The sequence below is a fragment of the Nocardiopsis dassonvillei genome (assembly GCF_964273065.1).
Taxonomy (GTDB): domain Bacteria; phylum Actinomycetota; class Actinomycetes; order Streptosporangiales; family Streptosporangiaceae; genus Nocardiopsis; species Nocardiopsis dassonvillei_B.
The window spans coordinates 2,969,334-3,424,904 of record NZ_OZ186815.1 but is presented as its reverse complement, the minus strand read 5'-3'; the positions used below and the strand labels follow the sequence as shown (position 1 = coordinate 3,424,904).

The window sequence follows — 455,571 nt, the reverse complement described above, 5'->3', positions numbered from 1 at the left end:
CCGCCCCCGGCGGTCCCTCGGCGCCGGCCTCCGGCGGCCTCCTCGCCTCCGCCGGGTTCCGCCGCTTCTTCGCCGCCCGCACCCTCGCCGAGACCGGAACCGAGGTCGCCGCCTTCGCGCTCCCCCTCCTGGCGGTGCTCGTCCTGGACGCCACCCCCGCCCAGGTGGGGCTGCTCGGCGCCCTCGCCACCGCCGCCTACCTCCTGGTGGGCCTGCCCGCCGGGGTGTGGACCGACCGGCTGCGGCGCCGCCCGGTGCTGGTCGCCGGGCAGCTCCTGCACGGCCTGGTCCTGCTGTCCATCCCGCTGGCCTGGGCCCTGGACGCGCTCACCCTCGGCCAGCTGTACGTCTGCGCGCTGCTCGGCGGCGTGGCCTCCCTGTTCGCCCGGATCGCCCAGCAGGGCCTGCTCCCCTCGATCGTGGGACGCGACCGGCTCATGGCGGCCAACTCCGCTCTCGGCGGCATGTCGTCGACGGCGCTCCTGGCCGGCCGGGGCGCGGGCGGACACATGATCCAGTACCTCGGCGCGCCGTTCGTGATCCTCCTCGACGGACTGGCCCAGTGCGCCTCGGGACTGCTCACCCTCACCGTCCGGGTCCGCGAACCGGCCCCGGCCACGGGCGAGCGCCGGCTCCCGGCCGAGATGGCCGAGGGGGTGCGGCACGTGTTCGGGCATCCGCTGCTGCGGGCGATGGCCCTGTCCGCCCTCCTCGTCAACCTGGGTCTGGGCGCGATCGTGCTGATGGCTCCGGTCCTGATCGTCACCGACCTGGGGCTGCCCGAGGGCCGTGTGGGGTGGTTCTTCATGGTGGGCGCGGCGGGGGTGCTCGTCGGTTCGCTGGTCGCGACCCGCGCCGTCGACATCCTGGGGCCGGGACGCACCCTGCTGGGGTGCGCACTGCTCGCCGGGGCGGGTGCCGCCGGGGTGCCGTTCCTCAGCGCCGAAGGCTTCTGGGCGGTCGCCGCGCTCTGGGCGCTGTCCCAGGCCGGGATCGGCGCGGTCAACGTCGTACAGCTCACCCTGCGCCAGCGCTGGACCCCCGACCACCTGCTCGGCCGGATGACCGCGACCCTCCGCTTCATGATGACCGGGGCGCTCACCGTCTCCGCCCTGTACGCGGGAGCGGTCGCCCAGGTCTGGGGGGTGCGTGCCGCCCTCGTGGCGGGTGCGGCGATCGTCGCCCTGGGCTGGATCCCCCTGGCCCGCCCGTCGTCCTTCCCCGGCCGGTTCCCCGAACCCGGGGACGCTACCGGCCGAAGAGGACCTCGATGACCGGGCGGGCGACCTCCTCGGGGTCCCCGTCGGCGCTCTCGGGAAGGGCGCCGCTGAGCCACAGCTCGGCGAAGCCGTGCGCGAACGACCAGGCGCCGATGGTGGTCGCCCGGGACCGGCCGGCGTCGGCGGCCAGCGCGTCGCCGCTGGCGGCGAGGACGGCTCCGGCGCGTTCGCGCGAGGCCAGGAGTTCCGGGTCGTCCAGCCGGTACAGCTCGGGGCGGAACATCACCTCGAAGTGGGGGCGGTGCGCGAGGGCGAAGCGGATGTAGGCCAGCCCGGTCTCCCGCGGGCCGCCGGACGCCGCCGTCTCCAGGGCGTCGGCGAACAGCGCGAACCCCTCGGCGGCCACGGCGGTGAGGATCCCGGCCTTGTCGCCGAAGTGGTGGGCGGGGGCGGCGTGCGAGACGCCCGCGCGGCGGGCCAGCTCGCGCAGGCTCCATCCGGTCGGCCCGGACTCGCGGGTGGCCTCCAGCGCGGCGTCGATGACCGCACGCCGCAGGTCGCCGTGGTGATAGGTGCGCTCGGCGATCAGTCCCACCTCCCGGTCCGGGGAACCTTCTGGGGCCAGCCTATCTTTCCATTGACAAGATTCAACCCGTGGAGCAATCTTGTCAATGGAAAGATCCAAGGATCGGAGACCCGCATGGCACCCCTCATCGCCCTTCTCGGCGGCACCGCGCTCCTGTGGCTCCTGGGCCTGGCGGGCGTGGAGGCGCTGGACTGGCAGACCTCGCTGCGCGGCGGACTGGCGCTGATGTTCGTCCTCACCGGGGTGGTGCACTTCCTGCCGTCCTGGCGCCGCGACTTCGCCGGGATGATCCCGCCGGCGCTCCCGTTCCCGTACGCGCTGGTCACCGTCACCGGTGTGCTGGAGCTCGCGGGGGCGGCCGCGCTGCTGTTCCCGCCCACCGCCCCGTACGCGGCGGCCGGCCTCGCGCTGCTGCTGCTCGCCATGTTCCCGGCCAACGTCTCGGCGGCCCGTCGCGGGGTGAGCCTGGCCGGAAAGCCCGCGACCCCGCTGCTTCCCCGCACCGCCATGCAGGTCGTCTTCGTCGCGGCGGCCGTGCTCGCCGCCGTGTGAGGTCCCGGCCCCGCGCCCGCCGCCGGTACCGGGGGCCGGTACGGGGAAGGGCACGGAGCCGCCGCCCTGACTTTCGTCGGATGCGGAGGGCCGCGGCGGCGGGTTACCGTCCCCCGTATGCGCATACCCCGGATCCCGCCCGGCGGTGCGGCCCTGGCCTGCGCGGCGTCGGTGGCCCTGCTCTCCACCGCGTGGCCGTGGCTGCTCCTGCTGCTGCCGGTCCCACTGCTGCTCACCGGCCGCCTGTCCCCGGATCCGCGCCCCGCGGCGGTCGTGTACGCGGCCGCCGCTGCCGCCGGGGCGGTGTGGCTGCTGTGGTCCGGCCAGCCTCCGGGCGTGTGGATCACCGGCGGGGGCCTGGTGATCTTCGGGGTCCCGCTGCTCTGGCTGGTGGGCCGGTACCTGCGCAGCACCGCCGCCCTGGAGGAGGCGGGCTGGGAACGGGCGCAGATCCTGCGCCGGGAGATCCGCCGCACCGGGGGCACCCGGCCCCCGGGCCGCGGGGCGCCGGTCGGGACCCGGGTGCGTGTGCGGGGCCGAGCCCCCGGGCCGCCACGGGGACCCGGTGCCGCGGAGGGACGGACCACCGGCCCGGGGAGGGCCGCCCGCAGCGTGGACGCGGCCGCCCCCGGCCCCCCGGACGCCCGGCACCGGCCCGGTGCCGGGCGCCCCCTCCGCCACCGGAGCGGCTCGGGGCCGGCCGCTCAGCCCACCAGGATCTGCGGGGAGACCGCCTTGAGCATCCCCCGCGCCCAGTGCATCTGGCGGACCGAGCGCGGACGGCACCGCTCGGTGACGGCGAGAAGGCCGGTGTCGGCGATGATCTGGGCGCCCTGGCCGAGCAGGTCCCAGTCCAGCGCCACCCCGCCGCTCATCCGGTACAGCCGCCTCAGGTCCGCCAGCAGCAACAGGTCCGTGTCGGATTCCTCCCCGGGTAGTTGCCGCTCACCCTCCTCCGGCGGCTCAGGGTGTTCCGGTCCGGAGAGGTCCATGCCGTAGCGGGGAGCGATCGCCTCTATCTCGTGCATGTGGTCCCGGGACCACGCCGCCAGGTCACCGGCCACATGGCGGACCTCGTACTCCTCGGGGTGCCGGTCGGCCACCCGCAGCAGTTCGACCTCCAGGTCGCTCTCCGAGCGGTGCAGTTCCCGCAGGGCCACTCCGATCCTCATCGCCTTCCTCCCCCGCCGTGCTCCTCCAGGGTGTCCGCTTCGCCCCGCGTGCCCGCCACCTCCGCACCCACCGGTGCGGACGCGGTCGTCGTGGGCGCGGGGGACGGCCGCCCACCGCCCGGGCCCAGGGGGCGCAGCCGGACGGCGGCGGACTTGAAGAGGGGCTGTTTGGACACGGGGTCCCACGCGGTGGCGGACAACTCGTTGGCCGCCCGGTCCCGCTCCCCGCCCGGGTCCGACGCGTCGGTGTCCCAGTAGCCGTAGTGGAAGGGGACGAACAACACCCCGGGGCGGATCCCGCTCACCCTGGCGCGGGCCCTGACCACCCCGCGCCGCGAGCGCACCTCCACCGGATCGCCCTCGCCGATCCCCGCCTCACGCGCGTCGGAGGCGGAGACCTCCACCCACACCTCGGGGGCGGCCCGCTGGAGCTCGGGCGCGCGCCCCGTCTTGGTGCGCGTGTGGAAGTGGTAGAGCGTACGGCCGGTGATCAGCGTGAAGGGGTACTCTCCGTCCGGTTCCTCGTGCGGGGGCACGTACTCCACCGCCTTGATCATCGCCCGGCCCTCCGGGTTCGCCGCACGGTACTCCGCCTCCTCCATCGGCGCCCCCGTGACGAGGTCGCGGCCGTAGCTCTCGCACTCCTCGGGACGGGCCCAGAACCGGCCGTCCGAGTAGAGCCGCTCGGTACCGTCCGGGTGCTCCTCGTCGCAGGGCCACTGGATACCGCCGGTGTCCCGCAGCCGGTCGTAGGTGAGACCGGAGTAGTCGCAGGGACGGCCCGCGCTGACCCGCTTCCACGCCTCGAAGGCCGAGGCGGGGTCATGCCACTGCGGGAAGGGCCGCCCGTCCTTGTCACGGAAGTCCATCCGCCGCGCGTAGTCGAGGAAGATGTCCAGGTCCGACCGTGCCTCGCCCGGCGGCTCCACGGCCTTCTCGGACAGGTGCACGGTGCGGTCGCTGTTGGTGAACGTGCCGGTCTTCTCGCCCCAGGTCGCCGCCGGCAGCACCACGTCGGCGAGTTCCGCCGTCTCCGTCATGAAGACGTCCTGGACCACCAGGAACAGCTCCCGGCGCGCGAGGACGCTCCGGATCCTCCGCAGCTCGGGCAGCGACACCGCCGGATTGGTCGCGCTGACCCACAGGAAGCGGACCGACCCCTTCTCCGCGTAGCGCATGATCTGCATGGCGTGCGTGGGCGGGGCGTAGTGCGGGATCCGCATGGGATCCAGGTTCCAGGCCGCCGCGAGGTCGGAGATGTGCCCGTCGTTGTTCCAGTTGCGAAAGGCCGTCAGGTCGCCGTCGGCACCGCACTCGCGGGTGTTCTGCGCGGTGGGCTGGCCGTTCATCTGGAGCACGCCCGCTCCGGGGCGGCCCAGCATGCCGCGCAGCAGGTGGACGTTGTTGACCTGCACGGCCGCGGCGGTGGCCTGGTTCGACTGGTAGAAACCCTGGAGCACGGTCGACAGCAGCCGTTCGGCACCGCCCAGAAGCGCGGCGGCCTCCCGGATGCGTTCCGCGGGCAGGTCGCAGATCCCGGCCGCCCGTTCGGGCGGGTAGTCGGCCGTGACCCGGGCCAGCTCCTCGTAACCGACGGTGTGGGACCGCACGTAGGCGTGGTCCACCCGGTCGGTCCGGATGAGTTCATGCAGGATGGCATTCATCAGGGCGACGTTGGTGCCCGGGCGGGGGGCCAGGTGCAGCGCGGCGTGCTCGGCCACCGGTGTCGGCCTGGGGTCCACGCACAGCAGCCGGGGCGGGTTCGGCCCGGCCAGCCGGTCGAGGACCCGGGACCACAGCACCGTCTGCGTCTCGGCCATGTTGTGGCCGTACAGGGCCATGACGTCGGCGTGGTCGATGTCGCCGTAGGACCCCGGCTGCCCGTCGCAGCCGAACGAGGCCTTCAGCGCGGCGGCGGCCGTGGCCGTGCACAGCCGCGTGTTGCCGTCCAGGTGGTTCGTTCCGATCGCCCCGTGGGCGATGGCGGCGAGGGTGTGGTACTCCTCCAGGAACAGCTGGCCGCTCGTGTAGAAGCCGAGGGCGGAGGCGCCCTGTTCGTCGAGCAACTCCCTGCTGCGCTCCACCACGAGGCCCATCGCGGTGTCCCAGTCGGTTTCCACCAGCTCGCCGCCGCGGCGCACGAGGGGACGGGTGAGCCGGTCGGGGGAGTGGTTGGCCTGCCAGCCGTAGAGGTCCTTGGGGCCCAGGCGCCCGCGGTTCACCCGGTCCTCCCCGCGGCCCCGCACCCCGACGATCCGGCCGTCCTTCACCGCGATGTCCATCGCGTCGCCGTTGGAGTGCAGGATCGAGGCGGACGGCACCCACCGGTCGACGTCCTCGGGCCCCACCCCCTCGGCGAGGTGGAGGTCGACCCTCGTCGGCCATCGCCCGCCCGGAGCGTAGGGGGTGCGCGTTCCCCAGGGTTCTGCGATCGGATCCCTCGACGGCACGGGAGACCACCTCTCTCATCGCGGCACGGCGCCGACGGCGCCACGCACGCCGACCGCACCGGCCGGTGAACTCCTGCGGCGGTGCGGCCCCGGACGCCGTCGGTAGGTGGCACACAGTATGGGTGCGAAGCCGCAGAAAAGCGGCGGCACACGCGGGGAGGGCCGAAACAGCCCCGAATCGGCTCCCCGCGCCGGAGGAGGGGGCGCGCCCGGGATCCCGGTGCGGGCGGACCCGGCCGCCGGCCGGGCCGTCGCACCCGTGTGAGGGCCCGGAACACGAAGAAGGCCCGGGCCCCTCGTACGAGGGGCCCGGGCCGGAGCGCGGAGGATCGGGGATTTGAACCCCGGATGGGCGTAAACCCAAACCGCATTAGCAGTGCGGCGCCATAGACCTGACTAGGCGAATCCTCCTGGCTGCCACAAGGGTACAGACACGGGGCCGCACTGTGCAAAACGAATCCCCCGAGGGCTCCGTCTCACCGCCCCGGCAGCGCCCTCAACGCACGGCGCGCAGCCGCCTCCCGCCCTCCTCGCCGGCCTGTGGGACCCCGCCGGCCTGCGGCAGGAGGTCCCGCAGGGCCCGCTCCGACGGGCTGCCCGGCTGCGCGCTGTAGGCGATGAGCCGCTGCCCCGGGCCGCCCGGGATCTGGAGCGTCTCGAAGGCCAGCTCCAGCCGCCCCACCACCGGGTGGTCCATCCGCTTGGTCCCCGACGTGCAGGTCCGCACCGGGTGCCGGGCCCAGAGCCCGGCGAACTCCTCGCTCTGCACGGCCAGCAGGCCGACCAGCTCGGCCAGCCCGCGGTCCTCGGGGTGGCGGCCCGCGGTCAGGCGCAGCGAGGCCACCGCGAGCGTCGCCTCCTCCGCCCAGCGCTCCCCGTAGAGGGCGCGCATGTGCCCGTCCAGGAACAGCATCCGGGTCAGGTTGGGGCGGCGCTCGGGCAGGTCGGGGTCCCCCGGGCCCAGGTGGCCCCCGAGCAGGGCGTGACCGCGTTCGTTCCAGGCCAGGATGTCGTTGCGGCGGTCCAGGACCAGCGCGGGCACCCCCGCCATCGCGTTGATCAGCTGGCGCGCCGATCCCCCCGCCTGCCCGGGCCGGGAAGGGGAGGGGCGGCCGGCGGCGGGGGAGGCCAGGTCCATCAGGTGCGCGGTCTCGTCCCCGTCCAGCCGCAGGGCCCGCGCGATCGCGGTCAGCACCTCGCGCGACACCCGGGCGGCCCGCCCCTGCTCCAGCCGCGTGTAGTGGGTGACGCTCACCCCGGCGAGCATGCACAGCTCCTCCCGCCGCAGCCCGGGCACCCGGCGGCGCCCGCCGTACGGGGTCAGGCCCACGTCCTCGGGGCGCAGCGACCCGCGGCGGGTCCGGAGGAAGTCACCGAGTTCGGAAGCGGCGGGCATGGTCTGGTCCTCTCCGGGGTGCTGCGCGCGGTCGTCCACAGGAACGCCCCGGATGCCGCGGGTTCTTCCGGCCGCGGCGCCCCGGGGGTGGTCACGCCGTGACCACCCTCCCGGAGGCTGCCCGCGACGCGGTCCTGGCTCCGCCGCCGCGCCCGGACGAGGGTGGCCGTGACGACGAACCCGAGGAGGGACCCATGTCCGTGAACACCGGCGCGCCCGCGGCGGCCACAGGAGGTCCGACGCGGCTGACACCGCGCATGGCCGTCATCCTGGTGGTGCTGCTGTCGGCGCAGTTCATGCTGGCCGTCGACTTCTCCATTCTCAACGTCGCGCTGCCCGTCATCGGAGACGGGCTGGGCTTCACGCTCGCGAACCTCCAGTGGATCGCCACGGCGTTCGCCCTGTGCGCGGCGGGCTTCACCCTGCTCTTCGGGCGGATCGCCGACCTGTTCGGCCGCCGTCGCCTCTTCCTGGGCGGCCTCGCCGTCCTGGGCCTGTCCTCCCTGCTGGGCGGGTTCGCCACCACCCCCGAGGCGCTGATCGCCGCTCGCGTCCTCCAGGGCCTGGCCACCGCCGCGGTCACCCCGGCGGGCCTGTCCCTGCTCACCACCTCCTTCCCGGAGGGGCCGCTGCGGGAGCGCGCGCTGGGCCTCAACGGCGCGCTGATGTCTGCCGGGTTCATCACCGGTGCCGTCCTGGGCGGGCTCCTCACCGACCTGCTGTCGTGGCGGTGGGCGTTCTTCGTCAACGTCCCGGTGGTGCTCCTCGTGCTGGTCGTCGCCCCGATCGTCATCAAGGAGTCCCTGCCGGAGGGGCGGCCCAGGCTGGACGCGCCGGGTGCCCTGCTGGTCACCCTGGGCCTGCTCGCGGTGGTCCACGGCTTCTCGCGGGCGGGCGAGGCGGGCTGGTCGGAGCCGCACACCTGGGTGCCCCTGGCGGTCGGCGCCGTGCTGTTGGTCCTGTTCGTCCTGGTGGAGTCCAGGGTCCAGGCCCCGCTGGTGCCGATCCGCATCCTGCGCCGGCGCACGGTGGCCTGGGGGAACATCGCCGGGTTCACCGCGTTCCTCACCGAGACCTCGCTGGTCTTCCTGCTCACGCTCTACCTCCAGAACGTGCTGGGCTTCAGCCCGCTGGCGGCCGGCCTGTCCTTCGCGGTCCTGGGCGCCGGAACCGTCGTGGGCGGAGTCCTCGCGGCCCGCGTCATCAGGGCGACATCCACCAGGGCCGCACTGGTCCTCGGCGGCGTGGTGCAGAGCGCGGCGACCTTCGCCCTGCTCGGCCTGGGCGCCGACCAGGGGAGCATGCCCCTTCTCCTGGGCGCGACCTTCGTCGGCGGCGTGGGCAACATGCTGGTCATCGTCGGGTTCATGGTCACCGCCACCTCCGGTCTGCCCGACGGCGAGCAGGGCCTGGCCACGGGCCTGGCGACCATGACCCAGCAGGTCGGCATAACCGTGGGAACGCCGGTCATGAGCGCGGTCGCCACCTCGGCGATCGTCGGAGCCGGCACGGCGGCGACCCTGGGCGGCCTGACCACGGCCATCGCCGTCAACGCGACGGTCGTCCTGGTGGGAGTGCTCGCGGCGGTGTTCTTCCTCGGCGCGCGGGGACGGGCGTGAACCGGGGCCCGGCGGAGGCCGGGGCTCAGCCGGTGGTGCGCTCGATGATGAGGTCGGCGTCCCTGCGCAGCCGGTCCACGGCGCGGGAGAGGGTGCTCTTGACGGTGCCCAGGGTGACGCCCATCCGCTCGGCGATCTGCGCCTCCGTCAGGTCCTCGTAGTAGCGGAGGACGACCGTGACCCGCTGGCGTTCGGGGAGCTTGTCGATGGACCGGTGCACCACGTCTGCGAGGTCGCTGCGCCAGGTGGGGTCGTCCACCCGCTGCTCGGGGATCTCGTCGGTGGGGTACACGTCCAGGTGGCTGCGGCGCCACTCGGAGATCCGGGCGTTGACCATGGCGCGGCGCACGTACCCGTCGCGGGCTCGCGGGTCGTTGATGCGCTCCCAGGACAGGAAGGTCTTGACCAGGGCGGCCTGGAGCAGGTCCTCGGCGTCGTTGTGGCTGCCGGTGATGGACCTGGCCATGCGCAGCAGGGCGGGGCCGCGTTCGGCGACGTAGCTGCTGAAGTCCTCGTACCGGCGGGTCTGCTTGGTGCCGTCCATGTGTCCACCGCCTCTCGCCGCCTCGGAAGGTGCCTGTGGCCTCAACTCTCACACAGTGAGCGCAAACTCCCGGGAACCTGTGTCCCACGCGTGGACAAACCGCGCGTTGCGGACGCTCCCGTTCTCCCCGCGGAGGCGGGGAGAACGGGCCGGTGCCGGGGAGGACATGCCCAAGGCAATGTTCGGGACATGCGGACGGCATGAACCGCCGCGCTCCGGCGTGTGAGCCGCGGGTCGGCCCCTTCATCGGGAGAATGGGCGCTATAGGACGAGTCGGGCGACAGGGGGACGCGAACGACATGTCAGTGATGACGGACAACCACCGAGGCCGCGCCAGGTTCACCGGCGCGCTCCTGGGACCCGGGGCCGCGCCCGAACCCACACCGCCGAACAGGCGGGTGTCCCGCGGCGTCGTCGTCGACGCCACCTCCTACATGCTCTGCCTGGCCACCCCGGGCGGAGAGGAGCGCTTCCTCTACGAGAGCGCCACCACCTTCTGGCGCGGCGGCGAGGTCCGGCCCACCGAGCTGCGCCCCGGGGACGACGCCGTCGTCCGGTGCTCGCACGACGGGCGCCTGGTGGCCGAACGCGTCTGGGCCCAGGCCGCCCGAGCCACCGGCGTCATCACCGAACACCACGACGGCACCCTGGAGATCGACCCCGGGCACGGCCGCCCGCGTCTCACCGTGGTCATCCCCTACCGCACCTCGGGACGGATCACCGTGCGCCACCCCAGGCTGGAGCCCGGGTACCTGTTCGACGCCGTCGGAATCTGGCGCGACGGCGCCGTCTGGGCGGTGCGCCCGGCCACCACCCAGCCGCCCTACCCCCTGGCCGCCACGCCCAGGCGCCCGCCCACCAGGCGGTACTCCGCCACCCTGAACGGCATCGCCACCTGGTACGACCCCGCCTGGGGGCGCGCCCCGCACCTGGATCCGCGTGCCCACGCCACCGGCCTGGCCTACCCGGCGATCGACCGGGCGGGCCATCCCGCGTCCTGCGACCGGCGCACCTCCTGCGTGCCTCTGCCGCTGCTGTCCACCGGGGCCGTGGTGAGCCTGCGCAACGACTGCACGCGCGAGTCCGCCGCCCTGCCCGTCATCGACTGCGCCGCGGCCGACAGCTGGCTGTGCGACCTGTGCCCCGCCTGCGGGGGACAGGGCGCCGGGCGCCTCGCCTCGCTCACCATGTCCTCCTTCGTCGCCCTGGGCGGGCGCCTGGAGGACGGCTGCTTCAACGCGACCGTCACGGTCCACGACGGAGAGGTGTGACATGCCGACGGACATCCTCCAGGCGCTGAGAGAGGTCCAGCTGCCGCTCCTGGCGGTGCTGCTCCTGTTCGGCGCGCTCACCAAGCTCGGCTCCCGGGACGTGTCCTCGGGGCTGTCCATCCTGCTCCCCGCCCGCATGCGCCGCCCCGCGGTGCTGGGCACAGGGCTGCTGGAGGCCGCCCTGGCCGCGGGCCTGGTCCTGCTCTCCGGTCCGCCCGGCGAGGCGGCCCGCCTGCTCACCGCCCTGGTGTTCGCCGCCTCCGTCGTGGTCCTGCTGCTGGTCCGCCGCCGCGAACCGGAGGCGGGCTGCGGCTGCTTCGGTGGCCTCAGCCGCGCGCCCATCGGGTGGCGCACCCTGACCCGGGCCGGGCTCCTGTCCGCTGCGGCGCTGCTCACCCTGGGGCTGGAGCCGACCGCCTGGCAGGCGGTCCTGGGGGCGGGGCCGGTGCACGCCGCCGTGCTGGGCGCCGAACTGCTCCTGCTGGCGCTGGTCAGCCCCGAGCTGCGCGGGATCGCCGCCCGGTTGGGCACCCGCGAGCCCTGCGAGCTGCGGGAGGTCTCCGAGCGCTCGGTCCAGCGCAGGCTCCGCCGCAGCGACGTGTGGCGCACCAACCGGCCGCTGCTGCTCGACACCGAGCCGCTCGACGTCTGGCGCCACGGCTGCCACCGCTTCCTGCGCTACGACGGGCTGCGACACGGCACCCGCGTGGACGTGGTCTTCGCGGTGCGCATCGGCGGGCGGTCGCGCACCGCCGTGCGCGCGGCGGTGGTGGCCCGGGACAGCGGCACGTCCGTGGCGTCCTTCGGCGCGGTGTCCGACCGCGAGCTCCAGGGCCCGCCGCGGCGCCTGCCCGGCCCGCGCCGGGCGGCGCGGCTGGACGCCGAGCGCCAGGACCGGGCCCGGGAGGCCGCGAGCCTGGACAAGGCCGTGGGCAACCCCTCGGCGCGCGCCGACTCCTGGCCCAGCGAGGACCTGGAGGCCGAGGTGGCCGGAGGCCGCGGCGGAGCCTAGCCGAGCTTCTCCTGCTGGCGCTCCACGGAGGCGCGGGTGAACCCGAGCAGCATCTCCTCGTAGTCCTCCAGGGAGCCCGGCCCCATGATCGAGGTGGTGCCGACCAGGTCGCCGTTGCGGTACATGACGCTGTACATGTGGTTGCGCTCGCCGTCGGTGTCCACGTCCACGGCGAAGCCCCGCGACGCGTCTCCGAGCGTCGGCAGCTCCGCCAGGTCGCGCACCTCGTAGCCGGAGGAGGTGCCGTCCTCGTAGGTGGCGGTGTAGGTGTCGCAGTCCTCGGGCGGCCGGGCGTCGAGCGCGGCGGCCGCCCCCTCCTCGTCCAGCCGGACCAGGAGGTGGGTGAGCGAGCCCCGGTCCCACTGGTAGGAGGTCAGGGAGGCGGGGGCGGCCTGCACCGCCTCGGCGTCGGCCCACCGGTTGGCGGCGTCCAGGCAGGCGGGCTTGTCGAGCTCGGTGGTGGCCCGCACCTGCTCGCTGTACTGCACGGTGACCAGCTCGGAGTAGACGCCGGCCTCGCTGCCCTCGGGCATGATCTCGGCGCCCTCGAACGAGATGAGCTGGGCGTCGTGCAGCAGCGCGGCCTCCTCCGCGGCCTCGCCGCCGTCCTCCCCGGCGGGGCCGCCGCAGGCGCTCAGAACGAGGACCAGGGGCAGGCCGGCATAAAGGGCCCATGATCGGATGCCCTTTCCCCCGTTGCCGAGAAAGCGGCTCTGACCAGCGGTGACCCGAGCCGTCGTGGCGGGTTCCGGACGCGAGCGCATGGTGTTGTCTCCTCGTTTGTGCGATATTTCCGCTGGGAGCGGTGACCGACCCGGACGCGATATAGCTGAGCGTGTCTCGGGGCTAGCACAAAGTATTGAGGAAGGACAATGGTGTCGGAGTCGAAATCGCCATATCTGCGGTCGGTGCTGGAGAGCATCCCCGCCTACAAGCCGGGCAGGAAGGTCATCGGGCCCGACGGGCGATCCATCAAGCTGTCCTCCAACGAGAGCCCCTACGGGCCGCTCCCGTCCGTGCGCGAGGCCGTCGCCCGCGCCGCCGCCGACCTCAACCGCTACCCGGACCCGGGCGCGTCCGAGCTCACCGCGGCGCTGGCCCGCAGGCTGGACGTCCCCGAGGACCACATCGGCCTGGGCGCGGGCTCGGTCGGCCTGCTCCAGCAGCTGCTGGAGGCCGTGGGCGAGCCGGGGGCCGAGGTCGTCTACGCCTGGCGCTCCTTCGAGGCCTACCCGCTGCTCGCCGAGCTGGCCGGGGTGACCTCCGTGCGGGTGCCGCTGCGCGACGAGACCCACGACCTCGACGCGATCCTCGACGCCATCACCGAGAACACCCGCATGGTGCTGGTCTGCAACCCCAACAACCCCACCGGCACCGCGGTGCGCGAGGCGGAGCTGACGGCCTTCCTGGACCGGGTCCCCGAGCACGTGCTGGTCATCCTGGACGAGGCGTACCGCGAGTACGTTCGCGATCCGCAGGTACCCGACGGCGTCACCCTGTACCGCGACCGTCCCAACGTGGCCGTCCTTCGCACCTTCTCCAAGGCCTACGGCCTGGCGGCGGTGCGCCTGGGCTTCCTGGTCGGGCACCCGCCGGTGGTCGCCGCGGTGCGCAAGACCCTGGTGCCGTTCGCGGTCAACCACCTGGCCCAGGCCGCGGGCATCGCCTCCCTGGAGGCCGAGGGCGAACTGCTGGAGCGCGTGGAGGCCACCGTCGCCGAGCGCGTGCGCGTGCGGGAGGCCCTGCTGGCCGCCGGGTGGAGCGTGCCGCCCACCGAGGCCAACTTCGTGTGGCTGCGCCTGGACGGGGACACCCTCGACTTCGCCGCCGCGTGCGCGGAGTCCGGCGTGTCCGTGCGCCCCTTCGACGGCGAGGGCGCCCGCGTCAGCCTGGGCACCCCGGAGGAGAACGACGTCCTCCTCTCCGTGGCCCGGGAGTACCCGAAGCGCCGCTGACCCGCCGGTTCCCTCCCGGCGCGGTCCGCCCCGGACCCGCGCCGGGAGGCGCCGCCGGTCCCGCACGTCCCGGCCCCGACTCAGCCGCGGTGTGCGGCCCGGGTCAGGTCGCGGGCCAGGTGGGAGCGGTGCAGCCGCCGGGTGCGCAGCAGCCTCCGCAGGTCGGCACGTGTGTCGTGCGCCAGCTGCACGTGGAAGTAGTTGACCTGTTCCAGGACGGCGAACAGCCACAGCGGGACGCCCACCGCCACCCGGCTCCAGTGCCCGCCCTCCGCCAGGGCGGCCGCCACCACCGCCCCCGTCAGGGCGAACAGCGCGACGTTGACCCACCGCAGGGCCCGGAACACCGGCATGCCCGCGGGCAGCCGCCCGCCCCGGGACGCCTGGCGCAGCTTGAGCCACCAGTAGGCGGACCCCTCCACCAGCAGCAGCGCGAACATGCCGAACCCGGCGAGATTGGTGGGGGAGGCGGGGGCGCCGAGCACGGCGAACAGGACGAGGCCGAACAGGGGGATGTTGACGAGCTCCAGCACCGCCAGGGAGCGCAGCCGGCGACGGATCACGGCGAGGGCCTTCTCGGAGGGGTGTACCGCGCCTCGGCGGGCACCGGAGGGGCGCCTCCCAGGGGGGAAGGCGCCCCGTGTGTCGGGTACGGGCCGCGGCTACTTGCCCGCGGCGTCCTTGTCGAGCTTCTCCACGATGAGCCGGTACAGCTGGCGGGGGCGCCCCGGCTGGAGCGTGCGGTTGGGGGGCAGGGGCCAGGCGAGCCCCTCCTCCACGAGGGTGCGCAGGAGCCGACGCGCGGTCCGGGAGGTGACGCCGAGCATCCGCCCGGCGTTCTCCGCGTCGACGACGAGGGGGCCGTCCTCCTCCGCGATCTTCTCCGAGAGCCGGATCAGCGTCTCGCGGCCCTTGGTGCGCAGCGGTTCGGAGGACTGCCGTGCGGGCGCGCGCTGGGCCGGGACCAGGGAGCGACCCTCCCGGTCCACCGCGAAGCTCTGACGGGACGCCTGGGCGCGGTTCAGGGCCGCCCGGGCGTGCGCCTCGGCGTCCTGGGTCGTGCGCCCCATGCCGATGCCCACCTCGATGGCGATCCCGAGCTCCGCCTTGATGCGCTCCACGAACGGCGGCTGCCGGAAACCCTCGGTCGCCGTCACGAGCGAGCCCCGCGTCGCGGTGATCATGAACGAATGGTCGTCCAGACGGTGCGCCGTGGCGTTGATCCGGTGGGCCTCCTGGAGCAGGAGCCGGTGCAGCGACAGCCGCAGCTCCTCCCGCCAGTAGCGGGGCGTCGACCGCCGGGAGGAGTCCCGCAGCGTCGGCACGTCCACCACGACCACGCCCAGCTGCGCCTCCTCCAGCCGGTGGTGGGCGCCCAGCAGGCCGGCGGTCTGCAGCGCGCTGCGCACCCCGGCGTTGGTCGGCCGCAGCCGCACCACCGGGACGCCGATGGCCTCCAGCCGCTCCGCGACCCCGCGCACGCACGTGATCGCCATCTTGGTGGCCTTGCGCCGCCACAGCCCCTCGTGGAACGAGGTGAGCTGGGCGGTGTTGGTCAGCTCCTCGTGGACGTGGATGCCGTCCACGGGCAGGTCGACCTCGGAGTAGGCCTCCACGACGTCGGCGCGGCTCAGCACGTCCAGACTGGCTCTGGTCGGGTCGTATCGCTCGTCCAGGGTGGCGCGGAGCAGTGCCTCGTGCAGGCTGGCGCCCCCGAGCGGCACGTAGGTGGCGGGCATCGTCAGGACGCCGGCCTTCCGCGCGAACTCGTAGGGAACCGGGCTGGCGAACAGGTACGCGTCGATCGCCGAACCCAGCCTGACGACCTTGTCCGTCGCCTCTTGCTCATCTCGGTATGCGGCGGCGATGAGTCTGGCGTTGAGGGGCCCCGTGGACCCAGGACCCATGAGCATGACCCGCTCGACCACCTCATGGGGCCCTATGACGCCGATCGTCAAATCGCCAGTACGCTGGGCACTCACCTCGGGTTGCTCCCCGCTACCATTCCACGCTCTTCACTATGTGCGCCCACTGGTTTCCCGACCCGATCTCTGTCACGGCATGATTGCCGAGATCGTACCCATTGTGCGGGGCCAAAGAAGATCGTTTTCCATATCAACGCCGAAAGCCCGGGTGGGAGACGGGCTCCCACCCCGGCTTGAACTGCGCTTTCGACCCGCTACGAGACGACGACGCGCTCCACGTCGGCACCTAGCGCGGCGAGTCGCGTCGCGAACTGAGCGTGACCGCGGTCCACCAGATAACCAGGCGCCACGATTGTCTCACCTTCGGCGACCAGTCCGGCGAGCACCAGTGCCGCACCGGTGCGCAGGTCGTGGGCGATCACCTCGGTGCCGCGCAGGTGGGTCGAACCGTGCACGATGGCGCGGGTCCCCTCCACCTCGATCTTGGCACCCATCTTGTTGAGCTCGTCGGCCAGCGCGAAGCGGCCGTCGTAGATCGCCTCGTGGATGTAGCTCTCACCCTCGGCCAGGGTGGACAGGGCCATGAGCGGCGACTGCAGGTCGGTGGCGAAACCCGGGAACGGCGAGGTCACCGCGTTGATCGGGCGCAGCGGCACGGAGGGGTCGCGGGTCACGTGCAGGACCGCGCCCTCCTGCGAGAACTCCACGCCCATCTGCTCCAGCTTCCACCGGGCCACGCCCAGGTGGTCCAGGTTGGCGCCGACCAGGCTGACCTCGCCGCCGGTGGCGGCGACGGTCATCGCGAACACGCCGGCGTCGATGCGGTCCGACATGATCGTGTGCTCGACCGCGGTGAGTTCCTCGACACCCTCGACCGTGATGAGACCGGTACCGCCGCCGCGGATCTTGGCGCCCATGGCGGTGAGGAACTCGATGACGTCGAGGACCTCGGGCTCCAGCGCGGCGTGCTCGATCACCGTCGTGCCGGGGGCCAGGACCGCGGCCATGAGCAGGTTCTCGGTGCCGGTGTGGGACGGCGTGTCCAGGTACAGGCGGCCGCCGCGGAGGTTGGAGGCCTCCACGTTGATGTGGTTGCGCTCGGGGTCCTCGGTGACCTCGGCGCCCAGGCGCGCGAAGCCCCGGTAGTGGAAGTCCAGGTTGCGGCTGCCCAGGTTGCATCCGCCGACGCCCTCGATCCGGGCGCGCCCGGTGCGGTGCATCAGGGCCGGGACGAAGAGCACCGAGCCGCGGAAGCGCGCTGCGATCTCGGCGGGGAGAACGGCCCGCTCGGGGTCGTTGAGCCCGGAGGCGTCGATGACCACGGTCCGCTCGGCCTCATGGAACTCGACCTTGGCGCCGATGTGCTCGGCGAGTTCGAGGGAGCGGTAGACATCCTCGATGACGGGGACGTTGCGCAGCACCGTACGACCCTTGGCCGCGAGAAGAGCGGCTCCGATCATCGGCAGGACGGCGTTCTTCGCGCCCTGGATGAACGCCGTACCGCTGAGGGGGCGTCCGCCGCGGACGCGGTAACGAACCTCCTGGCCCATGCTCATGTGCTCCTTTGTGAGGCAGATGTGAAAAAAGGTCACCCTCGTCGGGTTTCGCCTATGTGCGTTTTAGACGCGGGTTTCCCCTGGAACGTTCGACGAACTTGTGTGACCTGCACGGCCAGCGAGCCGGTGTGTTCGCGACGACTCTATAGCACCCTCCGGCCCAGACCGGTCCAGAACGTGGTATACCCCCAGATCGGGCGGGGAGTCCGCGAAACGGCCAAAGAGGTATTCGCCCAACGGGAAAGACCAGGGTAGGTGTGGGGATGCCGCGTACATGGCCGGACACCTGACGGGTGCCGTACGCGACCTCCCCACCATACGCGTTCCCGGAGGCCATTCCGAGACCAGCGTGCCCGGAATCACTCCTTGGGGCGCGTCACAGCTTGGGTTCGGATCCGGTCAACCGTCGGAAGATCTCCGCGTAGCGGTCCAGCGTGTGCTCGACCACGGCCTCCGGAAGCTCCGGCGGCGGCGTGTCCGCGGCCCGGTCCCAGCCCGACGCGGCCGAGGTCAGCCAGTCGCGGACCACCTGCTTGTCGAAGGACGGCTGCGGCCCGCCCGGTTCCCACTCGTCCGCCGGCCAGTACCGGGACGAGTCCGGGGTGAACACCTCGTCGGCCAGCACCAGCGCGCCGTCGGTGTCCCGGCCGAACTCGAACTTGGTGTCGGCCAGCAGCACCCCGCGCTCGCGCGCCACCTCGCGGCCGCGCGTGTACACCCGCAGGGTGAGGTCGCGCAGCGCCCCGGCGAGTTCGGCGCCGTGCCGGTCCACGACCGTCTCGAACGACACGTTCTCGTCGTGGTCGCCCACCTCGGCCTTGGTGGCCGGGGTGAAGATCGGCTCGGCCAGCTCCGAGCCGTCCACCAGGCCCTCCGGCAGCGGCACCCCGCACACGGTGCCGTCCACCCGGTACTCGGCCAGGCCGGAACCGGTCAGGTAGCCGCGTGCCACGCACTCCACCGGCACCATGTCCAGCCTGCGGCACACCAGTGTCCGCCCGGCCCAGTCGGCCGGCGCGCCCTGCGGCGGCACGTCCGACACCACGTGGCCGGGGACCAGGTCGGCGACCCGGTCGAACCACCACAGGGACAGCTGCGTCAGCAGACGGCCCTTGCCGGGGATCTCGGTGGGCAGCACCCAGTCGTACGCGGAGATCCGGTCGCTGGCCACCATCACCAGGTCGCCGGACCCGGTGGCGTACAGCTCGCGGACCTTGCCGGTGTGCAGGTGGGTCAGGCCCTCGACCCGGACCGGCTCGGGCCGGACGACGAAACCGCTCATCGTGGAAAGGTGTCCTTTGCTTCTACGGCCGACCGCTCGGGCCGGAGGGCACTGCGCTCCGGTGCTCAGCGCTGGATCTCGGCGGCGGCCCGCTCGGCGATGTCGGTCCGGTGGAAGGAGCCGCGCAGCTCGATCCGGGACACCGCCGCGTAGGCGCGCTCGCGCGCCTGCGCCAGGTCGGCGCCGGTCCCCACCACGCTGAGCACCCGGCCGCCCGCCGACACCACGTCGCGGGTCCCGCTCCAGGCGGTCCCGGCGTGCAGCACGTAGGCGCCCTCCACGGCGTTCGCCTCGGCCAGGCCGCCGATGACGTCGCCCTTGACCGGGTCGCCCGGGTAGTTCTCGGCGGACACCACGACGGTGACCGCGGAGCCCTGCCTCCACTGGAGGGAGCCGATGCCCTTCAGCCCGGAGGTGTCGGTGGCCTGGAGGACCGCGCCGATCGGGCTGGCCAGCCGGTCCAGCACCACCTGGGTCTCCGGGTCGCCGAAGCGGGCGTTGAACTCCACCACGCGGGGGCCCCTGGAGGTGAGCGCCAGGCCCACGTACAGCAGGCCCTGGTAGCGGGTGCCGCGACGGTTCATCTCCCGCAGGGTCGGCCGCACGACCGACTCCATGACCTCGTCCACCAGCCCGGCGGGGGCCCACGGCAGCGGCGCGTACGCGCCCATCCCGCCGGTGTTGGGGCCCTGGTCGCCGTCGTAGGCGCGCTTGAAGTCCTGGGCGGGCAGCAGCGGCAGCGCGTGCACACCGTCGCTCAGCACGAACAGGGACACCTCCGGGCCGTCGAGGAACTCCTCGATGACGACCCGGCCGCACTCGCGCGCGTGCCGCTCGGCCAGCGCCCGGTCCTCGGTGACCACCACGCCCTTGCCCGCCGCGAGGCCGTCGTTCTTGACGACGTAGGGGGCGCCGAACTCGTCCAGCGCCTCGGAGACCTGGCCGGCCGAGCGGCAGACCCTGGCCTTGGCGGTGGGCACGCCCGCCGCCTCCATGACCTCCTTGGCGAACGCCTTGGAGCCCTCCAGGCGGGCCGCCTCCTTGTCCGGGCCGAACACCGGGATGCCGCGTTCGCGCAGCGCGTCGGCGACCCCGGCGACCAGCGGCGCCTCCGGGCCCACGACGACCAGCTCCGCGCGGATGCGCGCGGCCAGCTCGGTCACCGCCAGCCCGTCGGTCACGTTGATCACGTGGTTGTCGGCCAGCTCCGAGATGCCCGGGTTGCCCGGGGCACAGTGGATGGCGGTGACACCCGGGTCGAGGGACAGCGCGCGGACGAGGGCGTGCTCGCGGCCTCCGCCGCCGAGGACGAGGGCTTTCACTACTGGGGGCCTCTTCGTGTGGGAGGGCTGACAGCGGACAGGCGGGCGCCGGTCAGACCAGGGAGCGCAGCTCGAGGGTCTGGTCGCGGCCGGGGCCCACGCCGATGGCGGAGATCGGGGCTCCGGCCATCTCCTCCAGAGTACGCACGTACACCTGGGCGTTCTTGGGGAGTTCTTCGAATTCCCGGGCTCCGGTGATGTCCTCCGACCAGCCTTCGAGGTACTCGTAGACCGGCGTGGCGTGGTGGAAGTCGGTCTGGGTCATCGGGATCTCGTCGTGGCGGACCCCGTCGACCTCGTAGGCGACGCAGACCGGGATGCGGTCCAGGCCGGTGAGCACGTCGAGCTTGGTCAGGAAGAAGTCGGTGATGCCGTTGACACGGGTGGCGTACCGGGCGATCGGCGCGTCGAACCAGCCGCAGCGGCGGTCGCGGCCGGTGGTGACCCCGTACTCGTGCCCCTGGGTGCGCAGCCAGGCGCCCTGCTCGTCGAGCAGCTCCGTCGGGAAGGGGCCGGAGCCGACCCGGGTGGTGTAGGCCTTGAGGATGCCGACGACCTTGGTGATGCGGGTGGGGCCGATGCCCGAGCCGGCCGCCGCGCCGCCCGCCGTGGGCGAGGAGGACGTGACGAACGGGTAGGTGCCGTGGTCGATGTCCAGCAGGGTGCCCTGGGAGCCCTCCAGGTAGACGGTCCGGCCGTCGTCCAGGGCCTTGTTGAGGATCAGCGAGGTGTCGGCCACGAAGGGGCGGATCTTCTCGGCGTAGCCGAGGTACTCCTCGATGATCGGCTCGGCCTCCAGGGCGCGCCGGTTGTACACCTTGGTGAGGAGCTGGTTCTTGTCGTTGAGGGCCAGCTCGATCTTCTTGCGCAGGATCTTGGCGTCGAACATGTCCTGCACGCGCACGCCCTGGCGGGACACCTTGTCGGCGTAGGTCGGGCCGATGCCGCGCCCGGTGGTGCCGATCTTGCCCTTGCCCAGGAAGCGCTCGCTGACCCGGTCCAGCGCCCGGTGGTAGGGCATGATCAGGTGCGCGTTGGCCGAGATGAGCAGGCGGGAGGTGTCCACGCCGCGGGCGTCGAGCCCGTCCAGCTCCTCGAAGAGGACGCCCGGGTCGATGACGACGCCGTTGGCGATGACCGGGACCACGTTGGGCGAGAGGATGCCCGACGGGAGCAGGTGGAGGGCGTATTTCTGGTCGCCGATGACCACCGTGTGCCCGGCGTTGTTGCCGCCCTGGTAGCGGACCACGTAGTCCACGCGCTCGCCCACCAGGTCGGTCGCCTTGCCCTTGCCCTCGTCGCCCCACTGGGCACCCACGAGCGTGATCGCCGGCATTGGTCTCTACCTCTTCGCTCGACACCTGACCGGGGCGTTCCCGACCCCGAACATGGATGAACCCCTGGCGCAAGGCAGCGACAGGGGCCGTTGCGTATTGAGGGTACACGACCCGTCCGTCCCGGTTAAGTGCCGCCCACGAGGGGGTTTCCTCACGTCGAACCGGGTGGGGCGGGCGGCGGGCCGGTTTTCGGGCCCCCTCCGCTACGCGGGGTGCGGCAGGTTCAGGAGGGAGGTGGGGCTCTCGTCGGCGTGGCCCCGGGCGACCCCGGCGCGGTGCCGGGGCCGCTCCCGCTCCCGTCCCTCCGCCGCCCGTCGCGGGCCGGGGAGGGCGCCCCGCGGCGGGGCGCCCGAACGGCTCAGCCGTTGAGGACCTTGTCGGCCTCGGCGCTGGAGTCGCGCAGGAAGGTGGCGCAGCGCTCGGCCTCGGGGGCCTCGCCGATCTGCTCGGCGGCCTTGCCCAGCGCGTGCAGCGCGCGCAGGAAGCCCTGGTTGGGCTCGTGCTCCCAGGGGATGGGCCCGTGCCCCTTCCACCCGGAGCGGCGCAGCTGGTCCAGCCCCCGGTGGTAGCCGGTGCGGGCGTAGGCGTACGCGGCGACCGGCTCGCCCGCGGACAGCGCGTTCTCGGCCAGGCGGGCCCAGGCCGCCGAGTACTCGGGGAACCGCCCGGCGACCGGGGCGGGGTCGTCCGCCGAGGCCAGCGCCTCGCGGGCCTCGGGGTGGTCGGCCAGTCGGGTCTCGGGCGGCTCGTTGAGCAGGTTCTGGTGCAGGTTCATGCCCCCATCCTGCCACCGCCGCCGGGCCGGGGGCCGGTCGTCCACAGGCCGCGTCCGGGCCGGGCGTGCGGGCGGTCCCGGCCGGGCGGCCCCCCGTTCCGCGGACCCGCCCGGCGGCCGGCGCCCCCGGGGAGCGCGGAAGGCATGGTCAGGCGGGTCCCGGGTCCCCGGGCCGGGCGCGGGGCCGTGCGGTGCCCGCGGCACGGCGGCGGCCGGGCGGCCCTCCCGGGCGTCCCCGCCGTGTCCGCCCGCTCCCCGGCGCCCGGCGCGGCGGCGCCCCGCCGGGGGCGGACCGGGCGGGCCCGCCGCGTGCCCGCCCCCGGGAACGCGGGACGCCCGGCGGCCGGACCGGCCACCGGGCGCCGCTGCGCGCCGGACGCGACGACTACTTCATCTTGTTGCCCGCGGACTTGAGCTGCCGGGCGGCCTCCGCCACGCGGGCGGCCATGCCGGCCTCGCCGGCCTTGCCGTAGGAGCGCGGGTCGTAGGCCTTCTTGCTGCCGATCTCGCCGTCGATCTTCAGCACACCGTCGTAGTTCTTCATGATGTGGTCCACGATCGGGCGGGTGAACGCGTACTGCGTGTCGGTGTCGATGTTCATCTTCACCACGCCGTACTCGATGGCCTCATGGATCTCCTCCAGGGTGGAGCCGGAGCCGCCGTGGAAGACGAAGTCGAACGCCTTGGCCCGGTTGTACTTCTCGGCCACGGCCTCCTGGGCCTTCTTCAGGACCTCCGGGCGGAGCTTCACGAAGCCGGGCTTGTAGGAGCCGTGCACGTTGCCGAAGGTCAGGGCGGTCATGTAGTAGCCCTTCTCCCCGAGGCCGAGGACCTCGGCGGTGCGCAGGGCGTCCTCCGGGGTGGTGTACAGCTTCTCGTTGATCTCGCCGACGATGCCGTCCTCCTCGCCGCCGACGACGCCGACCTCGATCTCCAGGATGGTGCGGGCCTCCTTGGAGGCGGCCAGCAGCTCCTCGGCGATCCGGAGGTTCTCCTCGAGCTCGACGGCCGAGCCGTCCCACATGTGGGACTGGAACAGCGGCTCCTGGCCCTTGGCCACGCGCTGCTTGGAGATCTCCAGCAGCGGGCGGACGAACCCGTCCAGCTTGTTCTCGGGGCAGTGGTCGGTGTGCAGGGCCACGTTGACCGGGTACTTGTCCGCGACCACGCGGGCGTACTCGGCGAACGCCACCGAGCCGGTGACCATGTCCTTGATCGTGGCGCCGGACAGGAACTCGGCTCCGCCGGTGGAGATCTGGACGATCCCGTCGCTTTCGGCCTCGGCGAAGCCCCGCAGCGCGGCGTGCAGGGTCTGGCTGGAGGTCACGTTGATGGCCGGGTAGGCGAAGCCCTGGGACTTCGCGCGGCTCAGCATCTCGGTGTAGACCTCGGGGCTGGCGATGGGCATGGCTTGACTCTCCCTGGAATCGGACCTGGAGCGAGCGGCCGCCGGTCGCGCCGACGGCACCCCACGTGCGTTGCCGGTGGACGGGCCGGGCGGCGGGGGAGCCCGCGGCTCGGGTCGCACGTCCGGACGTGTCCACCAGGTGTCACCCAAGTATCCCGAACACGCGGAGCCGATGGAAAGGTCTAGACCAAATTCGATGGAGCCCGAAGGCCCGGCAGTGCCTGTGCTGCGGGCGTTCGGCGCGGTCCGCTACCCCATTCGGTGACCTTGTGAACTTTCGTGTGTATATGACCGAATTGTGGGAGGCAGGTATGTTCCGTGCGATCGCTGTCGCTTTTTGCCGTGATACACGCTACATTCAACGCCGTGGGAAGGCATAGGAATGATCCTCGCGGCGTTGGCCAGGTAGTGGCCATCGTCGGCGCAGTCGTGCTCCTGGTCACGATGCTGGCGCTGGGCGGGTTCTTCTTGTACCGCTCGCTCCCCGGCAACTCCGGTTCCAGCGTGAGCGCGAACGCCTCCGGGGCCGCAGCCGAGGACGAGACCCCCAAGGGCGCGTTCTACGTGCGCGTCATCGGCGAGTCCAGCCGCGTGTTCGTGCGCATCCCCGGCGGTGACGTCCTGCACGACCAGGAGGTCCGCCAGGGCAGCTCGCTCACCTACGCCGAGATCCCCGAAGACGGCATCGAGGTCACCATCGGCGACCCGTCCGCCGTCGAGCTCTTCATCAACGGCGACGAGCGCGACATCGCCGACCGCGGCCCCGACTACAGCTTCACCGTCGAGGGCTGACCGGCCCCTCCCGGCCGCCCGCGGCGGCGGGACGGACCGCCCCGCCGCACCGCTCCGGACGCCCTAGATGTCCAGGTCGGACACCTGGTACACGGCCCGGTACTCCAGGCCCTCCTTCTCCACGCGCTCACGCGCCCCGCGGTCCAGGACCAGCGCGACCGCGACCACCTCGGCGCCGGCCTCGCGCAGCGCCTCCACCGCGGTCAGCACCGAACCGCCGGTGGTGGAGGTGTCCTCCAGCGCCAGCACCCGGCGGCCCCGCACGTCCGGGCCCTCGATGCGCTTCTGGAGACCGTGCGCCTTGCCCGCCTTGCGCACCACGAAGGCGTCCAGCCTGCGGCCCCGCGCGTGCGCGGCGTGCAGCATCGCGGCGGCGACCGGGTCGGCGCCCAGCGTCAGCCCGCCCACCGCGTCGAACTCCAGGTCCGCCACGTTGTCCAGCATGACCGACCCGACCAGCGGGGCGGCCTCCCCGTCCAGGGTCACGCGGCGCAGGTCCACGTAGTAGTCGGCCTCCTGCCCGGAGGACAGGATCACCTTCCCGCGCACGACCGCCTTATCGTTGATCAGACGCAGGAGTTCATCACGTTCGCTCATGATCCATGAGCGTAGAACACCGGGCGACACCGCACGTCACCGCGGCGCCCGGACGAGAGGGACCGCCATGCCGAACACCCCGGGGACCGTCCGGGTCGAGATCACCGTGGACACCCGCGAGGGCGCCGACAGCCTGGCCGGATCCGCGGTCGGGCACCGGCTCGCCGCCTGCGCCCAGGTCGGCGGCCCGGTCACCAGCCACTACCGCTGGGAGGGCGAGGTGCACCGCGACCAGGAGTGGACGGTGGTGTTCAAGACCACCGACGACCGCCTGGACGACCTCACCGCGCACATCGTCCGCGAGCACCCCTACGACGTCCCCGAGGTGGTGGCGGTGCCCGTCGTCGGCGGCAACCCCTCCTACCTGGCCTGGGTCCGCGACGAGACCCGCGGCGCCCCGGAGCCGGACGGCGGGGAACAGGGCGCCGCCGGGTGATCGCCGTCCTGCTGCCCCCCGCCCTGGGACGCCCCACCCGCCTGCCGGACCTCGGCGACGCCCTGCCCGCCGCCGGGCTGTCCCCGGTGCGGGTCGCCGTGGCCGGTGACGAGCTGCCGCCGCACGCGGCCCGCTACGTGGCCGCCGCCAGCCTGGAGATCCGCCGCCTGGTCCCCGCGGACGCCCCCACCGCCCTGGTCGTGGAGGGGGACGCGGGCCCGCTGGCGGGCGCGCTGGGCGCCGCCCAGCGCGCCGCGCACCGGCCGGTGTTCGGGTACGTGCTGGTGGACGCCCTGCTGCCGCAGCCCGGTACCGCAACCCGGACCGACCTGGAACGGGCCCAGAACCCGCCGGGCGCCCCGCTCCCGCTCCCGCCGGCGGGGGAGCCGGAGGGGTACCGCACCGAGACACTGCCGCCGTCCGGGGACTGGCCGGACGCCCCGTGCGGCTACCTGCTCACCGACCCGGCCCGCGCGCACGCCGCACGGCTGGCCCGGATGCGCGGCTGGCAGGTGCGCGAGTGCGCGCCCCGGGAGGCCTCGGCGGCTCTGGCCGGGCTGCTCCTGGACCTGCGCGGTACTGCCTGACGCGCGCCCGCCCCGGCCGGCGCGTGTCGGCCGGGGCGGGGACCGGGGCCGCGGCCCCGGCGGACCTGTGCCCGGGCCCGGACGGTACGGCCCGGCCGGCGGCCCCGCGGCCGGTGCGCGTCGTCCGGCCGTGTGCCGGAGAGGGCTTCCGCGGCCCCGGCCGGGCTGGTGCGGGCCTGCGCGGTACGGACCGCCGGATCCCGTCCCCGGCCGGCGCGCGTCGGCCGGGCGGGCGCCGGGGGAGGCTTCCGGACGCCGCTCCGGGACCCCACCGGCGGTCCCCGCCCGGAGCGGACTCGTCCACAGGTGGGGAAACGGGATGACGCGGCGTTCCGGCTCCGGGACCATCGGAACATGATCACCGACCGTTTCCCGGTCCTGGGCCTGCGCGTGCGCACCCCGCGGCTGGAGCTGCGCCCGCCCGCCCTCGACGACCTGTCCGACCTCGCCGACGTCGCCGCCGAGGGCGTGCACGACCCGGCCGAGATGCCGTTCATCCACCCGTGGACGGACCAGTCCCCGGCCCGGCGCGCCCTGTCGGTGATCCAGCACAACCTCGGCCTCTACTCCCGCTGGACGCCGGAGAACTGGCACCTGCCGCTCGTGGTCGTCCACGAGGGGGAGGTCGTGGGCCTCCAGGACATGATGGCCAGGGACTTCGCGATCACCCGGCGGGTCTCCAGCGGGTCGTGGCTGGGGCTCGCGTACCAGGGGCGGGGCATCGGCACCGAGATGCGCGCGGCCATGCTGCACCTGGCGTTCGAGGGGCTGGGCGCCCGGGAGGCGGCCTCCGGGGTCGTCGAGGGCAACGCCCGCTCCGAGCGGGTGTCCCGCAGGCTCGGCTACCGCGACGACGGCACCGGGCTGTACGTGATCCGGGGGAGGGCGACCCGTGAGCTGCGGTTCCTGTTGACCCGCGAGGACTGGAAGGCGCACCGCCCCGGTGTTCCCGTCGAGGTCTCCGGGCTGGAGCCGTGCCTGCCGTTCTTCGGGCTGGGCGAGTTTCCGGAATGACGCACCGGGGCGGGGCCGTCACGTGTCGGGTACGGTTCTGACTCGACGGAACCACCGCTGTCGCCGCAGGGCGGTATCCGGTGACGAGTCGGAAGGAACCCCCCGTTGTACGACCACCGGCCCCTCGCCGACCCGGCGCTGACCCCCGTGCTGCCGCCGGGGCTGCGGTTCCCGTACGCGATCGGCAGACCCGGACCGAACGAGCCCACCGGGCCCCGGCCCCGGGCCGAGCACGACGGCCCCGCCCTGCGGCCCGCCCGGCGGACGCCCCCGGCCGGCGGACCCGGCACCGAACGGTCCGGGGCCCGGTGGGCGCCCCCGCGCGGGGCGCAGGGCGACCGGCCGGTCCCCGTCCGCGGCGGCCCGTCGCGGACCCGGGCGGTGGACGCGGTGGCCGCCGCCTTCCTGGCGGGGGAGCCCCGCCCGGAGGCCGGGCCCCGGGGACCCCGGCGCGCCTGGTTCGACCTCCCCGACGCGCACCGCTCCTGACCCGCGACTCCCGCGGCCCCGGGCGCTCCCGGCGGCCCGCGCCTGGCGTCCGGCGTCCGGCGTCCGGCGCCGGGAGCCCGCCCCGGACCGCCCGCGCCTGCGGAGGTGGAGACGGAACCGGCCACCGGCGGGCCCGTCCCCGTGCCGCGCCGCCTGTGCCCGCCCGCGGGGCCGGGCCACGGGCCTGTGCCCGGGGCGCCGGGGCCACCGGCCATGCGGTGCCGCGTCCCGACCGGGCGTGTCCTCGCCGGGCCCGGGGCGCTTCCGCGCGGGGGCGGGGTCGTTCCGGAGCGCTACGCGGCCGGATCGGCCCCCTGGGAACGGGCCTGCTCGCTCCGGGAGGCGCGCAGCATCCCGGCCAGGCCTACGAGGAGGCCGGCCAGCATGCCCAGACCCGTGACCACACCGCTGACGAACGGGGCCCACTCCGCGGCTCCCAGTCCCACCAGGACCAGTCCGGCCGTGCCCGTCGCGGAGCTGTAGAGGGCGACCGCGAGGATCTGCCGCATCCGCCAGTACCAGGCCAGCGGCAGGAAGTGCAGACCCACGACCAGGGCGATCCAGGCGACGTTGGCCTGCCAGGGCGCTTCGAGGAGGCGCAGGACCTGGATGCCGCCGAAGATCAGCACGGCCTCCACCAGCACGACGGTCCCGTAGAAGGGGCCGAACCGGAACGCGGGCTCGGGGCCGCCTCCCCCCACCGGCGGGGCCGGGCGGCGGGCCAGCACCCAGCAGAGCACGACCACCGCCGCCAGCGCCGCCACGGCCAGGGCGCGCAGCACCAGTCCGACGGCGGGCGGCAGCGGCGGACCGGCGTTGGCGAGCACGAACGCCAGACCGAAGCCGGCACCGATGAGAAAACCCACGAATCGACCCATGGAGCGAACCTAGTGCCCGTACGGCCGCCGGTGGGCCTTGTGTCCGGACCAGGACGGGCCCCGCCGGTTCAGCCGACCCGGATGACCACCGACCGCGCGAACCTGTCGTGCAGGCAGCGGCCGAGCTCCTTGTCGCGCAGCGACCAGAGCGCGTTCGTCAGCGACCAGGGCAGCAGCCAGTTCACGGGGTTGGTGAACCCCGGCGCGAAGCACAGTGCGCGCAGCAGGGCGCGCCCCGCGGTCAGCCTCCCGCCGCCTTCGGCGCGGACCACCCACAGGCCCAGGACCATCTTGCCCACCGAGCGGCCCCACACGGAGACCTGGAACCACTCCCACAGGATCGGGAACACCGCGAACGAGAAGACCGCCCCGATCTGGAAGACCTGCTCGGAGGGCGTCCCCGCGATGTCCCCGCGGCCGATGGCGACGGCGGTGAAGGTCGTGGCCAACATCAGCAGGAACCACAGGAGCCCGGTGAGGAGCGTGTCGAAGAACCGGGCGATGAAACGGAGCCCGAGCGAGGCCGATCCCACCGAGGGGTCGGCCGGGTCCCAGTGCTCGTGGTGGCGGAGCCGGGCGGCCGGCGCCGGAGGGCCGTAGCCGGGCGCGGAGTACCCCGGATACCCGGCCGGGGGCACCTGGTGCCCGGTGTGCGGATAGCCCCCTGGCCGCGCGTACGGACCGGGTGGCGGGTACGGCTGCCCGGGTGCGGGCGGCAGCATGGTCGGCGGCCCGTGTACCCCGGGTGCCCCGGACACTGCGGGTCCCCCCGGCGCGGCGGGCCGTGCGGCCACCGCCGCCGCGGGCGCGGCCGGCGCCTTCTGGGCGGGCGCCGCGGCCCCCTCGGGAGGGGACACCGCGTAGGCGGCCGACGGGTACACGGGGTCCCCGGCCGGTGCGGGCGGTGCCGCGGCCGGGTCCACGCCCGGCAGGGCGCGCTCCCCACCCTCGCCGTTCCCCGGGACAGCGGTGTCCGTGTGACCCGCGTACCGCGGCTCGGCCGCCTGTCCCGGTGCGGCCGTGGCCTCGGCCGCCGTCAGCGGAGTGGCCGCCCCCTCCGGTGCGACCGGCCCGACCGGCCCGACCGGCGCGGCCGGCGGGACGATGCCGTCGAGGGCGTCGAGTTCGGCCTCGGTCTCGGGGGCCCTGGGCGTGTCCCCGAGGTGGTCGAGCAGGGTGCCGCGGTACAGGCCGGCCCCGTCGATGTCGATCGTGCCGGTCAGGGACAGCGAGAAGCCGCCGCCGCGCTCGTACATGCGGACCAGCGGCTCGAAGGGGTCGGGCAGGTCCGGCAGGGACACCCCCGCGTCCCGCGCGGCGGCCAGGTGCAGCGCCCAGACACAGGACTTTCCGACCGTCGGGTACTGCTCGACGACCGCCGGGTTCTCCAGCACACCCTGCACGACCTCGTCGGCGGCGCGCACACCCGGCGCCGCGAACTCCGCGATGTCGTAGAACGGCCACCCCTTGGCGCCCAGGGCCCGGGTCCACAGAGCCGCCCGGCGCAGGTACTCGCGCATCAGAGCCACCCGCGACCGGGTGCGGTCCAGGTCCCCGTTCCAGTCGATCGCATGGATGCGGGCGGCCAGGGCGTCGACCCCGGTGGTACCGCTCATCAGGCTTCCCCCACTCACTTCCTCAGTCCCTCAGCGCGGTCTGGATCAGCTGTGTCGCCCCGCCGCGGGTCACCCACTTGCCGCGCCCGGGCGGCTGGGCCGCCGCGTACACGCGCGGCAGGATCTGCCCCTCGGACCGGTCGCCGCTCATGACCAGCGCGCTGGTGCCGATCTCCCGGATCGCCTGCACCAGCGGCTCGTACATCCCACGCCCGGCGCCGGCGACCCGGCGGGCCACCACGAAGTGCAGGCCGATGTCCCGGCCGTTGGGCACGAAGGGGACGAACGGCGCCAGCGGCTTCTGCCCGGCGGTGGTGAGCACGTCGTAGTCGTCGGCCAGCACCACGATCCGCGGCCCCTTGAACGACCCCTGCTCCAGCGAGTCCAGGTCGCCGTCCTCGGGGATGCGCGACTCCACCTCCTTGGCCACGCCCCCGGCCAGCCCCGCGCACACCTTGGGGGTGCTCGCGTACCCGCCCATGTACTCCTCGGGCACCACGTTGCGCAGCGTCCGGCGCGGGTCCATCACCGCGAACACCACCTCGTCGGACGAGTACCGGGCGACCAGGCCCTCGGCCACCAGCCGCAGCAGGTTGGTCTTGCCGCACTCGCCGTCGCCCAGAACCAGCAGGTTCTGGTCGCGGTCGAACAGGTCCAGCAGCACCGGGTCCAGCGCCCGCTCGTCCACCCCGATCGGCACCAGCCTCGGCTCCGACTCGCGGGTCGGCAGGGTCCGCGCCGACAGTCGGTGCGGCAGCACCCGCACGTTCGGCGCCCGGCGGCCGCCCCAGGCCCCGTCGACGGTCCGAACCGCCTTCTCCACAGCCTCGCCCAGGTCCTCGTCGGAGTCCACCCCGTCGATGCGCGGCAGCGCCACCTGGCCGAACAGCTCGTCGCCGGTGAGCGCCCGCCCCGGGGTCTTGGCGCTGATGGTCTCGGCGAGCTTGCGGTCGATCGTGGACTCGGACGGGTCGTTGAGGTGCAGCTCCACCTTCTGCCCGAAGTTCGACTGCACGGCGATGCGCACGTCGTTCCAGCGCAGCATGCCCGCCACCACGTGCACGCCGAACCCGCCGCCGCGCTGGAGCAGCTCGTTGACCATGCCGTCGATGTCCTCGAAGTCCTTGCGCAGCGCCCCGAACCCGTCGATGACCAGCAGCACGTCGGCGCTGGCCAGCTCGGGCACCTCGCCGCGGGCGTGCATGCGCCGCAGCTGGGCCATCGAGTCGATGCCGCGCTCGCGGAACACCTCCTGGCGGTGCTCCAGCATGCCCCGGATCTCCTCGACGGTCCGCCGCACCCGCTCGACGTCGGTGCGCGCCGCCACCCCGCCCACGTGCGGCAGCGCCGCCAGCGACTGGAGCCCACCGCCCATCAGGTCCAGGCAGTAGACCGCCGCCTGCTGCGGGGTGTGGGTCATCGCCAGCGACAGCACCAGGGTGCGCAGCAGGGTGGTCTTGCCGCTCTGCGGTCCGCCGATGAAGGCGACGTGCCCGCCCGAGGCGGTCAGGTCGAGCTTCCACACGCCCTGCCACTGCTTGGTGGCGTCGTCGAGCAGGCCGACGGGGACGTTCATCGGGGCGTGGCCGCCGGGCAGGCGCAGGCCCTCGGCGGTCTTCTCGGGGACGCCCGCCATCGTGTCCAGCGCGGCCGCGGTGGGCAGCGGCGGCAGCCAGATGGACCGGGTCCGCTCCCCGTGCCTGTCGAACTGGGACACCATCACGTCGAGCAGGGTCGGGCCGACCGTCCGCGACGGCATCGGGCTCTCGTCGCCCCCGGTGCGCGCGGCCCCCGGCTCCTCCGGCACCGTGTTGTACGCGGTGTAGGGGCGGACCGCCACGGTCCCGTCGGACTCCGACTCCTCCGCCACCGGGCCCCGGTAGGGCCCGGACACGTACCCGGCCTTGAACCGCTGGTACACGCTGGTGTCCACTTTCAGGTACCCGAACCCGGGCAGCGACGGCAGGTGGAACGCGTCGGGGGTGTTGAGGACGGTGCGGCTCTCCTCCTCGGAGAACGTGCGCAGACCGAGCCGGTACGACAGGTACGTCTCCAGGCCGCGCAGCTTGCCGCCCTCGATGCGCTGGCTGGACAGCAGCAGGTGCACGCCGATGCTGCGGCCGATCCGGCCGATCGACAGGAACAGCTCGATGAAGTCGGGCCGGGCGGTCAGCAGCTCGCCGAACTCGTCGATGATCACGAGCAGGTGCGGCAGCGGCGGCAGGCTCGGGTCGTGCTGGCGCTTGTAGGTGTAGTCGCCGATGTTGGGGACGTTCCCGGCGTCGCGCAGCACCTGCTGGCGGCGCTGCACCTCGCCCGACAGGCTCGCGTACACCCGCTCGATGAGCGCGGCGTCGTCCTCCAGGTTGGTGATCACCCCGGCGACGTGCGGCATGTCCTCGAACGGCGCGAACGTCGCACCGCCCTTGTAGTCGACCAGCACCATGCTGACCCGCTCCGGCGAGTGCCCGGCCGCCAGCGCCAGCACCAGGGTGCGCAGCATCTCGCTCTTGCCGGAGCCGGTCGCGCCCACGCACAGCCCGTGCGGGCCCATGCCCAGCTGCGCCGACTCCTTCAGGTCCAGGACCACCGGCTGGCCCATGTCGTCCATGCCGATGGGCACCCGCAGGAACGCCCGCTCGCTGCGCGGCGCCCACAGCCTCTGCACGTCCATCGCGCCCGGGTCCTGGACGCCCATCATCGCGGTGAAGTCGACGGCGCCGCCCTCCTGGGCGGTCTCCTCCACCGACTCCGGGGACAGCCTCAGCGGGGCGAGCATGCGGGCCAGGCCGGCGAGGGTGGCGGCGGGGACGTCGTCCACGGTGCCGACGGTGACCACGGGGTCGGAGCCGCGCAGCTCCTCCACCCGCACCCGGTCTCCCTCGACGGTGATGCGCACGCTCACGTCGCCCGGCTCGTCCACCTGCCGGGACACCAGGTGCAGCACGGTGACGGCCAGCGCCCCGGGGTCCACCGCGTCGTCGGGGCGGACCAGCTCCGCGGCCACCTGCCCGTGGGTGTCGTGGACGACGAGCAGGCGGCGCATCATCTGGTACGCCTCGCGCTTGCCCATGCCCCGGCGCACCTCCGACGCGAAGTCGGTGCGCGCCCGCAGTTCGTCGGCGAGCAGGCCGCCCAGCTCGGCGGGGGTGGGGGCGATGAGCCGCACCGCGGCCCCGCCCTCGCGCCGCTGCGGGTCCAGCACCTGCGGCAGCCACGGCAGCCACTCCCAGTCCGCGGCGCGCTCGGCGGGGTAGGCCACCGCCAGCCCGGCGTCCTCGGGGGCGTGGAACGCGCCGAACTGGGCGACGAGCGCCCGCACCAGCCGCATGACGTCCTCGCGCTCGCCCACGACGCTGACGTTCCCGGCCATGTCCAGCGGCAGGGTCAGCGGCATCTCGGGGATGGTGGAGAACCGGCGGATCGCCGCCTGGGCCTCCGACAGCATGAACGGGTCGGTGGGGGTGAGCGCGGTGCCCTGCTCGGCCAGCCTCATCGGACGGCCCTCGGTGAGGCCGGTGCCCACCCGCACCCGCAGGAAGTCGCGGTGCCGGCGGCGGCGCTCCCACAGCCGGGTGGGGTCGCGGACGATGTCGTAGAGGGCCTCCGGCGGCGGGTCCAGCAGGCGGGCGTGCGAGCGGGTGGACTGCTCCCACTCGGTCAGCTCCTCGCGCAGCTCCTCCAGGTACTGGAGGTACAGCTCGCGCTGGTTGCGGCGCTGGCGGCCCACCTGGCCGCGCCGGGAGAACAGCATGCCCAGCGCCGCCAGCAGGGCGATCACCAGGACGACGCCGCCCAGCGCGATGAACGCGGGGTTGCGCATGACCATCATGATGGTCATCGACCCCATCATCCCGACCATCGGCAGGATCGTCATGAGGGGGTTGCCCTGCGCCTTGCCGTCGGGGAGGGTCGGCGGGGCCTCCACCTCGTGGGGCTCCTGCGCCGGTGCGGGGTGCACGGTCCTGGTCGGGCGGTGCACGACGCGAAGACTCATCGGCGTTCCTCTCGGCGGTGCAAGGGGGTGGAGGGGAGGGCGGGGCGATCAGGGCTCGGGAGAACCCTACCGAACCGGACGCCTCCGACCTTTCGATACGTGCGGGCGCGATGACTCACGGAGAGGGGGCGGCCTCGGGCGAGTCCCCGGCCCGGTCGGCGGGTCCACCCTCGGGGTGCAGGTGGGCCATCAGCTCGCGGAACCGCACCCAGGAGTCGTCCTCCACCCCGGTGCCCACCTGGTACCAGAACGCGGGGGTCAGCGGCGGGCCGAACGGCAGCGGCCGCACGGGGGCGCCCAGAGCCCGCCCGGTGCCGATGACGGCCACCGCCTCCTGGCCCACGGCGATGCCCACCGGCAGCGGCAGGCCCGTCCAGTGCGGCGCGTAGGTGAGGTCGGCGCGCCCGCCCACCCGCCGCACCGTCATGGTCCGCAGCACGTCCCGCTCGGTGAGCTCCCGGACCAGCGGGGGCAGCACCGACAGGTCCGGCTCCGCGCCCTCCGGATACCCGACGGCGAACGTGATCGCCTCGCGCACCCCGGACGCGGTGCGGCTCACCCGCACCGTGCCCGAGAACGGGCGGACGCCGTCCTCGCGCATCCCCTCGGCGGGGCCGGAGAACCCCGCCCAGGTCTGTCCGGGGGCGCGGTTGCGGGCGGTCCGGGTGAACACGGCCCGCCGCCACTCCTGGGGGAAGGGCTCGGCGGTGCCCCACACCGCGGGCGGGGCACCGCCCAGGCGCTCGGCGAGCAGCTCCACGGAGGTGCCCAGGATCAGGCCGTTGTCGGCGGGGTGCTCCACGTTCAAGTCCACGTGCAGCTGGCACCCCCGGTCGGCGCCGTCGGCGCGGAACTCCTCCGGCGGGCCGTCGGGGCGGGCCTCCTCGTCCACGGTGAAGGCCTCCCGCTCGTCCCAGCGCAGCGGGACACCGGAGAAGCCGTCGTAGTAGGAACCCCGGGGGGTCTGGACCACCCAGCGGGCGGCGGGGGACCGCAGGAACGAGTGCAGGGCGTGGGTGAGGCGCGAGGTGGAGGGGGTGACGACCTGGAGCCGCAGGCCCCGGCGGCCGTGGCGGGCCAGGGCGTCCACGATCCAGGGGGACAGGGGGACCAGGGGGCGGTCCTGCACCACGACCGCGGCCTGCTCGGTGAGCGCGGTGACGGCGGGGTGGTCGGTGGCGCCGGCCAGGAAGGCGTCGTTCCGGGCCAGCGCGGGAGCGGGCTCCCAGACCGCGCCGCCCAGGCGCTCGGCGAGGCGGCGGGTGAAGCGTCCGACCAGCCCGGCGGTGTCCGCGTCGGGCAGGTCCGCGCCGCGGGCCTCCACCCAGTACGGCTGGGCGGGCAGGTCGTCGCCGATGCCGTCGGAGAGCAGGCGCTCGGCCTCGGCGGACAGGGCGAGCCGCTGGGCGGCCTGCATGGCGGCGACCACCCGGCCCTCCTCGTCGCGCAGCTCCACCACGGCACCGTCGGCGACCAGGCGCACCCGCAGGTCCCGCCCCGCCGCGGCGAGCGCGTCGATGAGCGCGCGCCGGTCGGGGGCGTCGGACAGCAGGGCGACCGCGTCGTGGCTCAAGGGGTCTCCTCAACACTCATGGGACCGGACGGGGGAGGGGGTATCGAGTGGGATACGCCGAGTGTCCGGAAGGTTCACGTTCCCCCGCTCCCAGAGTGCCCGCAGTGGCACCCGCGGCGACAGGGGCCCGCCCGCCCGGCCCCGCGCGGCGGACACGGAGCCCGCCGCCACAGGGACACCTGAACCGGGCACCGGGTACCGCATGGGACGACCATCACTCCCACCGGTGTCACCGCAGGTCACGGGGATCGGGGGAAATCACCTCGCGTGAACGGTTTTCTTCCGCCCACAGACGGTGAAACCATCAACGCCGAACCGACATCTCATAACCTGTGTCCGCCCCTCACGGGCGGGCCGAGACCACGAAGGGCCCTGAACCGCCACCGGAGGAACCACAGTGAAGTTCGAGCTGGTCGAACCCGTCGACTGGGAGGACCCGCCGCAGGCCGACGCCCACGGCGGGCCGGAGCCGCCCCACGCCGTGGGGCCGATCCGCGCCGCCGCCGAGCACGCCCGCGACCGCCTGCGCGAGCAGGCCGACGTCCTCCAGGCCACGCTGGGCCGCATGTGGGAGGCCATCACCTCCGCCCGGGCGGAGGAGACGGCGACCCCGCCCGCCGACTCCGTGACCCCGGCGAACTTCCGGCCCGGGGCCTTCTCCCGCGGCACCTGACCCCGGCCCGACCCCCACCCGTACCCGGGACCGACAGGTCCGCACCACGCCGGCCGCCCGCCGACCGGCGCACACGCGAAAGGAGCAGTCCGTGTCGAAGTGGAACATCCAGCCCGCAGGCGTGGGCGGTGTCCTCCAGTCCGTCGCCGGCCACCTCGGCGAGGAGGGCAGCGGCGAAGGCCTGGTGGGCGTCATGGAGAGCGTCGAGCAGCACCTGATGGACTGCGGCGAGTACGCCAAGAGCGGCATCGTCGGTATGGCGCTGGGCGAGTTCGCCGAGCACTACTTCGGGATCATGGGCGACATCGCGGGACTGACCATGGCGGCCGTGACCGGTGCCAGCGAGGCCACCACCCACTACATGAACGGCAACCTGGACATGGCGGAGGAGGCCCAGGCCAACGCGGGCGTCATCCCCGAGCCCGAGCCGCCGCCCGTGTACGGTCCCCACCGACCCGTCTAGCACCCGACCCGCCCACACCCGCCCGCCTCCGCGACATGCCTGATCGGGAGGACACCCGGCGGCCGGTCCCCACGGCCGCCCCGTATCCCCCGGAGCGAAGGGACACCCATGAGCAGCACCACCGCGGTCAGCGACCTCGCCGTCCGCATCCACGCGATCGACTGGAACGGGAACCTCGACCACACCCGGTCGAGGGTCTCCCTGATGCGCGAGTACCTGCGCCGCGCCGCCGTGTGGACCCGGGCCCTGGGCGCCAAGGGGTGGCCGTTCTACGACATCGCGGAGTTCGCGGCGCCGGGTGTGCGCGCCGCCGACGAGGTCGTGCAGGGTGTGCTGGAGAACCCGGCGGTCGTCGAGCAGTACCCGACGGTCGGAAAGTCCTGTGTCTGGGCGCTGCACCTGGCCGCCGCGCGGGACGCGGGGGTGTCCCTGCCGGACCTGCCCGACCCCTTCGAGCCGCTGGTCCGCATGTACGAGCGCGGCGGCGGCTTCTCGCTGTCCCTGACCGGCACGATCGACATCGACGGGGCCGGCCTGTACCGCGGCACCCTGCTCGACCACCTCGGGGACACGCCCAGGGCCCCCGAGACCGAGGCCGAACTCGACGCCCTCGACAACTGACCCGCCGCGGTGCCACGCGCGCAGCGCGGCACCGCCCCCGATCCCCTCCCGCCATCCCCACTCCGGTGCCAGCCCCCACCGGTGACCCGGACCCGCACCGCCCGGCTCCCGCGGCCCGCCCAGGGCCGCACCGGACGCGGCGCGGATCCGGACCCGCAGACACGAACCCCCGGGAAGCCCCGCGGCCCCCGCCCCGACCGCGGCCTTCCCCCGGCACAGGTAACGGTGGTCCACCTTGTCCGACCTGATCGATCCGAGCAGCTTCCCCGTCCCCGAGACCCTCACCTACGCCCTCGACTCGGTGGCGGCCAAGCTCAAGACCGACGGCACCGACCTCACCGACACCGCCGCCGACATCACCGGCGCGTGGGCCGGGCTGGAAGGCGTCTACGCCGCGCCCGAGGACCAGGACCTCTTCACCGTCCTGAACCCGATCACCGGCGACGCCGCGGACGTCTCCACGGCGCTGTCCAGCACCTCCGACGCGCTCAGCACGTTCGCGGAGACGGTCCGCGGCATCAAGGCGCGCTGGGCCACGCTGAAGACCGACTCCTACGAGTTCCTCCGCAAGATCGACTACGGCAACAAGGAGGACTGGCGCGAGGGCGGCGGCTTCCTGTTCTGGAAGTCCGAGAGCGAGGAGGTCGGCGAGCACAACGCCCTCCTGGACCGGGCCGCCGGTCTGCTGCACGAGTACGAGGAGGCGGAGCGGACCTGCGCCAACGCCATCACCGGGCTGTTCGGCGGCACCCGGTTCATCGCCCAGAAGGCCGACGGGTCGGTCACCGCGGGCAACGGCGAGTTCGTGTACGGGTTCGACAAGCCGCTGGAGGGCGTCCCCATGGAGTGGGGGGCGCCGCAGACCACCGACCACGCCTGGTACAACGACTTCGGCGACGCCGTGGGCGACTTCTTCGTGGGCATCGCCGAGGACGTCGGCGGCATGGTCGGCGCGCACGGGCCGAACGGCTGGTTCTCCGGGAACTGGGGCGACAACCTCTGGGACTACTGGGGCGGCACAGTCGAGGGCCTGGGCGCGCTGGTGGGCGTCGGCAAGGACGAGAACGGCGAGTGGGGCTGGTCCCTGTCCACCGCGGGCAACGCCTGGAAGGAGGCGGCCCACGCGGTCGTGCCGTGGGAGGAGTGGGGCGAGCGGCCCTGGTACACCATCGGTACGGCGTTGCTGAACGTCGGCGCGGTGGTGGGCGGCGCGCTGCTGACCGCGACCGGTGTGGGCGCGGTCGTGGGTGTGCCGCTCATGGCCTGGCGCGGGGCGAAGATCGCCAACGCGGTCGGCGGCAGCCGGACCCCGGACGTGCCCGACCTCGCGGACTTCCCCGGCGGCATCGACCCGTCGGTGCTGTCCCGGGTGCCCCGGTTCGGTGACGGGTCCTTCAAGCCGCTGGACCTGAGCGACCTGGACGACCTCGACCTCAGCCCCTCCGACCTCGGCCGGATGAACGAGGCGCTGGAGCGGCTCAACGCCTCCACCACCCCGAACACCTCCAACCTCCCCGACGGGACCGACAACCGCCGCACCACGAGCACCGACACCGAGTCCGGGGGCGAGACGGGGTCCACCCCGCGCGGCACGACCACGAGCCCGAACACGGACACCGGGACACAGAACAACAACCGGCGCAACGGCGACGGCTCCGATGAGACCGTCGACCCGACCGCCGACCAGCTCGACGCGGGCCGGGAGTTCCTGGACGGCGTGGACCCCGAGTCCCGCCGCGAGCTGGCGGAGGGGCTGGAGGGCGAGCAGGACCGCTGGGTCGCCTCCCAGGTGCCCGACGACGCGTCCTCGCTCAACGACACCCCGGTGGACCGCTACGAGACCGACCCCGACAGGGTCGAGGTCGACAGCGCGGGCAACGAGATCAACGCCCGCACCGACAGCACCGTCGACAACAGCGTCGGCGGCACCACCGGCCTCGACACCCCGCGCGGCGGCACGGCCGTCGTGGACCTGGACTCCGGGTCGGGCCGCGGCGGAACCACCACCGGCGGCAACGGCGGCTTCGACGGCCCGGACGGCAACGGCAACGGACTGCCGGACGGCCCGGACGACCTCATCCGGGACGGCGACGCGACCCCGGACCGCACCGGCGGCGCGGACACGCCGGAGGGCGAGGGCGTCCAGCGGGCCGGCGGTTCGGAGGGGGTCGACAACCCCCGGAGCAACTCCGAGCCCGGGCCCGGCTTCTACGACGCCGACGGCGACCACATCGACGTGGGCTACCGGGACGAGGCCGGGAACTACTTCGACGACCAGGGCAACCGGTACATCGACGTCCCCGAGAGCCGCCAGGCCCTGGACCGCTACAACGAGATCCGCGCCACCGACGGCGACGTCGACCGGATCTCGGAGAACACCGGCTACGACTCGAACGTGCTCAACGAGATCAAGCAGCACCTGTTCTTCCGCGAGCACCCGGACGTCCCCGCGCCGCCGGACGGGCGCCTGCGCAGCGGCCGGTTCGCGGCCATGGACCACATCGCGGACCTGTGGCGCAAGGCCGAGGCGGGCACCCTGGACGCCTCCGAGGCGAGCCACTTCCGCCGGCTGGTCGCGCACGAGTACGTCGAGGCCCGCCTGATGGACGAGGGCGTGCCGTACCGTTCCCGCGACCCGCAGCTGTGGAACGACGACTACTACATCCCGACGCGGGACAGCAACGGCGCGCACGACATCTCGCCGCTGGAGGGCAACCCCAACAGCTTCGCGCTGTGGGAGAAGTGGGGCATTCCCCAGCCCGAGGCGAACTTCCGCATCGCCGACGACATGTCCAACCTGGACGGGGCCGTGCGCAACGCCCTGGACTGGTGGAACGAGCGCAACCCCGACGGCGGTTACCCGGACGGCCGGCGGCCGACGGGAAGCGCCCCGGGCATGGCCGTGGACATCGACACCGACCCGGGCGGCTCCCGGTCGGGCGGCTCCGGCGGGGAGATCAGGCCGGAGGCCTACGACACCCACCCGTCCACCCAGATCAACCCGGACCTGGACCCGGACGCGCCCCGCACGGACACCCCGGACGCGGACGGCACCGACACGTCGAGCGCGGACGGCACCGACTCCGGCGGGACCGGCGACAGGCCCAAGAACGGTCACGGGCTGACCAACGAGCAGCGGGTCCAGCTCGCCGAGCCTTACCTGCGCGACCTGGACATGAGCTCCGGCAGGAACTTCGTCCAGGACTTCATGAGCCGTGTCAACACCCATCCCGAGCTGCTCCACATCTTCTACAAGGAGGGGAACGGGGCCAAGTGGCGCGCCGAAGATGTGATCGGTGAATACGGGATTCCCAAGATCGAGCAGCTGAGTGACGGGACCTGGAGCGCCAAGAGCGACCTCCCCACGCCCCCCAAGCCCAACTACCTGCTTCCTGACAAGCAGGAGATCTTCCCGAGGCGGGATGGGAACGCCGACAACGCAAAGCTCGACCTCATGGCGGGTGTTCGCAGGGACGAAATAGGCACCTCCACCCAGCTCCGGGATGAAATCAAGACGAAGAAGGAGGAGAACGGGTGGGGCGACGACCATCCCGAGATCGTCAAGCGGGACGAGGAGAGGTCGCAGGCCCAGGGGCGGGTCAGCCGGGCGGGTGAGTACTACGGGGAAGAGGTCGCCGAGTCCTACCTGCCGGACATCTTCGACGGTTCTAGGAAGGTCGAAGTCCAGAGGTTCGATGCCGACGGTAACGTTTCCCTGGAGGAGGTGACTCTTCCGGAAATCGAGGGCGGAAACGTCCTGGACAGGGTCGAGACCGCGCCCAACAGCGGCAACTACCAGTTCGACTTGGTCCACATGACCACGGACGGCGGATTCGTCGTCACCGAGGCCAAGGCCGATGTCAATACCGATCTCGGTGACCGCAAGGTGGGGCAGGGGGATACTGAGAGAAGGGTGTCCCAGGGAACGGAGGATTATCTCCGAGCTACTCTGGATGACATGATCCGGCGAGGTTCGGCAGACACCAGGCGGAGTGACAAGCCCTTGGGATCCGGTTACGTCAATGAGCGGGAATTGGCTATGGAAATGCTGAGAGCTCTGATGTCGGACCCGAGTAAGCTCCACTATGTGGAGATGAAGGGCGTCTCCACTCCCACAGGCGAGCACGGAGGTGTCAGCTTCGGCCTGTTCGACATCTCTCCGAGGCCCTCAAGAAGTTAGAAAGAAGGGGTGGGATGCTGTCCGATATCCCTAAAAATGATGTGAGTATGCCGCATTTCCGGCGGATGATGGAAAGCTTCCCGGAGGAGATCGAGGAGCAGGTCTCGTGGCTGGTGAAGGCTCCGTCGATGGCGGGTATGGCCTTGGACAACATCGCCTTGGAGGCCCGGATCTGCCTGGCGGTGGATCCCCAGGCTGCCGAGTTGTTGACCTGGGAGGCGTGGACCACGTGGATGCAGGTGGCCGAGGCTCCGTTCGCGATGTGCGTGCTGGAGCCGGGGGAGACCGTCGAGCGGGTCATCAACCAGAAGCCGCGTACTCTGCACCACCTGCCGCCGGGGCCGGAGTGCGATGCGGGTACCTGGCTGACGGCGTTCTTCCTGGCGGTGACCTGTCGTGATGAGGGGCGTGTCGCGTCCCTGTGCCAGGTCACACCGGAGTTCCTGCGGCAGGCGAGCGAGGCGCGGGGCGGGGCGTACGACGATTATGTCTATCCCTGGATCGCGGCGATCCAGGACTTCATCCTCAACCGCCCCTCGCTGGGAGACAACCTGTACCGGGCGATGGAGCTGTCCAAGCCGGAGAACGCCACGATCAGCACACCCGAGAACCTGGACAAGCTCGTTTTTCCGGTGATGGACGCCTTCTACCGGTTGGTCCAGCAGGACACCGAGAAGTTCGATGAGGCCATGGAGCAGGGCATTCGCCTGTTTCACGACTTCTACACCTCGGACGAGGAACGGTCCCAGAACAGCGACGGCACGGTGCCGCTGCGCCTTCTGGGCTTGGCGTGCATGGCGTACGACCTCGCCCAGGTCGTTCCGGATTTCAACCCCGGCCTGGACACCCCGTACTTTCCCAAGCACATCCTGGAGCGCACCCGGCACGGCGACATCCCTCTTTGAGCACGGTCCGGCTGTTCGTGTTGACCAAGCCGACCGCGCCAGTGGCGGGGTGGACGGCGAACACCGACACCGCTGCACCGCGCCCTTGCGCAACGCGGTGCAGCGGCCCCCTCTGCCCGGTTGTCAGCCGACTGGGGGCGTCGGGCGCACCGCGGGCGGGGCGTGCCAAGGCCTCGGGCGGGTGGCCCGAGGGCAGGCCCGTCCGTCGGCCGTGCTCGCGGGCCGCCGGCACGACCAGCCTGGTCACTCCTGTCGGCAGCAGGGAGACTCCCGCCCGATCGGCTCAGGGTCGAGCGAAAGCCTGACAGGGGCCTGGCGGAGGAAGCCGGATACTCTGAACCCCCGCCGGTGAAAATCAGGAGGGTCGGTTGGTCGGCCAGGGTTCCCGAAAGGGGGACATGTCTCCTGTGCGCCAGGACGAGCTGCTCAAAAAAATCGGCCAGGCCATCCTCAGGGAAGCGCCCGAAGGCTGGGAGAGGCTGGTTTACCAGAGGAAGTCCGTTGTGGACCACTCCAGTGCCTCGCTGACCGTCGAGCCGGGCGAGGGGGAGGCTTACCGCATTTCCTCCCCGAAATCCGTGATCCCGATGTTCGATGAGCTGCGCTCTGGAATGTACCAGGAAGGCAAGGGGACCTGGTTCAGCGTCACCTACGTCATTTCGCGCCCTGGTAGGTTCAAGGCGGACTACAACTATGACGAGGATCCACGGATCCCCTTCCCCACCGCCTGGGGTTTCACCAACGACCTGGAGGAATTCCCCCGCGATCCGGACCATATCCCTGAATGGCTTCACGAAGAACTCCGGGCCGAGGCAGAGGGCCGTGCCATGGAGTAGAACGCTCCAGGGCGCCGCCTGCACCGCACCGGGGCTGTTCCGTTCCCGGCCGGCGGCCCCCTCGCCGGTCCCACGACCCGGCGATGTCCGGCGTGCGGGTGGAGGTCTCATATGACACCCCGCCGGGCGGGTCCGGGCGGCGCGGTCGGGGGATGGGAGGTGCGGGTCAGCGTCGATGTCGGGGGAGCGTGTTCCCCGGTGCGGGCGGGCCTGGTCCCCCCGGACCCATTGTCCGCCGGACCGATCCCTCCCGCCGGTCGCCCGCACCCGCCTGTGGACAGGCGCCTCGAAAACGGTCGCCGTCACGGGGTGGAGTGCGCGCGCAGGCGCTCCTCCAGCTGCTCCGGGGTGGGTTCCACCTCCGTTCTCCAGGGTGCGTCCGGGTCCCGGTGGGTCGCCATCCACAGCGAGCCCGTCCAGGCGATGCGGTGGGTCCGCCCCCACGCGGATCTGAGCCGTTCGAGGGTCCGTTCGGGTGGTTCCCAGGTCCGCCCTTTGACGTCCTCGTGCGGCCCGGTGTGCCCCTCCTCCAGCAGGCACTCCCGGCGGGCGCAGGCCTGGTCGAGGTGGGACTCCCCGCACAGCGGAGCCACATAGGGAGTGGAGGGGCGGGGAGGGGTCGTGGTCATCGAGTGGCCTCCTCGGCTTCGCAGAGCATCCGGTCCAGCAGCGCCACGGCGGCGTGGGCGTCGTTGGCCTCCTGTGCGTGGCGCAACGCGTCGCGTACGGCCCGAACACACCGATCTTGGTCGGTCCCCCGGACGGTGCCGTCGCCGACGCGGTCCGGTGCGTCCGCCGCGGTGGCCAGCAGGTCATCGAGATGGATGCCGTTCATCAGGAGTAGCCGTTCCCTCTCAGGCGGTGAAAATTCGGATGGGCCGGGAGTGGTCCCGTGAGGTTTCCCACGCGACCACCGTGACCTGCGATATCGCCTTGCGGCCAGTGCCCTCGGGGTTTTCGGGAACGGAAGACGACGCCTGTGGAGCTCGTGTGGATTTCCTGCGTGACGCGTAAGGGGTCCTCGGAGATTCTCGCCGACCGCAGGAAGACGGCCGGTTATACGCAGGGGGCGCTCGCCCGCGCGGTGGGCGTCACGGATGCCTCCATATCCCGCTGGGAGAATGGGGTGAATTCCCCAAGTGGTGACATTGCGGAACTATTGGACAGGGCACTGAAGGCAGAGGGGGAACTGCTGCGAGCCTGGCGCCAGGACACCTTCGGGATCGAGGTGCCCGTCCGGCAGCAGAAGGTGGCTCTCCTGGAGGAGCGGTCGCTCGCCGTCGATCGCCTTCTCCCGACGCCGGTTCCGGGACTGCTGCAATGCGAGTCCGGCAGCCGGTGCGTGGAGGTCTCCGAAGGCGTCACCACCGGCGTCCGTGACACCCGGCACCGGGAGTTGGGGCACCTGGAGTTCACGGCCTCCGAGTGGACGGCCCTGGTGGACACCGTTGAGCAGCACGCCTGAGCCGATCCGCGCGAGCAGCGGGGTTCAGGGGGTGGCAACTTCCTGCGATGGGTGCCGCCCCTTTTACATGGAGCGATTTCTAATAAATGAGTTTAAATCGGACCAAGCCCCCACTTCGGGCGCACCTTTTTTTCTCCGGCTGGAATCCCACCTGAACGCCACTGAGCTGCGAAGACGGCGAAGTCCGCGAGCTTCTCCGAAGCCGTTACCGAAAAAAGTGGCCCAGTGATCGGCCGGTGCCCTAACCTGGCCGCATAACCGCATATAGAGGCCCCGCGATGCTTACTGAGCACCCGAGGCCGTGGCCGGCAACTCACCCCTTAACGCAAAGGATTGCCAGCGTGCGCCAGTTTAGCGCTGCGTTTCTCGGGCCTGCCCTCGGGCTGCTCGGAGCGCTGTTCCGCTCTCCCCGCGGTCGGCATGCCCGGACCGTCGGTCTCCTCGCACTCCGTCGCAGGTCGAAGCGCGTCCGCCGCTACGCGGCCGACCCCGGACCCGCCACCGCCCGCCTCCCGCGACGTTCGCCTTCCACCGCGCGGCCCGCAGCCCCCGCCCCCGCCGCATCGAGGCACCGCCACCTGGAGCCGCCCAGCCGGATCCTCCCCGCCGACGAGATCCCGCTCGTCCGCCCCTACTTCACCGCCCACGAACAGGCCGTCACCCGTCGCGCCCCGGATCCGAGCTGCGCGGACGCCGTCGAACGCGAACTCGCCCGGGTCCAGGAGCAGGCCCTCGCCCGCCTGCGCGGGTGGACCGCGCCGAGCGGGTCGGCCGCTTCGGGGGCTCCGGCCGCAGGGCGGTCCACGCCCGCCGCTCCGGCCTCCCCGTTCGTGAGCCCCTCCCCTCCGGCCGCTGCGGCCCCGCGCCGCTCGCCCGTTCCGCGACCCCGGCTCTCGCCTCCCGGAGACCTCCTCGCCCCGGCGGCCCCCGAGTCCCGCTTCCGTCCGGTGGTCCCTGCGCACCGGCGGTCGTCCAGCCCCGCCGACCGTCCCGTGCCCGGGGGAGCGCAGGACCTCGGGGAACCGGCCGCCGTCACCCGCCGGTGGCCGGCGCAGCAGGAGCGACGGGAGGTGCGGGTGTGAAGCGCGCACCGAGCAGGATGTGGCGGCACCGCGTCTACAAGGGCCACCTGGCCCGGCTCGCCGCCGTGCGCCGCGACCTGGTCAGGGATCTGGCCGGGTTCGATTCCGACCTGACCGAAACCCTGGTGCTCTGCGGCAGCGAGCTCTTCGCCAACGCCGTCAGGTACACGGCTTCCGGGGAGCGGGGCGGCCGTGTCGTCCGCACCCTGTGGACGGAGGAGGGCGGCGGGGTGCGCCTCGGTTTCACCGACGAGGGGTGCGGCGGCACGGTCCCGGAGGTCCCGGACGCCCGCAGCGACGAGGAATGGGACTGGGCGGAGGGCCAGCGCGGGCTGCTGCTCGTCCGGGAGTTGTCCACAGCCTGGGGATATCTTCCGCTGTGCCCGTGGGGTGGCCTCGGGCACCACATCTGGGCCGCCTTCGGCCACGCCCGCCCCACCCGTACCGAGGCCACCACCTGAGCCACGGCCGATCATGGGGGACGCCGCCCGCCCGGGCCGCGTCCCCCGGCCGCCGGGGATGTCGGCCGCAGGCCCGATACCCCTCCGGTGCCCCCGGCCTCGGGGCGTGCTCATGCGGGGTCCGTCGCCGGTACGCCCGGCTCCGGGGGGTGTCGTCGCCCGCTGGGTTGGGGCTTCCGGTGCCCCCGGCCTCGGGGCGTGCTCATGCGGGGTCCGTTGCCGGTCCGCCCGGCTCTCGGGGTGCGGCCGGTCGCGGGTGCGCGCCTTCCGGCGTCGCACCCGTCTCCGGGCGTGCCCGCGAGGACGCCGAATCCCCGCTCCGCCCGCCCCCGGAAGCCGGTCCGCCGGCCCGCCGCTCGTCCACCAGCAGGAGGATCCCGAGGCTGAGCAGGAGCACGTGGACCACCGCGTACCAGGAGTCCGGGGCCTCCTGCCCCGCCAGGATCCGGGTGAAGTCGTGCCCGGCGTGGCACAGGACGAGCGGCCACAGCCAGGAGAAGCGCATCTGGAAAGCGGCGTAGGCGAACCCCACCACCGCCGACAGCAGGACGTTCCACAGGATCTCCTCGGCGGAACGGTCCGTGACCGCGAACTGCGACAGGTGCTGGAGCCCGAACAGGGCGGCGGTGAGGACCACCGCCCACACCGACGAGAACGCCCCCGACAGCGTACGCAGGACCACGACCCGGCTCACCAGCTCCTCGTTGAGCCCCACCAGCAGGAGGGTGAGCGCCCAGAGCCCGAACCCCGGCGGGCGCTCCACCAGGCCGCCCGGGGCCAGCAGCCACAGCAGGGCCTCGGCCGCGAACGGCAGCACGAGGAGTGCCGCTCTGGGAGAGCGCCACAGGGTGAGCAGTCCGCTGGCCCGCCACAGGCCGAGCCATGTCACGAGCACCACCGCGAACACGGTGCACACCGCGTTCGCGAACAGGCCCATGTACCAGCCGGTGATGCCGATCAGCGGCGCCACCGCCAGGGCGAGGGAGATGAGGAGGAAGCGGGCGACGGTGACGGCGACGGCGAAAGCCAGCGCGGTCGGACGCCGGGTGGTCGACGGCATGGGGGCCTCCAGGGGGAGTGTGCGCCTCACAGGCTCCCATCGAGGAGACCCCGGTCCGCCATCCGGAGGATCCCGGGGATTTCCCCGAGAGGCCGCCGCCACCGCCCCGGCGGCGCCGCCGCTCCCGGGCGCGCCGTCCCCCGGCCGGTCGTCAGGCCGGGGCCAGGAGCAGCCTCCGGGCGCCCCGGTCCACCTCGGCGACGGCCACCGCCACCCCCTCGCCGGGCTCGGAGCGCCCTGCTCCGGCGGGCACGGGGAGCAGCCCCTCGACACCCCGCGCCACCCGGACGAAAACCCCGAACGGCACCTCTGCGACCACCTCGCCGCGCAGCCGGTCTCCGACGGCCACCCGGTCCGCGAAGGCCTGGAAGGGGTCGGGCGAGGCCGCCCGGAGCGACAGGCGGGCCTCCCCGTTCGTGGTGTCGAAGCAGAGGAAACGACAGGTCACCCGCTGGCCGACCCGCACCACCTCCTCCGCGTCCCGGAACCGCGACCACGACAGCTCGGGAACGGTGATGAAGCCGACCCCGGCGAACGACGGGTGCGGCGGGCCCTCGTCCAGGGCCACGAACACCCCGAAACGCCGGATGAGGGCGATGGTGCCCGTCAGGGGTTCGCCGGGGGAGAGGGAGGCGAGGAACGCCCACAGCCCGGGGTGCTCGGCGGCGGCGCGGGACAGGCCGATGCGGCCGTCCCGCAGGCCCTCGGCGGTCACGGCGGCGGAGACCCTGCGCCCGGGTTCGGCCCGCGGCCGCTCCCGGGAGAAGTCCCAGGTCAGGTCCAGCAGACCGATCTCGCCCCGTGGCCCGTCGGGGAAGCCGTCGAGCGCGACCTCCCAGGACTGCGACCGGGTCGTCCCGACGACGGTCCCGGACAGTACGTCCCCCACCCGCATCCCGCCGGGCAGCCCGTCAACGACCACGCGCCACCCGCCGTCGCACATGTCCCGGACGCACCACGAGCGCCGTGCCGACCGCACCGGCCGCCAGCGCACAGGCTCCCGGGACGCTGAACGACGCGGGCTCCCGGTCGCGGCCCGGGGCCGTGCCAGTCCCGGCACCGCACGGAACCACCTCTTCCGGGGGCCCATAGGCCACGGGCGAGCCGGCGCCGACGAGAGCGGTCATCAGGAACACGGTGAACGCCGGTTCGAGGCCGGGCGGGAGCAGGGGGTGCTCCCCCTCCGGCCGTCCCTGCTCCTCGTCTTCGTCCCGGGGGTCTTCCTCCATGGGCCTGCCTCCGTTGTCCGCGACCCGTGCCGACGGCTGCGGCCGGTGCCGCCCCCGGCGTGGACCCGCGCCTGCGCCGCACCGGCGTGCTTCCCCCGGGTGGTCCCCCGGGTGCCGGTGCGGATTACCGGTCGGGGCGTTGCGGCGGCCCGGGCGGTCACCGTCGCCCCGGCGTCCGGACGCGCCGCGGCACCTCCCGCACGGGGCGGCGGGGGAGCGGCCGCTCAGCCGGGGCCTCCCCCGTCGCCGCGGGGCCTGGGCGCGGGGGAGAAGGCGGAGGGGCGGAACTCCGGCGGGGGCTCGACGCCGCTCACGGGATCGGTGTGACGAGAATCACTATGACTCGGATTCGTTTCGGCGACCGTCGCCCACAGTTTCCCGAGCGCCGCCCGGGTCGTGGCGATGTCCGCTTTGACCTGTGAATTCACCTGCTCGGCGATCCGCTCGATCCGACTCCGGCCCGGATCCCGCGCCTCCGGTCCGCCGTCCCCCTGATCCGCCGGGGCGGGCGGCCCTCCGGCCGTCTCCACCTCCCCGGCCTCCGGGGGGCCGTCCCAGTCGTCGGGCTCCACGACCTCGAACTTCACCCGCCGTCACCCCTTTGTCCACAGGTCGCCGACTTGCCTATTTCTCGGACCGTGACCGCTTGTAGTATGCAGATCCTCCCTCTAGGGGCCATCGGGTTCCTTGTGCGACTCTGTGGTCGTTCTTCTGAACTGTCGGCACGCTGTGTGCATCCTCCCTCTACGAGAGGCGACAGTCTCGCGAGGACCCCCGAGAAAGAACAGGTGAACGGATGTCACGTTGGGAAGTCGGCGACACCACGCTGGCCAGCCTGGGGCAGAACACGGCGGGCTCGGGCGATGAGCTCAGCTCGCTGATCCAGCAACTCGTTCAGGCGGCCGAGCCGCTCGTCGGCAAGTTCGACGGCGCCGGCAAGGCCGCGTTCGACTCCTTCAAGGTGCGGGCCGACGGGATCACCGCCGACCTGCGGGCCGGGCTCGGCTCCATCCAGGTCGGCCAGGAGGGCATGAACACCGCGTTCGTCAGCGGCGCGGACACCATGGCCGACGACGCGAACGCGAACATGGGCGCGGCCAACTTCGACGCCGCCAAGTTCCGCTGACCCCCCGGCCCCCGAACCCCCGAGGAGTTTCCAGATGAAGAACGCTTACGACCTCGGGGCCTCCCAGGAGGCCCAGGGCAACATCAACACCATCATGAACCGGCTCGAGGCCATCATCGGCGAGCGCGACACCGACGTCAGCGCCGCCATGGCCGAGTTCGAGGCCACCGGAGTCTCCGAGGAGTACAGCGCCAAGGAGCTCAAGTGGCACAACGCGGCCAACGAGGTCCGGGAGATCATCCGGCTCGTCCGCGACACCCTCGAGACCAACGACTCCACCGCACAGGAGACCCTGAGCCGCGCCAACTCCGCGGTCCAGAACATCTGACACCACATCCGACCCCCCGCGCGGGACACCGGACGGGAACGAGAAGCGACGAGGAGCACGGGTGGCACGCGACTACGACAGCCAGCTGCTGGAGTCCGTCGCCGTACGCCGACAGCGGCTCCGCGAAGCGGTGCTCTTCGGTGGGCAGCGCACCCGGCGCCGCCTCGACGAGAACATCACCAAGGTGTTGATCAGCGCCTGCCTCGCCGCGGTCGTCTGCGGCGCCACGGTCGGCTGGTCGTTCGTCAGCCACCAGCTCGGTACCCAGCGCATCGAGCGGGAGCAGGCCGCGTCCGGTCCCGCCGACCGGGCGCTCCCGTCCACCCCCGGGACCTGGGTCGGAGCCGAAGTCGGCTTCGACGACCTGCGCGCGGAACTCGACGCGGCCGGGGTCCCCGGGAGCCTCTACGTGCTCCCCGGGGACCCGCGGCCCGAACCCGGCACCGTCGACGGCTACTACCTCGTCACCGAGGACGAGGAGGGCTACATGTCGGTGTCCGTCATGGACTACGACCAGGGCCGGCCCGGACCCGAGTTCAGCACCGAGGACGAGGCCGCGCGCTGGCTCCACCGCGAACTCGCCACCACCGAGGCCGACCCCCGGCGCCTCGGCACGGCCGAGGAGGCCGAGATCGCCGAGGCCACCGCCGAGCTCGTCACCGAGGTCCGCGAGAACCTCGAACAGCGCAGCGGCGGCTCCTACCTGCACACCCTGGAACCCGGGGACGTGGTGGACGCCTTCGGCCAGGAGAGCGGCCGCCGCCTGTACCCCGACGGCACCCCCTTCGCCGAGCGCGGACTGCCCGAGTACGCGCGCACCGACGCCGAGGGCGACCCCCTCTACCACCGGTACCGGGTCATCCACCCCTTCCAGGTGACCGCCACCACCGCGCCCGCCGAGGGCGGCTCGCCCGGCGGCGGCGTGCGGTTCACCCTCGACACGGCCGGGTTCGGCGAGGTACCGCCCGTGCCCACCCTCCGCTGGCTCATCGGCAACGGCTACGTCGAACGCGTCGCCGTCACCGACGTGCCCGCCTGACACCCCGCCCGTCCCCGCCCGGGACCGGCACAGCGAACGACACAGCGAACAGCAGGATGGGAAGGCAATGACCGCTTGGAGCCGCGTGACGCTCGTCGGCGAGGAGCGCAGGGTCGACGCGGTCCTGCCCGCGGGGGAGCCCGTGGGCGCGCTCATGCCGGAGGTGCTCCAACTCCTCGGTGACCCCGTCGAGAATCCGGCGCGCCTGCGCCACCTGGTCACCGCGTCCGGGACCGTCCTGGACGGCGACTCCACCCTCGCCGACCGGCAGATCGCCGACGGCGCCGTGCTGCGCCTGGTCCGGGCCGAGGAGCCGGTGCCCGCACCGGTCGTCCACGAGGTCCCCGAGGCCGTGTCCAAGGCCATCGACGACCACAGCGGACGCTGGAACCCCGAGGCCGCCCGCTGGACCGCCACCGGATCGCTCGTCGCCCTCGCCCTCACCGGCGCCTGGACGGCGCACCTGTACGCGCCCTCCACCGGGGGCATGATCGGTCTGGCCGTGGCCGCCGCCCTGCTCATGGTGGCCGGGGCCGTCCTCGGCCCCACCTGGCGCGAACCCCTGGGCACCGCGCTGTCCATCGCGGGGACCGCCGTCGGCGGGCTCACCCTGTGGCTGGCCTGCGAGCTGTTCGGGTGGCCCGAATGGGCGCGCTGGGGCGGGCTGGCCGCCCTGCTCGCCGTGCTCGTCCTGCTGCTCGGCCTCACCTCCGGCCTGGGCCGGGGCGGGCTCACCGGCGGCGGGACCGGGCTGGCCCTGGCCGTCGTCTGGTCGGCCGCCGCCGCGCTGGGACTGCCCGCGTACCAGGTCGCCGCCGTCATGACGGTGGCGTGCGTGGTGCTGCTCAGCATGCTCCTGCGGCTGGCCCTGATGTTCTCCGGGCTGGCCGTGCTCGACGACAGGCGCAGCTCCGGCGACTCCGTCGCCCGCGGCGACGTGCTCGCCTCCGTGGCGGGCGCGCACCGCAGCCTCGTCATCGCCACCCTCGCGGTGGCCGTGGCGACCGCCACCGCGGGCATCGGGCTGGCCACCCGGTTCGACCCGTGGACGGCCGGGCTGTCCGCGGTGCTGGCCATCGTGGTGGCCAGCCGGGCCCGGCTGTTCCCGCTGATCGCGCAGAAGGCGGCGCTCACCGCGGCCGCGCTCGTGGTGCTGGCGGCGTTCCTGTTCTCCTGGACCCAGGCGTACGGGTGGGGGGTGTGGCCGGCGCTGGGCATCGCCGTGGCGGTCGCCGCCATCCCGGCGGTGGTGCTGTCCGTGGAGCAGCCGGAACACGTACGGGCCCGGCTGCGCGGGGTCACCAGCAGGTTCGAGGCGGTCGCCGTCGTGGCGCTGGTGCCGTTGGCCATCGGCGCGTTCGGCACCTACCAGCGCCTCCTCGGCACGTTCTGAGCGGGGGACCGATGAACACCCGACAGGTGGAGCAGGACGCGCCGGTCTCCGGCGACCGGTGGGCGCGCCGGATGGGGCGGGCCGTGCTGCGGCCGTTCCGGCCGGTGGACGAGGTGGCCCGCGCCATCGCGCTGGGGGCGGCGCTGCAGCGGTCCACCGCCACCGGGCGGCGGATCGCCGTCGACGACCTGGGGACGGGCGCCGACACCGCGGTGGTGGCGGCGCTCATGGCCCGGGCGCTGGCGCACTTCCGGCACGACCGGGTGCTGGCGGTGGACGCCACCGGCCGGGAGCCGTCGCTGGCCACCCGGCTGGGCGCCACCGAGCCGGGGGACCTGGCGCAGGCGGACGCGGCGGCGTTCGAGACGGCGTGCGAGGGGCTGGGGGAGGTCACCGAGCGGCTGTGGACGGCGCGCACCGACCCGGCCTACTCGGGCGCGTACACGTCGGGACTGCTGCCGGTGTCCCGGTTCTTCGGCGTGACCCTGGTGGCGGGGGAGTACGGCGGGGGCTTTCTGGAGACGGTCGCCCGGGGCGCGCACGCCCGGGTGCGGGTGGTGCGGGCGACCCGGGACGCGGTGCGGCGGGTCGGCCGTGAACTGGACGTGATGGCCGCCGAGGGGCGCGCGCAGGAGGCGGGGCGGACCGTGGTGGTGGTCTTCGACCAGGAGCGCGGCGAGGACCGCGGCCTGGATGTGGCGCGCACGGCGCGGATCATCGCCGAGAGCGGGGCGGAGGTGATCGCCCTGCCGCACGACCGCCACCTGGCGCAGGGGGCGGCGGTACTGCCGCGCCGGATCGCGGAGAGCACGCACCGACTGGTGCAGGCGGTGGCGGTGGCGGCCCTGGACCGAGCGATCGACGGCGGCCCGAGCACGGGGAGCGGACGATGAACCGTCACGAGCAGAACCCGGAACCGGCGGAGGGGGAGGAGTACGTCCACGGGGCCGACATCCCGCCCCCGGCGTACGCCTGGCCGGAAGCGGACGCGCCGTCCGGTGCGCAGCCGGGGTGGGGCGCGCCCTCCGGCGGTCGGCCCGCCGCCGACCCCGGACACCCGTATCGGCAGAGCGGCCCCGGCCACCGCCACCCGGACCTGAACCCGCCGTCCGGCGGGCAGCCCGGCTGGGGAGAACCGTCCGGTGCGCACGCCGGTCAGGGTGCGGCCCCCGGGTCGCCCTCGGGCGGGCGGCCGGGGTGGTTCCCCATGTCGGACACCTCGAACCCGGGTCCGGCTTCCGGTGGGCGGTACGGTCACGGCACCGCCCCGAATCCGCCCTCCGGCGCGCAGCCGGGCCGGGGTGCGCCGTCCGGCGGGCAGCCGGGATGGGCCGATCCCTCCGGTGGGCGGTCCGGTCACGGCACCGCCCCGGGTGAGCCCGGTGGTGAGCGGCTCGGGTGGTTCCCCGCGTCGGACACCTCGAACCCGGGTCCGGCTTCCGGTGGGCGGTACGGTCACGGCACCGCCCCGAATCCGCCCTCCGGCGCGCAGCCGGGCCGGGGTGCGCCGTCCGGCGGGCGGCCTCCACAGGGCGCCGCCCCGGGGGCTCCCCCCGGGGAGCGGACCGGCCGGGGCGAACACTCCGGCGCGCACTCCGGTCAGGGTGCGCGGCCGGCGTGGGAGGACCCCTCCGGTGCGAGGACCGCACGGGGCACGACCTCGGACGACCGACCCGGGTGGGGCGCGCCTTCAGGCGGGCGGCACGCGCCGGGCGCGCCCTCGGGGGCCCAGCCCGGGTGGGCGGCCCCATCCGGCGGGCGGCACTCCGCGGATCCGGGCGCGCCGGGCCGACCGTACCCTCCCGCGTCCTCCGGGACGGGCGGGCACGCCTCTCCCGACGCGCGGTACGGGACGGGCGCACAGCCCTCCGCGGGCCGGTCCGAGCGGGCTCCCGCTCCCGGCCGTCCGGGCCCGAACACCCCGTCGGGCGCGCATCCGGGATGGTCCCCTGCGTCCGACGGGCCGAACCCGAACCCGCCCTCCGGCGGTCAGCCCGGGTGGGGGAGCCCCTCCGGCGCGCACACCGGACAGGGCGCCGCCCCGGGCGTGCCTTCGGGAGCACAGCCGGGGTGGGCCGAACCCTCCGGCGGCCGGTCGGGCCGGTCGGACCAGGCCGGGCCGTCCGGGCCGCAGCAGGGCCGGGGGAACCCGCCCGCCGCCGGACCGGGCCACCCGTATCCGGCCGAAGGTGGAACGTCCGCGCACCCCGGCCCCCGGTACGAGCACAGGGGCGCCCACAGCGCACCCTCGGGCGGGCAGCCGCCGCACGGCACCCCCCACCCGGGCGGTGGCGCACCCTCCGCCGGACGGCCCGGACCGTCCACCGCTCCCGGTGCGCCCGAGCACCCGGGGTTCGCGCCCGGGCGGCAGCCCCACGAGCGGGATCCCCAGCCCTGGCACGAGATCCCGGCCACCCCGTACGCGGCGGCACCCGACGCCGAGCAGTCCGGGCCCCGGCAGCCGCACACCTTCGCCCAGGACTCGGTCGCCGAGGCCTTCCTCAGCGGTACCCCCATGCCCCGGCCCGAGGCTCCTCCGCGGACCCCGGAACCCCGGTACGACCTGCCGGACCCCCAGGCCGCGGCCGCGCCCCCCGCCACCCCGCCGGCCCCGGAGCACCACCGCCCGGAACCGACCGCGGACCAGGGCCGGACCCGCGCCCCGCGCGTGGTCGGCCCGCCGCGGCCCGCCGTCACCGGCCTCGTCAGCCCTTGGATAGAAGAGGACCTCGCCGACCCGGACGCCGAGGAGACGGCCGTCTTCCTCATCATGGGCGCAGACCGGCGCGCCCGTGCCGAGAAGAAGGAGGAAGAGGAGCACACCGCCGGGCCCGAGGCGGCGCGGCCCGAACCACCCGCCGCAGACCCCGGGACCGGACCCGGGCGCGAGGACTCCCTGCTGTACCGCGGGGCGTCGCTGTTCGGGCCGGAGGCGGCCGCTCCGGCCCCCGCGCCCGCCGAGGCCGGGGCGGAACCCCGCGGCGAGGCGCGGGAGCCGTCTCCGGACCGAGCCCCCGAGGGGGACCCGGCAGGGGAGACCGTCTTCCTGGACGCCGGGGCCATCGCCTCCTACGACCCCGCCCGCGGGGCCTCCGGCGGGCCCGGGGCGCCCGCCCCCGGCACCGGGCAGGCGTCCTCCGACGCCCCCGCCGCCGGTGCGGAGGCGCTCGCGGCGGCTTCCGCCATGCCGGACCCCGGGACTCCGGGGCTCCGGAACACCGGGTCGGAGACCCCGGCACCACCGCCCGTGGACGACCCGGCAGGGGAGACCGTCTTCCTGGACGCCGGGGCCATCGCCTCCTACGACCCCGCCCGCGGGGCCTCCGGCGGATTCGGGGCCCCCGCCGCCGGGACGGGCGTTCCTGTGGCGGAGGGGGTGTCGGAACCCCACGGCCGGGCGGAGGACCGCGGCGGGTACTTCGGCCCGGCCGGATCCGCCGGGACGGGCGCGACCCCGGCCGCCCCTGCCGCGGAGGGGTACCGCCAGGTGTCCGGGGGCGGCGCCCCCCGGGGCGCCCGGGACGCCGGACTGGTCTCCGAGCGCGGGGCGTCGACCTCCCCGTCCCCCGGCGCGGCCGCCTACCTCGGTTCGGGGGACGCCGCCTCCGCCTTCCTCTCCGGGCGCGGACCGGACTCCTTCACCTCCGTGTACGCCGCGCCCGGCGGGTACGAGCAGCGCCTCGCCTCCGTCAAACCCGTCCCCACCTCGGTCTGGAAGCGGGCCGTCTTCGCCGCCACCCGGGGTCGGGTCAACCCCGGATGACATCCCCTCATCGGTTCACGGGATGAAGGAGGCGCGCCCACCTCCCCAGCGGACGCGCCTCCCGGGGCGCCCTGACGGCGCCCCCTTCCGCCGGACCGCGCGGACCGCCCCTCGGGGCCAGAAGGTCCGCCGCCGTCGTCCGGCGGGGCCGACCGGGTCCGTCCCCTCAGCGGATCCCGGTCGGCCCTGCCGCCCGGCGCCGGGCCCAGCCCCCCTCAAGGCGGGCCGCGCAGCGCCGGGCGGCGTTCATGTGGTCACGGCGACCGGCCCCCCAACCGGTCGATCAGCGCCAGCGCCGCCTGGTGGGTGGAGGGCAGTGCCATCTCCCACACCGCCGCCCCGTGCTCCCAGCCCGGTCCGCCGCGCAGCCGGTCCAGTTCCCCGCCCAGGCCGGGGCCCTCCGGCGCGAGCACGGCGATCCGACCCCGCCCCAGGACGCAGACGGATTCCCCGCGGTCGAAGAACCGGGTCAGCTCGTACGCGAGCACGATCATGCGCGCCGCCCGCCGCCACGGGTCCAGTTCCGGGTCGAGCAGCACCACGACCAGCCGGTGACCCACCCCGTCCGCGTTCCGGTACAGCTCTCCCAGCCGGGTCCGCAGATACCCGGTCGTGCCCAGCCCGGTGAGCGGGTCCAGGCACGTCTCGTGGTCCCGACCGGCCTCCGCCCAGCCCTCGGCCAGCGCCCGGACCAGCTCCAGGGGAGGGTCGCACCAGCCCGCGACCTCGGTGAACGCCGCCAGGTCGGTCAGGCTCTCGCCGACCCCCAGCCCCGCACGCGCCCGGGCCTGGCCCAGCCGCGCGCACGCCCCCGGCAGGTCCCCGCCGGTGAGGAACGCCGAGCACACCAGGTCGACGGCCGGCGTCCACCAGCCGTCCGGCGACGTCCAGCCGGTATCCCGGCTCCTGCGCCCCCAGGAGGCGCGCAGCCCGCGAACCGCCACGGTGCCCGTTTCCGTCATGCTTCCTCCCCTCCGGCGCCCGGGCGGGCCCGTGCCCCCGCAACAGGCCCTCCCGTGCGCCCTCACCCTGATTACGGAGATCGGTGGCGGCCATGACGCGGATACGGGATATTTCTTTGACGTGCTCCCTCCGCCGGTCGGGAGCCCTTCCCCCACCGGCCCCCACACTCGCGAGAAAGGGACGTTCGGGTGTCCGACGCCGAGGTTGACCACACTGGGGTACTGACGGGTGACTCCGAGTACATTCGTCGTGTCCGGGATGGGGAGACCTCCGCCTACGCCGTCCTCTATGAGCGCCACGCCGCCAGCGCCCGCGGCCTGGCCCGTCAGCTGCTGCGCGGCGACGCCGAGGTGGAGGACGCGGTCGCCGAGGCGTTCACCCGGGTCCTCAGCGTCATCCAGCGAGGCAAGGGCCCCACCGACTCCTTCCGGCCCTACCTGCTGACCGCGGTCCGCAACGCCGCCTATGACCGCGGGCGCGGGGAGAAGCGCCAGGTCGTCACCGACGACATGGAGAGCCTGGACCCCGGCGTCCCCTTCGTCGACCCCGCCCTGGAGGGCCTGGAGCGCTCGCTGATCGCCCGCGCCTTCCTCTCCCTGCCCGAGCGCTGGCAGGCGGTGCTGTGGCACACCGAGATCGAGGGCGCCAAGCCCTCGGAGGCCGCCGCGATCCTGGGCCTGAACCCGAACGGCGTCGCGGCCCTGGCCTACCGGGCCCGCGAGGGCCTGCGCCAGGCCTACCTCCAGATGCACCTGGCGGGCGGCGCCGTCGCCGACGCCTGCCGACCCACGGTGGGCCTGCTCGGCGGCTACGTCCGGGGCGGCCTGTCCAAGCGGGACACCGCCAAGGTCGACAGGCACCTGGACGACTGCGCGGACTGCCGCGAGGTGTACGCGGAGCTGATGGACGTCAACGTCGGCCTGCGCGGGGTGGTCCTGCCGCTGGTGGTCGGTGTCGGAGCCGGCGGCTACCTGACCCTCACCCCCGGCGGTGCGGCCACGGGCGCCTGGTGGAGCCGGATGTCGCGCCGCCAGCAACAGGTCACGGCGGGCGGCGTCGCCGCGGCAGGGGTGGCCGTCGCGGTCGCCCTGGCACTGGTCGGCGGGCAGGCGCCGCCCCCCGCGAGCGAGGCGGCCCCGGCACAGGTTCCGCCGGTGCAGCCGCCCGCTCCCGGGGCCGGGCCGGACTCCCCGCCCGGGGCGGCCCCGGTGCCGGGCGCCCCGGCCGACGACCCCCCGGCGTCGGACCCGCGGTCCCCGTCGGACCCGCGGTCCCCGTCCGCCCCGTCCGCCCCCTTTCCGGCCACGGTGCCGCCCGCGGACATCCCGGACGAGGAGGTTCCGGCGGAGAACGCGCCCGAGCCGCTGTTCGCCGTGGGCATCGACCCGGTGGGCGCGCTGGTCCCGGGCGGCTCCGGGATCATGGTCCTGGACGTGCGGAACCTGGGGGCTCCCACGATCGCCGAGGTCATCGCCAGGATCACGCTGCCCCCCGGGGTGGACATGGCCTCCTCCGGCGGAGCGGGCAACGCGGTGCGCATGGCCGACGGCGAGGGCGACTGGAGCTGCGCGGCGGGCTCGGGCGGCGGGGAGTGCGCGCGCCCGGCCATGGGTGCGGGCGAGAACAGCACCTACTTCTTCGACGTGGTCGTGTCCCCGGACGCCCGGCTCGACGTCCCCGCCTCGGCGACGGTGTCGTCGGGCCCGGTGAGCACGGCCGTCACCGGAGAGCGGGGGGTCAGCGCCGAGGGGGTGCCCGCCCGGTACGCCACGGCGGGCCGGGTGACGGTGGAGACCGTCGGCAACTCCCTGATGACCTGCACCGAGCCGGAGGACAGGTGGCCCTGGCCGTGGTGGGGGCGCCCGGGTGCCGTCGGGCCCGCCCCGGAGCCCGAGCCCTCGCCGGGCGTCCCGGAGGAGGAGGCCGACCTGGCCCGTGCGCCCCGCGACCCGGACCCGGCGGCCCCCGGCCTGCCCGACCCCGGCGCGGACGGCGTTCTGCCCGGAGCTCCGGAGGCCTCCGGGGAAGAAGGGGCCGGTGCTCCTTCCGTGCCGGAGGTGGCCCCGTCGGCCCCCGAGGCCGATCCGGGTGACGATGAGGTCACGGAACCCGGCGGGGAGGCGCCGCGGGGCTACGCCCCGGAACCGACCCCGGAGCCGGGGGAACCCCTTCCGGACGGCCCCTGCGCCCAGGCGCGCGATCGGCAGGGCGACACCCGGGACAACGACAACTGGGTGATGGCCCCGCGCGACGACGACTGGAACCCGACCACCACCTCCTCCAGTTCCGCCGTCTGGACCCTGCCGGAGGGCGGCCGGGTGCGCTGGGCGGGCCTGTACTTCTCGGCGGCGGGCTCCCACGGGGCGCACACCGCGCGGGTCAAGGGTCCGGCGGAGGACGTGTACCACACGGTCACCGCCACCGACGTGCGCTCGGCGGAGCTGCCGGGCTTCCCCGCCTACCAGGCGTTCGCCGAGGTCACCGGCCTGGTGCGGGCCCAGGGCGGCGGGCAGTGGTGGGTCGGGGACGTCCCGGCCATGGAGGGGCGCGCCCTGTACGCGGGGTGGAGCCTGGTGGTGGTGCTGGAGGACCCGTCGATCGGCTCCTACAACCAGGCGATGGTCCTGGACGAGACCAGGGCGGTGTTCCACGACGCGTCGGGGCTGCGCTTCCCGGTGTCGGGGCTGCTGCCCGCGACGGTGCCCGCACAGGTGGACGTGGTGGCCTGGGAGGGCGACGCCGACCTGGGCGGCGACCGGGTGACGGTGGGCGGCGCGGTGGCGGCTCCGGTGGGCGGCCACGGGACGGCCGACAACGTGTTCGCCGGGTCGGCGCGGGGGGCGGTGGGGGACCCGATGGCCTTCGGTACCGACGTCGTTCGATTCGCACCCGTACTGGGCAGGGAAACGGACATCCGAATCCTGACCGAACAGGATGCGGTCCTGGCCGGAGTGGTCGCACTGGTGGCCCCGATGCGGACCTGAACCCCCTTCCGGCCAAGGGAACGGGGCACCGCGCAGGGGTGCCCCGGGCGCCCAGCCGTCGACTCCACCACGCTCGGTTCTCCGAACCGTGACTGTCCGTGTTCGCAAGGGTCACGCAAAACCACACAGACTTGGCTAGGCTGTGCCCCGGTCATGGATATGGCCCCAGAGTCAACAGGGAAGGGGGCGATGTCGTGGACCGTTGCGCGTTGTTCGTCGACGCGGGATACCTTCTCGCGGACGGCGCGATGGCCGTGCACGGAACCCGCAACCGGGACTCCGTCTCCTGGGACTACTCCGGTCTCGTGCAGTTCCTCAACGAGGTCGCACGCGACCGCACCGGCCTGCCCTTGCTGCGCTGCTACTGGTACGAGGCCGTCTCCGACGACCGCCGCACCCAGGAGCAGGAGGGCATCGCCGACATCCCCGGCGTCAAGTTCCGCGCCGCGAGGATCAGACCGGGCCGCCGGGAGGGCGTGGAGAGCTACGTCCAGCGCGACCTCACCACCCTGGCCCGGACCGGCGCCCTGTGCGACGTGGTCCTGGTCAGCGGGGACGAGGACATGGCCCCGGTGGTCGCCGAGGTCCAGGACATGGGTGTGCGCGTCACCGTCGTCCACGTCTCGGTCGAGGGGAACTGGACCATCTCCCGCGCGCTGCGCCGGGAGTGCGACGACCTCATCGAGATCGGCGCCGGGCACCTGCGCCCGCACGTCAGCCTGCTCTCGGGCGGCTCCGCCCCCCAGGAGACCGCGGCGAAGACCACCACCCCGTTCGCCAACGGCCGGGGCCGCTCAGCCCCCGAGACCCCGCGCCGCCCCGTCGCCCCCGCCCAGCCCGGGGCCTCCCGGGTGGAGCCGGTCGACACCTCCACCGGCGGCCTGGAGGCGATGTTCGCCGGGACCGGCGGTCAGCCGGTCGCCCAGGGCACCGCCATGGAGCAGCTGCGCGCCATGCGCCGCAGCCTGGCCCAGCAGCGCGGCGGCGGCGACCACCTCGCCGGGTCGGGCGGCGAGAGCCGCGGCGCCATCGACGCCAACGGCTTCCCCTCGGGCGGCCAGCCGTCCGCCGGCAGCGGCGGGTACCCGTCGCAGAACGGCGGCTACCCGTCCACCGGGAGCCACCCGTCGCTCCGCGGCGAGCAGGGCGGCTACGGCGACCAGGGCGGGTACCCCATGCCCGGCAGACAGGCGCAGCAGCCGATGACCGGGCCGCAGCAGTCGTTCGCGCCGGGGACCGGGCCGCAGCAGTCCTTCGCGGCGGGCACCGGACCGCAGCGGTCGTTCGCCAACGGCACGGGGCCCCAGCGCTCCTTCGCCGAGGACGGACGCCCGGGACACGCGCCACCCAGATCGGGGCAGCCACAGGACCCGAGGTTCCCCGGAGGGAACGAACCCGGGTACGGGGGTGCCAACGACGCAAACCCTACCTATGGGACCAGTACGGCAACTGACGCCGCCTACCAAGGCGGGGTGGGCCCCTACGGGGGCGCACCGCCGACTGGTCCCGCCCATGAGACCGGGTTCGGGACGTCCGGATACCGCGAATCCCGGCCCGGTCCCGGATATCCCCAGCAGACTCCCGCCGTCGCGCATACCGTTGACGAAGCGGTGCATGTCGCGCGCAGAGAAGGGAACGACTTCGCGGAGTCGATCGCGCGCGAAGCCCCCGCCCTGTGGGTCGAGGCCGTCCTCGCCCGCAGGCCCCGGATGCCCTCCGACCTGGAGGCGCGTCTGCTCCAGGGGTCCTCGCTGCCGATCGACCACCTGTTGCTCGACGAGGTTCGGGACGGGCTGCGCCAAGGGTTCTGGCAGGCGCTGGAGCGTGCCAGGCGCTAGCGCCGCGTGCGAGTGCGGAAGGTGGAGGGGACGATGCGGGTGACCCGCGTGACGACGGCGGAGCTCGACCGTCTGGAATTCCACGCCGTCCGTTCGGGCGAACACGGCGAGGTCGCCGCACGGCTCCTCGACCTGGCCAACCGGGTCGACGCGGGGAGCGAGATCTCCCGGGCCGAGCTGTTCGTCCGGGCGGGCGAGCAGTGGGAGATCGCCCAGGAGTACGAGCGCGCCTGCTCGGCCTACCAGCGGGCGATCGACGACGGCGGCCCCACGGTCATCGACGCGCGCGCCCTGAGCGCGGGCGCCCTGCTCCAGCTCGACGAGATGGAGCAGGCGGGGGCGCAGCTCAAACGGCTGGAGAGCGAAGAACCGCGCAGCCTCCAGACCTACCTGCACGTCGCCGAGGCCCTGTACGCCCACGACGACCTGGTGGGCGCCGAGCGGTGGGCCACCGAGGGGGCGAGGCGGTTCCTCGACCGCGACCTCACGCCCTACGTCCACGACCTGCTGTGGGAGCTGCTGCGCATCCGCTTCCGCATCCGCGCCGACCTCGGCCTGCCCGAGGACGACCTGGACCGCCGCCTCGACGACGAGTGACCCCGGGCGCCGCCCGGCGTCGGCCCGCTTCGGCGCGTCCCGGTCGCCGTGTCGCCTCCGGCGCGCCCGCCCGCCGTGTCCCCTCCGGCCGGAGTCCGGCCCCGCGCCCGGCCGGTCCGCGCGCCCCCGGGTCGGCTGTGCCCCTCCGGAGCCCTGGTGTCCCCGGGCGCCGCCCGGCGGTCGCCCGCTTCGACGCGTCCCGCCGCCCCGGTCGGGTCCCGTGCCCGGGTGTCGCCCGGCGTCGGCCTGCTTCGGCGCGTCCCGGTCGCCGTGTCGCCTCCGGCGCGCCCGCCCGCCGCGTCCCCTCCGGCCGGGGTCCGGCCCCGCGCCCGGGTGCCCGGGCGCGGCCGGTCCGGGACGGCCCGTGCGGCTCCGCACGGGGGTGCCCGGCGTGGCCGGGCGGGAGAGCGGGGCGGCGTGTCCGGGGATGTCCGGGTCCGTGTGCGACACGCCCGCGATCGAGGTGACCGAGGTCGCTCCGGACCCCGCCGGGGCGCGCGGCACCGACCGGGTACGCCAGGTTCTCCGGACTCCTCCGGCCTGGAGGAGCAGGGCCTGCCGGGCGGCCGGGCGACTCCCGGGGCGGGGTCGGGCGCGAACCGCTCCGCGGGAGTCTTAGGCTGGCCACGACCGTCCTCGGACGGGTCGGCCGGGCACGCCTCCCGGACCCGCTCCGGACGCCCGGCGATGCCGTTCCACGTGCCCGGATGCGTGCCCCCATACCACGCTCCGAGGGTGAGTTCGACGATCATCGAAGAACGTGAGAAAACAGCGACACGCCACTATCTTGCGGTGGTTCCTAGCACTAGCCCCTAGATGTAGTATCTACTCCCGCTGGTGCTTCACCCTTCGGGGTGGCAGGGAACGCCGGAGAGATCCCGGGACGGACCCTGCCGGATCAGTGGGACGCGACCGCCGCGACCGGCCCGGAACCCCCGAGATTCCGGGCGGCCGGACGACGGCCCGCGCGAACGAGAACCGAACACCGGCGCGCACGCCTGGCCGTGCTGCGCTTGTAGGGAACGGGGGCTTGGGAGAGGGCGACCCGTGACACGCCGAGACGACCGTACGCACCCGGTGCGCCGATCGTCCGGCGGGCGCCGCATGACCCTGTAGCCACCGTCCCCACCCCGCCGGGACTTCTTCTATTCGAGGTTGGAGCCGCTGTATGACCCTTGACGTCGAGGCCGCGCCCGCATCCGTTCGGCCCGAGCCGACCGCCGAGAGCGCGCCGCCCGCCGCCCTCGACCGGATCGAGCGCGTCGTGACCGAGGCCTGTGAGCGGCTGGCCGGTGTTTCGGCGGAGAAGGTCCTGGCGGAGGCCCGCCGCGGCCTGTACCCCGGCATCCCCGACTCCGAGGTCCAGTTGGCCCTGATCATGGCCGCCCGCAGCTACGTCGAGGTCGACCCGGACTACTCGTACGTCGCCGCCCGCCTGCTGCTGGACAAGCTGCGCAGCGAGGCCCTGAGCTTCATCGCGGGGACCCCCGACTCCGCCACCCAGACCGACATGGCCGACCGCTACGCCACCTACCTGCCCGCGTACGTCAGCCGCGGCATCGACCTGGGCCAGCTCGACCCGGCCCTGGCCAAGTTCGACCTGGAGCGCCTGGGCCGGGCCCTGCACGCCGACCGCGACGAGCAGTTCACCTTCCTCGGCCTCCAGACCCTCTACGACCGCTACTTCCTGCACAGCGACGACACCCGCTACGAGCTGCCGCAGGCGTTCTTCATGCGCGTCGCCATGGGCCTGGCCCTCAACGAGGACGACCGCGAGGCCCGCGCCATCGAGTTCTACGAGCTGCTGTCCTCGTTCGACTTCATGGCCTCCACGCCCACCCTGTTCAACTCCGGCACGGTGCGCGCCCAGCTGTCCTCCTGCTTCCTCACCACCATCGGTGACGACCTCCAGGAGATCTTCCACGGCATCAGCAACAACGCGATGCTGTCCAAGTACTCCGGCGGCCTGGGCAACGACTGGACCCCCGTCCGCGGCCTGGGCTCCCACATCAAGGGCACCAACGGCAAGAGCCAGGGCGTCGTCCCGTTCCTGAAGATCGCCAACGACACCGCGGTCGCGGTCAACCAGGGCGGCAAGCGCAAGGGCGCGGTCTGCGCCTACCTGGAGACCTGGCACATCGACATCGAGGAATTCCTCGACCTGCGCAAGAACACCGGCGACGAGCGCCGCCGCACCCACGACATGAACACCGCGAACTGGGTTCCGGACCTGTTCATGCAGCGCGTGGAGCAGGACGGCGAGTGGACCCTGTTCTCGCCCAACGAGGTCCCCGACCTGCACGACCTGTACGGCACCGCCTTCGCCGAGGCCTACGCCTCCTACGAGAAGGCCGCCGACGAGGGCCGCATCAAGGTCTTCAAGCGGGTCCGCGCCGTCGACCTGTGGCGCCGCATGCTCACCATGCTGTTCGAGACGGGCCACCCCTGGATCACCTTCAAGGACCCGTCCAACCTGCGCTCCCCGCAGCAGCACGTCGGCGTGGTGCACTCCTCCAACCTGTGCACCGAGATCACGCTCAACACGAACTCCGAGGAGGTCGCGGTCTGCAACCTGGGCTCGGTCAACCTGGCCCAGCACACCGGCCCCGACGGCATCGACGTCGAGCGCCTGCGCCGCACCGTCCGCACCGCCGTGCGCATGCTCGACAACGTCATCGACGTGAACTTCTACACGATCCCCGAGGCCGAGCGCGCCAACATGCGCCACCGCCCCGTGGGCCTGGGCCTGATGGGCTTCCAGGACGCGCTGTTCAAGCTGCGCCTGCCCTACGCCTCCCAGGGCGCCGTGGAGTTCGCCGACGAGAGCATGGAGCTCATCAGCTACCACGCCATCGAGGCGTCCGTGGAGCTGGCCGCCGAGCGCGGCGCCTACGAGAGCTTCGAGGGCTCGCTGTGGAGCCAGGGCATCCTGCCCATCGACTCCGTGCGCCTGCTCGCCAAGGAGCGCGGCGGCGACCTCGACATGGACCGCGGCCAGACCCTCGACTGGTTCTCGCTGCGCGAGAAGGTCAAGAAGACCGGCATGCGCAACTCCAACGTGATGGCGATCGCGCCCACCGCGACCATCGCCAACATCACCGGCGTCAGCCAGTCGATCGAGCCGGTCTACCGCAACCTGTTCGTCAAGTCGAACATGTCCGGCGACTTCACCGTCGTCAACGACTACCTGGTCCGCGACCTCAAGGCCCGCGGCCTGTGGGACGAGGACATGGTCTCCCAGCTCAAGCTGCACGACGGCAGCCTCGGGCGGATCGACCGCGTGCCGGACGACCTGAAGGCGCTGTACGCCACCGCCTTCGAGGTCGACCCCGACTGGCTGGTCGACGCCGGCGCCCGCCGCCAGAAGTGGATCGACCAGGCCCAGTCGCTCAACCTGTACATGGCGGCCCCCAGCGGCAAGAAGCTGGACGCCCTGTACCGCCGCGCCTGGCGCTCCGGTCTCAAGACCACCTACTACCTGCGTTCGCAGAGCGCCACCCACGTGGAGAAGAGCACGCTCAAGGGCACGGACGGCCGCCTCAACGCGGTCTCCGCGACCCCCGCCGCGGCTCCGGTCGCCACTCCGGCCCCCGCGCCCGCCCCGGCCCCCGCGCCGGCGGCCGCCCGCCCGGCGCCCGCCGCCGAGCCGGTCGAGGAGGAGTTCGAGATCGTCGAGGGGCAGGCCTGCTCCATCGACGACCCCGAGTGCGAGGCCTGCCAGTAGCACCGCGGCCCCCGCGGCCCGCGACGCGACCCCGGCCGCCCGCCCGTCCACGGGCGGGCGGCCCTCTCCAGTCACACGAAGCGCTTCCGGGGCCTCCCGGAGAAGGAAAGACATATGACCGCGACCTCTGAGAACACCGCGAGCGCCGCCAGCGGCCTGGGCGAGATCGAGCGCGACGCCGCGCGCGTCAACGTCGACGACAAGGCGATGATCAACGCCCGCGCCGACGTCAACCAGCTCCTCCCGCTCAAGTACACCTGGGCCTGGGAGAAGTACCTCTCCGGGTGCAACAACCACTGGATGCCCACCGAGGTCGCCATGCAGGCCGACATCGCCCTGTGGAAGTCCCGTGACGGGCTCACCGAGGACGAGCGGCTCATGCTCAAGCGCAACCTGGGCTTCTTCGCCACCGCGGAGTCCCTGGTCGCGAACAACATCGTCCTGGCGGTGTACCGGCAGCTCACCAACCCCGAGTGCCGCCAGTACCTGCTGCGCCAGGCGTTCGAGGAGGCCGTGCACACGCACACCTTCCAGTACATCTGCGAGAGCCTGGGCCTGGACGAGGGCGAGCTCTTCAACATGTACCGGGAGATCCCGTCCATCACCGCGAAGGACGCCTGGGCGCTCAAGTACACGCAGAACCTGGAGGACCCGGACTTCAGCACCGGGACCCCGGAGGCGGACCAGGCGTTCCTGCGCGACCTGGTGGCGTTCTACGTGATCTTCGAGGGCATGTGGTTCTACACCGGCTTCGCCCAGATCCTGTCGCTGGGCCGCCGGAACAAGATGGTCGGCATCGCCGAGCAGTACCAGTACATCCTGCGCGACGAGTCGATCCACCTGAACTTCGGCATCGACGTGATCAACCAGATCAAGATCGAGAACCCGCACCTGTGGACCGAGGAGTTCCAGGCCGAGGTCCGGCAGATGCTGACCGACGCCTGTGAGCTGGAGGTCGCCTACGGCCGCGAGACCATGCCGCGCGGCATCCTCGGCCTCAACTCCGAGCTGTGCGAGAAGTACATGCACTTCATCACGGACCGCCGCGCCGAGCAGATCGGCCTGGCGCCCATCTTCGGCGAGACGGAGAACCCGTTCCCGTGGATGAGCGAGATGATGGACCTCCAGAAGGAGAAGAACTTCTTCGAGACCCGCGTGATCGAGTACCAGACCGGCGGCGGCCTGGACTGGGACTAGGCCGTGTTTTTCTGAACCTCCGCTTCGGTTCGCGTTCGGCGCCCCCGGAAGGCGGGAACCTTCGGCCCCACGGGAACGTCCTCGTTCCCCGGACATCTCCTCCGGGCCTCCAGAACCCCGCCGGCGCCTCCCCGTGCGGGCCTCACGGACCCGGCCCCCCTCCCCATCGGCGGTGCGGGAGGGGGGCCGTTCACGCCGGACCTGCCGGCACGGCGGTGAACAAGGTGTGTCGGAAGTGCGCGAACCGCCCCCCTCGGGCGGTTCGGACAGTACCTTTCTCCTAGGGGGAGGCCGTCCTCCCCGTTCCGGCGGCCCGGGTCGAGGCGCGCGACCCGGGCCGCTGCCGTTCCCCCGCCTCCCAGGCGGTGCATAGAAGTCAATCAGCGGATGTATAAAAAGACATCCGGGCACGAAGTGCCCCTGATTTCCAAGCTTCTTTCGGTGGTCGGTATCACGGGGGCAACGTTATATAAAAGCGATCTCCTCTTTCCCAGGTGTTGCTTGCGCCCCATGCGTTCCACATGGAAGAAAGAGTTGTTCGCTGCGCCCGGCGCCGGGAGCGCGGCAGGTTCCGTGTTCACGGGTCGCCCATGATCTCGGGCGGCTTGTCGTTATTTGCCCGCTTTTGCTGGCGCTGGATGCATAAATTTTCTTTGGCCAGCATGGCTATATCAGTCAGAGTGGACGGATAATGGTCAGTCGTTCGGAAAACGGTTCGGCATTCTTCGGGCAGTGGCGGAAGTCGCGCTACTCCTATGATGTCGGCGCGTGCTGTGAAGTGCTGAACCTGGAATCCGGGGAATCGCGCTTCCGGGACTCGGTGAACCCGGACCTCGCGCAGCTCGGGTTCAGGAACGACGAATGGACCACCTTCCTGGCGACCGCCAAGAACTGACGGCCCTCTCTCGTTCCCGCTCCTACACCGCCACGACCGGCGGGACATCGCAGTCCTGGCGGGTGTAGGAGGACATGGACACCACCGAGGGGTGGGCGGGCCCGAACCGGGACACCAGCACCCGGTACAGCTCGGCCCACTCCTCTTTCACGTCCTCGCCCATCGCCTGGCGGCTCACCAGGTGGTTGCGCCGTGCCGTCAGCAGGATCGGGTGATCCGGCTCCAGGATGGCGCGGCAGTCCGCCTCGGTCAGGGAGTCCAGGGCGCGCGCGTCCTCGCGGCGCTCCAGTCCGAACAGGTCCGTCGCCAGGTTGAGCGCCGCCGCCAGGGTGTTGAACGACCCCGCGCCGTAGAGCGCCCGGAGCCGCTCCAGCGCCGCCCGGTCCAGTTCGGCCGCGGCGGCGAACGCCCCCTGCGAGCGCAGCGCGATGCCCGCCCCCACCCGGGCCCACGCCGGGAACGGGTGGTCGTCGGGGAAACGCTCGTCGGTGGGCGGCAGCAGGAGCCGCGCCTCGGCGGCCGCCTCCTCTCCGCGCCCCGCGAGCGCGAGCGTCACCATGTGCACGACCCGCCCGTACAGCGTCTGGCGCACCGTCGGCGGGTAGCGCCTCCGGTACAGGGCCAGCGCCCGGGTGGAGTGCTCCAGCGCGGCCGCGGTGTCCCCCAGGCCGCGGTACACGGCGGCCAGGACCAGCAGCCCCTGGAGCGCGTGCGGGGTGTCGGAGGCCGCCTGCGCCGCGAACCGCGCCAGGCAGTCCTCCAGCCGGTCGCGCGCCTCCTCCCAGCGGCCCAGGAACACCAGGGTCAGGCCCAGGTGCAGGTCGGTGCGCAGGGTGGACACGCTGTCCGGGCCCAGCAGGGCGGCGCGCTCGCGCAGGTTCCGCTCGGAGACCGCCAGCGCCTCGGTGAACCGCCCCTGCTCCAGCAGCACCTGGGCGTAGTTCTGCGCCGCCTCCAGGGTGTGCTCGTCACCGGGCGCGCGCTCGCGCCGGTGGTCGAGGATCTGCCGGAACAGCCGCTCGGCCTCGTCGAACCGGGCCAGTCCGCTCAGGGCGATGGCGACCGCGCGCAGCGCCTCCAGGGCCTCGTCGGAGTCGGGTCCGCCCCGGGCCACCTCACCGGAGTGGATGTCGCGCGCCTCGGCCAGCGCGGTCGCGTACTCGCTGTGCAGGCGGCGGATCATGTTGCGCCGCAGCCGTGCGTGGAGCAGCAGGACGGGGTCGTCGCCCCAGGCGTTGACCGCCTGGTCGGCGACGGCGACGGCCTTGGGGTACTCACCGGTCTCGGTGAGGAAGTCGATCACGTTGAGGACCATGCCGCGCACCCGCGGGTCGCGCCCGGACCAGGCCTGGGAGGCCTTCACGTGGGCGTGCATCAGCAGGTAGCCGTGGCGGTGCGCGGGGTCGGTGGGCTCGCCGGGGTCGTTGCGGGCCAGCAGCCGCCGGGCCAGGTCGCGGTAGCGCACCTTCTCCACCAGCGGCATCGAGTCGCGGATGACCTCCTGGAACAGCTCGTGCAGGTGGAAGCCGTCGGGCCGGACGGAGGCGAGCCGCCGCCGTCGCATGAACTCCAGCACCCGGTCCAGGTGCGCCTCGTCGCCGAACAGCCCCGCCTGCGCGGGACCCGCCTCCGGGTCGGGGGCCCCGGAGAAGAAGGACCGCGACAGCGGCAGGGGGGCCAGGAAGGCGCACAGGCGCACCAGCTCCACCACCGAGCGCGAGACCGCGTCCCCGGAGAGCAGCTCCTCGGCCTGGATCTCCCAGGCGGCCGCCAGCGGGGCGGTGTGCTCGTCGTCGGTGCCCATCCGGGTGACCTTGTCGGTGTAGCGCTCCTGGAAGCGGTCGAGGAACTCCTCGGTCCCCAGCGGCGACTCCCGCAGGAACGCGCCGACCTGGGCCAGGGCCAGCGGCAGGTGCTCCAGGTGCTCGGCCAGGCGCTCCCCGGTGCCGATCGGCTCCAGCCGCCCGGGGCACAGCCGGCGCAGCAGGGACAGGCTCTCGGCGGTGTCGAGCCGGGGGACGATGCGGCCGTCGACGAGACGGCCCAGGAGGCCCCGGTGCGGGCGGCGGCGGTCCTGGCTGGTGATGAGGATGCGGCCGCCGCCCTGGGGCATGTAGTCGGCGGACAGCGTCTCCAGGTCCGCCGCCCCGTCGAACACCAGCAGCCAGGAGCCGATCCCGGGGTCGCGGGCCAGCGCCCGGCGCACGCCCTGGACGGTGCGGGCGATGTGGTCGTGGGAGACGGTCAGGCCGATCTGTTCTGCCAGGCGCAGGTAGGAGCCGTTGACGTCGATGTCGGTGGCGGCCGGCACCCACCAGATCAGGTCGTAGTGGTCGGCGTACCGGTGCGCGTACTGGCTGGCGATGAGGCTCTTGCCCACACCGCTGCCGCCCCCGATGAGGTAGCGGGCGGAGTCGCTCCGGTGCAGGGCCTCGTGGATCTGCTCGAGGATCGCCTCGCGGCCGGTGAAGTCGGGGTCGGCGGGGGGAACGCCGCCCATCACCGGTGGGTGGTCGCCGCGGCGGCGCCCGCAGGCCGGGACGGTTCCGCTCGTCATGGTCCTCCCGCTTTCTGTACGGCGGCTCGGGAAGGCCGTTCGTCCTCGACTCTCGGACGGGGACGGGGGGTCGTCGCGGGGCGGGGGTGCGGGGGTGACCGGTCCCCGCCCTGGTTCCCAGGCTAGGGCGCGGCCCCGGGGTTGTCGATACTCGCCCCCGCTCCGTCCTCGTCGGCGGCGGAGCCGGGGCCGGGGGCGTTCCGGCCGGGTCCGGCCTGGCGCGCGTGTCCCCGGAACGGTAGAACGGTGACATGTCGTCACCGAAGGAACACCCGGCCGCCTGGGCCCGCACCGACGTCCCCGAGGGCCTCGGTCTGGGTGCCCTCCTTCCCGAACCCGACGGCTACCGCCTGGAGGCGGGGGAGACCGTCGTGGACGACGACGGCGCCGGCTACTTCGTGCGCTTCGGGGTCCGCGCCGACCTCGCCTGGGCCACCCGCGAGGTGCGGGTGGAGGTGCTCTCCGCCCGCGGACCGTCCTCGGTGGTCCTGTCCGCCCAGGGCGGGCACTGGACCGACGGCGAGGGCCGGCCCCTGCCGGAGCTGGTGGGCTGCCTGGACGCGGACGTCGCCGCCACCCCCCTCACCAACACCCTGCCGATCCGCCGCCTGGGCCTGCGCCCGGGGGAGTACCGCAACATCGCGGTGGCCTGGATCGACGTGCCGTCCCTGCGGGTGCGCCGGGTGCGCCAGCGCTACGCCCGCCACCCGGCCGCGGACGGCCTGGAGGTGTACACCTACCGAGACCCGCTGCACGGGGAGTACCGGCTCACGGTGGACGGGGACGGACTGGTCGTGGACTACGAGCGGTTCGCCCGCCGCCTGCGCGGGTCCGCAGAACCGGACGAACAGGTCGCCGATGTCACATCAGGTGTTGCGGACAGGTGATAATCGGCCGACAGCCGCACCGCATCGCCCGGGGGACCCCACGTGACCGACACAGAGCTCAGCCGCGAACGCCGTGAGATCATCCGCGACCTCGAGGTCGCCGAGGAGTTCGACGTGCACGCCGAGATCGAGCGGCGCGTCGCCTTCCTCGCCGAACGCCTGACCACCACCGGCGCCGCCGCCCTCGTCCTCGGCATCAGCGGGGGCGTCGACTCCCTCACCGCGGGGCGGCTGTGCCGGCTGGCCGTCGACCGGGTCCGATCGGCCAGGGGCGACGCCGAGTACATCGCGATGCGCCTGCCCCACGGTGAGCAGAGGGACGAGGCCGACGCCACCCGCGCCGTCGAGTTCACCGACCCCGACCGGCTCCTCACCGTCGACATCCGCCCGGCCACCGAGGCGATGGCCGCTTCCCTGCGCGAGGCCGGGACGGCCTACCCCGACGCGGCGGCCGAGGACTTCGTCATCGGCAACGTCAAGGCCCGCCAGCGGATGATCGCCCAGTACGCGGTCGCGGGCGGCATGCGCGGCCTGGTGGTCGGCACCGACCACGCGGCCGAGGCCGTCACCGGGTTCTTCACCAAGTACGGCGACGGCGGCGCGGACCTCGTCCCGCTGACCGGCCTCACCAAGCGCCGGGTGCGGGCCGTGGCCGCCGCCCTGGGCGCCCCCCGCGACCTGGTGCACAAGGTCCCCACCGCGGACCTGGAGTCGCTGTCCCCGCAGAAGCCGGACGAGGAGGCCCTGGGCCTCACCTACGAGCAGATCGACGACTTCCTGGAGGGCCTGTCCGTCCCCGCGGAGGTCGAGGAGGCGCTGGTGGCCCGCTACCGCGCCACCGCGCACAAGCGCGCGCTGCCCACCGCTCCCTGATGTCACGGGGGCGGGGGCCCCGGCCGTGGTGGTGCACGCACCACCATCGCCGGTCGGGCGAACCGCCCCGGGTAAAGAGGCGTCAGATCCATCGCGATCACCGGTCGATCACACCTAAGGTCGTGGAATACGACGTGCCCGGTCCGGTGGCCGATCCCTCCGCGATCTCCGGCGCGATCCCTTCGACGGGACGCGAGTGTGAGCGTCCTCCCCCTCAACCCGGCCGGTGCGGCCTTCCCGGGACACCCGCGTGTCCGGGCACGCCGGCAGGACGATCCAAGGAGTGATCGGATGACCCTGACCGCAGGCCCCGAGGGCCCGCCGACCCCGACGACGGCCCGGACCCTCACGGGCGTCGAGTCGCACAGCGCCCCGGCCGCCGGCCGGGACCGCTTCCTCGACGTCCTCCGCCTGCTGGTCATGGTGCTGGTCGTGGCCCAGCACTGGTGGCTCCCCGTCCTGGCGCAGAACCAGGGCATGCTCGACGCCGGGAGCGTGCTCTCCACCGAGGGCGGCTTCGCCCTCACCTGGGTCTCCCAGGTCATGCCGCTGATCTTCTTCGTCGGCGGCGCCGCGAACCTCATCAGCTGGCGGGCCGCAGCGGGCCGGGGCGTCCCCGCGGCCACCTGGTACGCCAGGCGGCTGCGCAGGCTCGCCTGGCCGGTGGTGCCGCTGGCGGTGCTGTGGATCGCCGTCTCCCACGTGCTGGTGCTGGCGGGCGCGCCCGCGCAGCCGGTGCTGGTGGGCGCGGGGGCCGCGGGCATGGTCCTGTGGTTCCTGGCGGTGTACGTGCTGGTGGTCGTCTGCACCCCGGTGCTCGCGCTGGCCCAGGAGCGCTTCGGCTGGTGGGCCCTGGCGGGCCTCGCGGCCGGTTCGGTGACCGTCGACCTGGTCCGGTTCGGCGCCGGTGTCGAGTGGCTGGGCTACCTCAACGTCGCGTTCGTCTGGCTGGCCGTGCACCAGCTGGGCTTCCTCTACGTGACCGGGCGCGTCCGCCGGATCCACGCCGCACTGCTGGCCGGCGCGGGCGCGCTGACCGCCCTCACCCTGGTGACGTTCGGCCCGTACTCGCTGAACATGACGGGCGTGTTCGCCGCCGAGACCTCCAACGTGGCCCCGCCGACGCTGGTGCTGGAGGCCCTGGGCGCGCTCCAGATCGGTGTGGCGCTGCTGGCCCGCGAGGCGATCGGCGCCTGGGCCGACAAGCCCGGACCCGCGCGCCTGCTGGACCGGATCTGCCCCCAGCTGATGACCGTGTACCTGTGGCACATGCTGCCGATCAGCGTGGTCGCCGGGGTCGTGGTCTTCGGCCTGGGCATCGACACCCCGGAGCCGATGACCGGTCTGTGGATCGTGTGGGGCGTCCTGGGCCTGGTGGTCCTGGTGCCGCTGATCCTGCCGCTGGCCCACTGGGCGGTCCGGTTCGAGAACCCGCCCAGGATGCTCTCCGGCTCGCCCGGCCTCGTCCGGGTGCTGGTGGCCGCGGCCCTGACCGGCGGCGGCCTGCTGACCCTGACCGTGACCGGCCTCGGCCTGGGCCTGGGCCCGCTGCTCGGCCTGCTGATGGTGCTCGCCGGGGTCGTCCTCACCCGGTCACCGGAGCGTCACCGTTCGTAGAGAACGGGCGGGCGGAGGGTGAGAAAACGACATATTCCGTTCAGCATCCGTCCACGAACGCGGGGACGGGACCGCGACACGGGGTAGACCAGCCGTCATGGATCCGACTCGCATCGCCTTCGAGCAGCGGGGGACCGGCCGACCGCTGGTCCTCCTCCACGGACTGGGCGACCGCCGCCAGAGCTGGAGCAAGGTCGTCCCCCGCCTGGTCGGCGACTACCGGGTGTTCTGCGTCGACCTCCCGGGGTTCGGCCGCACCCCGGCGCCCCCGGAGGGGGAGCCCTACGACGTCATGTCGATGACCGACGCGGTGGAGGCGTTCTGCCGGTTCCACGAGCTGGAGCGCCCCCACGTCGCGGGCAACTCGCTGGGCGGGTCCATCTCCCTCGAACTCGGCGTCCGGGGGGTCGCCGGGTCCGTGACGGTGTTCTCTCCCGCCGGGTTCTCCGACACCCTGGGCCGCTGGGGGCTGCACACCGTGGGCGCGTTCGCCCGCCTCGCCACCCGGGTCCCCATGCCGGTCAAGGAGCGGCTGGCGAGCACGCGCCCGGCCCGGGCCCTGGCACGGGTGGTCCTGCGCGGCGACCCCTCCTCGCCGCAGGCCAAGGCCACGCACTTCAGCGTCCGCGGGCTCCAGGAGGGCGCGCCGTTCATCCGGATGATCCCGCGCATCGCCGAGTACGACTTCACGGCCCGGCCGATCGACTGCCCCGTCACCATCGCCTGGGGCGACCGCGACCGGACCCTGCTGCCCTCCAGTGCCGGGCACGCGCACCGGCGGGTGCCCACCGCCCGCATGGTCGCCCTGGTCGGCAGCGGCCACATCCCCATGGCGGACGACCCGGTCTCGGTCGCCGAGCACATCAAGTGGACCTGCCGGTCGGCCGATCTGGGGTACCGGAGGCACCTCCACCCCGCCTCGGGGAGCGGGTGAGCACAGGTTGGGCGGGGGGTGCGGGGTGACCTTTCCCCCGGCTTGTGTCAACGTTGTCTCTGGTCCATGACCGTCGCCCGCCCACGAGGTGCCGGGCGCTGGAGGAGACGAGGGAACGTGACTGTGACGCAGCGGCCGCCGGGCGACCCGGGCCGGTTGAGGGAGGAAGAGGCGCGCCTGCGCGGGTTCGCGGCGGCCTCGGCGGTGGCGGACGGGTTCGGGGCCCTGGACGCACGGGGCCGGGTGGAGCCGGACCGGCCGGTACAGACGTGGATCACCGCGCGGATGACGCACGTGTTCTCCCTGGCACACCTGCGGGGTGACGCCGACGCGGCCGAGCTCGCCGACCACGGCGTCCGGGCGCTGGCCCGGGGGCCGCTGCGCGACGGAGAACAGGGCGGGTGGTTCGACGAGGTTCCCCGGGAGCGCTCCCAAGGGCGCAAGTCCGCCTACCCGCACACCTTCGTCGCGCTGGCCGCCGCCTCGGCGGCCGTCGCCGGGTGCCCGGGCGCGCGGGAACTGCTCGACGAGGCGCTGGCCGTCATCGAGGAGCGCTTCTGGGACGAGTCCGCGGGCGCCCTGCTGGAGAGCTGGGACGCGGACTGGACCGGGACCGAGGACTACCGCGGAGCCAACAGCAACATGCACGCCGTCGAGGCGTTCCTGGCCGCCGCCGACGCCACCGGCGACACCGTGTGGACCCGCCGGGCGCTGTCCATCGCCGAGCGCCTGGTCCACGGGGTGGCTGCGGACCACGACTGGCGGCTGCCGGAGCACTTCACCGCCGACTGGAAGCCCCTGCCGGACTACAACCGGGACCTCCCGGACCACCCGTTCCGGCCGTTCGGGAGCACCACCGGCCACCTGCTGGAGTGGGCGCGCCTGCTGGTCCACCTGGAGATCGCCCTGGACCGGGCGGGCGAGCCCGCCCCCGCGTGGCTGCGCACGGACGCCCGGGCCCTGTTCTCCCACGCGGTCGAACGCGGCTGGAACACCGACGGCGCCGAGGGCTTCGTCTACACCCTGGACTGGAACGACCGCCCGGTGGTGCGCGAGCGCATGCACTGGGTGGCGGCCGAGGCGACCATGGCGGCGTGGGCCCTGGCCCTGCACACCGGCGACCGGTCCCTGCTGGAGTACTTCGAGCTGTGGTGGGACTACGCCGAGCGGTACCACCTGGACTTCGAGCACGGCAGCTGGCACCACGAGCTCGACCCGGACAACCGGCCCGCGGCCACGGTCTGGCCGGGCAAGCCGGACGTGTACCACGCCTACCAGGCGACCCTGCTGCCGCAGCTGCCGCTGTCGGTGTCCCTGGCGGCGGCGGTGCGCGAGCACACGGCGCCGCACCTGGTGGTGGTCGGTGAGAACGTCATGGACCTGCTGCCGGTACCCGGCGAGCCGGGCCTGCTGCGGGCCGCCCCGGGGGGAGGCCCGGCCAACACGGCCGTCGCCGCGCGCCGCCTGGGTGTGCCCACCCGCTTCCTGGCCCGGATCGGCGCGGACGGGTTCGGGCGGGCGATCCGGCACCGGCTGGCGGTGGAGGGACTGGACCCGGAGGGGCTGCTGCCCGCCGAGGAGCCGTCGGCGCTGGCGCTGGCCCGGCTGGGCGTGGACGGATCGGCGGTGTACGACTTCCGGATGGACGACGCCGCCGACTGGCGGTGGCGCTCCGGCGAGCTGCCCGAGGAGCTCGAACCGGGGGTGCGCGCCCTGCACGCGGCGTCCCTGGCGCTGTTCCGGGAACCGGGCGCGGGCGCGGTCGAGGCGCTGCTGCGGCGCGAGCACGGGCGGGGCCGGGTGACGATCAGCGTCGACCCCAACATCCGCCCGGGCGTCATCGGGGACCCGGACACCGCCCGGGTGCTGGCCCTGCGGGACCTGGCGCAGGCGCACGTCGTGAAGGCCAGCGACGAGGACCTGGCCTTCCTGTACCCGGACCGGAACACGGAGGAGGCCGCCGCGGCGGTGGCCGACCTGGGCCCCTCGCTGGTCGTGGTCACCCGCGGCGCGGAGGGCGCCTTCGCCCTCGCCCACGGGGTGCGGGCCGAGGCGGCCGCACCCCGGGTCCGGGTGGTGGACACGGTCGGCGCGGGCGACACGTTCATGGGCGCCCTGCTGTCCTGGCTGGACGGCCGGGACCGGCTGGGGGAGGACCCCCGCGCCCGGCTGGCCGGGCTGACGAAGGAGGAGCTGGAGGAGATGCTGTCCTTCGCCGCCCGGGCCGCGGCCGTCACCGTCACCCGCGAGGGGGCGGACCCGCCCACCGGTGCCGACCTGGAGCGCGAGGGGTCATAGCCCTTCCAGGGTGTGGTCGATGAGGTGGTCCACGACGTCGGTGAGGCGGCCCCGGCGATCGTGGGCCGCCCGCTGGCGGGCCGCCCCCGAGCCGCGCCGGCGCAGCCGGTCCAGCAGGTCGGAGGCCAGGTCGGCGTCGCCGTTGTCGAGCAGCCCCGGCAGGGCCGCCGCCAGCAGCCGGTCCATGGCCACCGCCGCGGGCAGGGACTCACCGGTGAGGGGGTCCGGGACCACCCCCTCCAGCCCGTCGCGGGCCGCCCGCCACATGGCGGAGCGCAGGGCGGTGTCCGTGATCTCCGGGGCGGGGACGCCGCGGTCGACGTCGGCCAGGACCCGGGTGGTCAGGCCGCGGGTGAGGACGGCGAACAGCAGCGCCTCCTCGGCGGTGGGGGCCACGTCGCCCACCCGGATCTCCAGGGTGGGCAGGTGGTCGGAGAGCCGGACGTCCCAATAGACCATGTGCCGGTCCAGGATCGCCCCGGCCTCCGCCAGAGCCCGCACCGCCCGCTCGTGGTCGGCCAGGGAGCGCAGGTCCGGGGGCGGGCCCGCCGAGGGCAGCCGGTTCCAGGCGATGGTGCGCCAGCTGGCGTGCCCGGTGTCGCGGCCGTTCTGGAAGGGCGAGTTCGCCGACATGGCCACCAGGAAGGGCAGCCACCGGCGCAGGTGTCCGACGGCCAGCACCGCGCCCTCCCGGTCGGAGACCCCCACGTGCACGTGGCATCCGCAGACCACGTGCGATTCGCGCAGCGCCCCGAAGTGGGCGGAGATGTCGGCGTAGCGGGCGCCGTCGCTGACGTCGGCCTCGGCGGGGTCCCCCAGGACGGCGGTTCCCGAGGCGACCACGGCCAGCCCCGCGACGTCGGCGGCCCGGGCCAGTTCGCGCCGGGCGGCGCGCAGGAACCGGCGGGCGTCCGCGGCGTCGCCGCACACCGGGCTGTTGGCCTCCACCTGAACCCGGGTGAACTCGCCGCACAGGCGGTCGGCCATGCGGGTGCGCTCCAGCAGGTCGGGAGCGCGGGACAGGATGCGGCGGGTGCGCGGGTCGACGACGAAGAACTCCTCCTCGACGCCGAAGGTGGGCGGGGCGACCCGGGGGCGCGGGACGTGTGCGACCAGTGGGCGGTTCAGCATCGAGGCGGTTCCCTCCTGCCGTCGGGTGGGTCCCCGCACTGATATCCCGGGCGGGGCGGCCGCGACAGTGTCCCGGAGAGGACAAAAAACTATCTCGCGGCACGTGTGTCCCTTTTGTCGGGATCGCGGGGTCCGCTTCCCGACGCGTTACGGCTTGATAACCACAGTGTGCGGGCCGGTATCCCCGAAAGACGAGATCTTGGGTGATACACATCACCTTTTTTGGGCACGGATTCCCAGGTGAAACGGGGGGAACAGGCGTCTCCGGGATCGTCCCCCGGCGCCCGGTAAGGCCCCGCGCCCCCGCCCGTGCGACTCCGTGCGGGTATCGGTGAAACGACCAGTGTGCCCGCCCGCACCTGCCGCAACAGGGGTCCGCTGTGCGAATCTGGGCCCGTGATCGGCAGGAACACCGACCCCGGGGCGATCCGCCTGCGGGGCCGGGACACGGAACTGCGGGTCCTCGCCAAAGTACTGGACGACGCGAGGGCCCGGCGCGGCGCGTGCCTCCTCCTCACCGGCGGACCGGGTCTGGGCAAGAGCACGCTGCTGGCCCACCTGCGCGCCGACGCCGGTGATTTCACCGTCCTCCACTGCGGGGGCGTCGCCGACGAGGCGGACCTCCCCCTGGCCGGGCTCGAGCGCCTGCTGCGCCCGCTGGCCCCGCACCCCGCCCCGCTGGCCGAGGCCCTCTCCCGGGGCCGGGTCGGCGACCGGCTGGCCCTGTCCACCGCCCTGCTGGACCGGCTCACCGCCGACGGCCCCCTCCTGGTGTGCGTCGACGACGCCGAACGGATGGACGGCCCCTCCCTGGACGCCCTCGCCTTCGCCGCCCGCCGCCTGTCCGGCACCGGAACGGCGATCGTGTTCGCCGCCCGCGACGGCCGGGTCAAGCCCGGTTCCACCCACGACCTGGTGTCGGGCGTGCCCGAGCAGCCGCTGCACCCGCTGAGCGAGCGGGCGCTCCACGACATCCTGACCGACCGGGCTCCGGCCGGACTCCCGGCACCGGCCCGCACCGTGCTGGTGCGCGCGGCCCACGGCAACCCCGCCGTCCTCCTGGGAATCCTGGAGACGAGGCTCCCCGACCCCGGCGACCCGTTCCCCGAGGAGCCGCGGCTGCCCGCCCGGCTCCGAGCCGACCTGCTGGCCCCCTACCGCGACCTGCCCGAGCGCACCCGCTCCCTGCTGCTGCTGGCGGCCCTGGGCGAGGACATCCCGCTCCACCTGATCGCCCGCGCGGCCGGTACGGACGGTCCGGCCACGGCCGACCTGGAGCCCGCGGAGGAGGTCGGAGCGGTCCGGGTGGAGGACGACACCGTCGTCTTCACCGACCCGCTGGTGGGCCGGGCGTTCGCGCAGGACGCGCCCGCGTCCGCCCGCCGCGCCGCACACCGGGCCCTGGCGGGCGTCTCCGACCCGGAGACGGACCCGGTGCGGTTCGTCCGGCACACCGCCGCCGGGGCCGACGGCCCCGACGCCGAGCTCGCCGACTCGGTGGAGGCCGTCGCCCGGACGGCCAAGCACGCCGCGGGGCGCACGGCCGCCTCACTCGCCCACGAGCGGGCCGCCCTGCTCACCCCGGACCCCGACCTCCGCGCCTGCCGCCTGAACAGCGCGGCCTACGAGTCGTACATGGCGGGGCGCTCCGAGCACGCGGCGCTGCTCACCGCCAAGGCCAGGCCGCTGGCCGTCACCGACCGGCGGCGCGCCCTGATCGACCTCGTCGACGCCCAGATAGCCATGCGCTCCTCCAACGCGATCGACGTCGCGGAGATGCTCTACGGGGTGGGCCGCGACCTCATCCCGCACGACCGGCTGCTGGCCCTGCGCACCCTGGTCCGCTCGTCCGACTCGGCCTCCCTGGCGGGCGACCCGGTGCGCCACGCGCGCGCCGCCGAGCTGGCGCTGCCGCTGGTGCGCCCGGACGACCCCGAGCGGGTGCACATGGCCGCCTCCTTCCTGGAGGGGTGCACCATCTCCTTCCGGGGCGACTACCCCGGCTCCACCCCCCTGCTGCGCGAGGCCGCCCGGCTCGCGGAGGTCGTCGACCGGCCCTCGGAGCTGATCTGGGGAGGAGTGGCCGGGCTGCGCCTGTCGGACAGCCTGTTCGTGCGGCGCGCCAACACCCGGGCCGTGGAACTCGCCCGCCAGTCGGGCGAGCGGGCCACCATACCCGCGGCCCTGGGGTTCCTGGTGTTCTCCGAGTTCTGGAGCGGGCGCTTCCCGTCCGCCGCCGGGACCGCCCTCCACGGGCTGCGGGTGTCCCGGGAGAGCGGCCAGACCATCTGGGCCACCCAGCACCTGGCGTCGCTGGCGATGATCGCGGCCATCCAGGGCGACGTCGACACCTGCCGGATCCGGGCGCGGGCCGTCGCCTCCCAGGCGGGTGAGAACAGCCTCGGACTGGCCGCGGCCCTGGCCTCGTGGGCGCTGGCCGTCCTGGAGCTGTCGCGCGGCAACGCCGCCGAGGCCTTCTTCCGGCTGCGCTCGCTCGTCCACGCCGGACCCGGGCAGGGGCACCCGACGATGCGGCTGCTCACCGCGCCGCACTTCGTCGAGGCGGCCACCCGCATAGGAGAGACGGAGTGGGCGCGCACCTCCCTGGCCGGCTACCGCCGCTGGGCCGACTCGATCGGCTCGCCCGCGGCCCTGGCCCTGGCCGAGCGCTGCGCCGGACTGCTGGCCTCCCAGGACGAGGCCGCAGACCACTTCGAGAGCGCCCTGGCCTTCCACCGGGCCTGCGGTGACGACGACGTCGAACACGCCCGTACCCAGCTGCTCTTCGGCGCCTACCTGCGCCGTGCCCGGCTGCCCGGACGGGCCCGGGAACACCTGCACAACGCGCAGGAGTCCTTCGAGCGCTTCGGCGCCCGGCTGTGGGTCCGACAGACCCGGGCCGAGCTGCGCGCCCTCGGAACGGGGGAGCGCGGGCCGGAGTCACCGTCCACCGGCGAGCTGACCGCACAGCAGCAGCAGATCGCCCGGCTGGTCGCGGAGGGCGCGACCAACCGCGAGGTGGCCGCCCACATGTTCATCAGCCCGCGCACGGTGGAGCACCATCTCCGGGGCATCTTCCGAAAGCTCGGCATCAGGTCCCGCGTGGACCTGGCCCGCATCTTCAACTGAGCTCTCCGGGGCGACGGCCGGAGGCGGCCCGCAACCCCTTCATACCAACCGGTCGGTATAAAAGCCGGTCCGCGACACGAAAGGCGGAGTGAAGCCATCCCATGGCGACCACAGCGACCGAACACCTCCTGACGGCGGAGGGGATCACGGTCCGCTTCGGCGGACTGACCGCCCTCGACGACGTCGGGCTGCGGGTGCGCCCGGGCGGCGTCACCGGTCTCATCGGCCCCAACGGGGCGGGCAAGACCACCCTGTTCAACGTGCTCTCCGGCGTGCTGCGCCCCACCGCCGGCACCCTCACCTGGAAGGGCGGCCCCCCGCCCGGCAACAAGCCCCACCACCTGGCGCGCGCCGGGATCGCGCGCACCTTCCAGGGCCTCAACCTCTTCCCGCTGATGACCGTCCTGGACAACGTCGTCGCCGGGGCCGACCGCCTCGCCCGCGGCGGACCGCTCTCCCTCCTCACCGGACTGGGCCGCCACCACCGCGACGAGCGCGAACTCCGCGAGAGCGCCCTGGCCGCCCTGGAGCGGTTCGGCGTCGCCGACGTCGCCCACCGGCTGCCCGGCACCCTCCCCTACGGCGTCCAGAAGCAGGTCGCCCTCGCCCGCGCCTGCGTGTGCGACCCCGAACTGCTGCTGCTCGACGAGCCCGCCGGAGGGCTGTCCGGCGGACAGATCGACGACCTCGCGGCGCAGATCCGCACCCTGGGCGAGGACATGGCCGTCGTCCTCGTCGAACACCACATGGACCTGGTCATGGAGGTCTGCGACCACATCGTCGTCCTGGACTTCGGTCGGGTCATCTCCACCGGTACCCCCGACGAGGTGCGCAACGACCCCCTGGTCACCCGCGCCTACCTGGGAACCGCCGACGACGAGGGGGACGACCGATGAGCGGCCTGCTGGAGATCGAGGGCCTCAGCGCCTCCTACGGAGCGGTCCGCGCCCTGGACTCCGTCTCCTTCACCGTCCCCGAACGCGGGTTCCAGGCCGTCCTGGGCGCCAACGGCGCGGGCAAGACCACCCTGCTGCGCACCCTCACCGGCCTGCACCGGGCCGACTCCGGCCGGGTCCTGCTCGGCGGCGAGGACATCACCCGGCTGCCCGCCGAACGCGTCATCACCCGGGGCCTTGCCCACGTCCCCGAGGGCGGCGGCGTCATCACCGAGCTCACCGTCGAGGAGAACCTGCGCCTGGGCGCGCTGTGGCGCTCCTCCCGGCGCGACCGCGCGACCGAGGCCGAGGTGCTGGAGCTGTTCCCGCCGCTGGTGCAGCGGCTGGGCCGGTCCGCGGGCACCCTCTCCGGCGGCGAGCGCCAGATGCTCGCCATCGGCCGCGCCCTCATGGGCCGCCCCCGGGTGCTGCTGCTGGACGAGCCCTCCCTGGGCCTGGCGCCCCTGGTCACCAAGCAGATCTTCGCCCTCCTGCGCGACCTGCGCGAGCGCACCGGGCTCACGGTCGTCCTCGTGGAGCAGAACGCCGCCGGGGCGCTGGGCGCGACCGACAGCGGCGTCGTCCTCAACCAGGGCCGGGTGGCCATCGAGGGGCCCTCCGCCGAGCTGCTCTCCGACGACCGCACGCGCCACGCCTACCTGGGCTTCTAGCCCGGACCCGAGGAGGACCCCCATGGACCGCTTCGTCGACCTGACCCTCAGCGGACTGGCGTCCGGCGCGATCTACGCCGCCCTGGCGCTGTCCCTGGTCATCATCTACCAGGCCACCCGCCTGGTGAACTTCGCCCAGCCCGCCCTGGCGCTGGTCGCGGTCTACACCGCCGTCACCGTCGCCCCGCTCACCGGCTCCTACTGGCTCGGCTTCGCCGCCGCCCTCACCGTGGGCGCCGCCGCCGGCGCCCTGGTGGAGCGGTTCGTCGTCCGCCCCATCGCACGGGCGTCCCAGCTCAACGGCATCATCGTCACGCTCGGCCTGCTCCTGGTCGCCCAGGGCGCGGCCGGCATGTTCTGGGGCAACGAACAGTACGGATTCCGCTACGCCTTCGACTTCGTGGGACGGCCCTCGCCCGCTGACGTGTTCGCCTTCGTCTCGGTGGGCACCGTCGCCGTGCTGCTGTTCTGCCTGTACCGCTTCACCCCGCTCGGCCTGCGCATGCGCGCCGCCGCGTTCCGCCCGGAGGCGGCCCGGCTCAGCGGGGTCAAGGTGGGGCTGATGCTCACCGCCGGGTGGGCGATCTCCGCGCTCATCGCCTCCCTCGCCGGCATGCTCGCCGGACCCCCCTTCATCTCGCCCAACGTGTTCGACATCGTCTTCGTCTACGGCATCACCGCGGCCGTGGTCGGCGGACTGGACAACCCGTTCGGCGCGATCATCGGCGGCCTGCTCGTCGGCCTCGGCATGTCCTACGTGTCCGGGTACGCCGGGCCCGAGCTGGCCACCCTCACCGCACTCGCCCTCGTCGTCCTCGTGCTCAGCGTGCGCCCCGACGGCATCCTGTCCCGCCCGACCGCGCGAAAGGTGTAGCCATGTCCACGTCCGCCACCGAGCGCGAACCCCGCGCCGCAGACAGCGGCCCCGCCCCGGCCGGGCGCGCCCCGCGCGGCCGCTGGTCCGCCCTGCCCTCACCGCTGCGACACCTGCTGCTGGCCGTCCTCGCGCTGGCCGCCGTCACCGGGCTGCTCCTCGTCACCGGCGACCTCACCGCGCTGCGGCTGGCCGCCGTCGGCTACACGATGCTGGCCATCGCCGGACTCCAGCTGCTCGTCGGCGGCAGCGGCCAGGTGTCCCTGGGACACGGCGCGTTCATGATGATCGGCGCGTACACGATGGCGCTGCTGGTCCTGAACCTGCCGATGCTGCCGCTGGCCGCCAACCTGCTCCTCGTGGTGGTCGTCGCGACCGTCGCGGGTGTGGCCGTCGGTGCCGCCACCGCCCGGCTGCACGGCCCCTACCTGGCCGGTGCCACGCTCATCCTCGCCGTCGGCCTGCCCGGTCTGACGCACCGCTACCACGAGGTGTTCGGCGGCAGCAACGGCCTCTCCGTGCGCACCGCCGGAGCCCCGCCGTTCCTCCAGGGCCTGGTGTCCAACAGCGAGTGGAAGGCGCTGGTGGTGTGGACGGCCGTCGTCCTGGGACTGGCCGTACTGGCGACCGTCTCCACCGGGCGGCTCGGCCGCCGCATGCGGGCCGTCCGCGACGACGAGACCGCGGCCGCCATGTCCGGGGTCCCGGTGGGCGGCACCAAGGTCACGGCGTTCGTCATCGCCTCCGCGGCCGGCGGCCTGGCCGGAGGCCTCCAGGTGTACGTCCTGGGCACCGCCACCCCGAGCATGTTCACCCTCGCGCTGTCGCTGACCCTGCTCGCGGCGCTGGTCCTGGGCGGCATCGGCAGCATGTGGGGCGCCCTGTGGGCGGCCCTGGCCGTGGTCTACCTGGAGATCTGGCTGTCGGACGCGGTCAGGGCCTTCGAGCTGAGCAAGAACGTGGAGAACAACCTGCCGATCGTCCTGTTCGGCGTGCTGCTCATCCTCATCCTGCGCTTCCAGCCCCTGGGGCTGCACGGCGCACTCCAGAGCCTGCGCGCCCGCCTGCGCCGCGGCTCCCGCTGAACCACACCACCGATCCCCGCTCATCCCCGCTCTCCGTACCGCACACCCCCCTACCGAAGGAGAACACCGTGCGCACCACGACAAGGACACCGGGCGCGCTGGCGGCCGTGCTCGCACTGGCCCTCACCGCCACCGCCTGCACAGGCGCGGGCGAGGTCGCCGAGTCGGACGGGCCGGACCTGTCCGTGTCCACCGGCGTCACCGACGACGCGATCGTCATCGGCACCCACCAGCCCCTCACGGGCCCGGCCGCGGCGGGCTACATGTCCATCTCCCGCGGCACCGCCGCCGTGTTCGACTACGTCAACGAGCAGGGCGGCATCCACGGCCGCCAGATCGACTACCGCATCGAGGACGACGGCTACGACCCGGCCCGGACCATCGACGTCACGCGCCAGCTGGTCATCGAGGACGAGATCTTCGCGATGCTCGGCGGGCTGGGCACCCCCACCCACGGCGGCGTCGTCGACTACCTCAACGACGAGGGCGTGCCCGACGTCTTCCCGGCCTCCGGGGCGCTGGCCTGGAACAACGCCGAGGAGGCCCCGCTCACCTACGGCTGGCAGGTGGACTACACCAAGGAAGCCAAGATCCAGGGCCAGTACATCGCGGAGAACTTCCCCGACCAGGCCGTCGGCTACCTGTTCCAGAACGACGACGTGGGCGAGGACTCCCAGGAGGGGCTGGACCAGTACCTCAGCGAGGAGGTCGTCGCCCGCGAGCACTACGAGTCCGAGGTCCCCGACCTGAGCGCGCAGATCGCCGAGCTCAAGCGGTCCGAGGCCGAGGTCGTGGTCTGCTCCTGCATCCCGGCGTTCGTCGCGCTGGCCATGCTGGAGGCGGCGAGCACCGGGTACGAGCCCCAGTGGGTGGTCTCCAGCATCGGCGGTGACACCGCCACCCTCCAGGGCCTGCTGGCCGCGTTCACCGAGGACACCGAGGCCGAGGGGGTCCCCGCCGACGCCTTCCTGGACGGGCTGATCATCACCAGCTACATGCCCCGGATCGAGGACCCGGAGGACGAGTGGGCGGCCTTCTTCATCGAGGTCTACGAGGAGTACGGCGAGGGCGACCCCCTCACCAACACCCACCTGTACGGCATGACGCAGGCGGTCATGTTCGCCCAGGTCCTGATGTCGGCCGGGCCCGACCTCACCCGGCAGGCGCTGATCGACGCCCTGGAGTCGCAGGAGTGGCAGGGCCCCGGCGCGGTGCCGTTCTCCTCCTCCGCCGGTGACCACGGCGGCCACCAGGGCGCCTACGTGGTCCAGTACCAGGAGGGCGGCGACGTGGAGATGATCCAGGAGCCGCGGGTCACCGACCGCGACGGCGGGCCCATCGAGGAGACCGACTTCACGCCGCTCTCCCCGGACGAGCTGGTCTTCCACGACTGACCGGAAGCACAGGGCGGGCGGCGCCCCGGGGGTCTCCCCGGGGCGCCGCCCCTGTTCGTGCGCCCGGGCGCCCCGCGGACGCGCGGGGGCCGCCGCCCCGGACCCTGTCCGGGGCGGCCCGGGTGGACCGCCCCACCGACGCGGGGGGCGGTCCCGGGTGGATCCGTCCCGTGTGTCCGGAGGCTGTGCCGCGGCCGCGACCAGCCACCCCGCTCCGCGGTGCGCCCCGGCCCGGGCGGGCGGGACCGCACCCCGCCTCCGGCGGCCGTCCCGTGGCGTCGGGACGCCGGGACCGCCTCCTCGGCCGCTCCCGGCCTCCTCGCGGTCTCCCGGTGAGGGGCCGGTGGTGTGCGCCCCCGGGGCCCTGCGACTGTCGGCCCCCGGCTCCCGTGCCCCGGTCCTCCGGGGGGTTCCGGTGGCACGGCCGGGTGCGGGACGCCCCTCACGGCTGCGCCCCCGGAATGCGGGCCGCGGGTGCCCCGGCCGGCTCCCCGCCCGGTGCGCGGCCCGGTCCCCCTGCGGGGAGCGAAGGGGTGCTCCCCGCCGCCGGCCCCGGCTGCCACCGGGCCGACCGCGGACGCGAAGGGGCGGCGCCCCGGGGAGATCCCCGGGACGCCGCCTTTCGCAGAGCCGAAGCAGGTCAGGAACCGTGCGGGCAGGAGTCGCGGTAGTCGGAGAAGTCGGTGCCGAAGCCGGTGCGGGGCGGCGGGCACAGGAACTGCTCGTAGCGGGTGTCGTCGTCGACGAAGCGCTTGAGCCAGGCGATCGAGTAGCGGGCGATCGTCGTGTTGGAGACGTTCGGGGCGAAGTGGCTCGCCCCCCGCAGCTCCAGGTAGGCCCGGTCCAGGGAGGACGGCAGGCTCTCGTAGAACGGGATCGAGTGGGAGCGCACCGAGGCGACGCTGTCGTTCTCGGCGCCGATGATCAGCGTGGGCACCCGCAGGGTCGACCAGCGCTTCTGGGTGTGCCAGGGCGTGAGCGGGATGGCCGCCTTCAGCTCGGGCCGGTCCTCGGCGACGGCGAGGGTGCCGCCGCCGCCCATGGAGTGGCCCATCACGGCCAGCCGGGAGGCGTCCACCCGGTCCGAGACCGAACTGCGCTGGACCAGGTAGTCCAGGGCGGCGTCGAGCTGGCGGCCGCGGCTGTCGGGCTGGTCGTAGCGGGTGATGGTGTCGATGGTGAACACCACGAAGCCCTGGGACGCGATCCGGTGCCCGTACCAGGACATGGTCGACTGGCTGGCGGTGTAGCCGGGAGCGATGACCACGCCGCCGAAGGTGCCCTGGCTGCGGTCGGTGGGGTAGTAGATGGTGCCGCCGCCGAAGCCGCTCACCAGGGAGGAGACGGAGGTGGTGGCGGTGTTGAAGGGACCCCGCGTGGCGGTGATGCTCTGCTCGGTGGGGGCGGGGCCGCGCTCGTAGGGGTTGGCGGCGTGGGCGGGGGCCGAGGCCCCCGTCGCCACGGCGGCGGCCATCAGGACGGCGGCGGCCGTGCGCGCGGCCCACGACCGCAGCCGCCGCGGGGCGGGCGCGGTCGCGGTATCGGGTGAATCGGGGGAAAGGGTCGTCGTGTGCACGTCCATACCTTTTCTGCGGGAATCCTGATTCCGGGGGAGGAATCGGGATCGGGGGGAACACGCCTTTCCGGCGTGCCTGGAAAAGGGATGTCGTCCCGATAGGGTGCTTGTGTCCCTTTGGGTTCGGGCGATTTCCCGCTTTCACTATCGTGTCGAACCGGTGAACGCGCATCCGTTGGATCACCGGTCGTGCGCACGGGGTGATCGTCCGCCATCCGGTCATGTGGTGTGAAAGAGGCAGGCAAAGGTGCAAACCGGGCGCCTTTCGTCCGGTTGTCAACCGCGCCAGGAGCGCCACCAGGTGAACAGCCGGCCGAGCAGGTCGTCCGGAGCGCCGTCCCCGGCCTTCCGGGAGTCCTCCCCGGCGCGCGGAGTCCGCGCGGCGGGATCCGGTGCGGCGCGGTCGGCGGCCGGTTCCCGGGGCGGCAGAGGCTCACCCGGGACGAACACCACCGGCAGGGCGGCCAGTCCGCGCACGAAGGGGGACGGCACCCGGCGCAGCAGGGCCGGCTCCACCGCCGGACGCAACCCCACCAGGCGCTCGTGCAGGGCGGTCACCCCCGTCGCGGCGATCAGGCGGGCCAGCTCGCGGGCCGGGCAGGCGTGCGGCCCGGCGCCGAACATCAGGTGCGCCCGGGCGCCGCTCACCACACCGGTGTCCTCGCGCCCGCGCCGCACCGCCGGGTCGCGGTGCGCCGGGTCGAAGCCGATGAGCAGGGCGTCCCCCGCCCTGATCTCGGTCCCGCCGATCCGGACGTCCTGGAGGGCGAACCGGGCGGGCAGCACCTGGAACGGAGTGTCCGTCCACATGACGTGGTCGAGCAGCTCGCGGACGGTGAGCCGGGCGTCGGCGTACGCCGCGCGGATGCGCTCGTCGGTGAGCAGGGTGTGCATGGTGTTGCCGATGAGGTGGGTGGTGGACAGGTGGCCCGCGTTGTTCATCAGCGCCGCCTGGTGCGCCACCTCGTGGTCGGTCAGCCCGTTGGCGTGCTCCAGCATCCACGACGCCAGGTCGCGTCCGGGGGCTTCGCGCTTGCGGGCGACCAGGCCCGAGAAGTACTGCTGGATGCGGACCACCGCCTCCTCGGCCCGTCGGCCGTCGTCGCCGAAGACGATCCCGGTGAGGTCGCCCAGCATGTGCCCGTAGCCGTCGGGCAGCCCGTACAGCCGGTTGAGCACCAGGACCGGGAGCGGGTCGGCGAACCCGCCGATGAGGTCGGCCTCGCCCTCGGCGACGAAGGCGTCGATGAGGTCGTCGGCGATCCGGCGCACGTCGCGGGCGGTCGCCGCCATGTCCACCCGGGACAGGGCGGAGGCGATCGGAGCGCGCAGCCGGGCGTGCTCGGCGCCGTCGGCGTACAGGGCGTTGGGCCGCCAGGACAGGGCGGGCCGGGCCGCGTCCGGATCGGCCCTGCCCTCGGCGACCTCGCGCCAGCGCCGGGTGTCCCGGGAGAACAGGTGCGGGTCCTGCAGGACCGTGAGGTTCTCGCGGTAGCCCAGCAGCAGCCAGGCGCGGACCCCCGGCTCCAGTTCCACCGGGGCCACCGGCCCGTGGCGTTCCCGCAGCTCGTCCCAGAGGGAGTCGCGTCCGGTGTCCGGGGCGGGGCCGTAGAGGCGGGGCACGTCGGTGGGGCGGCCGTCGGCGTGCGCGCCGTCGGAGGGGCGTGTGGTCATCGGGTGCGCGGTGCCCGCGGAGGCAGGGGCCGCTTCCCTCCCTTCGGGAACGGGGTGTGCGTGCACGGGGCAGGGACACGGGAACGGCGCGTACGCGGGGCGGGGCCGGGGCGCGGGGGCGTTCCGATGGCGGGGAGGGGCGGCCGATGGCCTGGGGGTGAATTCTAGGAGTCGCGGGTCGGCTTTTTCAATGGCTTTGGGAAAATGCACCGGACAGGCAGGCCCATTCTTCTTTCCGGGGAATGGAATATGAAGAACAAGGCCTTTCTCGCGAACGGTGTGAAAGGACACCTGGCGGTCGCGCCGGGGACAGGGTGGCACGCCGCTCCGACAATCCGGTGAACCCTCTCCGGCGGTGTTATCCAGGGTGTTCTCCGGCGGCTCGTTTTGTCGGTGTCGGCCCGTAGTGTTCTTGTTGTGAGCGACCGATGGAGTATCGACGACGTATGGGCCGTCGCCCCGGACGCCGCGTCCCGCAAAGCCGCCGTCAAGGTGGCCAAGGCGGCGTCGTGGCCGCAGCGGGGGGCGGTCGCCGCGCCCACCGGGGGCGCCTCCGCAGTGTGGGGGGAATGCCAGGGCAGCGGCTCCAAGCCCTACCTGGCCGCCGTCCACCTGGACGGCGGCACCGGCCCCGCCTACAAGTGCAGCTGCCCCAGCCGCAAGATCCCCTGCAAGCACATCCTGGGCCTGCTCTCCCTGTGGGCGCAGGGCGAGGTCGCGGACCGCGAGGACAAACCCTCCTGGGTCGGCTCCTGGCTCGACGGCCGGGCCGCCCGGCAGGCGCGCGCGGCCGACCCGGCCAAGGCCGCCCCCGCCGACCCCGCCAAGGCGGCCGCCACCCTGCGCGCCCGCGAGGAGGCCGTCGACGCCGGGCTCGCCGAACTGCGCCTGTGGCTGCACGACCAGATCGACGCCGGTCTCGCCGAGGTCCCCAAGCTCGGCTACGACCACTGGGACCGCATGGCCAAGCGCCTGACCGACGCCAAGGCGCGCGGCGCCTCCGGCTGGGTCTCCCGGCTGCCCGCCGTGGCCCGCCAGGACGGTTGGCCCGAACGGGTGCTGGAGCACCTGGGCCTGCTCCACCTGCTCATCGACGGCTACCGGGCCGGGGACGCCCTGGGCGAGCGCACCCGCGGCGCTGTCCGCTCCCGGGTCGGCATCACCCTCAAGGCAGAGGAGGTGCGGGCCGGCGGCGAGAGCGTGAGCGATGTCTGGCAGGTCCTGGGCCGGCGCACCGTCCGCGGGGCAGAGGACGACATGACGGGCCTGCGGGTGTGGCTGCGCGGCACCGGCACCGGGCGCACCGCCCTCGCCCTCAGCTTCGGCCGCGCGGAACAGGCGCCCACCACCCCCTACCGGCTCGGCACCGCCGTCGAGGCCGACCTGTCCTTCTACCCCGACGGCCACCGGGTCGTCCCCGACCCGGGCACCGAGCGCCCCGGCACCGTCCCGCGGGGCGGCACGGTCGCCGAGGCCCTCGACGCCCACGCCGCCGTCCTCGCCGAGGACCCGTGGCGCGAGGCGTGGCCGGTCGTCCTCGCCGACGCCGTCCCCGCCCGGGACGACCGCTGGTACCTGGCCGACCCCGCCGGCGACGCCCTCCCCCTGACCACCACCTCCCCCCGGCGCCTCCTGGCGGTCACCGGCGGGCGCCCCGCCACGGTCGCCGCCGAATGGTCGCCCGCCGAGGGGCTCACCCCCATCGCCGTGTGGGACCGGAACGGAAAGGCGATCCCCCTGTGACCACCCCCTCCCCGGCGGCCGGGCGCCCCGCCCCCCGGGACCCGGACGGCCCGGCGCAGGCCCCCGACTCCTGGGACCTGCTGGTCTCCGCCGCACTCGTGGGCACCGCCCGCCGCTCCGTGCCCGACACCCCCGACCTGCCCGCCACCGCCGAGACCGAGGGCGCCGCCGCCCTGCTCGACCGGGCCGCCCTGGCCACCGTGCGCCGCCTCGCCGGCCACACGCCCGCGCGGGTGGCGCCGATCGACCCGGACCCGGGCCCCGACCGGCCCGAGGCCGGGGAACCGGCCGCCCGACGGCTGTCGGTGATCCTGTCCGACCGGCCCGAGCTCCTGCCCGAATGGCTGGCGCTGGCCGCCGCCGCGGGCCTGCGCGCCCCCGCCGAACACCTGCCCGAACTGCTGGACCGGGGCGCCCGCGACAGCTCCCTGCGGCCCGCCATCGCCGCCGCCTGCGGTTCGCGCGGCCGCTGGCTGGCCCGCCACGAACCCGACTGGGAGTACCTGCTCACCGAGTCCGTCCCCGACGACGTGTTCGACGAGGACGTCTGGCTGCACGGCACCGCGGGCGAGCGCCGCCGCATGCTCGGCGCGCTGCGCGCAGCCGACCCCGCACGGGGCCGCGACCTGCTCGCCGCCGTCTGGCCCGACCTGCGCAAGGCCGAGCTGCGCCGCCGCCTGCTGGAGGCGATGGAGACCGGCCTGGGCCCCGAGGACGCCGACCTGCTCGAGACCGCCCTCGACGACAAGGGCGCCAACGTGCGCGGCCTGGCGCTGTCCCTGCTCACCCGGCTGCCGCACAGCGCCCACGCCGACCGGCTGCGCGGCCACGTGCGGGCCCACGTCCGTCCCGGCCCCGACGACACCATCGTCGTCACCCCCGTCGGAGCCGAGGAGGCCGACCTGCTGCGCGACCTCGCCCTGGCCCGGCCGGCCGGCGAGGTCGGCCGCCGCGAACGCGCCGAGTACCTGTGGACGCTCGTCACCCGCACCCCGCTCGACGTGTGGACCGACCTGTTCGGCACCGGCCCCGCCCAGGTCCTGGAACGGGTCGACCGCTCCGGCGACGCCGAACTCCACGACGCCCTGCTCAACGCCATCGGCGTCCAGGAGGACCGGGACTGGGCCCGCGCCGCCCTCGGCCTCCTCGAGGGCCGGGTCACCGACCGCATGGTCAGTGCCGCCCGGGGCCGCCGCTCCCTCCAGCTCGAACCGCTGCTGCGGGTCCTGCCCGTCGGGGAGCGGTGCGCCCTGGTGGAGCGGTCCTTCGGCCCCCGCACCGGGACCCGCGACGTGTGGTCGCTGCTCAACGCCGTTCCCGGGCCGTGGACGGCGGCCCTGGCGCACCAGGTCGCCGACCGCCTCGGCGGCAAGGGCTGGGAACGCGACCACGGCGGCTACCGCTCCGTGTGCCTGCTCCTCGCCGAGCGCACACCCCCCGAACTCGTCCATGACCTGCCGCAGGATCCCCCGTCCCTGGAGGCCGTCGGCGGCACCGGCGACTCCGCCTACCGCACCCTGCTCGGCACCCTCCGCTTCCGCCTCGACATGCACAAGGAGCTCGTGTGACCACCTCCTCCGCCCCCTCCCTCTCCACCGATGCCGCCCAGGCGCTGCGCCCCCACGCGGAGCAGACCTACGCCGCCGAACTGGAGGCGCTGGCCAAGGCGGACGACCGGCTCCGCCCGCCGGGCTGGAAGCTCTCCCCCTGGGCGGTGACGCGGTACCTGCTGGGCGACACCCTGGAGGACGGCACCGAGATCACGCCCAAGTACATCGGGGCCCGCCGCGTCGTCGAGGTCGCCGTGGCCACCCTGGCCACCGACCGCGCGCTGCTGCTCATCGGCGTTCCCGGCACCGCCAAGACCTGGCTGTCGGAGCACCTCGCCGCCGCGATCTCCGGCGACTCCACGCTCCTGGTGCAGGGCACCGCGGGCACCTCCGAGGAAGCCGTCCGGTACGGCTGGAACTACGCCCGGCTGCTCGCCGAGGGCCCCTCCAAGGAGGCGCTGGTGCCCAGCCCCGTGATGACGGCGATGGCGCGCGGCGCCGTCGGCCGCATCGAGGAGCTCACCCGCATGCCCTCCGACGTGCAGGACGGCCTCATCACCGTGCTGTCGGAGAAGGCGCTGCCGGTGCCCGAGCTGGGCATCGAGGTGCAGGCCCAGCGCGGGTTCAACATCATCGCCACCGCCAACGACCGCGACCGCGGCGTCAACGACCTGTCCAGCGCGCTGCGCCGCCGGTTCAACACCGTGGTGCTGCCGGTGCCCGACAGCGCCGAGGACGAGGTCCGCATCGTCACCCAGCGGGTGGAACAGCTGGGCCGGTCGCTGGAGCTGCCCGAGATCCCCGCGGGGCTCGACGAGATCCGCCGGGTGGTCACCGTGTTCCGCGAGCTGCGGTCCGGGGTGACCGAGGACAACGGCACCAAGGTCAAGTCGCCCAGCGGGACGCTGAGCACCGCGGAGGCGATCTCCGTGCTGACCAGCGGGATCGCGCTGGCGGCGCACTTCGGGGACGGGGTGCTGCGCCCCGCCGACGTGGCCGCCGGGATCCAGGGCGCCGTGGTCCAGGACCGGGTGTCCGACGGCGTGGTCTGGCGCGAGTACCTGGAGACCGTGGTCCGCGGCCGCGAGGGCTGGGGCGAGTTCTACCGCGCCTGCCGCGAGGTGGGCGCCTGATGGCACGACTGGACACGAGCGGCCTGCACGTCCTGGGCGTGCGGCACCACGGGCCGGGTTCGGCCCGCGCGGTCCGGGCGGCGCTGGCCGAGATCAAGCCGGACGCGGTCCTCATCGAGGGGCCGCCCGAGGCCGACGCGCTGATTCCGCTGGTGGGGGAGCTGGAGCCGCCGGTGGCGCTGCTGGTGCACCTCGCGGACCCGCACAAGGACCCGGCGGCCTCTGCCGCGGGAAAGGGTTCCGCCGCGGCCGGAGGCCGTCCGGTGAGGGCGGGCGACGGGTGGGCGTTCTGGCCGTTCGCGGCGTTCTCGCCGGAGTGGGAGGCGCTGCGCTACGCCGCCGAGCACGGTGTTCCGGTGCGGTTCTGCGACCTGCCCGCCGCGCACACCCTGGCGGAGCGCCTGGCCGGGGCCGAGAAGCCGGCGGAGCCGACCGAGGAGGGACCCGCCGAAGACGGGGGGACCGAGGAGGGGGCGACCGAGGACCCCGAGGCGGTCGGCCGGGACCGGCTCCGCCTGGACCCCCTCGGCGTGCTCGCCGAGGCCGCCGGGTACGACGACGCCGAGCGCTGGTGGGACGACGTCGTCGAGCAGCGGGGCGGCGGAGAACCCTCGCCGTTCCCCGCCATCGCCGACGCCATGGCCGCCGTCCGGGAGGAGAGCGGGCCCGAGCGGGGCCGCGGCGCCCGCCGCGAGGCGTACATGCGCCAGGTGCTGCGCGCCACCCTCAAGGAGGGCCACGAGCGGGTCGCCGTCGTCTGCGGCGCCTGGCACGCGCCCGCCCTGCGCGGCGTCGCCGACTTCCCCGTCAGCGCCGACACCGCACTGCTCAGGGGCCTGCCCAAGGTCAAGGTCAACGCCACCTGGGTGCCCTGGACCCACGGCCGCCTCGCCTCCGCCAGCGGCTACGGCGCCGGGGTCACCGCACCCGGCTGGTACCACCACCTCTACACCGCCCCCGACCTGCCGATCCACCGGTGGCTCACCGACGCCGCACGCAGGCTGCGCGAAGAGGGCCAGCACGTGTCCTCCTCGCACGTCATCGAGGGCGTACGGCTCGCCGAGAGCCTCGCCGTCCTGCGCGGCCGCCCCCTGGCCGGGCTCGACGAGGTGTCCGAGGCGCTCACCGCCGTCCTGTGCGAGGGCGAACCCGTCCGCGCCGCCCTGGTGCACCGGGCCATGGCGATCGGCGAGCGCATGGGCTCGGTGCCGCCCACCACGCCCATGGTCCCGCTCCAGCGCGACGTCATCGCCGCCCAGAAGCGGCTGCGGATCAAGGCCGAGCCGTTCGACCGCGACCTCGACCTGGACCTGCGCAAGGAGGGCCACCGGGAGCGCAGCGTCCTGCTGCACCGGCTGCGCATGCTGGACGTCCGCTGGGGCGAACCGATCGACACCCAGGGCGGCAAGGGCACCTTCCGGGAGGCCTGGCGCATCCGCTGGGAGCCCGAGCTGGACGTCGCGCTCATCGAGGCCAGCCGGTGGGGGACCACCGTCGCCGGGGCGGCCTGCGCCCGGGCCGCCGAGCGCGCCGCCGACGCCGACCTGCCCGAGCTCACCGCCCTCACCGAGCAGTGCCTGCTGGCGGACCTGGCCGACGCCCTGCCCGACGTGCTGGCCCTGCTCACCGACCGGGCCGCCGCCGACGGCGACGTCACCCACCTGATGGGGGCGCTGCCCCCGCTGGCCCGCTCCGCCCGCTACGGCGACGTGCGCGGGACCGACTCCGCGCACCTGCGCACCGTCGCCGAACAGATCCTGCGCCGGGTCTGTGTGGGCCTGCCCCCCGCCGTGCACGGCCTCGACGACGAGGCCGCCGCCCGGTTCGTCACCCGCATCGACCGGACGCACTCCGCCGCCACCCTGCTGGGCGGCGAGGCGCTCGCCGAATGGGAGGCGACCCTGGGCTCCCTGGCCCGCCGGGAGACACTGCCCGGCCGGATCTCGGGCCGCCTCAACCGGATGCTCTCCGACGCCGGGCACATCGACGCCGACGAGCTGCGCCGCCGCCTGGGACTGGCCATGTCCCAGGGCACCGAGCCCGCCGCGGCCGCCGCCTGGCTGGAGGGGTTCCTCCAGGGCAGCGGGCTCGTCCTGGTCCACGACGACCGGATGCTCGGCCTCATCGACGCCTGGCTGCTGGGCCTGCCCGAGGAGCGGTTCACCGCGGTCCTGCCGCTGCTGCGCCGCACCTTCGGGGCGTTCGACGGCTCCGAGCGCAGGGAGATCGGCGAGGCCGCGGGCCGACTGGGGAGCGCCGGCGCCCGGACCGCCGACGACCGCGCCCGGGTCCCCGTGGACGCCGACCGGGCCGCTCCCGCCCTGGCCACCGCCCTGGCCATCCTCACCTACGGAAGGAAGCGCGCATCGTGAACGCCGCGGACACCATGGACGAGCGCGAGCGCCGCTGGCGGCTGGTGCTGGGCCGGGAGGCCCGCTGCGCCTCCGGTCTGGGCACCGCCGACCAGGCGATGGACGCCGCCCTGGAGGCCCTCTACAACCGCGGCGACGCCGCGGCCGGAGGCGGCGGCGAGCGCTCCGCGGGCCTGGGCGGCTCCGCCCCCCGGGTGGCCCGCTGGCTCGGCGACATCCGGGAGTACTTCCCCGCCACCGTCGTCCAGGTCATGCAGAAGGACGCCATGGACCGGCTGGGCCTGCACCAGCTCCTCCTCGAACCCGAGATGATGGAGGCCGTCGAGCCCGACGTCCACCTCGTCGGCACGCTGCTGTCCCTCAACCGGGTCATGCCCGACAAGGCCCGCGAGTCCGCCCGCGCCCTGGTCCGCAGGGTCGTCGAGGACCTGGAGCGGCGGGTCGCCCAGAAGACGCGTTCGCTGGTGCAGGGCGCCATCGACCGCTCCGCCCGCACCCACCGGCCGCGCCGCGTCTCCGACATCGACTGGAACGCGACCATCCGCCGGAACCTCGCCCACTACCTGCCCGAACAGGGCACGATCGTCCCGCAGACCCTCGTCGGGTACGGGCGGCGCAGCCAGGGGGTGCAGAAGGACGTAGTGCTGGCCATCGACCAGAGCGGCTCGATGGCGTCGTCGGTGGTGTACGCGAGCGTCTTCGGGGCGGTGCTGGCGTCGATGAGGACGCTGCGCACCTCGCTGGTCGTGTTCGACACCTCGGTGGTGGACCTCACCGAGCAGCTCACGGACCCGGTGGAGGTGCTGTTCGGCACCCAGCTGGGCGGCGGCACCCACATCAACAAGGCGATCGCGTACTGCCAGGGGCTGATCGACCGGCCCGACGACTCCATCTTCGTGCTGATCAGCGACCTGTACGAGGGCGGTGTCCGGGCGGAGATGCTGCGCCGGATCGCGTCCCTGCAGGCGGCGGGGGTGCAGGTCGTGGTGCTGCTGGCGCTGTCCGACGAGGGCGCGCCGTTCTACGACCGGGAGAACGCCGCCGCGCTGGCGGAGATGGGGGTCCCGGCGTTCGCCTGCACCCCGGACGTGTTCCCGGAGCTGATGGCCGCCGCCATCCAGGGGCAGCCGCTCACCGCCTGGGTGGACAGGCAGAAGGACGCCTGACCGCGTCCCGGGCGGCCCCGGGGACGCGGTGCCCCTGGACGAAAGGGCCCTGGGTCCCGGGTGGGGCACCGGGCCCCGGGGAAGGACTGCGTCCGAGAATCCGGGCCATCCGATGGGAGCATGGGCTGTTCACCGGTGGACACCACCGGAATACTCGATCCGGGCGGGCGGGGCTGTGGCGGTCTCCGCCCGCCCTTCCCATGCCCGCGGCGCAAGCCGGAAGCCGGGCTCAGCCGCCGTAGAGGTGGACGCGGTCGTCGACCTCCACGGCCGGCTCGGAGGTGTGCCAGGCCCGGTGACCGATGCGCAGGGTCCAGTCGCTGTACAGCCGGTCCGACAGGTGGGAGGCGGCGGTGAGGCGGAAGTTCGCCCGGTAGCGGCCGACCTCCCCCGGGCGCAGGGTGAACAGGGGGCGCGGCCAGCGGCGCGGGAAGGCGTCCGTCCCGCCGGGAGAGGTGCGCGCGACGGTCAGCAGGCCGCCGTGCTCGCTCAGGCGCAGGAACCACGGGACATCGGAGCGGGCGACGTACCGTGCCTCCTCCTCCGGGGCGTAGCCTCGCCATTCGCGCAGGGCGACGTCGTGGAGGAGGACGGGAGCTCCGGGATCCGGCTCGGGGAGCTCCGGGAGGGCGAAGGTCCCGGGCAGGCCGCGGCGCAGGTCGGCGGACCGGGCGACGCGACCGGCCCTGGTCCACCAGACGGAGACGCGCTGCACGGTGATCGGGGGAGTACGCATACTCCGATCATCACCCGAGGACACGCGGACAGAGGGTCATCCCACCCGGAGGGTCCGCTGATTACTTTGAGTGATCAAAGTGTCTCGGAAAGCGGTGTGCCGTGCCCTCACGATTCCTGTCCCCGACGCGCGTCGCCGCCGGGGCCTCCGCCGCCGCGGTGCTGGCGGTCCTCGCCCCCGCCCTTCCGGCGGCGGCCGGGGAGGAGGTCTGCGCGCACGCCCGCGAGGACGGCTCCTGCGTCCTGTACCTGAACGGCGTCGCCGAGGCGCCGGAGGTCCGGGAGGACGGAGCGTGGCTGGAGGTGACCGGCGGGGACCCGCGCTGCCGCACCGAGGCGGGCGTGCCGGTCGACGTGCTCCCCGGCGAGGACGGCGTGTTCCACCTGTTCCCCGGGGAGTCGCCCGTCCACTGCGACGTCACCGTGCCCGCGCGGGACGGCGGGGCCGCGGGGCGGGAGGGGCCGGCCGGCGGAGCCGGGGAGGTTCCCGCTCCCGGGGAGGACGGGGCGGGCGCCGGGGCGCCGGGCGGCCCCGCGCCGGAGCCCCGGGAGGGAGCCCCCGCCGGGGATGCCGTGCCCCCGGACGCGTCCGGAGCCGAGGAACCCGGTTCCGCTGCCGGGGCCCTCGGAGCCGCCGAGACCGGGGGGCCTGCGACGGATCCCGCACCGTCTCCCGGGCCCTCCGCCCCGCCCGCACCGGACTGCCCCGAGCGGGAGGTGCAGCGCTTCGCCGTCGAGCGCGGCGGCACCTGCGGGGGTGCGTCCTTCGCGCAGTGGCCCGACCCGGAGGCCGCCGCCGGTCAGGCGGCGCGACCCGCGTTCACCGACCTCGCCGACCGGCTCGGCGTGTCCGTGTTCGACCTCGCCGAGCACCTGGGGGTCGACGGGGTGCGGGGAGTGTCCCGTCGCACCGTCGACGAGCTCGCGGCCATGCTCGGGATCACCCCGCAGGAACTGGTCGAACGCGCCGAGGAGGCGGCCGCCGCGGTGCTGGCCGAGGAGGCCGGCAAGCCCGTCGCGGGCGGGCCGCCCGCAGGCCTGCCGGGCCTGTCCGCTGACCTTCCCGGCCTGCCCGGAGTCCTGCCCGGCCTGTCCGGATCCCTGGCGGGGAAGCCGACCCGCCTGCCCGAGACCGGCCCCCGCACGGCGGTGCTCGTGCACGGCGGTGTTCTACTGGGCACGGCGGGGGCGCTGATCCTGCTGCTGACCCGCCGCCGCCTGCCGTCCTGAACCGGTCGGTGCAGCGGGGAACCCCCGGCCGCCCCCGGGAGTCCCAGACGGTGGGCGCGACCGAGGGGGAGAGGGGTCTGGTGGACGGAACGCACACCGGTGATCTGCTGGCCGGGGACGGCGAGGGGCCGGAGGAGGTCAACGACCTGCTGGACGACGGCGGTGACACCGTCAGCGCCGCCAGGCGTCCCCTGCGGGGCGCCGTGGAGGACTCGCCGGACATGACCGCGACGACGGTCCTGCTCCGGGACGAGCTGGGCCTGCCCACGGTCGGCGAGATCGGCGGCGACCTGCTGGGCGCGGACGGCGAGGCGGCGGCCCGCGAAACCGGCCTGCCCGGCCGGGCGGTGGGACTGCCCGCGAAGCCGGTCCCGGACACCGTGATCGACGAGTCCGACCACCCGGGCCTGGCGCTGCGCGCGGTGTCCCTGCGCGGCGACCGCAACCGCGCCCAGGGGCGGCCCCGGCAGGAGTCCTTCGGCCTGTACCCGCTGGAGCACCGGGGGGAGGGGTTCGCCCTGGCCGTCACGGCCTGCGGCTTCCCCACGGTCCGGGACGCCGACCGCGTCCGCCGGGTGCTGTGGCGGGGCGTGGCCACCCGGATGGCCGAGTTCGCCGCGCCGCTCCGGGACCCTGAGCACTTCCGCGGCCTGTGCGCCCTGCTCCTGGGGCAGGCGACGGAGGTGGGGCCCGGCGGCGCGTTGACGGCCGCCCTGGTCCGGCTCTCCCCGGAGGGGGAGACCACGGACTGCCTGCTGTTCGGGACCGATGTCTCGGCGGCCCGCCTGCTGCGCGGCGGCGCGTGGGAACCGCTGCCCGCCACCCTGCCCGCGGAGCCCGGCGGCGTCCACGTCAACGGGCACCGCATCGAGCCCGGCGAGGCGCTGCTCATGTGCGGGGAGGGCCTGTCCGGCCCGATGGCGGACGCGGAGGTCGCCGACCGGCTGGCCGCCCAGTGGGGCTCGGGCCGCGTGCCGGGGCGGACGGAGTTCGCCTGGCAGCTGGACTTCCGCGCGGACGGCCACGACACCGACCGCACCGCCGTCTGCCTCTGGGGCCTGTGACCGGAACTCCCCGGACCTTCACGGCAAACCCCCTGTCCCGCGGCCGGAGAATCGACATCATGGATCCGGGAGGAACCATGACGATACGAACCCCCTGGCCGCACGGGACTTTCATGGCCCGTCTGAACGTGGCCACCGCACACCGCCTGGTCGGGGCGGCCCCGGCCCGCCGGGTCGACGCCGGAACCGTGCTGGTCCGGCAGGGGGACCGCTCCGGCGAGGTGTTCCTGTTGGAGCCGTGCGCCGCCGACTCCCCGGTGTTCGCCATGATCGGTGCCGTGCTGCGCAACGGCACCGAGGCGATGCTCGGGGTCCGGGTGCACGGCGACGTGGTGGGGGAGATGCGGTTGTTCCGGGAGGACGGCGAGGCCACCGCCACGGTCACCGCCACCACCGCGATGGCGGTCCGGGCCTTTCCGGGTGAGGCCTTCCGGGAATTCCTGAAGGAGCATCCTGACGCCTGGTCAGCGCTCACCGCCGTCATGGGGGACCGCTTGGCCGACTCCGACCGGCGCCGGGCGGAGTTCGTCGGTTACGAGGTGCCCGCCCGGCTGGCCCGGCTCCTGACGGATTTCGCCGCCCGGCACGGCTTCCCCGACCAGGGCGGTACGGATGTGGGCATCCGGCTCTCCCAGGAGGATCTGGGCAAGCTGATCGGGGCGAAGCCCGACGCCGTCAACAAAGCCCTGCGGGAACTGCGCGGCCGGGGGCTGGTCAGGTCGGGTTACCGGAAGGTCGTCATCACCGATCCGGCCGGTCTCCGGGAGATATACGAAGAACACGGATGATCCGGTCCCCGGTCATCCGACCACTTGTGAAACCGCACCGTTGAGAACGATGAGGAACAGCATCAGCGAAAGCCACGGAAGGCATCGCTGTATGTGGTGGTTCTTCTCTCTGGATACCCGGACCAGCACAGAGACCATTCCCCACACCTCATCGGTCGACAGGGGCCTTCCCGGAGAAAAGTCGGTGAGCCCCATCACCATCCGTCCGCGGCCGAAGAGCGTACGCGGACGCAGCGCCGAGACCAGGTGGTAGCCGGACAGCACGAAGGCCACGCAGCACGCCAGTAGTGGCAGCCACCCCGGCAGCGGGCCTGCGCCCAGCGGCGGGCCCGTGTTGATCAGTGCCAGCGAGAACCCGATCTGGGCCACGCACAGGAATCCGATCTTCGTGTCGGCCTGGCCGATGTTGTTCTGGAAAAACGCCACCACGGCGAACGCCGAGTGGATACCGTCCTCTTCGGAGGAAGCCACATCCATCCTTCCTTCGGGATTCGTCCTCCCCTCATGGCACACCCCCGTGCCGTCCCCGAACCCTGATCGGTACGGATTCTCCTGTGTGCCGACGACCACAGCCCGGGATCCCGTCGATTGCCGACCAGTCCGGAATCTTCCCGGTGGCATGTCAGCACACTGTTGAGACCGCATGGTCCTTTCTGTGAAAGCAGTGATGAAATGGTCAAAGCGCCAGAATTCGGTCGTCGGCTCATCATCGCCGTCGACGCCAAGGGCTACGGCGGCTCCGACGAGCTGACCCAGCACCACATCCAGGAGACCCTCCCCGAGCTCCTCGGGGAGGCCGCCGCGGCCTGTCGCCTCGACCGCTCAGAGTGGTATGTCCAGTTCACCGGTGACGGCGAGCTCGCGGTCCTGCCGCCGACGGTGCCCGAGCCCGTCGTCCTGGACGAGTACGTGCCCGCCATCGTCCACGGACTGCGCAGGCACAACCTGCACCGCACCGAGGCCGGGCGCCTGCGCCTGCGCCTGGCCGTGCACCACGGGTCCGCCAACCTCTCCCGGCAGTCCGGCCACCGCTCCGGAAGCGGCATCGTCACCGCCGCCCGCGTGGTGGACGGCGATCCCCTGCGGAGGGCCCTGGAGGAGTCCGGTGCCGACCTCGTGCTCGCCGTGACCGCTCCGATCCACCAGGACGTGGTCCTCCCCGGCCACACCCGCCTGACGCCCGAGGACTTCACCCTGACCACCGTTCGCAACAAGGAGTACGAGGAACCCGTCTGGGTTCACACCCCCGGGCGCGCCCCGGCGGTGAGTGACACCCCAGCCCCCGGTCCGGAGACGGGGCGGGAACGGCCCGGACCCGGACCGGAGCAGCGAGAATCCCCTGCGGTCAGCACGGTCATCCACGGAGACGTCGACGCCCGCAACGCCGTCTTCGGCATCTCCTCCTAGGCGGGGTCCATGAGCCACGACCCCGAACGTGACGGCGTCCCCCCGGGCGGGGCGGACGCCGAGGACCACGGACCGGATCCGGAGCAGGGCCGGGAGAGCGGTTCCCGCGAACGCGTCGGCGAGCAGGAGGAGGCGTTCTTCGACAGTGCCGTGCCCGGTGGTGGCCACCGGAGTCGTGACGAGGCGTTCCGCCGCCGCGTCACCAACATCTTCTACGGAACGGTCAACGCCAACGAGGCGACCTTCGGAACAGCGGACGCCTCCGCCGACGGCCCCCGGGCCCGCACCACGGGTGACGGCCGGCTGCTTCCCCGCGAGATCGAGGAGGCGGTCGGCCGCTACGTCCACCCGGGAGGGTTCGGCCGGGCCTTCGACCTCCTCACCGAACACCGGGTTCTGATCCTGTCCGGCCGGCCGGGCGGCGGCCGCCGGGCGGGCGCCATCCGACTTCTCACCGAGCTCGGTGTGGACGAGATCCTGCTGCTCCCACCCGGCCGCACCCCCGACGAGCTGAGTCGTGAGGCCTTCCGCTCGGGGTGCGGCTACATCGTCCTCGACTGGTTCGGCGCGGATTCGGCGGGTTCGCGCGCCGAGCACGAGTACACCTGGTCCCTGGTGCGCGAACGCGTCCGCGACCGGTCGGCACACCTCATCCTCACCTGTGCCCCCTCCCTCCGGATCGGTGCCCTCGCCCCCCGGACCGACCTGGGCAGGCCCGACACCGGCGCTGTGCTACGCGAGCACGCGGGCGACGGAGTCCCCGCCGAAGAGGTGGCGGCCGCGGCGGAGGCGATCCCTGCCGACCGGTCGATCGCAGACCTCGTCGACGTCGCCGGGCGGCTCGCCGACGGTGAACCCGCCGAGTCGGCCGTCGACGCGGTGCTGCACTCCTCCTCACGGGAGCGGGTGAAGCGCTGGTTCGACACCGACCCCGACCGCCGGGCCATCGCCGGCGTCACCGCACTGGCCCTGGCGGAAGGGCTCCACGAGCGGGACCACGAGATGCTGGCCAAGCGCCTGCACGCCCGTCTGCCCAAGGTGGCCGAACGAACGGGGAGCCTCGTCACCGCCGCCGCACCCGAACCCGTCCCGGACCGGCTGCCCGAGGACTGCCTCCGGCGCGGCGGGGACGACCTCCTCATACGCGTGGAGTACCGGGACGACGGCCGCTTTCCCCGCCGCCACCCGGTGTTCCGCGAGCCCGGGGACCGGGCGGTGGTGCTGCGGTTCCTCTGGGAGCGCTACGACGTCGACTTCTGGGACGCCGTGCGCGTCTGGACGGGCGACGTCCTCTCCCAGCCCCGTCCCCAGCGGCAGGTGGCACTGGGCCGAGGCTTGTCCGCACTGGCGGCCACCGCCTTCGAGGAGGTCCACGACCTCTACCTGGAGCGTTGGTCGCTGCGAGGAGGAGTGGTCGGCCGACAGACCTGCGTCTTCGTCCTGTGGGCCATGTGCCTGGACGGCATGGCCGCCACGGTCCTGCGCACCGTGGGCCGCTGGATCGCGCACGGCACCGACGCGCAGGCGGAACTCGGCCTGCGGGTGTGGAGTGGCGAACTCGGCGTCACCTACCCGTTGGAGGCCGTGAACCGCCTGATCGCGATGCTCTGTGACACGGAGGAGAGGCCGGAGCGCAGGATGGAGGCGGCGTTCTCACTCGGTGCGCTCTTCGGCAGCCTCATCGACCGCGAGGCCAACGCCCGGATCCTCGTCACGGGGCTGCACCGGACACTCACCGAGATGCCCCGCTTCGGACGCCACCGGCTGGAGCGGCGCTTTCTGCTCATGGCGGTCGTCAACGCCTTCTCGGCCGTCACCAGCGAGCCGATCCTCGACGAGGGCGCCATCGACGACGAAGGGGAGAACGGTGCCGAACCCGGGGAACAGTCCCCGGAGAACCGGGCGACCGGGGCGGGGGCCGAGGCGGAGCGGAGCGACCGGTCCGAGCCGGAGGAACCCCGGGGAGACACGGCCATCGCCCGGCACGTGGTGCTCGCTCCCGACCAGATTCCCAAGGTGGCCGTCCTGTGGGCGGAGATCCTGCGCTTTCGCACGGCACGGCCGGTCGTCATCGAGGCACTGCTGCTCACCGTGCGGTCCCTGCAGCGCGGCGGCGGCGAGGCACAGGAGAGGGCGCGCGAACTCCTGCGGGAGACCGCGGCGAACCTGCCCGCGGAAGAACGGCAGGGGCTGCGGACCACACTTTCCGACGCCGTGCGCCGACACGGCGACAAGGAGCTCACCCTGGCCCTCATGGACCTGCTCACCGGTGTGTTCGGTGAAGGCGGCACGCCCCCCGGAACGCGGGGCGACTCCGGCACCGGCCAGTTCAGGAAGGCGATGCGAGTATGAAGACACCCGACTATCCGATCGTCGAGCACAAGGTGCTGCCCCCGGCGCCGCGCCGGGGCCTGTTCGGCCTCCTGGGGCCATCCCGCGACCCGGCCGAGCTGCCCGCCGCCTCCGCCAGCCAGGTCCTGGTCTACCGCAGCGGGGGCGAGTTCCACATGGACCGTGGCGGCCTGGCCAAGGACGATCCCGTCGTGGTCCGGGCCGACCATGTCAGTGTGGTCGACATGGCCCGGGACGTCTCGGTCACCGTTCCGATGACCATCCCGTCCACCGACGACGTCGGTTTCGAGCTGCGCGCCGGTTTCGCCTGCACGGTCGTGGACGCCGTGACGGTGGTGCGTGAGGGGCGGGCCCGCGCGACGGACTTCCTTACCGACTACCTCAACCGCTACGACCGGCTCAGCCAGTTCTCCCAGGGACTGCCGCTGAGCGCGATCAACCAGGTCCGCGAAATGGTGCAGAGCCAGATCAAGGCGTTCGTCGACCTGGTCCCGCCGCAGATCGACGGGATGCGGATCACCTACCTGGGTACGGACGTGCTCACTCCCACCGCCCTGAGCGAGCGCCGGGAGGAGATGCGCACCACCCGCCAGCAGCACGAGAGCGCGAAGACGCGCACCGAGAACGAGCACGAGCTGCACGCGATGGTCACCGCCCACACCAAGGCCATCATGGGCGAACTCAGCGAGGCCATCCAGAACGACACCATCAACGTGGTGATGATGGCCCTGGCCAAGGAGGAGCTCAGCTCCACGCAGGTCATCCAGCGCATCTCGGCGGAACGGGACCAGGCCATACAGCGCGAGGAGCAGCGGCTGGAGGCCGAGCGCGCGGACTGGCGGCTCAGGGACGCGGAGAAGCGCGAGGACATGCTCCGGCACCAGACCTGGTCGAGGGAGGACGAACGGGCGCGCATGGAGATGCGCTACCAGATCGCCAAGACCGCCATCGAGAACAACTACATGGACGGCTCCCTGTCCACGGCCGAGGTCGTGAACTTCGTCGATCCCGCTCTGCGCCCCGGAGCAGAGCAGGCCATCGCCGAGGGGGTCACCACCGTAGAGGAGGCCGACACCCTCGTCGTCGACGATGACGCGGCCCCGGGGGCGGGAGGCGGTGGGACCGGCCGTGACGTGAGCGGGAACGGCGGCCGACCACCGGTGTTCCGACCCACCCCCGTGAGTGAGGACGACCATGACGCATGACGCGGACACGGTGCCGTTCGCCGTCGTCGACGACGTCTCCCCCCCGAAGGAGAAGACCGAGGCGGCCCCGCCCCCCATCCCCCTGATCCGTCCCGAGAGCGGGTGGGCCGCGGGCCCCTCCCGGTGGCTGCGCCGCCTCACGGGTGTGGACGAGGACCTCATCGCCAGAATCGACCTGGAGAGGCCCGGCTACACCCTCCAGGGCATGGTGGTCCTGGCCACGGCGTTGATGGCCGGGATCTCCATGTTCGTGGCGCTGGACCGGTTCACCCCGGCTCCGCTGCCCGTGGTGGCCGCGGTGGCACTGTTCTGGGCCGGGGTCATCCTCGTCTTCGACTGCTGGATGCTCTCGGTGATGCACGGTTCCCGCGGCAACGGCTGGGGGTACCTGGGGCGTGTCCTGATCTCCGTGGTGATCAGCCTGGTCGTCGCCGAGCCACTGCTGCTGACCCTGTTCCGGCCGTCGATCGAGCACGAGCTCACCGTCACCCGGGAGCAGGAGCAGGACACCTTCCGGTCGGCCCTGGAGCGTTGCAACCCGGTCTCCGGAGAGCAGAGCACCGAGCCGGACTGCGTCGGCGAGTACCTGCTGTCCCTGGGCGACGACCCGTTCATCGCGCAGCAGAGTGAGCTGGAGACGGTCACCGGCGAGCGCGACGAACTCAGGGAACGCGTCGAGAACCTCCAGGCGGAACTCGACGAGAAGAACAAGAAGGCCCAGGAAGAGTGCAACGGCACCTCGGGCGAAGGGCTGAGCGGGATCGTCGGTGTGGGTCCCAGCTGCACCCGACTGCGCGAGGAGGCGGACGACTTCGCCCGGACCTCCTCGCTCGCCGAGTACCAGGAGGACCTGCGCGAGCGGGAGGAACGGGTCGTCGAACTCACCGGCGAGATCGGTACATCCTCGGTCTCCTTCGCGCAGGCGAGGGCCGAGGCCATCGACGAGCGGGTCCAGGCGCGGGCGGCGGAGGCGGGCCGACACGGCATCATCGACGAGATGGAGGCGCTGGGCAGGCTCGCCGCGGACAGCCTGCACGTGCTGGCCGCCGTGTGGCTGGTCCGGATCCTGCTGGCCCTGGTGGACATGTTCCCGGTGCTCACCAAGATCCTGGTCCCGCGCAGCAGATACGACGGGATGTACGCCAAGGAGGCCGCCGTCCGGCAGACCTTGCACGACATGGAGCTCCGGGAGTACCTGGACCACGTGCGAATGATGGCGGCGCGCCGGGACGGCGAGCGTGAGCGCAGCATTCGGGAGACGGAACTGCGCGACCACGCCGCCCTGATGAACATGGTCGACGCCCAGGCGGCCCGCTACCGGGGGGAGGAGGGGACCGACGGCGATCGCGACCGCTGATCCGGTCGCGGACGGCGCCCGGGGCGGCACCTCTGCGGATGCCGCTCCGGGCCCATCCGCCGGGGATCCGGTGAGGACGTCGGAGGCGTCCCGGACATGCTCGGGGCGACGCCGCTTCGCGGTCGTGCGCGTCCGGGAGCGGAACCGTACGCGGACCGAGCGCGAGAGGCCGGCCTCGGAGAACGAGGTCCGCGGTGAAGCCGAGCAGGCCGACCGTTTCGGAAATCCGGCTCCGCGGGTCGCACTGCTGTCCGCCTTCGGGGCTGTAACGCGTATCGGTTGTCCTCTTGTCCTCATCCGGTCAGGAGAGTGAGCGATATTTGGCTTTTATGATGTTTTTTCATCGAAAAACGTGAGCTCGAAAGGCAAAAGTTCGTATTCTGGTGGTGTGCGATAGAGGGAAAGCCGCCATCCCCATTCCTGCAGAGCTTTCGCCGTTAGAATTCACGTGAATCCAGGGCGGTTCAGTCCTCAAGATCCCTTCCTATACCCCCTCCGGCCAGCCACCGGGGCATTCCGCCATGCCCTGGGAACGAGGCCGGTCACGGAAAGTGATGAGTAGAAGCCGGTGAAGACCGAAATCCCCTTTGGAGACGAACCCGCCCTGGTCGAGGAACTGCGTTCCCTCGCCGCGGAGGAAAGACTCTCCGGCCGGGCGGCCCACCTGTCCGCGTTGGCCGACGATCTGAAATCCCGGTCCAGGCTGGAGGTCTGGTCCGAGGTCGACTTGGGTGCGTCCTTTCCCCTGGAGTCGATCGGTCCGGCTCCGGCCGGGGGTGCCGCGCACAGGGTCCTCGACGTGCTCCCCAGCGGACTGGTCTTCCTTCCCGTGCTCATCACCTGGGCGGGACTGGCCGCGGCATCCGGAGCACACGGCCGCTCCCACGCGGACCCGGCCCTGGAGGGCATGTCCTTCCTGGAGCGGTGGCAGGACGGCTTCAACGGGGCGCTTCCGGGCTGGCTCGCCTTCGACCAGGTCGCGTACTACACGCTGACCGGGATCGTGCTGCTCATCGGCGCGGTCCTGGTGCAGAACGTGCAGCGTCGCCGCACCGAGGCCCGGAACGAGTATGAACGGGCCGAGCTCGCCCGGCGCCTGACCTCCGCACTGGCGGCGGCCAGGTTCGTCCTGGCACCGGTCCGTCTCGGCCATCCTGCCCGGATCGCCGACGAGCTCGGCGCCAGTGTCACCAAACTGCGCAAGGTCGGCCAGATCGCAGAGCGGGCCCAGGAGGACGTACGCGCCGCCCTGGCAGAGACCCGCAAGAGCATGCGCTCCGCGCAGGAGACCGTCGCGGAACTACGCGAGGGCAGCGTCACCGTGGGCTCCGCCGTACGCGAAGGGCTGGATGTGGTCCACGACCTGTACGGCAGGCTCGGTGAGGTCGCCGAGGCGATCGACCGCGTCGCGGGGGCCTCCGAGGGCCTGGTGCGTACGGCCGAGGAGGAGCGTACCCGTACCCGGGAGGAACTGACCGGGCTGGTCGGAGAACTGGCCGAACAGGTCCGGCGGGCGGTCGACGACGGACAGGAGCGCCTCAACGCCTCCGTCGCCGCCTCCTCCACCGAGATCGTTCGCGCACTCGAGGAGGGGGAGAGGGAGCTGCGCGCTTCCCTCGACGAGTGGCGCGAGGTCAATGCGGGCATCGCCCACCGCAATGAGACCGCGGGGGACCTGGCGGGCCAGGCCGTCGAGACCGTCGGGGAGCTGCCGCACCAGGTCCAGCTGCTCAGGGAGAGCATCGACGCCATGCGTGAGGCGCTGGAGAACGACGAGGAGGAGCCGGATGACTGGGACGAGGATCCCGAGGAGGACGGTGAGGCCCCGGAGGAGTGGGACGACTCCGAGGCAGGGGAGCCAGAGGACCGGGATGATCCCGACGGAGAAGTCGACTCCCGTGAGCTGGTGGCACGGTGAAGGACGGCCACTTCTCCACCCCGTCCGTGGCGATCGCGGGGTGGCTCTTCGCGGACCTCTTGTTGGCCTTCCTCATCATCACGCTGGGCATGGACTCCAGCCCTCCGGCCGAACCCGAGCCTGAACCCGTCGCCGAGGGAATAGCCGAACCCGTTCCCCACGGCCTCGACCTCTCCCCCGTCGTGGTCGAACTCCACGGGATTTCCCCGGCGGGGGCCGAGACCGGGGACGAGGAGGTGGTGGAGGAACTCCGCGAGGCGCTCGCCGAGCACGACCTCGCCGACCGGGAGGCGGGCATGGTGCTCACCTTCGGTGCCAACGGCGGAGCCGCGGAGGGGGAGCGGTTCGCCTCCGACGTCAACGAGCTCCTGCCGCAGGTCCACCCGGGTGTCTTCGACACCGCCGTCACCCGCACCTTCCACAGTCTCGGGGGCGCTCCGGGCTGGCTGCGGATCGAGATCTACCTGTTCGCGGCCCCCGAACCGACCGACTGACCACACGCACGAGCCGGACCCGAGGAGAACCCACAGTGAGTCAGCAGATCCTTCCCTTCTACCTGGTGTGCGACGAGTCGACGTCCATGGAGGGAGAGCCGATCCAGGCCATCAACAGCGCCCTGCCCGACCTGCACGCCACGATCGGCGCCAATCCCGTGGTGTCGGACAAGGTCCATTTCGCGATCGTCGCCTTCAACCACGAGGCGCAGCTCCTGCTGCCGCTGTCCGACCTCAGCGACCTGGAGTCCGTGCCCCGGCTGGAGGCCACCGGAGGCACTTCCTACGGGGAGGCGTTCACCCTGCTGCGGGAGACCATCACTCAGGACGTGGACCGGCTCAAGGCCGAGGGACACCGGGTGTACCGCCCCGCCGTCTTCTTCCTCTCAGACGGGTACCCGGGGGACGGCGACTGGGACGTGGCCTACAAGAAGCTCACCGATCCCGGCTGGGGCCCTCACCCCAACATCCTGGCGTTCGGTTTCGGGCAGGCGGATCACCGGGTGATCCAGCAGGTGGCCACGGTCCGCGCGTTCATGGCCGACGGGACGCTCAGCCCGTCACAGGCCCTCCAGGAGTTCGCGCGGTCCCTGACCAACTCCATCGTCAACTCGGCCACTCGCTCCTCCGCGGCCCAGGACGGCGGGATGACCCTCGACATCCCCGACCACGTTCCCGGCTACACCGCCCTGCCGGCCGACCAGATCTGATTCCCGCTGCCGGAGAGGAGTGGCGCATGGACGGGATGGACAGGACCGGCAAACCGAGGCGTCCGAGGGCGCGCAAGTTCCAGGAATGGATCGGGAAGGGGAGGCCCGAGAGTGGGGAACGCCCTTCGGGCGGGCACACCCCGGGGGCCGGGGAACGATCGGCGATACCGGTCAACGGGCCGTTGCATCCCTCCCGGGGTTCCTCGGAAACCTCGCGGGAACCTACCGCGACGGAGGCGCCCGGAGAGGGTGCCGCGGGGCCGGACGGGCAGAGCACGGTGGTGCTGACCCGCGAGGACCGAGAGCGGGCGAGGGCACGCTCCCGTGAACGCGACGACGGGGAACCCGAGCACGGCGGTTCGGACACGCTGAGCCCCGTGACCCCGGCAGGACCGCCGCCAGAGGGAACGGAGTCGGCTGCGCGGCTCCCGGCGGAGGTGCGACCCGAGGAAGGGCGGCCGACCGAGCCCGTACCGATGGACGCGATCGTGTTCGCCGCCCTTGTACCGGGGGGAGTGGCCGACGCCCCCGTGCTGGAGCAGCCGACTGCGGACCCGGTGGTCTCCGGGGCGGCCTGCGAAGCCGGGCGGCAAGCGGCCGAGCAGAGGGTGTCCGGGGCGGCGGTCCACCCGACCGCATCGGAGCCGGTCTTGGAGGCGTCGGCACCAGGGGAACCAGAGGTGTCCGCGCCGGAGGCGGCCACGGATGCGCTGGAAGCCGGAGCGGCCGACTCGTCCGTGCAGGGACGGCGGCTCGGCGCCCCCGTACCGGAGCCTGCTGAGGAGGTGTTCGGGAACAGGGACACGACCCCTGAGCCGGAAGCGGTGGCGAGTGCGACGGAAGCCGGGGGGACCGACCCGACCACGCTGGTTCGGGCGGTCGGCGACCCCGCGCCGGAGGCGGTCCCTGCGCCGCGGGGGTTCGTGCCCCCGCCGGTGCTCACCCGGCCCGTCAACTCCTTGCACCACGCCAGGGAGCTTCCGGGACAGGAGTGGGCCGTACCGGACACCGTCATCGACGAGGCCGACTATGAGGGTCTGCACTTGAGGGCGGCCTCCCTGCGCGGGGACAAGCACCGCTATGAGAGGAGCACCCGCCAGGACGCCTTCGGCCTGCACGAGATCGAGCATTCCGGGCACAGGTTCGTCCTCGCCTGTGTGGCGGACGGCGTCGGCTCCCGACCCAGGTCGCACCGGGGCGCCGCCTACGTCTGCCGGATGTTGCACAACGTGGTGGCCGAGAACATGGAGAGCCTCGGTGAGGATGTGCAGGAGGGAGGCCGCCGGGTGGTCGGCGTCCTCGCCCGCGGCATGATCGACCTGGCCGGGAGGGAGCACTTCCCTGCGGACGAACTCTCCACCACGCTCACGGCGGTCCTGATCCGGGTGCCCGAGGGGGAGGGGAGGGCGCCGTACCTGACGATGTCCGTGGGGGACAGCCCCTTGTTCCGGCTGAAGGACGGGGTATGGCGACCATTGAACGTCGAACCGGACGAGGACGGGCTCATCCTCGACACCCGCACCGACGCGCTGCCGGACCAGGCGAGCACGGTGGTCGTGCAGACGGGAGAGCTGGACCTCGGTGACGTGCTCATGCTGTGCACCGACGGCCTGTCCGGCCCGATGGGCGCCCCGGCGGTCGCGGAGCAACTCGCAGACTGGTGGGGCGCGGGTCCGGTTCCCGGTCGGATGGAGTTCGGCTGGCAGCTCGACTTCCAGGCCAAGTCGTACAACGACGACCGCACCGCGGTCTGCGTCTGGAGGAGGTGACCATGTCGTTGCCGGCGCTTCTGGACGGTAGGGACGTCGACAGGTCGGCCCTGATCCTCGGGGACGAGCTGGGCAAGGGCGGCCAGGGCAGGGTGCACCGGGTCGAGGGCGGACCGTACGCCGGGGCCGTCTACAAGGAGTACACGCTTTCCGGAGCCGACCCGGCGGCCCTGGAACGCCTGGTCAGGTTCCCCTACCTGCTCACCGACACCGAGAGGGACCGGTTGCACGCCATGACCTGCTGGCCGCTGGCCCGGGTCGTGTCCAGCGGGTACCTGACCGGGTTCCTCATGCAGGAGATCCCCCGGCGGTTCGCGGGCCGGATCTCGAACGGCCAGGCCCGGCTGCGCGAACTCCAGTACCTCATCTTCGAGCCCAAGGCGCTGTGGGGGGACATCCGGCCGCCCGGGACCGAGGGCCGCCGGGAGCTGGCGCACCGGTTCGTCTCCCTCTTCCAACTGCTGCACTCGCGACGGATCGTGGTCGGTGACGTGTCCATGAGCAACCTGCTGTGGGATGCCGACGGCACGGCGGAGGTGTTCATGATCGACTGCGACGGTGTGCGCAGCGCGGGGGAGAAGCCCGTCCTGCCCCAAGCGGAGACACCCGACTGGAACGACCCCGAGCAGCCCGCAACCGGAGCCGACCTGGACACCGATCGGTACAAGCTGGCGCTCCTGGTGGGCCGGATCCTGAGCCGCCAGAGCAAGGTGCGTCCCGGGGAGCCGCTGGACCTGCTGCCCGGGCTTCCGCCGAACGTGGCCGATCGGGTGTCCCGCCGCTTCGCCGAGGCCGCGCGCGGGCGAGGGCAGCGGCCGGATGCCCACCAGTGGGGCTTCGCTCTGGGCGGGCGAACGGAGCTCCCGCTGAAGAAGCTCGAGCGCCGCCCCCCGGTCGATCTACCGGAGGCGAAACTGCAACCCTCCGTCGGTGTCGCGCGCGGCTGGGTCCCCCTCAGGAAGGACGGCGCGGGTCCGACGGGCTGAGGGCGGGCACGTTCCGTGTTCGTGGGCGGCGTCCGTGCGGACGCCGCCCACGCGTTCTCCACAGGGTGTGGAAAGTTCCCGCGCCGACGGGAGGGGCGGCCTAACCTGGGCACATCCGCAACGGAGGAGGGGTACCCATGCAGGTCGTCCGGCAGCGACCCGACACCCTGGACGCGATCGAGACCGACACCGAGGCCATCGGGTTCACCATGTCCTGCGAGGAGGAGGTGGGCCGGCTGTTGCGGGTCCTCGCGGCCTCCAAGCCCGGCGGCCGACTGCTGGAGCTGGGCACCGGGACCGGCGCCGGGGCGTCGTGGCTGCTCGCGGGCATGGACGGCGGGGCGGCCCTCGACAGCGTCGACAACGACCCCGGCTGCCTGGAGGTGGCCCGGCGGCACCTGGGGGAGGACCCCCGGGTGCACCTGCACGAGGCCGACGGCGGCGCCTGGCTGGCCGGGAGAGTGGACGGGCCGGGTTACGACCTGGTGTTCGCCGACACCTGGCCGGGCAAGTTCACCCACCGGGACGAGGCGCTGTCCCTGGTCGAGCCAGGGGGCTTCTACATCGTGGACGACCTCGCCCGGCAGCCGCACGGGATGGTGCCGGAGGGCCACTGCCTGGCGGTGGAGGCCCTCATCGCCGACCTGGAGTCGCGGCCGGGCTGGGAGCGGCTGTCGCTGCTGGGCTGGTCCTGCGGGGCGATGGTCATGGTCCGCCGCTGATCCGGGCCGGCGGCCCGGATCAGCGGCGGGCCCCGCAGGCCGCACGGCGCCGGTCGCCCCCCGGGGACCGTTCGCGAGCGGTCGGTCGGCCCGTGTCCGCGGCGGGGCCGCGACGTCCGCGGCGGCCGCGCCCCGGCGGCCGCGGGCGGCTCCGGGGCGCGGAGCGGCTCAGCCCGCGAGGTCCTCCTCGTCGGGCCGGGCCGAGTCCGGGCGCAGCGGGTCGTGCCCCACCGTCATCAGGGCGTGCCGCCAGGCCGGGTCCTCCCGCCGGGGGTCGGCCAGGAGCCTCCTGACGCCGTTCGTGACCCGCTCCATGAGGTCGATGTCGGCGTTGGTGACGTCCGTGCGCCGTTTGCGGAGCACGGCCACCACCTCCTCGCCCCGGGCCGACACGCCCAGGTCGGGTTCGGGCTGCTCGAACGCCTCCTCCCCCGAGGCGTCGGTGAGCAGCCACTCCCTCAGTTCCTCGCCAGTCATGTTCACCACGCCGTGGAATTCCTCCCAGACGGCGTCGACGCGGTCGTCGTGCTCGGCCATGTCCCCTCCTTGCCGTTCGTCGTTCCCTGTCCGTCATGGTCCGGCGGTCAGGTCCGGGCGCCCCGGGCGAGGGCGTAGACGCCCACCCCGGCCGCGAGGCCCGCCAGCCCCGCGGCCGCCAGCGCGCCGCGGCGCTGGTTCGCCTCCTGGAGCAGGCTGACCTCCCGGGCCTCACCGTCGAACTCCCCGTGCGCACCGAAGTCGCGGTCCTCGTCCACGGGGTCGAAGAGGTTGTCCCGCCGCGGCGGTGCGGCGTCGCGAACCTGGCTGTCGTACGCCGTCCGGGCCAGGTAGAAGTCCAGCAGCCGGGGCGCGAACCGCTGCCCCAGCACGGTGGCCACCGTCGAGGGCGCCACCCAGTACCGCCGCCTCCGGGGGTGTTCGGCGGCCCACACGATCGCCCGGGCCGCCACCTCCGGCTGGTAGACCGGGGGCACCGGGCGGGTGCGGGCGCCCATGTGCGAGCGCACCCACGAGAACTGCGGGGTGTTGACCGCCGGCAGGTGCACCTCCGTGAGCCGTACCCGCGAACCGTCGCGGAGCAGTTCGGCGCGCACGGAGTCGGTGAACCCGCGCACCGCGTGCTTGGCCCCGCAGTAGGCCGCCTGGTAGGGGATGCCGCGGTAAGCGAGCGCCGACCCCACCTGCACGATCACCCCGCGGTCCCGGGGCAGCATCCCCGCCAGGGCGGTCCGGGTGCCGTTCACGTAGCCGTGGTAGCAGACGTCCGTGGCCCGCTCGTACTCCTCGGGCGCGGTCCGCGTGAACGGGGCGATGACCGAGGCGAACGCCGTGTTCACCCACACGTCGACCGGCCCGAGCGCCTCCTCGATCCGCGCCGCCGCCTCATCCACGGCCGCCGCGTCGCTCACGTCCGCCTCCACGGCCAGGGCGGGCACCCCGTGCTCCTCGACCTCCCGCCGGGCGGCCTCCAGCCCGGCACGCCCCCGGGCCACGAGGGCCACGGCGTGGCCGCGCCGGGCGAGCTCCCGTGCCGTCGCCCGGCCCACGCCCGCCGAGGCCCCGCTGACCACCGCGACCCCTCGAACACTCGGTGTCCTGTCCACCCCGGTCCCCCTCCGGTGCGTCCTGTCTCGTTCGTGCGCCGGTGGCCAACTACCCGGCGGACCGCCTTTCATGTCCCACCCGTGCTCCCCCGCCTGCGGTTTCGTCCCCGGCTTCCCGGGCAGTCGGATCGGAACGGCGTAAACGACCGCTGGGAGGTGCCCATGGGTCCGGTCAACACGGACATCGGTGAACACGCCTTCCTCTCCGACTGCCATACCGGCGCTCTCGTCGACGGGGGAGGGTCGGTGGTGTGGATGTGCGCCCCGGCCTTCGACGGGCCGGCCGTCCTGGCCGGCCTCCTCGATCCCGAGCGCGGCGGCCGGTGGACGGTGGAGGTGGCGGGCGCGCGACTGGAGGAGCGCGCCTACCTGGACGACAGCCTCGTCCTGGAGAGCGTCTGGCGGGGCGACGAGAGCGAGGTGGTCGTCACGGACCTGCTCGCACTCGAAGAGGGCCCGGGGGCGGGCCTGCACCGGAAGGGGCTGCTGCTGCGGCTGGTGGAGTGCCGCTCGGGCGCGGCGGCGGTGCGCTCGCACCTGTCCGTCCGGCCCGACACCGGCCGCGGGTCCGTGTCGTGGCGGCGGCTGGGGGACCGCGTGGCGGAGGCGTCGGGCCTCCTCCTCTCCGGCGGGACGTCGTGGCGGCTGGACGAGGACGGTGACGTCGAATGGCGCGCCGAGCTCTCCGCGGGCGAACACGCGATCATGTGCCTGGACTATCTCCACGGCGAACGTGCGGTGGACGTCGGGGAGGGGCGCGCCCTGCTGGAGGAGACGCTCGCCGCCTGGCGGACCTGGGCGGGGCGCAGCGACTACCGGGGGTTCGGCGCCGAGCACGTCAACCGGAGCCTGATCGTCCTGCGCGGCCTCCTGCACCAGGAGACGGGCGCCCTCATCTCGGCACCCACCACCTCCCTGCCCGAGTGGCCGGGCGGGGAGCGCAACTGGGACTACCGCTACGTGTGGCACCGCGACGCCCCCCTGGTGGTCCTGACCTTCATGCGTCTGGGCCATGTCGAGGAGGCGGAGCTCTACCTGCGCTTCCTGCTGAGCGTGTGCGGTGAGCCGAGGGGCCGGATACCGCCGGTCCAGACGATCCACCGCACGCCGCCGCCCCGGGAGGAGGAGCTCCACCACCTCTCCGGCCACCTGGACTCGCGCCCGGTGCGGGTGGGCAACGACGCCTACGACCAGCACCAGCTCGACGTCTACGGCCACATCCTCGACGCCGCCCTCTACTACCACCAGGTCACCGGGGGGCTGGACGAGGAGGACATCTCCCGGCTGGTGTCCGTGGCCGATGTGGCCGCCGGCCTGTGGCGGAAGCCGGACGCGGGGATATGGGAGGTCCGGGGGGAGTACCGGCACTGGACCAACTCCAAGGTCTACGCCTGGGTCTGCCTGGACCGCGCGATCAGGCTGGCCCTGCTGACCGGCCGGGAGGACGGGGTCCCCGCGGAGCGCTGGGCCGCCGAGCGCGACGCCATCCGGACCGAGGTCCTCCAGCGGGGATACGACCCGCAGAGCGGCTCCTTCGTCCGCTTCTACGGGTCGTCCCGGGTCGACGGCTCGCTACTGCGCCTGCCGCTGCTCGGTTTCCTCAAGGGTGACGACCCCCGGATCCTGGGAACGCTGGACCGCATCGAGGCCGACCTCGGAGGGGACGGGTGCCTCATCTGGCGCTACGAGACGGAGGAGACCGACGACGGTCTGGACGGCCCGGAGGGGGCCTTCCTCCTGTGCTCCTACGACATGGTGTCGGCCCTGGTGCTGGCCGGGAGGAAGGACGAGGCGCGCCTGCGGTTCGAGGAGCTGTGCCGCAGGGCGGGACCGCTGGGGCTCCAGGCCGAGGAGATGGCGCCCGGCGGGGCCATGCTCGGCAACTTCCCCCAGAGCTTCACCCACCTCGCCCTCATCGAGGCCGCCATGAACCTGGAGGACGCGGAGGACTCCGAAGCCCTGCACGCCTGGGCCGACCGCCGGGGCCCTGAGACACCGGAGACCGGAGAGGAAAGGGAGACCGACGATGAACGGTGACGGGACCGAGGCCGTGAAGGACGTCAAGGAGGCGCTGCACCGGGAGGCGGAGATCTATCGGGACGGCAGCGACCAGCCCCTGGGCGGATACGTGTCCGCGATGGCGGTCTACGCGGCCTCCGTGGGCGCGGGCCTGGTGGCGGTGAAGCTGGCGGGGCGGCGGGGCGACGCCCGGGTGGGGCCCTGGGACCTGGCGCTGATGGGGCTGACCACCCACAAGGTCTCCCGGCTGCTGGCCAAGGACCCGGTCACCAGTCCGCTGCGGGCGTTCTTCACCCGCTTCCGAGGGGCCTCCGCCCCGGCGGAGCTGTCGGAGGAGGTCCGGGGCGAGGGAGGGCGCAAGACCGCCGGCGAGCTGATCACCTGCCCGTTCTGCACCGCGCAGTGGATCGCCACGGGGTACGCCTTCGGTCTGGTCCTGGCGCCGGGGCTCACCCGGAGCGCGGGAGCCGTGTTCAGCGCCGTGGCGTTGTCCGACTGGCTCCAGCTGGCCTACGTCAGGCTCCAGAAGGCTCAGGAGGGGTAGCGGGTCCGCTCCGCCTCCCCACCGGGCGGAGCGGCGGGGGCGGCCGGCCGGGTGTCCGCCGGGCCGCCCCCGGATCTCACCGCCCGTGCGCGTCTCCGTCACGGCCGCTCTCCTGCTCCGCCGGTGCGTCCCGGTCGTCCTCCTGCGCGCCGACGTTCCGCCTGTCACCCGCGACGGTCGCCTCCGGGGGAGCCCCCACGACCAGCCCGAAGAGCACGTGGTCGGCGAGCAGGGCCCACCGCTCCGCGGCCTTCTCCCGCCGTGCGTGCCCCAGGCCCAGCACGGGGGCGAGGGCCACCTCGAACGCGCCCCAGACGAGGACGCCGTAGAGCGGACCGGTGAGCCGGGAGGCGCGCAGCCGCCGCGGCAGCAGGGAGAACACCGTGCCCGCGACCGCCCCGTACGACCAGTGCGCCAGCTCGATGACCGCCGTCCTCCTGTGCTCGGGAAAACCCTCCAGCAGCGGCGGGACGCCCTGGCGCAGGATCTCGTCGGGCGGGGTGCGTTCGACGATCCCCAGGCCCACGCTCGCCTGCCGCACACCCGTCATTGCCATGGCACCCACCGCGCCTCGGGCCGCACCCCTGATCCACGGGTGCCGCGGGGGGACGTCCGTTCTGCCGCCCATCCTGCCTCCTTCGGTCGTGTGCATTCCCCTGACCCGAAACCGCGGCTTCACACGTGCGCCCCGGGTCGGCTGCGGCCGGATGGGTAAGGGGCGGACATGAGATCCACAGTGCGCACGGGACGGGCGGGGCGGTTCGCGGCCGCCGCCGCGACGGCGGCGTTGGCGGCCGCGTGCGGAGCCCAGGACACGGAAGGCGGAGGGGGCCCGCGGGCCGGGGACGCCCCGGAGACGGCCGGGGCGTCCGTGGAGGAGCCCCGTGTCCACGCCACCGGCCTGGAGGTCCCCTGGGGGGTCGCCTCCCTGCCGGACGACTCGGTACTGGTCACCGAGCGGGACTCCGGCGAGGTGGTCCGGGTGGCGGGGGACGGCGGCACCGAGACGGTGGGCACCGTGGAGGGGGTGTCCCCAGGCGGTGAGGGCGGGCTGCTGGGTCTGGCCGTCGACCCGGCCTTCCCCAACGAGCCCTATGTCTACGTCTACTTCACCTCCGGGTCCGACAACCGGATCGCGCGCCTGGAGTACGACCGGCAGGAGGGGCTGACCGGGCAGGAGACCGTCCTCGACGGCATCCCCTCGGCGGGCAACCACAACGGGGGCCGGATCGCGTTCGGCCCCGACGGCTTCCTGTACGTCGGCACCGGCGACGCGGGCGATCCGTCGCTGTCCCAGGACCGGGACTCGCTGGGCGGCAAGATCCTGCGGATCACCGAGGAGGGCGAGCCCGCCGAGGACAACCCGTTCGGCGACCACGTCTACAGCTACGGGCACCGCAACGTCCAGGGCCTGGCCTGGGACGAGGACGGGCGGCTGTACGCCACGGAGTTCGGGCAGAACGAGTGGGACGAGGTCAACCTCATCGAACCGGGCGGCAACTACGGCTGGCCCGAGGTGGAGGGCGAGGGCGGCGGGGACGGGTACGTCGACCCGCTCGTCACCTGGACCACGGAGGAGGCGTCGCCGAGCGGGGCCGCGGTGGCGGGCGGCTCCCTGTGGGTGGCCGCCCTGCGCGGCGCCCGGCTGTGGGAGGTCCCGCTGACCGGGGACGGCGGCGTCGGGGAGCCGACGGCGCACTTCACCGGGGAGTACGGCCGGCTGCGCACGGTGGTGGCCACCTCCGAGGGCGATTCCCTGTGGCTGTCCACCAGCAACCGCGACGGCCGGGGCGACCCGGCCGAGGAGGACGACCGGCTGTTGGCGGTGCCCCTGGGCTGAGCCTCCCGTGTCCGGGGACAGGCGGCACGCGGTGGGACCGCTCCGTCCGCCGCAGGCCGCCCGACGTTCGCCCGGGGGCGGCGGTCCCGCCGCCTGCGCCCTTCCCGGTTCCACCACCGCGTGGTCCGGACGGCCGTCCGGTGTCCCGGCCGTCCGCCCGGACCCGTTGACAGGGGGCGGGGCCCCGCGCTCTCCTGCGGGACCCCGCCCCTTTCCCGGCCGGCGGCGCACCCGGGAACGCGCGCCGCCGTGGAGGGATCAGCCGCAGACGTCCCCGTTGAGCGTGAAGCGCTCGGGTGAGGCGTTCGGTCCGGGGCCCGAGGACCCCACGAAACCGAAGGTCGCCTCTCCGCCGGCGGTGATCGTGGCGTTCCAGTCCAGGGCGTGCGCGGTCACCGTGCGCCCGGACTGCTCCAGGTCGGCGCTCCAGTGGCGGCGCACCGTGTGGGAACCGGGGAAGGACCAGGCCAGGGTCCAGTCGTCCAGGGCCTCGCCACCGGTGTTGCGCACCACCACCTGGGCGTTGAACCCGCCGCTCCAGGTCCCGTGCACCCGGTAGTCCACCTCGCAGGAGGACTCCGCGGGCGGCGCGGCGTCACCCTGGTCGGCGGTGAACGCCGCCACCCAGGCCAGCGTCGAGTTCCAGTTGATGGTCAGCTCGTTGGTCGCCCACGAGTCGATGTGGTCGATGTAGCAGAACTGGGGCGCGCACCCGCCCAGGTTGGCCTGCGCCACCGGGTCCCAGGTCGCGGTGTCGGAGTTGGGCCCGCCGGAGAGGGTCCCCGGCGGCGGGTTGGGCAGGGACGGGTCCAGCTGGCGGGCGTACCAGCGGCTGTGCTGGTTCTCCGAGTACGCCGTTCCGTACCCGGTCACGTAGGAGTTGTTGAGGGCGTTGCGGCCCAGGATGTAGTCCATGCCCTCCAGGACGGCGTCCCGGAACCGGGTGTCGCCGCCGATGTCGTACGCGGTGGCGACCACCACCAGGTTGTTGAGGACGAGGTTGTTGGAGCCCCAGGCGAACACCCCGCCCTCGGGGGCGTAGGCCAGGCCGTAGGGGTGGGCGGACACGGCGTCCGCGTACTTCTCGGCGCCCGCCACCACGGAGGCGCGCACCTCCTCCCGGTCGGGCAGGTCGCTGGGGACGGTGGCCAGCTGGAGGCGGCCCAGCGGAGCGGTCCACTTCCAGTCGAACCCGCTCGCGGTGAACACGTCCGCGGTGTGCAGGGCCGACGACGTCACCGCCTCCTCGTACTCCGCGGCACCGGTGGCCAGGTACAGCTCGGCGGCCGCCCAGTAGAACTCGTCGGCGATCTCGTCGTCGTTGTAGGGGCCGCCGCCCTCGCCGCCCGCCTCGGCGTAGCGGTCGGGGTGGGCCGCGGCGGCGTCCCAGGCGGTCTCGGCCGCCGTCAGGCAGGTCGCGGCGAAGTCGGCGTCGTAGGGGCCGAACACCCGCGAGCACTGGGCGGCGGTCGCGGCCAGGTTGAGGGTGGCCGCGGTCGAGGGCGGGTGCAGGTAGCGGGGCTGGGGGTCGGCGGAGGGCAGCAGCGGCAGCCCGGTCCAGCGCTCGTCGTGCACCTTGTGGTGGGCCATCCCGGCGAGCTCCTCGCCCGCGGGAACCTGCATGGACAGCAGGAACTCCATCTCCCAGCGGGCCTCGTCGAGGACGTCGGGGACCCCGTTGCCGCGTTCGGGCACGGCCAGCGTGGAGTCGCCGACCCGGTCGGGGTCGCCGGTGGGCGCGGTGTGCGCCCGCTCGTAGACGCTCATCAGCTGGTGCACGGAGATGCCGCCGTTGACCACGTACTTGCCGTGGTCCCCGGCGTCGTACCAGCCGCCGGAGACGTCGAGCGTGTAGTCGCAGGGGGTGCTGGGATGGCAGGTCACCTCGGTGTCGCCCCGGTTGGGCGCGACCCCGGCGTGACCGGCCGGGCGCCCGTAGCCGGGGGCGATCTCGTCGAGGATCTCGATCCCGCTGCGCTGGGTGTAGTAGAACTCCAGCGCGTCCGTGGCAAGGGCCCGGTAGGGGTCGGCGCCGATCCCGAAGGGGTGGCTCGTCTCCCCGTCCGCGGTCAGGGTGTAGCCCTCGCCGGGTTCGGTGACGTGCCCGAACCCGATGGTGTGCACATTCTGTCCGGAGGTGTCGTCCACACCGCGGGGGACGGTCTCGCCCTCGGCGACGACGGTGCCGTCGGCGTCGGCCAGGCTCCAAGGCAGGGGGTCGGCGGAGTCGGTGACCAGGGTGGCGTTCTTGGGGCCCTGCGGCAGGTGGCCGACCTGGTTGACGCGCACGCGGGGGCCGGTGTCGGGTTCGTAGACGGGGGGCTCGGCCCCGCCGAGGAGGGAGACGTCGTCCAGGCACAGGGTCCAGGGGTCGGCGGAACCGCCGACCTGGAAGGCGACCTGGGCCGCGTCGTGGTCGTTCCCGGCGGTGAACACGTATTCGTACGCGGCCATGTCGGGTGTGAGGACGGGGCGCTCGTCGAACTCCGTCCGCCAGGGGTCGACGGCCTCCTGGACCAGGGCCCGGATCGGGCGGCCCGCGGCGCCGGAGGCGGTAAAGGAGAACGTGTAGGACTCGCCCGCCACGATCGGCACGTCGTTCTGGCCGACGATCACCTCCCACGGGTCGGCGGTACCGCCGGGCACGTCGACGCACAGGACCTCGTCCTCGGTGACGGTCAGCTCGATCTGCGGGGTTCCCCACCAGCCGGCGGTCCCGTCGGAGAAGTCGCCGTTGACGATCTGCTCGACGGGTTCGTCCTCGGCCAGGGCGGGTGCGGGGGCGGTCAGGAGAAGGGGCGTCAGGGCGGCGGCGCCCAGGGCCGCGGGGACTCTGCGTGGACTCAAGGGGGGTCGTCCTTCCGGGCGGGCCGGGAGCGTTCTGGGAGCGCTCCCAGGCAAAGGTACGACCATTGTTGTGTTGCCTGTCACACCTGTCAATGGGGGTTTTCCAAGGGTTTCCGAAGCCGGGCGGGGCCCGGGGTCAGGGGACGGGAGCGCCCAGGGCCGCCCGGGCCAGGAGGGTCCCCGGCGGGGTCGACCGCAGGGTTCCCAGCAGGTCGCTCCCGCGGATCGACCCGGTCCAGGTGAGGACGTCGGCGGTCTCCACGCACAGGTCCACGGCCATCCCCGTCGTCACCGACGGGCGCCCGCGCACCGACCAGCCCAGCGCGGTCAGCCCGGCGACCACGTCCCGGTAGGGCGAAACGGACTCGCCGGCCACCGCCAGCAGCAGGAGCACGCCCGCGTGCCCCCGGTGCTCCTGTCGGCCGTACCGGAACGGCAGCCCCGCCGCGACCAGCCGCCACATCGCCACCGGGTCGCCCAGGGCGGCCGACGCCGGGCCGGAACGGCGCAGCCTGTTGCCGCGCCGCCGCAGCAGGCCCAGCCGCACGGCCGTCTCGCGCAGGGCCAGCACCGGCAGCGCGACGTCCTCCCGCTGGAGGGAGCCGCGCCAGCGGCGGACCAGGTCGAACTCCCGGGCCGCGGCCGCCACGCTGCTCGGCGGCAGGTAACCGGACTCCGTCAGCCGCAGGCCGTCCGGGCCGACGTGCTCCACAAGCCAGGCGTACGGACGGGTGGAACGCCCGGCGGCCTCCGGGACGACGGGTACGGGCTCGTCCAGCCGGGCCGCCTCGACCAGGGGGTCCAGGGTGTCGGCGGCCTCCGGATGGGCGTCGATCAGTTCGGTGAGCAGGGGGGTGCGGGTGCCCATGGGACCAGGCTAGCCAGTCACGGCATTCCGGTCCCCCCTGGCGACAGGGTCCTTCGGACCCCTCGGGGGGAGGCTTCCCCCTCCGGCCCGCGGGGCCCGGTTCCGCAGGGTCGGCGGCCGGATACGGCCGCCCCTCACGCCTCCGGGTCGGCGGAGGCGGGCGACGCCAGGCCGCGCGCCACGACCTGCTCGCCGAGGACGCCGCGCACCTCCTCGGCGTCACCCGCGTGGCCGGGGTGCCCGGTGCGCTCGCGCAGCTCGCTCAGGACCGCGGCCACCACGGAGTCCTCGGTCACCAGGTCGGAGAGCGGCGCCGCCTCCACCGCCTCGCGCCACCGGCGCAGGGCGTCCAGCCGGCCGTGCGCGATGGCCTCGCGGGTGATGTGGAACAGCTGGTCCAGGTTGCGGTGGTAGGCCTCCGGGTCGCCCAGGTCGGCCTCGACCACCACGACCGGGCGGACCCCCGAGCCCTCCGGCCGCAGGTGGTAGACCCGCCACACCCGGCCGTTGGTCAGGAAGATCCACTCCGCGCCCTCCTGGGCCGCCAGGCGGCGGGCCATCTGGACGTTGCGCAGGTCCAGCTCCTGGCCGATCGCGCGCACCTCCACCGGGGCGAACAGGTCCCCGTCCAGCACGATCGCGTAGTCGTTGGACTCCCCGCCGGTCCGGTAGTCGGTGGTGAGGTCGTGGTACTTGCTGAAGTTGAGGCCGACACTGAAGAAGTCGGCGACGAGCAGCCGGGTGTCGCCCTCGTTGGCGTCGCGCCCCGCCAGGTCGGCCAGCGGCCCCGCGAAGCGGTCCATGGCGGCGGCGACCCGGCTGCGCACGGACTCCTGCCAGCTCAGGGTGGTGGTGAACTCGCCGGTCCGGCTCATGACCTGGGTGTCTTCGACGTCCATGAAAATCCGCTCCCGTATCTGCCGCAAGGCCCTGTCCCACGGCCTTCTCCGGCACGGCGGGGACGCGGACAGGGAAGATCCGGCCACGATGCTACAACTCGCCGACCCCGCCCGGGCACACCGCATGCGCGCGCCCCCGGGGCGGTACCCCGGGGGCGCTGTGGAGCGGACTCAGACGAGGCGTCCGTCGAGGACGCCGTCCACGAAGGCGCGGTAGTCCCGCAGCAGCAGCCGCAGCCGCTCGGTGTCGGCGCCGCCGTCCTCCCAGGAGGCCCGCAGCTCCGCCCGGCGCGCCCCGATCCTCTCGATGAGGGCCCGGGTGACCTCGTCCGCCACCAGGTCGGCCTCGCCCACGGCCTTGCCGGGATCGTCGACGAACCCGTTGACCGCCGCGTCCAGGCGCCCGCGCACCCGCTCGCGGTCCGGGAGCGGCCCGGCCCCCGCGCGGCCGCCGGAGTCCGGTGCGGTCCGCGGCCCGGGAGCGCCCGGCGCCCCCGCGGTGTCCGGTCCCGGCCCGCCGGCCGGCGAGGGGACCGCGGCCGGGCCGGCGGCCCGTGCCCCGGAGGACACCGGGGCGGCGCCGTCGTCCGCGTGGTGGGAGCGCGTGCGGCGTCCCGGCATGTCCGTCGTCGTCTCCTCGGAGCGCTTCATCGCGATACCTCCCGATCGTGTCCGCGGTCTTCCTTGCGGTGCGTGGTCGGCCAGCCGCCCACACCGCCCAGCAGCGAGTCCAGCAGGCGGCGGTGGGCCACCAGCGCCTCGCGCAGGTGCTCGGTCACGGAGATCCCCGCGTCGGGGCGCCCGGCCCGGTGCACGGCCGCGACCTCGTCGCCGTGGGCGACCGACAGGTCGTCCAGGCGGCGGTCGAAGGACGCGTCATCGGTCCCGGACGGCTCCTCGGGGTACCCGAGGGCGGTCATGGCGTCGGTCAGCACCCGCCGGGAATCCCGCAGGGCGCGCTCCGGGTCGTCCACGAACTCCTGCTGGACGCCGATCCACGCGTCCCGGTACCGGGCCTTCTCCCCGTCGTCGAGCCGACGGAGCCGCAGCTTCCGGTGGCGCTCCAGCCGCTGCGCGAGGTCGCGCTCGGCCGCCTTCCGCCCGCCGTGGACCTCGACCGCGCGGTCGTACTCCTCGCCGAACCGCTTCTTCAGCAGCAGGCGGTTCCCCAGCGGGACCCGGCTCGAAGCGAGGGCCAGGGCCAGCACGGCGGCGATGATGAGAACGGTCACCACGCCGATGATGATGAAAATCGTCATATCCATGAGGGTCGACCTCCTCTCCCGAACCCCCTGCCCGAGACCTTTTCCGCAAAACGGCTCGGAAGCGGCCCCGGGCAAATCGTCCCAGGTGAAAGCCGATAAAAAATTCCCGCTCCGAAAGCCGCCCCCTCCGTGGGGGAGCCTCGCCCTGGCCGGGTCGTTTCCGGCAGGACTGGCCGACCGTGGACTATGGGCCGACGGAGTCCGCTCCCGAGCGGACCCGGGCGCTCTCCGGCCGCCGAAAGAAGTTCCCGGGCCTTTTTCGAAAAGGCCGGGAATCGGCGTCCGGCCTGTTCGCGCGGGCTTTTCCGCAAAAGCCGGAGGCGCGGGCGCGCCCCGGCGCCCGGACCGCCGGAGGCCGCGTTCCCCGGAGGCGGCGAGCCCCCGGGGGGGCCGGCTCAGCGGCCCGTGACCAGGCTCTGTACGAAGGACCGGTAGGAACGCAGCGCCAACCGCAGCGTCTCGGTGTCGGCGCCCTCGTCCCAGGCGTCGCGCAGCGCGGCCCGTCGGGACTCGATCTCGGCGACCAGCGCGTCGGCGACCTCCGCCGCCAGTGCGTCCGCCTCCTGCACCGCGCCCCGGGGGTCGTCGACGAACGCGGTCACCGCGCCGCCCATCCGCTCCCGGGCCGCCCCGGGGTCCACCCCGCGCGGCCGGGGCCGCCAGCCGTCCTCCGCCGCGGGCCCCGCGTTCCGCACCGGTACCGCCTCGCCGGTCGCCTTCTCCACCCTGTCCGCCTTCCCTCGTGCCGCGGTGCGCGCCGTCCGCGCACCCCCGTCGTGGGCGCGCAGGGTCCAGCGCACCCGGCCGCCCGCGTCGGAATGGTTCACCGCTGCGCCTCCGTTCCCCTGCCGTGCAGGCCGGCCCCGCCCAGCAGGGCGTCCACGAGCCGCCGGTGGGCCACCAGCAGCTCGCGCAGGTGCTCGGTGCCCCCGGTACCGTCCTCCCGCACCCGGCGCACCTCGGCGACCTCCTCCGGATGGTCCGCCGACAGGGTCCCCAGCAGGCGCTCGAACTCCTCGCCCGGCGGGTGCCCCAGGTCGAGGGCGATCGCCGCGATGACCCCCCGGGCGTCGTGCACCGAGCGTTCGGGGTCGTCGACGAACCCCCGCTGGACCGCCGCCCACGAGCGCACGTGGTCGGCGCGCAGGCCCTCGGGAAGGGGGCGCAGCCGCAGCGCGGAACGGCGCGACAGCCGATCGGAGAGGTCGCGCTCGGCGGCCGCGGTGTCCCCGTGCAGGCGCAGGGCGTGGTCGTACTCCGCGCCGAAGCGCCGCCTGAGCCGGGCCGTGCGGCGCGCCGGGAAAATCAGGGAACGGACGGCGATCCCGGCGCCCAGGGCCACCACGATCACCACCAGGACGAGGATGACTAGGGGCGTCGTCTCCACGGGGGGCAACCTCCTGTGCAGAGAACCGTGCCCCGGGGCCGGGGGGCGAAACCCGGGCGGCCGGAGGCGGCCTCACCTGCCGCCGGCCACCCGCAGCACCGTCCCGGCCGCGTAGGAGGCCTCGGGGGACAGCAGCCAGGCGATCGCGTCCGCGATCTCCTCGGGACGACCCGCACGTCGCAGGGGGATCGTCGCCGCGGCCCGGGCGGGGCGGCCGGGGTCGCCCATGGCGGTGTGCATGTCGGTCTCGATCACCCCGGGGGCGACCGCGTTGACCCGGATTCCGGACGGTCCCAACTCCTTGGACAGACCGACCGTCATGGCGTCCACCGCCGCCTTGGTCGCCGCGTAGTGCACGTACTCGCCGGGGCTCCCCAGGGTGGCGGCGGCCGAGGAGACGTTGACGATCGCACCCGAGCCCCGGCCCTCCATGTCCCGTGCGGCCCGACGGCAGCACAGCAGGTACCCGAGCACGTTGACGTCGACCACCCGTTTCAGGACACCGGTGTCGGCGTCGGCGAACCGGCCCAGCGGCCCGGTCACCGCGGCGTTGTTGACCAGCCCGGTCACCGGTCCCAGCTCCTCGGCGGTGTCGAACAGCCGGTCCACGTCGGCCTCGACGGAGGTGTCCATGCGCACCGCCGCGCACCGGGCCCCGAACGCCCGTACCCGTTCCGCCGTCCGCTCGGCGGCCACCGTGTCCGAGGCGTACCCGAACACGATGTCGTGCCCGTCGGCGGCCAGCCGCGCACAGGTCGCGGCGCCGATGCCCCGGCCGCCGCCGGTGACCACGGTGAGAGGCCGTGTCGTCATGGGTTCCCCCTTCCCCGTGCACGGCAGCGTGCCGCACACGCGGCACACAGTGTCCCACCGGCTGGTCCGGCGGGTCCGGCGGGGACACCTGGCACGGTGGAGCGGCCGGGCGGATCGGCGGGAACCGGTCCGCCCGGCCGCTCCCGCCACGGGACGGACGCCGGGGACCGGACCGCCCGGCGCCGGCCCGCGTGACACGGCGGTACCGTCCTTCCACGGCGTTGCCGCGGGTCAGTGGTCGAGCACCGTCGGGGTGTCGAGGTAGTCGACGGTGCGGGTGGTGCCGTCCCGGAGGGTGAGGGCGAACCGGCTGCCGAGGGTCTCCGCGTCGTAGAAGTCCCGGCCGTCCCAGGCGGCGAGGAACCATCCGTCGGCGATGGCCGCGGGTACCCGCTCCCCGCTCTGGGTGATGACGGTCAGCTCGGCCACGTCCGCCCCGACAGGCCCGTAGACGTGGGCGAGCCCCTCCTCCCCGGCGTCGGGGAAGGTCCCGGCACCCGCGAGCAGCAGGCCGTCGTCGGGGGCGGTGACGGAGCCCTCGAACCGCTCCCAGCCGTCGTCGGGGTCGCTGCCGTCGAACGACGCGCTGAACCTGTACTCGTCCTCCTTCCGCCCGAGGAGGAGCTGGGTGTCCCCGACCGTGACGTTGGCGATGACGTGCACCCCGAGGTCGGTGACGGATCCGACGGTGATCACCTCGACCTGCTCCACGGCCCCTTCGGGGGGCAGGATGTCGAGGGCGTACTGCGGTGTCAGGAGGGCTCCGACCGCGACCGCGCAGGCCGCGGCGGCGATCGCGATCTTCAGCCGCGGCAGCGGGAGGGGGAGCCGCGTCCGGGCGCGCGAGCGCGTGATCTCCTCGACGACCCGGCGGTGGTTGCGGGCCTGGGCCGCCTCCGGGACCTCCCGTGGGGCGGGGTCCAGCATGCGCAGGAGGTCCTGCTCTGGGAACTCGTCGTTCATGATCTTTCCTGCGGGTGCAGAGGTGCGGTGGGCCGGGGGGCGTAGAGGAGCGCCCGGAGCCGTTCCCGGGCCCGGCTCAGACGCATGGCGGCCCCCGAACGGCGGACCCCCAGCACGACCGCGGCTTCGGCGGCGGTCAGGCCCTCCCATGCGGTGAGCGCGAGGATCTCCTGGTCGGCCGGTTTGAGCCGGTTCCAGGCCCGTTGCAGATCGGTGCGGATGCTGATCTCGCCGCTGTGGGCGGAGACCGACAGCGCCGACTCCCCGGCCTCGTCGAGGGGGAGGTCGAGGCCGGTCTTGCGCTCCCGTCTCCGGCGCGAACCAGCGAGTACCTTGCGTGCCACGCCGAACAGCCAGGGGCGGGGGTCGTCGAGGTTCCCGGGGAGCTTGCGCCACGCGATCACGAAGACCTCGGCGGCGAGCTCGTCGGCATCGTTGAGGGCACCCCGGCGTGCGAAGTAGCGGACGAGGTCGGCGTAGTGGGCTCGGTGCATCTCGGCGAGGCGGTCGTCGGGGACGACCGCCTCGCCACCACCGGTACGGCGGAACACGGGTGGGGTCAGTCCCCGGTGACGTCGAGGTAGGCGACCTCGGATGTGCCGCCGCCCTGTGAGCGGAGCACGAACACGGCGCCCAGGGTGTCGCGGTCGTAGAAGTCGTCCCCCTCCCACGCGGCGATGAAGTAGCCGTCGGCCACCTCGGCGGTCACGCTTTCGCCCCCGTTCGTACGGACCTCCACGCCGGTGACATCCTCCCCGACACTGCCGTGGACCATGGCGACCCCTCCGGGCGCGGCGTCGGGGAAGTTCCCGGCACCGCTCACCGCGATCCCGTCGGGACCCGGTTCCAGGGTGCCGTCGAAATCCTCCCAGCTCTCTCCCGGGTCGGCTCCGTTCAGGGAGGCGCTGAACCGGTGGTCGTCCCCGTTCCTGCCCAGCACGAACACGTGGTCTCCGACGCTGGTGGTGGCGAGGACGTCCGTGCCGTCCTGCGTGGTCGAACCCACCTGGACCGCGGTCGCCTCCGCCTGCGGGGACGACGTCCCGCCGACGGCGCAGGCCGTCAGACCGAACACGAACGCCCCGGCGAGGGCCAGGGACGCCGGCAGTGCCTTCCGGCCGGTGATGTGCGGCATGGTCTTCCTTCCTGGACGCCGGCGTCCCGTCGACGCCGACACCCAGGACATGGCCGCGGCGACCGCGAGTGTCACACCCGTTCTGGAAAAGATTCCGGAGGGCCCCGTCCCATCCGCGGTCCGGCACGGACGGCGGCGGGTCACCCGAGGCGGTGACCGGCCGGACGGTGGGCCGGCCCGTTGCCCCCACCGTCCCGGGAACGCGGGACGCGTCATGCGGCGCCGGGGCGGTGGGCCCGTGCACCTCCGGTGCTCCCCGAACACGAAGACGGCCCCCGGTGTGCGAGCGGTGCTCGCAGCCCGGGGGCCGTCTCTCGAACGGAGCGGATGAAACCACCCACCGCCAGCCCGCCGACCTGCGCAGATGCGAGAACCCGCAGGCCGCGTCGCTGCTCCTCACCCGGTTGCCCCCGGTTCCCCCGCGTTGCACCGGCCCCCGTCCACCCTCCGGGCGCACCACCTTCGCCGCCCCGGCCCACCCTCACGGGTGCACCAGGGCGAGATCGAATGTCACCCCATTGGATTAGACTCGGCGATTAAGTGAAATTTGTTTGATTTGAACTTCCGCAATACGAAAAGATGCTTGCCTGGAGTGGCAGTGCGAGCTGAAAATGGAAGACTAACTCTGATTTGCCGAGGTTCTTCGTCTGACTGGACGGGTGGCCTGTTTTAACTCTCTACGAAGTCGCTTAAAGCTTCCAGCTTCGGGTACCACCTTCCTCAAGCGCATCGCATCGGCAACTGTCAGTAGTCAACCCGGATCTCAACCTACATCGTGCGTCTGTGGGAAGCGTGCTGCGTTGAAATGGAGGGTGGGTACTGTCAGATGGTGGATCACCGTGTAGGTTAGAGGCAGTGGGAGGGGGTCTTATGGAGTCCAAGCGAGACAACGAAGGTGAATCGGTCACCCCATTTGCTCACCTTCGCCTTGTGGGTGGAAGGTTCGAGCGAGAAGGCTTGCCGCTCGAAACCGTCCATGAACTCGAGCGCTATGGGCGCATAGTAATGGAGGTTGCTAAAGATCTCTGGAAGGCGCGTCATCCTGGACGAAATCTTCCCGCAGGATTTGCTCAAGCTCTAAGCTTGCGCCTCCGTGGCGTCAAGCCTGGCAGTGTTGTTCCAGTTATTACTCGGACAGAAACTTCACTTGCCATAGAAAGCCAAGATATTCTCGATGAAGCGCGAGATGTCGTTGACGAGGCGTTCAATAAAATTGTTTCTGGGGCTTGGGATCAGGTAGATCTTCCTTCTAAGGCAATGCGCCCTCTAAAGCGTTTTGGTGCTAGTTTTGGAGAAAAAGAAGCCCTCTATCTAAGAGATGACAACGCGGAAAAAAAGATTCGATGGGACCAAAGAGTTCGTCGAAGGTATTTGGCTCATAAGAACGAGACAACCATTGAAGTCGATGGTGCGATAATCGGGACTGTTCGCGCCACAGACTCGGTGGAAAGTACCTTTAGTATCGTTATTCCGGGCCACGATTCTCCTGTCCCTGGACGGTACAGCGATCCTGCCCTTTATGAAGATCTCTATGGGTCACAGCGCCCCTCGAATGATGTCCTGGTGCGCGTTACTTGCCGCTACCGGAGGACCTTTCAGGGTGACATAGTTGACGTCATTGATGTCTCTGAAGTCGATGAATTCCTAAAAACCGACGCGCCCGGCGGATCAAGGCTTATTGATTTGGCGGCGTTGCTCCCAGGTTGGCTCGATGGTGAAAAGGGGGACGCCATCGATTTGTCCTCTATTGAATTTGCTCGAGAGATCCTCATGCAAGTGGATGAGCGTGGGCTTCCGCATCCGAGGATCTACCCCACTCCTGCGGGAGGGGTTCAATTGGAGTGGCAGGACCCTTCACTGCATGTCGAGTTGACCATCTCATCTGATCTAAGCTCAGAAATTTTTGTTCTTTGTGATGATGGCAGTGAGCAAACGAAGCGTGGCAGCGGGGTTGATTTTGCCATGGGCGAGCTTGTTGGTTTTTTTGGAGGTGTCTGAATAATGGATTCTTCCCCTATGGTTCCTTCCTTTCTTCCTCTCGGTGACGGTGAGGAGGTTCTTTTGGAAAAATCTGAGTTTTACTTTCGGCAATGCCCTCCTCCTTATCTGGATGGTGGAGTTCCCACAGTTCAGATTTTCGATGAATCGACTGGCGATGATGGCAAGTTGTCGGGGGCGAGGTCTTCAAAGACCACCGCTAGAGAAGCATTCGAGCATAGAGTGCGGATTGGAGAAATGAGAGGGCGCGACTTGACTGCGGGCACGTGGGGGGTCGAGGTTGGCGATATTGATGATGCTGGCTCTCGGGCAGTCGATGACTCTCAGATTGCCCCCGAAGATTATCCTGCGGGCCATACTTATATCGATTATCGACATCTCAGAGATACCGACAGGCCCACTCGTCGTGCCGTTCGTGTCTCCTTGCACAGGTCCGCTCTTAAGCATGGGCGAATCTGGCCCGAGCCCGAAGATTAAAATTTTGTTTCAGGTTTTTGCCTTTCGATAAAGACTCAAAAGTTTTCGTGGGAATCGAAATCTGGGCCTGCCGTGTCTGAATCGTCCTCCGCTGGAATTAAACTGACCTTGCTCGTATGAGAATTCATTTGTGGACGGCATCCTCATCCCGAAGTAGTTTCGGGACATGGCAAGTGGGGAGTATGAGCAGAGCCGGGGGGTGGTGCATGGTGAGCACGCCACTTATGACAACCGGTGGGTGCGGTTGGGCAAGGCGGATATCACCACGCCTTCCGGGGACAGGTTCGAGCACCACACGGTCACGCTGCCCTCGGCCGCGGTGATCGCCATCCTGGACCGGTCCGGCGAGCACGTCCTAATGAGTTACCGGCACCGGTTCGTGCCCGACGTGTGGGGGTGGGAGCTGCCCGGTGGCCTCCTGGACCCCGAGGAGACACCGGAGCAGACCGCTGTGCGCGAGGCCTTGGAGGAGACCGGCCAGCGGGACGGCTCGGTGGAGCACGTGGCCACCTTCGAGCCGATGATCGGCACGGGCCGTAGCCCCCACCACGTGTTCGTCGGCCGTGACGCCGAGCTGGTGGCGGAGCCGACCGAGCTCGACGAGGGCGTCTACGAGTGGGTGCCCCTGGCCAAGGTCCGCAGCCTGATCTCCGAGGGACGCATCCAGAGTTCAGGCACGCTCGTCGCCCTGCTCCACATTCTCGCCTCCTGAGGACGTTCGCTGCGGGAGCAGCCGGGCCATGAGAACACAGGGCCAGGCTTGTCCGACAGCTCCGTGGCGAGCCATGTCTGCCGAACAGTTGGCTGTTGAGGAACCGCCCGCAGCCGCTCTCGGCAGAGCAGATGGCGAACGCAGGCGTTCGGGGCCGATCCATCTCCTGTTCGGCTGCCGGCGCCGACCACGAGGCGACCGGCCGAGGCTGGCCGCTGCACCCTGCAACGCATAGACTCGGCGTGGGAAATGCATTGGGTAATGCAGCACGAAGGCCCCCGGTCATCCGGGGGCCTTCGCGTGTCTGCGGGGTCTACCGGTCGGAGCGCACCGCGTCGAGCAGCGCCGTCCACTCCGGGGTAGGGAAGCTGAGGTGTCCCGCCTCCCTGTGCTGGGTGTCGCGGACGGCCGCCGCGCCGGGGAGGTCGCCGACCTCGACGCAGTTCTGATCGCGGGACCCGCTGTAGCTGCTCTTGTGCCAGGCGGACGGGGTGCTGTGGGAAATGCTCATGGGTGGTTCGCCTTCTACGTCGGGTCGATCATGGATCGGATCAGAGCCCGGGATTCCTCGACCGATAGCGCGGTCGCGGTGATGTGCCGCCACAGGCTCTCGTACTGCTCCAGGTGGTGCGGCTTCTCCAGGAACAGCTCATCGCTCCAGGTGGACACGTACACCGTGCCCGGATCGGGCTCGGGAAAGTCCATGATGACGAACGGGGCGGTCAGCGCGGCGTGCGGGCCGACGCTGTCCGGTATCACCTGGATACCCAGTCGCGGCGTCTGTACCTCCAGCAGATGCGCGAGCTGCCCGGCCGGGCTCTTGCGGAGCGCGGCCTCGTCGATCACCGCCCAGTACAGCGGGGCGTCCGGTCCGGCCAGAACCTGTTTGCGGATCATCCGGGCCTGCACGCGCCGGGCGACCTCGTCCTCGTCGGTGATCCCGCCCGAGCGGATGACCGCGCGGGCGTAGTCCTCGGTCTGGAGCAACCCGGGGACGGCGAGGGCCTCGAACGTCCGGATGGACCGTGCCTCGGCCTCCAGGCCTACGAATGTCCCTGAACCCCACACGTCCGAGTAGGACACCCACCACCCGCGCTGGCGGGCCTGCCGAACAAGGGTGAGCGCGGCCTCCCGCTTCTCCTCGTCGGTCACCTCGTAGATGTCGAGCAGGTCTTCGATGTCGCGCCGGTTCGGGCGCTTCCACTGGTTCTGCTCGATGTGCGTCAGCTTGCCGCGCGACCACCCGAGCTGGTCGGTGACCTTCTGGGCGGTGTACCCCTTCGCCTCGCGCAGCTCGCGGAGGAGGTTCGACAGCCGCCGTCGGCGCACGGTCGGTGATCCGGACACGTCAGGAGTCCTCCTGGGTCGACTTGGTCGGGCCGAGTCTACGCCGATCTTCGCACTACGGGACATTTCTCCATCCGCCAATCTATGTTCTGTTCGCCAGCAGCAGCTTCCAGCATGCGTGCCAAACTTTGGTATTGCAATTTTGGTGGCCAATGGGGATCATGGCGGTACCCAATGCATCGCTGGGCTTCCCACCCGGCACGTTCTGTGAGGAGGCGCCCTGTGCGCTACCTGCCTCTGTTCCTCGCGTCGTTGTGGCGCGTGCTCGCCCCGCCCTCCCGGGGCCGCCACGCCCGCCCGCCTCAGCCCGCCAGCAGTCGTCGACACCCCCGGCCCCGGCCACAACGCCGCCCCGAACGCCGCGTCCCCGACTCCCGGCTCCTGAGCCCCACCGTCGCCCTCTCCGCTCCTACGCGGGGTCCGATGGTTCTCGACGAGGCTCTGATCCGCCCGTACTACCGGGCCTGGGAGAAGAAGCGTCGCCGTCCCCACGACCGATACCGGCAGGGCACCGCTGTTCCGTACGACCTCTCCGAGCAGCTCCCCGACCCCGACCTGGCGGATCTCGCCACCGCCATCCGCCAGTGGCAGAACCTGGGGGTGGGCGTGTGAAGGCCCCCAGGCCGAAGCGCTGCCGCGCCGCACGGCTCCGCCCCTTCCTCCCCGATCTGGCGGCCATGTGGTTCAACTCCGCTGAGACGGTCCTCCCGCTCGTGTGGAACGCCTGCCGGGGAATCCGGGAGGGCGTCCGATGACACACGCCACGACCGCCGTCACCGTGACCGACCTGAACCCCGAGGACGTCCGCCTGATCCGGGATCCCCTCGGCGCCGGCCTCTCCTCTCTCGCGGTGGCGGCCGTTCACATCGACCTCACCCGGGGCTGGTCTCAGCCCGACCGCGCCGAGCGCATCGCCGCCCTGGAGAAGCTGGCCCGTACGGCCCGCCAGGCCGCCCATGAACTGCGCAGGCAGGACGAGCAGGTGAGGCGGCCATGACGACCGTGCTCGACCTCCGTGAGGTCCCCGACCTGTCCGCTCTGCGCGCATGGGCGCGTGCCCACGGCGCGACGGTCCGCTACCTCGGTCCGACAGGTGACCACGAAGAGGTCTACGGCGCGCGCCGCGGCGCGCAGATGCGGGTCTGTCGCGCCCCCTGGGAGGACACCCGCCTGCACCCGGTCGTGTGGCGGTCCCCCCTGGAGAGGCTGTCCAGCGTCTCCGAACCACCCGCACTGTAGACCGGCCACGCGCCGGGATGAGGCAGTGCCCGGCGCGTGGCCCCCGTTCCCGTTCATGACGAAGGACTCCTATGGACAGTCCCGATCCGCCCGTGCCCCAGCTGACCGCCAAGGATGTCGCCGCTCTCTTCAGGGTGCATCCCCGGTCCGTGTCCCGGTGGGCACTACAAGGGCTTCTCCCGTTCCTCAGGACTCCGTCCGGGCGCTACCGCTTCCGCGAGGAGACGGTCCGCCGACTCCTCAGGACCGCTGAGCCGACCCCCGGTAACGAATGAAGGCTGGAGCATGCCCGGCCCGCTCCATCCGAACCCTCCTGGAGGTCGCGCCCGCCTGAGGGGAGGGGCGTGACCGATCCCGGTGGGGTCACCGGACCGGGGAGAGCCGGTGGCCCCACCACGCCTCCTCACGAAAGCCCCCGCACGGCCCGGTGCACATGCCCGCTCAGCCTTGGCCGCGCGGGGCTGCCTCCTCCTGACGAGGCGGCAGCGCGCCGGAGGGACATGCCCCTCCGGCACCCGTCCACACCAGAAGAAGAGGAGACCAGGGTGAACGACTTCACCCCGCCGCCCGCGAGCGAGCAGGTGACCGGCCTGTTCGTCGCGACCGCCCGCGCGGTCGTGCAGACCCCGGCGCAGAGCCACGAGTACAAGAAGTCCTCGGGGTCGGGCGACGCCGCCCACACCTACGACACGACCGCCCGCTAGCCACCTGATCTGCTGAACCGACGCACGCCCCGGAGCCCTCATGTTGCGATTGCAGTTGACCCCCTACAGCGAGAATCCGACCTGGCACTGGTCCGGGGCGTGCTACAGCACCCTCGACCAGCGCAGCACGGTCGAGCCCTTCCACCACCCGATGGTCGAACACCTGGCCGCGACCGACGGGCGCCGGACCCTGCTCGTGGTCCGCGAGCGCGTCTCCGACCGCCCGGCCTGCGACCCCGGTGTCCGGACCCTCACCCACGCCGAGTACGACCAGGCGCTCGATGCCGTTACGGGCTGGCCGATCGACTTCGTGCTCGTGGAGGCCGAGCCCGGCCTGCCGGTGCGCGTCACCGCCGGACCGGCCCGGACCACGCCCCTGTACCTGGCCTCCGACGACACCACCCTGGTCGGGTCCTGGGACATGGCCGACCTTCGCGGCCACGCCACCGGCATCAACCCCAAGGAGGCCGCCCGGCTGCTGATCTACCGGCCCCGGTACTCCGCCGAGACCCTGTACCGGGGCGTGCACCGGCTCACCGAGCGCGCGGTCGCGCACTTCGGCGGGTCCCTGTGGATCACCTATCCCGAGCCCGCCCTGCACCTAACCCCCCGTGAGCTGGCACCGGACGCCGATGTCCTGGGCGCGTTCATCGCGACCATGGACACGGCGATGGACCGCCGCCCCTGGGCGCACGACACCACCCTGTTCCATCTGACCGGCGGGTTCGACTCAGGCACCGTGGCCACCCGGGCCGCCGAGCGGCACCCCGGCCGGTTCCCCACGGCCACCCTGCTGATCGGCGGACCGGGGCGCGAGCAGCAGATCCGGCGCCGCGCCGAGATGCGCTCCCGGGTGGCGTTCGCCGAACCGGACCTCGTCGTCGACGCCATGCGCCACCTCCCGCTCTCGCCCGACTGCCCCTGGGTCAACGGGCTCGTGGTCGACCCCACCGAGGAGCCCCTGCACCGGCCCTTCACGGAGATGGCCCGGACGGTCGCTGTCAGCGGAGCCCGCACGGTGGTGACCGGTCTCGGAGGAGACGAGATGGTCGCCCTCACCCAGGAGGAAGAACCCCACAAGGGGCTCGGCGAGATCACCGACGCGCACCTCCTCCCGTGGATCGGGCCCCGTGTCCCCGGCCTGTTGGAGTTCGCCGACGACGGCATCGCACCCCCGGCGCTCATCAACTCCATGACGCTGCTGACACTGGAGACCACCGCCCCCCTGCTGCTGAGGCACGGGCTGTGGCCGGTGCACCCGTTCGCGGACCCGGACATGGTCGCGCTCGGCGAACAGCTCCCGTTCGCCTGGCGGGAACTGAAACAGCTCCAGCGGCGCCGCCTGGCGGCGCTCGGCATGAGTGAGGACGTCGTGCATCCGGTCGAGCGGGAGTCCTTCGCCGAGGTCATCGAGGTGTCCCTGACCACCCACGCGCCGAAGCTGTTCGCTCGTATGCTGACCGAGGGATCACCCCTGTTAGAGGAGGGCCTGGTGGACCCCGACGGGCTGCGAACGGGCGTCGAACGCCTGGTCCCAGGTCGCTACCTCGAAGAGCGCGACGCGAAGATCCTGGAAGTCCTGAGCCTGCACCTGTCCGCCACCGCCTTCCTGCACTGAGAGGACACCGCCCGTGTTCACTATGCGCCCCGCGACCAAGGCGGACACCCCCGGAGTCGCGTCGATGATCACTGCGCGCTGCGACTGGATGGAGCGGCAGGGGCTGGAGTCCTGGCGGGAGAACGTGGACGACCTCGCCGGGCAGGCCGCAGCCGGGTTCATGTGGGTGCTCGAAGCCGAAGGCCGTGTCGTCGGGTGCACGACGGTGACGACGCACGCACCACCGAAGGACTGGACACCGGAGGAGGCCGACGAGCCGAGCCTGTACCTGTTCACGACGGTGACCGACCCCGCGTACCGGGAGTACAAGCCCGGCACGTTGATCGCTTTGTGGGCTGTCGACCGGGCTGCGCGGCAGGAGTACCGGTGGGTGAGGCGGGGGTGCTTCTTCCCCGAACTGGTCAAGTACTACGAGACCCAGGGGTTCACCCTGGTCAAGGAGCAGGACCGGAGCGCAGGACACCTTTACCTGCTCGCACGCCGCGCGGAACGCCTCGATCTCAGTCGGCTCGGCTTGGCTTCTACGGCTCCCTGACCGGCTGGTCGAACGACGCGGTGACGCCCCGCGGTCCGCCCCGGGATCTCCGGACGGATTCGGGTGCCGGTGTTCACCTGAAGTCATGTGGCGGGAGCGGGACGCGTCATCCGGTGCCGGTCGTCGGGCCCGTCCACCCGCTGGTGCACCCTGAACGCGAGAACGGCCCCTGGCGTGCGATGCGTTCTCGCACTTCAGGGGCCGTCTCTCGAACGGAGCGGATGACGGGAATCGAACCCGCGCTATCAGCTTGGGAAGCTGAAGTTCTGCCATTGAACTACATCCGCGTGTCACCCGCCGCTCCAGCGGCCGGTCGACCGATTGCCATCCTAGCCCACTCCCGGGGGCGGACGGCAAGTCGGATCCGGGAAGCCGTGTCGGGTGCCGCTGTTCGGCCGACGTTCCCCCTGGTGGCTTCGGCAGGCGGTAGGTTCGGAGCGTGTTGCTCTCCGATCGCGATATCAGGTCCGAAATCGACTCCGGGCGGGTCCGGATCGACCCCTTCGACCCCGGCCTGGTCCAGCCGTCCAGCATCGACGTGCGCCTGGACCGGTTCTTCCGGGTCTTCGAGAACCACAAGTACCCGCACATCGACCCCTCGGTCGAGCAGCCGGACCTGACCCGGTTGGTCGAGGCCGATGCCGACGACGCCTTCATCCTGCACCCCGGCGAGTTCGTGCTGGCGTCCACCTACGAGGTGGTGACCCTGCCCGACGACATCGCCAGCCGGCTGGAGGGCAAGAGTTCGCTCGGGCGGCTGGGGCTGCTGACCCACTCCACCGCCGGCTTCATCGATCCGGGCTTCTCCGGGCACGTGACCCTGGAGCTCTCCAACGTCGCGACACTGCCGATCAAGCTGTACCCCGGTATGAAGATCGGCCAGCTGTGCATGTTCCGGCTGACCTCGCCCGCCGAGCACCCCTACGGCTCCGCGGAGTACGGCTCGCGCTACCAGGGGCAGCGGGGCCCGACGCCCTCTCGCTCGCACCTGAAGTTCACCCGCGCGCACATCGATTCCTGACGCGGCACCCCGGCTTTCCCGGCCGGGGTCTGTCGCATCCGCAGGTGTGACGTTAGGTTGTTGTGTCGGCACATACCGTCGTATGGCACCCCTGTCACCTATATGTGGCGCAGATCACGTCATAACCCGATGTGGTATAGATCACATATCGCTGTCCTGCGAAGATGCAAACCCCCAGCACGGTCGACGGACCGTTTTTATGACGTTTAAACATGTTATTTGCCGGTTACATGCCGTCTGAACTGTAGGTACGCATCTCGGTAACGTTGCCACCCGACGTGAACCAGGTGCTGGTCCGAACCCCTCCAGGGGCGCACACCGGGGGGCTCTGCGCGGGCCGGCCGCCTGAAGAGCCCGCGGGTCGGCGATCGGGGAAACCCGCCTGCTCCGCGGCCGGGACAGCCCCGTAGAGGAGACCGTGCCAGCAGTACGAGCAGACCACCTGTACAAGGTGTTCGGTAGACAGGCCGGAGCCGCCGTAGAGCGGCTCGCCGACGGCAGTCACCGCGACACCATCGCCGACCTCGATGTCACCGCCGCGGTCATCGACGTCTCCTTCGACGTCGAGCCGGGCGAGATCTTCGTCGTCATGGGCCTGTCCGGTTCGGGCAAGTCCACCCTCATCCGCATGCTCAACGGCCTGCTGGAACCCACCTCGGGATCAGTGGAGGTCGACGGTGTCGACATCACGGCCCTGGGCAGGAAGGACCTCCTGAAGCTGCGCGGCGAGAAGATCAGCATGGTCTTCCAGCACTTCGCGCTGCTGCCGCACCGGACGGTGCTGGAGAACGCCGCCTACGGCCTCGAGCTGCGCGGCGAGCCCCGCGCCGAGCGGGCCGCCCGCGCCGGGGAGACCCTGGAGCTGGTGGGCCTGGCCGGCTGGGAGGACAAGTACCCGCACCAGCTGTCGGGCGGCATGCAGCAGCGCGTCGGCCTGGCCCGCGCCCTGGCCGCCGACACCGACATCATCCTGATGGACGAGGCGTTCAGCGCGCTCGACCCGCTGATCCGGCGGGACATGCAGACCCAGCTGCTGGAACTCCAGAAGACCCTGGGCAAGACCATCATCTTCATCACCCACGACCTCAACGAGGCCATGCGCCTGGGCGACCGCGTCTGCGTCCTGCGGGACGGCCGGGTCGCCCAGATCGGCACCGCGCAGGAGATCCTCAACGAGCCCGCCAACGACTACGTCGAGCGGTTCACCGAGGACGTCGACCGCACCCGGGTGCTGACCGCGGCCGCGGCCCTGGACCCCCGGGCCACCGCGGGCGCGTCCGCGCCGCAGGTCGCGGCCGACACGCCCATCGCCGACCTGTACACCGACATGGCCCGATCCGAGCTCGTCCGCGTGGTCGACGAGGACGGCAGCGTGCTGGGCACCGCCTCGCGCACGTCCGTGCTCGCCGCCCTCGCGTCGGGGAAGGAGAGGCCGTGACCCCCGTCGACTTCCCGCCCGCCCTGCCGATCGGCGAGGGCTTCGAGGCGTTCAACCGCTGGCTCAAGGCCCACTTCGGCCCGGTCTTCGACGCCACCGGCGAGTTCATCCGCTGGGCCGTGTCCGTCCTGTCGGGCTTCTTCTCCGACCCGGCGGCCGCCCAGCTCACGTTCATCGCCGCGGTGATCATCGCGGTACCGCTGCTGCGCTCGCACCGCGTCCCGCTGGCGGCGACGGTCGGCACGGTCTCGGTGCTCTACATCCTCCAGGCGTGGTTCGGCCTGGTGGACACGATCGTCAACGCCATGCCGCCCTTCCTGTTCCTGTGGGCGATGAACCTGTTCGACCAGTACGTCGACTCCTACTTCGTCGTCTCGCTGCTGTTCCTGGCCGCCGTCACGGTGTCGGGGGCGGTGGACCCGGGGGCGCGCAGGCGCACGGCGGTCGTGGCCGGAGGCTGGCTGGCCGTGATCCTCCTGGGCTGGCTGCTGCTGCCCGCGCTCGTGACCGAGCCCCGGTCCCTGCTGATGATCCTGCTGCTGAGCCTGCTCGCGTACTCGGTGGCCGGGTGGCGGATGGGCGCGTTCGCCCTGGTCGCGCTGGCCCTGGTGGCCTCGGTCGGCCAGTGGGACAACGCCATGGACACCCTGGGCCTGGTGCTGGTGGCCAGCGCCATCGCGGTGGCCATCGCGATCCCGATCGGCGTCCTGGCCGCCTACAACGACCTGGTCAGCAAGATCGTCAAGCCGGTCCTGGACCTGATGCAGACGCTGCCCGCGTTCGTGTACCTGATCCCGGCGATCTTCTTCTTCTCCATCGGCTCGGTCCCCGGCGTGGTCGCGACCATCGTGTTCGCGATGCCGCCCGGCGTGCGCCTCACGGAACTGGGCATCCGCCAGATCGACAGGGAGCTGGTGGAGGCGGGCGAGGCGTTCGGCGCCCCGGGCCGCAAGATCCTCACCGGCATCCAGCTGCCCCTGGCCCTGCCGACCATCATGGCCGGCGTCAACCAGGTCATCATGCTCGGCCTGTCCATGGTCGTCATCGCCGGCATGGTCGGCGCCGGCGGTCTGGGAAGCCAGGTCTACCAGGGGATCAGCCGCAACGACGGCGCACTCGGCTTCGAGGCCGGGATCGCCGTGGTGGTGCTGGCCATCTTCCTGGACCGCCTCACGGCGGCCATCACCCGCAAGAGCCCGCAGGGGCGCGCCGCCGTCTCCTCGGCCTGAGCACGCCCCGCACCCGGCGGGCCGACCGCACACGGCCCGCCGGAGCCGGATTCCCCAAGGGAAGGAACCCCACGATGTACACCCGAAAGCGCACCGCCGCGCTGTCCGCCGCCGGAATGAGCACGGTCCTCCTCCTCACCGCCTGCGGCGGCGGTGGACAGGACCTGACGGGCCCCGGCGAAGGCGAGGGCGGTGGTGACGCCCAGGAGATCGAGATCGGTCGGATCGCCTGGGAGGAGGGCATCGCGGTCACCGCCCTGTGGCAGGTCATCCTGGAGGAGAAGGGCTACGACGTCACGGTCACCGACGTGGACGTCGCCCCCATGTACCAGGGCACCGCCAACGGTGACCTGGACATGTACCTGGACACCTGGCTGCCGGTCACCCACGCCGACTACTGGGAGGACTACGGCGAGCAGCTGGAGGACCTCGGCACCTGGTACGACAACGCCAAGCTGACCATCACGGTGCCCTCCTACGTGGAGGACGTCGACACCATCGCCGACCTCGAGGGCATGGCCGACGAGTTCGGCGGCCGCATCGTCGGCATCGAGTCGGGCGCGGGCCTGACCCGGGTCACCAAGGAGGAGGCGATGCCGGGCTACGGCCTGGACGGCGACTACGAGCTCGTCGAGTCGTCCACCGCGGCGATGCTGGCGGAGCTGGAATCGGCGATCGCCGACGAGGAGCCGATCGTCGTCACCCTGTGGCGTCCGCACCCGGTCTACGCCAAGCACGACCTGAAGGACCTGGAGGACCCCGAGGGTCTGATGGGCGGTTCCGAGGAGATCCACGCCGTGGGCCGCGCGGGCTTCGGCGAGGACTTCCCCGAGCTCACCGAGTGGATGCAGGCCTGGGAGATGAGCGACGAGGAGCTGGCCACCCTGGAGGTGACGGTTCTGGAGGAGTACGCGGACGACCAGCTTGCGGGTGCCCGCAGCTGGCTGGCGGAGAACCCCGGGTTCCTGGAGCGCACCCTGGGCGACGCCGCCGAGGGCCTGGACTTCTCCTGACGGTCCCGTCCGCGGCCTCCCCCGACCCGGGGGCCGTGTGCGGACGGCGGGGGCCCCGGAATCCGTGCGGATTCCGGGGCCCCCGTGCTTCCGGTACCGGCTCAGGGCGCGTAGTAGCCGCCCTGCGCCCCGGGCTGGCGCCGCGGGTCGAGCTGGCTCCGCTTCTCCCGCCTGGGCAGGACGTAGGCGGCGACCAGCCCGCCGATGAAGCCGAACAGGTGTGCCTGCCACGACACCCCGGGGTACTGCGGGAGCACACCCCAGATCATGGTGCCGTAGAAGAGCACGACGCAGATCATGATGACGATGTCGACGGTCCGGCGCTCGATGATGCCGCGCAGGACGGTGTAGCCGAAGTAGCCGAAGACCAGTCCGCTGGCGCCCACGGTGACGGTGGCGGGCGCACTGAAGAGCCAGATCCCCACCCCGCTGACCAGTGTGACGATCAGGGTGGTCAACAGGAGGCGGGACAGCCCGCTGAAGGCCACGAGCGAGCCCAGCACGAGGAAGGGCAGCGAGTTGCCCACGAGGTGCTGGAAGTTGCCGTGCATGAACGGCGCGGTGAGGACGGTCCAGGGCGCCCCGGGGTCCCAGGAGTGCAGGCCGAACCGGTAGTCGAGGGATCCGAGCATGAAGAAGTCGAGGATCTCGAAGACCCACATGGCCGCGAGCATCCCCGCTACGGTCAGGATTGCGGTGATTCTGGACTGCGTCACCCAACCGAGGGTAGATGACCCGGGCTTGCGACGGTATGTCCGTGGGGCGCGTGGTGCGAATTCACCTGTTGTGGACTGAGACGCCCGACTACGTGCCGTTGTGTTCCCCAGTTTCGGTCAGGCCGTTATCGGGTGACGAGGGGCGGCCCGGGCCCGTACGGCGGGCCGGCGGTGCGGGGCGGTTCCCGGGGCCCGGTGTCAGGAGGACAGGGAGCGCTTGCGCGGCGGGATGCCCGCCAGCGCCATGAACGCCTCGACCTTGGCCGGGCTGGTGATCCCGGTCAGGGGGAGGTAGGCGCGGGAGGTGCGGCGGCTCTGCAAGGACGGGAAGCGCTTGGGACGGCCCGCGGTGTCGCACAGGCCCAGGGAGCGCACGCCCCCGGGAAGCAGGTAGTAGGAGCCGATGTCCCCGAAGGGCACGCTGACCTCGTAGCTGCCGCGGCGGTAGTGGAACTCCCCGTCCGAGATCTCCAGCACGGGGGCCTTGACGAAGAGGTGGCCGTGGGCCGCGAGGCCGCCGCCGAGGAGGAGCAGCAGCACGCCGAGCGTGATGTTGGCCCAGTGGCCGGGGTCGAGCGCGATGGCGGCGAGACCCAGGGCCGCCAGGAGGTAGCCGCCCCACAGCTCCGCGTGCTTGCGGCCCGAGGGACAGACGAGGCGCACGTTTTCGGACACGGCAGGGGCCTTCCTCGCTGCGGTCTGGAGTCGGCGGTGATGGCCGCCGCTGTCGACTTTATCGGCTCCCCAGGGGTGCCCACGGTGGTTTCGGACACCTGGATGACGGGTTCGCCGCAGGGGAAGCCCGCGACCTGCGGGTGGTCCGGGGAGGGGTTTTCCGGGGAGGGGCGCCCGGCGAGGGGGCGGTGGCTCCCGGGGTCCTTTTGACATCATGTCATCCCATCTTTCCATGATCCTCTCGCTTTCATGGCACCCCCGAACGAAGGCGGGATCTTTCCGCCTGAATTCATTGTTCGTGTCTGTATGTCCGTTTTTTGGGTTGTGACCAAAGGGGTGCCTTGCGTAGTCAAACATCGTTTACTTTTAAGTAAACAATGTTGACTACAATGCTTTTGCGTCTTCCTATTTCTGGTGTGTCCGAATCCCGGGTGCTGAGTTCCGCTCTGGCGGGACTGTCTGGCCTGGGGAAACGCGGGGCTCGTCGTCCTGTTACGGCTGCGTTGTCGCCTGATGTCGACGTCCGAGGTCGATGGGCGCGAACCGGTTGCGGATGGGTCACGAATCCGGCATTGGGGCTATACAGACATTTCACTCGATGGTCTTCTAATCGACTAATCGCCTAAGTTCGGTGGGGACTGTGCGAACCGCTCCATCCCCCACTGAAGGTTCGTATTAGTGATCAAGGGTGTGACTGATGCAGATTCGTAGGAAAATGCTGGGGGCCGCGGCCGTCGGCGTTTCGGCCGTGCTCGCCGTGAGCGCCTGCTCCCCGCCGCAGGACGGGGGCGGCGCCGAGGGCGCGACCTCGGTCACCTGGATCATCAACCAGCCCGGCGGCGGATGGAACCACAACGCCCCCGAGGGCGGCTCCGTCTATGTGATCCAGATGCTCCACGACGTCCTTCCGGTGACCGGTTTCTGGAACCCCGAAGGCCAGTGGGAGTGGAACACCGACCTCATCGTCAACACCCCCGAGCTGATCGAGGGCGACCAGCTCTCCTGGGAGTACCAGATCAACCCGGACGCCAACTGGAGCGACGGCGAGCCCATCGACGCCGACGACTTCATCTGGCAGTGGAAGATGAACAGCGGCGACGACGAGCTGTGCTCGGACGGCTGCAACTCCCGCGGCTCCACCCTGGAGTCCCTCATCGAGAGCGTGGAGGGCTCCGAGGACGGCAAGACCGTCACCGTGACGCTCAAGGAGGACGCCCAGTTCCCCGGCTGGTTCACCTTCGGCGTCGACGGCCTGTACCCGGCGCACGTCGCCGCTGCCGAGGGCTTCGACCTCGACACCCCCGAGGGCATGCGGGAATCCTCGGACTTCTTCAACGCCAGCCCGGTCACCGTCTCCGGCGGCCCCTACATCTTCGAGGGCACCCCCGAACTCGACGGCCGCGTCGTCAAGGTGGCCAACGAGGAATACTACGGCGAGGCCCCCGGGATCGACGAGATCATCCTGGAGGTCAACACCGAGGAGGGCAGCTGGGTCCCGGCGCTGACCAACGGAGAGGTCCAGGGCGCCGCCCCGGCCACCTGGTCCGATGACGTCCTCACCCAGCTGGAGAGCCTGGAGAACGTCGAGTACGGCGTCCAGTCCGGCGGTAGCTGGGAGCACGTCGACCTCAACGTCAAGAGCGAGCCGCTCGACGACAAGGCGCTGCGCCAGGCGCTCTTCACCGCCATCGACGTCGCGAACATCGCCACCCGGACCTACGGCGAGAAGTTCCCCGACATCGAGCCGCGCACCAACCACGTCTTCTCCACCAGCAGCGAGTTCCACGAGGACGTCCTCACGCCGACCGGCCAGGGCACCGGTGACACCGACGCCGCCCTGGAGGCCCTGGAGGAGGCCGGCTACGAACTCAACGGCGACACCCTGGAGAAGGACGGCGAGGCCGTCCGCCCGCTGCGCCTGCGCTACACCGCCGGCCACGTCGCCCGTGAGATCATCGCCGAGCTGATCCAGGCCGACCTGGCCGAGATCGGCATCACCGCTGAGATCGAGACCACCGACGACCTGGGCGGCACCCTCGCCGAGGCCGACTACGACCTCATGATCTACGGCTGGAGCACCACGCCGGACTTCTACGGCTCCCCGCACCAGTACTGGCACAGCACCAGCGGCAGCAACTTCGGCGGTTACGAGAACGAAGAGGTGGACGAGCTCGTCGACGCCGCGCTGAACTCCTCCAGCCCCGAGGAGTCCGCCGTGTCCGCGAACGAGGCCGCGGCCCTGGTCGCCGAGGACGCCTACGTGCTGCCCATGGTGGACACGCCCGCCTACTTCTTCTACGACACCACCTTCATCAGCGGTGTCACCGACAACAACTCCCAGTCCCGGCGCGCGCTCTGGAACCAGTCCGAGTGGTCCGCCGCCGAATAGCGCTCCCCTTGGAACACACCGCTCCTTAGGGAACGACCGGGCAACGGCCTGAAGGGCGGCGCCCCGGGGTCTCGTACCCCGGGGCGCCGCCTCACCCAGGCCGGCCCCCGCCCACCGCCGCCGAGGCGGTCGGTAGGGCCCGCCCGGACGTCGGAGCGCTCACCGAAGGACCTTCCCCATGCTCGTATACACCGCGCGTCGCCTCGCCGTGGCGATCCCAGTGCTCCTGGCGGCGTCGGTCCTGGTCTTCCTGATGGTGGACCTGAGCGGCGACCCGCTCTCGGATCTGCGCATGCAGCAGCCCCCGCCCACCCCCGAGGTCATCGCCGCCGCCGAGGCCCGGTACTACCTCGACCGGTCGATCCCGGAGCGGTACTGGCTCTGGATGACGGGTATCGGCGGCAACGGGGACATCGGCCTCCTCCAAGGCCAGTTCGGCCCCTCCGTCCGCGGCGTTGCGTTCGACATCGGCACCCAGCTGTCGTCGAGCATCTACGTCACCATCCGCCTCGTCAGCGCAGCCGTCGTCGCGGCCCTCGGCCTGGCGATCCTGTCCGGCGTGGTCAGCGCCATGCGCCAGTACTCCAAGCTCGACTACACCCTGACCTTCATCGGCTTCCTCGCACTGGCCATGCCGACCTTCTGGCTGGGCGCGCTGATCAAGGAGGGCGGCCTGTGGTTCAACCAGACCACGGGCACCGGCTTCTTCTACACCATCGGGGCCAACTCGGCCCGGGTGAGCAACATGACCGGCTGGGAGTACTTCCTGGACTCGGCCGGCCACCTGGTGCTCCCCACCATCACCCTGATGCTCACCAGCTTCGCCTCCTGGAGCCGCTACCAGCGCACCTCCATGCTGGAAGTGCTCAACAGCGACTACGTCAGGCTGGCGCGGGCCAAGGGCGTCCCCAACCGGGTGGTCGTACGCCGCCATGCGCTGCGCACCGCGCTCATCCCCCTGGTGACGGTGGCCACCATCGGCATCGTCGCCATCATCGAGGGCGTCGTCATCACGGAGACCATCTTCCAGTGGCGCGGCCTGGGCTACTTCTTCATCGAGGCGGTCAAGTCCCAGGACGCGTTCGCGGTCATGGCCTGGCTCATGCTCAGCGGCACACTCGTGGTGCTCGCCAACCTCGTCGCCGACATCCTGTACGGCGTTCTCGACCCGAGGATCCGCTATGAGTGAAATGCAGAGTCGCATCATCACGGCCGACGACTCCCCGGGCGAGCCCGGGACGCCGGTGAACAGGGGCGGGGAGCTCACCCAGCTCCAGATCATCTGGCGACGGTTCCGCCGCCACCGGGCCGCCATGATCAGCCTCGTCCTGCTCGGACTGATCGTCGCCTTCGCCTTCCTCGGTCCCCTGGTCTGGCAGTGGGGCTACACCGTCAACTCGGACATCCCCAGCAACGCGGGGCCCAGCCTGGAACACCCCTTCGGCACCACCAAGCAGGGCAACGACGTGTTCGCGCAGACCATGCGCGGCGCACAGCAGTCGCTCAAGGTCGCCCTCACCGTCGCGGTGGTCTCCACCGTGGTCGGCGCGACCTGGGGCGCCGTCGCCGGCTACTACCGGGGGCGCGTGGACGCGATCATGATGCGGATCGCCGACATCTTCCTCATCATCCCGCTCATCGTCGCCGTCGCCTCGATCAACGGCGCCGTCCGCGGCGGCACCACCTGGTACGCGGTGGCGCTCATCATGTGCCTGTTCTCCTGGGCGACCGTCGCCCGCGTCGTCCGCGGCGTGGTGCTCTCGCTGCGCGAGCAGGAGTTCATCGAGGCCGCCCGCGCGGCCGGGGCGCGGTCCAGCCGGATCATCTTCCGCCACCTGCTGCCCAACGCCGCGGGGCCGATCATCGTCGCCGCCACGCTGCTCATCGCGGTGGCGGTGCTGACGGAGGCCGGACTGTCCTTCATCGGGTTCGGCATCCAGCCGCCCGACATCTCCCTGGGGAAGATGGTGGAGGGTGCGCGCACCGCCGCCTTCACCCGGCCCTGGCTGTTCTACCCGCCCGGTGTGCTGATCGTCCTCATCTGCCTGACGATCAACTTCATCGGTGACGGCCTGCGGGACGCCCTCGACCCACGACAGACGATGGTGCGGCGATGACCACGACGGAGAACATCAACGACGGCGCCACCGCGACCGTCGACACGGACATCGTCCTGGACGTCCAGGACCTCAACGTCACCTTCTCCTCCGAGGACGGCCCCCTGCAGGCCGTGCGCGGGGTGTCCTACCGGGTGCGCCGGGGCGAGGCCCTGGGCATCGTCGGCGAGTCCGGCTCGGGCAAGTCGGTGACCTCCATGGCGATCATGGGCCTGCTGCCCAAGACCGCGAAGGTGTCCGGCTCGGCCAGGGTGCTGGGGCAGGAGGTCATCGGCCTCAACGACGCCCAGATCAGCAAGGTGCGCGGCGACAAGATCGCCATGATCTTCCAGGACCCGCTGACCTCGCTGAACCCGGTGTACACCATCGGGTACCAGATCGCCGAGGCGGTGCTCACCCACCGCAAGGTGACCAAGCAGCAGGCCCGCGAGCGGGCGATCGACCTGCTGGACAAGGTGGGCATCCCCCACCCGGACCGGCGCGTCGACCAGTACCCGCACGAGCTCTCCGGCGGTATGCGCCAGCGGGTCGTCATCGCCATCGCGATGGCCAACGACCCCGACGTGATCATCGCCGACGAGCCCACCACCGCCCTGGACGTGACGGTCCAGGCCCAGGTGCTGGAGGCCCTGGAGGCGGCGCGCAAGGAGACCGGCGCGGCCCTGGTGCTCATCACCCACGACCTCGGCGTGGTCGCCGGACACGTGGACCGGGTGGCCGTGATGTACGCGGGACGCCTGGTGGAGACCGGGAGCGTCGAGGACGTCTTCTACCGGCCCCGGATGCCCTACGCGCTGGGGCTGCTCGGGTCGCTGCCGCGGATGGACCAGGCGCGGCACGAGCGGCTCACCCCCATCCTGGGGACGCCGCCGTCGCTGCTCGACCTCCCGGCCGGGTGCGGGTTCGCCCCGCGCTGCCCGATGGCCCAGGAGATCTGCCACACGACGGAGCCCGCCCTGGAGGCGGCCGTGGACGGGGAGGACCCCGACCCGTTCCGCCGCCACGAGGCCGCCTGCCACTTCGGCGAGCGCCTGGTGGACGCCCGCCCCGAGGACCTGTTCCGGGCCACCGCCCTGGACGCGGAGGCGCCCGCGGAGATCGCCCGGGCCGAGGAGGACACCGGAACCGAGGAGAACGCCGAGGCCGCCGGGCGCCGCGAGGAGGACACCGGGAAGGCGCCCTCCGAGGTGCTGCTGTCCGCGGTCGACCTGGTCAAGAACTTCCCGATCCGCTCCAAGGGCATCCTGCGGCGCAAGATCGGCGAGGTCCAGGCGGTCTCGGGGATCTCCCTGGAGCTGCGCGAGCACGAGACGCTCGCCCTGGTCGGCGAGTCGGGCTGCGGCAAGTCCACCACGGCGCGCCTGCTGCTCCAGCTCATCCGGCAGACGTCGGGCGAGGTCACCTACATGGGGCAGCCGCTGCACTCCCTCAGCGACGCCCAGATGCGGCCGCTCCGCCGGGACCTGCAACTGGTGTTCCAGGACCCGTTCGCGTCCCTGGACCCGCGTATGACGGTCTCGGACATCATCGCCGAGCCCATGCAGATCCACGGCCGGGGCAAGGGCGCCAGGGCGCGGGTCAAGGAGCTGCTGGAACTGGTCGGGCTCAACCCCGAGCACGGCTCCCGCTACCCGCACGAGTTCTCCGGCGGCCAGCGCCAGCGCATCGGCATCGCCCGCGCACTGTCGCTCAACCCCAAGGTGCTCATCCTGGACGAGCCCGTGTCGGCGCTGGACGTGTCGATCCAGGCCGGGGTGATCAACCTCCTGGAGGACCTCCAGGACGAGCTGGGCCTGTCGTACCTGTTCGTCTCGCACGACCTGTCGGTGGTCCGGCACATCGCCGACCGGGTGGCCGTGATGTACCTCGGCAAGGTCGTGGAGACCGGGACGACGGAGGAGCTGTTCGACGCCCCGGCGCACCCCTACACCCAGGCCCTCATCTCGGCGATCCCGCTGCCGGACCCGGTCAAGGAACGGACCCGGGAGCGGATCGTGGTCACCGGCGACGTGCCCAGCCCGGCCGACCCGCCCTCCGGGTGCCGGTTCCGCACGCGCTGCCCGAAGTTCGCCAACGAGCTGAGCGACGAGCAGCGGAACCTGTGCGTGGAGGAGCCGCCGGAACTGCTGGACCGCGGCACCGGGCACCGGGACGCCTGCCACTACTCCCAGGTGGTGGAGCTGATCTGATCCCGGCCCACCGTTCCCGGGGCTGTTCGGGCCGGGAACGGCGGGTCCGGGATCCGCGGCGGTGCCGGGGGAGCCCCCGGCACCGCCGCGTCGTGTCCGGGACAGGAGTGGTCCCTGGCCGGAAGTGGACCCGTTCCTTGGGTAATGACGGGCATTGTCCGCTCTGACCTGCTGCGGCCTGAAAAGGAAGGGAAAGGGTCCCGTGTCCCCGGCGTGGGCACACGGCGACCCATGGTGAGATTCGGTTAGGTTCATGATCTTCCATCCGAGTCTTTGGAGACCCATGAGAGCCCCGACCCCCTCGGCGGGCCGGCACCCCCGCTGGGCCGCCGCCGCGGCGGCGAGCCTGCTGCCGCTCGCCCTCTTCGCCGCTCCCGCCCCCGCACACGCCGAACCGGTCGCCGACCCCGCTGCCGACCTGCGCGCCGACCTCGACGCGATCCTGTCGGACCCGTCCGTGGCCGACGCCGGCGTGGTCGTCCTCGACCCGGCGACCGGGGAGGAGCTGTACTCCCGCGACGCGGACACCCCGTTCGTGCCCGCCTCCAACATGAAGCTGTTCACGGCCGCCGCCGCGCTGGAGGTGCTGGGCGCGGACCGCACCTTCACCACCGAGGCCGTCGTCCCCGCCGGGTACGGCCGCCCCCGCGCGGTCGAGGACGTGTACCTGGTCGGCGGTGGAGACCCCACCCTGACGGCCGCCGACCTCGACGCGATGGCCGCCGAGGTGGCCGCCTCCGGGGTCAGGGTCGTCAAGGGAGACGTGGTCGCCGACGACACCCGGTTCGACGACGAGCGCCTGGTGGACGACTGGTGGCCCGAGGACGAGCCCTACGCCTACTCCGCGCAGATCTCCGCGCTCACCGTCGCCCACGGGGAGCGGTTCGACACCGGCGTCACCGAGGTGACCGTCACCGCGGCGGCCCGGGGCGAGGCGCCCGCGGTGGACCTGGGCGTCGCCGAGGGCTACATGGAGCTGGACAACCGGGCCGTCACCGGCGCCCCCGGCAGCGGCAACACCCTGTCCGTGGACCGGCCGGTGGGCACCAACACCATCGTGGTGAGCGGCTCCCTCCCGGAGGGCGCCGCCCCGGTGGCCGTGCTGCGCACCGTGGACGAGCCCGCCGCCCTGGCGGGGCACATGTTCGAACAGGCGCTGGAGGAGCACGGCGTCACGGTGCGCGGCGGGAGCGAGCAGGGTGCGGTCCCCGAGGACCTGGCCACCCGCGTGGTCGCCGACCACACCTCGGCGGAGCTGGCCGAGATCCTGGTGCCGTTCATGAAGTTCAGCAACAACGGCCACGCCGAGATGCTGGTCAAGTCCATCGGCCTGGAGACGGCGGGCGAGGGCACCTGGGCGGCCGGCCGCGCCGGTGTCGCCGAGGCCGTGGCCGGGCTGGGCGTGGACACCGGGGGCGTGGTCTTCCACGACGGCTCCGGGCTCTCCCGCACCGACCGGCTGACCGCCTCCGCGGTCACCGGGCTGCTGACCGCCGCGCGCGGGGCCGACTGGTACCCGGTGTGGTCGGCGTCGCTGCCGGTCGCCGGTATCGCTGACCCCTTCGTCGGCGGCACGCTGCGCGCCCGCATGGCGGGCACCGCCGCCCAGGGCGTGGTGACGGCCAAGACCGGGACGATGAGCGGGGTCAGCGGCCTGTCCGGGTACGTGCCCGGAACCGACGGCGGAGACGGCCTGGTCTTCTCGATCCTCAACAACGGGCACACCGGCCCGGCGCCCACCGCGGTGCAGGACGCGGTCGCGGTGCGGCTGGCCGAGCACCTGGGGCATGCGGCGGCGCTGCGGTCGCAGGGCGCCCGGGTCCCGGAGAGCGCGCCGTCCGCTGAGAGCGGTGAGCTGGAATGCTCCTGGGAGCTGACCTGCTGACCTGTTGACCTGCCGACCTGCGGGTGGCGGTGCGGGCCGGGGCTCCCAGGGGCCCCGGCCCGCCGCGTTCCCGGGAGGCCGCAGCGCGCTCCGGGGTTCTCCACAGGCCGGGGAAGGTGGTGTCGCCCGGGCCCGGGACCTGACAGGCTGAGGTCGAAAAGGGCTGTGGGGGCCGTGCGAGTCCCCGGCGCCGCCCCCCGACCGCCGCAGTCGCCCCGACCGGCTCCCGCTGGAAAGCGAGTCCCCGACCGTGAACCTCGCCATGGTCTACGTGGGGGAGGGGATCCTCCAGGTCTTCTCCCTGATCTTCTTCGTCCTGCTGCTCCTCGGTGTGGGCCTGCTGGCCAGCCGGATGATGGGCGTCCCCTTCAGCCTGCCCCGGCTGCTGCCGGCCGGGCTGGTCGGCCTGCTCCTGGGGTCGGCCGTGGGCGCGCTGCTGTACTACGGCTCCCTGGACCGGCTGTCGGCGGAGGCGCCCATCGTCTCGCCCGGCCCGGAGTACGTCCTGGTGACGATGGTCATGTCCGCCGTCGTGGCGATGCTCGCCTTCGTCGGGCTGGAGCTGGCCGTGCCGCGCGGCAGCCGCCCTCGCCCGGTGCAGGCGGTCCGGTCCGTGCTCGACTGGTTCGGACGGGTGCGCCGCTACCGCCAGATCACCTGGATCCTGGCCCGGCGCGGGCTGTGGGGCTACGTCACCGGACGCCGCGAGGACCACGAGGACACCTCAACCCAGCGGCGGCTGGCCCGGTCGCTGGCCCGCTCCATGGAGGAGGCCGGCGTGGTCTTCGTCAAGCTCGGCCAGGTGCTGGCCACCCGGCGCGACCTGCTGCCGCCGGCGTTCGTCGAGGAGCTGGGGCGGCTGCACAGCGAGGTCGCGCCGATCCCGGCGGAGCAGGTCCGGGAGGCGGTCGAGCGGGGCCTGGGCCGCCCCGTGGACGAGGTGTTCGCCGAGTTCTCCGACGAGCCGCTGGCCGCCGCGTCCATCGCCCAGGCGCACACCGCCCGGCTCATCGGCGGGGAGGAGGTGGTGGTCAAGGTGCAGCGGCCCGGGATCGCCCCGGTGGTCCAGCGCGACCTGGACATCATCCGGCGGCTGGCCGCCCGCTTCGACGAGTACACCGACTGGGGGCCGGCCATCGGCGTGGTCGATCTGGCGGAGGGGTTCGCCGAGGCGCTGCGGGAGGAGCTGGACTTCGAGGTGGAGGCGACCAACATCGCCGCCGTCGCCGAGGCCGCGCCGGACTCCCGGGTCCGCATCCCCAAGGTGTACGACGCCTACACCAGCAGGCGGATCCTGGTGATGGAGAGGCTGCACGGCGTCTCCGTCGGCGCCGTCGACCCGGCCGACGTCGACGGCGAGGAGATCGCCCGCGCCCTGCTGGACTGCCTGCTGGAGCAGGTGATGATCAGCGGCATCTTCCACGCCGACCCGCACCCGGGCAACATCCTGCTGCTCGACGGGGGCGGGGTGGGCCTGCTCGACTACGGGTCCGTGGGGCGGCTGGACGGCCAGACCCGCGAGGCGCTGCGGCTCATGCTGGTGGCTCTGGACCGGCGCGACGCCGTCCTGCTCACCGACACCCTGCTGGACGTGGTCACCGACCCGGAGGGGGTGGACGGGGAGCGGCTGCGCCGGGCGCTGGGCCAGTTCATGGCCCGCCACCTCCAGGGCGGGATGACCGCGAGCATGCGGATGTTCACCGAGCTGCTGCTCATCGTCACCCGGTTCGGGCTCACCCTCCCGGCGGAGCTGGCCGCGGTCTTCCGCGCCCTGGCCACGCTGGAGGGCACCCTGGTGCACCTGTCGCCGGGGTTCGACACCGTCGCCGAGGCCAAGCGGTTCGCCGGGGAGCGGGTGTCGGAGCAGTTGCGCGGGGAGGCGCTGCGCGACCTGGTGGCGAACGAGATCGTCGCGCTGCTGCCCACGCTTCGGCGGCTGCCGCGCCGGCTGGACCGGATCACCGACCAGCTGCACAAGGGCCGGTTCACGGTGCAGGTGCGCCCCTTCGCCCACCCCGAGGACCGCATGCTCCTGGGCGGGATGGTGCGGCAGGCGATCCTCACCGTGCTGGCGGTGGCCACCGGACTGATGTCGGTGGGGCTGTTCAACGTCACCGACGGCCCCCATGTGGAGTGGGCGGAGATGACGGTCCGAGCCCAGCTCCTCAACGGGGCGGCCTGGCTGCTGCTGGCGGTGGCCGCCCTGCTGGTGCTGCGGCTGCTGGTCGGCGTGGCCCGGGACGGGAACCGCCGCCGACCATGACCTCCAGCCCCGCCGGCCGGGCGGCGCGGCCGCCGCCCCGGCGGATCCGGGCGTCCGCCGTGCGCGGGTCCGCGCGGGCCGGGACACCGTCGGCACCGTCGGCGCCGTCGCGTTCGGACGTCCGCCCACGGGCCGCCGGGGCGCCGCGGATCGCGGCCGCGCGGTGGCGGTACCGGCCCGCCACCGGCGGTCGGTGGGCGTCCCACCGGGCGGACCGCCCTGACGGGGAGCCGGCCGCGGGCGGTCCCGGTGCGGGCCGCTCGGCGGTCACCAGGCGGTCACCAGGCGCGGCGGCCGAGGAAGGCGAGCAGCCGGGTCTGCTCGTCGGCGCCCTCGGGCGGAGTGAGTTCGGCACCGCAGACGCCCTCCGAGCGCAGCCCCTCCCCGAACGCCGCCGTGGCCCCGCGGGCCCAGCGCACGTCGTCCGGGTCGATGCGCTCGTCCAGCCCCGCGGCGCGGGCCAGGTCCCAGCGGTGCACGATCAGGTCGAAGTTGAGGAAGCGGTCCACCGCCTCGGCGAACGTGGTGCGGCCGAAGAACCCGTCGAACCCGGTGTTCGCGCGCTCGGGATCGGTGAGGTCGGCCAGGACCACGGCCCGCGCGGCGTCCCAGGCCGCCGCCGGTGCGTCGGCCGCCTCGGGGATGTCGCCGAGCTCGCGGCCGACCAGGCCCAGGAACATGCCCTGGGTGTCCACGACGTGCCCGACCACGTCCCGGGCCGTCCAGCCCTCGCAGGGGGACGGTGACGCCCAGCGCTCCTCGGGTACCTGCGCCACCACGTCGGCGAAGGCGTCGGACAGGCGGGCGTAGCGTGCGGCGATCTCGTTCACAACATGCTCCTTCTCACGGTCGCCTCCGATCCTGGCGTCCCGGCGCCCTCCCGTCTTGAAGGAATGCGACACCCCGGCCGGGGAAGTGTCGGCGCCCCGCGGCATGCTGGGGGCATGAGCAGGGACAGTGCCGGGGGCGTGGACGTGCGACCCGTGCAGGAGGACGCGCGCGGGATCATCGATCCGGACCGCGGGCTCACCCGGTTCCGGTTGGACCGGGCGGCCCCGGCGCCCGCGCTGGCCCGCTTCGTGGACCGCCACTGGACCGCGTCGTGGGACCTGCGGGAGCCGTACACCCAGACGGTGCTGGCCCACCCCGTGGTGAACCTCGTGTTCACCGCGGGCACGGCGACCGTGCACGGGCCCACCACCCGGGTCGGGCGGCAGCACCTCGCCGGCCGCGGCTGGGCGCTGGGCGTGATGTTCCGGCCCGCCGGGTTCCGGCCCTTCACCGACCGGCCCCTGAGCGGACTGGCCGGTACCTCCCTCCCCGTGGGCGAGGTCCTGCCCGGCGGCGCGGAGCTGGAGCGGGCGGTCCGTCGCCTCGACCCCGCCGACCCGGCCTCGGCGGTCGCGCTGACGGCTCTGGTGGAGGGGTTCCTGGAGGACCTGGCGCCCGCGGTCCGCCATCCCGCCGAGGACACCCGCGACATCGCCGAGCGGGTGGCCGCAGACCCGTCGGTCACCGGGGTCGCGGAGCTGGCGGAGCGCGAGGGGCTCGGCGTGCGACGGCTCCAGCGCCGCTTCTCCGACCACGTGGGACTGGGGCCCAAGACCGTCATCCGCCGGTACCGCTTCTACGAGGCGGCCGAGCGTGCCCGGACGGGGGAGCGGCCGGACTGGGGACGCCTGGCCGCGGACCTGGGGTTCAGCGACCAGTCCCACCTGACCCGGGAATTCACCGCTGTCATCGGGATCCCGCCGGGCCGCTACTCCGCGGGGACAAGAGCCGCACGATGATCCGGTGCACCTCGTCGACCCCGGGCGGCGGGTCCTCCACACAGCCGCGCAGGAACAGACCGTCGACGGCCACGGCCGCCGCCGCCCGGTCGTCCGGGTCGTCCAGGTAGGGGAACAGGAACGCGTCCACGGCGCGGCGCCAGCGCTCGGCCTGTGGGCGCAGCGCCGGACGGCGCGCCGCCATCAGGAAGAGCTCGAACTCGGCCCGCAGGGGTCCCCGGTCCGGTGCGGCCACCAGTTCGGCCAGGCCGCGCGGCGCCGTCTCCGGATCCCGGGAGAGCGCCTCCAGCGCGGCGACACAGGAGTCGTTGACACCGGTGAGCGCGGCCAGCAGCAGATCGTCGACCGAGGCGTAGTGGTACATGACGGCGCTGGGCGGCACACCCGCCTCCGCCGCCACCCGGCGCTGGCTGACCGCGGCCACGCCCTCGTGCCCGATCACCCGCAGGACGGCGTCCACGAGCAGCCGCCTGCGCCGTTCGCCCTTGAGCCTGCGCCCGTCGGTCATGGGGGCCTCCGGCCTCCCGCTCCCTTCCGCGGCCCCGTTCAATGGCGGCCGCCCATCTCCAGGGCCATGACCCCGCCGATGATGAGGGCGATCCCGCCGATCTGGACCCAGGTGAGCGACTCGGAGAAGAGCACGACCCCGATGACCGCCACCAGGGCGATCCCCGCCGCGGCCCAGACCCCGTAGGCGACGCCCAGGTCCATGCCCCGGCTCAGCGCCCGGCTCAGCATGAAGAAGGCCGAGACGTAGCCGACGACGACCGCGATCGAGGGCAGGGGGCGGGTGAAGCCCTCGGAGAGCTTGAGCGACGTCGTGGCGATCACTTCCGAGATGATCGCCCCGGCCAGCCACAGCCACGGCATACGTCCTCCAGATAATCCTGAGCGATTGCTCAGGATTTTAGGCCGGGGGGAGCCCCGGTGTACAGGGTGGTTTAGGGATGGCCCTAATCTCGTATCGGACGGGTTCTGCCAGGTACCCCCAGGGTGTATCGTCATCGGTTCCGGTCTTCCAACCCCTTCCGGATAACCGTCCCGTGCCGATGTGTGGGATTTCAGAACCTTTTCCGCACATGCGCGTCTTAGGTGACGTAGAAACATGGCGTTCGAGGTGAAACATGGAGGTCCAGACGTGACGGGCAGGACCCACCCGTCGGCGATCAGCCGATTCGGCATCGGTCTGGCGGCGCTCGCGCTCGCGGCAACCGCCTGTACTTCCGGTGGCGCCGAGACGCAGAGCAACAGCACGGACCCGGCGGCCGACGCCGAACCCGCGACCCTGGTCATCGCCCCCGAGGACGGTGTCGAGACGGTCGCCCCCAACACCCCCATCACGGTGACCTCGGAGAACGGAACGATCTCCGACGTCAAGGTCGACCAGGTGGTGCCGGACGAGGCCACGGTCGAGGGCCAGGGCGAGGACGACCCCGCCCTGTACGAGGTGACCGGCACCCTCAACGGCGACGGCACCGAGTGGACCAGCGACTGGAACCTGCGCCCGGGCGCCGAGGTGACCGTCACGGCCACCGCCGAGAACGAGGCCGGCGAGACCACCGAGCTGGTCCGGGAGTTCACGACCGAGGCGGCCGTCCCCGGGCAGCGCCTGGAGCTCTCCCCCTACAGCACCTACCCGCAGGACGGCCAGACGGTCGGCGTGGGCATGCCGATCGTCCTCTCCTTCGACCTGCCGGTCACCAACAAGGCCCAGGTCGAGAGCTCCATCAGGATCGTCTCCGAGCAGGGCATGACCGGGTCGTGGCGCTGGCTCGACGACAAGAACGTCGCCTTCCGCCCCGAGACCTACTGGGAGCCCTACCAGCAGGTGTCCGTCGAGGCGCGCCTGGCCGGGGTCGAGGCCTCCGAGGGCGTCTACGGTGTGCGCAACTCCAGGATCGACTTCGAGATCGGCCGCGAGCTGATGGTCACCATGAACGTGCCCGACCACGAGGCGGTCGTCACCATCGACGGTGAGCACGAGCGCACCTTCCCGGTGAGCAACGGCAAGGCCAGCCGCAACTTCGACACCACCAGCAGCGGCATCCACGTGCTCATGGAGCGCTACGAGCACCTGACCATGGACTCCAGCACCGTCGGCATCCCCGAGGGCTCCCCGGGCTCCTACAAGGTGGACGTCCAGTACGCGGTGCGCACCTCCAGCAGCGGCGAGTTCTTCCACGAGGCGTCCTACAACGGCAACATCGGCATCGCGAACACCTCCAACGGGTGCACCAACATGCGGATGGACGACGCCCTGTGGTTCTTCGAGAACACGCTCATGGGCGACGTCGTGGAGACCACCGGCACCGACCGCATCAAGGAGTGGAACAACGGCTGGGGCCACTGGCAGCTGACCTGGGACGAGTGGCTGTCCGAGAGCGTCACCGGCGAGCCGTACACCACCGACGGCTCCAACCCGCCCGGCTCCGTCCACGGCGTGCAGTAGGCGCCGCGGGCCCGCCCGCCTCCTCTCCGAACGCCCGAGGGCGCCGGGGACCGCACGGTCCCCGGCGCCCTCGGGCGTTCTCCGGGCGACGGCCCGCTCCGGACGGCGCGGACCGGCCCGCCGGCCGGTGCCGCCCCGGGGTCACTCCCACCCCGGGGCGGCTCACTCCTCCCGGGCCAGGCGGGCCACGAGGGCGTCGATGACCGTCTCCGTCACCAGCGCCATGTCCACCGCCTCCGGGTCCAGCAGCCACTGCACCTGGAGCCCGTCCATGACGGCGATGACGGCGGCCGCGGCGGCCCCGGCCGGGGAGTGGCCCCCGGGCCCGGGCGCCCCGGCGGGGCCGCGCCGCGCGGGACCCAGCCGGTCCAGGATCGCGTCCTCGATCTCCCGGCGCAGCACCGTGTAGCGCTCGCGGAACCAGCTCTGGGCGGGGTGGTCCTCGGTGGCGCTCTCGGCCGACAGCACCGCGTACAGCTGGGTGGTGCCGGGGCGTTCGGAGTTGCGCTTGGCGGTGGTCACCAGGTGGTCCAGCATCGGACTGCCCGCGGGTGCGGGGTCGGTGTCGTCGCGCAGTTCCAGCACCGCGGTGAGCAGGTCCGTCTTGGAGCCGAAATGGTGGAGGACGCCCGCCGGAGTGATGTCGAGCATCGCCGCGATGTCCGCCAGGGAGGTGTTGTGGAACCCCTGGGTGGCGAACACGTCGGCGGCGGTGCGCAGGATCTGCTCGCGCCGGTTCACCCGCCGCCGCGGTGGCGGGCTCTCCGACCTGCTCGTATCCGGTTCGGGGGGTGTGTCGCTCATGGCTGTTCTCCACTTCTCGTACCCGAGGCGGGCGGCCACGGCCGGGGGAGGGCCGTGCCGTCCACGTTAGCGACAACTCCTCGACCCCTTTTGCTGAATGAACATTAAGTAACTGGTCTTTCCCCGGGCAAGACGCAGACCACAGGGCCGGGGGCGGATGGCTTCGGACCCTCACCGCCGCGCGGCCCGACCCCCGCTCCAGGAGAGGGCCCGCCCGCCCACCGGCCTGCCCGAGGGAGCCGGGTCCCGGCGGCGCGCCCTTCGGCCCCGACACCGTCGAGGCCTGGACCCGGGGAGGCGGCAGCGCCCATGTCGACCCGGGGCGTCCGGCGGGTCCGGCCGAGGGCCTGCGCGAGGCGCTGCCCGAGAACGTCGAACCCGGCCCCGCCCTCCGGTGCCACCGGCGCGGCGGCATGACCGCCGGGGCGGTCGAGCGCCGGGTCCGGCGGGGCGGGATCCGGGCCGTCCGGGCCCCGCCCCACCGGCTCACCCCCGCGCCGTGCGGGGGATCGCCAGGGAGGCCGCCAGCAGGGCGGCCACCGGCTGCAGGAAAAGCAGCAGCGGGACCTCGACGACCGTGGCCAGGACGAGCCCGGGGACGGTCCCGTCGGCAGAGGACAGCGCGAGCGAGGTCGGCAGGGCGTTCAGCGGGGTCGCCGCCAGGGAGAGCACCAGGACCAGGAGGGAGCGGACCCGCCGCCCCCTCGCCATCCGCCAGGAGTCGCGGATCCCCACACCCAGGGGGATCCCGTGCAGGACCGCGGTCGGCAGCGACACGTACACGGCCGCCGTGACCGGGAGGAAGAGGAGGAGCAGGACCGCGGAGACCGCGATCCCCGGCAGGGAGAAATCGGACAGCAGGGCGGGCGCGGCGGCCGCGACGGCCAGCGTCCCCGGTACGACACCGCACAGCACCACCCACATGAGCAGGGCCGGGAACCGGCGGAGAACGCAGAGCAGGGCCCCGCCGAAACCCACCGGTCGACCGACCCGGTGCCCGAAGCCGAGCAGTACGGCGATCGCCAGGAACACCGGGAGCCCGACCAGCTGACCCAGTACCGTCAGCAGGCCGAGGCCGTCCAGCGGCCCCACCGTTGCGGGATCCGCCGGGCGCAGTTCCTCGCCGACCATCGTGACGGTCGCCAGCAGCCACCAGGGCAGGACGAACAGGACGGTCGCCGCGACCAGCCCTCCGCCTCCACTGCGGAGCCCTTCGCGGACCAGGCCGAACGTGCGCGGTGGCGGGGGAGGGGCCGCTCCGGGTTCGGAGGAGACCGGGGGCGGGGGAGAAAGTGACACGGGGCGCTCCGGGGGATGAAGGGGATGAACGCCAAGGTTATGCCGATCGTCGCCCTCCGGCCGACGGCAGGGCCGGGTGGTCCGGCACTGCACGCCGGTCCTCCGGCGGGGCCCACCCGTCGGCGGTTTCGACCGCTCCGCGGATCAGGCGCGGGCGGCGCACTCGGGGGCCGCGCAGGCGGGTTCCCCGGAGGTGCCCGACGGGGCGGGCCCGCTCCGCCGGGCGATCACGTCGGCGGGGGCCGGGGGCTCCGTGACCACGGCCCGGTCACCTTCCTCCCGCTCCCGGGCCTCCGGCTCCGGGCAGGCCGTGAGCGCACAGGACAGCAGGACCAGTCGCATCGAGTCGGGGCCCTCCACCTCGACGGTGACCGGCCCGGTCGGGACGACCGGTTCGGCGGCGGGACCGGCGGGCACCGCCCGGGTGCACCCGGGGTCGGCGCAGGACACGAGGGTGAACGGGGCGCCCCGGTCCACCGCGGTCACCGCGAAGGAACCGTCCCCGGCGGCGGTCACGTCCAGTGTCCCCGACCCGCCCGCGGCCTTCTCCTCGCAGGTGTCCGAGACCGGGCACACCCGCAGGTACAGGGTCGATCCGCCCTCGGCCGGACCGGCCCGCCAGTAGGCGTCCACCGTGTGGCCGCCGACCCGGGCGGCCGCCCGCTCGTCCCCGCCGGGAGCGGCCAGGTCCACCTCGAAGCGGTGCTCGGAACCGTCGGCCGCCTCGATGTGCACGGTGGTCCGGTCGCTGCCGCCCTCCGGAACGGGGCTCCCCGCATCCCAGGCGAAGCCGGCCACCGCGACCGCTCCCAGCAGCAGTGCCACGGGGACCGGGGCGGCGACCGACGGCCGGGCCCCGGTGTGGCCGGGGACCCGGACCGCGGAACGCAGCCCGCCGAGCAGCGCGCGCAGCCCGCGCGGGGACAGGGTGGCGGGCAGCACCCGCCGCAGGGGGCAGCCGGTCACCACGGCGACCGGCACCGCCAGCAGCAGGGCGGGAAGCAGCGGCAGCAGCGCGACGGCGGCCGCGGCGGTGATCCAGGGGGAGCCCGCCGGGAGCAGGGCCGCCACCGGGGCGGCCAGGACCACCGCCCACAGCAGGACGAGGGGGGCGGAGCGCACCGCGCGGCGGCGGACGGCGTCCGCGTCGGCGCGCCGGCCCGTCAGGGCGGCGGCGCCCACCAGCAGGGCGGCCGCGACCGAGACGGGGGCTCCGAGCACCAGCGCGACCAGGGCGAGCACCGGCAGTACCGGGGCCGCCGGGACCCCCGTCGCCGTCCCCGCCGAAAGCGCGGCGCAGGCCGCGGCGAGGGCCAGGGCGGCGGGCAGCAGCGGTGGCACGGCGGCGCGCACGAGATCGCCGAGTACGGCCGACGGCCGCAGGCGACCGTTCCCGGTGCGACCGTCCATGGCGTTCCCCTCACTCGTGACCCGAAGGCAGATTACACATGCCCTCGGTGACCACGACAGCGCCCGAGGTCACGGACGTCCGGCCGGGCGTCCCCCCGTACCCGGCACCGGGACCTCCACCACACCCCCCGGCCCGCACGGGGCCCGACCCGGCCGGAACACCGGTGTCCCGTCCGGGGCCGGCGGGGCCTGGCCCGCCAGGAGCCGCAGCGCCCGCTCGGTTCCGGACCCCGGTTCGGGGCAGTACAGCATCACCCGCTGGTCCCCGTCGGGCACGTGGAGCACCTGGCACTCGAACTCCAGCGGCCCCGCCACCGGGTGCTCCAGGCGCTTGGTGAACCCGCGCCGCTCGCGCACCACCTGCGACTCCCACATCTCCCGGAACCGGGGCGAGGTGCCCAGCAGCGAGGTGACCAGCCGGGTGATGGCCGGGTCCTGCGGGTAGCGGGCGTAGGCCGCGCGCAGGTCCGCCACCGAGTAGCGGGCGAAGCAGTCGGTGTTCGGGTCCTCCCGGTGCGGGTCCGGCTCGGGGCGGGAGAACATCCACTCGATGATGTTGCGCCGCTCCCGCGGCAGCGCTCCCATGTCGCCGATGAAGTGGACGGCCATCTCGTTCCAGGCCAGCACCTCGTACCCCGCGTCCAGCACGTAGGCGGGCGTGGCGGCCAGGCCGTCGATCAGGTACCGCACGGCGGTGGACACCTCCCGCTCCGGGGACCGGGGCGCCGGGGCCTCGGCGTCGGCCAGGCGGAACAGGTAGGCGCGCTCGTCGGCGTCCAGCATCAGGGCCCGGGACAGGGCCGCCAGGACCTGCCGGGAGGGGTGCGGGCCGCGGGCCTGCTCCAGCCGCACGTAGTACTCCACGGAGATGCCCGCCAGCTGGGCCACCTCCTGGCGGCGCAGGCCCGGCACCCGCCGCCGCCCGGTGTCGGGCAGTCCCGCGTCCGCGGGGGACAGCCCGGCGCGCCGGGCACGCAGGAAGGCGGACAGTCCGCTGCGGTCCATGGCGTCTCCTCTCCTTCGCCCCCAGCCTGCCCGATTCCCGCCGGGATGACAGTGGTAGCGCCGGTACCACGCTGCGCAGTCCCCTTATGCCAGGCCCGGTCACGGACGCACGATGGCGGCATGAGCGAGACGAACACGAAGATCGCCCTGGTCACCGGGGCGAACAAGGGAATCGGATTCCAGACGGCGCGCCTGCTGGGCCTGGAGGGCATGACGGTGCTGGTGGGCTCCCGGGACGCGGGCCGCGGGGCCGAGGCCGCCCGCACACTGGAGAAGGAGGGGATCGACGCGCACCCCCTGGAGATCGACGTCACCGACGCGGCGGGCGTCGCGGCGGCCGCCGAGCGGGTGGAGCGCGGGTACGGGCGGCTCGACGTGCTCGTCAACAACGCGGGTGCGGCCCTGGGGTGGGGCGCTGCGGGGGAGACCGACCTCGCCGCCTTCCGCGAGGTACTGGAGGTGAACCTGCTGGGCCCCGTGGCGGTGACCGACGCCTTCCTGGGCCTGCTGCGCCGCGCCCCCGCGCCCCGGGTGGTCAACGTGTCCAGCGAGATCGGCTCCATCGGCACGCTGACCGATCCAGAGAGCCCCTTCCACGGGATGAACGCCGGCGTCCCCTACCCCGCCTCCAAGGCGGCCCTGAACATGGCGACGGTCCTGTACGCCAAGGCGCTCGCCGGCACCGGGGCCAAGGTCAACGCCGCCAACCCCGGCTACTGCGCCACCGACCTCAACGGGCACTCCGGAACGCGCACCGCCGAACAGGGCGCGCGGGTGGCCCTGCACCTGGCGACCCTGCCCGATGACGGTCCCACGGGCGTGCTCTGGGGGCACCTGGCGGGTGCGCCGGACCCGGACGCCCACGGGGTGCTCCCCTGGTAGGACCGGTGGACCCCCGGGGCCCGGCACCCCGGGCCCCGCCGGGTCACCAGGCCCGGACGCCGCCGATCGGTGCGGGCAGGCGCTCGTTCAGCCAGGTCCAGGTGCCGTCGTTCTCGGTGAAGCGGCGCTGTACGCGCGCCACGTCGGTCAGCGGGTTCGCGAACACCTCGCGCCAGTCTCCGGCGGCGCGCTCCTCCAGGTAGAGGCTCCGGGCGTCGGTGCGCATGCGCACCGCCTGCACCGTGTGGGAGGAGCCGTCGCTCAATTGAATGCGGTAATAGGCCATCGGAATTCCCCGATTGTGGTTCGTCCTCGTCGAAAAGGAAGAACGGTGCTTCCCGGGAAACGGCGCGTCGTCCGCCGTGTCGGTGATCGGTCTCCCGGGCCGGCGGGACGTGCGCGCCGCACACCCTGCGGCTGCGGCATGTGCGTACCGGGGCCGGGGCGCTTCCGGGGAACGGGACCAGGGTGCCGGGGGCACCGTGCTGTCCGCTTTTCGGACTCTACTCCTCAATGATCCGGGCCGGGGACGGAAAACGGACAAGGAGGTGGTGAAATCCCCATGATCTCCAGGTGATCCTTTTCTCGATATCGGACTTAAGGGTGCATTGCCTCCGATCGGGGCGAACGAGTCGGGGATGATGCGCGTCCAACGGAGCGGACCCGGCCCGCCCGGCGCGGGCCACGCGAACCGAGGACACCCATGCACCATCCGGCACCCGATCTCACACCCCTGCGGGAGTCCGACCCCCGTGTGATCCCCCCGTTCACCGTGCACGGCAGGCTCGGTGCCGGGGGCATGGGGGTGGTCTACGGTGCGACCGGGCCCGACGGCCGGTGGGCGGCGATCAAGGTCGTCCGCGACGAGTACGCCGGAGAGCCCGAGTTCCGGGCCCGCTTCGCCGCCGAGGTCGAGCTGATGCTGCGGGTGCGGGCGCTGTGCGTCGCGCCCGTCCTGGCACACGACGCCCGGGCCGAGCACCCCTGGTACGCGACCGCCTACCTGCCCGGGCCCACCCTGGCACGGCGGGTGCGCGTCGGCGGCCCCCTGCCGGCCGGGCAGGCCCGGGTGGTGGCCGCGGGCATCGCCGAGGCGGTCGCCGCCATCCACGCGGCCGGGGTCGTCCACCGCGACCTCAAACCCGCCAACGTCATCCTGGCCCCCGACGGGCCCAAGGTGCTGGACTTCGGGATCGCCCGCGCCGCCGACCTGACCTCGCACACCCGCACCGGCGGGCTGATCGGCTCGCCCGCGTGGATGAGCCCCGAGCGCTACCGCGGCGACAGCGGGCCCGAGGCCGACGTGTTCGCCTGGGGCGCTGTGACCGCCTACACCGCCACCGGCCGCTCCCCGTTCGGGGAGGGCGGCGCGGAGACCCTGATGTACCGCATCCTCAACGAGGAGCCCGACCTGGCGGGGCTGCCCGGCGAGCTGGCGGACCCGGTGCGCCTGGCCCTGTCCAAGGATCCCGCGGAACGCCCCCGGGCGGCGGAGCTGGTGCACGCCGTGGCCGGGACTTCGGGGGAGGTGGACGACACGACGGTCGTCACCGGGCTCATCCGCGCCCACTGGGACCAGGGCGACACCGCGCCCGGGGGCCCGCCCACGGGCGCCCCGGCAGGAGCGGCCCCGGCCTCCCCGGCGGGGCACGGCCCACCGCCCGGGGGCGCCGCGGGCGGCTGGGGTCCGCCTCCGGCCGTACCCCCGGCGCCCGGGACCCGCCGGAAGCGGAGGGTGTGGCCCCTGGCCCTGGGCGCCGGGGCGGTCGCGGTGACCCTCGTCGGCGGGGTCGGCCTGGCGGCCTCCCTGCTCGACGGCGGAGGGGAGCCGGGCGGCGGCGGGCCCGACGAGGGCTTCGCCGACCCGCCCGTGCCGTCGGCCGCGGACCCCTCCACGCTGAGCGGCGTGCTGACGGGCAGCGGCTCCACCTTCCTCGGCGCCCCCGTCGACGCCTGGGCACAGGGCTATCTGGAGATGCAGCCCGGGGTGGAGGTCTCCTATGACCCGAACGGCTCCGGGGCGGGGGTCGACGAGTTCATCGCCGGGGGGACCGACTTCGGCTCCTCGGAGGCCCCCCTCACCGAGGAGCAGCGGGAGGAGGCCGAGGCGGCCCGCGGCTGCCCGGTGGTGCAGTTCCCCGTGGTGACCGGGGCCGTGGCCGTCGTGCACAACCTCGGAGAGGACGTGCGGCCGATGCTGGACCGGGAGTCCCTGGCGGCCGTCTACCAGGGAGAGGTCACCGACGTGCACGGGCTGTTCGGGCCCGGCTACGGCCTGGAGAACGTGGACCTCGTACCGGTCCGCCACGACGAGGAGGCCTCGACGGCCCGGGTCTTCGAGGACTACCTCGCCGGGGCGCCCGCCTGGTCCGGGAGCTGGGCCGACTCCGTACGGGTCGGCTCGGGCGACGAGGGGGTGCACGGGATCGTGTCCGCCACCCCCGGCGCGATCGGGTTCGTCAACGCCTCCTACGCCGAGCTCCACGGGCTCCCGGCCGCGAGCCTCACGGGCGAGGGCACGGAGGACATCGAGCTGAACGAGGAGACCACCCGCGCCGCCGCCGAGCAGATCGACCTGTCCGGGGACGACTTCTCGCTGACCGGACGGGTGACGGGCGGGGCCTATCCGATCATGCGCGTCAACCACGTGTTCGCCTACGAGTGCGGCTACGAGTCCGGGACCGCGGCCGCCCTGCGCGACTTCTGGACGTACGCGCTGGGGGAGGAGGGCGCGGCCCTCGCCGCCGGGGTGGGCTACACCCCCCTGCCCCCGGCCGTCGCGGACGGGGTGGCGGAGCGGATCGCCCTCATCGGTACCTGACCGGGCCGGTCCCCGGCGGGCCGGACCCGGAGGCGGCACCCCGCCGGTCCCGCCCGGGGACGGCCGGGCGGCACCGGCCGGGCGGCCCCGGGCCGGCGGCGGTGCCGTCACGGGGCCGCCGGCACGTCCGTCCGCACCGTGACGGTGCGGACGGACGGCGGCCGGCTCAGGCGTTGATGCCCCCGTCCACCGGGAGCACCGCCCCCGTGATGAACCGGCCCTCCGGCCCGGCCAGGTGCGCGACGGTCCCGGCGATCTCCTCGGGCCGGGCGAACCGGCCCAGCGGCACCAGGGAGCGGATGCCGTCCGCGTTCGGCCCGTCCGCCGGGTTGGTGCCGGTGTCGGTGGGGCCCGGGTCGACCTGGGCGACCGTGATGCCGCGCGGGCCCAGGTCGCGGGCCAGCCCGCGGGTCATCCCGGCCAGCGCCGACTTGCTCAGGGTGTACAGGGTGAGGCCGCCGAAGGGCACCCGGGTCGCCACGTTGCTGCCCACGGTGATGATCCGGCCGCCCCCGTCCATGTGCCGGGCCGCCGCACGGGCGGCCAGGAAGGGGGCCCGCACGTTGACCGCCAGCACCCGGTCGACCTCCTCGACGGTGTGGCCGTCGAAGGGTCCCACGGGGAAGACCGCGGCGTTGTTGACCAGTACGTCCAGCCGTCCGAACGCGGCGGCCGCCCGGTCGACCGCCTCGGTGACCGCGTCGGGGTCCGCGGCGTCGGCCCGCAGGGCCAGCCCGCGCCGTCCGTACTCCTCGACCGCGGCGACGACCTTCGCGGCCGCGTCCCCGTCCCGCTCGTAGGTGAGGGCGACGTCGAAGCCCGCCCCGGCCAGCCGGACGGCGACCGCTGCTCCGATGCCCCGGCCGCCGCCGGTGACGAGGGCGGCCTCGGCGGTGTGATCCATGTTCTCGCTCATGGGAACGATCCTGGCCGTTCTCCGGCCGGGAGTCCGGCGGGATTCGGACCGGTCATTCCGGGCGGCCCGGCTCCCGCTCAACCCCCGGGGCGGTCCTCCGCGGCCAGCCGGGCACGGGCCTCCATCAGGGCGAAACCCAGCAGGTTGTGGCCCCGCCACAGGGCCGGGTTCTCGGCATGGTCGTGGGAGGCGGACATCCCGATGCCCCAGACGCGGTCCCGGGGGCTGGCCTCCACCAGCACCCGCGTCCCGGTGCCGAGCAGGAACCCCCGCAGGTCGGCGTGCTGCCCGAACTTGGCCGCGCTGCCGTCCACCACGATGCCGAACCGGGCCGCCTCCCAGGCCTCCTGGTCGAACCCGCGCACCTTGCGGCCGAGCTCCTTGGCCTCGCGCGGGTGCCCGCAGGCCACGATCCTCTCCAGCGCCTCGTCATCGCCGAAGAGCCGGGCCTTGCCCGCCATCATGTAATGCTCGGCGGTGCGGTAGCCCACCCCGTCCACGGTGAAGTACGCGGGCCACCACTGCGACAGGCAGCTCGCCGACACCTCGCCGGACGGGTGCGGCTGATGACCCCAGAAGTGCAGGTACTTGATCCGGCCCGGGCACTTGAGCAGGTCCGCGACGGAGCGCGCGTTCTCGGGGGAGCTCGACATGGTGACGAGTCTCCCGGAGGGCGCCGACACTCCGCCAGGCGTTTTCGGCGCCCCTGCCGGCCGGGCCCCTCACTCGAACTGGAAGGAGCGCTTGGCCAGCCCGTGCCAGAACCCGTCCACGGCCGACTCCGAGCGCCGGTGGTCCTCCAGGCCCGCGCCCAGGGCGACGAACAGCGGCGCGAAGTGGTCGCTGCGCGGGTGGGCGATCGCGGCGGCCGGCGCCTTGTTCCCGAAGTCCAGCAGGGCGTCGACGTCGTGGTCGGCCACCGCCCGCCGCACCCAGTCGTCGAACTCCACCGACCAGGCCGGGGCCGCACCGTGCGCGCTGCGGGACATCTCGCGCAGGTTGTGGGTGGTGAAGCCGCTGCCGACGATGAGCACGCCCTCGTCCCGCAGCGGTGCCAGGCGCCTGCCCAGTTCCAGCAGTTCCACCGGGTCCAGGGACGGCATGGACACCTGGAGCACCGGGATGTCGGCTCCGGGGTACATCTCCTTCAGAGGGACGTAGGCGCCGTGGTCCAGCCCCCGGGCGGGGTCCTGGTGGACCGGTCCGCCGACCAGGCCGCGGACCTTCCCGGCGAGCTCGGGAGCTCCGGGAGCCGCGTACGTGACGTCGTAGTAGCGTTGCGGGAAGCCCCAGAAGTCATAGGTGAGGGGCACCCCGTCGGTGGTCGCGCCGAGGGTGAGCGGGGCGTCCTCCCAATGCGCGGAGACCACCAGGATCGCGGTGGGGCGGGCGATGCGGCCGGACCAGTCGGCCAGTTGGCGGGTCCATTCGGTGTCGTCGGCGAGCGGGGGCGCGCCGTGGCTGAGATAGAGGGTCGGCATGCGCGCCGCGGTCGTTTCCATGGCGTCCTCCGGTGGTGGTGTCGGCTGACGACATGAACAAGGTTGAAGGTTCAAGTATTCCGGGGGTGGGCCGTGGCCGAGACCAGGTGGCTGGACGACGAGCAGCAGCGGACCTGGCGGACCTTCCTGGCCGCCGTCCACCTCCTCGACGCCTCGCTGGACCGCCAGCTGCGGCAGGACTCCGGTCTCCCGCACACCTACTACCAGGCACTGGTGATGCTGTCCGAGGCCCCCGGCCGGTCACTGACCATGACCGAGCTGGCCCGCCTGCTGCGCTCCTCGCCCAGCCGCCTGTCGCACGCCGCGGCGAAGCTGGAGGACGACGGCCTCATCCACCGCTTCCGCCGCCCCGGCGACCGGCGCACCACGATCGTGGAGCTCACCGCGGAGGGCGCCCGGGTGGTGGCGCGGGCCGCCCCGGGCCACGTGGCCGAGGTCCGCCGGGTCCTGTTCGACGTGCTCCGGCCCGAGCAGGTCGGCCAGCTGCGCGCCATCGCCGAGGCGATGCTCGGCGCCCTGGACCCCGAGGGGGCCGAACCGCGGTACACCGACCCCGGAGGGGCCCGGGGCCGGAACTGAGCCGCGTTCTGTTCGGAGTTCTTATCAGGGACTATCCGAAAGTCGGCGTTCTTTTGGAAACAGCACCCTATGTGTCGGGCCGATTGCGGGTTACCATCCGGCCACCCGGTGAAAACCGTGGTCCCAACGGTGCGACGCGGTACGCCGGGCGACCCGCTCACAGAACACGGAGTTCCCATGACCCCAGCACCGCACCAGAGAACCGTCGTCCCGGCCGCGGCCGCGGACACCGCCCTCCTCGTCGGCCGGATCGCCGTCGGCGTCGTCTTCATCGCCCACGGCCTCCCCAAGGCCGCCGACCCGGAGGGCACCGCACAGGGCTTCGCCTCCCTGGGCGTCCCCTTCCCGACCTTCAACGCCCTGCTGGGGGCGGCCATCGAGATCGGCGGTGGCCTGGCGCTCATCATCGGCCTCGCCCTGCCGCTGGCGGGGCTGGCCCTGGCGTTCATGATGGCCAACGCCTACTACTTCGCCCACCTGGGAGACCCCCTGGTCGGCGGTTACGAGTTCCTCCTCGTCCTGGGCGCGTCCTCGCTCGCCCTGGGCTTCGCGGGGGGACGCTACTCCCTTGACAGCCTCATGCCCTGGGGCCGTCGCGGGCGATCCCGTGCCGCCGGAACGGTCACAGCCTGACCGAAGGTCGACCGGGACGCGCTCCCGGTGACCGGGCCGTCCGTGGCCGGAGACGGACGGCTCGGGTTCGCGCACACCACGGTGTTCCTTGTGCACTTCTGCACCATAGGGAACACTTTTCTCATTTTCGGGGACCTGTGCGGGCCCATTCCGCCACTCTGCGGCACCAAGACATCGGTGGAGGGAAACCTCCAGGTGGAAATGGAGTGGAAGCGCGGATCCGCCGGTTCCGAAGCCGACCGAACCCCTCGGGCGGGACAGCGGTCGGCCCCGGTGCGTCCGGCCGCTGCCTAACATGCTGGACATGCGCATTCTCGTGGTGGAGGACGACGACCGGGTGGCCCGCGGACTGGTGACGGCGCTGCGGTCGGCCTCCTTCGACGTCCAGCGGGTCGCCACCGCGGAGCGGGCGCTGGCCGCGCCGCCCGCCGACGTGGTCCTGCTCGACCTGGGGCTGCCCGACGCGGACGGGATCGACCTGCTGCGGCGGCTGCGGGAGCGCCCGCAGACGGCCATCATCGCCGTCACCGCCCGCGCGGAGGAACGCGACCGGGTGCGCGGGCTGCGCGCCGGGGCCGACGACTACGTCGTCAAGCCCTTCGGGGTCGCCGAGCTGCTGGCCCGCATCGACGCGGTGCTGCGGCGCACCCGCAGCGCCCGCGCCGAGGCCGAGCCCGAGGAGCCCCCGGTCACCGTCGGAGCCCTCACCCTCGACGCCGCCTCGCGGACGGCCGCCGTCGGCGGCGAACCCGTGAGGCTGGCCCGCAAGGAGTTCGACCTGCTGCTGTTGCTGGCCTCCCGGTCGCCCGCGGTGGTGCCCCGCGACCAGATCCTCGACCAGGTGTGGGGGGCCGCCTGGGAGACGTCCTCGCGCACCCTCGACACCCACATCGCCTCGCTGCGCGCCAAGGTGGGCGGTGCGGTGCGCATCCGCACCGCGCGCGGGGTCGGCTACCTGCTCGACGAGGCCTGAGCCGTGCTGCGGCGGCTGCTCCTCGTCCTGGTCCCGGCCGTGTTCGTCCTGGTGGCGGCTGTGCTCGTTCCGCTGGGCACACTCGTGGCGGGGCAGCGCACCCAGGAGATGTACGTGGACCGGCTCGGCGACGCCGGAAGGTTCGCCGCCCTGGCCCGCACCGCGCTCGACACCGGACGGGTGGACCCGCTGACCCGGGAGATGGAGCGCTACGAGGAGCTGTACGGGATCCCCACCGTCGTGGTGGCCCCGGACGGGGAGGTCGTCACCGGGTCGGGTGACCGCGCCCGGATGCGGGAGCTGCTCGACGCCACCACCGCGACCGCGCCCGCGGTCACCGCGGCGATGGCGGGGGAGCGGCCCGCACCGCCGGCCACGGTCTGGCCGTGGAGCGACGAGCCCCTGGTGGTGGCCGAGCCGATCGGCCGGGACAGCGAGGTGACGGGAGCGGTCGCGGTGGTGTCGCCCACCGACCGGCTGGGGGCGGAGATCCTCGGCTCCTGGGCGCTGCTGGCGCTGTTCAGCGTCCTGCCGCTGACCCTGCTGGTGTCGGCCGCGGTGCCGCTGTCCCGGTGGGTGCTGCGGCCCATCCACCGGCTGGACGCGGCCACCACCGCCGTCGCCTCCGGTGACCTGGAGGTGCACGTGGACGCCGCGGGCGGACCGCCGGAGCTGCGCAGGCTCACCGACTCCTTCAACACGATGGTGGACGTGGTGCGCCGGGCCCTGGACCGCCAGCGCGCGTTCGTCTCGGAGGCCTCCCACCAGCTGCGCAACCCGCTGGCGAGCCTGCGGCTGGCGGTGGAGAACCTGGCGCCGTACCTGGAGTCGGAGGAGGCGCGGGAGGCGCACGCGGTCGCGGTCGACGAGACGGCGTTCATGCACCGGATGCTGAACTCGCTGCTGGCCGCCACCCGGCTGGAGAGCGTCACCGGCACCGAGCCGGTGGAGGTCGCCGAGGTGCTGCGCAGCCGCGAGGCGCGCTGGCGGGCGCTGGGGGAGGGGCGGGGGATCGCCGTGGAGACGGACGTTCCGGCGGGCCTGTGGGCGCTGGCCCCGGCAGGCGGGCTGGGCAGCATCCTGGACGAGCTGGTCAGCAACGCCCTGCGGCTGTCCGGCGGGACCCGGGTGGTCCTGCGGGCCGAGCCGGGGGACCCGGTGCGCGTCCGGGTCCTCGACGACGGGGAGGGGCTGCCGGAGGCGGAGCGCGCCCCGGCGCTGGAGCGGTTCTGGCGCTCCCCGCGCCACCAGAACACCGAGGGAACCGGGCTGGGCCTGGCCATCGCGGCCGACCTGATGAGGGAGGCGGGCGGCCGCCTGGTCCTGGGGGCGGGCCTGCCCGGCACGGGCCGGCGCGGCTTCGGCGTCACCCTCGAACTCCCCGCCACCCCCGCCCCCGGACCCGGACGCCCCGAGGGCCCCGAGGGTCCCGGGGAGCCGGCGGCCTAGGAGGGCGAGGGCTGTTCTCCGGAGGCCGGTCCGCTCCGTGGGGCCGCTGTGCCTCCCCGAACCCGTTCCCGCCCTCCGAGGGCGCCGAACCGGGCGGGGGCCGCGGCCGTCGGGCCGTCCGTTGAGGGCGGTGGCGGACGACGGGCGGGCCGGAGCGGAGGAGCCTAGGAGGGCTTGTTCTCCCGGTACCATCGCACGGCGCCGGGGTGCAGCGGGACCACCCCGGTGGAGATCCCGGTGCGCACGTTGATCTGGGCGGCCTCGGGCCGCTGGGCGGCCAGCCGGGACGCACCCCGGTACACCGTGTCGGTCACCTCGAACACCAGCCCGTCGGGCAGGTCCGTACGGCACAGCAGCAGGTTGGGCGTGGACAGGGTGGGACAGGCGGGGACCCCGTGGTAGGTGGTCGCGGGGATGGTCGCCTGGAAGTACGACTCGGGGTGGGCGTCGGCCATGGTGCCGGCGGCCTCGGACAGGTCGATGAGGCGGACGTCCCGCTCCCGGGCCAGGCCGGCGATGGCGGGGGTGGGCAGACCGGTCAGGGAGAACATGGCGTCGATCTCCCCGTCGGCCAGGGCCCGGGCGGAGGAGGCCTGGTCCATCAGGACGGTGTCGGCGGACAGTCCGGCCTCGCGCAGGAGCTGCCGGGCGGTGAACTCCGTCCCCGAGTCCTCGGAGCCCACCGACACCCGCAGCCCGGCCAGGTCGGCCAGGGCCCGGACCGGTGACCCGTCGGGCACCACCAGGTGGACGAAGCTGTCGTAGAGGCGGCCGACCGCGCTGAGCGTCCCGCCCTCGGCGATCTCGGCCTCGTGGGTGAGCGTGGAGTCCAGGCTCGACAGCCCCAGGTGCGCGTTGCCGTCCTCCAGCAGGTACAGGTTGTCGTGCGAGGCGTTGGTGTCGACCGTGGTCACCTCGGTGGCGGGCAGCCGCTCCCGGACCAGGACGGCGATCTCGGCCCCGATCTCCCGGAAGACGGCGCCGGGCGGGCCGGTGGCGATGACGAGCTCGGGCACGTGCGCGCCGGACCCGCGCGCGCACCCGGCGAGCACGGCACCCGCGGCCGCGCCCAGCGCCCCCAGCAGCACACTTCTGCGGTCCGGTCCCATGACAGCAGGGTAGGCGGCGCCCGCGCGGGTCGCGTCCCGAGCAACGGGGCGTCCGGTGCGGGCCCGGTCCCCGGCCGCCGCGCCGGGCGCCGAAACATGCCGAAACACGGGGAAACCGAGGCTTCACCGGCGGACAGGCCCGCCGAAACACGCGGTTCCTAGCGTCCGGGTCCATGGACACACCGCTGTATACACGCCCGGGCGGACCCGCGGGCGACACGGCCGGCTCCCGCCGGGACCGGGTCTACGCCCTGCTGAGGGAGGAGGTCCTCAGCGGCCGCGTCGCCCCGCACACCCGGCTGGGCGAGGTGCGCCTGGCCGAGCGCTTCGGCGTCTCGCGCACACCGGTCCGCGAGGCCCTGGCCCGGCTGCACTCCGACGGACTGGTCGAACGGCACGAGAACGGCTTCCGCATCACCGTCCCCGACCTCGCCGAACTGCGCGACCTCTACGAACTGCGGGTCACCCTCGAACTGCGCGGAATCGCCCGCGCCATCGAGGACCCCGGCATCCGGCACGACCCGGAGATCCTCAGGGCCCAGCTCGAGCGCTGGGAGGCCCTGGCGGCCGAGCCGCCCGCCCCGGACGCCTCGTTCGTGCTGCTGGACGAGGACTTCCACACCGACCTGTCCCGGGCCTCCGGCAACCGCGCCCTCACCGAAGCCCTGGTCTCGGTCAACCGGCGCATCCGCCGGGTGCGCATGTACGACTTCCTCACCCGGGACCGGATCTCCTCCACCATCGCCGAACACCTCGCCATCGTGGGCCACCTGGTCCGCGACGAGCCGGATGCCGCCCACCGCGCCCTGCACGAGCACGTGGGGGCCTCCATGGAGGTCGTTCTGGAGCGCGCCCGGCGCGCCCTGACACAGATGGCCCTGCACTCCGACGCAGCCTGACCTCCCCCGAGGTCCCCCCGACCGGCCCACCGAACCCGGACCAAGGAGAGCCAGCGTGTTCGACTCCGTGCTCGTCGCCAACCGAGGCGAGATCGCCTGCCGCATCATCCGCTCCGCCCGCGCCCTGGGGCTGCGCACCGTCGCCGTGTACTCCGACGCGGACGCCGGCGCCGAGCACACCCGGACGGCCGACGAGGCGGTCCGCCTGGGGTCGGCCCCGGCCGCCCGGAGCTACCTGGACGCCGGACGCGTCCTGGAGGCCGCCGCCGACACCGGGGCCGGGGCGATCCACCCCGGCTACGGCTTCCTGTCCGAGAGCGCCGGCTTCGCCCGCGCGGTGGAGGAGGCGGGCCTGGTCTTCGTCGGCCCGTCCCCCCTCCACCTGGAGCAGTTCGGAGACAAGCACACCGCCCGCAAGGCCGCCGCCGCGGCGGGGCTGCCCATGGTCGCGGGCAGCGACACCCTGCCCGACGCCGACACCGCGGCGGCCGCCGCCGAGCGGGTCGGCTACCCGGTCATCCTCAAGGCCACCTCCGGGGGCGGCGGCATCGGCCTGCGGCCCTGCGCGGACGAGGCCGAACTGCGCGCCGCGTTCGAGCAGGTGGGACGGATGGCCCGCACCCACTTCGGCGGAGGAGGGGTGTTCCTGGAGCGCTTCGTCCCCCGGGCCCGGCACATCGAGGTCCAGGTGTTCGGCGACGGGCACGGCCGCGTCGTCACCCTGGGGGACCGCGACTGCACCCTCCAGCGCCGCAACCAGAAGGTCGTGGAGGAGGCCCCCGCTCCCGGCCTGCCCGACGGCGTCCGCGCCGAGCTGCACCGCACCGCCCGCGCGCTGTGCGCGGGGGTGTCCTACCGCAGTGCGGGGACCGTGGAGTTCGTCTACGACGTCGACCGCGGCGAGGCGTCCTTCCTGGAGGTCAACACCCGGCTCCAGGTCGAGCACCCGATCACCGAGGAGGTCACCGGCGTCGACCTGGTGGCGTGGATGCTGCGCCAGGCGCGGGGCGAGGACGTGCTCGCCGGCGTCCCGCCGGAGGGCCCGGCGCGCACCGGCCACGCCGTCGAGGCCCGCGTGTACGCCGAGGACCCCGCCCACGACTTCCGCCCCAGCGCCGGCCTGCTCACCCGGGTGGAGTTCCCCGGGGATGTCCGCGTGGACGGCTGGGCCGCCACCGGGCGGCGGGTGACCAGCGACTACGACCCGCTGCTCGCCAAGGTCATCGTGCACGGGAAGGACCGGGGGCAGGCCTGGGACAGGCTGGCCGCGGCCCTGGCCGATACCCGCGTGGACGGGCTCCAGACCAACCTCGGGCTGCTGCGCGCCCTGGCCGCGCACCCGGACGTGCGCGCCGTGGACCACACCACCTCCACCTGCGCCGGGGTGGGCGACCCCGAGCCCCGCATCGGGGTGGAGCGCGCCGGGACCCTCACCACCGTCCAGGACTTCCCCGGCCGCACCGGCTACTGGCAGGTGGGCGTGCCGCCGTCGGGCGCCATGGACGACCTGGCGCTGCGCCTGGGGAACCGCGCCCTGGGCAATCCGGAGGGCGCGCCGGGCCTGGAGTGCACCATCGAGGGGCCCGCCCTGCGGTTCTCGCACGACACCACCGTGTGCGTCACCGGCGCCCCCGCCGAGGTCACCGTGGACGGCGCCCCGGTCGCCGGCTGGGAGCCGGTGCGGGTCCCGGCCGGCGGACTGCTCGACGTGGGACCGGCCCGCGGCCCGGGCATGCGCACCTACGTGCTGGTCCGCGGCGGCCTGGACGTGCCCGAGTACCTGGGCAGCACCTCCACGTTCACCACCGGCGGCTACGGCGGGCACAGCGGCCGCGCCCTACGGCCGGGCGACGTGCTGCGGGCCGCCCCGGTCCCGGCGGACGCCCCCGAGCCCGCGCCCGTTCCCGAGGAGGAGCGGCCCGTCCTGCCCGCGCTCGTCGACGGCGGTGCGCACTGGGACATCGAGGTGTCCGAGGGACCGCACGCGGCCCCCGAGTTCCTCACCCGGGAGGGTATGGAGGCGTTCTACGCCACCGCCTGGAGGGTCCACCCCCAGTCGGCGCGCAACGGCGTGCGCCTGTCCGGCCCCAAGCAGGGCTGGGCGCGGCTGGACGGCGGGGAGGCGGGGCTGCACCCCTCCAACGTGCACGACACCGCCTACTCCGTCGGCGCCGTCAACCTGTCCGGCGACACCCCGGTGCTGCTCGGCCCGGACGGCCCCAGCCTGGGCGGGTTCGTCTGCCCGGTCACCGTGGTCTCCGGCTCCCGCTGGAAGACCGGCCAGCTCCGGCCCGGCGACACCGTCCGGTTCCACCCGGTCACCGAGGCCGCGGCCGAACGCCTGCACACCGAGCCCGCCGCGGCCCCGCTGCTGCGCGGCGCCACCGACGGCGACGACGGCGTCCTGGCCCGCCTCCCCGCCGGGCAGGACTCCCCCGAGGTCGTCTACCGGCGCGGCGGCCACGACAACATCCTCGTCGAGTACGGGCCGATGGCCCTCGACCTGGGACTGCGCATGCGCGTCCACGCCCTGATGACCGCCCTGGAGGAGGCCGGGACCGACGGGATCGTCGACATCACCCCCGGCGTCCGCTCCCTGCACCTGCACACCGACCCCGAGCGCCTGCCGCTGCGCACCCTGCTGGGACTGCTGCAGGAGGTCGAACGGGAGCTGCCGCCCGCCGCCGACCTGCGGGTGCCCAGCCGTACGGTCAGACTGCCGCTGTCCTTCGACGACCCGTCCATCCACGAGGCCGTCGCCCGCTACGGCACCGCCGTGCGCGACGACGCCCCCTGGAACCCCGACAACATCGAGTTCATCCGCCGCATCAACGGCCTGGACTCGGTCGACCGGGTCCGCGACATCGTCTTCGACGCCTCCTACCTGGTGCTGGGCCTGGGAGACGTCTACCTGGGCGCGCCCGCCGCCACCCCGCTGGACCCCCGCCACCGGCTGGTCACCACCAAGTACAACCCGGCCCGCACGTGGACCCCCGAGGCCGGCGTCGGCATCGGCGGCGCCTACCTGTGCGTGTACGGGATGGAGAGCCCCGGCGGCTACCAGCTCATCGGCCGCACCGTCCCCATCTGGTCGGGACTGGAGCAGTACGGCCCGTTCGAACCGGGGGTGCCGTGGCTGCTGCGGTTCTTCGACCGGATCAGCTGGTATCCGGTCGGCCACGGGGAACTGCTCGACCTGCGGGCGGACCTGCTCGCCGGGAACCGTGAGATCACGATCGAGGACGGGGAGTTCGCCCTCGCCGACCACGAGCGCTTCCTGGCCGACAACTCCGACTCCATCGCCGCCTTCCGCGCACGCCAGGCCGCCGCGTTCGAGGCCGAGCGCCTGGCCTGGGAGGCCGCCGGGGAGTTCGCCGACCGCCCCGAACCCGAACCCGTCGCCCCCGGCGTCCCGGAGCCGCCGCCGGGCGCCGCCCTGGTGGAGGCCCCGCTGGCCGCCTCCGTGTGGAAGGTGGACGTCCGCCCGGGCGACACCGTGGAAGAGGGGCAGCCGATCGTCCGCCTGGAAGCGATGAAGCTGGAGGTCGTGGTGCGGGCCCCCCGGGCGGGAACGATCTCCGAGATCCTCGTCACCCCGGGCCGGCACCTCGAACCGGGGAGCGCCCTGGCCGTCATCACGCAAGGAGAGCCCGCCTGATGCCCCACCCCACCGACCGCGTCCGCGCCGCCTACCGGCGGATCGCCGAGGCCGACCGCCCCGAGGTCTGGATCACCCTGCGCCCCGAGCACGAGGTGCGGGACGACGCCGGACTCCTGGAGGAGCGGCTGGCCGCGGGGGAGGACCTCCCCCTGGCCGGCCTGCTCCTGGCGGTCAAGGACAACATCGACGTGGCGGGGCTGCCCACCACGGCGGCCCACCCGGCGTTCGCGTACACACCGGACGAGAGCGCCCCCGCCGTGCGGCGGCTGGTCGAGGCCGGAGCCCTGGTCCTGGGCAAGACCAACCTCGACCAGTTCGCCACCGGGCTCGTGGGCACCCGCAGTCCCTACGGGGCGGTCCGCGGCGCCGCCGACCCGGAGCGGATTCCGGGCGGTTCCAGCTCGGGCTCGGCGGTGGCGGTCGCCCTGGGGATCGCGGACGTCGCCCTGGGCACCGACACCGCCGGATCGGGAAGGGTGCCCGCCGCCCTCAACGGCATCGTCGGGATCAAGCCCACCCTGGGCCTGGTCCCGGCCTCGGGAGTGGTCCCGGCGGCCCGGCCCTACGACTGCGTCACCGTGTTCGCCCGCGACCTGGGCACCGCCCGGAGCGCGCTGTCGGTGATGTCCGTCCCACCCGCCGCCCACCACCCCCGGCGGACGGCCTCCGGCAGCGGGGCTCCCCGGGACGAGGACCCCTACTCCCGCCCCGTGCCCGCCGACGTGCGTTTGGCCCCGCGCGGCGCGGGCCGGGTGGCGGTGCCTTCCCCGGGCGGTCTGGAACCGCTGCCGCAGGAGGAGAGGGAGGCCTTCGCGGCTGCCGTGGAGGCCCTGGAGAAGACCGGGGCGCAGACCGCCGAGGTGGACGTCGCCCCGCTGCTGGAGGCGGCCCGGCTGCTCTACGACGGCGCACTCGTCGCCGAGAGGTACGCGGCCGTCGGGGACTTCCTCAGGGCGCACCCGGAGGGCGCCGACCCCACGGTTTCGGGCATCATCCTGGCCGCGGAGGACATCCCCGCCCACCGGCTGGCCGCCGACCAGCAGCGCCTGGCCGCCTACCGGGCCGCGGCGCGGGGCATCCTCAACGGGTTCGACGCCCTGATGCTCCCGACCACCGTCGGGCACCCCACCCTGGCGGAGGTCGCCGCGGACCCGGTGGGGGTGAACTCGCGGCTGGGCACCTACACCAACTTCGTCAACCTGCTGGACCTGGCGGCGGTCGCGGTCCCGGCCGGGGAGGCCGGGGGCCGCCCGTTCGGGGTCAGCCTCGTCACCGGGGCGTTCCAGGACCAGGTGGCCCTGGACCTGGCGGGTGCGCTCACCGGGCAGGAACCGGGGGAGCTGCACCCGGACGCCGGGGTGGAGCTGGCGGTGTTCGGCGCCCACCTGCGCGGGCAGCCGCTGCACCACCAGCTCACCGAGCCGGGCGCCCGGTTCGTGGGAACCGCGCGGACCGCCCCGGAGTACCGGATGGTCGCCCTGCCCACCACCCCGCCCAAGCCGGGCCTGCAGCGGGTCGCCTCCGGCGGCGCCTCGCTGGCCTGCGAGGTGTGGAAGCTGTCCCCGGCCGCACTGGGCGCCTTCCTGGCGGCACTGCCCGCACCGATGTCCCTGGGCGCGGTCACCCTCTCCGACGGGCGGACCGTGGTCGGATTCGGCTGCGAGGCAGTCGCGGCCGAGGGCGCGCGGGACATCAGCGGGCATGGCGGCTGGCTCGCCTACCTGGAGGCGCAGCCGGAGTGAGGAGGGCCGCGGAGGAGTGTGCGGCGTGGTGCCGCCGGCGGTCCCGGAGGTCTGGGCGGGCCTCGGCGGCCGGTTCGCTCGTCCAAAGGCGCGGTTGGGCCGAGGAAGACCGTGGAGGAGTGTGCGGCGTGGTGCCGCCGGTGGTCACGGCGGCCGGGGCCGGCCCCTCCCCGGGTACCGGGGAAGGCCTACGGGGACCCCCGGCCCTTCCCCGCGTTTCCCCGACTCCCACCCGGGAAAGCGGAACGGGCCCCGCGACAAGTCGCGGGGCCCGCTCGGATCCCGGGTCAGCGGCGCGGCCGCCGCCGCCCGCGCGGCGCCTGGTCGCGGCGCCGCTCCTGGGGCGCGGAGGACCGCACCGTGACCGGCACGCCCGAGGGCTCGCGGGCCCCGGTCACCTCGGTCAGCTCCAGGGCGCCGACGCCCCCGCCCAGGCTGCGCGGCTCGATCCGGGCCCGGCTCATCAGCCGGGTCATGTCGCGGCGCTGGCCGGGCAGCACGAGCGTGACCACGTTGCCGGACTCCCCGGCCCGGGCGGTGCGCCCGCCCCGGTGCAGGTAGTCCTTGTGGTCGGTGGGCGGGTCGATGTTGACCACCAGGTCCAGCCCGTCCACGTGGATGCCGCGGGCCGCCACGTTGGTCGCGATCAGCGCCGTGACGTCGCCCCGCTTGAACTGGTCGAGGGTGCGCGTCCGCTGCGGCTGGCTGCGGCCGCCGTGCAGCGGCGCGGCCAGCACCCCGTTGGCCAGCAGGTGCTCGGCCATCCGGTCCACCGCGCGCTTGGTGTCGAGGAACATGATCACCCGGCCCTCGCGCGCGGCGATCCTGGTCGCGACGTCCTTCTTCTCCATGGGCGACACGTGCACCACGTGGTGCTCCATGGTGGAGACGGCGCCCTCGGACAGGTCCACCGAGTGGACCACCGGGTCGTGCAGGAAACGGCGGACCAGGGTGTCGACGTTGCGGTCCAGGGTGGCGGAGAACAGCATGCGCCGCCCGTCGGCCGGGACCTCCTGGAGGATCGCGGTGACCTGCGGCATGAAGCCCATGTCGGTCATCTGGTCGGCCTCGTCCAGGACGGCGGACTCCACCTTGTCCAGGACGCAGTCGCCGCGCTCCATCAGGTCGCGCAGCCGCCCCGGGGTGGCCACGACGAGGTGGACGCCCTGGCGCAGGGCGCGCGCCTGTCGGTGGATGGGCATGCCGCCCACGACGGTGACCGTGCGCACCCCCACCGAACGCGAGTAGGGCTCCAGGGAGTCGGCGACCTGCTGGGCCAGCTCCCGGGTCGGGGCCAGGACCACGGCCAGGGGGCGCCGGGGCTCGGCGGTGCGCCCGTCGAGACCGGCGAGCAGGGCCAGGCCGAAGGCCAGGGTCTTGCCGGAACCGGTCCGGCTGCGGCCCAGCACGTCGCGGCCGGCCAGGGAGTTGGGCAGGGTCGCCGCCTGGATCTCGGACGGCGTGGTCAGGCCCTGGCGGGCCAGGGTCCGCTTCAGCGACGCGGGCATGTCCAGCGCCTCGAAGGATTCCGCTGGCGGGAGCGCCGGGGTGACGGTGACGGGGAGCGCGAACTCCCCGGAGGGGCTGCCGCCGCCGCTGCGGGGGCGGGAGGCGGTGTGGGGACGCTGCCGGCCGTACCCACGGGAGGGGCGGCTGCGGCTCGTACCGGTGCGGTACGGATGACTCATGCGGGGCCTTTCGCCGACGGCGTTCGCCGGGCGGGAGGCCTTGCGGCCTCGCAGGGGGAAACCGGGTACGCCGGATGAATGAAACCTGTGCGCGCTCGTCCGGGGAATTCCGGGGCGCGGAGGAGGCCGGTCGGAGAACGATGTCCGAAGAATCGGCGGAGAAAAAGAAGAACGACGGAGTCCGGCGCCCGTAGGGCGGACCCCGCCGCAGGCGGGGAGCTCGCGCTCCCCGGGGATCAGGCTAGATCAGGGTGATGTTCTCGGCCTGGGGGCCCTTGGCCCCGGCAACGGCGTCGAACTGCACGGCCTGGCCCTCGGCCAGCTCACGGTAGCCCGTGGACTGGATGTTCGAGTAGTGGGCGAAGACGTCGGGGCCGCCGCCGTCCTGCTCGATGAAGCCGAAGCCCTTTTCGCTGTTGAACCACTTGACAGTACCGGTGGCCATAGGGGCACCTCTCGTTCGAAGAATGAAGAAAACCGCAGATGACGATTTTCCCGTCACCGCGGTGATCTCCCGACGAGAAGTCAATCCATCGGGCTCACGACTGCAACTTCTTAGAACCTAGCACACGAAGATTCTGCTGTCCCGGTAATTCGATGTGTCGCATGGCACCGGGACATGTGGTATCGAAACCGCAGAAAATGTGTTGGGGCCCGGGGTTCCCCCCCGGGCCCCGCCGCGTCAGGTCGGGCCCGTGCCCTCCTTGGCGGCCAACTCCCGCATCAGGCCCCTGTAGTGGCGCGACCGCGCCCCCAGGATGCCCGCCGCCAGCAGGGTGGCGATGAGCGAGGCCGCCAGCACACCGGTCTTGGCGTGCGCCAGGTGCTCGGGCGAGTTCGCGAAGGACAGCTCACTGATGAGCAGCGACACCGTGAACCCGATGCCGGCCAGCTGGGACATGCCGACGATGTCGATCCACTTCAGGCTCGGGTTCAGCTCGGCCCGGGTCACCTTGGTGGTGATCCAGGACCCGCCCGCGATGCCGATTGCCTTGCCGGCGACCAGCCCCAGGATGATGCCGAGGGAGGCCGAGTCGGTGATGACCGCGCCCAGCCCGTCGATGACCACACCGGCGGAGAAGAACGCGAAGATCGGCAGGGCCAGGCCCGCCGACCAGGGGCGCAGCAGCTGCTCCACACCGTGGCTCGGGTCGTGAGCCTCCCCGGGCAGGGCCTTGGTGCGCATCAGCAGGCCCATCGCCACACCGGCGATGGTGGCGTGCACGCCGCTCTCGTGCATCAGCACCCAGATCAGCACCGCCAGCGGCACGTACACGATCCAGTTGGGCAGCCGCGAGGCGTTGAGCCTGGCGGCCAGGCCCCTGCCGCGCTGGAGGTACCCGAAGAGCGCCAGGCCGACCGCGGCGGCGGCCAGCATGAGCAGGTCGATGCCGGAGGTGTAGAACACCGCGATGACGATGATCGCGCCCAGGTCGTCGACGATCGCGAGGGTCAGCAGGAAGGTCCGCAGCGCGGGGGGCAGGTGGCGCCCCACGACCGCCAGGATGGCCACCGCGAACGCGATGTCGGTGGCCATCGGGATCCCCCAGCCCTGGACGGTGTCCGGCGAGGAGAAGTTGAGCGCGGCGTAGATCGCGGCGGGCACGACCATGCCGCAGACCGCGGCGATGATCGGGAGCATGGCGCGGCGCGGGTTGCGCAGCTCGCCGTTCACGAACTCCTGCTTGAGCTCGTTGCCCACGACGAAGAAGAAGACGGCGAGCAGCGCGTCGGCGGCCCAGGTCTCCAGCGAGAGGTTCAGGTGCAGGGACTCGGGACCCACGGTCACCGAGCGGAGGTTCTCGTAGACCTCGCCGAAGGGCGAGTTGATCCAGAGGATCGCGACCAGCGCCGCACCGATCAGGAGGAAGCCCCCGACGGTGTCGCTGCGCAGTGCTTCGGCGAGTCGTGCGAGGGGCCCTCGGGATGTGGAGTGTGCCAGCGGGTCGATGCTCATAGGCGACTTTCTGGAGACGGCTGTCGGACCGCCGACCAGTCTTCCCGGCACACCTAGGACTTGCGAGCGACACCTCCGGGCACCCCGGAGAAGATGTGAAAGTCCAGAACAGAGCATATACGTCCGTTTTTCATGCTGAACAGTCGGGGGAGTCCGCTAGGCTTGTCCGCCGGTGTGCCGGGAAGACTGGTCGGCGGTGGCATAACCCTCATCCGGAAACGAGCAGGTGCCCGATGCCCGACCCACACCTCCACGGTACGCACGTCTACCGCTCCGACACCGGCGCCCGCGAGGTCCGGAACTGGTGCGAGGAGCGGATCGCCTCATGGCCCGCGCTCACCCCGCTGCCCCCGCTGCGCACCGCGCTGGGCACCACCCGCGCCTTCACCGCGCCGGGTGGGGACGCTCCTCCGGTGATCTTCCTCAGCGGCACCAACTTCAACTCCGCCACCTCGGTGGACCTGGCACGGAGCCTCGCCCGCGACCGGACGGTCACCCTGGTCGACCTGCCCGGGCAGCCCGGGCTCAGCGAGGGGCTGCGCCCCCGCTCCGGTCGGGCCGCCGCCTACGGTGCCTGGCTCGACGAGGTCCTGCCGCTGCTCACCGGCCGCCCGGCGACCGTGCTCGCCCACTCGCTGGGGGCCGCCGTGGCCCTGGCCGCCAAACCCTCCGAGCTGGTCCGGGCCGTCGTGATGGTCGGGCCGGCGGGACTGTCCGCGGCGTCGGTGAACTCGGACCTGATGCGGGTCACCCTGCCGTGGATGATCGGGCCGCGCGACGACAAGAGCACCCGCCTGCTCGACTACATGAGCGGCCCGGCGCACACCTCGAAGGCGCGGGGGCTGCCGGTGCACCCGCTGGCGCCGTGGATGACCCTGGTCGGGCGGTACTGCCGGACCAGCCTGGCCCCGGGCCCGCTGCCCATGGAGTGCCTGCGGCCCTGGGAGGACACCCCGGTGGTCGTGGCCACCGGTTCGGACGACGCGTTCTACTCGCCCGCCCGCCTGCACGGACCGGCCCGGCGGCTCCTGGGCGCGGAGGTCGCCGTCCTGGAGGGGGCCGGGCACCTGGCGCCCTACGAGCAGCCCGAGCGGGTCGCCGAGCTGGTGCGCTCCCTGGACTGACCGCGCCGCTCCCGCCCCCGGCGGCGCGCCGGCCGTGCCGCCCGGGACGGCCGCGGCCGTGCCGACGGGCGGGGGTCCGCCGTTCCGGACGACCGCGACCGAGCGCACCACCGCGCCCAGGCTGCGCGGGCCGTGTGGGCCGCCCCGGGCCCGTGCACGGACCCGTCGAGGGCGTCCGGCAGAGACCTGCGGGCCCGTCCGGGTTCAGTCGTGCTCCGCCTCCGCGGTGTTCCCGTCGAGGGCGATCCGGTCCAGGGTGCGGTTCCCGATCCCGGCCAGCAGGGGGGAGTCGTCCGAGTGGGTGGCCAGCAGTACCCCGAAGAGCAGCGCCCAGGCGCGGGCACGCTCCCACACGTACGGGTCGACGACGCCCGCCGCGTCCACGCGGGCGCGGAACGCGGACCGCTCCGCGGGGCCGAACAGCATCCAGGCGAGGGCCAGGTCGGTGGCGGGGTCCCCGGAGGTCAGGTCGCCGAAGTCGAGGACCGCGGACAGGCGCGACCCGTCACCGGACACCAGGATGTTCGCGGGGTGCAGGTCGCCGTGCAGCCACAGCGGCGGTCCGGACCAGGCGGGCGCGGCGACCGCACGGTCCCAGAGAGCAGCCAGCAGGTCCCGGTACGGCAGGTCCGGAGCGGCCCCCAGACGCTCGCGGAACCCGGCGTCGCGGTCGGCCAGGGGCACACCGCGGAACGGGTTGGCGGGGGCGTCGGCGGGCGCGGGGACGTGCAGGCGGACGGCGAACTCCGCCAGCGGGGCGGCGAGCCCGCCCCGGTCGGCGTCGGGGACGTCGGCGGCGAGGCGCCCCTCGAACCAGGGGACGACCGACCAGTACCAGGGGTAACCGCGTCCGGGGACGCCGACGCGCACCGGCGCGGGCACCGGCGTCCGCAGGCGGGAGGCGATCCCGCCGAGCCACCGCTGCTCGTTGCGGGTGAGCGCGGCGGCCCGCTCCCGGCGGGGCAGGCGCACGGCCAGGGAGCCGCCCAGCCGCAGGAGGGTGTTGTCCCAGCCGCCGCCGGCGGGGGTGAGGGGCAGGTGGGCCAGGTCCGGGTGCTGTTCCGCGAGGAGGGACCGGACCAGTGCGGGGGTGATGTCCACCTCGGCCTGGGGAATGTGCATCCCCCCATCCTGCGCCATGCACGGGAGCGGCCGGGAACCCGCCGACGGGTCCCCGGCCCCGGTGTCAGCGCTGCGGCCGCTCCCGGGAGCGGGCGGACTCGGTGTGCGAGTCCGGTTCGTCCTCGGGCAGCGGCACCGCCCGCAGGACCTCCTCCGCCTCGTAGAAGTCCGCGGGGGGCATCGCCCGCAGCGCGCTCAGAACCTCCTCGTCTCCGCCCGCCTCCAGGGCGGCGGCGACGATGCGGTCCCGGTCCGCCGGAAAGTCGATGCCCTCCAGGATGCGGCGCAGGCCCGCCAGACCGCGTTCGACCCCCATGGCCCCTCCCCCGTGCGCCGCGGGCCCCTCCCGCGGCGCACGGGGCGACTACCCGGCGGCCGGGAGCGTCAACCCCCGTCCGACCACAGCCCGGTGACGGCGTCGACCGTCGCGACCACCGCGGCGTGCCGGGCCAGCCCCGCCAGCGCCGCGTCCTGCCGCTCCTGCTCGTAGGTGCCGGTGGCGTCCGCCGCCACCACCACCCGGAACCCGTGCTGGAAGGCGTCCCGGGCGGTGGCGTCCACGCAGCAGTCCGTGGTGAGTCCGCACACCACCAGCCAGGAGACGTCCGACGCGTAGAGCAGGCGGGCCAGGTCGGTGCCGTGGAACGCCGAGTAGCGGCGCTTGGTCACCACCTCCTCGCCCTCGCGCGGGTGCGCTCCGAACCACTCCGGGCCCGGTGTGCCCACCAGGCACGGCTCCTTGGCGGCCGCCTCCCCGGGCGTGAGGTCCGCCAGCCCGCGCAGCCACCGCGAGGCGTCCCAGGGCTCGTCCGGGTCCTGCTCCAGCCGGGTCCACAGCACGGGCACCCCCGCAGCGCGGGCCCGGTCGACCAGCAGCCGGGTCCGGGCCAGCGCTGCGTCGACCCGTGCCCGGGCGCCCGGGTCCAGCCAGGGCAGCCGCTCCGGATCGCCGAAGTCCCGCTGCGGGTCCACGACGAGGACGGCCGCCTCCCCGGGCGGCCCGGGCAGGGGGCGGGGGTGCCCCGCGGTGTCGAGGAGGGGGCCGGTCACCGCTCCTCCTTCACCCCGGCCGGGCGCAGCAGCGGCATCACCCGCTTCCCGAAGTCCGCCAGGTCGGCGTGGTAGTCGGGGAAGATCAGCATCAGGCCGTCCAGTTCCGCGAACTCGACGACCTCCCGGATGCGCTCCGCCACGGTCTGCGGGGACCCGGTGACGAACGGCGTCTGGAACGCCTCGTCCTCGGGCCGCTCCGCGGTCAGCGACAGCGCCCGGTCCGGCGGCAGCCCCCACGACACCTTCATGTTGACGAGCGCCTCCACGTCCGCGCCGCGTCCGTACTCCAGCCGGCGGGCCTCGGCCTCCTCGTCGGTGTCGGCCAGGACGACCGTCAGCATCGAGTAGGTGCGGATGCTCCGCCCCCGCTTCTCCGCTCGCAGCTTGACGTCGCGGCAGGCGTCCCGCAGGCCCGGGAGGTCCTGGGCGGTGAGGAAGGACCCGTCGCAGTGCCGGGCCTGGAAGTCCAGCCCGGCCTCGGAGCGGCCCGCGGCGATCAGCGTCGGCCGGGTCCCGGGGTGCGGCAGCGACCGGCAGTCGTCCAGGCGGAAGTACTCGCCGTCGTGGTCCACCGACCGCTCCGTCCACAGCCGCTCCAGTACCGAGGCCCATTCCTCGGTCCACCGGTAGCGGTCGGCGTGGGACAGGCTCTCGTCCCACAGCCCCATCTGGGAGAACTCCTTGGCGTAGGCGCCCACGACGATGTTCATCCCGGCGCGGCCGCCCGCGATGTCCTGGAGGGTGGTGAACATCTTCGCGGCGATCGCCGGGTGGAACAGGTTGGTGTGGACGGTCGCCCACACCTTGACCCGCTCGGTGGCCTCGCCAGGCCCGCCATCATGGTGACGGACTCCAGGGTCCGGCCCCAGTGGTCGGTGGTGCCGTCGTAGCCGCGCCACTTTCCCATGGACATGATGAAGTCCAGGCCGTACTGCTCGGCAAGGACCGCGGCCCGGCGGTTGTAGGCGTAGGTCGCCTCCGGGTGCGGTGCCGTTTCGGAGACGATCCACCCGCCGCTGCCGATGGGCAGGAAGATCCCGTACTCGGTGTCGGCGGCCGTCGTCCCGCCAGGTTCTGACAACTCGGTTCCCTCACTCTGATGAATCAAGGGGCACCGGGGCCCTCGCCCCGGTGCCCGTGGCCGTTCCCCCGGGGTCCGGGGTTACTGCTCTTCCTTCTCGGCGGGCCAGCTCACGTTCCCGGCGACGTACACGGCCTCCAGGTAGTGCGGCTCGAAGAGGGGCTCCAGGTCGGGCACGTCGTCGAGGGCGCCGCTGGCGACCAGGTTCTCCGTCTCGGACTCCGTCAGGCCCAGGTCGATGTAGCCGACGGCGGTCTCGTCGGGGGTGGAGGCGCGCACCAGCTCGCTCTCGGCCTCCCAGACCCTGAGGTTGTGCTCGACGTCGAACTCACCGGTCGGGTCCAGGGCGGCGGCCTGCTCCACGCACTCCTGCCCGTTCTCCTCGCAGTACTCGAACGCCTTGGCGACGGCACGCAGGAAGTCCTCGACCACGGTCCGGTTCTGGGACGCCCACTCCGGGTTGGTGGCCATGACGCCGAAGGAGCCGACCACCCCGAAGTCCTCGGGCAGCCACTCGACGTACTCCTCGCCCATGGCGTCCAGCTGGTGCGGCTCGTTCGAGCGGAAGGCCGCCAGAGCCTGTACCTGGTCGCGGGGCAGGACGCTCGGGTCGTAGCCGGAGTCGACCTGCTCGATGGAGTCCACGTCGACCCCGGCGGAGTTCAGCATCGCCTCCAGCGGGGCGGCCAGCATGCCGGGCCGCCCCAGGGTCTGGCCCTCCAGGTCCTTGAGGTCCTCGACGTCGGGACCGGTCAGCAGGGAGGCGATCGGCAGGTGCCCGTAGGTGGCGACGCCGACGATCTCGTGGTCCTGCTCGTTGGCCTGGACGATCTCGGCCTCGCTGGCGACCGGGGTGAAGTGGGCGGTGCCCGCCGACACCAGCTGCGAGCTGGCCATGATGTCGCCGGTCCCGCCCTGGATCTCCACGTCCAGGCACACGGAGTCGAAGAAGCCCAGGCCCTCGGCGGCGAACACCTCCAGCTGGCTCACGGAGGCCTGGTAGAAGTAGCCGGAGATGAAGGTGATGGTGCCCGCGTCCTGGTTCGTACTGCACCGCTCGTCGTTGATGGCGAGATCGGATTCGGGCGGGGTCTCCTCCGCGGCTCCGGAGCCGCCGCACGCCGCGGTGGCGAGCACGGCCGCGGCCAGGGCCGCGGCGCCGAGGTACCGGTTCAGGGGTGTGGTGGGGGTGGTCATCTGGGGGGTTCTTCCGTTCGTTGGACAGGGTGGGATCTGCGGGTACGGGAAGCGTGGGTGCGCTGCGACTCGTGCCAGAAGAGCGCCTGGCGCTCGACGACGGAGACCAGCGCCAGCATGAGCACGCCCAGGGCGGCCAGACAGGCGATCGCCGCGTAGACGGAATCGAGGCGGGCGGCGGAGGCGGAGGTGCGGATGAGGGTGCCGAGGCCGCCGGTACTGCCCGCGGCCACGAACTCGGCGACCACCGCGCCCACGATGGACAGCGGCATGACCACGCGCAGCGCGGCCAGCGTGTAGGGCAGGCCGTAGGGGATGCGCAGCCGCCACAGCACCTCGAAGCGGGACGCGTGCAGGGTCCGGAACACGTGCAGGACGGGTTCCGGCACCGCGCGCAGCCCGGTGGTCACGTTGATCAGCACCGGGAAGAACGTGATGATCGCGGTGACGATGACCTTGGGCGCCATACCGAACCCGAACGCCACCACCAGGCCGGGGGCCAGCGCGACCACCGGTGTCACGTTGAGGACCACGGCCAGCGGCATGAGGGCGCGCCGTACCACCGGCACCTCCGACATGACCAGGGCCAGGACGAACGCGACGCCCGCCCCGCAGGCCACCCCCGCCAGGGCGATGGACAGGGTGCTCCAGGCGTTGGAGAGGAAGACCTCGGGCCGGTCCGCCAGGGTGAGCCCGACGTCGGAGAGTCGGGGGAGGATGTACGGGTGCTCGGCGGCCACCGCGGACCAGCCGACGCCCAGCAGCAGGACCACGACGGCGGTGGGTCCCCAGGTCGCCGGGTGCAGGGGGCCGCGGGTCCGCTCCCGGCGGCGGCGTGCGGTGGCGGGTCCGGGCGGCGGTCCCGAGCGGTCGCGGGCGGGGCGCGGGGGTGCTGGTGCGGTCATCTCGGTGCTCTCGCTCATAGCGGGACGAGGTCGTCGGGGGCGGCTCCGGCCTCCCAGGCGGACTGCAGGGACGCGCGGACGCGGTCCTCGATGGCGTGCAGACGAGGCCCGGTCGCGACCGCGGCGTCCCGGGGGCGGGGCAGGTCGACCGGCAGAACCTCGCGGATGCGGCCGGGGCGGGCGGACATGACGACGATCTCGTCGGAGAGGACGACCGCCTCCCGCACCGAGTGGGTGACGAAGACGACCGTCGTCGCCCGGCGCTGCCACAGGCCCAGGAGCTGCAACCGCAGCGCCTCGCGGGTGAACTCGTCCAGGGCGGAGAAGGGCTCGTCCATGAGCAGCAGCCTGGGGCGCAGGCCGAAGGCGCGGGCGATGGCCACCCGCTGCCGCTGACCGCCGGAGAGCTCGTGCGGGTACCGGTGGGCGACGTCGGACAGGCCGACCGCCCGCAGCAGGTCGTCGGGGTCCTCGCCGCCGGTTCCGGCGCGGCGGTTGACGCGGCGGGGCAGGGCGACGTTGCGGCGCACGGTCTGCCAGGGCAGCAGGGCCGGGGTCTGCGGGACCAGGCCCACCCCCTTGGCGGCGCACAGGGCGCCCGGGGTGGAGCCGAAGAGCGAGACCTCCCCGGCGTCGTGGTCCTCCAGCCCGGCGATCACCCGCAGCAGGGTGGACTTGCCGCAGCCGCTCGGGCCGATGAGGCTGACGAAGCGGCGCGGCCCGATGTCCAGGTCCACGGACTCCAGGGCCGGGCGGTCGGGATCACCGCCGGCGTAGGCCTTGGTGAGGCCGCGGATGCGGATGCCGAGGTCATCCGGGGACTGTGTCATACCCGCTCCTCGTTCCGGGTGAGCACATGGTCGCACAGGGTCGTTGCCCGAGGTGTGGGATCGGTGGGCACGGCGGTCAGGCGACGCTGGTGAGGAGGCGGGGGCCGGGTGGTCCGGCGGTCACGTACAAGAATTCCACGGGGGCACCCTCCTGTCGCTCCCCGGGCACGACGGACCGGGGGCTGGCGGTTGGAGAGCGGGTGGAAGATCGGCGATCGACGGCCCGCGGGGTTGTGTGACGGGGTGAGACGTTAGGGAACCGGCATTAACTGTGCATGAAGGCTCCGTCACGTACCGATATCGAGGACGCGTACACGGAGATCCGCGTCCAGCAGGCCGACGGTGATCCGGTGCGTGGCGAACGCACTGGGCAGCCATGCCCCCCGGCCGAACAGCCGGGCCAGGGGTTCTCCCAGGACCAGCAGCACGCGCGCCCGGGGGAAGTGGGTGTCCCGCAGCCAGGCGAGTTTGAAGGCGTCGGCGATGACCTTGTTGCGTTGGGACGACTTCACCTGGCCGGAGAAGGGCGAGCACTGCACCAGCAGGCTCGGCGGATCCCCGTCGGCACAGTCGACGCCGATCCGGACCCCGTCGGCGAGCGTGAACTCGCGCGGTGCCAGGTCAAGACCGAGTTGCGCGGACAGCGCCCGGGCCACCTCGGTGTTGTCGGGACGCCGGGCGAGGGTGTCCGCGGGTTCGCGTACCGCTGTTTCCCTCATGGCAAGAAGACTTTAGTGCACAAGAGCCCCAGAGACCTCCCTCATTCGGGCTTTGTCCTGTGTGCTCAGAGATGGGTCCGATGTATTCACCTGCGCTTTTCTCGAATGCTAATTGTGACGCGTTTCACAGATTAGGGGGCTGGGTGGGGCCGGGCTGGAACCCCGTACCCGTAAGGCTTTCGGGGGGTTCCTCCTCCGTACGCCTGTGCGCCGGATGTCGGATGACCCACCCTTTCCCGAGAAAGTTGAAAATCGGACGACAGGCATTTCCCGACGTCACGGCGTAATCGGTTCGGAGGCCCGGGGTGTTTCCGGTGCGCCTGCGCTCGGGGCGTCCGCCGGCCCGAACCGATCGACCGGCCGGGGCGTGCACCGGTGAGGACCCCCGGCCTCGCCCGGGGTGCGGGCACACCGAGGGGAGGCCCGGCCGTAGCCGGGTCCTCGGTCTGCTCGGCCCCGGCCCGGGCGCCTGTTCGTGCGACCGGAGGGGGCGGGGACGGGGCGTTCGCGGTGCACACCGACGACGTCGGCGGCGGCCCGCCGGTCCGGGTCACCGCCCGGGAGTCCGCCTCCGCCGCGGCGCCGGACCCGTGTGGGACCCCCGGCCGGGCCTACGGGTTCGCGGAGGAGGCGGCGCGCAGCAGCCGCAGCTGACCCAGCTCGGCGCCGTTCTTCATCAGCTCGGCGTTGACCCACGCCACCGTGTCCGCCACCGTCATCCCCGACCCCTCCGGCCAGGGGAAGGGGGCGGGGGAGTCGGGGGAGACCGTCGGCAGGACGGCGACCCACTCCTCGCGCAGCGCCGCCAGCCACTCCACCACCCCCTCGGGGCCGGGCCAGGCCACCGCCTCCCGGTCCCGGGGAGCCCGCCCCGACAGGTGGTCCAGGGTGACCCCCCACCACCAGCCGATGTGCCAGGTCACCCAGCCGACGGTGGGGACGGGGACCGGGTCGGGCTCTGTGTCGGCCCAGTCGGGGGTCCAGCCGTCCCCGGACCTGTGCATCGTCCAGCACAGGCCGGCGGGCTCCCACAGGACGTCCTCGGGGACCAGGCGGTCCAGGTGGTACTCCACCAGGCCCCAGGTGAGGTCGAACTGGCGGTGCAGCAGGTCGATACGTGCGTCGCTCATGCCCGGCAGCCTCGCACACACGGCACACCGGCCCCAGTGATTTTTCAGCCGGCGCGGCGCACGGACCGCCCCGGGTCGACGAGCGCGCCCGGGCCCCTCCGATCCGGGCGACCCCGCCCCGCCGGGCGGTGATGGCGGCCCCGCCGGGCGGCCCGGTCAGGACACCTCCGGGCCGGGCCCATCCGCCGCCGGGTGCGGGTGCACCGGCCCCGTTGACACCGGGCGCATACTCGACTGCGTGCCCGCGGGTGTATCCGGTAGACTCTGGCCTCGGTGGCGTCGGCCCTGCTCATATGGGGCCTGCCACGGGCCTCTAGCTCAATTGGCAGAGCAACGGACTTTTAATCCGTGGGTTCAGGGTTCGAGCCCCTGGGGGCCTACACTTTCCCACCTGGGCGTTCCTCTTCCGCAAGGGACGCCCTTCGTCGTTTCCGGGGGCTTGGGAGCCCGTAGGGAGCCCGGGAGTGCGGGGACCGCCCCCGACAGCGCGCCGACGGGGCACCACCGCGGCCGCCGCTTCGGCCGCGCGCTTGGCCACCTCGGGCACCACGGACGTGTACGTGTCCGCCGTGATGGTGATCGACGAGTGCCGCAACATGGCCTGGACGGTCTTCATGTCCACCCCGGCCGCGAGAGCGATGGTCGCGGCCCCGTGCCGGAGGTCGTGCAACCGGAGGGGTGGGAGGCCGGCCTCGAACGCCAACCGGTGGAACTCGTCGGTCACCGTGGCCGGGTGCAGCGGCGCCCCGTTCTCCCGGGTGAAGATGTGCCCGACGCCCTCCCACACCTCACCTCAGGCGAGACGGTCCTCGTTCTGCCGGGCGCGGTGCGCCTTCGCCTCGGCCCCGGCCGCGTCGAGGTGCACGGTCCCCTCGCTGCCCTCGGTCGTCTTGGTGGCGGCCTCGTCGACCTCCCAAGGGCACACCCGCGGACGAAGGAGGAGATGGCGGAGTGGCGTGCCTACGTCGACAACCCGGTCCGGGCGCTGCGCAAGATCACCCACGACACCCTTCCGAAGCGGGGGAAGGTGGTGGCCGCCTCGGGGCCGCGGGAGGGTGAACAGGTGTGGTGGGTGGACGGGGTGGCGTACACCGATGTCCCCGAAACGGTGTGGGCGTTGGTGCGCAAGCGGGCCAGGGTCGAGGGCGCCCCGGAGTGCATCCCCGCGGACTACACGGCGCGGGTCGAGGCGGAGCAGCGGCGCCGGGCGGAAGCCGCGGCACGCCGGGAGCCCCGGAAGCACAAGGAGGCCGCCGGCAACGACGCCGACGGCCGAACCTCAACATAGGTCTGACCTTCGATCATCGCAGGTCAGGAAAGGACAATCCCTCAGGTCGGAGTCTCTCTCGCGCAGCCTCAAGGCGCTGCTTGTAGTCGGGTGCGAACAGTTCAGGAAGCGTCTTGTCCAGCGTCCCAGCGATGCGATGGATGGGTGCCCACACGGCTGGATCTTTGATCACATCGCTGAGGTCGGTCATCTGGAGCTCCTCCAACCAGTGCGACAGCACCAGCGCCTCGTCACCCGTGAGCTTGATCGTGACCTGGCTATCGCGCATGCGCATCCTCCGATGTGGCTTTCAGACCGACCGCAGAAGCTAGCAAACAAATGCGTTGCGTGGGCTCGGACCGTTGGGTGGCCGGGCCACCCAACGGGAGTCGGAAACGGGTCTCTGTTTCGTGCCGGGTGTGATGGCGGCTCTGGCGTGTCCGCGGATCAGCGGTCTCGGCGAACACCTGCATTGAGGTCTTCAGCCACGCGGCCCTGATGTCTTGTGACTCGTCCAGGGTGTGATCACGCACGCCATTGGGCCCGTACGCGGGCGAGCGATCCGCGCGTAGGGGCAGGTGCGCGCAGTACCAGGCTCGCACGGCGCCTGCTCGCTCGGTGTCCGTGCCGGTCCTCAGGTAGTCCACCAGTGCCGACATCACACGGCGGCGTCCGAAGACGTAGACCGCCGGCTCGACGAACCAATGGCAGAAGCTGGGATCCGGGTCGTACACGGCCGCGGTCATCAAAGGGGTGAACAGATCTTCGGGAAGGTGCGCCCGCTCGAGCAGGGCCTTGCGTACCGCATGAGCGAGGCGGCGGGCACGCCTGCTATCCGGCTGCACAGCGACGTCTTCGATGTCCGGCAGTCGAGCCGTCTCCGTCGCACAGCTCAGGAATGAACGCCGTTCCATGCTGTTCTTCTCGCCTTTGGCCATGACCTGACGGCGTTCTAGACCGGCGGCGTTCACGGGTACAGAGCCGGTGGTGACTGCGCCTCGGAGGGCTACGGATTCGGTCTTTGGCCAGGGACGGGAGTTCGCTCGCGGTTGCTCCGGTGCCGGGAGAGCGGACGGTGCCGGGCGGCGTGGCATGTTCTTGGCGTTGCGGGGGCGGTGGGGAGCCGCCGGGCATGGTGGGCCGTATCGGCGTGGCGGGGTGGACGGAGCCCGAACTGGCACTATGTCGTGGTGTTCGAGAAAGGGGGGCCCGTGTCATGGGTCAGTCGGATCATTCACGCCGTCGAGTGGGAACCGAGGGATGTTGACATCGCGTGGGATGTGATCGAGGAGCGTCTGGGGACAGCGCTTCCTGCTGATTACAAGGAGCTCTGCCGGTGCTTCGGCGTGGGGGAGTTCAGCGGGTATCTGTATGTGTACGGTTCGCCGGGAGGCGTCGAATCGCAGGTAGTGGACTGGCTAGCGCCGATGTGGCGTGTGCTGGAGGAGCATCCGACCGGGCCGGATATCTATGAGCCGTACGGTACCTACCGTCCAGGTGGTCGGGGCCTAATTCATTGGGGCATGTCGGTGACGGCCGCGGAGTTCTGTTGGGCCGCTGATGCCAAGGCTCCGCCGGAGGACTGGCCGGTGGTGGCGCGGGAGGAGGCTGGTGACTGGCAGCTCTTGCCGATGTCGGCCTCGGAGTGTCTCTTCCGTGTCCTGACCGATGTCACCTTTGAGGACTTCACTGTGGCGGACTTGGTGGAACCTCCGTTCTTTACACCGTACGAGGCGTAGAAGGGGATGCCAGCCTGCGCTGTGGCGGTGCTTGCGCCTCACACTGAACCGGTGCCTGCCGACCGGTTCCGATTGCCCGTGGTCGGGCTGACCTGAACGTTCACTGAACACGGAATCGGCCACCTCCTGATCGATTCTCTGGATGGTGGCCTCATCTGAAACGGAGCGGATAAGGGCACGCGGCGGAGGCGCTGGCCTGGCTCCTACGGATTTGATCCGTGACTTGTGAGGTGGGGTGATTGCTCGGTGGTTGCTCCGGTGCTGGGGGACGGGTGGTGCCGGGTGGTCCTGTGCGGTGCCAGCACTGCGGGGCGGTGGGGGAGCTCCTGGGGCATAGTGGGACGTATCTCCGCCACAGAATCGGACTTTTAATCCGTGGGTTCAGGGTTCGAGCCCCTGGGGGCCTACACTTTCCCACCTGGGCGTTCCTCTTCTGCAAGGGACGCCCTTCGTCGTTTTCGGGGGCTTGGGAGCCCCTAGGGAGTCCGGGAGTGCGGGGATTATCCCCGACAACGCACCGACGGGGCACCGCTGCGGCCGCCCATTCGGCTACTTCGGGCACTACGGACGTGCAGGTGTCCGCCGTGCTGGTGATCGACGAATGCCGGAGGCCGTGTGCGGGGGTGGATGGCGGTCTTGCTCCGAATGCCGACCGCTGGGAATCGCCGTCGGCTGTCGTCTCCGAACCACCACGGATCGCGGGTCGTCACACTCTCCTGCCGGGACCCGAGCCGAGGAGCTGAGCATCGCATGGCAACGAACACGACCCGGTCGGAGCGACGCCGGGCGGTGACCGTACCGGTCGCGTTGACCGCTGCTGGCTTCGTGCTCTACGCGCTGGTGCGCATTCTGGGACTGGAGCGCGGCTTTCCGCTCGTCCCTCTGCTCGCCTACGCCCCTCTCGTTCTGTTCGCGGCACCGGTGGCGCTGCTGGGCGCCGCCCTGCTCCGGCGTTGGTGGTCGGCCGCGGCCATCGCCCTGGCCGGGATCCTGCTGGCGATCGCCATCCTGCCGCGCGCCTTCGAGAGCGGGCCCGTGGCCTCGGCGGGGCCACCCCTGCGACTGCTCACCCTCAACACGCACTTCGGACACGTGGATCCGGGCACCATTGTGGATCTGGTTCGTGAGCACGAGGTGGAGCTGCTCGCCCTTCAGGAGGTCACCCCCGAAATGGCCACGGGACTGGACGCGGCCGGGTTGGACGAGCTGCTTCCGTACGCGGTGGACCACTCCGCCCCGGCGGCGGCCGGGGGGTCGGTGCACTCGGTTCACCCGCTCGACGACCTCGGTGACGTGGGGCACGACATCGGTTCACTGGCCATGCCGCGTGCCGGACTGACGGTCCCGGGCGCCGTTGGGCCGGTGGAGGTGGTGTCCGTCCACCCGATGTCCCCGCGTCGCCCCTCCTCGATGGCCGCCTGGCGGGACGGGCTGCGCGGTCTGCCCGAGGCCACCGATGACACCGTCCGCATTCTTGCCGGGGACTTCAACACCACCCTCGACCACGCAGAGATGCGCGACGTCCTGGCGAGTGGTTACACCGATGCCGCCGCCCACCTGGGCCAGGGCCTGACCGGCACCTGGCCGGTGGGCGAGCCCCTGCCCAAGGCCGCCATCGACCACGTGCTGGTGGACGATCGGGTCGCCGTAGTGGAACTGGAGATCCTGGACGTGCCGGGAACCCCGCACCGAGCCCTGGTGGCCCGCCTCCTGCTGCCGGGCGGCCCGGCCTGACTCGGCGCCGAGGGCGGGTGTTCCGGCGATCAGAGGGCCGGTGGCTCCGCCGACCGCCGGACGCGGCGCGTCGCCCGCGCGCCCGGTGGTCGGGGAGGGCTCGGAGCGTTGCCCGGGAGGCTTCTCATTCGGCGCGGCGGAGCACGTCGGCGAGGCGGTCGAGCGCGGGCTGGACGACCGCGAAGTAGGCCCAGCGGCCACGCTGTTCCCGCGTCAGGAGACCGGCGTCGACGAGCAGCTTCATGTGGTGGGAGACGGTCGGCTGGGAGAGGCCCACCAGCTCCTTCAGGTCGCAGATGCAGGCCTCGCCGCCGGGTGCGGCGGCGACCATGGAGAGCAGGCGCACCCGGGTCGGGTCCCCCAGGGCCTTGAAAGTGCGCGCCAGCGTTTCGGCAGCGTCCTCCTCGATGACCTCCGAGGCCAGCGGGCCGCAGCAGGCGACGCCATTGCCGGAGGGGGCGTCGATCACGGTGAGGCTCTTCATGGGACGAGCCTACCAGGAGACATTGACAAACTTCGATACATCGGTAATCGTCGATGCATCAGAAGCATCGATGTCCATCGATATGTGAGGCGTGCCATGGTCGGTTCACGCGGGATCGCAGCCGGTCCCGAGCCTTCGGGAGGGACGGCCGGCAGCGGCCGTCCGAGAGGAAGAGGGCTGTTCGGCAGGTGGTTCGGCGGGGCCGAGCGCCTCGGGCGGGTGGAGTTCTGCGACTCCTGCGGCGAGGTCTGCACGCAGGCGTGCCGAGCCGAGGCCCACAGGGAGCGCGTCCGCGAGACGGCCCTCCGCTCCGTCCACCTACCGCACAGTCACTGACCACCGGCACGAGCCGACTCCCCGATCATCCAGATGTTGAAGGAGCACCCATGACAGGCACCACCACCGGCGGGTTCGACGTCGACCCCCTCGACGCACTGGCTCCGCCCGCGCAGGCGGGCGGCTGTTGCGGAACACCCGCGACCACCGCTGCGGCCGCACCGGCCGACTCCTCTGCCGGGGGATGCTGCGGCACCGCCGCAGTGGAGCGGCAGCCCGCCGCCGGCAGCGGGTGCTGCGGGTGAGGCAGCCCGACCCGGTCCGCCTGAGAGCCGTCGTCGACTCCCTGGCCGCCGCCCCCTTCCGGGGCCGGCGGGTGGGGACCGACGGCGGCCGGGCGGCCGCCGACCACCTCGCACGCGTCCTGCGGCGCGCGGGCGCGACCGTGGCCTTCCAGGACTTCACCGTCGGCGCCGCGGTGCGCGATCTCTACGGCGTCCCGACCATGACCTGGACGCACCGGGGGGTCGAGCGCGTGCTGGACTTCCGCCGCGACTTCTGCGAGCACCTCGCCTCGGCGGACCTGCCGTACGCGGTCGCCGGCCGGGTGTCCGCCGTCGGGGCCCCGGGCACCTGGGTGCTCCACGACTCGTTCTCACACGAAGCCGTCACCGCCGCGGCGGACGCCGGTGCCGTCGGCGTCCTCGTGCCCCGCGGCACGGACACGGCCGGCTGGATGCCGAAGATGATCACGGAGCCGGCCCCTGCCGCGCTCCCGGTACTGGCCGTGCGCACCGACATCCACGGACGACTCCGCGCACGGGGCACCACGGTCGGTGCGGCCGTCCCCGTCCGCTCGGTCGACATCGACGGGCGCAACGTGATCGCGACCTTCCGCGAGCACCTCGGCGGAGGTCCGGCGTTCCTGTTGACCGCCCATTTCGACGGTGTCGGCGACGACCCGGACGGCACCCGGTTCCCGGCGGCCTGCGACAACGCCTCGGGAGTGGCCGCCGTCATCGAGGCGGCCAGGATCCTGCACCGCCGGCTGCCGGCGGGGGTGGGGCTCGCCGTGGCCCTCCTCGACGGAGAGGAGGCGGGCGCGCACGGCTCGGCCGTACACGCGCGGACGCTCGCGTTCGGGAGCCACGTCCTCAACCTCGACGGCGCCGCCGAGCTGGGGGAGGCGCACGTCGAAGCGGGCGGACCGGCCGAACCGCTGCTGGCGGCGCTCGACCGCGTCGGCCGCCGACTGGGCGTGCCCCTGCGCGCCCGTGCGATGCCGTCGGACAACCGCCGCTATGCGGCCGCCGGACACGCCGCCGTCGGTATCGGGATGGGCATGCCCGGCTACCAGACGCCGCTGGAGACACCCGACCGGGTCGGGACCGCCACCCTGGTCGCGGCGGCGGAGTTACTGGTCGGCACCGTGGAGGAGGCGGCCGCGGCCCCGGTCGCCTCCCGGGCCGCCTCGCACCCGCGGACGTGATCCGTGGCCCGTGGGACGGGGCGGTCGCTCCGGCGACAGGAGGCGGGGTGGTTCCGGCGGCGGCCCCGTGGCGCGGCCCGGGCGGCCTGTCCGGTGGTGGAACGGCGGCGCCGGCGATCGCCGGGGGTCCCGCCTTCCCGCCGACGGTTCCGGGGTTCCGGGGGTGTCCTTCGCCGGGCCGGATCGGACCGGCCGGGCCGGTGGCGGTGCCTGTGTGCGGGCTCTGACCAGGGATGACGTGATCATGTTATTTTGGTGTGATAATTCGGTCTCTGCTCGGGCACTGGTGCGCCATGAAGAGTTCCTCGAACGCGTGGTTCTCGGCCCGCAAGGCGAAGTCGGACGGCGAGCGCGTCGGTCGGCAGGCGGCCCGCAGTACGACGCTCCGGTTCCTGGCGGGCGTGGGCTACGCCGCCAAGGGCCTCATCTATCTCACCATCGGCTATCTCGCCCTGCGGATCGCCTTCGGCGACTCCAACGGCCAGAAGGCCGACAACAGCGGTGCCCTCCAGACCATCGCCCAGGGCGGTGCCGGGCTGGCCGTCCTGTGGTTCATCGCCGTGGGCCTGGGCGCCCTGACCCTGTGGCAGGCCCTGCTCGCCCTGCTCGTGGGGGTCGACGCGAGGAAGCGGGCGGGCAACGCGGCGCAGGCCGTCGTCTGTGCGGTACTGACCTCCGCCGTCCTGGCCTTCCTGCTCGGCCCGGGTGGTGGGCAGAGCCAGGACGGCCAGGCCGAGTCGCTCACCGCCCGGCTGATGTCGCTGCCGTTCGGCCGCTGGACCATCGTCCTCGTCGGCCTCGCCGTCATCGGTGTCGGCTGCTACCAGGTCTGGAGGGGCGCGACCCGGCGCTTCACCCGCGGGCTCGTCTTCGACGGCGCACACCGGGGCACCCGCACGGCGGTGGTGTGGATCGGGACCCTGGGCATCATCACCCAGGGCCTGGTCCTCGGCGCCGCCGGGGGCTTCTTCGTGCGGGCCGCCTGGACCTTCGACAAGGACCAGGCCGCCGGGCTGGACGGCGTCCTGCGGTCCTTCTCCGAGACACCCGCCGGGCCCTACGCCCTGGTCGCGGTCGCCGTCGGCGTGGCCCTGTACGGCGCCTACTGCCTCTGCCAGGCCCGCTGGCAGCGGGACTGACCGACACCGCCTCGGCGCCCTCCGGGCGCCCCGGGCGGAGGGCACCGCCGGGAGGCGAGGGGCCGCCGCGCGTGCTCCCGGCCGCGCGGGTCGTCTCCGAAGCCCGGTGCGCGGCGCGTCCGCCCGGCTTCTACGGCGGCGGGGATCCGCTGCGGCGGAGCTCCTCCTTCCGGGCCCCGGAGCCCCCGTCAGGCGTGGGGAGGTCCGGCGACTCCCAGCAGCCGTTCGACCCCGCCCCAGGCCCCGTCCAGCAGTGCGGGGTCGTTGCGCACCCGGGCCAGCAGGACCGTGCCCTCGATCTGCGCGATCAGCGTCGCCGCCAGGGCGTGCTCCGACCCGCTCCCGCCGATGAGCCCCGCTCCGCGCGCCTGGGCGATCAGGTCGGCGACCATGGCGATCTGGTCCTCGAACACCGCGGCCAGCCGTTCGCGCACCTCGGGTTCCCGGCCGCTCACCTCCAGGGCCAGGTTGCCGTACAGGCAGCCGTGGATCTCCCCCGACGCCCGGTGGTCGGCGCGCTGTACGCCCATCAGGTACTCGACCAGCGCCCGCAACCGGGCCAGGGGGCCCTCGGCCTCCGCCAGCGCCCCCTCCAGGGAGCGCCGCTCCTCGGACCAGTGCTCCTCCACCGTCTCCACGGTCAGAGCCTGCTTGGAGTCGAAGAAGTGGTAGAAGCTGCCCTTCTTGACCCCCGCCTCGGCGCAGATCTCGGCCACTCCGAGAGCGGTGTACCCGCGGGTGCGCATGAGTCTGCGGGAGGAGTCGAGGAGGCGGTCCCTGGCGTCGCTGGTACGTCCCATGCGCCGAGGTTATCCGAACGGTCAACTACCGGCGGGATCCCTTGCCCCCGAGGGCGTTGCAAAATAGTTGACCGGTCGTCTATGGTGATCCCGCCGGGACGCCCCCGGCCCCCCGACCCCGGAGAGGGAACGATTCCCCATGCCCCGTGTCCGCGTCGCCGTCGCCTTCCACAGCGGTTTCGGCCACACCGCCCGCCAGGCCGAGGCCGTCGCCCGGGGAGCCGGGCTCGCCGACGGCGCCCAGGCCTCCCTGCACGATGTCACCGCCCTCGACGACGGGCTGTGGTCGGCGCTCGACGCCGCCGACGCCGTCGTCTTCGGCTCGCCCACCTACATGGGGGGCGTCTCCGCGGCCTTCCAGGCGTTCGCCGAGGCCACGTCCCCGATCTGGCAGCGGCGGGGGTGGCAGGACAAGCTCGCCGCCGGATTCACCAACTCCGCCGGCACCAACGGCAACAAGGACAACGCGCTCGGCGCGCTCATGGTGTTCGCCGCCCAGCACGGAATGGTCTGGGTGCCGCTCGGCCTGCTCCCGGGAGGGGAGTACCTGAGCGGTGGGAGCCGTGACGACCTCAACCGGCTCGGCGGGTCCACCGGGGCCATGGCCCAGTCCTCCGCCGACCTGGGCACCGACAGCGCGCCCGCCGACAGCGATCTGCGCACCGCGGAGCACCTCGGAGCCCGGGTGGCCGCCGCGGCGCTGCGGTTCGAGCACGGGCGCGCGGCGGTGGCGCTGTGAAGGCGGCGCGCCGGCCCGGCGCCGGGCTCACCGGCGCCCTCGGAATCCGCTATCCCGTCGTCCAGGGCCCCTTCGGCGGAGGACTGTCCACGGTCGGGCTGACCGCCGCGGTGTCCGAGGCGGGCGGCCTGGGCTCCTACGGCGCCCATGCCACGGCACCCGAGGACATCGGCCCCCTGGTCGACCGGATCCGGGCCGCCACCCCGGCGCCCTTCGCCGTCAACCTGTGGGTTCCGCGCGCAGAGGAGGACCGCCCCGTCCCCGACGCCGCCGCCCTGGCCGTCCACACCGACCGCCTGGCCGCCCACTACGCCGAGTTCGGCCTCACCCCGCCGGACCTGGAAGCGGCCAACGCCCGTCCGGACTTCGACGCCCAGCTGGACGCCGTCCTCGCTGCCGCGCCCCCGGTGGTCAGCGTCGTCATGGGGCCGCCGCCCCGGCGACTGGTCGAGGCCGCTCGCGGTGCCGGTATCCGGGTCGTCGGGACAGCCACGACGGTGGCCGAGGCCCTGGTGCTGGAGGAGGCGGGCTGCGACGTGATCGTGGCCTCCGGCAGCGACGCGGGCGGGCACCGCGGCTCCTTCCTGGCGCCCGTGCGCGAGTCCCTGGTCGGCACGTTCTCCCTGGTGCCCCAGGTGCGCGACGCCGTGTCCGCGTCCGTTCCCGTGGTCGCCGCGGGCGGGATCGCCGACGGGCGCGGGGTCGCCGCCGCCCTGGCCCTGGGGGCCGACGGGGTCCAGGTGGGGACCGGCTTCCTCCGGGCCCCGGAGTCCGGGGCGAGCCCCGCCCACCGGGAGGCGCTCGCCTCCGAGCGGGCGCGGACCACCGTGCTGACCCGGCTCTTCTCCGGCCGTCCGGCCCGGGGGATCGCCAACGCGCTGGTGCGGGAGCTGGCCGACGCCGAGGACCGGGTCCCGCCCTATCCCGGGCAGAACAACCTGATGCTGCGGATCCGGGCGCGGGCCGCGGCCTCGGGCCGGGCCGACCGGCTCGCCCTGTGGTCGGGGCAGGCGGCCCCGCTGGCCTCCGGCGCGGGCGCGGGGGAGTATCTGGCCGCGCTGGTCGCCGGAGCCGAGGAGGTGCTCGGAACCCCGCTGTGAGGTTCCCGGCCGCGGGGTTCCCGGGCCCGCCGCCGCGCGGCGGCGGGCCCCTCCGGTTCCGGCGCGGGCCGGACCCGGTTCAGGGGGTCGGGTCGTACCGCTCGCCGGTCATCGGGTTGGTGGCCAGCCCGGTGGCGGAGTCGTAGTCGACGTCCATGCCCAGGTCCGGGTCGTGCAGCAGGCCCGTCTGGGGGTTGCGGGGCAGTCCCGACGCGGGGTCGACCTCCCAGCCGGTCACCGGGTCGACCTGCGGAGTCTGCTCCTGCTCCCCGGTCTCCCCCGTCCCTTCGGACGGGGCGGCCGAGGGCTCCGGGGAGGGCTCGGCGGAGGGCGCGTCCGACGGGGCGTCCCCGGTCCCCTCCTCCTCGGTGATCCGCTCCTCGGCGACGACCTCGCTCTGTCCGGCCTGGGAGTGAGCGCCGCCCTCCGGGTCGAGAACGCCCCAGCTCACCAGGGCCAGGATCACGATTCCCAGCCCCACCCGGTAGTAGACGAACGGCATGAAGCTGTGGGTGGAGATGAACTTCATCAGCCACGCGATCACCACGAACCCGACCACGCCCGCGATGACCGTGCCCACGATGGTGGCACCCCACCCGGCGTACTCGTCGGCGCCGATGTCGGTCAGCTTGTACAGGCCCGCGCCGAACACGGCGGGCAGCGCCAGCAGGAAGGCGTACTCGGCCGCGTCCTTGCGCTTGAAGCCCATCAGCATCCCACCGGTGATGGTGCCGCCGGAGCGGGAGACGCCGGGGATGAGCGCCAGCGCCTGGAAGAGGCCGAAGGACAGGCCGCGGGGGACGTTGAGCTCCTCCAGGCCGCGGTGCTTGCGGCAGTAGCGGTCGACCACGCCCAGGATGACGCCGAAGATGATGAGGTTGAGCGCGACCAGGCGCAGGTCCCGGAAGACGCTGTCGATCTGGTCCTCGAGCAGCAGCCCCAGCACGATGATGGGGAGGGAGCCGAGGATGACGTACCAGCCCATGCGGGCGTTGACGTCGCCGCGCAGCTCCCGGTCGAACAGCGACCGGGTCCAGGTGGAGATGATCGCCCAGATCCGCTGGCGGAAGTAGATGACGACGGCCAGCTCTGTGCCGATCTGGCTGACGGCGGTGAAGGCTGCTCCGGGGTCGGGCCAGCCGAAGAACGCGGACACCACGCGCAGGTGCCCGCTGGAGGAGATCGGGAGGAATTCGGTCAGGCCTTGGACCAGGCCGAGAACGATGGCTTCAAGGATGGACACGGCAGGGTCTGCTCCGGGTAGTCGCGGTGGCCTCGCCGGGTGGGAAACCGGGGCGGTGATCGGGGTACACCGGAACGTGCCCCCGGGGAAGGGCGGACCTGGGAACGGTTCCGGGGGGTTCGGCGCCGTCCGTGTCCGTGTGGACCGGTTTCGGTGGACGGAGACCCGGAACACTGGTCAGAGGCAAGAATAGTGTGTTCGGAGAGGGCCCTCGGCCACGGGGCCGGTGAGCCGGAGCACGGCCCGCTCACGGTGTCCGGCGGCGGCGCGGGGCGGTCGGCCGCGCGGTGGGGGAGGAGCGCGCCGGCGGCTCCGGAGCGCGGACGAGGCCGTGCTCGTAGGCGGCGATGACGAGCTGGGCCCGGTCGCGGGCGTGCAGCTTGGCGAGCAGGTGCCCGATGTGGGTCTTGACGGTGCCGATGGAGATGGTCAGGGCCGCGGCGATGCCGTGGTTGGACAGGCCGCGCCCCACCAGGGTGAGCACCTCCGTCTCGCGGCCGGTGAGCACCTCCGGCCCCGGCCCGGCCGCGGGGCCGGGCCGCTCCAGGTAGTGGTCCACGATCCGGGCGAGGATGTGGGGGGAGAACAGCGACTCGCCCGCGTGGGTGCGTGCGACGGCGTCCACCAGTCGGGCGGGTTCGACGTCCTTGAGCAGGAACCCGCTCGCCCCGGCGCCCAGCGCGGCGCGGACGTACTCGTCCAGCTCGAACATGCTGAGCACGAGGACGCGGGTGCCGGCCAGGTCCGGGTGCCCGGTGATGCGCCGGGTGGCCTCGATGCCGTCGCCGCCCGGCATGCGGACGTCCATGAGGACCACGTCCGGGCGCAGCTCCGCCGCCCGCTCGAACGCGGCCTCCCCCGTGCCGGCCTCGCCGACGACGCCGAGCCCCGGCGCACCGTCGATGACCAGCCGGAGGCTGTGGCGGATGAGCGGCTGGTCGTCGGCGACCAGCACGCGTACCCGGCCGTCCGTCATCGGTCCTCCCCGTCCGGGACGGCCGCCGCCAGCCGGAACCCGGAGCCGTGCCGCCCGGCGCTCAGAGTCCCGCCGAGCAGGGCGACGCGTTCGCGCAGGCCGGTGATGCCCCGCCCGGCTCCCGGGTGGGGCCTCCAGCCCGGTGCCGGGCCGTCGTCCTCCACTTCGACCGCGACCGCCCCGCCGTCGTGCCGCACGGTGACCCGGGCGGTCACCGGCCCCGCGTGGCGGGCGGTGTTGGCCAGTCCCTCGCGGACGATCGCGCACACGGTGAGCTGTGCGCCCGCGGACACGTCGCCGACCTCGCCGAGGTCCAGGGCGGCGGCGACCCCGCCGACGCGGGCGGAGCGGGCGATGGCGGGCAGGTCGCGCAGGGTGTCCGCCGGGCGCAGCCGGGCCGGTTCGACCTGCTCGCCCGGGGCCCGCAGCACGGTGAGCATGCGGCGCAGCTCGGCGGTGGCCTCCCGGCCCGCCCTCTCGATGTCGGCCAGCGCCCGCGAGCGCTCGGCCTCCCCGCCCGGACCGGAGGCGGTGCGCGCGGCGGCGGCCCGGACGGTGATGAGCCCGAGCCCGTGGGAGGCGAGGTCGTGCAGGTCCCGGGCGATGCGCAGCCGCTCCGCCTGCGCGGCGCGCTCGGCCGCCCACGCGGTCAGCTCGTCCTCGTAGGCGCGCCGCTGCCGGCGGGAGCGCAGGAGGGCCCAGACGACGACCCCCGCGGCGGCGCCCGCGATGACGGCGGCCCCCGTCAGCGCCAGGGCGCGCGGTTCCGCTCCGGTGGTGGCCAGCAGGGCGGTGAGGAGGGCCAGCAGGGCGGCGGCGGTCGCCCAGGTGCGGGAGCGCGGCACGGGGCGCTCCGCCGCCCGTTCCGCCGCGGTGTCCGCTGTCGGTTCCATCCGCCCGAGTCTAGGTTTTCCGGCGCGGACGCACATCCGACCACGGTCGGAGGGACCGGGGTCGGAGCCGGGGGCGGGAAGACCGGACCCGGGTCCGATGGCGGGGCCCGGTCCGGCCGCTGGAATGGCGGGCATGATCACGATCGAACAGCTCACCAAGCGCCGCGGCAGGCGCCTCGTCCTGGACGGGGTCGGCTTCCAGGCCCGCCCCGGCCGGGTGACGGCGTTCCTGGGGCCCAACGGGGCGGGGAAGTCCTCCACCCTGCGCATCCTGCTCGGTCTGGACCGGGCCGACGGGGGCGCCGCCCTGGTCGGCGGCCGCCCCTACCGGAGCCTGCGCGACCCGCTGCGCACGGTCGGTTCGATGCTCGACGGCTCGGGGGCGCACCGCTCCCGTACGGCGCGCGGCCACCTGGCGTGGGTCGCACGCAGCAACGGCATCCCCCGGCGGAGGGTCGACGAGGTGCTGGAACGCGTCGGCCTGGCCGACGCCGGGCGGGTGAGGGTCGGCCGGTACTCCCTGGGCATGGGACAGCGCCTGGGGCTGGCCGCCGCGCTGCTGGGGGAACCGGAGGCGCTGGTGCTGGACGAGCCGGTCAACGGACTGGACCCGGAGGGCATCCGGTGGATGCGCGGCCTGCTGCGCGGGCATGCGGAGGCCGGGGGCACCGTGCTGCTGTCCAGCCACCTGATGGGCGAGGTCGCCGGGATCGCCGACGACCTCGTGGTCATCGCGGGCGGCCGGGTCGCCGCGCGGGGGACGCTGGACGAGGTCACCGCGGGGCACCCGAGCCTGGAGGACGCCTTCTTCTCCCTCACCGGGGGCGCGGGGGAGGCCGCGCGATGACGTTCCGGAACACCTTCGCCGCCGAACTGCGCAAGGCCGCCGCACTGCCCGCGTGCCGGGTGGCCGTGGCGGTGGCGCTGCTGGGGACGTCCCTGGTCACGGTGCTCAACTCCCTGTCCGCCCGGGCCGCGCTCGAATCGGGGCGGGCGGCCGCCACGGCCGCCACCTCGCCGTTCGAGACCGGCTACGGGGCGGTACCCCTGGGGGTGGTCGGCGCGATCGTCCTCGGTGTCGTCGTGATCGGCAGCGAGTACACCGCCAACAGCGCGGACGCGGGCGGCGGCCGGCAGATCACCGCGACGCTGACCGCGGCGCCGCACCGGCTGCGGCTGCTCCTGGCCAAGGCCCTGACCGTGGCCCTGGCCGTCGCCGCGACCGCCGCGATCACGATCGCCGCCTCCGTCGCCGTCGCCCGCCTCATCCTCGGCGGCGCCTCACCCGAGACCGTCGCACCGGAGGAGATGCTGCACCGGTTCCTCGGCGCGGTGCTCTACTGGACGCTCACGGGGCTGATCGCCTTCGCCGTCACCGTGCTGACCCGGAACGGGATCGCCCCGCTCGCCATCCTCATCGTGAACGGCTCCCTGGTGTCGTTCTCGCTGCTGCTGACCCGCCTGACCCCGCTCGCGCACTGGCTTCCCGACATGGCGGGCCGACGGCTGTTCGGCGGCCTGGCGACGGTGGAGGGCGGCCTGGACGCGGTGCCCGGGGCGATCGTGATGGCGGCCTGGACGTTCGGGCTGCTGGCGGTGGCCGCCGCGGTGTTCACGCGGAGGGACGCGTGAGCCCGGCCGCGCGGGCGCTCGGTGTCGCCGCCGCCGAGCTGGCCAAGCTCCGCACCCTGCCGGTCGCCGTGGCGGCGGCCGCCGCCACGGTCCTGGCGGGGGCGGTGCTCGCGGCGGCCCTGGGGGCGTACGCCACGGGCGAGGGGGTGCCCGTGTCCGCGGCCGAGGCGATGGTCGGCGCGGTCCCGTACGTCCAGGCGGGCCTGGTCCTGGTCGGGGTCCTGCCGGTCGCCCACGAATACGAAGGCGTCCAGATCCGTACGACCCTGACCGCGGTCCCGGACCGCGCGCTGCTGCTGGCGGGCAAGACCGCGGCGGCGCTGGCCGCGGTGGCGGTCACCGCCGCGGCGACCGTCGGCGCGGGCACGGCGGCCGCGGCCGCCCACCCGCACGGTGCGGAGGCCCTGCTGGACGGAGCGGAGGTCCGGACGGTGCTGGGAGCCGCCGCCTACCTGACGCTGATCGGGCTGCTCGCCCATGCCGTCGCGCTGCTGCTGCGGCACCCGGTCCCGGCGCTGGTCGGGATGCTGTCCCTGGTCCTGATCGCCTCACCGCTGCTGGGCGGGCTCACCGAGCACGCCCGCTGGCTCCCGGACCGCGCGGGCGCGCTGCTGTACGATCCGGCCGACACCGTGCTCACGGGGGCCACGGGGACGCTCGTCCTGCTGGGCTGGACCGCGCTGGTGGGCTGTGCCGGGGCGGTGCGGTTCGGGCGCGGCGACGCCTGACCGGCGCGAGGGCCGTTCCGGCGGCGGGACGGCCGCGGGGCCGGCGGCGGTGCTAACGCGGAGCGCCGTCCGCCCCGCGCCCGGGCGCCGCCGGCTCCTCGTCCGGGCGCAGCCCGCCGATGATGAGCGAGAGCCCGAACGCGAAGTCCTCGTCGGGGTCGTACCCCCCGCCGGCGAGCTGGTCGGCCAGGGTCTCGGCCAGGCGGGGGTAGGCGTCGGCGGGCAAGCCTCCCGCGATGCCGTCCGCGACCTCCTCGAGGCTCTCGCGGTCCGCGAAGGGCAGGCTCAGCTCCTGCATGACGAAACCGTAGACGTAGCTGTCGACCACCGACATCACGCGTATCGCCATGAGCACCGAGAACCCCTGTGACCGCAGCACCTCCAGGACGGTCTCGTGGTGTCGCAGGGTCGCGGGGCCGGGGTCGCTGCGGGAGTCCAGCAGGCCGACCGCCCAGGGGTGGCGCCGCAGCACGGCGCGGGCGGAGGCGGCGCGGTCGCGCACGGCGGACCTCCACTCCACCGCGGGGCCGGGGAGCTCGATCTCGGCGAAGACCGCGTCGACCATCCCGTCGAGCAGGGCCTCCCGGTTGGCCACGTGGTTGTAGAGCGACATGGCCTCCACGCCCAGCCGCCCGGCGACGGCGCGCATGGTGACCCCGGCCCCGCCCTTCTCGTCGGCGAGGGCGACGGCGGCGGCGATCACCCGGTCCCGGTCCAGACGGGGGCGCCGGGGGCGTCCGCGTTCGGCCATGCATCCGCTCCTCTGGCCCTTGCTGAAACTTGCGAGGTAAGTCTACTGTTACTTACATCGTAAGTAAGCGGGAGGGTGGAACCATGCGGAAGGTCTGCGTCATCGGGGCTTCGGGCAAACTCGGGCGGTACATGGTCCGGCACGCGCTGGACCGGGGGTACGAGGTCGTCGGGGTCTGCCGCGAGCGCAGCGTGCCCAAGCTCGCCGAGTTCGCCGACCGGATCACGGTCGTGCCCGGGAACACCGACGACCGGGAGGTGGTCCGGCGGGCCGTCGCCGGGTGCGACGGGGTGCTGACCGTCCTGGTGCCCTGGGGTGTGCGGCAGTACTCGTCGGGCACGGCGCAGGCGGTGCTCGACCTCGCCGAACCCGGGGCCCGGCTGGTGTTCTCGTGCGGCTGGCACGTCGCCCGGGACGAGCGGGACCGCTACACCCGGCTGTTCAGGGCGACCGTCCGCGTGGCGGCCTGGGCGGCCCGCCTGCTGCGCCTCGTCGAGATCGACGACCAGCTGGAGGCCGGGCGGCGGATCTTCGCCAGCGACCGGCGGTGGACGCTGGTCCGCGGCAGCGACCTGGAGGAGGGCGAGAGCCAGGGGCTCCCCGTGTGGAGCCGCCACGTCGGGGACCCGGTGCTGGCGAGCAACATGACGCGCCGGGTGGACTTCGCCCTGTTCATGGTCGAGGCGCTCACCGACGACGCGCTCGTCCACGAGGCCCCGGCCATCGTGGGGTGCCGTACCCCCAGTGCGCTGGCACACGCCGGCGGCGCGCCCGCCGCGGACGAGGCCCCGTAGCCCCCGCGTCCCGCGGACACACCCGAGGAACGGACACCATGACCGACCACGCCCCCGCGCCCCCTTCCGGCCGGCGCGCCCTCGCCCCCGACCTCGCCCGCGGGGTCATGCTCCTGTCCATCGCCCTGGCCAACGTGCCGTGGTTCCTCTACGGGGCGCAGACCTCCGGTGTCAGCGCCCACCGCGCGGGTGCCACCGGCCTCGACGCCCTCTGGCAGACCATCGCGATCATCGCGGTGGACGGGCGGAGCTACCCCCTCTTCGCGTTCCTCTTCGGCTACGGCATCTGGCAGCTCTACACCCGGCAGCGCGGGAGGGCGCCGGACGAGGCGCCGGCGCTGCGCCTGCTCCGGTCGCGCCACCTGTGGATGCTCGCCTTCGGGGCGGTCCACGCCGCACTGCTCTGGTTCGGGGACATCCTGGGGGCCTACGGGCTCGTCGGACTCATCGTGACCTGGCTGTTCCTGCGCCGCACGGACAGGACCCTCGTGGCGTGGGCCGTCGGGCTCGCCTGCCTCCTCGGCCTCGCGGCCGTCGCCACGGCGGTGGCGGGGGCCCTCGTCCAGGGGTCCGGCCCGGCGTCGGAGGCGCTGCCGCAGCTCGCCGCGGTCACGCCGTACGCCGACTCGGTCCTGCCGCGGCTCCGGATGTGGGCGGTCGTGACCGTGGGCCAGGGCGTGCTCGGACTCGTGGTGCCGATCGCGGTCCTCACCGCGATCCTCTGCGCGCGGCACCGGGTGCTGGAGGACCCGGGGGCCCACCGGACGCTGCTGGTGCGCACGGCGGTCCTCGGAATCGCCGCCGGGTGGCTCGGCGCCGTCCCGTCCGTCCTGGTCCACCACGGCGTGTGGGACCTCCCGGAGTGGGCGCCGCTCCTGCCGGGCGGGTTCACCGGGCTGTTCGCCGCACTCGGCTACGCGGCCCTGATCGCCCTCGTCGCGGCGCGGATCGCGGACTCCGGCGGACCGGGCCGGATCGCGACCGCGCTGACGGCGGTGGGCAAGCGGTCCCTGTCCTGCTACCTGTTCCAGTCGGTGGTCTTCGCGCCGCTGCTGTGCGCCTGGGGGCTGGGACTGGGCGGTGTCGTCACGCAGTGGCAGGCCGCCCTGCTGGCGGTCGCCACCTGGCTGGCCTCGGCGGTCCTCGCGGTGGCCCTGGAACGGGCGGGCCGACGGGGTCCGGCGGAGTGGCTGCTGCGCGTCCTGGCCTACCGTGACAGGAACCCGTCCGCGACCCCCGTGTCGGCCTGAACCCCGGGGCCCGGCCCGCCGCCCGACCCGGGACGGGACCCGGGGCCGCCCGCCGGGCCCCGGACCCGGGGCCCGGCGGGGCCGCCTCAGCCCTTGGACTCCAGGCGGCCGAGGGGGGACGGCGCCCCCTCCAGGGCCGCGCGCTCCGCCTTCCAGGAGTCGTGCTCCACGCCGAGCGCGTCGCGCAGGTAGGCCGTGGACACGCGCCGGAGCAGCTCCACCCGGTCCGGATCCTCGTCGGTCGTCTCCGCCGCCTCGTACCCCGACACCCCGCCCAGGGAGTGCTCCCCGCCGAAGAGCGTCAGCAGGCTCTTGCGCCCCGGGCTCAGGAAGTAGGCGTCGGTCCACCACTGCGGCCCCAGCACGGAGAGCGGTGACCGGTCGCTGTCGCCCGCCACGACGAGGGCGGGCGCGGCCATCTCACCGAAGTCCGGGTTCATGAACGGGAAGTGCTCCGCCGCGAAGGGCGTGAGCGCGTCCCCGCCCCGGCCCGCCGCGGCGAGCAGTACACCGGCCCGGACCCGCGGGTCCGCCATGGACTCCCCGGGCGCGCCGTCGGTGCCGAGCACCCGCGCGCCCAGCAGGGTCCCCGCCGTCTGGGCGCCCCAGGAGTGCCCGGCGACCGCGACGCGGTCGTGGTCCAGGCGCCCGCCCAGGCCCGGGACGGCGTCCTCCAGGATGTCGAGGCGGTCGATGGCCCGGATGAGGTCCTCCACGCGGGTGCGCCAGATCGACGGGGTGCGGGGGTCGTCCGGGGGCAGCCCCAGCCGCCGTGAGTCCAGGTGGGTGGGCCGGACCACGGCGAACCCGTGTGCGGCCCAGTGGTCGGCCAGCGGTGCGTAGCCGTCCATCGAGCTCCCGAACCCGTGGGAGAGGACGATGACCGGCAGTCCGCTCCCGGCGGCGGGTGCGCAGACGCGGACGTGCAGGTCGGTGCCGCGCCCCGGGGCCGGGAGGACCACGGGGCCGACGGAGACGACCGGAGTCGGGTCGTTCATGGGATTCCCCTCGCAGGGCACGGCGGGGAGCGCCCGTCCATGCCACAATAAGAAAACGGAACGATGCTCCGATTGAATATACGGAACATCGCTCCGTTTAACAAGCGTGCACGAGAAGGAGGCGGGGAACGGTGGCGGAGCAGGAGAACCCGGAGGCGGTGCCGCGCAAGCGAGCCGACGCACGGCGCAACGAGCAGGTCCTGCTGGACGCCGCCGCCGCCGTCTTCGTCGAATCGGGGGTCGACGCCCCCGTGCGTGCGATCGCCGCCCGCGCGGGCGTCGGCATGGGGACCGTCTACCGCCACTTCCCCACCCGGGCCGACCTGGTCACCGCCGTCTACCGCCACCAGATCGAAGCCTGCGCCGAGGCCGGACCCCGGCTGCTGGCCACCGCCGACACCCCCTACGACGCCCTGGTGGAGTGGGTCGACCTGTTCGTCGGCTTCCTGGTCACCAAGCACGGCCTCGCCGCCGCCATGCAGGGCGACAGCGCCGGTTTCCACGCCCTGCACGCCTTCTTCCTCGACCGGCTCGTGCCCGTCTGCGAGGAGATCCTGCGCGCCGCGGCGGACGCCGGGCAGGTCACCGCCCGAATCCGCGCCTACGAGCTGATGCGCGCCGTGGGCAACCTCTGCGCCGGTGCCGAGTCCGACCCCGGCTACGACGCGGGGCGCATGGTCGGCGTGCTCCTCACCGGGCTGCGCGCGGGCTGACCGCGGCCACCGGTCGGAAAGCGCAGCCGTCCCGGAGGTCCGAACGGCTCCGTGCGGGTATGGGGGTCCGGGCGGGGCCGTTCGCACGGGGCGGCGACGGAGGGACCGGCAGGCCGCCCGAGCACCGGAGAGGAACCGAGGTATGGGGATCGAGCGCAGTGACCCGGACTCCGAGGGGATCACCCGGGTCCGCCACGGGCGCGGTTTCCGCTACTACGACCCCGGGGGCAGGCCGGTGACCGACCCGGAGCGGGTGCGGCGGATCAAGGAGCTGGTCGTGCCGCCCGGCTGGCACGACGTGTGGATCTGCCCCTCCCCGGAGGGCCACATCCAGGCGTGCGGCACCGACGACGCCGGGCGGCGCCAGTACCTCTACCACCCCGAGTGGCGGCGCAGGCGCGAGGAGGCCAAGTACGACGCCATGCTCGACTTCGCCGAGACCCTGCCCCGGATCAGGCGGACGGTGGAGCGGCACCTGGGGCTGCGCGGACTGGTGCGCGAACGCGTCCTGGCCGCCGCCGTCCGTCTGGTCGACCTGGGCTTCCTGCGGGCCGGGGGGGACGAGTACGCCGCCCGCAACGAGTCCTACGGGGTGGCCACCCTGCTGCGAGAACACGTGCGCCGCACCCGTGGCACGGTCGTGTTCGAGTTCCCGGCCAAGGCGGGCCGGGAGCGGCGGTTCGAGTGCGCGGAGCCCGGCATCCACCGCGTGGTCGCCTCACTCCAGCGCGTCCGCTCCCCGGGGCAGGACCTCTTCGCCTACCGGGTGGAGGGCGGCTGGCACGACGTGCGCGGCGACGACCTCAACACCTATCTGAGGGAGGTCACCGGGGAGGACCACACGGTGAAGGAGTTCCGCACCTGGCACGCCACGGTCCTGGCCGCCGTCGGGGTGGCGGTGGCGCCGCCCGACGGGGACGGCCCGTCCGCCGGACTCAGGGCCCACGTGGTCCGCGAGGTCGCCCACCACCTCGGCAACACCGAGGCGGTGGCCCGGGACTCCTACATCGACCCCAGGGTCTTCCGGCTCGCCGACCGCGGCGTGACGATCGCGGACGCGCTGCCCGACCTGGGCGGCGAGGCCCGTACCGGGGAACTCGCCACCCAGGGGGGAGTGGAGGAGGCGGTGCTCCGCATGCTCCGCGAGCACGGCACCTGAGCCGCCCCCTCCGGTGCTACGCCTCGGCGTCGGCGAGCGCTCCGCGGATGGCGTGGGGGAGCTTCATCTCCAGGAAGCGGGCCATGTCCTCCTCCTGGTGGAGGATGGTGGCCAGCCTGCCCGCGATCGCCTCCTCGCCGAGTTCGCGGGCCGCGACGATGAGCGCCTTGTAGCAGGCGATCTCGAAGTGCTCGGTCGCGTAGTCGGCCAGGGAGTTCTTGACGAGGGTGTCACCGGCGGGCTTGTTCGCCATGCCCTGCACGGCGCCCATCATCTCGGCGAAGATGGTCTTGGTCTTCGAGACCTTGCCGCCGAGCGACTCCACACACGCCTTCACCGTCTCCGCCTGGCTTCGGGTCTCCTCGATGTGGCGCTGGATCCGCGCGTGCACCTCGGGCTCGCCCGTGGCGTCCTTGAGGTGCCGCTCCAGGGTGTCCTCCAGGGACCGCTCCATCGCGTAGGCGTCGTTGAGCCAGTCGATCAGCAGTTCGCGACGCGTCGTCATGTCGCCTCCTCGTTATCGGGGTCCTCCGTCTTCCAAGGCCCGCCACTACCCGGGGAAAGATCCGGCAAACGACGGACAGTGCAGGCTCCCTCACCGGGGCGGGGGAGGAAACCTTCGGGCAAGGGGCGTATGCGGCCGCCGCTCCCGGGTAGCGGTCTGCGGACATGGATCATGACCGCTCCGAGGATGGGTGGACCGCACGATGTTCCGTCACACCAAGCACCTGCAGTTCGAGGCCAAGCCCGAGGCTCCCGACGCCCTGTTCGCCATGAAGCTCCAGGAGCTGATCGGCGGTGCCTACGGCGAGATGACCGTGACCATGCAGTACCTCTTCCAGGGCTGGAACTGCCGGATGGAGGGCAAGTACAAGGACCTGATCATGGACGTGGCGACCGAGGAGATCGGCCACGTCGAGATGCTCGCCACCATGGTCGCCCGCCTGCTGGAGGGCGCTCCGGCCGACACCGTCGCCAAGGCGGTCGAGGACCCGGCCGTCGCCGCCATCGTCGGCGGGATGAACCCCCAGCAGGCCATCGTCTCCGGCGGCGGCGCCGTGCCCGCGGACTCCGCCGGTACTCCGTGGAACGGCAAGTACATCGTCGCCAGCGGCAACCTGCTCGCCGACTTCCGCGCCAACGTCGCGGCAGAGGCCCAGGGCAGGCTCCAGACCGCCCGGCTGTACAACATGACCGACGACCCCGGCGTCAAGGCGATGCTCCAGTTCAACCTGGCCCGGGACACCGTCCACCAGAACATGTGGCTGGCGGCCATCGAGGAGCTCAAGGAGGACGGCCTCGAGGGCGACATCGCGCCCGACGCCCTCTTCGACGTGGAGAACCAGGAGCACGCCAACACCATCTGGGGCCTGTCGGACGGGACCGCGGCGGCCGAGGGCCGCTGGTCCTCGCGCCCGGCGCCCGACGGCGAGCACGAACTGCGCTACCTGGACCGGCCCGAGCCCCTCGGCGGGCCCGCCTCCGCGCCCCCGCCCGACCCCGCGCTGTACGCGACCTTCGCCGAGCCCGGGGGAGAGGGCTCCGAGAAGGGGGCGTCGAACGCCACCAAGCGCCCGGGGCTGGTGGACAAGGTCAAGGACGCGCTGGAGTGAACCGCCGGACCGGGGACCGCGGAGCCGTCGCGCCCGGGCGCGACGGCTCCGTGCGAGCTCCGGGTGCCTGCGGGCGGGCCGCCCCGGCCCGCCCCGGGGGAGTCCGTGGCAGGAGGGCCGCCCGCGCCCGAGCGGCCGTCCGCCCCCGGGACCTTTGAGCGAAAGGCTCCCCGGCCCCTCCACCCGTCTCGGAAGGGGACGCATGCCGCCGTGCGCGGTGCCGGCGGCCCCGGGCCCCTGCCGCCGGCTCCCCCGCCCCGCCCTGAACCGACGGCCGGGGGGAGCCGGAGGGAGTGGAGCCCCGGAAGGAGGGGCCGGGAGGGCCGACGAATGGTCGTGGTCCGCGCGGGTAGTCGCACGTCCATGAGACTCGGTGAACGCATCCGCAGGATCGAACGCGAAGACCGCCTGGACCCGGCGGTCTCCCGCCTGGCGAGGATCGCCGGACGCATCCCCTCCGGAAAGGTGAGGGACCTCCTGCACGGGGTGCCGCTCGGCCACCCCGCCCACCCGATCATGGTGCACCTGCCGATCGGCTCCTGGACCGCCGCGGTGCTGCTCGACGTGATGCCGGGCGAGCACCGGCGTGCGTCCCGCGTGCTGATCGGAACGGGACTCCTCGCCACCCTGCCCGCCGGGGTGGCGGGTCTGGCCGACTGGTCGCAGCTGCACGAGCGGCAGCGGCGCGTGGGGGTGGTGCACGCTGCCGCCAACGGCGCCGCCGCCCTGCTCTTCGGAATGTCCCTGCTGTCCCGGGTGCGCGGACGCGAGGGGTGGGGCGTGGCCCTGGGGCTGGCCGGGGCGGGGGCGGTGGGCCTGGGCGGCCTGCTCGGCGGACACCTCTCCTACTACCGGGCGAGCGGTGCCAACAGCGCCGACGCCCTGGTCGACCTGTTCCCCGAGGGGTGGAGCGACCTGGGGCCGCTGGACGACTTCCCGGAGGGGAGCCCGGGGCGGGCGGAGGCCGACGGCGTCCCCGTCGTCGTGGTCCGTGAGGGGGAGTCGGTGTCCGCCCTGCTGGGCTCCTGCCCCCACATGGGCGCTCCCCTGGCCGAGGGGGAGCTGGTCGACGGGTGCATCCGCTGCCCCTGGCACGGGAGCGAGTTCCGGGTGGAGGACGGGAGCGTCGTCCACGGACCCGCGACCGCCGCGCCGGAGGTCCTGGAGACGTCCGTGGTGGACGGTCGGCTGATGGTCCGCTCGCCCGCGGCCGACTACTAGGCGGCGCCTTTCCGGGCCCGCGCCGCGCCGTCCCGCGGTCGGTACCACCGCAGGAGCCGGGAGCGAGCGGCTCGGCGGTTCCCCCGGGGATCCGCCGGGGCCCGGGGCCTCCGGCGCGGTTCGAGAACGTCCGAGGAACAGGCGCCGGGGCCGTGCGGTACCGCCCGGCCCCGGCGGACCCCACCCGACCGGAAGAAGGGTCCCATGAACGTCCGCACCGTCGCCGACGGCGTCCATCTCGTCTCACACGCCCACGTCAACTGCTACGTGGTGGAGGACGATGACGGAGTCACGCTCGTGGACGCGGGCCTGCCCGGCATGTGGTCCATGGTGTTGGAGGCCCTGGAACGGTGCGGCCGGGCTCCGGGGGAGGTCAGGGCCCTGGTGCTGACCCACGGCCACTTCGACCACGTCGGTTTCGCGCGCCGGGCCCGGCGGGAGTGGGGCGTACCCGTCCTGGTCCACCCGCGGGACGCCCGGCTGGCCGCCCACCCCTACCGGTACACCCCCCAGCGCAACCGCTTCCTCTATCCGCTCACGCACCCCCGGTCCCTGCCGCTGCTGGCGAGGATGGCCGCGGCCGGAGCCCTGGGTGTCAGGGGTGTGGGCGCGACCGAGCCGCTGGAGGCCGGGGCGGCCCTGGCCGTGCCCGGCCGTCCGGTCCCCGTGCACACCCCCGGCCACACCGACGGCCACTGCGCCCTGCACCTGCCCGAGCGGTCGGTCCTCCTCAGCGGTGACTCCCTGGTCACCCTGGACCCCTACACCGGCGGGACGGGGCCGCAGATCGTGGCCTCGGCGGCGACCAAGGACACCCGCCGGGCCCTCGCGTCCCTGGACGCGCTGGAGGCCACGGGCGCGGTCACGGTCCTGCCCGGCCACGGCGAGCCCTGGACGAAGGGCGCCGGGGCAGCGGTGCGCCACGCCGTCCGCGTCGGGGAGCACTGACCGGTCCGCGTCCCCGGCCCGGGCCGGAGCGCCGACGGAACTCGGCCGGGGGACCGACGAAAACCACGCCTTCCGGGTTCGCGCGCCGCCGGAGGCGACGTCACGAAGCGTCCCCTGGGCGGATGTGCCCGTGCGGGTCGCGAACCCGGCATCGGGAGCGCTCCGGTGCTTCGGTACGGGACGGCGGCCGGGTACCGTGCACGGCCGCGGGACGGAAGGGAACGGACACGGACCTGCTCACGCCGGCGCAGGCGACCCCCGGCGAGACGGCGCTCGCCGCCTTCGGACTCACGGCGGCCCTGGTGGTGGCGGTGGCCGCGGTCGTGTTCGTCGTCGCGGCGGTGATCGGCATCCTCGCCTCCCGGCCGGACGGCGGGATGGAGGCCGTGCGGCCGGTCCTCGTCGTCATCGCGCCCTTCACAGGATCCATCCTGTGGTTCCTGGTGGGACGCGATCGTGTTCCGGCCTGACCGGCGTCCTCGACCACACGCGAACGGCCCGGACACTCCCCCGAAGGGCGGCGTGTCCGGGCCGTTCGGCGCCGGTCAGCGCCTGTCGGAGGCGCTGTCCGCGAGCTCGCGTCCGGCGCCGGTGCCCTCCCCGTCCTCCTGCGCGTGCAGGTGGCGGGTCTCCAGGGCGGCGCCCTCCACGTCGATGTCGGGCAGCAGCCGGTCCAGCCACCTGGGCAGCCACCAGGCCGCGTCGCCCGCCAGGTGCATCAGCGCCGGGACCAGCAGCATCCGCACCACGAACGCGTCGATGAGCACACCGAACGCGAGCGCGAACCCGATCGAGCTGATCATCACCGAGTGCGAGAACACGAACCCGCCGAACACCGAGATCATGATGATCGCCGCGGCCGTCACCACCGAGCGCCCCGCCCGGAAGCCCTGCACCACGGCGGTGCGGGAGGGTGCGCCGTGCACGTACGCCTCGCGCATGCCCGTTCCGATGAACAGCATGTAGTCCATCGCCAGGCCGAACAGGATCCCGGCCAGGAGCGTCGGCAGGAAGTTCAGCACGGGCCCGCTGTTCTCCGGCCCGATGACACCGCCCAGCCACCCCCACTGGTAGACGGCCACCACGCCGCCCAGCGAGGCGAAGAAGGACAGGATGAACCCGAGCGTGGCCACGACCGGCACGAACACCGACCGGAACACCAGCAGCAGGATCACCAGGGACATGCCCACGACCACGGTCAGGTAGGTCGGCAGCGCCCCGTTGAGCGTCTCCGAGATGTCGATGTTGCCGCTGGTCATGCCCGCGACGCCCAGCGTTCCGGTGCCCGGGATGGGCTCCAGGTCGCGCAGGTCGTGCACGAGCCGCTCTGTGGACTCGCTGGCGGGCCCCTCGACCGGGACCACCTGGAAGGCGGCGTAGGTGAAGTCGTCGGAGAACGCGATCGGTGCCACGGCCGCCACGCCGTCGTGGGAGTGGATCTCCTCGGCGACCGTGACCTGGTCCCGCTCGGCGTTCAGCTCGGCGGACTCGTCGTCCGGGCCGCCGGTGAGCCGGGCGATCACCAGGAGGGTGCCGTTGGCGCCTTCGCCGAACTCCTCCTCCAGGGCGGTGTAGGCCCGGTACTGGGTGGAGTCGGTGGCCTCGGAGGAGCCGTCGGGCATCCCCGACCGCAGGTCCAGGGCGGGCAGCGCGACGAGCACCAGGGCGGCCACGGCGACGGCGGTCCGCAGCAGCGCGGCCCCGGTCGACATCGGCCGCACGGTCTCCGCCGCGGTCGCCCCGCCGGACGCCTGCTCGGCGAGGCGGGCGCGCTCGCGGCGGGACAGGATGCGCTCGCCGATCAGCGAGAGCAGGGCCGGGACCAGGGTGACCGCCACGACCACGGCGACGGCGATGGCCACGGCGCCCATGCTGCCCATGAGCCCGAGGAAGCCGATACCGGTCAGGTTCAGGCCCAGCAGTGCGATGAGGACGGTCGTCCCGGCGAAGACCACGGCGTTGCCCGCGGTCCCGTTGGCCAGGCCGATGGACTCCCTGACCTCCACGCCCTGCTTGAGCTGGCGGCGGTGGCGGTTGACGATGAACAGCGCGTAGTCGATGCCCACGGCCAGGCCCAGCATCAGGCCCAGGATGGGGGTCACCGACGCCATCTCCAGCACCCCCGACAGCGACATCGCGATCAGGGTGGCGATGCCGACGCCGACCAGCGCCGTCAGCAGCGGGAGGCCCGCGCCGACCAGGGTGCCCAGCATGACCATCAGGACCACGGCGGCCACGACCACGCCGACGGCCTCGGCCGGGCCGAACAGGCTGGGCAGGCTCTGGGCCATGTCACTGCCGAAGTCGACGGTGGTGCCGGGCACCGGGTCGTCCTCGAACACGGCCATGGCGGCCTCGAGGGTCTCCGGGAGGATGTCCATCTGCTCTTCGGTGAAGGACACCATGATCATGGCGGTGTCGCCGTCCTCGGAGACCAGGCTGATCCCGGAGGACATCTCCATGACGGACTCGTTCCGCTCGATCACCTCGAGCCCCGCCTCGGCCTCCTCGCGGCCCGCGTCGATCTCGGCCTGCTGGCCGTCGAAGACGCCCTCGAGCCGGTCGAGCATCCCGGTGGCCTCGGCCTCCTCGCGGGCGGCGTCGAGTGCCGCCTGTCCGGCATCGAGCTCCTCGAGCCCCGCCTCGGCCTCCTCGCGGTGTTCCGCGAGCTCACGGGCCCCGTCGGCGCGCTCGGCCTCGGTGGCGAACGGGTCGGTGGCGCCGGAGACCCCCGGGACCTCCGCGACCTGCTCGACGCGGTCGGCGATCCCCTCCTTCTGCTCGTCGGTGAACGCCGAGCCGTCCCCGGTCCGGTAGACGACGGTCCCCGAGCCGCCGCCCAGGTCCGAGAACTCCGCCGACCGGAGCCGGTTCACCTCGTCGGTGGGCGTGCCGGGGATGGAGAAGCCGCCCTCCAGCTCGTCCGAGAAGAGGAGGAACGCGGCGCCGGACGCCACGAGCAGTGCCAGCCAGATCGCGATGACGGTGCGTGCGCGGTGTGCGCACGCCCGCCCGAGTCTGTAGAGCAGTTCAGCCATGGATATGCCTTCGCGATGGAAAGGAAAGAAGAGGACGGGTGGAGGGGGCGGCCGTGCTCAGGCCGTGCCGACCGAGCCGTACCCGTCACGGGTGGCGGTGAGGACGCGCTCCAGGAGCGCGGACCAGACCCGGCGCGACTCGTCGTCCAGGCCCCCGCCGGTGATCTGCTCCCAGTGCTCGACCATGACCGCGCCGCCGCCGATGACGGCGCCGCACATGAGGGCGACCATGAGCGGGTCGGCCTGCGGGTGACGGCGCATGACCATCGCCGACAGCCGTGTGCCCACGTCGGTCATCGCCCGCTCGAAGAGCGCCGCCCGTCCGGCGGAGGGTGTGCCGCCCCCCTCCTGGACGAAGTGCTTGAGCCGGGTGATGGGGGTGAGCAGGTCGGTGCCGCGGATGGCGTCGGCCAAGGAGTCGAAGATGTTCGACCCCCCGGTGCCGTCGGCCGCGTCGAGGTTGGCCCCGATGCCGTCGACGATCTCCTCCAGCATCCGTCCGAACACCTCCAGCAGGACGTCGTCCAGTGAGCGGAAGTGGTTGAACACCGTCCGCCTGGAGACGTCGGCGCGCTCGGCGAGCTGGTCGACGGTGAAGCCGGTGTCCCCGCGCTCGGCCGTCAGCGCGGTGGCCGCGTCGATGATGGCCCGGCGGTGGCGGACCTTCAGGGCCTCGCGCCGGTCGGTCGCGGGTGGGATGGGCCGATCGTTCACGGTTCCACGCTAGGCACCTGGGTGCACTGAGTGCAACGACGCACTGGGTGCATCGTGTCACATTCGCCGGATCGGAGGCTTTCGCCCCTTGTCGGTGCCCGGGCCTAGCGTTCGGCGTGCACGGAGAACGACCCGGAGGGGGCGCGATGGGGGCCAAGGCGGGCCTGCTGGTGTACGCGGACGGAGACACCGCGGAGCTGCTGCGGCGGGTGCCTCCGGGCGCCGCCGACCGGGAGCGCACGGACGCCCTGGTGCGGCGCCTGTACCCGGGTGCCGCGATCGGGCCGTACGGGGAGGTCGCGCTGGGCGAGGGCGCCTACCCGCCCGGGGGCACGGTGCACGCGGGGGCCTGGCCCGGACTGGAGCTCCTCTGCGACCGGGGGTTCATGGTCGACCGGCCCTCGGAGCTGCCCGTCCACCTGGTCGCCGCGGGCTCCGGGCGGCGGCTGGTCCTGCACGCCATGCACAGCGTGGTCGACTGGCTGGCCTTCGCCGTCTGGGAGGACGGCCGCCTGGTGCGCTCGCTCAGCCTGTCCCCGGACGGCGGTGTCATGGAGGACATCGGCGACCCCCTGCCGTTCGAGGCCCCCTACCGGAACGGGGACCGGCCGGCCGACGTCGTCCCGTGGCCCGACGAGGAGCCGAGGCCGTACCCGCTGCCCTTCCACCCGCTGGAGTTCGGTGAGGACGCGCTGCGCGCCCTGTGCGGGTTCGTCCTGGAGGGCATGCCCGAACCGGACGGCGTGGACACCGACTCCGTCCGCCTCCATGGGTACCGGCTCCAGGCCCCTGACACCGCCGAGCAGGAGGCCGAACTCCGCCGGGCCGCGGCACGGACGGGACCGCCGCGCTTCTTCCGCACGGGCCCCGGCGGCTCCCCCGTGGAACACGAAGGCCCCTGAGCGGCGGCGCGCTTTTTCACAGCCTTTATCGGAGAAATTCTTTTTCCCCTGGGAAAGGCGTGGTCCGGGCATGCATCGCGGATCGCGATGGATCCCATGAAAAGAATGTGTTGGACGCCGGGGATTCGCGTGGCGACGATGAATGCATGACGAATCCCCTTCACGCCCGGCAGGAGAAGGCGGCCCCCCGCTCCCTCCTCGTGCTGCCGGTCATGGCCGTCGCCGCGGGCCTGTCCGTGGCGGGCAACTACTTCGCCCAGCCGCTGCTCGGCCTGCTCCGCACCGAGCTGGACATGACCACCACCGCGGCGGGCCTCACCGTCGCCGCCGCCCAGATCGGCTACGCCGTCGGCCTGGGCCTGCTCGTCCCCCTCGGTGACCGCTACGCGCGGCGCGGGCTGGCCGCGACCCTGCTCGCGGCCACCGGCCTGCTGCTCGCCCTGGCCGGGACGGCGCCCACCGGCCGGCTCCTGCTGGCCGCCACCGGCCTGGCCGCCGTCACCTCCGTCGGCGCCCAGGTCCTCGTCCCCTTCGCCGCCGAACTCGCCCCGCCGCAGCGCCGGGCCCGCGACATCGGCATCGTCATGGCCGGGGTCCTGGCGGGCGGGCTGCTCGGCCGCGCCGCCTCCGGCCTCGTGGCCGAGCTCGCCGGGTGGCGGACCGTCTACTGGGCCACCGCCGTCCTGCTGCTGGTCGTCGCCGCCGTCGTGTGGCGGGTTCTGCCCGGCGGCGGGGGAGACCGGAGCGACGCCACCCGACCCCTGCGCCTGTGGAGGTCCACGGCGGTGCTGCTCGTGGAACTGCCCGCGCTGCGCCGCACCATCGCGACCGCCGCGCTGACCATGGCCTCCTTCACCGTCCACCTGACCGCCGTTACGCTGCTCCTGGTCGGCGCGCCCTACCGCTGGACTCCCGCGACCATCGGGATCGTCGGCCTCATCGGCGTGATCGGCCCCTTGGCCATGCCGCTGGCGGGCCGCCTGGTCGACCGCGGCCACTCGCGCGCCGTCCTCCTCACCGGGCTGGCGCTGGCGGCGGCCGGATGGACCGTGATGCTCCCCGCCCAGGGCGGCGGACCCGCCTGGCTCCTCGCGGGACTGGTCCTGCTCAACGCGGGCCAGACGGCGGTCCTCAACGCCTCCCAGACCACCGCCTACGATCTGCGGCCGCAGGCGCGCAGCCGGATCAACGCCGTCTTCATGACGCTGTTCTTCGCCGGGGGCTCCGTCGGCGCGGCGCTGGCACCCGTCGTCTGGGTGAACGCCCACTGGACCGGGGCGTGCCTGCTGGGCATCGGCCTGGTCGGGCTGGCGCTGCTCGCGGTCCTCGCCCCGCGCCGCAGGGGCTGAACCCGGCGGCCGTACGCTACCGCCATGGAACTCCAGCAGATGCGCTACGTGGTCGCCATCGCAGAGACGAACAGCTTCACGCGGGCCGCCGAGCGCTGCCTGGTCGCCCAGTCCGCGCTCAGCCACCAGGTCGCGCGGCTGGAGCGGGAGCTGGGGGCCAGGCTCTTCGAGCGCACCAGCCGCCGGGTGCGGCTGACGGCGGCCGGAGCGGCCTTCCTCCACGAGGCCCGGCGGTGCCTGGAGGCCGCCGAGCGGGCGGTGGAGCAGGTCGCCGCCGCCGTCGGCGAGGTGCGCGGACCGCTGGAGGTCGGCCTCATCCCCACCGTCGCCGCGGTCGACGTCCCCGGCGCGCTGCGCGACTTCCGCCGCGCCCACCCCGGGGTGCGCATCGGCCTGCGGGTGGGCGCCAGCGACGACCTCGTCGAACAGGTCAAGGAGGGGGAGATCGAGGTGGCCTTCCTGGGGCTGCCCACCAGCGCCCGTCCCGAGGGCGTCGGCATCCGCGAACTGGCCCGGGACCGGCACGTCGCCGTGGTCGCCCCCGACCACCCGCTGGCCGCCGAGGAGTCGGTGAGCCTGGAGCGGCTCGCGGCGGAGGTCTTCGTGGACATGCCGGCCGGGACGGCCGGGCGCGTCCAGGCCGACCTGGCCTTCGAGGCGGCGGGCCTGGGCCGCGACGTCGCCTTCGAGGTGAGCTCCGCCGAGTACATGGCGCGGCTGGTGGCGGAGGGCCTGGGCGTGGCCCTGCTCCCCTCCGCCTACGTACCGCAGCTGAGCGGAGTGAGCACGCTGGAGATCACCGACGCCACGGGCCGCGTCGAGTACGTGGTCTGGTCCAGGACCGGCCCCACACCCGCGGCGCGGGCCTTCCTCGACATCCTCGGCGTTCCGGCGGCGGGGGCGGCCGCGGACTGATCCCGCCGCCGCCCCGGCGTCACGGGGTGCGCAGCCACGCCTTGAGGGTCAGCAGCCCGGGGTGCCGGGCGCGCAGCGCGGCCAGGTCGGCGCCGAACCCCCTGCCGTTGATCCAGGCGTACATCCGGGCGACCTGCGGGCTCTGTGCCCGTAGCTCCTCGTCGGGCAGCCGCTCGAACCGGGTCGGGACGCCGTCGGCCGCGGCGAACACCTCGGCGATCCGGTGCACCGGCAGCTCGTCCCCGGCGATGTCGATCCGGCGGCCGGCGAACTCGTCCGGAGCGGCGAACACCGACGCGGCGATCCGCCCGATGTCGGCCAGCGCGATCATCTGCAACGGGGTGTCCGCGTCCAGGGCGAGCGGCACGACCCGCTCGCCGGCGACCGGCTCCGGGAGCATGTACCGCCAGTTCTCCATGAAGAACACCGGGCGCAGCACCGTGGCCGGGACGCCTGCGGACTCCACGTACGCCTCGATCTCCTCCTTGCTGTCGAAGTGCGCCACCCCCGACCCGTGCCCGGCGGCCGCGGCGGAGGCGTAGACCAGGTGGGCGCCCGCGTCCGTCGCCGCGTCGGCGACGTTCCGGCCCCGCTTGATCTCCGTCGCGGGGTCGGGGGCGGCCAGGTCGCAGGGCTGGACGCTGAAGACCCCGTCCACGCCCCGGGCCGCCGCCCGCAGCGACGCCGGGTCGTCGAGGTCACCGGTGACCGGCTCCGCGCCCAGCGCCGCGAGCGCGCGGGCCGCGGGGGCGCCGGGGTCGCGGACGAGGGCGCGCACCCCCTGCCCGCGGCCGAGCAGGGCCCGGGTGACGGCGCCGCCCTGACCGCCGGTCGCACCCGTCACCAGAACGGTTCTCTTTTCCTGCACGCCGATTCCCCTTCTCGTTTTTCCGGGATATGCGGAACCAGCATCCCGGGGTGCGGGCGCGCGCGTCCAATATCCGTTTTTCATTCCACCGATCGAAAAAGTGGATGGATGGGGCCGGGCGCCCGGGCAGGGGCGCGGTTCGGTAGCGTGGGCGCCCCGGCCGCACCCCCTGGAGAGCCCATGCCCGCCTCGTCCGTACCGGTCCGCAACTGGGCCGGGAACCTCACCTACGCCAGCCCCCGCGTCCACCGGCCGACCGACCCCGCCGCCCTGCGCGCCCTGGTCCGCGACACCCCGCGGATCCGGGCGCTGGGCAGCGGCCACTCCTTCAACCGGGTCGCCGACTCCGACCACGACCTGGTTCGACTGGACGGCCTCCCGCGGGAGATCGAGGTGGACCGGGAGGCCTCCACCGTCACCGTCTCCGCCGGGACCCGCTACGCCGAACTCGCCGCGGAGCTGCACCGCCGGGGGTTCGCCCTGGCCAACCTCGCCTCGCTGCCGCACATCTCGGTGGCCGGCTCCTGCGCCACCGGGACCCACGGGTCCGGGGACCGCCTGCGCTGCCTGTCCGCCGCCGTGCGCGGGCTCGAACTGCTGGGGCCCGACGGGGAGGCGGTGCGGCTGGACCGGGGCACCGACCCGGAGGTGTTCCCCGGCACGGTGGTGGCCCTGGGCGCGCTCGGGATCGTCACCCGGCTGACCCTGGAGGTGGAGCCCGCCTTCGCGGTGTCCCAGCGGGTCCGGCTAGACGTGCCGCTGGAGGAGGTGGCGGCGGACGTGGACGCGGTGTTCGGCTCCGCGTACAGCGTCAGCCTGTTCACCGGCTGGAACGAGGGCACCGGCCGGATCTGGCTCAAGCACCGCGAAGGGGAGCCCCGGGGGGCCTGGGCCGGCGGGCGCCCGGCGGACGAGCCCCAGCACCCGGTGCCGGGGATGTCGGCCGCGCCGGCCACCGAGCAGCTGGGAGCGGTCGGCCCTTGGTTCGAGAGGCTGCCGCACTTCCGCCCCGGGTTCGCTCCGAGCGCGGGGGAGGAGCTGCAGTCGGAGTTCTACCTGCCGCGGGCGGCGGCCGCGGAGGGCATCGCCGCGCTGCGGGGCCTGGGGGAGCGGATCGCCCCGGTGCTGCACGTGTCCGAGGTGCGCACGGTCCGCGCCGACGACCTGTGGCTGAGCCCGGCGTACGGGCGCGACTCGGTGGCCTTCCACTTCACCTGGCGGCGGGACCCGGAGGCGGTGGCCCCGGTGCTCGCGGCGGTGGAGGAGCGGCTGGCCCCGCTGGGGGCGCGGCCGCACTGGGGCAAGCTCAGCACCCTGCCCCCGGCCCGGGTGGCGGCCTCCTACGAGCGGTCCGCGGACTTCGCGGGGCTGCTGGAGCGGTTCGACCCCGGGGGGAAGTTCCGCAACGCCTTCACGGACACGTATTTCCCCCGGGACCGGGCCTTCCCCCGCGGCTGACCCTCAGCCGCCGACGCGGACGCGGCGGGAGGCGCCGTCGGACAGGAACGCCGACAGCTCCTCCGCCCGCTCCGCGACGGCGTCCCGCTCCGCCGGGGTGAGCGGGCGCAGCGGGGTGACGGACACGGTGTCGTCCCCGCCGGTCCAGGTCGCGGTGACCCGGCCGTCCACCAGCACCACGCGCTCCCCGGCCACGGAGAGGCCGCGGTGCTCGTCGTCGATGATCCGGCCGCGGTACCGGTATCCCAGGACGGCGTTGTCGAACGCGGGGAGGAACCGCACCGGCGCGGGGGTGTCGGGGTCGGGCAGCGGGGCGCCGGGCAGGTCCAGCAGCTCCCGGCCGCCCGTGTCGCGGAAGGAGACCAGCTCCTCGCGGACCGCGGCCACCGCGGCGGGCAGGCCGGCCAGACCGCACCAGGCGCGCAGGTCGGTGGAGGTGGCGGGGCCGTAGGCGGCGAGGTAGCGCCGGACGAGTTCCCGGCCGACCGGGTCGGTGCCGCCGGGGTCGTGCGGCGCGGGCTCACGGCCGGTCCAGGCCGACAGCGGGGCGTTGCGCACCCCGGCCCTGGTGCGCCACAGCCCGCGCGGCGGGGTCTGCACGACCGGGACCAGGGCGGAGACCAGCATCTCGCCCAGCGCCCGCCGGTGTGCGTCGGGCCAGCGGTCGGCCACGGCCCCGACGAGTTCGGCCATGGTGCGGGGCTCGCCGTCGGCCAGCACCGCGCGGCCCGCCGCCTCCAGCTCGTCCAGGTCCACCCCCTCCAGTTCCCGGCGGTAGGTGGCGGCGACCTTCTGGCGCAGCATGGCGCCGAACCGGGAGCGCCAGGCGAGCACGTCCTCGGTGGTCATCAGGTGGACGGTGCGGCGCATGAGGTGGACCCGTACCACGCGGCGTCCGGTCAGCAGGTCCGACAGCTCGGGCGCCCGGAAGCGGCGCATCCGGGTCCACAGGCCGACGAACGGCTCCTGCGGCTCCTGGGCCTGGAGCCCGCACAGGTGGGACACCAGGTCCAGGGCCGACCGGTCGGAGGGTTCGAGCAGGGCCTGCCGGGCGAGCGCGGCGCGGTTGAGCGCCCGGTCGTCCAGAACGGTCATGGGTGTACCTTCCGTGCGTCCCTCCCGGCGCACGCCGGGACACCGCGTCCCCCGCGGCCTGCGGCCACTCTCGCAGGCGAACAGGTCAGGTTCCGTCCTCTACTCTCCTGGAGACCGGGGGGACACCCCCATCCCCCGGCGGGAGGCCGGAGCCGGGCGGTGAGGGGGATCAGGGGCGGAGGAGGAGTTCCCCGGCGAGCATGATCGCCTCGCGGTGGGTGCGGCCCGGATGGTCCACGGCGATGAAGTGGCGGCCGATCGCCAGCGCGAACATCAGGGTGCAGCGCGCCTCGACCTCGTCGGGGTCCTCGACGAAGCTCCCGAACATCGAACGCAGGAAGTCCATCCGCACGTTGTCGACGCGGCGCAGCCGCTCGGCGACCGCCGGGTCCTGGCGGGCCCACTCGCGGACGGCGAGGTCGATCCGGTGCAGCTCGTCGGTGAAGGTCAGCTCCCCGGCTCGGCGGATCTTGTCGACCGGGTCGCCGCCCTCGGCCTCGACCCGGGCGAGGACGTCGTCGGTGCAGCGCCGCTCCCACTCGTCGAGGAGCTCGGCGAGCAGCGCGGGACGGCCGTCGAAGTACCCGTAGAAACCGCCCTTGGTCACGCCGAGTCCGGCGGCCAGGGCCTCGACCCGGACCGCGTCCGGGCCGCCCCGGGCGAGGGCGTCGAGTCCGGCCTCGATCCAGCGGCTGCGCGGGGTGCGGGCTGCGGGAGGCACCTGTTTCACCGGTCCCCGGATGTCGCGTTCATTTTCTGTACGCTACCGTACATATGAGATATACGGCTGCGTATAGAACGAGGGGCCGACCATGGCACGGATCGCGAAGTCCACGCACACCGAGCACCCCTGGCGCGTCCACGACGTGGCGCCGGACTTCGAGGTCGAGGACGTGTGGGCGTTCCGCGTCCCCGGAGCCGGCCCCGACGACTTCCGGGCCGTGCTGGCGGCGATCCGCTCGTCCGGCGGGATCGGCCGGATGCCCCCGGCGGTGCGGTTCCTGTTCACCCTCCGGTGGCGGCTCGGCGCGCTCCTGGGCTGGGACGGGCCGGAATCGGGAGTGGGCGGGCGGGTCCTCTCGCTCCGCGACCGCCTGCCCGCCGACCTGCTCGCCGCACCGCGCGGAGAGGACCGCGACGACATGCCGCTGAAGGCGGTCTACGAGACCGACACCGAGGCCGTCCGCGAGCTGGCGAACCGGACCGTGCACTCCCTGATGCACCTGGGCTGGGCACGCCGCGCCGACGGCGCCCACGAACTCCGGATGGCCGTGCTCGTCAAACCCAACGGCCGGTTCGGGCGCCTCTACCTGGCAGCCATCGCGCCCTTCCGGTACCTCGTCGTCTACCCCGCCCTGACCGCCCGCTGGGAGCGGGCCTGGGCCGAACGGAACGGAGCCGGAGCATGACACGGCGAACGGAACAGAGCGCCGGGACAGGCAGGACACCCCTGCGCTGGGCGAGCGCCATCATGATCGTGCTGGGGGTCGGCCACCTGACCCTGCTGGCGGTCCTCTCGTGGGCGGACATCGCCGCCTGGGCGGAGCGGGGGCTGTGGGCCGCCGTCCCGCTGGAGGCGGGCGCGACCGACCTCACGGCGGCCGAACTGCGCAACGAGGTCGTCTTCTGGGCCGGACCCGGGAGCTTCTCCGTGCCGCTGGCCCTGCTGGGCACCCTCCTGTGGCACCTCGCCGGGCGCGGGGTCGCCGTTCCCGCCTGGGTCGGCTGGGGGGTCGCGGTGTGGTGCGTCGTCGGCGGGATCCTGCTGGTGCCCTCGCCCTACTTCCTGGGAGCCGCGGCGGGCCTGCTCGTCGTGCTGGCGGCGCGCCGCGGGCGTCTCCGCGAGGCCGGGCCCGCCCCCGTCACAGCGCCAGGACGGTCGGCGGAGAACCGTTCTCGATGACCCGGCGGAAGTGGCGGCGGGCGAACGAGGCGAACCGCTCCACCTCGGGGTGCGGCCGCGACGCGGGCCACACCAGGCTGACCTCCACCCGCGCGGAGTCCCGCACGGGCAGGTACACCACGCCCGGGTGGCGGTGCCCGTAGGAGGTCGCGGCAGCGGTGACCCCGACGGCGTCGCCCATCGCGATCCGGGTGAGCCACTCGTCGGTGTTGGCGACGGTGACGGTCCGCTCCGGGACCGCCGCGCCGTCCCACACCCGCAGGGTGACGGTCGGGGAGGTCGCGCACAGGGCCACGGTCTCCCCGGCCAGCTCGGCGAGGCCGACCGAGGACCGGCGGGCCAGCGGGCCCGTCGCGGGCACCCCGGCGACCAGGGTCTCGGTGAACAGGTGGGCGGTGACGGTGTCCGGCAGTGAGACCTCCTCCGGCAGCACCCGGCGCACGATCACGGCGTCCAGGCTCCCGTCGAGCAGGCCCGCCTCCGGATCGTCGGGTCGGCGCACCTCCACCTCGGCGGCGGACACGGCCCGCCAGCCGCGCAGCAGCGGAACGGTGTGCTCGCCCAGCCCCGCCCAGGCCCATCCCAGCCGCAGCGGCCCGGACGCACCGGCGTCGGCGAGCGCGCGGTCCAGCCGCGCCAGCAGCACCGAGGCCTCCTCGAACAGCCGACGGCCCCGCCCGGTCAGCCCGGTGCGCCGGGTGGTGCGCTCCACCAGCCGCGCACCCACGATCTCCTCCAGCCGGTCGAGGGTCCGCGACAGCGTCGGCTGGGTGACGCCCAGCTCGGCCGCCGCGGCGGTGACCGTGCCCCGGTTCCCGACGGCGACCAGGGCGCGCAGGTGGCGGAGTTCCACATCCATGCGTCCAGCGTATGACCCGGGCGCGCGACGTATTTCCCCGGCCGGGGGCCCGGCGCCTAGCTTTTCCCCATGAGGATCTTGCTCGTAGGAGCCACCGGGAAACTGGGATCGGAACTGCACCGGACGCTGGCCGGGCGCGGACACGACGTGGTGGGTGTCGGCCGCAGCGGCGGCGACATTCGCTGCGACATCACCGACCCGCAACAGTCGGCCGCGCTGTGGGACCGGGTCGGGACGGTGGACGCGGTGGCCAGTGCCGCGGGCGACGTCCCCTACCGGCCGTTCGCCGAGATGGAGTCGCGGGACTACACCCGGGCGTTCGAGGGCAAGGTGCTCGCCCAGATCGACCTGGTGCGCACCGGCCTGCCCCACGTGGCCCCGCGCGGCTCGTTCACGCTCATCACGGGAATCCTGGCCCGCGAGCCCATCGTCACCGGCAGCGCGGCGTCGATGGCCAACGGCGCGCTGGAGGCGTTCGTGCGGGCGGCGGCGGTGGAGATCGCGCCGCGGCGGATCAACGCGGTCAGCCCCTCGGTGTTCACCGAGAGCCTGGACGACTACGGCGACTTCTTCCCCGGCTTCGCCCCCGTGGACCTGGCCGACGTGGCCGCCGCCTACGTCAGGTCGATCGAGGGCGCCGACACCGGCCGCGTCCACGAGCTTCCCTGACACGCGGCTTCCCTGACACGCGGTCCCCACCGCCCCGCCACCCGGCCGCGCGGACCTGCCGGTGGTCCCCGACAGGATCGGACCACGGACGGGAACACCTCCTGGAGGCCGATCGTCGGGGGCCGGGCGGCCGCACCCGGCCCGCACCCCGACCACCCGGCCGACCGCCTCGTCGGGGTGCCGTCCCGCGGCCCGGTGCCCGTGGTCACCGGGTTCGCCGAGCGGCTCTCCGAGGCCCTGTACCGGCTGGACCGGCGCGAGTACGGGGAGGACCTGTCCTTTGACGCGTTCCTGTACACCCGCGCCGCGGTCGTCGCCGACGGGCGCGCGGCCTACGAGGAGGTGCCGGCCGACCCGGTGCTCTTCGCGCCCTGCGCCGAGGAGCCGACCCGGGCCGAGCCGCTGTCCTACGTTCCGGACCGCGCCTACGAGCACCTCACCGGCGAGGGGTGGCGGCGCGACACCCGGTACTCCTACGGGTCCTTCTCCGACCGGGGGGCCGGGAGCGCCGGGCGTGAGTCCGGTCGGTACCCTGCGGGCCCGGTGACCAGGGCGACCACGGTGGTCCCGGGGCGCAGCCGCCCGCGGGCGGCCAGGTCGTAGATCCCGGCGAGCATCTTCGCCACGTAGACCCGCTCCGGCTCCAGTCCGTGCCGGTCCCGGAACTCCGCGATGAACTCCCGCAGTGCGGGCGGGCACCTGGCGTAGCCGCCGAAGTGGTAGCCCGTCTCGATCGACCAGTCGCCGCCGGGAACCCCGGCCTCCCGTTGCAGCCGCCGCACCTCGCCGGTGAGGAAGCCGCCCCCCTTGAGCACCGAGAACCCCAGCGCCCGCCGCCCCGGACCCAGACCGGCGGCGACCCCGGCGAGGGTGCCCCCCGTGCCGCAGGCGCAGCACAGCACGTCGAAGTCCGCGTCGATCTCCGCGGCGGCGGGCACGCACCCCAGTACCGCCTCGGCGTTGCTGCCGCCCTCGGGCAGCAGGTGGAAGTCGCCGAACCGGTCGCGCAGTCCCGCGACCACCTCCGGTGTGTGCTTGTCCCGGTAGGCCGCCCGGTCCAGGTAGGCCAGCCGCATCCCCTGCCCGGCGGCGTACTCCAGCACGGGGTTGAGCGGCCGGTGCTCCTCCCCGCGGATCACACCGACGGTCGCGAACCCGCAGGCCCGCCCGGCGGCGGCCACCGCCCGGATGTGGTTGGAGTAGGCGCCGCCGAAGGTCAGCAGGGTGTCGGCCCCCGCCTCGTGCGCCCGCAGGAGGTTGCGGTGGAGCTTGCGCCACTTGTTGCCGGGCACCTCGGGGTGGATGAGGTCGTCGCGCTTGAGCAGCAGCCGCACCCCGCCCAGCCGGGGGTCGCGGACCTCCTCCAACGGGGAGGGCAGCCGGGCCGTGAGGTGGCCGCACCCGATCGACTCCATCCCGCCAGCCTAGAGACCCCGACCCCGACTCCGGCCCCGACCCCGACTCCGGCCCCGGCCCCGCCGCCACCGGCCCTGGCCCTGCCACCGGGCCCGCCTACCGGCTCCGTCCCTGCCACCGCCACCGCCACCGCCACCGGCCCCGGTCCGGCCCTGGTCCGGGGCGCGGGACGGCGGCCGGGCGGCGGGGGCTCCCTATCCTGGTGGCCATGGCAGAGAACGCCGGCCGGACGCCGCTGAGCGGGGGGCTCGCCCAGCGGGTGGTCGATCTCATCGCTCCGACGATCAGCCACAACGTCAACGTGATGGACGAGCACGGCACGATCATCGCCTGCATGGACCCCGAGCGCCGCGGCACCCTGCACCACGGCGCGCAGCGGGTCATCGCCGAGGGCCGTCCCGTCCTCATCACCTCGCCCGAGCCCGGCAGCTCCGACCGGCCCGGTGCCAACGAGCCGCTGTTCATCGACGGGGAGCTGCGCGGCGTCGTCGGCATCACCGGCGAGCCCCGGGAGGTCGCCCCGCTGGCCCGGGTCGTGGCGCTGACCGTGCAGCTGCTCATCGCCCAGGAGGAGGAGCAGGACGCGGCCACCCGGCGCCACACCGAGGCCCGCGACCTCATCGCCGCCCTGACCTCGGGCACCGCGTCGGCGGAGTCCGCGCGGGCCCGGCTGGCCGCCGCAGGGCTGGCCCCGCCCTGGTCGCTGGCGCTGTGGGCGGCGGGGACGCCCCGGCCGGACGGGGCGGCCGCCCCGCCGCCGCTGGCCGACACCGCCGTCGCCCGGTTCAACACCGACGGCGGGCACCGGTCCGCGGTGCTGCACGGCGCCCTGTGGCTGGTGGGCTCGGGAACCGCCCCCGACCTCCCGATGCCCGCCGGCGTCCGGCACACCGCGACCGAGCCCACCGACGACGTCGAGGCCCTGCTGGCCCGTGCCGAGGAGTCGCGGGCGCTGTGCCGCCGCGCCGGGCTCGTCCCCGCCCTGGGGAGTACCGAGCCCTGGTCCCGCGACATCGCCGTGGCCGTCGCCCACCTGCCCCGGCGCAGCCTGGAGCACCTGGCCCGGCGGGCGTCGGTGCTGAGCGAGGCGCAGCGGCGCACCCTGCTTGCGGTGGCGTCGACGACCTCCATGCAGGCGGCGGCCGACTCGGTGTACGTCCACCGCAACACCCTGCTCCAGCGGGTGGAGCGGATCCGGGCGGCCACCGGGGCCGACATCCGCCGCGCCGACCACCTGTCGGCGTTGCAGATGGCCCTCTACGCCCGTGAAGCCTTGTGCGTTTCGCACACAGGCTGAACAGGAAGTCACAGGAAGACTGGGCGAGACACCGTCGAATCGCACGGGGGTTTCTTCCTAGGCTCTGCGTCATGTCCATCGCGTTGCACGTACATGACCAGGGCGTTCCCGTCCGCGTCGCCATCGTCCCGGACTCCTTCAAGGGCAGCGCCCGGGCCGTGGACGTGGCCGCGGCCATGGAGCGCGGAGTCCGCGACGCCTTCTCCTCGGCGGGCGTCGAGGTGGACGTCCGCCCCCTGCCGTTCGCGGACGGAGGCGAGGGGACCCTCGACGCGCTCCTGGGCGCCTGGGGCACCGAAGCGCTCACGGTGGACACCACCGACGCACTGGGCCGGCCGGTGCGCGCCCGCTACGGCCTGTCGCCGGACGGCCGGACCGGGATCATCGAGGCGGCCGAGGCCAACGGCCTGCCGCTGGTCTCCGACGTCCCCCCGCGTCCGCTGGCCGCCACCACCCGGGGGATCGGGCCCCTGGTCACGGCCCTGCTGGACGCCGGGGTCGAGGAGATCCTCCTGTGCATCGGCGGATCGGCCACCACCGACGGCGGCACCGGCCTGCTCCGCGCGCTCGGCGCCCGCCTGCTGGACCGGGACGGAGCGGAGCTCCCCGACGGGGGCGGGAGCCTCACCGGCCTGGACCGGCTGGACACCTCCGGACTCGACCCGCGCGCCCGGGCCGTGCGCTGGCGCATCGCCTGCGACGTCACCAACCCCCTGGTCGGCGAGCGCGGGGCCGCCGCCGTGTTCGGCCCGCAGAAGGGCGCGGGCCCCGACGACGTGCGCGTCCTGGACAACGGGTTGGACCGGCTGGCCGACGTGCTCGCCCGGACCACCGGGGACGACGTCCGCGACCGCCCGGGCATGGGCGCGGCGGGCGGCCTGCCCGCCCCGCTCACGGCCCTGCTGGGGGCCGAGGCCGTCCCCGGCTCCCGCATGGTCGCCGAGGTCCTGGACGCCGAACGGCTCATGGCCGACGCCGACCTGGTCCTCACCGGGGAGGGCCGGTTCGACGGACAGTCCCTGGGCGGCAAGGTCGTCGACGCGGTCCGCCGCCTCGCCCCGGCGGGCGCCCCCGTCGTGGTCATCGCCGGAGACGTCTCGGTCACCCCCGAGGAGCTCCGGGACTCGGGGGTCACCGCGGCCTTCTCCACCGCCCGGGGGCCGCGCTCCCTGGAGCGGATGCGCGAGGAGGTCCTGGCCGACATCGAGTGGACGGCGGCCAACTGCTGCCGCCTCCTCGCCCCCCGCCTCGCACACCCGCACGCATAAGGAACACCGACCGTGATCTCGTTGCTCATCCTGCTCCTCCTGGTGGCGGCCATCGTGCTCGTCACCGCGCGCTGGAAGGTCAGCCCCTTCCTCGCGCTCATCGGCGCCGCCCTCGTCGGCGCCTTCGCCTTCCGGATCCCGACGGGCGAGGTCGTCACCACCGTGACGACCGCTTTCGGCAACACCCTGGGCAACATCGGCCTGGTGATCCTGTTCGGCACCATGATCGGCGTGATCCTGGAGCGCTCCGGCGCCGCGATCGCGATGGCCGAGGCGCTCATCAAGGTGCTCGGCACCCGCTTCCCGAACCTGACGATGTCCCTCATCGGCTACATCGTCTCCATCCCGGTGTTCTGCGACTCCGGCTACGTCATCCTCAACTCGCTGCGCAAGGCCGTGACCCTGCGCACCGGCGTGTCCACCCTGGCCACCTCGATCGCCCTGATGACGGGCCTGTACGCCACGCACACCATGGTCCCGCCGACCCCGGGCCCGCTGGCCGCCGCCGAGAACCTCGGCGCCTCCGACGACCTGGGCATGATCATCGCCCTCGGCCTGCCGGTGGCCGCCGTCGCCGCCCTCGCCGGACTGCTCTTCGCGAGCACGTTCTCCCGCAAGCGGTTCACCCCGCTGCCCGCCGAGAGCGACGACGACCTCACCGAGCAGTCCTACGAGGAACTGCGCGCGAGCTACGGCCGGCTTCCCAACGCCTTCGTCTCGTTCCTGCCGATCGCGGTCCCGCTGGCGCTGATCTGCACCTCCTCGGTCGTCAAGCTGCCGGGCCGCCCGATCGGCGAGGGCGCCGCCTTCGACGTCCTGTCGTTCCTGGGGACCCCGGTCATCGCGCTCATCGTCGGCCTGGCCGTCGCCGTCCTGCTGCTGCGCGGCCACGGCAGGCTGGAGCGCTTCAACGACCACGTCCAGGAGTCGATCCGGGTCTCGGCCCCGATCCTGCTCATCACCGGTGCCGGTGCCGCCTTCGGCGCCGTGCTTGCCGCCTCGCCGCTGACCGGCTTCCTCTCCGAGAACCTGAGCGGCCTCGGGATCGGGCTCGCGGTCCCGTTCCTCATCGCCGCCGCGCTCAAGACGGCCCAGGGGTCGTCGACGGTGGCGATCGTCAGCACCTCGGCGCTCATCGCACCGATACTGGGCTCCCTCGGGCTCGGCTCCCCGGAGGGCACGGTCCTGAGCGTGCTGGCGGTGGGCGCGGGCGCGATGGTCGTCTCGCACGCCAACGACTCCTACTTCTGGGTGGTGTCCCAGCTGAGCAGGATCCCGGTGGCGACCGCCTACCGGACGCTCAGCGTGGCGACCGCGATCGAGGGCACGGCCGCCTTCGCCACCGTCTGGACGATCGGGCTGTTCCTGCTCTGATCCCGCCGGCCCCGCTCCGCCGCCCGGTGGGGCGGGGCCCGGCGTCGGGCCGTGTCCACCGGCGGCCCGCCCCGGAGGCGCCCACGGCGTTCGCCGCCACCACCGCGGCGATCGCCGCCCAGTCCGGCCACGCCAACCGCTGGTCGAGGACCACCAGCCCCGCCAGCGCCGCCATCACCGGGTGGACGCTCATGAACAGGCCGAAGAACCGGGCCGGCACCCGCCGCAGCGCGTACAGGTCGCCGAGGAACGGCACCGTGGAGGACAGCAGTCCCGCCGCCGCCGCGCAGCCCAGCGCCGCCCACGTCGGCGGCTGGTGCCACAGCACCCACGCCCCGACCGGCAGGAAGGCCAGGGCGGACACCCCCGCCGCCGCGGCCGAGCCCTCGATCCCCGGCACCCGCCGCCCCACCGTCCGGTTGAGCAGGATGTACGCCGCCCAGCAGGCCGCGGCCGCCAGCGCCAGCCCCATTCCCAGGTGATCGCCGCTGGGCTGCGGGCGCATCAGCACCGCCACCGCGCCGCCGGCGGCCATCGCGCACCCCAGGTCCGTCCACCGGCGCGAGGAGGCCAGCGCCACCGCCAGCGGCCCGAGGAACTCCAGGGTCACCGCCAGGCCCAGCCCGATGCGGTCCACCGCCGAGTACAGGGCCAGGTTCATGCAACCGAAGACCAGGCCCATGGCGACGATCGGCCGCCACTGCTCCCGGACCGGTCCCCGCAGCCGGGGCCGGGCCACGGCGAACAGCACCGCGGCCGCCACCCACTGGCGCACCGCCACCACCCCGGCCGGGCCGATCACCGGGAAGGCCAGCGCCCCCAGCGAGGCCCCCACCTGGTTGGACACCCCACCGCCCAGCATCACCGCCGTGCCGGCCAGGCGCCCGCGCCCGCCTGCCGCGTGCCGTCCGGCTCCGGCCCCGACCCCGGCCGCGTCCGCCGGGAGCTCCTCCGTCGATGTCTCCATGACCGGATCATGCGGCCCGGCCGAGCATGCGCAAAATGCATGTGACGCTTGCTGTATACGCTGAACGCATGGATGTGGAGCTGCGCCACCTGCGCTGCCTGGTCGCCATCGCCGACACCGGGACCTTCACCGACGCCGCCCTGCACCTGGGGGTCTCCCAGGCCGCGGTGTCCCGGGGCCTGGCCGCCCTGGAACGGGCGCTGGGCACCCGGCTGCTGCACCGCACCAGCCGCGAGGTCACCCCCACCCCCGCCGGGCGGCGGGTCCTGGCCCGGGCCAGGACCGTCCTGGACGAGGTCGACGGCCTGGTCCAGGAGGCCACCGCGGGCCACCGCCGCCTGCGCCTGGGCCACGCCTGGTCGGCGGTGGGGCGCCACACCCGACGCTTCCAGCGCCTGTGGGCCGCCCGCGAACCCGGTGTGGAACTGCACCTGGTCCGCACCAACACCCCCACCGCCGGGCTGGCCGAGGGCGCCTGCGACCTCGCCCTGGTGCGCGCGGTCGTGGACGGGCGCCGGTTCGACGGCGCGGTCGTGGGACACGAGCGCCGTTTCTGCGCCCTGGCCTCCGACGACCCCTGGGCCCGGCGGAGGTCCGTGCGCCTGGACGAGATCGCCGACCGGCGGGTCCTCGTCGACCGCCGCACCGGCACCACCACCGCCGACCTGTGGCCCGCCGACCGCCGCCCGGCGCTGGAGCACACCCAGGACATCGACGACTGGCTGGCCGAGATCGCCACCGGCCGCTGCGTCGGCATCACGGCCGAGGGCACGGTCGCCCAGTACCGCCGCGACGGCATCGTGTTCCGCCCCGTGCGCGACGCGCCCACCATCCCGGTCCGGGTGATCTGGCGGTCGCACGACCCGCACCCTTCCACCTACGCGGCGGTGGCCCTGCTCGCCGAGGTGTACGGCCAGGCGCCGCCCCCGCTCCCGGCGGCGGTGCGGCCTACGGCTCCGGAGTGACCCCGCCCAGCCCCGACAGGGCCGCGGCGACGTCGGCGCCGGCCCCGTTCAGCGTCGCGTCGAGGAAGGCCGGGCAGGCCGCCTCGGCGATCCGGGCCGTCTCCTCCCGGCCCGGGGAGTCCGTCGGCGACGGGACCGGGGCGGTGGGAACGGGGCGTCGCTGAACCCGGGTGCGCCGTCCCCGGCACGGTCGGCGCGTACCGGGGCTCCGCCGCGGCCGCGAACGCCGCGTCGGGCGCCCGGCCGTAGCGGTCGTCGCCCGCCGCGCTCCCGGTCCCGGACCCGGCCACCGGCGCCGACGGCGGTCGTACGGTGTCCGGGCCGGGCGGAGGCCGGGGCCGGGCTCAGCAGCCGTAGGTCCGGCCGTCCGCAGCCCTGCTCCAGTCACAGGAGCTGATGGACCCGGTGGACGTGTTGTCGTCGCGCGAGCCCGGCTTCTTCAGCCGGATGTTCGGGTTCCGGGTGGTGCCGTCGTTGGGCAGCACGTGGCGGCCGTAGCCCCGGTACACGTGGTGGTTCCCCTGGGCGTCCCTGTGGTTGGTGCCGCTGCCGGTGTGCACGTACACGCGGGCGCCCGCCGGGAGCCGGTAGGACGGCAGGGGGCGTCCGTAGGTGTTGGTCGTGATGTCGGGGACGTATCCGTAGAGGTCGACCGTCTTGGTCGAGACGTTCTTGAGGATGAAGTACTCGCCGTTCAGGTTGACCTGCCTGTTGTCCTTGACGTCCGCACCGGAGGCGTTGGGCCGCACGTGCGTGATCATCAGGGCGCCGCTCGTGGAGGCCGCCTGCGCGGGAGCGGGGGCGGTGACGAGGGCGGCCAGGACCGCCGCCGCGACGAGAGCGGCCCGGAACTTTTTCTGCGCCACAGGTGCTCCTTGAAATGACGGACCGGGGTCCGATGTCCGAAATGAAGGGGAAAGCGGCAACCGCTGAGGAGACTGTACGGCCGGAGGCGCGGGCGTGTGGTGTTTTCTCCAGCTTTTCCGGATATGCGCGGGAGAGGTTTCTTTCCTTCCTGGCTGATGTTCCGGTCATCCTTTTCGAAGAGGCCGGAGAAATGTCTCCGGGGCGGAGTGAGGGACCGAAGTCCTCCCCGGCGCCGCGTTCCGTGCCGGACCGCCGGGAATCCGGACCCGGCCGCGGCCCGCCGGGCGCCCCGCAAGTACCTTTGAGCGCCCCGTTGCTGGCACAGTGACGAGGAGACCCCCGTCATCGCCGAGGCCCGCCCCCGGCGGTCGGCCGGTGACCGGCGGGCGCGGTCCCGGACGGGGAGCGCGCGGCGAGGACCGGCCGGGGCCGGGAGAGGAGCACGTCAGGTGACCGAGGATCGGAGGGAGGAGGAGCGGATGGGGCTGCGCGAGCGCAAGAAGGCGGCGACCCGGCGCTCCCTCCGGGAGGCCGCGGTACGGCTCGCGCTCGAGCACGGGCTCGAGAACGTCACCGTGGAGGAGATCGCCGCCGAGGTCGGGGTCTCCACCCGCACCTTCTTCAACTACTTCGGGACGAAGGAGGAGGCCCTCCTGGGCAGGCTCCCCGGGACGCTCGACGAGGACGCCACCCGGGAGTTCGCCGCGGGCGGCCCCACCGGGGACTTCACCGACGACCTCATCGTGCTGCTGATCGCGTTCCTCCTCGACACCGAGGACCTGGCCGCCCAGCGCGAGGAGATGCGGCTGCGCAAGCTGCTGATGGACCGGGAGCCCCAGCTCGTCCCCGGGGTGCTCGCCCGGTTCCACGACATGGAACAGGTGATGGCCGGGGCCATCGCCGAGCGCCTGGGCGAGCCGCCCGAATCGGACCGGCCCCAGCTGGCCGCCGTGACCGCGATGGCCGTCATGCGGCACACCATGCGCCACCTGCGCTATTCCGAGGAGGAGGACGCCGAGCGCATCCGGGCCCGGATCCGCGACGCGTTCCGCGTCCTGGGCGAGGTCTACGCCCCGCGCTGATCCTCCCGGCGGCCGCCGTTCGTCGTACCCGGCCCGTAGTGTGCTCCATGACTCACCGGACACGGGGAACGCCGGAGGCGCCGCCCGCGTCCAACCGCCGTGCCCCCCAAGGGGGCGCCTCCGGGCCCCGTCAGGGGCGTCGGGGGGATGTCAGGGGCGCTCCAGGGCTCTCCCCGATGGGAAATCCCGCCGCGGGCGGGCAGGCTGAGGACATGAACGAGAAACTCCAGGGCAAGCGCTTCCGACGCAGCAACGACAACCGCTTCCTGGCGGGTGTGTGCGGCGGCATCGCCGACTACTTCGGCATCGACGCCAACATCGTCCGCCTGGTGTTCGTGGTCCTCACCGTGCTCGGCTTCAGCGGCGTCTTCGTGTACATCCTCGCGCTGCTGATCATGCCGGCCGAGGGCGAGCAGTACTCGATGCTCGAACAGATCATCCGCAACTTCCAGGGAAAGCCGGGACAGAACTGATGTGGACCCTCAGAGCACATCCGGGGTGGGAGCGGCGCGAGCTCCGCGCCCAGCGGCCCGACCACGAGGCCGAGGAGGAGCGCGAGACCTCCGGTGAGCGCTGCACCGACCCCGCCGCCCGCCGGCCCCGCCCCTAGGGAGACCCCTCCCGGGGCGGGCCGTGCGGGAACCGGGGAAGCGGAGGGCCGGGGGACGGCGCGGGCTCAGGCCGGGGAGTCGCTCTCCGCCATCTTGCGCGTGACCTCGTCGCTCATCCGCGACCAGGGCAGGACCAGCAGCAGCGCGAACGCGATTCCCAGCACTCCCGCGCCCACCACGACCGTTCCGGTGCCGAAGAACTCGGCGAAGAAGCCGCCCGCGAGGATGCCCAGCCCCTGGGCCACCTGTAGGCCCGAGGCGACCAGGCCGAAGGCCAGGGCCCGGCCGTCCGGCGGCACGCACAGCACGAACGCGGCGTTGGCCACGAACTGGTAGGCGCCGCTGGCACCGGACACCGCGAGCGCGACGACCATGAGCCACAGCGGCGGGTCGAACAGCCACACCAGCAGCGGGACCGACGCCAGCACGGCCAGCGGTCCCAGCAGCCTGAGCCGGGTCACCGGGGGCACCAGGCGGGTCAGGACCAGGCCGCCCGTGAGGGCGCCGATCGACGTCCCCGCCATGACGACCCCGGCCGCCGCCTCCCCGCCGCCCGCCTCGGCCGCCAGCGGGGTCGCCAGCCCGTAGGGGACCATGTACAGCCCGGCCAGCCAGGCCATCAGGGCGAGCGTGCGCAGCCGCGGGTCGCCGAAGACCAGTTTGGCCCCGCCGATGGTCATCGCGAGGAAACCGCCGCCCTCCTCCTTCTCCGGGCGCTCCGGCGCGGGCCGCGCCCTGACCCCGAACCGCACGATGAGCGCCGTCACCACCAGCAGCGCTCCGTTGCACATCACGGTGGCGTGCGGGCCGAACAGGCCCGAGGTGAAGCCGCCCGCCATGAAGCCCACCAGCATGCCCACCTGGGAGGTCAGCTGGATGATGGCGGTGCTGGCGACGTAGCGCTCACCCTGGACGATCTCGGTCATCATCGCGGCGCGGGCGGCGGCGAAGGGGATCGCGGGCAGCACCGAGCAGAACAGCAGGGTCCAGACCGCCCACAGCGGCAGACCGGGGATGCCGACCGCGGCGATGAGGACCGCGCGCAGCAGGTCGCAGACCACCATCACCTGGCGCCTGGGGAAGAGGTCGGCGAGGCCGGACAGGAACGGTCCGGCGATGAGCGGGGGGAGGAAGCCGAGGGCGATGGTGAAACCCGCGGCCAGCGGGGAGCCGGTGATCTGGTAGACCAGGATGCTCGCTGCGATGTTGAGGAGGTTGGTGCTGACCGTGGAGAGGATGTGGGCCGACCAGACGGCGCGGAATTCCCCGAGCGCCATGACCTCGCGGTAGCTGCTGCGCCAAGCGTCCTGCGGGGGGGACGAAGGCTTGTGACCCTCGTTGTCAGGCGTCTCGTCGAGGCGCGGATTGGCCATCCGGCACTCCCTTACTGTTACAGGGTTGAAATCACGCTGTGTCGTGTCCCAATGACCAACCGTCCCGGAACGCGCGCCACGTTGCAAGGCATTGCAAGGAATTCGTGTCTGATTCGTTGCTGGGGGTAATGGAACATCGGGTCACGGGATCAGCCGTCCCCGCCGGTATCCGGAGCCTTCCCCGCTCCCACTGCGGAAATGCGGGAGCACGGGGTTCCGCGCGGGAATTCGGGTCCCGTCCGGTCGGCCGACCGCGCACGGAGAGCCCCCGAAGTGGGACCCGATCCCCGAGGGGATGGGGTTTTCGGACGGTCACCCGGAGCCCGCCGCCCCGGCCGATCAGCCCCAGCCCAGTTCGTGCAGACGGGCGTCGTCGATTCCGAAATGGTGCGCGATCTCGTGGACCACCGTGATCAGGACCTCCTCGACGACGTCCTCGCGGGTCTCGCAGATCGCGCAGATGCCCAGCCGGTAGATGAAGATCTGGTCCGGGAGCACACCGAAGTAGGAATCCCCCCGCTCGGTCAGCGGAATGCCCTCGTAGAGGCCGAGCAGCCCGTCCGGCGACTCGTCCTGGACGGTGATCACCACGTTGTCGATGAGGGACGCCAGCTCCGGCGGGATCTCGTCCAGCGCGTCGGCGACCAGTTCCTCGAACTCCCTGCGTGTCAGTTCCACCACAACCGCCATTGTGCCGCCCGGGGGCGGGGCGTCGACCCCGGGGCGGGAGTCGGGATAGCGACATAAACACACTGGACGGGAGGAAACATTGGGAACGGTCCCCGTCACCGGCATGATGGGGGGGTGTTGTCTTGGGAAGCGATCCGCGCGTACGACTTCCGCGGGGCCCTCCGGCGGCTCCGCGAGGCCCTGGCCCGGATGCGTGCCGGCCGGGCCTGGCGCTGGGCCTGCGTCGTCGTCGCGGGTCTGGTCGGCGGATGGCTCGGCCTGGCCCTGGCCGGGCAGGTCGTCACGCCCATCGGCCCCGCCGACGTCACCCTGAGCCTCAACCCCCAGTGGCACGGTGAGACCGTCGTCAACGTGGCGCCCCTGGGCCAGCTCGCCTTCGACACCCACAGCGCGCCGCTGCGGCTGGAGGCCACGATCTCCGACATCCGGCTCTCCGCGGCCCAGGAGATGTTCGCCGACCCCGACGCCATCAACCGCATGGCCGCCGGGATCGGCTCCGACCTGCGCGAGGGCGTCATCGCCCTCGTGGTCCGCTCGGTGCTCGCCGCCGCCGCGGGCGCCGCCGTCATGGGCCTGCTGCTGTTCCGCAGCGTGTGGCGGGCGCTGGCCGGGTCGGGGGTCTGCCTGGCCGTCCTCGCCGGGTCCGGAGCGGCGGCCGGCCTGACCTTCAACCCGAGCGCCATCGCCGAGCCGCGGTACACCGGCCTCATCGCGGGCGCACCCCAGGTGGTCGGCAGCGCGGAGGAGGTCGTCGGCCGGTTCAACGAGTACCAGGAGCAGCTCGCCGGGCTGGTCGGCAACGTCGCGATGATCTACGAGGCGACCTCGGGCCTGCCGGTGTACGAGGAGGACGAGTCCGTCATCCGGGTGCTGCACGTGTCCGACATCCAGCTCAACCCGGCCTCGTGGAGCATCATCCGCACCCTGCGCGAGCAGTACGCCGTCGACTTCATCGTGGACTCGGGCGACCTCACCGACCGGGGCAGCGCCGCCGAGGACGTCTTCGCCGACGAGATCGGCAAGCTCGACGTCCCCTACGTGTGGGTGCGCGGGCAGCACGACTCCATGGGCACGCAGCGCGCGGTGGAGGCCCAGCCCAACGCGGTGGTGCTGGACGGTGAGATCCGCGAGGTGGGCGGGCTCACCCTGTACGGGGCGGGGGACCCCCGGTACACGCCGGACGCGACCAGGCTCAACCCGACGGCGGAGGGGGTGGCCGCCCTCGGCGAGGAGCAGGCCGCGGAGGTCATCGGCGCCCGGGAGGAGGTGGACCTGGCGCTCCTGCACACGCGGACACAGGCGGAGGCCTTCGACGGGGTCGTCCCGCTGGTCCTGACCGGAGGGGACCACCTGCGCTCCACCTGGCTCACCGGGCTCGGCACCCGGTTCCTGAGCCAGGGCTCCACCGGCGGCGCGGGTCTGCGTGGCCTTGATCACGGCCGGGGCAGACCGACCCCGTACCAGGCCTCGGTGCTGTACTTCGACGCCGAGACCGGCCGGCTGCAGGCCCGCGACGACGTCGACCTGGGCGGGCTGGGACTGACGTCGGCCCAGGTCGAACGGCACATCGAGGGCGACCCCGACCGGCCGGTGGGCGAGCCCGGAGCCGAGCCGGACGAGGAGTCCGAGGGCGGCGGACGCGGCCGCTGACCGCACCGGACAGGTGGCGTCACCGCAGGTCACGGCGCTTTCACCGGAGTGGGCAAATCGCTTTGGTGTTGGTGGGAATCTCCCCTATGCTGGACGTGTCACACGGGCCCCCATCGTCTAGCGGCCTAGGACGCCGCCCTTTCAAGGCGGTAGCGCGGGTTCGAATCCCGTTGGGGGTACGAGGCGGTTCGACCACTGTCGGATGTCTGGCAGAATGGAACCGCGGACGCGGACCGGGGAGACCCGGAAGGCGGCCGAGATCAGGTCCTGTGGAGCAGTTAGGAGTGCTCGCCACCCTGTCAAGGTGGAGGCCGCGGGTTCAAATCCCGTCAGGACCGCGCTCGCCGATATCTCGGCGGTACGGCTAGGTAGCTCAGTTGGTACGAGCGTCCGCCTGAAAAGCGGAAGGTCGGCGGTTCGACCCCGCCCCTAGCCACAATCCAAGACATGCGAGAAGGGCCCGCCACCTGTGGGAACAGGTGGCGGGCCCTTCTCGGTGCGCCGGTGGTCGCCGGTGGTCGCCGGTGGTCGTCGGTGGGCGGCGGGTCCGGGTGGGCGGCTGTGCTGAATACGCGCTGATGTTCCGGGCGGCTCGGCGGCGACCCTCCCCGGCTTCTCTCGGGGAACCGCGGGCCACGCCCCCGGTTCTGCCGGGCGACGGCGCCCTCCGGGGCTAGGGTCGGGGGTGTCTAGGGGGTGATCGGTGCATGGCCACGGGAAAGGTGCACGAGCGCATCGCGGACGACCTTCGGCGGCGCATCCTGGCCGGGGACCCGGCACCGGGCGATCCGCTGCCCGGGGAGGCGGAGCTGTGCGACGACTACGGTGAGGAGCCGGCCGTGGTCCGGCGGGCTCTCGGCCTCCTCCGGGCCGAGGGGCTGATCGGGTCGGGGGAGGGGAGCGCGGACCTGGTGCGCGGGCCCCGGCGCCCGGTCCGGCGGTCCAACGGGCGGCACCAGTGGGAGAAGGACCGGGTCCGCGCGGGCGTGGGCGAGAGACTGTCCACCGGCGCCACCGAACGCGACACCGGCCTCGAAGTCGACGACCTGGTGTTCAGCGCCTCCTACAACCGGGTGCGGGCCGACGCCGAGCTCTCCCGGGTCCTGGGGGTCCCGCACGGGACCGAACTGCTGGAACGCCTCTACCGGACACGCCACGAGGACGAACCCGCCCCCTTCGACCTGGTGCGCTCCTACCTGGTGGTGGACCTCGTCGAGGGCAACCCCGACCTGCTCGACGAGACGAAGGAGCCGTGGCCCGGCGGTACGCAGAGCCAGCTGCAAACGGTGGGCATCGAGTTCGACCGGATCGAGGAGCGGGTCACCGTCCGTCCGCCGACCGCGGCGGAGGCGGACGAACTGGGCCTGAGGGCGGGCATCGCGGTCATGGTGCTGCACAGGAGCTCGATCGACACGCGGGGGCGCGTCGTCGAGTGGGCCGAGGTCATCCTCCCGGGGGACCGCACCGAGGCACTCTTCACGACCACCCTGGAGCGCTGGTAGCCGACGCCCCGACCGGGCACGGTCACGGCGACCGGTCGTCCCCGGCCGCTCCCGCGCGCGGCGCCGGGGCCCCGCGGCGGAGGAGGGCGTCGCGTGGATCGCCTCGCGGACCCCGGCGGATCCGTCGGCGCAGGAGACCGTCACGGTGTCGCCGCGGACCCGGACGGGCCGGATCCGCTCGTTCTCCGTGGCCCGCCCGTTCCGATCGCGGCGGGAGCCCCGTCCGCGGCCGCAGACGGCCGCCGTGCCACCCGGCCAGGGTGGATCCGGGGACGAGGAGGCCGGATTCCGGAACCGCGGGAAGGATGTGGAAGTCTCTCCCTTCGCGAGGGTTCGAGGAAGGGAGCAGGGATGGGCGAGAGGTCGGCCTACGAGGAGATCGACGCGCTGCGGGAGCGGCTGAAGAAGCTGGAGTTGCGGAGCTTCGACGGGCAGCGGCGGGCGAACCGGGAGAGGGCGGCCTCCCTGGGGCTGGCGGTCGGGGCCGCCGTGCTGTTCCTGTCCCTGGGGCTGCCGTGGCTGCGGGGGACCAGCGAGTCCCGCGGGTTCCGGCTCTTCGACGACGGGACCGTCACCATGGGCGAGCCCCGCAACTTCGCCACCGGGTGGGAACTGTGGGGAGAGGCGCTCGTCGAGGGGCGCTGGGGGCTGGTGCTGGGGTTCCTGGTGCTGGCGGTCGCCTTCACGATGGCCGTGTGGGCGGTGTTCGCCCTGGGGGGCGACGAGGCCGCGGTGAGGAACGGGGTGCTGTTCACCGCGCAGATCACCGCGGTCCCCGGGCCGGTCCTGTTCCTCGTCTTCTGGCCGGAGCCGGTGGAGAACGCCCTCATCTCCGCGGGTTCCGGGGTGTTCGCGGCGGTGGCCGCCTGCGGACTGCTCCTCGCGGCAGCGCAGCGGGCCAAGGACCTCTGAGGGCCGCTAGCCCATCAGGCCGTGCTCCCAGGCCCAGGCGGCGACCTCCACGCGGTTGCGCAGGCCCAGCTTGGCCTGGACGGCGGACAGGTGGCCCTTGACCGTGCTGACGGAGATGAACAGCCGGTCGGCGGTCTCCTGGTTGGTGCACCCCCGGGCGACGGCACGGGTCACCTCGGTCTCGCGCTCGGACAGCGGGTTCGGGTGTTCCCGGGCGGGTGCCGCGGCGGTCAGGTGCCGCAGCAGCCGCAGGGTGACCGCCGGAGAGATCAGGGCGTCCCCGGCGTGCGCGGACAGGACGGCCTCGATGAGCAGGGCGGGCCCCGCGTCCTTGAGGACGAACCCCACCGCTCCGCCCCGCAGCGCCCCGTAGACGTACTCGTCGAGGTCGAACGTGGTCACCACGACGACCCGCAGGGGATCGGCGACCCCCGGGCCGGCCAGGAGCCGGGTGACCTCCAGGCCGTCCAGGCGCGGCATGCGGATGTCCACCAGGCACACGTCCGGGCGCAGGCGCCTGGCCGCCTCGACCGCCTCCGCGCCGTCCGCCGCCTCCGCGACCACGGTCAGAGCGGGGTCGCTCTCGATGATCCTCCGCAGGCCGCTGCGGATCATCGCCTGGTCGTCGGCCACCAGTACCCGGACGGTCATCGGCTCCTCCGGTCGGTCAGGGGAAGGACGGCGGACACGGACCAGCCGCCTCCGTCGCGGGGGCCCGCCTCCAGTGTGCCCCCCAGGGCCCGTACCCGCTCGTGCATGCCGGTCAGCCCGTATCCGCCCCGGCGCCGCCGAGGGGGCGAGGCGGGTGCGTCGTCCGCCACCTCCACGGTGAGGTCCTCACCGCCCCGGGCGACGCTGACGGTGACCGTCTCCGCGTGCGCGGCGTGGCGCGCGACGTTGGTCAGCGACTCCTGGACGATGCGGTGGACGGTGCCCGCGACCTCGGGCGGCCACGTCCGCTCGTCCTCGGACAGGTGGAGCCGCACGGACGGCCCGCCCCGCCGCGCGAACCGGTCGACGAGGTCGGTGAGCCGCTCGGCGGCGGGGGAGGTGAGGGAGGCGCCGCTCTCCTCGCGCAGCAGGCCGACGACGCGGCGCATCGCGGCCAGCGCCTCGGCTCCCTCGGCCTCGATGGCGGCGAGGGAGTCCCGGGCCCGTCCGCCGCCGGGCCCGTCGCGGGCTTCGAGCCTCCCCGCCTGGGCCTCGATCACGATGCCGGTGATGTGGTGGGCGACGATGTCGTGCAGCTCCCGGGCGAGTTCCATCCGCTCGTCGCGGCGCACCCTGTCGTGTTCCCGGCGGCGGCGGGCCGCCAGCAGCCGGGGCCCCAGACCGGACGCGACACCGCCCAGCCACAGGAGCAGGTTCAGCCACACCACGGGCATGCCGGAGGGGGAGCCCAGCTCGGACAGGAAGGCGGCTCCGACCACCGCGAGCCCGCCGGCCGCCACCGCGCAGGCCGGCCGGAGCGGCAGGTGGCCGACGGCGGAGGCGGTGAGGACCGCCAGGGCCAGGGCCGCGGCCGGGCCGGGTTCCGCGGGCAGGCCGAACCACCAGGAGACCGGCACCGAGGCCGCCGCCACGGACAGCCCGGCGGCCGCCGCCACCGCCCGGCCGCGGCGGCGCACCAGGGCGATCACGCCCACCGCCGCGCCCGCGGCCGCGCCCGGCCACCAGTGTCCGCCGCCCCAGGTCGACGCGATGCCGTACGCCTGGAAGGCGACCGCCGCCGCGAGGACCGCGGCCAGGGCCGCGTCCGCCGCCCACCTGTGCCGTCGGGGGCGCCCGGGGGAGCTGTTCCCACTGTTCACAGGGTTCAGATTAGGGAGGCCGGGGACGCGGCCGAACCGGCCGAAAGTACTGTTGCGGCGACCGCGAACCCTTCCTTCGGCCGGTGCCCGGAGCCGGGGCCGCCCGGCAGGCTCGGCCCCATGGCAAACGAACCCTTCCTCCCGGGACCGGCCGCCGCCCCGGACCCGCCGCCCCGGACCCGTGTCGTCGCGCTGGACGTGCTGCGCGGAATCGCCGTGAGCGGGATCCTGGTGTCCAACATCCAGCTGATCGCGGGCACTTCGACCGCCACCGCGGAGCCGCCCATGGGCGCCGCGCACGTGTGGCTGGGCCTCCCCGTCCTCTCCCTGCTGTTCGGCATCGGCTTCGCCCTGCTGCTGGAGTCCGCCCGGAAGCGCGCCCCCCGCCCACGGCTCGTCCTGCTGCGGCGCCTCCTGGTGCTCCTGGTGATCGGCCTCCTGCACCGGCTGCTGTGGCCGGGGGACATCCTCGGCGTCTACGCCGTCGTCGGCCTGCTGGTGCTGCTGCCCTTCAGCTGGGCGCCGCGGTGGGCGGTCGCGCTGGGCGCCGCCGTCCTCGTCCCGGCGGGACTGGTCGTGGGCATGGGAGGGCCGCTGCTGGTCGCCGGGCTGTTCCTGACCGGGGCGGCGCTGGTGCGCTACGGGGTGGTCGCGCGGATCGACCACTCCACCCGGGGCCCGGTCCTGGTGGGCCTGGCCTGTGCGGCGGGGGCGGCGCTCGCCGCGTGGGCGGCGCCGACCGCGGCGGGGCCCGGCCCCGTACCGTGGCAGAGCCTCACGGCGGACCTGCTGCGCACCGGAACGTACGTGTGCGTACTGCTGGTCCTGCTCAGGACACCCCTGCGGTCGGTGCCGACGGCCGTGTTCGCGCCCCTGGGCCGGATCGCGCTGACCCAGCACCTGAGCGCCACACTCCTGGTCCTGGGCGCCGCCCACGTCCTGGGCCTGCCGGTCGCCGGGTCCCTCCCGGTGGCGCTGGCCGTCGCCGGGACGGTCCTGGCCGCGCAGTGGGTGTTCGCCGTCCTGTGGCTGCGCCGCTTCGGACAGGGGCCGGTCGAGTGGCTCTGGCGCCTGGCCACCTGGGGCCGGCGCGGTCCCGTCGCCGCCTCCGGGGCAGTTCCGGCGGGCTGAACGACACGGCGGGCACGGCGGCGCCCCCGCCCCCGGGGGAGCGGGGCGGGGGCGCCGGCCGTCAGTCCCGGGCGGGTTCGGCCGCGGGCCGGTCCCCGTGGTCGATCACGCCGTCGTCCTCGCCGGAGAAGAACCGGCGCCCGTACACCAGCAGGCACAGGATGATGCCGACGGCGAACCCCCAAGCGGCGCCGTTGAGGGCCAGCACGGCGCCGGTGACGCCCGCGATGCCGAGGTCGGTCCGGCTGCGGGCCTCCAGGATGCCGACCTTGACGCTCACGAACCCCTGGATGATGAGGGTGAGCGCGAGAGCCACCCCGAGCACCGGTTCCACGAGCGACACGATCGGCAGCAGCCACAGGCCGGTGTTGGTACCCCAGCGGAACGAGCCGGCGCCGCTGAAGATCGACTGCATCGCGTCGCGGCCCTTCTTGTACCGCTCGGAGATGGCCACGTGCATGGCCGCCCACAGCGGGCCGCACATGGTGACGTCCGGGCCGATCACGCCCATCACGGCGTTGCGGGCGCCGAAGATCATGTGGGCGCGGTTCGGGTTGTAGCGGACCTTCTCGTCGGTGCGGACCTCGGCGGCCTCGTCCAGGACCGCGCGGGCCTGAAGCACGTCGCCGAAGACCACGATGTACGCCGCGGCGACGGTGGGGACCGCGGTGAGCAGCATCATCGCGGGCGGGACACCCACGCCGAAGACGGTGTACTCCGTCCACAGGGTCACGAAGTCGGGTGTGGCGAAGCCCCACTCCAGGGTCGGCCAGGGGGCCTCGCCGAAGAGCGGTGCGACGACGACGGCGAGCAGGATGCACGGCAGGATGCCCAGGCTCCCGATCAGCCGCAGCACCCGGCTGCGCTTCTGCGCGTCGGCGAAGCCCCTCGAGTAGAGCAGCAGGAAGGCCAGGCCCACGGCGATCGAGATCGTCCACGGGAAGGTCTCGAACCGGCCGCCCCCGGCGAACACGCTCTGGACCGCGGCGAAGCCCGCGCCCACGACGATCCCGGCGCGCAGTGCGTTCGGGATGAAGCGGACCACCTTGGAGGCGAGCCCGGTCACCCCCAGGGTGATCGACAGCGCCGCGAGCACGAGCTGGAACGCGATGAGCGCCTGCACCCGTTCGGGGCCCTCGGGGAACTGCTGGCAGTAGACCATCAGCAGCGGGACGGCCGGGGTGATCCAGCCGGGCACCACCGGGTCGCCCAGCAGGTGGTGGAGCAGGTACAGCAGGCCGTTGAGCACGACGACGGCGAGCGCCGCCTCGAACGGCATACCGAGGAGCTCGGTCAGCAGCGGGATCGCGGACAGGTCGACCGCGCACATGACCAGGCCCTGGGTGTAGTCCTGCCATTGGAACCTGTAGTGCACGAAGGGCAGGCGGATCTCGAACGGGCCCGCTTTCCAGTGCGGTGAGGCCGCGTCCGGGCCGGTGGGTCTCTGACTCATTGAAGGTGCTTTCGTGTTCCCCGGGCGCGGCGGCGCCCGGGCGGTGTCCACTCGGAAGGCCGGGTCACTCGTCGAAGACGATGACCTGGCGGACCGCCTTTCCGTCGGCGAGCTCGTCCATGGCCTCGTTGATCTCGTCCAGGCGGATGCGGCGGCTGATGAGCCGCTCCACGGGCAGGCGGCCCTCGCGCCACCACCGCGCGAACTCGGGGATGTCCCGCGCGGGTACGGCCGAGCCCAGGTAGGACCCGATCACGGTGCGCGCCTCGGCGGTCATGGTGAGGGGTGAGAGCCGGGCCAGGGCGGTCGGCCCGGGCAGGCCCACGGTGACGGTGCGCCCCCCGGGGGCGGTGGCGGCGAACGCGGTCTCGAGGGCGCGAGGGTTCCCGGCGCACTCGATGGTGTGGGAGGCCCGCAGGCCCTGCCCGGCGACCTCGGCCGGGGTGCAGGCGCGGGAGGCGCCCAGCTCCCGGGCCAGCTCCAGCTTCTCCGGGAGCGTGTCGACGGCGATGACCTCACCGGTGCCCTGCGCCACCGCGGCCAGCAGGGCGGCCATGCCGACGCCGCCCAGGCCCACGACCATGACGCTCTCGCCGGGCTCGGCCCGCACCGCGTTGAGCAGCGCGCCGCCGCCGGTGAGCACGGCGCAGCCGAGCACCGCCGCGACCTCCGCCGGGACGTCGTCGTCCACGGGGACCAGGGAGGCGCGGTCCACCACGGCGTGGGTCGCGAAACCGGAGACGCCCAGGTGGTGGTGGACGGTCTCGCCGCCGCGGGTGAGGCGCCGCGAGCCGTGCAGCAGCCGGCCCTCGTTGTTGGCCGCGCTGCCGGGGCCGCAGGGGAGCCGCCCCCCGGTCCGGCAGCCGTCGCACTCCCCGCAGCGCGGCAGGAAGGTCATCACGACGCGGCGGCCGACGTCGAGGTCGGACACCTCCGCGCCGACGGCCTCGACCCGGCCGGCGGCCTCGTGGCCGAGCAGCATCGGGACGGGGCGGACGCGGTTGCCGTCCAGCACCGACAGGTCGGAGTGGCACACCCCGGCCGCCTCGATCCGCACCCGGACCTCGGTCGGGCCGGGCTCGGCGAGCTCCAGCCGCGTGACGCTGACGGGGGCCGACTCCGCGTACGGGCGACTCCGTCCGATCTCCTCCAGTACCGCCCCGGTGATCTGCACCCTCGTCCGTCCTTCCTTGTCGGTCCGCCTGTGTGCGGCACGGGGCCGCGAACGCCCGTCGTCACCCTCGCGAGGTGTCTGACCAGGCAACTTTCCGAAACCTAGTCGGTCGGTGTCATGGGTCACGATGTCTCGGGGTCCATAGATCCCCGTACGCTGTGTGCATGGCGAACACTCTGGGGCGCTCCCGGGAGGACCTGCTGCGGGTCCTCCTCGACACGGCCACCGACCTCACCGCGCTGCGGGACGTGGAGGCCGTGCTCCAGGCGATCGTGCGCCGCACGCGCGCCATCGTCGGCGCGGACATGGCGTACATCAGCCTCAACGACCCCGAACGCGGCGACACCTACATCCGCCAGTCCGACGGCGTCACCACGCCCGCCTACCGGGCCCTGCGCATGCCGCTCGGGGTCGGGGTGCTGGGGCAGGTCGCCACCGGCCTGGCGCCCTTCCAGACCTCCGCCTACCTGGACGACCCCACGGTCGTGCACGATCCGGAGGTCGACGAGATCGTGCGGGCCGAGGCGGTCGAGACGATCATGGGCGCGCCGCTCACGGTGGCGGGCCGGGTGATCGGCGCGCTCATCGTGGCCGAACGCCGGTCGCGCCGGTTCGAGCCGGAGGAGATCAGCTGTGTGGAGTCGATCGCCAAGCAGGCGGCGGTCGCGATCGACAACTCGCTGCGCTTCGAGGAGATGGCCCGCCAGGCCGAGCTCCTCAACGTGGAGCACCGGCGCAGCGCCGCCGAGCTGCAACTGGCCACCCGGATCGTGGAACTGGACCGCAGGCTCCTGGATGCGGTGATGGTCTCGCCGGACGTCGGGCGCGTCCTCACCATCGGCCGCGGCGCGCTCGACGACGACCTGTACATGCGGGATGCCTCCGGCGCGCTGCTCGCCACGACCGCGGACCCGGCCGGCGCGGTCCCCGAGCCCGGGACCGCCGTCGCGGTCACCGCGGCGGCGGAGACCCTGGGCAGCCTGCACACGGGTTCGGTCCTGGGCCCGGACGGCAGGGCGCTGCTGGAGAGGGTCGCCGTGCACGTCGCCCTGGCCCTGCTCTTCAGCCGGGCGGAGGAGGACGCCGACCTGCGCGGACAGGACGAGCTGATCGACGACCTCCTCTCCGGGGCCGACCTCCCGCACGACCGGCTGGAGCGGCGGATGCGCCGCTGGGGCCTGCGCTCCGACGACCGCCTGTGGTGCGTGGCCCTGGACGTGCCCGCCGCGGAGGCGCGGCGGTACCGGCAGGTGCTGCGCTCCGCCGTCGGCCGGGCCGTGATGACCGCGCACTCCGACCACCTGTGCCTGGTGACCGCCTCCCCCGACTGGGAGGGCAGGCTGCGCACGGCGTTCGCCGGGCGGGGCCGGACGCTGCGGGCCGGTGCGGCCGGGCCGGTCACGGTGCCGGGGGAGCTGCCCGACGCGCACCGGAGGGCCTCGCTCGCGCTCGGTTCGCTCATCACCCTCGACCGGGACGGGGTGCTCGACGGCGACCGGCTGGGCATGGTCCACGCGCTCCTGGACCTGGCCCGCACCGGCGGCCTCCCGGAGTCGCTCACCCGGGGCATCGACCCGCTGCTGGCCTACGACGACGAGCGGGGCACCGACCTGGCCCGCACCGCCTTCTACTACCTGGAGACCGACGGCAGCGTCGCCCGGGTCGCCGAGCTGCTGCACCTGCACCGCAACACGGTGCGCCAGCGGCTCACCCGGATCGGCGCACTGCTCGGCCAGGGCTGGGACGCCTCGCCGCGCCGCCTGGAGACGCACCTGGCGCTCCAGGTGCGCGACGCCCGGGTCGGCCTGCGCCGCCCCGGGGCCCCGGGGCGGCGGACGGCTCCGGGGACCGCGCCCGGCTGACCCCGGACCCGGCCCCGGGGTGTGCCCCTCCGCCCCGGCGGGGTCCGCGCCCTCCGGAGGCGCCGAGCGCCGCGGAGGCCGGACACGGCACGTCCCGCGGCCCGGTGCCCCCGGCCCGGCCGTCCTCCCGGCCGCCGACGATGGCGTGAATCGTGGGGTGCACGTCGTTGACGCCATCGTGAGGGCGGCAGCAGGCTTGAACGCATGAGACGCGTCGTCTTCGTCGTCTACGACGGCTTCCAATCGCTCGACCTCACCGGCCCCTACGAGGTCTTCCGCCACACGGGCCGGTACGACTGCCGGGTGGTCGCGCCCGCCGCGGGCCCCGTGCGGGCCTCGAGCGGCCTCTCCCTGCACGCCGGGCACGGGCTCGGCGACCTGGACCCGCGGGGCACCGACACCCTGCTGGTCGTGGGCGGCGCCGGGGTCGACTCCGCCCGGCTCGACCCCGTGCTGGTGGGGTGGATCGCGGCGGCCGCGCCGGAGGCGCGGCGGGTGGCGTCGGTGTGCAGCGGGGTGTTCCTGCTGGCGGCGGCCGGGCTCGTCCGGGGACGGCGGGTCACCACCCACTGGAAGCGCCGTGACCAGCTCGTCCGCGAGCACCCGGAGGCGGTCGTGGACTGCGACCCCGTTTTCGTCGCGGACGGGAACGTGTGGACCTCCGCCGGGGTCACCGCCGGGATGGACCTCGCGCTGGCCCTGGTGGAGGAGGACCACGGGTGCGGGGTGGCCCAGGATGTGGCGCGGGAGCTGGTGATGTTCCTGCGCCGTCCGGGGAGCCAGTCGCAGTTCAGCGTCCCCCTGTGGTCCGTCCGGCCGCGGACCGACCCGATCCGCGAGGCCGTCCACGCGGTCCACGCCGACCCCGGCGGGGACCACTCGGTGGCCGGGCTCGCCGCGAGCGCCGGACTCAGCCCCCGCCACCTGCAACGGCGGTTCACGGCGGAGATGGGCGAGCCGCCGACCTCCTACGTCGAGCGGGTGAGGATCGAGGCGGTCCGGCGGGCCCTGGCCGAGGGCGACGAGCCCGTCGACGCCCTCGCCCGGCGTTTCGGCCTGGGGACCGCGGAGACCCTGCGCCGGGCCTTCCACCGCCGGGTCGGGGTGGCGCCGTCCGACTACCGCAACAGATTCCGAGCAACGAGGGAGTACGTATGACCACCTACGGCGTCCTGGTCTTCGACCAGGTCGAGGAACTCGACTTCGCCGGTCCCTGGGAGGTGCTGGCCACCTCGGCCCTGGTGCGGGACCGCGGCGACCGCGTCCTGCTCATCGGGGAGACCGGCGGGGAGGTCCGGTGCGCCAAGGGCCTGAGGGTCCGGCCGGACCACGCCTTCGGCGGGCACCCCCCGCTGGACGTGCTGGTCGTACCGGGCGGGGCGGGGGCGCGCACGACGGCGTCGGCGAACCCCGTCGTGACCGGCTGGGTGGCCGAGACCTCGGCCGCGGCGGAGTGGACCGCGTCGGTGTGCACGGGCGCCTACCTCCTGCACGCGGCGGGCCCCGCGCGCGGGCGGCGCGTGGCCACGCACCGGTCCTGGGAGGACGGGCTGGAGGCCCGCGGCGAGGTCACCGTGGTCCGCGACGCCCGCTACGTGGTCGACGGGAACCTGGTGACCAGCCAGGGTGTGTCCGCCGGGATCGACATGTCCCTGTGGCTGGTGGGAAGGCTGCACGGGCGCGACCACGCGCGCACCGTACGGGAGAGGATCCAGTACGAGCCCGCCCCTCCCTACCTCGCCGACGAGCCCCTGCCCCCCGCCGCGGACGCCGCCTGACGCCCGCCCCGACCCGCCCGGTCCGGCCGCCGGGGGAATCCCGTTGCGGGTGCGGCGGCGGCTCCGACAGGCTGGGCGCCATGGACGAGGACGGCGAGGACAGGGGCCTGAACCCCGACGGGACCATCGCCCGCGAGGGCTCCATCGACCGGGTGGGGCCGGTGTTCGGCCCGGTGGTGGCCGCCGCCCGGGAGGGGATCGGCGCACTCTACGGTGCTCCGGGCCCCGGCGCCCGCCTGCACGGCGCCTACCTCTACGGCAGCGTCCCGCGCGGGACGGCCCGGCCCGGCCGCTCCGACCTGGACCTGATGCTGGTGTTCAACGGGCCGCCCACCGGGGAGGACCGGGAGGCGGCCCGGTGGCTCGAGGGCCACCTGGACTCCGCCTTCGGGGAGGTCGACGGGGTGGGGATCCTGCTGGAGGGCGCGGCGGCGATCCTCGCCGACCCGAACGACGGCGGGTTCTTCGTCTCCCGCCTGTGCACGCCGCTGCTGGGGGCCGACCTCGCGCCGAGCCTGCCCGCCTACCGCCCCACCTCCCTGCTGGCCCGGGAGACCAACGGCGACCTGCACCTGTTCCCCGAGCGCTGGCGGGCGGCCGCCGACGGCGACGACCTGGGCGCGGTGGTGCGCAGGGCGGCCCGCAAGACCGTCCGCAGCGCGTTCACCCTGGTCATGCCCTCCTGGGGCGGCTGGACCAGCGATCTGGGGCGGTCGGCGGAGATCGCCGGCCGGTACCACCCGGAGTGGGCCGCCGACCTGCGGCGCACCGCCGCCGCGGCACTGGACCCGGTCCCCGACCGGGAGCTGCTGCGCATGGTCACCGACGGCCTGGCGCCGCGCGTCGCCCGCGAGTACCGCAGGGTCCACGGGGTGAAGGCACCGCGGTGACCGGGACCACGGCCGGTGGGCGATTCTTCGGGTAGTGTCCGGTTCCGTGAGCCACGTGACCGCTTCCGACGGAACCCGCATCTGGTACGACGTCCTCGGTGACGGCGACCCCCTCCTGCTCTTCAACGGCCAGGCGCTCGACCACGAGATGTGGGACGGGCCGCACGCCGCGCTGGCCGAGCGCCACCGGGTGGTGCGGACGGACTTCCGGGGCACCGGCGGCAGCGACGCACCGCTCGGCTCCCCGTACACCCTGGACCTCTTCGTCGACGACGCCCTGGCGGTGCTGGACGCGCTGGGCATCGGGCGCGCCCACGTCTACGGGTTCTCGATGGGAGGCAAGGTCGCCCAGAGGATGGCGGCCACCGCACCGGAGCGCGTGGGCGCCCTGGTCCTGGGCGCCACCGCCCCGGGCGGACCGCACGAGGTGGAGCGGCCCCGCGAGTCGACCCTGGCCCTGCGCCAGGCGGGCACCGCGGCCGGTGCGCAGAAGATCGGCCCGCTCTTCTACACACCGGAGTGGGCGGCCGCGCACCCGGGCACCGTCGCCCGCATCCTGCCGCGCGGCCCGCTGCGCGCCCAGCGCCTGCACTTCGGGGCGAGCACCGGGTACGACGGCTGGGACCTGCTGCCGCGGATCCAGGCGCCGACGCTGGTCGTGCACGGCGAGGACGACCGGCTCACCCCGGTCGGCAACGCCGCCCTGCTGGCCGAGCGGATCCCGCAGGCCCGCCTGCTCGTGCTGCCCGGCCTGCGCCACGGCTACCTGCACGAAGGCGGGTCCAAGGCCACCCGCGAGGTCCTCGACTTCCTCGCCGCCCACCCGCTGGGGTAGGCGCCGCCCCGGCCGGCTCAGCCCGGCCGGTGGCCGGCCGGGGCCGCCGCGCCGATGCCCGGCCGCCGCCGCAGGTACCACTCGGCGACGAGGAGGTTGGGCACCCAGGCCAGCCACGCGATCGCCGGGTAGACCGCGGTGAAGATCTCCTCCTCGCCGTACCCCGGCCCCACCAGGGGGGTGAGGAGCGCCGTCGACAGCGGGACCAGCACCCGCAGCGTCACCCCCGCCATGGTCAGGGAGAACACGCGCACCATCCACTTCCCGTGGTCGGCGTACCGGCCCTCGCGGGCCGCCCGCCAGCCGATCGCGGCCGTCGCGAACCACAGCGCGGACAGCAGGGCGAAGCCCGTCTGCGCGACCGCGCCGTAGGTGCTCATCACCGCGAGCGCCATGCCCGACACCGCGCCGGGGAACACGCCCGCGAACAGGTGGATCCGGCCGATGACCCGGTGGGCGCCCCGCCGCCGGAGCGCGGGCCAGAGCTGGAGCGGCGCGGTGACCAGCGCCAGCACCGAGGTGCCGACGTGCAGGACGAGGACCGGGTAGTGCAGGGCCGGGTCGCGCAGCGCCACACGGGCCTCGGCGGGGTCGAGCCCGGTGTAGGCGCCGACGGACACCAGGGCGACCGCCGCGCACAGGGCGGTCACCGCCGTGAGGGCGATCGCGCGGCGGCGCCGCACGGGAGCGGAGGGGGACGGCATCGGGTTCTCCTGACGGGGGGCGGATGCTTCACCTCCACTGTCCTCGCGGGATCCCCCCGGAGGTATCGGGATTCACCCGGAAGATCCGGCCCTCCCGGTGGGCTCCCGCCGCCGGGCCCCCGGCATCCCCTAGGGTGCGCCGGTCCGGCGGGCGGCCCGCTCCCCGACCTCCGCGGCGGCCGCGGCGAGCACGGCCCCCTCCTCCGGGGACAGGTTGGGGTCGGCCGCGCGCAGCCGCACGGCCCCGCCCAGCAGCCGCACCGGGTCGCCGCGCGTGTGCGAGAGGAAGGCGTCCAGCGCCTCCCCGGCCAGGGCGGCGACCGGGGGCGGGAAGGACCCGGAGAGGCGCACCTGCGCCAGGATCAGCGCCGACACCGCGACGTCGAGGTCGGCCTCGCCCGGTCGGGCGTTGGTCCAGTCGATGAGCACCGGGCCCGCGCCGGTGAGCATGATGTTGTCCGGGTGCAGGTCCAGGTGCAGCAGGGCGCCCGTACCACCGGGTGCGGGCAGGCCGTGCAGCCGGTTCTGGAGGTCGGCCATGATCCGGCCGACCTCCCGGGGGCCCACCCCGCCCGCCATCGCCGCGGCCAGCAGGGTGGTGCCGTCCAGGCGCTCCATGACCAGGTCGGCGCCGTCCACGGAGTGCACCCGCGGGGCGGGGAACCCGTGCGCGGCCACGTGCTCCATCACCGCCGCCTCCGCGGCCGGGGAGCGGCCGTCGCGGTTGCGGCGCAGCACGCGGCGCCCGTACAGGGCGAAGACGTCGGCGTCGCGGCCGGACGCCAGGGGGGTCGGGGTGTCGGCCACGGAGGGTCCTCAGGGGGTCGGGGGCGGGGGGAGGTCGCTGCGCAGCCGGTCCAGCAGGCGGCGGTCCTTCTTGGTCGGGCGCCCCGCGCCCCGGTCCCGGCGGATCACCGGGACCGTCGCCTGCGGCGGGAGCTCGGGGGTGTTGTCCACGTAGCAGCGGGCCGCGATCGGCGCGCCCACCCTCTTCTCCAGGACATGCCCCACCTCCAGGATCCGGGTGGTGCCGTGCAGGCGCACCCGGACCTCGTCGCCCGCCTTCACGGGGGAGGCGGGCTTGGCCGGGCGGTCGTTGACCCGCACGTGGCCGCCCCGGCAGGCCTGGGCGGCGTCGGAGCGGGTCTTGGTGAGGCGGACGGCCCACAGCCAGCGGTCGACCCTGGTGCTGTCGGGGCCGGGCGGAAGGGGGACTGCGTCGCTCACGTGCGGGACTCCAGGGCTCTGTCGGGGTTCGGGCCCCCGGGACCGGACCGTGCCGGACCGGGCCGGACGGAACGTTCGGGGCGTCTTGAGCCACTTTACGGGGCGACGGTACGAAGCACTCCGAAGTCGCGCTAGAGTTGTACCAGCAACGAGGTCCTGTGGAGCAGTTAGGAGTGCTCGCCACCCTGTCAAGGTGGAGGCCGCGGGTTCAAATCCCGTCAGGACCGCACATGAAGGCCCGGTGTCCCAGGACGCCGGGCCTTCGCCGTTGTCCGGGGGAGGGGCACGATGACGTACCGGTACGCGGTGGAGCGCACCGACCACTCGGAACTGGCGAGCGGACACGTGCTCCGCTCGGCGCCCGGTTTCCCGGGGTTCCCGGTCCGCCTGGCCGACGAGCTGTTCCAGCGGGCGATGGTGCACACCGGGCTCCCGTCCGTGCGCCTGTGGGACCCCTGTTGCGGAAGCGGCTACCTGGCCACCGTCCTGGGCCTGCTGCACCGGGAGCGGATCGCCTCGGTGCGCGCCACCGACGTCGACCCCGACGCGGTGGGGCTGGCCGGGCGCAACCTGCGGCTGCTGACCGCCCGGGGCCTGGCCGAGCGCGAGGAGGAGCTGCGCCGTGCCGCCCGGGACTTCGGCCGCCCGGCGTTCGTGGAGCGGGCCGAGCAGGCCCGGGCGCTGGCGCGGGGCCTGGCCCGGGCCGGCGGCGACCTGCCGCACGAGGCGGCGGTCGCCGACGCCTTCGCCCCCGCGGGGCCGGTGGCCGCCGACCTGGTCGTCACCGACGTCCCCTACGGCGAGATGACCCGCTGGGAGGGTCGGGCACCCGGAGCGGACCCGGTCGGCGGACTGCTCGCCTCGCTCGGCCGGACACTGCCGCCCGGGGCCGTCATCGTGGTGGCGGCCCGCGCCCGCCGCATCGCCCTGCCCGGGGGCGTGCGCGCCCTGGAGCGGGTCAGGGTCGGCGTCCGGTCCGCGGTGCTGGTGCGCGCCCGGGACGTCGCCTGAGCCCGGCTCAGCCCGCCGCGGCGCCCTTGAACGCCCGCGAGGTGTACAGGCCCACCGCGAGCGCCACCAGGGCCAGCAGCGCGAACCCGAGGGTGTAGGCGCCCGTCGCCTGGTAGACGACGCCCATGACCAGCGGCGGGAAGTACCCGCCCAGCCCGCCGGCCGCGCCGACCAGCCCGGTCACGGTCCCCACCCGGGAGGGCTCCACCAGCTTGGCGACCAGCGCGAACACGCCCCCCGTGCCCAGGCCCAGGGCGATCGCGATGAGCACGAACGACGCGCCGGCCGGGAACTCGGCGGGTGGGTGCAGGGCCAGGACGACGGCGCACGCGGCGGTGCCGAAGAACGAGACCAGGCACACCTTCACCGGACCGATCCGGTCCGACAGGATGCCGCCGACCGGCCGCGCAGCCACCGCCGCCACGGCGAACCCGGCGGTGCGCATGCCCGCGTCGGACTGCAGGTAGTCGTAGGAGATCGTCAGCAGCGTCGGCAGGTAGGTGGAGAAGGCCACGAACCCGCCGAAGGCCACGGCGTACAGCAGGGAGGCCTGCCAGGTGGCCCGGAGCCCCATCGCCTCCCGCATGCGCGGCAGGGCGGGCCCGGTGCGCGGGGCCCACCCGGGCGCGTCACGGCAGAAGAACCACATGACCAGGCCCATCGCCGCGAGCGCCGCGCACATCAGCAGGTGGGTGGCGAACAGGCCCATCGCGTCGACCAGCCGCGGGGTGAGGAACGCCGACAGCGCCGTGCCGCCCATGCCCGCCCCGAAGACCCCCGTCGCGAACCCGCGCCGGCCCGCCTCGTACCAGGCGTTGACGAACGGGATGCCGACCGCGAACGACGTGCCCGCGATCCCCAGGAAGAAGCCCCACAGCAGCAGCATTCCGAAGGAACCGCCGGACAGGCCGACCAGGAACGTCGGCACGATGCTGACGAAGCAGATCACCGTGAACATCGACCGGCCGCCGTGGCGGTCGGTGAGCGCGCCCACGGGGATGCGGCCCAGGGAGCCCACCAGGACGGGGAACGCCACCAGGAGGGACGTCTGCGTCGGCGTCAGGTCCAGGCTCTCCGAGTAGGTCCTGGAGAGCGGGCCGATGAGGTTCCACGCCCAGAAGGTCAGGGCGAACGCCGCCGTGGCCAGGGCGAGGTTGCCGCCCGCCGTACCGGAACGCGTCCCCTGTCGACCGACTTCCGCTCGCATGGCGGCTCCTTGTCTCCGGCGTCTCGCGGACATTCGAGTGGATCTGCCGTGATTGTCGCCCGTGCCGGTGTGGGATACGTGACTTTCCCAGATGAACAGGCATATTCATTAACGGAATGTGGTGGGTGCCGGAAGCGCGGTGTCGAACGGAGTGTCATCTTTATGGCGGCAAATGGCAAAGCGAGTGGATCGCTGCTCCGTCTCGGCACCTACCTGACGAGGTCGGAGCCCCTGGACGGGGGCCGGGCGCAGGTCAGAAAGGGCGGACGCGAAGGAGACGCCTTCTACCGGGACCGCTGGAGCCACGACCGGGTCGTGCGCTCCACGCACGGTGTCAACTGCACCGGATCCTGTTCTTGGGATGTTTATGTGAAAGACGGGATCATCACGTGGGAAACGCAGGCCACGGATTATCCCTCTGTCGGTCCCGACCGCCCTGAATACGAACCCCGCGGATGTCCGCGCGGCGCCGCCTTCTCCTGGTACACCTATTCGCCGACCCGGGTCCGCCACCCCTACGTGCGCGGGGTCCTCGCCGAGATGTACCGGGAGGCGAGGAACCGCCTGGGCGACCCGGTGGCGGCCTGGGAGGAGATCACCACCGACCCCGACAAGCGCCGCCGCTACCACCGGGCCCGCGGCAAGGGCGGCCTGGTGCGCACCACCTGGGAGGAGGCCCTGGAGATCGCGGCCGCCTCCCACGTGCTCACCATCAAGCGGTACGGCCCGGACCGGATCGCGGGCTTCTCGCCCATCCCGGCGATGTCGATGGTGTCCCACGGCGCGGGCGCCCGGTTCGTCAACCTGCTCGGCGGTTCCATGCTGTCGTTCTACGACTGGTACGCCGACCTTCCGGTGGCGTCCCCGCAGGTGTTCGGCGACCAGACCGACGTCCCCGAGTCGGGCGACTGGTGGGACGCCGCCTACCTGATGCTCTGGGGCTCCAACGTGCCGGTCACCCGCACCCCCGACGCCCACTGGATGGCGGAGGCCCGATACCGGGGGCAGAAGGTCGTGGTGGTCTCCCCGGACTACAGCGACGCCACCAAGTTCGCCGACGAGTGGCTGGCCCCGCACCCGGGCACGGACGGCGCCCTGGCCATGGCGATGGGCCACGTCATCCTCAGGGAGCGGTTCGTCGACGCGCCCGTCGAGCGGTTCGCCTCCTACGCCCGCACCTACACCGACCTGCCCTTCCTGGTGGAGGTCGAGGAGAGGGACGGGCGCCGGGTGCCGGGCAAGTTCCTCACCGCCGCCGACCTGCCCGGCGCGGACGGGGTCGCCAACGCCGACTGGAAGCCCCTCATCTGGCCACGGGGAGAGGACGGCCCCCACGCCCCCAACGGCACCCTCGGGCACCGGTGGGGCGAGGACGGGATCGGCAGGTGGAACCTGCGCCTGGAGGGCCGGGTCCCGGAGCTGACGTTCCACGGGGAGGGGGCCGAGGCCGTTGAGATCGCCCTGAACCGGTTCGACACCCCCACCGGCGAGGCCGGCGTCCTCACCCGGGGCGTGCCGGTCCGCCGGGTGGGCGGGCGCCTGGTCACCACCGTGTTCGACCTGGTGCTGGCCCAGTACGGGGTGGGGAGGCCGGGCCTGCCGGGCACCTGGCCCGCCGGCTACGACGATCCGTCCCAGCCCTGCACCCCCGCCTGGCAGGCCGAGCTGACCGGTGTCCCGGCCGAGCGGGCCGAGCGCATCGCCCGCGAGTTCGCCGACACCGCCGAGGCCAGCGGGGGCCGCGCCATGATCATCCTGGGCGCGGGCACCAACCAGTGGTTCCACGGTGAGAACGCCTACCGCGCCTTCCTGGCCCTGCTGCTGCTCACAGGCTGCCAGGGGGTCAACGGCGGTGGGTGGGCGCACTACGTCGGGCAGGAGAAGTGCCGCACCGCCACGGGATGGGCGACCTACGCCTCCGCCACGGACTGGTCGCGCCCGCCCCGGTTCATGGCCGGGACCGCCTACTGGTACACGCACACCGACCAGTGGCGCTACGACACCTACAGGGCCGACGCCCTCGCCTCGCCGCTGGGCCCGGGGAAGGTGCGCGGCCGCCACACCGCGGACCTGGTGGCGGCCTCCGCCCGGATGGGATGGATGCCGTCCTTCCCCACGTTCGACCGCAATCCCGTCCAGCTGGGCCGGGAGGCGGCCGAGCTGGGCCGGGACCCGGCCGAGTACGTCGCCGACCGGCTGGCAGACGGGACGCTGCGGTTCGCGGCGGAGGACCCCGACGACCCGGCGAACTGGCCGCGCACCCTCACCATCTGGCGGTCCAACCTGTTCGGGTCCTCGGCCAAGGGCAACGAGTACTTCCTCAAGCACCTGCTGGGCACCCACTCCAACCTCCGGGCCGAGCCGGCCGGCCCCGCCGACCGCCCGGCCGACGTGACCTGGCGGGACGGGATCCCCGAGGGCAAGCTCGACCTGCTGCTGTCCATGGACTTCCGGATGACCAGCACCACGCTGCTGTCCGACATCGTCCTCCCGGCCGCCACCTGGTACGAGAAGCACGACCTGTCCACCACGGACATGCACCCCTACGTGCACGCCTTCAACCCGGCGATCGACCCGCCCTGGGAGGCCCGCACCGACTTCGCGATCTTCCAGGAGCTGGCCAAGGTCTTCAGCACCCTGGCCGCCGAACACCTGGGAGAGGTCACCGACCTGGTCGCGGTCCCGCACCAGCACGACACGCCCGGGGAGCTCGCCCAGCCGCACGGGGTGCCGCCGGACTGGAAGGCCGACGGCGAGCGCCCCGTCCCGGGGCGCACCATGCCCGGCATCGTGGCGGTGCGCCGCAACTACTCGGCGGTCGCCCAGAAGATGGCGGCGCTGGGCCCCCTCACCGAGACCAGGGGGCTGCCGGTCAAGGGCGTGTCCTTCACCCCGGACGAGGAGGTGGAGTGGCTGCGCCGGAGCAACGGCACGGTCCGGGGCGGGGTCGCCGACGGCCGCCCCGCCCTGGACACCGACGTCAAGGTGTGCGAGATGATCCTCGCCCTGTCGGGGACCAGCAACGGGCGCCTGGCCGCCCAGGGGTTCGAGCGGCTCGCGGAGCGCACCGGCACCGATATGGGGGAGCTGATCGCCCACTCCGCCGAGCGGCGGGTGGTGTTCGCCGACGCCCGAACCGGGCCGACACCGGTGGGCACCAGCCCCGAGTGGTCGGGCAAGGAGGCGAGCGACCGCCGGTACTCGCCGTTCACCATCAACCTGGAACACGACAAGCCGTGGCACACCCTCACCGGGCGCCAGCACTTCTACCTCGACCACGACTGGATCCACGAGTTCGGCGAGGCCCTGCCGGTGTACCGGCCGCCGCTGGACATCTCCCGGCTGTTCGGGGAACCGCGGATCGGACCGACCGGGCGGCGCGAGGTGGTCGTCCGCTACCTGACCCCGCACTCCAAGTGGTCCATCCACTCCGAGTACCAGGACAACCTGCTCATGCAGACCCTGTCCCGGGGCGGACCCACCATCTGGATGAGCACCGCCGACGCCGAGGCCATCGAAGCCTCCGACAACGACTGGGTGGAGGCGGTCAACCGCAACGGCGTGGTCGCCGCCCGCCTGGTGGTCTCGCACCGCATGCCCACCGGGACGGTGTACATGCACCACGCCCAGGAGCGGACCATCGACGTGCCCAGGACCGAGACGACGGGGCGCCGCGGCGGGATCCACAACTCGCTCACCCGGCTACTGGTCAAACCCACCCACCTCATCGGCGGGTACGCGCAGCTCACCTACGCCTTCAACTACCTCGGACCGACCGGCAACCAGCGCGACGAGGTCACCGTCGTGCGCAGGAGGACGACGGAGGTGCGTTACCGATGACGGCGGGGGAGGGCGCGGGACGGCCCATCGGGCGGGTCATGGCGCAGGTCGCCATGGTCATGAACCTGGACAAGTGCATCGGGTGCCACACCTGCTCGGTCACCTGCAAGCAGGCGTGGACCAACCGCAGCGGCGTGGAGTACGCCTGGTTCAACAACGTGGAGACCCGGCCCGGCCAGGGATACCCGCGGACCTACCAGGACCAGGAGAAGTGGCGGGGCGGCTGGGTGCGCACCCCCGGAGGGCGCCTCGTGCCGCGGGCGGGCGGGCGGCTCAAGCGGTTGGCGACCATCTTCGCCAACCCGGTGATGCCGTCCATCCACGACTACTACGAGCCCTGGACCTACGACTACGACACGCTCCTCAGCGCGCCGCTGGGCGACGACTTCCCCGTCGCCTCGCCGCGCTCGGCGCTCACCGGCGAGCCCATGCAGGTCACCTGGAGCGCCAACTGGGACGACGACCTGGCGGGCGGGCCGGAACTGGCCCGGGAGGACCCGGTCGTGAAGAAGCTCGGCGACAGGGTGAAGTTCTCCTACGAGGAGACCTTCATGTTCTACCTGCCGCGCATCTGCGAGCACTGCCTCAACCCGTCGTGCGTGGCGACCTGCCCCAGCGGCGCGCTGTACAAGCGGGCCGAGGACGGCATCGTCCTGGTGGACCAGGACCGCTGCCGGGGCTGGCGCATGTGCGTCACCGGCTGCCCGTACAAGAAGATCTACTTCAACCACAAGACCGGCAAGGCCGAGAAGTGCACGTTCTGCTACCCGCGGGTCGAGGTGGGCATGCCGACGGTGTGCTCCGAGACCTGCGTGGGGCGGCTGCGCTACCTGGGGGTGGTCCTCTACGACGCCGACAGGGTGGGCGAGGCCGCCGCGGTGGAGGACGAGAAGGCGCTCCACCGCGCCCAGCTGGACGTGTTCCTGGACCCCGACGACCCGGCGGTGCGCGCCGCCGCCCGCCGCGACGGCGTCCCCGGCCGGTGGGTGGAGTCGGCGTCCCGGTCGCCGGTGTACGCCCTGGCCAAGAGGTTCGGGGTGGCGCTGCCGCTGCACCCGGAGTACCGCACCATGCCGATGGTCTGGTACGTGCCGCCGCTGTCGCCCGTGGTGGACACGCTCACCACCACCGGCCACGACGGCGAGGACGCCGGCAACCTGTTCGGCGCCATCGACGCGCTGCGCATCCCGGTGGAGTACCTGGCCGAGCTGTTCACGGCGGGCGACCCGGAGCCGGTGCGGCTGGTGCTGCGCCGCCTGGCGGCCATGCGCTCCCACATGCGCCGGATCAACCTCGGACAGGAGCGGGACGGGTCCATCGCCGAGGCGGTGGGGATGACCGGCCGCGACATCGAGGACATGTACCGCCTGCTCGCCCTGGCCAAGTACGACGAGCGGTACGTCATACCCACCGCCTACGGCGTCGACGACGCCGACCGGGGGGTCATCGACGAGATCGGGTGCAGCCTCGACCTCGAGGGCGGGCCCGGCATGGGCGGGATGGGCGGGGTGCCGTTCGGCGAGGCGTCGGGCCGTCCCGACGCGGCCTCGGTCGAGACCTTCCACGCCCTGCGCGACCGGCAGTCCAGCGACGAGCACACCGTCAAGAGGGGGCGGGTCAACCTCCTCAACTGGGACGGCAACGGTCGCCCCGAGGGGCTCTTCCCGCCCCGGGAGGGCGACCACGACACCGACGGCGGAGGCGGCTCCGGCCGCCCCGCGTGAGGGGGTTGCAATGAGCACCACCACAGACGCGACCGGGGCGGAGGGGACCGGCCCGGGCACGGAGCGGTCGCGGACGGGCTGGCTCGGCGCCGGCCGCTCCGCCCGGCGCGCGCACCGCAGGGCGGTCACCCACCAGGCGGCGTCCGTCCTGCTGGGCTACCCCGACCAGGCGTTCTTCGAGAGGCTGCCGCTGGTGGCCCGGGCGGTCGCCGAGCTGCCCCGGGGGTCGGTCCGCGCGGCCCTCCAGGAGTTCTGCGACTACGCCTGCGGCACACCCGAGCTGGAACTGTGCAGCCACTACGTCGACGTGTTCGACCTGCGCCGCCGCCGGTCGCTGCACATGACCTACTACACCGACGGGGACACCCGGCGGCGCGGCCACTCCCTGGCCGCGGTCAAGGCCCTCTACCGGGAGGCGGGCTGGGAGGTCGACCCCGGGGAGCTGCCCGACCACCTGGCGGTCCTGCTGGAGTTCGCCGCGCGCGGCGACGCCCGCCGGGGGGAGGAGCTGCTGCTGCGGTTCCGAGCCGGACTCGACCTGCTCGCCGTCGCCCTGGAGGAGTACGGGACGCCCTACGCCCGGGTGGTGGACGCGGTCCGCCGGACCCTGCCGCCGCAGGGCACCGCCGACCGGGAGGCGGTGGACCGCCTGGTCCGGCGGGGGCCGCCCGCCGAGGACGTCGGCCTGGAGCCCTACGGGGCGCGCACTCCGCTGCCGATGGCGGACGGGGCCGCCGGGGCCTGCGGCTGTGGAAAGGTGCCGCACCCGCGTGCCGCCGACGGGGGCGCCGGGCACGGCGGGGAGCGGGGGCCGGGCCGCCCCGCGGAGTCCGCTCCCGCTCCCGGCGGGGCCGAGGCCCGGGGGAGCGGGGAGGGGCGGGGCCGGTGAGGGAGCACGGCGGGGCCGACCTGTTCCTGTGGGGGATCCTCCCCTACACCGTGCTCGTGATCGTGGTGGGCGGCCTGGTCTGGCGGTTCCGCTACGACCGCTTCGGCTGGACCACCCGGTCCTCGGAGCTGTACGAGTCGCGGCTGCTGCGCATCGGCAGCCCGCTGTTCCACTTCGGCCTGCTGGTGGTGATCGTCGGACACGTGGTCGGCCTGCTCGTCCCGGACACGTGGACGCGGGCACTGGGGGTCTCCGACCCCCTGTACCACGTCACCGCGCTGTCCCTGGGGCTGGTCGCCGGCGTGTGCACGCTCGCCGGGGTGGCGCTGCTGGTGTGGCGCCGCCGCACCACCGGCCCGGTGTTCAGCGCCACCACGGCCAACGACAAGGTCATGTACCTGGTGCTGGTGCTGGCGATCCTCACCGGCCTGGGCATGACGGTGTACTTCGCCGGGGTGGAGGTCGCCGGGGGGCACTCCCAGGACTACCGGGAGACGGTGTCGCCGTGGTTCCGGTCCATCTGGACGCTCTCTCCGGACATCGCGGCGATGGCCGCCGCGGAGCTCCCCTACCGGATCCACGCGCTCATGGGACTGGCGCTGTTCGCGCTGCTGCCGTTCACCCGGCTCGTGCACATGTTCAGCGCCCCGGTGGGCTACCTGTTCCGGCCGTACGTGCTGTACCGGACCCGGGACGCGCACCCGGGCGGCGCCGGGCGGGCGGAGCGCGCGGCCCGCCGCGGCTGGTGACCGGCCCGGACCTTCGAGGAGGAGACCGCAGACCATGGAGATCTTCCCGTCGTTCCCCCTGGAGGAGTGGAACGACACCAAGCAGACCATCCACCGGTTCGAGCAGATCGTCGGCAAGGTGCGCCTGCACCACAGCCCGCGCCGCAACCACTGGTGGAACGTGCCGTTCCACCTGACCGGGAGCGGGATCACGACGCGGCCGATGGGGCTGACCGACGGCAACCCGGTCTTCACGGTGGACTTCGACTTCCTGCGCCACCGGCTGGTCGCCACCACCGTCGACGGGAACGAGGCCTCGTTCCCGCTCCAGGGGCACAGCGTGGCGTCGTTCTACCTGGCGCTCCAGTCGGCGCTGGACTCCCTGGGCGTGGACGGGAGCATCCCCCACGCCACACCGTTCGACCTGCCCGACCACGGGCGGCCGTTCTCGCAGGACCACGAGCACGCCGCGTACGACCCCGACAAGGCGCTGAAGTACTGGCGGGTGCTGAGCCGGGTGAACCTGGTGCTGGAGGAGTTCGCCGCCGGGTTCTCCGGCAAGACCAGCCCGGTGCACCACTTCTGGCACACCTTCGACATCGCGGTCACCCGGTTCTCGCCGGAAGCGGTGCCCCAGCCCCGGGAGGCCGGGGGCCTGGTGCGCGAGGCGTACTCGCGCGAGGTGGTGAGCTTCGGGTTCTGGTTCGGGGACGACAGGATCCCCGAGCCGTGCTTCTACTCCTACACGTCGCCGGAGCCGGAGGGGTTGACGGAGCAGCGGCTGAGCCCGGCCGCGGCCGAGTGGGTGGAGAGCGGGGGCGGGCACCTGGCGCTGTACCGGTACGCGGACGCGCGCAAGGAGGCCGACCCGGTCCGGTCCGTGCTCGACTTCCTGGAGAGCGCTTATCAGGCCGGGGCCGCCCTGTCCGGGTGGGACGTCGCCGGGCTGGCCTGTCCGGCGGGGATCACCGATCCCTACCTGGGCGGGCGCACCGAGGACTGAGCCGGGCGCGGCGGCGGGGCGGGCCCGGGCGGGGCGCGGGGGCCGCGGGCACCGGGGGTGTCCGCGGCCCCCGCGCACGCCCGGAGCAGGGCCGGGGTGTGGACGGGGGGTCCGGGTGGGAAAGTGGCATTCGAGACGTGCGCACCGTGTGCACGGGTGAGGGAGAGCCATGGACCTGACGGTCGTCGACGTTCCGGACCGTTCCCGGTACGAGGTCAGCGTCGATGGGAAGGTGGTCGGCTTCTCGGCCTACCACCGCTTGGAGGACGGGGTGCTGGCTCTTCCGCACGTGGAGGTGGACCCGGTGCACCAGGGGAGCGGGGTGGCGGCCGAGCTCATGCGCCGGTCGCTGGACGACGTACGGGCCAAGGGGCTGAAGGTGATGCCGGTCTGCCCCTACGCGCAGGCCTACATCGCCAAGAACAAGGAGTACGCCGACCTCGTGCAGTGAACCGGACCGGCGGCCCCGTAGGGGATCGCGGTGGGGACGCCCCTGTGGACACGGGGCGACCGGGGACATGTGGTCGCTTTCGTGATTTTCACCGAGAAAGCGTCCATGTGATTGCATCTGTGTTCTTTCGGTCACGGCGAATCACCGCTAGTGTTCTGGGTCACAGTGGCGGTCATTGTGTTCGAGAGGGAGCCCCCCATGTCCATCGTCTCCATCGAGCCCGCCACCGCCGAGCGGTGGGACGACCTGGAGAACCTGTTCGGGCCGACCGGAGCCTACGGGCACTGCTGGTGCACTTTCTTCCGCAGGCGGGCCAAGGACTACACGGAGAGCACCACGTGCGAGCGGTCCAACCGGGGCGTGGACAACAAGGAGGAACTGCGCCGGCTCACCCTCGGGGGCCGGGTGCCGGGCCTGCTCGCCTACGACGAGGAGGGCCCCTGCGGCTGGGTGTCGGTGGCGCCCAGGGGCGACTACATCCGGCTGGCCCGCTCGCGGACGCTGCGCCCCGCCGACCCCGATGAGCCGGGGGTGTGGTCCCTGGTGTGCTTCTGGCTGCCGCCGCGGCGCCGCCGCCGGGGAATGGGCGGCCGCCTGCTGGACGGGGCGATCGAGTACGCGCGGGCGCAGGGGGCGCGGGTTCTGGAGGCCTATCCGGTGGACACGGCCGGGGGCCGCGCGCCCAGCGCCGAGGTGTACGCCGGGACGGTCGAGATGTTCCGGCGGGCCGGGTTCACCCTGACCGACCACCACACCAGCGAGCGGGTCATCGCCCGGTTGGAGCTGAAGCAGGAGTAGGGCGCGGCGCCGGACCCGATCCGGCCCCCGCCGCCCCGGGACCGCCCCCCTCCCGGGGCTGTGCCCCGCACGGCGCCCGGGGGTGCGGGGCCGCCCCGCGCGCCCTTCCGTATGGGACCCCCGGGCACCCCTCTCCGCGGGCGTCCGGGCGTCCGGACGGGCGGCGGCCCCTGGGTGCGCGCCGGGGCCTTCCCGCCGCGTGGGCGGGCGCGGATCCCCTCTCCTGGAGCACCCGGGCCGCCCGGCTCCTCCGCGTGCCCGGGTCCGCGGGTGCGGCAGGGGTCTCCGCGGTGCCCTCTCCGGCGGTGGCCGCCGGCGCTTGCCCGCCCGCGGGTCCGCCCCCTCCGGACGGGGGCGTGCGCCCCCGGGGTACCCCCCTGGGGTAATGTGCGATGCACGACACATCGATCAGGCGCGTTCGCGCTTGACGAAGTGATACCCCCTGGGGGTATAGTCGGTCGTGTTGGGACAGTCGCACGTCACTACAGGAGGCGAAATGGCCACCACGACCACCGCTGTTTACACCGTCGACGGCATGAGCTGCGGCCACTGCGTCAGCTCCGTCACCCAGGAGGTGAGCGCGGTCGCCGGCGTCACCGACGTCCAGGTCGACCTGGGCGCCAAGAAGGTGACCGTGACCGGTGAGGGCGCCGTGGACGACGCCGCCGTGCGCGCCGCCATCGACGAGGCCGGTTACGAGGTGCGTGACTGAGATGGGGGTGACCACGAAGCTCGGACTCCACGCCCCCGGCCTCGTGGTCGTGTCCGCGGCGATGTCCGGGGCCGGCGCCTTCGCCGGCCCCGACCTCCCCCGGCAACAGGACCACGTGGAGGACGCCGTCGGCGGCGGGAACCCCGCCGTCGGCGGAGCGGAACACGACGGAGAAGAGGAGCACCAGGGATGAACGCCCCCGTCGAACTGGCCATCGGAGGCATGACCTGCGCCGCCTGCGCCAACCGCGTCGAGAAGCGCCTCAACAGGATCGACGGCGTCACCGCCACCGTCAACTTCGCCACCGAGAAGGCCAAGGTCTCCTTCGACGGTTCCCCCGTGGCGGTCGAGGACCTCATCGCCCAGGTCGAGAAGGCCGGCTACACCGCCACCGTCCCCCGGCCGCCCCGGGCCGCGCCGCAGCCCGAGGCCGAACCGGAGGACCCCGCCCGGCCGCTGCGCGACCGCGCCGTCATCTCCCTCGTGCTGTCGGTACCGGTCATCGCCATGGCGATGGTCCCCGCCCTGCAGTTCACCCACTGGCAGTGGGCCTCGCTCGCCCTGGCCGCCCCCGTCGTCATCTGGGGCGCGCTGCCCTTCCACACCGCCGCGTGGAAGAACCTGCGGCTGGGCACAGCCACCATGGACACCCTCGTCTCGCTGGGCGTGTCCGCCGCGTTCCTGTGGTCCCTGTACGCCCTGTTCCTGGGCACCGCGGGCGAACCCGGGATGAGGCACGCCTTCGAGTTCACCATCGCCCGCACCGACGGCTCCGCCAACATCTACCTGGAGGTCGCCGCCGGGGTCACCTCCTTCATCCTCCTCGGCAAGTACTTCGAGGCCCGCTCCAAGCGCCGGGCCGGGGCGGCCCTGCGCGCCCTCATGGAGCTGGGCGCCAAGGAGGTCTCCGTCCTGCGCGGCGACCGCGAGGTCTCCGTCCCCGTCGACGAACTCGCCGAGGGCGACCGGTTCGTGGTGCGGCCCGGCGAGAAGATCGCCACCGACGGCGTGGTCGAGACCGGCACCTCCGCCGTCGACCTGAGCATGCTCACCGGCGAGTCCGTGCCCGTGGAGGTGGCGCCCGGCGACACCGTCGTGGGGGCCACCGTCAACGCGGGCGGCCGCCTCGTCGTCCGGGCCACCCGGGTGGGGTCCGGGACCCAGCTGGCGCAGATGGCCCGCCTGGTCGAGGACGCCCAGACCGGCAAGGCCCAGGTGCAGCGACTGGCCGACCGGGTGTCGGGGGTCTTCGTCCCCGTCGCCATCATGATCTCCATCGCGACCCTCGGATTCTGGCTCGGTACCGGGGAGCCGGCCGGTGCCGCCTTCACCGCCGCCGTCGCCGTCCTCATCATCGCCTGCCCCTGCGCCCTGGGCCTGGCCACGCCGATGGCCCTCATGGTGGGCACCGGGCGCGGAGCCCGGATGGGCATCCTCATCAAGGGCCCCGAGGTCCTGGAGAGCACCCGCCGCATCGACACCGTCGTCCTGGACAAGACCGGCACCGTCACCACCGGCACCATGGCGCTGGTGGAGGTCGTCGCCGCCGGGGGCGAGGACGAGGCCGAGGTGCTGCGGCTGGCCGGCGCCCTGGAGAACGCCTCCGAGCACCCCATCGCCAAGGCCGTCGCCACCGGGGCCGCCGCCCGCGGCACCCTGCCCGTGCCCGAGGACTTCGCCAACATCGAGGGCCTGGGCGTGCAGGGCATCGTCGAGGGGCGCGCCGTCCTGGTCGGCCGCCCCGCACTCCTGGAGGAGTGGTCCCAGCCGCTGGGCGAGGACCTCTCCCAGGCGATGAAGGAGGCACAGAACCTGGGCCGCACCGCCGTCGCCGTCGGCTGGGACGGCCGCGCCCGCGGCGTCCTGGTGGTCTCCGACACCGTCAAGCCCACCAGCGCCGAGGCCGTCCGCTCCTTCCGGGACCTGGGGCTCACCCCGATCCTGCTCACCGGGGACAACGGGACGGTCGCCCGCGCCGTCGCGGCCGAGGTCGGGATCACCGAGGTCATCGCCGAGGTCCTGCCCAAGGACAAGGTCGAGGTCATCGAGCGGCTCCAGGCCGAGGGCCGCACCGTGGCCATGGTCGGCGACGGGGTCAACGACGCCGCCGCCCTGGCCCGCGCCGACCTGGGGCTGTCCATGGGCACCGGCACCGACGTCGCGATCGAGGCCTCCGACCTCACCCTCGTCCGGGGCGACCTGCGGGCCGCGGCCGACGCGGTCCGGCTCTCCCGCCGCACCCTGGCCACCATCAAGGGCAACCTGTTCTGGGCCTTCGCCTACAACGCGGCCGCCATCCCGCTGGCCGCGGCCGGTCTGCTCAACCCGATGCTGGCCGGTGCCGCCATGGCCGTGTCCAGCGTGTTCGTGGTGACCAACAGCCAGCGGCTGCACCGCTTCGGCCGCTGACCGCGCAGGCGGCCTCCGCGGCGTCCGCCCCACGGCGGGCGCCGCGCCGCCGTGGCCGGGTCCGGCCGCGGCGGCGATCACTCCAGGTCACCGCGCGAACAGGGGCCCCAGGGGCCCCAGGGGCACCGGTACCGGGTGACGGGGCCTCGCGTCGGCGGGAGCCGGGACGCTAGTGTGAGCCCGCACACCCCGCAGGGGTTCCGGGCCGGGTCCGTCCGGGACCTCCGTGCCCGGACAGCGTCACCCCACCCCTCCGAGGTCGCCGTGTCTTCAGGATGCCCCCACGCCCCGCTGTACCAGAGCGAACCGCACCCGGACCCCTACGGCGCGTACGCGAAGATGCGCGCGGAACACGGGCCGGTGATCCCCGCCGAGCTCTCGCCCGGGGTGTACGGCTGGGTCGTCACCGACTACGCCACCCTGATCTCCTGGTCGCGGGACACGACCGCGTTCACCCACGACGCCCGGCTGTGGCGGGACTTCACCGAGGGCCGGATCGGCCCCGACGACCCCCTGCTGCCGATGATGGCGCCCCGGGCCAACGCCCTGTTCGTGGACGGTGCCGAGCACCAGCGGCTGCGGCGGGCGATCACCGACGCGCTGGGCGCGGTCACCTCCGCGCACCTGACCGCCGTCACCACCCGCTACGCAGACCGGCTCATCGACGAGTTCCGCGCCCGCGGCGAGGCCGACCTGCTCAACGAGTACGCACGGATGCTGCCGCTGCTGGTCATGAACGACCTGTTCGGCATGGACGAGGACCAGGGGCTGCGTTTCGTCACCGCCATGCGCAACCTGTGGGCCGGCGTGGACACCGAGCGCTCCAACGCCGAGGCCGAGCGGGCGCTGTCGGAGGTCGTGGACGCCAAGCACCGCGAACCCGGCGACGACCTCACCAGCCGCCTGATCCGGCACCGCGCCGGGCTCTCGGACGAGGAGGTCATCATGCAGCTCCTCCTCATCATCGCGGCCGCCAACGAGCCCACCGCCGCCCTCATCGACGCCGCCCTGCGGGCCGTCCTGGCCGACCCCTCCCTGCGCGTCCCCGGCGGCCCCTCCCCGGCCGTCCTCTCCGACCTGGTGGAGCGGGTGCTGTGGCGCGACCCGCCGATCACCAACTACCCGGTCATCTACCCGCGCGTCGACATACCGCTGGACCGCGGCCGCGTCATCGAGGCCGGGACGCCCGTCCTGCTCGCCTTCGCCGCCGCCAACCACTTCTTCCAGCAGGAGAACGCCGAGCAGGTGGCCGACGGCGCCAACCGCGCCCACGTGGCGTGGGGCGCGGGCCCGCACCGCTGCCCGGCCCGGGACGAGGCGACCACGATCGCCACCGTCGCCACCCGCCGGATCCTGGAGCGGCTGCCCGACCCGGCCCTGGCCGTCCCGCCGGGCGAGCTGCGCTGGCGGCTGGCCACCCTCTCCTGGGCGCCGATAGCCCTCCCCGTCCGCTTCACCCCGCAGCGGCCGACGGTCCCCGAGCCTCCCGCGCCCGAACCCGAGGCACCCGGACCGGCCCGGGGCGGAGCGGTGTCGTCCCTGTCGAACCTGCTGATGAGGCTGCTGCGCCGGTCGTGACCGCGCGGCCCCGGCCCCGCGGGCCCGGGGCCGGCACCGTACCGCCCGCCCCAGGACCACGAACCCTCCCGCAACACGAACCCCCCGCCCCCCGCCCCCTCCGTGGAAGGATCCGCGTTGGAACCCGTTCGTCTCGCGCCCGGAAACCTCAGAGCCCAGACGGCGCACCTGCGCGCACTCGGCCCCGTCGTCCCCGTGGTGCTGCCCGGCGACGTGGTCGCCTGGGCGGCCACCACCCACGCCGCCGTCACCGAGGCCCTGGCCCACCCGGCCGTCCAGAAGGACAAGAGGCACTGGCGGGCGTTCAACGCCGGGGAGGTCCCGCCCGACTGGCCGCTGATCTCGTGGATCATCGCCGAGAACATGCTCACCAGCGACGGCGAACAGCACACCCGGCTGCGCAGACTGGTCTCGAAGGCGTTCACCCCGCGCCGCGTCGAGCTCCTGCGCGGGGGCGTCGCCGGCATCGTCGAGGACCTGCTGGACGGCATGGCAGCCGAGGCCGAGCGCGCCGGCGGGGTGGTCGACCTCAAGCCGTTCCTCGCCCAGCCGCTGCCGATGACGGTCATCAGCGACCTGTTCGGGGTGTCCGAGGCGGACCGGGGAGAGCTGCACCGGCTGGTCAAGGTGTTCTTCGACCAGAGCATCACCCCCGAGGCCGCCACGGCCACGTTCTTCGAGATGTGGACGCTGCTGACCGGCCTGGCCGCGGCCAAGCGCGCCGAGCCCGGCGGCGACCTCACATCGGCGCTCATCGCCGCCCGCGACGAGGAGGACCGGCTCAGCGAGGACGAGCTGATCTGGAGCCTGGTGCTGATCATCAGCGCGGGCTACGAGACCACCATGAACCTCATCACCAACGCCGTCCGCGCCCTGCTCACCCACCGGGACCAGCTCGAGCTGCTGACCTCGGGAGAGGCCGAGTGGTCCACCGCGGTCGAGGAGGTGCTGCGCTGGGACGGGCCGGGCGGGTTCGTGCCGATGCGCTACACCACCGAGGAGGTCGAACTGGCCGGGGTGCGGATCCCGGCGGGCGAGCCCCTGCTCATGGGGTACTCGTCCGCGGGCCGCGACCCCGAGCGCCACGGCGACACCGCGCACCTCTTCGACATCACCCGCCAGGACACCTCCCACCTGGGCTTCTCCCACGGGCGGCACTACTGCCTGGGGGCGAACCTGGCCCGGATGGAGGTGACCGAGGCGCTGCCGCGCCTGTTCGGGCGCTTCCCCGACCTGGACCTCGCGGTCCCCGAGGAGGACCTGCCGCCGCTGCCGTCCATCATCGTCTCGGGGGTGGAGGGCCTGCCGGTGCGCCTGGGCTGACACGCCCGGGCCGCGGTCCCGCCGGACCGGCGCCCTCGGGGGCGCCGCGGCGGGATCGTCGCATGTCAGGGAGATTTACGGGGTTATGTCACCTCGGGGAGAGAAGATCGGCACCCCGGGACCAGGGCTGTGCACCGCCCGGGGAATCTAGAATTCTCTCTCGGTCCCCCCTCGGCCGCCCCGCCTTCTCCCCTGTACGCCCCTCCCTGTAGAGGAATCGCGCGCCATGAACAGTTCGGAAGCCGACTCCGGTCGACTCCTGGCCAACCGGTACCGCCTGGACGAGGTCATCGGCGCGGGCGGCATGGGCCGGGTCTGGAAGGGGGTCGACACCCTCCTGGACCGGCCGGTCGCCGTCAAGGAGCTGACCACCCCGCCGAACCTGCCCGCGCACGAGGTGGAGGTCCTGCGCACCCGCATGCTCCGCGAGGCGCGCAGCGCCGCCCAGCTCAGCCACCCGTCGATCATCACCGTGTTCGACGTGGCCGAGGAGGACGGCCGCCCCTGGATCGTCATGGAGCTGGTCAGCGGCTCCTCCCTGGGCGACCTCATCCGCGAGGACGGGGTGCTGCCGGTGGCGCGGGTCGCCGCCATCGGCGAGCAGATGGCCGCCGGGCTCTCCGAGGCGCACGCGAACGGCATCGTCCACCGCGACATCAAGCCCGGCAACGTGCTCATCGACGGCAAGGGCCGGACGGTGCTCACCGACTTCGGCATCGCCCACCTGGACGGTTCCACCCACCTGACCAGCACCGGGCTGCTCATCGGCTCACCCAGCTACCTGGCGCCGGAGATCGCCCACGGGCACTCCGCCACCCCCGCCTCGGACGTGTGGTCCCTGGGCATCACCCTCTACCAGGCGCTGGAGGGCACCCTGCCCTTCGACCGGCCCACCCCGGTGGCGACGCTCACCGCGATCGTCACGCAGGAGCTCCCCGCCCCCGTCAACGCCGGGCCGATGGCCCCGCTGCTGCGGGAGCTGTGCGCCAAGCAGCCCGAGGACCGACCCGGGATCGACACGGTCCGCTCCCGGCTGCGCGAGCTGATGGACCGCGCCGAGGGCGCCGCGGCCGCCGTTCCGGTGGCACCGGCCCCCACCGCGGCGGCGCCCGCCGAGGAGCCCGCCGTCGAGGCGGCGGCGGAGTCCGCCCCGCCGCCCGCGCCGGAGCCGGGCACCCCGCCGCCCGCCGCCCCCCGCGCCGCCGGCCGGGACCGGTCCCGGCGGCGCAACCTGCTGGTGGTCGCCGCGGCCTTCGTCGTCCTGGTGGTCGCCGCCGGGGCCACCCTCCTGGTCAGCATGAACCGGGGCGACCAGTCCGGGGCCGGACTGGTCGCCCAGAACCAGGCCGGGGCCGCCCCGCCGGAGGAGGAGCCGGACCCGTCCGCGGAGGGGACGGACGCGGAGGGCGGCCCCGAGGAGGAGCCGGAGGAGGACCCGGGGGAGGAGGAACCGCAGGAGCCCGAGGAGGACCCCTGGGAGGAGGGAATGGACGTCCACGAGGACTCCAGCGGCTTCACCGTGGAGTACCCGGCCGGCTGGACCCTGCGCCGGCAGGGGCACATGGTCTTCTTCGACAACCCCGACGGCGGGTACCTGCAGGTCGACCAGACCGACGCCCCCGGCCCGGACGCCGCCCAGGACTGGCGTGACTTCGAGCCCAGGGCCCGGGGCGGCTTCCCCGGCTACGAGCTCGTCGGTATCGAGGAGGTCGAGGGCGGCTGGGCCGACGCCTACCTCACCGCCGCCGACTGGGAGTTCACCTACGACGGCCGCAACGGGCGCATGCACGGCATCAACCGCGGCTTCCACACGGAGGAGAAGGGCTACGCCCTGTTCCTGGTGGCCGGCAACGACCACGCCGACCTCAACCGGGCGCTGCTGGACCGGATCTCGGAGACCTTCGTCCCGGCCGCCTGAGGGCCGGCCCGCACTCAGAACACCGAGCAGTGGGTGGCCTCGGTGAAGGTGTCCAGGGCCAGGGCCCCCGTCACCGAGTTGCCCTTGGCGTCCAGGCCCGGACCCCAGGCGGCGATGGAGTAGCGGCCCGGCACGACCGCCAGGATGCCTCCGCCGACCCCGCTCTTGCAGGGCAGGCCCACCCGGTAGGCGAAGTCGCCCGCCGCGTCGTAGGTGCCGCAGGTGAGCATGATCGCCATGATGCGCCGGGCGGCGGCGCGGTCGAGCATCCGGCTCCCGTCCCCCCGCACCCCGTGCCGGGCCAGCAGCAGTCCGGCACGGGCCAGCTCCTCGGTGGTGATGGTGATGGAGCACTGCCGGAAGTAGTGGTCCAGCACGTCCGGGACGGGGTTGCGCATGTTCCCGAAACCCGCCATCAGGTAGGCCAGTGAGCGGTTGCGGTCACCGGACTCCTGCTCCGAGCGCGCCGTCACCTCGTCCGCGTCCAGGTCGGGATCGCCCGTCTCGGCGCGCAGCAGATCGCGCAGGGCCGTGAAGGCGTCCCCGGTGTTGGCCAGCAGCTCGTCGGTGACCACGAGCGCGCCCGGGTTGATGAACGGGTTGCGCGGGACGCCGTTCTCGAACTCCAGCTGGTAGAGCGAGTTGAAAGCGTTGCCGGAGGGCTCCCGGAGCACCCGGTCCCAGATGTGGGTGTCGCCCTTCTGCGTGACCAGGGCCAGGGTGAACACCTTGGTGATGCTCTGCATCGAGAAGCGGACCCCGGTGTCGCCGACGGTGTGGACCTCCCCCTCCGTGGTCGCCACCGCGAACCCGAACCGGGCGGGGTCCACCCGGCCCAGTTCGGGGATGTAGTCCGCGACCCTCCCCTCGCCGATGCGCGGGCGGACCCGCTCCATCACGAGGGCGAGGACGTCCTCCAGGTCGATGTCGTCATCGCTCAACGGAACCCCTTCCGATACTTCGGACGCCACAGGAGCCACCGAGAGTACGTGCGGGAGGAGAGCCGGACGCGCATCCGGGACGGTGTGTCGGGATTCGCCCGTGGGGCGGCTATTCGCCCGGAACGAGGCGGGCGTCGTGCACCAGCAGCGCCACCTGCACCCGGTTGTTCAGGCCCAGCTTGGTGAGGATGCTCGACACGTGCGTCTTCACCGTCGGCACGCTCAGGAACAGCGACGAGGCGATGTCGGCGTTGGACCGCCCCTGGCCCACCGCCACCGCCACCTCCATCTCACGGGCGTTGAGCGACGCCAGCCGCCCCCGGGCCCGGTCGGCCCGCGCGTCCGCGTCGTTGTCGCCGACCCGCTCCACCAGCCGCCGCGTCACGGTGGGGGAGAGCACCGACATGCCCCGCGCCACCTGGCGCACGGACTCCACGATCTCCGCCGGAGGGGTGTCCTTGAGCAGGAATCCCGCCGCCCCGGCGCGCAGGGCCCGCAGCACGTGCTCGTCGGCGTCGAAGGTGGTCAGCACCAGCACCTCCGGCGGGTCCTCCAGCGCCCGCAGCCGCTCCGTGGCGGTCAGCCCGTCCACCGTCGGCATCCGGATGTCCATCAGCACCACGTCCGGGGAGTGCCGCGCCACCAGCTCCAGCACCTGGCCGCCGTCCTCCGCCTCGGCCAGGACCCTGATGTCCGGTGCCCCGCCCATCATCATCACCAGCCCCACCCGGACCAGTGCGTCGTCGTCGACGATGACCACGCCGATGTCCCGGGGGTCGCGCTGCGCCTCGCTCATGCGGGCCACGGTAGCCAAGCGGACAGGCGCCAGCCACCTTCGGACGTCGGGCCGTGCTCCAGGCGGCCCGACAGCAGGGACACCCGCTCGGTCAGGCCCAGCAGCCCCTGGCCGTCGGAACCGCCGCCGGGCGCCTCCACCGGGGCGCGGCCGTTGCGCACCTCCACGGTCAGCCCCGCACCGGGCGCGCCGCGCACCGACACGCGGGTGTCCGCACCCGGGGCGTGCTTGCGCACGTTCGTCAGCCCCTCCTGCACGATCCGGTAGGCGGTGCGGCCCGTCCGGTCCGGGACCGTCCCCTCGTAATCCTCGGTGAACGCCACCCGCGCCCCGGCCTCGTCGGCCTCCTCCACCAGCTGGCGCAGGTCCGCCATGGTCGGCTGGGGCAGCTCGCCCACCGGCGCGCGCAGCACCCCGATCACCTCCCGCAGGTCCTGCAGGGCCTGGTGGGCGCTCTCCCGGATCACCTTCGCCGAGCGGGCGATGTCCTCCGGCGGCGCGTCCGGCCGGTACTCCAGCGCGCCCGCGTGCACGCTCAGCAGGGACAGCCGGTGCCCGAGCACGTCGTGGATCTCCCGGGCCATGGCCTCGCGCACCTGGTGCTGTGCGTGCTCGGCCCTCAGCTGCGCCTCCGTCTCGGCGTGCACCGCCCGGTCGCGCAGCGACTCCACCAGCTCGCGCCGGTGGTGGATGGTCAGCCCCCAGCCGATGACCGCGCCCTGGATGGCCACCCCCAGGAGGAAGGTGACCAGGGCGGGCATGTGGGGATCGGGCAGCAGCAGCGCCTTCAGGCCCACCGAGCCGATGCCCAGGCCGAAGATCAGCAGGCTCACCCGCGGCGTCCGGTGCAGGGCCAGCGAGAACAGCGAGATGAGCATCGCCATCGCGGCCAGCTCGGACACCGTCGAGTACAGCACCAGCGCCACCGCGATCTGCACCGGCCACCGGCGCCGCCACCACAGCGCCGCGCAGGCGGAGAACGTGAGCAGCCGGTCCAGGGCCTCCCACCACGCCGGGTCCGGCACGCTCGGGACGGGCGGGTGCCCGGGCGGACCCTGCGGGGGGAAGTCCAGGACCACCATCACCGCGTAGACGAGGGCGAGCAGGAACATGGAGAGGTCCACGATCCAGTCGCGCACACTGCGCCCGCGGGTTTCGGAGATGGTGTTCATGGCAGGCCGAGTCTACGTTCGGGCAGGCCGCGGGGGTGCCCCCGGCCGTGCGGACGATACCGATGGCGGTGGCCTTCCCTACTTCGGTCGCCCTCCGCGCGGTTCTCGTCCACTTCCGTCGCCGCCGTGGGTACCGTGGAGTCGATGAGCACTCTGGTGACCGGAGCCACCGGCATGGTGGGCCGACGCGTCCTGACCGAGTTCAAGCGGCGCGGTCTGCCCGCGGCCGGTGCCTCGCGCACCGCCGAGCGGCGGCTGGACTGGACCGACACCTCCAACTGGACGGAGGTGCTGGAGGGGATCTCCCGTGTCTTCGTGGTCACCCCGGTGGGCATGGCCCTGGGGCACCGGGTGTCCGCCTTCCTGGAGCGGGCCGCCGAGGCGGGGGTGGAGCGGGCCGTGGTGATGTCGGCCATGGGCACCGAGCACGCGCCCTCCGACTCCGACCAGCGGGCGGCGGAGTTCAAGGCCAAGGAGCTGTTCGAGCGGGTGACGGTGCTGCGCCCCAACTGGCTGTTCCAGGACTTCACCGAGGGCACCTTCGCGAACCTGGCCCGGTCCCGCAACGGGCGCCTGGAGCTGCCGGTCAGGCGGCGCACCGAGATCAGCTTCGTGGACGCCCGGGACGTGGCGGCCGCCGCCGTGGAGTCCCTGGTGGGCGACCACGGGGGCAAGGAGTACACGCTCACCGGCCCGCAGCCGCTGACCGTCGGCGGCGTGGTGCGCTGGACCAAGGGCACCGACAGCCCGGTGTGGCGGTTCAAGCCGGTGGACGAGTCGCGCTTCTACTTCCGGGCCTCCGACCGCGGCTGGGGCGAGCGCTACATCGACACCCTCAACGAGCGCTTCGCCGCAGCCGTCCGCGGCCGCGCCGCCGAGGTGACCGACGACGTCCGCGCGGCCCTGGGCCGCGAGCCCATCCCGCTGGCCCGCTTCGCCCGCGAGTCCACCCTCTGACGGGGCCGCGGCGCCCGCCACCGAGAAGCAGAGGGGACGCCCGGCCCCCCACTTTCGCGGAGCGGGGGCCGGGCGTCCGGTCCAGGAGCTACTTCTTGAGCAGCTGGCGGGCCATGACCAGGCGCTGGATCTGGTTGGTGCCCTCGTAGATCTGGGTGATCTTGGCGTCGCGCATCATGCGCTCGAGCGGGAAGTCCTTGACGTAGCCCGCGCCGCCCAGCAGCTGCACGGCGTCGGTGGTGATCTCCATGGCGGCGTCGGAGGCGTAGCACTTGGCCGCGGCGCCGAAGAAGGACAGGTCCGCGTCGCCGCGCTCGGACTTGGCGGCGGCCACGTACACCATCTGGCGGGCGGTCTCCAGCTTCATGGCCATGTCCGCCAGCATGAACTGGACGCCCTGGAAGTCGGCGACGGCCTTGCCGAACTGCTTGCGCTCCTTGACGTAGGCGACCGCGTGGTCCAGGGCGCCCTGGGCGATGCCGACGGCCTGCGCGCCGATGGTGACGCGGGTGTGGTCCAGGGTGCGCAGCGCGATCTTCAGGCCCTCGCCCGGCTCGCCCACGATCCGGTCGCCCGGGATGCGGACGTTGTCGAAGAACAGCTCTCGGGTGGGGGAGCCCTTGATGCCGAGCTTGCGCTCGGGCTCGCCCAGGGTGAAGCCCTCGTCGTCGGCGTGCAGCACGAACGCGGTGATGTTGCGCCCGCGCGGCCCCTCGGGGTCGGTGACCGCCATGACCGTGTAGTACTTGCTGACGCCCGCGTTGGTGATCCACGACTTCTGGCCGTTGATGACCCAGTCGTCGCCGTCCCGGACGGCCTGGGTGCGCATGCCCGCGGTGTCCGAGCCCGCCTCGCGCTCGGACAGGCCGTAGGAGAACATCGCCTCGCCGGAGGCGACCTCGGGCAGGTAGCGGCGCTTGACGTCCTCGGAGGCGCCCAGGATGACCGGCATGGTGCCGAGCTTGTTGACCGCCGGGATCAGCGAGGAGGAGGCACAGGCGCGGGCGACCTCCTCGATGACGATGCAGGTGGCGAGCGCGTCGGCGCCCACGCCGTCGTACTCCTCGGCGATGTGCGGGGCGTGGAAGTCGGTGGCGACCAGCGCCTCCAGGGCCTCCTGGGGGAAGGCGCTCTTCTCGTCGACCTCGGCCGCGTGCGGGGCGATCTTGTCCTCGGCGACGGCGCGCACGGCCGCGCGCAGCTCCTCGTGCTCCTCGGTGGTCTTGAACAGGTCGAAGTCGCTCATCTGCGTTCCTCCGTGGGAGGTGCGCCCCCCGATATGTGGCACTGGGTGCCCTCGTATGGCATTCAGTGTCAGAATAGGGGGTGGGGGGCGCGAAGTACACCGCCGGGAGTCGGATACCTTTCGGGGACCGCGCCGAGGGGAGGGATGAGATGGTCCGTGAGGGAGCCAAGGGCCCGCCCGCGCGCGTGCCCACCCGCGACGTGGTCCTGGCCGCCGTCCGCCTGTTCACCGAGAACGGCTTCGAGGCCACCACCATGGACGACATCGCGGCCGCCGGAGGGGTGAGCCGGCGCAGCCTGTTCCGCCGCTTCGGCACCAAGGAGGACATCCTCTTCGCCGAGCACGACGAGCTGTTCGCCGAGGTCTCCCGGCACCTGGAGACCGCGTCCGGCGAACCCCTGGACGTGGTGTTCGCCGCCGCCCGCCTGGTCCTGCGGGACTACCTGCGCGACCCCGAGGTCACCGTCCCCCGCTACCGCCTGGTCCGCGTCCACCCCCGGCTGCGCGACCGCGAGGTGGCGATGACCGCGCGCTACCAGGCGGCGTTCAGCCGCTACCTGGCCGCCCGCGAGGGGGAGGGCGGCGCCGAGGAGCGGTCGCTGGCCGCCGGGGTGGCCGCCGCGGCCCTCATCTCCGCGCACAACCACGTGCTCCGCGGCTGGCTGCGCGACCCCGGGCAGGGGACCCGGGCGGTGTGGGAGCGCTACGACGCCGCCATGGAGTTCGTCCGCCGCGCCGCCGGTCCGATGCTGCACCCCGCCGAGGCCCCGGCCCGGGAGCGGGTCATGGTCGCCGTCTACCCCGCGGACCTGGGCCGCGAGGAGCTGGTGCGCCGCCTGGCCGCCGCCGTGGACGAGGCCGGCCCCCGGGGCTGACCGCTGGTCGGGGCGCGCCCCGGGCGGCGTAGGCTGGAACGGTCGGAGAGCGGGAGAGAACCAAGAGGCGAGCGCGCATGAGTGTGGACACATCGGGTGCGACCCGGCAGGAGGCGGAGGTGGCCGAGGAGGCCGACCGCCGGCGGACGTTCGCGGTGATCTCCCACCCCGACGCGGGCAAGTCGACCCTGACCGAGGCCCTGGCGCTGCACTCGTCGGCGATCACCTCGGCCGGCGCGGTGCACGGCAAGGGCGACCGGCGGGGCGTGACCTCGGACTGGATGGAGATGGAGCAGGACCGCGGTATCTCCATCACCTCGGCCGCGCTGCGCATCGACTACGAGGGCCGGGTCCTGAACCTGCTGGACACCCCCGGCCACGCGGACTTCTCCGAGGACACCTACCGGGTGCTGTCGGCGGTGGACTGCGCGATCATGCTGCTGGACTCGGCCAAGGGCCTGGAGCCGCAGACGCTGAAGCTGTTCGACGTGTGCCGGGCGCGGCGGATGCCGGTCATCACGTTCGTGAACAAGTGGGACCGGCCCGGGCGCGAGCCGCTGGAGCTGCTGGACGAGATCGAGCAGCGCATCGGGCTGCGCCCCACCCCGCTGAACTGGCCGGTGGGGATCGCGGGCGACTTCCGCGGCCTCATCGACCGGGCCACCGGCGAGTACACCAAGCTGACCCGCACCCCGGGCGGCGCCACCAAGGCCATCGAGGAGGTCGTGGACGCCGATCGGGCCGCCGAGCTCGAGGGCCCGGCCTGGGAGCAGGCCCGCGAGGAGATCGAGCTCCTGGAGGCGCTGGGCGCCGACTTCGACCGCGAGTCGTTCCTGGCGGGGAAGTCCTCCCCGGTGCTGTTCGGCGCGGCCCTGACCAACTTCGGCGTGGGTCAGCTGCTGGAGGCCGTGGTGGGCCTGGCGCCGTCGCCGGCGGCCAAGGAGGACGTGAAGGAGCGGCCGCGCCCGGTGGAGGCGCCCTTCTCCGGGCAGGTCTTCAAGATGCAGGCCAACATGGACCGCAACCACCGGGACCGGATGGCGTTCGTGCGGGTCAGTTCGGGCCGGTTCGACCGGGGCATGGTGCTCACGCACGCGGCCACCGGGCGCCCGTTCGCGACCAAGTACACCCAGGCGGTGTTCGGGTCCGACCGCTCCACCATCGACACCGCCTACCCCGGTGACGTGATCGCCCTGGTCAACGCCCAGGCGCTGAAGGTCGGCGACACCCTCTACGACGGGCCCAAGGTCGAGTTCCCGCCCATCCCGAGCTTCGCCCCCGAGCACTTCGTGGTGGCGCGGGCCGTGGACGCGGGCAAGTACAAGCAGTTCCAGAAGGGGATCGCCCAGCTCGACGCCGAGGGCGTGGTGCAGGTGCTGACCTCGGACGTGCGCGGCGAGCAGGCCCCCGTGCTGGCGGCGGTCGGACCGCTGCAGTTCGACGTGGTCAAGCACCGGATGGAGCAGGAGTTCCGCAGCCCCGTGGAGGTCTCCCCGCTGGAGTACTCGGTGGCGCGGCGCACCGACGAGGAGTCGGCGCCGACCCTGCACGCGCTGTCGGGCGCGGAGGTGCTGCGCCGCCGCAACGACGGCGAACTGCTGGTGCTGGTGCACAACAAGTGGCGTTTGCGGGTCATCGAGCGCGACCATCCTTCGCTGTTCATGGAACCGCTGCTGGCCGGCGGCGTCGTCGAGGACGATTAACACGCCGGGCGGGAGCGCGGAAAAGGCGCACCCGCCCGTGCGGGTTCGCCCTTCTCCCGGGACCGGCGTGCGTCCGGGGAACGGCCCGGCCCGCCCCGGCGGCTGTGAACTCCCGTTCCGCTGACACACTCTTTGCCCATCCCGGGTGCTCCCGTGCGTATTCCGGGGAACGGCGGCCCGTGCGGCGCCCGTGGCAGAGGCCAAGATCACCGCATGTGGGGTACCCCGCGTCAACCCCCGTGATCAGCGCGAAGGTACTCTGATAGGTGGCCACTAGGGCGCGTTCGTACCACTGATCGCGCCCCGTCGTGCCCGGGGATGTCCAGATCTGTGAAGGCGGCCCGGGCGGCGGGGTCCGTGAGGTGCTCGGGGTGCTCAGGGGACCGGCACAGGAGGCGTCCCGGCGCCGGGGGAGAACCCTCGGGTGTCGGATGATGTCTCAGGGCGATCACGGAGTAAACGACATCTGGCAAAGATTGTAAATCTTCACCATGCGGTAATTCCGCTCACGTCTGGGTATGTGTTGCATGTCACCTGTCCGTGAATCGGTGAAACTTATATGATTTTGCTTAATCGTCGTTTAACAAAACAGAACAATAACGAGTGAACAAGAACGCGGCGGCGGACCGCCCCGCGTTCGACGCACCTCACGTATCCCCCGCCTGGAAAGGTTGACCTCGGGCATGAGCGAAGACGACAAAGAGCGCACGGTGGAGCTCCACTACGAGGGCGGCGTGCTGAAGCTGCCGGTGTTCACCGGCACCGAGGGTGAGCAGACCATCGAGCTGAAGACCCTGCTGGGCTCGACGGGTATGACCACCCTGGACCCGGGGTTCGGCAACACCGCTTCGTGTAGCTCGAAGATCACCTATATCGACGGGGACGCCGGGATCCTCCGCTACCGCGGGTACCCGATCCAGGACCTCGCCGTGGGCAGCACCTTCCTCGAGGTGGCCTACCTGGTGATCTACGGCGAGCTGCCGGAGCCCGGTCAGCTCAAGGAGTTCTCCGACAAGCTGCGCGAGAACGCCGACATCCCGGCCGAGATGGGCGCGTTCCTGGACGCGATGCCCCGCAACGGCCACCCGATGGCCCTGCTCGCCAGCGCCGTCAACACGCTGGCCGCGTACTACGACGACAGTGTCGACCCGTCCGACGAGGCCCAGGTCGAGCTCGCCACGATCCGGCTGATGGCCAAGCTGCCGACGATCGCGGCCCGCATCTACCGCAACTCCATCGGCGCCGAGGCCATCGCCCCGGACGACTCCCTCGGCTACGTCGAGAACTTCGTCCGGATGACCTTCGGCGACTCCGCCGCCCAGGGTGAGCTGGGGGACCTCTTCGGCAAGGCCGTGGACCTGCTCCTCATCCTGCACGCGGACCACGAGCTGAACTGCTCCACCGCCACCGTGCGCACCGTCGGCTCCTCGCAGGCCGACATCTTCGCCAGCGTCGCCGCGGGCATCAACGCCCTGTCCGGCCCGTCCCACGGCGGGGCCAACCAGGCCGTGCTGGAGATGCTCGACGAGATCCGCGACTCGGGCGTCGGCATCGAGGAGTTCCTCGAGCGCGTCAAGGCCCGCGAGGTCCGCCTCATGGGCTTCGGACACCGGGTCTACAAGAACTTCGACCCGCGCAGCAAGGAGATCAAGGTCCTCGCGAGCCAGATCCTGGACCGCGACGAGAACCCCGACGAGCTGTTCGCGCTGGCCCTCAAGCTCGAGGCCGCCGCGCTCGCCGACTCCTACTTCACCGAGCGCAAGCTCTACCCGAACGTCGACTTCTACACCGGCGTGATCTACCGGGCCATGGGCTTCCCGACCAACATGTTCACCGTGCTGTTCGCGATCGGCCGCCTGCCCGGCTGGGTCGCGCACTACCGCGAGCAGCTGCACGACCCGGCCTTCCGGATCGCGCGCCCGCGCCAGCACTACGTCGGCTCCGCCGAGCGCCGCTACCCGGGCCTGGGCTAGTCCCGCACCGGAGCGCACGGACCGCCCGCCCCGTCTTCGGACGAGGCGGGCGTCCTTTTGTCCAGATGTCCCGGTTATCTGTACGGGTACAGAACCGTCCCTTTCCCCGCATTTTGCGGACACTCTGCCTTCGGCGTGCGACTTTGAGGGGAGTTGCAGGGTGCGCCCCTCTCCGACGGGAGCGCACAAGGGAGGTGGGGCGACCATGATGCGCAACATGCTGGCCGGGGAGATCCTCGGGACCATGAGCAGGAACTGGTGGATGGTGGTCCTCCGAGGGGTCGCCGCGGTGCTCTTCGGCCTGATCGCGCTGATCTGGCCGGGCCTGACGACGGTCGCCCTGGCGCTCGTGTTCGGTGTCTACGCGCTCGTCGACGCGGCGGTGCTCGGATACGCGGCCTCCCGGGCGGCCCGCGGAACGCGGACCCCGCTCGTGGTCCAGGCGGTGCTCAGCGCCATCATGGGCCTGATCGCCCTGATCTGGCCGGTCGCCGCCGTCATCGCGCTGGTGTTCGTGATCGGTGTGTGGGCCGTCATCACCGGCGTCTCCGAGATCGTCACCGCCGTCCGCCTGCGCTCCCAGATCAGCTCCGAATGGCTGCTGATCTTCGCCGGCGCGCTCTCGGTCGTGTTCGGCCTGCTGCTGTGGTTCTGGCCGCTGGCCGGGGCCCAGGCGATCGTGTTCGTGGTCGGTGTCTACGCGCTGATCTTCGGTGTCGTCATGATCGTCGCCGGGGTCCGGCTGCGCGGCGCCGCCGACGCCCTCGTGGACTCGGACCGCATGGCCTCCGCCGACATGTCCGAGATGCCCGAGGACCCGGTGAGCGCCTTCGACGAGGGGTACTCGGAGGGCTACCGCGAGGGCTACCGCGGCGACCCGAACGCTCCGGGGGAGCCGACCGCGGAGGACACCGGCGACGCCGACGCGGTGCGCCGCAGCGGCGGCCGCCACCGCGCCCCGGGCGAGCAGGGCGACCAGGGCACCGGCGGCCGGGAGTTCTAGGCCGTGTTCTCCGAACCCCCGCTCCGGCCCGCCCGTCGCCCGCCACCGCCCTCGGCGGACGGCCTGGCGGTCGCGGCCCTCCCGCTCCCCGTGTCCCCGACCTCTCAGGTCGGTACACCTAGGACTCGCTGACGAGGAGGGCGCCGCCGCGGTCGACCTGGCTTCCGGGTACGACCGAGGCGGCCTTCTCGCGCTGCCAGGCCGCGAAGTGGGCCGAGGCGCGGTGCGCCGCCAGGGCCGCCTCGTCGGCGAACACCTCGCACACCCAGAACAGGTCGGGGTCTGCGGAGTCGGCCGTCACGTCGAACCGCAGGCAGCCCGCCTCCTCGCGCACCGAGGCGGCGGCGTGCCGGGAGATCCCGGCGACGAACGCCTCGCGGCGGCCGGGCAGCACCCGGACCGAGATGACCAGGGACACGGGGACGGCGGGCACGGGGCCTCCTCGACCGGGGGAGCGGGTGACCGAGCCTACGGCTCCGCTCCGAGGGCCCGGCGGCCGGGGCGGGGCTATCCTGGTCGCGCGCACCCGCGGGCCCACGGCGGCGGGCGCCCCGGTGCCGAGAGCGGACCGGGCGCCCCCTCACCCGCCCGTGGGGGCTCCGGACCCGGAGGGGCCGACGAGGCCCCCGCACCCCTATCCCCACGGCCGCCGCCCGGACCGGCGCCGCCCGCCCCCGCCCCGTCCCGCCCGGGACCCTCCACGGGCCGGACTCCCGCACGCCCCCCGGCCCCCGCCCCGGAACACCCCTCGGAGGGAACGCTCATGGACCACCTCGTCGTCGTCACCGGAGGCCCCGGCTCCGGCAAGACGACCCTCATCGACCACCTGGCCGGGCTCGGCCACGCCCGCACCGAGGAGGCGGGCCGGGCGATCATCCGCGACCAGCGCGAGATCGACGGCCCCGGCCTGGCCTGGCGCGACGACGCCCTGTTCACGGAACTGATGCTGTCCTGGGAGATCCGCTCGCACCGGCAGGCGGCGGCGCTGCCCGGCCCGGTGTTCTGTGACCGCGGCGTCCCCGACCTGGTCGGCTACTTCCTCCTCCGCGGGCTGCCGGTGCCCGCGCACGTGGACGTCGCGGCGCACCGCTTCCGGTACCGGGGCACCGTCTTCGTCGCACCACCCTGGCGGGAGATCTTCACCGGGGACGCCGAGCGCCACCAGTCGTGGGAGGAGGCCGTGCGCACCCACCGGGCCATGCTGGACGCCTACCCGCGGTACGGCTACGAGCCGGTGGAGCTGCCCCGGGTCCCGGTGGCCGAGCGGGCCCGTTTCGTGCTGGCGTCCCTGGCCGCGGACGACCGGAATTCAGGACCCCGGAAGTGACGGTTTCGAGCGCGCATTTTTCGTGTCACGAGGGGCGGAGAAGTCCCGGAGGGAAGGAACGGGCCCCGGTTCGCGACGTGCCGTGAGTGGCCGTTCACGGTCGTAAATCGGGCTCTCCCTTGTGGTCCGGGGGACCCGACGCCAGACTCTTCTAGGTAAAGGGAACATTGCCCGTGCGCGTCCACCCGGTGGGCGGCGGGCGGACGGACACGGGGAGTTGCGAGGAAGGTGGCGAGCGCGTCGGAGGCGAATACGCCGCCCATGAGCTGGGAGGGCATCGAACACGCGCTGAACCGGGTGCGCGGTGAGCTGAAGCAGATCACGCTCAACCTGGCCGACCTGGACGGCCACGTGGGCCACCGGATGCTCAGGGGCGCCGACCCGCGCGGCCTCACCCGGGAGCGCTGGGAGCACGCCGACCGCCACATCCACCGCCTGTGGACGACCTTCGACGCCTTCCGGCACACCGTGGAGCAGGCCTCCGAACACCACGGCCCGGGCAGCAGACGCCCCTCCGACCAGGTCCGCCTGACCTTCCTGCTCACCGGGCCCTGCCTGGAGCTGCCGCTGGAGAAGGCGCCGCTGCACGAGCGCGGGCTGCTGGACGCCGACACCGAGCACCTCACCCTGGCCGACGCCGTCGCCCGGATGACCGCCGACTACGACGAGGTCACCGAGGTCGTCTCGGCCGCCGAGGCCGCCTGGAACGTCCTGCACCCGCGGCTGGCCGCCCTCGACTCCCTGTGGCAGGAGATCGGCACCCTCGGCGACATGATCGGTGAGGCCGGCCCGGAGGAGGACGACGAGGCCCTGCGCTCGGAGCTGGACCGGCTCGGCGAGACCGTCCGGCGCGACCCCCTCTCCCTGCTGGACGCCGACCACAGGGTCGACACCTCGGGCCTGGAACACCTGCGCAAGCGGCTGGAGGCGGTGCGCGGAGAACTGCGCGACGCCCTGCGCATGCGCGACTCCTACCGGGAGAGCACCGCCCACCTCGTCTCCGCCGTCGACGACCTGGAGGCCACCCTGGACTCGCTGCGCGAGCTGCGCGCCGGTGTCGCCTCCCGCATCCGCGAACCGCAGCCGGTGGACGTCCCCGATCCGGTGCCCCCGCTGCGCGCCCGGATCGCCGAGATGGACGCGCTGCGCTCCCGGGGCCGCTGGCGGGAGCTGGGCGTCCTGCTCGGCGAGGTCCAGGCGGCCGTCCACGCGGCGGCCGACGACGCCCGCGAGCGCAGAGAGGACCTGCAGGGCCTGCTGGACCGGCGGTCGGAGCTGCGCGGCCGGCTGGAGTCCTACCGCGCCCGCGCGGTACGGCTGGGCCGGGCCGAGGAGCCCGGGCTGAGCGAGCTCCACGACCGGGCGTACCGGGAGCTGTGGACGGCGCCCGGCGACCTGCGGGCCGCCACGGTCTCCCTGGCCGCCTACCGCAGGTCCCTGGAGGAGTCCGGAGTGACCGAAACCACCGGGGACAGAACCACACCGGGTGCAGGCGCGTCAGACGGCGAGAGCGATGGTGGTGTGAGCAGATGACGAAGTGCACGAAGCCCGGTTGCGGCGGTGTGATCGAGGACGGCTTCTGCGGCGTGTGCGGACTGGAGCCCGTGCCCGGCGCCGCGTCCCCGGTGCCCCCCGTGCCGGGCGCCCCGCAGAGCCCCCCCTTCCCGTCCCCCGCGCCGGGCGGGACCGGACCGCAGGCGGGGTACGCGGCGCCGCGGCACCCCTCCGGCCCGCAGCCGGGATACGCGGCGCCCGGCCACCCGTCCGGTCCGCAGCAGCCCCTGACCTTCCAGCCCCCGCGGTACCCGCCCCCGGCCCCGCCGCACCCCTCGGGCCCGCAGGCCTCCTTCGGCGCGCCCGGCGGCCCGCCGCACCCGTCGGGCCCGCAGGCCTCCTTCGCAGCTCAGGGCACGCCCCCCGGGTCCCCGTCCGGGACCCCGCCGAGCGGGGCCTCCGGCAGCGCCCTCGACCAGTGGCTGGGATCCTCCTCCGGCGACGACATCAGCGACCCCATCCACTCCCACCCCATCTCCGGCAACATCCGCCTCTCGGGCCGGTCCGGCCCCGGCAGCATCACCGGTAACGTCGGCCCGGGCAGTGGCCCCGGCTCCGGCCGCACCCGGCGCTCCACCCGGGGCATGCTCGGCGCGGGCATGGTCGTCGTCCCCCCGGTGCCCTACCGGGACCCGGCCGAGGCCATCATGCGGAACCCGGTGGTGTCCGAGAAGAACCGCTTCTGCGGCAACTGCGGCGAGAAGGTCGGCCGGACCCGCGGCGACCAGCAGGGCCGCACCGAGGGGTTCTGCCGCAAGTGCGGCACCCAGTACTCCTTCACCCCCAAGCTCGGAGCCGGGGACCGGGTCGGCGGCCAGTACGAGGTGCTGGGCTGCCTCGCCCACGGCGGCCTGGGCTGGATCTACCTGGCCCGCGACCGCAACGTCAACGACCGCTGGGTGGTGCTCAAGGGCCTGCTCAACGCCGGCGACGCCGAGGCGCACAAGGCCGCGGCCGCCGAGCGCGCCTTCCTCTCCGAGGTCGAGCACCCCAACATCGTCAAGATCATCAACTTCTCCCAGCACCCCGACCCGCGCACGGGCATCCCCGCCGGGCACATCGTGATGGAGTACGTCGGCGGCAAGTCGCTGCGCGAACTCCTGATGGAGCGGCGCGAGCGGGACCCCGACGCGGTGCTGCCGGTGGACCAGGTCATCGCCTACGGTCTGGAGGTCCTGCGGGCCCTGGGCTACCTGCACTCCCGGGGCCTGCTGTACTGCGACTTCAAGCCCGACAACGTCATCCAGAGCGAGGAGCAGATCAAGCTCATCGACCTGGGCGGGGTCCGCCGCATGGACGACGCCGTCAGCCCCGTCTACACCACCCCCGGCTACCGGGTCCCCGAGGACGAGCTGCGCGGTCCCGGCCCGACCGTCAGCGCGGACCTGTACTCGGTGGGTCGGGCGCTGGCCGTGCTGAGCTTCCGGTTCAGCTTCATGCGCGAGTACCCGCACGAGCTGCCGCCGCGCGAGACCGTGCCGCTGCTGGAGCGCTACGAGTCCTACGACCGCCTGCTGCGCCGGGCCACCCACCCGGAGATGGAGCGCCGCTTCCACGACGCCTCCGACATGGCCGACCAGCTCACCGGCGTACTCCGCGAGGTGCTCTCCGACATGGAGGGCGCGCCCCACCCGGCACCCTCCACCCTGTTCGGCGGTGAGAACTTCACCATCGGGTCGGACGTGGGGCGGGCCGACCGCATGCTCGTCCCCCCCTCGCCCACCGAGGCGGCGACGCTGCTGCCCGCGCCCCTGATCGACCCCACCGACCCGGCCTCCCAGCACCTGCGGGGGTTCCAGGCCCTGGCGCCGGAGGAACTGGTCGCGGCGCTGCGGTCCATGCCCGAGCCCACGCCCGAAACACTGCTCATGCTGGCCCGGTCGCTCATCACACTGGGCAGGCACGGGCAGGCCATGGACGTCCTGCACCAGTTCAGCGAGCGCGTCCCGGGCGACTGGCGCACCATGTGGTACCTCGCGGTCGCCGAGCTGAGCACGGGGCACTTCCAGGGGGCGCGGGAGCACTTCGACGAGCTGTACGGCCACCTGCCCGGGGAGATCGCCCCCAAGCTGGGCCTGGCGCTCGCCTGCGAGCGCACCGGGGAGCACGCGGTCGCCGCGCGGCACTACCAGAACGTGTGGAGCACCGACCACTCCTTCGTCAGCGCGGCGTTCGGCCTGGCCCGCATCCGGCTGGCCCAGGGCGACCGGGACGGGGCCATCGCGGTCCTGGACACGGTGCCCGAGCTGTCCAGCCTGTACGTGCACGCCCAGACCGCGCTCATCTCCGTGCTGGTGGCCCGCCACCCGGGCCGGGGCTCCGACGACCTGGTGCGGGCCGGGCAGCGGCTGGAGCGGCTGGGGCTCGACAGCGAGTCCACGGACCGGCTGGCCGTGCGGGCCCTGGAGTCCGCGCTGGACTGGCTGGGGGCGGGCGGCCGGGCCGACGGGACGGCTCTGCTGGGCGGACCGCTCAGCGAGGAGGGCGTGCGCTCCAACCTGGAGCGGCGCTACCGCGACCTGGCGCACCGGTCGACCTCGGTCACGGAGCGGTACGAACTGATCGACAAGGCCAACTCCCTACGACCCGTGACGCTGCTGTGAGGACCGAAGGAACAGCGATGACGATGGTGCGGACCTGCCCGGGGTGCGCCGACAAGGTGTCCGCGGGCGACGCCTACTGCGAGCGTTGCGGACACCCCCTGCCCGAGGAGGTGAGGCGGGCCGCGGCGGAGAACCCGGACACGGTCCCGACCGGCCCCGGCCCGGCCGCGCCCGGCCTGGTCCCGGCGGACGGCGGGCCCACGGCCCCCCAGGTGAGCCTGTACGGCGCCGAACGGTACGAGGGGCGGGGGCCGGAGCCCTCCGAGGCCGCGCCCCCGGCTCCGACGCCCTCGGGCCGGACCGCCCGGGAGGAGCCCAACCCCCAGGGCGTCTACCGCACCGTCAACCCGGCCGACGTCACGGTCGCGGGGGTCATCCCCTCGGACGCGACCGCGCGCTCCGGCGGCTCCCCGTCCGGTGCCACGCGTCCGTCGGGCGCCCCGTCCGGTTCCGCGCCCGGCTCGGGGGCGCCGTCCGGTGCCACGCGTCCGCCGGGCGAGGGGCCCGCCGCGGCCCCTCCGGGCGCACCGGTGCCCGGCGCACCGCCCGCCGGCGCCCCCCAGGGCCCTGGCCGCTCCCTCACCGACAGCCTCGCCGTGGACGACGACTGGGACGCCATCGACTCGCTGGCCACCCAGCCCGTCCGCCGCGACCCGCAGCCGCCCCGGCCGGCCCCCGCACCGGCCGCCCCCGCGTCGGCCGCCCCCGGCTGGCCCCCGCCCGCCGCCTCCGGCCCCGTCCAGCCCACCAACCCGGACCTGTGCGTCTGGTGCCCCGGCCGGGTCGTCGACGGCTACTGCGAGCAGTGCGGGTTCCTCCAGCCCACCGGCCGCGACCACGTCGAGGTGCGCGCCCGCGCCGCCGTCGGGGTCAGCGACCGCGGGCTCAGACACCGGCGCAACGAGGACGCCATGGCCATCCGGGTCGTCCCCGACGACTCCCCGCACGCCCCCGGCGTGGTGTGCGCCGTGGTCTGCGACGGCGTCTCCAGCTCGCCCCGCTCGGACGAGGCCTCCCGGGTCACCGCCGAGACCGGTGCGACCGTCCTGGCCGAGCAGATACGGCGCGGCGTCGACGCCCGCGAGGCCACCGGAGTGGCCATGACCCGGGCGGCCGAGGCCGTCGCCGCCATCGCCGAGTCCCCGAGTTCGGCACCCGCCTGCACCTTTGTCTCGGCCGTGGTGGACCCCGCCGCGGGCACCGTCACCGTCGGCTGGGTCGGCGACAGCCGTGCCTACTGGCTCTCCGGGGGGCCGGCCTCCAGCGGTTCGGCACTGCTCACCAGGGACGACTCCTGGAGTGAGGCGATGGTGCAGATGGGCGCGCTGTCCCGGGAGGAGGCGATGCGCTCCGCCAACGCACACGCCCTCATCGCGTGGATGGGCGCCGACTCCGGCGAGATCGACGCGCACATCTCCACCGTCGCACCCACCGGGCCGGGGGCCGTCCTGCTGTGCAGCGACGGCCTGTGGAACTACTACCCCGAGGCGCAGGCCCTGGCCGAGGCGGTGCCCGGGGCGGGCGCCCGCCCCCTGGAGGCCGCCCGCACCTACGTCCGCCTCGCCCTCGAAGGGGGCGGCAAGGACAACATCACCGTGGTCGTCGTTCCGGTGCCGACAGGGGGTCCCCGTGCCGAGCAGGGCTGAACGCTCCACCGGGCCGGAGTTCCGTGTGGAGGTCGACCAGAACCGGTTCCTCCCCTTGGGCGGGCGGGAGGTGCACGCGGTCGTCAGCGTCGCCTCCACCGGCCCGGTCGTGGTCGGCGCGGACGTGCGGGCGACGGAGCTGATCATCATCGACACCTCCGGCTCCATGTACGGAGAGAAGATCAACGCCGCCAAGCAGGCCGCCCGCGCCGCCATCGAGGCCCTGCGCGACGGTGTGCGCTTCGCGGTGGTCGCAGGGCACCGGCAGGCCGAGATGATCTACCCCTCCGGGGACGTCCCGGCGACCGTCGACGCCTCCACCCGGGCCGAGGCCACGGCGGCGGTCGGCCGCCTGCGCGCCGACGGCGGCACCCGGATGGGAGCCTGGCTCACCCGGGCCGCCGAGCTGTTCGCCACCGTCGACGGCGGGGTCAAGCACGCCATCCTGCTCACCGACGGGCAGAACAACGAGGTCGCCTCGGACTTCGACAGGACCCTGCGCAGGCTCGCCGGGAGCTTCGTCTGCGACTGCCGCGGGGTGGGCACCGACTGGAAGGTCGAGGAACTCCGAAAGATCGACTCCGCGCTGCTCGGCGGCGGCCCCGGCATCATCGCCGACCCCGCCGACATGGCCGACGACTTCCGGGCGATGGCGCGGGCCTCCATGGGCAAGGCCGTCGCCGACGTGGTGCTGCGGCTGTGGACGCCCGAGCACGCCGTGGTGCGGTACGTGAAGCAGGTCGCCCCCACCGTCCGGGACCTCACCGACCGCGGGACCGAGCGCGCGGCCCGGTCCAAGGACTACCCCACCGGTTCCTGGGGTACGGAGAACCGCGACTACCACATCTGCGTGGAGGTCCCCCCGGGCGATCCCGGGCGCCAGCTGCGCGCCGGGTGGGTGCGCGTGGTGCTCCCCGGCGCCGACGCGGCCCAGGACGAGATCCTGGCCTCCGGGAACATCCTCGCGGAGTGGACGGCGGACGAGAACAGGGTCACCGAGATCAACCCCCGGGTGGCCCACTACACGGGTCAGGTGGAGCTGGCCCAGGCCATTCAGGACGGGCTGGAGGCCCGGCGCGCGGGGGACGACGACACCGCGACGACGCGGCTGGGGCGGGCCGTCGCGCTCGCGGACGAGTCGGGCAACGAAGAGACCGCCAGGCTCCTCAGGAAGGTGGTCGACGTCCTGGACCCGGTGACCGGAACCGTCCGGCTCCGCCCCGGAGTCGAAAAGATCGACGAGATGACACTGGACACCAACTCGACCCGGACCGTTCGGACCCGGCCCCGCCCCTCGGGACCGGACGACGGCGCCCCCGGACCCGGGTAGGAGGGACCCATGCCGAGTTGCCCCTCCGGGCACCACTCCACGGCGACCGACTTCTGCGACGTGTGCGGACTGCGCCTCCAGGCGTACGAGCCCGCGCCACCGGCCTGGTCGCAGGAGCCGTCGCCCGCGCACACGCCGCCGACCGCCCATGTCCCCCAGCCGAACCGGCCGCCGCACGCGCCCCCGCCGCGGCGGTCCTCCGGCGCTCCCCGCGGCGGCCCCTGCCCGGAGTGCTCGACTCCCAGGACCGGGCGGTTCTGCGAGGAATGCGGCTACGACTTCGCCTCCCACCAGCGCCGGGCCCCGGGCAGCGACCCGTCGGGGATCCGGGTGGGCTGGCGGGCCACCGTCACGGCCGACCCCGCCTACTACCAGTACATGGTGAACCAGGGCATGCTCGACCCCGCCCGCATCCCCTTCCCGTCGACCATCCAGCCCCGCCGGGTGGAGCTGACGGGGGAGCGGGTGCACATCGGGCGGGCCAGCACCTCCCGGGGGTTCACCCCCGAGATCGACCTGGGCGGCCCCGGCGGGGACCCGGCGATCTCCCACATCCACGCGATCCTGGTCTCCCGTCCCGGCGGCACCTGGGCACTGGTCGACCCCGGGTCGACCAACGGGACCACGATCAACGGGACCGACAACCCGGTCGCCCACAACGTGGAGGTCCCCCTGAACGACAGCGACCGGATCTATGTCGGTGCATGGACCGTCATCATCCTCCAGAAGGGGTGAGCCCCCGTTGATTCCCTCCTCCACCGCCCCGGCGGAGCCGGACCGCTCCACCGGACCGGCGGAGCCCGGTCCGCCCGCCAGGGGCGGCCGCACCGGGACCTACGCCCGTGACGGGTGGTCCCGGCTGCGGCGGTGGTCGGCCACCACCCCGGCCCGGGTGTGGCTGCTGACCCTGGTGAGCGCCGCGGCGGCCGTCGGCCTGTTCGCCTCCGCCGCCCAGACCCTCGACCAGGCCCGCAGCGGCCTGAACGTGCTCGGCCGCGGCGCCGGACCGCAGGCCATGGCCACCACAGAGCTGTACCTGTCGCTGGCCGACATGGACGCCCGCATCGCCGACGTGCTGCTCATGGGCACCGACCACGGCCTCGGTTCGGGGCGCGAGGACGCCCTGGCCCAGTACGAGGCCAGCCGGGAGCAGGCCAACGAGGCACTGCTCCAGGCGGCGTCGCTCACCGAGGGCGACACCGTGGAACAGCGCAACGTCGAGGAGGTCCTGGACGGGCTGGGGGCCTACGAGCGGCTCGTCACCGAGGCCCTGCTGCGCAACGACGAGGCCGGGGCCGCGCCCGGGGAGGTGGACGGGCAGGCCCTGGAGTCGTACCGGGCGGCCACCCGGATGATGCACACCGAGCTGCTGCCCAAGGCGTTCAACCTCGGGCTGGACTCCTCCGCGATCGTGCGCGCCAACCACGAGGACGGCCAGGCCGCGGTCACCCTGGGCCTGCTGTGGGTCGGCGGTGCCGGCGCGGTCGTCCTGCTGTCGCTGCTCGCCCTCCAGGTGTACCTGCGGACGAAGTTCCGCCGCCGGTTCAACCTGCCCCTGATCGGCGCCTCCGCGGTCACCGTGGCCCTCACCGCCGGGGTGGTCCTGGCGCTGGTCACCAGCGGCGGGCACCAGCGCGAGGCCAAGGAGGAGGGCCTGGACGCGGCGATGTCGCTGGCCCGTGGCGGGGCGATCGCCACCGACATGCAGGCCGACCAGAGCCGCTACCTGCTGGACCCGGAACAGGCCGACAACTACCAGCAGGTGTACCTGGAGCGGTCCCAGCAGGTGCTGTTCCGTCCGGTGAGCAACCTGGCCGACTACTACGCGGCCATCGACGAGGTGGCCGCCTCCTACCCGGAGCCGCCCGGAGCGGACGGGGCCGACGGCGACGACCCCGGCACCCTCGGCTACCTGGGGCAGCGGGCGCACGACGCGCTCCTGCCGGGGCAGGAGGGGCGGCTGGCACAGGTGCTGGAGGCCTACAACGAGCTCCAGACGCAGGACCGGGAGCTGCGCGAGGAGGTGCGCGGCGGGGACACCGGGGCGGCCATCGACATCCGGATGAACGTCGCCCACTCCGAGAACGGCACCTTCGCCGCCTACGAGGAGGCGCTCGGCGGCCTCATCGAGGTGCACGAGAAGGAGTTCGCCCAGGGCATCCGGCGCGGTGACGCGGCGCTGGCCCCGTGGACCTGGCTGCTGCCGGCCGGCGCGCTGCTGCTGCTCGTGCTCGTCGCCCTCGGCGTGCGCCCCCGCCTGGCCGAGTACCGCTGACCCCCGAGAGACAAGGAAAAGGCCGATGAGGTTCCGACACCGTCGCGTCGCCGCCGCGGCCGCCCTGGCCGCCGCGGCGGTGTTCGTGCTGCCCGCCTGTTCGGCGGTGCTGGGCGGGGAGGAGTCGCTGGTCGACGCGGACACGCTCACCGTGGGCGTCAAGGCGGACCAGCCCGGGCTGGGACTGGAGACCGCGGAGGGCAGCGGCGAGTTCGAGGGCTTCGACGTCGACGTGGCCCTCTACATCGCGGAGCGGCTCGGTATCCCCCGGGAAAAGGTCGAGTTCGTGGGCGTCACCTCCGCCGAGCGGGAGGAGAAGCTGATCAGCGGCGAGGTGGACATGGTCGTGGCGACCTACTCCATCACCCCCGAGCGCAAGACCCGGGTGACCTTCGGTGGCCCCTACTACGTGGCCAAGCAGGACGTCCTGGTGAGCGCCGACGCCACCGAGATCCGGGGCGTGCGCGACCTGGAGGGCATGTCGGTGTGCCAGGGCGCGGGGTCCAACTCCGCGGCCCGCATCACCGAGGGCCTGGGCATCCCGGTGGAGCAGGTGGAGGGGGAGACCTACAGCGACTGCATCGAGCAGCTGAGTGCCGGGCGGGTCGACGCGGTCTCCACCGACAACCTGATCCTGGCCGGATTCCTCGCCCAGAGCCCCGGCGCGTTCCGGTTCGTCAACAACCCGTTCACCGACGAGAAGTACGGTGTGGGCCTGCCGTACGGCGACATCGAGGCCTGCGAGGCGGTGAACAAGGCGATCAGCCGCATGTACCAGGAGGGCGACGCCGCCCGGATGCTCGACCGCTGGTTCGGGGAGACCGACCTGGAGATGGTGTACAGCGTGCCCCAGTTCGAGGGCTGCGACTGAGTCGGAGAAGGACGGGTGGGAGCGGCGGTGCCGCTCCCACCGGTGCGTCCGGCGAGATCGGGGGAGGTCGGCGTGTGGTGGCTCGACCGGGGGATATGGCAGATACTGACCCTTATGTAAGGCATTGGGGGCTCAGGATAGGAGTTGTCCGTTGACCATCGTCGAGTTCCTGAACGCGCGCCTGGACGAGGACGAACGCGCGTCGAAGGCCGTACCCGTGGGAGCACGCGGCCGGGACCGGGCGTTGGCCGAAGTCGCCGCCAAGCGCAAGATCGTCCAGGGGTACACGCAGGCCCACCACGCCAGTATGCGCAGCCTCCGGCCTGCGCCCGCCGGGGCCGCCCCCGCCCCCGTCCGCCAGGGCGAGGACCCCTGGTCCGAGCTTCTGGCATGGAGGCTGGCCGTGAAGTACCTGGCCGCCGTCTACCGGGCCCACCCCCAGTACGACCGCTCCTGGGAGGACTGACCCCGCCCGGCGTGAGACCCGCGGGGTCCCCGGCGTTCCCGTGCGGCCCCGCGCCGGGACGGGGCGGCGCCACGGAGCACACCCGGGCCGCCCGGCGCCCCGGGCGGGAGCCCCCACGGGCGGCGGGCCGTCAGGGGAGCCCGGGCTCCGCCAGCCCCGGCAGCGCCGCCACGGTCTCCACCAGGTCGGCCCCCGTCGCGTCCGGGGCGCCGAACACCGAGGGGAACCGCCCCTCCAGGTGCGCCGACCAGCCCGTCACCAGTCCCGCCCGGGACGCCCCCGCCACGTCCCAGCCGTGCGCCGTCACCAGCGCGAGCCGATCCGGCGCCACGCCCAGGGAGCGCGCCGCCGCCCGGTAGGCCTCCGGGGAGGGCTTCCAGGCCCGGCCCGGGCCGCCGCCCACGGCCCCCTCCACCAGTCCACCCAGGCCCGCCCGTTCCATCAGCTCCAGGGTGGGGGCCGGGTCCGCGTTGCCGAACGCCACCGCCCGCAGACCCGCCTCGCGCACCGCGGTCAGGGCCGCGGCCGCCTCCCGGCGCGGCTCCAGTTCCGACATCCCGTCCACGATCGCGTCCTCCGCGGCCGGGGCGATCTGGTGGCCCGTGACATCGCGCAGCGCGTTGCGCACCACGTCCTCGAAGGAGCGGCCGCCGTCCGCCAGCGCCAGCGCGAACACGTCCCGCGACAGGTGGTCGGCCCAGCGGCCCATCAGGACCCGCGGGATGCCCGCCTCCCGGAAACGCCACTCCAGCGGGGCCAGGGGGAACAGGGTGTCCAGGACGTCGAAGGCGACCACGGCCGGACGCGCGGACCGGCCCGGGGGAACGGAGGACATCGTTGCGACTCCATGGGGAGAGGAGGGACGTGCCGAGCGGAGTCCTACCCCGATCCCGGGCCCCCGGCGCGGCATCCGGCGGCCGGGAACGGCCGGAGCCGGTCCGGACCGGGCGGGTCGGGCCCGGGCGGGCGGTCAGAGCCGGTCGAGAAGGGGGATCTGCTCCACCGCCCACGGGCTGAGCAGCCACGGGGCGCGCCCGGCCACCGCCACCACGTCGTCCCAGCCCGCCCAGGCGTACTCGGCCACCTCCGCCGGGTCCGGGTCCGGGTCACCCTCGGCGAGGGCCCAGAACACCGGGCAGAACTCGTTCTCCACGATCCCCTCGGCCGACACCGCCCGGTACCGGAAGTCCGGCAGCGCCGGGCGCACCTCGGACAGGGACAGACCCAGCTCCTGGCCCACCCTGCGGCGCACCGCCTCCTCCAGGCCCTCGCCCGGTGCCGGGTGGCCGCAGCAGGCGTTCGTCCACACCCCCGGCCAGGTCGTCTTGTCCAGGGCCCGTCGGGTCAGCAGGACCCGCCCCGCGCCGTCCCGGACATAACAGGAGAACGCCAGGTGCAGCGGGGTTTCGGCGGTGTGCACCGTCGCCTTGTCGGCCGTGCCCACCGGCCGGTGGTCGTCGTCGAGCAGGACCACGAGCTCGGGCTCGGCGCTCATCGGTCGGATCACTGGACTCCCCCTATCCGCGGGACACCCCGCGTCACCTGTGCCTCTCCATGGTCGCCCGTCCCGGACACCGTTTCGTGCGCATAAGGTTCCTCTGGGCGAAGAGTCGCGCCCGGCAGGACGTCCAGTGGAGTGAGCGGATGACGGAGACGAACACGGTGGCCGCCGAGGAGGCCGGATCCATCGACCCCGAGCAGATGCGGGTGTGCCTGGACGTGATCGCCCGGGTCGGGGCCCTGCCCAGCGACCACCCCGACTCCCTCACGCTCCAGCGGGCCAGCGCCAAGCTGTTCAAGACCGTCAAGGAGACCCGCCGCAGGGAGCGCCGCGAGGCCCGCAAGGCCCACGACGACGCGGTGCTCGCCGCGACCGCCACCGCGGCCCCCGACCGCATCGACGACGAGACCAACGGGCGGGCGCTCAGCAGCGGCGCCGCCGGGGAGCTCGCCGGGGTGCTGCGCAAGGCGCGCGCGTGCTACATCTGCAAGGACAGGTACCGCGAGGTCGACGCGTTCTACCACCAGCTGTGCCCGGCCTGCGCCGCGTTCAACAGGGAGCGCCGCCACGCCCGCACCGACCTCACCGGGCGGCGGGCCCTGCTCACCGGCGGCCGAGCCAAGATCGGCATGTACATCGCGCTGCGGCTGCTGCGCGACGGGGCGCACACCACCGTCACCACCCGGTTCCCCAACGACGCCGTCCGCCGTTTCGCCGCGATGCCCGACAGCGACCGGTGGCTGCACCGGCTGCGCGTCGTCGGCATCGACCTGCGCGACCCCGCCCAGGTACTGCGCCTGGCCGACGAGGTGGCCGCCCAGGGGCCGCTCGACATCCTCATCAACAACGCCGCCCAGACCGTGCGCCGCTCCCCGGCCTCCTACGGACCGCTCATCGAGGCCGAGGCCCACCCCCTGGCCGGCGACCACCTGCCGCGGCCGCTCGTCCTGGGCGGGGTGGGCCCGCGTGCCCTGGAGTCCTCCGCCGCCCTCGACGGCAACGCCCTCACCCCGGAGCTGCTCACCTCGCTGGCGCTCACCACCGGGTCGGCCTCGATGGAGCGGGTGCGGGCGGGGACCGCCGTCGACGCCGGCGGGCTGCTCCCCGACCTGGCCGCCGACAACAGCTGGACCGACCGGATCGGCGACATCGAGCCCGTCGAGATGCTCGAGGTGCAGCTGTGCAACGTCACCGCGCCGTTCCTCCTGGTGGACCGGCTGCGCCCGGCGCTGGCCGCCTCGCCCGCACGGCGCACCTACATCGTCAACGTGTCCGCCATGGAGGGGGTGTTCGGCCGCGGCTACAAGGGGCCGGGCCACCCGCACACCAACATGGCCAAGGCGGCGCTGAACATGCTCACCCGCACCAGCGCCCAGGAGATGCTGGAGGCCGACGGCATCCTCATGACCAGCGTCGACACCGGGTGGATCACCGACGAGCGGCCCCACCCCGACAAGGAGCGGATGGCCGAGGCGGGCTTCCACGCCCCCCTGGACCTGGAGGACGGGGCGGCGCGCGTGTACGACCCCATCGTCCGGGGCGAGCTCGGCGAGGACGTGCACGGCTGCTTCCTCAAGGACTACGCCCCCGCCGCCTGGTGAACCGGCGGCCGGCCCCCGCCCGCCCGGCGGCGGGCCGGGGCCGGGCCAGGGGACCCGGCGGGGTCGGCGGCCTTCCGGGCCGGTCCCGCTAGGGCTCCAGGACGAGGCGGACCGGGGAGCCGATGCGCTTCTCCAACCGCTCCACCGCGGCCGGTGCCTCCTCCAGCGGGAAGGTGCCGCTGATCGAGGCGGAGAAGTCCAGCCGTCCCGCCCGGACCAGCTGCACCAGCTGGACCACGTGCTCGGGTTCCGAGCCGTAGTGGCCCAGGATCTGCTGCTTGAGGTAGCTGAACCGGGTGCCGTCCCTGACCTCCAGGGGCTTGTCGGTGAGGCCCACCAGGACCAGGCGGCCGTGCTCGCCGAGGACCTGGAGAGCCTGTTCGCGCACCACCGGGACCCCCGCGAAGTCGAACGCCACCGCCAGCCCGTGGCCGTCGGTGAGCTCACCGATCCTCGCCAGGAAGTCCGGGGCGGTGGAGTCCAGGGCCGTGTCGGCGCCGAAGGCCAGCGCCCGCTCCCGGGCCTGCGGGTCCGGGTCGGCGGCGATGATCGGCGCCGCGCCCACCAGGCGCAGCAGCTTCACCGCGTGGGCGCCCAGACCGCCCACCCCCCACACGGCGACCGCCTCGGCCGGACCGACGTCACCGGTGGAGGTGACCGCCGCCCACGGGGTGGACACCGCGTCGGGGATGATCGCCGCCTGGTCGAAGGGCAGCTCGTCCGGGATGGGCACCAGGGTCTCCTCGTCGGCGAGCGCGTACTCCGCCCAGCCGCCGTCGTAGTCCACACCCCGGGTGAGCACCCGGCCGTGGTGGTCGATCTGGCCCGCCTGGAGCGCCACCCGTTCGCCCACCCCGGTCTCGACGACCTCCGGGCCGAGCTCCTCGACCACCCCCGCCACCTCGTGGCCCAGGGTGACCTCGTCGCCCTCCAGGTAGAGCGGGCTGAGCGTGCCGTCGATGAGGTGCACGTCGGACAGGCACACCCCCGCGGCCTTCACCCGCACCAGGACCTGGCCGCGCCCGGGCACCGGTCGGGGAACCTCCTTGACCTCCAGGGTCTTGGTCCGCACATTGAGTCGGGCAGCGCGCATCATCGCCATGACAGAGCCTCACAGGAGCCGTGATCGTCCTCTTTCCCCGGGGTTCCGGGGGTGCTCCCCATGATCCTGCGTGGAGGCGGGTCCAGCGGGGACCAGAGGAGACCGCGCGGCGGGTCAGGGTTTCGTCAAAGGAGGGCTCACTCCACGTGGCCGTTGCGGAAGGCCCAGGCGACCAGCTCGGTGCGGTTGCGGGTGCCCAGCTTGGCCTGGATGCTGGCCAGGTGGGTCTTGACCGTGCTCACCGTGACGTGCAGCAGCGCGGCGATCTCGGTGTTGGTCCGGCCCAGCGCCACCGTCCGGGCGATCTCCAGCTCCCGCGGGGTGAGCCCGCCGTCGTCGCGGACCCGGACCGGGCGGCCCCCGGAGGCGAAGTGCCGGATCAACCGGACGGTGATCTCCGGTGATATCAGCGCGTCCCCGCGGACGGCGGCCCGCACCGCCTCCACCAGCAGCGCGGCGCCCGCGTCCTTGAGCAGGAAGCCGACGGCGCCCGAGGCCAGTGCGGAGTTGACGTACTCGTCCAGGCCGAAGGTCGTCACCACGACCACCTTGACCGGATCGGCCGCCAGCCGCCGGGTGGCCTCCAGTCCGTCGATCCCCGGCATGCGGATGTCCATGAGGACCACGTCGGGGCGCTGCTCCCGGGCGAGCCGGACCGCCTCCAGGCCGTCCCCGGTCTCGCCGACGACCTCGATGTCCCCCTCGGCCTCCAACATGTAGCGGAACCCCGTCCGCACCATCTGCTGGTCGTCGGCCAGCAGGACCCTGATCGCCATCCGGCACCCCCGTTCCACCTCCACTGTGCCCGGCCCGGGGCCGCCCCGGCGGTCATCCACAGGGCTTTTCCGGGAGCCGGACGCGCACCTCCCAGCCGTCCCGGCCCGGCCCGGCGGTCAGCTCACCGCCCAGCAGCCGGGCCCGCTCCGCCATGCCCACCAGGCCGAAGCCGCCCGCCCCGCCCGACCCGCGGCCGTCGTCGAGCACCGACATGCGCACCCCGTCCCCGGCCTCCACCTCGACCGACACCCGGGTGGCGCCGCGCGCGTGGCGCCGGGCGTTGGTGACCGCCTCCTGGGCGATCCGCACCAGCGCGGTGCCCACCTCGGGCGCCAGCCCGGCCAGGGAGCCCTCCACCCGGACCGCCACCTCCGGTCCGCCCGCGGAGCCCGCCAGCCGGGCCAGGCCCTCCTCCGCGTCCGGCACCGGCGGCGCCTCGCCGGGCTCGCGCAGCCGCGACACCAGGGAGCGCATCGCCTCCAGGGCGCGCGCCCCCGAGGCCTCGATCTCCGGCAGGGCCCGCACCGCGGCCTCGGGCCGGGCGTCGGCGATCCGGCGCAGCGCCTGGGCCTGGACGACGATCCCGGTGACCTCGTGGGCCACCACGTCGTGCAGGTCTCGGGCGACCGCCAGCCGCTCCTGGGCCCTCGCCCGCTCCACGTGGTACTCCCGCTGGTACCGGCGCCACCGCAGGTACAGACCGGGGGCCAGGCCCGCGACGACCAGCAGCAGGGCCGAGGTGAGCGAGTCGCCCGCCCCCTCGCGGAGCCGGTCGGAGGCGGCGGCCAGGAAGGCCGCCGCCGACACCGCCCCGATCCAGCGGGCGTCGCAGCGCAGCGCCGCGACGGCCAGGGCCAGCAGCAGGGCGAGCGCCTCGGAGACGGCCACGGGGTAGCCGAACATCCCCTTGGGCTGTGGCCACAGCGCCAGCGACGCGGCCGCCACCACCAGCGGGACGGCCAGCGCGGCCGCACCGGTGACGGCGCTCCCGGCACGCGGCCGCAGCGCGAGCAGCGCGGCTCCCGAGGCCACGGCGCCCGAGGCCGCGGGCAGCCACTCCCACGGCCCGTGCGGCGGCCCCGGCCAGTCGGCCACCGCGAGCCCGCTGCGCACGGCCAGCAGGTCCGCGGCGACGGCGAGCGCGAGCACGGCCGCGGCCCCGCCCCGGACGACCCCGTCCCGGAGGGGGCCGCCGAGTGCTTCGACGATCCTGTTCAGCCCCATGCCCCCAGCGTAGGCCGCGCCCCCCTTCCCGCCCTCGGCCGAAAGAACGAGGGCGGGGACCGCCCTTTCAGCCGATGCGGCCGCCCGGCCCCGGAGACCACCCTGGAAAAGGTCGGCGCACCGTGCGCCGACGGACACCCCTGATCGATCCGGCCGACCGCCCGGGAGGGACGCCCCGCCGGGCGGGCCCGTCCGCCCCGTGCGGATCTCCGCCCGGGGTCGGCGCCCTGTGCGACACCCCGGGCGGCGGCCTGACCGAGGGCCGTCCGTCCGCTGGAGTACCCGCCCCGGTGCGGAGGCCGCATCCCGACAGCCGACGTCGGTGTCGGCGGCCGTCCGGGCGCGCCCGTGTCCGGAGGATCGGTCCGTGTCCTGCGTGCAGACGCCCGGGGCCTGTGTCGACGGCGTGTGTCGACGGGCGGCCGACGGGGCGGGTCCGGCTCCGGCCGACGGCGCGTGGCGGCGGTGGAGACCGGGGGCGTGCGGGGGTGTCCGGCGGGGCCGCGGTGGTCCGGTGGGACGACGAGGAGGAGTCGGATGGCAGGGGAGACGAGCGGGACGGCCGAGAGCGGGGCGGTGTACCCGTCGGGGTCGGCGGAGGGTCCGCCCGCGGCGCGGCGGAGGGTGGAGTTCCTCGACGTCGCACGGGCGCTGGCGATGATCGGCGTGGTCCTGATGAACGTGACCGTCGTCGTCTTCTCCGCCGAGAGTTCGGGCGAGCGCCCCCTGGACGGCGTCACCTCGGCGGTGGACGGGGTGCTGTCCCTGCTCATGTCGGGCAAGGCCCGGGCCATGCTCATGGTGCTGCTCGGTATCGGGGCGGTGCTGGCCTGGAAGGCGGCCGAGGGGCGCGGGGAGCGGCCGTTCGCGCTGATGCTGCGCCGCTACGCCTCCCTCGGCCTGCTGTTCGGCCTGCCGCACCTGCTGGTGTTCTCCGGGGACATCCTCACCCACTACTCCGTCACCGCGCTGGTCCTGGCGCCGCTGATGCCGGTCCTGCTGGCCGGAGGGCGCGGACGGCCGGCGGCCGCGGCGGCCGCCTGCTTCGCTGCGGCGCCGTTCGTCGAGAACCTCCTGCCGCACCAGGAGGACTGGGCGCTGCTGCTCCTGCTGGTCCCGCAGACCCTCGGTTTCTTCTGTGTCGGCGTCTGGCTGGCCCGGCGGCCCGAGCTGGACCCCGCCCGGGCCGCAGAGCCCTCCCGGCTGCCCGCGGCCATGGTGTGGACCGGCCTGGCCGGGCAGATCCTCGGGATCGCCGTGATGCTCGGCTCCGACCTGGTGTTCCCCATGGAGTTCGGTGCCGACGGGGTGCCGGTGACCGGTCCCGACGGGATGCCCGTGGTGGACCCCGCCGCGCGGATGCTCACCTCGTTCGCCGGGACCCTGATGGGCCTGGGCGGCGCGCTGTTCTACCTGGGGCTGCTGTGGTGGCTGATGCGCAGGCGGCGTGGTGCGGCCCGGGTCCTGGGGGTGTTCGCCCCGCTGGGGAGGATGACGCTCACCGTCTACCTGGGCAGCACGGCGGTGTTCCTGCTCGTGATGGGCCCCTGGGAGACGCGGATCCCCATGCTCGCCCAGCATGCGCTGGCCGTCGCGTACTTCGCGGTGATGCTGGTGTCCGCCCACCTGTGGTCGGCCCGGTTCCGCCACGGGCCGCTGGAGTGGGTGTGGCGCGCGCTCACCCACCTGCGCCCGCTGCCGATGCGCCGCCGACCACGCCCGCGGTCCGTGCAGGCCGGGTAGCACTCCCGGCGCTCCGCACGGGCGCCCGGCGCGGGAGGGCTCGACCCTCCCGGCGCCGTGGCCGGTACTCCTGCGGGGGCGGGGTGCCGGACCCAGGGGCCGGGCGCCCGGCCCGGAGCCGGCCGGGGTGCGCAGCGGGCCCGGCGCGGCGCCTCCGGACGGCCGGGGGAGGACACCGACGCCCCGTCCCGCCCCGTGCGGGGTGGGGCGTCGGAACCGGGGCTCAACCTCCGGCGACGGAGGGCAGGACGCGGATGTCGGCGCCCTGTTCCACCGGGGTGTCCAGCCCCTCCAGGGCACGGCATTCCTCGTTGCCCACGAACACGTTGACGTACCGGCGCAGGCGCCCCTGCTCGTCGCGGATGCGCCGGTCCAGGCCGGGATACTCCGACACCAGGCCGTCCAGCACGTCGCGGAGCACCGCCGACGGGCCGACGTCCACGGGCAGGTGGGCGGCACCCCCGGCGTCCGCCCGCAGCACACCGGGAAGGTGGACCGTCACGCCCATCTCACACCTCCGTCGCCCGCACGCACAGGACATCGGGCAGGTGCGCGGCCACCCGGTGCCAGGGGCCGCCGTCGTCGGCCGCGTACACGTCCCCGCTGCGGGTGCCGAAGTAGAAGCCCGGGGAGTCGGCCCCGTCGGTACAGGCACCGTCGCGCAGCACGATGCCGAAGTACGGTTCCTCCGGCAGGCCCTCGGTGGCCGGAACCCACCGGCCGCCGCCGTCATCGGTGCGGTACACGCCCAGCCGGTGCTCCGGCGGCAGGTGCACCTCCTGGCTGACCACCGGGAAGTTCAGCGCCGTGCCCGGCCGGTGGGGATGCGCGACCATCGCGAACCCGAAGTCGGTGGGCAGCCCCTTCTCCACCGCCTGCCAGCCCTCCCGGGCGGGGTGCTCGGAACGGTAGACCCCGTGGTGGTTCTGGGCGTACATCGACCCGTCGCAGGCCAGCGCCACCTTGTGCACGCACTGGCCGTACTCGGGTTCGTCCTCGGGCAGGAAGACCGCGGAGATGCCCTGGTTGGCCGGGGACCAGCTCCTGCCGTCGTCCCGGGTCTGGTAGACGCCGCCGGTGGACATGGCCACGGTCATCGCCTCCGGCGAGCGGTCGCCGCCGCCCAGCACCCCGGGCAGGATCGTGTGCACCGCCCCGCCGCCCGCGCCCGGGAACCAGTCGGCCCGGTGCGGGTGGTCCCACAGGGCCCGGACCAGCTCGAAGCTCTGCCCGCCGTCGGCGGACCGGAACAGCGCGTGCGGTTCCACCCCGGCGTGCACCACACCGGGGACGTCCCCGAACGCGAACTGCCAGACACGGGTGAGCGAGGCACCGGTGTCCTCGGGGAAGACCAGCGGCGCGGACTCCGGCTCGTGCCAGCTGTCCCCGTTGTCGTCGCTGTACCAGACGCTCGGGCCGAAGTGCGAGCTCTCCGCCCCGACGAGGATGCGTCCGTCGTGCGGGTCGATCCCGACCGCGTACACGGCGCTCATGCTCGCGTGGTCGGCGCTGTCGAGGCGGTGCGGGCCGCGTACCTCCCATGTGCGCCGATCCTCGCCGACGGCGGTGAAGAGGCCTTTGCGCGTGCCGATGACCAGTAAATACGCCATGTTCTGCTCCGTATCGTGAAGCGGATCACACCACTCTCGCACAGCCCTGGGACAAACGAGGGGCGCGATCGGGAACACGTCGGGGTTCCGGTCATCTATGAGCCTTCAATAGTTAGGAACCCGAACGATTTACCATGGGTGGCGAATTGGTGCCGCCGGGAAATGCCGTCCCGCGGAGGCGATAACCTCCACTTGGTCAGAAACCTTATGGGCAAGGGGTTTCATGTATCGGGGGTACTGCGGTTGTCAGACCGGGGGAGCTCTGCAATAAAATTCCGGCCCAACCGGCGTCACCGTACGGGACGGGGCCTGAGCCCGTGCGGATGCGTTCCAAAACCCCCATCAGGCCCAGACGACTTCCCGCTATCCCGGCCCTCAGGGGGCGTTTCGGGACTACCGTCCCAATGGTCCCACGCCCCAGGTAGAACCGGGTCCACTCGATAGGGTCCGCCTCATGCACCACCCCCCCGACACACTTCACGCCCGCAAACGTCGCAAGGCCAGGGCCATGATCGTGTCAGCCGCCTTCCAGCTCTTCGCCGAGCACGGATTCGACAACGTCACGGTCGCCGCCATCGCAGAGCGCGCGGAGGTCGGTCGGACGACCTTCTTCCGCTACTTCGGCGACAAGCAGCAGGTCCTCTTCGCCGACGAGGGCGCGGAGGTCGAGCGCCTGTGCGCCTACGTGCGCGACAAGGCCCCCCGCCCGCTCGGTGACGACCTGGGTGCCGCCGTCGAACTCCTCCGGGAGGCGGGCGTCGCGGTCCGGCCGCACGCCGCGCTCTCCCCGGCGCACTCGGTCGTCCTGGTGCGGCTTCTCCGGGAGAGCACCGACCTGCGCTCCCGCTACCTCCTCACCCGCCAGCAGCGGGCGACCCGGCTGGCCGGGGCGCTGATGGAGGTCGGAGCCCCGGAGAACGTGGCGGTCCTGGCCTCGCACCTGGCCATGGCCTGCGAGCTGACCGCGATGCGCCTCGCGCAGAGTCCGGACGTCTTCCCGGACCGCATGGACGAGGCCTACACGCTGCTGGGGCCGCTGGGCGGTGCATCCGGCTGAGAGGAGGGGGACTCAGACGTCGTACTCGCGTACCAGGCGAGTGAGCCTGCGGCCGAAGAACACGACGACGACCAGTCCGGCCGCACCGATGAGGGCATAGGGGGCGCGCAAAGCGCCCTCGTGCCCCGTCAGCGGGGTGAGGGCGACGACCATCACCCCGCCCGCCGCCATGCCCAGGGCGCTGACACCCCAGCTCACCGTGCGCATGGCGGCGTTCACCCTGCCCAACAGCCGGTCGGGCGTGATCCTCTGTCGGATGGAGGTCATCGCCACCGCGTAGCCGAGGATGAGTCCGCTCGCCAGCAGGTAGCCGACGGCGACCACGGGGGTGAGGGGCAGCAGTGCGACCACGCAGTAGACCAGGCTGGTGGCGGTCAGGCAGACCACCGGCAGGGTGCCGTGCGGGAGCACCGACCGCAACAGTGACACCGACTGGCCGCCGATGACCCCGCCGACGGCGGCGAACGCCATGAGCAGGCCGAACCCCGCCGCTCCCAGGCCGAGGACGTCCCGCACGAACAGCACCTGGGTGGAGAGGGCGGTGGCGTAGCACCCGTTGACGGCCAGGGCGATGCCCGCGACCAGTCGCAGCAGCGGCTGGCGCAGGATCGCCCGCACGCCTTCGGCGAGGTCCGCACCGACGCCCCGCAGCCCCCGGCGCTCCGGGGCGGGCCGGTCAGCACCGACCGAACCGGCGGCACGCGCGTGCCCGACCGCGTCGACACCGCGCACGCGCACCAGGGCCAGCACCGACACGAACAGCGCGGCCGTGTTGAGGAGGAACGGCGCGAACAGCCCGAGGGAGACGAGCAGGCCGCCCACGGGCCGCCCTCCGAACTCCTGGACGACGAGGGCCCCGGTGCGCAGGTGCCCGTTGGCGCGCTCCAGCCGCTCCCGGGGGACCAGCGAGGCGACGACCGTCTCCGCGGCGGTGTCGTAGCAGACCTCCAGCGCACCGAAGCAGAAGGCGAGCAGTACCAGCAGCGGCACCGAAGCGGCCCCGGAGAACACCAGGGCGGCCAGCGCCGCCCACAGGACCAGCCGGACGGTCCCGGCCCCGGCCATCACCGGGATGCGGGGGAGCCGGTCCACGAGCACCCCGGCGGGCAGCGCCAGCAGCAGCCAGGGAAGCCGTCCGGCGGTGGCCACGGCGGCGACCAGCACGGGGTCGGCGGTGAGGGAGGAGGCCAGCCAGGGCATCGCGACCATGGCGACGCCGTCGCTCAGGTTGGCGGCCAGTGCGGCCGACCAGAACGCCCAGAAGCGTCGGCCGAGCGAACGTTCCGCGGCGGGCGGCCGCGGAACGGACGCGGACTCGGAGGACTCGGAGGACACGGGCGGGATCACCGGACCTTTCCGGCCCGGCTGCGGCGGGGGGCTGTCGCGGAGTCGGCACCGGGCCTCACGGCCACCCTAGGTCCCCGGCCGACACGCCCCGTGACCGGCCCCGGCCCGGCGGGCCCCGATCCGGCGCCGCCCGTGCGGGACCCGAGCATAGGAACGGAGGACGGGTGCCGCCCGGAATTGCGCCGTGCGGGAGTCCGGCGATCATTTCCGGAATGCGGGAGGGGCCGATTCCGAAAAGGGATTCACGTTCCCAGGCGGAATCCGCGGCGGCGTGGCGTGCTCGGGGCGGCGCGGGCCGCCTCACGGCGCCCCGGTCCCGGCCCCGCGCCTCGTCGCCGTCCACGGTCCGCCGGTCCTGTGGAACCGCCCGCCGTCGCGACGAAGCCCCTGTCCACGGCGTTGAACGGGGGGCGCGGTGCCTCCGGTGGGCACGACACTGAGAGGATCGTCCGCGATCAGCGGACGCACCGAACCCTGGAAGGGGCCGACCAGACCATGAACCCGATCTCCACGCACGGTCCGGCCGGGGCCGCCTGATGCCCGCCGCGGACGACAAGGTCCTGGTCCGCGTGGAGGGCCGCCTGGGACGGCTCACCCTGAACCGGCCGCGCGCCATCAACGCGCTGGACCACGACATGGTCACCGCCCTGCGGGAGGCCCTGACCGCCTGGGAGCACGACGACGCGGTCGCGGCGGTGCTCGTCGACGGGGCGGGGGAGCGCGGTCTGTGCGCGGGCGGCGACATCCGCGCCATCTCCGCCAGCGCCCGGGCCGGCGACGGGGCGGCCGCCGCGTTCTGGCGGGACGAGTACCTGCTCAACGAGTACATCTCCCGCTACCCCAAGCCCTATGTCGCGTTCATGGACGGGGTGGTCATGGGCGGCGGCGTCGGCGTGTCCGCGCACGGGTCGGTCCGCGTCGTCACGGAGCGCTCGGCCGTGGGCATGCCCGAGACCACCATCGGTTTCGTGCCCGACGTCGGCGGCACGTACCTGCTGTCCCGGGCGCCGGGGGAGACCGGCACCCACCTGGCGCTCACCGCCGAGCCGGTGGGGGCGGGCGACGCCCTCGCCCTGGGCCTGGCCGACCACTACGTGCCCGCCGGGCGTCTGGCCGACCTGGCCGCGGCCCTGACCGGGGCCGCCGGGGCCGCGGACGTGGCCGAGGCCGTGGGCCGGTTCGCAGGGGCCGCGCCCGCCCCGACACTGGTCCGCGAGCGCTGGATCGACGCCTGCTACACCGCCGACACGGCCGAGGAGATCGTGGAGCGGCTGCGGGGCCACGGCGACCCGGCGGCGGCCGCGGCCGCCGACACGATCCTGGCCAAGTCGCCGACCTCGGTGAAGGTCGCCCTGGCGGCGCTGCGCCGGGCCCGGGAGCTGCCCGGCCTGGCGGAGGTCCTGGAACAGGAGTACCGCGTCTCCTGTGCGGCACTGGCCTCGTCGGACTTCGTCGAGGGGGTCCGCGCCCGGATCATCGACAAGGACCGCGACCCCAAGTGGGTGCCCGACACCCTGGCCGGGGTCGCCGGTGAGGACGTGGCCCGGCACTTCCTCCCGGCGCCCGACGGCCCGCTGGGCCTGGCCGGTCCCGGTGCCCCCGGCCCGGGGGCGCACCGGGGCCCCGCCTAGAAGGCGGTGAGGGTGACCTCCAGCCGCTGCGCGCCGTGGTCCTGGATGTAGGAGGCGAAGTCCGCGACGTCGTCGAACGCGAACCCGTAGGCCCTGCCGTCCACGGTGTTCTCGTGGAAGACCGCCGCGTACCGGTTGGTGATCTCGTCCCGGTAGAAGCCGGACGGGTCGTCGGTGGGCTGGTCCGCCGAGGTCAGCAGGGTGGACCGGTTGAGCGCGGCCCCCAGGATCGCGGCGACCGGACCGCCGATCCCGTCGTTGGGGGCGGCCAGCGCCCCGTCGCAGAACAGCACGTCCCGGGTGGAGGGGCGCTCGAAGGCGCGCACCCCGCCGTCGAACGTGAACAGCCCGTCCCGCACCCGGCCGGTGAAGGTCCCGGCGTTGGTGGTGACGCGCAGGTCGGTGCCCGTGTAGTGCGACCACACCCGGTCGATGTAGGGGTCGAAGTGGTCGGCCGGGAACAGCCCGGCGTCCAGGCCGTGGCCGGGGGCGATGACCCGCAGGTCGTCGTACACCAGGGACGAGAACACGGGGTCGGCCGCCAGGGTCCGGAACACCGCCTCGCGGCCGCCGGGGCGGAAGAACCCGGTGCTCTGGTCGGCGTCGCCGACCAGGCGGATGCCGATGGGCACGCTGAACTGGTCGACCATGCTGGTGTTGCAGAACATCCCGGCGTCGTTGTGGGTGAACTCGACGGTGTCGTGCAGCACGTCGAACCCGGGGGACCCCTCCACCCACCCGGCGGGCAGCTGCGGGGCGGGGTTCCCGTCGCCGTCGGCGACGATGCGGATGTGCAGCGGACCGCCCAGCGCGAGGTAGATCCGCCCGGACATGTACGGCAGGGTCAGCCCGGCCAGGTCGGCGAACGGGATCGAGTAGTCGGCGTACCCGTCCGGTCCGTTGTCGTCCAGGCTCACGGGGTGGGGGACGCCGTCGGCGTCCACCCGGCTGTGCCGCCCGGTGGTCAGGTCGGTGCCGATCACGTAGGCGAGGATCTCGTCGTCGGAGAACCGTCCGGTCTCGTTCCGGAAGCTCACCGGGAGCGCTCCCGGATTGCTCGCGCCGGTGGCGGCTGAGAGGTCGGCCGTCGCCTCCCGGGGGGTGCAGCCGAGGGTGCCCAGCAGCGGGACGGTGGCGGCGGCGCCGAGGCCGCCGAGGAAGAGCCTGCGGTCGATCATGGTGTTTCTCCCCAGAGGTAGCGGGTGCGGAGAACTGGTCACTAAACGACCATTCGGCAACTGATCGGTCAACCCCGGTAACCGTCGGTGTTCCGGTGGGGTGCCCGTTGCCCGTGGTGAGAAGGGGGTGCATGTGACTCAGATCACTTCTCCGGCCCCGAACCCGCCCGGCCCCGCGCCTGACCCCCGCGGGCCGCCGGCCCGGCGGGCGGGTCAGACGGCCTCCTCGGGCCGGGAGGGCAGCGGTCGGGACCGCCCCAGGGCGAACCCGGCCGCGTACCGCTCCTCGCCCAGGGTGCCGGCCGTGCGCCGGGTGATCCGGTCCACGTCCCCCCGTTCGGCCTCCGGCAGGGGGGCGCCCACCGCCTCCCGGGCGGCGGCCGCCGTGCCGAGCAGGGACGCGGCCCTCTCCGCTTCCCCGTCCCCGCCGGTGAGGGCCAGCGCGCCGGCCATGCCCTCCAGGGCGAGGGCGACCGCCCGCGGGTCACCGCCGCGCAGCGCCGCGGCCAGGCCCTGCCGGTGCAGGTCCAGGGCCGACTCCGCGTCCCCGCGCTGTTCGGCGCAGAACCCGAGTTCGGCCAGGATCAGCGCCACTCCGAACTCCGCTCCCAGACGCCGGTTCCACACCAGCCAGGGCCGCAGGTGCCCCTCCGCCGCGGCCGGGTCGCCCCGGCGCCGCGCGGCCATGCCCAGACCGATCTCGGCGAACTGCCGCCCCGCCTGGTCGCCGTGCTCCGCGGCGATCCGCAGGGCGTGCCGGTGGAGACCGTCCGCCCGGTCGAGGTCCCCCTCCAGCAGCGCGACGCGGCCCAGCCCGGCCACCTGGCGCGACAGGTCGCTCCACAGCATGAGGCCCTCGGCGAGGCCGACGGCCTCCCGGCGCAGCGCGGCGGTCCGCCGCAGGTCGCCCGTGACCTCGGCGTGGACGGAGAGCGCGTCCAGTGCCTGGAGCCGCCCCCAGCCGTCACCGAGCCCCTCGAACAGGGCCAGGCTCCGTTCGCCGTCGCCGAGCAGCGTGGGCAGGTCACCGCGGAAGAGGGCGATGTTCGCCCGGGCCACGAGCGAGGCGGCCGTCACCCAGGCGTCACCCAGGGCGCGGGCGTCGGACAGCGCCTCGTCCACCAGGGCCTCGGCGGTGCCCGGCCCGCTGAACCCCATGTGGGCGAAACCCAGGAACCAGAGGGCCCGGGTGCGGGCCACCCGCCCGGGGAGGTCGTCGGGCACGGCCGCGGCCGACAGGGCCGGGACACCGTCCGCCCCGGCGTCGGCCCTCCCGTGGACGTACAGCTCCAGGGCGGACCGCAGGCAGGCCGCCCGGACCTCCAGCGGCGACAGGTCCCCCTCCTCCGGTGCCCGGGACCCGACCGCGACGAACCTCTGCAGCGCCTCCCCGAACCGGCCGCGCAGGAACAGGTGCCAGGTGCCCGCCAGCGCCAGCCGCAGGGCGGTGACCCCGTCCCCGGCCTCCAGGGAGTGGTGCAGGGCGGCACGCAGATTGGCGGTCTCCGCGTCCAGCAGGAGCAGCCAGCGGCGCTGCTCCCGCCCGTACAGGTGCGGCTCCGCCCGCTCCGCCAGGGCGGCGTAGTAGGCGGCGTGCGCGCGCCGCACCGCGTCCCGCTCGCCCGCCTCCGCCAGCCGTTCGGCGCCGTAGTGGGACACCGACTCCAGCAGCCGGAAGCGGGGGAGGTCCGGATCGGGAACAACCACCACCAACGACCGCTCCACCAGTCGTTCCAACAGGTCGAGGACGTCCTCGGCGTCCACCCCGGGCCCCGTGCACACCGCCTCCGCCGCCTCCAGGGTGCACCCCTCGGCGTGCACCGACAGACGGCGCAGCACGGCGCGCTCGGCCTCCGAGGCCAGCTCCCAGCTCCAGTCGATCACCGCCCGCAGGGTGCGCTGCCGGGCCGGGGCGTCCCGGCGCCGCCCGGACAGCAGCCGGAACCGGTCGCCGATCCTCTCCAGCAGCCCGTGCGCGCCCAGGGTCCGTATCCGGGCCGCAGCCAGTTCCAGGGCCAGGGGGATGCCGTCCAGCCTGCGGCAGATCTCCACCACGGCGTCCACGTTGGCCTCCGTCAGCCGGAAACCGGGAGAGGCCGCCGCGGCGCGCTCGGTGAACAACCGGACCGCGTCCGACTCCAGGGCCGAGACGGGTCCGGTGCCGGCGCCGGGCAGCCCCAGCGGGCTCACCGACTCCAGTACCTCGCCGTCCACCGCGAGGGGCTCCCTGGCGGTGGCGAGCACGCGCACCCCGGGCGCCGCCCGCAGCAGGGCGGTGACCGTGCGGGCGGCGGACTCCACCACGTGCTCGCAGTTGTCCACCACGAGCAGGGCCCGCCGGGCGGAGAGGGCGTCGCACAGCCGCACCAGCGGGTCGGTCTCGGAGGTGCCCCGGCCGCGCAGCCCCAGCACGGCGCCCACCTCCTCGGCCACCGCGTTCGGTCCGGCGCCCGACTCCCGTTCCGGCCGCAGTCCGGCCAGTTCCACCAGCCACACCCCGTCGGGGTGGTCCGCGGCGCGCGCTTCGGCCACCGCCAGAGCGAGCCGGGTCTTGCCGACCCCGCCCGGGCCCGTGAGGGTGACCAGGCGGTGGCGGTCCAGCAGGCCGACGGCGCGGTCGCGTTCGACCCGGCGGCCCACCAGGGCGGTCGCCGGCACCGGCAGCCCGCCGGTCCGGCGGTCGGGATCCTCCTCGGCGGGGCCGTCCAGCCCGGGGTCCTGGTCCAGGATCCTCAGGTGCAGCGCCGCGGTCTCCGGACCCGGGTCCGCCCCCAGTTCCTCGGCCAGCCGTTCCCGCAGGTCGGCATAGGAGGACAGGGCCTCGGCCGGGCGGCCGGCCCGGTACAGGGCGAGCATGTGGAGCGCCCGCAGCCGTTCGCGCAGCGGATGCTCCCGCACCCGTTCCGCGAGCCCCTCCGCCACGAGTGCGTGCTCGCCCGCCTCCAGGCGTGCCCGGGCCAGGTCCTCCACGGCGGTGAGCCGGCGCTCCTCCCACCGCACGGCCACCGCCTCGGCGGGCCCGGAGCCGGACAGGTCCGCGAACGCCGGTCCCCGCCACAGGTCCAGGGCCTCCGACAGCAGCGCGGCGCGCGCCCGGGGGTCGGCGGTCGAGCGGGCCCTCTCCACGAGCGCCGAGAACCGCCCGGTGTCCACCCCCTCGGCGGACACCTCCAGCGCGTACCCCGGCGGGCGGTGCGCCACCAGCTCCCGGCCGCCGGGTTCGGCCCGCTCCAGGGCCCGGCGCAGCTGCGACACCTTGGTCTGGAGGGTGTTCGCCGGATTGGCCGGGGGATGGTCGCCCCACAGGTGGCGGACGAGGCGGTCGGCGGAGACCACCCGCCCCGGATCCATCAGCAGCGCGCTCAGCAGGGCCCGCACCTTCACCTCGGGTACACGGACGAGGGCCCCCTCGTCGGTCCACACGGCCAGCGGCCCCAACACCCCGAAACGCATGGGATCAACCTAGCCCCGCGGCCGCGCACGGTCCGCCCGCGGCCCGCCGTCGGTGGACCGTCGGCGGACCGTGCGCGGGGCCCGGTGGAGTTGTCCCGTACCGGGCGGACGAGGCGCCCGCAGACCCGGAGGGGGACCCCGATGGACGACGGACCGCCGCGCGTCGTGATCGTCTTCGACGGCGCCGACGGGGAGGGCCGGGCCGCCGCCGACCGGATCGCCGGCCGGGCCGTCCGCCGGAGCGACCTCGGGGCCGACCTCCTCGACCTGGCCGAGGCCGGGCTGCCCGAGGCGGGGGACCCCCGCTCCGGGCCCGTGCCCTGCGCCGTCGAGGACCTCACCCCCTGGCTGGCCGACGCCGACGCCTTCGTGGTCGTCGCCGTCGGGGGCGGCCTGCCCGCCGGGCTGCCCGACGCCGTGGGCTGGTGCGCGCAGACCTGGCGGGACAAGCCGATCGCCCTCCTCGCCCTCGGCACCCGCGCCGACGCGGACCGCGTCGGCGCCCTCCTCCGACCCCTCCCGACCGGACCGCTGGTGACGACCGCCGTCCTGCCCAGGGCGCCGGACCCCGACCGGTGGTGCGAGGACACCGCCGACCGGCTGCTCGACCGCCTCCTCCGGAGGGCGCGTCCGCCCCACCGGAACCGAACCCCGTGAAAGGCACGAACATGTCAGCGAACACGACCGCCCCCGCCGCGAGGGCGGGATGGCGGGCCTGGGCGGGCCTGGCCGTACTCAGCCTGCCCACCACCCTCCAGGCCCTCGACATCACCGTCCTGTACCTGGCGCTCCCGCACCTGAGCACCGACCTCGGCGCCTCCGCCTCCGAACGGCTGTGGATCATCGACGTCTACGGGTTCATGGTGGCGGGGTTCCTCGTCATCATGGGCACCCTCGGCGACCGGATCGGGCGCAGACGCCTGCTCATCCTGGGCTCCGCCGCGTTCGGGGCCGCCTCGGTGATGGCCGCCTACTCCACGACGCCGGAGATGCTCATCGCCGCCCGTGTGCTGCTGGGCGTCGCCGGAGCCACCCTGATGCCCTCCACGCTCGCGCTGATCAGCACGATGTTCCCCGACCCGCGGCAACGGGGGCTCGCCTTCGGCGTGTGGGCCACGAGCTTCTCGGCGGGCATCGCGCTCGGTCCGATCCTGGGCGGCCTGCTGCTGGAGTTCTTCTGGTGGGGCTCGGTGTTCCTGCTGGCCGTCCCCGTGATGGTGCTGCTGCTGACCACCGCCCCGTTCCTGCTCCCCGAGTACCGCGACCCCGAACCCGGCCGCCTCGACCTGCCCAGCGCCCTGCTCTCGCTGGCAGCCGTCCTGCCCGTCGTCTTCGGCCTCAAGCAGCTCGCGAAGCACGGGCCGGAACCGGTGGCCCTGGCGGCGATCGCCGCCGGCGCCGTGCTCGGCGTCCTGTTCGTGCGCAGGCAGCGCCGCCTGGCCGACCCGCTCATGGACCTGCGCCTGTTCGCCGGCGCGGCCTTCTCCAGCGCGCTGGCCGTGATGCTCATGGGCCTGCTGCTGGTCGGCGGCATCTACCTGTTCGTCACTCAGTACCTCCAGTCCGTCGCGGGGCTCTCCCCGCTGGTGGCCGGGCTGTGGCTGCTCCCGTCCGCGGCCGGGCTGGTCGTCGCCTCCACGCTCGCCCCGGTCATCGCCCGCCGGGTGCCCCCGGCCCGCGTCCTGGCCGGTTCGCTGACCCTGGCCGCCCTCGGGTTCCTGCTGCTCACCCGGGTGGGGCCGGAGGACGGGCTCCTCACCGTGGTGGCCGGGTTCACCCTGGTCTACGTCGGCACCAGCCCGATCATGGCGCTGGGCACGGACCTCATCGTCGGCTCGGCCCCGCCGGAGAAGGCGGGCGCCTCCGCCGCCATCAGCGAGACCGCGATGGAGGTGGGCGTGGCCCTGGGCATCGCCGTCTTCGGCAGCGTGGGCACGGCGGTCTACCGCCTGTCGATGACCGACGCGATTCCCGGGGGCGTCTCCGCGGCCGACGCGGCCGAGGCGGCCGACGGGCTGGAGGGCGCGGGGAGGGCCGCCGCCGACCTGCCCGCCCCGGTGGCACGGGACCTGCTGGACGCCGCGGCCGCCTCCTTCACGTCCTCCTTCACCACGGTGGCCTGGATCAGCGCCGCCCTGGCGGTGGGGATCGCGGTCCTGGCGGCCGCGGCCCTGCGCCGGGTCCCGCCCACCGGGACTGCCGCGGACGGCGGGGACACGAGCCCGGAGGTCGGGGAGACCGTGGCGGGCTGACACCGCGCGGCGCCGGGCGGCCTCCGGCCGGCGCCGCGGCGTGCCGGGACACCCGTGACAGCCGTCATGGGCGGTCCCTGACGGACGGCCCGGGCCCGTCGCGCCCCCGCGGGTCAGGCTGGAGGGGACCGGCCGACAGGAGGGGGAGCGATGATCGCCGTACGGGAACTCGTCAAGCGCTACGGGGACGCCGTCGCCGTGGACGGGTTGACCTTCGCGGTGGAACCCGGCCGGGTGACCGGGTTCCTGGGGCCCAACGGGGCGGGCAAGAGCACCACCATGCGGATGGTCCTGGGGCTGGACGCCCCGACCTCCGGAACCGCCACCGTCGACGGGGTGCCCTACCGCGACCTGCCCGCCCCCACCCGGCGGGTCGGGGCACTGCTCGACCCCGGCGCCGTGGACCCCGGGCGCACCGCCGGCGGGCACCTGCTGTGGCAGGCCCGCGCCGCGGGCATCGGCCGGGCCAGGGTGGACGAGGTACTGGGCCTGGTGGGTCTGGAGGGCCGGGGCGGGCACCGCATCCGGCACCTGTCCCTGGGGATGCGCCAGCGCCTGGGCATCGCGGGGGCGCTGCTCGGCGATCCCGGGGTGCTCATCCTGGACGAGCCCCTCAACGGGCTGGACCCGGAGGGCATCGTGTGGGTGCGCCGCCTGCTGCGCGGATTCGCCGACGAGGGGCGCACCGTGCTGGTGTCCAGCCACCTCATGAACGAGATGGAGGCCACCGCCGACCACGTGCTGGTGATCTCCCGGGGGAGGCTGGTCGCCGACGTCGGCGTCGCCGAGCTGGCCGCCGGGGCGCGCGGGCGCGTCGAGGTGGCCACCCCGGACCCGGACGGGCTGTCCGCGCTGCTGGTCCGCGCGGGTGCGACGGCGGTGCCCGCGGACGGAGGCCGCCTGTCGGTGACCGGTATGGACGCCGCCCGGGTGGGCGAGACGGCCGCCGCGCACGGGATCGTCCTGCACGCGCTGGTGCCGGTGCGGGCCCGCCTGGAGGACGCGTTCATCCGCCTCACCGGGCGGCACGGGCAGGCCGCCGACCGGGCGGCCGGAGGAACCGGAGAAGGGGAGTGGGTGCGATGACCGCCGTCGGGAGCCGTCCGGGAACGGGCGCAGCCGTGGCCGCGGAGTGGACCAAGCTGGCGGGACTCGCACGCAACCGCCGCGCCGCCGCGGGTGCGGTGGGGCTGGCGCTCGCGGTCGCCGCCGTGTTCTGCCTGACCCTGGAGCCGACCACCGGGGTCGCCCTGGCCGACCAGCCCGCCTTCGACGTGCTGACCGCCGCCCTGCTGGGCGCGGACGCCGCGGCGCTGGTGCTGACCGTGCTGGCGGCCGCCGCGGTGGGCGGCGAGTACGCCACCGGCATGGTCCGCACGACCTTCACCGCCACCCCGCGCCGGGGCCGGGCTCTGGCCGCCCGCTCCGCCATCGTGGTCGCGGCCGCCGGGGCGGTCGCGCTGGTCGCCGCGTCCGGTGCCGCCCTGGTCTCCCTGGTGGTGCTGGCCGGGGCGGGGCTGCCCGCCTGGGACGCCGGCGACCCCGCGGTGTGGCGGGCGGTCGCCGGGGCCGCGCTGATGGCGCCCTTCCACGCGCTGGTGGCCACGGCCGGGGCGCTGTGGTCCCGCTCCACGGCGGGCGGGGTGGTCGCCGCCCTGGCCCTGCTGGTCGCCCCCACCCTGGCCGGGTGGCTCCCCGGCGGCGACCGGGTGCTGCCGCTGCTGCCGGGCGAGGCACTGCACTCCCTGGCCGGGATCGCAGGACCGCACGGGCCCCATCCGGCGGCCGCCGTGCTCGTGCTGGCCGCCTGGAGCGCGCTGGCCCTGTTCGCGGCGGACCGCGCGGTCCGGGGCCGGGACGTCTGAGGAGGGCCGCCGCGCCGGGACCGGGCCGCTCCCTCCGGCTTCCGCCCGGACCCGGCCGCCCTGAGCGCGGCCGTCGGGGACCTCGGCCGGGAGCACGACGCCCCCGAGCCGGCCTCGGCCGGGTGTCCTCCGACGGCCTCCCCGGCGCCCCGCGGGAGGTGCCCGCGGTGATCGGCCGACCACGAGCGGGCCCCGTACACCTGCGGCCGCCCGCGGGGCCCGTCCCCGCGGTTCACCGACGAGGAACGGGGCACGCTGCTCCTGTCCGCACCCGGCCTGGAGGCGCGGGTCTCCTTCGACCGCCTCGGCAGGGCCGGCGGGACCATCGCCCCGGTCTGCGCCCCCGAGGCCTGGACCCCCTCAGAGCCAGCCGTGCTCCTCGGCCACCCGGGCCGCCTCGGCGCGGGTGCGGGTCCCCGTCTTGCCGATGGCCGAGGAGAGGTGGTTGCGCAGCGTCCCCTGGCTCATCCCCAGCGAGCGGGCCAGTGCGGCCACGTCGTCGCCGCCGTTCAGCACCGCGGCCAGCACCTCGCGCTCGCGCGGGGTCAGCGGGCTGGTGCCGTGGGTCAGCGAGGCCACGGCCAGATCGGGGTCGACCACCCGCAGCCCCCGGTGCACCCGCCGGACGGCGTCCACCAGGTCCTCCGGGGAGGCGTCCTTGACCACGAACCCGCCCGCCCCCGCCCGCAGCGCCCGGGTCAGGTAGCCGGGGCGGCCGAACGTGGTGCACATCAGCACCCGGCACCCCGGCAGCGAGCGGGTCAGCTCGGCGCACACCTCGATACCGTCGCCGCCCGGCATCCTCACGTCCAGCAGCGCGACGTCGGGCCGGGTCCGGCGGGCGAGGGCCAGAGCCCGGGCGCCGTCCCCCGCCTGGGCCACCACCTCGATGTCGGACTCCAGGTCGAGCACGGTGGCCAGGGCCCCGCGCACCATCGCCTGGTCGTCGGCGACCAGCACCCGGATCACGCGCGCCCTCCGCTCTCGTCGGCGGGTACCTCGGCGCGGACGGTGAGCCCGCCGCCCGGTGTGGGGAGGAGTGTGAGCACGCCGCCCCGCTCGGCCAGCCTGCGCTCCAGACCCGAGAGCCCCCCGCCCCGGACCACCCCGTCGGCGCACCCGTCGTCCCGGACCTCGACCCAGCCCGGGCCGGTGGCGATCTCCACCCTGGTGGCGCGGGCGTGGCGGACCACGTTGGTGACGGCCTCGCGGACCGCGTAACCGAGCGCCTCGTCGCCGCCGGAGGGGACCTCCGCGGGCGTGCGCAGCTCGACGTCGGCGGCGGCCAGCGCGGCCCCGGCGCGCAGCAGCTCCCCGGCCAGGGTGACCCGCCGGGTCCCGGCGACGGCCTCGCGGACCTCCGCCAGCGAGCGGCGCCCCAGGTCCTCCAGGTCGCGCAGCTCGGCCGCCGCCCGCGCGGTGTCGCCGGTGGCCTCCAGGATGCGGCGGCCCGCTCCGGCCTTGACCACGATCGTGGTGAGGCTGTGGCCGAGCAGGTCGTGCAGGTCGCGGGAGAAGCGCTCGCGTTCGCGCAGGACGGCGAGCTGGGCGGCCTGGTCGCGGCCGCGCCGCAGTTCGGCGTTGGCCTCCACCAGCCGGACGGCGAGGGCGACGGCCACGGAGACCGAGCCGATGACGACGAGTCCGCCCAGCTGTCCCTCGGTCCGGCCGGTGGCCAGCGCGGCGGTGCCGACCCCGGCCAGGACCAGGGCGGTCGCCCCGAGGGACAGGGCCACCGGAAGCGCGGTGGCACAGGCGGCCAGCGCGAACATGGTGATCCAGGAGTGCTGGAGCCCCGTGGCGGCGACCAGTCCGCAGCCCGCCACGAGGAGGAGCGCGCAGGCGGCGAGCCGGCCGGTGCGGCCCAGCGGGGGCGCGGCCGCGGGCAGGGCGGCGCACCCCAGCAGGTAGAGCCCCAGGGCGGGGACGGCGGCGGACCAGGGCAGGGCCGAGTCGGCCGCGGCCCGCTCCCACTCCCGCCACAGCAGCGCGGTGAACAGGGCGGTCAGCCCGAACGAGAGCAACGCGGTGCGCACCGTTCCCTGCTCCTGCCCCATGCCCGCATCCTACGGGGGCCGGGCGGGTCAGTCCCGCGCCCCGGGCACGACGACGACCTTGCCGACGACGGTGCCGGACTCGGCCAGGGAGACCGCCCGGCCGATCTCCTCCAGCGGGATCCTGGCGGCGACCGGCGGGGCGATCGCCCCCTCGGCCAGCAGCGCGAACACCGCGCCCAGGTCCTCCGCCAGCAGGCGGCGGTAGCGGTCGGGGGAGCGGTGCCCCTGCCACAGGTCGAAGAAGTGGGCGCCGCGCCGGTTGGGCAGCGCGTTCCACAGCAGCAGCCGGCCGAACAGGGCCAGTACCGGCATCCGCGCGTCGCCCTCGACGTCGCGGGTGGAGGCGGTGCCGTAGGACACCAGGGTCCCGCCCGGGGCCAGCAGCCGGAACGAGTCGGCGATGCCGGGCCCGCCCACATGGTCGAACACGGCGGCCACCCCCTCGGGGGCCAGTTCCCGGATGCGGGCGTACAGGTCCGGGGCGCGGCGGTCGACGGCGTGCGCGCCCAGCCCGCGGACCGCCTCCAGGTGCCGGGCGGAGGCGGTGCCGATGACGGTGGCCCCGGTGCGGCGGGCCATCTGGACGAGCAGCGAGCCCACCCCGCCGTTGGCGCCCAGCACGACGACGGTGTCTCCCCGCTCCACCCGGGCGAGCCGGTGCAGCATGCGGTACGCGGTGACCCCGTTGACCACGGCGGCCTCCGCCACGGCCGGGTCCAGCCCGTCGGGGACCGGGACCAGGCCGGCGGCGGGCAGGACGACCCGGTCGGCCCAGCCGCCGGTCTTGGTGAGGGCGGCCACCCGACGCCCGAGCAGTGACGGATCGGTGCCCGGGCCGACCTCCTCGACCCGGCCGACCAGGTCGTAGCCGGGCACGAACGGGAAGGGCGGCTGGTCGTAGTACTTGCCGCGGCGCATCTGCTGCTCGGCGAAGGAAACACCGGTCGCCTCCACCCGGACCAGGGCGCTTCCGGAGGTGAGGGGGTCCAGGGGCCGGTGGCGCAGGCTGATCTCCTCGGCCGCGCCGGGGCCGTGCAGGACGGCTTCGAGGGCGGTGCGCGCTGTGTGACCGGTGGCGCTCATCGGGGGCTCCTTCTCTTCGACGGTTATGTTTGTGAGTCATCACTTACTCATGGAGGCCGAAAAAAAGCCCGAATCGGGCAAGGTTTCGGCTCCTCCGGGGCCGGAGTGCTCCGAACCCGCTTATGTATGTGAGTACACACTCACAAGAGGGAAATGTCAAGGAGGAAACGGAAAAGGCTCCGGGACGGCCGGACCGGCCGTCCCGGAGCCGCGGTCAGCGCGCCGAGCGGTAGGGGGCCGCGTCCACCAGCGTCACCCCGATCACCGCCCCGCGCGGAGAGGTGAAGGTGCGCCGCTCGCCGCGTTCCGCGCCCAGCAGCGCGGCCCCCAGCGGCGACTGCGGCGAGTACACCGTCACCGCGTCCGCCACCGAGGCGTCCCGGACGCCGAGCAGGAACTCCTCGGTGTCCTCCTCGCCGTCGTAGCGGATCGTCAGCACCTTGCCCGGGCCGGCCACCCCGTCGTCGGGTGCCGCCTCCTCCACCACGGCCTCGCGCAGCAGCCGCTCGATCGTCTGCACCCGGGCCAGGCGCACGGCCGGGTCGTGAATGTAGCGGGGCGCGGGGATGGTGCTCCCCGCGCCCCCGGCGTCCGACCCGGATCCCGGTCCGGTGCCGTCCTCGGGGAGGACGCTCAACACCCGCAGCTCCTCCTTGAGCCGCTCGTACGCCTCCCGGGTCATCCAGGTGTCGGTGGTCTTGTGCATGGGACGTTCCTTGTCTTCACGGACAAGCGCCACGGACGGCGTCCGTGGCGCGGAGAGGAGCACGTGAGGGGTGGGGGCGTCGCCCCTCGAAACCGAGTGTGTCCACCGACGGCGGGCGACCCGTTATCGTGGAACGACAATCACGGTGTCGGTCCTTGTCGCCTGACGACAAGGGGGAGGCGGTTCGGTGATCACCCTCGACCGGCTCGTCAACGTCCTGGGCGGCTACGGCGCCCACCTCGTCGGCGACGGCGGCCTGCGCCGCCGGGAGCTGCGCAGCGTCGCCATGCACGACCCCACCGACAGCGCGCCCCCGCTGGGCGACGCCTTCCTCGCCGTGGGCGTCGACTCCTCCGCCACCGCCCTGCGGCTGGCCGAGCAGGCCCGTGCAGTCGTCGTCATCATCCGCTCCGCCACCGGGCCCGGTGCCGAGGTGCGCGCCGCCCTGGGCGAACGCGGTGTCGCCATGGTCGTGGTCGAGCCCGCCGTGTCCTGGAGCCAGATCTCCGGCATCGTCTACGGGCTGGTGCTGGAGGGCCGCGAGACCGAGTCCGGGCGCGGGCCCAGCGACCTGTTCGCCCTGGCCGACACCGTCGCCGCCGAGGTCGGCGCCCCGGTCGTCATCGAGGACCGGGCCTGGCGGGTGATCGCCTACTCCGCCGACCAGGGGGACACCGACCGGGCCCGCCGGGACACCGTCATCGCCCGGCGCGCCCCCGCGGGGATCCGCGACCGCCTGGAGTCCGACGGGACGGCCGCCCGGCTGGCGGCGGCCGAGGGGCCCCTGTACGTGCCCGGCCTGCCGGAGTTCGGCATGGGAGGGCGCACCGCCGTGCCGGTCCGGGTGGGCCGCGAACTCCTCGGCTCACTGTGGGCGGTCGGCGACACCCCCCTGGGGCCCGAGCGGGCCCGCGCGCTCAGCGAGGGCGCCCGCACGGTGGGACTGCACATGCTGCGCGCACGGGTGAGCAGCGACCTGGAGCGCCAGGTGGAGTCGGAGTCGGTCATCGACCTGCTGGAGGGGTCGCAGGATCCGGAGCAGGCGCTCGACCGGATCGGCCTGCCCGCCGACGGGCTGCGGGTCATCGCGATGCACGCCCGGGCCGCACCGCCCGACGCCACCGTTCTGCACCTGTTCGAGCAGGTCACCACCGGCTTCGGCTGGTCGCGGCCGGGCCGCAGCACCCTGTTGGGCACCACCGTCTACACGGTGCTGCCCTGCAACGCGGAGGTCGCCCCGGCCCTGGAGTGGGTCCGCGCCACGGTGCGCGCCCTGCCGGGCCACCCGGGTGTGGCCGCCGGGGTGGGCGGCGCCGCCGACGCGGGGGACCTGCCCGCGAGCCGCCGGGAGGCCGACGAGTGCCTGACCCTGGCGGGGGACGGCGCCGTACCGGTGGTCTACGACGACGCCTGGGACGCGGTCCTCCTGCGCCGCCTGCGGCTGGCCGCCGAGGCCGGGCGGCTGCCGGGCCGCAACCCCGTGGCGGTGCTGGCCCGCCACGACGCCGACCACGGGACCGAGTACACCCGCACCCTGCGGGCCTGGCTGTACGCGCACGGGGACCCGGTGGCCGCCGCCGACCTGCTGGGCGTGCACCCCAACACGGTCCGCTACCGGCTGCGCCGCCTGCGCGGCGTCGCGGACCTGCGGCTGCACGAACCCCGGGCGCGGGTCGCACTCACCGTCGCCCTGGCCGCCCTGCCCGGTGATCCCTGACCACCGGGACCGCTCATCCCCGGTAGCGGTACCCGGAGCGCTCGGCGAGCAGGCGCTTCCGGTGCCCGTTGCGGCGCACGGCCGTGGAGATGACGAGGACCAGCCCGACCACCAGTCCGGCCAGCGGGATGAGGAAGAACGAGGCCAGGGCGCCCATGACACCTCCGACCACCCCGAGGTCCGCGGGGACCGCGGCCGCTGCGTAGGTGGTGTCCGGCGGGCCCTCGCACACCAGCGTGTACTCGCCCGACTCCTGCGGGGAGGCCACCCCGGCCAGCCGCCACTCCGAGCTCGTGTGGGAGAACTCCGGGTCCGTGAACCCGACGGGCTCGCCACCGGGGGTGAGCAGCCCGCACTCCGCGTACGACCCGGCCGGGGAGTCGGTGTACAGCGCGATGATCGCCGTCTCCTCCCCCGGTGAGTGGGAGAAGGCGTCCTCGCCGCTCCCGGGCACCTGGGCGGCGAACGTCGGCAGGGCCACCGCCCGCACCAGGAAGAGGACGAACCCGACGGCCCCGGCGATGCCGCCGAGCAGGATGACGGTGCCCCCCGCCCAGTAACCGAAACGGCCGGGCCGCAGTTCCGAGGGCGAGACCCGGGGAGGCGGCTGCTGTGGGTACATGTCATCCTCCGGTATCCGTGCACCCGTCCGGTCCCGGCGACGGGACCCGGATTTCCACCGGGTGCGCTCACGGTGGTGGGACGAGGGCCGGAGCACGCGGGTTCCGGTGGCGCGGCCGGTTTCTTCCGGATCCGTGTTCCTGACACCCGGGGATGTACCGGGACGATCCACCGCCGGTTGCGCGGAACCCCTTGTCAGGAGGCCCGCGCCCGGTTTGAATCGTGGGACCCCACCTCGACGGGGCCGAGCCGGGGACCGGCCGCGCGGCGGCCCGCCGCCTCGCGCACAGGGGAGGTCGCACATGTCCTGGACGTGGAACGCCTGGCCGTGGGACGCCGATCCCGACGCCGTGCGCAGGGACGTCGCGCTCGCCCACGAGGACTTCACCGGCTCGGGCCGCGTGCGCGGCACCGTCCGCCCGGTCGTCGTCGAGTCATGGCGGCGCAGCGCCCGCCTGGGCATAGACCCGGACGGCGTCTCCCCGCGCATCGAACTGGCCGGCTCCGACCTCGCCGACCACCGGGACGCCCACCCGCTGGCCGCCACCCTGCCGCTGCTGCGCAGGCTCCTGCTTGACACCGCCCCGGGGCCGCAGATCGTCGCCGTCGGCGACGCCGCGGGACGGCTGCTGTGGGTGGAGGGCGACCACCGGCTGCGCAGCCGAGCCGAGGAGATGCGCTTCGTCGAGGGCGCCAACTGGCACGAGAGGTCGGCGGGCACCAACGCCCCCGGAGTCGCGCTCGCCCTCGACCACGAGGTCCAGGTGTTCGCCAGCGAGCACTTCGCCCGCAGCGCCCAGCCGTGGAGCTGCTCGGCCGCGCCCCTGCACGACCCCGACACCGGCGCGCTGCTGGGCGTCCTCGACATCACCGGCGAGGACCAGGTGGCCTCGCCCCAGGCGCTGGCCCTGGTGCGGGCCGCGGCCACCGCGGCGGAGATGGAGCTGCGCGCCCGCCGCATCGCCGGGCTGCTGCCCGATCCGCGTCCCTCCGCGGAGCCCCCGGGGCGGGTGCCCGACCACCTCCGGCTGGAGGTCCTGGGCCGCGACGGCGCCAGGCTCACCATGGACGGGCGCACGGTGGAACTGAGCGCCCGCCACTCCGAGATCCTCCTGCTGCTGTCCTCGGCTCCGCGCGGCCTGAGCGGCGCCGCCCTGGGCGCCCGGCTGCACGAGCGCGACGCCTCCCCGGTGACGGTCCGCGCGGAGATGTCCCGGCTGCGCCGCCTGGTCGGCCACGGCCTGCTGGCCTCGCGCCCCTACCGGCTGCTGCGCCCGCTGCCCACCGACCTCGACACCGTGCGCGGGCGGCTGGCCGCCGGGGACCGGCTGGGCGCCCTGCGCTCCTACCGGGGCCCGGTGCTGCCCGCCTCGGAGGCCCCGGGGGTCATCGAGATCCGCGAGGGCCTGGACGCCGAGCTGGTCGGCGGGCTCGACGGCGAGAGGGACCCCGCCGTCCTGCTGGCCTGGGCCGAGCACCCCGAGTGGCGCGACGACCCCCGGGTCCTGGGGGCGGTGCTGGACTCCCTCGACCCCGCCTCGCCCGGGCACGCCGCCCTGCGCGGGCGGCTGCGCTGGCTGGGGGAGTGAGCACCCTCCGCGGCGTTGCCGCCGCAACGTACTCGCAACGTACGTGTGACTAGCGTCACTGCCGTCGACCCCGTTGGTACCGCCGGGCCCCGTCCGGCGCACGAAGGAGGCTCACCATGGCCGTGTACGCTCCCCCGGGACAGCCCGGAAGCGTCGTGGAGTTCGCCCCGCGCTACGAGAACTGGATCGGCGGCGAATGGGTCAGGCCCGTCAAGGGCGGCTACTTCGAGAACCCCACCCCGGTCACCGGGAACACCTTCACCGAGGTCGCCCGCGGTACCGCCGGGGACATCGACCTCGCCCTCGACGCCGCCCACGGGGCCGCCCCCGCCTGGGGCCGCACCTCCGCCGCCGAGCGCGCCCTCGTCCTCAACCGGATCGCCGACCGCATCGAGGAGAACCTGGAGCGCCTCGCCGTCGCCGAGTCCTGGGAGAACGGCAAGCCGGTCCGCGAGTGCCTGGCCGCGGACCTGCCGCTGGCCGTCGACCACTTCCGCTACTTCGCCGGCGCCATCCGCGCCCAGGAGGGCCACACCTCCCAGATCGACGGGGACACCGTCGCCTACCACTTCCAGGAGCCGCTGGGAGTGGTCGGCCAGATCATCCCGTGGAACTTCCCGCTGCTCATGGCCACCTGGAAGCTGGCCCCCGCGCTGGCCGCGGGCAACGCCGTCGTCCTCAAGCCCGCCGAGCAGACCCCGGCGTCGATCCTGCTCCTCATGGAGCTCGTCGCCGACCTGCTCCCGCCGGGCGTGGTGAACGTCGTCAACGGGTTCGGCACGGAGGCGGGCCGGCCGCTGGCGAGCAGCCCCAGGGTGCGCAAGGTCGCCTTCACCGGCGAGACCACCACCGGGCGCCTCATCATGCAGTACGCCTCGGAGAACCTCATCCCGGTCACGCTGGAGCTGGGCGGCAAGAGCCCCAACATCTTCTTCGAGGACGTGGCCTCGGCCCGGGACTCCTACTACGACAAGGCGCAGGAGGGCTTCACCCTCTTCGCGCTCAACCAGGGCGAGGTCTGCACCTGCCCCTCCCGGGCGCTGGTCCAGGCGTCCATCTACGACTCGTTCCTCGGCGACGCGGTGGAGCGGGTCGGCCGCATCAAGCAGGGGAACCCGCTGGACACCGAGACCATGGTCGGCGCCCAGGCCAGCAACGACCAGCTGGAGAAGATCCTGTCCTACATCGACATCGGCCGCCAGGAGGGCGCCAGGGTCCTCGCCGGCGGCGAGCGGGTCGACCCCGGCGGCGACCTGTCCGGCGGCTACTACGTGGCCCCGACCGTGTTCGAGGGCGGCAACACCATGCGCATCTTCCAGGAGGAGATCTTCGGGCCGGTGGTGTCGGTCACCCGGTTCGAGGGCTACGCCGACGCGATCAAGACCGCCAACGACACCCTGTACGGCCTCGGCGCGGGCGTGTGGTCCCGCGACGGCAACACCGCCTACCGGGCGGGCCGCGACATCCAGGCGGGCCGGGTGTGGGTGAACAACTACCACGCCTATCCGGCGCACGCGGCGTTCGGCGGGTACAAGCAGTCCGGTATCGGCCGCGAGAACCACAAGATGATGCTCGACCACTACCAGCAGACCAAGAACCTGCTGGTCAGCTACTCCGACGAGGCGCTGGGATTCTTCTGATGGGCGCCGGGGCCTACACACCGGTGGAACGGGTGGCCGTCACCGACGCGGCCGCCGCCCTGCTCCGCGAGCTGCGGACCGAGCACGGGCCGCTGATGTTCCACCAGTCCGGCGGCTGCTGCGACGGCAGCTCGCCCATGTGCTATCCGGCCGGGGAGTTCCGCACCGGGGCCTCGGACGTGCACCTGGGCGACCTGGATCCGGGCACCCCCGAACCGGTGCCGGTGTGGATGTCCCGCTCCCAGTTCGAACTGTGGAGCCACACCCACCTGACCATCGACGTCGTCCCGGGGCGCGGGGCCGGGTTCTCGCTGGAGGCGCCGACCGGCAACCGGTTCCTCATCCGCTCCCGCCTGATGACGGACGAGGAGGCCGACCGCCTCCCGTGACGGACCACGGTGCCGCAGGTGCGCGAGCACGGGCGGCCGATCCTCCGAGGGGAAAGGGCGGGCCCGGGGACGCCCCCGGGCCCGCCCGCTCCCGCCGCCGCTCACACGGCGGCGGTCAGGACGACTCCTCGGCGCGCATGCGCTCCAACCGCTCGGCGAGGTCGTCGCGTACCAGCAGGTCCTGGCGGATGCGCCCGGTCCGGTAGCCGACCCGGGCCGCGATGTGCCCGGCCACCGGGATCGTGACGACCTGGAACAGCCCCACCAGCAGCAGGGTGCCGACGTTGAACACGTTGGTCTCCTCCACCGGCACCAGCCGGAGTCCGATCCCCACCAGCACCAGCAGCATCCCCAGCACCTGCGGCTTGGCCGCGGCGTGCATGCGGGAGAGCAGGTCGGGGAAGCGGACCAGGCCCACCGCGGCCACCGCCGACAGCAGTGCTCCGGACAGCAGGCACACGATGGCGATCCAGTCGAGAACGGTGACGAGTTCCTCGCTCACGGGTTCCCCCCCTCGTCGGCGGTCGGCGGCGGGCCGGCGATCGGCTGCTGGATGACGTCGGTCGGGGTGGCCACGTGCTCCTCCGGGCGGCGGGCCACGAACTTCGAGATGCTGATCGTCGCCACGAAGCCCACCAGCGACAGCACCAGCAGGGTCGGCAGGACCGTGGGATCGCGGTTGAACGCGGCGTAGGTGCCCAGGCCCACCAGGGCCGAGGCGAGCAGCACGTCCACGGACAGGGCCCGGTCCAGGATGCTCGGGCCCAGTAGCAGCCGCACCAGGCTCACCAGCGAGGCGAAGGCGAGCAGGACGGCGATGACGACCCACAAGGTGTTCACACGAGCTCCTTCCCGGACGGCGTCGCCGCGTCCAGCATCCCGTTGTCCTCCCGTGTCCCCAGGGCCCGCACGAGCAGCCGCTCCAGGACCAGGACGTCCCGGTGCATCTTCGCGATGCCCTCCTCATCGGCGGCGCCCAGCATGTGCACGTACAGGGTCCACTCGTCCCGCGAGACCTCGACGATGACCGTGCCGGGGATGATCGAACTGGCGATGGCCGTGCACACGAGCATCAGGTCCGACTCGGTGCGCATCCGCACGGCGATCACCGAGCTGTGCACCTCCCGCGGGGAGAACACCAGGCGGGTCACCTGGATGCTCGCCGTGAACATCTTCGCGATGACGTGCAGCACCAGGTACGCCAGGTGCAGCGGCCGGAAGCGGAACCCCGGGACGATCGGCGGCAGCGGGAACACGAGCATGATCGTCACCGACACCAGGAAGCCCAGCACGAACAGGCCCAGGGACTCCCAGCGCCACTGGAACCCGTTGAACAGCAGCATCCAGACCAGGGTCATGCCCAGGGCCACGGGGATCTGGACCTTCCCCAGCCGCCGCCGCAGCGCGGAGGCCCTGATCCTCCTCCCCATCCTCGGCTCGCTCACCGGTCACCTCCAAGCACGGCCTCGATGTAGGGGGTGCGGGCCAGCAGTTCGGTGGCCGCCTCCGACGAATAGGCGATGAGCGGGCCCGCGAACACCGTCAGGGCCAGCCCGAACACCACCAGCGCGGCCGTGGCGCCCACCATGGTCCTGGGCAGGGCCACCGAGGTGACCATCGGGGTGGACAGCGTGGTCGTGCCGCCCAGCCGGGAGGACGGCCCCACGGCCACGCCCGGTCCCAGGGCCGCGGTCGACGTGTCGTCGGCCTCGGTGTCCTCCAGCACGGTTCCCGGGTCGGCGACCTTGCCCTCGGACGGGGCCCGCCAGAACGCGTAGTTCCACACGCGGGCGATCACGTAGAGGGTCAGCAGGCTGGTCAGCACCGACGCGCCCACCAGCAGGTAGGCCAGCGGGGTGCCCGCCTGCACACCGGCCTGCAACAGGCCGATCTTGCCGAGGAAGCCCGACAGCGGCGGGATCCCGCCCAGGTTCATCGCGGGGATGAAGAACAGGACCGCCAGCAGCGGCGCGATCCGGATCAGGCCGCCCAGGTCGTCCAGGTTGGTGGACCCGCCGCGGCGCTCGATCAGCCCCGTGATCAGGAAGAGCGTGGTCTGCACCGTGATGTGGTGGGCGATGTAGAACACCGCGCCGGCCAGGCCCATCTGGCTGCCCAGCGCCACCCCGAACACCATGTAGCCGATATGGCTGATCAGGGTGAACGACAGCAGACGCTTGATGTCCGTCTGCGCCACGGCGCCCAGGATGCCCATGATCATGGTCGCCAGCGCCACCCACATGAGCAGGTTGTTCAGGTCCTCGCCGGGGAAGAAGAGCGTGTGCGCGCGGATGATCGCGTACACGCCGACCTTGGTGAGCAGGCCCGCGAACACCGCGGTGACCGGGGCCGGCGCCGTGGGGTAGGAGTCGGGGAGCCAGGCGGCCAGCGGGAATACCGCCGCCTTGATGCCGAACGCGAAGAGCAGCATCACCTGGAGCACGATCTTCAGGTGCCCGTCCAGCTCCGGCAGCCGCTCGGCGAGCTGGGCCATGTTGACGGTGCCGGTCGCGCCGAAGGTCAGCGCGATCGCGATGAGGAACAGCACCGACGACACCAGCGACACCACCACGTAGATGGCGCCCGCCCGGATGCGGGACTGCGTACCGCCCAGGGTCAGCAGCACGTAGCTGGCGGTCAGCAGGATCTCGAAGCCGACGTACAGGTTGAACAGGTCACCGGCGAGGAAGGCGTTGGAGACGCCCGCGACCAGGATCAGGTAGGTGGGCTGGTACACCGACAGCGGCGCCACCTCGGCCCGGCTGGCCATGCCCTGACCGATGGAGTACACGAGCACGGCCAGGGTGATCGCCGAGGACACCGTCACCATGAGCGCGGACAGCCGGTCCGCCACCAGGGTGATGCCGATCGGCGCCTCCCAGCCGCCCACCTGCACGACCTGAGGACCCAGGGCGTCCGCGCCGAGCATCAGGACGAACCCGACGAACAGTACGAACGTCAGCGCGATGATGCTCAGCCACTGCTGCACCTTGGGCCAGCGGCTGCCCATGGCCAGCTTGACCCCGGCCGCGAACAGCGGAACGACCACCGGAAGCGGGATGAGGTAGTGGAGGAGACCCGCGAAGTAGTCCCAGCTCATGCTCAGTCGCTCCCCTGCAGGTCGCTGTCCTCGGCGCGGGCGAGCCGTTCGCGCTCGGCCCGCATGCTCTGGCGGGTCTGGCGCCGCTGGGCCCGCACACGGCGGCGCAGCTCGCGCCAGAGCTCGCGCTCCGCGGCCCGGTCGGCGCGGCGGTGCTCGCGCAGCCGCCGCCGCCCCAGGCGGATGCGCCCGCGCAGTTCCTGCACCTGGGCGGTCATGGTCTCCGCCCGGTCGCTCAGGCGGCGCATGGTCTCCTGGGACTGCTCGTCGAGTCCGCTCTCCTCGACCTCGACCTCGTAGCGGGCCAGTTCGGCCTGGGCGCGGGCGATCTCCGCCTTGATGCGGGCCTGCTCGGCCAGCTCCTGGGCGTCGGCCGCGGCGATGGTCGCTTGGAGCTCCGCCCGCTGGCGCCGGATGTCCGCCTTGAGACGGCGGCGCTCGCGGACGAAGCGGCGGCGCAGCGCGCGGCGGCCCTCGCCCTGGACGATCCGGAGGTCCTCGGCGTCGTCCTGGACCTCGTCGTTGCCCTCCAGCTGCCAGCTCCGGTAGGCCATGGCGAGCAGGAACGCCGTCACGCCGAGGGTGATGACGATGGCCGTCAGGATCATCGCCTGCGGCAGCGGGTCGGTCATGTCCTGCGGTTCGCTGAACCACAGCACAGGGGGCCCGCCCATGGTCCCGGCCATGGCCAGGATCATCAGGTTGACGCCGTTGCTCAGCACGATGAAGCCGAGCAGCACCCGGCTGAGGCTGCGCTCCAGCAGGAGCACCACCCCGACCGCGACGAGCACCCCGATCAGCAGGACGAGGGTGAGACTGGGTGAATCGCTCACGAGGTGACCTCCTCGGCGGGCTCGGGCGTGCCGGGGCCGGCGGTCGCCCGCGCCCGGGCGGCGTCCCGCTCGATCTGCTCGTCGATGCGGGCGCCGAGACTGCGCAGGATGTCGAGGATCAGACCGATGACCAGCAGGTACACCCCGATGTCGAAGAAGAGGGACACCGTGATGTGCGGTTCGCCCAGGATCCACAGGTTCAGGTGGAAGTCGCCCCCGGCGAGGACCTCGTCGCCGAAGATCGCCCCGCCCAGCGCGACGCCGGTGGAGATCGCCAGGCCCGCGCCGATCAGCACGCCGGGCTGCACCCACGCGGTGTTGTACAGCTCGAAGCGGCCGCCCGCCAGGTAGCGGACGATGAACGCCAGACCCGCGACGATGCCGCCGGCGAAACCGCCGCCGATCGCGCCGTGGCCGGTCAGCAGCAGGTACACGGAGATCACCATGACCACGGGGAACAGGAAGCGCGAGACGACCTCGAAGATGACCGACCGGCGCTCGGTGGGCAGCGCGTCCGCGCCCGGGAGCCAGGTGTGGTTCCACTGGGGCTTGACGTGCAGGTTCGCCGGGGCCATCCGCAGCCCGCCCAGGTCGATCCGGGCCTGTCCGTCGGTCGGCTGCCCGGCCGAGGTGACCGACACCGCCATCACGCCGCCGGGGGCCTTGCGCGGCTGGGTGCGCCGCACGAACATCAGGCTGGCCACACCCGCCGCCGCGGCGACCAGCACCGAGACCTCCCCCATGGTGTCCCAGGCCCGGACGTCCACCAGCAGCACGGAGATGATGTTGTACCCGCCCGCCTCCTTCGCCGCCTCCGGGTAGTGCTCGGAGATCGACGGCTCCTGGCGGCCCGCCAGGGCGAACCAGGTCATGGCGGAGACCAGGGCGCCGGTGGACAGGCCGATGGCCAGGTTCCACACCCGGCGGCCGCGCAGCGCGGGGGCCGAGAAGTGGCTGGGGAAGCGCCGCAGCACCAGGACGAAGATCACCAGGCTGACGGTCTCGACCAGGAACTGGGTGAGGGCGATGTCGGGGGCGCCGAGCAGGTAGAAGATGGAGGCCACACCGTAGCCGCCGGTGCCCACCAGGATCACCGCGAACAGCCGGCGCCGCACGAACAGGGCCAGCAGGGCGGTGGCCGCGATGATCAGGGCCGGGATGACCTCGACCGGGGTGTCCCAGAGGCGGACCGGCGGGTAGTCGCCCTCCCAGATGGGCTCGGAGATGATCCAGTACCCGGCCGCGACGACCAGGCTGACCAGGATGGTGCCGAGGTAGACCGGCAGCGAACCGCGCTGGGTGCGCCCGGTGACCTGCAGCGCCAGGTTCTCCAGTCCGGCGAGCATGCGCCGGTAGACGCGGTCCGGGTCGACCACCGAGGTGCGGGTGCCGATCCAGACGACCGCGCTGCGGAAGTAGAACAGCACAAGGCCGCCGACGACGCAGGCCGCGGACAGCAGCAGCGGGAGCTCGAAGCCGTGCCACAGGGCCAGGTGCGTCTCGTAGGCGCCGGGCGCGAGCGGGACGGTGTCGGCGTACCGGGCCAGGAGCGGGTCGATCTCGTGCGACAGCGGGCCGCCGACCAGGCTCAGCCCCGCCATGAGCGCGGCCGGGGCGAGGAACAGCGGGCCGGGGCCGTGCACCGGGGTGGGTGGCACGTCCGGCTTGTCGAAGAAGGCGCCCCACAGGAAGCGCAGGCTGTAGGCGACGGTGAGCGTGGAGCCGGCCACGATGCCGACGAGCACGGCCGTGTCGACGGCGGCACCGTGGGTGTACGCGCCCAGGGCCAGCTCCTTGGCGGCGAAGCCCAGCATGGGAGTCAGCCCGGCCATGGAGGCCAGGGCCAGGACCGCGGTCCAGAAGGTGCCGGGCATGGACCTGCGCAGCCCCGAGAGCTCGCGCAGGTCGCGGGTGCCGGTGCCGTGGTCGATGATGCCGACCACCAGGAACAGCGGGGCCTTGAAGAGCGAGTGCCCGATGAGCATGGCGATGCCGGCCAGGGCCGCGGCCCGCGTCCCGGTGCCCAGCAGGGCGATGAGGAAGCCGAGCTGGCTGATGGTGCCGTAGGCCAGGACCAGCTTGAGGTCGTACTGGCGCAGCGCCTTCCAGCCGCCGAGGAGCATGGTGAGCACGCCGAAGCCGAGGGCCATCGAGGTCCACACGGCCGAGTCGGGGAACGCCGGGGTGAGACGGGCGACCAGGTAGACGCCCGCCTTGACCATCGCGGCCGCGTGCAGGTAGCCGGAGACCGGAGTGGGCGCGCGCATGGCGGCGGGGAGCCACAGGCTGAAGGGGAACAGCGCGGACTTGGACATCGCGCCGACCATGACCAGTCCCAGGGCCACCTGGACGGAGACGCCGTCCGGCGGGGCCGCGACGATCTCGGAGATGACGTAGGTCCCGGCGGCCTCGCCGAGGACGATCATGCCGACGAGCATGGTGAGCCCGCCGAAGGTGGTGACGGTCAGGGCCGTCATGGCCGAGCGGCGACTCTCCTTCAGCTCCGTGCTGTGCCCGATGAGCAGGTAGGAGAAGACCGTGGTCAGCTCCCAGTACACGAACAGCTGGATGAGGTCGTCGGCCAGGACGAGGCCGAGCATGGCCCCGGCGAAGGCGACGAACACGCCCGCGAACCGGCCCAGCCCGGGCTCGGATTCATCGAAGTAGCGCGCGCAGTAGACCAGGATCAGGGTGCCCACACCGGCGGCGATGAGGGTCATCACCAGGCCGAGGGCGTCCATGTGCAGGCCCAGGCGCAGGGAGAACGCGGGCGCCCAGGCCACGGATCCGGAGAGCGCGCCGCCGTCGAGGATGGCGGGGAGCTGGAAGAGGGCCCAGACGGTGGAGGCGCCCGGCACGACGGCCAGGGCGAGGAACGCGTTACGGCCCCACAGGCGGACCAGTAAGGGCGCGATCGCCGCCGCGATGAAATGCGCGATCAGCACTGTTGTCAATGCGCCCCTCCCGGATGGTCCCGGGCCCGCCCGTCGATTGGGGCGGACGTCCGCCGCCCCCAGCAGCAGACCGATACGCCCACAACCGGATGCGTGGACGGGGTGTCGCTTACGGTGTGAGGGGGCAAGGATGTACGTAACTTGTGTGCATAGGCTATTTAATGGCTAGACTACACAAACGTCAAACCGCCGCGCGGCCCCCTGCCGGTCCCGCGGCGCCCGTCCAGCCTGCGAGGAACGTTCCGTGTCCGACGAGACCCCCGAGTCCAGCGCCGAGCGAGTCCGCGCCGCCGACCGCGGAGTCGAGTCCGGGCACGCCCCCGGGCCCGGAGGCGTTCCGGGGTCCGGGGACGGTGTCGGGCCCGAGCGCGAGGTCGGGCTCGAGGAGTTCCAGCGGGCCTGGACCGAGCTGATCAACGCGGCGATCCACGCCCGCTCCCGCAGTGGTCACGGGCACCGCGGCGCCGAGGACCTCACCCTCACCCAGGCCCTGCTCATGGAGGCCGTCCGCGGCCTGGACAACCCCAGCGTGGGCGCGGTGGCCCAGGTGGTGGGGGTGTCCTCCCCCTCCGCCACTCGCATGATCCAACAGCTCGAGCGCAAGGGCATGATGGCGCGCCGTCGGTCGGAGCGGGACGAACGGAGCACGGTGGTGGCCATCACGGAGGAGGGTGAGAAAGTACTCGCCCACCGCCGCCGCAGCATGGAGGTCAAGCAGCGGCGCGTGTTCGAGGCGATCCGCCCCTCCCTGCGCCCCGTCGTGCTGGAACTGATGCGCGACCTGCGCGACGCGGTGGACGACGCCTGAGGGGCGGCCGGACGGTCCGGAGGGATCCGGACAGTACTTCGGTTTCCTTTCCCCCTTTCCTTATCCCGGACCTTTGCGGCTCGGCCTCCGCTCTTTCCGGTCTGCCCAGGGCAGATCTGCCGCAGGCCGAAACAGTGGCGTCCGCGGCGGGCCGCCGCCCAGGGTGGAGACACGGCCGGTGCGGGCGAGGGATCCGCACCAGCGGCCGGGAAGAAGGGGCCACCCCATGCCGATGACCCGAACCAGGGCCATGGCCTCGCACGAGGCCGAGGGCGGCGCGTTCGACGACCAGCTGTCCGCCCGCCTGCTGCGCAGCCGCATCGTGCTGCTCGGCACCCAGGTCGACGAGCACAGCGCCAACCGGGTCTGCGCGCAGATCCTGCTGCTCGCCGACGAGGACCCGCACAAGGACATCACCCTGGCCATCAACAGCCCCGGCGGCGTCGTCTCCGCCGGACTGGCCATCTACGACACCATGAACTTCGTCCCCAACGACGTGTCCACCCTGGTCATGGGGTTCGCGGCGAGCATGGGCCAGTTCCTGGCCTGCACCGGGACCGCCGGCAAGCGGTACAGCCTGCCGCACGCCCGCATCATGATGCACCAGCCCTCCGGCGGACTCGGCGGCACCGCCGCCGACATCGCCATCCAGGCCGAGAACCTGGCGCACACCAAGCAGACGATGATCCGGCTCATCGCGCGGCACACCGGGCAGAGCGAGGAGACCATCGCCCGCGACCAGCACCGGGACGCCTGGTTCACCGCGGAGGAGGCCAAGGAGTACGGGTTCGTCGACCACGTGGTCACGTCGCTGTCGGAGATCAACGGCACCGGCATCCGGTTGGGCGCGGGCTCGCCCGGGTTCGTCCGGCGCGAGACGGAGGGTGCGCGATGAGCGGGCGCTACACGGTCCCCATGGTCGTCGAGCGCACGCCGCGGGGCGAGCGGTCCTTCGACGTGTTCAGCCGGCTGCTGTCGGAACGGATCATCTTCCTGGGCACGCCCGTCGACGACGACGTCGCCAACGTCGTGATGGCGCAGATGCTGCATCTGGACCACGAGTCCGCGGACACCGACATCCAGCTGTACATCAACTCGCCGGGCGGCTCCAACACCGCGCTCACCGCCATCTACGACACCATGCGGTTCATCCGCGCGGACGTCGCCACGGTGTGCATGGGGCAGGCCGCCTCCGCTGCCGCGGTGCTGCTCGCCGCGGGCGCGCCCGGCAAGCGCCGGGCACTGGAGCACGCGCGGGTGCTGCTGCACCAGCCCTCGGGGGAGGGCCAGGGGGTGGCCGCCGACCTGGAGATCCAGGCGGCGGAGATCCTGCGGGTCCGCTCCCAGGTGGAGGAGATCCTGTCCCGGCACACCGGGCAGACGGTGGAGCGGCTGCGGGCCGACACGGACCGGGACAAGATCTTCACCGCCCGGCAGGCGAAGGAGTACGGCCTGGTGGACGACGTCATCAGCACCCGGGAGGCGGTGCCGGCGTGAGCGTCCCCGGTCGGGGCCGCACGCGGTCCCGACCGGGGCGTCGCGGGGTCAGGCCGCCAGTGACACCGACAGCACGGAGACGCGGGCGGCCGCCCGGGGGGCGACGGCCGGGGCGTAGGAGCCGGTCCGGCCGCCGAGCGGCCTCGGTGTCGCCATGACCGTCTCCCGGTGGAGCTCGGCCAGCACGTCCGTGAGGCTCAGCCCCAGGGAGCGGTAGACCGCGGCCAGGACCTCCGAGGAGGCCTCCTTGCGGCCGCGTTCGATCTCGGACAGGTAGGGGAGCGAGACCTGCGCGTCCTCGGCCACCTCGCGCAGGGTGCGTCCCTGCCCGACGCGGGTCCGGCGCAGCAGCCCGCCGATGAGGTCGCGCATGAGCGGCTCGGGCTCGGGTGCCCGGTCGGTGCCCCTGCGGGCCTCTTCCAGGGAGCGCAGGACATCGGTCATCGGGGCCTCCGGTCTCGTGCTCGGGATGCGCACTGGTCCTCCCCGAAGCCTACGCCCGGCCCCCCGGGCCGGGGAGGGGCGTCGGCAGGCTTCTGCGGACGGCAGAACGGGGCCGGGAGCCGACCCCGTTTCCGCCACGGAGGAGGAGAATTACCGCCAAACAGGACCAAAAGGTTCTTTCCTTGGATCCTGTGACAGGTTTGTCGCTCAGAGAGAGGGAAAGGTGAGGAGCGTCCGACCCAAGGGAGGGACTTGTGGAGATCACCGGAATCATCAGCGCGATCATCGTCGGTCTGATCATCGGAGCCCTCGGCAGGCTCGTCGTCCCGGGCAAGCAGCACCTGCCCATCTGGCTGACCCTGATCCTGGGTATCGTGGCCGCCTTCCTCGGCGGCTGGATCGCCAGCTTCTTCACGAGCATGTGGCTCATCGTCCTGATCGTCCAGGTCCTGGTCGCAGCCGGGATCATCTACCTGGCCGACGGTATGTACGCCAAGAACGCCCGAGGGGCCACCCCCTAAAGGGGCGACCCCACCGCAGAGGCCGCCGGGCTACCCGGCGGCCTCTTCCACGTCCACCGTCCGGCCCTCGCGCAGGGCGGTCTCGGCGGCGGCCAGGACCGCGACCACCTCGCGTCCGAACCGGACGTCCAGGGGGTCGCCGGGGGCGCCCTCCACCTGGGCGATCAGCCGGTCGACCGCCACTCCGAAGGCCTCCACCGCGGACCTGTCGCCGTCCGGCACCGCGACCCGGCCCGCCTCGCCGAACAGGACCACCTCGAAGCCCTGCGCCTTCTCCGGGGCGTCGAGGGTGACCGAGAACGTGCCGACCGCGCCGCCCCGGTGCCGGGTGAGCAGGTGGACGGTGTCGCCGGGACCGGCCATCGCCGCGACCGCCTCCACGGGCCCCAGCACCGGCAGCACCACCGAGAGCACGTGCGGGCCCACGTCCCACAGGCCGCCCTTCTCCTTGCGCCAGGGCGAGGCCCCGTACGGGTTCCCCGGCCGGAAGATCGAAGCGAACAGGGTCGCCCGCACCCCGTGCCAGCCGCCCCGGTCGGCGGACTCGCGCACGAAGGCGTCGATCCCGTCGGAGAAGCGGTTGGTGAAGAAGACCATCGACGCCAGCCCGCGCGCCCCGACCTCGGCGACGACCGCGTCCGCGGCGGCGGTGGACAGTGCCAGCGGCTTGTCCAGCAGCAGGTGCCTGCCCGCGCGGGCCGCCCGCAGCGCCAGGTCCGCCTGCACGTCCGGCGGCAGCGCGACGGCGACCGCGTCCACGTCCGCCAGGAGATCGTCGACGTCGGCGTAGGCCCGCGCGCCGTACCGGGCGGCGAGCGCCTCGGCCTTCTCCGGGGCGCGGCCCCACACCCCCACCAGCTCCGCGTCCGGGTGGGCGGCCAGCGCGGCCCCCTGCGTCTCGGCCGCCCAGTAGCCGGTCCCCAGCAGACCGAACCTCAGACCCATGTGCGCTCCTTCGTCTGTTTCGTGGCTGTCCGCCCATTCTTCCTGGAAGCGCTCCCATGGAGGAGCGGCAGGGTGCCCTCCGGCCGCCCCGGATAATCGGGGGCCTGACACCCCTCCACCTCCGGAGGAAGCGCGGATGGACCCCACCCCCCGGCCCCTTCCCCTGCCCACCGGTTTTCGCCCCCTGCGCGCAGGAGACCCCCTGGTCGTGAGTCCGTTCCACCTGGTCGGCCTGCTCGGCGAGGGCGGTGCGGGCACCGTCCACGGCGCGCTCGGCCGGGGAGGGGAGCACGTCGCGCTGAAGGTGGTGCGCGACCGCCACGCCGCCGATCCCGTCCACCGGGAGCAGTTCGCCCGGGAGGCCGCGGTGCCGGCGCGGGTGTCCGCCGAGTGCGCCCCCCGCTTCCTGGGGGCCGATCCCGGGGCCGAGCGGCCGTGGACGGCCACCGAGTTCGTCACCGGGCGCACCCTCGCCGAGCACCTGTCCGAACCCGGACCGCTGACCGGGGGGCGGCTGACGGCGTTCGCCGCCGGCACCGCCGAGGCACTGGCCGCCGTCCACGCCGCCGGGATCACCCACCGGGACGTCGAACCCGCCAACGTCATCCTGTCCCCGGAGGGGCCGCGGCTGCTCGACTTCGGCATCGCCCGCCTCGCCGCCGACCCGTCCCCGGAGCCGGGGGTGTTCGGCAGTCCCGGGTGGATCGCGCCCGAGCGCTTGGCCGGGGCGGTCGGGACGCCCGAGGCCGACGCGTTCGCCGAGGGAGGCCTGGTGGTCCGCACGGGCTGCTGCCGCTGGTCCTGCGGGCGCCGGACCACACGAGAGCATCCACCGGACACGCCCTAGGCGAGGCGGCGGGCGCCGGGGGAGGGGAGCGCGGCGAAGAACGCGGGCTCGGCGAAGCCGCGCTCCTCGTAGGCGCGGCGGACGGAGTCGGCGACGGCGTCGGCGCGGCCGGCGTCGACCAGCGCGATCACGCAGCCGCCGAACCCGCCGCCGGTGATGCGCGCGCCCAGCGCCCCCGCGGCCAAGGCGGCGTCCACGGCCGTGTCGACCTCCGGGACGCTCACCTCGTAGTCGTCGCGCAGCGACGCGTGCGAAGCCGTGAGCAGCGGCCCGAGTCCGGCCACCGCGCCCGCCCGCAGCAGCGCCACGGCCTCCAGCACCCGGGCGTTCTCGGTCACCACATGGCGCACCCGGCGCCGGGTGCGGTCGTCGGGCAGGGCGGCCAGCGCGGCGGGCAGGTCGGTGACGTCGCGCAGCGCGGACACCCCCAGCAGCCGGGCGGCCGCCTCGCAGGTGCGGCGGCGGTCGGCGTAGGCGCCGTCCACCAGCCGGTGCGGGGCCCGGGTGTCCACCACCAGCAGGACGAGCCCCCGTGCGGCCGGGTCGAAGGGCACGTGCTCGGCGACCAGGGTGCGGGTGTCCAGGAACAGGGCGTGGCCCTCGCGGGACAGCATCGACGCCGACTGGTCCATGATCCCGCAGGGCATGCCGACGAAGTCGTTCTCGGCCCGCCGGGCCAGCCGGGCCGTCTCCTCCGGGGCGGGCGGGGCGTCTCCGGAGGCGGCGAGCAGGGTCGCGCACACCAGGGCCGCGGAGGAGGACAGGCCCGCGCCGGCGGGGACCGTCCCGTCCGCGTACAGGTCCAGGCCGCCCGCGGCGAGCCCGGCGTCGGCCAGCGCCCACAGGGCGCCCGCCGGGTACGCGGCCCAGCCGGACACCGTCCCGGGGCCGGGCAGGGCGTCCGCCTCGAAGCCCTCGGCGGCCTGCGCGGACCGGAACCGCAACCGCCCGTCGGAGCGGGGCGCGGCCGCGACGGTCACCGCTTGGGGGATGGCGACGGGCAGCACGAACCCGTCGTTGTAGTCGGTGTGCTCGCCGATGACGTTGATCCGTCCGGGCGCCCGCCACACCCCGGCCGGGTCGTATCCGAACACGGCGCGGAACCCCCGCGCCGCGGCGGTCACGCCCCCTCCCGGCAGCGGCGGGCCGGGGCGGGCCCCGCGTTCCCCGGGCGCCCGGCGCCTGCGGTGGCGGGCGGTTTCACGGGGCGGCCTCCCTGAGGCGGCGGGCGGTGGTCTCGGGCGGGACGTCGTTGATGAACACGCCCATGCCGGACTCGGTCCCCGCCAGGTACTTGAGCCTGTCGGGTGCGCGGCGCACGGAGAACACCTCCAGCCGCAGCCGGGACAGGTCGCGGCCGGTGCGCACGGGGGCCTGGTGCCAGGCGGCGATGTAGGGCAGCGGCATGCCGAACAGGGCGTCCAGGCGGCGCAGCACGTCCAGGTACAGCGGCCCGAAGTCGTCGCGTTCGGCGTCGGTGAGGGCGGGCAGGTCCGGTACCGCGCGGTGCGGGTACAGGTGCACCTCCACGGGCCAGCGTGCGGCCGCCGGGACGAACGCCGTCCAGTGCTCGCTGCGGGCGACCACGCGCAGCCCGGCCTCCTGCTCGGCGCGCAGGACGTCGGCGAACAGGTCGCCGCCGGTGCTCTCGCGGTGCGCCCGCGCCGAGTCCAGGATCCGCTGCGTGCGCGGGGCCACGAACGGGAGCGCGTAGATCTGCCCGTGCGGGTGGGGGAGGGTGACCCCGATCTCCGCCCCCCGGTTCTCGAAGCAGTACACCTGCTCGGTGCCCGGCAGGGCGGACAGCTCCTGGGTGCGCTGCGTCCACGCCTCCACGACGGTGCGCACCCTCCGCGGGGTGAGGTCGGCGAAGGAGGCGCCGTGGTCGGGGCCGAACACCACCACCTCGCAGCGCCCGGTGCCCGGCCGCCGGGGCCCCTCCCCCTCACCGGGACCGCCGGAGGACAGGGACGGGAAGCGGTTCTCGAACACCACCACGTCGTAGTCGCCGGCGGGGACCTCGGTGGCCCGGTCGGCCGTGGACGGGCACAGCGGGCAGGCGTCGGCGGCGGGCATGTGGGTGCGCGTCTGCCGGTGGGAGGCGATGACCACCCATTCCCGCAGCAGCGGGTCGAAGCGCAGCTCCGAGGCGGCGGAGAAGGGCGGAAGGCCGCGCCGGTCGGGGGCGGGGCCGCGGGGCGGGGCACCGCCCTCGTCGAAGTAGACGATCTCGCGCCCGTCGGCCAGCCGGGCCCGGGTGGTGCGGACCCCGTCCGCGGCGGTCCGGCTCACGCCCGGCCCTCCCTCTCGCCCGTGACCTGCGACTCCCGTTCCCCGGGGCGGACCTCGGCGAGGACGAGGCGGCCCACGTGCCCGCCGAGCACCGAGCGGGCCTCCGGGTCCAGCCCGTCGTCGGTGACGAGCACGTCGCAGCGGTCCAGGGGGACGATGGTGCTGATGCCCACGGTCCCCCACTTGCTGTGGTCGGCGGCCACCACCAGGGTCCCGGCGGCCTCCACCAGGGCCCGGTCGGTCTCGGCCTCCAGGAGGTTGGGGGTGGTGAACCCGGCGCGCTCCTGCATGCCGTGCACCCCCAGGACGAGGAGGTCGAGGTTCAGCCCCCGGATGGAGGAGAGCGCGAGCGGGCCCACCAGCGCGTCCGAGGGGGTGCGGAAACCGCCGGTGAGGGCGACCGTCCGGTCCGGGCGCGCGGCCCGGTGGAACACCTCGGCCACCGGCAGGGAGTTGGTGACGACGGTCAGCCCGGGGGTGTCCACCAGGTGTTCGGCGACCAGTGCGGTGGTGGTGCCGCCGGACAGCCCGACGGCGCCGTGCGGGGGGACGAGCCCGGCTACGGCGCGGGCGATGGCGTGCTTCTCGTCCTCCTGGAGGGCGGCCTTGACGGCGAAGCCGGGCTCCTCGGTGCGGGCCCGGGCGACGGCCCCGCCGTGCACCTTGCGCAGGGCGCCCCGTGCCTCCAGGGTGTCGAGGTCGCGGCGGACGGTCATGTCCGACACCTCGAGGCTCTCGACCAGGTCCGCGACCCGGACCGCGCCGGTGCGCCGGATCCGGTCGAGGATCAGCTCCTGCCGTTGGGCGGCCAGCATCGCTTCCCCCGGGTTGATGGAAAATGTTGCTTCCTGTTGGAAACAGTGGACCACGGGATATCCCGGTGTCAACTTCGGCGAAGCGAACGCTTCTCGTCGCAGTTGTTTGTTGGAACGAGTTCGAATGTGTTGACAGGGGCGGAGTCCGGAACCGAGCATGTGGAGGTCGCCCCCCGAGACCCGAAGGACCCGCCCGTGCCGCAGCAGCCGGGAGCCCCGATCGCTCCCGCGGACCCCATCGCCCCCGACGTTCCGACCGTCCGTCTGGCCGCGGCCGGGACCGCGCTGGTCGTGGGGGTGCCCGCCGCCGGTCCGCCGTACGTCCTGCACTGGGGCGCCGACCTGCCCGATCCCGAGGGGCTGGCCGCGGTGTCCGCCCCCGCGGTCCCGCACAACACCGTCGACACCGCCTTCCCGCTCTCCCTGCTCCCCGGCCAGGGTGAGGGGTGGTCGGGGCATCCCGGCCTGTCCGGCCACCGCGAGGGCCGGGCCACCCACCCCCGCTGGCTGGTCCGCGAAGTCGTCGTGGACCCGCTGCCGGACGCCCCGGCCGGCGTCGGCGGGGTGCTGGTCTTCACCGCGCAGGCGCCGGCCGCGGGCCTGGAGCTGCGCGGCGAACTGCGGATGGAGGCCGACGGCCTGCTCCGGACCCGCCTGGAGGCGACCAACACGGGCGCCGACGTGTGGACCCCGGCCGCCCTCCACGTGCTCCTGCCGGTGCCCCGGGAGGCCGGGGAGGTCCTCGACACCACCGGCCGGTGGTGCCGCGAGCGCTCGCCCCAGCGCCGGGACTTCGCCCAGGGAACCCTACTGCGGGCCTCCCGCCGCGGACGCACCGGCCACGACGCCCCGCTGTTCCTGGTCGCCGGGACCCCCGGCTTCGGCTTCCGCCGGGGTGAGGTGTGGGGCGTGCACGTGGCCTGGAGCGGTGACCACGTCCACCTGGCGGAACGCCTGCCCGAGGGGGCCGGGCAGGCCGACGCCGTGCTCGGCGGCGGCGAGCTCCTCCACCCCGGCGAGGTGCGGCTGGCCCCCGGGGAGTCGTACGCCACCCCGTGGGTCTGCTTCTCCTGGTCGGACCAGGGGATGGACGGGATGTCGGCGCGCGTCCACCGGTGGCTGCGCGCCCGCCCCCACCACCCGGCGGCGCCGCGCCCCCTGGTGCTCAACACCTGGGAGGCGGTCTACTTCGACCACGACCCCGACACGCTCACGCGGCTCGCCGACACCGCGGCCCGGATCGGCGTGGAGCGCTTCGTGCTCGACGACGGCTGGTTCCGCGGCCGCCGCGACGACACCGCGGGCCTGGGCGACTGGACCGTGGACCCACAGGTGTGGCCGGAGGGGCTGCACCCGCTGTTCGACCATGTGCGCGCACTGGGCATGCAGGTGGGGCTGTGGGTGGAACCGGAGATGGTCAACCCCGACTCCGACCTCTTCCGGGCGCACCCGGACTGGATCCTGGGCCCCGCGGACCACCGCCCGCCCACCGGCCGCGACCAGTACGTCCTGGACCTGGGCCGCCCCGAGGTCGCCGCCCACCTGCTGGAACACCTGGACGCCCTGGTCTCGGAGTACCGGCCCGACCACCTCAAGTGGGACCACAACCGCGACCTGCTGGAGGCCGTCCACGGGCCGACCGGCGGCGCGGGCGTGCACCGCCAGACCGCCGCCGTGTACGCGCTGCTGGACCGGTTGCGGGCCGGGCACCCCGGGCTGGAGATCGAGTCGTGCTCCTCCGGCGGGGGCCGGGTGGACCTGGGCGTGCTGGAGCGCACCGACCGGGTGTGGGCCTCCGACGTCAACGACCCGCTGGAGCGGCTGGCGATCCAGCGCTGGACCGGGCTGCTGCTCCCGCCGGAGCTGGTCGGCGGGCATGTGGGCGGGCCGGTGGCGCACACCACAGGCCGCGCCACCGACCTGGCGACGCGCTGTCTGACCGCGCTCATCGGCCATCCCGGAATCGAGTGGGACATCACCGGCTGCACCGAGGAGGAGCTGGCCGTGCTGGCCCGCTGGACCGCCCTGTACCGGGAGCTGCGGCCGCTGCTGCACTCCGGTGACCTCGTCCGCGCCGACGACCCCGACCCCGCCGAGCAGCTCGACGGCGTCGTCGCCCGCGACGGCACGGAGGCCGTGTACCGCTACGCCCGCCTCACCTCCTCGGTCCGCACCCACCCGGGCCGGGTCCGCCTGCCGGGGCTGCGCCCGGAACTCCGCTACCGCCTGCGCCTGCGGACGGAGGCCGGACGGCCCCTCACCGTGCAGCGCGCCGTGCCGGACTGGTTCGACCGCGGCGAGGCGGTCACCACCGGGCGGGCCCTGGAGTGCTCCGGCGTGCTGCTGCCCAACCTCGGCCCCGGTCAGGTGCTCCTGCTGCACCTCACCTCCGGCGACGTGCCGGGAAGGTGAGGCCGGTCCCCGCTCGGGCCGGGCCGGGCGGGGGTCAGCGTGGGGAGCGGGTGGTGACCGAGGCGAAGGGGGCGTGCGTGGTCAGCCGCTCCTCGATGCCCCGGCGGACCATCTCCTTGGCGGTGGCCACGGCCTCGCCCACCCCGGCCTCCCTGGCCAGCTCCGCCGTGATCGCGGCCGCGAAGGTGCAGCCCGCGCCGCTCACCCGCTCCTCGCCGATCTTGGGAGCGCGTAGCACGGTCACCTCCTCGCCGTCGAAGTGCACGTCCACGGCGTCCGGGCCGGGCAGCTCCACCCCGCCCTTGGCGACCACGTGCGTGGGCCCCAGGTCGTGGATGCGCCGGGCCGCCTCGACGAGGTCGTCGACGGTGTCGATGGACTCCATGCCCGCCAGCGTCATCGCCTCGAAGTGGTTGGGTGTGATCACCGTCGCCAGCGGCAGGATCTTCTCCGTGAGCGCCTTGTCGGTGTCCAGCGCCGCACCCGGCTCCTGGCCCTTGCAGATCAGCACCGGGTCAAGCACCACGTGGCGCCAGTCCCGGGCGCGCAGCCCCTCGGCGACCACGTCGATGGTGTCGGGGGTGCCGAGCATCCCGATCTTCACCACGTCCAGGTCGTGGCAGGCCGTGGCCGCCTCGATCTGGTCGGCGATGACCTGCGGGTCGACCGGCACGAACCGGTGCCCCCACCCGTTCTTCGGGTCGAAGGAGACGATGCAGGTGATCGTCCCCATCCCGTAGACGCCCAGCTCCTGGAACGCCTTCAGGTCGGCCTGGATCCCGGCGCCCCCCGTGGCCTCCGAGCCCGCGATCACGTACGCGCGATCGGTCATCGGGCAACCCCCTCGTGTTCGTTGTGCTCTGGTCGGTGCCGGGAACCCCATGGAGAAGGCGAGACGGTTCCACGGCCCCTGACAATTCCACCACAAAGCGCAGGTAGGGGGGTGTTGTCCACAGGCCGTCCCGGAACCCCTGTGCCGCCCGGCGTCGCCCGGGTGTGCGCTCAGAGATCCGCCGACAGGTCGTAGGCGACCGCGTACCCGCTGTCGTAGGCACCGTCCACGGTGTTCTCCCCCGTGACCGCCTCACCGGCGAAGAACAGGGTCCGCCCCACCGGTGCGGCCAGCGCCGCGGGTGCGTCGTGCGCCCCCGGCGGGACGTGCAGGTACGCGCCCCGGCTGTACCCGTCCGCAGCCCAGTCGTGGGTGATCCGCCCCACCGGCGCGGGGACCGGGCCGCCCACCGCCCCCGCGAGCACCCGCAACCCCTCCGCGAACCGCTCGTCCGGGTCCCGGGACAGCAGGTCGCGCGCCCGCTCCCCGGCCGCCCACACCGAGACCGCCTCCGGTGCGCGCGACACGCTCCAGACCACCGCGCCGTCCCCGTCCAGGGCGTCCCGGTCGGCGGGCAGCACCGGCCGGTCGAACAGGTACACCAGTTTGACGGCGTCGGTGGCCTCCAGCGCCGCCACCGCGTCCCGGTGCCCGGCGGGCAGCCCGGGTTCGAACCGCACCGATCCCGACCGCAGCACCCCGAGGGGCAGCGCCAGCACACACCGGCGGGCCCGCACCGGGCGCCCCCGCCCGGCCACCCCGACCTCCACCCCGGCCGGTCCGCGCCGCACCAGGCGGACCGGGCTGCGCAGCGCGACCACCGGGCCCGCCGACAGCGGTGCCAGCAGCCGGTCGTACCCGTCCGGCACCCGGAAGTCCTCCCGGGGCGCGCTCCACCAGTCGAACACCCCGGTGTCGTGGACCCACCGCGCACTCCACCGCTCCAGGGGCTCCCCGTCGACCTCCAGCGGGGGCCAGTGCGACTCGGGCACCCCCAGCCTGCGCAGGTAGGCGGCGGCGTCCTCGTCGCCCCGCGGGGCGCGGGACAGGTCCAGGGGCGGCGACTCCGACCGGTCCGAGCGCATCCGCGCGGTCCGCGCCCCGGTCTCGGCCACCAGCTCCCAGGTGGAGGCGTCCGCACCGTGGATCAGCCCGGCGCCCAGCTCCACCGGCACCGGGCCCAGGGACCGGTCGGTGAACACCTGGCCGCCCACCCGGTCACGGGCCTCCAGCACCACCACCCGCAGGCCGCGGTCGTGCAGCCCGCGTGCGGCGGCCAGCCCGGCCGGCCCCGCGCCGACCACCGCGACGTCCCATTCCGGCGGCGGGGCGGCGGAGGACGCGGTGGCGGCCAGCAGGGCGCCGCCGCCCAGCGCCAGGAAGGAGCGGCGGCTCCAGCGGGAGGGGCGGGGAGCGGAGGGCATACGGGTATGAGAGCACGCGCGGCGCGCACGGCCACACCGGGGTACGGGGTCCGTCACCTCCATGCGCCAGACTCGGGCACGGAGCACGCAGGCCGCCCGAACCACACCGGTCACCGAGGAGTCACACAGCGCATGTCCGAAACACAGATCCCCGACGGTCCCCGGCCCGACCTGGTCGCCCTGATAGTGGAGGCGTTCGCGCGCGCGGAGATCAACGCGGAGCGGCGTTCGTCCACGGAGGTGCTGATCCACCTCCCCGAGGCCGAGCCCTTCCTCAACGACTACGCCGAGGCGGTCGAGAGCGCCCGCGAGTACCCCGCCGACCAGTACCCGGAACTGGCCGCCCAGGTCGTCCTCGCCCTGATGCGGGGCTTCCGCGAACGCGGCGTCCCGCTGGGCACCCACTACCCGCCCCGTTCCTCCGACCACGCCCGCGGCGCCCTGCTGGCCGTGCTCGGGCAGCTGGACCTGCGTGCCCGGTTCCTGTTCCCGGACACCCTGGAGGTGGAGACCGCCCGGGGGGCGGTCCGCACCGACGTCAGCCGTTACCTGGAGGGGCTGGAGGACGCCTCCGTCGACGCGGCCTTCGATCGCGCGGGGCCCTACGCCGAGGCCCTCGCCGAGCAGATCCGCCGGATCGCCCCGCAGGACGCGACCTCCGCCGAGCGGCTGCGCACCCGCGTCTACCCGGCCACCGCGCTCCCGCAGGAGGTGTGGGACACCCTGCTGCACCGGGACTTCGCCGAGGGCCTGCGCGAGACGGTGGTCATCGACACCGCCGACAGCGTGCAGCCGCTGAGCCGGACCGCGCTCGGGCCGATGGGCCTCACCGAGGAGGGGGCCTTCGAGCAGGCGGTCGCCGCCTCGGTCGCCGAGGAGGTCGAGGCGAGCGAGGTCGACCTCGGCGGCGCGGCGATCATCCACATCGGCGGGGCCCAGCCCTACACCGCCGCCCAGGCCCACGTGCTGTCCCGCTTCCTGGGCGATGCGCCGCACGGGGCGCTGGTGGCCTTCCCGGTGCGCGAGGTGGTGCTGGCGCACCCGCTGGGCAAGGGCCACCCGATCATGGCGATGGAGCGGCTCCAGGAACTGGCCGGGCGCTTCGTCGCCGACGCGGAGAAGCCGATCAGCGCCCAGCTGTTCTGGTGGCACCCGGGTTCCGCCGCACGGGCCCGGGCGGAGGTGCCCGACCTGCGCCCGGTGGGGGTCGAGGTCGACCACGAGGATCGGTCGGTGTCCCTGTACACCTCCGACGAGGAGTTCGGTCCGCTGCTGAACCGGCTCGTGGAGAACGGCTGAGGCGTCCCGTCCCCGGAGCCCGGAGCCCGGAGCCCGGAGCCCGGAGCCCCGTCGCCGGGGGCGGGAGCGGGGGTGGGGGCGTGGCCGGACCCGGCCGCGCCCGCCTCTTACCACCTCCGGCCCTTGCCCTATAAAAATATTTCCGTATTATTTTTTTCATGGCACGGACTGCGGATCACGAACAGCGGCGGCGGCAGGTCGCCGAGGCGCTCATGGCGGTGGTGGGGGAGAAGGGCCTGGCCCGGACCACCCTCGCCGACGTCGCCGACCACGCCGGCGTGTCCATCGGCCTGGTCCAGCGCTACTTCCGGTCCAAGGCCCAGCTGCTGCGGTTCGGCGTGGAGCACATGTACCACCGGGCCGAACAGAGGCTGCACGAGGTCTCGGCCGGGACGGAGCCGGTCACCTCGGTCCGCGACTGGCTCGACCGGGCCACCGAGACCCTGCTGCCCCTGGACGAGGAGCGCGTCCGCGAGCTCACCGTCTGGCTGGAGTTCCTCCCGGCGGCCCTGGCCGACCCGGAGATGCTGCGGATGCACCGCGACACCACGCGCACCCTCGTCGACGCCCTCACCGAAGCCCTGGAGGCCGCCGCCCGGGAGGGCGAGCTCCCCCCGGACCGCGACCCCCGGGCAGAGGCGCTGGGCCTGGTCGCCTGCATCGACGGCCTGACCATGCACCACCTGGTCACCGCCGAGCCCTTCACCGCGGAGGCGATCCGCGCCGCCCTCACCACCCACCTCGACCGGCTCTTCACGGCCCCTGAGAGCCCCCGAACCCGTTGACCCCCGACACGGAGGCGACGACCTTGACCGGTCACCCCGACGAAACCCGAGTATCCGGACCCACCGAGGCCTCCGCCGCGCCGGGCCCCCCGCCGGCGGCGGCCCGCCGCCTGCCCCTGCTCGACGTCCTGCGCGGCGTCGCGATCCTGGGCACCCTCGCCACCAACGTGTGGCTGTTCTCCGCGCCCGGCGGCGAGGCGAACATGCTCTTCAGCGAGTCCCTGAGCCCGCTGGCCGCGGCCCTGGCCGACCCCTCGCCGGGCACCGTCGCCCAGGGCGTCTTCCTGCTGCTGTCCAACGGCAAGTTCCTCGCGCTGCTCACCCTCCTCTTCGGGGTGGGCCTGGCCGTCCAGTTCCGGTCCGCGGCCCGCAGGGGCGGCCGCTGGCCCGGGCCCTACAAGTGGCGGGCGCTGTTCCTCTTCACCGAGGGGCTGGTGCACTTCACCCTGGTGTTCGCCGCCGACGTCCTCATGGGCTACGCCGTGACGTCCCTGCTGGTGGCCTGGCTGCTCACCCGCTCCCAACGGGTCCGGGACGCGGTGATGTGGACCTGCGCCGCCCTGCACCTGGCCGTCGTCGGCCTGCTCACCGCCGTGTTCGCGCTCATGCCGCAACCGGGCGCGCAGTCCGCCGACGGCGGGGTCCCGGCCGGGGTCGTGGACCTGTACGCGCACGGCACCTACCTGGAGCAGGTCGCGTTCCGCCTGGACAACGCGCTCGCGATGCGCTCGGAACCGATCATCACGTTCGCGTTCATGATCTTCATGTTCCTGCTGGGCGTGCGCCTGTTCCAGGCCGGGGCCTTCGGCGCCGACGACACCGGGCGCCGGCTGCGCGGCCGCCTGCTCGCCTGGGGCCTGGGCGCGGGCGTCCCGCTCAACGTCGCCACCGCGCTGGGCGGCACCGACCTGTTCTTCGTGGACCGCTACGTCGCCGCGCCCGTCGTCGCCCTGGGCCTGGTCGGCGCCGTCGGGTGGCTGGTGGACCGGGCCCGGCCGGACGGGTGGGGGATGGTGTCCCTGTCCTCCCTGGGCCGGATGGCGATGACCGGCTACGTGGCGCAGAACCTCCTGTGCATGCTGGCCTGTTACGGCATCGGCCTGGGACTGGCCGCCCGGCTGGCGGACACCGGGCCCTGGTGGGTGATGGGGCTGTGGGCCGCGGTCTCCGCGCTGCTCCTGGCCGGGTCGACCCTGTGGCTGCGCCGATTCCGGCTCGGACCGCTGGAGGCGCTCCAGAAGGCCGTGCTGGCACGGGTCCCCGAACGCCGCCGCTGACGGCGGGCCGGCGGTGCGCACCGCACCGCCGGCCCCGCTCCGCTCAGCCGTTCGGGCCGCGGGAGCGCCAGGCCGCCTCGAACATCTCGTGCAGCGGGGCGAGGGGGAGCTGGGCGGAGGTGGGGGAGACCAGCACCTTCTTGTCGGTCAGCCCCGCGAAGTGGGTCTCCAGCTTGGCGGCCTCCAGCGGCAGGTCCGGTGACCTGGGCGCCACCCACCCGTCGGGGACGAACAGCGTCCGCCCGGCCCGGGGCCGCTTTCCCTGCTCCACCGCCCCCATCTCCAGCAGCCGTGCGGACACCTTCTTGTGCAGCCCCGCCGACCAGCCGTTCCATTTGCGCACGTTCTGGTCGGTGGGCCGGGAAAGGGTGAGCAGCTGGAGGTACAGCGCGGCCGCGTCGGCGTCGGTGCCCAGCGCCGCGGCGGCCTCCTCCACCAGCTCCGGGACGCTCAGCCGCGGATCGGCCTCGTACCCGCCGACCGGCACGGGGGTGTTCGCGGTCCGCGCGGCCAGGCGGCCCAGCGACCCGGTGCAGACCTCCCTGAGGCCCCGAAGCTCCAGCAGCAGCTCCTCCCTGTCCTCGGGATCCCTGAAGACCGCCGAGGGCAGGGCCTTCTCCGTCGCCTCGTACACCCCGGGCTCGAAGAACCCGGCGGTGCGCACGTAGAGGTATCCCCGGCTCGAGCCGCGGGCCACCGTGACGAGCAGCGGTCCGCCGTACACCTCGGGGATCCCGCGTTCGGGTTCGCGGGACCCGTGCAGCCGGTAGGGCAGCCGCTCGTACCCGGTCGCCTCCAGCATCGGGCGCACGTCCTCCACCGAGAGGTAGGAGCCCACCGGCACCAGGCACCCCGGGGCGCGCAGCCGGCCGACCAGCCTCCGGTGGAGCTCCGGCACCCCGGCGGCGCACGGGTGGCCCACCGGGAGCCGGGCGGACGGCCACGCCACGAGCGAGGTCGCCACGCGGTACGGGTAGCGGGTGACCGGGTCGTAGTGGTAGATCTTTCTGCCCGGCAGCCCGTCCGCCGTCACCTCGAACAGAGCGGGCGAGCTGTACCGGTCCTCGGCGATGACGCGGTTCAGGTCCTCGGTGCAGAAGTCGGAGCCGGACGGGTCCGTGAGCGTCTCCGCCCACCCGGCTCCCAGCTTGAGCTCCTTGTCGAGCAGGGCGACGGCCTCCGCGTCGAGCACGGGGCGCACCCCGAGCAGCTCCGCCCACACCCCGGCCGCCCGCTCGGCGGCGCGCACGTCCCCGTCCGGCTCCCACAGGTCGGCCGGGTCCTCGGGGAGGGCAGCGCCCAGCAGCCGGTTCAGGCCGTCCGGGCCCAGTGCCCGGACCACCCGGTCGTACTCGGCGGCGAGGTTCGTACGCGCGTTGGCGCCGCCGGGCCTGGAGTCCGGAAGCCCCAGGCGCCCGTTCAGCACCAGCGCGGCAAGGGGCTCCAGGGCCCCGGTCCGGTCGGCGAACGCGCGCACGGCCCGGTCCCCGGCCCTGACCGGCCCCCGTTCGCCGAGGAGTTCCAGCAGGCGCCGGATGCGCGCGGCCTGGTCGAGGTCCACGGACACCGTGTCCTCGTCGGTCGTGCCCTCCGGAGCGGGCTCCCCGGCGGGCTGGACGAAGGGGTACGGCTCCTGCGGCCGCAGCGGCTCGGCGGGGGAGGGAGCGGGGGTCGGACGGCCGACGTGCCGCACGGCCTCCCGGCTCCCGGTGACGACGATGCGGCCCCGGCCGCGCAGCGGTTCCAGCGCGCTCCCCGGGGCCAGCCCCCGCCGCCACCGGGTGCCCTGTTCCGCGAAGGGCTGGTCGGCCCAGACCGACAGCAGGTCCGTGAGCGCCCGGTGCTCCTCTCCGCCCCTGCCGGTCGCGAGGCGCCACAGGGCGGAGTCGGTCCGGTCCAGGAGGAACCCCCAGTCGTGGGCGGGCCCGGGCGGGGAGACCCGGCGGGTCGCCTCGCCGATGTCCCCGCGCAGGTGGGCGCCGTCGGCGGCGATCGCGGTGAGCGTCGCCGGGCGCTCCCCGCGCAGGGGGATCCCCGGCGGGATCAGCCCGGACAGGGCCTGGCGCAGGGCATCGTCGCTGGTCCCGGCGGGCGGTTCCACCACCTTCCCCGGTTCGAGGGAGGAGAGGAACAGGGTCACCTGCTCCAGGCGCCGCCGTGACTCCGCCACCCACAGGACGGTCTCCAGGACCCCTCCGGGGCCCTCGACGATCCGGGGGTCGGTGATCTGGGGCAGCGCACGGGCGAGGACTCCGCGCACCGCCTCCTCGCGGTCGGCGGAGCCCCCGGAGCAGGCCGCCCCGAGCAGGTCCCGGGCCAGGTCCGTGTCCACTCCGCGCAGCGCGCGGGAACCCGCCGGGTCCCGCGGGGTGAGGAAGTGCCAGAACGCGGGCGGCGGGTACAGCATGAGGTCCTGGGAGCCGTGCGGCTCGTGGGACCCCTGGACGGAGAAGGCCCGCACCCGCCACCACGACTCGGAGCCCTCCACCTCCTGACAGCCCAGGACACGCGGGCCCCTGCCCGTGTGCCGGTACTCCACCAGCAGGCCGTCCCCGCCCCCGGGCATGCGCAGGACACCCCAGGCGGCACGGCCGTACGTGTCGCGGGTGGAGCCGCGGCGGCCGTCGACCCCCTCCACGAGGATCGGACCCGGGTCCTTCCCGGGGCGGCTGATCCGGAAGCCGACGAGGCCGCCGGCCGCGCCGAGCGGGGAGTCCGCCAGCCCCTCCGGCAGGGGCGCGAGGCTGGACCGGTGCCATGTCCGGTCGAGCTTCTCCGTGGGCAGGCCCTCCAGGAACGCGGGCCGGGTGTACCTGCCGGTGGGCCGGCCGCTCTCCGGGTCGACCTCCTCGAAGGGCGGTCCCTCCGAACGCGTGTCCAGGCGGTGCCACATCCTCGTGCCGTCGCCCAGCAGGTCCGTGGTGCGCTCCACCCCCTCGCCGCTGCCGGGGCGTACCAGGCGGTCGCCCTCGTGCCGTCCGAGCGGGCCGCCGAAGCCGAAGCCGAGGACGGGGCTCCGGGTGGAGTCACCGTCGAACCGCATCCCGGTGATCACGCGTTCGGGCTCGGAGCACCAGAGGCCCGAGTACGGCCGCGGACCGTCGCCGCCGTCGTGCCAGGTGACGAGGAAGTCGTCCCCGATGTGGTGCACGGTGAACCTGAGGGTGTCCTCCGGGACCGTGTAGGAGCACTCGGCCCGCCGCCCCCGGTGGTCGACGGCGATGGCCCGGCGGCGTCCGTAGAGGGTGAGCACCGGCCAACTGGAGGACATCCCGACGACGGCCTCGTCTCCGGCGGCGAACTCCGCGACCGCCTCCTCGAAGGCGGGCCAGGTGTACTCCGCGGGAACGCCGAACCGGAGGGCGCGCGCCAGCGGGACGGACAGGTCTTCACCGTGCAGGAAGCCCCCGGCCAGGGCCAGGGCGGCCGAGTGGTCGAACAGCCGTTCCAGCTCGGTCACCGCCTCCTCCGCCGCGGCCGGGGTACCGCCGGTGATCCGGTCCACGATGCCGTCCAGCTTCCGTGCGGTCTCCGGGGACAGTCCCGGCACCGAGGCGAACCCGTCCGCCTTCGGGGCGGGTGCGGGCGCGGGTGCGCCCCCGGAGGGCCGCCGCGGGTGGAGGAAGCGGGCGAACCGCGGATCGGCCGCCACCGCCTCCGGCGTGCCGTCGATCCGGGAGCGGAGCTCCACCCTGGGGCCGGGGGCGGCCACGGGCAGCCCGGCGGCCAGGCAGGTGTCGGCGAACCCGAGGTCCAGGACGGGCCGCCACCGGCCCGCGTCCAACCGGACCTCGACGCCCTCGGCCCGGACCCGGTCGGCGATGCGGGGGACCAGCGCGTGCAGCTCCGGCGCCATCGGCTGGATCTTCATGTAGCGGCCGTCCTTGACCTGGGAGTACCGCCGGGGGAAGGCGGAGAGCCAGGCCGCGTACCCGCCCTCGGGTACGACCTTCCCGTCCGCCAGGTCGTCGACCAGCCCGAGGGACTCCAGCAGCCGCAGCCAGGCACCTCCGTCGGTCGTGGCATAGGGGAACAGGTTCACCAGGGCGGCCCTGGCGTCCTCCTCCGGCGGGTGCCCGGCGAACACCTTCGCCGCGGCGTCCAGGAGTCTGTCGGTGGCGCAGACCCCCGGGACGTGCGCGGTGAGGATCCGGCCCAGGGCGCGGCCGACCTCGTCGGGTCCGAGTCCGGCGTGCGCGGCCGCCGCCCGCAGCCGGGTGACCAGGTCGGCGGGCAGGTTCGCCTCCCCTCGCGCCCACCCCTCCAGGAACCGCAGGAACTCCCGGTACGCCTCCTCGGCGGGCAGCAGCCCGGCCAGCCGGTCCCAGTGGAGGCGGACCTCCTTGGCGGGCAGGGCGCCGAACCGGGCGAACAGCAGCGCGTTGTCGACCGCGTGCACCTCCGACACCGGCAGCCGGTGCCGGGCCTCTGCCTCCCGGGCCGCGGCGTAGGCCGCCCCGGCCCTGCGGGCGTGGTCGCCGGCCAGCCGGTGGCCGAGGGTGTCCCACAGCCAGGGCAGGTGGTCCAGGGGGAGCCCGGCCCGGGCGGCCCGGGACCCGACCCACTCCAGGGCCCCGGCGAGCTTGCGGGGCGACCGGGGCAGTCCGTCGAGGAACTCGGCGGCGGCCTGCTCGTTGGCGGGGTCGTTGAGGCGGACCCAGTCGAGGTAGAGCGTCGACAGGTGGGGCTGCTGAGGAAGGGGCGGAAGGGGGTGGGGCATGCGGGGAGTATTCCAGCGGGCGCCGACACCGTCGATGAGCGGCCTGCCGCGGGGGGACGTCAGGCCGGGTCAGGCCCGGTCGGGGCCGTCGGCGGGGGTGAAGTGGCGGACGAAGGCCTCGGCCACCGCCCGCACCGCCGGAGAGGCCCACCGGGCGCGGTGGCGGACCAGCCGGACGGGCACGTCCGGGACCGGCGGCCCGTCGAGGGCGGTGAGCGTGCCCGCGGACAGCGCGTCCCGCGCCGCGGTGCGGGGGAGCACACCGACCCCGAGCCCGGCCGCGACACAGGCGCGGGCCGCCTCGCTGCTGCCCAGCCGGGTGAGGTGCGGCCGTGCGCCGGGCCGCGCCTGGAGCTCGCGGGCGACACGGTCGCTGTAGGAGCAGCCCTCCTCGTGCAGGAAGAAGGGCACCCGGGCGAGGTCGTCCCAGGTGAGGGGGGTGTTCGCGGCGGCCAGGGGATGATCGGGAGCGGCGATCAGCACCAGCGGCTCCCGGGACAGCGGCTCGCTCAGCAGGGCGGCGGGCCCGTCGGCGTCCTCCAGCAGCAGGGCGAGGTCCAGGCGGCCCCGCCGCAGGCCCTGCACCGCGTCGGCGGTGCCCACCGGGAAGAGGTGCACGTCGATGTCCGGATGGCTCCGGCGCAGGGCGGCGATGACACGGGGGACCGGCGCCGAGCAGAGGGTGTCCCCGGCGCCCACCGCGACCACCCCGGAGGGGAGCGCGTCCCCCGCGGCCGCCGCCCGCAGCCGGGCCTCGGCCTCCAGGAGGCCGACGGCCTGCTCCAGGACCCGGCCGCCCGCGGCGGTGAGCCGGGCACCGCGCGGCATCCGGTCGAACAGCCGGGTGCCCAGCTCCCGCTCCAGCGTTTTGACGTGGGCGGTCACGGTCGACTGGGACAGGCGCAGCTCCGCGGCCGCGGCGGTGAAGTTCTCCATCCTCGCGACGGCGAGGAACGTACGCAGCAGTCCGGTGTCCACACCGCCACGATAGAGCAGTGATCGGGAACTGTGATCACCACCATCGGAAATCATCGTTTTACCGAATGGCGAACATCCGCGAAGGTGGTGCCATGACACAGCACAGCGTTGACCCCGAGGTCGTCCTGCACCGCTACGCCGCCTTCACGTCCGACCCCGCCGGCGGCAACCCGGCCGGTGTCGTGCTCGACGCCGCGGGCCTGGACGCCGAGAGCATGACCGCACTGGCCGCCGAGGTGGGCTACTCGGAGACGGCGTTCGTCACGGCCCGGGACGACGCCGCCCGGCGGTTCGCCGTCCGCTACTTCAGCCCGCTGGCCGAGGTCGACTTCTGCGGGCACGCGACCATCGCGACCGCCGTCGCCCTGGCGGAGCTGATCGGCCCGGGGCCGATCACCCTGGACACCGCGGTCGGGGAGGTCCCGGTCCACACGGACGCCGACGCCTCCGGTGCCCTGCGTGCCACGCTCACCAGCGTTCCGACCCGCACCCGTCCGGCCGACGAGGACGAGCTCGGCGAGGCGCTGGCCGCCCTGGGCTGGGAGCGGTCCGAGCTGGACCCGGAGCTGCCCCCGCACGTGGCCTTCGGCGGGGTGCACCACCTCGTCCTCGCCGCGGCCACGCGCCGCAGGCTCGCCGACCTGGACTACGACTTCGACGCCCTGGCCGGGGTGATGCGGCGCCGCGGCTGGACCACGGTGCAGCTGGTGTGGCGGGAGGGGGAGGCCCTCTTCCACGCGCGCGACCCCTTCCCCGTCGGCGGGGTCGTGGAGGACCCGGCGACGGGAGCGGCGGCGGCCGCGCTCGGCGGCTACCTGCGCGTGCTCGGCCTCGTCCCGCCGGACGGCACCGTCATCGTCCGCCAGGGGGAGGACATGGGCCGCCCCGGCACGCTGACCGTGGACATCGACCGCGCCGACCCGCGGGTGCGGGTCGGCGGCAGGGCGGTGCGGCTTCCCGGGTGAGCCCGGGGGCTCCCCCGGGAGGCGGTCGAAGACCCCGTCCGCCGGGGACGCCGACCGCCTCCGGGGGTCCCCGGTCAGTGGGAGTGCCCGGCCCCGCCGTCCGAGTGCTCCTCCGAGGTGTCGGAGCCGCCGTCGGCGGCGACCGCGCCGTCCGTGCTCACGGTGAACTCCGCGGTCCGGACCTCGCCGTCGTGCTTGAAGTCGAGGAAGAGCCGGTAGTCGCCGGCGGAGGGGACCGCGGCCTGGAACGTGATCCCGGGCCCGGGCGCGGTCACGCCGTCACCGGGCTCGCCCTCGGGGTGGACGTGCAGGTAGGCGAGGTCGCCGGCGCGCAGCGCGACGAGGTGCCCGTAGGCGCCGAGGTAGGGCTCCAGGTCGGTGACCTCCTCACCGTCCCGGGTGACGGTGAGGGTGATCTCGTTGGTCCGCCCGGGAACGAGGCCGCCGTCGAGGGCGACGGTGTAACCGTCCACCTCCGCGGTCGGGGAGGGCCCGGGGAGGGCCCGGGGCTCGTGGTCGCCGGAGAGCGTGAGGTCCGCGCCGAGGGTGAGTCCGCTCCCGCGCTCCTGCGGGACGAAGTCGGCGAACATCCGATAGGGGCCGGGGGTGCCGAACTCCACAGGGATGCTCCAGGTCCCGTCCTCGGACATCTCCGGGTGCACGTGCTGGTAGCCGGTCATGTCGCGCCCGACCACGATCAGGTGCATCCGCTTGTCGTGCGACTCGTCGAATTCGGTCACCGGCTCCCCGTCGGGGCCCAGGATGCGGAACGCCAGGGTCTCCTCCCCGCCCGCCCGGCCGGGGGCCCCGACCGTTTCGAGCGTGTAGCCGTCCTGGGAGACCTGGAGGCCGGAGGGGGTGTGAGAGGCGTTCACGGCGGCCTCCTCGCCGGTGTCGGCGGCGCTGTCGTGGCCGGTGTGCTCGCTCGTCTCGGCGGTGTCCGGGAGCAGGGGGCCCACCAGGCCGCCGACTCCCAGCGCTCCGCCGAAGGCCACGGCGAGGCCCAGTCCGTAGAGCCCGAGCTTGGCGGGGACGTTCATCCTCGGTGTCCTTTCCTTGCGGCCGGTCCCGGTGGGGCCGTCGGCGACAACTCAAGGAATACCATACCCCCCCAGGGTATACAAGTGCGAGCCCGCTCCACCGGGTGCTCAGGGCCCCGGCTTGTCGCGCGGCGGGCCGGCGGGCGGTTCCGCCGACCACGCCCTCCTGCGAACCCGCCTCCGGTCCGGGTGGTCGCGGGCGTGCGGTCGGGCGTCGGCGGGCCTCCGGCCCCGGTGGCGGACGAGGGGGCCGCGTCGCCGTCGAAGTCCGAGCCCCGGGCGGCGACCGTGCCGTCGACGAGGTCCACCGTCACACCGGTGGCACCGTCGACCCGGCCGGCCGCGGCGCCGGCGGGCCGGTGCGGTGGCCACAGGCCCGTGCCCTCCACCCGATGGATCTGCGCGGCCCCGGTGGCGTCGGCGGTCCGGGCGGCGACCGCTCCGGTCCCACCGGAACGGGTGGTGCGCATGGGCCCCTCGCGCCGCTGTCCCCCGGGGGCGTTCGGGGAGCGGGTTCAAAATACTCCGCAGGGGTACCCGGGAAGCCCGTTCGACCACCGCCGTCCACCTGCGGAACCCCTCGCCGGACGGCTCGCCGGGGGAGTGGGCCCCCTTCGGACAGCCCGCCCGGGACACACCCCCGGAGCCGGGGCGGTCCGGCCTTGTTCCGGTCCGGCGTCCATCACGCTCCCGCCCCGGAAGCAGGCGACAGCCCCGCGCCGCCGGGGAACCCCGGGCGGGGGGAGGCGCGACCTCCGGCGAAGGCCGCGGTGAAGGCGTCGTCGCCGAGGGCGGACCGCACCGTGGCCGTGATGCGGTCGACGTCCCCGCGCTCCTCGGGGGGCAGGGGCGCGGCAGCGGACTCGCGCAGGGCGGCGGCCGCGCCGAGGAGCCGGGCCGCCTCCTCGGGGGCACCCCTCAGGGCCGCCGTACCGGCCAGGCCTTCGAGGGCGAGCGCGACGGCCCTGGGGTCACCGGTGTCCCGGGCGACGGCGAGGCCCTCCCGGTGGAGCTCCTCGGCCGCGGCGGCGTCCCCCCGCTGCTCGGCGGTGAAGCCGAGCTCGGCCAGCCCGAGCGCGACACCCGGGGCGAACCGCACCTCGCGCTCCCAGGCGAGGGCGTCGCGCATGCGGGCCTCGGCGTCGTCGAGGCGGCCCGCCCGGCGGGCGGTGAGGGCCAGACCGGTGAGGGCGAAGGCCTCGCCGGGACGGTAGCCGTGCTCGGCTGCCAGGCTCCGGCCCTGCTCGTGCCACCGGTCCGATCCCGCGTGGTCGCCCGCCAGCAGGGCGATCCGGCCGAGCCCGGACCGGAGCAGCGAGACCTGCAGCCACAGCCCCAGCTCCTCGGCCAGCCGGAGTCCGTCGCGGCACAGGCCGGCGGACCTGCGGTGGTCGCCCTTGATCTCCGCGAGCCGTGCCAGCAGGTCGATGGCCCGGACCCGTCCCCACCGGTCCCCGAGCTCCTCGAAGAGCGCCAGGCTCTCCTCCCCGGACCGTTCGAGGGTGGCGAGGTCGCCTCGGACGAGGGCCTGGTCGGCCTCGGTGGCCAGGGCCGCGGCGGTGCCCCAGCGGTCGCCGGTCCGCCGGAACACCGGCAGCGCCCGTTCCACCAGCTCCCGGCTGAGGTCCAGGTCGCCGGCGCCGAGCAGCACGTCGCTGAGGAACCACTCGGCTCTGGCGCGTTCGCCCGGGTCGGTGATGGTCTCCGCGGGTGTGTCGAAGTCCTCGGCGTGCTCGCTCAGCAGGTCCAGGCCGGTCCGCCAGGCCCGGGCCCGGGCCCGCGTCGCGGTGGGCGCCTGGGCCCGGACGGCCAGTGCCGTCCCGAACGCGCGCCGCCCCTCGCCGATCCGGCCGCGCAGGTACCAGTACCAGGCCAGCGCGTTGACCAGGCGCAGCGCGCGGTGGGCGTCGTGCCGCTGGACCGCCCCCTCGAACGCCGCGCGCAGGTTGGCGTGCTCGGCGTCCAGGCGCCCGAGCCAGACCCGCTGTTCGGAGCCGTACAGCCGCGGTTCCGCGCGTTCGGCCAGCCCGGTGTAGTAGTCCAGGTGCCGGAGGCGGACCCGCTCGGCCTCGCCGGCCTCCTCCAACCGCTCCAGGGCGTAGGCCGCGACCGATTCGAGCAGCCGGTAGCGGGCCCCGCCCGCGCCGTCGGCCCTGACCACCATCGAACGGTCGACGAGACGGGCCAGCAGGTCGAGGACGTCCTCGGGCACCACGTCGCCGCCGTCCGCGCAGACCTCCTCGGCCGCCTCCAGCGTGCAGCCCTCCGCGTGCACCGCGAGCCGCCGCAGGACGAGGCGTTCGGGCCCGGACAGGAGTTCCCAGCTCCAGTCGATCATCGCGCGCAGGGTCCGCTGCCGGGCCGGGCCGCCGCGGTGCCCGGAGGAGAGGAGCCGGAACCGGTCGTCGAGCCGTTCGGCCAGGTCGTGGACGTCCAGTGCGCGCAGACGGGTGGCCGCCAGCTCCAGGGCCAGCGGGACACCGTCCAGCCGGCGGCAGACCGCCGCGACCGCGCGGGCGTTTCCGGCGTCGATCGCGAACCCCGGGACCGCGGCCGCCGCGCGCGCCTCGAACAGCCGGACGGCGCTGAACCTCCGCAGGGCCGCGGGCCCTCCCTCGGCCGCGGCACGGGGCGCCTGAAGCGGCGGTACCGGCCAGACCGTCTCCCCGGCCAGCCCCAGGGGCTCCTGGCCGGTGGCGAGGATCCGCACGTCCGGTGCCGCCCGCAGGAGCCGCTCGCCCAGCGCGGCGACCTCGTCGACCACGTGCTCGCAGTTGTCCAGGACGAGCAGCGCCCGGCGGCCGCGCAGCGCCTCCGCGAGCCGTTCGGCCGGATCGGCGGGCACGCCGGAACGCGGCAGGGCGGACGTGGTGTCGTCGCGGATGCCGAGCACGGCGCCGACGGTTTCCGCGAGCCGTCCGCCGTCCGGCTCCCCGGCCGTCCGGTCGAGGCCGGCCAGCTCGACCAGCCACACGCCGTCCCGGTGGTCCGCGGCGGCCTGTGCGGCGGTCTCCAGGGCCAGCCGCGTCTTGCCGACCCCTCCGGGGCCGGTGAGGGTGACCAGCCGGGCGGACTCCAGCAGCCCCCGGATCCGCGCCGTCGCCTCCTCGCGCCCGATCAGCTCGCTGATCTGGGCGGGGAGGTTCGTCCGCGGGGGCGTTCCGGGCGCGGTGACCAGGGCCGGGTCCTGTTCGAGGATCCGCCGGTGGAGCCCGGCGATCTCCGGGCCGGGGTCCAGGCCCAGTTCCTCGCGCAGGCGGGCCCGGAGGTCGTCGTAGGTCTCCAGCGCCTCGCTCTGCCGTCCGGCGCCGTACAGGGCCCGCATGTACGCCGAACGGAGCCGTTCACGCAGCGGGTGGCGTTTCACCAGGTCGCCCAGCTCGCCCGTCGACGCGCCCGTCCCGCCGGCCTCCAGCCGCGCCTCCTCGCGTTCCTCGAACGCGGTGAGCCGCCGCTCCTCCAGGAACGCGATGACGGGTCGCGCGAACCCCGCGTCGGCGAAGTCGGCGTAGGCCGGTCCGCGCCACAGGTCCAGCGCCTCGGTCAGCAGGTCCGCCCGCGCTCCCGGTTCGGAGGCCGCACGGGCTCTCGCCAGCAGACCGGTGAAGCGCGCCGCGTCCACGTCCCCGGCCGCCGCCCGGAGCCGGTACCCGAGGGACTCCTCGAAGGACACCAGGTCCCGGGCTCCCGGCTCGGCCTCGTCCAGGGCCCGGCGCAGCCGCGAGACCTTGACCTGCAGTGCCCCGACCGGGTTGCGCGGCGGGGCGTCGCCCCACAGGTCGTCGATCAGCCGGTCCACCGGCACCGGGCGCCCCTCGTGCCCGATCAGGACGGCGAGCAGTGCGCGGACCTTCGCCCCGCGCACCACCACCGGGGCGCCGTCCGCCGTCCACACCCCCAACGGCCCGAGCACCCCGAATCGCATGTCCTCAAGCTACCAAGCGGTTCCCCGCGGTTTCGGGCCGCCTCACCCGTGCCGCCGCCGGCGGAAAGCGCGCGGTAAGTGCCGGGCAAGTGCCCGCGGACAAGCTCGGACCACACCGAACCCTTCGAGGAGGACCACCGTGAGATCCCCTGTGAACAGGACCACCGGCGCCAGGTCGCGCTGGGTCCTGGGCCTGCTGGCCTTCTCCAGCCTGATCACTTCGCTCGACTTCACCATCGTGTACGTGGCACTGCCCGACATCGCCCGCCAGGTGGGGCTGTCCGGCCACGCCACCCAGTGGGTGGTCAGCGCCTACGCCATCTTCTTCGGCGGCTTCCTGCTGCTGGGCGGCCGCTCGGCCGACCTGCTGGGCCGCCGTCGCGTGTTCGTCCTGGGCATGGTGCTGTTCGGCGTCGCGTCCCTGCTGGGCGGCCTGGCGACCTCGCCCGAAGCGCTGATCGCCGCCCGGGCACTCCAGGGGGTCGGCGGGGCCGCCCTGTTCCCCGCCACGCTCTCCCTGGTCACCACCGGGTTCGCCGAGGGCCCCGTACGCATCCGGGCGTTGGCCGTGTGGGCCATGGCCGGTGCGGGCGGGCTGAGCCTGGGCGCGCTGCTCGGCGGGATCCTGACCCACGTGTTCGGCTGGGAGGCGGTGTTCCTGGTGAACGTGCCGCTGGTCGCGGCGGGCATCGCGGGCGCGTTCGCCCTGCTCGCCCCCGACGGCCGGCGGGAACGGGGGCGCGGCTTCGACATCCCGGGCGCCCTGACCAGCACGGCCGGACTGACCCTCCTCGTGTTCGCCATCGCCCAGGGGCCCGAGACCGGCTGGACCACGCCCTCCGTCCTCGTCTCCGCCGTCCTGGCCGTGGTGCTGCTGGCCGTGTTCGTCGCCATCGAGGCGCGCACCGCGAACCCGCTGATGCCGCTGCGGTTGTTCGGCAACCCCCACCTGCGTGCGGGCCTGCTGGTGATCCTCACCTTCGGCATCACCATGCAGAACCTCGTGTACTTCCTCACCCTCTACTTCCAGGACGTGCTCGGCTACTCGGCGCTGCAGGGCGGACTGGCCTTCCTGAGCCTCTCGGTGATCATCGCCTTCGCCAACTTCGTCGCCGAGCGCCTGATCATCCGCATCGGAGCCCGCACGACCCTGCTCATCGCCCTGCTGCTCGGTTCCGGCGGCGGCGTGCTGCTGGCCGTCGGCATGCGTGCGGACGGCTCGTACTGGACGATCCTCGCCGGGCTGGTCGTCTACGGACTGGGCATGGGGACGATCTACCCGACCATGTTCGGCACCTCCGGGACCGGTGTGGCCGACGAGGACCAGGGCGCCGCGGGCGGCATGGCCAACACCGCCCTCCAGATCGGGACCAGTGTGGGCCTGGCCGTCCTGGTCGGCGTCTCCGCCTCCGGGCTCACCGACCTGACCGGCGAGGCCCTGCGCGCCGCCACCTCCGACGGCCTGCGCAACGCGGTCTACGTCGCGGCCGCGCTCACCCTGGCGGGCATCCTCGCCGCCCTGACCCTGCCCCGCCGCGCCGTCCCGGCCCCGCCCGCCGCAGCCCGCGGCACCGGGGAGCCGACCCCGACCCGGGCATGAAAAAAGGCCCTGCCGAGCAGGGCCTTCGTTGTGTCCGAGGGGGGACTTGAACCCCCACAGCCTTAACGGCCACTAGCACCTCAAGCTAGCGCGTCTACCTATTCCGCCACCCGGACCGAGTGGTGTCCGGCGGCAGCGCCGCCCGACACGACAACCATAGCAAAGCTCAGGAGTACCCCGAACCGCTTTTCGGGCCGGGGGTGATCATGACAGGGTCGGGGGCGACGAGCACAGTGGACACGGCGGAACGGGAGCGTCCGATGACACGGGAATCCGAGGGCTTGAGCACGGCGGAGGTCGAGGTCGTCGACCTGTGCCGGGAGCTCATCGCCTTCGACACCTCCAACTACGGCGACCACTCCGGGCCGGGTGAGCGCAAGGCCGCGGAGTACGTGGCGGGCAAGCTCGACGAGGTCGGGGTCGAGTCGGCGATCTACGAGAAGCACCCGGGGCGCAGCAACCTCGTGACGCGCATCGGGGGCGCGGATCCGAGCCGCCCCCCGCTGCTCGTCCACGGCCACCTGGACGTGGTCCCCGCCGCGGCGGAGGACTGGACCCACCACCCCTTCGCCGGGGAGGTCGCCGACGGCTGCGTGTGGGGCCGCGGCGCGGTCGACATGAAGAACATGAACGCGATGGTCCTGGCGATGCTGCGTCAGCGGTTGCGCGAGGGGCGGCGGCCGCCGCGCGACATCGTGCTGGCCTTCCTCGCCGACGAGGAGGCCGGCGGCACCTGGGGCGCCCAGTACCTGGTGGACGAGCACCCCGAGCTGTTCGCGGACTGCGACGCGGCGATCAGCGAGGTCGGCGGGTTCTCGTTCACGGTGAAGGAGAACCGGCGGCTCTACCTCATCGAGACCGCGGAGAAGGGCATCGCCTGGATGAAGCTGACCGCGCGCGGCACCGCCGGGCACGGTTCGATGGTCAACCGGGACAACGCGGTCACCGAGCTGGCGGCGGCGGTCGCCCGGCTGGGGGAGCACGAGTTCCCGGTGCACCTGACCCCCACGGTCCGCACGTTCCTGGAGGAGATCTGCGAGGAGTTCCGGATCCCCTTCGACGAGAACGACCTGGACGCGACGGTGGCCCGGCTGGGGCCGATCGCCCGGATGATCGGGGCGACCCTGCGCAACACCCTCAACCCGACGGTGCTGGGCGGCGGGTACAAGGCGAACGTCATCCCCGGTGAGGCGACCGCCCAGGTGGACGGGCGCTTCCTGCCCGGTACCGAGGCCGACTACTTCGCGAAGATCGACGAGCTGCTCGGCCCCGGCGTGAGCCGGGAGTTCATCCACCACCTGCCCGCGGTGGAGACCCCCTTCGAGGGCGGGCTGGTGAACGCCATGTCGGCGGCCCTGCTGGCGGAGGACCCCGAGGCGCGCGCCGTCCCCTACTGCCTGTCGGGCGGGACGGACGCCAAGAGCTTCTCCCGGCTGGGCGTCCGCAACTTCGGGTTCGCGCCGCTGAAGCTGCCCCCGGAGCTGGACTTCGCGGGCATGTTCCACGGTGTGGACGAGCGGGTGCCGGTCGACGGGCTGCGGTTCGGCGTCCGGGTGCTGGACCGGTTCATCGAGATGAGCTGACGCCCGGGCGGGCGGGTGCCGGGCCGGGCCGGCGTCGGGACGGGAGGGTCCGTCACCACCTGTGATGATTCGTCCCCTGGTCGTGCCGGGAACTTCTCGGCACGACCCCCTTGTTCGCGTGCGCAGTCACGGAACGTGATGCTACGGTGTCTCTGAGTTCAAGGTTGTGGTGGCTCGGGCACGTCCGCCGTGTGACCACCGCATCCGACCGGGCGGCGCCGCCGCACGGGACCGTCCAGTAGTGGGAAACGAGGGGGCATCCATGGTGCTCACGGGCCGGGAGTGGTCGGTATCGACCGTCCGCGCCACCCGTGGCGACCGTGCCCTCTGCCGCCTACTGCTCCTGTCCGGCATCGTGGCCGTCGCTTGGCTGGCCGGGGTGGGTGTCGCCCAGGGCGACACCCACCCCGGCGGGCTCGCCGACCGGGTCCTGGGCTCCGAGGGGGTCGTCGAGGAGGTCGGCCGCTCGGCCGGCGAGGAGGTCCGGGTCACCGGCGCCGCCGCCCGGGCCGCCACCGGCGCCCTGACCGGCACCGTCGTGCCCCAGGCCGCCGCGCTCCCGGAGAACGTCCTCGACGAGACCGGCGTCTCCGGTGCCCTGGAGGGCACCTCCACCGGGCGCGTCGTCGAGGACACCGCCCGCGCCGTGGACGGCACCGCCCAGGGGGCGGGCCGACTGGTCGGCTCCGTCGCCACCACCGGGCGCGACGTGGTGGACTCCGCCGACGGCGCCCTGCGCGAAAGCGACCTGGTGGGCGGTGTCACCGACCTGGCCGGGCCCGCGGGCGCCCTCGACACCCTCGACGGCACCGTCACCGCGACGATGCCCGTCGACCTGCCGCTCCTCGGCGGCCCCGACACCCCCGCCGCCGTGGCACGTCCCGCGGTGGACCGGGCGGTCGGCTCGGCCGCCGACGCGGTCGAGCGGGCGGGACGCAACGAGCGCACCGCACCCGTCTTCGGGATGCTCGCACCCGCCGCCGGACCGAGCGAGGCCTCCGCGCCGGCCGTCGACGGCGGCGCCCGCGCGGCCGACACCGACCCCGGTGAGCGCATCCGCCTCATCGCGGGCGGTTCCCACGGGCCGAGCGGCGCCGACGCCACCGGTGCGTCCGCGCCGTCGTTCCCCGCGCCCGGCGCCGCCGGGTTCCTGATGGCCCGGGCCGACCACCTGGCCCCGCGGATGCAGCGGGTCGCCCTTCCCGGCGACCCCACCCTCGTCGTGCGCGACGCCGCCGACGACCCCTCCTTCTCCCCCGACTAGCCGCGACTTCACCAGCCGCGGTCGGTCCGGCGTGCCCTGCACGCCCCTTTCCACCCCGCCGACTCCCCGGAGGCCCCCGCTCGGGTCCCTTTTCCCGGGAGTCGGAACGACCGCGGTCCACGCAGCAACCATGACCTTCTTCGCTGACAAGGACACGCGAGATGAACCACCGGACACACGCCAGGATCGCGGCTCTGACCGCCGCCGGGCTCCTGGCACTGGCCCCGGCCGGGACCGCCCAGGCGGACACCTCCACCAGCGGCAACGGATCGATCGCCGGAGGGAACCAGATCCACGCCGACCTCGACGCCCCGGTCGACGTCTGCGGCAACTCGCTGGCGATCCTCGGAGCGGCCGGCGCCCAGTGCGCGGGCGGGGACGCCGTGACCACCGACAAGGACAAGGACAAGGGCCTCCCCGGCTACGCGCCGGAGCCTTCGGAGAGCCCGTCCGAGGGGCCCTCCGAGGGCCCGTCGGAGGGACCGTCCGAATCCCCGTCGGAGGGACCGTCCGAGGGCCCCTCCGAGAGCCCGTCGGAAGGACCCTCGGAAGGGCCTTCGGAGAAGCCCTCGGAGGAGCCGTCCGAGGGCCCCTCGGCGGGGGAGAGCCCGAGCGGACCGCCCTCCGACTCCGGCACCCCGGGTGAGCGGCCGTCCGACTCCTCGGCGGCCCGGCTCCCGCTGACCGGATCCTCGGGCCTGCCGGGCCTGCTCATCGCCGCGATCGCCGTGGCCTTGGCAGGGATCGGCATGGTCCTGGCGGGCCGCCGACGCTCCCGAGCCTGACCGGAAGGCTTCCCGGGCCGCCTCGGCGGCCCGGGGGTTGACGCGAGTCCCGTAGCACCGGCCGAGGCCATGTGCGCGGGGTTCACGTCAGCCGCCGCCCCACCAGGGCGGAGCTGACCGACGGGGCGCGCACGTCCGTCCGCATCCGGCGGACCGGGCGGCGACGCAGCCCTCGAGCACCGACCGGCACGCACCGCCCAGGTGCGGAGCCGGGAGGACGATCCCCGGCCTTGGCCGAAGGCCCGTACCCCACCCAGGGGTGTGGAACGGCCTGTGGCCCGAGCACACACCTTCTCATCTGCACGTTTTCTCGAAAGGAACTTCCCACATGTCTAAGTGGGTCAGGACCTCCGCGAAGTCCGTCCTGCTGGCGGCGGGCTTCGTCGCCCTGGGCAGCGGCGTGGCCTTCGCCGACACCGACGCCGCCACCAGCGGTAACGGCTCCGTCCTCGGCGGCAACCAGGCCGTCGTCAACGCCGACGTCCCGGTCAACGTGACCGGCAACGCGGTCGGCGCCGTCCTGGGCGTGGCCGGGGCCTCCACCACCGACTCCGACGCCGTCGTGGTGGACCGCCAGCGCGACGAGGTCGCCACCTCCGGCAACGGCTCGGTGCTGGGCGGCAACCAGCTGGTGATCGACGGAGACGTCCCGGTCAACGTGACCGGCAACGCGATCGCCGCCGTCGGCGGCATCGCCGGTGCCTCCTCCACCGACTCCGACACCGTCGTGCACGAGGGCCACGGCCACCGCCACGGCCACCACGGCCACCACGGTCGCCGCGGCCACCACGACCCCGAGGTCGCGACCTCCGGCAACGGCTCCCTGATCGGCGGCAACCAGCTGGTCGGTGACCTGGACGTCCCGATCAACGTGTCGGGCAACGCGATCGGCGCCGTCGGCGGCGTCGCGGGCGCCGCGGCCACCGACGCGGACGCCATCGTGCGCGAGGGCCGCGGTCACGGCCACGGCCACGGCCACCACCACGGGCGGGACCACTACGCCGCGGAGACCGAGATCACCGCGGCCGACCTGATCGGCGAGGCGACCCGGAACGCGAGCCTGCTGCCCGACACCTCCGGCGTGGACGCCGGCGTCCTGCGCCAGTCCGCCCCGGTCCGCGAGCACCAGTCGATCGCCACCTCCGGCAACGGCTCGGTCCTGGGCGGCAACCAGCTGGTCGGCCACCTGGACGTCCCGGTCAACGTGACCGGCAACGCGATCGGCGCCGTCGGCGGCGTCGCCGGCGCGGCCTCCACCGACAGCGACGCGGTCGTCAAGGAGGCGCACGAGCACATCGCGACCTCGGGCAACGGTTCACTCGCCGGCGGCAACCAGGCCGTGCTGCACGGCGACATCCCCGTGAACGTCGCCGGCAACGCGGTCGCCGCGGTCGCCGGCGTGGCGGGCGCCAGCTCCACCGACGACGACGCGGTCGTCGTGCACCAGAGCGCCCCCGAGCACCAGTCCGGCGCGCTGGACGTGCTGCCCGCGGTCCAGCAGCTCCCCGAGCTGCCGGTCTCCGAGACGCTGCCCGTCGAGTACACCGTGACCGAGTCCGCCCACCAGGCGGTCGCCGAGCACGCCCCGGAGCACGTCGGCGCGCTGCCCGCGCCCGGCACGTCGATGGACCCGGTCAGCCAGGTCCTGGGCGCCGCGGGCGTCGGCCTGTAGCGACGCGGACGGGGGAGGGGAGTCCCGACCCGTTCCCGCGCCCGTGGTGCGGTGCGCCTCGTTCCGTGAGGAACGCGGTGGACTGCGAGGTGCCGAACACCACAGGCGGGGGCCGGGGGGACGACCGGAGCCCGGAGCGGCACGTGCAGGGTGCCGTGTGCGTCACTCGAGTACGAGCACGAGGGGGACCGCCTCCGCACGCCCGTTCCGTGAGGAACGCGGTGGACTGCGGGCGGGTGGGGGTGGCCGCCGACCGCTCGGGACCACAGTCGAGTCCTCCCGGGAATATCCGGGAGGACTCGCCGCTTTGTGGGGGGTACGGGCATCCGGCTCCCCATAAAGTGTGATGGAAGTCACTCCAGGGGCGCGTTCCGGGTGATCGCCGGAGTCGGAGACCGCCCCGCGGCCCGCGCCATCGGTGCACGGTCTGCACCGTACGGGCCGGTAGCGGTGCGGCGAGCGCTTATTCTGCGGTTGCCGGTGGGTGAGAGCCCGCTCTCCGCGGTGGCGGCCCCGTGTACACGGGGGCCCCGCCCGCCCACCGACGGGGGAATGCCTGGAGTTTCGGTTACCGTCGGAATCCACGGAACCGAGGGACCGCGGCCGACAGATCACGCAGAGGCTAGACGCAGACGTAGGGGAACACGTGCCACCCACCAAGGGCAGCGCCGGCAAGAACGGCTCGCAGGACAGCGGACGACGGGGCTCGGGGACCGCTCTCGTCATCGTCGAGTCGCCGGCCAAGGCCAAGACCATCGCGGGCTACCTGGGCCGCGGTTACGTCGTGGAGTCCAGCATCGGACACATCCGCGACATGCCCACCAAGGCCGCGGAGATCCCCGCCAAGTACAAGGGCGAGCCGTGGGCGCGCCTGGGCGTCAACGTCGACGGCGACTTCGAGCCCCTCTACGTGGTCAACGCCGACAAGAAGTCCCACGTGCGCAAGCTCAAGGAGCTCATGGCGGAGGCCGACGAACTCCTCCTCGCCACCGATGAGGACCGCGAGGGAGAGGCCATCGCCTGGCACCTCCTCGAAGAGCTCCGGCCCAAGATCCCGGTGCGCCGCATGGTGTTCAACGAGATCACCAAGGAGGCCATCCAGCGGGCCGCCGACAACACCCGCGACCTCAACACCCGCCTGGTGACGGCCCAGGAGACCCGGCGCATCCTCGACCGCCTCTACGGCTACGAGGTCTCGCCGGTGCTGTGGAAGAAGGTCATGCCCCGGCTCTCCGCGGGCCGGGTGCAGTCCGTGGCCACCCGCCTGGTGGTCGAGCGCGAGCGCGAGCGGATGGCGTTCACCCCCGCCGAGTACTGGGACCTCAAGGCCCTCTTCGACGCCTCCGGCGCGAACATCCCCGCGGGCGACCCCACCGACTTCCCGGCCACCCTGGTCTCGGTGGACGGCACCCGTGTCGCCGTGGGCCGCGACTTCACCGCCCAGGGCACCGTCCGCCCGGACCGCACCGTCCTCCAGCTCGACGAGGAGGCCGCCCGCGCCCTGGCCGGCCGGCTGTCCGGCGCGGCCTTCTCCGTGTCCGCGGTGGAGCGCAAGCCCTACCGCCGCTCGCCGTACGCGCCGTTCCGCACCACCACCCTCCAGCAGGAGGCCTCCCGCAAGCTGGGGCTGTCGGCCAAGCAGACCATGCAGGTCGCCCAGCGGCTCTACGAGAACGGCTACATCACCTACATGCGCACCGACAGCACCACGCTGTCGGACAGCGCGGTGCGCGCCGCCCGCTCCCAGGCGCAGCGCCTGTACGGCGCGGACCACCTGCCGGACCAGCCCCGCGTCTACGCCAAGAAGGTCAAGAACGCCCAGGAGGCGCACGAGGCCATCCGCCCGGCCGGGGACGAGTTCCGCACCCCCTCCCAGACCGGGCTGAGCGGTCCCGAGCGCCGCCTCTACGAGCTGATCTGGAAGCGCACCGTCGCCTCCCAGATGAAGGACGCCGTCGGCGAGTCCGTCACCGTCAAGGTGCAGGGCACCTCCTCGTCCGGCGAGGTGGCCGAGTTCAACGCCACCGGCAAGATCATCACCTTCCACGGCTTCCTCAAGGCCTACGTGGAGGGCTCGGACGACCCGGCCGCCGACCTCGACGACCGCGAACGGCGGCTGCCGCCGGTGGCCGAGGGCGACGCGCTCACCGCCCGGGACCTGACCGCCGAGGGGCACAGCACCCGCCCGCCCGCCCGCTACACAGAGGCGAGCCTGGTCAAGGAGCTGGAGGAGCGGGAGATCGGCCGGCCCTCCACCTACGCCTCGATCATCGGCACCATCCTCGACCGCGGCTACGTGTTCAAGAAGGGCACCGCCCTGGTGCCGTCGTTCCTGGCGTTCGCCGTGGTGCAGCTGCTGGAGCGGCACTTCGGCAACCTGGTCGACTACGAGTTCACCGCCCGCCTGGAGGGCGTGCTCGACTCCATCGCCCGCGGCGAGGCCGAGAGCCTGCCGTGGCTGCGCCGGTTCTACTTCGGCGGCGACTCCGCCGACGGGGAGCGGGAGGCCGGCCTCAAGGAGCTGGTCGACGACCGCCTCGGCGACATCGACCCCAAGGAGATCAGCTCCCTGCCGGTGCCGGGCACCGAGGGCATCGTCCTGCGGGTCGGACGCTACGGCCCCTACCTGGACCGCGACGGCGTCCGCGTCAACGTGCCCGAGGACCTGGCGCCCGACGAGCTGACCCCGGACAAGGCCGAGGAGCTGTTCGCCCAGCCCAGCGGCGACCGCGAACTGGGCACCGACCCCGAGACCGGGCACCTCGTCGTGGCCAAGTCCGGGCGCTTCGGCCCCTACGTCACCGAGGTCATCGAGGAACCGGAGGAGAACGGCGGCAAGAAGGCCAAGGCCGCCAAGCCGCGCACCTCCTCGCTCCTCAAGTCGATGTCCCTGGACACCGTCACCCTCGACGACGCGCTCAAGCTCCTCTCGCTGCCGCGCGTGGTCGGCGAGATCGACGGCGAGGAGGTCACCGCGCAGAACGGCCGGTACGGGCCCTACATCAAGAAGGGCACCGACAGCCGCTCCCTGGCCTCCGAGGAGCAGATGTTCACGGTCACCATCGAGGAGGCCAAGGAGCTGTTCGCCCAGCCCAAGCAGCGCGGCCGCCGCACCGCCGCGCCGCCGCTGCGCGAGCTGGGCAAGGACCCGGTGTCGGGCGCCGTCATGCTCATCAAGGACGGCCGGTTCGGCCCCTACGTCACGGACGGGGAGGTCAACGCCTCGCTGCGCAAGGGCGACGAGGTGGAGTCCATCACCGACGAGCGGGCCGCCGAGCTGCTCGCCGAGCGCCGGGCCAAGGCGCCGGCCAAGAAGCCCGCGGCGAAGAAGGCCCCGGCCAAGAAGACGACCGCGAAGAAGACCACCGCGGCGAAGAAGACCACGACCGCCAAGAAGGCACCCGCCAAGAAGACGGGCACGCCCCGCAGCACGGCCAGGGCCGCCGACGAGGCCTGAGCCGCGCCCCGCGGGGCACGGGGCCGCCCCGGACGCACACCCGACCGCCCCGGACCGGACCGCCTCCGGCCCGGGGCGGTCCGCGTCGTGTGACACCGGGTGTCCGGGTCGGTACGATCTCCACGTCCTCTCCGGGGCCCGCTGTACCCCTGTTCGGAGATGATCTTCCGTACTACGCTGGGTGTGGCCGATGGGGACACCGAAACGCACGTGATCCCCGACCGATCCATCGCATTCCTCAGCGGACGACGGCCCATTCCTCTTCCCCCTCACCGAATAACCTTGAGCGCTATGAGCAGACCTGCATCTCCGGGAGCGCCGTCCGAGGCGCACAACGTCCTCGCGATCACTCCCTTCCGAAGGCTGTGGATCTCGCTCGTGCTGTCCGGACTGGGTGATTGGCTGAGCCTGCTGGCTCTGGTCTCCCTGGCCGCGATCTTCACGTTCGACGCCCCGGCCCCGGTCCGGTACCTGGCCATCGCCGGTGTCCTGGCCGTCAAACTCGCCCCCTCCGTCCTGTTCAGCCCCCTCGTCGGGGCGCTCGTGGACCGGCTGGACCGCCGGTGGACCATGGTCGGGGGCGACGTCCTGCGCGGCCTGCTCTACGTCTCGGTCCCCGTGGTGGGCCTGCTGGCCCCCGGGTTCGCGCTGCCGTGGCTGTTCATCGCGGCTCTGCTCGCGGAGATCGTCGAACTGCTGTGGACCGGAGCCCGGGACTCCGCGATCCCCAACCTGGTGCCCCGCAAGCTGCTGGGCCAGGCCGACCGCCTGGTGCTGCTCACCTCCTACGGCACCGCCCCGGTCGCCGCCCTGCTGTTCGCGGCCCTGGCCTCCGTCAGCGGCGTGCTCGGGGCGCTCGCCCCCTCGCTGGCCTCCCCCGAGGCCGACATCGCGCTCTACCTCAACGGCCTGCTCTTCTTCGCCGCCGCCGGGCTGGTCGCCGGACTCCGGATCCCCGGGCACCGGCCCGCCAAGGAGACCCAGAGCCCCACCCGCGACGCGCGCATCCTCCCGTCCGTCGCCCGGGGCCTGCGCGGTACCGGGGAGCCGGTCCTGCTGCGCGGGCTGTCCCTGGGGCTGGTCGCCACGGTCGTCGCGGTGGGCGCCGTCGTCGGCGTCGGCCGCCTGCACGTCGAGGGCCTGGGCGCGGGCAACGCCGGGTTCGGCATGCTGTTCGCCGCCGCGCTGGGCGGCACGGGCCTGGGCGCCGTCGCCGGTCCCCGCATCCTGAAGCTGCTCAGCCGCCGCCGTCTGTTCGGGCTCACCGCGGTCGGTGCCGCGCTCCTGCTGCTGTTCACCGGCGCCGTCGGGGACATGGTCCTGGCCGCCGTCCTGGCCCTGGTCGTGGGCGTGGCCGCGGGCATGGCCTGGGCGACCGCCCTGGGCGTGGTCACCCGCGAGGTCGAGGAGGAGCACCGCACCGCGGTGCACGCCCACCTCAACGGCGCGGCCCGCCTGGCCCTGGTGCTGACGGCGGTGCTGGCCCCGGTCGCCGCCGGGTTCGTCGGCGACCACGCCCTGCCGGTCGGCCCGCTCACCTACGACCTGCGCGGCAGCGCCGTCGTGCTGATGGCGGTCGCCCTGCTCGCCGTCGTCGCCGCCGCGGTCGCCCACCGCCAGGTCAACCGGAACGACCCCGAGGCGGGCCCGGGCCTGCTCCCCGAGCTGTTCGCGGCGCTGCGCGGAGTCGAGATCACCGAGCCCGTCGCCGAGGACGAGCGCCCCTCCGGGGCGTTCATCGTCGTCGAGGGCGGTGAGGGCGCGGGCAAGTCCACCCAGGTCCGCGAGCTCACCGTGTGGCTGCGCGACCAGGGCTTCGAGGTGGTCAGCACCCGCCAGCCCGGCGCCACCAAGCTCGGCATGCGGCTGCGCGCCCTGCTGCTGGACCGGGAGAACTCCCACATCACCCCGCGCGCCGAGGTCCTGTTGTACGCCGCGGACAAGGCCGACCACGTCCAGCAGGAGATCCTGCCCGCGCTGCGCCGCGGCGCCGTGGTCGTCAGCGACCGCTACACCGACTCGCTGCTCGCCTACCAGGGCACCGGCCGCGACCTGGCGCTGTCGGACATCCGCGACATCAGCTCGTGGGCGGTGCAGGGGCTGGTCCCCGACCTGACGGTGCTGCTGGACGTGCGCCCGGAGGAGGGCCTGTCCCGGCTGGGCGGCCCGGCCGACCGGATCGAGTCGGAGTCCGTGGAGTTCCACGAGCGGGTCCGCAGGGGCTTCCTCGACCTGGCCCGGCAGGACCCGGACCGCTACCTGGTCCTGGACTCCCGGGAACCGCGCGAGAAGATCACCCGCGAGATCCAGAAGCGGGTCCGCGCACTGCTGCCCGACCCGGTCCCGAGCAGCGCCGAGGCGGTCACCGGCATGATCCCGGTCATCAAGAACGACTGACCCGAGCGCGGCCGGGCGGGGCCCGGGGGCGCATGCCCCCGGGCCCCACCCGTTCCCGGAACCGCCCCGGACGGCGGAACGGGCCTGTGGACGGCGGCCCGACCGTCGCCCCCGGCTCCTATCCTGGAGCCCTGGCAGGTCTTTCTTCCTGGGGGTGGAGTGTGACGGTCTTCGACGACCTGGTCGGTCAGCGGACCGCGGTGGGCCACCTGCGGCGGGCGGTGGCCGGCGCCGCCGACCTCGTGGCCGGGGGGGCGGGCGCGGGCATGACCCACGCCTGGCTGTTCACCGGGCCGCCCGGCTCGGGGCGCTCCGAGGCCGCCCGCGCCTTCGCCGCCGCACTGCAGTGCCGCGACGGCGGCTGCGGCCACTGCGACTCCTGCCACCAGGTCATGGCCGGGACCCACCCGGATGTGCTGTACGTGCGGCCCAGCGGGCTGAGCTTCGGTGTGGCGGCCACCCGCGAGCTGGTCCTGCGGGCCGGGTCCAAACCCTCCGGCGGACGGTTCCGGATCGTGCTGTTCGAGGACGCCGAGCGCGCCACCGAGGCGGCCTCCAACGCGCTGCTCAAGGCGGTGGAGGAGCCCTCGCCGCGCACCGTGTGGCTGCTGTGCACGCCCACCCCCGACGACCTGCTCGTCACCATCCGGTCCCGGTGCCGCCTGGTCACCCTCACCACCCCCACCACCGCCGAGATCGTCGACGCGCTCACCCGCGCCGGGGACGTCGACGAGGCCACGGCGCGGGCCGCCGCCCTTGCCTCGGCCGGACGGGTGGACCGGGCCCGTCGGCTCGCCACCGACCCCGAGGCGCGCCGCCGCCGCGAGGAGGTGCTGTCCATCCCGGCCCGACTCAACGGCATCGGCGCCTGCGTCACCTTCGCAGCCCGGCTCTACGAGATCGCCGAGGAGGAGTCCAAGGCGATCACCGCCGCCCTGGACGGCAGGGAGAAGGAGGAGCTGCGGGCCGCCTTCGGCGAGGGCTCCACCGGCAAGGGCGTGGCCAAGGCCATGCGCGGCTCCGCGGGGGCCATGAAGGACCTGGAGGAACGGCAGAAGCGCCGGGCCACCCGGATCAAGCGCGACTCCTACGACCGCGCCCTGCTGGACCTGGCCGCCTTCTACCGCGACGTGCTCACCCTCCAGCTCGGGGCGTCCGTCGAGCGCTCCACCGCGGAGCGCTCCGGCGACCTGGAGCGGATCGCCCGCTCCAGCACCCCGGAGGCCACCCTGCGGCGCATCGACGCCATCATGGCCTGCCGCGGGCGCATCGCCGCCAACGTGCACCCGCAGATCGCCATGGAGGCCATGACCTCCGCCCTCCTCATCGGCTGAGGCCCCGGGGCGGGGCGGCGCCCGGCGCGCACGCCCCGGCGGATACGGTCGACGTACGGCGCCACCCCCCGTCGCAACCGGATCGGCGGTCCGGCCGTCACAGGCAGGGGTGGAACCGATCGACGAAAAGGATGGGAACGCGTGGCGACGAGGCTGCGGGCAGGGGTGGCGGCGACGCTCACCGGCACGGTGCTCCTGGTGAGCGGATGCACGGCACCGACACCGGGCGGTGGAGACCAGGAGCAGGGGACCGACACTTCGCTCGGCGCCCTGGGCGACATCACCGACCAGGAACTCGCCTGGGGCGGCTGCGAGAGCGGACCCTCCGACGCCGAGTGCGCCACCTACGAGGTGCCCCTGGACTACGACGAGCCCGACGGCGAGCGCATCGAGATCGCGGTCAAGCGGATGTCCGCCACCGGCGACGACGTCATCGGCTCCCTGCTGGTCAACCCCGGCGGTCCGGGCGGCTCCGGATACGACTACGTCGACCACGCCTCCTTCATCGTCAGCGACCAGGTGCGCGAGCGCTTCGACCTGGTCGGCTTCGACCCGCGCGGGGTCGGCCGCAGCACCCCGATCACCTGCCTGCCCGCCGGGGAGCTCGACGACTTCATCGGCACTGAGGCCGAGAGCGCCGACGAGGACGGCGACATGTCCGAGCTGACCGAGGCCGGCATCGCCGACATGGAGGAGGGCAGCCGGGAGTTCGTGGAGGCCTGCCGGGCCAACGCCCCCGACCTGATGCTCAACATCGGCACCGTCAACGTCGCCCGCGACATGGACGTGCTGCGCGCCCTCCTGGGCGACGAGAAGCTCACCTACCTGGGCGCCTCCTACGGCACCCACATCGGCGCCCACTACGCCGAGCAGTTCCCCGAACGGGTGCGCGCGCTGGTGCTCGACGGCGCCGTCGACCCCACCCTGGGCCAGCTCGAACTGAGCGTCGCCCAGGCGACCGGGTTCGAGACCGCACTGCGCGCCTTCGTCGAGGACTGCCTCACCCGCACCGACTGCCCGCTGGGAGAGAGCGGCGACCCGGTCGAGGACGGCGTGGCCGCCCTCGACGGGTTCCTGGCGTCGACCGCCCGGGAGCCGCTGGCCAACAGCATGGACGACCGGGAGATCAACCGGACCCGCGCCGAGCTGGGCGTGCTCGCCGCCCTGTACTCCGAGTCCTGGTGGGAGCGGGTCCGCGAGGGCCTGGACGACGCCATGAACGACGGGGACGGCACCGTGCTCCTCCAGCTCGGCGACGAGCTGTACAGCCGCGGCGACGTGGAGGAGTACGAGAACTCCACGGCCGCCCTCATCGCGGTCAACTGCTCCGACTCGCCCAGCCCGCGCGAGGTCGGGGCCTACGCCGAGGCCGCCGAGGAGGCGGGGGAGGAGTCCCCGATCTTCGGCCCGAGCCTGGCCTGGGGCGCGCTGCCGTGCGCGTTCTGGCCCGAGGAGGCGGTCTACGACGGCGGCCCGCTGGACGCTCCGGGTGCCGCGCCGATCATGGTGGTGGGCACCACGCGCGACTCCGCGACCCCGTACGCCTGGGCCGAGGCGCTGGCCGAGGCGCTGGAGTCCGGCTTCCTGGTCACCCGGGACGGGGACGGCCACACCGGCTACCGGATGGGCGACACCTGCGTGGACCGCATGGTCGACGCCTACCTGATCGACCTGGAGGTCCCGGCGGACGGGATGGCCTGCGCCTGATCCCGGCGCGGAGTGCCGGGGCCGAAACCGTGTACCCGGCACTCCGCGAAGACGCTAAACTGGTGATCGCCTCGCCGCGTGGAACCGCGCGGCGTCGCGCCGCCTTAGCTCAGTCGGTAGAGCGATTCACTCGTAATGAATAGGTCGTCGGTTCGATTCCGACAGGCGGCTCAGCACAAACGCCACCCCGGTCCGGGGTGGCGTTTCGCGTAGGGGCCGAAAGCGGTTCCGAAGCGTGTCGGCCGCCCCCGGAGCCGGCTCCGGGGGCGGCCGGGCTCCGGACCCCGCCGGTGGGGGACATGTCCGACACGCCACGTGGGCGAATGATGACCTTTCGTGTCCAGTGGCCGGGGGCGGGGCTGGGTAAGGGCACCGCATGAGCCTCTTGTTCATGCTGTTGGCGCTGGTGGGCGCGGTGGTCGTGCTGGCGGGCGGGTCCTATGCCCTGCGGCGGGTCATCGGCGCGGTCGCCGCCCGCCTGGAGGCGGACGAGGCCCCCGCTCCGGTGGAACCCGCTCCGGACCCGCAGGTCGGCGGGTACGTTCCCGCCCCGCGCGCCCCCGGCGAGCTGCCGGCGCGGCTGCGGGCGCGGGCGGCCAACCTCGTGGCGCTGGGCCGCACCGAGGAGGCGGTCCGGCTGGTGCGCGACCGCCTCGACGGTGACGAGGAACAGGCCCGCGGCATCGTCGCGGAGCTGGGCGGCGACGCCCCGCCGGCCCTCGAACGCTGATCACATCCTGGTCCGGCTCCGCAGAGCGCTCCAGACGGCCGTGCCGACGAACAGGATCGCCGCGATGACGGTGAGCCAGAACAGCCCCTTGACCAGCAGCCCCAGGATCGCGAGGAACAGCCACAGCGCCAGCAGGATGAGGATGAGGTAGACCATGTGCCCTCCTGAGAGTCCGGTTCCCCACCGACTACCCGCCCGGGGGGCACGGCACGCCCTGTGGAGGGATGTGCGGAACACGTCTCGCGGGGTATGGGGGGTGCATGAGTCTGGAAGAGGCATCACGTCAGCTGGAGGCGGCGATCCACGACGCGCGGGTCGCCTTCGACTGCATCCTCCTGGAGGAACTGGACCGGGCGCACATCAACGCCATCACCGCCAGGGCCGCGGTGGACGCGGCGGAGCAGGCCATCCGGGTGGAGCTGGAGAGAAAGAAAGAGGAGTCCGGCCAGGGCCGGGAGGAGGGGGAGGAGATCCCCTTCTCGGATTGATACCGACCTTTTTCGAACGGATTTTCGAACAACGGGTATGCTCGGAGCATGCCCGATCAGTCGCTGAGTCCGGACTGGCCCGCGAGTGTGCACCCACCCGGGTCGGACTCCTTCGAGCGGACGGCCGCGGTGTGGCTGTTCGACCTCCTGCCCGCCGACTACCGGTTGCACGGGGTCCTACGGCGACACCCGGTCGCGCTCTCCCGGTTGGCGCGCCACCACCTCGCCGCGGTCCTGGCCGCCACCCGGGAGGGCTACCGCACCGCCCGGGTCGACCTGAGCGGCCATCTGCCGCCGCACGCGATCGAACAGGTGATGCGCGCCTACCAGGCGGAGGGACGGCGCACCGCCGCCGTCCTGCGCTCCGTCGAGGCCGTCGACGCGGCCCTGTCGTCCTCCCTGCATGACGGAGAGGCGTACGAGGAGGGGGCGTGAGGCCCCGCTCAGGCGGTCACCCGGACCACCACGGCGACCTCGTCACCGGTGTTGACCAGGTGCCGGTTCCCGCCCAGCGAGCCGCCGGCCACCCGGGCCCTGCCGGGGACCAGCTCCGCCGCGGAGCGCATGCGCCCGTCGGCACCGGAGGAGATGAGGTGCGCGCGCCCGCTCACCAGGAACAGCACCTCCATGTCGGCGGCGCGCGGGGACACCGGGCCGGACACGAACCCGTTGGGCTCGAGCGCCACGGTGCTCACCCGCAGCCGCCCGCCGGCGTGGCGGCGTGCGACGCGCGGCGCGGGCTGCCAGCGCCCCCGCCGGGCGGGCCACAGGGTGGGCCGGGCCAGGGCCGCGGCGGCGCCGCGGGCGGCGGCCGCCAGGCGCCCGACCGTGGGAAGCCGGTGTCCGGCCAGGTGGGCGTAGCCGGAGCTGCGGCCTGCGTCCACCACGTCTCCGATGCCCTCCACCGACACGCCGCGCAGCGCGGTGTCGTCGGAGGGGGTGCGGGCGGGCGGGGCGGTGCGTACGGAGAGAGCCTGCTGGGCCATGGCGGGAAGATCCTTCGTGTGCGCGCCGTCGGCGGCGCGGATGTCGTCCGGGGGCCCCGTCGCGCAGGGGACGGGGCGGGCGGTGCCGGTGCCGTAGAGGGCACGGGGGACCGCGGTGGATGCACGGGGCGGGGCCGCCGAAACAGGTCACGCGCGCGGGTGCGCGGACGGGCGGGCCCGGAGCCTACGGGGTGGACACACCCCGGAGAGGGCTCAGCGACGACAACACGGACACGCCGCACAGGCCGGGTGGCAGGGGGCCTGGAGGGCCCTGCGAGCCATGGCGTCGGTGCGGGTGCGCGGATACATGCCTGCAAGGAGACCAGCAAAGGGCGCGGGGAGTCAAGCGATCGTGGAGAATCGCGTGTGTCACCCCTCTCACTTTCCGATGTTGCGGGAGGCGCCGCGTGGTGGTGACATGTGGAGCCCGAGTACGGCGTGGGAACGCCGCCGGAAAGGTGCCGTCCCCCGAACGCACGAGGAGTGGCCGTGTCGGCTCGCACGCCCGGAGGGGCCGGTTGACCCCCGACCCGGTCGGGCTGTGGGTGCGCCTGCTGGTCCGGGGACTCGTCGTGGTGGCGGCCGGGGTGATGGCGCTGGGCTTCCTCGGCCCCGGCGCCGCGCTGCTGGTCTGCGCCCTGACCGCGCTGACGTTCGTCCTGCTCTGGCTGCGCGGCCGCCCGCGGCGCCGACCGCTTTCGGATCGTTGACGGGGAGGGGGGTCGCGCGCGTCTTTCGGCGAAGCGTGGGGGGCCGCGTGTTCGGCAGCGTAGATTTTCGTCCATGACGGACCGGGAGCTCCTCCACACCCTGCGCGCCGGCGGGGCGCCGTCGGCCGAGGCCTACCGAAGGCTGCTCGACGCGTACGGCGAGGAGTTGTTCCGGCGCTGCATCCTGGCCCTGGGCGACCGTGACGCGGCGCACGTGGTGCTGCGGGACACGCTGATCGTCGCCTGCGCGCACATCGACCGGCTGTCCGATCCCGACCGGCTGGGGGAGTGGCTGCACGCCTTGGCCGAGGTGGAGTGCATCCGCCGGCGCTCCTACGACCACCGGCTCCCGGGCGGGTGGAGCATGCCGGAGAACACCGATCTGGTGCCGGTCCGCGTCCTCAAGGGCATGGCCGCCCCCGAACTGGACGGCTACCGGGCGCACGTGGCCGCCCGTGCGGACCGCTTCGACCACGAGGGCTTCCCCCTGGGGCCGGGGGCGTCGCCGACCCCGCACGGGCCGGCGCTGGTGAGCTCGGTCGGGCTGATGATGCTGATGGCGCTGGTGGCGGCCGTCTGCGCGGGTTACCTGCTGACCCGCACGGCGGAGGCGGAGGGGCCCTGGAGCGGCTCGGTCACCCTGCTCGGCCGCTAGCGGGGGCCGGGGGGAGAGGGCGACGGCCGGGGGTGTCCGTTGGGGACCTTCTGATACTCGACGGGACCGGGGCCGCTGGGCCGGGGGCGTCCGTTGGGGGTGGTGGTGGGTGACGATGTGGGGGGCGCTGCGCCGGAGGCGTCCGTTGAGGGTGGTGGTGGGTGACGATGTGGGGGGCGCTGCGCCGGAGGCGTCCGTTGAGGGTGGTGGTGGGTGACGGGTGGGCCCACCCGTCACCCACCCGCCGAACGCGGTTCCCCCGCCCCTACTTCTCCTTCTCGGAGATGTGGGAGGCGTCGCCGTGGACGCCCGCCTCCTCGGCGCGCTTGACCGAGGCGATGATCTCCTGCTCGGCCTCGTGGCGGCCGACCCAGCTGGCGCCCTCGACCGACTTGCCGGGCTCCAGGTCCTTGTAGACCGTGAAGAAGTGCTCGATCTCCAGGCGCTCGAACTCGTTCACGTGGTGAATGTCACGCAGGTGCTCCATGCGCGGGTCCGTGGCCGGGACGCACAGCAGCTTGTCGTCGCCGCCCGCCTCGTCGCGCATCCGGAACATGCCGATGGCCCGGGCGCGGATCAGGCAGCCGGGGAAGGTCGGGGCCTTGAGCAGGACGAGGGCGTCCAGCGGGTCGCCGTCCTCACCGAGCGTCCCATCGACGAAACCGTAGTCGGCGGGGTAGGTGGTGGAGGTGAACAGCATGCGGTCGAGACGGATGCGACCGGTCTCGTGGTCCACCTCGTACTTGTTGCGCTCCCCCTTGGGGATCTCGATCGTAACGTCGAATTCCATGCTGATCTCGGCTCCCATTGCGACTAATGTCGCCGTATAACAACAACGTCAGGCCGCGACACCTCAGGAAGGGCGGGTGCCCCGGGTGCGACGGGTACGAAGTGAGGCCTTCCTCACACTGGCCCTGCTCAACATTTTCGTGCTGATCGCCGGGTTCACAGCCCTCGATGTGATCGAGGCCCGACCACTCCCCGCGGTGCCCCATCCGGTGGTGAACGCCGAAGGTGCGGCCGCGGCGGAACCCGCGTCCTCGTCCCCGGCGGACCCGGAACGGATCGCGGACGTGATCGATGATCCCATGGCGGACTCCGGGCTCGAGGAGGGCCTCTCCGCTTTCGTCGCCGACGGCGACACCGGCGCGGTGCTGTACGAGCGCGACCCCGACACCCCGGCGGTCCCGGCGTCGACCACCAAGATCGCCACGGCCATCGCGGTCCTGGACACGGTGGGACCCGACCACGTGCTCACCACCACGGTCCACTTCGACTCCGAGCGGGGGATGGCGGTGCTGCGCGGTGCGGGCGACGCCACCCTGACCACGACCGTCGACTCCGCAGCCTACCCGCAGGTGGCGAGCCTGGAGGTGCTCGCCGAGCGCACCGCCGCGGCCCTCGCCGAGCAGGGGGTGGACACCGTCTCGGTGGGCTACGACGACTCGCTGTTCACCGGTCCCGACACCGGGCCGTCCTGGAAGCCCGGCTACATCACCGAGGGCAGCACCGCCTCCGTCCACGCGCTGCTGCACGACAGCGGCCGGATCTCCCGGGACACCAGCTTCCGCGTTCCGGACCCGCCCCTGGCCACCGCCGAGGAGTTCGCCAAGCAGCTGCGGGAGGCCGGGCTCACCGTCGAGGGGACGCCGAGCGAGGCGCCCGCCCAGGGCGACCCGATCGCCTCCGTCGACTCCGCGCCGATGACCGCCCTGGTCGAGCACATGATGCTGGCCAGCGACAACAACATGGCCGAGGCGCTGGGCCGGATCGCCGCCCTGGAGTCGGGCGGCGAGGGCTCCTTCGCCGGCGGCGCCGAGGCCACCCACCGGGTCATGGAGTCCTACGGCATCGACGGGGTGGAGCTGTCCGACAACTCCGGCCTGAGCCCGGAGAACCGGATCACCCCGCGGGCCCTGGTGGAGATGATCCGGGTGGCCGCGGAGCACCCCGACCTCAACGCGGCGATCACCGGCCTGCCCACCTCCAACTCCACCGGCACCCTGGGCAACCGCTACACGGAGGGCACCCCGGTCCACGACGTGGCCGGGCTGGTCCGCGGCAAGACCGGAACCCTGAACGACGTGAGCGCGCTCGCCGGGACCGTCCACGACCAGGAGGGCAACATGTTCGTGTTCGCCTTCGTCGCCAACAGCCCGGGCGTCCAGGGGTACCAGCTCGACCCCCTGGCCGCCGCCCTGGCCCGCTGCGGCTGCTCCTGAACCGCGCCCCCGCACCCCGGCGGCCCGGCGGGGCCGGGGCGCGGACCCCGGTCCGCATCGGGGCGAACCCGGGGCCCACCCCGAATTGGAACCCCGATCCCCGTGCCGGGACGCTCTGCGTGGGTAGGCTGCGAATGTGACTGTCATCGACTGGGACGTAGCCGTCAACACCGGTGTCCGCCTCGTCCGACCGGGCCCGCAGGTGGACCTCGCCGACGCGCGACAGGCCGTCGCGCAGTTGCGCGAGCTCTCCAACGTGGCCGCCGGGCACGTGCGCGACTTCACCGGAATGAACCCCTTGGAGCCCACCGGGCCCGCGGTGATCGTCGACCGCCCGGGATGGATCCGGGCCAACGTCGACGGCTTCCGCGTCGTCATCGAACCCGTACTCGAGCAGATGGGCGCCGGCCGCCTCGGCAACGGCACGGCCGCCGCCCTCACCTCCGCCGTGGGCTCCCGGATCACCGGTGTCCAGCTCGGCGCGGTGCTCGCCTACCTGGCCGGGAAGGTCCTGGGCCAGTACGAACTCTTCCTGCCGCCCGACCCCGACGGCAACCTGCCCACCGGGCGGCTGACCCTGGTCGCCCCCAACATCGTCAACACCGAGCGCGAGCTCGACGTCGACCCCCGGGACTTCCGGCTGTGGGTGTGCCTGCACGAGGAGACCCACCGCATGCAGTTCACGGCCACGCCGTGGCTGCGCGGGTACGTCCAGGAGCTGATGCGCGAGCTGCTGCTGTCCACGGAGATGGACGCGGGCGACCTCATCACCCGGCTGCGCGCCGCTGGTGAGGCCGTCGCGGACGCCGTGCGCGGCGGCGAGGGGAACCTGCTCACCGCCATCCAGACGCCCGAGCAGAACGAGATCATGGACCGGGTCACCGCCGTGATGAGCCTGGCCGAGGGCCACGGCGACTACGTCATGGACGCGGTCGGCCCGAGCGTCGTGCCGTCGGTGGAGCGCATCCGCGCCCGCTTCCAGAAGCGGCGCGAGACGTCCAACCCACTGGACCGGCTGCTGCGCCAGCTGCTGGGCATGGACATGAAGATGCGCCAGTACGAGGAGGGCGCCGCGTTCGTCCGCGAGGCCGTGGCCCAGGTCGGCATGGCCGAGTTCAACAAGGTGTGGACCTCGCGCGAGACCCTGCCCACCCTGGCGGAGATCCGCGATCCCTCCGCCTGGGTGAACCGGGTGGTGCGCCCGGCCGCCATCACCGAATGAGCGGTCCGCCCGCCGCCGTGGCCGCCGTCCGCTCGGCGGTCCGGCGGGCGCTGACGGAGCTGCCCGCGGACACCACCGTTCTGGTGGCGTGCAGCGGCGGGGCCGACTCCCTGGCGCTGGCCGGGGCGGTGGCCTTCGAGGCGCCCCGGGCGGGGCTGCGGGCGGGGGCGGTCACCGTCGACCACGGGCTCCAGGAGGGGTCGGCCGAACGCGCGGAGAAGGTCGCCGCGGTCCTGTCCGGGCTGGGCCTGGACCCGGTCTCCGTCCGCGCGGTCCGGGTGGGCGGTCCGGGCGGGCCCGAGGGCGCGGCCCGCGCCGCCCGCCACGCGGCGTTCGCCGAGGCCGCCGCCGAGTACGCTCCCGCCGTGGTCCTGCTCGGACACACCCTCGACGACCAGGCCGAGACGGTCCTGCTGGGCCTGGCCCGGGGGTCGGGCGCCCGGTCCCTGGCGGGGATGGCCCCGAGAGCGGGAAGCCTGCTGCGCCCCCTGCTGGACCTGGACCGCGCCGCCGTGCGCGCGGCCTGCGCCGCCATGGGGCTCACCCCCTGGGAGGACCCCCACAACGCCGACCCCCGGTTCGCCCGCTCCCGGGTGCGCCACGACACCCTGCCCGCACTGGAGCGGACCCTGGGCCCGGGCATCGCCGCGGCGCTGGCCCGCACCGCCTCCCTGCTGCGCGCGGACGCCGACGCCCTGGACTCCCTGGCGGAGGACCTGTGGTCCGAGGCGCGGACGGCCGAGGGCCTGTCCGCCGCCGTGCTGGCCGCCGCCCCCGAGGCGCTGCGGACCCGGGCCCTGCGCCGGGCCGCGCTCGACGCGGGCTGTCCGGCCGGCGCCCTCACCGCCCGCCACGTGCGGGAGGTCGAGCGGCTGGTCACCGCCTGGCGCGGCCAGGCGCACCTGGACCTGCCCGGCGGGGTGCGCGCCCGGCGTGTCGCCGGTCACGTTCGCTTCGAGCCGTGACCCCCGGAACCCGTTGATCTCCCGGCGTGTCACCCCATGTCGGACATGGGACCGGATGGGGCCGGGTCCGGGGCCACCGGTCGGCGCCCCCGGGCCGTTCGGCACGTTTATCCTGGTTGCCGCAAACGGGGAACCCAGCAGCGAGGACAGTGAGCGTGGACGCTAAGGACATGGGCCGGGATCTTGAGAAGGTCCTGGTCACCGAGGAAGAGATCAAGGCGCGCCTGGCCGAGCTGGGAGAACGCATCGACGCCGACTACGCGGGCAAGGACCTCCTGATCGTCGGCGTCCTCAAGGGCGCCGTCATGGTGATGGCCGACCTGGCCCGGGTGCTGCACACGCCCGTCTCCATGGACTGGATGGCGGTGTCCTCCTACGGCGCCGGGACCACCTCCTCCGGTGTGGTCCGCATCCTCAAGGACCTGGAGACCGACATCAAGGACCGCGACGTCCTGATCGTCGAGGACGTCATCGACTCCGGCCTGACCCTGTCCTGGCTGGTGGGAAACCTCAAGTCGCGCGGGCCCCGCTCGGTCGAGGTCTGCACCATGGTCCGCAAGCCGCTGGCCTTCGAGGTCGACCTCGACGTCAAGTACATCGGCTTCGACCTGCCCAACGAGTTCATCATCGGCTACGGGCTGGACTACGCCGAGAAGTACCGCAACCTGCCGTTCATCGGCACCCTGGCCCCCCACGTCTACGAGCAGTAGACCGGGGGCGGGGAACAAGCGGCGGGGGTGCGGTCGTTGCTCTCATGACGGCCCCCGCCCGGCACGCCGAAGCGGTGTGCCCGTTCGACGGGGCGAGGTGTACCGTCGATTCGATCCCGGCGTACTCGCGGGGAACGCACGTGTCCGATAAGAGGTCCTGCCTCGGAAAGTCCTCCGGTGCGGGCGGCCTGGTCAGGAGGGACGGACCCGACGGGGTTCCGCTCACATGAATCTGAAGCGCTTTTTCCGCGGCCCGTGGATATGGATACTGGCCGTTCTCGCCATGCTCCTCCTCGTCTTCAACGTGTTCGACCTGGGTGGGGAGCCGCAGCCCGAAGAGGCCGACATCTCGACCGTCCACCGGCTCATCGAGCAGAACGAGGTGGACAACGCCGAGATCATCGACCGTGATCAGCGCATCGTGCTGACCACGACCGACGGCGAGATCTTCGAGGCGTACTGGGTGGCCGGACAGGGTCTGCAGCTCGCCGACATGCTCCAGGCCTCGCTCGACGAGGAGGACACCGAGCTCCAGGGCTACGAGGTCTCGGTCGCCACGACCCCGCTGTGGACGACGGCGCTCTTCAGCTTCCTGCCCATCCTGCTCATCATCGCCATCTTCTGGTTCGTCTTCAGCCAGATGCAGGGCGGCGGATCCCGGGTGATGAACTTCGGCAAGTCCAAGGCCAAGCTCATCACCAAGGACACGCCCAAGAACACCTTCGCCGACGTCGCCGGGGCGGACGAGGCCATCGAGGAGCTCCAGGAGATCAAGGAGTTCCTCCAGAACCCGGCCAAGTTCCAGGCGATGGGCGCCAAGATCCCCAAGGGCGTGCTGCTGTTCGGCCCGCCCGGCACCGGCAAGACCCTGCTGGCCCGCGCCGTCGCGGGAGAGGCCGGGGTGCCGTTCTACTCCATCTCCGGCTCGGACTTCGTCGAGATGTTCGTCGGTGTGGGCGCCTCGCGCGTGCGCGACCTGTTCGAGCAGGCCAAGGCCAACGCGCCCGCGATCATCTTCATCGACGAGATCGACGCCGTCGGCCGCCACCGCGGAGCCGGCATGGGCGGCGGCCACGACGAGCGCGAGCAGACCCTCAACCAGATGCTGGTCGAGATGGACGGCTTCGACGTCAAGGGCGGCGTCATCCTCATCGCGGCCACCAACCGGCCCGACATCCTCGACCCGGCGCTGCTGCGCCCGGGCCGCTTCGACCGGCAGATCGTGGTGGACCGCCCCGACATGGACGGCCGCCGCGACATCCTCAAGGTCCACGCCAAGGGCAAGCCGATGGCCGAGGACGTCGACTTCGACACCATCGCCCGCCAGACCGCCGGCATGACCGGCGCCGACCTGGCCAACGTCATCAACGAGGGCGCGCTGCTGTCGGCGCGCGGGGGACGGGAGAGCATCACCCACGCGGTGCTGGAGGAGGCCATCGAGCGCGTCATGGCCGGACCCGAGCGCAAGAGCCGGGTCATGTCCGAGCACGAGAAGAAGATCATCGCCTACCACGAGGGCGGCCACGCCCTGGTCGGCCACGCGCTGCCCAACGCCGACCCGGTGCACAAGATCACGATCCTGCCCCGCGGCCGCGCCCTCGGTTACACCATGTCGGTGCCGACCGAGGACAAGTTCCTCACCTCGCGCTCGCAGATGATGGACCAGCTCGCCATGATGCTGGGCGGCCGCGCCGCCGAGGAGCTGGTGTTCCACGAGCCCACCACCGGTGCGGGCAACGACATCGACAAGGCCACCAGCCTGGCCCGCAACATGGTCACCGAGTACGGCATGAGCGAGCGCCTGGGCGCCCGCAAGTTCGGCTCCGCGAGCACCGAGCCCTTCCTGGGCCGGGAGATGGCGCACGCGCGCGAGTACTCCGAGGAGATCGCCTCCATCATCGACGAGGAGGTGCGCCGCCTCATCGAGTCCGCGCACGACGAGGCCTACGAGGTCCTGGTCGAGTACCGCGACGTCCTCGACGACCTGGTCGTGGCCCTGCTGGAGAAGGAGACGCTCACCCGCGAGCAGGTCCTGGAGATCTTCTCCCCGGTGACCAAGCGCCCGGCCCGCGGCTCCTACACCGGCTACGGCAAGCGCCAGCCCTCCGAGCGGCCGCCGGTGCGCTCCAAGAAGGAGCTGGCCATGCTCAACGGCGCCGAGCCGAACGGCGCCGAGCCGGGCACCGCACTGCACGGCACGGAGCTCACCGGCCGCGACACGGGCAACGGGGCATCCGACCCCGGAGAGAGAGGCGAGGCGTGACCGACACGGAACGGCCCACGGGGTCCGTGGACCGCGAGCGCATCGAGCGCGCCGTCCGCGAGATCCTCATCGCCATCGGTGAGGACCCCGACCGCGACGGCCTGCTCAAGACGCCCGAGCGGGTCGCCCGCGCCTACGAGGAGCAGTTCGCCGGCCTGGGACAGAAGCCCGACGACGTGCTCACCACGGTGTTCGAGGCCGGGCACGAGGAGATGGTCCTGGTCAAGGACATCGAGCTCTACTCCACCTGCGAGCACCACCTGGTGCCGTTCTACGGGGTGGCGCACGTCGGGTACATCCCCGCCTCCGACGGCCGCATCACCGGCCTGAGCAAGCTCGCCCGCCTGGTCGACGTCTACGCGCGCCGCCCCCAGGTGCAGGAGCGGCTCACCGGCGAGGTGGCCGACGCCCTCATGGAGCACCTCAGCCCGCGCGGCGTCATCGTCGTCGTGGAGGCCGAGCACCTGTGCATGACCATGCGCGGGGTGCGCAAGCCCGGGGCCCAGACCGTCACCTCCGCGGTGCGCGGGATCTTCCGGGGCAGCGACCGCACCCGCTCGGAGGCGATGAGCCTCATCCTGGACCGCCGCTGACCGGGCACGGGTGACCTCGGGAACATGCCGGCAGGGGCCGGGGGCGTGAGCCCCCGGCCCCTGCTGTTACGCGTAAGGTGACCCCCATGGGGCCGAAATACACACTTCCGGGCCTGCCCGACCACGGGCGGTGCCTGGTCATGGGGGTCGTGAACGTCACCCCCGATTCCTTCTCCGACGGCGGAGCCTGGTTCGACCCCGACAGGGCGGTCGAGCACGGACTGCGGCTGGTCGACGAGGGCGCGGACATCGTCGACGTCGGCGGTGAGTCCACCCGCCCGGGAGCCCTGCGCGTCCCGGCCGAGGAGGAGCTGCGCCGGGTCGAGCCCGTGGTCAGGGCCCTCGCCGCGCGCGGGGTCGCCGTCAGCGTGGACACCATGCGGGCCGAGGTCGCCGAGCGCGCCGTGGAGGCGGGCGCCGTCCTGGTCAACGATGTCAGCGGTGGGATGGCCGACCCGGCCATGGCGCGGCTCGTGGCCGCTTCCGGCGTCTCCTATGTGTTGATGCACTGGCGTGGGCATAGTCATGACATGCAGAGCCGTGCCGTGTACACGGATGTCGTCCAGGAGGTCGTCAATGAGCTCCGAGACCGTATGGAGGCCATGATCAGTGCAGGCGTCGACCCGGGGCAGATCGTCCTCGACCCGGGACTCGGATTCTCCAAACGACCCGAGCAGGCCCACAACTGGGCGCTCCTGAGGCATCTGGACCGCTTCCACGAGCTGGGCCGGCCCGTCCTGGTGGCGGGGTCCCGCAAGCGCTTCCTGAGCCGGCTGCTGAGCGGCCCCAAGGGTGAGGAGCGCCCCTTCCTCGAATGCGATGCCGCCACCGCCGCCCTGAGCGCCCTGTCGGCGGACCGGGGCGCCTGGGCGGTGCGGGTCCACGACGTGCGCGCCAGCGCCGACGCGGTCCGGGTGGCCGCGGCCTGGTCCGACGGCGGGGAGGGCCTCTCCGAGGGGCGCTTCGAGGACGCCGACCCGGGGCGGGGCCGCCGGTGAAGTCCCGCCAGGAGGTCATGGAGCGTGTGGCCGAGGCCAACGCGCAGTTCTACAGCGCCATCGAGAACGGCGACATCGACCTGATGCGCAGCGTCTGGGCGGAGGAGCACGAGGCCCCCGACCTGGTGTGCGTCAACCCCGGGTGGCCGCTGCTGCGCGGCCGTACCGAGATCATGCGGGCCTGGTCCCTGATCATGGCCAACGTCACCTACATCCAGTACGTCCTCACCGAGACCCATATCGGGGTGGGCGGCGACATCGCGATGGTGACGTGCGAGGAGAACGTGCTCACCGCGGAGGACGGCAACCCCGGGTTCATCGCCGGGGGCCAGGTCGTCACGACCAACCTTTTCGTCGACACCGCCCAGGGGTGGCGGCTGTGGTCCCACCACGCCTCGCCCGTGCTCATGGGCGAGGAGGACGAGGAGGAGGGCGAGGAGTGATGTCCGACCGCATCGCCCTGCGCGGCCTGCGCGCCCGCGGGCACCACGGCGTGTTCGACTTCGAGCGCCGCGAGGGCCAGGACTTCGTGGTGGACGCCGTCCTGTACCTGGACCTGGCGCCCGCGGCGGCCTCCGACGACGTGGCCGACACCGTCCACTACGGGCTGCTCGCCGACCGGCTGGTCGCGATCGTCACCGGGGAGCCGGTGGACCTGATCGAGACCCTCGCCGAACGGCTGGCCGCGGAGTGCCTGAACGACCCCCTGGTGCGGGGGGTCGAGCTGACCGTGCACAAGCCGTCGGCGCCGATCGAGCACGAGTTCGCGGACGTGTCGGTGACCGTGGTGCGCGGTGCCGCGCACCCGGACGGGGCGGTGCGGTGATGCGCGCTGTCCTGGCCCTGGGCTCCAACCTCGGCGACCGGTGGGAGACACTGCGGGGCGGCGTGGAGCACCTGCTGACCGGGGCGGGCGCGCCCGCCCCGGTGGCGCTGTCCCCGGTGTACGAGACCGCCCCGGTGGGCGGTCCCGAGCAGGGCGCCTACCTCAACGCCGTGGCGGTCGTCGAGACCGGCGGTACACCGCGGGAGCTGCTGGCGCGGGCGCAGGCCGCCGAGCGCGCCTTCGGCCGGGTGCGCGAGGTCCGCTGGGGGCCGCGCACCCTGGACGTGGACGTCATCGCGTTCGGCGACGTGCGCTCCGACGACCCCGTCCTCACGCTGCCGCACCCGCGCGCCCACCTGCGGGCGTTCGTGCTGCGCCCCTGGCTCGACGCCGACCCGGACGCGCGGCTGCCCGGCCGCGGCCCGGTCGCCGACCTGCTGGCGGCGGTGGAGGCCGCGGACACCGCGGGCGACCAGAAGTTGTACCGGCGCGACGACCTGCGGCTGCTCCCGCCCGGAGGGGACCGGTGACCGGGGACGAGGACGAGCGGCGGATGCACCCCACCGGGTGGCGTACACCGGTGCTGCTCGGGGCCGTCGGCGTGCTGCTGGGCGCCCTGTTCTCGTCCGTGCTGCCCGGCCTGCCGCCGATGCCGTGGACGGCGATCCCGACCCTGCTGCTGCTCGCCTTCGCCGAGGGGTTCACCGCCGGCCGGACCCGCCGCAGGATCCGGAGGGCGGCCGGCACCGAGCCGATCCCGCCGCTCAGCGCCGCCCGCCTGGTGGCCCTGGCCAAGGCGAGCGTGCTGGCCGCCGCACTGTTCGGCGGCTTCTGCGCGGGGGTCGCGCTGACGGTCCTTGACGGCCTGGCGCTGCCGGTCCACCGCGAGGTGTTCCTCACCGCCCTGGGCACGGCGCTCGCGGCGGCCGTGCTGGCGGCGGCCGCCCTCTACCTGGAGTACGCCTGCCGGGTGCCCGACGACGAGGAACGCGACGACCACCGCCCCGGGGCGGCCTGACCGCTCCCGGCCGGGCCGCCTCCGGACGGGGAGCGGCGGCGGATGGTTGACTGGGCCCGTGGACACCAGCGAACCGACAACGCCGAATCCGCCGCCCCCCGATCCGGAGCGCCCGCTCGACGCGGCCTTCGCCGCGCCCGGGGGTTCCGAGTGGCGCCGGGTGTCCCCGGCCCTGGCCTGGTACCGCCGGGTGGTGCTGGGGGCCCTGTGCCTCGGATCGGGGCTGATCGGGGTGCTGCTCCTGTTCCTGTGGGCGGACCGGGTCTGGGCGGTCGTCTGGGCGGTGGCGGCCCTGGCCGTGTTCGCGGGGGGATGGGTCCTGGCGGGCCGGTTCCGGGATTCCTGGGGTTACGCCGAGGGGCGGACGGAGCTCTACCTGACCTACGGCGTGTTCGTCCGCCAGCTGGTGGTCGTGCCCTACGGGCGCATGCAGGTGGTGGACACCACCGCGGACCTGCTCGAACAGGCGCTGGGGATCGCCACGGTGCGGGTGCGCACCGCCGCGAGCACCGCCGACACGCGTGTGGTCGGCCTGCCCCTGATGGAGGCGGTGGCCCTGCGCGACCGGCTGGCAGGCCGCAGCGAGACGTTCTCCACGGGGTTGTAGATGCGCGAACCCGACCGTCCCGACTCCGCTCCGGCCCCGCAGGCGCCGCCGCAGGCCCCGCCCCTCCCGCCCCCGCAGGCGCCGCCACAGGCCCCGCGGCCCCCGTACCCGCCCGCCGGACCCGGTCTCGGACCGCCGGTGATGCTGCCGCCGACGGTCTGGCAGCGCCAGCCCCCCGCGCCGCCCCGGCGCCGCGAGGAGGACGTCACCACCGGGGTCTACCGGGCGCACTGGCTGATGGTGCCCGTCCGGGTCCTGGCCGTGACCCTGGCGTTCGTCGCGCTGGCCGGCCCCATCCTCACGATCTTCGGGTTCGCGTGGGTGGTGATGCTGACCGTCGCCGTCCTGTTCGGCGCGCTCGCCTACACGCTGCCCTCCTGGTGGTACGGCAGCTTCGGGCTGCGCGAGGACCACCTGGTGGTGCACAGCGGGCTGGTGATGCGCGGCTCCCGGGAGATCCCGTTGAGCAGGCTCCAGGCCGTCGACGTGGTGCGGCCGCTGCTGGGACAGGTGTTCGGGCTGGCCGAGCTGCGCATCGAACTCGCCGGCGGCGACAACAGCGCCGTCCGCCTGCGCTACCTGCGCCACGGCGTCGCCGAGCGGATGCGGGTCGCGGTCCTGGCGCACGCCGCCGGGCTGTCCGGCCGTGCCCCGGAGGCCCCCGAGTGGCCGTTCTACCGGCTTCCTTTCCTGCTCCTGCTGGGCGCTCTCACCTTCCGGATCCCGGTACTGCTGGCCTCCCTGGGCCTGGCCGCGATGCTCACCGCCGGGGTGGTGTTCCTCGAGCCGGGGGTGCTGGGCGCCCTGGTGCCGCTCACACTGGGGCTCATCCGGTCGTTCTGGGGCCCGCTGGCCCGCTACACCGACTACTACGCCTCGCTCTCCTCGGACGGGCTGCGGCTGCGCTACGGGATGTTCCAGCGGCGCATGCAGACGGTCCCCCCGGGCCGGGTGCAGGCGGTGCGGGTGGTGGAGCCGCTGCTGTGGCGTGCGCTGGGCGTGGCCCGGGTGGAGGCGACGGTGGCCGGGTACGCCGGGGCCCGCCAGGCCGACTCGACGACGCTGCTGCCGGTGGCCCCCCGGCGCCGGGCCTACGCGCTGGTCAACGAGCTGTTCCCGGAGAGCGAGGTGGCGTACGTGCCGCTGGTCCCGGGCAGGGCGGGCGGCCGGTCGCTGGTGGGGGTGGACGAGCACCTGTTCGTGACCGTCTCGGGGCTGTTCTGCCGGGTGACGGAGGTCGTTCCGATGGAGCGGGTCCAGGCCCTGCGGCTGACCGCCGGACCCCTGTCCCGGTTCACCGGCCGGGTGACGGTCGGTGTGGGCGTTCCGCCGGGCCCGGTCCGGGCACGGGCCCGGGGGCGGGAGGCGGCCCAGGGCCGCCGGATGCTGGACGCCATGGTCGACCTGGGCCGACGGGCACGGGTCCCCGCGGCGGGACCGGAGCGGTGGGCGACCCGGGCGACGATGACACGGTCGGAGGCTCCCGGGGAGGGCTGATGTGGCTTGTGTCACAACAGGGGCGAAGATTGCTTCCCTGAATGGCCCTCATGTCCGACATGGGCACTCACTGTGGGTGATATCTCCAGGTCAATGCCGAGAAAAACTCGCGTGTTCTGACCTCCGGCGGCCGCCGAGTATGGCTAAATGGTGACCGAACACGTTGAGTGTTCTTGGTTGTACACATGGTCAACGTTATCGACCGATCGGCGCCCCCGTCGTTCGGTCCGAACGGGAGAAAACACATGCTGAAGAAGGCTTTCGCCGCCAGTGCCATCGTCGCCGCCGCTGCGGGCGTCCTGTTCACCGGCGCTCCGGCCATGGCCAACAGCAACGTCTTCACCTCCGGCAACGGAAGCATCCTCGGTGGCAACCAGCTGGTGGCCGACCTGGACATCCCGATCAACGTCTGCGGCAACGCGATCGCCATCCTGGGCGTGGCGGGTGCCAACTGCGTGGACTCCGGCGCCACGGTCAAGAACTGATAGCGACCACATTCCACCCCGAGGGTCCGGGGGCTCCGGCCGGAGACGTCCCGGCCGAGCCGGCCCAGGGGTGATCGGACTTTCCGGGCGCCGCTCCGTGACGACGGGGCGGCGCCCTTCCGCATGCCCGGGGCCGGGGGCCGGGGGGATCGGATCCGCGCACGAATCCTCGATCCGGGTGGGCGGTCGTCCGCAAAGCGCATCGATGCCGTGCTGAACCGGTGCCGATGGTGACGCTTCGTGCTTCTCCGGGACGCCGTTTCGAAATCCTTTGTCATGAAAGCCATCACCCGAAGTGGCACATGGTGAATCCATCGTTACGACCCCGGTTCGGAGGGGCCGGAACCGGAACGACCGCGGGTGACTCCGGTACCGGTGCCGGACACGGCGCCACCGGAACAACGAGTCCGGGCGGCCCCGACCCGGACATGACAACAGGTGAGTGCCGAAGAAGACGCCCACCACCGGTGCACTGGTCCTCGCCTCCGCCGGGATCCTCCTCTCCGCCGCGGCTGCGGCGGCTCCAACGCCGGTCCGGGCCGGACGCTCGCCTTCTGCCACGACTCCGGCGTGATCATCCGGAACCGGCCCCGGCCGCCCCGACCGGGGCGCCGGGACGTTCCGAGGGGGCCCGCCGGGGCCCACCCCCTCCCGCGTCCGCCGCATCGACCAGGGGCGGGGCGCCTGGCCGGGAGTCCGGGAGGGCTATCGTGTGCTCAGGCGTCACGGCCGGGGGCCGGACGCACTCACGACGAGGGGACACAGGCATGGAGACCACGCAGGGGCGTCCGGCCCGGCTGCGGATCGGCGTCATCGGTCCCGGCCGCGTCGGCTCGGTCCTGGGCCGGGCGCTGGGGCTGGCCGGGCACAGGGTCGTCGCCGCCTCGGCCGTCTCCGAGGCGTCCAAGGCGCGCGTCGCCGAGCGCCTGCCCGCCGCGCGCCTGATGGAACCCGCCCGGGTCGTCGAGGCCTGCGACCTCGTCCTGCTCACGGTCCCCGACGACGCCCTGGCCGAACTCGCCGAAGGACTGGCCGCCACCGGTGCCGACCTGCGCGGCAAGCTCCTCGTCCACGCCAGCGGAGCCCACGGGTACGGCGTGCTGGCCCCCGCCACCGCCGCCGGGGCCCTGCCGCTGGCCCTGCACCCGGCCATGACCTTCACCGGTCGCGACGAGGACGTCGAGCGGCTGGCCAGCTGCGCGTTCGGGGTCACGGCCCCCGACCCGCTGCGCCCCATCGCCGAGGCCCTGGTGGTCGAGATGGGCGCCGAACCCGTGTGGATCGCGGAGGACAGGCGCACCCTCTACCACGCCGCCCTGGCCGGGGGCGCCAACCACCTCGTCACCCTCGTCGCCGACAGCGCCTCCCTGCTGTCCGCCGCCGGCGTCCCCGAACCCGGCCGCATGCTCGCCCCCCTGCTCAGCGCCTCCCTGGACAACGCCCTGCGCCTGGGCATCCACGGCCTCAGCGGCCCGGTCCTGCGCGGCGACGCCGGCACCGTCGCCGGGCACATCGACCAACTGCGCTCCCACGCCCCGGAGAGCGTCGCCGCCTACGTCGAGCTGGCCCGGCTCACCGCCGACCTGGCCATCAACGCCGGGATGCTCAAGCCCGAGGACGCCGAACCGCTCCTCGACGTCCTGCGCCGCTGACCGCCCCGCCGCCGCGGCACCCGGACCACCGACGACACGTCACGGACATTTCAGGGGAAACTCCATGACCGCATCCACCGACCGCTCCACCCCGCTCGTCGTGCGCACCCCCGACGAGCTGCGCCGCGCCCTCCCGGGCTCGGGGACCACCGCGCTCGTCCCCACCATGGGGGCCCTGCACGGCGGGCACCTGAGCCTCATGCGCATCGCCCGGGAACGGGCCGACACCGTGGTCGTGAGCATCTTCGTCAACCCCCTCCAGTTCGGCCCGAACGAGGACTTCGACCGCTACCCGCGCGACCTGGAGGGCGACACCGCCCTGTGCGCCGGGGAGGGCGTGGACATCGTCTTCGCCCCCGAGACCGGGACGATGTACCCGACCGGCCGCCCGGTGGTCACCATCGAGGCGGGGGAGATGGGCGAACGGCTGGAGGGCGCCTCCCGGCCCGGCCACTTCACCGGCGTCCTCACGGTGGTCGGCAAGCTCTTCCACCTGGTCCGGCCCGACCTCGCGGTCTTCGGCGAGAAGGACGCCCAGCAGATCGCGCTCATCCGCCGCATGGTCGCCGACCTCGACTTCCCGGTGGAGATCGTGGGTGCGCCCATCCTGCGCGACCCCGACGGCCTGGCCTCCTCCAGCCGCAACATCTACCTCTCCGCCGCCGAGCGCGCCTCCGCCCTGGCGCTGTCGCGCTCCCTGGACGCGGCCCGCGCGGCCGCCGGACAGGGGGTGGCGGCCGCCCGCGCGGCCGCCGCGGCGGTGCTGGCGGAGGCGGCCGCGGCCGAACCCCCGGTCGAGCTCGACTACCTGGCCCTCATCGACCCCGCCACCTTCACCGAGGCCGCCGACGACCACCGCGGCGACGCGGTACTGGCCCTGGCGGCCAGGGTCGGCGCCACCCGCCTGATCGACAACACGTCGATCCGCTTCTGAACCACCGGACCCTGCGACACTGCGCGCCCCGCGGAAGAAGATCCCCATGAGCACAGCCACCCCGACCCGGCTCGACGCACCCGCGCCGGGCTGGACCGTCACCGCCGACGTCGTCATCGTCGGTTCCGGCATCGCGGGCCTGAGCACCGCGCTCGGCTACCTGCGCCATGCCGGGTCCGGGCGGCGGGTCGTGCTCGTGACCAAGGACCGGATCTCCACCGGCTCCACCGCCTACGCCCAGGGCGGCATCGCCGCGGCCGTGGCACCCGGCGACGACCCGGTCGCCCACATGGTCGACACCCACCTGGCCGGAGCCGGGATGTCCGACCCGTACGCCGTCCACGTCCTGGCGACGGAGGGGCCCGGGGCGCTGCGCCGCCTCATCGACCTGGGCACCGAGTTCGACCGCGACGCCGACGGCGGACTCTCCCTCACGCGGGAGGGCGGCCACCGCGCCGACCGCGTCGCCCACGCCGGGGGCGACGCCACCGGGGCGGAGATCCAGCGCGCCCTGGTCGCCGCCGTGCTGGCCGAGGAGCGCATCGAGATCATCGAGCACGCCGTGGCCCTGGACGCCCTGCGCGACCCCGGCACCGGAGCCGTCTGCGGCATCTCGCTGCACGTCATGGGGGAGGGCAGCCGCGACGGCGTCGGTGCGGCCCTGGCCCCGGCCGTGGTCCTGGCCACCGGCGGACTCGGCCAGGTCTTCGCCGCCACCACCAATCCGCCGGTGTCCACGGGGGACGGGCTCGCCCTGGCCGCCCGGGCCGGGGCCCGCCTGCGCGACCTGGAGTTCATCCAGTTCCACCCCACCGTGCTCTGGCTGGGCCCCCACGCCCGCGGCCGCCAGCCCCTGGTCTCGGAGGCTCTGCGCGGCGAGGGCGCCTACCTGGTGGACGCCGCCGGGAGGCGGATCATGGAGGGCGTCCACGAGCTCGCGGACCTGGCCCCCCGCGACGTGGTCGCCCGCACCATCGCCGCGACCATGGCGGAGCAGGGCGTGGACCACGTGTTCCTGGAGACCCGCCACTTCGGGGCGGCCGTCTGGGAGAGCCGCTTCCCGACCATCCTGGCCTCCTGCCGCGAGCACGGCATCGACCCGCTCACCGAGCCCGTCCCCGTCGCCCCCGCCGCCCACTACGCATCCGGCGGTGTGGAGGTGGACATCGAGGGACGCACCGGCGTTCCCGGCCTGTGGGCGGTGGGCGAGGTCGCCCGCACCGGGGTCCACGGCGCCAACCGGCTGGCCTCCAACTCGCTGCTCGAGGGCCTGGTGTTCGCCGAGCGCATCGCCGCCCGCCTGGCCGCCGAACCGCGCCCGCTGCCGACCGGGGGAGAGCCCGCCCCACACGTGACGGCCCTGCCGGACCCGGCCGTCACCACCCGGCTGCGCGCCCTGATGTCGCGGCACGCGGGGGTGCTGCGCACCGGCGAGGGCCTGGCGGCCCTGGTCGCAGAGCTGGACGCCCTCGCCGTTCCAGCCGGCCCGGTCACCCCGGACACGGCCTCCTGGGAGGCCGCCGACCTGCTCACGGTGGCCCGCCTCGTGGCCGCCGCCGCGGTCCACCGCACCGAGAGCCGCGGCGCCCATCAACGAGCCGACCACACCGGCCCCCGCCCGCGGTGGCGGGTCCGCCCGGTGATCGTCCGACTGGAAGGGGACACACCCGTGGCCACCGACGAACCCTGGACCCCCTCGCTGCCCCCCGGACTCGTCGCCGAACTCGACGCCATCGCGTTCCCCCTGGCCGGGGACGGCCCCGGCGGGGAGGCCCGCGACGAGTTCACCCTGCCCTGGACCGCGCCCCACCAGGCTCACGTGGACCTGGTCCGCCGGGCCCTGGCCGAGGACCTCACCGGAGGGGCCGGGATCGACGTCACCACCGTCGCCACCATCCCCGCCGACCAGGTCCGCACCGCCCATGTGGTGGCCCGCGCCGACGGCACCGTCAGCGGCCTTCCACTGGCCGAGCTGGTGTTCTGGCTGGTGGCCGACGGAGCCCTGGAGATCACCCGGTCGGCCGCCGACGGCGACACCGTCAAGGGCGGCGACGTCCTCATGGCCGTCACCGCCCGCACCCGCGACCTCCTCACCGCCGAGCGCACCGCGCTCAACCTGCTCACCCACCTCTCCGGGATCGCCACCGCCACCCGCGCCTGGGTGGACGCCGTGGCCGGGACCGGCGCGCGCGTCCGCGACAGCCGCAAGACCCACGCCGGGCTGCGCGCCCTGGAGAAGTACGCCGTGCGCTGCGGCGGCGGGGTCAACCACCGCTACTGCCTCAGCGACGCCGGGCTCATCAAGGACAACCACGTGGTCGCCGCGGGCGGTGTCGGCGCGGCCGTGCGCGCGGTCCGCGAGCGCTTCCCCGGCGTTCCGCTGGAGGTCGAGGTCGACCGGATCGACCAGATCGAGGAGGCCCTGGCGGCGGGTGCCGAGGAGATCCTGCTCGACAACTTCACCGTGGAGCAGCTGGCCGAGGCCGTGGCCCTGGTCGCCGGGCGCGCCCGCCTGGAGTCCTCCGGCGGCCTGACCCTGGACGTGGCAGCCGCCGTCGCCGGCACCGGGGTGGACTACCTCGCCGTCGGCGCCCTCACCCACTCGAGCCCCGCCCTGGACATCGCGCTCGACCTGATGTGACCGGTTCCATCGCCGGACTTCCCGTGAAGGACGGAATTGGGGGAGGATTCCCTCAAAGCACACTTCGACCAGGATGAGGGTCCATGCTGCTGGCGATCGACGTCGGTAACTCCGAGACGGTCTTCGGTCTCTTCGAGGGTGAGGACCTGCTCGAGCACTGGAGAGTGGGGACCGACACCCGGCGCACCGCCGACGAGTGGTCGGTGGTGCTGCGGGGCCTCCTGGAGGGGGGCGTGCACGGCGGGGTGGACGACATCACCGGGCTGGCCCTGTGCTGCTCGGTCCCCTCGGTCCAGCACGAGATGCGGGACATGTTCCGCCGCCACTTCGAGGACGTCACCGCGGTGATCGTCGAGCCGGGCGTCAAGACGGGCGTCCCGATCCGGATGGACAACCCCAAGGAGGTCGGCAGCGACCGCATCATCAACGCGCTGGCCGCCGACCACCTCTACGGCGGCCCGGCCGTGGTGGTGGACTTCGGCACCGCCACGACGTTCGACGCGGTCAGCACCAAGGGCGAGTACGTGGGCGGCGCGATCGCCCCGGGCATCGACATCTCCGTGGACGCCCTGTCCCGGCGCGGCGCCCAGCTGCACATGGTGGAGATCGTGCGCCCCCGCGCCGCGATCGCCAAGAACACCACGGAGGCGCTGCGCTCGGGGATCGTGTTCGGGTTCGCGGGGCAGGTGGACGGGATCGTCGACCGGATGGTCGCCGAGCTCACCGACAACCCAGACGAGGTCACGGTGGTGGCCACCGGGGGCCTGGCCTCCACGGTGGTGGGGGAGTGCGAGACCGTCGACGTGCACGAGCCCTGGCTGACCCTCATCGGGCTGCGCCTGGTGTTCGAGCGCAACTCCTGAACGCGGGCGGGGGCGGGGCGCCGGCCGGCACCCCGCCCCCGCCCGCGTCCGGCCCCCTCGCGGCGCCGGACGCGCGGCCGGATCGGTGCCCGCGCGGCCCGTGCACCGGGACCGCACCCGTGGCCAGGGGCGGCCGCCCGGTTCCACGGAGAAGCCCGGCCGGTGGCGGCGTTCTCCACACGCCGCCACCGGCCGGGCCCACCCCGGGCCGGCTACTCCGCCGCGGCCCCGGTCCCCGCGGGGCGATACAGGTCCGGCTCGATGTAGATCATCCGCGCGATCGGCACGGCCTCGCGGATGCGCGCCTCCGCCTCGTCGATCGCCCGCGCCACCCGCCCGGCGTCGTCCTGGGCGTCCACCGCGACCTTGGCCGCCACCAGCAGCTCCTCCGGGCCGATGTGCTGCGTCTTCATGTGGATGAGGCGGTCGATGTCCTCGACGGAGACGATCGCCCGCTCGATCTCGCGCACGTGCTCGTCGGTTGCGGACTCGCCGATGAGCAGGCTCTTCATCTCCATGGCCAGCACGATGGCGATCGCCACCAGCAGCACGCCGATGGCGGCGGTGCCCAGGCCGTCCCAGAGTCCGTTGCCCGTGACCAGGGTCAGGCCCACGCCCATCAGCGCGAAGACCAGGCCGATGAGGGCGCCGGCGTCCTCCAGGAGGATGACCGGCAGCTCGGGCGACTTGGCCCGGCGGACGAACTGCACCCAGGTCGCGTCGCCGCGCACCTCGTTCGACTCCTTGATGGCCGTGCGCATGGCGAAGGACTCCAGCCCGATCGCCACCACCAGCACGGCGACCGGCACCCACCGCCACTCGGTGATCGGCTCGGGGTGGGAGATCTTGTGCCAGGCCTCGTAGAGCGCGAACAGGCCGCCCACACTGAACAGCACGATCGCCACGATGAAGGAGTAGATGTAGCGCTCCCGGCCGTAGCCGAACGGGTGCTCCTTGGTCGCGGCGCGCCGGGCGCGCTTGCCGCCAAGGAGCAGCAGCCCCTGGTTGCTGGAGTCGGCCACCGAGTGGATCGACTCGGCGAGCATCGCCGACGACCCGGTCAGGACGTAGGCGCCGAACTTCGTCGCGGCGATTCCGATGTTCGCGCACAGGGCCATGACAACGGCCTTGGTGCTTCCTTCAACACTCACCGAATTTTTTCCGTCTCTCGAAAATGCACTGCTGAGGGGTGCCGCGATCTGCCGGGGTCAATGGCCGGGCAGTGCGATCGTAGTGAGCGCGGAGCCCGATTTCATCCTCCGGGCCGGTTCCGGCGGCCACCGCGGACGGCCGACCCCGGGGCGCCGCGCCGGTAGGATCGCGTGTGTGAACCACACGCACGACGACACCTACGACGACCTGCCCGAACAGATGAGAGTTCGGCGCCAGAAACTGGACCGCCTGCGCGAGGAGGGCATCGACCCCTTCCCCGTCGTGTTCGAGCGGTCCACGTCGATCGGCGCCGTGCGTGACAAACACGCCGACCTGCCGCCGGACACCGCCACCGGGGTCGAGGTCTCCATCGCGGGCCGCGTGATGCTGTACCGCACCGGCGGCAAGCTGTGCTTCGCCACCCTGCGCGACGAGAGCGGCGACCTCCAGATCATGCTGTCGCTGGACCGGGTCGGCCAGGAGCGCCTGGACGCCTGGAAGTCCGACGTCGACCTCGGCGACCACGTGGGCGTGGAGGGCGAGGTCATCACCTCCCGCCGCGGCGAGCTGTCCATCATGGTGCGCTCCTGGACGCTCACGGCCAAGTGCCTGCGCCCGCTCCCGGAGAAGCACAAGGGCCTCACTGACCCCGAGGCCCGGGTGCGCCAGCGCTACGTCGACCTCATCGTCAACCCCGAGTCCCGCGAGATGGTGCGCCGCCGGTCGGCCGCCATCCGCGCGATCCGGGACGGGCTCACCGCCCGCGACTACATCGAGGTCGAGACCCCGATGCTGATGCGGGTGCACGGCGGTGCCACGGCGCGGCCGTTCACCACGCACATCAACGCCTACGACATGGACCTGTACCTGCGGATCGCCCCGGAGCTGTCGCTGAAGCGGCTGGTCGTGGGCGGTCTGGAGCGGGTGTTCGAGGTCAACCGGAACTTCCGCAACGAGGGCGCGGACTCCACGCACAACCCCGAGTTCACGATGCTGGAGTTCTACCAGGCGTACGCCGACTACAACGTCATGGCGGACGTCACCCGCGAGCTCATCCAGGAGGCGGCCCGCGCCGCGTTCGGCACCACGGTGATCGAGCGCGACGGGGTGGAGTACGACCTGGGCGGGGAGTGGCCGCAGATCACCCTGTACGGGGCGGTGTCCGAGGCGCTGGGCGCCGACGTCGACCCGCGCACCCCGGTCGAGGAGGTCCGGCGCCTGGCCGAGGCCAGGGGCGTGGAGTACGACCCGGCCTGGGGGCCGGGCAAGCTGGTCGAGCACGTCTTCGAGGAGCTGGTGGAGCACACGCTGATCCAGCCGACGTTCGTGCGGGACTTCCCGCTGGAGACGAGCCCCCTCACCCGCCAGCACCGCGAGGACCCGCTGCTCACCGAGAAGTGGGACCTCATCGGCTTCGGCATGGAGATGGGGACGGGCTACTCGGAGCTGGTCGACCCGGTCGAGCAGCGCCGCCGCCTCACCGAGCAGTCGCTGATGGCCTCCGAGGGCGACCCGGAGGCGATGCAGCTCGACGAGGACTTCCTGCGGGCCCTGGAGTACGGCATGCCGCCGACCGGCGGTGTGGGGGTCGGCATCGACCGGATGCTGATGGCCTTCACCGGCAAGAACATTCGGGAAACTGTTCTTTTCCCGATCGTGAAGCCCGAGGGGAACGACGCCTGACTTTCTTGGCGCCCCATTTGCCGGGTCCTTATCCCGGTGCGGGGGATGTCCGAAAGCGGGGCGGTGGCGCCGCGCCCTGTGCGCGGCGCCACCGCCCCCTCGGCTTTTCCGGCGCAGGTCGTGTGCGCGGCGCTCCGGTGCCCGGCCTCCGGGGCCGCCGAGGGGCCCCGGGCCGGTCCGAACGGGGCGAAGTTTTTCCCGGGACCGACGCCTTCACTGACCTCTCCGGGGGTGGTCAGGGTTTTCGCAGGTCAGCACCGAGAAAGAATTTCCCTTTCTGTGACCCTGCGACTGGTGGTCCCATGGTCGTCACCCATGGTGATTTATCTGGCCTTGACGGTATCTGATCATCCGCCTAGCGTGCTGAGAGCGGGTCGAGACCCGCGAGTTCGCCGAAGTGGATCGAGTAACGCGGAGCGCGTCAGGAGCACCGGGAGTTCCCGGATCCCCCCTCGCGCGCACGCAGCACCCACCGGTGCGGTCTGTCCGTCCCAGGCCGCAACGCATCAGGGGTCGTGTGACCCGTGCCCGGACAACCCTTCCGTTCCTGTGCCAGAGGAACGGCGCGGGGGGTTCGCGCCACGGGGCCGTGCGTCGGAACCCCGCCCGACGCACTCGCATCACACCAGGTGACGAGTTGATGTTCCGCACTCACATGATGAGGGAGGACGGAGTGGAACAGGCCACACTCGTACGACGCACCGTTGAGGACCAGAGCACAGCGCAGGCCCGGGAGCACCGGGAGAACGTGGTTCCCCTGCAGAGCCGCCCCCGCGAAGCCGCCGTCGGTCCGTACACGCCGGTCGAACTGAGTCACGAAGAGATCGAGCTCCTCGCCGAGATCGCGACCGGTGTCACCACCGAGGTCGCCGCCCGGCACCTGGAGCTGAGTGCTCGCACCCTGCGTCGGCGCATCCGCAACATCTGCGACGTGCTCGGGGTCAACACCCCGATCGAGGCGGTCGTCTGGGCCGCCCGGCGCCAGCTGATCTGACGATCCGAACGCACCCTCCTCCCCGGCCCGTCCGGGGACCGACCACGGGCATGCCGGTCCGGCGCCCAGGGCACCCGCGTTCACCGGCCGAGAGCGAGCCGGTGATCCCCGCGGGGCCCCGGGGGCATAGTCTGGACCGGTTATGCCCGTTCGTCATGTACAGGTGCGGCGCGCCCGCACCGGCGATGTCGCGCACATCCGCCGACTCGTCGACACCTACACCGCAGACCGGCGCGTGCTCTCCAAGAGCACGGTCAACCTCTACGAGGACGTCCAGGAGTTCTGGGTCGCCGAGGCCGAGATCGTCGCCGACGGTGTCCCCGGGGAACCCCGCCCCGAAGGCGCGGGGGAAGAGGTCACGGAGCGCCGGCTGGTGGGCTGCGGCGCACTGCACGTCCTGTGGGAGGACCTGGCCGAGGTCCGCACCGTGGCCGTCGACCCGTCCCTGCGCGGTTTCGGTATCGGCCACCGGATCGTCGCCGCGCTCCTGGACACCGCCCGCGCCCTGGGTGTCCAGCGTGTGTTCTGCCTGACGTTCGAGACGGCATTCTTCGCGCGCCACGGCTTCGCGCCGATCCAGGGGACCCCGGTGTCCTCCCGCGTGTACGAGGAACTCCTGCGCTCCTATGACGAGGGTGTCGCCGAATTCCTCGATCTGGAACGCGTCAAACCCAACACCCTCGGCAACACCCGGATGCTCGTACACCTCGGCTCCGGAACCGAGAAGGCCGGTGGCTAAAGGTTTTCGTACTCTCTTGGCACCGCGTTCCCCCAATGCCCCGCGCAAACGCACCGGCGGGGTGAAGCCGGTACCGGGACTCGAACCCGCGATTGGGCACACCGGGTGGTATGGAAGTGGAAGAGGGAAGGTAATGTGTACCTGCGCCGGGAGCCGCCGCGGCCGCAACGAGTTCGGCGGCGAGTTCGGCGGAGCCCGGAAGGGCCGTGATTTCGCCCCTTCGGCGACCCGGGCGGTCTCTTCGCCCCGGCGCGCCGGTACACCGAAGGGCGCCGAGTATTGACTCCCCCCGGTTTGCCGTACCGGGTCCCGGTACCGTCCCGGTCAAAGCAGGGGATACGGTGTCTATGATGTCCGGTATGCGTTTGCCCGTCCCGTCGGGCGCCATCCCCCCAGGAGTCTCCCGACACTGAGTCGGGTATTTGCTGCAATAAGTAACAACCAGGAAGGGTGGAGTGCTTCGATGGGTGACTTTTTGTCGTCGGTGCTTCCCCCCGGGCTGCTCGACGTATTGTCGGCGCTCATCCCCCCGGTGGTCGTCGCCTTCGTGTTCTGCTACTTCATCATCAAGTTGCTGCGCCGCGAGATGGCGCCGCGACGGATGGACGGAAGCCTGGTGGGCAAGGGTGCGCCCGGGTCCTCCGGTGCCGCGGGCGAGAGTACTCGGGCTGCCGGGGAGGACGGCGCGGCGAACAGGACGGCGAATGTCCGGAGCGCGGAAGGCGAAGAATCCGGCGACCGTTGATACGGTCCTTGACCGACCACATCCCCGGACCGGCCGCCACGGGCCGGTTCCGGTGATGTTTCGTGTGAGCACACGGCCCCCTGATCACCCCCGGCGATCCCTCCATGGCCGGGCGGCGGTGTCCGGCGGGTGATTTCCGGCACGTCGCCAATTGTGTTCCAGCGGGCCGGGGGATAGCTTTATATTCAGGTGTGGAGACACCGCTCTTCTGAAAGGTTTGATTCCATGGCACAGAAGGTCCAGGTTTTCCTGGTCGACGACCTCGACGGTGGCGAGGCCGAGGAGACGGTCACGTTCGGTCTGGACGGCTCCGTGTACGAAATCGACCTCAGTGCGAGTAATGCCGCCAAGCTTCGTGAGGCACTTACTCCGTTCGTCGACGCCGCCCGCAAGGCTTCGCCGAAGGCGGGCCGGGCGACGGGTCGCCGCGCCGCCAGCCGCAATGCCCCCAGCCGTGAGCGCAGCGCGGAGATTCGTGCCTGGGCGAAGGCCGCGGGCAAGCCCGTCAATGAGCGCGGGCGTATCCCCGCCGCCATCGTCGCCGAATACGAGGCGATCAAGGGCTAGCCCGCCCGTCCCCGGGTACGCCGAAATGTCGCCGGGACCTGATCGAATTCCGGCCGGCGTCACCGGGGGACCGAGCCCCCCGATCCCGCGCGGCACGGCCCCGGCCGTGGGACGCGGATCCCCGCCGCGGCGGGGATCCCGGGGGAGCGGGGCATCCGGTCCGCGGGTCGACGGCCCCGGCGCGGACCCCCGCGCCGCTCATCGGCGAGGACGCGTCACGGCCCGTCGCCCACGGGGGCGAGCCGGAGGACCGGGGGAGCGGTGGGACCGGATCACCCGCCGGACCGCTTCGGGCCGATCCCGGTGCCTCTCCAGAGACCACCGGACCGGGATCGCCGATCGCTTTCCCGCAATTTCGCTTCCGGCTGAACAACACGGAGCCTGTTCGCTGAGAGCCGATTATTCCGGCCTGTACAAGCAACGACCCGGTCACTCCCGGCACGATGGGAGTGCCGGGTCGTTCGCCTTCGGCGTACAGGGAAATCTGACGCCGCAATCGGTAGTTGGATGTTGGGTGAACGCCCTATCGTCGGGGAAAGTCTCTGGCACGGACGGCTTCGGCCGGATCGTGGCGGAGATGTCCGTCCGCTCGGCAGCCGGTCGAACGGTTCGGACGGGTGCGACAGTGCTCCCCGGGGCGGTTATCCCTGTGGGGCCGATATGCGGAAGAGTCGGGTCGGTGGGAACCGACCCTGCCTGACCGCTCTGTAGAGGAGCGACGAGACATGTTCGAGAGGTTTACCGACCGCGCGAGGCGAGTGGTTGTTCTGGCCCAGGAAGAGGCCAGGATGCTCAACCACAACTACATCGGTACGGAGCACATCCTGCTCGGCCTCATCCACGAGGGTGAGGGCGTCGCCGCCAAGGCTCTGGAAAGTCTCGGTATCAGCCTCGAAGCGGTTCGGCAGCAGGTCGAGGAGATCATCGGCCAGGGCCAGCAGGCGCCGTCGGGGCACATCCCCTTCACGCCGCGGGCCAAGAAGGTCCTGGAGCTGTCCCTGCGGGAGGCACTCCAGCTCGGCCACAACTACATCGGGACCGAGCACATCCTGCTGGGTCTCATCCGTGAGGGCGAGGGCGTCGCCGCCCAGGTCCTGGTCAAGCTCGGCGCCGACCTCAACCGGGTCCGCCAGCAGGTCATCCAGCTGCTCCACGGCTACCAGGGCAAGGAGCCGCAGGCGACCACGGGCTCCTCGGAGTCCACCCCGTCGACCTCCCTGGTGCTCGACCAGTTCGGCCGCAACCTGACCCAGGCGGCCCGGGAGAGCAAGCTCGACCCGGTCATCGGGCGGGACAAGGAGATCGAGCGGGTCATGCAGGTCCTGTCCCGCAGGACCAAGAACAACCCGGTCCTCATCGGCGAGCCCGGCGTCGGCAAGACGGCGGTCGTCGAGGGCCTGGCCCAGAAGATCGTCAAGGGGGAGATCCCCGAGACGCTCAAGGACAAGCAGCTCTACACCCTCGACCTGGGCGCCCTGGTCGCGGGCAGCCGCTACCGCGGTGACTTCGAGGAGCGCCTCAAGAAGGTGCTGAAGGAGATCCGCACCCGCGGCGACATCATCCTCTTCATCGACGAGCTGCACACGCTGGTCGGTGCGGGCGCGGCGGAGGGTGCCATAGACGCCGCCTCCATCCTCAAGCCCATGCTGGCCCGCGGCGAGCTGCAGACCATCGGCGCGACCACGCTGGACGAGTACCGCAAGTACCTGGAGAAGGACGCCGCGCTGGAGCGCCGCTTCCAGCCCATCCAGGTGGACGAGCCGACCATCACGCACGCCATCGAGATCCTCAAGGGCCTGCGCGACCGGTACGAGGCCCACCACCGGGTCTCCATCACCGACAGCGCCCTGGTGGCCGCGGCCAACCTCGCGGACCGCTACATCAGCGACCGGTTCCTGCCGGACAAGGCGATCGACCTCATCGACGAGGCCGGCTCGCGCATGCGCATCCGCCGCATGACCGCGCCGCCGGACCTGCGCGAGTTCGACGAGAAGATCGCCGGAGTCCGCCGGGACAAGGAGTCCGCGATCGACGCGCAGGACTTCGAGAAGGCCGCCTCGCTGCGCGACGACGAGAAGCAGCTGCTCGCCAAGAAGGCGCAGCGGGAGAAGGAGTGGAAGGCCGGCGACATGGACGTCGTGGCCGAGGTGGACGAGGAGCTCATCGCCGAGGTCCTGGCCGCCTCCACCGGCATCCCGGTCTTCAAGCTCACCGAGGAGGAGAGCTCCCGGCTGCTGCGCATGGAGGACGAGCTGCACCGCCGCGTCATCGGCCAGGAGGACGCCATCAAGGCGCTCTCCCAGGCGATCCGGCGCACGCGTGCGGGTCTGAAGGACCCCAAGCGTCCCGGTGGCTCGTTCATCTTCGCCGGCCCGTCCGGTGTCGGTAAGACCGAGCTGTCCAAGACCCTGGCCGAGTTCCTGTTCGGGGACGAGGACGCGCTGATCCAGCTGGACATGTCCGAGTTCATGGAGAAGCACACGGTCTCGCGGCTGTTCGGCTCCCCGCCCGGGTACGTCGGCTACGAGGAGGGCGGCCAGCTCACCGAGAAGGTGCGCCGCAAGCCGTTCTCGGTGGTCCTGTTCGACGAGATCGAGAAGGCCCACAACGACATCTTCAACTCGCTCCTCCAGGTGCTGGAGGAGGGCCGTCTCACCGACGCCCAGGGTCGCAACGTCGACTTCAAGAACACGGTCATCATCATGACGACCAACCTGGGCACCCGGGACATCTCCAAGGGCGTGGCCATGGGCTTCGCCAAGGAGGACGACGCCCAGACCAACTACGAGCGCATGAAGGCCAAGGTCGGCGAGGAGCTCAAGCAGAACTTCCGGCCGGAGTTCCTCAACCGCGTGGACGACATCATCGTCTTCCACCAGCTGACCGAGGGCGAGATCTTCCAGATCGTGGATCTGATGATCTCCAGCCTCGACAACCGCCTCAAGGAGCGGGACATGGGCATCGAGCTCCGTCCCGCGGCCAAGAAGCTGCTGTCGGAGCGGGGCTTCGACCCGGTCCTGGGCGCCCGGCCGCTGCGCCGGACGATCCAGCGGGAGATCGAGGACCAGCTCTCGGAGAAGATCCTGTTCGGCGACCTCAAGGCCGGCCAGATCGTCGTGATCGACGCCGAGGGCGAGGGCACCGACGCCAAGCTCACCTTCAAGGGCGTGCCGAAGCCGGCGGCGGTTCCGGACACCCCCGAGGTCGAGGAGTCGGCCGCGGGCAAGGCCGAGTGACGCACCCGGTGTGACGCGGTCCGCCGGCAGGGGCGCCCTTCGGGGCGCCCCTGCCTCTTTGCGCCCCCGCCTCGCTTCGGCTCGCGCGCAGGCGCCGGGGGACGGGGACCTCCGGCCCTGCGTGGGCGTCCCCGTGCCCCGGACGTCCGCTCCGGGCCTCCGGAACCCCGTGGACGCCCCCCGTTCCCGGCCTCGCGGCCGTTCCCGGCCCCGGGGCCGGGAACGGGGACCGGTTAGGGTGCAGACGTGACTCAGCCGCATGATCCCCGTAACGACCCCCATCACCAGGGCCCGCCGCCCGGGGCGGGCCACGGCCCCCACCAGCCCGGGTACGGCCCGCCGCAGCCCCCGGGCGGGTACGGCGCCCCGCCGCCCGGCGGATACGGACCACCGCCGCCCGGTGGATACGGCCCCCAGCCCGGGTACGGCCCGCCGCAGCCGCCCGGCGGATATCCGCCGCCGCAGAAGAAGTCCTCGGCCGGTCTCGTCATCGGCATCGTCGCCGGAGCCCTGGTCCTGGTGCTGCTGATCGTCGGCGGCGGCGTGTGGTTCTACGCCTCCTCCCTCGGCGGCCCCGCGTCCGGCCCGGCCTCGGGCGGGGACGGCGCGCTCGCCGACGCGGAGGTCCTCACCTTCGAGGACCTGGACGCCTCCCACGTCGAGACGGGGGAGCGCGTCGAGTACGACATGTTCCCCCCGGCGGGCGGACCGCACTACTCCTCCTGGCAGGACTGCGGCGTGTACACCGAGCCGCTGCGGGAGGAGTTCGCCGTGCACTCGCTGGAGCACGGAGCGGTGTGGATCACCTACGACCCGTCGCTCCCCCCGGACCAGGTGGCCGCGCTGGAGGGGCTGTACAGCCCCGGGGACTACCTGGTGATCAGTCCGATGGAGGGTCTGCCCGCACCGGTCGTGGCCTCCGCCTGGGGCGCCCAGATCCACCTGGGCGGTCCGGAGGAGCCGGCGCTCGGTGCCTTCCTGCGCGAGTACGTCCAGAGCCCGAACGCCCCGGAACCCGGAGCGCTGTGCAGCCAGGGCGTCACCGAGACCGGGGCCGAGGTGGAGGCCCTCCTGGAGGAGGACTCCACCACCGCCTGAGGCCGCTCAGGACGGCAGAGCGTAGCGGCCGTCCTCCAGCGGGTCCACGAGGCCGTCGACGACCAGCCCGTCCAGGGCGCGCTCGCGCTGCACGTGGTCGTCCCAGACGGCGTCCAGGGCGTCCTTGGGCACCGGCCCGGCCGAGTCGCGCAGCACCGCCAGCAGGCGGCCGCGCACCTGGCGGTCGGTGCCCGCGTAGGTCTGGCCGCGCCGGGGCGGCCCGCTGTGCGCTGGCCGCCCCGCCGCCGTCCATGCGCACTGGTTCGCGATGGGGCAGTCGACGCACCTGGGCGAGCGGGCGGTGCACACCAGGGCGCCGAGCTCCATCACGGCCACACCCCAGCGGGCGGCCACGGACGCCTCGGGCGGCAGCAGCTTCTCGGCGAGGGTCACCTCGGCCTTGGTCTGGGTTTTCGGCGGGTACTCGATGCCTGTTTCGGCCCGGGCCAGGACCCGGCGCACGTTGGTGTCCAGAATGGCGTGGCGCTGGCCGAAAGCGAAGCTCGCCACGGCCGCCGCCGTGTACGCACCGACGCCGGGGAGTGACAGCAGGGTGGCGTGGTCGTCGGGGACGACCCCGTCGTGCTCCTCGGTGATCACCGTCGCGCAGGCGTGCAGGCGCAGAGCCCGGCGCGGGTAACCGAGGCGGTCCCACATGCGGACCGCCTCGCCCGGGGAGTCTTTCGCCAGGTCGGCAGGTGTGGGCCAGCGCTCCATCCAGGCCCGCCAGGCGGGCAGCACCCGCACGACCGGGGTCTGCTGGAGCATGATCTCGCTGACCAGGACGGACCAGGGGGAGGCCCCCGGAGCCCGCCAGGGGAGATCGCGGGCGTTGGCCTCGTACCAGGCCAGAACGGCGGTGCTGTAAGGGTTATCGCTCATCTTTAAACCGGGGATCGGCGGGTTGAGTAGGTGGCGCGCCCGCAAAACCGCAATACTACGGCGCATGGCGTCAAGTACCGGACATCCCGTCAGTCCTGAGACCTACTGGAAGCGGCGCGCCCTCGTGCTGGCCGGGGTCATGTTGGTGCTCACCCTCATCGTCTTCGCCTGCCGTCCGGGCGGCGGGGACGAGGGGGAGACGACCCGGTCCGACGCGAGTCTGGGCGAGGACGCCTCCCCCAGTGTGTCACCGGAGGACCCCTCCCCGTCCCCGGAACCGGAGGAGGAGCCGTCCGAGGCGGACGCCTCACCGAGCGAGGACCCCTCCGCCTCCGCCGACCCCTCCGACGCCGAGGGGGCCGAGGACGGGGGGTCCGGAGGGGAGGGCGGATCCGGCGGCGGCGGTGGCGGCGGTGTGGCCGCGCCCGAGAAGCCGGAGGACCTGTGCCGGCCCCAGGACGTGGTGGTCGGCTTCGACTTCGCGGAGGCCGACAAGGAGATCTACGGGGCCGGGCAGAAGCCCGCCTTCAAGGTCACCGTGGTGAACACCGCCGAGCAGACCTGCACCGTGGACGTCGGCCGCGAGGCCCTGGAGCTGCGCATCCACTCCGGTGACGACCGCGTCTTCTCCACCGCGGACTGCGTGCGGGGCGAGACCCGCGAGGACCGCCAGCTGAGCCGGGGCGTGCCGCACGAGTTCACGATCACCTGGGACCGGGTGCGATCCTTCACCGACTGCCGCGAGGGCACCTCCGAGGCCAAGCCCGGCTGGTACCGCGCCAACCTGCACGGGGACTACGCCGGATCGACCGACCAGAAGGTGTTCCAGCTGAAGGCCTGAGCCGGACCCCGGAAAAACGAACACGGACGGCACTCATGTGATTACGATGAGTGCCGTCCGTGTTTTCCTCTCCGGGAGTCCTCCATGAAACGTCTCGCCGCCTGCGGCCTCGCCCTGCTCACCGCGCTCTCGCTCACCCCCGGGACGGCCTCGGCCGAGCGCTACTCCGCCCCGTACGTCCTCTCCGTCACCGACGAGAGCACCGGTCAGCGCTCCGTCACCACCCTGGACTGCGACCCGGTGGGCGGCACCCACCCCGAGGCCGAGGCGGCCTGCGCGGCCATCGCCGAGGCCGGGTCGATCGAGGCCATAGCCCCCGCCGAGGGCGTCTGCACCCTGGAGTACCGCCCGGTCACCGCCACCGCCACGGGCCGCGAGGACTTCGAGCGGACCTTCGGCAACCCCTGCCAGCTCAGGATGGCCAAGGGGGACGTCTTCGCGTTCTAGGGCGGCGCGGCCCCGGGCTCAGCGGCGGCGGGCCACCCGGGTGAGGGCCTCGCTGAGCTCCTCGACCTCGTGGATCCGGATGCCCGGGACCGGATCGCCGAAGTGCTTGGGCACGATCGCCTCGGTGAAGCCGAGGCGCTGTGCCTCGGACACCCGGCGGCGGGCACCGGTGACCGTGCGCACGTCCCCGGCCAGGCCGACCTCGCCGACCACCACCAGGCCCCGGGGCAGGGCGACGTCGTTGTGGGAGCTTCCCGCGGCCATCGCCAGCGCCAGGTCGATCGCCGGTTCGGTCAGGCGCACCCCGCCCACCGTGGAGGCGTAGACGTCGAGGCTGGCCAGCTTCATCCCGGTGCGCTTCTCCAGCACCGCCAGGATCATGTTCACGCGGGAGGTGTCCAGGCCCGAGGTGGCCCGCCGGGGCGCGGGCAGGGGAGTGGGCGCCACCAGCGCCTGGACCTCGGCGATGATCGGCCGCCGCCCCTCCAGGGCGACGGTGATGCAGGTGCCCGGGACCGGGTCCGTGCGCTCGGTGAGGAACAGGCCGCTGGGGTCGGCCAGCCCCACGATGCCGGTCTCGGTCAGCTCGAAGCAGCCGATCTCGTCGGTGGGGCCGTAGCGGTTCTTGACCGCCCGCAGCAGGCGCAGCTGGGAGTGGCGCTCGCCCTCGAAGTGCAGGACCACGTCCACCAGGTGCTCCAGCAGGCGCGGGCCGGCGATGGAGCCGTCCTTGGTCACGTGCCCGACCAGGACCGTGGCGATCCCGCGCTCCTTGGCGATCTGGATGAGGGCGCCGGTCACCTGCCGCACCTGTGTGACGCCGCCCGGGACGCCGGTGGTCTCGGGGGACATCATGGTCTGCACCGAGTCGACGATGAGCAGGCCCGGGGACACCGCGTCCACGTGCGAGGCCACGGTGGCGATGGAGGTCTCCGCCGCCAGGTACAGCTTGTCCGACAGCGCCCCCAGGCGCTCGGCGCGCAGGCGGACCTGCCCGGCGGACTCCTCGCCGGTGACGTACAGGACGGGACCGGCCTGGGCGCGCTTGGCGGCCACCTCCAGCAGCAGGGTGGACTTGCCGACGCCGGGCTCGCCGGCGAGCAGGACCACGCCGCCGGGGACGGCACCGCCGCCCAGCACCCGGTCGAGCTCGTCGATACCGGTGGGGACGGCCTCCGCGCTCTCCACGCTGATCTCGGTGATGGGGCGGGCCCGGGAGGTCACCGCGGACGGGGTCACCGCCATGGGAGCCGGGGCCCCGGCCTCCTCGACCGTGCCCCACGCCTGGCACTCCCCGCAGCGGCCCACCCACTTGAGGCTGGTCCAGCCGCATTCGGCGCACCGGAACGTCGTCTTCGCTTTGGCCATGTCCGACACGCTAACGCCTGCCGGGGACGCTCGGGCCCGCCCGCCGCCCGCCCCCTCGCGCCCGCCGACCGCGGCTTCCTCCCGGACCGTCGGCGAGGGGCGTACACGGCGCGCCACATGAAAGTTACCTACGGGTTAGGACACTTTCCGTGAAGGCCGTGTTACAGAATTCTTAGGGTCCGGAACCTCCGACGAACCCCCCGCTCCCTGGAGAGGAGACCCGCGTGCCCCGCACCGACACGCCGTCCATGTCCCCCGAAGCCCCCTTCTCCCCGGAAACGCCCGTGAAGCCCCGACGCTCCCGCAGGGCCGCCCTGGTCGCGGCCGCCGCCGTCGGCCTGTCCCTGGTCGCCGCACCCGCGGCCGCCGAGGGGACGGGGGAGGCCGCGTTCGAGCACTACGTCGCCCTGGGCGACTCGTTCACCTCCGGTCCGCTGATCCCGCCGTACGCGCCCGGTTCCGACCCCCGCTGCCTGCGCTCCTCGGCCAACTACGCCCAGCTGACGGCGGACCGGCTGGGCGTCGCCTCGTTCACCGACGCCAGCTGCTCGGGCGCCGTCACCGACGACTTCCACGAGCCGCAGTACGCGGGGCTCGCCCCCCAGTTCGACGCCCTCACCCCCGACACCGACCTGGTGACGGTGGGGATCGGCGGCAACGACTTCGGGTTCGTGGACGTCCTGACCACCTGTGCCAAGCGCAGCCTGGAGAACCCGCTGGGAAACCCCTGCCAGCGCTACTACGGCGACGAGCTGGACCGGAGGGTGGAGGACCTGCGCGACGAGATCTCCGGGGTGTACGGGGAGATCGCCGAGCGCAGCCCGGAGGCGACCGTGCTCGCGGTCGGCTACCTCCAGATCCTCCCGGAGAAGAACGGCTGCTGGCCCCGCGAACCGATCGCCCGCGGCGACGTGGCCTTCCTGGACGGCGTGCAGACCGCGCTCAACAGGATGATCGCCGAGGAGTCGGCCGCCCACGGCGCGGCCTTCGTCGACGTGCTGGAGCGCGGGCACGACATCTGCTCGTCGGGCTCCGAGCGCTGGGTGGAGGGCATCGTCCCGCAGAACTCCGCGGCCCCGGTGCACCCCAACGCCGCGGGCATGGCCGCGGTGGCCGACCGCGTCTCCACCGCGCTCGGTGTCCCCGTCGCCTAGCACAACCGCGACGGTGAGTGATGGGCCCGGAGGAGGCGAAGGGCTTTTTCTGCCGCTTTGACCTGGTTATATGACTCACCGTCAAGCATGCTTTACCTTTTTTGGAGATGGATTAGACTACGGAGAGTGATTTTTCGTGGTGTCTGTGTGACGAATGAAACGTGCGTCGTAGCGGATCCATCCGCGTCGCGGTGACGCGGACGCCACGGCGGACCGACATTCGGCATGGAGGACCAGTGCGACTACCGCGACACCACGAGCGAACTCAGGCCTGTCGTCCCGCGGACCCGGGGCGACAGGCCTCGCCCTTGCGGCGGTCCCGGAGACGTGCGTTCGCCGTCGCCGCCCTCGCCGCGGCGCTGGCGCTCGGCGCCGCGCCCGGCCCCGCGCAGGCGGCCCCCGCCGCCTCCACCGCCCCGGGTGTGCGCGTTCCGCAACTCTCCTCCGCGACCGCGGAGAGGGCGATCGAGGCCGCGGAGTCGCAGAAGGGGACGCCCTACGCCTGGGGCGGCAACCGGCCCGGCGGGTTCGACTGCTCCGGCCTCGTCCAGTGGTCGTTCAAGCAGGCCGGGGTGAACCTGCCCCGCATCGCCCAGGACCAGGTCAACGCCGGCACCAGGATCGGCTACTCGAGTGCCAGGAGGGGCGACCTCCTCTACTGGACCGACAGCGGCGGCTACGCCTACCACGTCGCCATCTACCTCGGCAACGGCCGCATGATCGACGCGCCCCGCACGGGCGACAAGGTCCGGGAGCGGGACGTCACCCGCTACAACCTCGCCGGAGCCGTGCGGCTGTGACGCCGCCCCCGCGAGCCGCGCGCACCGCGCCGGCGTCCGCGGGCACACGCCCTCCCGGGGGGTGACCCCGGCGGCCCGCACCCACAGGGTGCTCAGTACCTCCGCCACCAGAGATTGACCGCGTAGTCGACCGCGGTCCCCGGATGGCCCGCGATGATCTCCGCGGCCAGGGCCGGAGGGAACTCGATCCCCACCACCGCCTCGAAGGCGCGGCGGTCGGTGAAGTCCCAGCGCATCGTCAGGGCTTCGCGCTCGAACCCGCGGGAGGACCAGAACCGCTCGACGGCGGCCGGGTCGTACGACGGCAGCGACCGTCGGAACCAGCCGCCGAACGTGGAGCGGGTCGCGTCGTTGTCGATCACGAAGGCGACCCCTCCACGGCGCATCACCCGGTCGAGTTCGGCCAGGCCGGGTTCGCAGCCGGGGCCGAAGAAGTAGGCCCAGCGCGCGTGCGCGACCTCGACGACGGAGTCGGGGACGGGCAGCCGCTGGGCCACCCCGTTCAGCACCTCGACGCCGGGCAGCCCCGCCACCCGCGCCCGGGCCCGCGCCGCCAGCGCGGGGTGGGGCTCCACACCGGTCACCCGGGCCGCGGTCCCGGCGAACCGGGGCAGGTGGAACCCGGTGCCGCAGCCGATGTCCAGCACCCGGGCGCCCGCCATCGGGCGGATGCGCTCCATCGCCGCCTCGATGACCCCGTCCGGGTCCACGGCGAGGTTCTCCAGCTCATAGACGTCGGGATGGTGCCAGATGTTCGGGCTGGGGACGGCCTCCCTGGGGATCATGGGCGAAGAGCCTACCGGCGGCGCGCCGTGTTCACACGGCGGCCTCCCACGGCGGGCTCCGGAGCGCATACCCTGTCCACGTGAGCGCTATCCAGGTACCAGACGCGCCCGTCGTCCTCTCGACGGCGTCGGTCTACCCTGAGAAGACCCCGGCCGCCTTCGAGATCGCCGCGAAACTGGGGTACGACGGCATCGAGGTGCTCGTCTCCTCCGACCCCGCCAGCCAGGACATCGACCTGCTGCGGCGGCTCTCCGACTACCACCAGATCCCGGTCACCGCAGTCCACTCCCCGTGCCTCGTCCTCACCCAGAGGGTGTGGGGGCGCGAGCCCTGGGGCAAGCTCGTCCGCTCCAAGGAGATGGCCGAGGCCCTGGGCGCCACGACCATCGTGGTCCACCCCGCCTTCCGCTGGCAGCGCGACTACGCCCGGGAGTTCGAGGTCGGCGTGGCCCGCATGCAGGAGGAGACCGACGTGGTCTTCGCCGTCGAGAACATGTACCCGGTGCGCGTGCGCGACCGCGAGGTCGTGCCCTACGCCCCGAGCTGGAACCCCCTCGACCGCGACTACGCCGACGTCACCCTCGACATGTCGCACACCGCGATGTCCGGCTCCGACGCCCTGGACATGGCCAAGCGGCTGGGCGACCGCCTCTCCCACATCCACGTCGCCGACGGCTTCGGCGGGCAGAACCTCGACGAGCACCTCATTCCGGGCCGGGGCCGCCAGCCGGTCGCCGAGGTCCTGGAGCACCTGGCCGCCGGCGGTTTCGAGGGGCAGCTGGTGCTGGAGGTGAGCACCCGCAAGGCGCCCGACCGCCAGGCCCGGCTGCGGGAGCTGGCCGAGGCGCTGGCCTTCACCCGGCTGCACTTCGCCCGGCCCGCCGAGCCGTCCGCGGCGGGACCGCCGCGTGACCGGCGCGAGCGGATCGCCCTGCTGCGACGCCGCCCGTCGACCCCGCCCCGCCTGTTCGAGGTGGACTCCGCGGGGACGGTGGAGGGCGGCGGCGACGACTGAGCGGGCCCCGCGTACCAAGGGATGAGATGCGGGGTCCACCCCGGTCCTCCGGGGCGGCTAGCGTGTCAGGGGACCGCAGAGAGGACCCTTTTCATGATCGCGATCATCGGTGCCGGGAAGATGGGCGAGGCGCTGCTCGCCGGGATGCTGGGCAAGGGCCACGCGCCGGAGGACGTCCTCGTCACCGAGCCGCGCACGGAGCACGCCGCCGAGCTGCGCGAGCGCTACGGCGTGGAGGTCGTGTCCGCCGACGAGGCCGCCAAGCGCGCCGGAACGCTGCTCCTGGCCCTCAAGCCGCAGGACATGGTCGCCCTGCTGGACGACCTCGCCCCGCACCTGTCCCCCGACCGGCTCGTCATCTCCGTGGCCGCCGGGCTCACCACCGCCGTGCTGGAGGACCACCTGCCCGCGGGCACCCCGGTGGTGCGGGCCATGCCCAACACCCCCGCCCTCATGGGACAGGGGATGACCGCGGTCGCGGGCGGCGCCCACGCCGGGGCCGGGCACCTGGAGCGCGCGGAGGCGCTGCTGGGAACCGTGGGCGAGGTGATCCGGGTCGGCGAGCAGCACATGGACACCGTCACGGCCATCTCCGGCAGCGGGCCCGCCTACTTCTACTTCATCGCCGAGACGATGATCGAGGCCGGGGTGGCGATGGGCATGCCGCGCGCCACCGCGCAGAAGCTCGTGGGGCAGACCATCACCGGTGCGGCCGCCATGCTCAACGGCTCGGGGGAGCACCCGGTGGTCCTGCGCGAGGCGGTCACCTCGCCGGGCGGCACCACCGCGGCGGCGCTGCGCGAGCTGGAGCGGCACGGGGTGCGCACCGCGTTCACGGACGCGATCGAGGCGGCCCGGGACCGCAGCAGCGCGCTCTCGGGGAGCTGACGGGGGTCCCGCCGCCTCGAGGTGCTGAGACGCGCCGGGGCGGCGGCCGGTTCCTCCGAGGGGTGGCCGAAAACGGTCGGAATGCGCGAAGGGCCCGTCCGGGTACATAGGTAGTGTTCAGAGGGAGGGTGCGAGCGCCCTCGAAAGGCCCTGCCAGGTCCCAGGAGGCAGGGCCGCCTCCCCCGTCCCCCGACCCAGGGCCTTTCCATGAGTCTTCCCCCTTCATCCCCAGACCCGTCCCGGCAGCCGGAAGGCCCCGTGCCGCCCCCGGGCGGCCCACCCCCGGGCGGCCAGGGCACCCCTCACGGCGGCACCCCCGCCGACGGTGTTCCGGCCGGTCCGCCGGCCGGCGGTAACCCTCCTTATGGCGGTACTCCGGCGGGTGGTGCTCCTGTGGGTCCGCCCTCCGGTGGTAACCCTCCTTATGGCGGTACTCCGGCGGGTGGTGCTCCTGTGGGTCCGCCCTCCGGTGGTAACCCTCCTTATGGCGGTACTCCGGCGGGTGGTGCTCCTGTGGGTCCGCCCTCCGGTGGTAACCCTCCTTATGGCGGTACTCCGGCGGGTGGTACCCCCATGGGCCCGCCGACCGGTGGTAACCCTCCTTATGGCGGTACTCCGGCGGGTGGTACCCCCATGGGCCCGCCGACCGGTGGCAACCCTCCCTACGGCGGCATGCCCGCGGGCGGCGCCCACTCCGGCGGCGTTCCCGGCGGCCCCATGGGGCCCGGCGGTCCCGGAGGACCCTTCGGACCCCCCGGCGGACCGTTCGGCCCGCCGCCCCCGCGCCCCAGGCGCCTGGGCCTGTTCTCCTCGCCCACCGCACTGCACACCGCCGCCCTCAACGCCACCGGCACGGGTGCGGGCTACCTCCGCATCAAGCAGTGGCCGTTCTTCGCCGCGGCCCTGATCATCACCATCGGCCTGCTGGTCACCGCGGCCGTCCTCGGCGCCGCCGACAACCTGCTGCTGTGGACCCCGGTCCTCCTGGTCTGGTTCCTCGCGGCCGCCCTGCACGGACTCTTCGCCGGGCGCGCCCACGACGAGCGCATCCTCGCCCAGGGCGGGACCCCGCCCCGCGGCGCCCTGCCCTACCTGACCGCCGGCGGCTTGGCCGTCGCGCTGGTCGTCGCCCTCACCGGGGTGTGGCAGCTCGGCGAGTGGCGGCTGCGCGTCGCCGACGCCGCCCACGCCCGCGGCGAGTGCGGCACCTCCGAGGCCATCGCCGGATACGAGTCCGTCGAGGACTTCTTCCAGCTGTCCTTCTCCTCCTCTCTGATGGACCGCGCCCGCGCCGGGATCGCCGCCTGCCGCCTGCTGGACCGGGCCCAGGGCGACGTCGCCGCCGAGGACTACGAGCAGGCGCTGGACTCCTACGCGACCTACTTCGAGCACCCCGCCTCCCGCTGGCAGGACACCGACGGCGAGGTCGCCGACATCCACTTCTCCTACGCCACGGACCTGATCGAGAACGCCGAGACCTCCGGCGGTGAGATCTCCGCCGAGTACACCGAGGACGTCCTGCGGGCCCACGAGGTCTTCTCGATCATCCCGGTCGACTACGAGGGCACCGCGGCCGCGGGCAGGGTGCCCGAGGCCCTCGCCGGCCTGTACGAGACGGCCACCGGCCACCTGGGCTCGGAGTGGTGCCTGGGCGTGGACCAGATCGACATGCTGGTCGACCTCGACTGGAGCGCGGCCCCCGAGATCCCCGACCTGATCGAGCAGGAGCGCCCCGAGGCGGTCCTGGAGTGCGGCTGGGAGTCCGTCGACTCCCAGGAGTTCGACCAGGCCGACGAGATGGTCGGGATCCTGGAGGCCGAGTACGCCGACTACGAGGCCGACGACGTCGAGAAGATGGTCACCCACATCGGCGCCGGACGCATCGAGCAGGAGATGGACCTCCTGACCACCATCGGCGACACCTCGCTGGACGCGACTCCCACCGGCGGCTCCGGCAACGACAAGTTCGTCTTCGAGATCGTCAACCACTCGCCGTACGAGCTGCGCTTCCTCTACGTCGGACCGGACAAGGTCCACGGCGAGGTCACCGCACCCCCGTGCGACGACTGCGACACCTACTCGCCGGGCTCGCCGCCCTCCTACGACTCGTGCTTCGACGAGGGCGAGACCCTCAAGGTCGAGCTCAAGCCGGGCGAGTACCGCATCGTCATCGCCAACAGCGACTCGCTGTTCACCCGGCCCATGCACGGGACGGTGAACCTGGGCGGCGGGGACCTGTCCGAGAGCTGCTACTTCGTCACCACGGGCGAGTAGCGTCCGCCGAGGGGCCGGGCCGGCGTGGGCACCCGCGCCGGCCCGGCCCGTCCGTGCCCCCCGGGGTTCCGAGCACTCACCGCCCTTGCGTACTGTGTGCTTCGGAACACGTACACCTGAAACGGGGGTCACCGACATGGGAGGGCGCACGTCCTGCTCGCTCCGGGTGGCATGGGATGACGGGCTGACCGCCTACGACTTCGGCCCGCAGCACCCGATGGCGCCGATCCGGGTCGAGCTGACCATGGCGCTCACCCGCGAGCTCGGCGTCCTGGACGCCCCCGGCGTCTCCCTCCTGGACGTGGAGCCGGCCTCCGACGACCTCCTGGAACTGGTGCACGACCGCTCCTACATCGAGGCGGTCAAGCGGGCCGGCCGCACCCTGGAGCCGGACGACGCCCACATGCTCGGCACCGCCGACAACCCCGTCTTCAAGGACATGCACGACGCGGCGGCGCTCATCTCGGGCGCCTCGGTCGCCGCAGCCAGGGCGGTGTGGACCGGCGAGTCCGTGCACGCCGCCAACATCGCGGGAGGCCTGCACCACGCCATGCGGGGCAACGCCTGGGGCTTCTGCGTCTACAACGACCCGGCGCTGGCCATCGCCTGGCTCCTGGAGCAGGGCGCCAAGCGCATCGCCTACGTCGACATCGACGTCCACCACGGGGACGGCGTCCAGCGCGCCTTCTACAACGACCCCCGGGTGCTCACCATCAGCCTCCACGAGTCGCCGGTCACCCTGTTCCCGGGCACCGGCCAGGCGGGGGAGACCGGCGGCCCCGACGCCGAGGGGTACTCGGTCAACGTGGCCCTGCCCGCCGGGACCGGCGACAGCGGCTGGCACCGGGCCTTCGACGCGGTGGTCCCGCCGCTGCTGCACGAGTTCCAGCCGGAGGTCCTGGTGACCCAGCAGGGCTGCGACACGCACGCCCTCGACCCGCTCGCCAACCTGACGCTCAGCCTGGACGGCCAGCGGCGCGCCTACGCCGAACTGCACAAGCTCGCCCAGCGCACCGCGGGCGGACGCTGGGTGCTGTTCGGGGGCGGCGGGTACGGGCTGGTGCACGTGGTCCCCCGGGCCTGGACGCACCTGCTCGCCGAGGCGGCGGGCCGCCCGGTGGACCCCGACACCGAGACCCCGCAGCGCTGGCGCGATTTCGTCCGGGAGCGCACCGGGGAACTGGCGCCGCTGTACATGACCGACGGCCGCGAGGTGGTGTTCGCGCCCTTCGAGGAGGGTTACGACCCCGGAAATCCGGTGGACCGGGCCATTCATGCGACCCGGACGGCCGTCTTCCCGAGCCACGGTATCGATCCCAGCCTCTGATCTTCCGGAGATCGGTCCGTCTTCTGGCGAAGACACCCTTTCGTTCCGATGTCTTCCATTTTCTAACCGGATGTCCGTGATCCCGGTATCGTTTCCGGGTGAGCGATGTCGCCCGGTGCGGGCGGGACCCATTTCCCGCCGACGGGGCGTGGCGCGCGTCCAGCGGGTAGGAAGAGGTTGAATACCGGGCGAACGGGAGCAGGCGCCGTGGTGGCCGCACGGCGCGTCACGTGTTCGCCCCGACGAGGAAGGGGAACACCTGGTGACGCCGCCGACACGTGCTGAACTCATCTCCCATCTGGTGCGGACGGGGATCGCCGGACACGTCGATACCTCGCGCCAGAACAACCTTCGGCACTACCGGCGCCTGGTCCAGAAGGACCCCTACCACCAGTTCGGTCTCACCTTCTCCCACGACTGGACCTTCTCCGAGGTCCTCGCGCTGATGAGCAAGCGGTGCGGTGTCGTCGGCGACGAGGAGTACGTCTGGGGCATCGACACCATCGACCCCGACCTCACCGTCGACGCGCTGGAGGCCTTCGCCGACCGCCTGGCCCTGGCCGCCGAGCGCCGCGAACGGGTCATGTTCGCCACCGGACACCCGAACAAGCTCCAGGGCACCTACCGCGTCTGGAAGGACGCCCTGTCCGCCCGGGGCTGCCCCGTCGTCACCGCGGCGGGCGGCTACACCTACGAGGTCACCACCGAGCGCCCGCCCAACCGGCGCTTCGTGGTCTGGCAGGACGACGTCGCCATCGTCACGGACGGGAACCTGGCCCGGCACAGCCACCACCCGTTCGCCATGCGCGCGATCCTCGGGGACCTCTCCGACCGCGGGGAGCCATGGCCGCAGTTGGTCATCGCCGACCACGGGTTCGCGGGTGCGGCAGGGGAGGCGGGAGTGCCCACACTGGGGTTCGCCGACTGCAACGACCCCGCCCTCTTTCTCGCGGAACACGAGGGAAAACTACTGGTCACGGTCCCTTTGGACGACGGTTATCTGACCGAGGACTACGCGCCGCTGCGTGATTACGTTCTCGCCAGATCGGGTCTCTCCTGAGGCGCGGCGACCATTTATACCCACGGTTAAACCTCGCCGGGGCCGCCTTCCGGGTATTGCTCGGAAGACACCGCAAACGACCTTTCGCAGACGGGAACTCCGCTCTACTCTGAAAACGGACGTGTCAGTAGTGACAGCATGACACGCCGGCGTGGCGTTGGGACGGGGCACATACCGGGGTCGCTCCCGACCGACACCGCGACGGGCTGAACGGTAGGCAATACTCACGTCCGGGAATGAGGGCGTCGGAAGATGAACGGGAGCAAGCCGCCTCTCGAAGAGGTCAGGTTCCTGACCGTGGCGGAGGTCGCCACGATCATGCGAGTGTCCAAGATGACCGTGTACCGCATGGTGCACTCGGGAGTTCTCCCCGCGATCCGCGTGGGGCGTTCGTACCGGGTCCCCGAGAGGGCCGTCCACGACTACCTCCGTGAGGCTTTCGTCGAGGCGGGATGACCGGGGAACGGCCGGGCCGGGGCGGGGCGTGGAGTCCCTCCCGGTCCGCCGCCGGTCCACGAAGGGCGGATCACCCGCTCCCCCACGGGTGATCCCGCTCTCGTGGAGCACCTCCCCCCACCAGGGGCGTACGGCTCTTGCGCCGGGGCGGCGAAACGGGTCCCAGGGCGTCTACTACACTTTGTCGTTGTCGTAGTCCGCCCAGTTCACACCCCGTTCGCGAGGTCTCCTCGATGCCCAGTGCCAGAATCGGCGCGCGGTCCCGGCGCGCTGTGACGCGCCTCGCCGCGGTCGCGGCGGTCGCCGTACTCGCCCTCACCGGCTGCGCCGGAGGCAACGAGATCGAGACCGGCGGTGAGGACGACCGCTTCATCTCGGGCGACGGCACCGCCACCACCTTCTCCGCCGACGAGCGGATCGACGCGCCCGACGTCTCCGGCACCACCCTCGACGGCGACGAGATCTCCCTGGCCGACCACGAGGGCCGCATCGTCGTCCTCAACGTCTGGGCCAGCTGGTGCGGGCCCTGCCGCACCGAGCAGCCCGTCCTGGACGAGGTGTACGCCGAGTACACCGGCCTGGGCGTGGACTTCCTCGGCGTCAACATCAAGGACGACGACACCGCCGCCCGCACCTACCTGGAGACCAGGGGCGTCGAGTACCCGAGCCTGTACGACCAGCCCGGCGAGGTGCCCCAGGCGTTCCGCGGGACGGTCCCGCCCCGCGCCATCCCCAGCACCCTCGTCATCGATCCCGACGGCCGTATCGCGGCCCGCGTCATCGGCCCCACCACCTACGGGCAGCTCACCGGGCTGCTCGACCCGATCGTCGTCGAGTACGACCTCGGCGACCCCGAGGAACGGCCCCGGGTGGCCGAGCAGGAGGCCCGGGAGCAGGAGTCCGGGGAACCCGAGGACGCAGGGGAGCCGGGCGCGGACACGAGCCCCGACGGGGACGACGCCTGATGGACCCCGTCGGCACCACCGTCCTCACCGGATCCCTCCTCATGGCCGTCCCGCTGGCGCTCGCCGCGGGACTGGTCTCCTTCCTCTCCCCGTGCGTGCTCCCCCTGGTCCCCGGCTACCTGTCGTACGTGACCGGGATGAGCGCCGCCGACGTGCGCGGGCGCACCGCGGTCGGCGGCGGTACCGCCACCCTCGCCGACGTCGACGAGGAACTGGCCGCCCGCCGGTGGACCATGGTCACCGGCAGCGCCCTGTTCATCGCCGGGTTCACCCTGGTCTTCGTGGCCGTGGGCGGCTTCATCGGCTGGCTCGGCGACCTCCTGGTGGAGTACACCGACCCCATCACCCGGATCCTGGGCGTGCTGACGATCGTCCTGGGCCTGGCCTTCATGGGAGTCCTGCCCGGTTTCGCCCGCGAGTTCCGCTTCCACCGCCTGCCCAGGGCCGGGCTGGTCGGAGCCCCCCTGCTCGGAGTGCTCTTCGGGCTCGGCTGGACCCCGTGCATCGGCCCCACCCTGGCCGCCGTGCAGACGCTCGCGTTCGTCGAGGGCGGCGCCGGGCGCGGCATGCTCCTGTCCCTGGCCTACTGCGTGGGCCTGGGCCTGCCCTTCATCGTCGCCTCGCTCCTCTACCGCCGCGCGCTCTCCGCCTTCGGGCGGCTCAAGCGCCACACCCGCACGGTCACCGTGATCGGCGGTGCCATGCTCGTCCTGGTCGGCCTGGCGATGGTGACCGGTCTGTGGACCCACTGGACCATCGCCATGCAGGGCTGGGCCGCCGACTTCCAGACGGTGATCTGATGAGTACGACCACGACCGAGACGAACGCGGACACCGCGCCGGGCGCCGCCCCCGGGCCCCGGGGGCTCGGCGCGCTGGGCTGGCTGCGCTGGGCCTGGCGCATCCTCACCTCGATGCGCACCGCGCTGATCCTGCTGTTCCTGCTCGCGGTCGGGGCCATCCCCGGCTCGATCCTGCCGCAGAACGTGGTCAGCGTCGACGAGGTGAACAACTACTTCAGGGAGAACCCCGACCTGGCCCCCTGGCTGGACCGGTTCTACCTCTTCGACGTCTTCTCCTCGCCCTGGTACGCGGCGATCTACCTGCTGCTGTTCGTGTCCCTGGCGGGCTGCGTCATCCCGCGGGCCCTCGTGCACGCCCGGGCGGTCCGCGCCCGGCCGGTGCCCACCCCCCGCAACCTGGGCCGGATGCCCTACGCCGCCGGATTCACCACCGACGCCGCCCCCGAGGCCGTGCTGGAACAGGCGCGGCGCGTGCTCAAGCGGTACCGCGTGGAGGAATACGGCGACTCCGTCTCCGCGGAGACCGGTTACCTGCGCGAGGCCGGGAACGTCCTGTTCCACCTGGCCCTGCTCGGCCTGCTGGTGGCGCTGGCCGCCGGATCGTTCTTCGGCTACCGGGGCAACATGCTCGTCGTCGAGGGGGACGGGTTCGCCAACACGCTGCCCTCCTACGACGCGATCTACCCCGGCCACTGGACCGACATGGACGCGATCGCCCCCTTCACGATCCACCTCGACGACTTCGAGGCGGGCTTCATCGAGGAGGGCGACCTGCGCGGGCAGGCCGCGTCCTACGTCGCCGACCTCACCTACACCGAGGAGCCCGGCGGCCCCGAGCTCACGCACCGGCTCGAGGTCAACCACCCGCTCAGCGTCTCCGGCGTGCAGGTCTACCTGCTCGGCCACGGGTACGCGCCGGAGTTCGTCGTCCGCAACGGCGACGGCGACGTGGTGTTCGACCAGGCCGTGCCGTTCCTGTACCGCGACACGATGAGCTTCGTGTCCGACGGCGTGGTCAAGGTCCCCGACACCGGGGACGAGGACGGGGACCAGCTCGGCTTCGTCGGCGTCTTCCTGCCGACCGCGGCCGAGACCCCCGACGGCGAGCTGACGTCGAGCTTCCCCGGCGCGACGGACCCGCGGGTGACCCTGGAGGGGTACGCGGGCGACCTGGGCATGATCGACCCGCAGTCGGTGTACCAGCTGCGCACCGAGGGCATGGAGTCCCTCGGCGAGTCCCCGGTGATGGAGGTCGGCGACGTCTGGGAGCTGCCCGAGGGAGCCGGTTCCATCGAGTTCGCCGGATACAAGGAGTACGTCAGCCTCCAGGCCAACCGGGACGGCGCCCGGCTGCCCGCGCTCATCACCGCGGCCACCGCCGTCGGCGGCCTGCTGCTGACCCTGTTCGTCCGTCCGCGCCGGGTGTGGGTGCGCGCCGCCCGCGGCGAGGACGGCCGGACCCGCGTGGAGCTGGCCGGTCTGGGCAAGACCGAGGCCGCGGGCGACAACGCCGAGTTCCACGAGATCACCACCGAGCTTGCCGCACGACTCCGGAACGAGTCGGACGACAACCCCCAGAACCCTTCCGACACGAGGAGTGACCGGTGACGTACACTCTCGCCGCGCCGGTGAACGAGACCATGGCGTCGGCCAGCGACACGCTGGTCATCGCCATGATCGTGACCTACGCCGCGGCCCTGTTCCTGTTCGCCGTCGAGGCCGCCTACGGGCGTCGGACCAAGTTGAAGGCGGGGCGGCTGATGCCGGTCGGCGCCGGCTCGGTCGACGGGGGCGCCGACGGCATCGAGGTCAACGTCCGCACGACCGAGGGGGAGGCCAGGGCCTCCCAGAGCGTGCTGGGCAGGATCGCGCTGGGTGTGACCGCCGTCGGCTTCGCCATGGGCGTGGCCCAGATCGTCACCCGGGGAGTGGCCGCGGGCCGCTGGCCCTGGGGCAACATGTTCGAGTTCGTCGTGGCGATGTGCCTGGTCGCGGTGGGCGTGCTGCTGTACGCCTCGTTCCGCTACCAGGCCCGCTTCCTGGGCGCGTTCGTCCTGGTCCCCGTGCTGCTCCTGCTGGGCATCGGCGTCAAGTGGCTGTACGTCGACCCGGGTCCGCTGATCCCGGCGCTGCACTCCTACTGGGTGCCGATCCACGTCACCGCGGCGATCCTGGCGGGCGGCGCCTTCATGGTCTCCGGCGTCACCGGCATCACCTACCTGGTCTCGCACCGCAGCGATGTCAGGCGGGCCCGGGGCGAGGAGGTCGCCGGCATCGCGGGCCGCCTGCCCAGCCCCGAGCTGCTGGACCGCATCTCGCACCGGCTCATCCTGTTCGCGTTCCCGCTGTGGACCTTCGGCATCATCGCCGGGTCGATCTGGGCGGACGAGGCCTGGGGCCGGTTCTGGGGCTGGGACCCCAAGGAGGTCTGGTCCTTCATCTCCTGGATCGTCTACGCCGCCTACCTGCACGCCCGGGCCACCGGCGGCTGGCGCGGGCCCAAGGCGACCTGGATCAACGTGCTGGGCTTCGCGACGATCCTGTTCAACTTCTTCGCGGTGAACTACATGTTCAGCGGTCTGCACTCCTACGCCTGACCGAGTCCCCGGGGGCGGGCCCGGTCGACTCGCGCTCGACCAGGCGGGTGCCCAGGGTGACCGTCTCCGGGGCCGCGCCCCGCAGCAGCAGGTCGACGGCGGCCCGCCCGGCCTCCTCCGCCGGCATCGCGACGGTGGTCAGGGCGGGCCGGGTGTGCCGGGCGCTCAGGGTGTCGTCGGCCCCGACGACGCTCAGCCGCTCCGGAACGGGGACGCCCCGCTCCTGCGCCGCGGCCAGCAGCCCCAGCGCCATCAGGTCGTTGTGGGCCAGCGCCGCGGTCGCGCCCGAGGCCGCCACCGCGTCGAACGCGGCCGCCCCGCCCTCCTCCGTCGGCGGGTGCGGACCGACCCGGTGCAGGCGCAGGCCGCGCTCACGGGCCACCGCCCCGGCCGCCCGCGCCGCCCGCCGCCCCGTCCACGAGGCCGCGGGCCCCGAGACCAGGGCGACGTCCCGGTGCCCCAGGTCGGCCAGCCGGGCCACGGCCCGGCCGACCCCCTCGCCGACGTCCATGAGCACGCACGGCAGCCCGCGGAGCCGGCGGTTGACGACCACGAGGGGGACCTCGGCGGCCAGTTCGCGGATGCGCCGGTCCTCCCCCCGCGGGGAGACCAGGACCAGCCCGTCCACCTGGCCGGCCAGCGACCGGACCGCCTCCTCCTCGACGTCGGTGCGCTCGTCGGTGTCGGCGATGAAGATGTGGTGGTCCCGGGACCGCGCCTGGTCCTGCGCCGCCTTGAGCAGGGGCGGGAAGAACGGGTTGGCGATGTCGGCCACGATCACGCCCAGGTTCCCCGTCCGGCGGGTCGACAGCGCCCGCGCGGCCCGGTTGGGCCGGTAGCCGAGGTCCTCGGCCACGGACAGCACCCGGGCCCGGGTGCGCGGGTTGACCAGGTGCGGCGCGGAGAAGGCCCGGGACACGGTGGACACGTGGACCCCGCCGATCCGGGCCACGTCCTTGAGCGTCACGGCCATCGCGCCACCTCTCAGCGGGACTCCGAAGCACGGAGGAAGGGCGGTCGGCCGCCTCCCGGTCCGGGTTTTCCCATTTTTCCACAGGCGGGGGTGTTGCTTCTTTCCGGTGCTTCGAGGAGTTTATTGCAAACGTTTGCACCCTCATCCCCCAGGAGTCGACATGCGAAGGAAACTCGCCCCCGTCCTCGCCCTCGCGCTGGCCGCGGCGCTGACGGCGCCCCCGCCCGCCTACGCCGGCGACCTCGGCAGGGAGGTCCTGCCCGCCGGAGACGGTTGGGCCTGGGAGGGCGGCGGCACCACAGGTGGAGCCGCCGCCACCGCCGAGAACGTGTTCCGGGTGTCCACGCCGGCCGGGTTCCGGGCGGCCATCGCCGGCGACCAGCCCAAGATCGTGTACGTGGACGGCCTCATCGACGCCAACACCGCTCCCGACGGAACTCCGTTGACCTGCGACGACTACGCCGTTGACGGCTACTCCCTCCAGGAGTACCTGCGGACCTACGACCCCGGGTCCTGGGGCTGGGAGGACCCCTCCGGTCCGCTGGAGGAGGCCCGGGCCGCCTCACAGGCGGCGCAGGCCCAGAACATCCGCTACCGGGTCGGTTCCAACACGACCATCGTCGGAGTGGGCGACCGCGGCGAGCTCACCGGCATGAACCTGCTCGTCCAGAACGCGCACAACGTCATCCTGCGCAACCTGACCTTCTCCGACACCCACGACTGCTTCCCCGGCTGGGACCCCGGCGACGGGGGGAGCGGCAACTGGAACTCCCAGTACGACCACGTCGAGGTGTCCGGGTCCAGGAACGTGTGGATCGACCACAACACCTTCGACGACGGCGACCGCCCCGGGGCAGAGCAGCCCGAGTACTTCGGGCGCAAGTACGAGGTGCACGACGGCCTGCTCGACATCGTCCGGGCCGCCGACCTGGTGACGGTGTCGTGGAACGACTTCGTCGGCCGGGACAAGGCCCTGCTCCTGGGCAACAGCGACGGCCGCACCACCGACCGCGGACACCTGCGGGTGACCTGGCACCACAACCACTTCGACGGGCTGGGCCAGCGCGCCCCGCGTGTGCGGTACGGCCAGGTGCACGTCTACAACAACCTCTACACGGTGAGCGGCGACCTCTACCAGTACAGCCTGGGCGCGGGGTTCGAGTCGCAGCTGTACGTGGAGAACAACCTGTTCGACCTGCGCGACGGGCACACCGCCGACGCCCTCCTGTACAACTGGGGCGGCACGAACGTGGCCGGGACCGGGAACGCGCTGATGACCGGTGGCAGGGGCCGGATCACCGCCGTCGACCTCGTCGCCGTGCACAACGCGGCCAACCCCGACCGTCCGCTGGGCTCCGAGACCACCTGGGTCCCGGAGCACGCGGCCAAGGTCCAGCCGGTGCACGCCCTGCGCGGCCTGGAGCGGCGGGTGGGCGCGGGCCTGCTGTGACCCGGGACGACACAGGGGGCCGCTCCGGGATACGGAGCGGCCCCCTGCGTCGCCGGGACCCTCGCGGTCCCCGCTGTCGGGCGTCCTACTCGTCGGGGTCGATCCGGCGGTCGAGGCCGCGCAGGAACTCGGGGTCGTCGTCCGGACCGAGCGGGTGCGGACTGTCCGAGGGCTTGGCGAAGTCCGACGGGTCGAGGTCGTCGATGGAGGCGGTGGCCTGAGCCGGGGAGGCCGCGGCGCCCCATACGGCGGTGGACCTGCGGGGCCGTCCCAGGAACAGCCACAGGATCGAGCCCACGGGCATGAACAGCGCGATCACGACCAGCCAGAGGATCTTCGGAAGGTTCCGGGCATCCTGGGCCGGGGTGGTCAGCGCGTCGAAGAACGCGTACACCCAGAGAACGACCGACACGAGCGTGATCAGGCCACCAAGCCACACCATGTTTCCAGCCTATCTCTCGCTGTCCACTCCCTGTGGTCGGACCGACTCCCACGGCCGACGCACCGCCGCGCCGTGCGCGGTGAGGGGACCGCGGACACCGGATGCGGCGGACCGGGTGCGGGGGCGGCTCCGGCGCATCGGCGCGATGTCCCGGAACCGGAAAGGGGGTGCGGCTCCCTTCCCCTGAGGCCCGTGCCGGGCCTCGGGATGCCTCTCGGGGGTGCGTCCCCTCAGATCAGGAGGTGCTCTCGCTCGGCTCGCCGAGCAGGAGGGCGCGGACTTCGGACTCGCGGAAGCGGCGGTGGCCGCCCGGGGTCCTGATGCTGCTGATACGCCCGGAGGCGGCCCAGCGGGTGACGGTCTTGGGATCAACCCGGAAGAGTGAGGCCACTTCCCCGGGGGTCAACAGGCGTTCGCTTGCTCGTTCCACCTTCACATTCCCCCAATCGTGCCCGCCTCGGACTGTGGGGGCGGCGGGCGTTTGATCCCCTAGTGTGCATGAGTTGGTCCGTTTCCTCCCTAGTTTTCGGAGAAATTGCGGTGTTGGGGGGAGGAGTACGGGATATGTGACCGGAACGTGATGTTCGGGCCCTGCTGTCGGGATTGGAAACATCCCATGACTATCTGAATCCAGGCCAGGGGCCCGATCACCCCCGCGGAGGGACACACCCCGACCCCGTGCGCACTCCCTGACCCCCACCCTTAACCTGGAGGTGGGAGCACATGGGTGCGCCGACACCGGCCTCGTCGAGAGGCCGGCCCCCGGGAACCGCGATGGCGGACCGGTCGTCTCGTGCGCTGATGGGCGTAGCGACCAATCTAGTCCAGGTAATCGTCTGTTGTGAGGCTTTTCGATGCGTAGCTGGCTGCCCTATACCGCCGCCCGCGTAGGACTGTTCCTGGCGGCGTTCGGAGTGGTGTACCTGTTCGGCGCCCGCTCGTGGATGGCCCTCATCCTCGCCTGGCTGGTCAGCGGACTGGCGTCCTACGTGCTGCTGTCCTCGCTGCGCGACCGGATGTCGGCCTCCGTGGTCGACCGGATCGAGAGGAACCGCGGCTCCCTGGTGACCGACCGCCTCGACGGCGGCGCCGCCCGCGAGGACCACCTCCAGGAGGCCCCCGGGGGCGCCCCGGCCGAGGAGGCCCCGGCGGCCGGGAAGGCCGAGGAGACCCCGGCGGCCGCACCCAAGGACTCCTAGGCCGTGCTTTTTTGAACCTCCGCTCCGGTTCGCGTTCGGCGTCCCCGGGAGGCGGGAGCCCTCGGCCCCACGGGGACGTCCCCGTCCCCCGGACACCCCCTCCGGGCCTGCCGAACCCCGCCGGCGCCTCACATACCCCCGCGGAGCAGGACGGCGTCCGAAGAACAGGCCTCGGGGGCCGCGGTCCGGGGCGGGGGCCCGCCTCTCCGGAGGCGGCCGGGCCCGTGTGCACGGGGCCGCGGGAACGGGCTCCCCGGGCCCCGGCCCGGCCCCTCCGTCAGCCGATGGGGAACATGCCCAGGCGGGCGTGGTACTCGCCGGCCAGGCGCTCGGTGTCGCTGCCCACGTACAGGCCGTCGGAGGTGGCGTACAGGGCCTCCACGCCGTGGCCCCGGGAGCGGCCCGGGTTCCAGGCCAGGGCGCGGCCGGTGCGCGGGTCCACGGCGGCGATGCCCTCGCGGGCGACCGAGCCAGGGCCCGGGTTGAGCGCCCCGTGCTCGTTGTCCATCCAGCGCTGGTGGCCGCCCGCGTACACCGCGGCCCCGGTGACCTCGACCGAGTACAGCGAGTCCCCGCCGGTCTTGTTGACCCAGGTGGGCTCCGCGTCGGGCGTGTCGGTGTTCTCGAACCGCACCACCGCCTTGCACAGCCCCGGCTTGACCTGCGGTCCGCCCGCCGTCACCAGTGCGAAGTACGAGCCGTCCGGTGCGAAGTCCATCTGCCGCATGTAGGTGTACATGGCGGAGTAGTCGCACTGCGCCTCGAACACGTCGGTGGACCACCGGGTCGGCTTCCCGGTCGCGGTGTCCAGCATGGCGATCTGGTACCGGTCCTGCCCGTCCACCTTGGTGAACGTGCCGTTGATCGCCAGCCGCCGCCCGTCCGGGCTCAGGGCCAGCTCCTGCACCCGGAGCTCGCCGCGGCGGTGCTCGGAGAGGCGCGGCGCGAACCCGGTGTCCACCGCCCCCGTGGTCGGGTCCAGCCGGGCGATGCCCTGCCGCGCCGTCCCGCCGATCCCCGGGAAGGAACCGCCGACGTACAGCCACCCGCCGTCGGTGGCCAGCCGGTAGGTGGAGCCGCCGTCCAGCGTCGCGGTGAACGCCGCGACCCGCGACCCGTCGTGGAGCCGCATCCGGGCCAGTCCGCGGGCCGGGGTGTTGTTGACGCTCCGGAAGTCCCCGCCGATGACCACCGTGCCGTCCGGCCCGGGGACCACCGAGGTGACGGTCCCGTCCACCCGGGGGGAGAACCCGCGGATGATCCGCCCGGTGCCGTGCTCGAACGCGAAGATGTTGCGCAGTTCGTGGGTGCGCCCCCCGTCGGCCTCGGCGACCCTGTCGAAGCTCCCGGCGACGATGACGGCGTCCCCGACCCGGACGATGTCCTTGACCGCCCCGTCCAGTACGTGCGGGGTCCACCGGACCGGCCGTTCGTCCACCACGGACCGGTGCGCGGTGGCGCCCGCCGTCGCCGGGGCCGCGACCCCGATCGGGGCCAGCAGGGCCAGGCCCAGCGCCAGGGCGGTGAACTTCGGTTTCACGTGTCGTTCTCCTCGGTCGCGCGATGCGGAAGGACGTGACCGATTCTTGCAAAGAGTCGCGCCCGAATTACATAGAGTAACCAAGTCCGTGCGGTCGTGAGGCCTCCCCGAGGCGCGGCGGTGCCCCGGCGGCCGTAGGCTTGGGGCATGGCCCGCGCTGAACTCGACAAGAAGCCCCAGGACGTCGCGGCGATGTTCGACGGCATCGCCGATCGCTACGACCTCGTCAACGACGTCATCTCCCTCGGTCAGGACCGCGCCTGGCGCCGGGCGACCGTCAACGCCGTCGACGCCCACAGCGGAGAGCTGGTCCTGGACCTGGCCGCGGGCACCGGTACCTCCTCGGAGTCCTTCATCCGCAAGGGCGCCCGGGTGGTCGCCTGCGACTTCTCCCTGGGCATGCTGTCCACGGGGGTCCGCCGCCGCGGCGGCGCCTCGCGGGGCGGGGTCACCTTCGTCGCGGGCGACGCGCTGCACCTGCCCTTCGCCGACGAGACCTTCGACGCGGTGACCATCTCGTTCGGCCTGCGCAACGTCAACGACGTGGACCGCGCCCTGCGCGAGCTGCTGCGGGTCACCAAGGTCGGCGGCCGGGTGGTGATCTGCGAGTTCAGCCATATCCCGGTGGAATTCGTCGACCGCCTGTACTCGACCTACCTCATGGCCGCGCTGCCCAGGATCGCGGGTCTGGTGTCGGGCAGGGGCGAGTCCTACAACTACCTCTCGGAGTCGATCATGGCCTGGCCCGCCCAGGCCGACCTGGCCCGCGACCTCCAGGACGCGGGCTGGTCCCGGGTCGCCTGGCGCAACCTGTCGTGCGGGATCGTCGCCCTCCACCGTGGCTTCCGGGAGCAGTAAAAGCGACATAAGGCGCATCTGGCTGCCTTCTTCTTGAATAGCTTCAAAGCTCGCAAAACCCGGGGAACTCTGTGTTCCCCGGGTTTTTCTTGTGCACCTTGTGGCGGGTGTGGCGACGAAAAGGGGGATGAGCTGCTTATTTGTCAGTCTGTGGCGGCTTTGGTGGCTCTCGTGTGCCTATGGGGCTATTGAGAATGTTTCGTTCCGTATACCCCCCGGGGCTCGCAACCGCGCCCCCAGGGGGCTAGACTGCCGAAAAGAAGCTTGTGAAGTGCTTCACAAGGACACGAGGGATGGGACACATGGCCCTATGTCGGACATGACGTAAGTCCTCAACCGTACAAAGCGCCTGGTCGCGACTCCGGCACGCAGAGCCACCGGCCGGACCGTGGCCCGGACACCCCGTAACGCCGAGAGAACACGACACAGGACAGCCCCCCGTGAGCGGGTCGAACCCCGCACAGGCCCGCCACGGTGCACCCGCGCGAGCAGTCGAGGACACACCCGTGAGCGAGACAGCCACCTCCTCTCCCGGCCGCAGAGGCCCAGGCCGGGACCGAGTCGAGTACGACGCCGACGTCATCGTCGTCGGCGCCGGACCGTCCGGCTCCACCACCGCCTACTACCTGGCCCAGGCCGGGCTCGACGTCCTCCTCCTGGAGAAGACGGCCTTCCCCCGGGAGAAGGTCTGCGGCGACGGCCTCACCCCCCGGGCGGTCAAACAACTCACCGCCATGGGTGTCACCTTCGAGGACGAGGGCTGGGTCAAGAACCACGGCCTGCGCATCGTCGGCGCCGGCGCCCGACTCGAACTCCCCTGGCCCGACCTGGCCGCCTACCCCGGTTTCGGCCTGGTGCGCACCCGCTTCGACTTCGACCAGATCCTGGTCGACCGAGCGGTCACCGCGGGTGCCAAGCTCCTGGAGCGCACCACCGTCACCGGCCCCCTCATGGACGAGCGCAGCAACCGCATCGTCGGGGTCCACGCCAGGAACGCCGACCGCGAGCCCGTGTCCTTCCGGGCGCCGCTGGTCGTCGCCGCCGACGGCAACTCCTCGCGGCTGTCCGTCGCCATGGGCATCCGCAAGCGCGACGACCGCCCCATGGGCGTGGCCGTGCGCACCTACTTCACCAGCCCCCGGCACGACGACGACTTCCTGGAGTCCTGGCTGGAGCTGTGGGACAGGAGCGGCGACAAGGACGTGCTGCTGCCCGGCTACGGCTGGATCTTCGGCGTCGGCGACGGCACCAGCAACGTCGGCCTGGGCATCCTCAACTCCACCGCCTCCTTCCAGGACGTCGACTACCGCAGGCTGCTGCGCCGCTGGACCGACTCCATGCCGCCGGAGTGGGGCTTCACCGAGGAGAACCAGACCACCCCGATCCGCGGTGCCGCCCTGCCGATGGGCTTCAACCGCGTACCGCACTACTCGCGCGGCCTCATGCTCGTGGGCGACGCGGGGGGCATGGTCAACCCCTTCAACGGCGAGGGCATCGCCTACGCCATGGAGGCGGGGAACATCGCCGCCGACGTGATCGTGCAGGCGCACGGGCGCTCCACCCAGCAGACCCGCGAGCGCGCCCTGCTGCGCTACCCGCAGGTCCTCGCCGACACCTACGGCGGCTACTACACGCTGGGCCGCTACTTCGTGAAGATGATCGGCCAGCCCGAGTTCATGAAGTACGCCACCAAGTACGGCCTGCGCCAGCGCACCCTCATGAAGTTCGCGCTGAAGATGCTCGCCAACCTCACCGAACCCACGCAGGGCGACGCCATGGACAGGGTCATCAACGGCCTGTCCAGGATCGCCCCCGCGGCGTAAGCGGCCCCGCGCCCCGGCGCGGCCGCCCGCAGCCGTGACCGGGGCCGGGACGGATCAGAGAAGAGCCCGCACAAGTGAAAGCAATCACAAGCGCGACGCCCCGTGCCCGCGCCGAACAGCCGGAAGGAGGGTGACCGGTGGAGCTCTACGCACCGATTTTCGTGCTCGGCGGGATCGGCGCCGCGTTCGTCGTGGTGTCCATGGTCGCCGGGGCGCTGCTGGGACCCAAGCGCTACAACCGCGCCAAGATGCAGGCCTACGAGTGCGGCATCGAGCCCACTCCGCAGCCCGCCGGCGGCGGCCGTTTCACCGTCAAGTACTACCTGACGGCGATGATGTTCATCATCTTCGACATCGAGATCATCTTCCTCATCCCCTGGGCGGTGCACTTCGACGCCCTCGGCTGGTTCGGGCTGATCGCGATCGTCCTCTTCCTGGTGAACGTGTCCATCGCCTACGCCTACGAGTGGCGCCGCGGGGGCCTGGAATGGGACTGACCCCGCGACCCCCCGCACCCCGCGTCCGCACCCCGCAGCCCCGTCCGGAGGAGGTCCGCAGCTGATGGGACTCGAAGAGAAACTGCCCAGCGGCGTCCTGCTCGGAACCGTCGAACAGGTCGTCGGCCTCGCCCGCAAGAGCTCGATGTGGCCCGCGACGTTCGGCCTGGCCTGCTGCGCCATCGAGATGATGGCCGTCGGCGGCCCCCACTACGACCTGGCCCGGTTCGGCATGGAGAAGTTCGGCGCCACCCCGCGCCAGGCCGACCTCATGGTCGTCGCCGGGCGGGTGAGCCAGAAGATGGCACCCGTCCTGCGCCAGATCTACGACCAGATGCCCGAGCCCAAGTGGGTCATCGCGATGGGCGTGTGCGCCTCCAGCGGCGGCATGTTCAACAACTACGCGATCGTCCAGGGCGTGGACCACATCGTCCCGGTCGACATCTACCTGCCGGGCTGCCCGCCCCGACCCGAGATGTTCCTGGACGCGGTGCTCAAGCTGCACGACAAGGTGCAGAACACCAAGCTCGGCGCGCACCGCGAGCAGGAGATCACCGAGACCGAGGAGCGCATGCTCCGCCGGTCGCTTCCCCTGGTGAGCAAGGACTGACATGAGCACCGACCAAGAGCGCGAACGAGACGAGGAGGCCGCGCGCCTCCCCGACAAGCTGGGCGAGGAGCGCCTGGCCGCGCCGATCAGGCGCACCGGCATGTTCGGCACGACCACCACCGGGGACACCTCCGGGTTCGGGCGGCTCCAGGTGCGGGGCAGCGCCCCCGTCTCCTCGCAGCGGCCCTTCACCGACCCGGACGACCCGCGCACCGCCGACTTCGACCGGGTGGCCGACGACCTGGAGGCCGCCCTGGGCGACTCCGCCGGAGTGGTGGAGCGGGTGGAGGTCTCCCGCGGGGAGCTCACCTTCCACGTGCGCCGCGAGTCCCTGCCCGAGCTGTTCCGCATCCTGCGCGACGACCCGTCCCTGCGCTACGAGCTGTGCCTGGGGGTGACCGGCGTCCACTTCCCGGACCAGGTGGGGCGGGAGCTGCACGCCGTCTACCAGCTCCGATCGATCACGCACAACAGCGCGATCCGGGTGACCACCACCTGTCCGGACACCGACCGGCACATCCCGTCGGTCGTCTCGGTCTACCCGACCAACGACTGGCACGAGCGCGAGGCCTGGGACTTCTTCGGGATCGTCTTCGACGGCCACCCGGCGCTCACCCGCATCCAGATGCCCGACGACTGGCACGGCCACCCGCAGCGCAAGGACTACCCGCTGGGCGGCATCCCCGTCGAGTACCGGGGCGCCACCGTGCCCCCGCCCGACCAGCGGAGGTCGTACACGTGAGCCCGCTCGTCACCCACCGCCCGCCCGTCGCCCACGGCCGCCCCCGACGGGCGGCCCACGGCCGACCGGCTCCCCGGCCCAGCAACCACCGGAAGGGAGGCACGGCATGACCGTCACCGAGGACTACATCGACGCCTCCGGCGGCGACTGGGACGATGTCATCGAGAAGGCCCAGGCCACCAGCGCCGAGCGCCTCGTCGTCAACATGGGGCCCCAGCACCCGTCCACCCACGGCGTGCTCCGCCTCATCCTCACCCTGGACGGCGAGACCTGCACCGAGGCCCGGGTCGCCATCGGCTACCTGCACACGGGCATCGAGAAGAACATGGAATACCGGACGTGGACGCAGGGCACCACGTTCGTCACCCGCATGGACTACCTGACGCCGCTCTTCAACGAGACGGCGTACTGCCTGGCGGTCGAGAAGCTGCTGGGCATCGAGGACCGGATCCCGGACCGCGCCAACGTCATCCGCGTGATGATGATGGAGCTCAACCGGATGGCCTCGCACTTCGTGGCGATGGCGACGTTCGGCATGGAGCTGGGCGCCACCACCGTCATGACCAACGGCTTCCGTGACCGCGAGATGATCCTGGACATCTTCGAGCTCGTCACCGGCCTGCGGATGAACCACGCCTACGTCCGCCCCGGCGGGGTCGCCCAGGACCTGCCGCCCGGCGCGGTCGGCAAGGTGCGCGAGCTCCTCAAGGAGATGCCCGGGCGCATCGGGATCATGCGCAAGCTCCTCGACGAGAACCCGGTCTACCTGGCCCGCACCAAGGACGTCGCCTACCTCAACCTGCCGGGCTGCATGGCCCTGGGCGTCACCGGCCCGCTGCTGCGGGCCTCGGGCCTGGCCTACGACCTGCGCAAGGCCAAGCCCTACTGCGGCTACGAGGGCTACGAGTTCGACATCCCCGTCTCCGACGGAGGCGACGTCTACGCCCGCTACCGGGTGCGCATCGCCGAGATGGAGGAGAGCCTCAAGATCGTCGAACAGTGCCTGGACAAGCTGGAGCCGGGCCCGGTGATGATCGAGGACGCCAAGATCGGCTGGCCCGCCAAGCTGGCCCTGGGGCCGGACGGCATGGGCAACTCGCCCGACCACATCGCGCACATCATGAGCAGCTCCATGGAAGCGCTCATCCACCACTTCAAGCTGGTCACCGAGGGCTTCCGGGTCCCGGCGGGCCAGGCCTACGCGGCCGTCGAGAGCGCCAAGGGCGAGCTCGGGTGCTACGCGGTCAGCGACGGGGGCACCCGCCCCTACCGCGTGCACTTCCGCGACCCCTCCTTCACCCACCTCCAGGCCGTCGCCGCCATGTGCGAGGGCGGCACGGTGGCGGACGTGATCGCGGCCGTGGCCAGTATCGACCCGGTGATGGGAGGCGTGGACCGGTGAGCGGACACGACCACGACCACGACCACGGTGCGCCCGCGATCCCGGAGGGGACCGAAACGTTCCCCGCCGAGGTCGTCGCGCGCCTGGAGCAGGACGCCAAGGAGATCATCGGCCGCTACCCGAAGCCGAGGTCGGCGCTCCTCCCGCTGCTGCACCTGGTGCAGTCCGAGGAGGGCCACGTCAGCCGTGCCGGGATGCGCTTCTGCGCCGACCAGCTCGGCATCACCCTGGCGGAGGTGAACGCGGTCGCCACGTTCTACACCATGTACCGCCGCCGCCCCGGCGGCGAATACCAGGTGGGCGTGTGCACCAACACCCTGTGCGCCGTGATGGGCGGGGACGAGATCTTCGCCGCCCTCAAGGAGCACCTGGGCGTCGGCAACAACGAGACCACCGGGGACGGCAAGGTCACGCTCGAGCACGTCGAGTGCAACGCGGCCTGCGACTTCGCGCCCGTCGTGATGGTCAACTGGGAGTTCTTCGACAACCAGACCCCCGACTCGGCCAGGAAGCTCGTGGACGACCTGCGGCTGGGCAACGACGTCGCGCCCACCCGCGGCCCGGCGAGCCTGTGCACCTGGAAGCAGGCCTCCCGGGTGCTGGCCGGCTTCGACGACGGCCGCGCCGGAGAGGGAGTGCAGGCCGCGGGCCCCTCGCTCGCCGGCCTGAGGATCGCGAGGGAGAGGGGCTGGACCGCTCCGGACCCCGCCGACCTCCCCCGTCCCGCCCAGGGTGAGGAGGAGGCCAAGTGACCACCCTGACCCCGGTCCTGTCCCACAACTGGGACCGACCCGACTCCTTCACCCTGGAGGGCTACCGGGCCGACGGCGGCTACCAGGCCCTGAGCAGGGCGCTGGCCATGGAGCCCGACGCCATCGTCGACCTGGTCAAGCAGTCCGGCCTGCGCGGGCGCGGCGGCGCCGGCTTCCCCACCGGCATGAAGTGGGGGTTCCTGCCCGCCGACAACCCCAACCCCCGCTACCTCGTCGTCAACGCCGACGAGTCCGAGCCGGGGACCTGCAAGGACATCCCGCTGATGCTCGCCAACCCGCACTCGCTGGTCGAGGGCGTGGCGATCGCCTCCTACGCGATCAGGTCGAGCCAGGCGTTCATCTACGTGCGCGGTGAGGTCGTCCACGTCATCCGCCGCCTGCGCAAGGCCGTCGCCGACGCCTACGCCGCCGGGCTGCTGGGCAAGGACATCCTCGGCAGCGGCTTCGACCTCGACGTGGTCGTCCACGCCGGGGCGGGCGCCTACATCTGCGGCGAGGAGACCGCCCTGCTGGACTCCCTCGAGGGCTACCGGGGCCAGCCCCGGCTCAAGCCGCCGTTCCCCGCCGTCGCCGGGCTCTACGCCTCGCCGACGGTGGTGAACAACGTCGAGTCCATCGCCAGCGTCCCCAGCATCGTGCTGGGCGGCGCCGAGTGGTTCACCTCGATGGGCACCGAGAAGTCCGCCGGGTTCGGCTTCTTCTCCCTGTCCGGGCACGTCACCCGGCCCGGCCAGTACGAGGCCCCGCTCGGCATCACGCTGCGCGAACTGCTCGACATGGCGGGCGGGATCCGCGAGGGCCACAGCCTCAAGTTCTGGACACCGGGGGGATCCTCCACCCCGATCTTCACCGAGGAGCACCTGGACACCCCGCTCGACTTCGAGTCGGTGGGAGCCGCCGGGTCCATGCTCGGCACCCGGGCGCTCCAGATCTTCGACGAGACCACCTGCGTGGTCCGCGCCGTCGGCCGGTGGATCGCCTTCTACGCACACGAGTCCTGCGGCAAGTGCACTCCCTGCCGCGAGGGCAACTACTGGATGGTCCAGGTGCTGGACCGCCTGGAGCGCGGCGAGGGGTCCGAGGCCGACCTCGACAAGCTCCTGGACATCTGCGACAACCTGCTCGGCCGGTCGTTCTGCGCCCTCGGCGACGGTGCGACCAGCCCGGTCATGTCGTCGATCAAGCACTTCCGCCAGGAGTACATCGACCACGTGGAGAAGGGCGGCTGCCCCTTCGACCACTCCAGGTCCACCCTCTGGGCGGACCGGCCGACCACGACGGGAGGGAACCCGTGACCGTCACCTCCAACACCCCGGGCGGAGCGGCCCCCGCGCCCCCGCCCGAGGACCTGGTCACCGTCACCATCGACGGTTTCCGCATCCAGGTGCCCAAGGGCACGCTGCTCATCCGGGCCGCCGAACTCCTCGGGATCCAGATCCCGCGCTTCTGCGACCACCCGCTCCTGGACCCGGTCGGGGCCTGCCGCCAGTGCCTGGTGGAGATCCCCGACATGGGCAACGGGCGCGGTATGCCCAAGCCGCAGGCGTCCTGCACCATCACCGTGATGGAGGGGATGGTGGTCAACACCCACCTCACCTCCCCGGTGGCGGAGAAGGCCCAGCGCGGCATCATGGAGTTCCTGCTCATCAACCACCCGCTGGACTGCCCGGTCTGCGACAAGGGCGGCGAGTGCCCCCTGCAGAACCAGGCCATGTCCACCGGTCGGGGCGAGACCCGGTTCGTCGACGTCAAGCGGACCTTCCCCAAGCCGATCCCGCTGTCCAGCCAGGTGCTGCTCGACCGGGAGCGCTGCGTGCAGTGCGCCCGCTGCACCCGGTTCGCCGCCCAGATCGCCGGGGACCCGCTCATCGAGCTGATGGAGCGCGGCGCCCAGGAGCAGGTCGGCATCGCCGGGGGCGAGCCGTTCAACTCCTACTTCTCCGGCAACACCGTGCAGATCTGCCCGGTGGGCGCCCTCACCGGGGCGGCCTACCGGTTCCGGTCCCGCCCCTTCGACCTGGTCTCCACCCCCAGCGTCTGCGAGCACTGCGCCGACGGCTGCGCCCAGCGCACCGACCACCGGCGCGGCAAGGTCACCCGCCGCCTGGCCGGCGACGACCCGCAGGTGAACGAGGAGTGGAACTGCGACAAGGGCCGGTGGGCGTTCGCCTACACCACCCAGGGCGACCGGCTCTCCCGGCCGCTCGTGCGCGACGAGGACTCGCGGGCCCTGGAGTTCGCCTCCTGGCCCGAGGCGGTCTCCATCGCCGCCGCCCGGCTGGCCGCCGCACGCGGCCGGGTCGGCGTCCTGGCCGGCGGGCGCCTCACCTACGAGGACGCCTACGCCTACGCCAAGTTCGCGCGCGTCGCCCTGGGCACCAACGACGTGGACATGCGGGCCCGTCCCCACTCGCGGGAGGAGGCCGACTTCCTGGCCGCCCGCGTAGCCGGGACCCCGATCGGCGTGGACTTCACCGCCCTGGAGAAGGCGCCGGCCGTGCTCCTGGCCGGGTTCGAGCCCGAGGACGAGTCGCCCCTGGTGTTCCTGCGGCTGCGCAAGGGCCACCGCAAGCGCGGACTGAAGGTCTACTCCGTCGCCGGCCACGCCAGCCTCGGCCTCACCAAGACGGGCGGCACCCTCATCGGCACCGTGCCCGGCGAGGAGGCCCGCGTCCTCAACGCCCTGGAGGACGAGGCGCCCGAGGCCGTCGAGGCCCTGGGCGCGGAGGGCGCGGTCATCATCGCGGGGGAGCGGCTGGCCGCCGTCCCCGGGGCGCTCACCGCCGCCGCGGCGCTGGCCGACCGCACCGGCGCCCGCCTGGTGTGGATCCCGCGCCGGGCCGGGGAGCGCGGCGCCATCGACGCCGGCGCCCTGCCCGGGCTGCTGCCCGGCGGCCGCCCGGTCGCCGACGCCTCGGCCCGCGCCGAGGTCGCCCGCGCCTGGAACGTCGGCTCGCTGCCGACGGAGCCGGGCCGGGACACCGCCGCCATCCTCGAGGCCGCCGCCCGCGGCGAGCTCGACGCCCTCGTCATCGCCGGGGTCGAACTCGACGACCTGCCCGACCCCGAGGCCGCCCGCGCGGCCCTGGCCCGGGTGCCGTTCGTCGTCAGCCTGGAGCTGCGGGCGAGCGAGGTCACCGACCGCGCCGACGTGGTGTTCCCCGTCGCCGCCGTCGCCGAGAAATCCGGCACCTTCGTCAACTGGGAGGGCCGCCACCGGCCCTTCGGCGACGCGCTCAAGGTCCCCGGAGCCCTCTCCGACCTGCGGGTCCTGGCGGCCATCGCGGACGAGATGGACGTCCACCTGGGCCTGCCCGACTCCGCCACCGCCTACCGGGAGCTGCTCGAACTGGGCCTGTGGGCGGGGGAGCGGGCCTCCGGTCCCGCCGTCCGCCCGGCCGACGTCCCGCGGCCCCGCCCCGGCGAGGCCCTGCTGTCCACCTGGCGCCAGCTCCTGGGGACCGGGCGGATGGAGGACGGCGAGCCGTTCCTGGCCGGGACGGCCCGACCCGCCCGCGCCTACCTGTCCAAGGCCACGGCCGACGAGGTCGGGGTGCCCGACGGCGGATCGCTCCGCGTCACCGGCACCCGGGGCTCGGTCACCGTTCCCGTGGTCGTCACCGACATCGCCGACCGGGTCGTCTGGCTCCCGGCCAACGCGCGGGGCTGCGACATCCGTCGCGACCTCGGCAGCGGCGCGGGCGAGACGGTCCTGCTGTCGGCGCCGACCACCGCCGGGAGGCACCAGTGACCCCCGTCGCCACCAGCGTGGCGCACCTGGCGTCGGAGGAGACGCTCAGCGCCTTCGGCAACGACCCTTGGTGGATCACCACCATCAAGGCGCTCGCCATCTTCGTCTTCCTGATGGTGTGCGTCCTGATGATGATCATGGCCGACCGCAAGGTCATGGGCCGCATGCAGCAGCGGCACGGCCCCAACCGGATGGGCCCCTGGGGTCTGCTCCAGTCCCTGTTCGACGGGATCAAGCTCTCCCTCAAGGAGGACCTGATCCCCCGGGGCGTCGACCGGCTGGTCTACATCGCCG

401 protein-coding genes, 10 tRNA genes and 5 pseudogenes (2 of these 416 running past the window's edge) are annotated in these 455,571 nt (G+C 73.4%); 261 read left to right on the top strand and 155 right to left on the bottom strand.

Going from position 1 to position 455,571, the window contains the following annotated elements; all coding sequences use genetic code 11:
• Positions 1–1,274 carry the 3' portion of an MFS transporter gene (locus ACSUPR_RS15160; protein WP_436885262.1) on the top strand. It extends 16 nt beyond the left edge of the window, so 1,274 of the gene's 1,290 nt are visible here — the last part of the coding sequence; its start codon lies beyond the left edge, outside the window; the stop codon is at positions 1,272–1,274.
• Here ACSUPR_RS15160 and ACSUPR_RS15155 read toward each other — a convergent pair.
• Positions 1,249–1,815 carry a TetR/AcrR family transcriptional regulator gene (locus ACSUPR_RS15155; protein WP_436885261.1) on the bottom strand — a complete coding sequence of 189 codons (567 nt, stop codon included), beginning with the start codon at positions 1,813–1,815 and terminating at the stop codon, positions 1,249–1,251. The two genes, ACSUPR_RS15160 and ACSUPR_RS15155, sit on opposite strands and share 26 nt — an antisense overlap.
• A gap of 105 nt (positions 1,816–1,920) precedes the next feature.
• Here ACSUPR_RS15155 and ACSUPR_RS15150 point away from each other — a divergent pair, with 105 nt between their 5' ends.
• Positions 1,921–2,358: a DoxX family protein gene (locus ACSUPR_RS15150; RefSeq protein ID WP_436885260.1), complete on the top strand. Its 438-nt coding sequence runs from the start codon at positions 1,921–1,923 to the stop codon at positions 2,356–2,358.
• Positions 2,359–3,062: 704 nt separating this feature from the next.
• On the opposite strand, the gene ACSUPR_RS15145 is transcribed toward ACSUPR_RS15150, so the two are convergent.
• The 4 genes from ACSUPR_RS15145 to ACSUPR_RS15130 form a co-directional block, all read right to left on the bottom strand.
• Positions 3,063–3,530 carry a hypothetical protein gene (locus ACSUPR_RS15145; protein ID WP_436885259.1) on the bottom strand — a complete coding sequence of 156 codons (468 nt, stop codon included), beginning with the start codon at positions 3,528–3,530 and terminating at the stop codon, positions 3,063–3,065.
• Entirely contained in the window at positions 3,527–5,980 is a 2,454-nt protein-coding gene (locus ACSUPR_RS15140; RefSeq protein WP_436885258.1) for a molybdopterin oxidoreductase family protein, read from the bottom strand. Before ACSUPR_RS15140 ends, ACSUPR_RS15145 begins: the two co-directional genes overlap by 4 nt.
• 322 nt (positions 5,981–6,302) lie before the next feature.
• Positions 6,303–6,391, bottom strand: a tRNA-Ser gene (locus ACSUPR_RS15135).
• An 85-nt stretch (positions 6,392–6,476) separates the two neighbouring features.
• Positions 6,477–7,376 (bottom strand): helix-turn-helix transcriptional regulator, encoded by a 900-nt coding sequence (locus tag ACSUPR_RS15130; RefSeq protein ID WP_436885257.1) that lies wholly within the window; start codon positions 7,374–7,376, stop codon positions 6,477–6,479.
• Positions 7,377–7,570: 194 nt separating this feature from the next.
• Here ACSUPR_RS15130 and ACSUPR_RS15125 point away from each other — a divergent pair, with 194 nt between their 5' ends.
• Positions 7,571–8,995 (top strand): MFS transporter, encoded by a 1,425-nt coding sequence (locus tag ACSUPR_RS15125; protein ID WP_436885256.1) that lies wholly within the window; start codon positions 7,571–7,573, stop codon positions 8,993–8,995.
• Positions 8,996–9,020: 25 nt separating this feature from the next.
• Here the strand turns inward: ACSUPR_RS15125 and ACSUPR_RS15120 are convergent, their stop codons facing one another.
• Entirely contained in the window at positions 9,021–9,539 is a 519-nt protein-coding gene (locus ACSUPR_RS15120; RefSeq protein WP_436885255.1) for a SigE family RNA polymerase sigma factor, read from the bottom strand.
• Between the two features lie 299 nt (positions 9,540–9,838).
• On the opposite strand from ACSUPR_RS15120, the gene ACSUPR_RS15115 reads away from it, so the two are divergent.
• Entirely contained in the window at positions 9,839–10,810 is a 972-nt protein-coding gene (locus ACSUPR_RS15115; RefSeq protein WP_436885254.1) for a hypothetical protein, read from the top strand.
• A gap of 1 nt (position 10,811) precedes the next feature.
• A complete protein-coding gene (locus tag ACSUPR_RS15110) occupies positions 10,812–11,822 on the top strand; it encodes a MauE/DoxX family redox-associated membrane protein (RefSeq protein WP_436885253.1) in 1,011 nt (336 codons plus the stop codon).
• Here ACSUPR_RS15110 and ACSUPR_RS15105 read toward each other — a convergent pair.
• Positions 11,819–12,586: a hypothetical protein gene (locus ACSUPR_RS15105; protein WP_436885252.1), complete on the bottom strand. Its 768-nt coding sequence runs from the start codon at positions 12,584–12,586 to the stop codon at positions 11,819–11,821. The genes ACSUPR_RS15110 and ACSUPR_RS15105 overlap by 4 nt on opposite strands.
• 108 nt (positions 12,587–12,694) lie before the next feature.
• Here ACSUPR_RS15105 and hisC point away from each other — a divergent pair, with 108 nt between their 5' ends.
• Entirely contained in the window at positions 12,695–13,777 is a 1,083-nt protein-coding gene (hisC, locus tag ACSUPR_RS15100) for a histidinol-phosphate transaminase (RefSeq protein WP_436885251.1), read from the top strand.
• 80 nt (positions 13,778–13,857) lie between these two features.
• On the opposite strand, the gene ACSUPR_RS15095 is transcribed toward hisC, so the two are convergent.
• The 8 genes from ACSUPR_RS15095 to fbaA form a co-directional block, all read right to left on the bottom strand.
• Positions 13,858–14,340: a hypothetical protein gene (locus ACSUPR_RS15095; protein WP_436885250.1), complete on the bottom strand. Its 483-nt coding sequence runs from the start codon at positions 14,338–14,340 to the stop codon at positions 13,858–13,860.
• A gap of 99 nt (positions 14,341–14,439) precedes the next feature.
• Entirely contained in the window at positions 14,440–15,690 is a 1,251-nt protein-coding gene (locus tag ACSUPR_RS15090; protein ID WP_436885249.1) for a transcriptional regulator, read from the bottom strand.
• A gap of 266 nt (positions 15,691–15,956) precedes the next feature.
• Entirely contained in the window at positions 15,957–17,252 is a 1,296-nt protein-coding gene (gene murA, locus ACSUPR_RS15085) for a UDP-N-acetylglucosamine 1-carboxyvinyltransferase (protein WP_436892021.1), read from the bottom strand.
• 382 nt (positions 17,253–17,634) lie between these two features.
• A complete protein-coding gene (locus ACSUPR_RS15080; protein WP_436885248.1) occupies positions 17,635–18,540 on the bottom strand; it encodes a phosphoribosylaminoimidazolesuccinocarboxamide synthase in 906 nt (301 codons plus the stop codon).
• A 65-nt stretch (positions 18,541–18,605) separates the two neighbouring features.
• On the bottom strand, positions 18,606–19,862 hold the full coding sequence (gene purD / locus ACSUPR_RS15075) for a phosphoribosylamine--glycine ligase (protein WP_436885247.1): 1,257 nt from the start codon (positions 19,860–19,862) through the stop codon (positions 18,606–18,608).
• A 52-nt stretch (positions 19,863–19,914) separates the two neighbouring features.
• Positions 19,915–21,198, bottom strand: a complete 1,284-nt coding sequence (locus ACSUPR_RS15070) for an adenylosuccinate synthase (protein WP_436885246.1) — start codon at positions 21,196–21,198, stop codon at positions 19,915–19,917.
• Between the two features lie 359 nt (positions 21,199–21,557).
• Positions 21,558–21,974: a DUF3151 domain-containing protein gene (locus ACSUPR_RS15065; protein ID WP_436885245.1), complete on the bottom strand. Its 417-nt coding sequence runs from the start codon at positions 21,972–21,974 to the stop codon at positions 21,558–21,560.
• A gap of 385 nt (positions 21,975–22,359) precedes the next feature.
• Positions 22,360–23,382 (bottom strand): class II fructose-bisphosphate aldolase, encoded by a 1,023-nt coding sequence (gene fbaA, locus ACSUPR_RS15060; RefSeq protein ID WP_436885243.1) that lies wholly within the window; start codon positions 23,380–23,382, stop codon positions 22,360–22,362.
• 408 nt (positions 23,383–23,790) lie between these two features.
• Between fbaA and ACSUPR_RS15055 the strand changes: the two genes are divergently transcribed.
• A complete protein-coding gene (locus ACSUPR_RS15055; protein WP_436885242.1) occupies positions 23,791–24,174 on the top strand; it encodes a RodZ domain-containing protein in 384 nt (127 codons plus the stop codon).
• 63 nt (positions 24,175–24,237) lie between these two features.
• Here ACSUPR_RS15055 and pyrE read toward each other — a convergent pair whose 3' ends face one another.
• On the bottom strand, positions 24,238–24,771 hold the full coding sequence (pyrE, locus tag ACSUPR_RS15050; RefSeq protein ID WP_436885241.1) for an orotate phosphoribosyltransferase: 534 nt from the start codon (positions 24,769–24,771) through the stop codon (positions 24,238–24,240).
• Positions 24,772–24,838: 67 nt separating this feature from the next.
• Between pyrE and cutA the strand changes: the two genes are divergently transcribed.
• The 4 genes from cutA to ACSUPR_RS15030 all read left to right on the top strand — a co-directional run bounded on the left by cutA (position 24,839) and on the right by ACSUPR_RS15030 (position 27,297).
• Positions 24,839–25,207, top strand: a complete 369-nt coding sequence (gene cutA / locus ACSUPR_RS15045; protein WP_436885240.1) for a divalent-cation tolerance protein CutA — start codon at positions 24,839–24,841, stop codon at positions 25,205–25,207.
• Positions 25,204–25,794, top strand: a complete 591-nt coding sequence (locus ACSUPR_RS15040) for a hypothetical protein (protein WP_436885239.1) — start codon at positions 25,204–25,206, stop codon at positions 25,792–25,794. Before cutA ends, ACSUPR_RS15040 begins: the two co-directional genes overlap by 4 nt.
• Positions 25,795–26,148: 354 nt before the next feature.
• Complete coding sequence (locus ACSUPR_RS15035) at positions 26,149–26,808, top strand: GNAT family N-acetyltransferase (protein WP_436885238.1); 660 nt, start codon at positions 26,149–26,151, stop codon at positions 26,806–26,808.
• Positions 26,809–26,913: 105 nt separating this feature from the next.
• Positions 26,914–27,297 (top strand): hypothetical protein, encoded by a 384-nt coding sequence (locus ACSUPR_RS15030; protein WP_436885237.1) that lies wholly within the window; start codon positions 26,914–26,916, stop codon positions 27,295–27,297.
• Between the two features lie 293 nt (positions 27,298–27,590).
• On the opposite strand, the gene ACSUPR_RS15025 is transcribed toward ACSUPR_RS15030, so the two are convergent.
• From ACSUPR_RS15025 to ACSUPR_RS15010, 4 genes are all read right to left on the bottom strand, one after another.
• Complete coding sequence (locus ACSUPR_RS15025) at positions 27,591–28,175, bottom strand: hypothetical protein (protein WP_436885236.1); 585 nt, start codon at positions 28,173–28,175, stop codon at positions 27,591–27,593.
• Between the two features lie 68 nt (positions 28,176–28,243).
• Positions 28,244–29,791 (bottom strand): RDD family protein, encoded by a 1,548-nt coding sequence (locus ACSUPR_RS15020; protein WP_436885235.1) that lies wholly within the window; start codon positions 29,789–29,791, stop codon positions 28,244–28,246.
• A 22-nt stretch (positions 29,792–29,813) separates the two neighbouring features.
• Entirely contained in the window at positions 29,814–33,788 is a 3,975-nt protein-coding gene (gene eccCa, locus ACSUPR_RS15015) for a type VII secretion protein EccCa (protein WP_436885234.1), read from the bottom strand.
• 115 nt (positions 33,789–33,903) lie between these two features.
• Entirely contained in the window at positions 33,904–35,361 is a 1,458-nt protein-coding gene (locus tag ACSUPR_RS15010; RefSeq protein WP_436885233.1) for a DUF6177 family protein, read from the bottom strand.
• 397 nt (positions 35,362–35,758) lie between these two features.
• Here ACSUPR_RS15010 and ACSUPR_RS15005 point away from each other — a divergent pair, with 397 nt between their 5' ends.
• The 6 genes from ACSUPR_RS15005 to ACSUPR_RS14980 all read left to right on the top strand — a co-directional run bounded on the left by ACSUPR_RS15005 (position 35,759) and on the right by ACSUPR_RS14980 (position 43,039).
• Positions 35,759–36,034: a hypothetical protein gene (locus ACSUPR_RS15005; RefSeq protein WP_436885232.1), complete on the top strand. Its 276-nt coding sequence runs from the start codon at positions 35,759–35,761 to the stop codon at positions 36,032–36,034.
• A gap of 91 nt (positions 36,035–36,125) precedes the next feature.
• Positions 36,126–36,497 carry a DUF6507 family protein gene (locus ACSUPR_RS15000; RefSeq protein ID WP_436885231.1) on the top strand — a complete coding sequence of 124 codons (372 nt, stop codon included), beginning with the start codon at positions 36,126–36,128 and terminating at the stop codon, positions 36,495–36,497.
• Between the two features lie 108 nt (positions 36,498–36,605).
• The gene (locus tag ACSUPR_RS14995) at positions 36,606–37,118 is read left to right on the top strand and encodes a hypothetical protein (RefSeq protein ID WP_436885230.1); all 513 of its coding nucleotides are present in this window, start codon (positions 36,606–36,608) and stop codon (positions 37,116–37,118) included.
• Positions 37,119–37,353: 235 nt separating this feature from the next.
• Positions 37,354–41,298, top strand: a complete 3,945-nt coding sequence (locus tag ACSUPR_RS14990; protein WP_436885229.1) for a hypothetical protein — start codon at positions 37,354–37,356, stop codon at positions 41,296–41,298.
• A gap of 14 nt (positions 41,299–41,312) precedes the next feature.
• A complete protein-coding gene (locus tag ACSUPR_RS14985; protein WP_436885227.1) occupies positions 41,313–42,203 on the top strand; it encodes an immunity 49 family protein in 891 nt (296 codons plus the stop codon).
• Positions 42,204–42,601: 398 nt separating this feature from the next.
• A complete protein-coding gene (locus ACSUPR_RS14980; RefSeq protein WP_436885226.1) occupies positions 42,602–43,039 on the top strand; it encodes a hypothetical protein in 438 nt (145 codons plus the stop codon).
• A gap of 302 nt (positions 43,040–43,341) precedes the next feature.
• Here the strand turns inward: ACSUPR_RS14980 and ACSUPR_RS14975 are convergent, their stop codons facing one another.
• Together ACSUPR_RS14975 and ACSUPR_RS14970 are read right to left on the bottom strand one after the other, a co-directional pair.
• On the bottom strand, positions 43,342–43,668 hold the full coding sequence (locus tag ACSUPR_RS14975; RefSeq protein ID WP_436885225.1) for a hypothetical protein: 327 nt from the start codon (positions 43,666–43,668) through the stop codon (positions 43,342–43,344).
• The gene (locus ACSUPR_RS14970; RefSeq protein ID WP_436885224.1) at positions 43,665–43,874 is read right to left on the bottom strand and encodes a hypothetical protein; all 210 of its coding nucleotides are present in this window, start codon (positions 43,872–43,874) and stop codon (positions 43,665–43,667) included. The genes ACSUPR_RS14975 and ACSUPR_RS14970 overlap by 4 nt, the downstream gene beginning before the upstream one ends.
• A gap of 144 nt (positions 43,875–44,018) precedes the next feature.
• Here ACSUPR_RS14970 and ACSUPR_RS14965 point away from each other — a divergent pair.
• From ACSUPR_RS14965 to ACSUPR_RS14955, 3 genes and pseudogenes are all read left to right on the top strand, one after another.
• Positions 44,019–44,183: pseudogene (locus ACSUPR_RS14965) on the top strand (helix-turn-helix transcriptional regulator); the annotation flags it as partial.
• Positions 44,184–44,198: 15 nt separating this feature from the next.
• Positions 44,199–44,504, top strand: coding sequence for a DUF397 domain-containing protein (locus ACSUPR_RS14960; protein WP_436892020.1), 306 nt, complete (start codon positions 44,199–44,201; stop codon positions 44,502–44,504).
• Between the two features lie 1,078 nt (positions 44,505–45,582).
• The gene (locus ACSUPR_RS14955) at positions 45,583–46,047 is read left to right on the top strand and encodes an ATP-binding protein (RefSeq protein WP_436885223.1); all 465 of its coding nucleotides are present in this window, start codon (positions 45,583–45,585) and stop codon (positions 46,045–46,047) included.
• A gap of 202 nt (positions 46,048–46,249) precedes the next feature.
• On the opposite strand, the gene ACSUPR_RS14950 is transcribed toward ACSUPR_RS14955, so the two are convergent.
• The 3 genes from ACSUPR_RS14950 to ACSUPR_RS14940 form a co-directional block, all read right to left on the bottom strand.
• Entirely contained in the window at positions 46,250–47,107 is an 858-nt protein-coding gene (locus ACSUPR_RS14950) for a CPBP family intramembrane glutamic endopeptidase (protein ID WP_436885222.1), read from the bottom strand.
• Positions 47,108–47,258: 151 nt separating this feature from the next.
• Positions 47,259–48,029, bottom strand: a complete 771-nt coding sequence (locus tag ACSUPR_RS14945) for a S1 RNA-binding domain-containing protein (RefSeq protein ID WP_436885221.1) — start codon at positions 48,027–48,029, stop codon at positions 47,259–47,261.
• A 531-nt stretch (positions 48,030–48,560) separates the two neighbouring features.
• Complete coding sequence (locus ACSUPR_RS14940) at positions 48,561–48,923, bottom strand: hypothetical protein (protein ID WP_436885220.1); 363 nt, start codon at positions 48,921–48,923, stop codon at positions 48,561–48,563.
• A 209-nt stretch (positions 48,924–49,132) separates the two neighbouring features.
• On the opposite strand from ACSUPR_RS14940, the gene ACSUPR_RS14935 reads away from it, so the two are divergent.
• The 6 genes from ACSUPR_RS14935 to ACSUPR_RS14910 all read left to right on the top strand — a co-directional run bounded on the left by ACSUPR_RS14935 (position 49,133) and on the right by ACSUPR_RS14910 (position 55,985).
• Entirely contained in the window at positions 49,133–49,462 is a 330-nt protein-coding gene (locus ACSUPR_RS14935; protein WP_436885219.1) for a hypothetical protein, read from the top strand.
• Positions 49,463–49,496: 34 nt separating this feature from the next.
• Positions 49,497–49,790 carry a pore-forming ESAT-6 family protein gene (locus ACSUPR_RS14930; protein WP_436885218.1) on the top strand — a complete coding sequence of 98 codons (294 nt, stop codon included), beginning with the start codon at positions 49,497–49,499 and terminating at the stop codon, positions 49,788–49,790.
• A gap of 61 nt (positions 49,791–49,851) precedes the next feature.
• Positions 49,852–50,829 carry a TNT domain-containing protein gene (locus ACSUPR_RS14925; protein ID WP_436885217.1) on the top strand — a complete coding sequence of 326 codons (978 nt, stop codon included), beginning with the start codon at positions 49,852–49,854 and terminating at the stop codon, positions 50,827–50,829.
• Between the two features lie 67 nt (positions 50,830–50,896).
• Positions 50,897–52,222: a type VII secretion integral membrane protein EccD gene (eccD, locus tag ACSUPR_RS14920; protein WP_436885216.1), complete on the top strand. Its 1,326-nt coding sequence runs from the start codon at positions 50,897–50,899 to the stop codon at positions 52,220–52,222.
• A gap of 11 nt (positions 52,223–52,233) precedes the next feature.
• Positions 52,234–53,115 carry an ATPase gene (locus tag ACSUPR_RS14915; protein WP_436885215.1) on the top strand — a complete coding sequence of 294 codons (882 nt, stop codon included), beginning with the start codon at positions 52,234–52,236 and terminating at the stop codon, positions 53,113–53,115.
• A 1,154-nt stretch (positions 53,116–54,269) separates the two neighbouring features.
• Entirely contained in the window at positions 54,270–55,985 is a 1,716-nt protein-coding gene (locus ACSUPR_RS14910; protein WP_436885214.1) for a hypothetical protein, read from the top strand.
• A 254-nt stretch (positions 55,986–56,239) separates the two neighbouring features.
• On the opposite strand, the gene ACSUPR_RS14905 is transcribed toward ACSUPR_RS14910, so the two are convergent.
• The gene (locus tag ACSUPR_RS14905; protein ID WP_436885213.1) at positions 56,240–56,947 is read right to left on the bottom strand and encodes a hypothetical protein; all 708 of its coding nucleotides are present in this window, start codon (positions 56,945–56,947) and stop codon (positions 56,240–56,242) included.
• 189 nt (positions 56,948–57,136) lie between these two features.
• Here ACSUPR_RS14905 and ACSUPR_RS14900 point away from each other — a divergent pair, with 189 nt between their 5' ends.
• The 6 genes from ACSUPR_RS14900 to ACSUPR_RS14875 all read left to right on the top strand — a co-directional run bounded on the left by ACSUPR_RS14900 (position 57,137) and on the right by ACSUPR_RS14875 (position 68,183).
• Positions 57,137–59,932 carry a sigma-70 family RNA polymerase sigma factor gene (locus tag ACSUPR_RS14900; protein WP_436885212.1) on the top strand — a complete coding sequence of 932 codons (2,796 nt, stop codon included), beginning with the start codon at positions 57,137–57,139 and terminating at the stop codon, positions 59,930–59,932.
• 194 nt (positions 59,933–60,126) lie between these two features.
• Positions 60,127–61,770 (top strand): NYN domain-containing protein, encoded by a 1,644-nt coding sequence (locus ACSUPR_RS14895; protein ID WP_436885211.1) that lies wholly within the window; start codon positions 60,127–60,129, stop codon positions 61,768–61,770.
• A gap of 33 nt (positions 61,771–61,803) precedes the next feature.
• On the top strand, positions 61,804–62,367 hold the full coding sequence (locus ACSUPR_RS14890) for a hypothetical protein (RefSeq protein ID WP_436885210.1): 564 nt from the start codon (positions 61,804–61,806) through the stop codon (positions 62,365–62,367).
• Positions 62,368–63,535: 1,168 nt separating this feature from the next.
• Positions 63,536–66,091 carry a ribonucleoside-diphosphate reductase subunit alpha gene (locus ACSUPR_RS14885; protein ID WP_436885209.1) on the top strand — a complete coding sequence of 852 codons (2,556 nt, stop codon included), beginning with the start codon at positions 63,536–63,538 and terminating at the stop codon, positions 66,089–66,091.
• Between the two features lie 114 nt (positions 66,092–66,205).
• Entirely contained in the window at positions 66,206–67,288 is a 1,083-nt protein-coding gene (locus tag ACSUPR_RS14880; RefSeq protein ID WP_436885208.1) for a ribonucleotide-diphosphate reductase subunit beta, read from the top strand.
• A gap of 691 nt (positions 67,289–67,979) precedes the next feature.
• Positions 67,980–68,183, top strand: coding sequence for a DUF397 domain-containing protein (locus ACSUPR_RS14875; protein ID WP_436885207.1), 204 nt, complete (start codon positions 67,980–67,982; stop codon positions 68,181–68,183).
• A gap of 22 nt (positions 68,184–68,205) precedes the next feature.
• Here the strand turns inward: ACSUPR_RS14875 and fxsT are convergent, their stop codons facing one another.
• On the bottom strand, positions 68,206–70,740 hold the full coding sequence (gene fxsT / locus ACSUPR_RS14870) for an FxSxx-COOH system tetratricopeptide repeat protein (protein ID WP_436885206.1): 2,535 nt from the start codon (positions 70,738–70,740) through the stop codon (positions 68,206–68,208).
• Between the two features lie 251 nt (positions 70,741–70,991).
• Here fxsT and ACSUPR_RS14865 point away from each other — a divergent pair, with 251 nt between their 5' ends.
• The 6 genes and pseudogenes from ACSUPR_RS14865 (at position 70,992) to ACSUPR_RS14840 (ending at position 77,349) form a co-directional block, all read left to right on the top strand.
• Positions 70,992–71,627, top strand: coding sequence for a putative glycolipid-binding domain-containing protein (locus ACSUPR_RS14865; RefSeq protein ID WP_436885205.1), 636 nt, complete (start codon positions 70,992–70,994; stop codon positions 71,625–71,627).
• A gap of 42 nt (positions 71,628–71,669) precedes the next feature.
• Entirely contained in the window at positions 71,670–72,500 is an 831-nt protein-coding gene (gene nadE / locus ACSUPR_RS14860; RefSeq protein WP_436885204.1) for an ammonia-dependent NAD(+) synthetase, read from the top strand.
• Between the two features lie 291 nt (positions 72,501–72,791).
• Positions 72,792–74,117, top strand: coding sequence for an acyltransferase family protein (locus tag ACSUPR_RS14855; protein WP_436885203.1), 1,326 nt, complete (start codon positions 72,792–72,794; stop codon positions 74,115–74,117).
• Between the two features lie 97 nt (positions 74,118–74,214).
• Positions 74,215–75,051: an alpha/beta fold hydrolase gene (locus tag ACSUPR_RS14850; RefSeq protein ID WP_436885202.1), complete on the top strand. Its 837-nt coding sequence runs from the start codon at positions 74,215–74,217 to the stop codon at positions 75,049–75,051.
• A 66-nt stretch (positions 75,052–75,117) separates the two neighbouring features.
• Positions 75,118–76,380 (top strand): annotated as a pseudogene (locus ACSUPR_RS14845) (AGE family epimerase/isomerase); the annotation flags it as partial.
• A gap of 45 nt (positions 76,381–76,425) precedes the next feature.
• Positions 76,426–77,349, top strand: a complete 924-nt coding sequence (locus ACSUPR_RS14840; RefSeq protein WP_436892019.1) for a carbohydrate kinase family protein — start codon at positions 76,426–76,428, stop codon at positions 77,347–77,349.
• Here ACSUPR_RS14840 and ACSUPR_RS14835 read toward each other — a convergent pair.
• Positions 77,344–78,480, bottom strand: coding sequence for a carboxylate-amine ligase (locus ACSUPR_RS14835; RefSeq protein ID WP_436885201.1), 1,137 nt, complete (start codon positions 78,478–78,480; stop codon positions 77,344–77,346). The two genes, ACSUPR_RS14840 and ACSUPR_RS14835, sit on opposite strands and share 6 nt — an antisense overlap.
• A gap of 345 nt (positions 78,481–78,825) precedes the next feature.
• Here ACSUPR_RS14835 and ACSUPR_RS14830 point away from each other — a divergent pair, with 345 nt between their 5' ends.
• The 6 genes from ACSUPR_RS14830 (at position 78,826) to ACSUPR_RS14805 (ending at position 86,568) form a co-directional block, all read left to right on the top strand.
• Positions 78,826–81,609 (top strand): LuxR C-terminal-related transcriptional regulator, encoded by a 2,784-nt coding sequence (locus tag ACSUPR_RS14830; RefSeq protein ID WP_436885200.1) that lies wholly within the window; start codon positions 78,826–78,828, stop codon positions 81,607–81,609.
• Between the two features lie 101 nt (positions 81,610–81,710).
• Positions 81,711–82,505, top strand: coding sequence for an ABC transporter ATP-binding protein (locus tag ACSUPR_RS14825; protein ID WP_436885199.1), 795 nt, complete (start codon positions 81,711–81,713; stop codon positions 82,503–82,505).
• Complete coding sequence (locus ACSUPR_RS14820) at positions 82,502–83,215, top strand: ABC transporter ATP-binding protein (protein ID WP_436885198.1); 714 nt, start codon at positions 82,502–82,504, stop codon at positions 83,213–83,215. Before ACSUPR_RS14825 ends, ACSUPR_RS14820 begins: the two co-directional genes overlap by 4 nt.
• Positions 83,216–83,237: 22 nt before the next feature.
• Positions 83,238–84,089, top strand: a complete 852-nt coding sequence (locus ACSUPR_RS14815; protein ID WP_436885197.1) for a branched-chain amino acid ABC transporter permease — start codon at positions 83,238–83,240, stop codon at positions 84,087–84,089.
• A 2-nt stretch (positions 84,090–84,091) separates the two neighbouring features.
• Positions 84,092–85,174: a branched-chain amino acid ABC transporter permease gene (locus ACSUPR_RS14810; protein ID WP_436885196.1), complete on the top strand. Its 1,083-nt coding sequence runs from the start codon at positions 84,092–84,094 to the stop codon at positions 85,172–85,174.
• A 68-nt stretch (positions 85,175–85,242) separates the two neighbouring features.
• The gene (locus ACSUPR_RS14805) at positions 85,243–86,568 is read left to right on the top strand and encodes an ABC transporter substrate-binding protein (RefSeq protein ID WP_436885195.1); all 1,326 of its coding nucleotides are present in this window, start codon (positions 85,243–85,245) and stop codon (positions 86,566–86,568) included.
• A gap of 640 nt (positions 86,569–87,208) precedes the next feature.
• On the opposite strand, the gene ACSUPR_RS14800 is transcribed toward ACSUPR_RS14805, so the two are convergent.
• A complete protein-coding gene (locus ACSUPR_RS14800) occupies positions 87,209–88,042 on the bottom strand; it encodes an alpha/beta hydrolase family protein (protein ID WP_436892018.1) in 834 nt (277 codons plus the stop codon).
• A gap of 378 nt (positions 88,043–88,420) precedes the next feature.
• Positions 88,421–89,818: a cytochrome P450 gene (locus ACSUPR_RS14795; protein WP_436885194.1), complete on the bottom strand. Its 1,398-nt coding sequence runs from the start codon at positions 89,816–89,818 to the stop codon at positions 88,421–88,423.
• A gap of 492 nt (positions 89,819–90,310) precedes the next feature.
• Between ACSUPR_RS14795 and ACSUPR_RS14790 the strand changes: the two genes are divergently transcribed.
• The 5 genes from ACSUPR_RS14790 to ACSUPR_RS14770 are packed head-to-tail and all read left to right on the top strand — an operon-like array spanning position 90,311 to position 97,782.
• Positions 90,311–91,561: an SWIM zinc finger family protein gene (locus tag ACSUPR_RS14790; RefSeq protein WP_436892017.1), complete on the top strand. Its 1,251-nt coding sequence runs from the start codon at positions 90,311–90,313 to the stop codon at positions 91,559–91,561.
• A complete protein-coding gene (locus ACSUPR_RS14785) occupies positions 91,558–93,129 on the top strand; it encodes a DUF5691 domain-containing protein (protein WP_436885193.1) in 1,572 nt (523 codons plus the stop codon). The genes ACSUPR_RS14790 and ACSUPR_RS14785 overlap by 4 nt, the downstream gene beginning before the upstream one ends.
• Entirely contained in the window at positions 93,126–94,244 is a 1,119-nt protein-coding gene (locus tag ACSUPR_RS14780) for an ATP-binding protein (RefSeq protein WP_436885192.1), read from the top strand. The genes ACSUPR_RS14785 and ACSUPR_RS14780 overlap by 4 nt, the downstream gene beginning before the upstream one ends.
• Entirely contained in the window at positions 94,244–96,616 is a 2,373-nt protein-coding gene (locus tag ACSUPR_RS14775; RefSeq protein WP_436885191.1) for a DUF5682 family protein, read from the top strand. The genes ACSUPR_RS14780 and ACSUPR_RS14775 overlap by 1 nt, the downstream gene beginning before the upstream one ends.
• Before the next feature lie 14 nt (positions 96,617–96,630).
• Positions 96,631–97,782, top strand: a complete 1,152-nt coding sequence (locus tag ACSUPR_RS14770; RefSeq protein WP_436892016.1) for a VWA domain-containing protein — start codon at positions 96,631–96,633, stop codon at positions 97,780–97,782.
• Between the two features lie 229 nt (positions 97,783–98,011).
• On the opposite strand, the gene ACSUPR_RS14765 is transcribed toward ACSUPR_RS14770, so the two are convergent.
• Complete coding sequence (locus tag ACSUPR_RS14765) at positions 98,012–98,518, bottom strand: hypothetical protein (protein ID WP_436885190.1); 507 nt, start codon at positions 98,516–98,518, stop codon at positions 98,012–98,014.
• A 101-nt stretch (positions 98,519–98,619) separates the two neighbouring features.
• Between ACSUPR_RS14765 and ACSUPR_RS14760 the strand changes: the two genes are divergently transcribed.
• The 3 genes from ACSUPR_RS14760 (at position 98,620) to ACSUPR_RS14750 (ending at position 101,599) form a co-directional block, all read left to right on the top strand.
• Positions 98,620–99,747, top strand: a complete 1,128-nt coding sequence (locus ACSUPR_RS14760; RefSeq protein ID WP_436885189.1) for a hypothetical protein — start codon at positions 98,620–98,622, stop codon at positions 99,745–99,747.
• 80 nt (positions 99,748–99,827) lie between these two features.
• Complete coding sequence (locus tag ACSUPR_RS14755) at positions 99,828–100,811, top strand: hypothetical protein (protein ID WP_436885188.1); 984 nt, start codon at positions 99,828–99,830, stop codon at positions 100,809–100,811.
• Between the two features lie 77 nt (positions 100,812–100,888).
• The gene (locus tag ACSUPR_RS14750) at positions 100,889–101,599 is read left to right on the top strand and encodes a Crp/Fnr family transcriptional regulator (RefSeq protein ID WP_436885187.1); all 711 of its coding nucleotides are present in this window, start codon (positions 100,889–100,891) and stop codon (positions 101,597–101,599) included.
• A 12-nt stretch (positions 101,600–101,611) separates the two neighbouring features.
• Here the strand turns inward: ACSUPR_RS14750 and ACSUPR_RS14745 are convergent, their stop codons facing one another.
• Positions 101,612–102,070 (bottom strand): hypothetical protein, encoded by a 459-nt coding sequence (locus ACSUPR_RS14745; RefSeq protein WP_436885186.1) that lies wholly within the window; start codon positions 102,068–102,070, stop codon positions 101,612–101,614.
• 201 nt (positions 102,071–102,271) lie between these two features.
• Here ACSUPR_RS14745 and ACSUPR_RS14740 point away from each other — a divergent pair, with 201 nt between their 5' ends.
• From ACSUPR_RS14740 to ACSUPR_RS14695, 10 genes are all read left to right on the top strand, one after another.
• Positions 102,272–103,006: a hypothetical protein gene (locus ACSUPR_RS14740; protein WP_436885185.1), complete on the top strand. Its 735-nt coding sequence runs from the start codon at positions 102,272–102,274 to the stop codon at positions 103,004–103,006.
• 9 nt (positions 103,007–103,015) lie between these two features.
• On the top strand, positions 103,016–105,358 hold the full coding sequence (locus ACSUPR_RS14735) for a hypothetical protein (protein WP_436885184.1): 2,343 nt from the start codon (positions 103,016–103,018) through the stop codon (positions 105,356–105,358).
• A complete protein-coding gene (locus tag ACSUPR_RS14730; RefSeq protein WP_436885183.1) occupies positions 105,355–106,563 on the top strand; it encodes a hypothetical protein in 1,209 nt (402 codons plus the stop codon). The genes ACSUPR_RS14735 and ACSUPR_RS14730 overlap by 4 nt, the downstream gene beginning before the upstream one ends.
• Positions 106,553–107,920, top strand: a complete 1,368-nt coding sequence (locus tag ACSUPR_RS14725; protein WP_436885182.1) for a DUF4407 domain-containing protein — start codon at positions 106,553–106,555, stop codon at positions 107,918–107,920. Before ACSUPR_RS14730 ends, ACSUPR_RS14725 begins: the two co-directional genes overlap by 11 nt.
• 568 nt (positions 107,921–108,488) lie before the next feature.
• On the top strand, positions 108,489–109,838 hold the full coding sequence (locus ACSUPR_RS14720; RefSeq protein ID WP_436885181.1) for a hypothetical protein: 1,350 nt from the start codon (positions 108,489–108,491) through the stop codon (positions 109,836–109,838).
• A complete protein-coding gene (locus ACSUPR_RS14715) occupies positions 109,835–110,332 on the top strand; it encodes a hypothetical protein (RefSeq protein WP_436885180.1) in 498 nt (165 codons plus the stop codon). The genes ACSUPR_RS14720 and ACSUPR_RS14715 overlap by 4 nt, the downstream gene beginning before the upstream one ends.
• 35 nt (positions 110,333–110,367) lie before the next feature.
• Complete coding sequence (locus ACSUPR_RS14710; protein WP_436885179.1) at positions 110,368–111,042, top strand: vWA domain-containing protein; 675 nt, start codon at positions 110,368–110,370, stop codon at positions 111,040–111,042.
• A gap of 476 nt (positions 111,043–111,518) precedes the next feature.
• Positions 111,519–112,811: a protein phosphatase 2C domain-containing protein gene (locus ACSUPR_RS14705; RefSeq protein ID WP_436885178.1), complete on the top strand. Its 1,293-nt coding sequence runs from the start codon at positions 111,519–111,521 to the stop codon at positions 112,809–112,811.
• 2 nt (positions 112,812–112,813) lie between these two features.
• Positions 112,814–113,797 carry a hypothetical protein gene (locus ACSUPR_RS14700; RefSeq protein ID WP_436885177.1) on the top strand — a complete coding sequence of 328 codons (984 nt, stop codon included), beginning with the start codon at positions 112,814–112,816 and terminating at the stop codon, positions 113,795–113,797.
• Positions 113,798–113,934: 137 nt separating this feature from the next.
• Complete coding sequence (locus ACSUPR_RS14695) at positions 113,935–114,519, top strand: O-methyltransferase (protein ID WP_436885176.1); 585 nt, start codon at positions 113,935–113,937, stop codon at positions 114,517–114,519.
• Positions 114,520–114,687: 168 nt separating this feature from the next.
• On the opposite strand, the gene ACSUPR_RS14690 is transcribed toward ACSUPR_RS14695, so the two are convergent.
• On the bottom strand, positions 114,688–115,056 hold the full coding sequence (locus tag ACSUPR_RS14690; RefSeq protein ID WP_436885175.1) for a DUF3140 domain-containing protein: 369 nt from the start codon (positions 115,054–115,056) through the stop codon (positions 114,688–114,690).
• A 47-nt stretch (positions 115,057–115,103) separates the two neighbouring features.
• Complete coding sequence (locus ACSUPR_RS14685) at positions 115,104–116,123, bottom strand: SDR family oxidoreductase (RefSeq protein WP_436885174.1); 1,020 nt, start codon at positions 116,121–116,123, stop codon at positions 115,104–115,106.
• 162 nt (positions 116,124–116,285) lie between these two features.
• On the opposite strand from ACSUPR_RS14685, the gene ACSUPR_RS14680 reads away from it, so the two are divergent.
• A complete protein-coding gene (locus ACSUPR_RS14680; protein WP_436885173.1) occupies positions 116,286–118,160 on the top strand; it encodes a glycoside hydrolase family 15 protein in 1,875 nt (624 codons plus the stop codon).
• Positions 118,150–118,686, top strand: coding sequence for a DUF1360 domain-containing protein (locus ACSUPR_RS14675; RefSeq protein ID WP_436885172.1), 537 nt, complete (start codon positions 118,150–118,152; stop codon positions 118,684–118,686). The genes ACSUPR_RS14680 and ACSUPR_RS14675 overlap by 11 nt, the downstream gene beginning before the upstream one ends.
• 76 nt (positions 118,687–118,762) lie before the next feature.
• Here the strand turns inward: ACSUPR_RS14675 and ACSUPR_RS14670 are convergent, their stop codons facing one another.
• Entirely contained in the window at positions 118,763–119,242 is a 480-nt protein-coding gene (locus tag ACSUPR_RS14670) for a hypothetical protein (protein WP_436885171.1), read from the bottom strand.
• Positions 119,243–119,410: 168 nt separating this feature from the next.
• Between ACSUPR_RS14670 and ACSUPR_RS14665 the strand changes: the two genes are divergently transcribed.
• Positions 119,411–120,526, top strand: a complete 1,116-nt coding sequence (locus tag ACSUPR_RS14665) for a PQQ-dependent sugar dehydrogenase (protein ID WP_436885170.1) — start codon at positions 119,411–119,413, stop codon at positions 120,524–120,526.
• Between the two features lie 258 nt (positions 120,527–120,784).
• Here the strand turns inward: ACSUPR_RS14665 and ACSUPR_RS14660 are convergent, their stop codons facing one another.
• The 11 genes from ACSUPR_RS14660 to ACSUPR_RS14610 form a co-directional block, all read right to left on the bottom strand.
• A complete protein-coding gene (locus ACSUPR_RS14660) occupies positions 120,785–123,439 on the bottom strand; it encodes a glycoside hydrolase family 9 protein (protein ID WP_436891860.1) in 2,655 nt (884 codons plus the stop codon).
• 70 nt (positions 123,440–123,509) lie between these two features.
• Entirely contained in the window at positions 123,510–124,241 is a 732-nt protein-coding gene (locus ACSUPR_RS14655; protein ID WP_436891859.1) for a hypothetical protein, read from the bottom strand.
• Positions 124,242–124,375: 134 nt separating this feature from the next.
• Entirely contained in the window at positions 124,376–125,140 is a 765-nt protein-coding gene (locus ACSUPR_RS14650; protein ID WP_436891858.1) for a hypothetical protein, read from the bottom strand.
• Positions 125,141–125,311: 171 nt separating this feature from the next.
• Entirely contained in the window at positions 125,312–125,791 is a 480-nt protein-coding gene (locus ACSUPR_RS14645; RefSeq protein WP_436891856.1) for a hypothetical protein, read from the bottom strand.
• Complete coding sequence (locus tag ACSUPR_RS14640; RefSeq protein ID WP_436891855.1) at positions 125,788–126,405, bottom strand: hypothetical protein; 618 nt, start codon at positions 126,403–126,405, stop codon at positions 125,788–125,790. The genes ACSUPR_RS14645 and ACSUPR_RS14640 overlap by 4 nt, the downstream gene beginning before the upstream one ends.
• A gap of 395 nt (positions 126,406–126,800) precedes the next feature.
• Entirely contained in the window at positions 126,801–127,232 is a 432-nt protein-coding gene (locus ACSUPR_RS14635) for a hypothetical protein (protein WP_436891854.1), read from the bottom strand.
• Positions 127,229–127,792, bottom strand: coding sequence for a hypothetical protein (locus tag ACSUPR_RS14630; RefSeq protein WP_436891852.1), 564 nt, complete (start codon positions 127,790–127,792; stop codon positions 127,229–127,231). Before ACSUPR_RS14630 ends, ACSUPR_RS14635 begins: the two co-directional genes overlap by 4 nt.
• 72 nt (positions 127,793–127,864) lie before the next feature.
• Positions 127,865–128,605, bottom strand: a complete 741-nt coding sequence (locus ACSUPR_RS14625) for an SDR family NAD(P)-dependent oxidoreductase (protein WP_436891851.1) — start codon at positions 128,603–128,605, stop codon at positions 127,865–127,867.
• Between the two features lie 231 nt (positions 128,606–128,836).
• Entirely contained in the window at positions 128,837–129,568 is a 732-nt protein-coding gene (locus ACSUPR_RS14620) for a hypothetical protein (RefSeq protein ID WP_436891849.1), read from the bottom strand.
• Positions 129,565–130,119 (bottom strand): RNA polymerase sigma factor, encoded by a 555-nt coding sequence (locus ACSUPR_RS14615; RefSeq protein ID WP_436891848.1) that lies wholly within the window; start codon positions 130,117–130,119, stop codon positions 129,565–129,567. The genes ACSUPR_RS14620 and ACSUPR_RS14615 overlap by 4 nt, the downstream gene beginning before the upstream one ends.
• Before the next feature lie 8 nt (positions 130,120–130,127).
• On the bottom strand, positions 130,128–130,703 hold the full coding sequence (locus ACSUPR_RS14610; protein ID WP_436891847.1) for a hypothetical protein: 576 nt from the start codon (positions 130,701–130,703) through the stop codon (positions 130,128–130,130).
• 870 nt (positions 130,704–131,573) lie between these two features.
• Here ACSUPR_RS14610 and ACSUPR_RS14605 point away from each other — a divergent pair.
• Complete coding sequence (locus ACSUPR_RS14605) at positions 131,574–132,701, top strand: hypothetical protein (RefSeq protein WP_436891846.1); 1,128 nt, start codon at positions 131,574–131,576, stop codon at positions 132,699–132,701.
• 643 nt (positions 132,702–133,344) lie between these two features.
• Positions 133,345–133,890: an NUDIX hydrolase gene (locus tag ACSUPR_RS14600; protein WP_436891845.1), complete on the top strand. Its 546-nt coding sequence runs from the start codon at positions 133,345–133,347 to the stop codon at positions 133,888–133,890.
• 313 nt (positions 133,891–134,203) lie between these two features.
• Here the strand turns inward: ACSUPR_RS14600 and ACSUPR_RS14595 are convergent, their stop codons facing one another.
• Positions 134,204–134,401 (bottom strand): DUF397 domain-containing protein, encoded by a 198-nt coding sequence (locus tag ACSUPR_RS14595; RefSeq protein ID WP_436891844.1) that lies wholly within the window; start codon positions 134,399–134,401, stop codon positions 134,204–134,206.
• Positions 134,402–134,415: 14 nt separating this feature from the next.
• On the bottom strand, positions 134,416–135,237 hold the full coding sequence (locus ACSUPR_RS14590; RefSeq protein ID WP_436891842.1) for a helix-turn-helix domain-containing protein: 822 nt from the start codon (positions 135,235–135,237) through the stop codon (positions 134,416–134,418).
• 423 nt (positions 135,238–135,660) lie between these two features.
• Here ACSUPR_RS14590 and ACSUPR_RS14585 point away from each other — a divergent pair, with 423 nt between their 5' ends.
• The 7 genes from ACSUPR_RS14585 to ACSUPR_RS14555 all read left to right on the top strand — a co-directional run bounded on the left by ACSUPR_RS14585 (position 135,661) and on the right by ACSUPR_RS14555 (position 139,333).
• Positions 135,661–135,849, top strand: a complete 189-nt coding sequence (locus tag ACSUPR_RS14585; RefSeq protein ID WP_436891841.1) for a hypothetical protein — start codon at positions 135,661–135,663, stop codon at positions 135,847–135,849.
• Positions 135,850–135,988: 139 nt separating this feature from the next.
• A complete protein-coding gene (locus tag ACSUPR_RS14580; protein WP_436891840.1) occupies positions 135,989–136,234 on the top strand; it encodes a hypothetical protein in 246 nt (81 codons plus the stop codon).
• A complete protein-coding gene (locus ACSUPR_RS14575) occupies positions 136,231–136,476 on the top strand; it encodes a hypothetical protein (protein ID WP_436891839.1) in 246 nt (81 codons plus the stop codon). The genes ACSUPR_RS14580 and ACSUPR_RS14575 overlap by 4 nt, the downstream gene beginning before the upstream one ends.
• Before the next feature lie 71 nt (positions 136,477–136,547).
• Positions 136,548–136,751, top strand: a complete 204-nt coding sequence (locus ACSUPR_RS14570) for a helix-turn-helix domain-containing protein (RefSeq protein WP_436891838.1) — start codon at positions 136,548–136,550, stop codon at positions 136,749–136,751.
• A 270-nt stretch (positions 136,752–137,021) separates the two neighbouring features.
• The gene (locus ACSUPR_RS14565) at positions 137,022–137,180 is read left to right on the top strand and encodes a hypothetical protein (RefSeq protein WP_406982181.1); all 159 of its coding nucleotides are present in this window, start codon (positions 137,022–137,024) and stop codon (positions 137,178–137,180) included.
• Between the two features lie 40 nt (positions 137,181–137,220).
• Positions 137,221–138,798, top strand: coding sequence for an asparagine synthase-related protein (locus ACSUPR_RS14560; RefSeq protein ID WP_436891837.1), 1,578 nt, complete (start codon positions 137,221–137,223; stop codon positions 138,796–138,798).
• A gap of 13 nt (positions 138,799–138,811) precedes the next feature.
• Positions 138,812–139,333 carry a GNAT family N-acetyltransferase gene (locus ACSUPR_RS14555; protein WP_436891836.1) on the top strand — a complete coding sequence of 174 codons (522 nt, stop codon included), beginning with the start codon at positions 138,812–138,814 and terminating at the stop codon, positions 139,331–139,333.
• Positions 139,334–139,549: 216 nt separating this feature from the next.
• On the opposite strand, the gene ACSUPR_RS14550 is transcribed toward ACSUPR_RS14555, so the two are convergent.
• Positions 139,550–139,620: transfer RNA gene (locus ACSUPR_RS14550), tRNA-Gly, on the bottom strand.
• 152 nt (positions 139,621–139,772) lie between these two features.
• Here ACSUPR_RS14550 and dcd point away from each other — a divergent pair.
• The 4 genes from dcd (at position 139,773) to ACSUPR_RS14530 (ending at position 144,034) form a co-directional block, all read left to right on the top strand.
• Positions 139,773–140,354, top strand: coding sequence for a dCTP deaminase (gene dcd, locus ACSUPR_RS14545; RefSeq protein ID WP_436891835.1), 582 nt, complete (start codon positions 139,773–139,775; stop codon positions 140,352–140,354).
• A 442-nt stretch (positions 140,355–140,796) separates the two neighbouring features.
• Positions 140,797–141,792 carry a quaternary amine ABC transporter ATP-binding protein gene (locus ACSUPR_RS14540; RefSeq protein WP_436892015.1) on the top strand — a complete coding sequence of 332 codons (996 nt, stop codon included), beginning with the start codon at positions 140,797–140,799 and terminating at the stop codon, positions 141,790–141,792.
• Positions 141,789–143,021, top strand: coding sequence for an ABC transporter permease (locus tag ACSUPR_RS14535; RefSeq protein ID WP_436891833.1), 1,233 nt, complete (start codon positions 141,789–141,791; stop codon positions 143,019–143,021). Before ACSUPR_RS14540 ends, ACSUPR_RS14535 begins: the two co-directional genes overlap by 4 nt.
• A gap of 74 nt (positions 143,022–143,095) precedes the next feature.
• Complete coding sequence (locus tag ACSUPR_RS14530) at positions 143,096–144,034, top strand: glycine betaine ABC transporter substrate-binding protein (protein ID WP_436891832.1); 939 nt, start codon at positions 143,096–143,098, stop codon at positions 144,032–144,034.
• A 101-nt stretch (positions 144,035–144,135) separates the two neighbouring features.
• Here the strand turns inward: ACSUPR_RS14530 and ACSUPR_RS14525 are convergent, their stop codons facing one another.
• Both ACSUPR_RS14525 and ACSUPR_RS14520 read right to left on the bottom strand, forming a co-directional pair.
• Positions 144,136–144,750 carry a rhomboid family intramembrane serine protease gene (locus tag ACSUPR_RS14525; RefSeq protein WP_436891831.1) on the bottom strand — a complete coding sequence of 205 codons (615 nt, stop codon included), beginning with the start codon at positions 144,748–144,750 and terminating at the stop codon, positions 144,136–144,138.
• Between the two features lie 198 nt (positions 144,751–144,948).
• The gene (locus ACSUPR_RS14520) at positions 144,949–145,425 is read right to left on the bottom strand and encodes a hypothetical protein (RefSeq protein ID WP_436891830.1); all 477 of its coding nucleotides are present in this window, start codon (positions 145,423–145,425) and stop codon (positions 144,949–144,951) included.
• 697 nt (positions 145,426–146,122) lie between these two features.
• Here ACSUPR_RS14520 and ACSUPR_RS14515 point away from each other — a divergent pair.
• From ACSUPR_RS14515 to ACSUPR_RS14490, 6 genes are all read left to right on the top strand, one after another.
• On the top strand, positions 146,123–147,814 hold the full coding sequence (locus ACSUPR_RS14515) for an ABC transporter family substrate-binding protein (RefSeq protein ID WP_436891829.1): 1,692 nt from the start codon (positions 146,123–146,125) through the stop codon (positions 147,812–147,814).
• A 178-nt stretch (positions 147,815–147,992) separates the two neighbouring features.
• Entirely contained in the window at positions 147,993–149,003 is a 1,011-nt protein-coding gene (locus ACSUPR_RS14510; RefSeq protein WP_436891828.1) for an ABC transporter permease, read from the top strand.
• Between the two features lies 1 nt (position 149,004).
• Complete coding sequence (locus tag ACSUPR_RS14505) at positions 149,005–149,931, top strand: ABC transporter permease (protein WP_436892014.1); 927 nt, start codon at positions 149,005–149,007, stop codon at positions 149,929–149,931.
• A complete protein-coding gene (locus ACSUPR_RS14500; protein WP_436891827.1) occupies positions 149,928–152,120 on the top strand; it encodes an ABC transporter ATP-binding protein in 2,193 nt (730 codons plus the stop codon). The genes ACSUPR_RS14505 and ACSUPR_RS14500 overlap by 4 nt, the downstream gene beginning before the upstream one ends.
• A 283-nt stretch (positions 152,121–152,403) precedes the next feature.
• Positions 152,404–154,005 (top strand): D-alanyl-D-alanine carboxypeptidase/D-alanyl-D-alanine endopeptidase, encoded by a 1,602-nt coding sequence (dacB, locus tag ACSUPR_RS14495; protein WP_436891826.1) that lies wholly within the window; start codon positions 152,404–152,406, stop codon positions 154,003–154,005.
• Between the two features lie 262 nt (positions 154,006–154,267).
• The gene (locus ACSUPR_RS14490) at positions 154,268–156,268 is read left to right on the top strand and encodes an ABC1 kinase family protein (protein WP_436892012.1); all 2,001 of its coding nucleotides are present in this window, start codon (positions 154,268–154,270) and stop codon (positions 156,266–156,268) included.
• A 278-nt stretch (positions 156,269–156,546) separates the two neighbouring features.
• On the opposite strand, the gene ACSUPR_RS14485 is transcribed toward ACSUPR_RS14490, so the two are convergent.
• Positions 156,547–157,098, bottom strand: coding sequence for a TIGR03086 family metal-binding protein (locus tag ACSUPR_RS14485; protein WP_436891825.1), 552 nt, complete (start codon positions 157,096–157,098; stop codon positions 156,547–156,549).
• Between the two features lie 114 nt (positions 157,099–157,212).
• Between ACSUPR_RS14485 and ACSUPR_RS14480 the strand changes: the two genes are divergently transcribed.
• Entirely contained in the window at positions 157,213–158,058 is an 846-nt protein-coding gene (locus ACSUPR_RS14480) for a DUF6597 domain-containing transcriptional factor (protein WP_436891824.1), read from the top strand.
• Here the strand turns inward: ACSUPR_RS14480 and ACSUPR_RS14475 are convergent.
• Both ACSUPR_RS14475 and ACSUPR_RS14470 read right to left on the bottom strand, forming a co-directional pair.
• Positions 158,006–158,566 carry a TetR/AcrR family transcriptional regulator gene (locus ACSUPR_RS14475; RefSeq protein WP_436891823.1) on the bottom strand — a complete coding sequence of 187 codons (561 nt, stop codon included), beginning with the start codon at positions 158,564–158,566 and terminating at the stop codon, positions 158,006–158,008. The two genes, ACSUPR_RS14480 and ACSUPR_RS14475, sit on opposite strands and share 53 nt — an antisense overlap.
• A 38-nt stretch (positions 158,567–158,604) precedes the next feature.
• The gene (locus tag ACSUPR_RS14470) at positions 158,605–158,928 is read right to left on the bottom strand and encodes a DMT family transporter (RefSeq protein WP_436891822.1); all 324 of its coding nucleotides are present in this window, start codon (positions 158,926–158,928) and stop codon (positions 158,605–158,607) included.
• A 268-nt stretch (positions 158,929–159,196) separates the two neighbouring features.
• On the opposite strand from ACSUPR_RS14470, the gene ACSUPR_RS14465 reads away from it, so the two are divergent.
• Complete coding sequence (locus ACSUPR_RS14465) at positions 159,197–160,507, top strand: Ig-like domain-containing protein (RefSeq protein WP_436891821.1); 1,311 nt, start codon at positions 159,197–159,199, stop codon at positions 160,505–160,507.
• A gap of 162 nt (positions 160,508–160,669) precedes the next feature.
• Here ACSUPR_RS14465 and ACSUPR_RS14460 read toward each other — a convergent pair whose 3' ends face one another.
• From ACSUPR_RS14460 to ACSUPR_RS14445, 4 genes are all read right to left on the bottom strand, one after another.
• Positions 160,670–161,311: a TetR/AcrR family transcriptional regulator gene (locus ACSUPR_RS14460; protein ID WP_436891820.1), complete on the bottom strand. Its 642-nt coding sequence runs from the start codon at positions 161,309–161,311 to the stop codon at positions 160,670–160,672.
• 486 nt (positions 161,312–161,797) lie between these two features.
• Positions 161,798–162,610, bottom strand: coding sequence for a hypothetical protein (locus tag ACSUPR_RS14455; protein ID WP_436891819.1), 813 nt, complete (start codon positions 162,608–162,610; stop codon positions 161,798–161,800).
• A gap of 144 nt (positions 162,611–162,754) precedes the next feature.
• The gene (locus ACSUPR_RS14450; RefSeq protein ID WP_436891818.1) at positions 162,755–164,020 is read right to left on the bottom strand and encodes a hypothetical protein; all 1,266 of its coding nucleotides are present in this window, start codon (positions 164,018–164,020) and stop codon (positions 162,755–162,757) included.
• Between the two features lie 69 nt (positions 164,021–164,089).
• Entirely contained in the window at positions 164,090–165,025 is a 936-nt protein-coding gene (locus ACSUPR_RS14445; RefSeq protein ID WP_436891817.1) for a helix-turn-helix domain-containing protein, read from the bottom strand.
• Positions 165,026–165,145: 120 nt separating this feature from the next.
• On the opposite strand from ACSUPR_RS14445, the gene ACSUPR_RS14440 reads away from it, so the two are divergent.
• Entirely contained in the window at positions 165,146–165,907 is a 762-nt protein-coding gene (locus ACSUPR_RS14440) for an SDR family NAD(P)-dependent oxidoreductase (RefSeq protein WP_436891816.1), read from the top strand.
• A gap of 43 nt (positions 165,908–165,950) precedes the next feature.
• Here ACSUPR_RS14440 and ACSUPR_RS14435 read toward each other — a convergent pair whose 3' ends face one another.
• Positions 165,951–166,193, bottom strand: coding sequence for a hypothetical protein (locus ACSUPR_RS14435; protein WP_436891815.1), 243 nt, complete (start codon positions 166,191–166,193; stop codon positions 165,951–165,953).
• A gap of 417 nt (positions 166,194–166,610) precedes the next feature.
• Between ACSUPR_RS14435 and ACSUPR_RS14430 the strand changes: the two genes are divergently transcribed.
• Complete coding sequence (locus ACSUPR_RS14430; protein WP_436891813.1) at positions 166,611–168,728, top strand: protein kinase domain-containing protein; 2,118 nt, start codon at positions 166,611–166,613, stop codon at positions 168,726–168,728.
• A 166-nt stretch (positions 168,729–168,894) separates the two neighbouring features.
• Here the strand turns inward: ACSUPR_RS14430 and ACSUPR_RS14425 are convergent, their stop codons facing one another.
• From ACSUPR_RS14425 to ACSUPR_RS14415, 3 genes are all read right to left on the bottom strand, one after another.
• Positions 168,895–169,644: an SDR family NAD(P)-dependent oxidoreductase gene (locus ACSUPR_RS14425; protein ID WP_436891812.1), complete on the bottom strand. Its 750-nt coding sequence runs from the start codon at positions 169,642–169,644 to the stop codon at positions 168,895–168,897.
• Positions 169,645–169,721: 77 nt separating this feature from the next.
• Entirely contained in the window at positions 169,722–170,297 is a 576-nt protein-coding gene (locus ACSUPR_RS14420) for an NADAR family protein (RefSeq protein ID WP_436891811.1), read from the bottom strand.
• Positions 170,298–170,366: 69 nt separating this feature from the next.
• Complete coding sequence (locus tag ACSUPR_RS14415) at positions 170,367–171,146, bottom strand: dioxygenase family protein (RefSeq protein ID WP_436891810.1); 780 nt, start codon at positions 171,144–171,146, stop codon at positions 170,367–170,369.
• A gap of 72 nt (positions 171,147–171,218) precedes the next feature.
• Here ACSUPR_RS14415 and ACSUPR_RS14410 point away from each other — a divergent pair, with 72 nt between their 5' ends.
• The 4 genes from ACSUPR_RS14410 to ACSUPR_RS14395 all read left to right on the top strand — a co-directional run bounded on the left by ACSUPR_RS14410 (position 171,219) and on the right by ACSUPR_RS14395 (position 174,780).
• A complete protein-coding gene (locus tag ACSUPR_RS14410; protein WP_436891809.1) occupies positions 171,219–171,725 on the top strand; it encodes a MarR family winged helix-turn-helix transcriptional regulator in 507 nt (168 codons plus the stop codon).
• 177 nt (positions 171,726–171,902) lie between these two features.
• Complete coding sequence (locus ACSUPR_RS14405) at positions 171,903–172,358, top strand: DoxX family protein (RefSeq protein ID WP_436891808.1); 456 nt, start codon at positions 171,903–171,905, stop codon at positions 172,356–172,358.
• Between the two features lie 295 nt (positions 172,359–172,653).
• Positions 172,654–173,331: a response regulator transcription factor gene (locus ACSUPR_RS14400; RefSeq protein WP_436891807.1), complete on the top strand. Its 678-nt coding sequence runs from the start codon at positions 172,654–172,656 to the stop codon at positions 173,329–173,331.
• A 3-nt stretch (positions 173,332–173,334) separates the two neighbouring features.
• Positions 173,335–174,780 (top strand): HAMP domain-containing sensor histidine kinase, encoded by a 1,446-nt coding sequence (locus tag ACSUPR_RS14395; protein WP_436891806.1) that lies wholly within the window; start codon positions 173,335–173,337, stop codon positions 174,778–174,780.
• Positions 174,781–174,944: 164 nt separating this feature from the next.
• Here ACSUPR_RS14395 and ACSUPR_RS14390 read toward each other — a convergent pair whose 3' ends face one another.
• Positions 174,945–175,889 carry a TAXI family TRAP transporter solute-binding subunit gene (locus ACSUPR_RS14390; RefSeq protein ID WP_436891805.1) on the bottom strand — a complete coding sequence of 315 codons (945 nt, stop codon included), beginning with the start codon at positions 175,887–175,889 and terminating at the stop codon, positions 174,945–174,947.
• Between the two features lie 173 nt (positions 175,890–176,062).
• Between ACSUPR_RS14390 and ACSUPR_RS14385 the strand changes: the two genes are divergently transcribed.
• The 3 genes from ACSUPR_RS14385 to atzF are packed head-to-tail and all read left to right on the top strand — an operon-like array spanning position 176,063 to position 182,191.
• Positions 176,063–176,788, top strand: a complete 726-nt coding sequence (locus tag ACSUPR_RS14385) for a GntR family transcriptional regulator (RefSeq protein ID WP_436891804.1) — start codon at positions 176,063–176,065, stop codon at positions 176,786–176,788.
• A gap of 55 nt (positions 176,789–176,843) precedes the next feature.
• Positions 176,844–180,446 (top strand): urea carboxylase, encoded by a 3,603-nt coding sequence (gene uca / locus ACSUPR_RS14380; RefSeq protein WP_436891803.1) that lies wholly within the window; start codon positions 176,844–176,846, stop codon positions 180,444–180,446.
• On the top strand, positions 180,446–182,191 hold the full coding sequence (atzF, locus tag ACSUPR_RS14375) for an allophanate hydrolase (RefSeq protein ID WP_436891802.1): 1,746 nt from the start codon (positions 180,446–180,448) through the stop codon (positions 182,189–182,191). The genes uca and atzF overlap by 1 nt, the downstream gene beginning before the upstream one ends.
• 287 nt (positions 182,192–182,478) lie before the next feature.
• Here atzF and ACSUPR_RS14370 read toward each other — a convergent pair whose 3' ends face one another.
• The 3 genes from ACSUPR_RS14370 to nhaA all read right to left on the bottom strand — a co-directional run bounded on the left by ACSUPR_RS14370 (position 182,479) and on the right by nhaA (position 185,836).
• On the bottom strand, positions 182,479–183,879 hold the full coding sequence (locus ACSUPR_RS14370) for a DEAD/DEAH box helicase (protein WP_436891801.1): 1,401 nt from the start codon (positions 183,877–183,879) through the stop codon (positions 182,479–182,481).
• A gap of 241 nt (positions 183,880–184,120) precedes the next feature.
• Positions 184,121–184,324 carry a cold-shock protein gene (locus ACSUPR_RS14365; RefSeq protein WP_436891800.1) on the bottom strand — a complete coding sequence of 68 codons (204 nt, stop codon included), beginning with the start codon at positions 184,322–184,324 and terminating at the stop codon, positions 184,121–184,123.
• Between the two features lie 237 nt (positions 184,325–184,561).
• Positions 184,562–185,836 carry a Na+/H+ antiporter NhaA gene (gene nhaA / locus ACSUPR_RS14360; RefSeq protein WP_436891799.1) on the bottom strand — a complete coding sequence of 425 codons (1,275 nt, stop codon included), beginning with the start codon at positions 185,834–185,836 and terminating at the stop codon, positions 184,562–184,564.
• A gap of 233 nt (positions 185,837–186,069) precedes the next feature.
• Here nhaA and ACSUPR_RS14355 point away from each other — a divergent pair, with 233 nt between their 5' ends.
• Positions 186,070–186,960, top strand: coding sequence for an alpha/beta fold hydrolase (locus ACSUPR_RS14355; protein ID WP_436891798.1), 891 nt, complete (start codon positions 186,070–186,072; stop codon positions 186,958–186,960).
• A gap of 204 nt (positions 186,961–187,164) precedes the next feature.
• Here ACSUPR_RS14355 and ACSUPR_RS14350 read toward each other — a convergent pair whose 3' ends face one another.
• From ACSUPR_RS14350 to ACSUPR_RS14310, 9 genes are all read right to left on the bottom strand, one after another.
• Positions 187,165–188,082 carry an aminoglycoside phosphotransferase family protein gene (locus ACSUPR_RS14350; protein ID WP_436891797.1) on the bottom strand — a complete coding sequence of 306 codons (918 nt, stop codon included), beginning with the start codon at positions 188,080–188,082 and terminating at the stop codon, positions 187,165–187,167.
• 64 nt (positions 188,083–188,146) lie between these two features.
• Positions 188,147–188,398 carry a DUF2795 domain-containing protein gene (locus ACSUPR_RS14345; RefSeq protein WP_436891796.1) on the bottom strand — a complete coding sequence of 84 codons (252 nt, stop codon included), beginning with the start codon at positions 188,396–188,398 and terminating at the stop codon, positions 188,147–188,149.
• Between the two features lie 68 nt (positions 188,399–188,466).
• The gene (locus ACSUPR_RS14340) at positions 188,467–189,132 is read right to left on the bottom strand and encodes a cysteine hydrolase family protein (protein WP_436891795.1); all 666 of its coding nucleotides are present in this window, start codon (positions 189,130–189,132) and stop codon (positions 188,467–188,469) included.
• Entirely contained in the window at positions 189,129–189,938 is an 810-nt protein-coding gene (locus tag ACSUPR_RS14335) for an LLM class flavin-dependent oxidoreductase (RefSeq protein WP_436891794.1), read from the bottom strand. The genes ACSUPR_RS14340 and ACSUPR_RS14335 overlap by 4 nt, the downstream gene beginning before the upstream one ends.
• Positions 189,939–190,297: 359 nt before the next feature.
• Complete coding sequence (locus ACSUPR_RS14330) at positions 190,298–191,413, bottom strand: ABC transporter substrate-binding protein (RefSeq protein WP_436891792.1); 1,116 nt, start codon at positions 191,411–191,413, stop codon at positions 190,298–190,300.
• Complete coding sequence (locus ACSUPR_RS14325) at positions 191,410–192,336, bottom strand: ABC transporter permease (RefSeq protein WP_436891791.1); 927 nt, start codon at positions 192,334–192,336, stop codon at positions 191,410–191,412. The genes ACSUPR_RS14330 and ACSUPR_RS14325 overlap by 4 nt, the downstream gene beginning before the upstream one ends.
• Positions 192,333–193,148: an ABC transporter ATP-binding protein gene (locus tag ACSUPR_RS14320; RefSeq protein WP_436891790.1), complete on the bottom strand. Its 816-nt coding sequence runs from the start codon at positions 193,146–193,148 to the stop codon at positions 192,333–192,335. Before ACSUPR_RS14320 ends, ACSUPR_RS14325 begins: the two co-directional genes overlap by 4 nt.
• 287 nt (positions 193,149–193,435) lie before the next feature.
• Entirely contained in the window at positions 193,436–193,867 is a 432-nt protein-coding gene (locus ACSUPR_RS14315; protein WP_436891789.1) for a hypothetical protein, read from the bottom strand.
• A gap of 611 nt (positions 193,868–194,478) precedes the next feature.
• Positions 194,479–194,997 (bottom strand): DinB family protein, encoded by a 519-nt coding sequence (locus ACSUPR_RS14310; RefSeq protein ID WP_436891788.1) that lies wholly within the window; start codon positions 194,995–194,997, stop codon positions 194,479–194,481.
• A 307-nt stretch (positions 194,998–195,304) separates the two neighbouring features.
• Here ACSUPR_RS14310 and ACSUPR_RS14305 point away from each other — a divergent pair.
• Positions 195,305–195,377: transfer RNA gene (locus ACSUPR_RS14305), tRNA-Lys, on the top strand.
• 227 nt (positions 195,378–195,604) lie between these two features.
• Here ACSUPR_RS14305 and ACSUPR_RS14300 read toward each other — a convergent pair.
• A pseudogene (locus tag ACSUPR_RS14300) lies at positions 195,605–195,721 on the bottom strand (hypothetical protein); the annotation flags it as partial.
• Positions 195,722–195,790: 69 nt separating this feature from the next.
• Positions 195,791–195,922: a hypothetical protein gene (locus ACSUPR_RS14295; protein ID WP_436891786.1), complete on the bottom strand. Its 132-nt coding sequence runs from the start codon at positions 195,920–195,922 to the stop codon at positions 195,791–195,793.
• Positions 195,923–195,940: 18 nt separating this feature from the next.
• Here ACSUPR_RS14295 and ACSUPR_RS14290 point away from each other — a divergent pair, with 18 nt between their 5' ends.
• The gene (locus tag ACSUPR_RS14290; RefSeq protein WP_436891785.1) at positions 195,941–196,285 is read left to right on the top strand and encodes a hypothetical protein; all 345 of its coding nucleotides are present in this window, start codon (positions 195,941–195,943) and stop codon (positions 196,283–196,285) included.
• Positions 196,286–196,298: 13 nt separating this feature from the next.
• Here ACSUPR_RS14290 and ACSUPR_RS14285 read toward each other — a convergent pair whose 3' ends face one another.
• Together ACSUPR_RS14285 and ACSUPR_RS14280 are read right to left on the bottom strand one after the other, a co-directional pair.
• A complete protein-coding gene (locus ACSUPR_RS14285) occupies positions 196,299–196,553 on the bottom strand; it encodes a hypothetical protein (protein WP_436891784.1) in 255 nt (84 codons plus the stop codon).
• Positions 196,543–197,202: a hypothetical protein gene (locus ACSUPR_RS14280; protein WP_436891782.1), complete on the bottom strand. Its 660-nt coding sequence runs from the start codon at positions 197,200–197,202 to the stop codon at positions 196,543–196,545. The genes ACSUPR_RS14285 and ACSUPR_RS14280 overlap by 11 nt, the downstream gene beginning before the upstream one ends.
• Positions 197,203–197,475: 273 nt before the next feature.
• On the opposite strand from ACSUPR_RS14280, the gene ACSUPR_RS14275 reads away from it, so the two are divergent.
• The 3 genes from ACSUPR_RS14275 (at position 197,476) to ACSUPR_RS14265 (ending at position 199,737) form a co-directional block, all read left to right on the top strand.
• Positions 197,476–198,003, top strand: a complete 528-nt coding sequence (locus ACSUPR_RS14275) for an SMI1/KNR4 family protein (protein ID WP_436891781.1) — start codon at positions 197,476–197,478, stop codon at positions 198,001–198,003.
• Positions 198,004–198,323: 320 nt separating this feature from the next.
• Positions 198,324–198,410, top strand: a tRNA-Ser gene (locus tag ACSUPR_RS14270).
• A 343-nt stretch (positions 198,411–198,753) separates the two neighbouring features.
• Positions 198,754–199,737 carry an endonuclease/exonuclease/phosphatase family protein gene (locus ACSUPR_RS14265; protein ID WP_436891780.1) on the top strand — a complete coding sequence of 328 codons (984 nt, stop codon included), beginning with the start codon at positions 198,754–198,756 and terminating at the stop codon, positions 199,735–199,737.
• 124 nt (positions 199,738–199,861) lie between these two features.
• Here ACSUPR_RS14265 and ACSUPR_RS14260 read toward each other — a convergent pair whose 3' ends face one another.
• Positions 199,862–200,221, bottom strand: coding sequence for an ArsR/SmtB family transcription factor (locus ACSUPR_RS14260; protein ID WP_436891779.1), 360 nt, complete (start codon positions 200,219–200,221; stop codon positions 199,862–199,864).
• A gap of 386 nt (positions 200,222–200,607) precedes the next feature.
• On the opposite strand from ACSUPR_RS14260, the gene ACSUPR_RS14255 reads away from it, so the two are divergent.
• The 3 genes from ACSUPR_RS14255 to ACSUPR_RS14245 all read left to right on the top strand — a co-directional run bounded on the left by ACSUPR_RS14255 (position 200,608) and on the right by ACSUPR_RS14245 (position 203,125).
• Positions 200,608–200,802 (top strand): hypothetical protein, encoded by a 195-nt coding sequence (locus ACSUPR_RS14255; RefSeq protein WP_436891778.1) that lies wholly within the window; start codon positions 200,608–200,610, stop codon positions 200,800–200,802.
• Complete coding sequence (locus tag ACSUPR_RS14250; RefSeq protein ID WP_436891776.1) at positions 200,799–201,986, top strand: M28 family metallopeptidase; 1,188 nt, start codon at positions 200,799–200,801, stop codon at positions 201,984–201,986. Before ACSUPR_RS14255 ends, ACSUPR_RS14250 begins: the two co-directional genes overlap by 4 nt.
• A 293-nt stretch (positions 201,987–202,279) precedes the next feature.
• Positions 202,280–203,125, top strand: coding sequence for a DUF1206 domain-containing protein (locus ACSUPR_RS14245; protein WP_436891774.1), 846 nt, complete (start codon positions 202,280–202,282; stop codon positions 203,123–203,125).
• Positions 203,126–203,313: 188 nt separating this feature from the next.
• On the opposite strand, the gene ACSUPR_RS14240 is transcribed toward ACSUPR_RS14245, so the two are convergent.
• The gene (locus tag ACSUPR_RS14240) at positions 203,314–203,925 is read right to left on the bottom strand and encodes a TetR/AcrR family transcriptional regulator (protein WP_436891773.1); all 612 of its coding nucleotides are present in this window, start codon (positions 203,923–203,925) and stop codon (positions 203,314–203,316) included.
• Between the two features lie 139 nt (positions 203,926–204,064).
• Here ACSUPR_RS14240 and ACSUPR_RS14235 point away from each other — a divergent pair, with 139 nt between their 5' ends.
• Positions 204,065–204,664, top strand: coding sequence for a flavodoxin family protein (locus tag ACSUPR_RS14235; RefSeq protein WP_436891772.1), 600 nt, complete (start codon positions 204,065–204,067; stop codon positions 204,662–204,664).
• Positions 204,661–205,764, top strand: coding sequence for an NAD(P)H-dependent flavin oxidoreductase (locus ACSUPR_RS14230; RefSeq protein ID WP_436891771.1), 1,104 nt, complete (start codon positions 204,661–204,663; stop codon positions 205,762–205,764). The genes ACSUPR_RS14235 and ACSUPR_RS14230 overlap by 4 nt, the downstream gene beginning before the upstream one ends.
• Positions 205,765–205,843: 79 nt before the next feature.
• Here the strand turns inward: ACSUPR_RS14230 and ACSUPR_RS14225 are convergent, their stop codons facing one another.
• The 3 genes from ACSUPR_RS14225 to ACSUPR_RS14215 all read right to left on the bottom strand — a co-directional run bounded on the left by ACSUPR_RS14225 (position 205,844) and on the right by ACSUPR_RS14215 (position 208,876).
• Positions 205,844–207,007, bottom strand: a complete 1,164-nt coding sequence (locus tag ACSUPR_RS14225) for an undecaprenyl-diphosphate phosphatase (RefSeq protein WP_436891769.1) — start codon at positions 207,005–207,007, stop codon at positions 205,844–205,846.
• Positions 207,008–207,254: 247 nt separating this feature from the next.
• On the bottom strand, positions 207,255–207,983 hold the full coding sequence (locus ACSUPR_RS14220; protein WP_436891768.1) for a response regulator: 729 nt from the start codon (positions 207,981–207,983) through the stop codon (positions 207,255–207,257).
• Complete coding sequence (locus ACSUPR_RS14215; protein WP_436891767.1) at positions 207,980–208,876, bottom strand: sensor histidine kinase; 897 nt, start codon at positions 208,874–208,876, stop codon at positions 207,980–207,982. The genes ACSUPR_RS14220 and ACSUPR_RS14215 overlap by 4 nt, the downstream gene beginning before the upstream one ends.
• A 133-nt stretch (positions 208,877–209,009) precedes the next feature.
• On the opposite strand from ACSUPR_RS14215, the gene ACSUPR_RS14210 reads away from it, so the two are divergent.
• From ACSUPR_RS14210 to ACSUPR_RS14200, 3 genes are read left to right on the top strand one after another with little or no spacing between them, the layout of a single operon-like run.
• Positions 209,010–209,723 (top strand): ABC transporter ATP-binding protein, encoded by a 714-nt coding sequence (locus tag ACSUPR_RS14210; protein ID WP_436891766.1) that lies wholly within the window; start codon positions 209,010–209,012, stop codon positions 209,721–209,723.
• Positions 209,720–210,508 carry an ABC transporter permease gene (locus tag ACSUPR_RS14205; RefSeq protein WP_436891765.1) on the top strand — a complete coding sequence of 263 codons (789 nt, stop codon included), beginning with the start codon at positions 209,720–209,722 and terminating at the stop codon, positions 210,506–210,508. The genes ACSUPR_RS14210 and ACSUPR_RS14205 overlap by 4 nt, the downstream gene beginning before the upstream one ends.
• Entirely contained in the window at positions 210,505–211,236 is a 732-nt protein-coding gene (locus ACSUPR_RS14200) for an ABC transporter permease (RefSeq protein WP_436891764.1), read from the top strand. Before ACSUPR_RS14205 ends, ACSUPR_RS14200 begins: the two co-directional genes overlap by 4 nt.
• 52 nt (positions 211,237–211,288) lie before the next feature.
• Here ACSUPR_RS14200 and ACSUPR_RS14195 read toward each other — a convergent pair whose 3' ends face one another.
• A complete protein-coding gene (locus ACSUPR_RS14195; protein ID WP_436891763.1) occupies positions 211,289–211,987 on the bottom strand; it encodes a TetR/AcrR family transcriptional regulator in 699 nt (232 codons plus the stop codon).
• Between the two features lie 83 nt (positions 211,988–212,070).
• Here ACSUPR_RS14195 and ACSUPR_RS14190 point away from each other — a divergent pair, with 83 nt between their 5' ends.
• Both ACSUPR_RS14190 and ACSUPR_RS14185 read left to right on the top strand, forming a co-directional pair.
• Complete coding sequence (locus tag ACSUPR_RS14190; RefSeq protein ID WP_436891761.1) at positions 212,071–212,781, top strand: NAD(P)-dependent oxidoreductase; 711 nt, start codon at positions 212,071–212,073, stop codon at positions 212,779–212,781.
• Positions 212,782–212,819: 38 nt separating this feature from the next.
• Positions 212,820–214,031 (top strand): DUF418 domain-containing protein, encoded by a 1,212-nt coding sequence (locus ACSUPR_RS14185; RefSeq protein WP_436891760.1) that lies wholly within the window; start codon positions 212,820–212,822, stop codon positions 214,029–214,031.
• 86 nt (positions 214,032–214,117) lie between these two features.
• On the opposite strand, the gene ACSUPR_RS14180 is transcribed toward ACSUPR_RS14185, so the two are convergent.
• Positions 214,118–215,029, bottom strand: a complete 912-nt coding sequence (locus ACSUPR_RS14180; RefSeq protein ID WP_436891759.1) for an alpha/beta hydrolase family protein — start codon at positions 215,027–215,029, stop codon at positions 214,118–214,120.
• A gap of 131 nt (positions 215,030–215,160) precedes the next feature.
• On the opposite strand from ACSUPR_RS14180, the gene ACSUPR_RS14175 reads away from it, so the two are divergent.
• Both ACSUPR_RS14175 and ACSUPR_RS14170 read left to right on the top strand, forming a co-directional pair.
• Complete coding sequence (locus ACSUPR_RS14175; protein WP_436891758.1) at positions 215,161–215,742, top strand: TetR/AcrR family transcriptional regulator; 582 nt, start codon at positions 215,161–215,163, stop codon at positions 215,740–215,742.
• Positions 215,743–215,884: 142 nt separating this feature from the next.
• Positions 215,885–216,901, top strand: a complete 1,017-nt coding sequence (locus ACSUPR_RS14170; RefSeq protein WP_436891757.1) for a DNA topoisomerase IB — start codon at positions 215,885–215,887, stop codon at positions 216,899–216,901.
• 16 nt (positions 216,902–216,917) lie between these two features.
• On the opposite strand, the gene ACSUPR_RS14165 is transcribed toward ACSUPR_RS14170, so the two are convergent.
• Entirely contained in the window at positions 216,918–217,406 is a 489-nt protein-coding gene (locus ACSUPR_RS14165; RefSeq protein ID WP_436891756.1) for a ferritin-like domain-containing protein, read from the bottom strand.
• Positions 217,407–217,608: 202 nt separating this feature from the next.
• On the opposite strand from ACSUPR_RS14165, the gene ACSUPR_RS14160 reads away from it, so the two are divergent.
• From ACSUPR_RS14160 to ACSUPR_RS14145, 4 genes are all read left to right on the top strand, one after another.
• Complete coding sequence (locus ACSUPR_RS14160) at positions 217,609–218,514, top strand: manganese catalase family protein (protein WP_436892011.1); 906 nt, start codon at positions 217,609–217,611, stop codon at positions 218,512–218,514.
• 363 nt (positions 218,515–218,877) lie between these two features.
• Complete coding sequence (locus ACSUPR_RS14155; protein ID WP_436891755.1) at positions 218,878–219,735, top strand: Rieske 2Fe-2S domain-containing protein; 858 nt, start codon at positions 218,878–218,880, stop codon at positions 219,733–219,735.
• A gap of 204 nt (positions 219,736–219,939) precedes the next feature.
• Positions 219,940–220,683: an MBL fold metallo-hydrolase gene (locus ACSUPR_RS14150; protein WP_436891754.1), complete on the top strand. Its 744-nt coding sequence runs from the start codon at positions 219,940–219,942 to the stop codon at positions 220,681–220,683.
• A 311-nt stretch (positions 220,684–220,994) separates the two neighbouring features.
• Positions 220,995–221,153, top strand: a complete 159-nt coding sequence (locus tag ACSUPR_RS14145) for a hypothetical protein (protein WP_436891753.1) — start codon at positions 220,995–220,997, stop codon at positions 221,151–221,153.
• Positions 221,154–221,228: 75 nt separating this feature from the next.
• Here the strand turns inward: ACSUPR_RS14145 and ACSUPR_RS14140 are convergent, their stop codons facing one another.
• Together ACSUPR_RS14140 and ACSUPR_RS14135 are read right to left on the bottom strand one after the other, a co-directional pair.
• On the bottom strand, positions 221,229–223,721 hold the full coding sequence (locus ACSUPR_RS14140) for an MMPL family transporter (protein ID WP_436891752.1): 2,493 nt from the start codon (positions 223,719–223,721) through the stop codon (positions 221,229–221,231).
• 57 nt (positions 223,722–223,778) lie between these two features.
• Positions 223,779–224,435, bottom strand: coding sequence for a TetR/AcrR family transcriptional regulator (locus ACSUPR_RS14135; protein WP_436891751.1), 657 nt, complete (start codon positions 224,433–224,435; stop codon positions 223,779–223,781).
• A 146-nt stretch (positions 224,436–224,581) separates the two neighbouring features.
• On the opposite strand from ACSUPR_RS14135, the gene ACSUPR_RS14130 reads away from it, so the two are divergent.
• From ACSUPR_RS14130 to ACSUPR_RS14120, 3 genes are all read left to right on the top strand, one after another.
• Positions 224,582–225,337, top strand: coding sequence for a DUF6928 family protein (locus tag ACSUPR_RS14130; RefSeq protein ID WP_436891750.1), 756 nt, complete (start codon positions 224,582–224,584; stop codon positions 225,335–225,337).
• Positions 225,338–225,483: 146 nt separating this feature from the next.
• On the top strand, positions 225,484–226,686 hold the full coding sequence (locus ACSUPR_RS14125) for an MFS transporter (protein WP_436891749.1): 1,203 nt from the start codon (positions 225,484–225,486) through the stop codon (positions 226,684–226,686).
• A gap of 24 nt (positions 226,687–226,710) precedes the next feature.
• The gene (locus ACSUPR_RS14120) at positions 226,711–227,601 is read left to right on the top strand and encodes a LysR family transcriptional regulator (RefSeq protein WP_436891748.1); all 891 of its coding nucleotides are present in this window, start codon (positions 226,711–226,713) and stop codon (positions 227,599–227,601) included.
• Between the two features lie 19 nt (positions 227,602–227,620).
• Here the strand turns inward: ACSUPR_RS14120 and ACSUPR_RS14115 are convergent, their stop codons facing one another.
• Positions 227,621–228,445, bottom strand: a complete 825-nt coding sequence (locus ACSUPR_RS14115) for an NmrA family NAD(P)-binding protein (RefSeq protein WP_436891747.1) — start codon at positions 228,443–228,445, stop codon at positions 227,621–227,623.
• 204 nt (positions 228,446–228,649) lie between these two features.
• On the opposite strand from ACSUPR_RS14115, the gene ACSUPR_RS14110 reads away from it, so the two are divergent.
• Positions 228,650–229,927, top strand: coding sequence for an FAD-binding protein (locus tag ACSUPR_RS14110; RefSeq protein WP_436891745.1), 1,278 nt, complete (start codon positions 228,650–228,652; stop codon positions 229,925–229,927).
• A 3-nt stretch (positions 229,928–229,930) separates the two neighbouring features.
• Here the strand turns inward: ACSUPR_RS14110 and ACSUPR_RS14105 are convergent, their stop codons facing one another.
• Together ACSUPR_RS14105 and ACSUPR_RS14100 are read right to left on the bottom strand one after the other, a co-directional pair.
• Positions 229,931–231,022 (bottom strand): winged helix DNA-binding domain-containing protein, encoded by a 1,092-nt coding sequence (locus tag ACSUPR_RS14105; protein WP_436891744.1) that lies wholly within the window; start codon positions 231,020–231,022, stop codon positions 229,931–229,933.
• A 169-nt stretch (positions 231,023–231,191) separates the two neighbouring features.
• A complete protein-coding gene (locus ACSUPR_RS14100; protein WP_436891742.1) occupies positions 231,192–231,743 on the bottom strand; it encodes a TetR/AcrR family transcriptional regulator in 552 nt (183 codons plus the stop codon).
• A 91-nt stretch (positions 231,744–231,834) separates the two neighbouring features.
• On the opposite strand from ACSUPR_RS14100, the gene ACSUPR_RS14095 reads away from it, so the two are divergent.
• Together ACSUPR_RS14095 and ACSUPR_RS14090 are read left to right on the top strand one after the other, a co-directional pair.
• Complete coding sequence (locus ACSUPR_RS14095; RefSeq protein WP_436891741.1) at positions 231,835–232,431, top strand: DUF2867 domain-containing protein; 597 nt, start codon at positions 231,835–231,837, stop codon at positions 232,429–232,431.
• On the top strand, positions 232,428–232,925 hold the full coding sequence (locus ACSUPR_RS14090) for a DUF6463 family protein (RefSeq protein WP_436891740.1): 498 nt from the start codon (positions 232,428–232,430) through the stop codon (positions 232,923–232,925). Before ACSUPR_RS14095 ends, ACSUPR_RS14090 begins: the two co-directional genes overlap by 4 nt.
• On the opposite strand, the gene ACSUPR_RS14085 is transcribed toward ACSUPR_RS14090, so the two are convergent.
• Positions 232,885–233,784: a LysR family transcriptional regulator gene (locus ACSUPR_RS14085; RefSeq protein WP_436891738.1), complete on the bottom strand. Its 900-nt coding sequence runs from the start codon at positions 233,782–233,784 to the stop codon at positions 232,885–232,887. The genes ACSUPR_RS14090 and ACSUPR_RS14085 overlap by 41 nt on opposite strands.
• Before the next feature lie 69 nt (positions 233,785–233,853).
• Between ACSUPR_RS14085 and ACSUPR_RS14080 the strand changes: the two genes are divergently transcribed.
• Both ACSUPR_RS14080 and ACSUPR_RS14075 read left to right on the top strand, forming a co-directional pair.
• On the top strand, positions 233,854–234,453 hold the full coding sequence (locus ACSUPR_RS14080; RefSeq protein WP_436891737.1) for a short chain dehydrogenase: 600 nt from the start codon (positions 233,854–233,856) through the stop codon (positions 234,451–234,453).
• A 177-nt stretch (positions 234,454–234,630) separates the two neighbouring features.
• A pseudogene (locus ACSUPR_RS14075) lies at positions 234,631–234,825 on the top strand (DUF4240 domain-containing protein); the annotation flags it as partial.
• Positions 234,826–234,926: 101 nt separating this feature from the next.
• Here the strand turns inward: ACSUPR_RS14075 and ACSUPR_RS14070 are convergent.
• Positions 234,927–235,868 (bottom strand): 1-aminocyclopropane-1-carboxylate deaminase/D-cysteine desulfhydrase, encoded by a 942-nt coding sequence (locus tag ACSUPR_RS14070; RefSeq protein WP_436891736.1) that lies wholly within the window; start codon positions 235,866–235,868, stop codon positions 234,927–234,929.
• A 209-nt stretch (positions 235,869–236,077) separates the two neighbouring features.
• Between ACSUPR_RS14070 and ACSUPR_RS14065 the strand changes: the two genes are divergently transcribed.
• The 3 genes from ACSUPR_RS14065 to ACSUPR_RS14055 all read left to right on the top strand — a co-directional run bounded on the left by ACSUPR_RS14065 (position 236,078) and on the right by ACSUPR_RS14055 (position 239,808).
• The gene (locus ACSUPR_RS14065) at positions 236,078–237,166 is read left to right on the top strand and encodes a CdaR family transcriptional regulator (protein ID WP_436891735.1); all 1,089 of its coding nucleotides are present in this window, start codon (positions 236,078–236,080) and stop codon (positions 237,164–237,166) included.
• A 71-nt stretch (positions 237,167–237,237) separates the two neighbouring features.
• On the top strand, positions 237,238–238,434 hold the full coding sequence (locus tag ACSUPR_RS14060; RefSeq protein WP_436891734.1) for a glycerate kinase: 1,197 nt from the start codon (positions 237,238–237,240) through the stop codon (positions 238,432–238,434).
• A gap of 12 nt (positions 238,435–238,446) precedes the next feature.
• Positions 238,447–239,808 carry a GntP family permease gene (locus tag ACSUPR_RS14055; protein WP_436891733.1) on the top strand — a complete coding sequence of 454 codons (1,362 nt, stop codon included), beginning with the start codon at positions 238,447–238,449 and terminating at the stop codon, positions 239,806–239,808.
• Here ACSUPR_RS14055 and ACSUPR_RS14050 read toward each other — a convergent pair.
• Positions 239,735–240,775, bottom strand: a complete 1,041-nt coding sequence (locus ACSUPR_RS14050; RefSeq protein ID WP_436891732.1) for an EamA family transporter — start codon at positions 240,773–240,775, stop codon at positions 239,735–239,737. The genes ACSUPR_RS14055 and ACSUPR_RS14050 overlap by 74 nt on opposite strands.
• Positions 240,776–240,843: 68 nt before the next feature.
• Here ACSUPR_RS14050 and ACSUPR_RS14045 point away from each other — a divergent pair, with 68 nt between their 5' ends.
• Positions 240,844–241,740 (top strand): LysR family transcriptional regulator, encoded by an 897-nt coding sequence (locus tag ACSUPR_RS14045; protein ID WP_436891731.1) that lies wholly within the window; start codon positions 240,844–240,846, stop codon positions 241,738–241,740.
• Positions 241,741–242,084: 344 nt separating this feature from the next.
• Here the strand turns inward: ACSUPR_RS14045 and ACSUPR_RS14040 are convergent, their stop codons facing one another.
• Positions 242,085–242,606, bottom strand: coding sequence for a lamin tail domain-containing protein (locus tag ACSUPR_RS14040; protein ID WP_436891730.1), 522 nt, complete (start codon positions 242,604–242,606; stop codon positions 242,085–242,087).
• 480 nt (positions 242,607–243,086) lie between these two features.
• Here ACSUPR_RS14040 and ACSUPR_RS14035 point away from each other — a divergent pair, with 480 nt between their 5' ends.
• The 3 genes from ACSUPR_RS14035 (at position 243,087) to ACSUPR_RS14025 (ending at position 244,299) form a co-directional block, all read left to right on the top strand.
• Positions 243,087–243,689, top strand: coding sequence for a TetR/AcrR family transcriptional regulator (locus ACSUPR_RS14035; protein ID WP_436892010.1), 603 nt, complete (start codon positions 243,087–243,089; stop codon positions 243,687–243,689).
• A 212-nt stretch (positions 243,690–243,901) separates the two neighbouring features.
• A complete protein-coding gene (locus tag ACSUPR_RS14030) occupies positions 243,902–244,162 on the top strand; it encodes a PspC domain-containing protein (RefSeq protein WP_436891729.1) in 261 nt (86 codons plus the stop codon).
• Entirely contained in the window at positions 244,162–244,299 is a 138-nt protein-coding gene (locus ACSUPR_RS14025) for a hypothetical protein (protein ID WP_436891728.1), read from the top strand. The genes ACSUPR_RS14030 and ACSUPR_RS14025 overlap by 1 nt, the downstream gene beginning before the upstream one ends.
• A 66-nt stretch (positions 244,300–244,365) precedes the next feature.
• Here the strand turns inward: ACSUPR_RS14025 and ACSUPR_RS14020 are convergent, their stop codons facing one another.
• Together ACSUPR_RS14020 and ACSUPR_RS14015 are read right to left on the bottom strand one after the other, a co-directional pair.
• Positions 244,366–245,673 carry an MFS transporter gene (locus tag ACSUPR_RS14020; RefSeq protein ID WP_436891727.1) on the bottom strand — a complete coding sequence of 436 codons (1,308 nt, stop codon included), beginning with the start codon at positions 245,671–245,673 and terminating at the stop codon, positions 244,366–244,368.
• A gap of 339 nt (positions 245,674–246,012) precedes the next feature.
• A complete protein-coding gene (locus ACSUPR_RS14015; RefSeq protein WP_436891726.1) occupies positions 246,013–246,363 on the bottom strand; it encodes a metallopeptidase family protein in 351 nt (116 codons plus the stop codon).
• 117 nt (positions 246,364–246,480) lie between these two features.
• Between ACSUPR_RS14015 and ACSUPR_RS14010 the strand changes: the two genes are divergently transcribed.
• From ACSUPR_RS14010 to ACSUPR_RS13985, 6 genes are all read left to right on the top strand, one after another.
• Positions 246,481–248,013 (top strand): metallophosphoesterase family protein, encoded by a 1,533-nt coding sequence (locus ACSUPR_RS14010; protein ID WP_436892009.1) that lies wholly within the window; start codon positions 246,481–246,483, stop codon positions 248,011–248,013.
• A 106-nt stretch (positions 248,014–248,119) separates the two neighbouring features.
• Positions 248,120–248,192 (top strand) — tRNA-Glu (locus ACSUPR_RS14005).
• A gap of 84 nt (positions 248,193–248,276) precedes the next feature.
• Positions 248,277–248,351 (top strand) — tRNA-Asp (locus tag ACSUPR_RS14000).
• Positions 248,352–248,375: 24 nt separating this feature from the next.
• Positions 248,376–248,449: transfer RNA gene (locus tag ACSUPR_RS13995), tRNA-Phe, on the top strand.
• A 271-nt stretch (positions 248,450–248,720) separates the two neighbouring features.
• On the top strand, positions 248,721–249,515 hold the full coding sequence (locus ACSUPR_RS13990) for a GntR family transcriptional regulator (RefSeq protein ID WP_436891725.1): 795 nt from the start codon (positions 248,721–248,723) through the stop codon (positions 249,513–249,515).
• Positions 249,516–249,866: 351 nt separating this feature from the next.
• Positions 249,867–250,427 carry a hypothetical protein gene (locus ACSUPR_RS13985; RefSeq protein ID WP_436891724.1) on the top strand — a complete coding sequence of 187 codons (561 nt, stop codon included), beginning with the start codon at positions 249,867–249,869 and terminating at the stop codon, positions 250,425–250,427.
• Positions 250,428–250,433: 6 nt separating this feature from the next.
• On the opposite strand, the gene ACSUPR_RS13980 is transcribed toward ACSUPR_RS13985, so the two are convergent.
• Entirely contained in the window at positions 250,434–251,078 is a 645-nt protein-coding gene (locus tag ACSUPR_RS13980; RefSeq protein WP_436891723.1) for a response regulator, read from the bottom strand.
• On the bottom strand, positions 251,075–252,238 hold the full coding sequence (locus ACSUPR_RS13975; RefSeq protein ID WP_436891722.1) for a sensor histidine kinase: 1,164 nt from the start codon (positions 252,236–252,238) through the stop codon (positions 251,075–251,077). The genes ACSUPR_RS13980 and ACSUPR_RS13975 overlap by 4 nt, the downstream gene beginning before the upstream one ends.
• Before the next feature lie 120 nt (positions 252,239–252,358).
• On the opposite strand from ACSUPR_RS13975, the gene ACSUPR_RS13970 reads away from it, so the two are divergent.
• Entirely contained in the window at positions 252,359–253,369 is a 1,011-nt protein-coding gene (locus ACSUPR_RS13970) for a DUF418 domain-containing protein (RefSeq protein WP_436891721.1), read from the top strand.
• Between the two features lie 61 nt (positions 253,370–253,430).
• Here the strand turns inward: ACSUPR_RS13970 and ACSUPR_RS13965 are convergent, their stop codons facing one another.
• Both ACSUPR_RS13965 and ACSUPR_RS13960 read right to left on the bottom strand, forming a co-directional pair.
• Positions 253,431–254,822: a hypothetical protein gene (locus ACSUPR_RS13965; RefSeq protein WP_436891720.1), complete on the bottom strand. Its 1,392-nt coding sequence runs from the start codon at positions 254,820–254,822 to the stop codon at positions 253,431–253,433.
• Positions 254,823–254,886: 64 nt separating this feature from the next.
• Positions 254,887–255,996 carry an alcohol dehydrogenase catalytic domain-containing protein gene (locus tag ACSUPR_RS13960; RefSeq protein WP_436891719.1) on the bottom strand — a complete coding sequence of 370 codons (1,110 nt, stop codon included), beginning with the start codon at positions 255,994–255,996 and terminating at the stop codon, positions 254,887–254,889.
• A gap of 164 nt (positions 255,997–256,160) precedes the next feature.
• On the opposite strand from ACSUPR_RS13960, the gene ACSUPR_RS13955 reads away from it, so the two are divergent.
• The 5 genes from ACSUPR_RS13955 (at position 256,161) to ACSUPR_RS13935 (ending at position 261,361) form a co-directional block, all read left to right on the top strand.
• Positions 256,161–257,858 (top strand): helix-turn-helix domain-containing protein, encoded by a 1,698-nt coding sequence (locus ACSUPR_RS13955; protein ID WP_436891718.1) that lies wholly within the window; start codon positions 256,161–256,163, stop codon positions 257,856–257,858.
• A 204-nt stretch (positions 257,859–258,062) separates the two neighbouring features.
• Positions 258,063–259,016 (top strand): GlxA family transcriptional regulator, encoded by a 954-nt coding sequence (locus ACSUPR_RS13950; protein WP_436891717.1) that lies wholly within the window; start codon positions 258,063–258,065, stop codon positions 259,014–259,016.
• Positions 259,013–259,636: a DJ-1/PfpI family protein gene (locus ACSUPR_RS13945; protein ID WP_436891716.1), complete on the top strand. Its 624-nt coding sequence runs from the start codon at positions 259,013–259,015 to the stop codon at positions 259,634–259,636. Before ACSUPR_RS13950 ends, ACSUPR_RS13945 begins: the two co-directional genes overlap by 4 nt.
• A gap of 80 nt (positions 259,637–259,716) precedes the next feature.
• Positions 259,717–260,526 (top strand): nucleotidyltransferase domain-containing protein, encoded by an 810-nt coding sequence (locus tag ACSUPR_RS13940; protein WP_436891715.1) that lies wholly within the window; start codon positions 259,717–259,719, stop codon positions 260,524–260,526.
• Between the two features lie 46 nt (positions 260,527–260,572).
• Positions 260,573–261,361, top strand: coding sequence for an alpha/beta fold hydrolase (locus ACSUPR_RS13935; RefSeq protein ID WP_436891714.1), 789 nt, complete (start codon positions 260,573–260,575; stop codon positions 261,359–261,361).
• A gap of 17 nt (positions 261,362–261,378) precedes the next feature.
• Here ACSUPR_RS13935 and ACSUPR_RS13930 read toward each other — a convergent pair whose 3' ends face one another.
• The 3 genes from ACSUPR_RS13930 to ACSUPR_RS13920 all read right to left on the bottom strand — a co-directional run bounded on the left by ACSUPR_RS13930 (position 261,379) and on the right by ACSUPR_RS13920 (position 263,292).
• Positions 261,379–262,065, bottom strand: coding sequence for a DUF2306 domain-containing protein (locus ACSUPR_RS13930; RefSeq protein WP_436891713.1), 687 nt, complete (start codon positions 262,063–262,065; stop codon positions 261,379–261,381).
• Positions 262,066–262,194: 129 nt separating this feature from the next.
• Positions 262,195–262,872 (bottom strand): phosphotransferase, encoded by a 678-nt coding sequence (locus ACSUPR_RS13925; RefSeq protein WP_436891712.1) that lies wholly within the window; start codon positions 262,870–262,872, stop codon positions 262,195–262,197.
• A 9-nt stretch (positions 262,873–262,881) separates the two neighbouring features.
• Positions 262,882–263,292 (bottom strand): RNA-binding S4 domain-containing protein, encoded by a 411-nt coding sequence (locus tag ACSUPR_RS13920; RefSeq protein WP_436891711.1) that lies wholly within the window; start codon positions 263,290–263,292, stop codon positions 262,882–262,884.
• Positions 263,293–263,444: 152 nt separating this feature from the next.
• On the opposite strand from ACSUPR_RS13920, the gene ACSUPR_RS13915 reads away from it, so the two are divergent.
• Positions 263,445–263,519 (top strand) — tRNA-Asp (locus ACSUPR_RS13915).
• 61 nt (positions 263,520–263,580) lie between these two features.
• Positions 263,581–264,303, top strand: a complete 723-nt coding sequence (locus tag ACSUPR_RS13910; RefSeq protein WP_436891710.1) for an rRNA methyltransferase — start codon at positions 263,581–263,583, stop codon at positions 264,301–264,303.
• Positions 264,304–264,310: 7 nt separating this feature from the next.
• On the opposite strand, the gene ACSUPR_RS13905 is transcribed toward ACSUPR_RS13910, so the two are convergent.
• Complete coding sequence (locus tag ACSUPR_RS13905; RefSeq protein WP_436891709.1) at positions 264,311–265,510, bottom strand: MFS transporter; 1,200 nt, start codon at positions 265,508–265,510, stop codon at positions 264,311–264,313.
• A 162-nt stretch (positions 265,511–265,672) separates the two neighbouring features.
• Between ACSUPR_RS13905 and ACSUPR_RS13900 the strand changes: the two genes are divergently transcribed.
• The 13 genes and pseudogenes from ACSUPR_RS13900 (at position 265,673) to ACSUPR_RS13840 (ending at position 282,883) form a co-directional block, all read left to right on the top strand.
• Positions 265,673–269,350: a nitrate reductase subunit alpha gene (locus tag ACSUPR_RS13900; RefSeq protein ID WP_436891708.1), complete on the top strand. Its 3,678-nt coding sequence runs from the start codon at positions 265,673–265,675 to the stop codon at positions 269,348–269,350.
• Positions 269,347–271,074: a nitrate reductase subunit beta gene (gene narH / locus ACSUPR_RS13895; RefSeq protein WP_436891707.1), complete on the top strand. Its 1,728-nt coding sequence runs from the start codon at positions 269,347–269,349 to the stop codon at positions 271,072–271,074. Before ACSUPR_RS13900 ends, narH begins: the two co-directional genes overlap by 4 nt.
• A 10-nt stretch (positions 271,075–271,084) precedes the next feature.
• Positions 271,085–271,801 (top strand): annotated as a pseudogene (gene narJ, locus ACSUPR_RS13890) (nitrate reductase molybdenum cofactor assembly chaperone); the annotation flags it as partial.
• Positions 271,802–271,959: 158 nt separating this feature from the next.
• Positions 271,960–272,712, top strand: coding sequence for a respiratory nitrate reductase subunit gamma (narI, locus tag ACSUPR_RS13885; RefSeq protein ID WP_436891706.1), 753 nt, complete (start codon positions 271,960–271,962; stop codon positions 272,710–272,712).
• A gap of 34 nt (positions 272,713–272,746) precedes the next feature.
• The gene (locus ACSUPR_RS13880) at positions 272,747–273,694 is read left to right on the top strand and encodes a DUF5996 family protein (protein ID WP_436891705.1); all 948 of its coding nucleotides are present in this window, start codon (positions 272,747–272,749) and stop codon (positions 273,692–273,694) included.
• A gap of 169 nt (positions 273,695–273,863) precedes the next feature.
• On the top strand, positions 273,864–274,145 hold the full coding sequence (locus tag ACSUPR_RS13875) for a GNAT family N-acetyltransferase (protein ID WP_436891704.1): 282 nt from the start codon (positions 273,864–273,866) through the stop codon (positions 274,143–274,145).
• Between the two features lie 198 nt (positions 274,146–274,343).
• A complete protein-coding gene (locus tag ACSUPR_RS13870; RefSeq protein ID WP_436891703.1) occupies positions 274,344–274,943 on the top strand; it encodes a GNAT family N-acetyltransferase in 600 nt (199 codons plus the stop codon).
• 496 nt (positions 274,944–275,439) lie between these two features.
• On the top strand, positions 275,440–275,655 hold the full coding sequence (locus ACSUPR_RS13865) for a heavy-metal-associated domain-containing protein (RefSeq protein ID WP_436891702.1): 216 nt from the start codon (positions 275,440–275,442) through the stop codon (positions 275,653–275,655).
• A 1-nt stretch (position 275,656) separates the two neighbouring features.
• Complete coding sequence (locus ACSUPR_RS13860) at positions 275,657–275,848, top strand: hypothetical protein (RefSeq protein ID WP_436891701.1); 192 nt, start codon at positions 275,657–275,659, stop codon at positions 275,846–275,848.
• Positions 275,845–278,064 carry a heavy metal translocating P-type ATPase gene (locus ACSUPR_RS13855; RefSeq protein WP_436891700.1) on the top strand — a complete coding sequence of 740 codons (2,220 nt, stop codon included), beginning with the start codon at positions 275,845–275,847 and terminating at the stop codon, positions 278,062–278,064. Before ACSUPR_RS13860 ends, ACSUPR_RS13855 begins: the two co-directional genes overlap by 4 nt.
• A 339-nt stretch (positions 278,065–278,403) precedes the next feature.
• The gene (locus tag ACSUPR_RS13850; RefSeq protein ID WP_436892008.1) at positions 278,404–279,642 is read left to right on the top strand and encodes a cytochrome P450; all 1,239 of its coding nucleotides are present in this window, start codon (positions 278,404–278,406) and stop codon (positions 279,640–279,642) included.
• Positions 279,643–279,855: 213 nt separating this feature from the next.
• Complete coding sequence (locus tag ACSUPR_RS13845) at positions 279,856–280,965, top strand: cytochrome P450 family protein (RefSeq protein ID WP_436892007.1); 1,110 nt, start codon at positions 279,856–279,858, stop codon at positions 280,963–280,965.
• Between the two features lie 226 nt (positions 280,966–281,191).
• Positions 281,192–282,883 carry a serine/threonine-protein kinase gene (locus ACSUPR_RS13840; protein WP_436891699.1) on the top strand — a complete coding sequence of 564 codons (1,692 nt, stop codon included), beginning with the start codon at positions 281,192–281,194 and terminating at the stop codon, positions 282,881–282,883.
• Between the two features lie 14 nt (positions 282,884–282,897).
• On the opposite strand, the gene ACSUPR_RS13835 is transcribed toward ACSUPR_RS13840, so the two are convergent.
• From ACSUPR_RS13835 to ACSUPR_RS13825, 3 genes are all read right to left on the bottom strand, one after another.
• On the bottom strand, positions 282,898–283,824 hold the full coding sequence (locus tag ACSUPR_RS13835) for a glutaminase (RefSeq protein WP_436891698.1): 927 nt from the start codon (positions 283,822–283,824) through the stop codon (positions 282,898–282,900).
• A gap of 109 nt (positions 283,825–283,933) precedes the next feature.
• Complete coding sequence (locus ACSUPR_RS13830) at positions 283,934–284,620, bottom strand: response regulator transcription factor (RefSeq protein ID WP_436891697.1); 687 nt, start codon at positions 284,618–284,620, stop codon at positions 283,934–283,936.
• Complete coding sequence (locus tag ACSUPR_RS13825; RefSeq protein WP_436891696.1) at positions 284,617–285,792, bottom strand: sensor histidine kinase; 1,176 nt, start codon at positions 285,790–285,792, stop codon at positions 284,617–284,619. Before ACSUPR_RS13825 ends, ACSUPR_RS13830 begins: the two co-directional genes overlap by 4 nt.
• A 144-nt stretch (positions 285,793–285,936) precedes the next feature.
• On the opposite strand from ACSUPR_RS13825, the gene ACSUPR_RS13820 reads away from it, so the two are divergent.
• Positions 285,937–286,749: an NAD-dependent epimerase/dehydratase family protein gene (locus ACSUPR_RS13820; RefSeq protein WP_436891695.1), complete on the top strand. Its 813-nt coding sequence runs from the start codon at positions 285,937–285,939 to the stop codon at positions 286,747–286,749.
• An 88-nt stretch (positions 286,750–286,837) separates the two neighbouring features.
• Here the strand turns inward: ACSUPR_RS13820 and ACSUPR_RS13815 are convergent, their stop codons facing one another.
• On the bottom strand, positions 286,838–287,995 hold the full coding sequence (locus ACSUPR_RS13815; protein WP_436891694.1) for an acyl-CoA dehydrogenase family protein: 1,158 nt from the start codon (positions 287,993–287,995) through the stop codon (positions 286,838–286,840).
• A 149-nt stretch (positions 287,996–288,144) separates the two neighbouring features.
• On the opposite strand from ACSUPR_RS13815, the gene ACSUPR_RS13810 reads away from it, so the two are divergent.
• From ACSUPR_RS13810 to ACSUPR_RS13795, 4 genes are all read left to right on the top strand, one after another.
• Complete coding sequence (locus tag ACSUPR_RS13810) at positions 288,145–288,870, top strand: TetR/AcrR family transcriptional regulator (RefSeq protein ID WP_436891693.1); 726 nt, start codon at positions 288,145–288,147, stop codon at positions 288,868–288,870.
• A gap of 77 nt (positions 288,871–288,947) precedes the next feature.
• Complete coding sequence (locus ACSUPR_RS13805; RefSeq protein ID WP_436891692.1) at positions 288,948–290,573, top strand: peptide chain release factor 3; 1,626 nt, start codon at positions 288,948–288,950, stop codon at positions 290,571–290,573.
• 683 nt (positions 290,574–291,256) lie between these two features.
• Complete coding sequence (locus ACSUPR_RS13800) at positions 291,257–292,546, top strand: citrate synthase (RefSeq protein WP_436891691.1); 1,290 nt, start codon at positions 291,257–291,259, stop codon at positions 292,544–292,546.
• A 205-nt stretch (positions 292,547–292,751) separates the two neighbouring features.
• Entirely contained in the window at positions 292,752–293,549 is a 798-nt protein-coding gene (locus ACSUPR_RS13795) for an HdeD family acid-resistance protein (protein WP_436891690.1), read from the top strand.
• A gap of 118 nt (positions 293,550–293,667) precedes the next feature.
• Here the strand turns inward: ACSUPR_RS13795 and ACSUPR_RS13790 are convergent, their stop codons facing one another.
• Positions 293,668–293,982, bottom strand: a complete 315-nt coding sequence (locus tag ACSUPR_RS13790) for a putative quinol monooxygenase (protein ID WP_436891689.1) — start codon at positions 293,980–293,982, stop codon at positions 293,668–293,670.
• Between the two features lie 330 nt (positions 293,983–294,312).
• On the opposite strand from ACSUPR_RS13790, the gene ACSUPR_RS13785 reads away from it, so the two are divergent.
• The 9 genes from ACSUPR_RS13785 to ACSUPR_RS13745 all read left to right on the top strand — a co-directional run bounded on the left by ACSUPR_RS13785 (position 294,313) and on the right by ACSUPR_RS13745 (position 305,621).
• Entirely contained in the window at positions 294,313–294,876 is a 564-nt protein-coding gene (locus ACSUPR_RS13785) for an AAA family ATPase (RefSeq protein ID WP_436891688.1), read from the top strand.
• A gap of 261 nt (positions 294,877–295,137) precedes the next feature.
• Entirely contained in the window at positions 295,138–296,409 is a 1,272-nt protein-coding gene (locus ACSUPR_RS13780) for a hypothetical protein (protein ID WP_436891687.1), read from the top strand.
• Positions 296,406–299,033, top strand: a complete 2,628-nt coding sequence (locus tag ACSUPR_RS13775) for a tetratricopeptide repeat protein (RefSeq protein WP_436891686.1) — start codon at positions 296,406–296,408, stop codon at positions 299,031–299,033. Before ACSUPR_RS13780 ends, ACSUPR_RS13775 begins: the two co-directional genes overlap by 4 nt.
• 17 nt (positions 299,034–299,050) lie before the next feature.
• Positions 299,051–300,679, top strand: coding sequence for a protein phosphatase 2C domain-containing protein (locus ACSUPR_RS13770; protein WP_436891685.1), 1,629 nt, complete (start codon positions 299,051–299,053; stop codon positions 300,677–300,679).
• Positions 300,663–302,009 carry a vWA domain-containing protein gene (locus tag ACSUPR_RS13765; protein WP_436891684.1) on the top strand — a complete coding sequence of 449 codons (1,347 nt, stop codon included), beginning with the start codon at positions 300,663–300,665 and terminating at the stop codon, positions 302,007–302,009. Before ACSUPR_RS13770 ends, ACSUPR_RS13765 begins: the two co-directional genes overlap by 17 nt.
• A 9-nt stretch (positions 302,010–302,018) precedes the next feature.
• Positions 302,019–302,744 carry an FHA domain-containing protein gene (locus tag ACSUPR_RS13760; protein WP_436891683.1) on the top strand — a complete coding sequence of 242 codons (726 nt, stop codon included), beginning with the start codon at positions 302,019–302,021 and terminating at the stop codon, positions 302,742–302,744.
• The gene (locus tag ACSUPR_RS13755; RefSeq protein WP_436891682.1) at positions 302,704–304,284 is read left to right on the top strand and encodes a hypothetical protein; all 1,581 of its coding nucleotides are present in this window, start codon (positions 302,704–302,706) and stop codon (positions 304,282–304,284) included. Before ACSUPR_RS13760 ends, ACSUPR_RS13755 begins: the two co-directional genes overlap by 41 nt.
• A gap of 25 nt (positions 304,285–304,309) precedes the next feature.
• Positions 304,310–305,155, top strand: a complete 846-nt coding sequence (locus ACSUPR_RS13750; RefSeq protein ID WP_436891681.1) for a glutamate ABC transporter substrate-binding protein — start codon at positions 304,310–304,312, stop codon at positions 305,153–305,155.
• 151 nt (positions 305,156–305,306) lie between these two features.
• Positions 305,307–305,621, top strand: coding sequence for a DUF6221 family protein (locus ACSUPR_RS13745; protein WP_436891680.1), 315 nt, complete (start codon positions 305,307–305,309; stop codon positions 305,619–305,621).
• Positions 305,622–305,751: 130 nt separating this feature from the next.
• Here ACSUPR_RS13745 and ACSUPR_RS13740 read toward each other — a convergent pair whose 3' ends face one another.
• On the bottom strand, positions 305,752–306,456 hold the full coding sequence (locus ACSUPR_RS13740) for an HAD family hydrolase (RefSeq protein WP_436891679.1): 705 nt from the start codon (positions 306,454–306,456) through the stop codon (positions 305,752–305,754).
• A gap of 135 nt (positions 306,457–306,591) precedes the next feature.
• A complete protein-coding gene (idi, locus tag ACSUPR_RS13735) occupies positions 306,592–307,116 on the bottom strand; it encodes an isopentenyl-diphosphate Delta-isomerase (protein WP_436891678.1) in 525 nt (174 codons plus the stop codon).
• A gap of 149 nt (positions 307,117–307,265) precedes the next feature.
• On the opposite strand from idi, the gene ACSUPR_RS13730 reads away from it, so the two are divergent.
• Positions 307,266–308,723, top strand: a complete 1,458-nt coding sequence (locus tag ACSUPR_RS13730) for an SDR family NAD(P)-dependent oxidoreductase (RefSeq protein ID WP_436891677.1) — start codon at positions 307,266–307,268, stop codon at positions 308,721–308,723.
• Positions 308,724–308,811: 88 nt separating this feature from the next.
• Here ACSUPR_RS13730 and ACSUPR_RS13725 read toward each other — a convergent pair whose 3' ends face one another.
• The 3 genes from ACSUPR_RS13725 to ACSUPR_RS13715 form a co-directional block, all read right to left on the bottom strand.
• Positions 308,812–309,825 (bottom strand): zinc-binding dehydrogenase, encoded by a 1,014-nt coding sequence (locus tag ACSUPR_RS13725; RefSeq protein ID WP_436891676.1) that lies wholly within the window; start codon positions 309,823–309,825, stop codon positions 308,812–308,814.
• A gap of 137 nt (positions 309,826–309,962) precedes the next feature.
• Positions 309,963–310,601, bottom strand: a complete 639-nt coding sequence (locus ACSUPR_RS13720) for a response regulator transcription factor (protein ID WP_436891675.1) — start codon at positions 310,599–310,601, stop codon at positions 309,963–309,965.
• A 52-nt stretch (positions 310,602–310,653) separates the two neighbouring features.
• Positions 310,654–311,826, bottom strand: a complete 1,173-nt coding sequence (locus tag ACSUPR_RS13715) for a sensor histidine kinase (protein WP_436891674.1) — start codon at positions 311,824–311,826, stop codon at positions 310,654–310,656.
• A gap of 537 nt (positions 311,827–312,363) precedes the next feature.
• Here ACSUPR_RS13715 and ACSUPR_RS13710 point away from each other — a divergent pair.
• Entirely contained in the window at positions 312,364–313,569 is a 1,206-nt protein-coding gene (locus tag ACSUPR_RS13710) for a DUF418 domain-containing protein (RefSeq protein WP_436891673.1), read from the top strand.
• Between the two features lie 223 nt (positions 313,570–313,792).
• Here ACSUPR_RS13710 and ACSUPR_RS13705 read toward each other — a convergent pair whose 3' ends face one another.
• Together ACSUPR_RS13705 and ACSUPR_RS13700 are read right to left on the bottom strand one after the other, a co-directional pair.
• On the bottom strand, positions 313,793–314,077 hold the full coding sequence (locus tag ACSUPR_RS13705; protein ID WP_436891672.1) for a ubiquitin-like small modifier protein 1: 285 nt from the start codon (positions 314,075–314,077) through the stop codon (positions 313,793–313,795).
• Position 314,078: 1 nt separating this feature from the next.
• The gene (locus tag ACSUPR_RS13700; protein ID WP_436891671.1) at positions 314,079–315,179 is read right to left on the bottom strand and encodes a WD40/YVTN/BNR-like repeat-containing protein; all 1,101 of its coding nucleotides are present in this window, start codon (positions 315,177–315,179) and stop codon (positions 314,079–314,081) included.
• 454 nt (positions 315,180–315,633) lie between these two features.
• Here ACSUPR_RS13700 and ACSUPR_RS13695 point away from each other — a divergent pair, with 454 nt between their 5' ends.
• The gene (locus tag ACSUPR_RS13695; protein WP_436891670.1) at positions 315,634–316,236 is read left to right on the top strand and encodes a TetR/AcrR family transcriptional regulator; all 603 of its coding nucleotides are present in this window, start codon (positions 315,634–315,636) and stop codon (positions 316,234–316,236) included.
• Positions 316,237–316,248: 12 nt separating this feature from the next.
• Here the strand turns inward: ACSUPR_RS13695 and ACSUPR_RS13690 are convergent, their stop codons facing one another.
• Positions 316,249–317,583: an MFS transporter gene (locus tag ACSUPR_RS13690; RefSeq protein ID WP_436891669.1), complete on the bottom strand. Its 1,335-nt coding sequence runs from the start codon at positions 317,581–317,583 to the stop codon at positions 316,249–316,251.
• 536 nt (positions 317,584–318,119) lie between these two features.
• Here ACSUPR_RS13690 and ACSUPR_RS13685 point away from each other — a divergent pair.
• Complete coding sequence (locus tag ACSUPR_RS13685) at positions 318,120–319,214, top strand: enoyl-CoA hydratase/isomerase family protein (protein WP_436891668.1); 1,095 nt, start codon at positions 318,120–318,122, stop codon at positions 319,212–319,214.
• On the opposite strand, the gene ACSUPR_RS13680 is transcribed toward ACSUPR_RS13685, so the two are convergent.
• Together ACSUPR_RS13680 and ACSUPR_RS13675 are read right to left on the bottom strand one after the other, a co-directional pair.
• Positions 319,211–320,392, bottom strand: coding sequence for a beta-1,3-glucanase family protein (locus ACSUPR_RS13680; protein WP_436891667.1), 1,182 nt, complete (start codon positions 320,390–320,392; stop codon positions 319,211–319,213). The genes ACSUPR_RS13685 and ACSUPR_RS13680 overlap by 4 nt on opposite strands.
• Positions 320,393–320,605: 213 nt before the next feature.
• Positions 320,606–323,845, bottom strand: a complete 3,240-nt coding sequence (locus ACSUPR_RS13675; protein ID WP_436891666.1) for a BTAD domain-containing putative transcriptional regulator — start codon at positions 323,843–323,845, stop codon at positions 320,606–320,608.
• A gap of 141 nt (positions 323,846–323,986) precedes the next feature.
• On the opposite strand from ACSUPR_RS13675, the gene ACSUPR_RS13670 reads away from it, so the two are divergent.
• From ACSUPR_RS13670 to ACSUPR_RS13655, 4 genes are all read left to right on the top strand, one after another.
• Positions 323,987–324,502, top strand: coding sequence for an NAD(P)H-dependent oxidoreductase (locus tag ACSUPR_RS13670; RefSeq protein WP_436891665.1), 516 nt, complete (start codon positions 323,987–323,989; stop codon positions 324,500–324,502).
• 11 nt (positions 324,503–324,513) lie between these two features.
• Complete coding sequence (locus ACSUPR_RS13665) at positions 324,514–326,097, top strand: MFS transporter (protein ID WP_436891664.1); 1,584 nt, start codon at positions 324,514–324,516, stop codon at positions 326,095–326,097.
• 150 nt (positions 326,098–326,247) lie between these two features.
• The gene (locus tag ACSUPR_RS13660) at positions 326,248–327,183 is read left to right on the top strand and encodes an ABC transporter ATP-binding protein (RefSeq protein WP_436891663.1); all 936 of its coding nucleotides are present in this window, start codon (positions 326,248–326,250) and stop codon (positions 327,181–327,183) included.
• Positions 327,180–327,962, top strand: coding sequence for an ABC transporter (locus ACSUPR_RS13655; protein ID WP_436891662.1), 783 nt, complete (start codon positions 327,180–327,182; stop codon positions 327,960–327,962). Before ACSUPR_RS13660 ends, ACSUPR_RS13655 begins: the two co-directional genes overlap by 4 nt.
• Positions 327,963–328,322: 360 nt before the next feature.
• Here ACSUPR_RS13655 and ACSUPR_RS13650 read toward each other — a convergent pair whose 3' ends face one another.
• From ACSUPR_RS13650 to ACSUPR_RS13635, 4 genes are all read right to left on the bottom strand, one after another.
• A complete protein-coding gene (locus ACSUPR_RS13650) occupies positions 328,323–328,931 on the bottom strand; it encodes a response regulator (RefSeq protein WP_436891661.1) in 609 nt (202 codons plus the stop codon).
• A complete protein-coding gene (locus tag ACSUPR_RS13645; protein ID WP_436891660.1) occupies positions 328,928–330,019 on the bottom strand; it encodes a sensor histidine kinase in 1,092 nt (363 codons plus the stop codon). Before ACSUPR_RS13645 ends, ACSUPR_RS13650 begins: the two co-directional genes overlap by 4 nt.
• A 27-nt stretch (positions 330,020–330,046) precedes the next feature.
• Positions 330,047–331,102, bottom strand: coding sequence for a medium chain dehydrogenase/reductase family protein (locus ACSUPR_RS13640; RefSeq protein ID WP_436891659.1), 1,056 nt, complete (start codon positions 331,100–331,102; stop codon positions 330,047–330,049).
• 214 nt (positions 331,103–331,316) lie between these two features.
• Positions 331,317–331,808, bottom strand: a complete 492-nt coding sequence (locus ACSUPR_RS13635) for a GreA/GreB family elongation factor (protein ID WP_436891658.1) — start codon at positions 331,806–331,808, stop codon at positions 331,317–331,319.
• A 187-nt stretch (positions 331,809–331,995) separates the two neighbouring features.
• On the opposite strand from ACSUPR_RS13635, the gene ACSUPR_RS13630 reads away from it, so the two are divergent.
• Positions 331,996–333,525, top strand: coding sequence for a PucR family transcriptional regulator (locus tag ACSUPR_RS13630; RefSeq protein WP_436891657.1), 1,530 nt, complete (start codon positions 331,996–331,998; stop codon positions 333,523–333,525).
• Positions 333,526–333,538: 13 nt separating this feature from the next.
• Here ACSUPR_RS13630 and ACSUPR_RS13625 read toward each other — a convergent pair whose 3' ends face one another.
• Complete coding sequence (locus ACSUPR_RS13625; protein WP_436891656.1) at positions 333,539–334,147, bottom strand: hypothetical protein; 609 nt, start codon at positions 334,145–334,147, stop codon at positions 333,539–333,541.
• A gap of 301 nt (positions 334,148–334,448) precedes the next feature.
• On the opposite strand from ACSUPR_RS13625, the gene ACSUPR_RS13620 reads away from it, so the two are divergent.
• The 3 genes from ACSUPR_RS13620 to ACSUPR_RS13610 all read left to right on the top strand — a co-directional run bounded on the left by ACSUPR_RS13620 (position 334,449) and on the right by ACSUPR_RS13610 (position 337,764).
• Complete coding sequence (locus ACSUPR_RS13620; RefSeq protein ID WP_436891655.1) at positions 334,449–335,735, top strand: GAF domain-containing protein; 1,287 nt, start codon at positions 334,449–334,451, stop codon at positions 335,733–335,735.
• Positions 335,736–335,851: 116 nt separating this feature from the next.
• Entirely contained in the window at positions 335,852–337,375 is a 1,524-nt protein-coding gene (exaC, locus tag ACSUPR_RS13615) for an acetaldehyde dehydrogenase ExaC (protein WP_436891654.1), read from the top strand.
• A complete protein-coding gene (locus ACSUPR_RS13610; RefSeq protein WP_436891653.1) occupies positions 337,375–337,764 on the top strand; it encodes a DUF779 domain-containing protein in 390 nt (129 codons plus the stop codon). Before exaC ends, ACSUPR_RS13610 begins: the two co-directional genes overlap by 1 nt.
• Before the next feature lie 115 nt (positions 337,765–337,879).
• Here the strand turns inward: ACSUPR_RS13610 and mnhG are convergent, their stop codons facing one another.
• Genes mnhG through ACSUPR_RS13580 form a run of 6 tightly spaced genes read right to left on the bottom strand, consistent with a single transcriptional unit; the run spans position 337,880 to position 344,642 of the window.
• Positions 337,880–338,266 (bottom strand): monovalent cation/H(+) antiporter subunit G, encoded by a 387-nt coding sequence (mnhG, locus tag ACSUPR_RS13605; RefSeq protein WP_436891652.1) that lies wholly within the window; start codon positions 338,264–338,266, stop codon positions 337,880–337,882.
• A complete protein-coding gene (locus ACSUPR_RS13600) occupies positions 338,263–338,604 on the bottom strand; it encodes a monovalent cation/H+ antiporter complex subunit F (RefSeq protein WP_436891651.1) in 342 nt (113 codons plus the stop codon). Before ACSUPR_RS13600 ends, mnhG begins: the two co-directional genes overlap by 4 nt.
• Positions 338,601–339,194 carry a Na+/H+ antiporter subunit E gene (locus ACSUPR_RS13595; RefSeq protein ID WP_436892006.1) on the bottom strand — a complete coding sequence of 198 codons (594 nt, stop codon included), beginning with the start codon at positions 339,192–339,194 and terminating at the stop codon, positions 338,601–338,603. Before ACSUPR_RS13595 ends, ACSUPR_RS13600 begins: the two co-directional genes overlap by 4 nt.
• A gap of 11 nt (positions 339,195–339,205) precedes the next feature.
• A complete protein-coding gene (locus tag ACSUPR_RS13590) occupies positions 339,206–340,864 on the bottom strand; it encodes a Na+/H+ antiporter subunit D (protein WP_436891650.1) in 1,659 nt (552 codons plus the stop codon).
• A gap of 2 nt (positions 340,865–340,866) precedes the next feature.
• Positions 340,867–341,697 carry a Na(+)/H(+) antiporter subunit C gene (locus ACSUPR_RS13585; RefSeq protein ID WP_436891649.1) on the bottom strand — a complete coding sequence of 277 codons (831 nt, stop codon included), beginning with the start codon at positions 341,695–341,697 and terminating at the stop codon, positions 340,867–340,869.
• Positions 341,694–344,642, bottom strand: a complete 2,949-nt coding sequence (locus tag ACSUPR_RS13580) for a Na+/H+ antiporter subunit A (protein ID WP_436892005.1) — start codon at positions 344,640–344,642, stop codon at positions 341,694–341,696. The genes ACSUPR_RS13585 and ACSUPR_RS13580 overlap by 4 nt, the downstream gene beginning before the upstream one ends.
• Positions 344,643–344,895: 253 nt before the next feature.
• Here ACSUPR_RS13580 and ACSUPR_RS13575 point away from each other — a divergent pair, with 253 nt between their 5' ends.
• The 3 genes from ACSUPR_RS13575 (at position 344,896) to ACSUPR_RS13565 (ending at position 346,956) form a co-directional block, all read left to right on the top strand.
• Positions 344,896–345,459, top strand: a complete 564-nt coding sequence (locus tag ACSUPR_RS13575) for a MarR family transcriptional regulator (protein WP_436891648.1) — start codon at positions 344,896–344,898, stop codon at positions 345,457–345,459.
• A gap of 232 nt (positions 345,460–345,691) precedes the next feature.
• Complete coding sequence (locus tag ACSUPR_RS13570) at positions 345,692–346,354, top strand: ClpP family protease (RefSeq protein ID WP_436892004.1); 663 nt, start codon at positions 345,692–345,694, stop codon at positions 346,352–346,354.
• The gene (locus ACSUPR_RS13565; RefSeq protein WP_436891647.1) at positions 346,351–346,956 is read left to right on the top strand and encodes an ATP-dependent Clp protease proteolytic subunit; all 606 of its coding nucleotides are present in this window, start codon (positions 346,351–346,353) and stop codon (positions 346,954–346,956) included. The genes ACSUPR_RS13570 and ACSUPR_RS13565 overlap by 4 nt, the downstream gene beginning before the upstream one ends.
• Positions 346,957–347,004: 48 nt before the next feature.
• Here the strand turns inward: ACSUPR_RS13565 and ACSUPR_RS13560 are convergent, their stop codons facing one another.
• Positions 347,005–347,400, bottom strand: coding sequence for a helix-turn-helix domain-containing protein (locus ACSUPR_RS13560; RefSeq protein ID WP_436891646.1), 396 nt, complete (start codon positions 347,398–347,400; stop codon positions 347,005–347,007).
• A 254-nt stretch (positions 347,401–347,654) separates the two neighbouring features.
• Between ACSUPR_RS13560 and ACSUPR_RS13555 the strand changes: the two genes are divergently transcribed.
• Complete coding sequence (locus tag ACSUPR_RS13555) at positions 347,655–347,921, top strand: GlsB/YeaQ/YmgE family stress response membrane protein (protein ID WP_436891645.1); 267 nt, start codon at positions 347,655–347,657, stop codon at positions 347,919–347,921.
• 30 nt (positions 347,922–347,951) lie between these two features.
• Here the strand turns inward: ACSUPR_RS13555 and ACSUPR_RS13550 are convergent, their stop codons facing one another.
• Positions 347,952–348,866 carry a Gfo/Idh/MocA family protein gene (locus ACSUPR_RS13550; protein ID WP_436891644.1) on the bottom strand — a complete coding sequence of 305 codons (915 nt, stop codon included), beginning with the start codon at positions 348,864–348,866 and terminating at the stop codon, positions 347,952–347,954.
• 136 nt (positions 348,867–349,002) lie between these two features.
• Here ACSUPR_RS13550 and ACSUPR_RS13545 point away from each other — a divergent pair, with 136 nt between their 5' ends.
• Positions 349,003–349,713: a protein kinase domain-containing protein gene (locus tag ACSUPR_RS13545; RefSeq protein WP_436891643.1), complete on the top strand. Its 711-nt coding sequence runs from the start codon at positions 349,003–349,005 to the stop codon at positions 349,711–349,713.
• Here ACSUPR_RS13545 and galK read toward each other — a convergent pair.
• From galK to ACSUPR_RS13530, 3 genes are all read right to left on the bottom strand, one after another.
• On the bottom strand, positions 349,710–350,837 hold the full coding sequence (galK, locus tag ACSUPR_RS13540; RefSeq protein WP_436891642.1) for a galactokinase: 1,128 nt from the start codon (positions 350,835–350,837) through the stop codon (positions 349,710–349,712). The two genes, ACSUPR_RS13545 and galK, sit on opposite strands and share 4 nt — an antisense overlap.
• Positions 350,838–350,913: 76 nt before the next feature.
• Positions 350,914–352,005 carry a galactose-1-phosphate uridylyltransferase gene (gene galT / locus ACSUPR_RS13535; RefSeq protein ID WP_436891641.1) on the bottom strand — a complete coding sequence of 364 codons (1,092 nt, stop codon included), beginning with the start codon at positions 352,003–352,005 and terminating at the stop codon, positions 350,914–350,916.
• Positions 352,002–352,820, bottom strand: a complete 819-nt coding sequence (locus tag ACSUPR_RS13530; protein WP_436891640.1) for a DeoR/GlpR family DNA-binding transcription regulator — start codon at positions 352,818–352,820, stop codon at positions 352,002–352,004. Before ACSUPR_RS13530 ends, galT begins: the two co-directional genes overlap by 4 nt.
• Positions 352,821–353,015: 195 nt before the next feature.
• On the opposite strand from ACSUPR_RS13530, the gene ACSUPR_RS13525 reads away from it, so the two are divergent.
• A complete protein-coding gene (locus ACSUPR_RS13525) occupies positions 353,016–355,232 on the top strand; it encodes an alpha-galactosidase (protein WP_436891639.1) in 2,217 nt (738 codons plus the stop codon).
• Positions 355,233–355,266: 34 nt separating this feature from the next.
• On the opposite strand, the gene thiD is transcribed toward ACSUPR_RS13525, so the two are convergent.
• Together thiD and ACSUPR_RS13515 are read right to left on the bottom strand one after the other, a co-directional pair.
• Positions 355,267–356,064: a bifunctional hydroxymethylpyrimidine kinase/phosphomethylpyrimidine kinase gene (gene thiD, locus ACSUPR_RS13520; RefSeq protein WP_436891638.1), complete on the bottom strand. Its 798-nt coding sequence runs from the start codon at positions 356,062–356,064 to the stop codon at positions 355,267–355,269.
• A 170-nt stretch (positions 356,065–356,234) separates the two neighbouring features.
• Positions 356,235–357,488 carry a flavin monoamine oxidase family protein gene (locus ACSUPR_RS13515; protein ID WP_436891637.1) on the bottom strand — a complete coding sequence of 418 codons (1,254 nt, stop codon included), beginning with the start codon at positions 357,486–357,488 and terminating at the stop codon, positions 356,235–356,237.
• A gap of 132 nt (positions 357,489–357,620) precedes the next feature.
• Here ACSUPR_RS13515 and ACSUPR_RS13510 point away from each other — a divergent pair, with 132 nt between their 5' ends.
• The 3 genes from ACSUPR_RS13510 to ACSUPR_RS13500 all read left to right on the top strand — a co-directional run bounded on the left by ACSUPR_RS13510 (position 357,621) and on the right by ACSUPR_RS13500 (position 360,849).
• The gene (locus tag ACSUPR_RS13510) at positions 357,621–358,787 is read left to right on the top strand and encodes a hypothetical protein (protein ID WP_436891636.1); all 1,167 of its coding nucleotides are present in this window, start codon (positions 357,621–357,623) and stop codon (positions 358,785–358,787) included.
• Positions 358,788–358,945: 158 nt separating this feature from the next.
• On the top strand, positions 358,946–359,572 hold the full coding sequence (locus ACSUPR_RS13505) for a TetR/AcrR family transcriptional regulator (protein WP_436891635.1): 627 nt from the start codon (positions 358,946–358,948) through the stop codon (positions 359,570–359,572).
• Between the two features lie 110 nt (positions 359,573–359,682).
• A complete protein-coding gene (locus ACSUPR_RS13500) occupies positions 359,683–360,849 on the top strand; it encodes a DUF418 domain-containing protein (RefSeq protein ID WP_436892003.1) in 1,167 nt (388 codons plus the stop codon).
• A 43-nt stretch (positions 360,850–360,892) separates the two neighbouring features.
• Here ACSUPR_RS13500 and ACSUPR_RS13495 read toward each other — a convergent pair whose 3' ends face one another.
• On the bottom strand, positions 360,893–365,569 hold the full coding sequence (locus tag ACSUPR_RS13495) for a hypothetical protein (RefSeq protein ID WP_436891634.1): 4,677 nt from the start codon (positions 365,567–365,569) through the stop codon (positions 360,893–360,895).
• 69 nt (positions 365,570–365,638) lie between these two features.
• Positions 365,639–366,547: a LysR family transcriptional regulator gene (locus ACSUPR_RS13490; RefSeq protein ID WP_436891633.1), complete on the bottom strand. Its 909-nt coding sequence runs from the start codon at positions 366,545–366,547 to the stop codon at positions 365,639–365,641.
• A gap of 92 nt (positions 366,548–366,639) precedes the next feature.
• Between ACSUPR_RS13490 and ACSUPR_RS13485 the strand changes: the two genes are divergently transcribed.
• Positions 366,640–367,512 carry a PhzF family phenazine biosynthesis isomerase gene (locus tag ACSUPR_RS13485; RefSeq protein WP_436891632.1) on the top strand — a complete coding sequence of 291 codons (873 nt, stop codon included), beginning with the start codon at positions 366,640–366,642 and terminating at the stop codon, positions 367,510–367,512.
• A gap of 74 nt (positions 367,513–367,586) precedes the next feature.
• Here the strand turns inward: ACSUPR_RS13485 and ACSUPR_RS13480 are convergent, their stop codons facing one another.
• Together ACSUPR_RS13480 and ACSUPR_RS13475 are read right to left on the bottom strand one after the other, a co-directional pair.
• Positions 367,587–368,552 (bottom strand): hypothetical protein, encoded by a 966-nt coding sequence (locus ACSUPR_RS13480; protein WP_436891631.1) that lies wholly within the window; start codon positions 368,550–368,552, stop codon positions 367,587–367,589.
• Positions 368,553–369,234: 682 nt separating this feature from the next.
• Positions 369,235–372,477 (bottom strand): BTAD domain-containing putative transcriptional regulator, encoded by a 3,243-nt coding sequence (locus ACSUPR_RS13475; protein WP_436891630.1) that lies wholly within the window; start codon positions 372,475–372,477, stop codon positions 369,235–369,237.
• 139 nt (positions 372,478–372,616) lie between these two features.
• Between ACSUPR_RS13475 and ACSUPR_RS13470 the strand changes: the two genes are divergently transcribed.
• Complete coding sequence (locus ACSUPR_RS13470) at positions 372,617–374,077, top strand: MFS transporter (protein ID WP_436891629.1); 1,461 nt, start codon at positions 372,617–372,619, stop codon at positions 374,075–374,077.
• 31 nt (positions 374,078–374,108) lie between these two features.
• On the opposite strand, the gene ACSUPR_RS13465 is transcribed toward ACSUPR_RS13470, so the two are convergent.
• Positions 374,109–374,193, bottom strand: a tRNA-Leu gene (locus tag ACSUPR_RS13465).
• 144 nt (positions 374,194–374,337) lie between these two features.
• Here ACSUPR_RS13465 and ACSUPR_RS13460 point away from each other — a divergent pair.
• The 10 genes from ACSUPR_RS13460 to ACSUPR_RS13415 all read left to right on the top strand — a co-directional run bounded on the left by ACSUPR_RS13460 (position 374,338) and on the right by ACSUPR_RS13415 (position 389,006).
• A complete protein-coding gene (locus ACSUPR_RS13460) occupies positions 374,338–375,660 on the top strand; it encodes a M20/M25/M40 family metallo-hydrolase (protein WP_436891628.1) in 1,323 nt (440 codons plus the stop codon).
• A 262-nt stretch (positions 375,661–375,922) separates the two neighbouring features.
• On the top strand, positions 375,923–376,924 hold the full coding sequence (locus ACSUPR_RS13455; RefSeq protein ID WP_436891627.1) for a hypothetical protein: 1,002 nt from the start codon (positions 375,923–375,925) through the stop codon (positions 376,922–376,924).
• Between the two features lie 161 nt (positions 376,925–377,085).
• The gene (locus ACSUPR_RS13450) at positions 377,086–377,709 is read left to right on the top strand and encodes a chaplin family protein (protein ID WP_436891626.1); all 624 of its coding nucleotides are present in this window, start codon (positions 377,086–377,088) and stop codon (positions 377,707–377,709) included.
• Positions 377,710–378,037: 328 nt separating this feature from the next.
• Positions 378,038–379,381 carry a hypothetical protein gene (locus ACSUPR_RS13445; protein ID WP_436891625.1) on the top strand — a complete coding sequence of 448 codons (1,344 nt, stop codon included), beginning with the start codon at positions 378,038–378,040 and terminating at the stop codon, positions 379,379–379,381.
• A gap of 646 nt (positions 379,382–380,027) precedes the next feature.
• On the top strand, positions 380,028–382,838 hold the full coding sequence (topA, locus tag ACSUPR_RS13440; protein ID WP_436891624.1) for a type I DNA topoisomerase: 2,811 nt from the start codon (positions 380,028–380,030) through the stop codon (positions 382,836–382,838).
• A gap of 291 nt (positions 382,839–383,129) precedes the next feature.
• A complete protein-coding gene (gene tmk, locus ACSUPR_RS13435) occupies positions 383,130–385,235 on the top strand; it encodes a dTMP kinase (protein WP_436891623.1) in 2,106 nt (701 codons plus the stop codon).
• Between the two features lie 161 nt (positions 385,236–385,396).
• Positions 385,397–386,569: a DNA polymerase III subunit delta' gene (locus tag ACSUPR_RS13430; RefSeq protein ID WP_436891622.1), complete on the top strand. Its 1,173-nt coding sequence runs from the start codon at positions 385,397–385,399 to the stop codon at positions 386,567–386,569.
• A 141-nt stretch (positions 386,570–386,710) separates the two neighbouring features.
• Positions 386,711–388,276 carry an alpha/beta hydrolase gene (locus tag ACSUPR_RS13425; RefSeq protein WP_436891621.1) on the top strand — a complete coding sequence of 522 codons (1,566 nt, stop codon included), beginning with the start codon at positions 386,711–386,713 and terminating at the stop codon, positions 388,274–388,276.
• Between the two features lie 98 nt (positions 388,277–388,374).
• Positions 388,375–388,447: transfer RNA gene (locus ACSUPR_RS13420), tRNA-Thr, on the top strand.
• A gap of 205 nt (positions 388,448–388,652) precedes the next feature.
• Positions 388,653–389,006 (top strand): hypothetical protein, encoded by a 354-nt coding sequence (locus tag ACSUPR_RS13415; protein ID WP_436891620.1) that lies wholly within the window; start codon positions 388,653–388,655, stop codon positions 389,004–389,006.
• Here ACSUPR_RS13415 and ACSUPR_RS13410 read toward each other — a convergent pair whose 3' ends face one another.
• Positions 389,007–389,162 (bottom strand): hypothetical protein, encoded by a 156-nt coding sequence (locus tag ACSUPR_RS13410; RefSeq protein ID WP_436891619.1) that lies wholly within the window; start codon positions 389,160–389,162, stop codon positions 389,007–389,009. It lies immediately after the preceding gene.
• A gap of 104 nt (positions 389,163–389,266) precedes the next feature.
• Here ACSUPR_RS13410 and ACSUPR_RS13405 point away from each other — a divergent pair, with 104 nt between their 5' ends.
• Positions 389,267–389,494 (top strand): hypothetical protein, encoded by a 228-nt coding sequence (locus tag ACSUPR_RS13405; protein ID WP_436891618.1) that lies wholly within the window; start codon positions 389,267–389,269, stop codon positions 389,492–389,494.
• Positions 389,495–389,542: 48 nt separating this feature from the next.
• On the top strand, positions 389,543–389,929 hold the full coding sequence (locus tag ACSUPR_RS13400) for a hypothetical protein (RefSeq protein ID WP_436891617.1): 387 nt from the start codon (positions 389,543–389,545) through the stop codon (positions 389,927–389,929).
• 8 nt (positions 389,930–389,937) lie between these two features.
• Here ACSUPR_RS13400 and ACSUPR_RS13395 read toward each other — a convergent pair whose 3' ends face one another.
• Positions 389,938–390,480, bottom strand: coding sequence for a hypothetical protein (locus ACSUPR_RS13395; RefSeq protein WP_436891616.1), 543 nt, complete (start codon positions 390,478–390,480; stop codon positions 389,938–389,940).
• Between the two features lie 518 nt (positions 390,481–390,998).
• Between ACSUPR_RS13395 and ACSUPR_RS13390 the strand changes: the two genes are divergently transcribed.
• A complete protein-coding gene (locus ACSUPR_RS13390) occupies positions 390,999–391,190 on the top strand; it encodes a hypothetical protein (protein ID WP_436891615.1) in 192 nt (63 codons plus the stop codon).
• A gap of 73 nt (positions 391,191–391,263) precedes the next feature.
• Entirely contained in the window at positions 391,264–391,845 is a 582-nt protein-coding gene (locus ACSUPR_RS13385) for an RNA polymerase sigma factor (protein ID WP_436891614.1), read from the top strand.
• 265 nt (positions 391,846–392,110) lie between these two features.
• Here the strand turns inward: ACSUPR_RS13385 and ACSUPR_RS13380 are convergent, their stop codons facing one another.
• Positions 392,111–392,635, bottom strand: coding sequence for an inorganic diphosphatase (locus ACSUPR_RS13380; RefSeq protein ID WP_436892002.1), 525 nt, complete (start codon positions 392,633–392,635; stop codon positions 392,111–392,113).
• A gap of 76 nt (positions 392,636–392,711) precedes the next feature.
• Here ACSUPR_RS13380 and dacB (ACSUPR_RS13375) point away from each other — a divergent pair, with 76 nt between their 5' ends.
• The 18 genes from dacB (ACSUPR_RS13375) (at position 392,712) to ACSUPR_RS13290 (ending at position 411,341) form a co-directional block, all read left to right on the top strand.
• On the top strand, positions 392,712–394,067 hold the full coding sequence (gene dacB / locus ACSUPR_RS13375) for a D-alanyl-D-alanine carboxypeptidase/D-alanyl-D-alanine endopeptidase (protein ID WP_436891613.1): 1,356 nt from the start codon (positions 392,712–392,714) through the stop codon (positions 394,065–394,067).
• A gap of 136 nt (positions 394,068–394,203) precedes the next feature.
• Entirely contained in the window at positions 394,204–395,289 is a 1,086-nt protein-coding gene (locus ACSUPR_RS13370; RefSeq protein WP_436891612.1) for a zinc-dependent metalloprotease, read from the top strand.
• Positions 395,286–396,254 carry a tRNA lysidine(34) synthetase TilS gene (tilS, locus tag ACSUPR_RS13365; protein WP_436891611.1) on the top strand — a complete coding sequence of 323 codons (969 nt, stop codon included), beginning with the start codon at positions 395,286–395,288 and terminating at the stop codon, positions 396,252–396,254. Before ACSUPR_RS13370 ends, tilS begins: the two co-directional genes overlap by 4 nt.
• 155 nt (positions 396,255–396,409) lie before the next feature.
• The gene (gene hpt / locus ACSUPR_RS13360; RefSeq protein ID WP_436891610.1) at positions 396,410–396,964 is read left to right on the top strand and encodes a hypoxanthine phosphoribosyltransferase; all 555 of its coding nucleotides are present in this window, start codon (positions 396,410–396,412) and stop codon (positions 396,962–396,964) included.
• A 226-nt stretch (positions 396,965–397,190) separates the two neighbouring features.
• Entirely contained in the window at positions 397,191–399,227 is a 2,037-nt protein-coding gene (gene ftsH / locus ACSUPR_RS13355) for an ATP-dependent zinc metalloprotease FtsH (RefSeq protein WP_436891609.1), read from the top strand.
• A 26-nt stretch (positions 399,228–399,253) separates the two neighbouring features.
• The gene (gene folE, locus ACSUPR_RS13350; protein WP_436892001.1) at positions 399,254–399,820 is read left to right on the top strand and encodes a GTP cyclohydrolase I FolE; all 567 of its coding nucleotides are present in this window, start codon (positions 399,254–399,256) and stop codon (positions 399,818–399,820) included.
• Positions 399,821–399,906: 86 nt separating this feature from the next.
• A complete protein-coding gene (folP, locus tag ACSUPR_RS13345) occupies positions 399,907–400,818 on the top strand; it encodes a dihydropteroate synthase (RefSeq protein WP_436891608.1) in 912 nt (303 codons plus the stop codon).
• Positions 400,815–401,261, top strand: coding sequence for a nuclear transport factor 2 family protein (locus ACSUPR_RS13340; protein WP_436891607.1), 447 nt, complete (start codon positions 400,815–400,817; stop codon positions 401,259–401,261). The genes folP and ACSUPR_RS13340 overlap by 4 nt, the downstream gene beginning before the upstream one ends.
• Positions 401,261–401,644: a dihydroneopterin aldolase gene (folB, locus tag ACSUPR_RS13335; protein ID WP_436891606.1), complete on the top strand. Its 384-nt coding sequence runs from the start codon at positions 401,261–401,263 to the stop codon at positions 401,642–401,644. Before ACSUPR_RS13340 ends, folB begins: the two co-directional genes overlap by 1 nt.
• Positions 401,641–402,174: a 2-amino-4-hydroxy-6-hydroxymethyldihydropteridine diphosphokinase gene (folK, locus tag ACSUPR_RS13330; RefSeq protein WP_436891605.1), complete on the top strand. Its 534-nt coding sequence runs from the start codon at positions 401,641–401,643 to the stop codon at positions 402,172–402,174. Before folB ends, folK begins: the two co-directional genes overlap by 4 nt.
• Positions 402,175–402,197: 23 nt before the next feature.
• Entirely contained in the window at positions 402,198–402,662 is a 465-nt protein-coding gene (locus ACSUPR_RS13325; RefSeq protein ID WP_436891999.1) for a DUF3180 domain-containing protein, read from the top strand.
• A 160-nt stretch (positions 402,663–402,822) separates the two neighbouring features.
• On the top strand, positions 402,823–403,269 hold the full coding sequence (locus tag ACSUPR_RS13320) for a PH domain-containing protein (RefSeq protein ID WP_436891998.1): 447 nt from the start codon (positions 402,823–402,825) through the stop codon (positions 403,267–403,269).
• Between the two features lie 141 nt (positions 403,270–403,410).
• Complete coding sequence (locus tag ACSUPR_RS13315; RefSeq protein WP_436891604.1) at positions 403,411–404,766, top strand: PH domain-containing protein; 1,356 nt, start codon at positions 403,411–403,413, stop codon at positions 404,764–404,766.
• 245 nt (positions 404,767–405,011) lie between these two features.
• The gene (locus ACSUPR_RS13310) at positions 405,012–405,251 is read left to right on the top strand and encodes a chaplin family protein (RefSeq protein ID WP_436891603.1); all 240 of its coding nucleotides are present in this window, start codon (positions 405,012–405,014) and stop codon (positions 405,249–405,251) included.
• Positions 405,252–406,018: 767 nt separating this feature from the next.
• Entirely contained in the window at positions 406,019–406,903 is an 885-nt protein-coding gene (locus ACSUPR_RS13305) for a Rossmann-like and DUF2520 domain-containing protein (protein ID WP_436891602.1), read from the top strand.
• Between the two features lie 64 nt (positions 406,904–406,967).
• Complete coding sequence (panC, locus tag ACSUPR_RS13300; protein ID WP_436891601.1) at positions 406,968–407,837, top strand: pantoate--beta-alanine ligase; 870 nt, start codon at positions 406,968–406,970, stop codon at positions 407,835–407,837.
• A 46-nt stretch (positions 407,838–407,883) separates the two neighbouring features.
• Positions 407,884–410,478, top strand: a complete 2,595-nt coding sequence (locus tag ACSUPR_RS13295) for an L-aspartate oxidase (protein ID WP_436891600.1) — start codon at positions 407,884–407,886, stop codon at positions 410,476–410,478.
• A gap of 83 nt (positions 410,479–410,561) precedes the next feature.
• A complete protein-coding gene (locus tag ACSUPR_RS13290; protein ID WP_436891599.1) occupies positions 410,562–411,341 on the top strand; it encodes a type III pantothenate kinase in 780 nt (259 codons plus the stop codon).
• A gap of 212 nt (positions 411,342–411,553) precedes the next feature.
• Here the strand turns inward: ACSUPR_RS13290 and ACSUPR_RS13285 are convergent, their stop codons facing one another.
• Entirely contained in the window at positions 411,554–412,492 is a 939-nt protein-coding gene (locus ACSUPR_RS13285) for a cation diffusion facilitator family transporter (RefSeq protein WP_436891598.1), read from the bottom strand.
• 175 nt (positions 412,493–412,667) lie between these two features.
• Between ACSUPR_RS13285 and lysX the strand changes: the two genes are divergently transcribed.
• The 7 genes from lysX (at position 412,668) to ACSUPR_RS13250 (ending at position 421,555) form a co-directional block, all read left to right on the top strand.
• Positions 412,668–414,176, top strand: a complete 1,509-nt coding sequence (gene lysX, locus ACSUPR_RS13280; RefSeq protein ID WP_436891597.1) for a bifunctional lysylphosphatidylglycerol synthetase/lysine--tRNA ligase LysX — start codon at positions 412,668–412,670, stop codon at positions 414,174–414,176.
• Between the two features lie 673 nt (positions 414,177–414,849).
• A complete protein-coding gene (locus ACSUPR_RS13275) occupies positions 414,850–415,170 on the top strand; it encodes a LuxR C-terminal-related transcriptional regulator (protein ID WP_436891997.1) in 321 nt (106 codons plus the stop codon).
• A gap of 142 nt (positions 415,171–415,312) precedes the next feature.
• Positions 415,313–415,909 (top strand): amino-acid N-acetyltransferase, encoded by a 597-nt coding sequence (locus ACSUPR_RS13270; RefSeq protein ID WP_436891596.1) that lies wholly within the window; start codon positions 415,313–415,315, stop codon positions 415,907–415,909.
• 463 nt (positions 415,910–416,372) lie between these two features.
• Positions 416,373–416,654: a hypothetical protein gene (locus tag ACSUPR_RS13265; RefSeq protein WP_436891595.1), complete on the top strand. Its 282-nt coding sequence runs from the start codon at positions 416,373–416,375 to the stop codon at positions 416,652–416,654.
• 225 nt (positions 416,655–416,879) lie between these two features.
• Positions 416,880–417,221, top strand: coding sequence for a histone-like nucleoid-structuring protein Lsr2 (locus tag ACSUPR_RS13260; protein ID WP_436891594.1), 342 nt, complete (start codon positions 416,880–416,882; stop codon positions 417,219–417,221).
• Between the two features lie 725 nt (positions 417,222–417,946).
• Positions 417,947–420,457, top strand: a complete 2,511-nt coding sequence (locus tag ACSUPR_RS13255) for an ATP-dependent Clp protease ATP-binding subunit (protein WP_436891593.1) — start codon at positions 417,947–417,949, stop codon at positions 420,455–420,457.
• Between the two features lie 246 nt (positions 420,458–420,703).
• On the top strand, positions 420,704–421,555 hold the full coding sequence (locus ACSUPR_RS13250; RefSeq protein WP_436891592.1) for a DUF3105 domain-containing protein: 852 nt from the start codon (positions 420,704–420,706) through the stop codon (positions 421,553–421,555).
• 6 nt (positions 421,556–421,561) lie between these two features.
• Here the strand turns inward: ACSUPR_RS13250 and ACSUPR_RS13245 are convergent, their stop codons facing one another.
• Entirely contained in the window at positions 421,562–422,437 is an 876-nt protein-coding gene (locus ACSUPR_RS13245) for an A/G-specific adenine glycosylase (RefSeq protein ID WP_436891591.1), read from the bottom strand.
• A 64-nt stretch (positions 422,438–422,501) separates the two neighbouring features.
• Here ACSUPR_RS13245 and ACSUPR_RS13240 point away from each other — a divergent pair, with 64 nt between their 5' ends.
• Both ACSUPR_RS13240 and ACSUPR_RS13235 read left to right on the top strand, forming a co-directional pair.
• On the top strand, positions 422,502–423,278 hold the full coding sequence (locus tag ACSUPR_RS13240; RefSeq protein WP_436891590.1) for a hypothetical protein: 777 nt from the start codon (positions 422,502–422,504) through the stop codon (positions 423,276–423,278).
• 84 nt (positions 423,279–423,362) lie between these two features.
• Complete coding sequence (locus ACSUPR_RS13235; RefSeq protein ID WP_436891589.1) at positions 423,363–423,725, top strand: SSI family serine proteinase inhibitor; 363 nt, start codon at positions 423,363–423,365, stop codon at positions 423,723–423,725.
• A gap of 18 nt (positions 423,726–423,743) precedes the next feature.
• Here ACSUPR_RS13235 and radA read toward each other — a convergent pair whose 3' ends face one another.
• Positions 423,744–425,093, bottom strand: coding sequence for a DNA repair protein RadA (gene radA / locus ACSUPR_RS13230; protein WP_436891588.1), 1,350 nt, complete (start codon positions 425,091–425,093; stop codon positions 423,744–423,746).
• Between the two features lie 248 nt (positions 425,094–425,341).
• On the opposite strand from radA, the gene ACSUPR_RS13225 reads away from it, so the two are divergent.
• Positions 425,342–426,247: an SGNH/GDSL hydrolase family protein gene (locus ACSUPR_RS13225; RefSeq protein WP_436891996.1), complete on the top strand. Its 906-nt coding sequence runs from the start codon at positions 425,342–425,344 to the stop codon at positions 426,245–426,247.
• Positions 426,248–426,483: 236 nt separating this feature from the next.
• Positions 426,484–427,047: a C40 family peptidase gene (locus ACSUPR_RS13220; RefSeq protein ID WP_436891587.1), complete on the top strand. Its 564-nt coding sequence runs from the start codon at positions 426,484–426,486 to the stop codon at positions 427,045–427,047.
• Positions 427,048–427,139: 92 nt separating this feature from the next.
• On the opposite strand, the gene ACSUPR_RS13215 is transcribed toward ACSUPR_RS13220, so the two are convergent.
• Positions 427,140–427,757, bottom strand: a complete 618-nt coding sequence (locus tag ACSUPR_RS13215; protein WP_436891995.1) for a class I SAM-dependent methyltransferase — start codon at positions 427,755–427,757, stop codon at positions 427,140–427,142.
• Between the two features lie 155 nt (positions 427,758–427,912).
• Here ACSUPR_RS13215 and ACSUPR_RS13210 point away from each other — a divergent pair, with 155 nt between their 5' ends.
• The 10 genes from ACSUPR_RS13210 (at position 427,913) to ccsB (ending at position 439,217) form a co-directional block, all read left to right on the top strand.
• A complete protein-coding gene (locus ACSUPR_RS13210) occupies positions 427,913–428,848 on the top strand; it encodes a sugar phosphate isomerase/epimerase family protein (protein WP_436891586.1) in 936 nt (311 codons plus the stop codon).
• Between the two features lie 93 nt (positions 428,849–428,941).
• On the top strand, positions 428,942–429,736 hold the full coding sequence (gene proC / locus ACSUPR_RS13205; RefSeq protein WP_436891585.1) for a pyrroline-5-carboxylate reductase: 795 nt from the start codon (positions 428,942–428,944) through the stop codon (positions 429,734–429,736).
• 717 nt (positions 429,737–430,453) lie between these two features.
• A complete protein-coding gene (locus ACSUPR_RS13200; protein WP_436891994.1) occupies positions 430,454–432,010 on the top strand; it encodes a DUF1109 domain-containing protein in 1,557 nt (518 codons plus the stop codon).
• 166 nt (positions 432,011–432,176) lie between these two features.
• Positions 432,177–433,337 carry an acetoin utilization protein AcuC gene (locus tag ACSUPR_RS13195; protein ID WP_436891584.1) on the top strand — a complete coding sequence of 387 codons (1,161 nt, stop codon included), beginning with the start codon at positions 432,177–432,179 and terminating at the stop codon, positions 433,335–433,337.
• Positions 433,338–433,599: 262 nt separating this feature from the next.
• Positions 433,600–434,397, top strand: a complete 798-nt coding sequence (locus tag ACSUPR_RS13190; protein ID WP_436891583.1) for a phosphatase — start codon at positions 433,600–433,602, stop codon at positions 434,395–434,397.
• 252 nt (positions 434,398–434,649) lie between these two features.
• A complete protein-coding gene (locus tag ACSUPR_RS13185) occupies positions 434,650–434,853 on the top strand; it encodes a helix-turn-helix domain-containing protein (RefSeq protein ID WP_013155995.1) in 204 nt (67 codons plus the stop codon).
• 233 nt (positions 434,854–435,086) lie between these two features.
• Positions 435,087–435,818: a TlpA family protein disulfide reductase gene (locus tag ACSUPR_RS13180; protein ID WP_436891582.1), complete on the top strand. Its 732-nt coding sequence runs from the start codon at positions 435,087–435,089 to the stop codon at positions 435,816–435,818.
• Positions 435,818–436,618, top strand: a complete 801-nt coding sequence (locus ACSUPR_RS13175; RefSeq protein WP_436891581.1) for a cytochrome c biogenesis CcdA family protein — start codon at positions 435,818–435,820, stop codon at positions 436,616–436,618. The genes ACSUPR_RS13180 and ACSUPR_RS13175 overlap by 1 nt, the downstream gene beginning before the upstream one ends.
• Positions 436,618–438,228, top strand: coding sequence for a cytochrome c biogenesis protein ResB (gene resB / locus ACSUPR_RS13170; RefSeq protein WP_436891580.1), 1,611 nt, complete (start codon positions 436,618–436,620; stop codon positions 438,226–438,228). Before ACSUPR_RS13175 ends, resB begins: the two co-directional genes overlap by 1 nt.
• Entirely contained in the window at positions 438,225–439,217 is a 993-nt protein-coding gene (ccsB, locus tag ACSUPR_RS13165; protein ID WP_436891579.1) for a c-type cytochrome biogenesis protein CcsB, read from the top strand. The genes resB and ccsB overlap by 4 nt, the downstream gene beginning before the upstream one ends.
• On the opposite strand, the gene ACSUPR_RS13160 is transcribed toward ccsB, so the two are convergent.
• Entirely contained in the window at positions 439,192–440,190 is a 999-nt protein-coding gene (locus ACSUPR_RS13160; RefSeq protein ID WP_436891578.1) for a LacI family DNA-binding transcriptional regulator, read from the bottom strand. The two genes, ccsB and ACSUPR_RS13160, sit on opposite strands and share 26 nt — an antisense overlap.
• A 160-nt stretch (positions 440,191–440,350) precedes the next feature.
• Between ACSUPR_RS13160 and ACSUPR_RS13155 the strand changes: the two genes are divergently transcribed.
• Positions 440,351–441,640, top strand: coding sequence for a pectate lyase family protein (locus ACSUPR_RS13155; RefSeq protein WP_436891577.1), 1,290 nt, complete (start codon positions 440,351–440,353; stop codon positions 441,638–441,640).
• An 85-nt stretch (positions 441,641–441,725) separates the two neighbouring features.
• On the opposite strand, the gene ACSUPR_RS13150 is transcribed toward ACSUPR_RS13155, so the two are convergent.
• Both ACSUPR_RS13150 and ACSUPR_RS13145 read right to left on the bottom strand, forming a co-directional pair.
• Positions 441,726–442,082 carry a PLD nuclease N-terminal domain-containing protein gene (locus ACSUPR_RS13150; protein WP_436891576.1) on the bottom strand — a complete coding sequence of 119 codons (357 nt, stop codon included), beginning with the start codon at positions 442,080–442,082 and terminating at the stop codon, positions 441,726–441,728.
• A 235-nt stretch (positions 442,083–442,317) separates the two neighbouring features.
• Positions 442,318–442,518 carry a BldC family transcriptional regulator gene (locus tag ACSUPR_RS13145; protein ID WP_073383097.1) on the bottom strand — a complete coding sequence of 67 codons (201 nt, stop codon included), beginning with the start codon at positions 442,516–442,518 and terminating at the stop codon, positions 442,318–442,320.
• A gap of 418 nt (positions 442,519–442,936) precedes the next feature.
• On the opposite strand from ACSUPR_RS13145, the gene ACSUPR_RS13140 reads away from it, so the two are divergent.
• Entirely contained in the window at positions 442,937–443,281 is a 345-nt protein-coding gene (locus ACSUPR_RS13140; protein ID WP_436891575.1) for a DUF4229 domain-containing protein, read from the top strand.
• Positions 443,282–443,558: 277 nt separating this feature from the next.
• Here the strand turns inward: ACSUPR_RS13140 and ACSUPR_RS13135 are convergent, their stop codons facing one another.
• Positions 443,559–444,821 (bottom strand): hypothetical protein, encoded by a 1,263-nt coding sequence (locus ACSUPR_RS13135; RefSeq protein WP_436891574.1) that lies wholly within the window; start codon positions 444,819–444,821, stop codon positions 443,559–443,561.
• Positions 444,822–444,968: 147 nt separating this feature from the next.
• On the opposite strand from ACSUPR_RS13135, the gene ACSUPR_RS13130 reads away from it, so the two are divergent.
• The 10 genes from ACSUPR_RS13130 to nuoH all read left to right on the top strand — a co-directional run.
• A complete protein-coding gene (locus tag ACSUPR_RS13130) occupies positions 444,969–445,679 on the top strand; it encodes a demethylmenaquinone methyltransferase (RefSeq protein ID WP_436891573.1) in 711 nt (236 codons plus the stop codon).
• Between the two features lie 506 nt (positions 445,680–446,185).
• Entirely contained in the window at positions 446,186–447,502 is a 1,317-nt protein-coding gene (locus ACSUPR_RS13125) for a geranylgeranyl reductase family protein (protein WP_436891572.1), read from the top strand.
• Positions 447,503–447,639: 137 nt separating this feature from the next.
• Positions 447,640–447,999 (top strand): NADH-quinone oxidoreductase subunit A, encoded by a 360-nt coding sequence (locus tag ACSUPR_RS13120; protein WP_436891571.1) that lies wholly within the window; start codon positions 447,640–447,642, stop codon positions 447,997–447,999.
• 64 nt (positions 448,000–448,063) lie between these two features.
• Entirely contained in the window at positions 448,064–448,609 is a 546-nt protein-coding gene (locus ACSUPR_RS13115; protein WP_073383117.1) for a NuoB/complex I 20 kDa subunit family protein, read from the top strand.
• 1 nt (position 448,610) lies between these two features.
• On the top strand, positions 448,611–449,351 hold the full coding sequence (locus ACSUPR_RS13110) for an NADH-quinone oxidoreductase subunit C (protein WP_436891570.1): 741 nt from the start codon (positions 448,611–448,613) through the stop codon (positions 449,349–449,351).
• A gap of 106 nt (positions 449,352–449,457) precedes the next feature.
• Positions 449,458–450,753: an NADH-quinone oxidoreductase subunit D gene (locus ACSUPR_RS13105; RefSeq protein ID WP_436891569.1), complete on the top strand. Its 1,296-nt coding sequence runs from the start codon at positions 449,458–449,460 to the stop codon at positions 450,751–450,753.
• 38 nt (positions 450,754–450,791) lie between these two features.
• A complete protein-coding gene (gene nuoE / locus ACSUPR_RS13100; RefSeq protein WP_436891993.1) occupies positions 450,792–451,505 on the top strand; it encodes an NADH-quinone oxidoreductase subunit NuoE in 714 nt (237 codons plus the stop codon).
• Complete coding sequence (gene nuoF, locus ACSUPR_RS13095) at positions 451,502–452,821, top strand: NADH-quinone oxidoreductase subunit NuoF (RefSeq protein WP_436891568.1); 1,320 nt, start codon at positions 451,502–451,504, stop codon at positions 452,819–452,821. The genes nuoE and nuoF overlap by 4 nt, the downstream gene beginning before the upstream one ends.
• Entirely contained in the window at positions 452,818–455,277 is a 2,460-nt protein-coding gene (locus ACSUPR_RS13090) for an NADH-quinone oxidoreductase subunit G (RefSeq protein ID WP_436891567.1), read from the top strand. Before nuoF ends, ACSUPR_RS13090 begins: the two co-directional genes overlap by 4 nt.
• On the top strand, positions 455,274–455,571 hold the 5' portion of the coding sequence (nuoH, locus tag ACSUPR_RS13085; RefSeq protein WP_436891566.1) for an NADH-quinone oxidoreductase subunit NuoH. The gene runs 1,070 nt beyond the window's last position; only the first 298 of its 1,368 coding nucleotides appear in the window; it begins with the start codon at positions 455,274–455,276; the stop codon falls past the right edge of the window. The genes ACSUPR_RS13090 and nuoH overlap by 4 nt, the downstream gene beginning before the upstream one ends.

Bases quoted from the DNA above. Each gene is read 5' to 3' on its own strand.
- ACSUPR_RS13105 (WP_436891569.1), top strand. From the start codon at position 449,458: ATGACCGTCACCGAGGACTACATCGACGCCTCCGGCGGCGACTGGGAC.
- ACSUPR_RS14730 (WP_436885183.1), top strand. From the start codon at position 105,355: ATGAAGACACCCGACTATCCGATCGTCGAGCACAAGGTGCTGCCCCCG.
- ACSUPR_RS15065 (WP_436885245.1), bottom strand. From the start codon at position 21,974: ATGAACCTGCACCAGAACCTGCTCAACGAGCCGCCCGAGACCCGACTG.
- ACSUPR_RS14170 (WP_436891757.1), top strand. From the start codon at position 215,885: ATGGGGATCGAGCGCAGTGACCCGGACTCCGAGGGGATCACCCGGGTC.
- ACSUPR_RS14390 (WP_436891805.1), bottom strand. From the start codon at position 175,889: ATGGGACCGGACCGCAGAAGTGTGCTGCTGGGGGCGCTGGGCGCGGCC.
- ACSUPR_RS14255 (WP_436891778.1), top strand. From the start codon at position 200,608: ATGACAGGCACCACCACCGGCGGGTTCGACGTCGACCCCCTCGACGCA.
- ACSUPR_RS14515 (WP_436891829.1), top strand. From the start codon at position 146,123: ATGCAGATTCGTAGGAAAATGCTGGGGGCCGCGGCCGTCGGCGTTTCG.
- ACSUPR_RS13715 (WP_436891674.1), bottom strand. From the start codon at position 311,826: ATGGGGCTGAACAGGATCGTCGAAGCACTCGGCGGCCCCCTCCGGGAC.
- ACSUPR_RS13660 (WP_436891663.1), top strand. From the start codon at position 326,248: ATGATCGCCGTACGGGAACTCGTCAAGCGCTACGGGGACGCCGTCGCC.
- ACSUPR_RS14355 (WP_436891798.1), top strand. From the start codon at position 186,070: ATGCCCGACCCACACCTCCACGGTACGCACGTCTACCGCTCCGACACC.
- ACSUPR_RS14675 (WP_436885172.1), top strand. From the start codon at position 118,150: ATGAACGGTGACGGGACCGAGGCCGTGAAGGACGTCAAGGAGGCGCTG.
- ACSUPR_RS15090 (WP_436885249.1), bottom strand. From the start codon at position 15,690: ATGCTCATGGGTCCTGGGTCCACGGGGCCCCTCAACGCCAGACTCATC.
- ACSUPR_RS13595 (WP_436892006.1), bottom strand. From the start codon at position 339,194: ATGGGGAGGAGGATCAGGGCCTCCGCGCTGCGGCGGCGGCTGGGGAAG.
- ACSUPR_RS13455 (WP_436891627.1), top strand. From the start codon at position 375,923: ATGGTGCTCACGGGCCGGGAGTGGTCGGTATCGACCGTCCGCGCCACC.
- ACSUPR_RS14605 (WP_436891846.1), top strand. From the start codon at position 131,574: ATGGAGTCCAAGCGAGACAACGAAGGTGAATCGGTCACCCCATTTGCT.
- ACSUPR_RS13310 (WP_436891603.1), top strand. From the start codon at position 405,012: ATGCTGAAGAAGGCTTTCGCCGCCAGTGCCATCGTCGCCGCCGCTGCG.
- ACSUPR_RS13665 (WP_436891664.1), top strand. From the start codon at position 324,514: ATGTCAGCGAACACGACCGCCCCCGCCGCGAGGGCGGGATGGCGGGCC.
- ACSUPR_RS14245 (WP_436891774.1), top strand. From the start codon at position 202,280: ATGAAGAGTTCCTCGAACGCGTGGTTCTCGGCCCGCAAGGCGAAGTCG.
- ACSUPR_RS13400 (WP_436891617.1), top strand. From the start codon at position 389,543: ATGCCCGATCAGTCGCTGAGTCCGGACTGGCCCGCGAGTGTGCACCCA.
- ACSUPR_RS13180 (WP_436891582.1), top strand. From the start codon at position 435,087: ATGCCCAGTGCCAGAATCGGCGCGCGGTCCCGGCGCGCTGTGACGCGC.
- cutA (WP_436885240.1), top strand. From the start codon at position 24,839: ATGCCGAACACCCCGGGGACCGTCCGGGTCGAGATCACCGTGGACACC.
- ACSUPR_RS14650 (WP_436891858.1), bottom strand. From the start codon at position 125,140: ATGGACGTCGAAGACACCCAGGTCATGAGCCGGACCGGCGAGTTCACC.
- ACSUPR_RS14110 (WP_436891745.1), top strand. From the start codon at position 228,650: ATGCCCGCCTCGTCCGTACCGGTCCGCAACTGGGCCGGGAACCTCACC.
- ACSUPR_RS13980 (WP_436891723.1), bottom strand. From the start codon at position 251,078: ATGACCGTCCGGGTACTGGTGGCCGACGACCAGGCGATGATCCGCAGC.
- ACSUPR_RS13850 (WP_436892008.1), top strand. From the start codon at position 278,404: ATGCGCGCGGAACACGGGCCGGTGATCCCCGCCGAGCTCTCGCCCGGG.
- ACSUPR_RS14280 (WP_436891782.1), bottom strand. From the start codon at position 197,202: ATGGCCAAAGGCGAGAAGAACAGCATGGAACGGCGTTCATTCCTGAGC.
- ACSUPR_RS13460 (WP_436891628.1), top strand. From the start codon at position 374,338: ATGACACGGGAATCCGAGGGCTTGAGCACGGCGGAGGTCGAGGTCGTC.
- ACSUPR_RS14825 (WP_436885199.1), top strand. From the start codon at position 81,711: ATGGCGACCACAGCGACCGAACACCTCCTGACGGCGGAGGGGATCACG.
- ACSUPR_RS14320 (WP_436891790.1), bottom strand. From the start codon at position 193,148: ATGACACAGTCCCCGGATGACCTCGGCATCCGCATCCGCGGCCTCACC.
- ACSUPR_RS13130 (WP_436891573.1), top strand. From the start codon at position 444,969: ATGGCCCGCGCTGAACTCGACAAGAAGCCCCAGGACGTCGCGGCGATG.
- ACSUPR_RS14570 (WP_436891838.1), top strand. From the start codon at position 136,548: ATGGACAGTCCCGATCCGCCCGTGCCCCAGCTGACCGCCAAGGATGTC.
- ACSUPR_RS13860 (WP_436891701.1), top strand. From the start codon at position 275,657: ATGGGGGTGACCACGAAGCTCGGACTCCACGCCCCCGGCCTCGTGGTC.
- narH (WP_436891707.1), top strand. From the start codon at position 269,347: ATGACGGCGGGGGAGGGCGCGGGACGGCCCATCGGGCGGGTCATGGCG.
- ACSUPR_RS14815 (WP_436885197.1), top strand. From the start codon at position 83,238: ATGGACCGCTTCGTCGACCTGACCCTCAGCGGACTGGCGTCCGGCGCG.
- radA (WP_436891588.1), bottom strand. From the start codon at position 425,093: ATGGCCAAAGCGAAGACGACGTTCCGGTGCGCCGAATGCGGCTGGACC.
- ACSUPR_RS13415 (WP_436891620.1), top strand. From the start codon at position 388,653: ATGAGCCTCTTGTTCATGCTGTTGGCGCTGGTGGGCGCGGTGGTCGTG.
- ACSUPR_RS14050 (WP_436891732.1), bottom strand. From the start codon at position 240,775: ATGGAGACATCGACGGAGGAGCTCCCGGCGGACGCGGCCGGGGTCGGG.
- ACSUPR_RS14875 (WP_436885207.1), top strand. From the start codon at position 67,980: ATGGTCAGTCGTTCGGAAAACGGTTCGGCATTCTTCGGGCAGTGGCGG.
- ACSUPR_RS14640 (WP_436891855.1), bottom strand. From the start codon at position 126,405: ATGGATATGACGATTTTCATCATCATCGGCGTGGTGACCGTTCTCATC.
- ACSUPR_RS13200 (WP_436891994.1), top strand. From the start codon at position 430,454: ATGGGGCCCGGCGGTCCCGGAGGACCCTTCGGACCCCCCGGCGGACCG.
- ACSUPR_RS13875 (WP_436891704.1), top strand. From the start codon at position 273,864: ATGGACCTGACGGTCGTCGACGTTCCGGACCGTTCCCGGTACGAGGTC.
- folP (WP_436891608.1), top strand. From the start codon at position 399,907: ATGGGGCCGAAATACACACTTCCGGGCCTGCCCGACCACGGGCGGTGC.
- ACSUPR_RS13705 (WP_436891672.1), bottom strand. From the start codon at position 314,077: ATGGGCGTGACGGTCCACCTTCCCGGTGTGCTGCGGGCGGACGCCGGG.
- ACSUPR_RS14140 (WP_436891752.1), bottom strand. From the start codon at position 223,721: ATGGCTGAACTGCTCTACAGACTCGGGCGGGCGTGCGCACACCGCGCA.
- ACSUPR_RS14290 (WP_436891785.1), top strand. From the start codon at position 195,941: ATGGCGGAGTGGCGTGCCTACGTCGACAACCCGGTCCGGGCGCTGCGC.
- ACSUPR_RS13150 (WP_436891576.1), bottom strand. From the start codon at position 442,082: ATGGTGTGGCTTGGTGGCCTGATCACGCTCGTGTCGGTCGTTCTCTGG.
- ACSUPR_RS13855 (WP_436891700.1), top strand. From the start codon at position 275,845: ATGAACGCCCCCGTCGAACTGGCCATCGGAGGCATGACCTGCGCCGCC.
- ACSUPR_RS13295 (WP_436891600.1), top strand. From the start codon at position 407,884: ATGAGCACAGCCACCCCGACCCGGCTCGACGCACCCGCGCCGGGCTGG.
- ACSUPR_RS14265 (WP_436891780.1), top strand. From the start codon at position 198,754: ATGGCAACGAACACGACCCGGTCGGAGCGACGCCGGGCGGTGACCGTA.
- ACSUPR_RS13795 (WP_436891690.1), top strand. From the start codon at position 292,752: ATGATGCGCAACATGCTGGCCGGGGAGATCCTCGGGACCATGAGCAGG.
- ACSUPR_RS15130 (WP_436885257.1), bottom strand. From the start codon at position 7,376: ATGCCCGCCGCTTCCGAACTCGGTGACTTCCTCCGGACCCGCCGCGGG.
- ACSUPR_RS14855 (WP_436885203.1), top strand. From the start codon at position 72,792: ATGACCCTGACCGCAGGCCCCGAGGGCCCGCCGACCCCGACGACGGCC.
- ACSUPR_RS14065 (WP_436891735.1), top strand. From the start codon at position 236,078: ATGGCAGAGAACGCCGGCCGGACGCCGCTGAGCGGGGGGCTCGCCCAG.
- ACSUPR_RS14030 (WP_436891729.1), top strand. From the start codon at position 243,902: ATGAACGAGAAACTCCAGGGCAAGCGCTTCCGACGCAGCAACGACAAC.
- ACSUPR_RS14980 (WP_436885226.1), top strand. From the start codon at position 42,602: ATGTCTCCTGTGCGCCAGGACGAGCTGCTCAAAAAAATCGGCCAGGCC.
- ACSUPR_RS13900 (WP_436891708.1), top strand. From the start codon at position 265,673: ATGGCGGCAAATGGCAAAGCGAGTGGATCGCTGCTCCGTCTCGGCACC.
- murA (WP_436892021.1), bottom strand. From the start codon at position 17,252: ATGGGCCAGGAGGTTCGTTACCGCGTCCGCGGCGGACGCCCCCTCAGC.
- ACSUPR_RS14350 (WP_436891797.1), bottom strand. From the start codon at position 188,082: ATGCACATTCCCCAGGCCGAGGTGGACATCACCCCCGCACTGGTCCGG.
- ACSUPR_RS13865 (WP_436891702.1), top strand. From the start codon at position 275,440: ATGGCCACCACGACCACCGCTGTTTACACCGTCGACGGCATGAGCTGC.
- ACSUPR_RS14800 (WP_436892018.1), bottom strand. From the start codon at position 88,042: ATGGCCGCCGCCGTGGCGACGGGGGCCTCGGCCCCCGCCCACGCCGCC.
- ACSUPR_RS13840 (WP_436891699.1), top strand. From the start codon at position 281,192: ATGAACAGTTCGGAAGCCGACTCCGGTCGACTCCTGGCCAACCGGTAC.
- ACSUPR_RS13785 (WP_436891688.1), top strand. From the start codon at position 294,313: ATGGACCACCTCGTCGTCGTCACCGGAGGCCCCGGCTCCGGCAAGACG.
- ACSUPR_RS14530 (WP_436891832.1), top strand. From the start codon at position 143,096: ATGTACACCCGAAAGCGCACCGCCGCGCTGTCCGCCGCCGGAATGAGC.
- ACSUPR_RS14585 (WP_436891841.1), top strand. From the start codon at position 135,661: ATGGTTCTCGACGAGGCTCTGATCCGCCCGTACTACCGGGCCTGGGAG.
- ACSUPR_RS14950 (WP_436885222.1), bottom strand. From the start codon at position 47,107: ATGCCGTCGACCACCCGGCGTCCGACCGCGCTGGCTTTCGCCGTCGCC.
- ACSUPR_RS13680 (WP_436891667.1), bottom strand. From the start codon at position 320,392: ATGATCGACCGCAGGCTCTTCCTCGGCGGCCTCGGCGCCGCCGCCACC.
- ACSUPR_RS13635 (WP_436891658.1), bottom strand. From the start codon at position 331,808: ATGCACAAGACCACCGACACCTGGATGACCCGGGAGGCGTACGAGCGG.
- ACSUPR_RS13260 (WP_436891594.1), top strand. From the start codon at position 416,880: ATGGCACAGAAGGTCCAGGTTTTCCTGGTCGACGACCTCGACGGTGGC.
- ACSUPR_RS13505 (WP_436891635.1), top strand. From the start codon at position 358,946: ATGGCACGGACTGCGGATCACGAACAGCGGCGGCGGCAGGTCGCCGAG.
- ACSUPR_RS13965 (WP_436891720.1), bottom strand. From the start codon at position 254,822: ATGAGTCAGAGACCCACCGGCCCGGACGCGGCCTCACCGCACTGGAAA.
- ACSUPR_RS14695 (WP_436885176.1), top strand. From the start codon at position 113,935: ATGCAGGTCGTCCGGCAGCGACCCGACACCCTGGACGCGATCGAGACC.
- ACSUPR_RS14035 (WP_436892010.1), top strand. From the start codon at position 243,087: ATGGGGCTGCGCGAGCGCAAGAAGGCGGCGACCCGGCGCTCCCTCCGG.
- ACSUPR_RS13825 (WP_436891696.1), bottom strand. From the start codon at position 285,792: ATGAACACCATCTCCGAAACCCGCGGGCGCAGTGTGCGCGACTGGATC.
- pyrE (WP_436885241.1), bottom strand. From the start codon at position 24,771: ATGAGCGAACGTGATGAACTCCTGCGTCTGATCAACGATAAGGCGGTC.
- ACSUPR_RS14445 (WP_436891817.1), bottom strand. From the start codon at position 165,025: ATGGACCGCAGCGGACTGTCCGCCTTCCTGCGTGCCCGGCGCGCCGGG.
- ACSUPR_RS14560 (WP_436891837.1), top strand. From the start codon at position 137,221: ATGTTGCGATTGCAGTTGACCCCCTACAGCGAGAATCCGACCTGGCAC.
- ACSUPR_RS13700 (WP_436891671.1), bottom strand. From the start codon at position 315,179: ATGGCGTATTTACTGGTCATCGGCACGCGCAAAGGCCTCTTCACCGCC.
- tmk (WP_436891623.1), top strand. From the start codon at position 383,130: ATGAGCAGACCTGCATCTCCGGGAGCGCCGTCCGAGGCGCACAACGTC.
- ACSUPR_RS14190 (WP_436891761.1), top strand. From the start codon at position 212,071: ATGCGGAAGGTCTGCGTCATCGGGGCTTCGGGCAAACTCGGGCGGTAC.
- ACSUPR_RS14325 (WP_436891791.1), bottom strand. From the start codon at position 192,336: ATGAGCGAGAGCACCGAGATGACCGCACCAGCACCCCCGCGCCCCGCC.
- ACSUPR_RS14935 (WP_436885219.1), top strand. From the start codon at position 49,133: ATGTCACGTTGGGAAGTCGGCGACACCACGCTGGCCAGCCTGGGGCAG.
- ACSUPR_RS13545 (WP_436891643.1), top strand. From the start codon at position 349,003: ATGGACCCCACCCCCCGGCCCCTTCCCCTGCCCACCGGTTTTCGCCCC.
- ACSUPR_RS13820 (WP_436891695.1), top strand. From the start codon at position 285,937: ATGAGCACTCTGGTGACCGGAGCCACCGGCATGGTGGGCCGACGCGTC.
- resB (WP_436891580.1), top strand. From the start codon at position 436,618: ATGAGTACGACCACGACCGAGACGAACGCGGACACCGCGCCGGGCGCC.
- ACSUPR_RS13185 (WP_013155995.1), top strand. From the start codon at position 434,650: ATGAACGGGAGCAAGCCGCCTCTCGAAGAGGTCAGGTTCCTGACCGTG.
- ACSUPR_RS14580 (WP_436891840.1), top strand. From the start codon at position 135,989: ATGACACACGCCACGACCGCCGTCACCGTGACCGACCTGAACCCCGAG.
- ACSUPR_RS14820 (WP_436885198.1), top strand. From the start codon at position 82,502: ATGAGCGGCCTGCTGGAGATCGAGGGCCTCAGCGCCTCCTACGGAGCG.
- fbaA (WP_436885243.1), bottom strand. From the start codon at position 23,382: ATGCCCATCGCCAGCCCCGAGGTCTACACCGAGATGCTGAGCCGCGCG.
- ACSUPR_RS13475 (WP_436891630.1), bottom strand. From the start codon at position 372,477: ATGCGATTCGGGGTGCTCGGGCCGTTGGGGGTGTGGACGGCGGACGGC.
- tilS (WP_436891611.1), top strand. From the start codon at position 395,286: ATGAGCGGTCCGCCCGCCGCCGTGGCCGCCGTCCGCTCGGCGGTCCGG.
- ACSUPR_RS14105 (WP_436891744.1), bottom strand. From the start codon at position 231,022: ATGACCGTTCTGGACGACCGGGCGCTCAACCGCGCCGCGCTCGCCCGG.
- ACSUPR_RS13480 (WP_436891631.1), bottom strand. From the start codon at position 368,552: ATGAACGTCCCCGCCAAGCTCGGGCTCTACGGACTGGGCCTCGCCGTG.
- ACSUPR_RS13985 (WP_436891724.1), top strand. From the start codon at position 249,867: ATGGGCGAGAGGTCGGCCTACGAGGAGATCGACGCGCTGCGGGAGCGG.
- ACSUPR_RS13880 (WP_436891705.1), top strand. From the start codon at position 272,747: ATGGAGATCTTCCCGTCGTTCCCCCTGGAGGAGTGGAACGACACCAAG.
- ACSUPR_RS14205 (WP_436891765.1), top strand. From the start codon at position 209,720: ATGACGTTCCGGAACACCTTCGCCGCCGAACTGCGCAAGGCCGCCGCA.
- ACSUPR_RS14610 (WP_436891847.1), bottom strand. From the start codon at position 130,703: ATGCCGCACATCACCGGCCGGAAGGCACTGCCGGCGTCCCTGGCCCTC.
- ACSUPR_RS13760 (WP_436891683.1), top strand. From the start codon at position 302,019: ATGCCGAGTTGCCCCTCCGGGCACCACTCCACGGCGACCGACTTCTGC.
- ACSUPR_RS13410 (WP_436891619.1), bottom strand. From the start codon at position 389,162: ATGGTCTACCTCATCCTCATCCTGCTGGCGCTGTGGCTGTTCCTCGCG.
- ACSUPR_RS13645 (WP_436891660.1), bottom strand. From the start codon at position 330,019: ATGGGGCAGGAGCAGGGAACGGTGCGCACCGCGTTGCTCTCGTTCGGG.
- ACSUPR_RS14645 (WP_436891856.1), bottom strand. From the start codon at position 125,791: ATGAAGCGCTCCGAGGAGACGACGACGGACATGCCGGGACGCCGCACG.
- eccD (WP_436885216.1), top strand. From the start codon at position 50,897: ATGACCGCTTGGAGCCGCGTGACGCTCGTCGGCGAGGAGCGCAGGGTC.
- ACSUPR_RS13805 (WP_436891692.1), top strand. From the start codon at position 288,948: ATGAGTGTGGACACATCGGGTGCGACCCGGCAGGAGGCGGAGGTGGCC.
- ACSUPR_RS13325 (WP_436891999.1), top strand. From the start codon at position 402,198: ATGCACCCCACCGGGTGGCGTACACCGGTGCTGCTCGGGGCCGTCGGC.
- ACSUPR_RS14735 (WP_436885184.1), top strand. From the start codon at position 103,016: ATGAGCCACGACCCCGAACGTGACGGCGTCCCCCCGGGCGGGGCGGAC.
- ACSUPR_RS13655 (WP_436891662.1), top strand. From the start codon at position 327,180: ATGACCGCCGTCGGGAGCCGTCCGGGAACGGGCGCAGCCGTGGCCGCG.
- ACSUPR_RS13740 (WP_436891679.1), bottom strand. From the start codon at position 306,456: ATGTCCTCCGTTCCCCCGGGCCGGTCCGCGCGTCCGGCCGTGGTCGCC.
- ACSUPR_RS13565 (WP_436891647.1), top strand. From the start codon at position 346,351: ATGAGCGGGCGCTACACGGTCCCCATGGTCGTCGAGCGCACGCCGCGG.
- ACSUPR_RS13675 (WP_436891666.1), bottom strand. From the start codon at position 323,845: ATGCGTTTCGGGGTGTTGGGGCCGCTGGCCGTGTGGACCGACGAGGGG.
- eccCa (WP_436885234.1), bottom strand. From the start codon at position 33,788: ATGAGTCTTCGCGTCGTGCACCGCCCGACCAGGACCGTGCACCCCGCA.
- ACSUPR_RS14220 (WP_436891768.1), bottom strand. From the start codon at position 207,983: ATGACGGACGGCCGGGTACGCGTGCTGGTCGCCGACGACCAGCCGCTC.
- ACSUPR_RS14740 (WP_436885185.1), top strand. From the start codon at position 102,272: ATGGTCAAAGCGCCAGAATTCGGTCGTCGGCTCATCATCGCCGTCGAC.
- ACSUPR_RS14705 (WP_436885178.1), top strand. From the start codon at position 111,519: ATGGACGCGATCGTGTTCGCCGCCCTTGTACCGGGGGGAGTGGCCGAC.
- ACSUPR_RS13800 (WP_436891691.1), top strand. From the start codon at position 291,257: ATGAGCGAAGACGACAAAGAGCGCACGGTGGAGCTCCACTACGAGGGC.
- exaC (WP_436891654.1), top strand. From the start codon at position 335,852: ATGGCCGTGTACGCTCCCCCGGGACAGCCCGGAAGCGTCGTGGAGTTC.
- ACSUPR_RS13155 (WP_436891577.1), top strand. From the start codon at position 440,351: ATGCGAAGGAAACTCGCCCCCGTCCTCGCCCTCGCGCTGGCCGCGGCG.
- panC (WP_436891601.1), top strand. From the start codon at position 406,968: ATGACCGCATCCACCGACCGCTCCACCCCGCTCGTCGTGCGCACCCCC.
- ACSUPR_RS14475 (WP_436891823.1), bottom strand. From the start codon at position 158,566: ATGACCGACGGGCGCAGGCTCAAGGGCGAACGGCGCAGGCGGCTGCTC.
- atzF (WP_436891802.1), top strand. From the start codon at position 180,446: ATGCCCCACCCCACCGACCGCGTCCGCGCCGCCTACCGGCGGATCGCC.
- ACSUPR_RS14915 (WP_436885215.1), top strand. From the start codon at position 52,234: ATGAACACCCGACAGGTGGAGCAGGACGCGCCGGTCTCCGGCGACCGG.
- ACSUPR_RS13720 (WP_436891675.1), bottom strand. From the start codon at position 310,601: ATGGCGATCAGGGTCCTGCTGGCCGACGACCAGCAGATGGTGCGGACG.
- ACSUPR_RS13625 (WP_436891656.1), bottom strand. From the start codon at position 334,147: ATGTACCCACAGCAGCCGCCTCCCCGGGTCTCGCCCTCGGAACTGCGG.
- ACSUPR_RS13110 (WP_436891570.1), top strand. From the start codon at position 448,611: ATGAGCACCGACCAAGAGCGCGAACGAGACGAGGAGGCCGCGCGCCTC.
- ACSUPR_RS14180 (WP_436891759.1), bottom strand. From the start codon at position 215,029: ATGAACGACCCGACTCCGGTCGTCTCCGTCGGCCCCGTGGTCCTCCCG.
- ACSUPR_RS14850 (WP_436885202.1), top strand. From the start codon at position 74,215: ATGGATCCGACTCGCATCGCCTTCGAGCAGCGGGGGACCGGCCGACCG.
- ACSUPR_RS13530 (WP_436891640.1), bottom strand. From the start codon at position 352,820: ATGCTGGCCGCCCAACGGCAGGAGCTGATCCTCGACCGGATCCGGCGC.
- ACSUPR_RS15025 (WP_436885236.1), bottom strand. From the start codon at position 28,175: ATGGGTCGATTCGTGGGTTTTCTCATCGGTGCCGGCTTCGGTCTGGCG.
- ACSUPR_RS14435 (WP_436891815.1), bottom strand. From the start codon at position 166,193: ATGGCCTATTACCGCATTCAATTGAGCGACGGCTCCTCCCACACGGTG.
- ACSUPR_RS13940 (WP_436891715.1), top strand. From the start codon at position 259,717: ATGGACGAGGACGGCGAGGACAGGGGCCTGAACCCCGACGGGACCATC.
- ACSUPR_RS14405 (WP_436891808.1), top strand. From the start codon at position 171,903: ATGACCCCAGCACCGCACCAGAGAACCGTCGTCCCGGCCGCGGCCGCG.
- ACSUPR_RS14970 (WP_436885224.1), bottom strand. From the start codon at position 43,874: ATGAACGGCATCCATCTCGATGACCTGCTGGCCACCGCGGCGGACGCA.
- ACSUPR_RS13955 (WP_436891718.1), top strand. From the start codon at position 256,161: ATGGCGAACACTCTGGGGCGCTCCCGGGAGGACCTGCTGCGGGTCCTC.
- ACSUPR_RS13730 (WP_436891677.1), top strand. From the start codon at position 307,266: ATGACGGAGACGAACACGGTGGCCGCCGAGGAGGCCGGATCCATCGAC.
- ACSUPR_RS14315 (WP_436891789.1), bottom strand. From the start codon at position 193,867: ATGAGGGAAACAGCGGTACGCGAACCCGCGGACACCCTCGCCCGGCGT.
- ACSUPR_RS13160 (WP_436891578.1), bottom strand. From the start codon at position 440,190: ATGGCCGTGACGCTCAAGGACGTGGCCCGGATCGGCGGGGTCCACGTG.
- ACSUPR_RS14575 (WP_436891839.1), top strand. From the start codon at position 136,231: ATGACGACCGTGCTCGACCTCCGTGAGGTCCCCGACCTGTCCGCTCTG.
- ACSUPR_RS15020 (WP_436885235.1), bottom strand. From the start codon at position 29,791: ATGAGCGGTACCACCGGGGTCGACGCCCTGGCCGCCCGCATCCATGCG.
- ACSUPR_RS14385 (WP_436891804.1), top strand. From the start codon at position 176,063: ATGGACACACCGCTGTATACACGCCCGGGCGGACCCGCGGGCGACACG.
- ACSUPR_RS14750 (WP_436885187.1), top strand. From the start codon at position 100,889: ATGACGATACGAACCCCCTGGCCGCACGGGACTTTCATGGCCCGTCTG.
- ACSUPR_RS13770 (WP_436891685.1), top strand. From the start codon at position 299,051: ATGACGATGGTGCGGACCTGCCCGGGGTGCGCCGACAAGGTGTCCGCG.
- ACSUPR_RS14995 (WP_436885230.1), top strand. From the start codon at position 36,606: ATGAGCAGCACCACCGCGGTCAGCGACCTCGCCGTCCGCATCCACGCG.
- ACSUPR_RS14345 (WP_436891796.1), bottom strand. From the start codon at position 188,398: ATGGGGGTCGAACGCGGTCTGGCGGGCCTGCGCCGCATCCTGGAGGGC.
- ACSUPR_RS14670 (WP_436885171.1), bottom strand. From the start codon at position 119,242: ATGGCAATGACGGGTGTGCGGCAGGCGAGCGTGGGCCTGGGGATCGTC.
- ACSUPR_RS14975 (WP_436885225.1), bottom strand. From the start codon at position 43,668: ATGACCACGACCCCTCCCCGCCCCTCCACTCCCTATGTGGCTCCGCTG.
- ACSUPR_RS15150 (WP_436885260.1), top strand. From the start codon at position 1,921: ATGGCACCCCTCATCGCCCTTCTCGGCGGCACCGCGCTCCTGTGGCTC.
- ACSUPR_RS14130 (WP_436891750.1), top strand. From the start codon at position 224,582: ATGGGGGCCAAGGCGGGCCTGCTGGTGTACGCGGACGGAGACACCGCG.
- ACSUPR_RS13670 (WP_436891665.1), top strand. From the start codon at position 323,987: ATGGACGACGGACCGCCGCGCGTCGTGATCGTCTTCGACGGCGCCGAC.
- ACSUPR_RS14890 (WP_436885210.1), top strand. From the start codon at position 61,804: ATGCGGGTGACCCGCGTGACGACGGCGGAGCTCGACCGTCTGGAATTC.
- ACSUPR_RS13775 (WP_436891686.1), top strand. From the start codon at position 296,406: ATGACGAAGTGCACGAAGCCCGGTTGCGGCGGTGTGATCGAGGACGGC.
- ACSUPR_RS15120 (WP_436885255.1), bottom strand. From the start codon at position 9,539: ATGGACGGCACCAAGCAGACCCGCCGGTACGAGGACTTCAGCAGCTAC.
- ACSUPR_RS14160 (WP_436892011.1), top strand. From the start codon at position 217,609: ATGTTCCGTCACACCAAGCACCTGCAGTTCGAGGCCAAGCCCGAGGCT.
- ACSUPR_RS14240 (WP_436891773.1), bottom strand. From the start codon at position 203,925: ATGGGACGTACCAGCGACGCCAGGGACCGCCTCCTCGACTCCTCCCGC.
- ACSUPR_RS14725 (WP_436885182.1), top strand. From the start codon at position 106,553: ATGACGCATGACGCGGACACGGTGCCGTTCGCCGTCGTCGACGACGTC.
- ACSUPR_RS13380 (WP_436892002.1), bottom strand. From the start codon at position 392,635: ATGGAATTCGACGTTACGATCGAGATCCCCAAGGGGGAGCGCAACAAG.
- ACSUPR_RS13255 (WP_436891593.1), top strand. From the start codon at position 417,947: ATGTTCGAGAGGTTTACCGACCGCGCGAGGCGAGTGGTTGTTCTGGCC.
- ACSUPR_RS13710 (WP_436891673.1), top strand. From the start codon at position 312,364: ATGGCAGGGGAGACGAGCGGGACGGCCGAGAGCGGGGCGGTGTACCCG.
- ACSUPR_RS14085 (WP_436891738.1), bottom strand. From the start codon at position 233,784: ATGGATGTGGAACTCCGCCACCTGCGCGCCCTGGTCGCCGTCGGGAAC.
- ACSUPR_RS13750 (WP_436891681.1), top strand. From the start codon at position 304,310: ATGAGGTTCCGACACCGTCGCGTCGCCGCCGCGGCCGCCCTGGCCGCC.
- ACSUPR_RS14905 (WP_436885213.1), bottom strand. From the start codon at position 56,947: ATGACGGAAACGGGCACCGTGGCGGTTCGCGGGCTGCGCGCCTCCTGG.
- ACSUPR_RS13970 (WP_436891721.1), top strand. From the start codon at position 252,359: ATGGCAAACGAACCCTTCCTCCCGGGACCGGCCGCCGCCCCGGACCCG.
- ACSUPR_RS14070 (WP_436891736.1), bottom strand. From the start codon at position 235,868: ATGGAGTCGATCGGGTGCGGCCACCTCACGGCCCGGCTGCCCTCCCCG.
- ACSUPR_RS14420 (WP_436891811.1), bottom strand. From the start codon at position 170,297: ATGTCGAGCTCCCCCGAGAACGCGCGCTCCGTCGCGGACCTGCTCAAG.
- ACSUPR_RS14045 (WP_436891731.1), top strand. From the start codon at position 240,844: ATGGATGTGGAGCTGCGCCACCTGCGCTGCCTGGTCGCCATCGCCGAC.
- ACSUPR_RS14930 (WP_436885218.1), top strand. From the start codon at position 49,497: ATGAAGAACGCTTACGACCTCGGGGCCTCCCAGGAGGCCCAGGGCAAC.
- ACSUPR_RS13140 (WP_436891575.1), top strand. From the start codon at position 442,937: ATGCGTAGCTGGCTGCCCTATACCGCCGCCCGCGTAGGACTGTTCCTG.
- ACSUPR_RS14440 (WP_436891816.1), top strand. From the start codon at position 165,146: ATGAGCGAGACGAACACGAAGATCGCCCTGGTCACCGGGGCGAACAAG.
- ACSUPR_RS14285 (WP_436891784.1), bottom strand. From the start codon at position 196,553: ATGCGCGATAGCCAGGTCACGATCAAGCTCACGGGTGACGAGGCGCTG.
- ACSUPR_RS14450 (WP_436891818.1), bottom strand. From the start codon at position 164,020: ATGGACGGTCGCACCGGGAACGGTCGCCTGCGGCCGTCGGCCGTACTC.
- ACSUPR_RS13265 (WP_436891595.1), top strand. From the start codon at position 416,373: ATGGGTGACTTTTTGTCGTCGGTGCTTCCCCCCGGGCTGCTCGACGTA.
- ACSUPR_RS13560 (WP_436891646.1), bottom strand. From the start codon at position 347,400: ATGACCGATGTCCTGCGCTCCCTGGAAGAGGCCCGCAGGGGCACCGAC.
- ACSUPR_RS13810 (WP_436891693.1), top strand. From the start codon at position 288,145: ATGGTCCGTGAGGGAGCCAAGGGCCCGCCCGCGCGCGTGCCCACCCGC.
- ACSUPR_RS14690 (WP_436885175.1), bottom strand. From the start codon at position 115,056: ATGGCCGAGCACGACGACCGCGTCGACGCCGTCTGGGAGGAATTCCAC.
- ACSUPR_RS15110 (WP_436885253.1), top strand. From the start codon at position 10,812: ATGCCGACGGACATCCTCCAGGCGCTGAGAGAGGTCCAGCTGCCGCTC.
- ACSUPR_RS14770 (WP_436892016.1), top strand. From the start codon at position 96,631: ATGGACGAGCGCGAGCGCCGCTGGCGGCTGGTGCTGGGCCGGGAGGCC.
- ACSUPR_RS14020 (WP_436891727.1), bottom strand. From the start codon at position 245,673: ATGGCCAATCCGCGCCTCGACGAGACGCCTGACAACGAGGGTCACAAG.
- nhaA (WP_436891799.1), bottom strand. From the start codon at position 185,836: ATGAGCATCGACCCGCTGGCACACTCCACATCCCGAGGGCCCCTCGCA.
- ACSUPR_RS13245 (WP_436891591.1), bottom strand. From the start codon at position 422,437: ATGAGCGATAACCCTTACAGCACCGCCGTTCTGGCCTGGTACGAGGCC.
- ACSUPR_RS14490 (WP_436892012.1), top strand. From the start codon at position 154,268: ATGGTCTACGTGGGGGAGGGGATCCTCCAGGTCTTCTCCCTGATCTTC.
- ACSUPR_RS14865 (WP_436885205.1), top strand. From the start codon at position 70,992: ATGTCGTCACCGAAGGAACACCCGGCCGCCTGGGCCCGCACCGACGTC.
- ACSUPR_RS15115 (WP_436885254.1), top strand. From the start codon at position 9,839: ATGTCAGTGATGACGGACAACCACCGAGGCCGCGCCAGGTTCACCGGC.
- ACSUPR_RS14660 (WP_436891860.1), bottom strand. From the start codon at position 123,439: ATGGTCGTACCTTTGCCTGGGAGCGCTCCCAGAACGCTCCCGGCCCGC.
- thiD (WP_436891638.1), bottom strand. From the start codon at position 356,064: ATGACCGATCGCGCGTACGTGATCGCGGGCTCGGAGGCCACGGGGGGC.
- ACSUPR_RS14095 (WP_436891741.1), top strand. From the start codon at position 231,835: ATGGCACGGATCGCGAAGTCCACGCACACCGAGCACCCCTGGCGCGTC.
- ACSUPR_RS14680 (WP_436885173.1), top strand. From the start codon at position 116,286: ATGGGTCCGGTCAACACGGACATCGGTGAACACGCCTTCCTCTCCGAC.
- ACSUPR_RS13175 (WP_436891581.1), top strand. From the start codon at position 435,818: ATGGACCCCGTCGGCACCACCGTCCTCACCGGATCCCTCCTCATGGCC.
- ACSUPR_RS14655 (WP_436891859.1), bottom strand. From the start codon at position 124,241: ATGGGCACCCGCACCCCCCTGCTCACCGAACTGATCGACGCCCATCCG.
- idi (WP_436891678.1), bottom strand. From the start codon at position 307,116: ATGAGCGCCGAGCCCGAGCTCGTGGTCCTGCTCGACGACGACCACCGG.
- ACSUPR_RS14835 (WP_436885201.1), bottom strand. From the start codon at position 78,480: ATGCTGAACCGCCCACTGGTCGCACACGTCCCGCGCCCCCGGGTCGCC.
- ACSUPR_RS14195 (WP_436891763.1), bottom strand. From the start codon at position 211,987: ATGGCCGAACGCGGACGCCCCCGGCGCCCCCGTCTGGACCGGGACCGG.
- ACSUPR_RS13725 (WP_436891676.1), bottom strand. From the start codon at position 309,825: ATGGCGATGATGCGCGCTGCCCGACTCAATGTGCGGACCAAGACCCTG.
- ACSUPR_RS13510 (WP_436891636.1), top strand. From the start codon at position 357,621: ATGTCCGAAACACAGATCCCCGACGGTCCCCGGCCCGACCTGGTCGCC.
- ACSUPR_RS14310 (WP_436891788.1), bottom strand. From the start codon at position 194,997: ATGAGCGACGCACGTATCGACCTGCTGCACCGCCAGTTCGACCTCACC.
- ACSUPR_RS13830 (WP_436891697.1), bottom strand. From the start codon at position 284,620: ATGAGCGAGGCGCAGCGCGACCCCCGGGACATCGGCGTGGTCATCGTC.
- ACSUPR_RS13950 (WP_436891717.1), top strand. From the start codon at position 258,063: ATGAGACGCGTCGTCTTCGTCGTCTACGACGGCTTCCAATCGCTCGAC.
- ACSUPR_RS14500 (WP_436891827.1), top strand. From the start codon at position 149,928: ATGACCACGACGGAGAACATCAACGACGGCGCCACCGCGACCGTCGAC.
- ACSUPR_RS13695 (WP_436891670.1), top strand. From the start codon at position 315,634: ATGCACCACCCCCCCGACACACTTCACGCCCGCAAACGTCGCAAGGCC.
- ACSUPR_RS14775 (WP_436885191.1), top strand. From the start codon at position 94,244: ATGGCACGACTGGACACGAGCGGCCTGCACGTCCTGGGCGTGCGGCAC.
- ACSUPR_RS13290 (WP_436891599.1), top strand. From the start codon at position 410,562: ATGCTGCTGGCGATCGACGTCGGTAACTCCGAGACGGTCTTCGGTCTC.
- ACSUPR_RS14165 (WP_436891756.1), bottom strand. From the start codon at position 217,406: ATGACGACGCGTCGCGAACTGCTGATCGACTGGCTCAACGACGCCTAC.
- ACSUPR_RS13485 (WP_436891632.1), top strand. From the start codon at position 366,640: ATGACACAGCACAGCGTTGACCCCGAGGTCGTCCTGCACCGCTACGCC.
- ACSUPR_RS14505 (WP_436892014.1), top strand. From the start codon at position 149,005: ATGCAGAGTCGCATCATCACGGCCGACGACTCCCCGGGCGAGCCCGGG.
- ACSUPR_RS14765 (WP_436885190.1), bottom strand. From the start codon at position 98,518: ATGCGTACTCCCCCGATCACCGTGCAGCGCGTCTCCGTCTGGTGGACC.
- ACSUPR_RS13495 (WP_436891634.1), bottom strand. From the start codon at position 365,569: ATGCCCCACCCCCTTCCGCCCCTTCCTCAGCAGCCCCACCTGTCGACG.
- ACSUPR_RS14430 (WP_436891813.1), top strand. From the start codon at position 166,611: ATGCACCATCCGGCACCCGATCTCACACCCCTGCGGGAGTCCGACCCC.
- ACSUPR_RS14700 (WP_436885177.1), top strand. From the start codon at position 112,814: ATGTCGTTGCCGGCGCTTCTGGACGGTAGGGACGTCGACAGGTCGGCC.
- folB (WP_436891606.1), top strand. From the start codon at position 401,261: ATGTCCGACCGCATCGCCCTGCGCGGCCTGCGCGCCCGCGGGCACCAC.
- ACSUPR_RS14155 (WP_436891755.1), top strand. From the start codon at position 218,878: ATGAGACTCGGTGAACGCATCCGCAGGATCGAACGCGAAGACCGCCTG.
- ACSUPR_RS14425 (WP_436891812.1), bottom strand. From the start codon at position 169,644: ATGAGCGAGAACATGGATCACACCGCCGAGGCCGCCCTCGTCACCGGC.
- ACSUPR_RS13385 (WP_436891614.1), top strand. From the start codon at position 391,264: ATGACGGACCGGGAGCTCCTCCACACCCTGCGCGCCGGCGGGGCGCCG.
- ACSUPR_RS13870 (WP_436891703.1), top strand. From the start codon at position 274,344: ATGTCCATCGTCTCCATCGAGCCCGCCACCGCCGAGCGGTGGGACGAC.
- ACSUPR_RS14620 (WP_436891849.1), bottom strand. From the start codon at position 129,568: ATGAACGACGAGTTCCCAGAGCAGGACCTCCTGCGCATGCTGGACCCC.
- ACSUPR_RS14470 (WP_436891822.1), bottom strand. From the start codon at position 158,928: ATGCCGTGGCTGTGGCTGGCCGGGGCGATCATCTCGGAAGTGATCGCC.
- ACSUPR_RS14480 (WP_436891824.1), top strand. From the start codon at position 157,213: ATGAGCAGGGACAGTGCCGGGGGCGTGGACGTGCGACCCGTGCAGGAG.
- ACSUPR_RS13235 (WP_436891589.1), top strand. From the start codon at position 423,363: ATGAAACGTCTCGCCGCCTGCGGCCTCGCCCTGCTCACCGCGCTCTCG.
- ACSUPR_RS13905 (WP_436891709.1), bottom strand. From the start codon at position 265,510: ATGCGAGCGGAAGTCGGTCGACAGGGGACGCGTTCCGGTACGGCGGGC.
- ACSUPR_RS13450 (WP_436891626.1), top strand. From the start codon at position 377,086: ATGAACCACCGGACACACGCCAGGATCGCGGCTCTGACCGCCGCCGGG.
- ACSUPR_RS14665 (WP_436885170.1), top strand. From the start codon at position 119,411: ATGAGATCCACAGTGCGCACGGGACGGGCGGGGCGGTTCGCGGCCGCC.
- ACSUPR_RS14460 (WP_436891820.1), bottom strand. From the start codon at position 161,311: ATGAGCGACACACCCCCCGAACCGGATACGAGCAGGTCGGAGAGCCCG.
- ACSUPR_RS13225 (WP_436891996.1), top strand. From the start codon at position 425,342: ATGTCCCCCGAAGCCCCCTTCTCCCCGGAAACGCCCGTGAAGCCCCGA.
- ACSUPR_RS14600 (WP_436891845.1), top strand. From the start codon at position 133,345: ATGGCAAGTGGGGAGTATGAGCAGAGCCGGGGGGTGGTGCATGGTGAG.
- ACSUPR_RS13240 (WP_436891590.1), top strand. From the start codon at position 422,502: ATGGCGTCAAGTACCGGACATCCCGTCAGTCCTGAGACCTACTGGAAG.
- ACSUPR_RS14840 (WP_436892019.1), top strand. From the start codon at position 76,426: ATGGACCTGCTGCCGGTACCCGGCGAGCCGGGCCTGCTGCGGGCCGCC.
- ACSUPR_RS15035 (WP_436885238.1), top strand. From the start codon at position 26,149: ATGATCACCGACCGTTTCCCGGTCCTGGGCCTGCGCGTGCGCACCCCG.
- ACSUPR_RS13815 (WP_436891694.1), bottom strand. From the start codon at position 287,995: ATGAGCGACTTCGACCTGTTCAAGACCACCGAGGAGCACGAGGAGCTG.
- ACSUPR_RS15105 (WP_436885252.1), bottom strand. From the start codon at position 12,586: ATGCGCTCGCGTCCGGAACCCGCCACGACGGCTCGGGTCACCGCTGGT.
- ACSUPR_RS13315 (WP_436891604.1), top strand. From the start codon at position 403,411: ATGCTGCCGCCGACGGTCTGGCAGCGCCAGCCCCCCGCGCCGCCCCGG.
- ACSUPR_RS15070 (WP_436885246.1), bottom strand. From the start codon at position 21,198: ATGCCGGCGATCACGCTCGTGGGTGCCCAGTGGGGCGACGAGGGCAAG.
- ACSUPR_RS14080 (WP_436891737.1), top strand. From the start codon at position 233,854: ATGAGGATCTTGCTCGTAGGAGCCACCGGGAAACTGGGATCGGAACTG.
- ACSUPR_RS15125 (WP_436885256.1), top strand. From the start codon at position 7,571: ATGTCCGTGAACACCGGCGCGCCCGCGGCGGCCACAGGAGGTCCGACG.
- fxsT (WP_436885206.1), bottom strand. From the start codon at position 70,740: ATGACGAGCGGAACCGTCCCGGCCTGCGGGCGCCGCCGCGGCGACCAC.
- ACSUPR_RS13610 (WP_436891653.1), top strand. From the start codon at position 337,375: ATGGGCGCCGGGGCCTACACACCGGTGGAACGGGTGGCCGTCACCGAC.
- ACSUPR_RS13305 (WP_436891602.1), top strand. From the start codon at position 406,019: ATGGAGACCACGCAGGGGCGTCCGGCCCGGCTGCGGATCGGCGTCATC.
- ACSUPR_RS13910 (WP_436891710.1), top strand. From the start codon at position 263,581: ATGACGTACCGGTACGCGGTGGAGCGCACCGACCACTCGGAACTGGCG.
- ACSUPR_RS13115 (WP_073383117.1), top strand. From the start codon at position 448,064: ATGGGACTCGAAGAGAAACTGCCCAGCGGCGTCCTGCTCGGAACCGTC.
- ACSUPR_RS14985 (WP_436885227.1), top strand. From the start codon at position 41,313: ATGCTGTCCGATATCCCTAAAAATGATGTGAGTATGCCGCATTTCCGG.
- ACSUPR_RS13620 (WP_436891655.1), top strand. From the start codon at position 334,449: ATGTCCTGGACGTGGAACGCCTGGCCGTGGGACGCCGATCCCGACGCC.
- ACSUPR_RS13550 (WP_436891644.1), bottom strand. From the start codon at position 348,866: ATGGGTCTGAGGTTCGGTCTGCTGGGGACCGGCTACTGGGCGGCCGAG.
- ACSUPR_RS13780 (WP_436891687.1), top strand. From the start codon at position 295,138: ATGAGCTGGGAGGGCATCGAACACGCGCTGAACCGGGTGCGCGGTGAG.
- ACSUPR_RS14260 (WP_436891779.1), bottom strand. From the start codon at position 200,221: ATGAAGAGCCTCACCGTGATCGACGCCCCCTCCGGCAATGGCGTCGCC.
- ACSUPR_RS14330 (WP_436891792.1), bottom strand. From the start codon at position 191,413: ATGACCACCCCCACCACACCCCTGAACCGGTACCTCGGCGCCGCGGCC.
- dacB (WP_436891826.1), top strand. From the start codon at position 152,404: ATGAGAGCCCCGACCCCCTCGGCGGGCCGGCACCCCCGCTGGGCCGCC.
- proC (WP_436891585.1), top strand. From the start codon at position 428,942: ATGATCGCGATCATCGGTGCCGGGAAGATGGGCGAGGCGCTGCTCGCC.
- ACSUPR_RS13570 (WP_436892004.1), top strand. From the start codon at position 345,692: ATGACCCGAACCAGGGCCATGGCCTCGCACGAGGCCGAGGGCGGCGCG.
- ftsH (WP_436891609.1), top strand. From the start codon at position 397,191: ATGAATCTGAAGCGCTTTTTCCGCGGCCCGTGGATATGGATACTGGCC.
- hisC (WP_436885251.1), top strand. From the start codon at position 12,695: ATGGTGTCGGAGTCGAAATCGCCATATCTGCGGTCGGTGCTGGAGAGC.
- ACSUPR_RS13990 (WP_436891725.1), top strand. From the start codon at position 248,721: ATGGCCACGGGAAAGGTGCACGAGCGCATCGCGGACGACCTTCGGCGG.
- ACSUPR_RS13755 (WP_436891682.1), top strand. From the start codon at position 302,704: ATGTCGGTGCATGGACCGTCATCATCCTCCAGAAGGGGTGAGCCCCCG.
- ACSUPR_RS15145 (WP_436885259.1), bottom strand. From the start codon at position 3,530: ATGAGGATCGGAGTGGCCCTGCGGGAACTGCACCGCTCGGAGAGCGAC.
- ACSUPR_RS14810 (WP_436885196.1), top strand. From the start codon at position 84,092: ATGTCCACGTCCGCCACCGAGCGCGAACCCCGCGCCGCAGACAGCGGC.
- ACSUPR_RS14885 (WP_436885209.1), top strand. From the start codon at position 63,536: ATGACCCTTGACGTCGAGGCCGCGCCCGCATCCGTTCGGCCCGAGCCG.
- ACSUPR_RS14625 (WP_436891851.1), bottom strand. From the start codon at position 128,605: ATGACGACACGGCCTCTCACCGTGGTCACCGGCGGCGGCCGGGGCATC.
- ACSUPR_RS13515 (WP_436891637.1), bottom strand. From the start codon at position 357,488: ATGCCCTCCGCTCCCCGCCCCTCCCGCTGGAGCCGCCGCTCCTTCCTG.
- ACSUPR_RS13405 (WP_436891618.1), top strand. From the start codon at position 389,267: ATGAGTCTGGAAGAGGCATCACGTCAGCTGGAGGCGGCGATCCACGAC.
- ACSUPR_RS14595 (WP_436891844.1), bottom strand. From the start codon at position 134,401: ATGAGCATTTCCCACAGCACCCCGTCCGCCTGGCACAAGAGCAGCTAC.
- ACSUPR_RS14510 (WP_436891828.1), top strand. From the start codon at position 147,993: ATGCTCGTATACACCGCGCGTCGCCTCGCCGTGGCGATCCCAGTGCTC.
- ACSUPR_RS14025 (WP_436891728.1), top strand. From the start codon at position 244,162: ATGTGGACCCTCAGAGCACATCCGGGGTGGGAGCGGCGCGAGCTCCGC.
- ACSUPR_RS14370 (WP_436891801.1), bottom strand. From the start codon at position 183,879: ATGAGTCATCCGTACCGCACCGGTACGAGCCGCAGCCGCCCCTCCCGT.
- ACSUPR_RS14400 (WP_436891807.1), top strand. From the start codon at position 172,654: ATGCTGGACATGCGCATTCTCGTGGTGGAGGACGACGACCGGGTGGCC.
- ACSUPR_RS13395 (WP_436891616.1), bottom strand. From the start codon at position 390,480: ATGGCCCAGCAGGCTCTCTCCGTACGCACCGCCCCGCCCGCCCGCACC.
- ACSUPR_RS14185 (WP_436891760.1), top strand. From the start codon at position 212,820: ATGACCGACCACGCCCCCGCGCCCCCTTCCGGCCGGCGCGCCCTCGCC.
- ACSUPR_RS14235 (WP_436891772.1), top strand. From the start codon at position 204,065: ATGCCCCGTGTCCGCGTCGCCGTCGCCTTCCACAGCGGTTTCGGCCAC.
- ACSUPR_RS13945 (WP_436891716.1), top strand. From the start codon at position 259,013: ATGACCACCTACGGCGTCCTGGTCTTCGACCAGGTCGAGGAACTCGAC.
- ACSUPR_RS13930 (WP_436891713.1), bottom strand. From the start codon at position 262,065: ATGCCGTCCCCCTCCGCTCCCGTGCGGCGCCGCCGCGCGATCGCCCTC.
- ACSUPR_RS14125 (WP_436891749.1), top strand. From the start codon at position 225,484: ATGACGAATCCCCTTCACGCCCGGCAGGAGAAGGCGGCCCCCCGCTCC.
- ACSUPR_RS14120 (WP_436891748.1), top strand. From the start codon at position 226,711: ATGGAACTCCAGCAGATGCGCTACGTGGTCGCCATCGCAGAGACGAAC.
- ACSUPR_RS13270 (WP_436891596.1), top strand. From the start codon at position 415,313: ATGCCCGTTCGTCATGTACAGGTGCGGCGCGCCCGCACCGGCGATGTC.
- ACSUPR_RS13590 (WP_436891650.1), bottom strand. From the start codon at position 340,864: ATGAGCTGGGACTACTTCGCGGGTCTCCTCCACTACCTCATCCCGCTT.
- ACSUPR_RS13445 (WP_436891625.1), top strand. From the start codon at position 378,038: ATGTCTAAGTGGGTCAGGACCTCCGCGAAGTCCGTCCTGCTGGCGGCG.
- ACSUPR_RS14415 (WP_436891810.1), bottom strand. From the start codon at position 171,146: ATGGAAACGACCGCGGCGCGCATGCCGACCCTCTATCTCAGCCACGGC.
- ACSUPR_RS14210 (WP_436891766.1), top strand. From the start codon at position 209,010: ATGATCACGATCGAACAGCTCACCAAGCGCCGCGGCAGGCGCCTCGTC.
- ACSUPR_RS13685 (WP_436891668.1), top strand. From the start codon at position 318,120: ATGCCCGCCGCGGACGACAAGGTCCTGGTCCGCGTGGAGGGCCGCCTG.
- ACSUPR_RS14795 (WP_436885194.1), bottom strand. From the start codon at position 89,818: ATGACCACACGCCCCTCCGACGGCGCGCACGCCGACGGCCGCCCCACC.
- ACSUPR_RS13640 (WP_436891659.1), bottom strand. From the start codon at position 331,102: ATGAGCGCCACCGGTCACACAGCGCGCACCGCCCTCGAAGCCGTCCTG.
- ACSUPR_RS14215 (WP_436891767.1), bottom strand. From the start codon at position 208,876: ATGGAACCGACAGCGGACACCGCGGCGGAACGGGCGGCGGAGCGCCCC.
- ACSUPR_RS14150 (WP_436891754.1), top strand. From the start codon at position 219,940: ATGAACGTCCGCACCGTCGCCGACGGCGTCCATCTCGTCTCACACGCC.
- ACSUPR_RS15080 (WP_436885248.1), bottom strand. From the start codon at position 18,540: ATGAGCGGTTTCGTCGTCCGGCCCGAGCCGGTCCGGGTCGAGGGCCTG.
- ACSUPR_RS14880 (WP_436885208.1), top strand. From the start codon at position 66,206: ATGACCGCGACCTCTGAGAACACCGCGAGCGCCGCCAGCGGCCTGGGC.
- ACSUPR_RS14365 (WP_436891800.1), bottom strand. From the start codon at position 184,324: ATGGCCACCGGTACTGTCAAGTGGTTCAACAGCGAAAAGGGCTTCGGC.
- ACSUPR_RS14090 (WP_436891740.1), top strand. From the start codon at position 232,428: ATGACACGGCGAACGGAACAGAGCGCCGGGACAGGCAGGACACCCCTG.
- ACSUPR_RS14015 (WP_436891726.1), bottom strand. From the start codon at position 246,363: ATGGCGGTTGTGGTGGAACTGACACGCAGGGAGTTCGAGGAACTGGTC.
- ACSUPR_RS14060 (WP_436891734.1), top strand. From the start codon at position 237,238: ATGTCCATCGCGTTGCACGTACATGACCAGGGCGTTCCCGTCCGCGTC.